This window comes from Leifsonia sp. SIMBA_070 (genome assembly GCF_046534635.1).
Classification (GTDB): Bacteria; Actinomycetota; Actinomycetes; order Actinomycetales; family Microbacteriaceae; genus Leifsonia.
On the sequence record NZ_JAWRYK010000001.1, the window covers coordinates 2,894,727 to 3,327,431 of the forward strand.

Genomic DNA, 432,705 nt, shown 5'->3' on the forward strand with positions numbered 1-432,705 from the left:
CGCCGGACGTGCCGCGCGAGCGGTTCACCGCGATGACACGGCTCGACCACAACCGGGCCGTCGCGCAGCTGGCCCGCCACCTCCACGTGCCGGTTCGGTCCGTCGACGGTGTGATCGTCTGGGGCAACCACTCGGCCAGCCAGTACCCGGATCTGACCCACGCGACCGTCGACGGCCGGCCCGCCACCGAGCTCGTGGACGAGCGCTGGCTCGCGGACGAGTACATCCCGCGCGTCGCCAAGCGGGGGGCGGAGATCATCGACGTGCGCGGGTCGTCGTCGGCGGCGTCCGCTGCGAGCGCCGCGATCGACCACATCCACGACTGGGTGCACGGCACCGGCGACCGCTGGACCAGCGCCGGCGTGGTGTCCGACGGGTCCTACGGCGTGCCGGAGGCGCTCGTGTCATCGTTCCCGGTGCGGTCGGTGGACGGCGCGTGGCGGATCGTGCCCGACCTCGCCGTCGACGCCTTCTCGCGCTCGCGCATCGACGCCTCCGTCGCCGAGCTGGTCGCGGAGCGCGACGCCGTGCGCGCCCTCGGCCTCCTCTAGCCGCCGCCCCTTCCCCCGATTCGTGACGAATCGGGGCTCTGGCGGCGCTGAATCCCCGATTCGTCACGAATGTGCAAACCCCGATTCGTGACGAATCGGGGCTCTAGCAGCGCGGAAGCCCACATTCGTCACGAATCAGGGGAGGGGGGGAGGGAAGAGCGGGCGTGGTGGCGTCAGCGCTTCTTCGACTTCTCCGGGGTGGGGAGGGTGCCGTCGGCACGACGCGAGGCGTAGTACGCGCGCGCCTCGGCCTGGCGCTCGGCCTCCGCGCCGGACGCGATTTTCGCGCGCACCAGCTCGGGGCCGTAGCCGAACGCATCCACGAGGTCGACGGCGTGCGGGCGGATGCGGGTCAGCAGCCGGTCGATGTACGCCGAGACCGCCTGCGCGCGCTGCGGCGAGAGGCGTCCGTTCATCAGGTACCAGGCAAGGTGCTTCTCGATCAGGCCGAAACCGAACAGGTCGCGCAGCCAGGTCAGCACCTGCTTGGTGCCGGCGTCGGGGGCATCCTCGAGGGCGTCCGTGAACGCTTCCCACTGCAGCAGCTCGGCGTGGGCGCGCGCGGCCTCGATCAGCTCGTTCTGCTGCGCATTGAACAGGTCGGCCGCGGCCTTCTTGTCCAGCTTGGAGGCTGCGCGCAGGCGACCGGCGATCGTGGCGACCATCGTCTCCACACGCGCGGTGAGCAGCTCGCGCTGCGTCGCCGACTCCTGCAGCCAGTTAACCGACCGGGCCGTCGAACCGAAGTCGCGGACCGTCTGGGCGACGCTCCGCAGCCCCGAGCCGTGATACGCCTTGTTCGCCGTCATGGTGACGACGTACCGGGCGAGGGCTCCGGCGTCCGCCTTCGCGAACTTGCGGCTGTAGTCGGTCAGGAGGCGCTTCGCCACCAGCTGCAGGAGGACGTTGTTGTCGCCCTCGAAGGTGACCCAGATGTCCAGGTCCTGCCGCAGGGAGGTGAGCCGGTTCTCGGTGAGGAAGCCCGCACCTCCGCAGGCCTCGCGCGCTTCCTGCAGGGTGTCGAGCGCGTGCCAGGTGCTGAGCGGCTTGAGCGCAGCGGCGATGGTCTCCAGGTCCTGACGGTCGGTGTCGGAGTCGGCCACGCCGCTGAACACGTCGTCGAACTTGTGCAGGAACACCTCGTGCGCGAAGCTCGCGGCGTACGTGGTCGCCAGCAGCGGAAGCAGCCGGCGCTGGTGCCGCTGGTAGTCGAGCAGGACCTCCTCGTCGGTGTCGCTGCCCGCGGTGAACTGGCGACGCTGGTCGGCGTAGGTGATCGCGATGGCGAGGCCCAGCTTCGCCCCGATCACCGCGGAGCCGTCCAGCGAGACGCGACCCTGCACGAGCGTGCCGAGCATCGTGAAGAACCGGCGGCCGGGGCTGGCGATCGGCGACGTGTACGTGCCGTCCTCGGCGACGTCTCCGTAACGGTTCAGGAGGTCGGTGCGCGGGATGCGGACCCCGGTGAAGTGCAGCCGGCCGTTGTCGATGCCGTTCAGGCCGCCCTTCTGGCCGTCGTCCTCGCCGCCGATGCCCGGCAGGAACTCGCCGTTCGCATCCCGGATCGGCACGTAGAAGGCGTGCACGCCGTGGTTGACGTCCTTCGTGATCAGCTGGGCGAAGACGACTGCGGCCGTCGCGTCCACGGCCGCGTTGCCGAGGTAGTCCTTCCAGGCGCCGCGGAACGGCGTGTCCAGGACGAACTCCTGCGTCTCCGGGTCGTAGGTCGCGGTCGTGCCGATGCTGGCGACGTCCGAACCGTGCCCAGTCTCGGTCATCGCGAAGGCCCCGGGCACGTCGAGCGACATGATGGCGGGCAAGTACGTCTCGTGGTGGTGCTCGGTCCCGAGGTGCAGGACCGCAGCGCCGAACAGGCCCCACTGCACGCCCGACTTGATCTGGAGGGACGGGTCGGCCGCCACGAGCTCCTCGAAGGCGGCGATGTTGCCGCCGTTGTCCTCGGCGCCGCCCAACGACTTCGGGAAGGCACGGTGCACCTGGCCGTTCTCGACGAGCAGCTTCAGCTGCCCGAAGACGCGTGTCCGATGGTCGGCGACGGTGAGGCCCTCCTGCTTCTGCAGCTCCGGGCGCTTCGCCAGCTCACGGGACGCCAGCCGGGCCTCCGCCCAGTCGCCGAGCAGCTGGCGGCCGAGTGCCTCCACGTCGACACGCGGTGCTGCACCGGCGGGTGCGGGATCGGGGACGCGGGGAGCCGGGGAAACGGCGGGAGTCGCGCTCGGGACGCGTTCGGCAGTGTCGACCATGACCTCTCCTCAAGAAAATCGCGGGATGCCCACACGCTACGACTGTCGACGCGCGAGCGGAAAACGTCGGTGCGCCGCCTACAAAGCAGCCGGGTGACGCCCGACGGCCTCTTTGTGGGAACCTCCAAACGAGGGAGGTCGCGGTGTCATGTCCCGCACAACGGCCGGGCGTCAGAAATGCGAGAAGCGCCGCCCCCGTGGTGGGTGGCGGCGCTTCGGATGCTCGCGGGCGGCCTACGCGGCCCGGCGCGGGAGGCGCGTGCTGCGCAGGTCGCGCCCGTGCTGGGGGCGGGGCGCCCGGAGCGGGGTGGTGAGCGCGGCGCGAGCGGCGGCTGCGCCCTTCAGCTCCACCACGGAACCGGCGGCCACCTGCGCGTCGCGCTCGACGCGCGCGCCGTTCCCGACCATCGCGTTCTCGCCCAGCTTGGCCCCGCTGCCGATCTTCACACCGGAACCGACGATGCACCCCGCGCCGATGTGGACGTTCGCGCCCACGAAGGTGCGGTCGCCCACCGTCGCGCCCTTATCGATCCAGCTGCCCGCACCGACGTACGCCTCCATGCCGACGCGCGCGTCGGCCTCCACGTAGGCCGTCGGCTCGATGTAGGCCGACTCGGCCACCCGCGCCGTCGGGGACACGAGGCCCCGGCCGTTCGCGTGACGCTTGTACTTGATGACGGCGCCGGTCTCGTCCTCGAGCTCTTCGATCATTCGTGCCATCTCCTGCTTCCTCCTTCGAGATCGCCGCAGTAATCGTTCAATGTCATAACACCGGGCGCCCAGAAAGAATTCCCTGGTCGCCGGAAGGAACCACGTACCGTACCCCGGCCTCGCCGCCGCGCAAGGGGCCTGCCGCCACCTCCCCGTCGGCTGCCGTTCACCGGGCGTTCGCCGGCCTGCCGGAGGCTTCCCCCTGAGCACCCTCTCAGAGTCACCGCCCCGGCGAGCGCCGGCGGCCTCCCGCGGAGCGACGTGCTCGCCCGTCCCACCATTTGACCCGAACAACAAGGGAGAACACGCGTGCGCACTCACTGGAGAGGCCTGGCCGCCGTCGCTGCCGCCGGGCTCTGCGCCCTGGCCGGCCTGGCCGCCACAGCCCCGGCGACGGCGGTCGTCGCCCCGTCCGTGGTGATCAATGAAGTCGAGTCGAGCGCGCCCAACGGCGGCCCCGACTGGGTCGAGCTGAAGAACACCGGCGCCGACCCGGTCGACCTCACCGGCTGGTCGGTGCTCGACAACGACGACGGCCACACAGCCGTGCCGCTGCCGACAGGCTCCGTCATCGCGGCGGGAGGCTACTTCGTCATCGACGAGGCCACGCTCGGCTTCGGGCTCGGAAGCGGCGACTCTGCCCGGCTGTACGACCCGGCGCACACCCTCGTCGACACGTACAGCTGGACCGCGCACGCTGCCGTGACCTACGGCCGGTGCCCGGACGGGACCGGAGCCTTCCGCAACACGACCACCTCCACGCAGGGCGCCGCGAACGACTGCAGCGCGCCTCCCGTGCAGGTGAAGATCAACGAGGTGGAGTCCGACGGCGACGCCACCGACTGGATCGAACTGGTCAACACCGGGTCGGCAGCAGCGGACCTCGGCGGGTACATCCTCCGCGACGACAAGGACACGGACGCCTTCGTCATCCCGGTAGGCACGACGGTCGCAGCCGGCGGGTACTCCACCGCCGACGTGTCCTCCCTGTTCGGCCTGGGCAGCTCGGACCAGGCACGGCTGTTCGCGCCCGACGGGTCCACGCTGATCGACTCGTACACCTGGACCGCCCACGCCACCACGACCTACGGCCGCTGCCCGAACGGAACCGGGCCCTTCACGACGACGAGCGCGCCGACGAAGAACGCTCCGAACGCATGCCCCGGCGACGTCGTGCTGGCGGCCTGGCCGGGTGGCACGGACGTCAGGGAGGTCGACCCCGCGAACGTGCTCGGCGGCAACATGAGCGGCCTGTACTACCAGGCGTCCGGCACGAACCAGCCGGGCGTGCTGTGGGCCGTGAAGAACGGGCCGGGGACGCTGTTCCGCCTGCTCTGGAACGGGACCGCCTGGGCTCCTGACACGGCGAACGGCTGGGCTGCAGGCAAGGCCCTGCACTACACGGACGGCACCGGAGATCCGGACTCGGAGGGCGTGACCATCACCGGCGCTGGTCCCGACGGCGGCATCTACGTCTCGACCGAGCGGAACAACTCCGCCAACACGGTGAGCCGGCCGGCCATCCTGCGCTTCGACCCGGCGCAGCCCGGGACGTCGCTCACCGCGACCGCGGACTGGAACCTCACCGCCGACCTCCCCGTCGTCGGGCCGAACCTCGGCCTCGAAGCGGTCACCTGGGTCCCCGACACCTACCTGACGAAGAACGGCTTCGTGGATGCCACCACCGGCCACGCCTACGACCCGGCCGCCTACCCGGGGCACGGGGACGGGCTGTTCTTCGCGGGGCTGGAGGCGAACGGGAACGTCTACGCCTACGCGCTGAGCGGCACCGGCACGTTCACGCGGATCGCGACCATCTCGACCGGCATGCCCGGTGTCATGGACCTGCAGTTCGACGCCGAACGCCAGGCGATCTGGGCGGTCTGCGACGACACCTGCCACGGGCAGCACGAACTGCTCACCGTCGCGTCGACAGGGGTCGATGCGGGAGCGTTCCAGGTCGCGCAGGCCTTCTCCCGTCCGACCGGCATGCCGGACTACAACAACGAAGGCTTCGCGGTCGCCCCGCAGGCCGAATGCGTCGACGGCCTCAAGCCGGCGATCTGGGCGGACGACACCAACGACGGCGGCCACGCGCTGCGCCAGGGGACGGTCGCGTGCACCGTGCTGCCGGGCGGCGGCGACGGCGGGACCGGAGGCGCCCCCGGGACCGGAGGCGGCGATGGTGGGACCGGCGGCGGCGGGACCGGAGGGGGCGCGCCGGGCGCACCGGTCGCGACGGTGTCTACCGGGTCCGTCTCCGCGGGCGGAGCGGTCACGGTCACCGCGAGCGGCTTCTCGGCCGGTGAGAAGGTCGAGATCTGGCTGCACTCCGACCCCGTCCTGCTCGCGGTCGTCACCGCCGGGCCGACGGGCGGCGTGACGGCGACCGTCCGCATCCCTTCAGGCACGCCGGCCGGCGCGCACACCCTCGTCCTGCTCGGGCAGACTTCGGGCGCGACCGCGACGGTGGGCCTGACCGTGGCCGCGACCGCCTCGGCCGCTGCGACGAACGGCGGCCCGGCAGGGCTGGCGGCGACGGGATCCGACGTGACCGTTCCCCTCGGGGCGGCACTCCTCCTCGCGGCCGCCGGTGGCGCACTGCTGCTGGCGCGGGGCGTGCGGCGGCGTCCGTCCGCCTGACCGCCGCGGAGGGGCCCGGCCGCACCGCGGTCGGGCTCCTTCGTCTCCCCGCCGCCTCCGTCCCCTCCCCCTCGAGTTGCGACATCACGTCATCACTCGAACCGAAAAGCAGCAACAACTCACCACTCGGCAGCGTCAGGCGGACGCGGGGGCGGACGCCGTTGCGGACGCGACGACCGAGAGGAGCGCCTCGCCGTAGGCGTCGCGCTTCTTGGATCCGATTCCGGTGATGCCGTCGAGGTCGGACAGGGATGCGGGGCGTGCGGTGGCGACGGCGCGCAGCGTCGCGTCGGAGAACACGATGTACGCGGGGACCGACTGCTCGCGAGCCTGGCCGGCGCGCCAGCTGCGGAGCGCCTCGAAGAGCGGCTCGTCGTGGGCGGCGAGCTCGGACGGGACGGCGCTGCGCGAGGAGCGCGACGCGCGCTCGGGCCGGTCGGGCTCTGTGCGGAGGATGACGGGTCGACCACCCGAGAGCACCTCGGCGCTCGCGGGCGTGATGGTGAGCACGCCGTACTCGCCCTCGGGCTTCAGCAGCTCCTGGGCGATCAGTTGACGGGCGACGCCGCGCCACTGGCTCTCGCTGAGGTCGGCCCCGATGGACCAGGTGGCGAGCGCGTCGTGCCCATACTGCTCCACTCGGGGGGTGCGCTTGCCGCGCAGGATGTCGATCAGGTGGCTCGCGCCGAACCGCTGGTTTCGCTCGCGCTTCAGCCGTACGACCGTCGACAGAAGTTTCTGCGCCGGGACTGTGCCGTCCCAACTCTCCGGCGGGGTGAGGCAGGTGTCGCAGTTGCCACACGGCCCTGATGACTGCCCGAAGTAGGCGAGCAGGTTCACACGGCGGCACTGGACCGTCTCGCACAGGGCGAGCATCGCATCCAGGTGCTGGGTGAGCCGCCGGCGATGCGCCAGGTCGCCCGGGGAGTCGTCGATCATCCTCCGCTGCTGCACGACGTCTTGGAGGCCGTAGGCGAGCCAGGCGGTCGACGGCAGCCCGTCGCGACCGGCGCGCCCGGTCTCCTGGTAGTAGCCCTCCACCGATTTCGGGAGGTCGATGTGCGCGACGAAGCGGACGTCGGGCTTGTCGATCCCCATGCCGAAGGCGATCGTCGCCACGACGATGACGCCCTCCTCCCGGAGGAAGCGCGCCTGGGTCGACGCCCGCAGCGACGCGTCGAGGCCGGCGTGGTACGGGAGCGCGGTGAGCCCGCGGGCCGACAGGAACTCGGCCGTCTTCTCGACCGATGCGCGTGACAGGGCGTAGACGATGCCGGCGTCGCCCGGGTGCTCGCGGGTGATGAAGTCGAGCAGCTGCTTGCGCGGCTCGTTCTTGGGCACGATGCGGTACTGGATGTTGGGGCGGTCGAAGTCGGAGACGTAGTGCTCCGCCTTCTCGAGCGCGAGGCGCGACGTCAGCTCGCGGTGGGTGGCCTCGGTGGCGGTCGCGGTCAGTGCGATGCGAGGGACGCCGGGCCAGCGCTCGGCCAGCTCGGAGAGCGCGAGGTAGTCGGGCCGGAAGTCGTGCCCCCACTGCGACACGCAGTGCGCCTCGTCGATCGCGAACAGGGCGATGCTGCCGCGCTCGAGGAAGCGCTTGGTCGCTTCGGACGACAGCCGCTCGGGCGCGACGTACAGGATGTCGAGCTCGCCCGCGAGGTACGCCCGCTCGACGGCGGCGCGGGCCGCGCCGTCCTGGGTCGAATTCAGGAAGGCGGCGCGGACGCCGACGGCGGTCAGCGCATCCACCTGGTCCTGCATGAGGGCGATCAGCGGCGAGACGACGACGCCGGTGCCCTCGCGCAGCAGCGACGGGATCTGGTAGCAGAGGCTCTTGCCGCCGCCGGTCGGCATGAGCACGACCGCGTCGCCTCCTGCGGCCACGCGCTCGATGATCTGCTGCTGCTGGCCCCGGAACGAGTCGTAGCCGAAGACCGTCTTCAGCGCCTCCTGCGCCGTGGCGAACCGTGCGGGGGTCGCGCGGATCACCGGGACAGGCCGGGCCGCGACAGCAGAAGCGGAACCGGCACCGGAACCGGCACGGGCTCCCGCGGCGTCGACCGGCACGTACCCGCCGTAGGGGTCGCCGTACTCGGGAGGCGGCTCCTCATCGAGAGGAGGCGCATCCCTGTCATCGGGGACCCAGCCGGCGGTGTTGCTCATGCTTCGATCGTAACGGCGGCCCCTGACGGCTTCCCCGGCTTGCACGGATCTGTGGATAACCCGCCATCCACAGCCCGGCCTCCGGTACCATCGCCCACATGCGCCGGCTCATCGTGACGGAGTTCATGACCCTCGACGGCGTCGTCGAGGCCCCAGGCGGCGAGCCCACGCACCCGCATTCCGGCTGGACCATCCCGTTCAGCACGGAGGACCTCCGCGACTTCAAGCTCCAGGAGGTCCGGGAGGCCGGTTCGCTCCTCCTCGGCCGGCGCACCTACGAGCAGTTCGCCGAGGCGTGGCCGCCGCGCGACGGCGAGTTCGCGGACATCATGAACTCCCTCCCGAAGGTCGTGGTCACCTCCCGCCCGGGAGAGCTGAGCTGGAACGCGACCGCACTGGAGGAGCCCGTCCGCGCCGGCATCGGGACACTCAAGGAGGGCGACGGCGGGCCGATCCTCGTCGCCGGCAGCGCCTCCCTCGTCCGCTCGCTGCTGGTCTGGGGACTGGTGGACGAGCTGCGACTGCTGACCTACCCGGTGATGGTCGGCGGCGGGATCCGGATCTTCCCCGACGACCACGGCAAGTGGACGTTCGAGCTCACCCAACTCGAACGATTCGCCTCCGGGGCCGTCCTGCACACGTACCGCTTGGCCGGCAGCTGATGCCGGCGGCAGCCCTCGGGCTGCTGAGCGCCATCGTCTACGGATCCGCCGACTTCCTCGGCGGCGTGGCCGCTCGGCGCATCGGCCCGATCCGCACCACCGCCGTCGGCGCGGTCAGCGGCCTCCTCCTGCTGATCCTCGCGCTGCCGCTGGCCGGAGGCGTGTGGTCCCCGGCTGCTCTCGGCTGGGGCGCGCTCTCCGGGCTCGTCGGCTCCGCGGCGGTCGGCCTCCTGTACGCGTGCCTGGCAATCGGGCCGATGAGCATCCTCTCGCCGCTGACCGCGCTCGTCTCCGCCCTGGTGCCGATGACCTGGGGCCTGATCGGCGGGGACCGGTTCGGCCTGGTCGGGTACCTGGCGCTCGGGCTGGCTCTCGTCGCGGTGGTGCTGGTGGGGTTCGTGCCCGAGAAGGGGGCGGTGCGGCCCAGCGGCCGGGCGCTGCTGATGGCGGTGGGCGCCGGCGCGATGATCGGGCTGTTCCTCATCCTGCTCGATCAGACGCCGGCGGACTCCGGCGTCGTGCCGCTGATCGCCAACCGAGCGGTCAACGGGGCGGTGATGTGGACGGTGGTCGGCCTCCTCGTCGTGCGGGCGCGGCAGCGCAGGAGCAGCGGCAGCAGCAGCGGCGCGAGCCCGAGCCCGAGCCCGAGCAGCGGCATGGAGGCTGCGCCGCGGTTCACTGCACGCGGTACGGGCATCGCCTCCGCGGGCGGCGCCCTCGACGCCTCCGCCAACCTGCTCATCCTGATCGGGCTGCGCGCCGGCGACCTCACCACAATGTCGGTGCTCGTCGCGCTGTATCCGGCCGGAACCATCCTGCTGGCCGCCGCTGTGCTGCGGGAGCGGGTGGCGCCGGTGCAGTGGGTGGGGCTGGTCCTCGCCGTCGCCGCTGCGGCGCTCCTCGCGCTGGACTGACCGCGGGCCGGAGCGGCAGCGCCCGACCGGCAGCGCGCTGGGCTGACCGTTGCTGGACCGCCAGCGGCCCGCTGGCGTGTACGGTAAGTCGCTGGACCAGACGGAGGCGATCGATGACCACACCGCACCACCCCGAGGACGGCGCAGAGAACGGCGGCACGCAGCTCGACGTGAGCCCGCCCGCCCAGGACTTCTCGGGCGAGCAGGAGGGGTATCGCACCTCCCTCTCGTCACGGCAGCTGCAGATGATCGCCATCGGCGGCGCCATCGGGACGGGCCTCTTCCTCGGCGCGGGCGGTCGGCTGCAGGAGAGCGGCCCGCTGCTGGTCCTGGTGTACGCGGTGTGCGGCTTCTTCGCCTTCCTGGTGCTGCGCGCGCTCGGCGAGCTCGTCCTCCATCGCCCGTCGTCGGGGTCGTTCGTCTCGTACGCGCGCGAGTTCTACGGCGAGAAGATGGCGTACGTCGCCGGATGGATGTACTTCCTCAACTGGGCGATGACGGCGATCGTCGACTCCACGGCGGTCGCCCTGTACGTGAAGTACTGGAGCCTGTTCTCGTCTGTCCCGCAGTGGCTTCTGGCCCTGATCGCGCTCGTGGTCGTCGTCAGCCTCAACCTCATCTCGGTGAAGGTGTTCGGCGAGATGGAGTTCTGGTTCGCGATCATCAAGGTGGGCGCGCTGGTGGCCTTCCTGGTCGTCGGCATCGTCGTGCTCGCAGCCGGCTGGCCCACGGACCTCGGACCGACCGGGATCGCGATGCTCGCGCAGAACGGCGGGCTGCTCCCGCACGGCGTCGCCACCATCGGGATGGCCATCGTGCTGGTGCAAGGCGTCGTGTTCGCCTACGCGGGGATCGAGCTGGTCGGCATCGCGGCCGGGGAGACCGCGAATCCGGAGAAGATCATGCCGCGCGCGATCAACAGCGTCGTCTTCCGCATTGCCGTCTTCTACTGCGGATCCATCCTGCTGCTCGCGCTGCTCCTCCCCGCCAGCGCGTACAGCGGGAACGAGAGCCCGTTCGTCACCTTCTTCAGCCACCTCGGCGGGCCGCAGCTGAGCGCCGTCGTCGGCTCGATCATGAACTTCGTCGTGCTCACGGCCGCGCTCTCCAGCCTGAACGCGGGGATGTACTCCACCGGCCGCATCCTCCACTCGATGGCCCAGACGGGGGCGGCTCCGCGGTTCACGTCCCGGATGAACGCCCGCGGCGTCCCGTACGGCGGGATCCTGCTCACGGCGGCCATCGGCGTGCTCGGGGTCTTCCTCAACCTGGTCGTGCCGGAGCAGGCGTTCAACATCGTGCTGAACGTGGCCTCCCTCGGCATCATCACCAGCTGGGGCATGATCGTGCTCTGCCAGATGCAACTGCGGCGGTGGTCGCTGCAGGGCAAGCTCGAGAGGCCGTCGTTCCGTCTGTTCGGTGCGCCGTTCACGGCGTGGCTGACGCTCGCGTTCCTGGTGACGGTGCTGGTGCTGATGGCGTTCGACTACCCGACGGGGACGTGGACGGTCGCCTCGCTGGTCGTCATCGTCCCGCTGCTCGTCCTCGGCTGGTACACGCAGCGGTCGCGCATCCTCGCGATCGCGGCGGAGCGACAGGGCTACACCGGGGCGCACCCAGTCGTCGCGGCTCGCCCGCCCCGCACTCCGCGGGCGCGCGGGGACCGCTGACCCACCTCCGCCAGTCCTGGCTTCCCCTCCCGCTCGCCGTGCCGAGCGACTGTGGCGCGGCGTTACGACTGCGGCAGGGCGCCCCGCCGCAAACGTGACTCGGCGCCGCAGTCGCAAGCGCCTCGGAGGCGCGGGACGCGTGCGGGAGGCGTGCGGGAGGCGTGCGGGAGGCGCCCGTTACGCCTCGACGGGGGGCGCGACGAGGGCGGCCCGCTCCAGGGCGGGAAGCGCCGCGGTGATCGCCTCCCGGTCCTCCGGGGTCAGCTCGGCCAGCACATCGGCGACGGCGCGCGCCCGGTCGGAGCGCGCCTCCAGGAGCAGAGCGGTGCCCGCCTCGGTGCGGGTGACGAACAGGGAGCGCCGGTCCTGGGGATCCGGCGTCCGCTCGACCAGGCCGCGCGCCTCCAGCTCGGCGACGATCCGCGTGATCGTCGGCGCCGCGGCGACCTCGATCGCTGCGATCTCGCTCGGCCGCAGGGGTCCGCTCCGGACGATGGTCGACAGGGCGGACAGCTGACCGTGGCTGAGACCTCCGGTGGACGACCGGATGCGGCGGTTCAGCCTCCCGACGGCCAGGGCCAGGCGGCCGGGGACATCGTCGTCACGTCCGGCCGCCGGCCGCTCGTCAGCTTCATGCGCGCTGGGCACCGACTTCCTCGCCTTCCTCGGTGGCCGCCGCGCGGGGTGCGTCGGCCTCCTCATGAACATACTTGCCTCCGCCGAGGAACGAGGCTACGGCGCCGATGACGCTCATGACGGCGGCGGCGATGAAGACGACGACCAGGCCGTCGTGGAACGGTCCGGAGATCAGCTGCGGGAAGAACTCCTTGCCCGTCAGGGTCGCTCCGTCGACGTGCGGGGCGGTGAGGATCCCCGTCGGCCCGAGCAGGCTCTGGATGGGGTTGTAGCCGAGGAACGCGGCGAACAGCGACCCGACGGGCGGGGTGTTCCCGACCTGCGCGGCGATGTTGCCGGGGACGCCGTGGGAGGTCAGCCCGTTGGTGAGCGCAGACGGGAGGGCGACCGACAGTCCGGCGATCATCAACGAGAAGAAGATGCCGATGGACAGCGAGCTTCCCGCGTTGAGCGCGACACCCGCCATACCGGAGGCCGCCCCGCGTTCGTTCGCGGGCACGCTGTTCATGATGGCCGTGCGGTTCGGCGACGAGAACAGACCGGAGCCGATGCCGTTGAGGCCGGTGAGGAGGGCGAACTGCCAGTACTCGAAGTTCACCGGGATGAGCAGGAGGCCGACGAAGGTCGCCGCGACCAGCAGCAGGCCGACGGTGGCGAAGGCGCGCGAGCCGAACCGGTCGGACAACGCACCCGAGATCGGGCCGGCGATGAGGAAGCCGATCGTGATCGGCAGCATGTAGATGCCGGCCCACAGCGGCGTCGACTCGTAGCTGTACCCGTGCAGCGGCAGCCAGATGCCCTGCAGCCAGATGATCAGCATGAACTGGAGGCCGCCTCGGCCGATGGCCGCGAGGAAGCCGGCGAAGATGCCGGACGAGAACGCGCGGATGCGGAACAGCCGCATGTCGAACATCGGCGCGGGCACCTTCAGCTCGACGACGACGAACAGGGCGAGCAGCACGATGCCGCCGATGATGGCGCCGAGCACCCAGGGGTTGCCCCAGCCCTGGCTGGAGCCGCCGTAGGGCTGGATGCCGTAGGTGATGCCGGTGAGGAGAGCGATCAGGCCGATGCCGAACGTCGCGTTGCCGAGCCAGTCGATGCGGCCCGGGTTCTTCTGGCCGACCTCGTGCAGCGACTTGATGGACCAGATCGTACCGATGACGCCGAAGGGCACGGAGACGAAGAAGACGGCGCGCCAGTCGATCTCGGCGAGGACGCCGCCGAGGATGAGGCCGATGAAGCTTCCGGCGATGGCGGCGACCTGGTTGAGGCCGAGCGCGAAGCCGCGCTTGTTGGCCGGGAAGGCATCGGTGAGGATCGCGGTGGAGTTGGCGAACAGCATCGCGCCGCCGATGCCCTGCACGAACCTCCAGACGATCAGCCAGAGGGCGCCGGGGCCAGCCGTGAACGGGTCGAGGCAGAGGGCGATGGCCGCGAGCGTGAAGATGACGAAGCCGAGGTTGTAGATCCGCACCCGGCCGAACTGGTCGCCCATGCGCCCGAACATCACGACGAGCACAGCGGTGACGAGCATGTAGCCCATCAGCATCCACAGCAGGTAGGAGACGTTGCCCGGCTCGAGCGGATTGAGCTTCACCCCGGTGAAGATGGCGGGGAGGGAGATGATCACGATCGACGAGTTGATCGTCGCCATGAGCATGCCGAGGGTGGTGTTGGAGAGTGCCACCCAGCGGTAGTGCGGGTGGTCTTTGGTGAAGATGCCGGTGCGGGCCACGGAAGTCCTTGTCAGATACGTGCGAGTACGTGGGATCGGTTGTTTATATGCGTCAACTATATAACCGTCGGCCGTCGAGGTCATTCCCGGGGGCGAACATCGCTTTTCCAAAACTTTTGACACCCGTACGGGGGCCGAATTAGCTGGGTGACGCAACAAATTCGGAACGGGCGCCGTCGCTCGCCGGCGCCCGACGCGTACAAAGGAGTATCAGCGTGTCACTACGACTTCGTGCCGGTCTCATCACCACCGCGGTGATCGGGGCCGGAGCCGTCATCCTCACCCAGGGCGCCGCCTTCGCCGCGTCCCCCGCCTCTCCCGCGTCTCCCGCCTCTCGCGCCCCGAACAGTCACCACTCGCCGGCGCCCGCGAGCTCGCTGCGTGCGCTCGCGTCGCAGGTCGGCCTCCGGATCGGCACCGCCATCGACACCGACGCCCTGGCGACCCAGAGCGACTATCGCTCGATCGCCGCTACGCAGTTCTCGACAGTCACTCCCGAGAACGTGATGAAGTGGGATGCCGTCGAGCCGACCCAGGGCACCTACAACTGGGCCCCGGCCGACCAGCTCGTCGCGTTCGCACAGCAGAACGGCCAGCTCGTGCGCGGGCACACGCTGGTCTGGCACAACCAGCTGCCCGCGTGGCTGACGGCCGCCGCGCCGTCGATGAGCCCGGACCAGCTGCGCGCGATCCTCAAGAAGCACATCGTCGACGAGGCGACCCACTTCAGGGGAAAGATCTGGCAGTGGGATGTGGTCAACGAGGCGTTCAACGACGACGGGACCCTCCGCGACAGCATCTGGCTTCAGAAGCTCGGCCCGGGCTACATCGCCGACGCGTTCCGCTGGGCGCACCAGGCGGACCCTAAAGCGCTCCTCTTCTACAACGACTACAACATCGAGTTCACCGGTCCGAAGAGCGATGCCGCCTATGCGCTGGCCCGCGACCTCAAGGCACAGGGAGTGCCGATCGACGGCGTCGGCTTCCAGACGCACCTCGACACCCAGTACCCGCTCCCGGATCTGCAGAACAACCTCCAGCGCTTCTCCGACCTCGGGCTGAAGGTGGCCGAGACCGAAGTGGATGTGCGGACGACGCTGCCTGTGACGGCAGTCGAGCAGAATGCGCAGGTCGGCGGGTACACATCCACGCTGCAGGCCTGCCTGGCCGTGCGCTCGTGCATCTCGTACACGGTGTGGGGCTTCGGCGACGCGTACTCGTGGGTGCCGGCGACGTTCCCGGGCGAGGGAGCCGCGGCGATCTACGACGAGAACCTGCAGCCGAAGCCGGAGTACACGGCGCTGCAGCAGACGCTCGCTCTGGCGGCGGGTGCGCCGGGGAGGGCGGACCCGCGGCGCTGAGTTCGTCGAAGGCGGGAGCGGAGGGCCGCGGTATCGGGTCCCTCCGCTCTCGGCGCGGGTCCTGTTCTCAGGAGATTTCGGCGCCGATGAGTCTCCCTTTTTCAGGAGATTCGGGCTGGGAGGTGCTTCCACGCCCCGTATTCAGGACGGAGGAGACACCGGTCGGCCGATTCTCCTGAAAACAGGAACACAAATCCTCCTGAAAACAGGAGCCTCGATCCTGAAAACAGGAGCCGCAACCTCCTGAATCAGGAGCCGGCGCGAGCCGAAGTCGTCCACCCCATCCCCGTCGTAGTGGTCCTCGAACACCCTCCCGAACAAAGAGAACATCGCTTTTCTAGCCTGGCTAGCGATATCCTGAGCACAGGGCGCCGACCGCGTCCGAACGCGCTCAACGAAGGACCACCCGATGACCGACACGGCGACGATCCACGAGCAGCTCCGCGCTCTCCTGCGCGAGGAGCGCGGCCTGGTGGAACTGCTGCAGTCCGACCCGGGCTGGTACCCGGTGCTGCTCCGCCAGCTCCAGCTCGCCGTCGGCGACGAACGGATCATCTACCTCGGCGCCGCCGCGGCCTCCGGTCTCTCGACCGTCACGCTGCGGGTCGGCGTCTTCACCGAGAACATCGTCGTCGCCAGCGAGGTCATCGACGACGGGACGCCCAGCGCACAGGTCATCACACGCGTGGAGAGCCGGTCCGGCCTGCTCCGGTTCGAGATCACGGGGTGGCCGGAGGGCGACGACGGGTCCGACAGCCCCTGGACCGGCGGATTCCGAATCCGGGCCTTCTACCAGTCGGGTCTCATGGTCACCGTCCCGGCGAACGTCGTGGACACGGAGGCGAAGCGTGTGTCCGTCCGCGCCGTGCTCGACGGCATCCGCGCCGACCTGCGCGCGCGGCCACCGCGAGCCGAGGATACCCCGGACTGACCTCCGGCCCGGCCCGCCCGCCCGTCCGCCGTCGAGTACACAAAAACTGCACGCGAATCCGGCGATTCGCGTGCACTTTTTGTGTACTCGACGGTGGGCGCGAGCGGATGGGCGGGGTTACTTCGCGGGGGGCATCAGCACCGAGTCGATGAGGTAGACGGTCGCGTTTGCGGTGCGCACGCCGCCGCAGATGACGTTCGCGTCGTTGACCTTCAGCGAGTCACCGGAGCCGCTGACCGTCACGTCGGCGCCCTGCACGGTCTTGTGGGTGCCGTCGATGTCCTTCGGCGAGAGCTGGCCGGGCACCACGTGGTAGGTCAGGATCGACGTCAGCGTCGCGGCGCCGGCGTCGGTCTTCAGGGTGTCGATGGTCGCCGGGTCGATCTTCTTGAAAGCGTCGTCGACCGGTGCGAACACGGTGAACTGGCCGCCGTTGAGGGTGTCGACGAGGTTGACGTTGGCGTTGAGCTTGCCGGAGACAGCTGCGACCAGGGTGGTCAGCAGCGGGTTGTTGCTCGCGGCGGTCGCCACCGGGTCCTCCGCCATACCGGCGACGGAGCCGGAACCGGACGGGACCTGCTTGGCGTAGGCGGCGCAGCCGGGGCCGACGAGCTCGGCGGCCGGGTCCATCGACGACGACGCGGAGGGCGCCGACGAGGCCATGGGTGCGCCGGAGTCGCCGGTCGACGAGCCTGCGCCCGACGAGCAGGCGGTCAGGGCGAGGGCGGCGGCGGCCAGCAGGCCGGCCGCTGCGAGACGGGCAGTGGATCGCATTGTGATTCTCCTTCAAAGGGATGCTGCTGATCGAGAGGCCACCGCTCTGGCGGTCATGAGGGGTTCGGGATGGTCGCCGAATCGGATTGGACCAATCCGGGAAACCTTCCCGCGACGAACAGCGGACGTGACAACGCAACGAACGACCTACCGAGTACGCACTCTCGCCTGGGCCGCGCTCGCGGGCGCGGTCGGCGGAGGAGTGTTCCTGGCTGCGGCCGAACTGGTCGCCCTCGTGTTTGCGCGCGATGCCGGGCCGATACTGGCCGTCGGCTCGTTCGTGATCGATATCGTGCCGCGGTGGGCGAAGGAGCTCGCCATCCAGCTCTTCGGATCGAACGACAAACTCTTCCTGCTCGGCTCCCTCGGCTTCGCGGTCTTCGTCGCCGCCGCCGTGGCCGGCATGCTCGAACTGTGGAAGAAGCGGGTCGGCGTCGCCCTCTTCGCCGTGGCCGGGATCGCCGCGGTGGCCGCGACGCTGACCAGAACGGGGACGGGACCGCTCTCCGCCCTCCCCTCCGCGGCGGGCGCCGTGGCGGGCGCGGCCGTCCTCTCCCTTCTGATCCGCCGGCTCCGGCGCTGGAGCGACGCGCGCGCAGCCGGCACCGCCGAGGCGGCCGTCGATCGGCGCCGGTTCGTACTGCTCACCTCGGTGGCCGCTGCCGGCGCGGTGGTCGCCGGGGTGGGGTCCCGGCTCGGATCCGCCGCGACCTCCTCGATCGCGGCGGTCCGTGCCGCCGTCCGCCTGCCGGCCCCGGCCTCCCGCGTCCGGGTCCCCGCCGGCGCCGAGCTGCCCGTCCCCGGCATCTCCCCGCTGTTCACGCCCAATGCCGACTTCTACCGGGTGGACACCGCCCTCACCGTCCCGTCCGTCGACCCGGCGAGCTGGCGGCTGACCATCGACGGGATGGTCGAGAAGCGCATCCAGCTCGGCTTCCAGGACCTGCTCGACATGGGCCTGGACGAGTACTCGGTCACCCTCACCTGTGTCTCCAATGAAGTCGGCGGCAACCTGGTCGGCACAGCCCGGTGGCTCGGGGTCCGCGTCCGGGATGTGCTGGCGCTGGCGCGGCCGCGGTCGGGAGCCGACATGGTCCTCTCGCGCAGCGTCGACGGCTTCACCGCGGGCACGCCGCTGCAGGCGCTCACCGACGCGAACCGCGACGCGATCCTCGCCGTCGGGATGAACGGCCAGCCCCTCCCGCTGGAGCACGGCTTCCCTGTGCGGATGGTGGTGCCCGGCTTGTACGGCTACGTGTCGGCGACGAAGTGGCTGACCGAGCTGAAGGTGACCACCTTCGCCGCCGACCAGGCCTACTGGACGCCCCGCGGCTACAGCGCGAGGGCCCCGATCAAGCTGTCCAGCCGCATCGACACGCCCCGCGTCGACAAGCCGGTCGCCGCGGGCCCGACGAAGATCGCGGGCGTCGCCTGGGCTCAGACCGTCGGCATCCAGCGGGTGGAGGTGCAGATCGACGGAGGCGACTGGAGGAAGGCGACGCTCTCGTCGCCGATCAATGCCGACACCTGGGTGCAGTGGTCGCTGGACTGGGAGGCGACGAGCGGAAACCACACCCTCGCCGTTCGCGCCACGGACCGCGCCGGGCGACTGCAGGAGCAGAAGCGCACACCGATCGCCCCGAACGGGTCGACGGGTTGGCAGCAGACGTTCGTCCGGGTGGCCTGACGCCGGGAGCGTGCCCGGGACGGGGGAACGCCCCGACTCCAGAATGAGACGGGGCGCACTCCCCCCGGATGACGGCGACGAACGCCGCCGGTGTCCCCGGGGTTAAAACATACGGACTCACCGGTTTACTTGCAACCGGGTACGTCACACTCCGAGAGCGGGACGCAGCCCCGCCCAGAGACGCTCCACATCCTTCGGGAGCCCCTCCAGGGTTCCCAGTTCGTCGGCGATCATGTAGGCGCCGAAGAACGCTTGGACCACGACGGTGGCGACCGTGCGCGCATCCATTCCGGCAAGGCCGCGGTCGTCGATCTCCTGCTGCAGCAGACCCGAGATCACGACCACCCAGCGCTCGTACGGACTGTTCTCCAGGGTGGGCGGGAAGACCGACTGGCTGAGCTTCATCGCGGCGCGCACCCGCTGGTCGGCGACGAAGACGGCCGCGACCCGCTGCGTCAGCTCCTCGGCGGCTGCGAGGCCGCGCAGCCCCGAGTCGGCGACCTCGGCGATGATCACCGGCCAGTTGGCGTACTTCTCATCCACCAGCGCCCGTGCGATGTCGAGCTTGGAGCGGAAGTGGAAGTAGACAGCACCCTTGGTCGCGCCCGTGCGCTGGACGATCCGTTCGAGACGGGCGCCCTGGTAGCCGTGCTCGTCGAATTCGGCGGCGGCGGCGTCGAGGATGGCGACCCGCGTGCGCTCGGCGCGTTCCTGTCTCGGCATTCCGCGTCGCCCGCCTCCCGAACTGGTGTGGATGTGATGACGATAGCGCGGCGATCCGGTGGTCTGATGAGAGGAGGACACCGAGAGGTCGGAACGCGAACATCGACAAGGAGGGCCAGATGACGGAAACGATCGACGCGGACGACCGCCCGCAGCGGTTCCGGGAAGGGCCGCACTTCCCCGCGCTCGTGGTCACCCTGATCGTCACGGTGATCGCTGCCCTGTTCGCCGGGGCGTACAGCTGGGCGATGGGCGACCCGCAGCCGCACGACATCCCCATCGGGCTGGTGTCCGACTCGCGGCCGGCCGCCGACCTCGCCTCCGAGCTGGAGGCGCGCACAGGGACGACGTTCATCGTGCGCAGCTACGCGACCGAGTCGGATGCGGAGGCCGCCATCCGCGAGCAGAAAGTGTACGGCGCGCTCGTGGAGCAGCCGGACGGCACCGCCCGGCTCTACGTCTCCAGCGCCTCCGGAGCGTCGGTCGCCCGCCTGCTGCAGTCCGACGCTCCGCGGCTCGAGGAGTCGATCGGCCGCACCATCACGGTGATCGACGCGCATCCCCTGGCGCCGCGCGACCCGAACGGCCTCGTCCTCTTCTACATGTCGCTGGCCGCGGTGGTCATCGGGTTCGTCGGCGCCATCCAGACACGAGTGAACGCGGCGTCGCTGACCCTCGGCGGGGAGCTGTTCTGGGATGTCGTGCGCTCTGCCCTCGGCGGCCTCGCCATCGCCGTCATGGTCGGGCCGCTGCTGGGCATCCTGCCGCTGCCGCTGCTGCCGGTCTGGGGTGTGCTCGCCATGACGATGCTGATCTCCGGCGCGACCTACAGCTTCTGGAGGGTGCTGATCGGCGGGCGCTGGGCGATGCTCCCGACGTGGATCGTGTTCGTGCTGATCAGCAACCCGTCATCGGGAGGAGCGGTGGCGCCCGAGCTGCTGCCGCCGTTCTACCAGTTCATGGGCCGCTGGCTTCCGACCGGGGCGACGGTGCGGGCGGTGCGCGACCTCACCTACTTCCCGGACGACCTGCACGCCGAGCCGTACATCGTGCTCACGGCGTGGCTGGTCGTCTCGGTCGGGCTCTTCGTCGTCGTGCGGCTGCTCCGGTACGGCCCGGGCGCGCCCGGCGAGTCGCTGCACACCTGGCGCGGTCGCCGCTACCGGGCGCCCGCCGCCGCCGAAGCGCCTGCGGCTACGTAGCGCCCGCCCGGCTCAGGCGACGCCGAGCTCGCCGATCAGGGCCTCCACCCGGGCCTTGATCTCGTCGCGGATGGGGCGCACCTCCTCGGCGGGGCGGCCCGCGGGATCCGTGAGCTCCCAGTCCTCGTAGCGCTTGCCCGGGAAGATCGGGCAGGTGTCGCCGCAGCCCATCGTGATGACCACGTCCGACTCGCGGACAGCCTCGGTGGTGAGGATCGCCGGCGTGTATCCGGCGATGTCGATCCCCTCCTCTGCCATGACCTCGACGGCGACCGGGTTGAGTGCGTCGCCCGGTTCGGACCCGGCCGACAGCACCTCGACGCGGTCCCCGGCCAGGGCGCGGAGGTAGCCCGCGGCCATCTGGCTCCGGCCGGCGTTGTGCACGCAGACGAAGAGGACGGTGGGGCGCCGGGTGTCGGTCATCGGGAGTCTCCGTGTCGTCGAAAGTCCGGGGGTCGCCGCCCCGGCCGGAGCGGCGACCCGGCGCTGCCGCTTCGTCAGCAGCAGTCGGGCGGGCAGGACCCGTCCGGGAGGGGCTGGCACTGCGCGGTGTCGCAACAATCCATGATTCTTTCTACCTCCTTCATCGACGTTAGTCGATGAACACAGGATGAACGAATACATTGACGGATGTCAATATAGGCGCGAGAATCGACATATGGCGATCACCGAGCTCCTGCCCCTGCGCGACCTGCAGGCGTGCTGCGCGCCGATCACCCGCGAGGTCATCAGCGAGGAGAACGCGAACTCGGTCGCCCGGGCGATGAAGGCCCTGGCCGACCCCGCCCGCTTGCGTCTGCTCTCGATGGTCGCCGCGCACGCAGACGGCGAGGCCTGCGTCTGCGACCTGACGGAGCCGCTCCAGCTCTCGCAGCCGACCGTGTCCCACCATCTGAAAGTGCTGAGCGACGCGGGATTCCTCTCCCGCACCAAGCGCGGCACCTGGGCCTACTACCGGATCGTGCCGGGCTCGCTCGACATCGTCTCGGCGTTCCTCGCCACCGTCTGACGGGCGAAAGCAAGCCCCTACCGTCCGTCCGGTTTCGCGGCCATCGTGTCGCCCCGTGAGCACCACCGACAGCACCATCGACACCAGACGCCGGTCTCTCGTCCGCCGGATCAACCTGAGCGCCGCCTGGGGGGAGGGCCTGGACGGCTTCGACCTCGGCATCCTGAGCGTCGTCCTCCCTGCCATCACGACTGCGCTGCATCTGTCGCCGGCGGAGGCCGGGCTGATCGGCGCCTCGTCGCTGATCGGCATCTTCATCGGCGCCCCGCTGGCCGGCTACCTCACCGACCGGTTCGGGCGGCAGAGGATGTTCACCATCGACATCGCGTGCTTCATCGTGCTCGGGGTGGTGCAGGCACTCGTCACGGAGCCGTGGCAGCTGTTCGTCGTACGAGTGCTGCTCGGCGTCGCGATCGGCGCCGAGTACGCGATCGGCGCGGCGATGCTCGCCGAATTCGCGCCCAACCGCAACCGTGGACGCCGGCTCTCCGCCCTGCTGGTCTGCTGGTACGGCGGGTTCCTGGTGGCCGTCGTGGTCGCATACGTGCTCGTCGGGCTGGGTCTGGACTGGCGCTGGGTGCTGGCGACGAGCGTCATCCCGGCCGTCGGCGCCTGGCTGGTCCGGATGGGCATCCCCGAGTCGCCGCGCTGGCTGATCGGCAAGGGCCGCCAGCAGGAGGCCGACCGCATCGTCGAGCAGAACCTGGGCGCCGAGTACTTCGCGGCGGAAGGGATGGATGCCGAGCAGGAGGGGCGGGGTGGCTACCGGGAGCTGTTCCGCGGCCAGAATCTGCGGCGGCTCCTCTTCATCAGCGTGTTCTGGGCGTGCAACGTCGCCCCCTACTTCGCGATCTTCACCTTCGCGCCGGTGGTGCTGAAGTCCCTGAACATGAGCAACCCCGCCGCCGGGACCATCGGCGTGAACGCGCTCGCGACGGTCGGCGCGCTGGTCGGGGCGCTGACCATCGAGCACATCGGCCGCCGCAAGCAGCTCATCCCGCCGTTCTGGATCATGGCGGTGGTGCTGGCCGTCGTCGGGGTCTGGTCGGGCGCACCCGCCTGGGTCACCATCCTGTGCTTCGCGATCTTCGCGTTCTTCAACGCGCTGCAGGGCAACCTCAGCGCCGTCTACCCGATCGAGATCATGCCGACGGAGGTGCGCAGCTCGGCGGTCGGAGTGGCCGCGGCCGCGAGCCGGATCGGCGCGGCGGCGGGCACGTTCCTGCTCCCGGTAGGCATCGCCTCCATCGGCACCGGGTGGTGCATGATCATCGCGGCGATCGTGTGCGTCATCGGCGCCGTCGTGTCGCAGGTGATGGCGCCGGAGACGACCGGCCAGTCGTTGACCGAGGCGAGCGGCCCGATCCCCCGGGTGAAGCAGGGCTCGGGCGTCTGACCGGGCCGGCCGGTCAGTCCTGGCCGAGCTCCCGCACCTCGGTGGTCCGGTCGCCGGGGTTGTCGCCGGTGTTCACGGTCCCGGCGCGCTCGACCATGACGACCAGCGCCTCCTCGTCGGCACGCGGCCGGTGCTCCACGCCGGCGGGCACGACGTAGACGTCGTCGGGCCCGAGCTCGACGTCCCCGTCGCGCAGCTGGATGGTCAGCCGTCCGCTCACGACGAGGAACAGCTCGTCGCTGTCGGGATGCGCGTGCCAGACGAACTCGCCGTGGAGGCGGGCGACCTTGACGTCGTGGTCGTTGACGCTGGTGAGCCGGTGCGGCTGCCAGGGCTCCGCGATCAGCTCGAAGGCGGCCGGGATGTTGCGGACGGATGCGCTCATGGCGCCAGCCTAGGACGCGGCGCGCCGGTGTCGGACCCCGGTGGTTGGATGGGGACGTGCTCCTCGACGCGCTCGTCACGACGGCCGAGACCGTCGCCTCCACCCGGTCCCGGCTGGCGAAGGTGGATGCGCTCGCGGCGCTGCTCACCGCCCTCGAACCGGAGGAGATCGCGCCGGCGGTGGGGTTCCTGGTCGGCAAGGCACGCCAGGGGCGGGTCGGCGTCGGCTGGCGCGGCCTCAGCTCGGCGATGGCGGAGCCCGCGGCGGAGGCGACGCTGACGGTCGACGACCTCGACCGGTTTCTGGACCGGCTGGCGGCGCTGTCCGGCTCCGGGTCGGCGGGCGAGCGGACCCGGGCGCTCCGGGACTTCACCGCGCGAGCGACCGCAAGCGAGCAGGACTTCGTCGCCCGGGTGCTGCTCGGCGAGATGCGCACGGGCGCGCTCGAGGGCGTCCTGATGGATGCGATCGCGCGCGCCGCAGACCGCCCTGGCGAGGCCGTGCGGCGGGCCGCCATGCTGTCCGGAGATCTGGGCGGCACGGCTCGCCTGGCGCTGACGGGATCGGCGGACGACCTGGATGCGGTGGGCCTGGAGGTCGGCCGGCCGGTCCTGCCGATGCTGGCGGCCTCCGCCCCGACCGCGAGCGACGCGCTGGCCACCACAGGACCCGCATCCGTGGAGTACAAGCTCGACGGCGCGCGCATCCAGGTCCACCGGCACGGCGACGAGGTCCGCGTGTTCACTCGCAACCTGGCAGACATCACCCACCGGGTCCCGGAGGTCGTCGAGGTGGTGCGGCGCCTCCCGGTCCGCGACGTCATCCTCGACGGCGAGACGCTGTCGCTCGACGAGGACGGCGCCCCGCGGCCGTTCCAGGAGACGATGTCGCGCTTCAGTACGGAGGTCGCCCGTGAGGCCGTGCTGCATCCCTGGTTCTTCGACGTGCTCCACGTGGATGGACGCGACCTGCTCGACGAGCCGCTCTCGGTCCGTCTGGCCGAACTGGAGCGGGTCGCCGGCGAGCACCGCATCCCCGGCCAGGTCACGTCCGACCCCGACGTCGCCGAACGCGTCTCGGGCGACGCCCTCGCCGCGGGGCAGGAGGGCGTGGTCGTCAAGGCGATCGACTCGCCCTACGCGGCCGGGCGCCGCGGCTCCAGCTGGGTGAAGGTCAAGCCGGTGCACACCTACGACCTGGTCGTGCTCGCCGTGGAGTGGGGGTCCGGGCGGCGGCAGGGGCTGCTGTCCAACATCCACCTCGGCGCGCGCGACCCGGAGGGGGCGTTCGGCGAGCCGGGCGGCTTCGTCATGGTCGGCAAGACGTTCAAGGGACTCACGGACAAACTGCTCGCCTGGCAGACCGAGCACTTCCAGGAGATCGAGGTGCGCCGCACGGCCGGGACGGTCTGGGTGGCGCCGACGACGGTCGTGGAGATCGCGATCGACGGCGTGCAGCGCTCCAGCCGCTACCCGGGCGGCATCGCGCTGCGATTCGCGCGGGTCAAGCGCTACCGGGACGACAAGGACGCCGGCGAGGCCGACACCATCGAGACGCTGCGCGGGCTGCTGCGGCTGTAGGCGCGCCGGTTCAGGCGCCGGTCGGCGACGCCAGGAGGCGATTCTGCCGCGTCCGGCGCACCGGGCCCGGGCACTCCCGGGGGTGTCGCGCCTCCCGATGCAGGAGGACCATCGGGGGCACCGGACAGGAAGAGGAGGGTGGCATGCCACGAATGAGCATCGGACGGACCGTCTCCGCGGGCCTCGCCGCCGGCGCGGCCGCGACCACGGCGCTGAACGCCGTCACATATCTCGACATGGTGCTGCGTGGACGACCGGTCAGCACCACGCCGGAGCGTTCCGTCGAGAAGCTCGCGGACAGCGCGGGAGTCCGCATCCCCGGCGACGAGGACACCCGTCCGAATCGCGTCTCCGGCCTCGGAGCGCTGCTCGGCATCGCCACCGGCGTCGGGGTCGGGGTCGCACTCGCCGGCACGAGGGCTATGGGGCTGCGCGCCGGACCGCTGGTGACCGGCATCGCGACCGCCGCGACCGCCATGGCCGCCTCGGACATCCCGATGGTCCGTATGAAGATCACCGACCCGCGTACCTGGAGCCGCGCCGACTGGCTGAGCGACATCGTCCCGCACCTGGCGTACGGGCTGGTCGCGGCGCTGGTGGTCCGGGGGATCGAGGGCCGCGACATCGACCGGGAGAGATGACGCCGTCGGTACGATGACCGCATGACGACCTCCTCCCCGGTATGGGGCATCCTCGGAACGGGCGGCATCGCGGCCGCCATGACGCGCGACCTCCAGCTCGACGGGCACACCGTCGCCGCGGTCGGCTCCCGCACGGCGGGGTCCGCAGCGCGCTTCGCCGCCGCCCACGCCATCCCGCGCTCGCACGGCAGCTACGAGGAGCTGGTGGCGGACCCGCAGGTGGACATCGTCTACATCGCGACCCCGCATCCGCAGCACGCGCCCAACGCGCTGCTCGCCCTCGCCGCCGGCAAGCACGTCCTGGTCGAGAAGCCGTTCACCATGGACCAGCAGGAGGCGCAGCGGATCGCCGACGCGGCGCGCGCCGGAGGGCTGGTGGCGCTGGAGGCGATGTGGACCCGGTGGCTGCCCCACATGGACCGGCTGCACGAGATCATCAGCGACGGCACCCTCGGCGAGCTGCGCTCGGTCGTCGCCCACCATTCCCAGCGCACCAGCCCCGACCCCGAGGGGCGGATGCTGAACCGCGCGCTCGGCGGAGGGGCGCTGCTCGACCTGGGCATCTACCCGGTGTCGTTCGCGTGGGATGTGCTCGGTGCTCCGAATCGGGTGCTGGCGCTGTCGACGCCGACGGAGACAGGCGTGGACCGCCAGACGTCCATCCTGCTCGGCTACGAGAACGGCACGCAGGCCGCGCTCACCACCGAGCTCGACGCGGCGGGCGACAACAGCGCGACGGTCATCGGCACGGATGCCCGCATCGAGCTCGCCGCGACGTTCTTCGCACCGACGTCCTTCCGGGTCGTCGACGCGAAGGGCACCGTGATCGAGACCTACGAGTCGAACATCAGCGGCCGCGGGATGCAGTACCAGGCGCGGGCGATCGAGCGCCTCGTCGCCGCTGGCGGCGAGGACTCCCGCCTGCCGCTCTCGCAGTCGGTGGCCATCATGGGCACCCTCGACACCATCCGCGACCAGATCGGCCTCACCTACCCCTGACGCGCCTCTGCATGCGGATCTACTGGTCCCGACATGCCGTCACCGGTTCGACCGTGACGGCATGTCGGGACCACTCGTTTCACAGCCGGTGCCCTTCCGTTGCGGGGCCGCACGGCGTTAGAGTGCGCGCGGGGCCGGTGCCGGCCGAGAGGAGAGTCAGGATGACGGATCTCACCGGTCGCAGGGCCCTCATCACCGGAGGCGCCAGCGGCATCGGGCTGGCCTGCGCCGAGGCGTTCGCTGCGGCGGGAGCGCAGGTGACGATCGCGGACCTGAACGGCGACGAGGCCCGCCGGGTCGCCGAACGGCTGCGGGGCGACGCGTGGGAGGTCGATCTCTCGAAGACCGAGGAGCTGGCCGAGCTCACGCTCGACACCGACATCCTGGTGAACAACGCCGGCATCCAGAGCGTGCGGCCGATCGAGGAGTTCGAGCCACAGACCTTCGCCCTGATGCTGCGGATCATGGTGGAGGCGCCGTTCCTGCTGATCCGCGGGGCGCTGCCCGGGATGTACGAGCGCGGTTTCGGCCGCATCCTCAACGTCTCCAGCGTGCACGGGCTGCGCGCCTCCGCCTTCAAGTCGGCGTACGTCACCGCGAAGCATGCGCTGGAGGGGCTCTCGAAGACCACGGCCCTCGAGGGCGCCCCGCACGGAGTCACCTCGAACTGCATCAACCCCGGCTATGTCCGGACGCCGCTGGTCGAGAAGCAGGTGGCGGATCAGGCGCGCGTGCACGGCATCCCAGAAGAGGAGGTGCTCGAGAAGGTACTGCTCGCCGAGGAGGCGATCAAGCGGCTGGTCGAGCCGGCCGAGGTGGCCAGCCTCGCCCTCTGGCTCGCGGGCGACACGGCGGGGATGGTGACCGGCGCCAGCTACACGATGGACGGCGGCTGGAGCGCCCGGTGACGTTCGGGGCGGAGGAGCGCCTGGCCGTCCCGGTGCGCGGCGGAACCCTCGCGGGCGGGGTGTGGAACGCCGAGGCGGGAGGGTCGCCCATCCTCGCCGTGCACGGCATCACGGCCAACCACGTCGCGTGGATGCTCGCGGCCGGGGCCATGCCCGACCGGCGGGTGATCGCACCCGACCTGCGGGGCAGGGGACGGAGCTCCGGCCTGCCCGGACCATTCACCCTCAACGACCACGCGGACGACCTGCTGGCCGTCCTCGACAGGCTCGGCGTCGATCGCGCGACCGTGGCCGGCCACTCCATGGGAGCGTTCGTCGCGGTGCGTCTCGCCGAACGGCATCCCGAGCGCGTCGATCGCCTCGTGCTCCTCGACGGCGGCCTCCCGGTGCCGCTGCCCGAGGGCGTCGCGCCAGAGGACCTGCCGGCCGTGGTGCTCGGACCGGCCCTGGAGCGGCTGCGGATGCGGTTCGCCTCCGGCCAGGAGTACGAGGACTTCTGGCGGCGGCATCCCGCGATCGGCCCCTGGTGGAACACCGCCATCAGCGACTATGTCGCCTACGACCTGGTCGGCGAGGAGCCGGACCTCCGCTCCAGCGTCGACCCGGAGGCCGTCTCGGTGAACGCGCTCGAATTGGACGGCTCCTCCGGCTATGCGGACGCCCTCGCCGGGCTGACGCTGCCGATCGACTTCGTCCGTGCGCCGCGCGGCCTGCTCGACGGACCTCCGCTGTACGACCCGGCCGTCCCCGCGGAGTGGGCGGACCGTCTCCCGCAGCTGCGCCTCCACGAGGCCCACGATGTGAACCACTACACGATCCTGATGACCGAGAGCGGCCTGCGCCAGGTCATCCCGGTCCTCGACCCGAAGGAGAACCGCCCATGACAGGAACCCTGCTGCCCGGCATCGTCGCCCGCAGCGTCCCCACCGACCGCTACACGGCGAACGTGCTCGAACGGCCGGCCGACGGCGACGCCCTCCAGACCGTGCTGTTCGTGCACGGCAACGTGTCGTCGTCTATGTTCTGGCAGCCGCTGATGCTGTCCCTCCCGCCGGGCATCCGCGCGCTGGCGGTGGACCTGCGCGGCTTCGGCGACAGCGAGACGCTGCCGGTGGATGCGACCCGGGGAGTCCGCGACTTCTCCGACGATGTCGCAGCCGTCGCGGATGCGCTCGACCTCGGCCCAGCGCACATTGTCGGCTGGAGTCTCGGCGGAGGCGTCGTCATGCAGCTGCTCCTCGATCGGCCCGACCTCGTCTCCAGCCTGACCCTCGTCTCCCCGGTCTCGCCGTACGGCTTCGGCGGCACGGCACTGGATGGGTCGCTGCTGAACCCCGACGCGTCCGGCACGGGAGGCGGCGGCGCGAATCCCGACTTCGTCGCGCGTCTCGCTGCCCGCGACACGGGTGAAGACGCACCGACGTCGCCGCGGGCGGTGTACCGCTCCTCCTACGTCGCTCCCGGCTTCGTCTCCGAGTACGAGGACCTGTGGGTGGAGTCCATACTGTCCACGGCCACCGGTCCCGACAACTACCCGGGCGACGCCGGCCCGTCGGAGCACTGGCCGGGGTTCGGCCCGGGCACCCGCGGCATCCTGAACACGCTGGCCCCGACGTACTTCAACACGGCGGGGATCGTGGAGGCGGCCGCGAAGCCTCCCATCCTGTGGATCCACGGGGCTGTCGACGCGATCGTCGGCGACGCCTCCTTCTTCGACCTCAGCCAGCTGGGCGCCGCCGGCATCATCCCCGGCTGGCCCGGCGACCAGGTCGCGCCGCCGCAGCCGATGCTCGCGCAGACCCGCGCGGTGCTCGGCCGTTACGCGGACGCGGGCGGAACCACCCGCGAGGTCGTCTTCGAGGACTGCGGCCACTCCGCCCACATCGAGAAGCCGGACGAGTTCCGCGCCGAACTGCTCGCCTGGATCAGCTGACCGCCGCCGCGGTGGCTTCCGCCGCGCCGGCTCCCACCCCACCCCGCCGAGTGGTGACATGATGTCGCCACCCGGCCGGAATAGGAGCAACGACTCACGACTCGAGCGCCGCATCGAGGGTGCCGCGCGGGAGGGCGAGCATGCCCTCGACGGCACGGGCGAGGACCGGGCCCCGGTCGCCGCCGGCGCCCCACCGGACCAGCGCCTGCGCGTTCAGGCCGTCGATCATCCCGAGCAGCTGCCAGGCCGCCTGGGCCGGGTCGTCGGCGTGGAAGGCGCCGGCATCCACGCCCTCGTCGACGATGGAGAGGATGAGCGTCTGCCACGCATCCATCTGCTCGCGCACCGCTTCGGCGAGCGCCTCGTTGCGCCGGCCGAGCGCCCACGCCTCCACCCAGACCAGGGTGACGTCGTCGCGCGTTCCGTCGAGGAGGGTGCGCAGCAGAGCCGCGAGCCGGTCGACGGGACCGTCCGCGGAGGCGAGCAGCGCATCCACCTCGGCCAGCTCCGCCCCCACCACAGCCGTGAAGGCGGACGCGACGAGCTGGTCCATGACCGGGTGGTAGTGGGCGACGAGTGCGGGCGTGACGCCGGCGCGGCCCGCGACGCTCCGCAGGGTGACGGACGCGAGGCCCTCGGCGAGCGCCAGGTCGCGCGCCGTCGTCGCGAGTTCGGCGCGGCGCTCGGCCGGCGGTCGTCGGGCTGCTCTTGACATGGTCCGCCCAGTATAGGTACGTTCGAGCCATTATTGATCGCACGATCAACAGATTCGCCGCCGACCGATGGAGGACCCGATGAGCTGGCGCATGCCCGCCGAGACTGCACCCCACGAGCGCACGTGGATGGCGTTCCCGCGCGCCGGCCTCACCCTCGGCGACGATGCAGCGTCCGCCGAGGAGGCGTACGCCTCGTGGACCGCGGTCGCGCACGCCGTGGCCGAGTACGAGCCGATCACCATGGTCGTCGACCCCAGCGAGCGCGACCGTGCCCGCCGCATGCTCGGCTCCCACGTCGAGCAGGTGGAGGCTCCCCTCGACGAGTTCTGGATGCGCGATTTCGGCCCGACCTTCGTCGTCGACGACGAGCGGCCGGGCGTCCTCGGCGCGGTCGACTGGACCTTCAACGGCTGGGGCGACCCGGAGTGGGCCGAGTGGCAGAAGTCCGCCGAGATAGCCCGCTTCGTCGCCGAGCGCACCGACGCCGAGCTGGTCAGCTCCCTGCTGGTCAACGAGGGTGGCGGCATCCACGTCGACGGCGAGGGGACGGTGCTGCTGACCGAGACCGTCCAGCTCGACCCGCGCCGCAACCGGTATGCCGACAAGGCCCGGGTGGAGGCGGAGCTCGCCCGCACCATCGGCGCCACCCATGCCGTCTGGCTGCCCCGCGGCCTCACCCGCGACTACGACGACTTCGGGACCAACGGCCACGTCGACATCGTGGCGACCATCCCCTCCCCCGGAACGCTGCTGCTGCATGCCCAGCGGAACGCCGAGCATCCCGACTTCGCGGTGACGCGCGAGCTGCGCGCACTGCTCGCCGACACGACGGACGCGGCCGGCCGCTCCTGGGACATCGTCGACCTGCCTGCGCCCTCGACGCTGCGCGACGAGGAGGGCTTCGTCGACTGGAGTTACGTCAACCACCTGGTCGTCAACGACGGCATCGTCGCCTGCGGTTTCGGCGAGGAACGCGCCGACGCGGAGGCGACGGAGATCCTGGAGGCCGTCTACCCCGGCCGTCGGGTGACCATGGCGGACTCGCGCCCGATCTTCGCGCGCGGCGGCGGTATCCACTGCATCACCCAGCAGCAGCCCGCCCTGGAGACGGCACGATGACCGTGGATGTGGTGGAGGCGTCGATCGCCGACCTCCGGCGCGCACTGGAGGCCGGGGAGACGACGAGTGAGGAGCTCGTCACCGCCTACCTGGCCAGGATCGACGCGTACGACGCCGACGGGCCCCGGCTCAACGCCGTGGTCGTCCGCAACCCGGACGCGCTGGACGAGGCCCGCGCTTCCGACGCGCGGCGCGCACGCGGCGAGGTGCTCGGTCCGCTGGAAGGCATCCCGTACACGGCGAAGGACAGCTATCTGGCCCGGGGCCTGACCGCTGCGGCCGGATCGCCCGCCTTCGAGCACCTGATCGCCCAGCGCGACGCCTTCACGATCGAGCGGCTGCGAGCAGGTGGGGCGATCCTGCTCGGCCTGACCAACATGCCGCCGATGGCGAACGGCGGGATGCAGCGCGGCGTATACGGGCGCGCCGAGTCGCCGTACAACGGCGACTACCTGACCGCCGCGTTCGGCTCAGGCTCCTCCAACGGCTCGGGGACGGCCACCGCGGCGAGCTTCGCCGCGTTCGGCCTCGGCGAGGAGACCTGGTCGTCTGGCCGGGCCCCGGCCTCCAACAACGCCCTCTGCGCCTACACGCCCTCCCGCGGGGTGATCTCGGTGCGCGGCAACTGGCCGCTGGTGCCGACGATGGATGTGGTGGTCCCGCACACGCGCACCATGGCCGACCTCCTCGAAGTGCTCGACGTCATCGTGGCCGACGACCCGGAGACGCGCGGCGACTTCTGGCGCGCGCAGCCGTGGGTGCCGATCCCGAGGGCGTCGGAGCTGCGGCCGGCGTCGTACCCGGCGCTGGTGCAGGACCCGCCGGCGCAGGACTCACCGGCGCAGGACTCACCGGCGGAGGACTCACCGGCGCAGGACTCACCGGCGCGGGTCGGCTCGCTCGCCGGTCGCCGCTTCGGGGTGCCGCGGATGTACATCAACGCCGACCCGGAGGCGGGCACCGCCGACAGCCCGGGCATCGGCGGACCGACCGGCCGGCGCATCGAGACCCGCGAATCCGTGATCGCACTCTGGGAGGCGGCGCGCCGCGACCTGGAGGCCGCGGGCGCGACGGTCGTCGAGGTCGACTTCCCTGCCGTGTCGAACTACGAAGGCGACCGCCCCGGCGCACCGACCATCGCGACGCGCGGGCTGGTCAGCCCGGCCTTCCTGCGGCGCGAGATCGTCGACCTGTCGGCGTGGGCGTGGGACGACTTCCTGGCCGCGAACGGCGACCCCGCACTCCGTACGCTCGCCGACGTCGACGGATCCCGCATCTTCCCGCAGCCGGAGGGCGCACTCCCCGACCGCTACGACGGCTTCGAGGACGACATCGCCGACTACCCGGGCTGGGTGCGCGCGCACCCCGGAACGACACTCGCCGGCATCCCCGAGCTCGAAGCCGGCGTGCGCGGCCTGGAGGAGACCCGCCGCATCGACCTGGAGCAGTGGATGGACGGCCTCGGTCTCGACGCCGTGGCGTTCCCCGCTGTCGCGGATGTGGCCCCGGCCGACATGGACGTGAACCCGGCGTCGGCCGACCTCGGCTGGCGCAACGGCGTCTGGGTGGCGAACGGGAACCTGGTGCCCCGGCACCTCGGCATCCCGACGGTCACGGTGCCGATGGGGACGATGAGCGACACCGGGATGCCCGTCGGCCTCACCTTCGCCGGTCGAGCCTACGACGACACCGCGCTGCTGCGCCTGGCCGCCGCCTTCGAGGCGACCGGCCGCCGCCGCACCGCCCCGCCGCGCACCCCGCGCCTCCCCTGAGCGCCTCTCCCCCCTCCGCCCTCCGCCCTCCGCCCCACCCCTCGTCCGCCCTCCACCCTCCGCCCCACCCCTCGTCCGCCCTCCACCTCGTCGAAGTGCACGTTGTTGCGGGCGACACGCCGGTCGACTGCGCAACAAGGTGCACTTCGGCGAAGGAGCGGCGGGGCGGGAGCGGCGGGAGCGGCGGCTAGCGTGTGGGGCCGGCGATGCCGACCGCGGTGCGGATCGTCTCCGGGCGGTCGAGGCACTCCAGCATGGCGGCCGCGAGGTCGGCGCGCGACACCCGGAAGCCGCGAGGGACGGCGCCGCCGATCCGCGTGCGATAGCGCCCGGTGGCCGGGCCGTCGGTCAGCTGCGGAGGCCGCAGTGCCGTCCACGCGCTCGAGGAGGTCGCGAGCTCGGCCTCCATCGCCCGCAGGTCGTCGTAGACCGGGCGGAGGATGAGTCCGATGAGCGGCAGAGCGATACGCCGACTGAGGAAGGAGTCGTCGGCGGGAGGAGGGTCGACGGGCGCCGCGCTGATGACGACCAGCCGGCCGACGCCCGCCTCGAGGAGGTGCCGGGTGGCGGGAGCGGCGACGGGCGCATACTTCCGGCTACGCGGACCGATCGCCGAGAGCACCGCATCGGCGCGTGTGATCGCCGACTGAACGGCCGCGGTATCGGCGAGGTCGGGGATCAGCCGCACGGCGACGCGCGGATCCTGCTCCGCCGGACGGCGGAGGACCGCCGTGACGTGATGACCGTCGGCCAGCGCCTTGTCGACGATGTGCCGGCCGGTGCGCCCGCTGGCGCCGAACACCGTGAGTTCCATACCCGCATAGTAGGTGATAATCACGGCAGTGTGCAATCACACCCGGGTACCATCGGTCTATGGATGCGTCACCGCCCCGCCCACTGGAAGGCCGAGCCGCCTTCCTGCTCTCGCAATTGGGTCTCAGTAGCGCGCAGCGGTTCACCGCTGCCCTCGCGCCGCTGGGGATCACGCCCAACCGCTTCGGCGTGCTGGCAGAGCTTGCACGGGAGGACGGGCGGACGCAACAGGAGCTGGCGACGGCCCTCGGCCTCCACCGCAACTCGATGGTGGCCATGATGGACGACCTCGAAGAGCGCGGCCTGGTGGAGCGCCACCGCCACCCGCGCGACCGGCGCGCGTACGCCATCCGCCTCACCCCCTCCGCCCGGGAGCTGCTGACGGCCGGCGCCCGCATCGCCGACGAACTGGAGGAGGCCCTCCTCGCGCCGCTCGACCTCGAGGAGAGGGCGGCACTGGTCGCCACCCTCGCCCGGCTCGTCGCGGCCTCGGGCGCCCGCCCCGGGGTGCACCCCGGCCTGGCCACCCACTGAGAGCCTCCGTCTCGTCGAGGTGCACGTTGTTGCGGCCGACACGCCGGACAACTGCGCAACGACGTGCACCTCAGCGGGGAGACCGGCGTGCGGATGTCCGTCGCAGGGGGGATGCGATTGCACCCTCCGGGTGACGAGGCCGGCGACAGCCTCCTGCGAGCGTTGGGTCATGCACGCACACCGCACCCGGCTCATCGGCGCCGCACTGTCCGTCCTGCTCGCGGTCTCGCTGGCCGGCTGCTCCGCAGCATCCGGCGCCCTGGCGAAGCCGGTCGGAGTGCCGGGCCACGGCCCGGGCGCCGAGAGGAGCGGCGGCCTGACCGACGACGACGGGTACATCCCCGAGGGCAGCTCCCTGCCGCTCGACAGCGACGTGCCCGCCGTGACGCGACTCGACCCGGCACTGCGTGCGGCGCTCACGAGCGCGCAGACCGCGATGGCGCAGGACGGCGACAGTGCCGACATCACGATCACGGACGGCTGGCGCTCGGAGCGCTACCAGGAGTCCCTGTTCGCCCAGGCCGTGACGAAGTACGGCAGCGAGGAGGAGGCCGTGAAGTGGGTGAAGCGCGGGCGCGACTCCGCTCACGTCCGCGGCGAAGCGGTCGACATCGCCGACGCCGGCGCGATGGACTTCCTCAACCGCTTCGGCAACGAGTGGGGCCTCTGCCAGGTGTACGCGAACGAGGCGTGGCACTTCGAGCTCCGCACAGCCCCCGGCGGCGTCTGCCCCGCGCAATCCCCAGACGGCCGCGGCTGACCCTTCCCGATTCGTCACGAATCCGCCCTCAGCGTTTGCACATTCGTCACGAATCGGCCCTCAGCGCGCGTGATTCCCCCGATTCGTCACGAATGTGCTGGAGGCTGAGGCGCTGCGGGCTCCCAGTAAGCTGGGTGGGTGTCCAAGGTTCTGAGCAGTCTGCCCGTCGGTGAACGAGTCGGCATCGCGTTCTCGGGAGGTCTCGACACCTCCTGCGCGGTCGCGTGGATGCGCGAAAAGGGCGCCATCCCCTGCACGTACACGGCCGACATCGGCCAGTACGACGAGCCGGACATCGACGCGGTCCCCGGCCGCGCCCAGGAGTACGGCGCCGAGATCGCCCGCCTCGTCGACGCGAAGCGCGCGCTCGTCGAAGAGGGACTGATCGCGCTGCAGTGCGGCGCCTTCCACATCCGCTCCGGCGGCAAGACCTATTTCAACACCACCCCGCTCGGTCGCGCGGTCACCGGCGTCATGCTGGTGCGCGCGATGATGGAGGACGGCGTCGAGATCTGGGGCGACGGCTCCACCTACAAGGGCAACGACATCGAGCGGTTCTACCGCTACGGCCTGATCGCCAACCCGCGCCTGCGCATCTACAAGCCGTGGCTCGACACGGCGTTCGTGGAGGAGCTCGGCGGACGCACCGAGATGAGCGAGTGGCTGGTCGCCCGCGGCTTCCCGTACCGCGACCCGAGCGAGAAGGCGTACTCGACCGACGCCAACATCTGGGGTGCGACGCACGAGGCCAAGCGCCTGGAGGAGCTCGACGCCGGCCTCGACATCGTCGACCCGATCATGGGCGTCGCCGCCTGGCGTGACGACGTCGAGGTCGTCCCCGAGACGGTGTCGGTGCGGTTCGAGTCCGGTCGCCCGGTCGCCATCAACGGCGTCGTGTTCGACGACCCGGTGGCTCTGGTCCTGGAGGCCAACGCGATCGGAGGCCGCCACGGCCTGGGCGCGTCCGACCAGATCGAGAACCGCATCATCGAGGCCAAGAGCCGCGGCATCTACGAAGCCCCCGGCATGGCGCTGCTGCACATCGTCTACGAGCGCCTGCTCAACGCCATCCACAACGAGGACACGGTCGCGAACTACCACAACGAGGGCCGCCGCCTCGGGCGCCTGATGTACGAGGGCCGCTGGCTGGACCCGCAGTCGCTCATGCTGCGCGAGTCGCTGCAGCGCTGGGTCGGGTCCGCGATCACCGGCGAGGTCACCCTGCGCCTGCGCCGCGGCGACGACTACACGATCCTCAACACCGAGGGCCCCGCGCTCAGCTACCACCCGGAGAAGCTGTCGATGGAGCGCGTCGGCAATTCGGCCTTCGGGCCCGCCGACCGCATCGGCCAGCTGACCATGCGCAACCTCGACATCGCCGACTCCCGTTCGCGGCTCGAGCAGTACGCCGCCGCCGGCCTCATCGGCGGACCGACCGGCGCACTGGTCGGTGAGCTCGAAGAGGGTCGTGCCCGGTCCATCCTGGAAGGCGTCGAGCCGTTCGACGAGGAGCTGTCGCGCGAGATCGACCTCAGCTCCGAGGGCGCCGCCTTCGACTCCGGCACCGACTGAGCCGGAGCGGCGAGACCGCACAGGATGCGGTGCCCGGCACACTCCGGCGCTCCGGCATCCGTACGATGAGGGTATGGACCCACGCGCCGCGGAGGCGGAGGAGCACCGCCCCGAGAACTGGCCGCTCGGCCGGCTGCTCGGGGCAGCCTCCCGTGCCGTGGAGCGCGCCTGGGCCGACGCCCTCGAGCGGCGCGGTCTGACCCACGCCGGGCTGATCGTGCTGCACCTGCTCGAACTCGGCTTCGACTCGCAGTCCGACCTCGCACGGATGGCGCAGGTGGAACCGCAGACCATGTCGCGCACCGTCGACCGGTTGGTCCGCGAGGGGCTCGTCACGCGGACTCCCGACTCGGCGGACCGCCGCCGTCATGTCCTTGCCATCACGGAGGAGGGCCGCACGGCGTTCTCGGGCGTGCGCGGACTGGAGGACGAGGTGTTCCCGCAGGTCGCCGATCCCGCCGCACTGCGCGCCGCGCTCATCCAGATCGTCTCCGCCCGGTCATGACGGCTACGCATCGCGTCGCCGTGCTGGTGCTGGAGGGCGCAAAGCCGCTCGACGTGGGCATCCCGGCGCAGGTCTTCTCTCACCGGCCGAGCATGCCGTACGAGGTGCGCGTCTGCGGAGCCTCGCCCGGGCTGGTGACAGGCGGCGACGGCCTCTCGTACCACGTGGCCGACGGGCTGGAGGCGCTGGAACAGGCCGATACCGTCTTCGTCCCCGGCTACCGGAACCCCGCGACGACGGACCCTCCGGCGTCCGTCGTCGGCGCGCTGCTCGCCGCACACGAGCGGGGCGCCCGCCTCGCCGCGATCTCGACCGGCGCGTTCGCCCTGGCCGCAACGGGGCTGCTCGACCGCAAGCGCGCGACCACGCACTGGCACTACACGCGCGCTCTCGCCGAACGGCATCCACTGGTCCGGGTCGACGAGAACGTGCTCTTCGTCGACGAGGGCGACATCCTCACCTCGGCGGGCGCGGCCTCCGGCATCGACCTGTGCCTGCACCTGGTCCGCCGCGACCACGGGGTCGGGCTCTCGAACCGCGTGGCCCGGCGGCTGGTAGCGGCGCCCTATCGCAGCGGCGGGCAGGCGCAGTACGTGCCGCGGAGCGTCCCCGAGCCGCTCGGCGACCTCTTCGCGGAGACCCGGGAGTGGGCCCTCGCGCACCTCGCCGAGCCGCTGACCCTCGAACAGCTCGCGCGAAACGCGAACGTCTCTGCCCGCACTTTCTCGCGGCGGTTCGTGGAGGACACCGGCTACACGCCGATGCAGTGGGTGCTCCGCGCGCGCGTCGACCTGGCGCGCGAACTGCTGGAGCGCACGGACCTCGGCGTCGAGCAGATCGCCGCACGGGTGGGATTGGGGACGGGCGCCAACCTGCGCCTGCACTTCCAGCGCATCCTGGGCACCTCCCCCACCGAGTACCGGCACACGTTCTCGGCCTGACCCTCCCTCTGGCGAGATCGTTGCGAGGCGTGGCGGGAACAGTGGCGAGATTCTTGCGCGACCCGGCGATCGAGCCACTGGCGAGCGCGCACGGCGCTGCGGAGCATGGATGCGGCACACGAAAGGAACCAGCCATGACCCGCATCGCCATCAACGGATTCGGCCGTATCGGCCGCAACACCCTCCGCGCCCTCCTGGAGCGCGACTCCGACCTCGAGGTCGTCGCCGTCAACGACCTCACCGCCCCGGCGACCCTCGCCCACCTGCTGAAGTACGACAGCTCCCTGGGCCGGCTGGGCCGCACGGTGGAGGTGGACGGAGACGTGCTCGTCGCCGACGGCCGCCGCATCCGCGTGCTCGCCGAGCGCGAGCCGGCCGACCTGCCGTGGGGCGAGTTGGGGGTGGAGGTCGTGCTCGAGTCGACCGGACGCTTCACCTCCGCCGACGCCGCCCGGGCCCACCTGACCGCCGGGGCCAAGCGCGTCCTGGTGAGCGCACCCTCCGATGGGGCGGACGTCACCCTGGCCTACGGCGTCAACACCGACGTCTTCGACCCGGAGCGCCACGTCATCGTCTCGAACGCCTCCTGCACCACGAACGCGCTGGCGCCGCTGGCGGCCGTCCTGGACGACCTGGCCGGGATCGAGCACGGCTTCATGACCACCGTGCACGCGTACACGCAGGAGCAGAACCTGCAAGACGGCCCGCACCGCGACCTCCGGCGTGCGCGCGCCGCGGGCATGAACATCGTGCCGACGACCACCGGCGCGGCGAAGGCCATCGGCCTGGTGCTGCCGCAGCTCGACGGCAAGCTCTCGGGCGACTCCATCCGCGTCCCGGTGCCGGTCGGCTCCATCGTGGAGCTGAACACGACCGTCGAGCGCGAGGTCACCCGCGACGAGGTCCTCGCCGCCTACCGCGCGGCGGCCGACGGCGCGCTCCGCGGCATCCTGGACTACGCCGACGAGCCGCTGGTCTCCAGCGACATCACCGGTCAGCCCGCCTCCTCGATCTTCGACGCCGCGCTCACCCGGGTGGATGGCAGGCACGTCAAGGTCGTCGCCTGGTACGACAACGAGTGGGGCTTCTCCAACCGCGTCGTCGACACGCTGAAGCTGCTGGCGCGCGCCTGACCGCCGCCGCCGCTGCCGCTGCCGCCGTTGCCCGCTACTCCGACCGCGGCACCTTCACGGTGAGGCTGGACGGATCGACCCAGGTGCGGAGCGCGGAGGCGCGGCCGAACAGGTCGCCGTCCAGCTCGACCTCCTCGGCGCGGCTCAGCCGCATCACGAACTCGCGGCCCTTCAGGTAGTTCATCGCCCGCACCTCGCGGTCGGCGCCCATGAGGCGCCGACCGACGGTGGTGCGGCGGAGGACGCCGTTCTCCCAGAAGATCTTGACCACGATCTGCACCCAGCCGATGAAGCCCTCCGGCCGGAGAACGACGATGTCGAACTCGCCGTCGTCGACCGCGGCCTCCGGCAGCAGCAGTATGTTGGCGGGCAGCGAGCCGCAGTTGCCGATCAGGACGGTGTGCGCGCGGGCCGCGTGCACGCCCTTCTGATCGAGACGGTAGCGGACGCGGAGCGTGTTCTTGTCGCGCAGGACCGTTCCGATCGCCTTGACGTAGGCGAGCCACCCGTGCCGCGCCTTGAGGTCGTCGTCGGTCGCGGCGATCATCCGCGCGTCGATCCCGACTCCGGCCATCACCAGGTACGCGTGCCGCCGGGTCGGACCGTCGCCCTCCCGCAGCTCGACCACTCCCATGTCGATGGAGCGGTCGTCGCCGCCGAACGCGGAGTCGAGGGCGTTCTCGACGTCGTCCAGCGTCAGGTTCAGGTTCCGGGCCAGGAGGTTACCGGTGCCGGACGGGAGCAGCGCGATCGGCACGTCGCTGCCGCGCAGCGCCTCCGCCACCGTGCGGACCGTTCCGTCCCCGCCGGCCGCGATGACGACATCCACACCCTCTTCGAGCGCCTGCTTCGTCTGCCCGGCGCCCGGGTCGTCCTGGGTCGTCTCGAGCCACAGCGTCTGTGCCCAACCCCAGCGCTCCTCCGCGGCGGCGAGCGCCTCCCGCAGTGCCGGCTCATCCACCTTCACCGGGTTGACGACGATGGCGGCGGTCCTCGGATGCTCGGGCATACCCCGGACAGTACCGGCGATCACGCAGGTGGGGAAGGAGCGCGGACCGCCCGGGCGGGTCAGCCCTTGCCGTTCTTGGCGCCGGGGCCCTTGCCGGGCTTGTCGTTGCCGTTGCCTTTGCCTGGCTTCGCGGGGTCCTGCTTCGCGGGCGGCTGAGCCGGCTGCTGCTGCACCGGCTGCTGCTGCTGCACCGGCGCCTGGGTGGCCGGCGCTTCGGCCGGAGCGACGGTGGCGGGAGGCGCCACGACGCTGGGCGTCGGACGGGGCGTCGTCGGGACGCTGCGCGGCTCCGACGCCGGGGCCATCAGGCTGCCGAGGCCCAGCGTGGCCAGGACCACCAGGATGCTGCCGGCGACCGCGCCGGTCGCGACGATCCCCCGACGGCGCCGGGTCGACGGCTGCGGCCGCGACGAACGGCGGCTGGGCAGGATGCGCGTCGGCTCCGCCGCACCCGCGGCCGCAGCCGCTCCGAGCTCGTCCGCGCGCATCGCGACCGTGGCGACATCCTCCGGCGCCTGGGGCTCCTCCGGCTCCCAGCCCGCCAGCTGGGGTGCCAGCTCCCGCACCATGACGGCGACCTCCAGAGCGGTCGGGCGCGGCCGCGGGTCGCGGGCCGTCATGGCGCCGAGCAATCCGCGCCAGTCCTCGGGCAGAGAGGCCGGGATGCGGGGATCCCGCGCCGCCCGCGCAGCCACCGCCTCCACCGCCGTCCCGGGGTATTCGCGGACGCCGGTGAGCGCCTCCAGGATGACGAGCCCCAGCGAGTAGATGTCGGCGGCGGGCCCGGGCTCGCCCTCGAAGATCTGCTCGGGGCTGAGGTAGCCGGCGGTCCCGATCACGGTGCCGATGGTCGTGATGCGCTCGGAGCCGATCAGGTGCGCGATGCCGAAGTCGGCCAGCTTCACGACCGGCCGGCCACCGGGGACGCTGGCGTCGGCGAGCAGGATGTTGCCCGGCTTCAGGTCCCGGTGCACCATCCCCGCCTCATGCACCGCCACGAGCGCTTCGGCGATCCCCACCGCCACCTCGACGGCCTCGTCGGGCGTCAACGGCCCGTGCTCGAGGCGGCTGCGGAGGTCCTCCCCGTCCACCAGCTCCATGACCAGGAAGCTCGGGGTGGTGTCGCCGTCCGACGCCAGGTGCGCGTCGTGCAGAGCCACCAGGTGCGGATGGCTCAGCCGGGCGAGCATGGAGGCCTCGGTGCGCCGCCGCGCATCCTCCACCGCTGTTCCACTGGCGAACACCTTGACCGCGACCTCGCGGTCCAGCCGTCGGTCGACCGCACGGAAAACCGTCGCCATTCCGCCCCGACCCAGCTGGTCGTGCAGCTCGTACCGCTCGAGGAGCACTCGTTCATCCACCGCGCGAGCATACGCGCCCATCCCGTGTCCGTGAATCCGCCGACAGTCGGGTCCACCCCCGTTGCATCTACAGAGCAAGAGGGCATGACTGAAGAGGGTGAAGCACGAACCGGAAGCGCCTCGGCCCGACACGGGCGTGCTCGAGGCGCTGCAGGTCTACCGTGCGGCCGAGGCGGCGATGCGCAGGCGCACCGGCGCCGCCATGGGGATCGGCGAGAACGACCTGCTCGCCCTCCGGCTGATCCTCGACAACACGGCCCTCGGCCGGCCCACCTTCGCCAAGGACGTCAGCGCCTACCTGGGCGTGTCCAGCGCCTCCACCACCCTTCTCGTCGACCGGCTCACGCGGGCCGGTTTCGTCGAGCGCCGGCCCAGCCGCACCGACAAGCGGTCCGTGGAGCTCGTCCCGACGCGTGCCGCGCTCGGCGACACCGGCCCCCTGCTCGCGGCCTCCCAGGAGCAGATCGCTGCGGCGACAGCGGAACTCAGCCCCGACGAAGCCGAGACCGTCACCCGGTTCCTCACGAAGATGCGCGAAACGGTCGATCGGATCGCCGCCGAGCGATCAGCTAGGCCGAAACGGACGTGAAGTCAAGGGGATTGCTAGGCAATTGAAGCAGTTGTTGTGTGGAGCGCGTCAAGGAAAGGACACTTCTCCATGAACATCCTGCTCATCATCATCGCCATCATCGCGATCATCCTGCTGCTCACCGGTGGGTTCGTATCGTCGCTGAACTTCCTGCTCTGGGTCGGCATCATCCTGCTCGTGCTGGCTGTGATCGTCTGGCTGGTGCGACTGCTCACCGGGAGCCGGCGAGTCTAGGCCGGGAGACGCCATGAGCCTCGGCGCAGGGATCTTCCTGGTCGTCGTGGGCGCGATCCTCGCGTTCGCACTCAATGTCCAGGTCGGCTGGATCGACCTGCACCTGGTGGGCTACATCCTGATGTTCGCCGGCATCATCGGCATCATCATCGGGATCGTGCTGCTCACCCGGCGTCGCACCTCCGTCGCCACCACGCGCACGGCCGTCGATCCTGCGACGGGCGAGCGCGTGACGCGCCGGACGGGCGAGTCGGACGACATCGTCTGACGCCTCCCTCTCGAACGCGGAAAGACCCCCGGGCCCAACGGCCCGGGGGTCTTCTCGTGCGCCCGCGTCACTCCATGGTGTCGAGGATTCCCACCAGATCGTCGAAGGTCGTCAGCGGGTTCAGGACGGCGAACCGCGTGTTCGGACGTCCGGCGTGCGAGCTCGGCGTGACGAAGGCACGCTGCTCGTCGAGCAGGCGGGCGGACCACACCGCGTAGTCCTCTTTGCTCCAGCCCTCGCGCTCGAACACCACGACCGAGAGCTCCGGCCGGCGCACCAGGCGGAAGCCATCGCGACCATCGATCTCGTCGGCGATCTGCTCGGCGAGCCTGATGGAGGCCGTCACGGCGTCGCGGTACGCGGTCGCGCCGTGCGACGCAAGCGAGAACCAGAACGGCAGCCCGCGGGCGCGGCGCGTGAGGTGGGCCGCGTAGTCGGACGGGCTCCACTCCACGTTGTCGGTCAGGGTGTCGAGGTACTCGGCGTGCTGCGTGTGGGCGCGGCGGCCCATCTCCGGATCGCGGTAGATCAGGGCGCAGGCGTCGAAGGGCGCGAACAGCCACTTGTGCGGGTCCACGATCACCGAGTCGGCGTGCTCGACGCCGGCGAAGCGGTGGCGGGCGAGCGGCGACAGCATCCCGGCCAGGCCGTAGGCGCCGTCGACGTGCAGCCAGAACGAGAAGTCCGACTTCAGCGCTGCGACGGAGGCGATGTCGTCGACGATGCCGAAGTTGGTGGATCCCCCGGTCGCGACGACGGCGAACACGGCGTCCCCGTACTCCTCGAGCGCCGGGCGGACCGCGTCGCCGGTGAGCCGCCCGGACTCCCCGGGCGAGACCGCGACGACGTCGACATCCATCACCCGTGCCGCGGACGAGATGGAGGAGTGCGCTTCGGCGCTGCAGACGATCACCCAGCGGCCGGCCGGGTTGCCGCGCTCGGTCCGCGCGGCATCCCGCGCGGCGACCAGGGCGGACAGGTTGCCCAGGGTCCCGCCCTGCACGAAGACGCCGCCGGCGGTCGACGGCAGCCCGAACTCCGCCGCCAGCCAGGAGAGCACCTGGTTCTCGGCGTACACGGCGCCGGAGCCCTCCAGCCAGGAACCGCCGTAGACCGCACTGGCGGAGACCACCAGGTCGAAGGCGGTGGCCGCCTTGGTGGGAGCGGTCGGGATGAACGACAGGTAGCGCGGGTGGTCGGTGGTGATGCACGCGGGAGCGAGCACGTGCTCGAACAGGGCGAGGGCGCGTTCGGCGCCGATGCCCTTCTCAGAGACCGTCTGACCGGCGAGGCGGCGCAACTCGAACTCGGGCAAGGGCTTGTCGAGCGGGGTGTCCTCGCTCAGGATGCGGCGGCGCGAGTAGTCGAGCACGAGGTCGACGAGCTCCCGGGTCTCCGGGGTCACGGCGTGCATGCGGTCGGGCGACGGGGCGGGCGTGTCAGTCATGGAACCTCCGACGGATATGCTTTCACACGGAACCCGCAGACGTTTGGCGATGTGCGCACAGAATCTGCGCGATAGGCGCGTCTGGTGCAGCTTAATAGCGCGCGTGTCGGCTCGCACGCTCATTCTGCTACGTTCGAGCGGTGACCGACACACCCGCCGCCGACATCGACACCGATGCCGAACTGGTCGGCCGGCTGCTGTCCGAGCAGCACCCCGACCTGCGCGGCGAGCTGCGACTGGTCTCCGACGGCTGGGACAACCAGCTGTACCGGCTCGGCGAACGGCTCGCCGTCCGGGTGCCGCGACGGGAGGTGGCTGCGCACCTCATCGAGCACGAGCAGCGGATGCTGCCGGGCATCGCCGCACGCGTCCACGTCGCGGTCCCGGTCCCGGTGCGGGTCGGCCTGCCGTCGGCGGCCTTCCCGTGGCCGTGGAGCGTCGTCGAGTGGTTCCACGGAACGGATGGCGCCTCCGTCGACGCCGTATCGCGCGCCGGTCTCGCCGAACCGCTGGCCCGTTTCCTCGACGACCTGTCGCTGCCTGCTCCCGATGCGCCGCACAATCCGGTGCGCGGCGTGCCCCTGGCATCCCGGCACGAGGCCGTGCGTCTGCGGCTGCGCTCGCTGGCCGGCCGGATGGAGGTCGCACACCTCGAGCAGGCCTGGCGCGACGCCCTCGATGCGCCGGTCTGGGACGGCCCTCCGATGCTCCTTCACGGCGACCTGCACCCGGGCAACCTGCTGCTCGCGGAGGACGGCGCGCTCGCGGCGGTGATCGACTTCGGAGACGTCACGTCCGGCGACCCCGCCACCGACCTGGCCACGGCCTGGCTCACCTTCGACGGAGGGGCGCGGGAGGAGTTCCGCCGGGCGCTCCCCGGGCACGACGCCGCCACCTGGCGGCGCGCACGCGGCTGGGCCGTCGTGATGGCCTCCGCACTGGCGACGTCGTCGGACGACAACCCGCGGATGGCCGCACTCGCCCGTCACGCGCTGGAGCAGCTGGCGGCGTGACCTGCGGCGCGAGTGCTGGATCCCGCGGCGCTCGGTCGCGCCGTGCTCGATCCCGCGGCGCTCGGTCCCGCGGTGCTAGAGGCCGCGCTCGTGCGTGGTGCCGTTGACCGGCTGGCCGTCCTCATCCACGGCGACGAGACCCGACGAGCTCGCCGCCGAGGCGGCGAGGCGTTCGATCCACTCCCGGTCGAGCCCGGGCGGACGCGAGCCGTTGTAGCGGAAACGCAGTGGGATGGATGGGTCGATCCAGATCGTGGTGCGCCCGTCACCGTTCTCGGGCGCCTCCCGCCAGCTCAGGGCGAACGACTCCTTGCGCCTCAGCTTGGAGACGATCACCACCTCGAGGTGCGCGAGCACGCGGTCGTCGAACGAGATCTGCGTGCTGCTGTCGTACATCATGTATCCCATCGGGCGCCTCCACCCGACACCGTACGCCCGGACTGCGCCCGCGCCCCCACCGCAACCGCCCCCCACCCGCCGTCGAGTACACAAAAACTGCACCGAATCGCTCTGAATCCGTGCAGTTTTTGTGTACTCGACGGCGGGTGGGGACGCTCAGGAAGTCCCGAGGGTGGCGAGGATGCGGGTTGCCTCGGAGGCGACGGCGTCGCGCCCGACGCGGAGGTAGCGGCGCGGGTCGACGACCGTCGGATCGGCGGCCAGGGCGTCGCGCACGGCGGTCGTGAACACGACGTTGAAACGTGTGCCGACGTTGACCTTGCGGATGCCGGCCCGGCAGGCCTCGCGCACGAGCGCGTCGCCGACGCCGGATGACCCGTGGAGCACGAGCGGGACAGGCACGCTCTCCCGCAGCGCCGCCACCAGGCCGAGGTCGAGGGAGGCCGACTGCTCCGTCATCGCGTGCGAACTTCCGACCGCGACGGCCAGCCCGTCGACGCCGGTGGCCTCCACGAACGCGGCCGCCTCGGAGGGATCCGTGCGGGCCGTCGCCGAGTGGACTCCGTCCTTCCCGCCGATCTCGCCGAGCTCCGCCTCCACCCAGACCCCGCTCCGGTGCAGTACGGCGGCCAGGGAGGCCGTGCGCGCGACGTTCTCCGTCACCTCCAGCTTCGAGCCGTCGAACATGATCGAGGTGAAGCCGAAGCTCACGGCTTCCTGGATCAGCTCCACGTCGTCGGCGTGATCGAGCTGGACCGCGATCGGGACGTCCGCCTGCCGCGCCGCCGCAAGCATCGCAGCACCGAGGGGCGCGAGCGAGCCGTGATACCGCACGGCGTTCTGCGAGAGCTGCAGGATGAGGCCCGTCGACGCGTGCTCTGCGGCCGCGACGAACGCCTCGAGTTGTTCGAGCAGGATGACGTTGAACGCCGCCACCGCGGGAGTCGGCGACTCCGCGAGGAGTTCCGCCGGGCTGACCAGGCTCACGCGGGCACCCCATCCGACGCCCGCGAACGGGCCGGACGCGCCGGACCGGTCCCCGCCCCGAAAACCTCGATCGCGTCCGCGATACGGCTCGACTCCTCACGGGTCAGGTCGAGGGAGGCCGCGGCGATCCAGTCGTCGGTCTGCTCAGGGACGCGCGCACCGACGATCGCGCCGGTCACCCCGTCGACGGCGAGGGCCCAGGCCACCGCGATCGCGCTGGTGGAGACGCCGCGCTCGGCGGCAACGGCGGCGATCGCGTCGACGACCTGCAGGTTGCGCCGCAGTCCCTCGCCGGTGTGCTCCGGGCTGTTCCGGCGCCAGTCCGTGTCCGAGAGCGTGCGGGCACGCTCCTCGGTGAAGGCGCCGGTGAGCAGCCCCGACTCCATCGGCGCGTACGCGAGCACGCCGGTGCCGTTCGCCAGAGACGCCGGGATCACGTCGGCCGCCGCATCGCGGGTGAGGGCGGAGAGCGGAGGCTGCATGGAGTCGACGTGCGCGATCCGCTCGGCGGCTGCGAGCTCCTCGACGCTGTGATTCGACAGGCCGATCGCGCGGACTTTGCCCGCGTCGCGCAGCTCGGCGAACACCGGCCAGTAGTCGTCGACCGTGTACGCGTCGAGCGGCGGCCAGTGCATCTGGAACAGGTCGATGCGCTCGACGCCGAGCCGCCGAAGCGAGTCGTCCACCTCGCGGCGGATGCGCGCCGGGTCCCCGGTCCGGACCGGCTCACCTCGCGGGTCATCGTCGTCCCAGCCGAGACCGGCCTTGGTGAAGATGAGCGGACGATCGGGCTCGGCGAAATCGCGGAGCACGCGCCCGACGAGTTCTTCCGCGAGACCGCGACCGTACACCGGAGCCGTGTCGATCCAGTTGACACCGGCTTCGACCGCCGCACGTGCACTGGCGAGCGAGTCCCGTTCGCTCTGTTCGCCGCGACCGGAGACCCACTGCGCTCCTCCCATCGCGAGCGATCCGAACCCGACACGGGTGATCTGGAGGTCGGTGGTGCCGAGTCGCCGGCGCGGCAGGTCGCTCCCGGAGGGTGCGTTGGACATGGCTGTTCCCTTCAACGGTGGTGGTTCGTGGAATTGCGGGTCAGGAGGCGACGCGATGCCGTGCGCGCAGGTAGCGCTGGTAGACCCCGGTGTAGGCGCTCTGGAGGGCCGAATCGACCTCGACAGCGACCGCCGGCTCCGGGGGTGCGGCCACACCGGTCGTCGCGAGCTGGGCGAGGACCGCCGCCCCGAGTGCCGGGGCCTCCGTCTCCGTGCTCACGGCGAGCGGTGCGTCGGAGAGCTGCGCTCGCGCCTCCCGCCACACCGGGCTGGAGCACGGGACGCCGGCGGCCAGTACAGTGTTCGCCTGCACGCCCGCGAACACGGTGAGGTCCCGATCGAGCTGCAGCGCTGCGCAGGCCAGCCCTTCGTAGAGCGCGCGCAGGATGGTCGGGCCGTCGGCCGGGGCCGCGACGTCGAGCAGGTGGCTGCGGAGGTCGGTCCCCGATCCGGGCAGGAGCACGGTGCCGTCGGACCCGATCGGTCGCCGAGCCAGCTCGGCGGCCTCCTCATCGGGGGTGAGGGCGTCGAGGCCGAGCAGCCCCGTCCAGTGCCGGTAGAGATGCCCGGACGGAAGCTGGGCGTGCAGATAGAACCGCCGACCGTCGACGAACCGGCCGACGCCGACGCCGTCGGGCAGTTCGCCGTCGGGCAGCCAGTCGAGGATCAGGCAGTGCGCCTCCGACGTGCCGGCCGAGATGTAGAGCCCGCCGCCGCCACGGAGTCCGATGCCGTACGCGCCGCAGAAGTGGTCGTGACCGGCCAGGACGACCTCGGCGGTCGCAGGCACGTCCCAACGCTCTGCGAGCCCGGGCTGAAGGGTGCCGACACTCCTTCCCGTCGGTACGAGCTCCGGCAGCAGGCCAGGAGCCCAGCCGGTCGCTGCGAAGACGTCCGGCAGCCAGCGCGCCTCGCGCACGTCGAAGAAGCCCGTCCGGGAGGCGTGGGAGTGATCCACCACGGGGCGGCCCGACCCCGCCAGCTGCGCGGCGATGTAGCCGTTCAGCGTGGCGATACCCGCGACGTCATCCGGAAACACGCCAGGGAACAGCGAAGAGCGCCCGCCCGCCAGCTCGTCGTGCGCCCAGCGCAGCTTAGCCCACGAGAATGAGGGGTCCAGCCCCGCCTGCGCGGCGGCCGGCCCTCCCGCGCCGCGGTTGTACCAGGCCGGCATCGGCCCGAGCGAACGCCCGTCCGCGCCCAGCAGCACCATCTCCTCGCTGAGGGAGGTGACGCCCAGGCCGCGCACGCGCGACCGGTCGGCCGCATCCAGCCCGGAAAGGGCTCCTCCCACGGCATCGACGACGGTCGCGAGGACGGCGTCCGCGTCACGGAGATCTCCGGCAGCGGACGTCCGGACCGGAGTGGCACGGGCGACCACGCGCCGCTCTCCCGTCGCTGCATCGTACAGAAGCGCCTTGGTGCGGGTCGTGCCGATGTCGACGCCGACGAAGATCACGGACGCGCGCCCAGCGTGCGGGCGGTCGCCACCGAGCGGGTGCGGACGTGTGTCGCCGCCAGGAGGCCGTCCAGGTCCGGATCCGGGCCGATGTCGGGGATGAGCACCGACGCGTTGACCGCAGCGGCCGCCACGCCCAGCCGAAGTGCGGCCTCCAGTTCGCCCCCACCGGCGATCGCCGAGACGAGACCGGCGAGGAGAGTGTCGCCGGAACCCGTGGCGTTCTTCGTCTCCACCGGTGGCGCATCCATCTCGATCACCCGCCCGGAGGTGGCGGCGATCAGGCCGGCCGCGCCCAGGGTCACGATGACGAGCTCGATGCCGCTGTCGACGACGGCTGCCATCCCGGCCGTCAGAGCCGCGAGGTCCTCCTCCGTGAGGACGTCGGCGGGGATGTCGGGGCGCAGACCGCGGAACTCCGCGAGGTTGCACTTGATCGCCCAGGGCCGAGCCGCGACTGCGCCGAGCAGCGCGTCCCCGTCGGCGTCGACGATGACGTGAGCCTCTCGGGCGCGAGCCAGGCGGATGAGCTCGCCGTAGAGGTCGTCGCCGCACCCCGGAGGGAGGCTGCCGGTCAGGACGAGCAGGTCGCCGGGGCGGAGGTCCTCCTCGATCGCCGCCGTCAGCGCGGACGCCTCGACGGGCGAAACCACAGGACCCGGCTCGTTGATCACCGTGGACAGCCGTGTGCGCTCATCGACGAGGATGGTGTTGATGCGCGTCTCTTCTGCGATCTCCGTGTGCCGGTCGCGGATGCCGAGGGCGGCGCACGCGTCGCGGAGGTACCGCCCGGTCGGCCCACCCAGGAAGCCGTAGGCGCTGACCGGGGTTCGGAGGCGGCGCAGGGCGCGGGCGACGATGAAGCTCTTGCCCCCGGCGCGGGGGCTGCTGCGGAGGGCGCGGTTGACCTCGTGCGGCCGGAAGTCGGCGATCTCCTCGGTGCGGTCCATCGCCGGGTTGGGACCGACGACGAGGATCGCCCTCCCGGCGGGCACGCTTTCGACGTCGGGGCGGCCGACGGCCTCCGCCATCGCATCCTGCTGCTGCCCGTCCGTCATGCCCGCCTCCATGTTTCCGTCGATCCCCAATTCCAAAGCAAACAAAGCAAAGCACAGATTGTTCAGAACCGTCAAGGAGAAATCAAAACCGTAAGATGTGTTCCGCGCGCTGCTCCCACCGCGGCGCCGGCGACGAGGAGGCGACATGGCGGCAGAGGACGACGGCGAGCGACTGTCCGGACCGGAGCGGCAGCGGCTGCTGCTGGAGACGGCGCGGCAGCAGGGCCGGGTGCGCGTCAATGCGGCCGCGAAGTCCCTCTCCGTCACGCCGGAGACCGTGCGCAAAGACCTCGCCGCGCTGCAGGCGGACGGCCTGATCATGCGCGTGCACGGCGGTGGCATCCCCGTCGAGACGCCGGTGCACGAGCCGGGGATCACCGCGCGGACGGAGTGGACGGCTGAAAAGGAGAGGATCGGTCGTGCGGCGCTGGACGAGCTGCCGTCGAACGGCGTCATCTTCATCGAAGCAGGGACGACCACGGCGCACTTCGCCGACCTGATCCCCGCGGATCTGCCGCTCACCGTCGTCACGAATTCGCTGCCGATCGCGCAGCAGCTCGCCACTCGCTCGACCGCGGCGACGGTCGTCATCCTGGGCGGCCGCGTGCGATCCGTCACCCTCGGCAGCGTGGATGCCATGGCGATCCGCAACCTTCAGGAGCTCTACGTCGACGTCGCCTTCCTGGGCACGAACGGCCTGAGCGTGGAGCGCGGCCTCACCACGCCGGACATCGCGGAGGCGGAGACCAAGCGCGCTGCCCTGAACTGCTCGAACCGCCGCGTGCTGCTGGCCGATCACAGCAAGGTGGGCAAGGTCGCGTTCTGCCGTTACGGAGATCTGAGCGACATCAACCTGCTGATCACCGACACCGGGCTCTCGGCCCAGCAGGCGGGCGAGCTGGAGTCGGCCATCGGCCGCGTCGTCCGCGTCTGACCGCTTTGCCTTTTGTTACGTTCTGATTTCCCATCCGTTTCCGCTTGACCCGTTCCGGTTCACTGTGATTGACTTCCGTTACTTCGCGGACGGCCCCCTCTTCCGAAGGCCCGCCGCGAAGAGAAACCCGGTCGTTTTCAGTGAGGAGCGAAGTGGACGCGCAGGTTGGCGTTATCGGATTGGGAGCCGCAGGGAGCGCTGCGCTCTGGCGGACAGCGGCGCGCGGCGCGGAGGTGATCGGCTTCGAGCAGTTCGACGCCGGACACGACCGCGGTTCGTCGCACGGCTTCTCCCGGGTCTTCAAGTCGGTCACGCCGCAGGGACCGCAGGAGTCGGCCCTCGCTCAGCGGGCGGCCGGCCTCTGGCGTGACCTGGAGGCGGAGAGCGGCGAGTCCGTCCTCCACATGACGGGCGGGCTCTCCATCGGCACGCCGGACAGCCCGCTCATCGCCGGACTGGAGAAGGTCAGCGCCGAGACCGGCCTCGAACTGGAGTACCTGGACCACGCCGAGCTGCGCCGCCGTTTCCCCCAGCACCTGGTCACCGATGGCGACATCGCGGTCATCGACCCGGCCAGCGGTTACATCGAGCCGGAGCTCTCGATCCGCACCGAGTGGAGGCTCGCACAGGCGCACGGCGCCCGGGTCGTCGGCGCGGAGGTGCTGGAGGTCGTCCCTCAGGAGGACTCGGTGCTGATCGTCACCGCCGAGCGCACCTACGAGGTCGGGACGGCGATCGTCGCGGCCGGCGCCTGGCAGCGCACGCTGCTCCCCTTCCTCCCGCTGAACCTGACCCCGCGCCGAGCGACCCTGTCGTGGTTCGCTCCGAAGCCCCGCAAGGAGGCGCTGTTCACCCCGGAGGCCTTCCCCGCCTTCACGCACGAGGCGATCGGCGAGACCGGCTGGGGCCTCCCGGAGTTCGACGACTACCGGGTCAAGATCGGCCTCGACTTCACCGAGGGGTACGAGATCGTCGACCCGTCGGCGAACAAGAAGGACGTCGAGGACTGGGAGCTGGCGCGCGTCCGGAACTTCGTCGCCGAGACCCTTCCCGACCTCGAGCCCACGCCCATCCACTCGGGCGGCTGCATGATCACGATGACCCCCGACGAGGAGTTCACCATCGGCATCCCCGCCGAGCACCCCCGTCTCGTCGTCCTCTCCGCGTGCTCCGGCCGCGGCTTCAAGATGTCGGCAGCCGTCGGAGACGTCGGCGCCGAGCTGGCGCTCACCGGCGCCTCCACCGCCGACCTGAGCCCGTTCTCCCCCGATCGATTCACCCCCGCCCCCCTCACCATTGGAGCAACGAAATGAAGCGACTCACGAAGGCGTCGTTCGCGGCGGCCGTCCTGGCCACCGCACTGGTCGCCACCACCGCCTGCTCGAGCGGCACCAGCGCAGGCTCGTCCAGCACCGCCGACAGCAAGACCTCGAAGTACGAGACCATCAAGCCCGGCGCGCTGACCATCGTCACCAGCAGCGACCTCACCCCCTTCGCGTACATCAAGGACAAGAAGTGGGTCGGCGTCGACGTGGCCCTCGTGTCGGAGGCCGCGAAGAACCTCGGCCTGTCGGTGCAGATCACGGCTCACGACTTCGACACCCTCATCCCGCTGGTCGCCGGCGGTCAGGCCGACCTGACCATGGGCTCCATCGCCGACACCGACGTGCGCCGCAAGACGGTCGACTTCACCCTCCCGGACATCATCGGGAACAACGCGCTGGTCGTGCCCAAGGACTCCAAGATCAAGACGGAGGACGAGGTCGCCGGCAAGAAGATCGGCATCCTCCAGTCCAGCCAGGCGCTGCAGTACGCCCAGAAGTACTGGACGAAGTCGAACATCGTCACCTTCCCGTCGAACAACGCCGCACGGCTGGCACTCTCCGGCGGCGGCCTCGACGGCATCCTCGTCGACCCGCAGAACGCCAAGGCCTACACCGAGCAGTTCCCGCTGAAGATCGCGCTCTCTGCCGTGAACCCGGAGGACCGCGGCGGCGCCTGGATCCTCAACAAGAAGGCGACCAACCTCCGCGTCGCCCTCAACGAGCAGCTCCGCGCCTTCCTGAAGGACGGCACCACCCAGAAGATGCTCGAGAAGTGGAACCCGGCCGACAACTCGCAGCCGGTCATCGACTGGCTGAAGAAGTACTACGCCGCCCACCCCTCCAACAAGTACTCGGTCGAGTAACCCGGCGTCGCACCCGGGCCAGCCAAGGGAACGTTCATGAACATCATCGACAGCTTCTTCAACTGGGATCAGATCGCCGCGATCCTCCCCGACCTCATCCTGATCGGTCTGCCGAACACGCTGATCCTGGCGATCGGCGCGATGATCCTCGGGTCGCTCGTCGGCATCCTCATCGCCCTCGCCAGCATGTCGAAGCGCGCGATCCTGCGGATCCCGGCCCGGGTGTACGTCGACCTCCTGCGCGGCCTGCCCGTCATCCTGACGATCTTCCTGCTCGGGCAGGGCCTCCCGCTGATGGGCGTGCACATCTTCGGGGACAGCTCGTACCCGTACGGGATCCTCACCCTCGCACTGATCGCCGGCGCGTACATCGCCGAGATCTTCCGCTCGGGCATCCAGGCGCTCCCGCCGGGGCAGCTGGAGGCCGCTCGAGCGCTCGGCATGTCGCACGGGATGGCGATGCGGCTCATCGTCATCCCGCAGGGCATCCGCAATGTGCTGCCGGCGCTGACCAACCAGTTCATCGCCACGATCAAGGACTCCAGCCTGGTCTACCTGCTCGGCTTCACCGTGTCCGAGCGGGAGCTGTACCGGATTGGCCAGGACGCCGCGCAGCAGACGGGCAACCTCTCGCCGCTGGTCGCCGCGGGGATCATGTACCTGATCATCACCATCCCCCTGACGTACGTCGTCAACTACATGGACAAGCGGTTCAAGACCGGCCGCCGGCCCGAGAACGCGATGGTCGGCGAGCACGACGCCAACCTGACCCCGACCGGAGCCGTCTCGGCCCCGGCCCCCGAGCAGCTGCAGGAGGCGGCGAAATGATGCAGATGACGGCACCGGCGACGGTGAAAGCTGGGCGGGTCGCGGTGGAGGGCATCCACAAGCAGTTCGGCCCGGTGGAGGTGCTGAAAGGCATCGACCTGACCGTCGAGCCCGGGGAGGTGGTGTGCATCATCGGTCCGTCCGGGTCGGGCAAGTCGACCCTCCTGCGCCTGCTGAACCGGCTGGAGGAGCCCACCGCCGGCCGGGTGATCGTCGATGACGAAGACATCACGGCGCCCAAGACCGACATCGATGCGGTGCGAAGCAGGATGGGCATGGTCTTCCAGAGCTTCAACCTGTTCCCGCACATGACGGTGCTCGAGAACGTGACGATCTCGCTGCGCAAGGTCAAGCGGATCGGCAAGCAGGAGGCCGAGCGGATCGCTATCGAACGGCTGACGGATGTCGGGCTGGCCCACAAGGCGCAGTCGCGGCCGGCGCAGCTCTCCGGCGGTCAGCAGCAGCGCGTGGCGATCGCCCGTGCGCTGGCGATGGATCCGGAGCTCATGCTCTTCGACGAGGTCACGTCGGCGCTCGACCCGGAGCTCGTCAAGGGCGTCCTCGACGTAATGACCAGCCTGGCCAAGGCGGGTATGACCATGGTCGTGGTGACGCACGAGATGGGCTTCGCGCGCCGGGTCGCCGACCGCGTCGTCTTCATGGACGGCGGCGTCATCGTCGAGCAGGGCGCCCCCGCCGACCTCTTCGACAACCCGCGCTCCGAGCGCCTCCGCCGCTTCCTCTCCCAGGTCCTCTAGCCCCACCGTCGAGTACACAAAAACTGCACGGATTCAGCGCGAATCCGTGCAGTTTTTGCGTACTCGACGGCGGGGGGAGCCGCGACGAGGGGGTTACCAGGAGGTGCGGATGAGCTTCTTGTTGACGAACTCGTCGGCGCCGAAGCGGCCCAGCTCGCGGCCGGAGCCGGAGCGCTTCACCCCGCCGAAGGGCAGCTCGGCGCCGTCGGCGAGGACCAGATTGACGAAGACCATGCCGGCCTCGATGCGGTTCGCGACGCGCTCCGCCTGCTCCTTGTCGGTGGTGTAGAGGTACGAGCCGAGGCCGAACGGGGTGTCGTTGGCGATGCGCACCGCATCCTCCTCGTCCTTCGCGCGGAACACCTGCGCGACCGGGCCGAAGAACTCCTCCTTGGAGGCCGGGTTGTCCGGGGTCACGTCGGTGAGGACGGTCGTCTCGAAGAAGGCGCCGTTGCGGCCTCCGCCGCGGACGAGCGTCGCGCCGTTCTCGACGGCGCGCTTGACCTGCTCGTCGAGGTTCTCCGCAGCCTTCAGCGAGGAGAGCGGGCCGAGTGCGGAGTCCTCGCTGGTCGGGTCGCTCGCCTCCACCTCCGCCAGCTTCGCGGTGAACTTATCCAGGAACGACGGGTACAGCTCGTCGATCACGACGAAGCGCTTGGCGGCGTTGCAGGACTGGCCGCTGTTGTCCAGGCGCGCGTCGACGGCGTTCTGCACCGCGGCATCCAGGTCGTCGGTGGACAGCAGGATGAACGGGTCGGACCCGCCGAGCTCCAGCACGACCTTCTTCAGGTTGCGGCCGGCGATCTCGGCGACCTTCGCGCCGGCCCGTTCGGAGCCGGTGAGCGACACGCCCTGCACGCGCGGGTCGGCGATCACGGTCTCGATCTGGGAGTGGTCGGCGTAGATGTTGACGTAGGCGCCCTCCGGGAAACCGGCGTCGAGGAAGATCTGCTGGATGGCCGCCGCCGACTCCGGGCACTGCTCGGCGTGCTTGAGCAGGATGGTGTTGCCGATCACCAGGTTCGGGCCGGCGAACCGGGCCACCTGGTAGTACGGGAAGTTCCAGGGCATGATGCCGAGCAGCACGCCGAGAGCAGAGCGGCGGACGACGGCCGAGCCGTCGCCGTCGAGCAGCCGGATGGGCTCGTCCTTCAGGAACTCGTCGGCGTGGTCCGCGTAGTACTCGTAGATGGCGCCCGCGAAGTCGACCTCGGCGAGCGCCTGCTCGACCGGCTTGCCCATCTCGAGCACGATGATGTCCGCGAGCTCCTGGCGGCGCTCGACGTGAAGCTCGCCGACGCGGTGGACGAGCGCGGCGCGCTCGGCGACGGTGGTGGTCTGCGACCACGTCCGGAATGCGTTGTCCGCTGCGGCGATGGCCGCCTGCAGGTCGTCGTCGCTGATGGTGTCGAAGGTCTTGACCGTCTCCCCGGTGGCGGGGTTGGTCACGGCGTAGCTCATGGCGCTCCTCTTCTTCGCTGAAACGGGCCAAGCCCATGGTGTCGATACGGCCCATTGTGACAATACGGCTTCCGAACCCGCTATGGCCCGCCACGTCGTACAGGCCGCAGACGAGAGGTCGACAGCACGTACACGCGGCCGCACCCCCGGCGCCGGAGTCTGTGACCCCTGCGCCCACTATTGCAATTGCGCAATCGAAGCGTTGAATGGGCAGCGACCCCTGAGGAGGATCCGTGGACCTGAGCGGTAGGAGCGTCGTCGTCACCGGCGGGAACAGTGGGATCGGAGCGGCCATCGTCCGCTCCCTGGCGGCTGCGGGGGCCTCCGTCGTCATCGACTACGTCGCACACCCGGAGGACACCGCCGACCTGGTGAAGGAGGTCACGTCCGGCGGCGGCCGCGCGATCGGCGTCGAGGCGGATGTCTCCACCATCGCCGGCATCGAGAAACTGATCTCGACCGCCGTCGACGAGTTCGGCCACCTGGACGCCTTCGTCAACAATGCGGGCATCGAGGAGCGGCACACCCTCCTGGAGGTGGACGAGAAGACGTTCGACCACGTGATGGCGGTCAATCTGAAGAGCGCCGTCTTCGGCACCCAGCGCGCAGCGAAGCGCTTCATCGAGCAGGGCTCCGGAGGCATCGTCGTCAACATCTCGTCGGTGCACGAGGACTGGCCGATGCCCGGCAACCTCAGCTATTGCGTGTCGAAGGGCGGGATGCGGATGCTCACCCGCACGGCCGGAGTCGAACTCGGGCCGCAGGGGGTGCGCGTGGTGAACGTGGCGCCCGGCGCCGTCGACACGCCCATCAACGAGAGCACCATGAAGGACGACTCGCTCCGGCAGAAGCTGGAGAACAGCATCCCGCTGCGGGAGGTGGCGGACCCGTCCGAGATCGGCGGCGTCGTCGCCTTCGTCATCTCCGACGCCGCGAAGTACATGACGGCCACCACGGTGTTCGTGGACGGCGGGATCATGCGGGGCAGCGTCGGGCTGTGAGTGCGCCCCGGATCGAGGACTACGCGCTGATCGGGGACCTGCACACGGCGGCGATGGTGTCGGCCGACGGCTCGGTCGATTGGCTGTGCCTGCCGCACTTCGACTCCCCCGCGTGCTTCGCGGCCCTGCTCGACACCGAGTCGGCGGGCCGCTGGCGGATCGCGCCGACGGACGCCGGCCGGTGCACCCGGAGGCGCTACCGCGGTGAGACGCTCATCCTGGAGACGGAGTGGGAGACGGCGGAGGGCCACGTCCGGATCACCGACTTCATGCCGGTGCGCGATCGTGCCGCCGACCTCGTGCGCATCGTGGAGGGGATCTCCGGCTCTGTCGCCATGCACGCCGACCTCACCGTCCGCTTCGACTACGGGCATGTGACGCCGTGGGTGACGAAGACCCCGGAGGGGGTGCGTGCCGTCGCCGGACCGGATGCGCTCCTCATCACCTCGGACGTCCCTCTGGTCGGCCGTGACATGACAACGGTCGCCGACTTCACGGTCGACCCAGGGGATCGCGTCTCCTTCGTCCTCACCTGGTATCCGAGCCACGAGTCGGAGCCCGACCCGGCGGACCCCGAGGCCGCCCTCGCCGAGACCGAGCTGTACTGGACGCGGTGGAGCGGGCGGAGCACGGCGTACGGCCCCCACAAGGACGCCGTCCAGCGCTCTCTGATCACGCTGAAGGCTCTCACCTATCTGCCGACCGGCGGCATCGTCGCGGCCCCCACCACCTCCCTCCCCGAGCAGCCGGGAGGACCGCGCAACTGGGACTACCGGTTCTGCTGGCTGCGGGACGCGACCCTCGCCCTCCAATCGCTGCTGACCGCCGGGTACACCGACGAGGCGAGGGCATGGCGCGACTGGCTCGTGCGCGCCGTGGCCGGCGACCCCGCCGACCTACGGATCATGTACGGGCTGGATGGGCGCAGGCGGCTACCCGAGGAGACGCTCGACTGGCTCGCCGGTTACGACGGCTCGACGCCCGTCCGCATCGGGAACGCGGCCGCCGAGCAGCTCCAGCTCGACGTCTGGGGCGAAGTGCTCGACGGGCTCTCCCTGACCCGGTCGACCATCGGCTCCGGCGATGACGCCTGGAACCTGCAGTGCGCGCTCGTCGAGCACCTCGCCCGCACCTGGCGGGAGCCCGACAACGGTCTCTGGGAGATGCGCGGCCCGCGCCGGCATTTCACCCACTCCAAGCTGATGTGCTGGGTCGCCGTCGACCGGATGATCGACGGCGCCCAGCAGTTCGGCCTCCCCGGCCCCGTGCGCCGCTGGGAGCGGCTGCGGGCGGAGATCCGGCGCGACATCCTCGCCAACGGGTACGACACCAAGCGGAACACGTTCGTCCAGGCGTACGGGTCGACCGATCTGGATGCGTCGCTGCTGCTCATCCCGCGCGTCGGCTTCCTGCCGCCCGACGACCCACGCGTGGTCGGGACGATCGACGCGATCCAGCGGGACCTCACGGAGGAGGGGTTCGTGCTGCGCTACCGTCCGCAGGCCAGCGACGACGGCCTCCCGGGAAAGGAAGGCGTCTTCATCGCCTGCTCGTTCTGGCTGGTGGACGCGCTCATCGGCGCGGGACGACGGGACGAGGCGGAGGAGCTCTTCGGCCGCTTGCTGACCCTGCGCAACGACGTCGGGCTGCTGAGCGAGGAGTGGGATCCGCACGGCTCCCGGCAGCTCGGCAACATGCCGCAGGCGTACAGCCATTTCGCGCTCGTCCGGAGCGCGTTCCATCTGCTGTCCGGCGGGGTGAGCACCACGCAGGACCGCATCCCGATCGGGAAGGAGTGAGACGATGCCCCAGCCGGACATCCTCGTCCTCGGAGCCGGGTTCTCCGGCTTCACCCTCGCGCGGGAGCTGCGACGGGACGCCGCGGCGCACCGCCTGCGGCTGACCGTCGTGGACCCGCAGCCGTACCTCACCTACAAACCCCTGCTGCCCGAGGTCGCGGGCGGCGAGACGCAGGCGCGCGACACCGTCGTCCCGCTCCGACGGCCGCTGAAGCACGCCCACCTCGTGCCGGGCTCGCTGGAGTCCGTCGACACGGCCGCGAAGGTGGCGGTCGTCCGATCGCTCGACGGGACGGAGCGCGCCCTCCACTACGACCACGTCGTCTTCGCGCTGGGCGCCGTGACCAAGACTCTTTCCATCCCGGGTCTCGCCGAGAACGCGATCGGCTTCTCGAGCGTCGAGGAGGCCGCGTACCTGCGCGACCACGTACTGGAGCGCATCCGGTTCGCAGCCTCGACCGCCGACCGGGCGGAACGGCAGCGCGCCCTCACCTTCGTCTTCGTCGGCGGCGGCTACACCGGCGTGGAGGCGATCGCCGAGCTGCAGCGCCTCGCCGCCTCGGAGCTCGACCGCTACCGCGAGCTCGACGGCGAGCGGATGAGCTGGCTGCTGGTGGAGGCCGCAGGGCGGATCGCCGCGGAGCTCACCGAGCCGCTCTCCGCCTGGACGCTGCGACTGCTGCGGCAGCGCGGTGTCCGCGTGCTCCTGAAGACGGAGATGACGACCTGCGAGAACGGCATCGTGGTCCTGAACAACGGAGAGACGCACCCCGCCGACACCATCGTCTGGGTCGCCGGCGTCACGCCGAACCCGGTGCTCGGACGGACCGATGTGCCGCGCGGGAAGAAGGGCCACGTCCAGTGCAGCGCGAGCCTGCAGGCCGTGCGTGACGACGGCACTCCGCTCGACGGGGTGTGGGCGCTCGGCGACGATGCGCAGGTTCCCGACCTGACCGCCGAGCACCAGCCGGCCTACTACCCGCCCAACGCCCAGAACGCCATCCGTCAGGCCCGCGTGCTGGCGGGGAACCTGCGTCGCGCCCTCGACGGGCAGCCGCCGGTCGAGTACCGGCACCGCTCGCTCGGCACGCTGGCCAGCTACGGCGGGATGCGCGGCGCCGCGGTACTGCGCGGGCTTCCGCTGCGCGGCCTCCCGGCCTGGGCGGTCGACAAGGTCTACCACGCCATCGCGTTGCCGAGCGTAGCCCGCCGGTTCCGGCTGGTGCTCGGCTGGATCGGCAACGGACTCACCCCGCGCGAGGAGGCGCCGGTCGCCGCATTCCCGGAGCCGCGGGAGCGCTTCCGGCAGGCGGCTCAGGAGCAGGCCGAGAAGTGACGGCACCTGAGAAGGGGCTGCGAGCGGCTTCACCCGGAACCGCCCAGGTGGAACGCTTGCACTGACGCAACTAAGGGAGGTGGACGTGACACGACGAAGCCGCACCCGGCGCACAGCCAAGCACCCGCTCCACGGCATCGACCGCATGGTGCGGAACGTGGAGACCGGACGTTTCGAACGGTCGCTCTCCGGCCTGACCGCCGTCGGCTCGCTGGTCACCGCCGGTGAGATCTACTTCGAGCACGACAAGGCCAGCTTCGGCGATCCATGGATGTGGGCCCCGGTCATCCTCGGACCCGTCGGGGCCGCCGCCGGGATCGCCGGCGTCTTCAACCGCCGTGCGGCCAAGACGCTGCTGCCCATCGCCGCAGCGACGATCGTCGCCAACGGACTGCAGGGCACCTACCTGCACGCCCGGGGCATCACGCAGAAGCCGGGAGGCTGGCACAACCTCCGCTACAACCTCGAGATGGGACCGCCGCTGCTGGCGCCCCTCCTGGTCACGATGGTCGGCGGCATGGGGCTGCTCGCGGCGATCCTGAGGAGAGAGAAGTGAGGACGCCGCCCACGCATCCGGGCGCGGGCGTGCCCGACCGGTTCCCGGGCTTCCGGGTGCTCGACCAGAAGCAGCACTGGGACGACGCGACCCGCTCGGTCGTGCTCGCCCGGATCGGGCGGCCCTCCGACATCCGCTTCTTCGACATCGTCGAGCAGGCGGCGGCCACGGCACTGTTCGACGAGCTGCTCGACCAGGAGGGCGACGGCCGGGTTCCCATCACAGCGCTGGTGGATGCCCGGCTCGCCGAGAGCCAGACCGACGGCTGGCACTACGACTCGATGCCGATCGACGCGGACGCGTGGCACCAGACCCTCGCGGCCCTCGACGACGACGCGCGTGACGCGCACGGCTGCGCGTTCGCCGAGTGCGACCGCGGCGAGCGCCGGGAGCTGCTGGAGACGATCCGCACCGGCGACGGCGACTGGCGCGGATTCCACCGCGGACAGGTCTGGAGCCTGTGGACGCGCTACGCCTGCACCGCCTTCTACAGCCACCCGGAGGCCTGGGACGAGATCGGCTTCGCCGGCCCCGCCTACCCGCGCGGTTACAAGAACCTCGGCCTCGACCGGCTCGAGCCGTTCGAGGTGCCGGACGTCCACCCCGACGACATGCCCTCCACGCGGCCGGACGGCGGGGCCGACACGTGACCGGCGCGGTACAGGACCGCAATGCGTCGGCGTGGCTGCTCACGCCCGACGGCTCACGGACCGAGCCGCGGCTGCGCGAGAGGATGCGGCGCTTCGCGGACACGGACGAGGTCGACATCGCGATCGTCGGCTGCGGCGCGGGCGGCTCCGTCCTCCTGCAGCGGCTCGCGCGCGCGGGCTGGAGCGCCGTGGCGTTCGACGCCGGGCCGTTCTGGGAGCCGGAGCGCGACTGGGTGAGCGACGAGGCAGGCTCCCACCACCTGTACTGGACGGAGCCCCGGCAGATCGGCGGCGGCGACCCCGTCCCGCTCGGCTCGAACAATTCGGGGCGCGGCGTCGGCGGCTCGATGGTGCACTACGCGGGCTATGTGCCGCGCTTCCATCCGAGCGACTTCCACACCCAGAGCGTGGACGGCGTCGGCGCTGACTGGCCCCTCGCGTACGAGGAGCTGTCCCCCTACTACTCGGACATCGAGAACGAGCTGCCCGTCGCCGGCGAGGACTGGCCGTGGGGGGAGCCGCACACGTATCCGCACAGCCCGCATCCCGTGTCCGGCAATGGGGAGACATTCCTGCGGGGCGCACTCGCAGCCGGGATCACGGCCAAGGTCGGTCCTGTGGCCATCACGAACGGACGGTTCGGGCACCGGCCGCACTGCATCTACCGCGGCTTCTGCCTGCAGGGCTGCAAGGTCAACGCCAAAGCGTCGCCCCTGGTCACCCACATCCCGGACGCGCTGGAGCACGGCGCCGAGATCCGCGCGGACAGCATGGTCAGCTCCATCGAGTACGACGAGCGCACCGGGCGCGCCACCGGCGTGCACTACTTCCGCGATGGCGTTCCGCGCTTCCAGCGCGCGCGGATGGTGGCGGTCGCCGGCTACTCCATCGAGACCCCGCGGCTGCTCCTCAACTCGCGCTCGCGCCGTTTCCCGGACGGACTCTGCAACGACTTCGATCAGGTCGGGCGCTACCTGATGGTGCAGGGCGCACCGCAGACCGCCGGCCGCTTCGCCGACGAGATCCGGATGTGGAAGGCGCCGCCTCCCGAGGTCAGCACCGAGGACTTCTACGAGACCGACCCGGGCAAACCGTACAAGCGCGGGTACTCGATCCAGACGGTGTCGCCGCTGCCGATCACCTGGGCGGAGCACGTCATGGCCCAGGGATTCTGGGGGGCAGACCTGCGCAGGTACATGGCGGACTACGTGCACTGGGCCTGCCTGGGCGCGCTGTGCGAGTTCCTGCCCCAGCCGGGCAACCGCGTCACGCTGGCCGATGAGACCGACCGCTACGGCCTCCCGGTCGCGCACTTCTCGTACACGCAGTGCGACAACGACCGGGCCCTGGCGAAGGCCGCGCAGGCCACCATGGAGCGCATCCTGGAGGCCGCGGGTGCGCAGGAGACGATGACGATCCAGCGCTACGCCCACCTCGTCGGGGGTGCGCGGATGGGCGGCAACGAGCGGGAGGCCGTGGTGGACGCCGACTGCCGCAGCTTCGCCGTGCCCAACCTGCTCATCACCGACGGCAGCGTGCTCCCCACGCAGGGCAGCGCGAACCCGGCGCTCACGATCATGGCCGTGGCGGCGCGCGCGGCCGACCGGCTTTTGGGTCGCGGAAGGCGTTGACGCGGCGACCTCCGAGGGTTGGATGGCCGGTGAACGACAGCAAGGAAGAGGAGAGTCAGCATGACGACGACGGTGAGTGATTTCGTGGTCGGGCGCATCCAGGAGTGGGGCGTCCGCCGGGTGTTCGGGTATCCGGGCGACGGCCTCGGCGAATTCGACGGCGCCCTGGGGAGAGCCGAGCGGGCGGGCGGCGGACTGGAGTACATCCGCCCGACGCACGAGGAGATCGCCGCCCTGATGGCGACCGCCCACGCCAAGTTCACCGGAGAGGTGGGCGTCTGTGCCGCAACCTCGAGCCCCGGCGGCTTCCACATGATGAACGGGCTGTACGACGCGAAGATGGACAACCAGCCGGTGGTCGCGATCGTCGGCCAGCAGGGCCTCGACTCGTTCGGCACCTTCAACCAGCAGGAGAGCAACCTGGAGCGGGCCTACCAGGACGTCGCCGCCTACGTGCAGACGATCGTGTCCCCTGCGCAGGCGCAGGCGGTCGTCGATACGGCGTTCCGCACAGCGATCACCCGCCTCCAGCCGTGCGTGATCATCGTGCCGCACGACATCCAGGGCCAGAAGATGGAGGAGCCGGCGGCGAAGATGTGGGTGTCGCGGTCGAGCGCCGTGGCCCCCTCCACCGCGATCGCGCCGCCGCTGGAGCAGCTGCAGGCAGCCGCGGACCTCATCAACGCCGGCGAGCGCGTCACGTTCCTGGTCGGCGCGGGCGCTACCGGCGCCACGGAGGAGGTCCTGGAGGCGGCCCGGCTCACCGGCGCCTGTATCATCACGACCCTCCGCGCCAAGGACGTCATCTCGTCGGACGTGCCGTTCCACACGCAGCAGGTCGGACTGCTCGGCTCACGACCGAGTTACCGGCAGATCAAGGAGTGCGACACCCTCGTGATGCTCGGCACGAACTACCCGTACGGGCAGTTCCTGCCCGGCCCCGGACAAGCACGTGCCGTGCAGATCGACCTGCGGCCGGAGCAACTCGGGATGCGCTACCCCACCGAGGTCAGCATCTGGGCCGACGTGAAGACGGCGATGGCCGGCCTCCTCCCCCTGCTGAAGCAGACCGATGACCTCTCCTGGCAGAAGAAGGTCACCTCCGACATGCGCGAGTGGGAGGACGAGATGACGGCGCAGGCCGAGCAGACCTACTCCGACGGCGTCAACCCGCGCCGGGTCTACTACGAGCTCAACAAGCGGCTGCCCGCCCGGGCGATCGTCACCGCCGACGCCGGAACCACGGCCGACTGGTACGGCCAGCACATCCGGCTGCGCGACGGGATGCGCGGCGACCTGTCCGGGCGGCTCGCGACCATGCTCGCCGCCATGCCCTACGCGGAGGCCGCCAAGTTCGCCTACCCCGAGCGGACGGTCGTGTGCACCATCGGCGATGGCGCCTTCCAGATGCTCGGCATGAACGAGTTGATCACCCTGAAGAAGTACCTGTCCCGCTGGGAGGACCCGTCGTTCATCGTGCTCGTGATCCACAACGACGACCTCACGCAAGTGTCGTGGGAGATGCGCACGGAGGACGGCAACCCGGTCTGGGAGACGGCGCAGGACGTCGAATCCGTCGACTACGCCGGCTGGGCGAAGCTGCTGGGCTTCAACGGCATCACGGTCGAGAAGGACGACGACATCGGGGCGGCGTGGGACGCTGCGTTCGCGCACCGCGGCGTCACTCTGATCGACGCGCACACCAGCAAGAACGTGCCGCCGCTTCCTCCCCACATCACGGCGGAGTACGCCAAGAACACCGCCGCCGCGCTGCTCAAGGGCGACCCGGAGGCCATCGGCGTCATCAAGGACTCCGCGACCTCTCTCGTCACCGAAGGCGTCGAGCGGGTGAAGGGGGCGCTGCACCGGGACCACGGCGACGATGAGAGCTGATCCGGACGTGCGCCTCCGCTCGATCCGGGCGGAGGCGTACGCGGTGCCCACCGCGACCGGCGGCCGCGAGCGCCCGGAGAGCGACGGGACCATCACCTGGGACAGCACCGGCGTGCTCGTGGTGCGGCTCGAAGCCGGCGGCGTCACAGGGATGGGGTTCGTCCACACGTCGCCCGCCGCCCTCGGGATCGTCCGCGACCTGCTGTGCCCCGTTATCGCTGGGATGGACGCGCGCGACACCGAGCGGATCTTCTGGGCCATGGCCCGCGCCGTGCGCAACGCCGGGTGGCGCGGGCTGTGCGCGGCAGCGATCTCGGTGGTCGACATCGCCGTGCACGACCTCGCCGCCCGCCTGGCGGACGTGTCGCTCACCCAGTACCTCGGCGGCGCGCACGACACCGTCGCCGCCTACGGGAGCGGAGGCTTCACCGACTACTCGGACGCCGAGCTGACCGAGCAGCTCGGCGCCTGGGCGGAGCACGGGCTGCGTGCTGTGAAGATGAAGGTGGGGTCCTATCCGGATGACGACGTCCGTCGCGTGGCCGTCGCGCGGGAGGCGATCGGCCCGGCGACCGAGCTCTTCGTGGATGCGAACGGCGCCTACGCGCGCAAGCAGGCGCTGGAGCTGGCCGGCCGGTTCGCGGAGTTCGGGGTCACCTGGTTCGAGGAGCCGGTCTCCAGCGACGACCGTGACGGCCTCCGGCTGCTGCGCGACCGCCTCCCGGCGCCGCTGCGTGTCGCGGCGGGCGAGTACGGGTACGTCCCCGCAGACTTCCGGGACTTGCTGGTCGACGGCTGCGTCGACGTGCTGCAGGCCGACGCGACCCGGTGCGGCATCACCGGGTTCCGGGCGGCCGCTGCACTGGCCCGGGCCTTCGAGGTGCCGCTCAGCGCTCACACCGCCCCTGCACTGCACGCCTCCGTCGGCGCCGCGCTGGACGGCGTGATCAACGTCGAGTACTTCCACGACCACGCGCGCATCGCCGGAGCGTTCTTCGACGGGGTGCCCGCGCTGCGCGACGGGGAGCTGGTGCCCGACCGGTCAGCCCCGGGGCACGGGCTGACGCTGAAGGAGGAGGACGTCCTCCGGTACCGGGTGGAGGCGTTCTCGGCGGATTTCGACGACGAGCACGCAAGCATTGCGGATTCGCAACGGATCCAGGGTAGAAAGGATCCGTGACCTCCGCAGAACCGATCGATTCCGCCCTGCGCGCCGCCGACGTCCTGCTGCGCGTTGCGGCACAGTCGGTCGTCGAGGTCGAGAGCGTCGTCACGTCGCCGCAGCTCCGGGTGCTGGTCTTCATCGCGACCCGGGGCCCGCAGAACCCGGGCGACGTCGCCGCCGAGCTGGGCGTCCACGCGTCGAACGCGACCCGCATCAGCGAGAAGCTCGTGCGCGCAGGACTCATCCAGCGTCGCGAGGAGCCGACCGACCGGCGCTACGTGCAGCTCACGCTCACCCGGGAGGGCGAGCGGCTGGTGGAGCGCGTGATCGAGCACCGCCGGAACGCGGTCGCCCAGGTGCTCGCCGCGATGCCCGACGACGAGCGCGAAGCCGCAGCCCGCGGCTTCGCCGCCTTCGCGGCAGCGGCGGGCGTGACCCCGTCCGAGGACGGCCGCTTCACCCTCCTGCGGCCGCCGCACCCCGCCCCTTAACGACCTTCGCCCACCGTCGACTACACGATTTCTGCACGCTACAGACGGCGTGTCTGTGCAGTATTCGTGGAGTCGACGGTGGGCGGAGGGGTGCGGAGCGGGTTACTGCGCGAGGGTGAGGAGCACGTCGTCGCCGGGGGCGGCCGGCACGAAGTCGGCCTCGATCTCGGCGCGGCTGAGCAGCTCGTTCATGCGGCGCTGGCGCTGACGCGGGATGAGCGTCACGACCGTGCCCTGCTTGCCTGCGCGGCCGGTGCGGCCGGAGCGGTGCAGGTAGGTCTTGTACTCGTCCGGGGCGTCGGCCTGGATGACCAGGTCGATGTCGTCGACGTGGATACCGCGGGCGGCGACATCGGTGGCGACGAGCACGTTGACGCGTCCGCTGGTCAGCTGCGCCAGGTTGCGCGTACGGCGCGACTGATTGAGGTCGCCGTGCAGGCTGACGGCCGGGATGCCGGCGTCGTCGAGCTGGTCGGCGAGCATCTCGGCGAACGCGCGGGTCCGGGCGAAGACCAGGGTCTTGCCCTCGCGGTCCGCGAGCTGCTCGATGATGGCGGCCTTGTCGCGGTGCTCGATGACGAGCACGCGGTGGTCGATCGTGGAGGACGCCTGGTCCTCGCCTGCGACCTCGTGCACGGCCGGGTCGACGAGGAACTCGTCCACCAGCTGCGCGACGCCCGAGTCGAGCGTGGCCGAGAAGAGCAGCTTCTGGCCGCCCTCGGCGGTGTGGCGCAGGATGCGCTGAACCGGCTCCAGGAAGCCGAGGTCGCACATGTGGTCGGCCTCGTCCAGGACGGTGATCTGCACCTCGCTGAGGTCCAGGCGGCCCTGCTCGATGAGGTCCTCGATGCGGCCGGGGGTGCCGATCACGATGTCGACGCCGCGCTGCAGCGCACCGACCTGACGAGCCTGCGGGACGCCGCCGTAGATCTGCGTGGTGAAGAGGCCGACGCTGCGGGCGATCGGCTGCACGGTGCGGTCGATCTGCAGCGCGAGCTCGCGAGTCGGGGCCAGGATCAGCGCGCGGGGCGAACGGCCGAGCTGGCGCTTGCCGCCGGACTTTCCGGACTCGGCCCAAAGCTGCATGAGGCGCTCGGCGAGCGGGGCGCCGAAGGCGATGGTCTTGCCGGAGCCGGTGCGGCCGCGTCCGAGAACATCCTTGCCGGCGAGCACGTCGGGCAGTGTCGCCGCCTGGATCGGGAACGGCTTGTCGGCGCCCAGCTCGGCCAGCGCACGGACGATGTTGCCGCCGAGACCGAGGTCGCCGAAGGTCACGCCGTCGACGTCTTCGGCCTGGATGGCCTCCGCCTCGAGGCGCTCGAGCACGACGTCGTCGGTCGGCACGAAGGCGGCCTTCTCGTCACGCGAAGGGTAGAAGGAGGAGTCGCGACGCGGGCGCTCTGCGCGCTCGTCGAACGAGCGGCGCGGGCGGTCGTCGTACTCACGACGGGGACGCTCGGCACGGTCGCCGAAGTCGCGACGCGGACGCTCGGTGCGGTCGCCGAAGTCGCGACGGGGACGGTCGCTGCGGTCGCCGAAGTCGCGGCGCGGGCGATCGTCGTACTCGCGACGCGGGCGCTCGGTGCGGTCGCCGAAGTCGCGGCGCGGGCGGTCGTCGTACTCGCGACGCGGGCGCTCGGTGCGGTCGCCGAAGTCGCGACGCGGACGGTCGCTGCGGTCGTCGAACTGACGACGCGGACGCTCGTCCGCATCACGGCGCGGACGCTCGGCACGGTCGCCGAAGTCGCGGCGGGGACGGTCGTCGTACTCGCGACGCGGGCGGTCGTTGCTGCGATCGTCGAACTGACGACGCGGACGCTCGTCGGCGTCACGGCGCGGGCGCTCGGCACGGTCGTCGAACGTGCGGCGCGGGCGCTCCTGGCGCTGCGAGCGGTCCTCCCACTCGCGCTCGGTGCGGCGCGCGTCCTTGCCGCGCGGCTCCCAGTTGGGGCGCTCGCCACGGCTGCGGCCTGCGCCGGCGTTGCCGTCGCGGGTGCCGTAGGTGGACTGGCCACGGGCGGCGCGATCCTCCGCGCTCCAGCGGGCCTTCTTGGCTCCGGCCGCGGGCTCCTCTGCGCGGTAGCCGCGGTGCTTGGGGCTGCGGCTCCCGTTCTTGGGTGCGCCGCCGCGGGAGGGCTGCGATCGTCGGTCGTTGTTGTATCCGGGCATGGATGTGCTTCCTGGGTTATGTCGAGTGCGCGGCGGCACGCCGAAGCGCACCGGATGAATCCCGGGCGAACTGTGTCCGGGGCCGTTCACGATTGTGTGATTCGCACCGCCGATCGGGTGCGAAACCGGCCCACTTGACTGACAAACCCATCCGCGCAGATCGCGCAGTGTCAAGAGCCGACCTAACAACCTTAGCGGATGGATGCTGAGAACGGGCTGCTTATCGCCCTCGGCCCGAGAACGGCAGCGGGGTATACAGGGAGGTATGAGCTCCTCCACCTCGGCCGATGGGCTGGACGCGATCGTCATCGGCTCGGGCCCGAACGGCCTGTCCGCCGCCGTGACGCTCGCCCGGGCCGGCCTGTCCGTCCGGGTCTACGAGCGGAACGCGACCATCGGCGGCGGCCTGCGCACCGAGGAACTGACCCTCCCCGGCTTCCACCACGACATCTGCTCCGCCGTCCACCCGCTCGCCCTCGCTTCCGGCTTCTTCCGCCGCTTCGGGCTCGACCGGCGCGTCCCGTTCATCGTGCCGTCCGCCTCGTACGGCAACCCGCTGGAGGGCGGCCGCGTCGCGATGGCGTACCGCGACCTCGACCGCACGGCCGATGGGCTGGGCGTCGACGGTCCTGCCTGGCGTGCGCTGCTGGGCCCGCTCGTCGAGCACGCGGATGAGGTGGCGCAGTTCACCGGGTCAGCCCTTCTGCAGATCCCCCGGCATCCCCTCGTCGCTGCCCGGTTCGGGCTCACCGCGCTGGCGCAGGGCGGCCCGTGGTGGGACGTGCCGTTCCGCACCGATGCCCCCGGCGCTCTCCTGTCGGGCGTCTTCGCCCACACCACCCTCCCTCTTCCCACGGTCGCCGGCGCTGCTGCCGGGCTGACGCTGGCGACGTACGCGCACGCCCGCGGGTGGCCCATCCCCGTCGGCGGGAGCCAGGCCATCGCGGACGCCATGGTCGCCGACCTGGAGGCCCACGGCGGCGAGATCGTCACCGGAACGCCGGTGGAGTCGCTGGCGGAGCTGCCGGACGCCCGCGTCATCGTCTTCGACACCCATGTCGCAGCAGCAGCTCGCCTGGGCGAAGACCGGCTCTCCTCGGGTTACCTGCGCCGGATCGAGCACTTCCGCGATGGCAACGGCGTCTTCAAGGCCGACTTCGCGCTGTCCGGGCCCGTTCCGTGGCTCAATCCGGAACTGAACGAGACGGCGACGGTGCACCTCGGAGGCACGCGCCGGGACGTCGCCCGCGCCGAGAACGCCGTCGCCGCCGGACATCAGAGCGACCCTCCGTACGTGCTGCTCTCGCAGCCCTCCCTGTTCGACCCGAGCAGGGCGCCGGCGGGCAAACACGTGCTCTGGACGTACACGCACGTGCCGCGGGGCTCGACGGAGGACCGCACGGAGGCCATCATCCGGCGCATCGAGCACTTCGCACCGGGCTTCCGCGACCTCATCATCGGAACCTCCACGATGAACGCCGTGCAGGTGCAGCAGCACAACCCGAACTACGTCGGCGGCGACATCTCCGCCGGCGCGCCCGACTTCACCCAGCTGGTGGCGCGCCCCGTGCTCTCGTCGGACCCCTGGCGGATGCCCGGACGCGGCCTCTACCTGGCCTCCGCGTCGGCGGCGCCCGGACCCGGCGTGCACGGGCTCGGCGGCTACTACGCCGCCCGCAGCGCGCTCCGCCACGAGTTCGGGTTCACCCGGATGCCGGACCTCGCGCCCGGGCCCGACCAGACATATTCCACGCCGGCGTCGCCGGTCGTGCCCGACGCCCTCCTGCCCCCGACCCTCCCGGAGACCTGATCATGTCCGTCAACGTCCGCCGCATGTCCTGCACTGCCGAGCAGGTGTTCGCTGTCCTCGCCGACGCGTGGGTGTACCCCACCTGGGTCGTCGGGGCCTCCCGCCTCCGGGCAGCCGACGCCCGCTACCCCGCTGTGGGCTCCCGCCTGCACCACTCCATCGGGGTCTGGCCGCTCGTCCTGAACGACGAGACCCGGATCGACGAGTGGGACCCTCCCCGCCGGATGGTTCTGGAGGCGAAGACCCGGCCGTTCGGGTCGGAGCGCGTCATCATCGAGGCGAAGCCGCGCGGCGGCGGCTGCGTGGTCCGTATGGAGGAGTTCCCCTACACCGGCGCGGTCACCCGGCTCCCGGATGTGCTGACGGACGCGCTCCTTCACGTCCGCAACGCGGAGGCGCTGCGGCGGCTGGAGTGGGTGGCACGGGGGCGCGCCGAAAGCTGACGGCGCCCCCGCACCGCCCGACGGGTCAGCCGGCGGAGACCGCCTTCTGCTCGGTGCCTCGCTGCTCGGTCTCGCGCGAGGACTCCACCATGATCTTCCGCGGCTTGGCCCGCTCGGCGACCGGGATCATGACACTCAGCACCCCGTTGTCGTACGACGCCGTGATGCCGTCCGGGTCGACGTCGTCGCCGATCGTGAACTGGCGCATGTACGCGCCGTAGGGCCGCTCCTGGGCCAGCCACCGGGCGCCATCGCGATCGGCGGCGCTACGAACCGCGCGGATGGTCAGCAGGTGGCCGTCGACGTCCACGTCGACCGACGCGGGGTCGGCGCCGGGGAGGTCCGCGTTCAGGATGTAGCGGTCGCCCTCACGGAACAGGTCCACCGGCATGATGCGCGGCTGATGGCTGGTGTCGAAGATGCTCTGCGCGATCCGGTCCAACTGGGAGAAAGGATCGAACGACATGGCCATTGGATGTACCCCTTTCTTCAATTGAGCTGGTGAGAGGAGGTTTCACCTCTCGATTCAGCAACGATTTTAGCACTCTGGTCCGGAGAGTGCCAAGGGTCTGAAGCGCCTGTCAACCCGGTTCCGGAAGCCGCGCGCCGGGCCTACCGTTGGCGGCGTTCATCGACCGGAAGGGACACATCGACCGGAAGGGACACACCGTGGCCGCCAGCCAGACCAAGACGAGCACCAAGACGAGCCCGAAGAAGAGCACCCCGAAGACTCCGGCCGTCCGGCGGACGAGCGCCGTCGGCGTCGCCCCCACGCGCCGCGAGCACGCCGAGCATGGCTTCGTGGCCTCCGCCGAGCTGGCGCAGAACCTCCAGCGGGTCCACGTCGACCTCATCGAGCTGCACCTGCAGGGCAAGCAGGCGCACTGGAACGTCGTCGGACAGAACTTCCGCGACCTGCACCTGCAGCTGGACGAGATCGTGGAGGCCGCCCGCCTGTTCAGCGACGACGTCGCGGAGCGCCTCCGGGCCCTGCACGCGACGCCGGACGGGCGCAGCTCGACAGTTGCGGAGCAGACCAGCCTCCCCGAGTTCCCCAACGGCGAGGTGGACACGACCGAGACGGTCGACCTCATCACCGAGCGGCTGGAGGCCGTGGTCCGGACCATGCGCGACGTTCACGACGACGTCGACGAGGAGGACCCCACCTCCGCCGACCTGCTGCACGCGATCATCCAGAAGCTCGAGCAGTTCGCCTGGATGGTCAGCGCCGAGAACCGGACGCCGGCCCGCGCCTGACGCCGCCGGCCGCTGCCCCGCATCAGCTGCCGCGGATGCGCCGGGACAGTTCGGCCGCCGCGTCGCGCACCCGTGCTGCGAGCGCATCCCACCCCTCGGCGGGGATGTTCTCGCGCGGGAAGGTGACCGCGATGCCGGCGGCCGGCCAGCCGGCGTGGTCGCGGACCGACACCGCGACGGAGGCGAAGCCCGGTGTGACCTCGCCGTCCTCGGTCGCGTAGCCGCGCTCGCGCGCCTCGGTCACGACCGTCCGCAGTTCGGCGTACGACCGCGGTCCTGCTCCTGTGCGGTCCTCGAACGCGTCCGAGTCCGGGTACAGGGCGCGCAGCTGCTCGCGCGGGAGGGTGGCGAGCAGCGCCCGCCCGCTGGCCGTGAGGTGGGCGGGCAGCCGGACGCCGACATCCGTCACGAGGCGCGGGCGGCGTGGGGCGCGCTCCTCGACGATGTAGACGACGTCGCGTCCGTGCAGCACCGCGACGTGACCCGACTCGCCGATCGCGTCGACCAGGGCTGCGACGATCGGGCGTCCCAGCCTGCTCAGCGGCTGCTGCCGTGAGAACCCGCTCGACAGCTCGTACGCGGCAACGCCGAGGCCGTACCGCCGCGCCTCCGGGAAGTGCAGCACGAAGCCGTGCTCGGTCAGCACGGCGAGGAGGTGGTAGACCGTCGACCGCGGCAGGTGCAGCGCCGAGGCGATCGCGGCGGCCGGCACCGGGCCGCGCTGCGCACCGAGGAAGGCGAGGACGCGGAGGGTGTTCTCCGCCGCGGGGACCTTGCTCATCGCATCCCTTTCCTCCCCGTGTCCGGCCCGGGTGACCGCCGGCCGCTGCGTATGGGATCCCGGACACCGAGCAGCCTACAGCCGGCGCGCACGCCACCAGGCGGCGCGAGGATCGGAGCATGCTCCAGACCCAGACCTCGGTGACCGTCGGCACCGGACCGCTCACCATCGACGACGTCGTCGCCGTCGCCCGCCATGACGCGCACGTCGAGCTCGACCGCGAGGCGCTCGACGGCGTCGCCGCCTCCCGCGCCATCGTCGAGGCGCTCGCGGACGACACCGAGCCGCACTACGGCATCTCGACCGGCTTCGGCGCGCTCGCCACCACCTACATCCCCGCGGATCGGCGCGCCCAGCTGCAGGCGAGCCTGGTGCGATCGCATGCGGCAGGATCCGGGCCCGAGGTCGAACGGGAGGTGGTGCGCGCGTTGATGCTGCTGCGCCTCTCCACCCTGATGACCGGCCGCACCGGGGCGCGGCCTCAGACGGTCGAGACGTACGCCGCTCTGCTGAACGCGGGGATCACGCCCGTCGTGCACGAGTACGGCTCGCTCGGCTGCTCCGGCGACCTCGCACCGCTCGCCCACTGCGCCCTCGCGGCGATGGGCGAGGGCAGCGTCCGCGTCGACGGGGAGCTGCTCCCCGCCTCCGAGGCGCTGGGCGCCGCCGGAATCGAGCCGGTCGTGCTCGCCGAGAAGGAGGGACTCGCGCTCATCAACGGCACCGATGGGATGCTCGGGATGCTGGCGCTCGCCATCCACGACCTCCACGGGCTGCTCACCGACGCCGACATCGCTGCCGCGCTCAGCGTCGAGGCACTGCTCGGTACGGATGCGGTCTTCGCCGACGACCTGCAGCGGCTGCGGCCGCAGGCGGGCCAGGCCGTGTCGGCCGCGAATATGCGGACGATGCTCGCCGGTTCGCCGATCGTCGCCAGCCACAAGGGTCCGGAGTGCACGCGCGTGCAGGACGCCTACTCGCTCCGGTGCGCGCCGCAAGTTCACGGCGCCGCCCGGGACACCCTCGCGCACGCCGAGCTGGTCGCCGGGCGCGAGCTGGCATCGGCCGTCGACAACCCCGTCCTGACCCTCGACGGGCGGGTGGAGTCGAACGGCAACTTCCACGGAGCGCCGGTCGCCTACGTGCTCGACTTCCTCGCCATCGCCGTCGCCGACGTCGCCAGCATGTCCGAGCGCCGCACCGACCGCTTCCTCGATCCCGCACGCAACCAGGGGCTGCCGCCGTTCCTCGCGCACGAGGTCGGCGTCGACTCGGGGCTGATGATCGCGCAGTACACGGCCGCCGGGATCGTCTCCGAGCTGAAGCGTCTCGCCGCGCCAGCATCGGTGGACAGCATCCCCTCGTCGGCCATGCAGGAGGACCACGTCTCGATGGGATGGGCGGCCGCCCGCAAGCTGCGCCGCGCGATCGACGGCCTGACCCGCGTGATCGCGATCGAGGTGATGACCGCGGCCCGCGGCGCCGACCTGCGCGCGCCCCTCCTCCCCGGCCCCGCCACCGGAGCGGTCATCGCCGCCCTGCGTGGGACCGTCCCAGGCCCCGGCCCCGACCGCCACCTCTCCCCCGAGATCGAGGCGGCCACCGCCCTCGTGGCCTCCGGCGCCCTCCGCGCCGCCACCCCCCTCCCCCTCCCCCTCCCCTGACCCCTCCGCCCGCCGTCGAGTACACGAATCTTGCACGAATCACGGCCGATTCTGTGCAGAAAGTGCGGACTCGACGGTGGCACAGAAAGGAAACGAGAACCATGGACGGAGCACGACCGGTTCGCGCGGCGCGCGGCACGGAGCTCACCGCGAAGAGCTGGCAGACCGAGGCGCCGCTGCGGATGCTGATGAACAACCTCGACCCCGACGTCGCCGAGCGCCCGGACGACCTCGTCGTCTACGGCGGCACCGGCCGCGCCGCGCGGAGCTGGGCGGCGTACGACGCGATCGTGGCGACCCTCCGCGACCTGGAGGCCGACGAGACCCTGCTGGTGCAGTCCGGCAAACCGGTCGGCGTGTTCCGCACCCACGAGTGGGCGCCCCGCGTCCTCATCGCCAACTCCAACCTGGTGGGCGACTGGGCGACGTGGCCCGAGTTCCGCCGCCTGGAGGCACTCGGCCTGACCATGTACGGCCAGATGACCGCCGGGTCCTGGATCTACATCGGCTCGCAGGGCATCCTCCAGGGCACGTATGAGACCTTCGGCGCCGTCGCCCGCAAGAGGTTCGGCGGCAGCCTCGCCGGGACCCTCACCCTCACCGGAGGCTGCGGCGGGATGGGCGGCGCGCAGCCGCTCGCCGTCACCATGAACGGCGGCGCCGTGCTCATCGTGGACGTCGACCGCACCCGGCTCCAGCGGCGGATCGACCGCGGGTACCTCGACGTGCTCGCCGACGACCTGGACGACGCGGTGGCGCAGGCGCTGGCCGCGAAGGACCAACGCCGGGCGCTGTCCGTGGGCGTCGTCGGCAACGCCGCGGAGGTGTTCCCCGAGCTGCTGCGGCGCGGCGTGGCGATCGACATCGTCACGGACCAGACGAGCGCCCACGACCCCCTGTCGTACCTGCCGCTCGGCTACAGCGTCGACGACTGGCGCGAGCGGTCCGCCGCCGACCCGGAGCGCTTCACCGACGACGCGCGCCGGTCGATGGCGGCGCAGGTGGAGGCCATGGTCGGCTTCCAGGATGCGGGCGCCGAGGTGTTCGACTACGGCAACTCGATCCGCAGGGAGGCACAACTGGGAGGCTACGAGCGGGCATTCGAGTTTCCCGGATTCGTGCCCGCCTACATCCGGCCGCTCTTCGCCGAGGGCAAGGGGCCGTTCCGCTGGGCGGCGCTCTCCGGCGACCCCGCCGACATCGCCGCGACCGACCGCGCGGTGCTGGAGCTCTTCCCGGAGGACGAGCACCTGCGCCGCTGGATCACGCAGGCGGGAGAGAAGGTCCACTTCGAGGGGCTCCCCGCCCGCATCTGCTGGCTCGGCTACAAGGAGCGGCACCTGGCCGGCCTCCGGTTCAACGAGATGGTGGCCTCGGGCGAGCTGTCGGCACCGGTCGTGATCGGCCGCGACCACCTCGACTCCGGCTCCGTCGCTTCGCCGTACCGGGAGACCGAATCCATGGCGGACGGCTCGGACGCCATCGCGGACTGGCCGCTCCTCAACGCGCTGCTGAACACCGCCTCCGGCGCCACCTGGGTGTCGCTGCACCACGGCGGCGGCGTCGGGATCGGGCGCAGCATCCACGCCGGCCAGGTCGTCGTCGCGGACGGCACAGCGCTGGCGGCCGAGAAGATCGAGCGCGTGCTGATCAACGACCCGGGGACCGGTGTGATGCGTCACGTGGATGCCGGCTACGCCCGGGCCATCGAGGTCGCCGAGCAGCGCGGGCTGCGCATCCCGATGCGCGAGCAGGGCGCCCAGGTCTGGGCGGGCGCGGAAGGCGCACAGGGCCGATGACCGCCACGCTGGTCACCGGGATCGGCGAGCTGGTCACCTTCGACCCGGCCCACCGTGGTCCTCTGGGCCTGGTACAGGATGCGGCACTGCTGGCCGTCGACGGCCGCGTCGCGTGGACGGGCCCCGGGACCTCAGCGCCCCGGGAGGACGCGGACGAGGTCGTCGACGTCGGCGGCGCGGCGGTCATCCCGGGGTTCGTGGACTCGCACACGCACCTCGTCTTCGCCGGCGACCGGGCCACCGAGTTCGAAGCCCGGATGGCCGGCCGACCGTATACCGCGGGCGGCATACGGTCCACTGTGGCTGCGACGCGCGCCGCCACGGACGACGAGCTGCGTCGACGGCTCGCCCGTTTCGTCGCCGAGCTGTACGTGCAGGGGACGACGACGTTCGAAGTGAAAAGCGGCTACGGGCTGACGGTCGCGGACGAACAGCGGCTGCTCACGCTCGCGGGCGAGGTCACCGACGAGACGACGTTCCTCGGCGCGCATGTGGTTCCGCCGGAGTTCGCGGACGACCAGGAGGCCTACGTCGACCTGGTCACCGGTCCGATGCTCGACGCGTGCGCGCCGCACGCACGGTGGATCGACGTGTTCTGCGAGACCGGCGCGTTCACCGTCGAGCAGAGCCGGCGCATCCTGAGTGCGGGAGCGGCGCGCGGGCTCGGCGTGCGCGTGCACGCCGCGCAGCTCGGACCTGGCGAAGGGGTGGCCTTGGCCGTCGAGCTGGATGCGGCGAGCGTCGACCACTGCACCTACCTGAGCGACGACGACGTGGAGCGGCTGGCCGCCTCCCGTACGGCCGCCACCCTCCTCCCCGGTGTGGAGTTCTCGACCCGGCACCCGTATCCGTCCGGTCGTCGGCTGCGGGATGCGGGCGCGACGGTCGCGATCGCGAGCGATTGCAACCCGGGCTCGTCCTTCACGTCGTCGATGCCGTTCTGCATCGCTCTGGCGGTTCGGGAGATGGGGCTGACACCGGCGGAGGCGCTGGAGGCCGCGACGCTCGGCGGCGCCGCCGCGCTGCGCCGCGATGACGTCGGGCACCTCCGCCCGGGTGCGCGCGCCCACCTGGCCGTGCTCGCCGCGCCGACGTACGTGCACCTCGCGTACCGCCCCGGCGTCCCCCTCGTCGCCCGCACCCTCCGCGCCGCCCGCTGACCACCTCCCCGCGTTCCCCCTCCGTCGAGTACGCGAATTGTGCACGCGACACGCCGGGGCGGCGTGCAAGATTCGTGGACTCGACGGCGGGCGGAGGGGGACGGAGCAGGGGCGGAGGGGGGCGGAGGGGCGTCAGCGGGCGGCGAGGCCGGCGGCGGCCTCGAGGACGAGGAGGGCCGCGAGGCGGACGGTGCGGCCGTCGGGAGTGTCGGCGGTCGCGTCGACCTCCGCGATGTCGATCGAACGGACGAGCCGGGATGCCCCGGCCAGTCGGGCGAAGCGCCGCAGCTCCCACGCGGCCAGACCGCCGGGGATCGACGCCGGGCAGCCGGGTGCGACGGAGCGGTCGCAGACGTCCACGTCCAGGTCGACGTGCACCGGCCCTCCCGCCGCGCCCGCGATCTCCAGAGCTTCCGCCATGATGTCGTCCAGCTGGCGTCCGTGCAGCGCGTCCCGCGGGATGACGGTTATCCCGTAATCCGCAGCTCGCCGCGCGTACGCCGCCGAGTTGGCGAAGTCCGCGATGCCGATCTGCACGATCCGGCGGCCGTCGAGGCCCGCTTCGAGCAGTTCGCGCACCGGGGACCCGTTCGACGTCCCGTCGCGCAGGTCGTGGTGGGCGTCCAGCGTGATGAGGCCCGCGGTCGGGAGGTCGTCCCCGGCGGAGCCAAGAGCAGCCGGGACGGTGAGCGAGTTGTCGCCTCCGACGGCCACGGTCAAGCGGGACCGGCCGGCCGCATCGGCCACGGCGGCACGGGCGCGCTCCCGCCCCTCCGCGCCGTCAGGCTCGGGAACGTCACCGGAATCGGCGAAGCGCAGTGCCTCCACGTCGAGTCCGGGGACGAACGCGGAGTAGCGCCGCAGCGCCTCCCGCACGGCGGCGGGGGTGGCGTGAGCTCCTGTCGGCGAGAGCGACGTCGCATGGGTCGGGATGCCGAGCAGCGTCAGATCCGAGCCGTCCTCACCCAGAGCCGGCCACCCACCGGCACGCGGCCACAGCGGATCCACGGACAGCGCCTGCTCGCTCATAGTGCGACCCTAGCCAGCCGACGCGCGCCCGGGACGGACGGCCGTCGCTCGGCCGTCCGGGATACCAGACGACCGAGCACATCCCAACCGTCAGATCTGTGACCCGCCGGCCGGCCGCGTGAACACCGGAGGCTGTGGCGCGGGTGGCTCGCCGTCCGGCCCTTCCGGACCTTCCGGCGTAGCCCCTCCATCCGTCCCGCCGCCGCCCTGGGCATCCTTCGCCGCACGCCGCGAGACCTTCCGCTCGCGGCGCCCCTCGACGAGGTTGTACAGGGTCGGCAGCACGATCAGCGTGAGCACGGTCGACGAGATCAGGCCGCCGATGACGACGATGGCGAGCGGCTGCGAGATGAAGCCGCCGTGGCCGGTCAGGCCGATGGCCATCGGCGTGAGCGCCGCGATCGTGGCCAGCGCCGTCATCAGGATCGGCCGGAGCCGTCGGGACGCGCCGTGCGCGACAGCATCCGCCACACTCAACCCTCGCCGGCGGTACTGGTTGACGAGGTCGATGAGCACGATCGCGTTCGTCACGACGATGCCGATGAGCATCAGCAGACCGATCAGCGAGGCCACACCGAGCGGGATGCCAGAGGCGATCTGCAGCAGGATGGCGCCGGTCGCCGCGAACGGCACCGACACGAGCAGCAGCAGCGGCTGGCGCAGCGACCGGAAGGTCGCCACCATCACGATGTACACGATCAGGATGGCCGCGAGCAGCGCGAGCCCGAGCTGCTGGAACGCGTCGGACTGGCTGGACGAGACTCCACCGATCTTCGCGGTCGCGCCGGAGGGCAGGTCGGCCGCCTTCAGGCTCGCCGTCACATCGGCGTTGGCCGTCGTCAGGTTGTCCGTCGCCGGTGTGGCCGTCACGCTCGCCGTCCGCAGCCCGCGCTGGGTGGTGACGGATGCCGGACCCTTGACCTCCGTGACGGAGGCCAGCGAATCGAGCGGCACGACCCCGGTGGCCGTCGGGATGGAGAGCTGGGACAGCCCCGCCACCGTGCTGGGCGGGTTGGCGCTCTGCAGGTAGATCTTGAGCGTCGTGTCGTTGATCGCGACCGACCCCGCCTGCGTCGGCTGCACCGACTGAGACACGATCGTGCCGACGGCGACCTCGCTGAGCCCAGCCGCCGCCGCCTTCTCACGGTCGACCACCACGGCGACGTACGGCAGCGATGCGCTCAGGTTGGAGTTCACCTGCTTCAGCGACGACTTCTTCTTCAGCTCGGCGACCACCGCATCCGTCGCCTTCTGCAGATCGGCGTTGCTCGTCGCGGTGATGTCCACCTCGATGTCGCTGGATCCGCCGAACCCCTGCGAGGCGGACAGAGTGATGTCGCCCTGGTCCTTGATGCCGGCCAGCTCGTCCTGGATGGTGTTCTGCAGCTTCGCCTGGTCCGCGTTCGGGTCGGTCGTGATCGAGAACGTCGTCCCGCCGCTCCCGCCGGTGAAGGCGTCCCGCAGCGACGAGCCGCTCGAACCGATCGACACCTGGACCGTCTTCACGCCCTCCGTGCCGAGCAGCTTCTGCTCGACGACCTTCGCCGCGTCGTCCTTCGCCTGGAGGCTGGCGCCGGGCTCCAGAGACTGGGTGACCGTGAGAGAGTTCTGGCCGCTCGATCCGAGGAAGTTCGTCTTCACGAGGGGGAACGCGGCGAACGTCAGGAACAGCACCAGCACGGCGGCCAGAATCGTCGTCCAGGAGTGCTTCAGCGTCCAGCCGATGATCGGCAGGTAGCCGGCCTGCAGGCGGGACGGGTGCTCCAGCTCGTCCACACCGGAGGCCGCGGCCTCGTCGACGGTCAGGTGCGCGGCCTCCACCTCGCCGCCCTCGTGCTTGTGCACCTTCGGCGCCCGCAGGAACCAGTAGGCGAGCACGGGGACGATGGTGAGCGCGACGAGCAGCGACGACAGCAGGGCGATGGTCACGGTCACCGCGAAGGGCCGGAACAGCTCGCCGGTCACGTCGCCGACGAACGCCAGCGGCAGGAAGACGGCGACCGTGGTGATGGTCGACGCGGTGATCGCGCCGGCGACCTCCCGGACCGCACGGACGATCGTGACCGCCCGATCCGCGCCGGGGACGAGCTGTCGTTTGATGTTCTCGATGACGACGATGGAGTCGTCGACCACACGTCCGATCGCGATGGTGAGCGCGCCGAGCGTGATGATGTTGAGCGTGTAGCCGGAGGCCCACATCACGACGAACGTGATGAGCACGCTGGTCGGGATGGAGATGGCCGTCACGAGGGTCGACCGCACGGACAGCAGGAACACCAGGATGACGATGACCGCCATCACGAGGCCCAGCAGGCCCTCCTCGGTGAGCGAGTTGATCGACTGGGTGATGAACGGCGCCTGGTCGAAGACGACGGTGATCGTCACGTCCGAACCGAGCTTCTTCTCGAGGTCCGGGACCAGCTTCGTGACCTCGTGCGAGACCTCGACCGTGTTCGCGGACGGCAGCTTGGTGACCGCGACGGTCAGCGCCGGCTTTCCGTCGACGCGGGAGAGGGACGTGGTGGGGTCGTCGGTCTCCTGGACGGTCGCGACGGCTCCGATGGTGGGCGGTGGGGTGGCAGCCGCAGCTGACGCGGCCGCGGCGGCTGCGGCAGTATCCGCACCAGCGCCAGCGGCAGCGCCAGCACCAGCGCCAGCGCCAGCGCCAGCACCAGCGGCAGCGCCCGAACCTGCGGCCGCCCCGCTCCCGGAGCTGGCCCCGCCCGCCGAGCGGATGAGCGGCAGTCCGGCGATGTCGTCCACCGATCCGAGCTGCTTCCCGGTCTGGATGGACAGCGTCTTGTCGTTCTCTGTGATGTCCCCGCCGGGGATCAGCACACCGCTCTGCTGCAGCGCGTCCTTGATGGCCGAGGACGAGACCCCGGCCGCAGCGAGCTTCGCGGGGTCTGGCGTGATGGTGATGCGCCGGCCGACCTCGCCGACGAGCTGCGCGTCGTTGACGCCTGTCAGGTCTTTGATGTCCGGCAGGACGAGCTTCGTGATGTCGTCGCCGAGCGCACGCTGGTCCGTGCCGCCGGTGACCGCGAGCTGGATGACCGGCAGGTCGTCGATGCTTCCGGAGAGCACCTGCGGCTCGACGCCGGAGGGGAGGGCCGACTTGATGCGGTTGACCGCCTGGTCGATCTTCTGCTCGGCGGTGGCCAGATCCGTTCCGTAGGTGAACTTCGCGGTGATGATCGACTGGTTGGTGCTGCTCACTGCGGACGTGCTGTCGAGGTTCGGGACCCCCTGGATCGCCGCCTCCACCGGGGTGCTCACGTCGTTGTTGACCACTTCGGGCGACGCGCCGGGGTAGCTGGAGAGCACGACGAGTTGCGGGAATGAGATCGACGGGATCAGTTCCTGCTTCAGGTTGGTGAGCGCGAGGCCGCCGAAGATCGCGGCAACGATCGTGATGAGTGCGATCAGGGCGCGGTTCTTCATGCTGAGGACAGCGAGGAAATGCACGGAATTCCCCTCGAGGGACGACTGGCAGGACACGCGGCGACGGTGGCGCATCGAAAGTATGTCAGCCGGTGTTGAGCGCGCGCTTCATGCCGTAGTACGACATCCCCGTACTCCCCCGGGTGTCCGGGGACGCGGGCGCCAGGCCTGTCCGGCTCTCAGACGACGCTCGGCAGCGCCCCCGACTCGAAGTACGGGCTCGGCTCGTTGGCGGCGACCGCCCACGCCCTCGACAGTGCGGAGAAGGCGCGGTCGTACTCCTCGGCGGTGTACGTGATCGGGATGCGCAGGAACCGCTCGAAGGCGCCGTCGATCCCGAATCGCGGCCCGGCGGCGATGAGCAGACCGTGGCTGCGGGCGGCGAGTGCCAGGGCCGAACTGACCGGCGCGCCGATCCCCACCCAGGCGGTCAGACCGCCGTGCTGCATCGGCACCGACCAGTCGGGGAATGTCTCCTCCACCAGCCGATGCACCGACTCGCGACCGCGGCGCAGCTGCTCGCGGCGCTCCTCCATGATCTCCACGATCTGCGGCAGCAGGTGCGCGACGACCAGCTGCTCGATCACCGGCGTGCCGAGGTCGGTCGAGGGCTTCGCCGCGATGAGGCGCTGGATGTGCGAGCGCTCTGCGCGGATCCATCCGATCCTGAGGCCTCCCCACAGCGTCTTGCTGGCCGATCCGATCATGATGATGGGCGCGCCGGGGGAGGCCGGGTCGGCGTAGCGCGGCATCGGCAGGTAGTCGCCGACACGGTCGATGTCGAGCTCCGCGGTGGTCTCGTCGGCGACCACGATGGTGCCGTGCCCGGCGGCTGCGGCGAGCACCCGCCCGCGCGTCTCCGGGCTCATGGAGGCGCCGGTGGGGTTGTGGAAGTCGGGGATGAGGTAGGCGAGCGCCGGGTTGGAACGGCGGAAGGTCTGCTCGATCGCCTCCGCATCCCAGCCGTCCGCCTCGTCGCCGATCCGGTGCGGTCCCTCCTCGGGTGCCGTGACCGTGATCGGCACGAGCCGCGCGCCGGCGAGGCGGATCGCCTCGATCGCGTGCGGGTAGGTCGGCACCTCGACGACAACCCGGTCGCCGCGCTGCAGGAAGGTGCGGGCGATCAGCGCGATCGCCTGCTGCGCCCCCACCGTGACCAGGATCTGGTCCGGCGAGGTGGGCAGGCCGCGCCGCGTGTACCGCTCGGCGATCTCCGCGCGCAGGTGCGGGAGCCCGACCGGGTCGTAGCCGGGCTCTGGGAGGAACCGCGGCAGCTCCTCAGCGGCGGCGCGCGCGGCGGCGGCCAGGGTCGACGCGGCGGGGAGGGAGGCCTTGGTGAAGTCGAGCATCCCCTCGCCGCCGGTCGCAGGGAGGGGGAGGGAGCGGCCGGGGAGCCGGGCGACGCTGCCGGAGCCGCGCACGCTGTCGACGAAGCCGGCCTCGCGCAGCTGGCGGTACGCCGCGGCGACCGTCGTTCGGCTCAGCTCGAGACGACCGGCCAGGTCGCGCTCGGCGGGCAGGCGGGTGCCGATGGGGATGCGCCCGTCGAGCACCAGGAGGCGGATGCGGTCGGCGAGCGCCGCGTAGCCCGCGGCGGAGGTCCGCCACGAGCCGAGCAGGAGCTCCAAGGAGCGGGCGGTGAGTTGCGCATCCGACATGCAGGCCACTTTACGCAGATTGGCATCTTGCCGCCAGTCCAATCATCGCGATTGGATTACCCCATGACCACCCGACTCCTCCTCACCCGGCGCCTCGTGCAGCTGCTGATCGGCCTGTTCCTCTACGGGATCGCCATCGCACTCATGGTCCGGGCCGGAATCGGGCTGTCCCCGTGGGATGTGCTGGCGCAGGGTCTCTCGATCAAGACCGGCATTCCCTTCGGATTCGTCACGAATCTGGTCGGGCTCGTGGTGCTGGCGTTCTGGATCCCGCTCCGCCAGCGGCCGGGACTGGGCACCATCCTGAACGTGCTGCTCGTCGGGCCCAGCGCACAGCTCGGGCTCGACCTCATCCCGCAGCAGACCGCGCTGTGGGCTCAGGTGCTGTTCTTCGCCGCCGGGCTGGCCTTGCTGGCCGTGGCGACCGGCCTGTACATCGGGCCGCGGCTGGGACCCGGACCGCGCGACGGCCTGATGACCGGCCTCCACGAGCGCACCGGGCGGCCGATCTGGATGGTCCGGACCGGCATCGAGGTGACCGTGCTGACCATCGGGTGGATCCTGGGCGGGAACGTCGGCGTCGGGACGCTCGCGTTCGCGCTGCTGGTCGGCCCGCTGTGCAGCCTCACCCTTCCCTTCTTCGCGATCCGCCTGCCGCAGGACGCTGCAACGGCTGCGGCGGAGCTGGAGAGCGAACTCGAGGGCACCGCCGAGCAGTCGGCCGGCCTCGAGGGCGAGCAGGATGCCGCGCGTTTCGACGTGCGCGACGGCATCCTGCTCGAATCCGACCGGGACGCGCACGCGCGCGCTTTCCGCCCGGACTCCCCCTTCGTCCGCGCTGCGCAGCCCGACCGCGCGCCAACCGCCCCCTCCGGTGCCGCTCGTCCGTCTCGCACGATCGCCGCCCACTGGCTCGACGACCGCCTCACCCGCCGCCCGCGCCACTCCTGACCCGCGCCTCCCGCCGCGCGCCCCCGCGCCTCCCGACCCGCGCCTCCCGACCCGCGCCTCCCGACCCGCGCCTCCCGACCCGCGCCGCCCGACCCGCGCCTCCCGACCCGCGCCGCCGTCGAGTCCTCACTTATTGCACGTTTCCGAGCCGAAAACGTGCAATAAGTGAGGACTCGACGGGGGGCGGGCGGGCTAGGGGGCTAGGCCGGGGCGAGGCGCGGCGGGGCGGGTGGGGCGGGGCGGGCGGGGACTACGCGAGGTGGGCGGCGGCGTAGGCGCGGAGGGCGTCGCGGACGAAGGCGGCGGCGGTGGGGCCGCCGTAGTTCGCCGCGAAGCGCTCGTCGGCGACGTACATGTCGCCGAGGCCGGTCAGGTACGCGGCCGCCGGCGCCCCGGAGCCGTAACCGGGCGTGCCCGGGATGTCGGCCAGCCAGTCGGCGTGACGCTTCGCCAGCGCCTGGGCCTCCTCCGAGTCCGGCGCGACACCGCTGGCTGCGGCGGCCTGCCAGTCGGCGGCGAGCTGCGCCTGGCGCTCCTGCCAGGCTCGCCGCTCCTCGGGTGACTTGCTGCGCCACCAGCGGTCGGACGAGGCGTAGGCCTCCTTCCCCCAGCGCTCCTCGACCTCCTCCTTGTACTGCGTGTGATCGAATCCGTCGAACATCTGCTCGGCCACGATCTCCTCTCCTTCCTCCACTGCGTGGATCGTCGACTCGACCGACGCGATCTGCCGCGCCAGCCGTTCCTGCTCCGCCCGCAGCCACTCCAGGTGGTCGCGCAGGGCGGGTGCCGCATCCGTCCGGTCGTCGAGCACGCGGCCGATGGCGTCGAGGCCGAGGCCGAGCTCGCGGAGCAGGAGGATGCGCTGCAGCCGCACGAGGGAGTCACGGTCGTAGTACCGGTAGCCGTTGCCGCCGACGCGGCTCGGCTCGAGCAGCCCGATGGCGTCGTAGTGGCGCAGCGTGCGGCTGGTGGTGCCTGCGATGCGTGCGATGTCCTGGATGGACCAGTCCATGTCTCCTCCTCTCGTGAGGTGTGAAACCCACGCTAGGAGTTGACGTTACGTCAAGGTCAAGGTGCCCGACAGGCCTGAGTTCGGGACGGGGCGGCGGTCAGCGCTTGGCGCGTGCGGGCACCCGCTTCTGCGGCGTGGAGCCACCGGCACCAGGCTGCGAGGCGTCGGGCTGGGGCTCGGGGATCGTGGACGCGATCTGCTCCGCCGTCTCCTTCGGGCCGTCGATCGTGATCGGCACCTCATGGATGTGGATGTGCGTGTGCGGCCGCGACGCCGGCACCAGCGGCCGGCGAGCGACCGGACGGACCGGCTCGCCTCGACGGTCCTGGCCGGGCAGCGGACGGGAGCGGCGGCCGTAGATCAGCGACGACGAGTCGAGCAGCCACGGAACGAGCGCCACGGTGACGCCGTGGCACAGCATCAGCTGCTTGCTGATGCGGCGGGCGCGGTGGTTGTGCAGCAGAGACTCCCACCAGTGTCCGACGATGTACTGCGGCAGGTACACCGTGACGACCTCCGAGCCGTGCTCCTCGCGGCGGTGCTTCAGGTACTTCACGAGGGGGATGCCGAAGTCGCGGTACGGCGACTCGATGATCGACAGGGGCACGTGGATGTTCTGCTCGATCCACTGGCGCTGCAGCTTCTGCGTCGCCTCCTCGTCGGTCGACACGTGGACGGCCTCGATGGAGTCGTGCCGGGCGGCGATGGCGTAGTCGAGCGCCTTCAGCGCCGGCTTCTGCATCTTGCCGATGAGGACGATCGCGTGGTCGCCGACGGCCCCGAAGGTGGTGACCGGGTCGACCTCGACCTCCTTCTCGACGTCGCGGTAGTACCGGTTCACGCCGAGCATCAGGAACCACAGGATCGGCATGAAGATGAACACCAGGTACGCGCCGTGCGTGAACTTCGTGATGGTGACGACGATCAGCACGATCGCGGTGAGGCAGGCCCCGAACGCGTTGATGCAGAGCGAGCGGACGATTCCGGTGCGCTCGCGGCCGGTCTGGCCTCCCGAGCGCAGCAGGGTGATCCAGTGCTTCACCATGCCGGACTGCCCGAGGGTGAACGAGACGAAGACGCCGATGATGTACAGCTGGATGAGCTGGGTCAGATTCGCCTGGTAGACCACGAGAAGGACCGTCGCGGCGAGGGCCAGGATGATCATCCCGTTGGAGTACACCAGGCGGTCGCCGCGGGTGTTCAGCGCCTTGGGGGCGTAGGAGTCGCGGGCGAGCACGGAGCCGAGCAGCGGGAAGCCGTTGAACGCGGTGTTCGCGGCCAGCAGCAGGACCACTGCCGTCGCGGCCTGCACCAGGAAGAAGAGGACCGAGTTGTTGCCGAAGGTGGCTGCCGCGATCTGGGCGATCAGGCTCCGCTGCGGCGACGTGGCGCACTGGGCCCAGCCCTGCAGATCGCACGGATTCTCGGCGTAGTGGACGCCGCTGATCAGCGCGGTCGCGGTCAGCCCGGCGAACAGGGTGATCGCGATCCCGCCCATGAGCCCGAGGGTGATGCGCGCATTGCGGATCTTGGGTGTGCGGAAGGCGGGGACGCCGTTGGCGACGGCCTCCACACCGGTCAGGGCCGAACATCCGCTCGAGAAGGCGCGCAGCAGCAGGAGCACGACCGCGGCCTGGGTGAGGGAGGTCGCGTGCACCTGGTAGGCGGCGGACTCGGCGACGGGCGCGTCGCCGAACGCGGTGCGCACCAGCGCGGTCACGACCATGAGGCCGACGCTGCCGATGAAGATGTACGTGGGCAGCGCGAACGCTTTCGACGACTCCCGGACACCGCGCAGGTTGACGGCGGCGATCAGGATGACGCAGAGGATGGCGAGCTCGACCCGCCAGGGCGCCAGGAACGGCAGCGCCGAGATGACGTTGTCGACTCCGGAGGCCACGGAGACCGCGACGGTGAGCACGTAGTCGACGAGCAATGCCGAGGCGACGACCAGGCCGGCCTTCTCGCCCAGGTTCTTGTGCGCGACCTCGTAGTCGCCGCCTCCCGACGGGTACGCCTTGACCAGCTGCCGGTAGCTCAGGACGACGGTGACGAGCAGCACGACGACCGCGGCCGCCACCCACGGCGCGAAGGTGAGGAACGCCAGGCCGCCGAGCAGCAGGATCATCAGGAGTTCCTGCGGTGCGTACGCGACGCTGGACAGCGCGTCCGAGGCGAAGATGGGTAGGGCGAGGTGCTTCGGGAGCAGTTGTCCTTCGAGCTTTTCACTCGGAAGCGGGTCGCCGATCAACCAGCGCTTCGGGGATCTCCCCTCAGTTGTCACGAGGTGCGAGCATACTCGCTGGCAATGCACTGTCAAGTCGGCGCGTCGCGCCCCCAGGAGCCTCCCGATCTGGCAACACTGGGCACGGCGTCGCGGAGGCGCCCGGCGCAGCGTATTCGCGCGGCACGGCGAGGGGCAGTTGCCTCACTGGGAGCCGGATGAGCATTCGCTGACTCTTCTCCGAAGCCTCGGCCGCCGGGTCACCGGCGTGCGAGCGCCTCGCTCACCGCACGGCGCACGCGATCCAGCTCTCGTGTGAGAAGCGGTACGACGTCGGCGGGGAGGGCCCCGCGCGCTGCCTGATACCGCAAGTCCGTGCGCAACTGCTGACGGAACTCGTTGAGCGCCGCCTCCGCCTCCCGCACAGCGGCGGCTCCGGCGGCCCGCGCGTCCCGTCCGGTGTCGCGCGCCTCCTGCCGCGGCTCCACCCGGGACCCGCTGCGCTTGGCTTCGCGGGCAGCGGACGCCAACTCGGCGCGCAGGGTGCGCATGGCGTCGTTGACGCCGGCCCGCACCTCGTCGGCGAGCCGGCGCACCGAGTCGGTGACCTCCTCCTCGATCGCGTCGAGCTCGGCCTGCCGGGAGGCGAGTTCCGCGCGGCCCGCGTCCGTGATGGCGTACACCGTCTTGCGGCCGTCGGTCGTCTTGGTGACCAGGCCCTCCTCCTCCAGCTTCGCCAATCGCGGGTAGATGGTTCCCGCGCTGGGGCTGTAGGTGCCGCCGAAGCGGTCGGAGAGCGCCTGCATCAGCTCGTAGCCGTGCTTGGGCGACTCGGCGAGGAGGCTGAGGAGGTAGAGGCGCAGGCTGCCGTGCGAGAAGACGGGGCTCACGCCGACGCCTCCTGCGCACCCGTGCCCTGCGCGGTGGCCGCGCTGCGCAGCACCGCTGCGTCGCCCGAGACCGAGTTCACGCTGATCTCGACCCAGGTGCCGTTCAGCGTGCCGGACGTGCCCGTGTAGCCCTTGCCCATGCCGCCGACCACGGTCATGTTGTCGAGCTGCACCTTGCCCGACACCGTGTTGACGCGGTACCGTGCGCCGACGGCCTCCGGAATGCGGATGGTCGTGTCGCCGGAGACCGTGTTCACCGCGATATCGTCCGGCGTGCCGGTGACGTCGATCATGATGTCGCCCGAGACGCCGTCGGCCGAGAAGCGGCGGATGGCGCCGGTCGCGGTCACGTCGCCGGACACGGTGTGGGCGGAGATGCGACCGGTGTGGTCGCGCACCGAGAGCTCGCCGCTGACGGAGTTGAGCTCGATGTCGCCGGTGAGCCCGTCGGCGACGACATCGCCGTTGACGGTGCTGAGCCGGGCGTCGGTGCGGAGGCCGGAGACGAGCGCGGTCGCGGACACGACACCGAACTTGAGCTCGACATCGCGGGGGACCAGCACGCTGACATCCGCCCGGGCGCTGGAGCGCATGGACTTGAACACCTCGATGAAGTTGTCCCAGCGCAGCTGCGGGTGATCGATCTCCAGCCGATCGCCGTCGATGACGATCTTGAGGTCGCGGCCCGTGACCGAGTGCACCTCGATACGCGCGCCGGGCTCGTCGTGGCCGACGATGTCGATCTGGCCTCCGATGAATCCGACCTTCAGCGCGCGGACGACCTCCACGTCGATGGTGCGGCTCTCGCCGGGCTGGATCAGCCACTTCTCTTGTGCCATTGCTCTGCTCCCTGTTCCTCGGCCCGTGCCGGGACCGTTCGGTGACTCGCGTTATATCGCGACTGTTGACGAGATCACGATATAGCTCGATTGCGAGGGATGCAAGGGTACGGCGTCAGAATCGGCGGAGTTCAGGGTCAGGTCAGGGCGAACCCTGAGAGAGACCGAGCTAACGGCGCAGCCAGGGCTGGAGCAGTCGCGTGACGAACGGCAGCAGCAGGTACGTCATCGTGGGCGTCAGGCACAGCGTGGTGATCAGCACGGACGCGAGCGGCCACAGGCTGTGCCAGCCGGGAACGAAGGCACCGGTCAGGGAGGTGAACAGCAGCGACAGCGGGAAGAACCCGAGCCAGATCGTCACCGCCTGCTTCCAGCGCGGCGGCGCCGCCGGCACACCGGGCTGCGGCGCGTCGAACCAGCCCTCGATGCCGGTCCGCCGCTCCACCCGGGACACCTCTACGAGCTCCCGGCCCTCGTACAGCCAGTCCGCGCGCTCGTCCGACGCCTCCCAGGTCTCCAGCGTGTCGGCGTCGGCGAAGCGGTACAGCATGTGCCAGTCGTCGGAATCCGCGTGGGCCCGGACCCACCCGGATCCGAGAAAGCCATCGAAGGTGTTGGCCAGGTTGACCCCCGCCTGGACCCAGTGGGTCACCTCGGCGAGCCGCGTGCTGTCGACACGGCGGGTGATGGAAACGGTGATCGGGAGGCGACGCGCTCGTGACGCGTCGACGAGAGGCTCTTGTGGAGACATGCGTCCATTGTCTCCGGGCCGCGTTACGCGCGGATTTCGGGAGGAGCCTCAGCTGTTCTTCGACATCCTGTTGCTCGACACCGAGCGCTCGCTCGCGGCGCCGCCGCCGAAGAGAGCGGGGCTGTCCCGGACCACCAGGCGCGGCGCGACCAGGCGGTGGCGGGGATCCGCCACGTCGTCGCCGCGTCGCACGCGGCCGCCGTGGGTGCCGGTCAGCAGCTCCAGCACGCCGGCGGCGACCTCGTCGAGCTGCTGGGCGACGCTCGAGAAGCCGAGGGAGGCGGCCACCGGGGTGTCGTCGTACCCGATGACCGGGATGCGGCCTCCCGTGGCCGTCAACGCGCCCAGCGCGAGCGAGTCGGAGGCGCAGACCAGACCGTCGAGGGGTCCCGCCTGCAGTTCGAGCCGTCGCACGGCCTCCGCGCCGAACGGAACGGCATCCTCTGCGGCGATGTCGAGCAGACGCAGCTCCTCCTCCGACAGGCCGCTGCCCTGTCGCATGGCCTCGCGCCAGCCCGCACGGCGGTCGTCACCGGTGCCGGACCCGCTGGGCCAGCCGAGGAACCCGATACGCCGGGCGCCGCGCGACAGCAGGTGGAGGGTCGCGTCGCGCACGCCGGCGCGGCCGTCCACATCCACCCAGAGATGTTCGGGGTCCGTCATGTCGTCGATCCCCCACGGGCGGCCGAACGTGACGAAGGACTGGCCGTTCTCGATCAGCCATTCCGTGCGCGGATCGCCGTGGAACGTCGAGGTGAGCACGAAAGCGTCCACATCGGCCGCGTCCGACAGCCGACGGAACTGCTCGATCTCGCCCTCCGGACCGTCGGCGGTGAACAACAGCATCCGCAGGCCCTGCCGATCGGCCTGTTCGGTGAGCGCATGGAGGAACCGGTCGAGGATGCTGCCCGAGATCCCGTCCTGGGTGATCGGGTCGAGGCGGATCCCGATCGTCGAGCTCTTCTGCGTGCGCAGACGGCGCGCGGAGGCGTGCGGACGATAGCCCAGCGAGTGGATGGCGGCCTGGACGCGTTCCCGGGTCTCGGGACGCACCAGCTCTGGCGCGTTGAGGACGTTCGAGACCGTCTGCCGGGAGACGCCGGCCACGCCGGCGACATCGCTCACGGTCGGCTGCGCACCCATCGCGACTCCCTCCTCTGCGGCTGGATATGACCCTAGTGGTCTGCTTGACACCTGCGGAACCGCGTGGCTACTGTGGCAGGCATCCCGGTTTGATCGTTCAAACTCAGCTTAGCAATCGGTGATTTGATCGATCAAACGTACAGGGAGTGACGATCGACTCGGAGCGGAGGAACGGATGCGCGCATCGCTGCGGAGCACCCGCGTCACCTCACGCATGCCGAAGAATCGCTCACAGACCGCACCACCCGACGGGTTGTCCACGACCTTCCCGACCCTTCCGGCGTGCGCCCCGGCTAGCGGGCACACTCACACCAAGGAGACACGAATGCGCAAGATCACACACCGCTGGCTCGCGGGCGGCGCCGTCGCCGCGGCGACCGCGCTCGCCCTCACGGCGTGCGGCTCCGGCTTCGGCGGCAGCAGCAGCAGCACCGACAGCGGCAAGCTCACCTCGTCCGACAAGGCCCTCACGGTCATGATCGGCTCGTCCGGCGACGCCGAGACGACCGCGGTGAAGTCCGCCGTTGCCGACTGGGCCAAAAGCTCCGGCACCACGGCGAGCGTCGTCGCAGCGTCCGACCTGAACCAGCAGCTCTCGCAGGGCTTCGCCGCGAAGAAGCCGGCCGACGTCTTCTACCTCTCCACCGACGCCCTCGCCGGGTACGCCTCCAACGGCTCCCTCCTCGCGTACGGCGACCAGCTGAGCAACAAGAGCGACTTCTACCCGAGCCTGGTGAAGTCGTTCACGTACGACGGCAAGTTCTACTGCGCCCCGAAAGACTTCTCGACGCTGCAGCTGGTGATCAACACCGACGCGTGGAGTGCCGCGGGACTGAGCGACTCCGACATCCCGAAGACATGGGACCAGCTCGAGTCCGTCGCCAAGAAGCTCACCACGGGCAGCCAGGTCGGGCTCGGCATCTCCGGCGAATACGCCCGTGTCGGCTCGTTCATGGTGCAGGCCGGCGGCAACCTCATGAATGACGACAGCACGAAGGCCACCGCGAACAGCGACGCCAACGTCAAGGCGCTCGACTTCGTCAAGACGATGCTCAACGGCGGCGAGCTGAAGTACGCCAAGGATCTCGGCGCCGGCTGGGGCGGAGAAGCCTTCGGCAAGGGCCTCGCGGCGATGACGATCGAGGGCAACTGGATCACGGGTGCGCTCAAGTCCGACTTCCCGAACATCAAGTACAAGATCGTCGAGCTCCCGAAGGGCCCGGCCGGCCAGGGCACCCTCCAGTTCACCAACTGCTGGGGCATCGCGGCCGACAGCCCCAACCAGGCCGCAGCGCTGAAGCTCGTCGAGAAGCTGACGAGCAAAGACGACCAGCTCGCGTTCTCGAAGGCGTTCGGTCCGATGCCGTCCATCAAGTCGGCCGCCGACGAGTGGAAGTCCGACAACCCCGACCTGGTGCCCTTCCTGAGTGCCGCCGACTACGCCAAGGGCGTCCCGACGGCCAAGGGCTCCGCCGATGTCGTGACCGACTTCAACAGCAAGCTGGAGTCGCTGGCCACCGGCGACCCGAAGTCCATCCTCGACGCCACGCAGAAGAACCTCGAAGCGCTGCTCAAGTAGTACGCCGCACAAATAGCGCACCGCACAGAGCGAACGCTCGGAGGGAAAGGCCTCTCATGTCTGCAACCACGAGTCGGTCTCGTCGCACCGGAATCCGGCGCGGCGAGGCCGCCTCGGGGTGGTTGTTCACCGCCCCGGTCATCCTGCTGCTCGGCGTCTTCCTCGTCGTGCCGGTGCTCATGGCGCTGTGGGTGAGCTTCTCGGACTGGGGAGGGCGCGGCAGCCCGTTCTCCTCCGACGTGAAGTTCGTCGGCTTCGACAACTATGCGGCGCTCCTGGGGGGCGGCGGCCTGGCCGAACAGGACTTCGGCATGTCCCTCAAGAACAACGCCTGGTACGTCGTGCTCGTGGTCCCCCTCCAGACGGCCGTGTCGCTCGGCCTGGCGGTCCTCGTCAACCGGGCCGTCCTCCGCGGGCGCGGCTTCTTCCGCACCGCTTTCTACTTCCCGTCGGTGACCAGCTCGGTGGCGATCACCGTGCTGTGGCTCTTCCTGTTCAGCACGAGCGGCGCGGTCAACAAGATGCTCTCGTGGTTCGGCATCCACGGTCCGAACTGGTTCAACGACCCGAGCGGCATCATCCACGACCTGCTCGCCGCCTTCGGGGTGTCCCAGGGACCGGCGGCCCTCACGCAGAACACGACGCTCGGCGTCAGCTGGTGGGACTGGCTGGGAGGCCCGTCCGTGGCGATGTCGGCGTACATCATCATGGCCGTGTTCACCACGAGCGGTACCTTCATGCTGCTGTTCCTGGCAGCGCTGCAGAACCTCGGCGGAGACGTGACAGAGGCCGCGATGATGGATGGCGCGAACGGCTGGCAGCGCTTCTGGCGCGTCACCCTCCCTCAGCTCCGGCCGACGCTGTTCACCGTCCTCACCCTCGGCCTCATCGGCTGCTGGCAGGTGTTCGACCAGATCTACACCGGGACCCGCGGCGCACCCGGCAAGACCACGCTGACGCCGGCCTACCTCTCCTACCAGACCTCGTTCGTGAATCAGGAGTGGGGCCAGGGCGCCGCGATCGCCTTCATCCTCTTCGTCATCATCGTCGTCTTCACGCTCTTCCAGCGCTGGGTGCTGCGCGAACGGGCGGTGTCCAAGCGGCGGATGCGGCTCTACCAGCCCGCGCTCGCGGCCGGCACGGCCGCGGGTGGGGCGCCGAGCAGCGTCCCCGCCCCGGGCGACGACTCCGACCGGAAGGGAGCGCTCCGATGAGCACGACCGCACTCGAGGCGGACCGCGAGGCGCAGACCCCTCAGCCGGCCCGCCCCCGGCCGTCCGGCCGGCGGCGGCGTTCGACCGGCACGGTCGTCGCCACGTCGATCACGTACGCGATCCTCGTCGTCCTCGCGATCGTCTACATCATGCCGTTCCTCATCCAGCTGGCGACCTCCTTCAAGACGGACGCGGAGGCGACCGCGGACCCGATCGCGCTCATCCCTCAGACCTTCACTGCGGCGGCGTACACCAAGCTCTTCGTCAACTCCGACTTCCCGATCTGGTTCGGCAACTCCGCCCTCGTGACCGTCGTGGTGACGCTGGGCCGCGTCTTCTTCGCCTCGCTGGCCGGTTACGCCCTCGCGCGGCTGCACTTCCGCGGGAGGACGGTCGTCTTTGCGGCCCTCGTCGCGGTCATGTCGGTGCCGATGGTGGTGCTCCTGATCCCCAAGTTCCTCGTGATCAATCAGCTCGGCATGTACGACTCGTACACGGGCATGATCCTGCCGCTGCTCACCGACGCGGCCGGGGTCTTCATCATGAAGAACTTCTTCGAGTCGATCCCCGCCAGCGTCGAGGAGCAGGCGCGCATCGACGGCGCTGGGACCTTCCGCGTGTTCTGGTCGATCGTGCTGCCGATGGCGCGACCGGCCCTCATCACGATCGTCATCCTGTCGTTCCAGGGATCGTGGAACGAGCTCGCGCACTTCATCGTCTCGACGCAGAGCCCCGCCCTGACGACCCTGACCAAGGGCGTCGCCGGGCTGGCCAGCGGGCAGCTCAGCCAGGGCAGCCAGTACCCGCTCAAGCTCGCGGCGGCGGCGATCATGACCATCCCGGTGGCGGTGCTGTTCTTCGTCTTCCAGCGGAAGATCATGAACTCGAGCGAGGGGGCGGTCAAGGAATGACCGCATCAGAGCCGACCATCCTGGCCAGCTGCGGGGGCCTGAACGCGGGAGCGTGGAGCGACTCCGTCTACGGACCGCTGCTGCACCACGCCATCGCTCTGGCCGACGTGCAGGGTCGCGCCCCACGGGTGACCCACATCAACACGGCTGGCGGCGACCAGCGGCACGTGGAGGGCGCAGAACTGGAGGCCGCGCGTGCAGCCGGAGTCGAGGCCACCCATCTGCGGATGTTCCCGCACCCCAACATCGACGACATCCGCGCGCATCTCCTGCGGCAGGACGTGGTCTGGGTGAGCGGAGGCAGCCTCGTCAACCTCCTCGCGGTCTGGCGCGCGCACGGTCTCGACCGGCTGCTGACCGAGGCGTGGCAGGCGGGCGTGGTGCTCGCCGGAGGCTCCGCCGGCGCGCTGTGCTGGCACGAGGGCGGCACCACCTCCTCGTTCGGGCCGGAGATCACGGCGGTGGCCGACGGGCTGGCCCTCGTGCCCGGGTCGCTGGCGGTCCACTACGACTCCGACCCCGTGCGGCGTCCGGCTCACCACCGCGCGGTCACGGACGGCACCCTGCCCGACGGGTACGCACTCGACGAGGGTGTCGGACTGGTCTACCGCGGTCGCCGCCCGGCCGAGGTCGTCGCCGAGCGACCTCGGGCGTACGCCTGGCGCGTGGAGCGGGACGGCGGCGGGGTGCGCGAGACGCTGATCGAGCCCCGTGTGCTCGGGCAGGAGTACGCCGCCGCATGACACCGCAACCGAACACCGCACGGGACGAACCGATGACCGCCGAACCGACCACCGCAGAACCGACCACCGCCGAGCACGAAAGCACCACTCCGACGATGACCCAGCCTCTCCAGCCGCTCCTTCACGACAGCGTCGTGGTGCTGACCGCCCCCTCCCAGGCATGGTCGGCGCCCGACGGACGGATCGACGGGCACGGCATCCACGGCTTCTACCACTCGGATCTGCGCGTGCTCGACCAGGTGGCGCTCACTGTCGGCGGAGCCGAGCCGGAGCACATCGCCACATCCGGTCCTGACGCCGGGACCGCCGTCTTCACCGCCCTCGCCCGCGGGATCGACGACGCGACCGCCGACCCGCGGGTCCGTCTCGACCGGACCCGCACGGTGCAGGCCGGGGCGCTGAGCGAGCGGATCGTGCTGCGCAACGCGCTCCGCGACGGCATCCGGACGACTGTCGAGGTCGCTTTGCGGGCCGATTTCAGCCCGATGCAGCAGATCAAGGCGGGGCTGAGCGGCAGCGAGCATCCCGTCACCGTCGAGGCCGATGGCGCTGGTGCGCTGCTGCGCAGCGGACCCGTCACCTCACGGGTCCACGCGCCGAACGCAGAGGTCGCCGTGACGGACGACGTCATCACCCTGCACTGGGACGCCGAGGTTCCCGCCGACGGCGAGGTCGTCCTCGACTGGCGCGCGGTCGTCGACGACCCGACGGCTGTGGTGGGCGGTGCCGAGCCGTCCGCCGCCTGGAGCGCCTTCCAGGCCCAGACCGGCGACTCCCGCCTCGCCTCCTGGCTGCACCAGGCCGTCGCCGACCTGCAGGCGTTGCGCATGTCGACCGTCGAGCGGCCGGAGGACGTCTTCCTCGCCGCGGGCGCACCGTGGTTCTTCACGCTCTTCGGCCGGGACTCGCTGTGGGCTGCCCGCATGCTGCTTCCGCTCGGGCACGAACTCGCCGCCTCCACCCTCCGCATCCTCGCCCACCACCAGGGCACGCGCACGGTCGCCGCAACCGCCGAGCAGCCGGGCAAGATCATGCACGAGCTTCGGCCGGCCGCTCTGACCATCCCCGGGGAGGGCGTCGTCCTCCCGCCGCTCTACTACGGGACCGTGGATGCGACGGCCCTCTGGGTCTGCCTTCTCCACGACGCGTGGAGATGGGGCATGCCGCGGGACGAGGTCGAAGCGCTGCTCCCGCACCTCGAAGCCGCCCTCGCCTGGATGCGCGACTACGGCGACAGCGACGGCGACGGGTTCCTCGAATACGTGGACACCACCGGTCACGGGCTCGCCAACCAGGGCTGGAAGGACTCGGGCGACTCCATCCAGTGGCGCGACGGCTCCCTGGCCGACGGCCCGATCGCGCTCTGCGAGGTGCAGGGCTACGCCTACGAGGCCGCGATCGGGGGCGCAGAGTTGCTGGAGGCTTTCGGGCGCCCCGACGCCGATGAGTGGCGGAGTTGGGCGGCCGGCCTCAAGGAGCGCTTCGCGGCCTCCTTCTGGATCGACGACCCGGCCGGCGCCTACCCCGCTGTCGCGCTGGATGCCGCCAAGCGGAAGGTGGACACCGTCACCAGCAACATCGGCCACCTGCTCGGGACGGGCATCCTCGACCGGGAGCAGTCCGAACAGGTCGCACGCCGGCTCGTCTCCCCCGAGCTGTCCTCCGGGTACGGCCTCCGCACCATGTCGACGGACTCGGCAGGCTTCTGGCCGCTGAGCTACCACGGCGGCAGCGTCTGGGCGCACGACACGGCGATCGTCGTCGGCGGGTTGGCGCGCGAGGGATTCCGTGAGGAGGCCGCGCAACTGGCTGACGGATTGCTCGCCGCGGCCACAGGCTTCGGCTACCGGATGCCGGAACTCCACTCCGGCGACAGCGCGGAGGCCACCAGCGCTCCCATCCCGTACCCGGCGGCGTGCCGTCCGCAGGCCTGGTCCGCTGCTGCGGCCGTCGCGGTGCTCAGCGCGCGGCTCGGCCTCCGCGCGGACGCTCCGGCCGGACGCTTCGAGGTCGACCCCGACCCGGCGGCCGGTGGGATCCGCATCCACGGCCTCCGCTTCGCCGGCGAGCCCCGCGACGTCGCCGCCTGACGCGCTGCGCCCAGGCTTACCGACCGCGGTGCAGCGTCACGACTGCGGGCCGGCATCACGACTGCGGTGCGGCGTCACGACTGCGGGCCGGCGTCACGGCTGCGGGGCGGCGTCACGACTACGGGGCGGCGTCACGGCTGCGGGGCGGCGTCACGACTACGGGGCGGCGACACGACTGCGGTGCGGCGACACGACTGCGGTGCGGCGACCCGCAGCAGACGTGACGCGGCACCGCAGTCGCACCCCGTGGACCTGCGGGCACCGGCCCGCGGAGTGGGGATGCGTCCGCCGCGGCGGCGAAAGCCGCCCGTTGTAACGTGCGCCAGCGCGAACGGCGGCGGTCGTTACGAACGGCGGCGCACGCTCATAAAGGGCGGGAGGGACCGGGGCGGGACGGGCGAGGCGGGACCGCCGGCGCGGCAGCGTTGCGCGGCGCTACAGCAGCGCCATGATCTGGCGGGCGATGATGCGGCCCGCCCGGTTCGCCCCGATGGTGGACGCCTGCGGGCCATACCCGGCGAGGAATATGCGCGAGTCCTGCCAGGAGGCGCCGGATGAGACGGTCAGCCCGCCGCTCTTCTCTCGCAGCCGCAGCGGGGCGAGGTGGCGGAGCTCCGGCCGGAAGCCCGTCGCCCAGATGATCGCGTCGGCCTGGGTGAAGGACCCGTCCGGCCACCGCACGCCGTCCTCCTCGATCCGGGTGAACATCTCCCGCTCCAGCAGGATGCCGCGTTCGATCCCGGCCGCGATGCGCCGGGTGCGGGGCACGCCCGTCCCGCTCACGATCGACGGCAGCGCTTGACCGGCCCGGGCCGCCGCGTCCTGCATCGCCACCGCCGCGACACCGCCCTCGATGGTCAGCTCGGACTCGTCCCGGAAGTCGACCGGCCGCCGCGTGGCCCAGGTCAGGGAGCCGGCGACGCCCTCCAGCTCCAGCAGGAAGCCGATCGCGCTGGTGCCGCCGCCGACCACCACCACGGACTGCCCCACGAACTCCTCCGCCGAGAGGTAGCTCGACGTGTGCACATGCCGCCCGCGGAATTCGTTCATGCCCGGGTAGTACGGCACGAACGGCGCCCCCCAGGTCCCCGTCGCGTTGACGACCACACGGGTGGCCGTCTCGCCGGCGGTGTGCTGCACCATCAGGTCGGCGCCCCGGTCGAACACGCTCGTCACGGTCACCGGCCGCTGCACGTCGAGCCCGAAGTGCTCCTCGTAGCGCCGGTAGTAGCCGGCCACGATGTCCCGCGCCGGCAGCGACCGGTCGGCGGTCTCGAAACTGAGCCCGACCTCCGCCATACCGGGCAGATCGTTGACGTGGTGGGCGCTGCCCAGCTTGAGCGCATCCCACCGGTGCTGCCACGCTCCACCCGTGCGCGGACCGCGGTCGTACACGATGAAATCGACCCCGGGAACCAGCTCGAACCGGCGCAGATAGTACGCAACAGCAAGGCCCGCCTGGCCCGCGCCGATCACCACCACCTGGGTGTCGGTCCTGGTCGTGCTCACGCGCTCATCCCATCACTTCTCGCTGTGCGGCGACTCGGGGGGCCATGGGGCCCGCATGCTAAACTCGATGCTAGTTTTCACTGTTCTTATTCGATCCCCGGCGATTCTCTCGCGCGGGCTGGGACCAAAAGGGGGTCACGCATGGGGCGCGGCCGTCAGAAGGCGAAGCACACCAAGATCGCTCGCCAGTTGAAGTCATTCAGTCCTTCCGTGAACTATGACGCGCTGGAGCGTGAGCTGACCGGTCATTCCCACAGCGAAGACGACCAGTACGCCAAGTGGGCGGAGTACGAGTCCGAAGAAGAGACGGAGTCGGACGACGAGTACGAGTACGAGGATGAAGACGAAGAGACGGACACTCCCAAGCGCGCCTAGCGCCTCCCGCCCCCGCTGAACGGCCCTCACACGAACGGCCCTCAGAGCCAGCCCTGCCGCGTGGCGATCGACACGGCCTCCGAGCGGTTGCGCGCTCCCGTCTTCCCGATGGCGCTCGACAGATGGTTGCGCACCGTCCCCTCACTGAGGTGCAGCCGGCCTGCGATGTCCGAGATCGTGCCTCCCTCGCCGGCCACCCCGAGCACCTCCGCCTCGCGGACGGTGAGCGGCGACGCACCGGAGGCCAGCGACTCCGCCGCGAGAGCCGGGTCCACGACGCGCAGTCCCGACGCGACCCTCCTCACCGCGTCCGCCAGCTGCGCGGACGGAGTGTCCTTGACGACGAAGCCCGACGCACCGGCCTCCATGGCGCGGCGCAGGTAGCCGGGCCGGCCGAACGTCGTCACGATCAGGGAGCGGCACCCGGGTACCGCCGCACGCAGAGCGGCAGCGGCCTGGATGCCGTCCGCTCCGGGCATCTCGACGTCGAGCAGCGCCACGTCGGCCTGCGACGATTGCGCCGCCGCGACCACCTCGTTCCCGCGGCCCACCTGCGCGACGACCTCGAGGTCCGGCTCCAGGTCGAGCAGGGCGGCCAGGGCGCCGCGGACCAGCGCCTGGTCGTCGGCCAGCAGCAGGCGGATCGGCGTACTCATGCCGCCCTCCGTACGCTGAGGAGGGTGCCGCCGCGCGGACCGGACGTCAGGGCGACGCTCGCGCCCACCTGCGCCGCGCGGGCGGTCAGACCGGCGAGTCCGGACCCGCCATGCCGCGGCGACCCGCCGACGACGGCACCCACCGGGGCCGGCGTCGCGGACGCCTCCGCCGCCCCGTGCCCGTCGTCCTCGATCTCCAGGGTGTCCGGACTGACGGTCACCCAGCAGTTCCGAGAGCCGGAGTGACGGATCACATTCGTGACGCCCTCCCGCAGCACCCAGCCGAACAGCTCGCGCAGGTCGGGCTCCACCTCCTCGCCGTTCCGCGGCAGGTGCGCCTGGATGTCCGCAGCGGCGAGGCTCGCCTGGGCCGCGGCCAGCTCGGTGGACAGGCTCATCTCGCGGTAGCCGGCGACAGCAGCGCGCAGGTCCGCCAGCGCCGACCGGCTGAGCCGCTCGATGTCCGCGATCTCGTCGGCGGCACGCGCCGGGTCCACCGGGATGAGCCTCCGCACCAGCTCCGACTTCACCGTCACGACCGTCAGCGTGTGCCCGAGGACATCGTGCATGTCCCGGGAGAAGCGGGCGCGCTCATCGATCACGGCGAGCCGGGCGATCTCCCCCTGCGCGTTCCGCAGCCGGCGGAGGGTGTCGATCTGGCGGGCGAAGGCGCTCATCATGGTGCCGATGGAGATGGTGACGAGCGTGATGTACCAGTCGTCCTCCAGGGTGCCGCCGACAGCGAAGACGATGAGCTGGAGGGCGCCCAGTGCGCCGATGATCACGACCCCGGCGATGGTGCGGGACACGACCATCCCGACGACACAGGCGACATAGACCCAGGTCCAGCAGGCGACCGTCCCGATCAGGGGGAACAGCGTCAGGGTCAGCACGAAGTAGACCGCGAGGCCGACGAAACGGGTCCGCTCGTCCTCCCACCACAGCAGCGGAGGGAGGACGAGGAACCCGACGTACACGACGGCCAGCAGGACGGTCGTCAGCAGCTTCTCGGGCAGCGACTCGGAAGATGTCCAGAGGGCCACCAGGACGGAGACCTGGTAGAGCAGACCGACCGCGGCCCCTGGGTACCAGCGGAAGGCGGCCGGGTGGACGAGCCGGGCCCGCCACCCGATCGGGCGGACCTCCTGCACCTCGCTCGAGAACACGTTGCCACCTTAGAACAGGATGCGGAGGGCCTCAGCCGCGAGCCGAGTCACGGCGGTAGCGCCACACCACCAGGGCTCCGAGCGCCAGCGTCCAGGCCGCCAGGACGATGGCAGGGGTGAGCGCATCCCCGCTCTGCAGGGCGCCGAACTGGCCCACCCGGTTCAACCAGTAGGAGGGCACCGCCTGGGCGACGTTCGCCACCCACGCGGGGAACACCTGCAGCGGGATCCAGAGGCCGCCGAGCACGGCCATCCCCATGAACACAGCCATGAACAGCGGCTGCGCGAACTCCGGCTTGGCGAGCTGCCCGATGAGGATGCCGAGCAGGGCGAACGGGATGACGCCGCACCAGATGCCGAGTCCCGCGAGCAACCAGCTGCCCACCGAGAGGTCCGGGTGGTACAGCGCGATCGACACGGCCACGATCACCAGGATGCTGAACAGCGCGAGCGCGAGGGCGGCGACGAGCTTGGAGACCAGGTACCCGGTGCCGGTGAGCGGCGTGATGCGCAGCTGGCGGTTCCAGCCGATCGAGCGCTCCGTGACGATCTGGAACGCCTGCGACAGGGCGGCCATCATGCCGCCGTACGCGGCGACCTGGACGGTGGTGACGACGATCCAGGGCAGGTGCGTCGTGGAGTCCACCTGGCCGGCGCCTCCGAACGTCCCGCCGAAGGCCAGCAGCATGACGAGGGGGACGGCGAGCGTGAAGACCATGGAGCGCATGTTCTTCAGCTGACGGAGGGACTCGCGTCCGAGGTAGGCGATGCTCATGAGAGGGCTCCTTCCGTGTCGCGCGCCTCGGTGAGGGCGAGGAAGGCCTCATCCATGGTGTGCGCGGTCACTTCGATGTCGTGGATGTCGTGGTGCGTCGCGAGCAGCGCCCGCAGGGTGGCGTCGGAGTCGTCGCTGACCAGCGTCAGCTGATCGCCGCGACGGTCGGCCCTGCGGACGCCGGGGAGGGCGGCGAGCGCCGCCTGCGTCGCCGTCGTCGCGGGGAACGCGGCCGTGGCGCGGATGCGCCGGCCGGAGACGACCGCCTTGACCTCCGTCGGCGTGCCGTCAGCGACGACGTGCCCGCGGGCCATCATGACGATGCGGTCGGCGTACTCGTCGGCCTCGTCGAGGTAGTGGGTGGCGAACACGACGGTGCGCCCGGCGGCCGTGAATTCGCGCATCGACTGCCAGAAGGTCCGCCGCGCCTCCACATCCATGGCCGCGGTCGGCTCGTCGAGGAAGAGCAGGTCGGGGTCGGAGACGACGGCGACGGCGAACCGTGCGCGCTGCTGCTGGCCGCCGGAGAGCTTGGCGACGCGCTGCCGGGCGATCTCGGTGCAGCGGGCCCGTTCGAGCGCCTCCGCGACGCTGAGTGGATGCCGGTGCGCCGCCGCGACGAGGGCGACCGACTCGGCGACCGTCAGCGTGGGCAGCAACGCGCCGCCCTGGAGCATGGCGCCGACCCGGCCGTCGCGGATGGCGTCACGCGGCCGGCTGCCGAAGAGCTCCGCGGTGCCCGCGGTGGGCCGGGCGAGCCCGAGTGCGAGGTCGATGGTGGTGGATTTGCCGGCCCCGTTGGGGCCCAGGAGGGCGACGACCTCTCCGGGGCGGATGCTCAGGTCCACGCCGTCGACGGCGGTCAGCGGGCCGAAGGTCTTGCGGAGGCCGGAGAGGCGGATGGCGGGTGTCTCGTTCACGTCTCCAGAGTGGCGGCGCGGCGACGTCCGCTCGCAGAGCGGGTGTCAGGTTCCGGGGGTGACGTTTGTCACGCCCGGGCCTCCCGCATCCCCGCGGCGCGCACGAGGCCGACGACGCCCAGGATGCCGCCGACGGTCAGCAGGATGCCTCCGACCAGCACGGCGAGGTCCTGCGCGGCGTTCGCGGCCGCCGGCGCCGCGGCCGTCGGATCGTCGGGCGGCAGCACGGAGGAGACGCCGGGGCCGCCGCCGGAACCCGCCTGGCCCACGCCGGCCGCAGCGGTCGCGGCGCCGGACGGCACAGCGGGGAGGTGCACGGCCGCAGAGGCAGTGGCGACGGTGGTCGACGCACGCTGCAGCAGCACGAAGAACGACGTGGCCGGCGCACCGGCCGGTCGTGCCGGGAGGGCCGTCCGGAGCGAGGCGGTCGTCTCCCCGTCGGAGAGCGCGATCGTCGTCGACACCGCGGTGTAGTCCGCCCCGGCGCGCGCTGTGCCGTCCGCCGTCATCACGTCGACCGTTGCGCTGCCCTCCGGCGACGGACGCGACACCGTGATGAGCACGCTGGTGCTGCCGGCGACCACGGAATCGGCCGAGACCGTCAGCGGCGCGCTCGCGGGGGTGGCGGTCAGCGTCGCACTGCCCGCCGAGGAGAGCAGCCCGGAACCGTCCCCGGGCTGGTAGGTCGCCGACACGGTATGGGACCCCGCCGACGGGACGAGCAGGTCGGCGCGGGCCACACCCTCCGCGGTGACCGTCGCGGGGACGGCCGGGCCTCCGTCGAGGGAGAAGGCCACGGTCCCCGTGGACGGCGGGGCGAGGAGCATGCGGCTCACGGTGGCCGAGACCGATGCGACCCCGCCCGCTGCGACCTCGGCCGGAGCGCTGACCGCGACGGCCGTCGCAGCGGTGCACGCCGGAGCCGCGTCGAAGCGGACCTCGGTTCCGCCCAGCCGCCAGGCGAGATCCGGCTCGACGGCGGCATCCACGGTCAGCAGCCAGACGCGGTGATGCTCGCCCGGCTCGAACACGGTCGGCTGGCCGCGGTCCGCGGCGCCGGCGGTCAGGTCGTTCGCTCCCGTTCCGGCCGGGAGGGTCACGGTGGCCTTCTCGGAGGACCGGTAGCCGACCACGACGGTGCGGACCGCGACGGCGCCGAGGGGCGCATCCTGGACGCAGTCGACGAGCGGAGTGAGGGCGGGCGCGCTCGGGGCCGGGGGAACGGGCGAGGCCGGTGCGGCGACCGGCGCCGTCTCGCCTGCGGCAACCGCCGGAGCGGCTCCGAGCAGGGCGCCGAGGCCCGCGAGGGTGAGCGCACACGCCAGGCGAAGTCGGGCGTGCGGTCGGCTCACACGCGTCACTCTAGCGGGAGGGCGTCCGCCGCCGCTCCGACCAAAAAGGGTGACGCGGGGTCAGCCGGCGTAGCAGCCGACCAGCCGCACGGCGCCGCCGTCGACGCCCTTCGCGCCCTGCTCGAAGCCGGTGAGGTCACGGGAGGCGGTCGACACGGTCCCTACCCGCCAGGTCGGGATGCCGTCGGCCGTCACCGCCGCGGCGACCGCATCCGCCGCCTCCGGTGCCACAACGGCGAACATCCCGATGCCGAGATTCCAGGTGCCCTCGCTCGACTCCAGCGTGCTGCCCGCCAGGTCGCTCAGGATACGGAACACCGGCGTCGGCGACCACGTGGAGCGGTCGACCTCCACCCAGGAGCCGACCGGGAGCACCCGGGCGAGGTTCGCAGCGATGCCGCCGCCGGTGACGTGGCTGAGGGAGTGGACGGCGCCTCCGAACGATGCGTCCTGGAGCACCCGGAGCAACGGGCCCGTGTAGAGGCGGGTCGGCTCGAGGAGCGTGTCGCCGACGACCCCGCCGAAGTCCTCCGAGTGGTCGGTGAAGCCGATTCCGCGCGCCGCGAGGATGTGCCGGACCAGCGAGAAGCCGTTGGAGTGGAGTCCCGATGAGGCCATCGCGAGCACCACGTCGCCGTCGCGGACGCGGTCGGCGCCGAGCACCGCATCCGCCTCCACGGCGCCCACCGCTGCGCCGGCCACGTCGTAGTCGTCGGGACCGAGGAGCCCGGGGTGCTCGGCGGTCTCGCCGCCGACGAGCGCCGTCCCGGTCTGCTCGCAAGCGCGGGCGATGCCGGCGACGATCGCGGCGATCCGCTCGGGCACCACCTTGCCGCAGGCGATGTAGTCGGTCATGAAGAGCGGGCGCGCGCCCACCACGACGATGTCGTCGACCACCATGCCGACCAGATCCTGACCGATGGTGTCGTGCCGGTCGAGCGCCTGGGCGATGGCGACCTTGGTGCCGACGCCGTCGGTGGAGGTCGCCAGCAGCGGGCGGCGGAAGTCGCGCAGGAACGAGACGTCGAACAGCCCGGCGAAACCGCCGACGCCGCCCAGCACCTCGGAGCCGTGCGTGCGGCCGACGGCGGCCTTCATGAGCTCGACGGCCCGGTCTCCGGCCGCGGTGTCGACGCCGGCAGCGGCGTAGGAGGCGGACGTGGAAGCGGTGGAGTCGGTCACCGCTCCATCGTATCGGCGGCGGCTGCTCCTGACGGCCCGCTCCGGCCGGCTGCCCCTGCCTGCCGGCCTACTCCTGCCGGCCCGGGTCGCCGAACGAGAGCAGCGGCTCGAGCTCGGAGTCCGGGCCCGGCTCGCAGCCATCCGACGTGGCGTCGGAGCCGTCGTCGGTCGCGGCGACGGTCGGACGCTCCAGGAGGTTCTTGCCGAGGTGGTGCGCATCCGGCAGCTCGATCGGGTAGACGCCGGTGAAGCAGGCGGTGCAGAGCCGCTCGCGGGGCTGCTCCGTCGCCTCGATCATGCCGTCCTCCGACAGGTAGCCGAGGCTGTCGGCGCCGATTGACTGGCGCACCTCCTCCACGCCCAGGCCGGTCGCGATCAGCTCGGCGCGCGAGGCGAAGTCGATGCCGTAGAAGCACGGCCAGGTGATGGGCGGGCTGGAGATGCGGACGTGCACCTCGGCGGCGCCGGCCTCCCGCAGCATCGACACCAGGGCGCGCTGCGTGTTGCCGCGGACGATCGAGTCGTCGACCACGACCAGGCGCTTGCCCTTGATGACCTCCTTCAGCGGGTTCAGCTTCAGCTTGATGCCGCGCTGGCGGATGGTCTGCGACGGCTGGATGAAGGTCCGGCCGACGTACGAGTTCTTCACCAGGCCCTGCCCGAAGGGGATGCCCGATGCCTGCGCGTAGCCGATGGCGGCCGGCGTGCCGGACTCCGGGGTCGGGATGACCAGGTCGGCCTCGACCTCGTGCTCCCGTGCCAGGCGGCGGCCCATCTCGACGCGGGCCTCGTAGACGCCGCGGCCCGCGATCGTCGTGTCGGGACGCGCCAGGTAGACGTACTCGAAGACGCAGCCGGCGCGCTTCTCGGTGGCGAATCGCTGGCTGCGGAGGCCGTTCTCATCGATGGCGATCAGCTCACCCGGCTCGACCTCGCGCACGAAGCTCGCGCCGACGATGTCGAGCGCTGCGGTCTCGGACGCGACGACCCAGCCGCGCTCCAGCCGCCCCAGCACCAGCGGACGGACGCCCTGCGGGTCGCGCGCGGCGTACAGCGTGTGCTCGTCCATGAAGACCAGGCAGTACGCTCCCCGAAGCCGCGGCAGCACCTCCAGAGCGGTCGACTCGAGCGTGTGGTCGAGGTCGCCGGTGAGGAGCGCGGTCACGACCGCCGTGTCGGTGGTGTTGCCGCGGGAGAGCTCCCCATCGTGCTGCGGATAGCGCTCGTGGACCAGCTGCATCAGCTCGGCGGTGTTGGTCAGGTTGCCGTTGTGCCCCAGCGCCACGGTGCCGCTGGCGGTGGAGCCCAGGGTCGGCTGCGCGTTCTGCCAGCTGGAGGCGCCGGTCGTCGAATAGCGCGTGTGACCGACGGCGATGTGGCCGGGGAGGGAGTTGAGCGCGTTCTCGTTGAACACCTGCGAGACCAGGCCCATGTCTTTGTAGATCAGGATCTTGTCGCCGTCGCTCGTCGCGATGCCCGCCGACTCCTGGCCGCGGTGCTGCAGGGCGTAGAGCCCGAAATAGCTGAGCTTCGCGACCTCCTCACCGGGGGCCCAGACGCCGAAGACGCCACAGGCGTCCTGCGGCCCCTTCTCGCCAGGAAGCAGATCGTGACTGAGAAGACCGTCGCCTCCGGCCACAGCAGACCCCTTTCAGGTGTCGGGATGTTCAGCTCTCGGTGTCGCTGGTGGTGCTCTGGGTGCTGCTCGAGGTGCCGGGCTCCGGCTGCGAGCCCTCGCGCCGCGCGGGCGGCGATGCGGGCTCGGTGACGCGCACGTCGATTCTATCCGCCTGCACGCTGCGCGCTCGACGGGCCGTCGTCCGGTCGAGGACGAGAGCGACCACGGCGCCCAGTGCGATGCCGACGACGGCGCAGATGGCGAGCAGGAAGCCGAAGATGCTCCCGCGGTCGTACGTCGGGTTCTCGGGGAAGGAGAAGGTGAGGATGAGCGCCACGATCGCGAACAGCACGGCGCCGGTCACCATGAACCGGAAGTAGCGCGGCGAGCGCCGCACGCGCACCTCGGCAGGCGTGACGGTCTCCTCGCGGGTCTCGTCCGGCTCCTGCTCGGGGGTGTCGCTCATGCCTCCATTCTCCCAGATCGAAACTGGACGGCGGTCGGGCGTCATGACCGCTGCTCCCATCCGTCTCAATAGATGTGAACAACTCCGCGCCCCGGCCCGATACGGCCCGGCTCCCCCGCGTTCTCTCGGCGGTCGCCGTCGGAGCGTTCGCGACGGTCATGGTCGCCGCGGCGGTCGTGGCGGTCGCCTTCGGGGTGCAGCCGTGACCGGTCGCGCGCCTGCGACGGCGGGATGGGCCCGCGCTCAGTAGCGCAGGGGGACGAGACCCTCCAGCGACGCGCGCTGGCCGGAGGCGTGCACGGCCCCGGAAGCGACGCCCTCCTCCCACGACATCGCGCCGGACGCGAGCGCGAGCCAGGTCGCGGCGTCCGTCTCGACCACGTTCGGAGGCGTCCCGCGGGTGTGACGCGGGCCCGGGATGCACTGCACGGCGCCGAACGGGGGCACCCGCACCTCGACGGTGTTGCCCGGCGCCCGCTCGGCCAGCAGCTGCAGGAGGTAGCGGACCGCCGTGGCCGTGGTGTTCCGGTCGGCGCCGCCCGCGACGGCCGCACGGACTGCGGGGCCGCCTACCGCGTCCGCGATCTTCGCTCTCGCCATGCGATCCATCCTCCCACCGGCCGGGAGGCGGCATCCGCTCCCCCTAGCATGGTGGCGTGAAGATTCTCGTCCTCGGTTCCGGTGCCCGCGAGCACGCCATCATCACCGCGCTGCTCGCCGAAGAGGAGCGCCACGACATCGTGGCCGCCCCCGGGAACGCCGGGATCGCGGAGGATGTGCGGGTCGACACGGCGCTCGATCCGCTCGACGGGGAGGCCGTCACCGAGTATGCGATCGAGAACGGCATCGAGCTGGTGGTGATCGGGCCCGAGGCTCCGCTGGTGGCGGGGGTCGCCGATCCCCTGCGGACCCGCGGCATCCCGGTGTTCGGGCCGGGCAAGGCGGCGGCGCAGCTGGAGGGGTCGAAGGCGTTCGCGAAGCGGATCATGGACGCCGCGGGCGTTCCGACCGGCCGGGCCGTCCGCGCGGAGACGCTGGCGGAGGCGGAGCGGGCGCTCGACGAGCTCGGTGCGCCCTACGTCGTCAAGGCCGACGGCCTGGCCGCCGGCAAGGGCGTCCTCGTCACCGAGGACCGGGAGGCCGCGGTCGAGCACGCGACGCACTGGCTGCATCACGGCGGCGTGCTGGTCGAGGAGTTCCTCGACGGGCAGGAGGTGTCGCTCTTCCTCGTCAGCGACGGGCACGACGTACTGCCGCTCTCACCCGCCCAGGACTACAAGCGCCTGCTCGACGGGGACGCAGGCCCCAACACCGGCGGGATGGGCGCGTACTCCCCGCTCCCCTGGCTGCCCGACGGCTTCGTCGACGAGGTCATCGAGACCGTCGCCCTCCCGACCGTGCGCACGCTGGCGGCCGAGCAGACGCCGTTCATCGGGCTGCTCTACTGCGGACTGATCGTCACCGACCGCGGCATCCGCGTCATCGAGTTCAACGCCCGCTTCGGGGACCCGGAGACCCAGGTCGTGCTCCCGCGGCTCGTGACGCCCCTCTCCACGCTGCTCTACGCGGCGGCGACCGGCGGCCTGGGCGGGATGCCGCGCCCGGAGTTCGCGCTCGACACCGCGGTCACGGTCGTGCTCGCCAGCGAGGGCTATCCGGAGGCGCCGCAGACGGGCCGCCCGATCACCGGCCTGGAGGCCGCGGCTGCGGTCCCGGAGGTGACGATCGCGCACGCCGCGACCGCCCGCGACGAGGCGACCGGCGACCTGATCGCGACCGGCGGCCGCGTGCTGTCCGTCGTCGCCCGCGGCACCGGCTTCGCCGAGGCCCGCGACCGCGCCTACGCGGCGCTCGACCTCATCCACCTGCCCGGCGCCCAGTACCGCACCGACATCGCCGCCCGCGTCTCCTGACCCGCCCCGCCCCACCCGCCCCGCCCGCCCCGCCCCGGGCCTCCGCCCACCGTCGAGTACACGATTTCTGCACGCTCCGACGGCGCGTCGCGTGCAGTTTTTGTGGACTCGACGGCGGGGGGTCAGCCGAGGAGGCGGGTGAGGAACGGGTTGCGGAAGCGGGCGGCGGGATCGAAGCGGGACGCGAGGGCCGCGAAGTCGGCGAGGCGCGGGTAGAGGGACGGGACGAGGCGGTCGCGGTCGACGTAGAGCTTGCCCCAGTGCGGGCGCGCGCCGAGCGGCAGGAGGGCGGCCTCGAGCTGCGGGAGCACGGCCTCCACGCCGGCCTGGTCGCGGAACCAGGTGAAGTGCAGGCCCACGACGTCGGTGCCGTACGCGCTCGACAGCCACAGGTCGTCCGCCGCGACGGTCCGGATCTCGCTGACCTGCAGCAGCGGCGCGATCACGGGAGCCAGACCGCTGACGGCCTCGATGGCCTCCACCGCCCGCGCGCGCGGCACCAGGTACTCGGACTGGATCTCCTCGCCGTTCGACGGCGTGAACGCGAACCGGAAGTGGGCCAGCCGCTCGCTCCACGGTCCGACCACGCCGAGCTGCTCTGTGGTGTTGCGCACATCCATGGTCGGGATCATGTGGCGCGCCTCGGTCAGGGCCCGCGCTCCGAAGAAGTCGTCCTCGATCGGCGTCTCCGCTCCGGCGAGCTCTTTCAGCCAGGCCAGGGAGACCGTCTCCTCCTGCCAGGTCGTGAAGAGGCTGACGCTGTAGGCGGCGGAAGTGACCTCGTCGAACCGGCTGAGCACCGCCTCCCACGGCAGCCCGGCGAAGAGCCGCTGGCGCGCGTCGTAGGTCGGCCGGATGTCCAGGGTCACCTCGGTCACGACACCGAGGGCGCCCAGCCCCACCACGGCCCCGTCGAAGCCGTCGTCTCCGCGTCGCAGGTCGACCAGCTCGCCAGAGCCGCCGAGGATGCGCAGGCCCGCCACGGCCGTGGCCAGGTTGCCGTTCCGATCCCCCGACCCGTGGGTCGCGGTCGCGATCGCCCCGGCGACGGAGATGTGCGGAAGGGAGGCCAGGTTGTGCAGTGCCCAGCCGGCGTCCTGCAGTTCGCGGGCGAGGTCCCCGTAGCGCACGCCGCCGCCGACCGTGACCGTGCGGGAGGCCTCGTCGATACGGGCTGAACCCGGCAGGTCCGCCGTGCTCACCAGCAGACCGGGGGTGTCTGCGAGGTCGTTGAACGAGTGCCTGCTGCCCAGCGCCCGGACGGACGAGGAGGCGACGACGAGATCGCGGAGCTCGTCCACCGACCGCGGGCGGGCGATCCGCTCGGCCGTGTACTCGTAGTTCCCTGCCCAGTTCTTCTCGCCCATCGCGGCCCTTCCTCGGGTCATCGCCAGCGGCCGGACGGCCGTTCGCCTGCCCTCATCCTACGGACGCCGCCCGCCCGGTCGACCGGCCGGCAGAGGCCGGAAATGATCCATTGCCGGGGCCTCCGACAGCGCAGTATGGTGCCCCTGAAAGCGGCAGGGGCCGCTTTCAGAGAGGGGCTGTCATGGCCGAATTCGAGTACGGCCCGGCGGAGTTCATCGTCGCCGGGTTCGATACAGACCGGCCGTCGTCGGGGGTGGTGCAAGCGATCCTGGACCTCGTCGAAAGCGGGACGGTCCGCCTCCTCGACCTCGTCTTCGTCGAACGGCACGACGACGGAGGCGTCGACATCATCGAGCTGGAGGAGATCGGCGACGAGATCGGGCTGACGGACATCACCCTGGAGGCCAGCGGGCTCGCCGGCGATGAGGACGTGCAGCAGATCGCCGACCTGCTGGAACCGGGAACGACCGGCGCGATCCTCGTGATCGAGCATGTCTGGGCCAAGGACCTGGCCAGCAAGTTCTTCCAGTCGGGAGGAGTCGTGCTGCACAGCGAGCGCATCCCCGCCCCTGTCGTGAACGCCGTGGCGTCGGGTTCGATCGACGAACTCGAAACCGCCGAGAGCTGAGGAGAACAGCATGCCTTTGGGAAGAATGGGCCGCCCCGGACTGATCGGGATGGCCGCACGAACGGCCGTCGTCGCGGGGACCGCAACAGCCGTTTCGGGTAACGTCCAGCGCCGCCAGCAGGGAAGGGCGCAGAGCCAGTACGACCAGCAGCAGGCCGAGCAACAGCAGCAGCAGGCGCAGATGCAGCAGATGGCCCAGCAGGCCGCTGCCGAGCAGGCGGCGCAGCAACCGGCTCCCGCCGCCCCGTCCGCCGGGGACGACATGATGGCGCAGCTGCAGCAGCTCGCCACCCTGCACTCGCAGGGCGTGCTGACCGACGAGGAGTTCGCCGGGGCGAAGGCGAAGCTGCTCGCGTAGGCACCGGCAGCGCTCACCCGTCCCTCTACGATGGACGGGTGAGCGACATTCCGGGATGGGTCCACGTCTACTCGGGCAAGGTCCGCGACCTGTACGTGCCGGAGGGCGCCGACGGACTCGGCGACACGGACAGCGTGCTGGTGGTCGCGAGCGACCGGGTGAGCGCGTTCGACCACGTGCTCGAGCCGGGCATCCCGGCCAAGGGCGAACTGCTCACGACGCTCAGCCTGTGGTGGTTCGACCAGCTCTACGACGTCCCCAACCACCTCATCCCGGACCACGTCCTCTCGGGCGGCGGGGTGGTGGAGCGGATCCCGGCGTCCGTGTCCGGCCGCTCCATGCTCGTGAAGCCGCTGGAGATGTTCCCGATCGAGTGCGTCGTACGCGGCTACCTGACCGGCAGCGGCTGGGCCGAGTACCGGCAGACGCAGAGCGTGTGCGGCATCCCGCTCCCGGGCGGCCTTCAGAACGGCGACCGCCTCCCGGAGCCGATCTACACGCCCGCCTGGAAGGCACCCCTCGGTCAGCACGACGAGAACATCAGCTTCGAGCGCACGGTGGAGCTCGTCGGCGCGGACGTCGCCGAGGAGCTGCGGAGGCTGTCGCTGCACGTCTACGAGCGCGGAGCCGCCATCGCGGAGCTGCACGACGTGATCATCGCCGACACCAAGTTCGAGTTCGGAGCCGACCGCACCACCGGCGAGATCACGCTTGCGGACGAGGTGCTGACCAGCGACTCCAGCCGGTACTGGGACGCCGCCGCGTACGCCGCGGGCTCCACGCCGGAGGAGCGGATGGCCAGCTTCGACAAGCAGATCGTCCGTGACTGGCTCGCCGCCAACTGGGACAAGACGGGCACGCCGCCCGTGCTGCCGGCGGACGTGGTCGAGCGCACTGCGGCCCGCTACCGCGACCTCCTGGAGCGCCTCACCGGCCGCTGACCCTGCCCAACCTGCGGCTGCCGCGGCGCGACTGCCACGCCGCGTAACGACTGCGGCTGGGCGCCGCACCGCACGCGTTCCGCGACGCAGCAGTCGCGGCTGCGAGACGGGTGCGCTAGCGTCCGGGCATGGACGCTAGCATTCCTCCCGCCACCGCGGCCGTCGCCGACGCCGCCGTCCGGCTGGGCATCCCGGTCGGGACCGCTCCCGTTGGGCTCGTGGCGCTACTGCCCGGCCGGCCCTTCGCCGGTCCGGCGGCGCCGGTCACGCACCTCGGCAGCGTGGATGTGCTCCTCGAGACCATCGACGACGCACCCCCGGGCGCCGTGCTGGTCGTCGACAACGGCGGCCGGGACGACGAGGCCTGCGTCGGCGATCTGATGCTGCTGGAGGCTGCCACCTCTGGGCTCTCGGGCGCGGTGATCTGGGGGCGCCACCGGGATACGGCCCAGCTGCGCGAGATCGGGCTGCCGGTCTTCAGCCGGGGCGCCCATCCTTTCGGTCCTCGGCGCGTGCCACCGGCGGGCACAGCGATGCGTTCGGCGTTCCTCGATGGCGTCGCCGTCGGGCCCGAGCACTGGATCGTGGCGGACGACGACGGCGTCCTGGTGCTCGCCGCCGCGGACCGGGAGCGCCTGTTCGCGGAGGCGTCGCGCATCCAATCCGTGGAGGGTGCGCAGGCGGAGCGGATGCGCGCAGGATCGTCCCTGCGCGACCAGCTCGACTTCGCGAGGTACCGACGGCAGCAGGCCGCCGACCCGACGCTCACGCTGCGCCGCTACCTGGCCGAGACGGGCGGGGCGATCGAGACGTGAAATAGCCCGGCTCCCGCCGACGTTCTCCTCTATATGCCCGAGCTCCTGCCCGCCGACTCCGCCATGGGGGCCGTCACCCTCCGCGTCGCCGACCTCGACGCCATGACCCGCTACTACCGGGACGCGGTCACGCTGACGGTGCTCGCAGCGGACGGCGACCGGGTCATCCTCGGCCGCGGCGCCACGCCCGCCGTGGTCCTGCAGCACGCGCCGGAACTGCACCAGGCGTCGCCGGGTGAGGCAGGACTGTTCCACACCGCGATCGTCTTCGACACACAGGAGGCGCTGGCCGCGGCGGTCTACTCCGTCGCCCGTCGCGCACCCGGGACGTTCACCGGCAGCGCCGACCACCTGGTGAGCACCGCGTTCTACTTCACCGACCCGGAGGGGAACGGCGTCGAGCTCTACTGGGACCGCGACCGCAGCCTGTGGAGCTGGACCCACGGACAGGTCGAGATGGCGACGCTCCAGGTGGATCCGAACCGGTTCCTGAGCGAGCACCTCACCGACCGCGGCGCAGCGCTGGCGGAGGCGGACGGGCTGACGGTGTTCGGCGACGCGACCGTCGGTCACGTGCACCTCTCCGTCGGGGACGTGGAGTCCGCGCGCGCCTTCTACGTCGACCGCTTGGGCTTCGAGACGACGGCCGTGCTCGGCGATAGCGCGCTGTTCGTCAGCGCGGGCGGCTACCACCACCACATGGCGATGAACACGTGGAACAGCCGGGGCGCCGGTCCCCGGCGACTGGCCCTCGGGCTGGGCGAGGTGGAGATCCGCGTGCCGTCCGCCGACGACCTCGGGGCTCTGAGCGAGCGGATGCGGCACTACGGCGTGCCCGCACGGGACGACGGGCTCTCGGTCACCTTCGACGACCCGTGGGCGAACGCCGTCCGGGTGGTGCCTGCGTAGGCGTCCCTGCGCCGAGTGGTGAGCACATGTCGCAACTCGTCCGAAATAGGCGCATCCACTCACCACTCGGTCGGATCAACGGGACTTGACCGGGCGGCGAGCCGGGCGTATATTCCTTGTGGAATAATCAACCCGGAACAATCATGGCTGAATCAAGCACCCTCACCCCTCTCGCCGTCGCCGCGCTGGCGCTCCTGGCCGAAGGTCCGTCGCATCCGTACGAGATGTACCAGACCCTCATCCAGCGCTCCGAGGACCGCCTGGTGAAGGTGCGTCCCGGCTCGCTGTACCACACGGTCGACCGCCTGGCGCGGCACGGCCTGGTGCGCGTGACCGGAACCGAGCGCGAAGGCAACCGCCCCGAGCGCACCACCTACGCGATCACCGAGGAGGGCACGCTCGCCCTCGGTGAGCGCGTGGCCGAGATCATCGGGACGCCCGTCAACGAATACCCCGAGTTCCCGCTCGGCCTCGGGGAGTCCCACAACCTGCCGGTCGAGACCGTGATCGCGCTGCTCCGCAAGCGCGTCCATCTCGTCCGTGCCGACATCGCCGTGCACGACGAGGCGATCCGGGCCATGCGGGCGAAAGCCCTTCCGGCCATGTACTGGGTGGATGTGCGCTACCTGCGCGCGATGGCGGAGGCCGACGTGGCCACGCTCGAAGCCCTCATCGACGACCTCGACTCCGGAGCCCTCTCCTGGGACGAGGAGAAGCACTGAGCGACCCCGCTCTCAACAGGAAGAACGTGACAATGGAACGCGAACTGAAGCCCTGGCCCGCCCTCTGGGCGCTGGTCATCGGGTTCTTCATGATCCTGATCGACACCACCATCGTGTCGGTCGCCAACCCGTCGATCATGAAGGGCCTCGACCTGGGGACCGACTACAACGCGGTGATCTGGGTGACGAGCGCCTACCTGCTCGCCTACGCCGTGCCGCTGCTCATCACCGGACGCCTGGGCGACCGGTTCGGCCCGAAGAACCTGTACCTGATCGGCCTCGTCATCTTCACCGGCGCCTCCGCCTGGTGCGGTTTCGCCGGCCAGATCGGCATCCTGATCGCGGCCCGCGTCGTGCAGGGCCTCGGCGCCGCACTGATGACGCCGCAGACGATGGCGGTCATCACCCGCATCTTCCCGCCGGACCGCCGCGGCGCGGCCATGGGCCTCTGGGGCGCGGTCGCGGGCGTCGCGACACTGGTCGGCCCGCTGCTCGGCGGCATCCTGGTCGACAGCCTGGGCTGGGAGTGGATCTTCTTCATCAACGTGCCGGTCGGGATCGTGGCGTTCATCCTCGCGATGCGGCTGGTTCCGAAGCTCCCGACGCACACCCACAGCTTCGACATCCTCGGCGTCATCCTGTCGGCCCTCGGCATGTTCCTGCTGGTGTTCGGCATCCAGGAGGGCGGCACCTACGACTGGGGCGTCATCTGGGGTCCCGTCACGGTCTGGGGCCTGATCATCTCCGGCATCGTGGTGCTCATCGCGTTCGTCGTCTGGCAGGCCTTCAACAAGAAGGAGCCGCTGCTCCCGCTGCCGCTGTTCCGCGACCGCAACTTCTCGCTCGCGAACGGAGCCATCACGACGGTCGGCTTCGCGGTGACCTGCATGGCGCTGCCGCTGGTGTTCTACTTCCAGACCGTGCGCGGTCTCACGCCGACCGAATCGGCCCTGATGCTCGCGCCGACCGCTGTGTTCTCCGGAGTGCTCGCGCCCTTCGTCGGCCGCCTGATCGACCGGGTCAACCCGCGCAACATCACCACCCCCGCGCTGGTGCTGTTCTCCTTCTCCCTGTTCCTCTACTCGCGGATGCTGTCGCCGGACATCAACATCTGGCTGCTGCTCATCCCGAGCTCGCTGCTCGGCATCTCGATGTCGGGCGTCTGGGGCCCCATCTCCACGACCGCGACGCGCAACCTGCCGATGAACCAGGCGGGCGCCGGCTCCGGCGTCTTCAACACGACGCGCCAGATCGGCGCGGTGCTGGGCAGCGCCTCCATCGCCGCCCTCATCTCGAGCCGCCTCGCCGTCGACCTGCCGAAGGCGCCGGGAGGCGCGACGAACACCAGCGAGGCCGCCGCCGGCACCGAACTGCCGCAGTTCCTGCACGCCGGCTTCACGCAGGCGATGTCCGAGGCCCTGCTGCTGCCCGCGGCCGTCGCCCTCCTCGGTGCACTGATCGTCGTCTGGTGGGCACGTCCGAAGCCGCGCGCCTGGGGGCCGGGTGCGCCGGCCGGCGTGGGTGCGCCGGTCGCCGCGGGCGCTCCGGCCGCCGCGGGCGCTCCGGTCGCCGCCGGCGCCTCCGCCGAGGGTGCGCCGGTCGCCGTGGACGCGGCCACCCACGGCGCGCACGCCGCCCCCGTCCCGGTGGACGCCACACCGCACGGCTCGCACGCCGCCGACGTGCCGCCCGTCACGGACGTCCGCCCCGGCGAGGAGCCGCCGCACGGCATCCACGCGGCGCCGGTCAGCGACTGACGTCGCGCCGATCCGCGAGAAGCGAGGAGGTCGCAGCCACCACGGCCGCGACCTCCTCGTCGTACTGTGGGGACGGAAAGGACGGTGCGACGATGCTCTACGCGCTCCCGGAGGGACGGACGCCGCAGGTCGACGAGGACGCCTGGGTGGCGCCCACAGCGACGGTGGTCGGGGATGTGACGCTGGGGCGAGGAGCGAGCGTCTGGTACGGGGCCGTCGTCCGCGCGGACAACGCCCCCATCGTCATCGGACCGGACTCCAACCTCCAGGACAACGTGTCGGCGCACGTCGACCCCGACTTCCCGCTGACCGTCGGCGCTCGCGTCTCGGTCGGCCACAACGCCGTGCTCCACGGCTGCACGGTCGAGGACGACGTGCTGATCGGGATGAGCGCAACCGTCCTGAACGGCGCCCGCATCGGTGCGGGGTCGCTGGTCGCGGCCGGGGCCGTCGTGACGCAGGGCGCGGTCATCCCTCCGCGCTCGCTGGTCGCGGGAGTGCCCGCCAAGGTGCGCCGGGAGCTGACCGACGAGGAGGTCGCAGGCATCGGAAGGAACGCCGCGGTGTACCTCGACAAGACGGCGGAGCACCGGGCGGCTCAGGCGCTCTAGCCTGCTCTGCCCCCGCTGGTCCGCTCGGGTCTACCCGTTCTGCGTCTCCGGCATCGCGCGGTTGAGCGCGAGCAGCTGCTCGGTGAACAGGCGCGCTCCGCCCTGCGCCGGATGCCGGACGGCCGGAGCCTCGATGCCGGCCTCGGCGAGCGCGCCCTGCGCCTTCCGGCCGACCGCCACGACGGTCTCGATGCCCAGCACCCGGATCAGCTCCTCGGCGACCGGGCCGCCCGCGCGCACCTCCGACGACCGCGGCGTGCGGTTGGTCAGCGGCCGTCCGGCGACGAACGGATGGTGCGGGTACACCGGCCACGACAGTGGGAGCGGCCCGCGCCACAGCGCCATCGTCTCCCAGAACACCCGGCTGGAGGCCTCCCACGGCGCCTGCGGCTCGGAGGGCAGCTCGAGTCCCGGGAGGACACCGGCCTCCACTTCGCGGACGGACGTGAACGGCACCCCGGTGACGGTCATCCCGCGCCACCCGGGGGCTTCGCCCAGCAGCAGGACCGGCGAGTGCGGCGCCTCCAGGTAGCGGCGGAGGTTGCGCTCACGGAGGCGCCCGAGGTCGTCGTCACCGAACAGCAGCTCGGCGTCGTCCGGCGCCGGGACGGCGCGGATCAGGTCGAAGAAGCGGTCGAGCACCACCCCAGGCTACGGCCGGACGGCGACACGCGGGTACGTCGCGGAGCCGAGCGCCCGATCCACGTCGGAGAGCGCGAACGTCTCGCCCACCTGCTCGGCGAACGGGTAGCGCTGCCACGCGTCCGCGAGGAACGCCACAGCCTGCTCGAGGTGCCGGGGCGCGTAGTTGTGCACTCCGCGGATGGTGAGAAGCCGGCGCACGAGCTGCTCGGGAACGATGGCCAGCTCTGGTCCCGGCGAGACGGAGCCGACCAGCACGAGCACGCCTCCCACCTCCACGATGCCGAGCAGGGAGCGGACGGCGGCCGGGTTCCCGGAGAGCTCGAGCGCGATCGTCGGGGCGGCGCCGCGGCCTCCGGCCTTCGAGATGACGGCCGCCGGCGAGAGGGAGGAGTCGGCTCCGGGACTCGGGTCCGCGATGCCGACCGCCCCGAAGGCGAGGGCGGCCCTCCGGCGGTCGGGGAGGGGATCGCTCACCACCACGCGCGCCCCGGCCTCCGTCGCCATCGCACTGGCGGTGAGGCCCATCATGCCGGCGCCCGTGACGAGGACGAGGGCGCCATCGAGCGGGACGATCGCTTCGGCGGCCTCCAGTGCTGCGGCGACGGTGGCGGTCGCGCACGACGCGGGCGCCAGCACCTCGGCGGGCACCTCCTCGGGGACGCGCACGATCGGTGTCCCGTCCAGGATGTGCGTGTGCGTGGCGAAGCCGCCCGACAGCTCCCAGCCGCGGCGCATCCGCTCGTGGCCGTACTTCTGGAGGGTGGTGCACTTCTGCGGGAGGCCGCGGCGGCAGCGCGCGCAGCGACCGCAGGGAACCGCCGCGGACCAGACGACGCGCTCCCCGAGTGCGACGCGATGGCCGTCGGTGGTCCGGGCGCCGCCGCGCCCCAGCGCGATCACCCTGCCGACCTGCTCGTGACCCAGCACCAGCGGCGCCGGTGCCTGGCGGTCGCCGCGAACGGTGTGGATGTCGGACCCGCAGACGGTCGCCAGCTCCACCTGCGCCAGGACGTCGCCGGGCGCGAGACGCACGCCCGGGACGGCGACCTCCTCGTGCGCGTGGCCCTCACCCGGCCAGACCATGGCGGTCGCGGACGGGTACACGCTCACTCCCATCCCCAGGCGCGCCGGGGGCTCCACGACGCGCGGGGTGACCGCCCGGACGGTCACCGGATGCCGGAGCCTTCGGCGCCGGAGTGCTCGTGCTCGTGCTCGTGCTCGTGCTCGTGGTCGTGGTCGTGGTCGTGGTCGTCGTCGTAGCCGAGGAGTTCGGGAAGGTCGGCGACACTCGGCAGAACGGCGTCCGCCCCCGCGTCGAGCAGCGCCTGCTCGTCGTACCGGCCGGTCAGGACGCCGACGACGAGTCCTGCGCCCGCCGCGACCCCAGCGGCGATGTCGCTCGGGGTGTCCCCGACCACGACCATCCCCTCGACACTGGATGCGCCGGCGCGCAGCAACGCCGTCAACGCCAGATCGGGGAACGGGCTGCCCCGGCCTGCATCCTCGCGGCTCAGCGTGATGTCGGCGAGGCCGATCCAGCCCAAGGTGCCGAGCACGGCGTCCTGGGTGGAGCGCGGGAGACCGCCGACGAGCGCGACCGCCACCCCGGTCGCCCGCAGGCGGCGGATCAGGTCTTCGGCGCCCGGGACCGGGCGGAGGAGGTCCGGGTCGGAGTGCTGGATGTGGGTCCGCAGCGCGTCGTCGAGGAGGACCGCCGACGACAGGGTGAGGACGACGAGTTCCAGATCGGCGAGGTCATCGTCGTCCTCGAACACGGCGAGGCTGTCGATCGTCACGTCGTCGAACTCGCTCGTGATCCGTCCGTCGGGAGTCATCGCCGTGCCTTTCGTCGCGTCCCGCCAGGCTACGAGCCAGGTGCGACCGGACCCGCAACGACGGGTAACGCGCGGGTGAACGGGGAGAGGACGGACGGAGGCGGAGGCTTCGTCTGTTGCACTTCTTCGACGACCGGCGCAGAATTGCAGCATGGCCGACGGCGACAACACCCGCGAATTCGATCCCGACATCGTCACCGACTTCCGGGAGCGGATGTCGTACGGCTCCTACCTCGACCTCGGCACGTTGCTGAGCGCCCAGCGCCCGGTCAGCACCCCGGAGCACCACGACGAACTGCTGTTCATCATCCAGCACCAGACCACCGAGCTCTGGCTGAAGCTCGTCCTCCACGAGCTGGAGTCGGCCAGGGATCTGCTCCGCGCCGACGACCTCCACCCTGCACTCAAGCGCATCGCCCGGGTGAAGCACATCCAGCGCACCCTCACCGAGCAGTGGTCCGTTCTCGCAACGCTGACTCCGACCGAGTACGCCGAGTTCCGCGGCTTCCTCGGCAACTCGTCCGGCTTCCAGTCGTACCAGTACCGAGCGGTGGAGTTCGTGCTCGGCAACAAGAACCGGCGCATGCTCAGCGTGTTCGAGAGCGACCCCGTCGCGCACACCCTCCTCGCCGAGCTGCTGGACGCGCCCAGCATCTACGACGAGTTCCTGCGGTATCTGTCCCGCGCGGGGTCCGCCGTTCCGGCCTCCCTCCTGGAGCGCGACGTCACCCAAGCGCACGTCTTCACGTCGGAGCTCGTGCCGGTCTTCCGCGAGATCTACGAGCACGCGAACGACCACTGGAGCGAGTACGAGGCGTGCGAGGAGTTCGTCGACCTGGAGGACAACTTCCAGCTCTGGCGGTTCCGTCACCTGAAGACGGTGCAGCGCACCATCGGCATGAAGAGCGGAACCGGCGGTTCGAGCGGTGCCGGGTTCCTGCAGAAGGCGCTCGAATTGACCTTCTTCCCCGAGCTGTACGCCGTGCGCACCGAGATCGGCGCCCCCGAATGACCCGGTCTGTCGTCCCGGCCGAACCGAGCGGCAGCGAAATGGCCGAGGCGTACCTCACCGTCGACGCCGTCTGGAACGGCCGTCGTCTGCTCGGCGAGACCACCTTCCGTAGCGACGGCGAGCGCCTGCACCCTGTCGAGGACGTCCCCGTCAGCGCCCGGGCGCGTCACCACCGTCTCGACGGCACCCTCTTCCCGCGACTGACCGACCACCACACGCACCTCGGTCTCACCGACCAGCACGGTCTGTTCACCGGCGGAATCACGCACGCGATCGATCTCGGTTGGGTTCCCTCCGTGGCCGCAGGCTGGCTCGCCGACGACCTGGCGCGGCCGTCGGTCGCCATCGTCGGCTCCCTGATCACCTGCGAGGGCGGCTACCCGGTCAACGCCGGGTGGGGGCCGCCGGGCTCCTCGACGGAGGTCGGCGGCGAACGGGAGGCCCGGCGGGCGGTGCGTGCGAATGTCATGCTCGGAGCCTCCCGCATCAAGGTCACCCTCAACACCGAGGCGGGCGAAACGGTGGATGACCGCGTCCTCCACGGAATTGTGAGCGAATCCCACGCGCAGGGCGTCCCGGTCACGGTCCACGTCGAGGGCGAAGGGCAGACCGCCCGCGCGGTCGCCGCGGGAGCCGATCAGCTCGCGCACGCACCGTTCGCCGAACGCCTCGACGACGACCTGATCGCCGAGTGCGCCCGCCGAGGGATGAGCTGGGTGAGCACCCTGGACATCCACGGCTGGGGCGACCCCACCGAACAGCACCGCATCGCCTCGGACAACATCCGCCGCTTCGTCCGGGCGGGCGGCGCCGTCCTCTACGGAACCGACCTGGGCAACGGCCCGCTGCCGGTGGGGGTCAACGCCCGCGAGCTGAAAGCGCTGCTCGCCGCCGGAATGTCGCCGGAGGCCGTGCTGCGGTCGATCGCGGGCCTCCGCCACGCCGACGACGACCGTCTGCCGACCATCGGCCCGCGCCTCGCCTGGGTGCCCGGCGGGCCTCCCGCGACCGACCTCGCCGAAGGCCTCCCCGACTGGCTCGCCACCGCCAACGGCCTCACCGTCCGGCGGCTCATGGCCTGGGCCGACGGCGATCATCCCGACGACACCCACCACTCCGACCACTCCGACCACTCCGACCACCCCGACCACCGCGAGGACGACGCATGACCGACTTCGACACCGCACCCTCCCCCACCCTCGCGCCCGACCCCCTGAGCGCCGCCCGGGAACGCGATGCGTCCGACCCGCTCGCCGCTTTCCGGGGCCGCTTCGTCGGCCTCGACGACGGCAGCTCTCAGGTCACCGCGTACTTCGACGGCAACTCGCTCGGCCGCCCCACTCGTGCGAGCGTGGAGCGCATCCACCGCTTCCTCCTCGACGGCTGGGCCGACCGGCTGATCCGCGGCTGGGACGAGGAGTGGATGGAGCTGCCGTTCACCATCGGCGACGAGCTCGGCCGCGTGGCGCTCGGCGCAGCCCCGGGCCAGACGTTCATCGGCGACTCGACGACCGTCCTCCTCTACAAGCTGGCGCGCGCCGCCGTCGACGCGCTCCCCCAGCGCAGCGAGATCGTGCTCGACACCGACAACTTCCCCACCGACCGCTACCTGCTCGACGGGATCGCCCGGGAGCGCGGCCTCCGCCTGGTCTGGATCGAGGCGGACACCGAAGCAGGCGTCACGCCGGAGCAGGTCGCCGCGGCCGTCGGCCCGCACACCGCGCTCGTCGTGCTCAGCCACGTCGCCTACCGTTCCGGCTTCCTGGCCGACCTGCCCGCGATCACCCGCATCGTCCACGACGCCGGCGCCCTCGTGCTGTGGGACCTCTGCCACTCGGCCGGATCGGTGCCGGTCGACCTCGACGCCGCCGACGTCGACCTCGCCGTCGGCTGCACCTACAAGTACTTGAACGGCGGCCCCGGCTCGCCGGCCTTCGGCTACGTGAACGCGCGCCTCATCCCGACGCTGACCCAGCCGATCCAGGGCTGGATGGGCGCGCGCGACGTGTTCCTGATGGGCCCCGAGTATCAGCCGGCGGAGGGCGTGCGACGGTTCCTCAGCGGCACCCCGCCGATCGTCGGGATGCTCGCCATGCGCGACACGATCGCGATGATCGGTGAGGCCGGCATCGAGGCGGTCCGCGCGAAGTCGGTGGCGCTGACAGAGTTCGCGGTCGCCCTGGCCGAGGAGTGGCTGACCCCGCTCGGCGTGACGCTCGCAAGCCCGCGCGACCCGGAACGGCGCGGCGGCCACATCACCCTCGACCACCCGGCCATGCGTGACGTGACGGCGCTGCTGTGGCAGCGGGACGTCATCCCGGACTACCGCGACCCCGAGGGACTGCGCGTCGGACTCTCCCCGTTGAGCACGAGCTTCGAGGAGGTCTGCGCCGGGATGGCCGCGGTCCGGGACGCGCTGGGCGAACTCACGCATGACTGACGTCGCGGGCGGCCGCGACGACCTGGAGGCGACGACTGGAAGCGCGACGGCGCTCCTCCGAACCGTGGTCGGGAACGTGCTGCGGCCCATCGGCGGCTGGATGAGCGCCGCGGGCGCCGTGCGGCTCATGGATGCGCTGGGAGTCCCGGCGGCAACCGCCCGCTCCAGCCTCGCGCGACTCTGTGCACGCGGCGTGCTGCGACGGGAGCCGCGCGGCGGGGGTGCCGGATACGCGCTGGAGCCTGCGGCCATCCCGATGCTGGAGCGCGGCGACGCCCGCATCTTCGGCGAGCGCGCGGAGGCCCAGGCCTGGTGCCTGCTGTCGTTCTCGTTCCCGGAGCGCCGGCGCAGCAGCCGGGACCGCCTCCGCCGCCGCCTCGCCGCGCTCGGGTGCGGCACGGTGGCCGACGGCCTGTGGATCGCGCCGGCGGCATTGGAGGACGAGGTCGCCGCGACCGCGAGGGAGATCGCCGCCGAGGCCGAGATCGTGCTGTTCGCCGACGCCGCTCCGCGCGGGGACCTGGCCGCCGGGCTGGCGCGCTGGTACGACCTCCTCTCGATCCGGCAGGCGCACGAGGTGTTCCTCTCACACTTCGCCGATGCATCTGCGCCTTCCGACGACGAGCAGGCGTTCGCCCTGTGGATGCGCGCCCTCGACGAGTGGCGCGTCATCCCGTACCGCGACCCCGGCCTCCCCGCCTCCGCTCTGCCCGGCGACTGGCCGGGAGCGGCCTCCGCTGCCCTCTTCCGCCGCCTTCGCCACGACCTGGAGGGCCGCGCGATCGCCCACGCCGCCGCCGTCGCCGCCGGGATGCCCTCGTCTGACCGCACTGTCGGAGTCGCACGGTAGAATCGATCGCGAACCCCCACCCTTGTCGCCCCGAGTGAGCGGAGTATCCCCGTGCCGACCATCGTTGTTGAAGTGATGCCCAAGGCCGAGCTGCTCGACCCGCAGGGCAAGGCGGTCGCCGGAGCGCTGGCCCGCACCGGCCGCGGGCGCGTCACCGGCGTGCGCGTCGGCAAGCGCTTCGAGCTCACCGTCGACGGTCCGATCGACGACGAGGTGCGCGCGACGGTCGAGGAGATCGCGGGCGAGATCCTCTCCAACTCGGTCATCGAAGACGTGGTGGGCATCCACTACCCCGCCGAGGTCGACGCCTGATGCGCATCGGAGTCATCACCTTCCCCGGGTCGCTCGACGATCGGGATGCACTGCGGGCTGTCCGCCTGGCCGGCGCCGAGCCGGTCGCCCTCTGGCACGGCGAGCACGACCTCCAGGGCGTCGACGCCCTCGTCCTGCCGGGCGGCTTCAGCTACGGCGACTACCTGCGCTGCGGAGCCATCGCCTCCCTCTCGCCGATCATGACCGAGCTCGTGGACGCGGCCGCGAAGGGCATGCCCGTTCTCGGCATCTGCAACGGCTTCCAGATGCTGGCGGAGGCGCATCTCGTCGCGGGCGGCCTGATCCGCAACGACCACGGCAACTTCGTCCGCCGCGACCAGCACCTGATCGTCGAGAACACGTCCACCCCGTGGACCAGCGGCTTCGAGCAGGGCCAGGAGATCGTCATCCCGCTCAAGAACGGCGAGGGCGGCTTCATCGCCTCGGCCGACGAGCTCGCCCGCCTCGAGGGCGAGGGGATGGTCGTGTTCCGCTACGCGGGCGTCAACCCGAACGGCTCCCTCAACGACATCGCCGGCGTTCGCAACGAGCGCGGCAACGTGGTCGGCCTCATGCCGCATCCCGAGCACGCGGTCGAGCCCGGCTTCGGGCCCGACACCCGCGACGCAATGCGCTCGGGGACGGACGGGCTCACGTTCTTCACGTCGGTCATCCGCTCCACCCTCGTCGAGGCCTGACACCCGCCCTTCGGTCGGCATCCGCCCTCTCCCGACGATGCCCGAGCAGGCGGACCCACCGCTCGCTGCCGGTAGACTGAACGCATCCCCGCCCAGCCCCGCCCCGACTGGAGTGCCCGCGTGACCGACACCACCACCACGCACGTCGTCGACACCGTCGCGAACGCGACCGAGACCCCGGAGCGGGAGCAGCCCTTCGCGGCACTCGGGCTCAAGGAGGACGAGTACGCGCGGATCCGCGAGATCCTCGGCCGCCGCCCCACCAGCGGCGAGCTGGCCATGTACTCGGTGATGTGGTCCGAGCACTGCTCGTACAAGTCGTCGAAGATCTACCTGCGCCAGTTCGGGCAGAAGGTCAGCCCCGCCATGAAGAAGAACCTCATGGTCGGCATCGGCGAGAACGCGGGCGTCGTCGACGTCGGCGAGGGATGGGCCGTCACCTTCAAGGTGGAGTCGCACAACCACCCGTCGTACATCGAGCCGTTCCAGGGCGCCGCGACCGGCGTCGGCGGCATCGTCCGCGACATCATCTCCATGGGCGCCCGTCCGGTCGCCGTCATGGACCAGCTGCGCTTCGGCGCCATCGACAGCCCCGACACCGCCCGGGTCGTGCACGGAGTCGTGTCCGGCATCTCGTTCTACGGCAACTGCCTCGGCCTTCCGAACATCGGCGGCGAGACCTACTTCGACCCGGTGTACCAGGGCAACCCGCTCGTCAACGCGCTGTCCGTCGGCGTCCTGCGTCACGAAGACCTGCACCTCGCGAACGCGTCCGGCGCCGGCAACAAGGTCGTGCTGTTCGGCGCGCGCACCGGCGGCGACGGGATCGGCGGGGCCAGCATCCTGGCGTCCGACACGTTCTCCGCGGGCGGCCCGACGAAGCGCCCGGCCGTCCAGGTGGGCGACCCGTTCGCCGAGAAGGTGCTCATCGAGTGCTGCCTGGAGCTGTTCCGCGACAAGCTCGTCGAGGGCATCCAGGACCTCGGCGCTGCCGGTATCTCCTGCGCGACCAGTGAGCTGGCCTCCAACGGCGACGGCGGGATGTTCATCGAGCTCGACAAGGTGCTGCTGCGCGACCCGAGCCTCACGGCAGAGGAGATCCTCATGTCGGAGAGCCAGGAGCGCATGATGGCGGTCGTCAAGCCGGAGCTGCTCGACGCCTTCCTCGCCGTAACGGCGAAATGGGATGTCGAGACCAGCGTGCTGGGCGAGGTCACCGAGACCGGCCGCCTCGTCATCAACTGGAAGGGCGAGGAGATCGTCAACGTCGACCCGCGCACAGTCGCGGTCGACGGCCCGGTGTACGAGCGCCCCGTCGCCTACCCGACCTGGATCGACGCCCTGCAGGACGACAGCGCCTCCGTCCTCCCCCGCCCCACCACCCGAGACGAGCTGCGCGAGCAGACGCTGGCCCTGCTCGGCAGCGCCAACCTGGCCGACAAGGGCTGGATCACCGACCAGTACGACTACTTCGTCGGCGGAAACACGGCGCTCGCCTTCCCGGACGATGCCGGCATGATCCGCGTCGACGAGGAGTCCGGCCTGGGCTTCGCCATCGCCACGGACGCGAACGGCCGCTACTGCCAACTCGACCCCAAGCAGGGCGCCAAGCTCGCCCTCGCCGAGGCGTACCGCAACGTCGCCGCCTCCGGCGCCACCCCGGTCGCGGTCACCGACTGCCTCAATTTCGGCAGCCCGGAGAACCCCGAGGTCATGTGGCAGTTCTCGCAGGCCGTCGAAGGCCTGTCCGACGCCTGCCTGGAGCTGGAGATCCCCGTCACCGGCGGAAACGTCTCCTTCTACAACCAGACCGGAGACACCCCGATCTTCCCGACCCCCGTGGTCGGCGTGCTCGGCGTGATCGACGATGTGGCCCGCCGCATTCCGGCCGGCTGGCAGGACGAGGGCGAGAACATCTACCTCCTCGGCACCACGCACGAGGAGCTCGACGGCTCCGCCTGGGCGGGCACCATCCACGGCCACCTCGGCGGCCGCCCGCCCGCGGTCGACTTGGCCGCGGAGCGCTCGCTGGCCGAGGCCCTGCACGCCGCCTCCCTCGAAGGACTCGTCTCGTCGGCCCACGACCTGGCCGACGGCGGCCTCGCCCAGGCACTCGCCGAGAGCGTGATGCGGTTCGGCGTCGGAGCGCGTGTGTGGCTCACCGAGATCGAGGAGCGCGACGGCGTGGATGCGGCGACGGCACTGTTCTCGGAGTCGACCGCACGCATGATCGTCACCGTCCCGCGCGAGGACGACGTCAAGTTCCGCGGCCTGTGCGCCGGTCGCGGCATCCCCGCGCTGCGCATCGGCGTGACGGACGCCGAGGTCGGCGCCCAGCCGGTGCTCGAGGTGCAGGACGTCTTCACGATCGGCCTGGAGGAGCTCCGCGGCGTCCACCGCTCCACCCTCCCCGAGCACTTCGGCCCCACCGTCGCCTGACCCGTCGTTCGTGCTCGAGTGGTGAGCAGATGTCGCAATTCGTCGAGAATTCGCGCATCTACTCACCGTTCGGCGCTGACTCGGCGGCGACGGTAGCCGCACCCGCGCGGGATGCGTCCAGCGGGCGTCCAGGGACGGTACGGTGAGCGCATGACCCGTGCCCGCGCCGACGAGCTGCCGACGCCTCCACTTCTCAGCCGGCGAGCCCGCCGGACCGTCTCCGTGATCGCCATCGTGCTGCTGTGCCTGCTCATCCTCGGCAGCCTGGCCTCCGCGTCGCCGTGGCCGTCCGCCCTGGCGATCCGCAGCGTCTTCGCGAAGGGCGCCGCGGAGACCGTTGCCGAGATGAAGCCGTACGTGCCGAAGAGCGGCGTGGATGCCCGCACCGGCCTCCGGTACGCCCCCGGCTCGCCCGACACGACGTTCGACCTGTTCCGGCCGTCGGGCGACTCCCGCCCGCTGCCGACGGTCGTCTGGATCCACGGCGGCGCGTGGATCTCCGGAGCCAGCGCCGACGTCGACCCGTACCTCCGCATCCTGGCCGGGCACGGCTACACGACGGTCGGGCTCAACTACACGGTCGGCCCGGAGGCCACCTATCCGACCGCGGTCCGCCAGCTCAACGAGGCTCTCTCCTACCTGGACGCGCACGCCGACAGCCTCGGCATCGACCGCACCCGGATCGTCCTGGCCGGCGATTCGGCCGGCTCGCAGCTGGCCAGTCAGCTCGCCGTCATGACGACGAGTCCCGAGTACGCGCACCTGCTCGGGATGACGCCCGCGTTGAAGCCCGACCAGCTGTCCGCCGTCGTGCTCAATTGCGGCGTCTACGACCTGGGCGCCCTGGCCAGCCTGACCGGCATCGATGGCTGGGGCTTCAAGACGGCGCTCTGGTCGTACAGCGGGACGAAGGACTGGTCGCAGACCTACGTCGGTTCCACGATGTCGACCGTCCAGCACATCACGCCGCAGTTCCCGCCGACGTACATCTCGGGCGGGAACGGCGACGGACTCACCTGGACGCAGTCGGTGCCGATGGCGGCCGCCTTGCGGTCAGCCGGGGTGGACGTCACCGAGCTGTTCTGGCCGGCCGACCACCAGCCGGAGCTGCCGCACGAGTACCAGTTCCATCTGAAGTTCGCGGAGGCGCATCAGGCTCTGGATGCGACCCTCGCCTTCCTGAAGCAGCACGCCTAGCGCGCCGCGGCCTCCTGAGCGGCGAGCTCTGCCTGGCGCCGCGTGAACAGGCGCACCCTCTGCTGGGTGAGGAGGATGCCCGCGATCACGATGACAGCGCCGGCGGGCTCGTTCCAGGTGAGGTGTTCGCCGAGGACCAGGATGCCCAGGGCGACACCAACGACCGGAGTGACGTAGGTGACCCCGGAGGTGATGGTCGGCCCCCAGGCGCGCAGCACGTTCATGTTCCAGATGTAGACGACGCCCGTGCCCAGCGCGCCGAGGGCGAGCAGGGAGAGCAGCACCGGCCAGCTGAAGGTGACGGGGTGCCAGGCGATCAGCGGTGTGAGCACGATCATGATGACGGCCGCGATCCCGATGTTCAGCAGTGCGCTGGTGGTTGCGGAGATGGCACGCGGGCTGATGAACCGGCGGATGTACCCGAAGCTGAAGCCGTAGCAGGTGACGGCGCCGAGGCAGGCGAGCTGGCCCCACAGGCTGCCGGCGAGCGCATCCACCGCCCACGGGCCCACCACGACGACTACGCCGACGATGCCGACGAGCACACCGAGCACCTGGTCGCGGTTCAGCTTCTCGACCCGGAAGGCGGCGGTGGCGAGGATCGCCGTCGTGATCGGCGTGACCGCGTTGTAGATGCTGGCCAGGCTGGAGGACACGTACTGCTCCGCCCACGCGAACAACAGGAACGGGATGACGCAGTAGGTGACCGCCACCACCGTGAAGTGCAGCCACACGATCGGCTCGCGCGGCAGCCGCGCCCGCATCACCAGCGCGATGACGGCGAGAGTGATGGCGCCGAACACCAGCCGAGCCCACGCGACCTGCCCGAAGCTGACGCCGGTGAGCGCCACCTTCATGAACAGGAAGCTGGCTCCCCAGACGAGCCCCATGGCGGCGAATTGCAGTGCGACCTTCACCTTCCGACGCTATCGGTCGCCACCGACGCAGGCCAGCGGGAATCGGACGAGGATGGTCCAGATCCGGCCAGCTGCGGCATCGATGCATTCGGTCAGTAGTGTGTCGAGAATCGGCGACGCGCTCCGACCTGTTGATGACCGCTGCCACCAGGCAGCGGACGGACCGAAAGGAACAACCATGAAGTACCTCATCCTGATGCAGGTCGACCCGGACGTGCTCGCCGCTCTGAACGACGAGCAGATGGCCGCGATCGGCGACGGTCATCAGAAGTTCATCTCGACCATCAGCGAGACGGGCGAGATGCTCAGCACCAACGCTCTCGGCGACCCGGCCCAGTCGACCGTTGTGCGCAGCCGGGGCGGAGTCCCAGAAGTCGTCGACGGACCGTTCGCCGAGACCAAGGAGTTCATGGGCGGCTACTACCTGGTCGATGTCGAATCGAAGGAGCGGGCGATCGAGCTGGCGAAGCAGATCCCCGATGCAGCCATCGACGGCCTCGCCCTCGAGATCCGGCCGGTGATGTACTCGGCCGGGGCGGACATGTGACGCAGAAGACCATCGAGGACCTGCTGCGCGAACTGGCGCCGCAGGTCCTCGCGGCGTTGCTCCGCCGCTACGGCGCCGGCCAGTTCGACATCTGCGAGGACGCCGTCCAGGAGGCCATGATCGCCGCGATCCGGCAGTGGCCGGGGTCGGGGCGACCGGACGACCCGCGCGCCTGGCTCATCACCGCCGCCCGCCGGAGGCTGATCGACCAGATCCGGAGCGAGACCAGCCGGCGCGAGAGGGAGCAGAGCCAGGCGCTGCTCGACCGACCGCTTGTGGACGCCCGGGTCTCGCAGGAGGACGACAGCGTCCAGCTGCTGCAGCTGTGCTGTCACCCGGCCCTCACCGTCTCTGCGCAGATCACCCTCACCCTCCGGGCGGTCGCGGGGCTGACCACGGCTCAGATCGCCCACGCATACCTGCTCCCCGAGGCGACGATCGCCCAGCGGATCAGCAGAGCGAAATCGCGTATCCGCGAGGCCGGGGCCGTCTTCCCGGCGCCGGCCGCCGCCGGCGACCGTCTGGATGCCGTGCTGGCCGTCGTCTACGTCATGTTCTCCGAAGGCCACACCGCTGCGTCCGGAGACCTGGTCGGCGACGCCGACCTGACGGACCAGGCGATCCATCTCGCCCGGGTCCTGCATGCCGCACTCCCGGACGACGGTGAGGTGGCGGGGATGCTGGCCCTCCTGCTCCTGACCGACGCCCGCAGGCCGGCCCGCACCACCCCGGCTGGGGTCCTGGTCCCGCTGGACGAGCAGGACCGCTCCCTCTGGAACCGGCCGTTCATCGAGGAGGGCATCGCGATCCTCGAACGGAGCCTTCCGCGCGGCGGAACAGGGCCGTACGCCCTTCAAGCGGCCATCGCCGCCGTCCATGCCGAAGCGCCGACGCCCGAGGCGACCGACTGGCCGCAGATCCTCGCGCTGTACCGGCTTTTGGAACGCGAGACCGGAAACCCCGTCGCGACCCTCAACGCTGCGGTGGCCGAAGCCATGGTCTCCGGTCCAGCCGCGGGTCTCGCCAGCATCGACCGGCTGCTCGCGAGCGGCCGACCGGTCGACGAACAGCGCGTCACCGCGGTGCAGGCGCATCTGCTCGAGCGCGCCGGAAAGACAGCGGAGGCCGTGTCCCACTACCGCGAAGCCGCGCGGCGCACCCGCTCGATCCCCGAACGGGACTACCTCCTGGCACGCGCCCGCCGCCTGGAGCACCCGAACCCCCGGTGACACCGGACGTACCGCTGCTGCGATGGAGCCGCTGCGACCTTCGTCTATTCGCTGCTCAGCACCACCAACTGCTCGGTCGCACGCGTCATCGCGACGTACCGGTCGACGGCGCCCTCGACACCGGAACCAAAACGATCCGGCTCCACGACCACCACCAGATCGAACTCCAGCCCCTTGCTCAGCTCGGGCGTCAGAGAACGGACACGCGGACTCGGCTCAGGCCGCCCGCCCGCCTCCGGGTCGACGCCGATGACGGCGGCGACCCCCTCGCCCAGAGCGTGCTGGGCGAGCCAGGTGTCCAGAACGTCCTCGAGGTCGGAGACCGAACCGTGGACGACCGGCACCCCGTTGCTGCGGATCGAGGTCGGAACGTTCGCGTCGGGCACCGCGGCGCGGATCACGGGCTCGGCCTCGGCCATGACTTCCGACGGCGTGCGGTAGTTGATGGTCAGTGAAACGACATCCACCTCCTTCAGACCCGCCCGATGAAGCCGGTCCTGCCACGTCTCGGTGAAGCCGTGCCTGGCTTGCGCCCGGTCGCCGACGATGGTGAAGCTGCGCGACGGGCAGCGGCGAAGCAGCATGTCCCATTCCGCGTCCGTCAGCTCCTGCGCCTCGTCCACCACGACATGAGCGAACGGCCCGGCGAGCGCATCGGACGGGACGCTCGGCAGGTCGGACTCGTCGATGAGACTGTTCTTGGCGTCATCCCGGCGCAGCATGGACATGACCAGCATCTCCGAGTCGTCCGCGGCGATCAGATCCTCGACGACGCTGGCCATCTGCTCCTGCTGGGCGGCGAGCAGCGCAGCGCGGCGCCGGGCGAGGGCCGGCGCCTCCGGGTCGCCGATCCGCTGCCGGGCAGCGTCCAGGTACGGGAGGTCCGAGACGGTCCAGGCCCGCGGGTCGGCTCGCTGGAGGGTCGCGATGTCGTCGTCGTCGATGCCCGGAGCGCAGGCGCGCAGATAGGCGGGCACGGACCACAGGTCGCTGACCACGCCCACCGGGTCCAGGAGCGGCCAGGCCCGCGAGAAAGCGCGGTTCAACTCCTCGTTCTGCACGAGCGCCTTCCGCGCCACGTGGGGAGGCACCTCCTCGCCGTCGAGACGGTCGATCAGGAGATCGAGCAGGGCCTCCCGGACCTGCTCGCGGGCCTGATTGTGCGGCGTGCCCGGTTCGGCAGCGTCGAACGCCTCTGCCCAATCGGCGGCGGTGAGCCGGAGTTCCGCCCACAGGGTCTCCACCGTCATGCCCGTGGAGGGCGGAATCTCGTAGAAGCGGACGGCGGCATCCATCGCCGACAGAAGTTCTCTGGAGGCTTTGAGTGCGGCGACGCGCGGATCGGCCTCCACACTCGCTGTCGGGCCCTCGGGGACGAGACCCCGGAGGGTGGAGATCTGTACGCTCTCCTCGCCCAGGCTCGGGAGCACGTCCCCGACGTAGGCGAGATACCCGTCGCTCGGCCCGACGAACAGCACCCCGTCGTCGCCGCGAGAGATCCGGGGGTCGGCATACAACAGGTACGCAGCGCGGTGCAGCGCCACGACGGTCTTCCCCGTGCCAGGGCCGCCGTCGACGACGAGGGCGCCGCTGGAACCGGCTCGGATGATCGCATCCTGATCCGACTGGATCGTGCTCAGCACGTCCCGCATCCGGGTGGAGCGGCTGCTGCCCAGGCTCGCGATGAACGCAGACTGGTCGTCCAGGGCGGCGTTGCCGGCGAGGCCATCCTCGGTGAACACCTCGTCCCAGTAGTCGCTCACCCGGCCACCGGTCCAGCGGTAACGTCGCCGGCTCGCCAACCCCATCGGGTTCGCGTGCGTCGCCGCGAAGAACGGCTCTGCTGCCGGCGCCCGCCAGTCGATCAGGAGACGCTTGCCCGACCGGTCGGACAGGCTCAGCCGTCCGATGTAGACGGGCTCGTCGCCACCCTCCGGCACAATGCGACCGAGGCAGAGGTCGAGTGTGAAGCGGCGGAGCACCCGGAGCCGGGCGGAGAGCCGGTGGATCTCGATGTCGCGGTCCATCGCCTCCTGCCCCTGACCGCCGGGCCGGAGGCGCTCAGCAGCGAGACGCTCCGTCAACTCGCCGATCTGCTCCTCCAGGCTGTCGGCGATCGCGGCGAAATGCGCGTCATCAGCACCGATGAGGCGGGCGTCACGCTTGCCGGCGAGTCGGTCGGGCAGGTCGAACGCGCTGGTCGTCAGAGTCACGAGCGACGATTCTGCCCTGCGAGGGGGCCCTTGCGGCAAGCCCTCTCCCCCCGGGTATCCTGGAAATGCGGGAGGGTTCCACTCCTCGCCGCACGGAACGCGTACGACAAGCGCGAGGCCGCGCGAGCCGTGCTCGGTCACGCGCCGATCGTGGAGACCAGCACGCCGCCCTCGGTCTGCAGCACCCGCCAGACACTGCCCCTGCCCGCGACCCGGAGCGCGCCCTCGCCCACGATCAGGGCGGTGCGCTCGTCGATCCCGAGCGCGCCCGTGACGAGCCCCGATTCGACCGCAGCAACCAGTCGGGAGAGCATGCCGCGCTGGGCTACGTGCACCTCCACGGCCACATCCACGAGGCCGACGCCCGGGTCGATCTCCAGCTCCTCGCCCTCTTCGTCGGGGTCCTCCGGCGAGACGACAACGCCGCCGATGCGCGAACCGCCCCCGAGCGAGCCCTCCGCCGCGATCATCGCGCCGGCCGAGACACCGAGGTAGGGCACGCCTGCGGCGACCATCCGGCGCAACTCGCCGAACAGCGGTTCGAGCCCGGCGCGCACCTCCTCGACGATGCCGCCCCCCACCGCGATTCCGTCGACGTCGGCGATCGCGCCGAGTCCGATCGGCTCGCCGGGCCGCCCCGCGGTCAGGCTCAGCTCGATCGCGGGTCCCGTTCCGGCCTCGGTCAGAAGCTCGCCGAGCGCCGCAGCCTTCTCTTCGGCCTCAGGGTGCAGGGAGATCACGGCGAGGCGCGGCCTCGCGCGGCCCGCCTGGCTCGCCCGCAGCGCGGCTTCTGCGACGAACGGCGCGTACAGCGCGGCATCCGCACTCGTGGTCGCACCGCCGCCGATGAGGTGCACGCTCATGCCGCGCCATCCGCAACCGTGACGCCGGTATTCTCGTCGTTCGCATCGAAGGTCATCTGACGAGGCTACCGGGGCGAGGCGGCCGACGGCCGAGAGGGGATCATGGGTCGGGAATACCTGCACACTCCGCACGTTGTATGCATTTGCATAGAAACGGCGAGAACAACCTGAGGAGCCAGTCATGCAGTACGGAATCTTCTCCGTCAGCGACATCACCCGCGATCCCGTGTCCGGCGAGACGCCGAGCGAGGCGGAGCGCATCGACGCGATCGTGAAGATCGCGACCCACGCGGAGGAGGTCGGGCTGGACGTCTTCGCGATCGGCGAGCACCACAACCCGCCGTTCTTCTCCTCCTCGCCCACGACCCTGCTCGCGCACATCGCCGCCCTCACCGAGCGGCTCACGGTGACCACGTCGACCACGCTGATCACCACCAACGACCCCGTGCGCATCGCCGAGGAGTACGCGATGCTGCAGCACCTGTCGAAGGGCCGCATGGACCTGATGGTCGGCCGGGGCAACACCGGTCCCGTCTATCCGTGGTTCGGTCAGGACATCCGCCAGAGCCTGCCGCTCGCGCTGGAGAACTACAACCTCCTGCACCGGCTGTGGCGCGAGGATGTCGTCGACTGGGAGGGACGCTTCCGCACGCCGCTGCAGGGCTTCACCTCCACGCCGCGTCCGCTCGACGACGTTCCGCCCTTCGTCTGGCACGCCAGCATCCGGACACCCGAGATCGCCGAGCAGGCCGCGTTCTACGGCAACGGCTTCTTCGCCAACAACATCTTCTGGCCCAAGGATCACTACGAGCGCCTGATCGCGTTCTACCGCGAGCGCTTCGAGCACTACGGGCACGGCACCGCGAAGGAGGCGATCGTCGGCCTCGGCGGCCAGGCGTTCGTCGCCAAGAACTCGCAGGACGCCAAGAACCAGTTCCGCCCCTACTTCAACGAGGCGCCGGTCTACGGCAACGGCCCGACGATGGAGGAGTTCGAGGAGGCCACCCCGCTCACGGTGGGGAGCCCGCAGGAGATCATCGACAAGACCCTGACCTTCCGCGAGTGGGCCGGCGACTACCAGCGTCAGCTCTTCCTCGTCGACCACGCCGGTCTCCCGCTGAAGACGGTGCTGGAGCAGCTCGACCTGCTCGGCGAGCACGTCATCCCCGTGCTCCGCAAGGAGACGGAAGCGCGCAAGGACCCGGAGACCCCGGACGCTCCGACCCACGCATCCCTGGTGGCGGCCAAGTACGGCGACGCAACCCCGCGTCAGCCGCGCCCGAACGCGAACCGCGGCGACAACGTGACCGGCGGGTCCCCATACCAGGACACCGAGCAGCAGGTCCAGGCGAGCACCCCCTCGCTCTGATCGCACGGCTCCGAGAGAAGGACGAATCATGACCACAACCACCGAGCAGCGACCGTTCCGCGTCGTCGTGGTGAACGCGGGAGTCAGCGACCCCTCGTCCACCAAGATGCTCGCCGACCGGCTCGCGCTCCGCGTCGAGGCGACCGCACAGCGCGACGGCCGGACCGTGGAGACCCTCCACCTCGACCTGCGGGAGGTGCTGCCCGAGCTGGGCGCCGCTCTGGCGTCCGGTCACCTGGGCCCGAAGTTCACGAAGGCGATCGAGGCGCTGAAGTCGGCGGACGGCATCATCGCCACGGCACCCGTCTACAAGGCCGGTCCGAGCGGACTGTTCACCTCGTTCTTCCAGGTGCTCGACAACGACCTGCTCATCGCGAAGCCGGTCACCCTCGGAGCGACCGCCGGGACCGCCCGGCACGCCCTGGTGGTCGATGGGGAGATGCGCTCGCTGTTCGCCTTCCTCCGCACCATGACGACGCCGACGTCGGTCTTCGCCTCCACCGAGGACTGGCAGGACAAGTCGCTCGGCACGCGGATCGACCGCGCCGCCCGCGAACTGGTGGTGCTGATGGAGTCCGACATCGAGGCGAAGATCACCGACACCTCCTGGGACAGCTACCAGCACGAGTTCGGTTCGGCCGGTGGCAACCAGCTCGGGATCGACCTCGGTTCCGACCTGATGCGCCTCGCCGCGGGAGGAACCCTCCCCGGCTCCCGCCGCTAGCGGCAACCGCCTTCCGTCCGCGAACAGGCGCCGGTTTCCGGGGCCTGTTCGCGTCCGTCGGGGCGACCTCTCACGGTAGGGTGCAGGGTAGAACAGGGAGGTCTTGCGGGTGGACGTTCTCAGCGTGCTGCAGTGGATCGGCGTCGTCGTGTGCCTCATCCTCGCCCTCTCCGGACTGCTGCCCGTCGTCGCGGCCGCGGCGACCTTCGTGGTGATCCCGTTCCACGCCTGGATCAACCACTACAAGAAGGCTGCGCCCTACCTCCCGCGCGTGGCCATCGTCGTCCCGGCCTGGAACGAGGGCGCGGTGATCGGCGCCTCCATCGACCGGCTGATGAAGCTGGACTACCCGCTCGAGGCGCTCCGCATCTACGTCGTCGACGACGCCAGCACCGACGACACCCCGGTCGTGGTGCGCGACCGCGCCCAGCGCTACCCCGGCAACGTGCACCTGCTGCGGCGCGAGCAGGGCGGCCAGGGCAAGGCGCACACCCTCAACCACGGCATCGCGAGGGTCCTCGAAGACGAGTGGATGGAGGCGCTCCTCATCATGGACGCCGACGTCATCTACACGCCGACGTCTCTGCGCCGGATGACCCGCCACCTCGCCGACCCGGAGGTGGGCGCGGTCTCCGCCTACATTTACGAGGGCAGCGAGGACCGCAACTGGCTGACCAAGTTCATCAGCACCGAGTACGTGCTGTCGCAGCCGGCGGCGCGGCGCGCGCAGAACGTGCTCGGCGCCCAGGCGTGCCTCGCCGGCGGCGCCCAGCTGCACACGCGCGAGAACCTCCTCGCCATCGGCGGCCGGATCGACACCACGACCCTCGCCGAGGACACGATCACCACCTTCGAGACCCAGCTGCAGGGCCGCAAAGTCGTCTTCGAGCCGCACGCGCACGTGCTGGCGGAGGAGCCGCGGGCGATCGACGGTCTCTGGAAGCAGCGCCTGCGCTGGGCCCGCGGCAACGTCTCCGTGACCGCCCGCTACGCCAAGGTCTGGTTCCGGCCGTCGCGCCGCCACCACCTGGGCGGCATCAGCTTCGGGATCGTCTGGTTCAGCCTGTGGCTGCTGCCGCTGATCATGATCCTGTCGTCCATCGGGCTGGCCGGACTGCTGTTCCTGCAGAACGAGGTGGCCACCGGCGTCTTCCGGGTGCTCTGGATCTCGGCCGCGCTCGCCTACCTGTTCGTGCTCATCCTCGGCTCGCTCACCGATGCCACGACGACGAAGCGCGAGCTCGGGCACGTCCTACTCTTCCCCGGCATCATCAACATGCTCGTGATGATCACCGCCCTGTTCCCGCCGGTGATGCTGGTCTGGCTGCCCGGCCTCTTCGGCGTCACCCTCGACGGACCGGCACTGTTCGCCATCACCCTGGCCATCTACATCTGGATCCCGTTCTCGATGGTCTTCGCGTGGCTGGCCCGGAAGTCGGAGAAGACCCGCGCCGGCCGCTGGCTCGCTCCTGCGCTCATCTACCTGGCCGGCTACGGGTCGCTGCTGTGCGCGATCACCTTCGACTCCTACCTCAAGGAGCTGGCGGGCGCGGAGGCCCGCTGGGACAAGACCGAGAAGGTCGGGCGCGTCGCCACGAGCTGAGCGCCGTCGTACCGGGGGACCACATCCCTCGGATGACGCCCCGCCGACCGGATGCGCCTTCCGGCCGATGCCGCCGGTCCGGCGCCCGGCCACGCTGGAGGCATGACTTCAGCACCGCCTCCCGCATCCGCTCCCCCGCCCTCCGCGCTCACCGCCTCCGGGCTCGTCAAGACCTACGGAACGTCGACCGCCCTGGCCGGGGTCGATTTCACGATCCGCGCCGGGGAGTCGGTGGCGATCATGGGCGCCTCCGGCTCCGGCAAGACGACGCTGCTGCACTGCCTCGCCGGTATCGTCCGGCCGGACAGCGGCTCGGTCGTGCTCTCGGCACCGCAAGGTCGACTGGACGTGACGGCTCTCGATGAGGCCGGCCGCTCACGGCTGCGACGGGAGGCGTTCGGCTTCGTCTTCCAGCAGGGGCTGCTCCTCCCCGAGCTCACGGCGGTCGAGAACGTCGCTTTCCCGCTGATGCTGACGGGCGCCGACCGCCGCGCCGCCGAGCAGACCGCCGCCATGTGGCTGGCGGCGCTCGGTCTCGCCGGACTCGAGTCCCGCCGCATCGGGCAGCTCTCCGGCGGCCAGGCGCAGCGGGTCGCCATCGCGCGCGCCCAGACCACCGGGGCCTCCGTCGTGTTCGCGGACGAGCCGACGGGCGCGCTCGACTCGGTGACGTCCGCCGAGGTGATGGATGCGCTGATCCGGTCCACCACCGATCGCGGCCGCTCGCTCATCGTCGTCACGCACGACGAGACGGTCGCCGCCCGCTGCTCGCGCGTGCTGCGGCTCGCCGACGGACGGATCGTCGACGGCCAGATCGCCGACGAGGTGAGCGCGCGATGACGACCCTCCGTCTCGCCTGGCTGTTCGCGCGTCGCAGCGCCTCCGCGCGCTCCACCGTCGTTCTGCCCGTCGTCGCCTTCGCCGTGGTCACCGCGCTGCTGCTGATCGTCGCGGGCGGAGCGCAGGCCTTCTTCTCGTGGACCGACGACCTGGCCGGTCTCTACCAGGCACTCGCGGTGATCGCCCTGTCGCTGCTGGTCGTGCCCCTCGTCGCGCTCGGCGGCTCGGCCGCCCGGCTGTCGGCGCGCCGCCGGGACGACCGACTGGCGAGTCTGCGGCTGCTGGGCGCCACGCCGCGACTGGTGACCGCGCTGACGGTGATCGAGTCGACCCTCCTCGCGCTGGTAGGCGCCGTCACGGGCCTGGTGGTGTACCTGCTGGCCGCCCCGCTGGTGGGTCTGATCCCGTTCCGCGGGGATCCACTCGGCATCGCGGTGCTGCTCGGACCCGGCTGGATCGCGGCCGTCGTGGCCGGGATCGGCGTCCTGGCCGCGCTCAGCGCGGTGGTCGGGCTCCGCGGTGTCGTCCTCTCGCCGCTCGGCGTGCGGACCCGGGAGCGGGCGCCGGGCGTCCACTGGGTGCGCGCGCTCGTGGCGGTGGCCGTCATCGCCGTCGTGGTCGCCACCCTGTCGGTGCTGGGCGCGGCGCCCGGCATCAGCGTGGTCATCGTCGTACTGGGCGTCGGATTCGGGGGAAGCATCGCCGTTCTGAACCTCGTCGGGCCATGGGTGCTTCGCGTCACCGCCTCCCGGCAGGCGCGACGGGCGTGCACGATCCGGCGTCTGCTCGCCGCCCGCAGCATCCTGGAGTCGCCGAAGGCCGCCTGGCGGCAGGTCTCCGGCGTCGCGATGACCAGCTTCATCGCCGTGTTCGCCGGTGTCGCCGTCTCGCTGATGGATGCCGCGGCGAGTTCGTCTGACCCGCAGTCGCGGCTGATCGTCGCCGACATCCGGACCGGCGTGATCATCACCGTCGTCGCCTCCTTCCTGATGGTCGCCTGTTCCGCCGGCGTGACGCAGGCGGCAGCGATCCTCGACCGGCGTGACCTCTACGTCAGCCTCGACCGGATCGGGATGCCCGTGGCAGAGATGAACGCGGCGCGGAGCCGAGCCGTGCTCGCGCCCCTGCGGATGGTGTCCGTCGGGTCGGCGGTCACCGCGGCGGTCGTGGTGTTCCCGCTCACCGGCATGAGCCTCCTGGTCTCCCCACTCACCCTGGCGATCGTCGCCGGATGCCTGGCCGTGGGCATCCTGCTGGTCTGGGCGGCGCTCCGCGCCACCCGGCCGGTGCTGACGCGCGTGCTCGCGGAGCCGTCGCCGAGCCTGTGACGGTGCGCCGGTCCAGTAGGGTCGATTCATGAGCGAGAACCGGGAGATGGAGGATGCGCTGGCTCGGCTGCACAGCATCCGGCAGAGCATCGACAACATCGACGCGGCGGTCATCCACATGCTCGCGGAGCGCTTCAAGTTCACCCAGCAGGTGGGAGCGCTGAAGGCGGAGCACGGGCTGCCTCCGGCGGACCCGGAGCGCGAGAAGGAGCAGATCCAGCGGCTGCGGGCGCTCGCAGAGGAGAGCCACCTCGACCCCGCGTTCGCGGAGAAGTTCCTGACCTTCATCGTCGCGGAGGTCATCCACCACCACGAGCGCATCGCCGGCGAGAACGGCCGGTAACCGCATGGGCTGGGATGCAGCGTCCCTGCCGGACGCCGGCGGCCGCACGGTCGTCATCACCGGAGCGAACGCGGGCGTCGGCTACTTCACCGCCGAACAGCTCGCGCGTGCCGGAGCGCACGTCGTGCTCGCCTGCCGTGATCCGGAGCGCGCAGAGGCCGCGGTGTCGGCCATCCGCCGACGGGTGCCCCGGGCGAGCGTCGAGGCCATGCCCCTCGACGTGACGGATCGACGGTCCATCGACGCTGCGGCGCACGCCCTGCTGGAGCGGGACCGGGTGGATGCGCTGGTCCTGAACGCGGGCCTCGTTCACCCTCCCCGCACCCGGAAGACGGACGAGTACGGCAACGAGCTGGTGCTCTCCACCAATGTGCTCGGCCACTTCCGGCTGGTCGCGCAGGCGCTGCCGGCGCTCACGGCGACGCCCGGGAGCCGCATCGTCACGCTCGGCTCGCTGGCCAGCCGAATGGGCCGCCTGCGACTGGACGACCTCCAGCTCGAACGCGGCTACACGTCGTGGCGCGCCTACTCGGGCTCGAAGATCGCCGCGCAGGCCTTCGGCTTCGAGCTCGACCGCCGGCTCCGGGCATCGGGGGCGGACGTGCAGAGCATCGTCGTGCACCCCGGGTACTCGACCTCCGGTCGCACGCCGGGCATCCGCGGGGTCAACACGCCGTCCCGGCTCAAACGCTTCGGCGACAACCTGCAGGCGGCCTGGACCCAGGGCAAGGACGACGGCGCGCACGCGCCGGTGCGGGCCGTCCTGGACCCGGCCGTCAGCGGAGGCGAGTTCCTCGGCCCGGCCCTCTGGACGAAGGGCGCGCCGGTCCACACTCCGGCCACGCGTGCCTCCCGGTCGCCACGGCTCGGTGCGCGGCTCTGGCCGCTGCTGGAGGCGGCATCCGGGCAGGCGTTCCCGCTGCCGTGAGTCCGCAGTACGCGGCCCAGCCGAGGGGACGCTACGCGTCGACGACGATGGACAGCAGGAGGTGCTCGGCGGGCACCTTCGCACGCAGGGCATCGCGGGCGGACGCATAGTCCGGGCCCTCCGCCTCGATCTCCTGGACGGCGGACTCGCGGATGATCGCCGTGGCGATCACCCGCCCGCCGCGCGGCATCGCGTTGTGCACCTGCAGGAGGTCGAAGCCGTCCGGCACCTGCGCCTCGATGAGGGCGCGAGCCGACCCGGCGTCGTCCGCCTCCGCGGTGAGCTCCTGGGTCGTGCTGCTCTGGATCAGACCGCGCACCTTCATGCTCTCAACGGTAGCGGACACCCCGGTCACGCCTCGACGGGCTCCTCCTCCGGGGCGCCCTCGTCCTCCACGTGCATCTCCGGCGGGGTGCGCCGGAAACCGTGTGTGAGCACGGCCAGGTACACGATGCCGATGACGAGCCAGCCGATCCCGAGCCACAGGGCGATCGGACCGAGCTGCGTCAGCAGGTAGAGGTCGACCAGCGCACCGATCACGGGGAGGACCGCGTACTTCACCACCGAGAGCCGCTCGCGCCTGCGCCACTGCCGCACGAAGTGCACGACGACGCAGACGTTGACCATCGTGAAGGTCAGGAACGCGCCGAAGTTGATGAACGACGTCGCGGTGTCGAGCGACAGACCGAGGCCGAACATGGCCACGACGCCGATCAGCAGGAGGTTCAGCAGCGGCGTGTTGAACCGCGCGCTCAGCCGGCCGAAGAACCGGCGCGGCAGCACGCCGTCGCGGCCCATCACGAACATCAGGCGGCTCGTGCTCGCCTGGATGGCCATCGCCGACGCAAAGCCGCCCACGATCACGACCAGGTTCACGATGTCGGCGAACACCTTCCCGCCGACCAGCACGGACATCGCATAGGAGGCGGTCGACGAGTCGTCGAACGACCCTCCCGGGTGCACCAGCTGCATCACGTACGAGACGACGACGAAGATGAGCCCGCCGATGATCACGGCGAGGAAGATTCCGCGCGGGATGTTGCGCTCCGGGTCCTTCGTCTCCTCGCTGAGGGTGCTGATCGCGTCGAACCCGAGGAACGAGTAGGCGGCGATCGCAGCACCACCGGAGACGGCGGCGATGGTCGTGGAGTCGTTCCACAGCGGAGCGGTGAGGGAGGCCGGATGGTCGGCGGTCAGGTGGCCGATGCAGAGCACCACGAAGGCCGCGATCCCGAGGCCGGTCAGCGTCATGAGCGTCTTGTTGACCCGGTCGGCGAGCACGATGCCGAGCGCGTTGACGACGGTCGTGACCACCACGTTGATCAGCAGCCACACCCAGACCGGGACGGCGGGGAACTGCGCGTTCAGGTACACCGACTGGATCAGCCACGCGACCATCGGGAGGAAGAAGTAGTCGAGCAGGATCGCCCATCCCACCAGGAACCCGACGTGCGGGTCGATCGTCCGCCGCGCGTACGTGTAGGCCGAACCGGACGCGGGGAAGATCCGCGCCATCCGGCCGTAGGAGAGGGCGGTGAGCGACATGGCCGCTGCCGCGATGATGTACGCGGTCGGGGTGGTGCCGTCACTGGCTCCGGCGATCACGCCGAAGGTCAGCATCACGATCGCAGGCGACATGTAGGCGACGCCGAACAGGACGATGGAGGAGAGCGACAGCTTCGCCTTCAACTGCGGGGCGGCGCTCACGCGAGCACCTCCGCAGGAGTCGTGGCGGCGGCGCCGGCAGCGGCGGCGGCGGGCGTCCAGCGGGACGACGAGATGCTGCCGTCGTAGAGCGGAAGCGCGAGTGTCGACTCCGCCCCGTCGTACTGCCGCCACGGCCGGGTCACGCCGCCGGTGCCGAACCGGCGGACGGCGGCCACCTCGTCCAGGTCGATGACGTCGGTGAGGACGGCGCTCTCGGAACTCGCGGACTCCACGCGCGTCCGGCCCTGCGGGTCGACGAGGAGGCTCTGCCCGAGACCGTTCGGTGCCGCGGCGTTGACGCTCGCGACGAAGACCTGGTTCACGATGGCGTTCGCCTTGGCGATGGTGATCTCCTGCGCGCGGTCGGAGGTCGGCGTCTGCACCAGGTTCAGGATGAGCTCCGCGCCCATCCAGGCCAAGTGGCGGCTGGACTCCGGGAACCAGGCGTCGTAGCAGATCGAGAGGCCGATGCGGCCGAAGCCGGCCATGTCGAAGACGACGAACTCATCGCCGGCGGCGACGGTCTCGTAGGGCCGCCACGGGAACACCTTCCGGTAGGAGGCGACGCGGCGCCCGTCCGGGGAGTACGCGGCGGTCGTGTTGTAGATGCGGCCGTCCTCTCCGCGCTCGTAGAAGCTGCCGGGGACGAGCCAGCGGCCGAGGTCGCCGGCGACCTCCGCAAGCGCACGGTCGCGCGGGCCGTCGAGGGGTTCGGCAAGCGCCTCGATGCACTCGGCGGTCTCCGCAGGCGACGCCTCTCCGAGTCCGGTGAGGTGCAGCTCGGGGTGGACGAAGAGGTGGGTGTCGATGTGGAGGCGGGTGAGGCGTTCGAGGTGGGCCGCGAAGGCCCCGATGTCGTCGGAGGGGGCCGTCGGTGCTTGCACCAGGGCCAGGGAGAGCGGGCGGGTCATCATCAACCGGGTTCCGTCTGGGCCCCGAGCGGGGCCGTCCGAATAAATTAAACGCAATTTATATAAAGAATCGTGCCGATGTCAAACGCAGCTGCTCGGTATGCGACCATCGGAGGTATGGCACGGCCCAAGGAGCAGACCCGCAGACGCGAGCAACTGATCGCCGCAGCCTCCAGCGCGATGCTCGCCCACGGCTCCAGCGGGCTGCGGCTCGCGGACATCGCCAAGGAGGCCGGGCTGACGTCCGCCTCCGTGCTGTATTACTACCCCGACGTCCGCGAGCTGTACACGGCCGTGTTCGCCCAGGGCAGCGACGAGTACTGCACGCACCGCGAAGCGCGGGTGGAGGAGGCGGGCAGCCCGGAGGACAAGCTCGCCGCGTGCATCGCCTCCGGCGTGCCGTGGCCGGGCCACGCGGAGGAGACCAGCCGTGTCCTCTACGAGCTGACCCCGATCGTGCTGCGCAACGCCGCAGCCGCCGCCGAGAACGCGACGCTCATCGCGCGGCAGGCCGCGCTGTACGAACGGGTGCTGCGGGAATGCGAGGAGTCCGGCCGGTTCCGGCTGCTGCTGCCGGCGGACGTGCTCGCGCGCAGCTTCATCGCGCTGGAGGACGGCTACGGCGTCGACGTGCTCACCGGGCAGCTCAGCCCCGAGACGGAGCAGGAGTGGCTGATGGACTACGCGCGGATCATGGTCGCCGCGGTCTGACCGCAACCCTCCCGCCACCGGACTCCGCCCGATACGGTGAAGGGATGGACTATCTGACCCAGCCCATCGACCCCGCCTCCGAGCGCGACCTGTCCGCAGGCGGCCTCCGCCTCGCCCTGGTCGACACGACCGACGCCGCCGCCTTCGACGGCTGGATCCGCGCCGACTTCCGCGGCTTCCACGGCGGCCGGCCCAAGGAGGAGGTGCTGGAGGAGGCCCGCGGCCACCTGTCCGGCCGGCGGACGACCGCCGTTTACGATGACGCCGTCCCGGCCCGTGAGCCGGTCGGCACCGCGAACTCCTGGATCGCTCCGCTCACCGTGCCCGGCGGCGAGCGCGTCGGCTCCTGGGCGATCAGCTCCGTCACGGTGGCGCCGACGCATCGCCGCCGCGGCATCGCGCGCGCCCTGCTGGGCGCAGAGCTTCGGACGGCGCACTCGCTGGGCGTACCGCTCGCCATCCTGACCGTCTCCGAATCGGTCATCTACGGCCGCTGGGGTTTCGGTCCTGCCACCTCGGCGACCGCGTGGACCATCGACACCAAGCGCGTCCGCTGGGCCGGGGCGGAGACGCCGGGGCGCCTGTCGTTCGCCGAGCCCGAGGACTACCGCGAGACGGCGGAGCGGGTGCTCGACCGCGCGATGGCCGGTCGTGCAGGAGAGATCGGCCTGGAGCCGTACCTGGCGCACCGCCTGGTCGGACCGCTGAAGGGCGACACCGACGCCGACCGCTACCGGCTGGTGCGCTACGACTCGCCGTCCGGGGAGCCGGAGGGCTTCGTCTCGTACACGGTCAAAGGCGACGACGACTTCACCCGCCACACCGTCGACGTCAACTACCTCGCTGCGGCCACGGACGAGGCGCTCGCCGCGCTCTGGCGGTACCTGCTCGAACTCGACCTGGTCGCCAGCGTCAAGGTGTGGACGCGCGGTGTGGATGAGCCGCTTCCCGCGCTCGTCTCCGACATCCGCGGCGCGAAGGTCACCGCGGTCGAGGACCACCTCTGGGTGCGCATCCTCGATGTCCCGGCCGCACTGCAGGCGCGTACGTACGAGCGCGACGGCTCGCTCGTGCTCGACGTCGCCGACGACCTGGGGCTCGCAGGAGGACGCTTCCGGCTCACTGTCGTGGACGGGCGCGCCGAGGTCGCGGCGACCGACGACTCGGCCGACGTCACCCTCCCGGTCGGGGCTCTGGGGAGCGTGTACCTCGGGCATGACGCGGCCCGCGCGCTCGCCCTGGCCGGTCGCATCCGGGGCGACGCGGCGGCGCTCGACCGCCTCTTCCGCACCGCCGTCCCTCCGCGCCTCAGCACCTGGTTCTAGCGCGCTCGACTATTCCCGTAGCTGGTCGCTCATGCCCAATTCGAATCCATTCACCTGTTCACCGACGGCAACGGCCGGATCGGCCGCGCGCTGATCGGTGCCATCTATCGCCGGCGTGGCCTCACCTCGGTGTCGACGCCGCCGGTCGCATCGGCGCTGGGCGCCGACCAGCAGCGCTACTTCGCCCTGCTCACCGCCTATCGCCGCGGCGAGGCGGGGCCCATCGTGCGCGAACTGGCGGAGTCCACCCGCATCGCGTCGGAGGAGGCGCTCCTCTCGGTCCGAGCCATCTACGGGCTCCCCGACGAGTGGCACGAACTCCTCGCTCCCCGCGCGGGAGGCGCCGTGTCCGCGGTACTGGACGGGCTGTTGGAGAACCCGGTGTTCGACGCGGAGTCGACGGAGGACCGCATCCACCGGTCCACGTCTGCGACGTATGAGGCGCTCGACCGCCTGGAGCACGCCGGCATCATCCACCGCATCACCAACCGCCAGCGCAACCGGGTCTGGGCCGTGACGGCGATCATCGACGAGCTCAGCGGACTCGACCGACGCATCGCCTCCCGGAGCACAGCCGCGGCCTGACCGAGCAGCCCGCGAAACGAGTGGTCCCGACATGCCGTGTCGACAGCGGTCGTGACGGCGTGTCGGGACCAGTGGTTCGCGGCGGCTCAGTCGATCAGGTCGTGGCGCACCACGATCTGGTCGCGGGCGGGGCCCACGCCGATCGCGGAGATGCGGGCACCGGAGAGGCGCTCCAGCGCGAGGACGTAGTCCTGCGCGTTCTTCGGCAGGTCCTCGAAGGTGCGGGCGCCGCTGATGTCCTCGGTCCAGCCGGGGAAGTCCTCGTAGATCGGCGCCGCGTGGTGGAAGTCGCTCTGCGACGCCGGCACCTCGTCGTGGCGCACGCCGTCGACGTCGTAGGCGACGGCGACCGGGATGCGCTCGATGCCGGTCAGCGTGTCCAGCTTGGTCAGGACGAAGTCGGTCACGCCGTTGACGCGTGCGGTGTAGCGGGCGACGGGCGCGTCGTACCAGCCGGTGCGGCGGGGGCGGCCGGTGGTGGTGCCGAACTCGAAGCCGCGCTCGCGCAGGAACTCGCCCCACTCGTCGAACAGCTCCGTCGGGAACGGACCGGCGCCGACGCGGGTCGTGTACGCCTTGACGATGCCGATCACGCGGTCGATGCGGTTCGGGCCGATGCCCGAGCCGGTCGCGGCGCCGCCGGCGGTGGAGTTCGAGGAGGTGACGAACGGGTAGGTGCCGTGGTCCACATCCAGCATCGTCGCCTGGCCGCCCTCGAACAGGACGTACTTGCCCTCTTCGAGCGCCTTGTTGAGCAGGAGGGAGCTGTCGACGACCATCGGGCGCAGGCGCTCCGCGTACTCGAGCAGCTGCTCGACGACCTCGTCGACCGTGATCGCGCGGCGGTTGTAGACCTTCACGAGGAGGTGGTTCTTCTGGTCGAGGGCGCCCTCGACCTTCTGACGCAGAATGTTCTCGTCGAAGAGGTCCTGGATGCGGATGCCGACCCGGTTGATCTTGTCGGCGTACGTCGGCCCGATGCCACGGCCGGTGGTGCCGATCTGGCGCTTGCCGAGGAAGCGCTCCGTCACCTTGTCGATGGTGCGGTGGTACGAGGTAATGACGTGCGCGTTCGAGCTCACCTTGAGCCGGGAGACGTCGACGCCGCGCGCGATCAGCGCATCCAGCTCCTCGAAGAGCACCTCGATGTCGACGACGACGCCGTTCGCGATGACCGGCGTGACGCCCTCGGTCAGGATGCCCGACGGGAGCAGGTGCAGCGCGTACTTCTCGTTGCCGACGACCACCGTGTGACCGGCGTTGTTGCCGCCGTTGAACTTGACGACGTAGTCGATGCGGCTCCCCAGGACGTCGGTCGCCTTGCCTTTGCCTTCGTCGCCCCACTGGGCGCCGATGATCACTATCGCGGGCACGTCGGAATCCTCTCGATGGATGGAACACGTCGGCGCCACGCGGGACGACCGTCGCACTCGATCCTATCGCGACCGCGTTTTGCGCCGATCCTGAGCGCCGCCGCCCGATTCTGACCATTGTCGCGGGAGCGACCGCGGTCCTACATTGAGCGCGATGTCGTCCCTGCTGTACCGCCTGGGCCGGTTCGCGTACCGCGCGCGCCGGGCCGTGGTGGCGGGATGGCTGGTCCTGCTCGCCCTCCTCTTCGTCGGGGCCGGGCTGCTGAGCACCGGGACCGACAACACGTTCACGATCCCCGGCACGGAGTCGCAGAACGCCCTCGATGCGCTGGCCCGCACGTTCCCGCAGGTGAGCGGCGCCTCCGCTCAGCTGATCGCCGTCGCTCCGAAAGGCGGAGACGTCCGGGACCCCGCCTTCCAGTCGTCCGTCGAGCACACCGTCACCGAGATCGCGGCGATCCCGCAGGTCACCTCGGCCTCCTCGCCGTACTCGGGGCCGTCGACCGGCAACGTCAGCTCGGACGGTTCGGCGGCTCTCGTGCCCATCCAACTCTCGGTGGCGACGACGGCGGTGCTGCCGAGCACGAGCGACGCGCTCCAGGAGGCCGGCAGGACGCTCGAGAAGGCGCTCCCCCCTGGGTCGCAGGTCGCGGTCGGCGGCCAGGTGTTCTCCTCGTCCGTGGCCGGTATCAGCGTGACGGAACTGCTCGGCCTCGCCGTCGCCTTCGTCGTGCTGGTCCTGACGTTCGCATCGTTCGTGGCCGCGGGGATGCCCCTGATCGCGGCGATCCTCGGGGCGGCCCTGTCGCTCTCGGCGATCTTCATCTCCACGCAGTGGATAACCGTGGCCTCGACCACGCCGCTGCTCGCGCTGATGCTGGGGCTGGCCGTCGGGATCGACTACAGCCTGTTCATCATCTCCCGGCATCAGGAGCAGGTGAAGACCGGGATGGACCCGCCCGAGTCCGCCGCACGCGCCGTTGCGACCGCGGGTTCCGCCGTCGTGTTCGCAGCGGTCACCGTGATCATCGCACTGCTGGGGCTGGCGGTGGCCGGCATTCCGTTCCTGACGACCATGGGAGTGGCTGCCGCGCTGGCCGTAGCCGTCGCGGTGCTGGTCGGGCTGACGCTGACGCCCGCGATGCTGGGCTTCGCGGGCGCCCGGATCGTGGCGAAGCGGTTCCGCCCGGGAGCGGCGGCTGCGGCAGCGAAGCCGAAGACGCACCGTCGCCGGTCCGCGGAGGCTCGCCCGAAGCGGCCGCGCGCGAAGCGGCCACCGGGTAGCGGGCCGTCCATCGCCCGCGGGTGGGTGCGCCTCGTCACGCGCATCCCCCTCCTCACCGTGGTGCTGGTGGTCGCGGGCCTCGGCGCGCTCGCCCTCCCCGCCATGTCGCTCCGGCTCTCCCTGCCGGATGCCGGATCCCTGGGCACGGAGGAGCCCGCCCGGATCACCTACGACCTGGTCGCGGAGCACTTCGGCCCCGGCTACAACGGCCCTCTCGTCCTGACCGGCTCGGTCATCGGCAGCAACGACCCGGTCGGCCTGATGAACGACGTCGCCGCCGAACTGAAGTCGGTCCCCGGCGTGGCGGCAGTGCCCCTCGCGACTCCGAACCCGACCGGCGACACCGGGATCGTCCAAGTCGTCCCGGACGCCGCCCCGGACTCGGAGCGCACGCAACAACTCGTCGCCGATCTGCGCGCACTGCACGGCCACTTCGAGAAGGAATACGGCATCGACCTCTCGGTGACCGGCTACACCGCCGCCGGTATCGACATCTCGGCGCGGCTCGGCGGCGCGCTCCTGCCGTTCGCGCTGCTCGTGGTCGGCCTGTCGCTCGTACTGCTAGCGATGGTGTTCCGGTCCATCGTGGTGCCGGTCACCGCTGCGCTCGGCTACCTGCTCAGCATCGGCGCGGCGTTCGGGATCACCAGCCTGGTCTTCATGAGCGGGTTTCTGTCCGGCCCGCTTCATGTCGCCCACCTGGGCTCGATCATCAGCTTCATGCCGATCATCCTGATGGGCGTGCTGTTCGGCCTCGCCATGGACTACGAGGTGTTCCTGGCCAGCAGGATGCGCGAGCACTACGTGCAGGGCGACAGCCCGCGGGATGCCATCCACAACGGTTTCGTCGGCTCGGCTCGCGTCGTCACGGCCGCCGCCATCATCATGTTCGCCGTGTTCGCGGCCTTCATCCCGGAGGGCGACGCCTCCATCCAGCCGATCGCCCTCGGCCTCGCGGTGGGGGTCGCGATCGACGCGTTCCTAGTGCGGATGACGCTCATCCCGGCGGTGCTGACCCTGTTCGGTTCGGCGGCCTGGTGGATGCCGCGCTGGCTGGACCGCGCCCTCCCGCACTTCGATATCGAGGGCGAGGGGCTCCGCTCCGAGATCGAGGCGGCCGACTGGCCGGTGCCCGGCGAGCCGTACGCCGTCGCGGCCGAAGGAGTGCGCGCGGGCGGGTCCGATCCCTTCAACGCTCTGGTCATGCCCGGTACGGCATATATCGTCTCCGACCGCGCGCACACGGCACTGCTGCTGGCCATCGCCGGCCGTGTTCCTCTGGAGGCCGGGCTGCTCAAGGTGGCCGGCCTCCTGCTCCCGGCGCGGCGCTCCGCGGTGCGCGGCCGCGTCGGGGTCGCACGCCTGGACCGGCAGACCGACGCGGTCGAGGCGGTCCGCGCGGCGTTGGGCGGCCATCCGGCCGTGATCGTCGTCGACGGTGGGGAGACCGTGACCGGCGACGATCGCACCCGCGTCGCCGCAATCGTGCAGGGAGCACTCGTCGACGGCGTCGCCGTGATCCTCGGCGCGGCCCGCGAGTCGGCGGTCGCCGACCTGCTCTCCCCCGACCCGCGATCCGATGACCGGCAATCCGATGACCCGCAAGCCCCAGACCCGCAACCCTCCGACCTGCAACGCTCCGACCCGCAACCGGGTGACGAGATGAACCGACGGGAGCGCATCCCATGACGCACAGCCCTTTCGACGCCCGCGCAGGGAGCGAGAAGACCCGGATGCTGACCCTCGCAGGCCTGGCGCTGGTGCCCCTGGTCGTCGTCGCCCTGCTCAGCTGGGGACTCCTGGCGCCCGGTCAGCACCTGGACCGTGTCACGGCGGCGGTGGTGAACGACGACCGCCCGGTCACCACGAACGGCAAGACCGTCCCCCTCGGCCGCCAGTTCGCCGGTGCCCTGATCTCGGGAGGTGCGGCCTCTCCCGCGGATGCCGTCGGGGCGTCGACCTCCAGCCCGGACGAGGCTCCGCCGAGCGACGACGCGTCCAACTTCACCTGGGTGCTCACCAACGACGACGATGCGACGTCCGGGCTCGCCAGCGGGACCTACGCGGCGGTCCTCACCATCCCCGCCTCGTTCTCGGCCGACGCGACGTCGATCGGAGGCCCGGCGGCGAGCGCGAAGCACGCCACGGTCACCGTCCGGACCAGCCCGGCGGCGGCCCTGGTCGACCCCGCACTGACGGCGGCGGTCACCCAGGCGGCCACCGCCTCCCTGGACCGGCAGTTGACCGTGCAGTACCTGCAGAACGTCTACGCCGGCTTCAACACCATCGACCAGCAGATCGGGCAGGCGGCGAGCGGAGCCGAGAGCCTGTCCTCCGGGGCCGCCACGCTCGCGACCGGGACGCAGTCGCTGGCGACGGGCGCGGCCTCCCTCGCCAGCGGGACGCAGTCGCTCGACGCGGGCGCGCAGTCCCTCTCGTCAGGGCTCGGCACACTGAGCGCGAGCACGCAGTCGCTCCCGGGGCAGACGGCCGACCTCGCGGCGGGGTCGGCGGCCGTCGCCGGCGGAGCGGACCAGGTGGCCGGCGGGGTGTCAGACGCCACAGCCGGCTTCAGCGCCGTGGTGACGGAGCTCTGCGCGACCGGGCCTGCCGCACTCTGCGCCCGGGCCGGCGCTGCGCTGAGCCGGCTGCAGAGTGCGAACAGCGGGATCTCGGCGCTTGCCGCCGGGGCCGACCAGGTCTCGGCGGGCAACGCCGCCCTGGCCGCCGCGGCGCCGCAGATCGTCGACGGGATCGACGCTTCAGCATCCGGCGCCGACCAGGTCGCGGCCGGAGCGGCCCAGAGCGCGGACGGGGCGGCCCAGGTGAGCAGCGGCGCCGCGTCCGCCGCCTCGGGCGCCGCGCAGACGGCCTCCGGAGCGGCCCAGCTGTCGTCCGGCCTGCAGCAGGCGACGCAGTCCATCCCGACGTACACGGACAGCGACATCACGACCCTCTCAGCGGTCGCGGCGCAACCCGTGCTGACCCAGCAGAAGCCTCCGCCCGCCGGGGTCGCGACGGTGCCGCTGTTCGCGGTGCTGGCCCTGTGGCTGGGCGGCCTGGTGACCGCGCTGGCGCGCCGGGCGGTTCCGTCGCGTCTGCTGATGACGACCGTGCCGTCCGCTGTGATCGCCCTCCGCTCGGCGGGGATCGTGGCGCTCATCGGCGCGGGACAAGGAGTCGTCGTCGCCGGTGCCGCCCAGTTCGGGCTCGGTCTGCGGCCGGGGGCGTGGTTCGGCTTCGCGCTGGCGGCCGCGTTCGTCGGCGCGGTGTTCGGGCTGCTCAATCAGGCGCTGGCCGCGGCGTTCGGCGGGGTGGGACGCCTGATCGCGCTCGGTGTCGGGCTCATCGCTCTGATCGCCGGGCTGTCGTCGACCGTTCCTGTGCCGATGACGGGTCTCGCCGCCGTGCTTCCGACTGCGCCTGCCCTGCAGCTGTTGCGGAGTTTTGCGGTCGGGGACGCATCCGGCGTCTGGGGGGCGGTCGGCCTCCTCCTGGTCTGGACGGTCGGTGCGCTCGCCCTGACCTTCGCGGGCGTCGCGGCGCGGCGCAACGTCCCGTTGAGCGACACAGTGCCCCGCCGGACCGTCACCGCCTGAGAGGATGTCGGCTAACTTGCACAGCGGTGTGCAAGAAGGGCGTACACTGGAGGCATGCCCACCCCCTCCACCCGCGCACCGCGACGCGACGCGACCGCCAACCGCGAGGCCATCCTCGCCGCGGCCGCCGTCGCCCTGAACGAGGACATCGACGCGTCCCTCGAAAGCATCGCCGCCCGCGCCGGCCTCAGTCGGCGCGCGGTCTACGGCCACTTCGCCACCCGCGACGAGCTGCTCGTCGAGGTCTTCACCCGCGGCGCCCGCCGGCTCGCCGCTCTGCTCGACCCCGTGGCGCATCCCGACCCGCTGGTCGAGATCGCTCTGTTCGGCGCGACGCTGTGGGCAGAGGTCGAGCACGTGCGGGTGAGCGCGGCACTCGCCGTGCGGGGTCCGCACCGCGCGATGGTCGGAACAGCGCTCGACCCAGCGCGCGAGCGGCTGCGCGAGACCGTGCGCCGCGGGATGGAATCGGGCCGGATCCGTACCGACCTCGACCGGGAGACGGTCACCCGGCTCATCGAGAACGCCGCCGTGTCGGTGCTCGACGAGGCGACCCGCAGCCGCCTGACACCGGAGGACGGCCACCGGCTGGTCATGCTCGCCGGCCTCAGCGCGGCCGGCATGGGCTGGGCGGAGGCCGGGGCGCTGATCGCCTCCACCCCCGAGCTGGCGTTCGAGGCAGTTCAGGCGGCGAGCGCGCCCGCGACGACATCCACGGAAGGAGCGCACCGATGAAGGTCGTCCTCGACGACGTCGCGAAGGGCGCCGCCCTGCCCGCGACCTCCGCCGCCTTCGAGACGGGACGGGCGTCCCTGGCGCGCGCCGAGACCGAGCAGCGCCCGACGGTGCTCGGCCTGATCGCGTCCGGTCGCATGCGGCCCGACTCCGGCGCCGTCACCATCGACGGCGCCACCGACTTCGGCGCGATGCGCCGCAGGATCGCCCTGATCGACGCCCCCGACGTCTCCGAACCGGCCGCCGATGTGACGGTCTCCGGCATCGTCGCCGAGGAACTGATGTTCGCCGGGCGGGCCTCCCATCCGATCGCGGTGCGCCGCTGCCTGCGCGACCTGGGCGCCTCCGACCACGCGCGGCAGACCATCGGAACGGTGCCCCCGATCGTGCGCATCCGCCTGCTCGCCGAGCTCGCCCTGCTCCGGAAAGGCGTGGAGGCGCTCGTGCTCGTCTCCCCCGACCGGCACGGCGGCGACCCGGTCGAGTGGTGGACGTTCGCACGCGAGCTGGCGGGGCGCGGCATCGCCGTTCTCGTCGTCGCAGGCGACGCCTCCGCCGCGGCCATCGCCGCGGCCTCCCTGGTCTCCCGCATGGACGAGACCGACCAACAGACTTTCGACGAAGACCCGGGCCGGGATGACACCGACGATCTCCCGGACCTGATCGTGACAGAGCCCACCAAGGAGGGCGCATGAAGATCCCGCAGATGATCGCGGCGGAGTTCCGCCGCCTGACCGCCAGCCCCATGTCCATCGTGGCGCTCATCGCGCTGATGTGCGTGCCGGTGCTCTACGGCGGTCTGTACCTGTGGGCCAACCAGAACCCGTACGCGAACCTGGACCGCATCCCTGCCGCCATCGTCGTGGAGGACGCCGGCACCACGGTCGACGGCTCGACCGTGAACTACGGCTCCGACGTCGCCGACCAGCTGATCCAGGACGGGTCGTTCCAGTGGCACCGGGTGGCGCAGGGATCCGCCGCGAGCGGCGTCGACGACTCCAAGTACGACTTCAGCATCACCTTCCCGAAGGACTTCTCGTCGGCGCTGGCCTCGGCCTCCGGGGCGAGCCCGCACCGCGCGGTCGTCACCCTGACCACGAACGACACCAACAGCTACCTCGCCTCGACGATCGGCACGCAGGCGGCCGAGAAGATCCGCACGTCGATCGTGAAGCAGGTCAACGAGCAGGCGGCGAAGCAGTTCCTCGTCGGGCTCGCCGACATCCGCTCCAACCTGGTGACGGCCGTGGACGGCGCCAACCAGCTCGTGGACGGCAGCGCGACGGCCCAGTCGGGAGCCGCGCAGCTCGCGGACGGAACGGCGCAACTGGCCTCCGGTTCGCAGGAGCTCTCGAGCAAGCTCGGGCAGCTGGCCTCCGGCGCCCAGCAGGTGAGCGACGGCGCAGCGCAGGTCGCGGCCGGGAACCGCGAACTGGCGTCGAAGGCGAACGAGGCCGGGGCTGCGGCCACGCAGATCGCCGCGGAGGCTCCCGCCGCCCAGCAGGACTTGATCGACCGGCTGACGGCGGCCGGAGCGACGGAGGAGCAGCTCGCCCAGGTGCGGGTCGTCCTCGGCGACCTCGACACCAAGGTCCAGAGCGGCAACCAGCAGATCCAGAGCGCGGTCGGCCAGATCGACCAGCTGTCCGCCGGCGCGGATCAGGTTGCGGGCGGAGCGTCCCAGGTCGCGTCCGGTTCGCAGCAGGCGGCCTCCGGCGCATCGCAGCTCGCGTCCGGCGCCGCGACTGCGGCGAGCGGATCCGCCCAACTCCGGGACGGCCTGACCACGCTCCACGACGGCACGACTCAGCTGCGGGACGGGCTCACCTCCGGCGTCGACCGCATCCCGGACAACTCCCCGTCGCTGCAGAAGAAGCAGGCCTCCACCATCGCCGACCCGGTGAACCTGAAGAACGACTCCATCACCTCCGCCGGCACCTACGGCGCGGGTCTCGCCCCGTTCTTCGTCGCGCTCGCGGGGTGGATCGGCATCTACGCCCTGTTCCTCATCGTGAAGCCGGTGTCGCGCCGGGCGATCACGGCCCTCCACTCGCCGATCAAGATCACGCTCGCGGGATGGCTCACGCCCGGCCTGCTCGGTGCGGTCCAGATGATCGGGCTGTTCGCGATCGTGGCCGGGGCGCTCGGCTTCCGGATCGACGACCCGGTCGGCATGTACGGGCTGATGGCGCTGGCCTCCGTGACGTTCGCCGCGATCATCCTGGCGCTCAACGTGTGGCTCGGCAGCGTCGGGCAGTTCCTCGGGCTCGTGCTCATGGTGCTGCAGCTCGTCACCGCAGGCGGCACGTTCCCCTGGCAGACGCTGCCCGGGCCGCTCGCCGCCCTGCACCATGCGCTGCCGATGTCGTACGCCGTGGATGGGATCCGTCAACTCATGTACGGCGGCAACCCGGCCACGGCCTGGGCGGATGCCGGCGTGCTCGCGCTGTGGATGCTCATCGCCCTGCTCGTCTCGGCGATCGGAGTGACCAGGATGACGCACTTCCGCACCCTGCGCGACCTCCGTCCGTCGCTGATCGGCTAGCCGGAACCTCCCCCTGGTGGGCGCCCGGCGGCCGGGGTTAGGGTGGCGCCCACCAGCCCCGATCCCAGGAGGACGACATGGCCGATCTCGAAGTCCAGGCGGCGCTCGCGCAGGCGCGCCAGGCGGCGAACGCCGCGAGCTACGACATCCAGAAGCTGCCGGAGGACTCGATCGAACGGCAGGCGCTGCACAACCTGATGACCGCGGTCGACGCGATCATCTCGGCGCTCGACACGGAGTAATCCCGTCGAGTGGCGACATCTGGTCACCACTCGACGGGAATTCCGGCAGGGACTCACGTCTCGCTGGGATGTGGGTGGGCGGCGCTAGGGTGGCGGCGTGACGGATACGCTGCGGATTCTCCACCTCTCGGACACGCACCTGTTCGGCGACGGACGCCTGCACTACGGAATCGTCGACACGCTCGCCGGCCTCGACCGCGTGCTCGCCCGGGCGGCGACGCTGCGCGAGTTGGATGTGGTGGTCGCGTCCGGCGACCTGTCGGATGACGGGACCGCGGCCTCCTATCGCCGACTGCAGTCGACGCTGGAGCCGTGGGCCGCAGAGCGCGGCGCAGCGATCGTCTACGCGATGGGAAACCACGACCTCCGCGACGGGTTCGAGGAGGTCCTCGGTGCCCGGGAGACCGTGACCGACGTGCGCGGGTTCCGCATCGTCACCGTCGACACGTCCGTGCCCCTGGCCGGGTACGGGAGGATCGACGCCGAGCAGCTGGACCGGCTTCGGGAGGTGCTGGCCGCCCCGGCCGAGCACGGCACGGTCGTCGTGCTGCACCATCCACCCGTGCCGCCGACGACGGTGCTCTTCGAGCCGCTGCGGTTCGTCGACCCGCAGCCGCTCATCGACGTGTGCGCCGACGGCGACGTGCGGCTCATCCTGGCCGGGCACTACCACCACGGGCTGGTGACCGACGCGGTCGCTTCGGGAACGGAGGGGCGTCGCATCCCCGTGGTCGTCGCACCGGCCGTCGCCAACACGACCGACGTGCTGTGGCCCGCCCCGCACGAGCGGGCGGTCCGCGGTGCCGGATTCGGCTGGGTGCAGCTGCCCGCCGGGGGCCCGGTCCGGGCCCACCTGCTGACCGCGCCCGCGCGCGACGACGGCGAGACCGTCTACGACCTCGACCCGGCCGCCATCCAGCGGATCGCCGGCGACGCGGGGTGGCGGGGATGACCGCCGACGCCGGCTACTCCGGCACTCCGCTCTGGAAGAAGCTCGGCCTGAAACCCGGTGCGCGCGTCTCGGTGCTCCACGCCGATCCCGGGTGGCGCATCCCCCTCGACGATGCGGCATCGGTGGACTGGATCGACGACGGACCCGCTGACGTCATCGTCGCGTTCTTCCGGTCTGCGGCGGAGTACCTGGCCGAGCTCGACGCCCTCGGCGAGCGGATCCGGCCTGCTGGGATGCTGTGGGCCGCGTGGCCTCGCAAGGCCGGCGGGCACGTCAGCGACCTGTCCGACACCGTCGTCCGGGATGCCGCGCTCGAACGCGGCCTCGTCGATGTGAAGGTCGCCGCCCTGGACAGCGACTGGTCGGCGCTCAAGATCGTCTGGCGACTCGCCGATCGTTGAGGAGACCCGGCGGTAGGGGCGGTAGGGGCGGTCGGCGTCAGGCGAAGTTCACGTGCTGCGTCACCCAGGTGTGCATCGCGATCGCGGCGGCAGCGGACGCGTTGATGGACCGGGTGGAGCCGAACTGAGCGATCTCGACGACCGCATCCGCAGCCTCCAGCGCCGCCGCCGACAGGCCCGGGCCCTCCTGACCGAACAGCAGAACGCATTCGCGCGGGAGGGAGAACGTCTCGATCCCGACGGACCCCGGCACGTTGTCGATCGCGATCACCGGCAGTCCTGCGCTCCGCGCCCAGGCGACGAACGCCTCGACGTCGCCGTGGTGCACGACGTGCTGGTAGCGGTCCGTCACCATGGCGCCGCGCTTGTTCCACCGGCGGCGGCCGATGATGTGCACAGTGTCGGCTGCGAACGCGTTCGCACTGCGCACGATCGAGCCGATGTTCATGTCGTGCTGCCAGTTCTCGATGGCGACGTGGAACGGGTGGCGGCGCTCGTCCAGGTCGGCGACGATCGCCTCCATGCTCCAGTAGCGGTAGCGGTCGATGACGTTGCGGGTGTCGCCGTGACGGAGCAGTTCGTGGTCGTACCGGGGATCGTCGGGCCACTCGCCGGGCCACGGCCCGACGCCGTTCGTCGTCAGCTCGTGCGTCGGGTTGGGCGTATCGTCCACCAGACCAGCGTATCCACCGGTGCCGCGCATCCTCACCGCTGCCGCTGCCCGGCCCCTAAGCTGGACGCATCGAATCCCGGTGGAAGGAGTCCGCGTGACGCGTCGCGACGAGATCGAGTGCTGGCTCACCGACATGGACGGCGTGCTCGTCCACGAGAACCAGGCGCTGCCCGGCGCGTCGGACCTCATCCAGCAGTGGCGCGACCAGGGCACGCCGTTCCTGGTGCTGACGAACAACTCCATCTTCACTCCGCGCGACCTGGCTGCACGGCTGCGGACGTCCGGGCTCGACGTGCCGGAGGAGTCCATCTGGACCTCCGCGCTCGCCACCGCCGACTTCCTCAAGTCGCAGATGCCGGGCGGCAGCGCCTACGTGATCGGTGAGGCCGGACTGACGACGGCCCTGCACGAAGCCGGCTTCATCATGACGGACACCAACCCCGACTACGTGGTCGTCGGCGAGACCCGCAGCTACTCCTTCGACGCGATCACCAAGGCCATCCGCCTCATCGGCAAGGGCGCGCGGTTCATCTCCACCAACCCGGACGCGACCGGACCGAGTGCCGAAGGGCCGCTGCCCGCGACCGGAGCCGTCACCGCGATGATCACCAAGGCCACCGGCCGCGACCCGTACGTGGTCGGCAAGCCGAACCCGATGATGTTCCGGTCCGCGATGAACCGGATCGGCGCGCATTCCGAGAACACCGCCATGATCGGCGACCGGATGGACACCGACGTCGTCGCGGGCATCGAGGCCGGGCTGCACACCATCCTGGTCCTCACCGGCATCAGCGACCCCGCCGAGATCGAGCGGTACCCGTTCCGGCCCGACGAGATCCTGAGCGGCGTCGACGAGCTGGTCACCCGGGAGCCGGTCGAGACCGAGCTCTGACGCCCGCAGCACGGGCCGGGGGGATGGACGATGGACGACTTCGCGCGCATCCGGTCCGCCATCGCCGACGCTGCCCGCGCTGCATGGACCGAGCTGCGCGCGGAGCGTCCGGACGAGCACTTCTACGCCTTCGGGCTGTGGACGAGCCCGGTCGCGCACCGGCCGGCGCCCACCGCCTCCTCGGTCGAGGGCCTGCGGGACGCGGTCGATGCCGTCCGAGCCGGTGGCAGTGATCTGAGCGAGCGCGATCTCCGCTGGGACGTGAACGCGTCGCCGTACGACCTGTTCGGCGATGAGCACTTCGCCCGGCTCGACCCGCTGTTCGAGACGTGGGGCTCTCCGTACGACCGCGCGGTCGCGGTCAACGCGGCGCTCCTCGCGGCGATGGAGGGCGCGCTCGCCGACCTGGACGCCGACGGCTTCTTCGGCACCGGCCGCGAGCGTGATGCCGTCGTCCTCGCCGTCACGATGCCCGCGCACGCCCACCCCCTCCACGCTCGGGAATCCGCCCGTCGCCTGAACCCGGCCTCCGCCCTCCATCGCTTCCTCGCTTAATCGGCCCGAGCTCGGCGTGTCGCCGGGTCAAGCGAGGAAGCGATGGCGGGACGGAGGGGGCGGGTCAGGCGGCGGGGCCCGGGCCGGCGACGGAGGATGTCAGGGGCTGGCCGGAGGAGCGGTTCGCGAAGCAGTAGTAGGAGCGCTGGCCCTGCTTCCACTGCTGCTCGGTGGCGGGGTACGAGCCGACGACCTGGAGGTCCGGGTACGCTCCGGCGGCACCGAGGTCGACGATGCCGGAGGCGGTGCAGAGGCCGGGGATCTGCTGTGCCAGTGCATCCACACCCGGGTATGGCGCCGCGGGGTCCGCAGACAGCACGTTCGTGTACAGCAGCTGCGCGGTGTGCGGCGCCGTGCAATCGACGACCGTGAAGGTCTCGGCCCAGACGGACGTGAATGGCTGGATGCATTCGCCGCCGCCCAGGGAATCCCACGGATGCGCTCCAGGCCCGACGGCGGCGGCCGGTTTCGGCGTGACCGTCGGCACCGGCGCCGGTGTCGCGGACGCCTTGGGCGCGCTGGCGCTCGGCGTGCTGGAGGTCGTCGCCTGCGGGGCGGGACCGGATCCGCTGAAGAGGGACGGGATGCGCGTGCCGAGCGCGAAGAGGCCGACCAGGACGAGCACGACGGCAAGGCCGCTCACCCCGAGGAGCAGGATGCGGTTGTTGCGCGATCCCCAGAGGCCGGCGCCGCCGGGGGTGGTGGGACCGGACGGCGGGGTGGGGCCGGCTGGGGCGGACGGTGCTGACGGGTCCGCTACCGACGCGGCCGGTGCGGCCGCCGGCGCGGCGGAGTCGGCGAGCGGCATGGTGGTGAACGGAAGCGTTGCCGCCGCGACAGGGGCCGCGGGGACGCCCGGTGACGCGGGAGGGGTCGCCAACGGCGTGAAGCGCGGCGGTGACCATGCCGTGTAGTGGTCGTCGATGCCCTCGGCGTCGACGGTGTCTTCGGCGTCGGCGGTGTCTTCGGCGACGGCGTCTTCGGCGTCGGCGGTGTCTTGGTCGGCGGCGTCTTCCGGCGGGGCGGCGAACGGGGTGGAAGCGGGCAGCTGTGGCCCTTCGACCTCGGCCGCGGGCTCCGGTTCGACAGCCACACCTCCGAACAGGGCGGCGAGGCCGTCTGTGTCCGGCTCGGGCGACGGCTCCGGTTCCCGTTCCGATTCCCATTCCGGCTCGACCGCGGGCTCAGGCTTGACCTCCGCCTCAGGCGTCGGCTCGGAGGCAGCAGCGATGCTGGCCGCGTCGATCGGGCTGGTCGCCGGGGAGGGGATGCCGCCGAGGGCGACCTCCGCCTCTGCGGCCGGGATCGCCGGTTCCGACGGGAGGACGGGCGCGGGCGCAGTCGGCGGCGTCGACACAGGCGGGCGGGTGAGGAGGGCCGGGTCGATGGGGATGACGCTTGTCGTGTCGCCGATGATCGAGCGACCGGAGGGCTCCTCGGAATCCTGCTCCCCGAAGCCGAGCAGGGCGGCAAGGCCGTGGCCGTCGGATGGATCGTCGGCAGGCTCAGCGGCTGGAGGGTCGAAAATCGTGCGCGCCGGCTCGGGTTCGACCGGCTTCGGAGGCTCGGGATTCGGGATCACCCAGGACCCGGCGGCCAGCGCGGGCTCGGCGGCAGGCGGGTCGGCGACGACGGGAACGGGCGAGGGGGCGACGGGAGGCTCCGGAGCCTCGATCACCGGCTCAGCGACCGGCTCAGCGACCGGCTCAGCGACCGGCTCAGCGACCGGCTCAACGGCACGCTCCGCTGCCCGATCATCGGCCTCCGCCTCCACCGACGCCCGCTGCGGCTGCGGCTCCGACTCCGGCTCCGGCTCTTGAACGACCAGGGGGTCCGACCCCGCGCCCGGGGTCAGGTTCCAAGAGAACGCGACCGGGAACTCGGACGGCTGCTCCTCCTCCACGGGCGCTTCCTCGTGCACGCCCAGCAGCTCGTCGAACTCCGCCGCAGGCACCGCCCCAGCGGGTGAGGCCTCGGGCGCGGGCTGCTGCGTTAGGGCAGGTTCCTCCACAGCTGCGGCCGGTTCGGCGGGCGCCTCCACAGGCGCAGCCTCCTCCACGGGCGCAGCCGCCTCCACAGGCGCGGCCTCCTCCACAGCGGGCCGGTCGATGTGCCGCCCTCCGGTGAGCTGCTCGAGCAGCCAGTCCGAGCTGCCGAATTCGGGCTCGGTGGGCTCTTCGCGCCTCGCCCGGCGCCCCTCCTCCCCCGCGCCGCCGCGCTCGTCGGACACTAGGCCAGCCCCAGATCCTTCAGGCCGATGGCGGCGAAGTACGGGTAGCCCGCGCCCTCGATGACTTCGCGCGCGCCGGTGTCGCGGTCGACGACGACGGCGACCGCGGCGATCTCGGCGCCGACCTTCTTCAGCGCCTCGATGGCTTTCAGGGGCGAGCCTCCGGTCGTGGAGGTGTCTTCGAGCACGATCACGCGCTTGCCCTGGAGGTCGGGGCCCTCGACCTGCTTGCCGCGGCCGTGGTCCTTCGGCTCCTTGCGGACGACGAACGCGTCGTACGAGAGTCCTCGCGCCGCACCCTGGTGCAGGATGGCCGCCGCCACCGGGTCGGCGCCCATCGTCATGCCGCCGACCGCCACCACATCGGGGACGTCGCGGATGAGGTCGATCATGACCTGCCCGATCAACGGCGCGACACGGTGGTCGAGGCTGACCTTGCGGAGGTCGACGTAGTAGCTCGCCTTCTTGCCGCTGGTGAGGGTGAAGTCGCCGTGGAAGACCGCCTCGGCGGCGATGTAGTCGATGAGCTGCTGTCGTGCGTCGGTCACATCCCCGATTCTAGAGGGGCGGCGGCGGCGGCGGCCGATACGATCGAGGGCATGCGCGTCGCCACCTGGAATGTGAACTCGATCCGCACCCGAGTGGTCCGGGTCGTCGACTGGATGGTCCGCGAAGACGTGGACGTGCTAGCGATGCAGGAGATCAAGTGCAAGCCCGAGCAGTTCCCGTACGCGGAGTTCGAAGCCGCCGGGTACGAGGTCGTCCTCCACGGGCTCAACCAGTGGAACGGCGTCGCGATCGCCAGCCGCCTTCCCATCGAGGATGTGACGATCGGCTTCCCGGACATGCCGGGCTTCCTCAAAGATCACGACGGTCCCGACCTCCCGAAGGAGGCTCGCGCGATCGGGGCAACGGTCGACGGGCTGCGGCTCTGGAGCCTGTACGTGCCGAACGGTCGATCGCTGTCCGATCCGCACTACGTCTACAAACTGGACTGGCTGGCCGCTCTGGCCGCCGACACGCAGCGCTGGCTGACGGAACAGCCGGACCTCGCGCTCGCCCTCATGGGCGACTGGAACGTCGCTCCCCTCGACTCCGACGTCGGCGACCCGGCCCTCGTCCCGGGGCTCTCGACGCACATCTCCCCGCCAGAGCGCACCGCGTTCGCCGCGTTCGAGAAGGCCGGCCTCACCGACGTCGTGCGGCCGATCGTCCCCGACGGGTTCACCTACTGGGACTACAAGCAGCTCCGCTTCCCGCGCAACGAGGGGCTGCGGATCGACTTCATCCTCGGCTCGCGGGCGTTCGCCGATCGCGTGGTGGGCGCGAGCATCCACCGCAACGAGCGCAAGGGCACCGCCCCAAGCGACCACGTGCCGGTGCTCGTCGAGCTGGAGTCGCCGGCAGCGCTCGACGATGACGACGACCGCCCGATGATCTTCGGCTGACGTCCCCGTCAGCTGTCGCTGATGCCCTCCGTGACCTGCACCGGGCTCTCGAAGTCGCGGTCCGGGAGCCCCTCGAGGGCGTCGATGACCTCCTTCGGTGCGCCCTGGCCTTGGGCGGTTCCGACGAGATCGGCCTTGCTCGCGGGGTAGTCGACACCGCTCAGGTACTTCTGCACGTCGATCTGGATAGGTCGGTCGGCCATGTCCGTTCTCCTTCTCTTCTGGATGTTCACGTCCACGTGTTCACGTCCACGCCTACCCCGATCTCGCGACCCTGCAAGAGGTTGCGGGGGTTCTGTCACGGTGGTTCGTTCTGTGGCGTCCCCGGCCGGACCAGGCCGACGACACGGAAGGAGAATGGACATGGCCGAGCGCGGCAACACCAAGCACGGACCCATCCAGGACGAGGAGCTCAAGCACGAGGCGCAGCCGTTCGTGCAGGGCCACGGGCCCAGCCACGTCGAGGAGTGGCGCCAGACGGAGCCGATGCCCGACGACACCGACGACGCCGAGGTGGTCACTGCCTCCGGGGTCGACGGCGACGAGGCTCCGGCGTCCGACGACGTGACCGCATCCGAGTACCCGGGCGAACCGGGTGCGACTGGCCCGGACACGCTCGCCTACTCGGCGGAGACCCCGGCGGAGGACGGAGGCGCCGGGGAGGGCGGAGACCCGACGGCGGGAGGCGAGCGATGAGCGCCCGCGACATCCTGGCCGGTTTCCTCGCGGAGCCCGGCCCGTGGACCACCGTCCTCGCCGACATCTCGCGCGACATGAACGACCCGAAGCGCACGGTGGACCTCCGCCACCGCTCCCTCCTCCAGTCGCTGGAGCAGCAGGGAGCCCCGCGGGCCGACATCGACGCCGTCGAGGGCGCGCTGATGACCGACTACCGGACGCCCAGCCCCTGCGCGCGTTTCATCGCGGTGCGCAGCGGGCAGGTGGAGGTCGACGAGGTGGTGCTGGGCGCCATCCCGCGCGACGGCTGGGCCTGGCACGGGCCGGTCATCGATCCGCTGCCGCTGCTCGCGCGGGATGCCTTCGGCTTCCACGCCCTGCTGGTGGAGGCGTCCCGCGACGGCGCGACGATCTGGCACCGACGCCCCGACCTGGAGCACGACCCGGAGGCCGCGGCCCTCGGCGAGGAGGCGCAGCAGACGGACGAGCCGGAACGTGTCGACGGGACGTCGCACGGCATCGTGCACAAGGTCCCGTCGGGAGGCTGGGCCCAGCTGCGCTACCAGCACTACGTCGAGGACACCTGGCGGAACAACGAGCGAGCGGTCGCGGAGCGGATCGGAGAGCTCGCCGACCGCTACCGCCCGCGGCTGATCATGGTGGCCGGCGACCTGCGCGCCGTCGAGCTCCTCACCCAGGAGCTGCCCCAGTCCGCCACGGATGTGCTCTTCACCGAGCAGTTGGAGGCCTCCGCCGGCGACGAGCAGGAGGAGCTGTTCCGCCGCTTCGAGGAGGCTGTGGCCCGGGTGGCTGCAGAAGACGAGACGGCGGCGCTCGAGCGCATCTTCACCCGCTCGGAGGGTGAGGGCCGCAGCGAGGCGCTCGGCATCGGCGAGGTGGTGGACGCCCTGGAGCAGAGCCAGGCGGACACCGTGGTGGTGACCGTGCCCCGGGAGGCCGAACGCACGCATGAGGCCGACCGCCGCGCGATCGCGCTCGACGCGCAACCGTGGATCGCCTCCGCCCCCGAACAGGACTACGGCGCGGGCGAGCTCGGCATCATCCCCGCTTCGGTCGCGATCGCGCGAGCGGCCGTGCTCACCGACGCCCGCGTGATCGTGGTCTCCCCGGGAGAGCTGCCGAACGACGCCCCGGCCGCCGCTCTGCTGCGCTGGCCGGTAGGGCCGCCGCAGTCGGAGTGAAGCGGTTCCGTCGCACGATCCTCCTGGGAATTCCAGGCCCTATGACGCATCCATCGCCCGGCCTACCGTCGCGGGCGACAGAGAAGAAGAGACGAGAGGAGCCGATATGGCTGCAGTGACCCAGAGCATCGACGTGAACGTCCCCGTGACCACGGCGTACAACCAGTGGACCCAGTTCGAGTCCTTCCCGCACTTCCTGGACGAGGTGGAGGAGATCACCCAGGTCGACGACACCACCAACCACTGGCGCGTGAAGATCGGCGGCGTGGAGCGCCAGTTCGACACCGTCATCTCCGAGCAGCTCCCGGACGAGCGCGTGGCGTGGAAGTCCGTGGCCGGCGACACCGAGCACGCCGGGGTCGTCACGTTCCACCGTCTTTCGGACGCCGAGACCAAGGTCACCGTCCAGCTCGAGTGGGCGCCGTCCGACGCCGTCGAGAAGGTCGGCTCGGCTCTCGGCCTCGACGACCACGCGGTGAAGAAGGACCTCGAGAACTTCAAGAAGTTCATCGAGTCGCAGGGTGGCGAGACCGGCGCCTGGCGCGGCGAGGTGGACCGCGGCGACACGGTCTGACCGCTCGAGACGCAGGAACGAACGGCGGCGCCGGTGGATCTCCATCGGCGCCGCCGTCGTGTGCGCGGGTCCTACAGGACCGGTCGACCGCCCGTGATGGCGATCCGCGCTCCCGAGATGTACGAGCCGTCGTCCGAGGCGAGCAGCACGTACAGCGGCGCCAGCTCGGCCGGCTGACCGGCGCGCCCGAGCGGGGTGTCGCTCCCGAACTGGCTGACCTTCTCCTCCGGCATGGTCGACGGGATGAGCGGCGTCCAGATCGGACCGGGCGCGACGCTGTTCGCGCGGATGCCCTTCTCGCCGAGCAGCTGCGCGAGCGACGCCGTCACGTTGGCGATCGCGGCCTTCGTGGCCGCATAGGGGAGGAGCGTGGGCGACGGCATGTCCGAGTTCACCGACGAGGTGCCGATGATGCTGGCGCCCGGCTTCATGTGCGGGACAGCGGCCTTGGACAGGTGGAAGAGAGCCGAGAGGTTGGTGGCGATGGTGTGGTCCCACTCCTCGTCCGGGATCTCTTCGAGGGACTCCCGGGTCATCTGGTACGCCGCGTTGTTGACCAGCACGTCGATGCCGCCGAGTTCCTCGACGGTGCGCGTGACGAGGTCGCGGCAGTGCTGCGGGTCGGAGACGTCGCCGGGCAGGAGGATCGCTTTCCTCCCCGCTTCGCGGACCCACTTCGCCGTGTCCTCGGCGTCCTGGTCCTCGTTCAGGTAGGCGATGGCGACGTCGGCGCCCTCCCGGGCGTACGCGATGGCGACGGCCTTGCCGATGCCGCTGTCCGCACCGGTGATCAGCGCCACCTTGCCGGTCAGTTTGCCGCTTCCGCGGTAGCTCTCCTCGCCGTGGTCGGGCCGCGGCTCCATCGACTCGGTGTCGCCGGGCGGCTGCTGCTGTTGCTCAGGGAAAGACATCCGTGACCTCCATTCGTTGTGCCTCCACGCAACACCCGCGGCCGCACGCGGTCAGGGGCTTGGGCGGTCCCCGATCTGCGCGTACCGTCCCTCCAATGAACGCGACACCGGACGCCCCCGACGAACACCAGAGCGACGCCGATCAGACGGCCAAGGACCGTTCCTACAGCCCGTCGAGCGAGCGGGAGACCGAGGTCAAGCAGGACGAGTCGACCGGCCGTTCGGTGCCGCCCGGCACCGGCGGCCCCGACGACGTGGGCGACGTCCCGGTGCCGCCCGAGGACGACCTCGACCCCGCCACCATCGTCGAGCGCGGCGACCCGGGCCCCGGCCCGGTCTAGCGGCCCGCGGCTATTGCCGCCCGGTGAACTCCTCCATGGAGTCGTAGACGCCGAAGACCCGGCCCGCCACGACATCCCATACCCGGGTCGGCAGGATGCCGCGCAGCGTCTTGGCCAGCCCGACCGTCCACGGCAGCATCAGCATCGGCCGGCCCGCGAGCATCGCACGCCAGACACGGTCGACCACGTACTCCGGCGACATCACCGGCGTGAGGAGCGGACCGCGAGCGCCCTCGAACATCCCGGTGTCGATGTAGCTCGGCGCGACCGTGGTCACCTTGACGTGCCCGTAGCCCTCCTGAGCGAGCTCGAGGCGGAGGCTGTCGCTCCAGCCGATGACGGCCCACTTGCTCGCCGCGTAGACGCTCATGCGGGGGTTGGAGATCGTGCCGGCGGCGGACGCGATGTTGACGATGCGCGCCTCCCGGGCGCTCTGCTGCATGCCGGGCAGGAACTCCCGCGTCACGTACATCGGCGCGAGAGCATTGACCTGCATGGTCGGCCGGGTGTCGTCGCCGTTGTCGTGCTCCCAGAAGTACTTGCCGCGGACGATCCCGGCGTTGTTGATCAGCACGTCGACACCGCCGATCTCCTTGCGCACCGCCTGCGCGGTCTGGGCGATGGCGCCGAGCTCGGTCAGGTCGACGACGAACGGCAGCACACTGGTCGCCGGACGGCCGGCCGCGGAGCTCGGTGACCCAGCGGGTGCGCCCCAGGCGGCCGACGTGCGCCCGGCGAGCACCTCGCGCCGAAGCCGGTGGGTCAGTTCCAGCAGCGCCGGCTCGTCCCGATCCCACAGCACGACGGCGCGCGCGCCCTCCAGGACGGCGCGCTCCGCATAGAGCCGGCCCATCCCCGAGGCCGCACCCGTGATCAGCACCCGTGCACCGCGGACCGTTCTCGCCATGCCCCCATCATCGCAGGCGGCGGCCAAGCGGCTGCCGCTCAGGGTCTCTGCCGCTCAGGGTCTCTGCCGCTCAGGGTCTCTGCCGCTCAGGGTCTGCGCAGTTCGATCAGATGGCGGCTGGAGTGCGCCACGAAGACGCCGTCGCGTCGGATGACCGCATCCAGGTCGCGCAGCCGGTCGCGGTAGGCGTCCACCGTGAACCCGGGCACCCACCAGATCACCTTGCGCAGCAGGTACACCACGGCGGCGATGTCGAAGATCTCGATGCGGGTGCGCGCCGTCCTGAGGTCGACCAGCTCGAAGCCTGCCCGCTGGGCAGCAGCCACCTCATCGTCGTGGTGCCGCCCGCGCCGCGCTTCGGGCAGCGGCCCGAGGAAGAACTCGATCAGTTCGAAGGCGCTCGCCGGCCCGACGTGCTGGGCGAAGTACGTCCCGCCGGGAGCGAGTACCCGGAAGAGCTCGTCCCACCAGATGGTCGCCGGATGCCGGCTCGTCACCAGGTCGAACGCCGCGTCGGCGAACGGCAACGGCGGCTCGTCAGGATCGGCCACGACCACGACCCCGCGGGGATGGAGCAGCTGCGTGGCCTTCTCGACGTTCGGAGGCCAGGATTCGGTCGCCGCCGCGGTGCGCGGGAAGGTCTCGGCCTGGGCGAGCACCTCGCCGCCCCCGGTCTGCACATCGAGCGACGCCTGCGCCACGGCGAGCCGCTCGGCGAGTTTTCGCGAGTACCGCCAGGGAGGCCGCTCCTCGGTCGCCCGTCCCTCCAGCCACGAGAAGTCCCAGCCCGAGACGTCCGCCCCGTCGCCCAGCGCCACCAACTCGTCGAATCCCTGCATCCCGCCACGCTACGCGGCCCGCCCCTTCGCCGAAGTGCACGTCGTTGCGCTCGCACGGCGTGTCGCCCGCAACAAGGTGCACCTCGGCCAAGAGGGATTCGTGCGTGCTGCGGGAAATCGGCGCACTTTTCCGCCGGAATGGGCAACAAAACGCTTGCGATCCCCGGATAGGCTCGTCACATCCATTCACCGCCGCGTGCGAGCGGCCGACCGATGACGGGAGGTTCGTCATGTCTCAATTCGTCCAGCACTTCACCACAGACGCAATTGTCGGGGAGCCCGAGGTCGTCGAGGACGGCCGCCCGGTCCGCGAGGTCGCCACGGATCCCGCCTGGCTGCGCCTCAAGGAGGCGGCCATCGCCCTCCAGGCGCTGCAGGTCAAGGACGGCTCGGTCGAGCAGGAGTCCGACCACCCGGCCGCCGCAGAGCACGTCCGCACCATCGTCGACTCGATCGCCGCACTCGCACCGGCGTTCCCGCACGACGCGTCCTACCTCGCTGCACTGCAGCGCGACTTCGCCCGCTGGGCCGACGAGGGGTTCGGCGTGCCCGACTTCCTCGACGCGCTCAACGAGTTCCAGCCGCAGCAGCACCGTGTCGACGGCCTCGGCCACCTGGTCGTGTTCCCGATGTACACGCAGAACGGCAGCCCCAACCGCCTGGTCGAGGCCCTGCTGGTCGAGGTGATCTGGCCGGACTTCATCGCGGAGCTGGAGGCCGGCGACTACGGGAACAAGCTGTTCGTCGCCCTGCGCTTCGTCGACTTCACGCCCGGCTACGACACCAACTCGGCGGTGCTGTTCCCCGAGACGGTGGCCATGCGCGAGATCCCCTCGTTCACCTGGGGGGCGATCTTCCAGGATCGCGAGGCGGCCCGCTATCGCCGCGTCGTCCGCGCCGCGTCGGAGATCACGAAGCTGGAGCTGCCGCCGGACGCCGCCGCGATGCTGGACGACCAGCACCTCACGGAGGAGACCTTCGTGATGTGGGACATCATCCACGACCGCAGCCACATGCGCGGCGATCTGCCGTTCGACCCGTTCATGATCAAGCAGCGGATGCCGTTCTTCCTCTACTCGCTGGAGGAGTTGCGGTGCGACCTGACCGCATTCCGCGAGTCGGTCAAGCTGGAGCGCGAGCTGAGTGCGCTGCCCGAGTCTGAGCTGTCGGAGGCGCAGCGGTCGATCCGCGACCACGCCCACCTTGTGCAGTACGCGGTGATCTTCGACCGGATCTTCCGGTTCGCGATCACCGGCAGCCGCGTCCGCAACTACGACGGGCTCGGCGGCCAGCTGCTGTTCGCCTGGATGCACCAGCACAACGTGCTGCACTGGACGGACACCCGGCTCACCATCGACTGGGAGGAGATGCCCGACGTGGTCGTCGCCCTCAGCGACCGGATCAACGACCTCTACTGGCGTTCGATCGACCGGCCGAAGGTGGCGCACTGGCTGGCGGCGTACGAGATGCTGACCGAGACGCTCACCCCGAACCCGGCCTCCAACTGGGCACGCGGGCTCTCGGACGAGGTGCTCGCAGGGCCGCCGAAGGGCTACACCGATCAGGTGCTGGACGACGAGTTCCCGCTCTCGATGTTCTACGAGGCCCTGAACAAGAAGATGGCGAGCGTCATCGAGTCCACCGCCGGCATCACCGGCACGACCGACGCGGCATGACGGACGACCCCATGGCGAACGCCCCCGCGGCGAACGTCGCGGCGGCCCCGGCGGCCCGGACCTCCTCGGAGGCCGGGCCGTCCGGCGTCGCCGGCCGCCTCGTCCTGATCGCCGGCGCCACCAGCGCTTCCGGAGAGGCCGTCGCACGCGCGCTGACGGCCTCCGGCGCCCGTGTGCTCGCCATAGGGACGCGGCAGGAGGCGCTCGACGCTCTCGCCGCCGCCGTCCCGGGCATCGACACCCGCGTCTGCGACCTGGCGGACCGGGATGCGGTGGCCGAGCTGGCCATGCGCATCCACCTGAAGTTCGGCCACCTCGACGGGCTGATCCACCTCGTCGGCGGCTGGCGCGGCGGCGGCGGCTTCTCTGGTCAGAGCGACGAGGACTGGGAGTTCCTGGAGCGCTCCTTCCGTACGCTGCGGAACACCACGCGCGTCTTCTTCGAGGACCTCGTCGCCTCCCCCGCCGGACGGCTGGCCATCGTGTCGTCGACGGCCGTCGAGAAACCGTATCCGGGCGGCGCGAACTACGCGGCCGCCAAGGCGGCGGCCGACGCGTGGGTGCGTGCCATCGCGCAGGGCTTCACCAAGCAGGCACCGCAGTCGGCGGCCTCCATCTTCGTGGTCAAGACGCTGGAGGGTCTGGAGGCGCAACTCGGCGACGAGGTCGTGGCGCTCTGGGAAGCGGACGCCGCTGCGGTCAACGGCCGACGCCTCCCCCTCGAGCCTGAGAGGATGGACGGGTGACGCTTCAACTCCACGACCTCACCCTGCGCGGTTTCGCCTCGGACAACTACGCGGGCGTTCATCCCGAGATCCTCGACGCCATCGCGGCGGCCAACAACGGCCACCAGATCGCCTACGGCGAAGACGTCTACACCGCGCGCCTGCACGAGGTCTTCGCCGAGCACTTCGGCGAGGGCGTCGAGGTCTACCCGGTGTTCAACGGGACCGGCGCCAATGTCGTCGGTCTGCAGTCGATGCTTCCCCGCTGGGGCGCGGTGGTCTGCGCCAAGACCGCGCACATCAACACCGACGAGGCCGGCGCACCCGAGAAGGTCGCCGGCATCAAGCTGCTGCAGGTCGAGACGCCGGACGGCAAGCTGACCCCCGAGCTCATCGACCGGGAGGCCTGGGGCTGGGGCGACGAGCACCGCGCGCAGCCGCTCGTGGTCTCGATCACGCAGACCACCGAGCTCGGGACGGCCTACAGCGTGGAGGAGATCCGTGCGATCGCCGACCACGTCCACGCCCGCGGAATGAAGCTGCACATGGACGGCTCGCGCATCTCCAACGCGGCGGCGACGCTCGGCGTCCCGCTGCGCGCCTTCACGACGGACGCGGGCGTCGACGTGCTCAGCTTCGGCGGCACCAAGAACGGCATGCTCTACGGCGAGGCCGTCGTCGTCCTGAACCCGCAAGCGTCCGAGGGCCTGATCTACCTGCGCAAGCTCAACATGCAGCTCGCCTCGAAGATGCGGTTCATCTCGGCCCAGCTGATCGCCCTGCTGACGGACGACCTGTACCTGCGCTCCGCATCGCACGCCAACGCGATGGCGACGCGCCTTCGCACCGCGCTCGAGGCGGGCATCGCCGACGGCAGCATCCAGGGCGTCGGCTTCAGCCAGAAGACGCAGGCGAACGGCGTGTTCGCCACCCTCCCGACCGGCGTCGCCGACCGGCTGCGCGAGCACTTCCGGTTCTACGACTGGGATGCGGCCAACAACGAGGTGCGCTGGATGTGCGCGTTCGACACGACTGAGGACGACATCGACGCCTTCGTCGCGGCCCTCACCGAGGAACTGAAGGCAGTCTGAGGCCCCCTCGCACTGGGGGAGGATCGGGGTACAAAATTGTCCTCCATTTGACCTACACGACGACGTGTTTTCGTGTATTCTCAAAGAGCGCCGGAGGAACCCGAATATCCATCCGGAGTAACCCCGAACGTATGCCGGGCCGTAGGAAGAAACCCTAGTCTCCCTACAGCCCGGCATCGTGGCGTTAACGGACCATCCCCAGCTACGCGTCGCCCATCATCAGGCCCTCGATCGTGTGCTTCTGCGTGATCGGCGTCAGTTCCTCCACGACCGGGCAGACCAGGTGCGCACGGACCCGCTCCGGCAGCGACTCGTAGAAGCCCGTCGTCACGGCCATGTCGTGGTGCTCGGCATTCCCGGCCCCCGGAGCGTCCACGCCGAGGACGAGCACCGGGCGCGACACGTCTGAAGTGTTCTTCGTGCCGTGATGCACCGTCAGCGCCGAGCGGGCGGAGATGTCGCCGCGGTTCGGGTACTTGCGGATGGCCCGCTCGATGAACCGCGGGTAGAGATCCTGGACCGGGAACATCTCGTGCTCGAAACCCTCCGGGAGATCCCACTGGGTGCCCGGCGCGATCTCGAACGGACCCATCTCGTCGGTCGTGTCGACCGCGGTGAGGTTGAACGCCAGCGAGGTCAACCGGCCGGTGCGCTTCGTCTCCTCGGCCATCGGGAAGTCCCGGTGCCAGGGCTGGTCCTTCGCGCCGGGACCGGGGACGTCGAAGCCCAGCTCGACGATCTGGTAGTCCGGGCCGAGGACGGCTTCGCAGAGACCACGCACCCAGGGGTGGTCGACCAGTTCCAGCCAGCCGCGCATCTGCTCGGGGTGGATCTCCACGTAGTAGCGCTTGGTGCCGCGTCCGACCGCGCCGCCGGGGCGGGAGAGCGCCTCCTCGAAGGCGACCTCGATGTCCTCGCGGAGGCGGTCGGCCCATTCGACGCTGAAGGCGCCCTTCTTGCCGATGGTGCCGTCCGTGTAGAGCGCAGTCACGGCCTCCTGGATCTCGGGCTCGAGTCCGGACGTGTCGAGCTGTGCGGGTGTCACGCGGGGAACGTCGTCGTTCATTGTCTTCCTCTCAGTCGAACTCCACGGCGCCCAGGTGCAGTTGCCGTGCCGTCTCCTCCTGGTTCCAGGAGTGGAACGCGATGATGTCACTGCCGTCGGGCGCGACCGTGAGCGAGTTGTGCCCGGGGCCGCGCAGGTCGCCACCACTCCGGAGCAGGGGCGGCTGATCGACGTGCGACCAGGGGCCGAGGGGATGCGGTGCGACGGCGACGCCCACTGCGTAGCCGGGTCCGGTCCACGCCCCGCCCGAGTAGGTGAGCCAATAGCGCTCGTCGCGGCGCACCACTGCTGGGCCCTCGAGGGTGTGCCAGTCGAAGCGCCGTCCGTGGATGAGGCGGTCGCGCTCGTAGAGCTGCCAGTCGGCGTTGGGGCTCAGAACCGGCACCGCCGAGGCGGTGAGGGAGGTCATCCCCGCGTCGAGCGGCGCGACGGCGAGATGGGTCCCGGGGCGTTCGTGATCGAGCACGTCACGGGCGAAGAAGAGGTACCAGCGGCCGTCCGCATCGCGGAACGGGTGGGCGTCGATCGCGAACAACTCGTCCGGCGTCAGGTCGACGTCGAGGTCACGGAACGGACCCGTCGGAGAGTCCGAGCGTGCGACCCGGATGTGGTGGCCCTCGATGCCGCGGCCTACCGAGTAGTACATCCAGAAGGACCCGTCGGCCTCGGCGACCTCGGGCGCCCAGTAGTCGTCGCCGAAGCGGTCGGCCAGGCGCTCCAGCACCGGGCCCGCGCTCTCCCACCGCGCCAGGTCCGGAGAGACGAGCGCTTCGAAGACACGATCGCCGTCACTCCCCGGGTGCGTCCCGTACGCGGCATAGCCGCCGCCGCTCAGACGCAGCAGGAACGGGTCGGCGAAGTACCCGTCCCACACCGGCCCCCAGTGCCGGCTCACCCGGATGGAGCTGGTCACGGTGCGAGCTCCGGGAGGCCGTCGCGCCAGGCGACCGGCACGGCGTGCATGCCGCGGTAGGCGAACGCCTCGTCCCAGGAGTGGAACAGCATCCAGTCCTTGCCCTCGAAGGTGATGAGGTCCTCTCCGCCCGGCCCCAGGTACTTCCCCTTCGTGCCCGGCGTCGAGAGCAGGGGCTTCTTCGCCTTCGTGTACGGCCCGAGCAGGCTCTTCGCCGTCGCGGCGCCCGTCACGTACGAGGAGTTGCCGTAGTCGTTGGCCGAGTAGAGCAGCACGTACTCGTCGCCGTGCCGCACGATCACCGGCGCCTCGACGAGCTTGCCCTCCCACGACTCCGTCTGCTTGATCAGCCGGGTGGGCTGCCCGGCGAGCGAGGCCCCGTCTGCCGCCAGCGGCTGCGCCTGGATCCAGGTGTCGTAGCCGCAGCAGTTGCCGTCGTTCTTCCAGACCAGGTAGCGCTGACCGTCCGCATCGGCCGTGACGCTCGCGTCGATCGCGCCGCCCTGGTCCACCGGGCAGACGAGGGGCTTCTCGGCGGTCGAGGTGAACGGGCCCTCCGGCTTGTCCGCGAAGGCGACGCCGATGCACTGGTATTTGCTCGCAGCATCGGACGCGGTGAAGTAGAGCGCGAAGCGGCCGGCCGCCAGCTCGGCGGGACCGGGCGCCCAGGTCTTGCCGGGGGCGGCCCACGACGGCAGCTGGGGCAGGGCGTCCTGGTCGCTCACCTTCCAGGTCTTCATGTCCGTCGTCGAGGCGACCTGAACGTTCACGGCGGGAGTGTTGGTGGCGTACGCGTAGACGCGGTCGCCCACCACGAGCGCCCCGGGATCCGGGAAGTCGCTGTCGATCTGGAACGGAGCGACGGAGCTCGACTGCTCGGCGCTCGGAGTCGGCCCCGCCGAGCACCCGGCGAGGGCGGCGGCGAGGGTGAGCCCCAGTGCCGCGACCGCCGCCTGGAGTGCCCGGCGAGCCGTCATCCCTTGACCCCGCTGGTGGCGACGCTCTCGACGATCTGCTTCTGCGCGAAGAAGAACAGGATGAGCACCGGCACCGAGGCGATCACCGCCCCCGCCATGACGATGGCGTAGTGGGTGGAGTACGCGCCCTGCAGCTGCGACAGACCGGGCTGCAACGTCAGGTTGTCTGGACTGATCAGCACGTAGAGCGGCCACAGGAAGTCGTTCCAGTTCGCCAGGAAGCTCAGCACCGCGAGAGTGGCGAGTGCCGGGCGGGCCAGCGGCAGGACGATCTGCAGGAAGATGCGGAAGTCGCCCGCCCCGTCGATGCGCGCCGCCTCCTCGATCTCGCCAGGCAGCCCGACGAAGAACTGCCGAAGGAAGAACACGCCGAAGGCGCTGGCCGCGCCCGGGATGGTGATCGCCCAGATCGTGTCGAGCCAGCCGAGGTTCTGCACGATCAGGTAGTTCGGGATGAGGAAGATGACCGGCGGCACCAGCAGCGTCCCGATGATCAGTCCGAAGACGATCTTCTTGCCCCAGAACTCGAGGCGCGCGAGCGCATAGGCAGCCATCGACGCGGTGACCAGGATGATCACGGTCTGCAGCGCCGCAGCCGCGAGGCTGTTGAGGAACCAGCGGAAGACCGGCTGCTGACCACTCGAGAGGGTGGTGTAGGCGTCCAACGAGAATGGGTTCGGGAGGGCCGAGAAGGGGTTGCGCACCGCGTCCGCGTCCGTCTTGAACGAGGTCATCAGGATCCACAGCAGCGGGAGGATGACGATGAGCGACAGCGCCACCAGCACCGCGTACAGCACGCTCTTGCGCAGGGTGGCCTGCGGCGTCTGCCGGCGACGGGCGGGGACGGTGGTCTCGCTCGCGGTCTTCTCGGGGAGGGTCGTGGTTGTCATGAGGCGCCCTTCTCCACCCGCTCGCGCTGGAGCCGGAAATTGATGACACTGATGATCGCGAGGAAGGCGAACAGCACGTAGCTCATCGCAGCCGCCGGTGCCAGGTTGTTCTGCGAGAGGCCCTGATCGGCGATGTATTGGATGGCGGAGCGCGTCGTGTTGCCCGGGCCGCCCTTGGTGATGAGCAGCGACTGCCCGAACATGTTGGCGCTCGCGAGGATGGTGATGGTCACGACGAAGGTCATGACCGGCCGGAGGCCCGGCAGCGTCACGCTGAAGAACTGGCGCATCGCCCCGGCGCCGTCGAGCGCGGCCGCCTCGTAGAGGTCGGCGCTGATGCCCTTGAGTCCGGCCAGGATGATGACGGTGTTGAAGCCCATGGTCCACCACACGGTCACGCCGACCAGCGTGAACCAGGCCCACGGCACATCCACCGTCCACGGCAGGTTGTCGGGCAGCCCGATCATGCCGAGCAGGTGGTTCACGATGCCGGACTGGGTGTCGAGCAGGTACTTCCAGATCACGCCGATCACGGCGACGCCGAGGACGTAGGGGGCGAAGAAGACGCCGCGGAAGAACGAGCCGGCACGGATCTTCTGGTTGAGGAGCACGGCGACCAGCAGCGGGATGATCAGCAGGAGCGGAACGGTGCCGATCGTGAAGATCCCGGTGGCCAGCATCGACTGCCAGAAGTCGCCGGAGGTGGCGCTGCCCGGCGTGAACAGGTCGAAGTAGTTCTGGAGGCCCACGAAGTCCTGGGTGGTCTTGAACGGGCTCCAGTTGGTGAGGCTGATCCACAGGCCGAAGACGGCCGGCGCCAGGACGAAGACGACGAAGAGCACCAGGAACGGCGCCAGGAACAGGTAGGCGACCCCGGTGCGCCGGGGCGCTCCGGGCCGCCGGCGCGCCGAGCGGCCGGAACGAAGCGGGCGTGGCGCCCCGGTCTCCCGGGGCGCCACGATCGAAGCGGTGTCAGCCACCGTACTTCGCCTTGTTCTGCTTCAGCAGCGCGTTCGCCTTCTCGACGGCGTCGTCCAGCGCCTGCTTCGGCTCCTTCTTGCCGGTGATGGCCTCGTTCACGGCGGTGGTGATGGTCGCCTCCACCGTGGTGATGCCGGGGGCGATCGGCTCGTAGTGCGCGTACGGGAGCTCGTCGAGGAACGGCTTCAGCTTCGGGTACGTCTGGACGAGCTTCGGGTCGTTGCGCACCGAGTTCTTGGCGGGCAGCTCACCGGTCTGCGGCCAGTCCGCCGAGTTGTCGTTCATCCACTTGACGAACGTCGCAGCAGCAGCGGTCTTGTTCTTGTCCTGGCCCTTGTTGTTCATGAACATCCAGTGGGTGGAGGAGGACCACACGGCCTTCTTGTCGCCGATTTGCGGCACGCCGACGGCCTGCCAGTTCAGCGGACCGAACGCGGTGTTCGTGGTCTGCCAGACGCCGTTCCAGTTGAACGCGTTCTTCCCCGCGATCAGGGCGTTGATGTTGCCGTCCTGCGAGACATCGGCCGGGCTGTAGCCCTTCTTGATGAGGTCGGTCATCCAGGTCAGCGCCTTGACGCCCGCGTCGGAGTTGAAGGTGGCCTTCGTCGCGCCCTTGTCGAACAGGTCGCCGCCGTACTGCCACAGCAGGCTCTCGAACTCGAACGTTCCGGTGAAGACGTAACCGTCGACCCATTCGCCCTGCACACCCGCGGCCTTGAGCTTGTCGAGGGCCGCGAGGTACGACTCCTTGTTCTTCGGAATCGAGTTCGGGTCGACACCGGCCGCCTTCAGGACATCGTTGTTGACGTAGAGGCCGAGCGGGGTGACGCTCCACGGCACCGCGTACTGGCCGCCGTTGTACTTGCCGGCGTCGAGCAGCCCCTCCGGGAAGTCGCTCGCCTTGTAGCCGAGCGACTTCACGATGCTGTCCGCCTTGAGCGCGAGGCCCTGGGCTGCGTAGGTCGCGATGTCGTCGCCGTGGCCGACCGCGACATCCGGTCCCTTGCCGGCTTTGACCGCCAGCGGCATCTTCCGTGCGATGTCCGCCCACTCCATCGGGACGTCCTTCACGACGATGTTCTTGTGCTCCGAGTTGAACTTGTCCACGAGCTTGGGCACGAGCACGGGGGCTGCGCCGCCCGTCCAGCCGTTCCAGAAGCTGATGGTGACCTTGGGTCCGGTGTAGTCGCCGGAGGAGACTTCGGCCCCTCCCGACCCCGAGCTGCTTCCGCAGGCGGTCAGCGCGAGCCCGAGGCCCGCTGTGACCGCCACCGCGATCGCGCGTGCGGCGAATCGCTTCTTCATGTGATCTCTCCCTTGAGTGAGCCGTTCGCGCCTGCCTTCCGCTGTGGCGGACGCGATCGGTGGTGCTGGAGCCGTACACTCGGCATGTTCCGCGAATTTACAGCGCTGGATAATCGGTGTCAACCCAGGGTGACCGCTTGCCGCGGTCCGCTGTAGAGTGACCCAGCGGGGAACCGAATGGTGACGCGAGAGGATGCGCGATGGCGGTCAGGCTTCAGGACGTGGCGGAGCACGCCGGCGTGTCCATGAAGACCGTCTCCAACGTCGTCCGCAATTACGCCCACGTCAGTCCGCAGATGCGCGAGCGCGTGCAGCGCGCGATCGACGAGCTCGGCTACCGGCCGAACATCATGGGCCGTCGCCTCGCGACCGGACGCACGGGACTCCTCGCGCTCGCCTTCGCCGACGTGACCCTCCCGTACTTCGCCGAGCTGGCGCGTGTGGTCGCGGATGAGGCGGAGCGGCGCGGGTACCGGGTGCTCCTGGAGCAGACAGAAGGCACGATCGAGGGCGAGCGGGCCGTGGTCTCGGCGGGCGAATCCGGGCTCGTCGACGGCATGATCTTCCAGCCGAGCGTGATGAACTCCGCCGAGCTGGCTCAGAGCCGGACCGACATCCCCCTCGTGGTGCTGGGCGAGAACGCCGCACCTCTGACCGTCGACCGCATCATGATCGACAACGTCGAGGCCGCGCGGACGGCGACCGAGCACCTGATCGCACAGGGCCGAAGGCGGATCGCGTTCGCCGGCCACGAGGGCTCCCGCACCACGCGGACGTCGAAGCTGCGCATCGCCGGGTATCAGCAGGCGCTCGAGGACGCCGGGCTCACCCCGGAGCCGGAACTGCTCATCCCGAGCGTTGCGGTCTCGGCCGGCAACGCGGTCCGGGCGGTCGGCGCGGCGCTCGACGGGGGGCTGCGCTTCGACGGGCTCGTCTGCCGCGACGACCTGGCCGCGATCGGCGCCCTCCGCGCGCTCCAGGAGCGCGGCCTCCACGTGCCGGACGACGTGGCGGTGACGGGATGGGACAACACGCCGATGACAGCGGTGACGTATCCCTCGCTGACGTCGGTTGCCCCCGACATGCGGGGGCTCGCATCCCGGGCCGTCGAGATGCTACTCGAGCGCGTCTCCGGCTTCGACGGCATGGGGAGGCACGAGCTGGCGCCCTTCTCGTTGGTCACCCGGGAGAGCGCACCCGCCCTGCCATGACTGAGGGGCGGCTTTACAGCGCTGCACGGATCGGGCATGCTAAGGGGATGCTCACGGAAGAACGCCGCGCGGAGGCGGCCACCGCACAGGATGGGCGCTACCCGCGCCCACAGCTCGTCCGGGCCGACTGGCTCGACCTGTCCGGCGCCTGGACGTTCGCGTTCGACGACGATGACCGCGGCCGCCGCGAGCACTGGGAGTCGGCGACGTCGCTCCCGGGAGTGATCCAGGTTCCGTTCCCCTTCGAGTCGGAGGCATCCGGCGTGGGAGACACGGGCTTCCACCCGGTCGTCTGGTACCAGCGCACCGTCCTGCGCGACGAGGTGCCGGCCGGCGAGCGCCTGCTCCTCCACTTCGGTGCCGTCGACCACGCCTGCGAGGTGTGGGTGGACGGCCGCTCGGCCGGCCGGCACGAAGGCGGGTCCACCCCCTTCACCCTCGACATCACCGACCTGGCCGGCGACGGCGACTTCTCCCTCGCCGTCCGCGCCGAGGACGACCCCGCCGACGTGACGCAGCCGCGCGGAAAACAGGATTGGCGGCACCACCCCCACTCCATCTGGTACCACCGCACGACCGGGATGTGGCAGCCGGTGTGGCTCGAGACGGCGGCCGCCGTCCGCATCGAGCAGCTTCACTGGGTGACCGACGTCCCCGCCGGTGAGGTGACCGCCCAGTTGCGGCTCAGCCGCCCGGCTCCGGCCGGAACCACGGTCCGCATCCGGGTCGACCTCGGCACGGAGACGCTGGCGTCGGTGGAGACGGCGGTCCACGGGCGGGAGGTGGAGGTGCCGTTCCGCATCCAGCGCCAGAGCAACGGGCAGGCCTATGAAGAGCTGCTGTGGTCGCCTGAGCGCCCGACCCTCCTCGACGCGGCCCTCCGCCTGCAGGTGCCCGGCGCTCCCGACGACGTGGTGACCTCCTACTTCGGCCTGCGCTCGGTGGGCGTCGAGGGTGGACGGTTCCTGCTGAACGACCGCCCCTTCTACGTGCGCTCGGTGCTCAACCAGGGCTACTGGCCCGCGTCGCACTCCGCGGCCCCCGGCGCGGACGCCCTCCGTGCAGAAGCGCAGCTGATCCTCGACCTGGGCTTCAACGCAACGCGCCTGCACCAGAAGTACGAAGACCCGCGGTTCCTGTTCTGGGCCGACACGCTCGGCCTGCTGGTCTGGGGCGAGGCGCCCGCCGCGTACGCCTTCACCCCGGAGGCCGTGCGCCGGAGCATCGCGGAGTGGTCGGCGATCCTCGACCGCGACCGGTCGCATCCCTCGATCGTCACCTGGGTGCCCCTCAACGAGAGCTGGGGCGTGCAGCACCTCGCGCACGACGAGCGGATGGTGTCCTACGCCAAGGCGCTGGTCCACCTCACCAAGACGGTGGACCCGTCGCGGCCTGTCATCTCGAACGACGGCTGGGAGCACGCGGCGTCCGACATCCTCTCGATCCACGACTACGACCACGACGCAGAGCGCGTCGCCGCGCGGTACGCGAACCGCGAGGGAATCCTGGGCGCACCGTTCACCTTCGCGGGCCGGCGACTGATCGTCGACGATTCGCAGCGGACGGACGCTCCGCTGATGCTGACCGAGTTCGGTGGCATCTCCTACACCGAGAACGGCCCGGAGGACGCCTGGGGCTACTCCACCGCCACGAGCACCGGCGACCTCGTGGAACGTTTGCGCGCCCTGGTCGGAGCGGTGCGGTCGGCCGCCCCGCTGGCCGGGTACTGCTACACGCAGCTCGCCGACACCGGGCAGGAGACCAACGGACTGGTCTTCGAGGACCGCAGGCCCAAGGCTCCGATCGAGAAGCTGCGAGCGATCTTCGGCGCGTGACTCAGCGGTCCCTCGACCAGTAGGCGTAGCCGGAGGCGTGCCGGAAGCCGAGTGATCCGTACAGCCGATGGGCCGCGGTGTTGTCCGAGAGCACCTGCAGCCAGAGGTCGCTAACGCCGTGCGCCCCCGCGGCCCCGGCGAGCGCGACCGCAAGCGCCCGGGCCCGTCCGCGCCGCCGGGCCTCCGGACGTGTGGCCACCGCGTACAGTCCGCCCCACTCCCCGACGAGGGCGAGCCGCGCGACCGCGTCGGGGTCGGCCGGATCGCCGTGGCACGCATAGAGCGCCCGGCCGCCGGTGAGGATGCGCGCGGCGACGGCGAGCTCGGCCTCGCCGCCGCGGCCGTCCACCGACCACCAGGTGCGGAGCCACCCCTCGCTCGGCGCATCGGCGATCGTCACGCCTCGTTCATCGGCGCGATCCTCGATCCTCGACGCGATGTCCGTCCCTGACGCGATGTCCGTGCCTGACGCGACGTCGCTACGGTCCGCCACGAGGACGTCCGTCCGGGAATGCTCCCGGTACCCGAGCCGCTGCAGCTCTGCGGCGAGCCCCTCCGGCGACGCCGGACTGACCTGGAGCACCGGCGGGAGGCCGCGCGTTGCGTACCAGCGCTCGGCAGTCCCCACCGCCGAGGACAGGTCGGCCACCGCTCCGGCCGTGAGCACCGAGTTCGCCCTGCTGGTCACCCCGGCCGCGGCGCGGAGTGCCCACCCGTCCAGACGCTCCCGTTCGAGCGCCGGCCAACCCGCATCGGCGAGATGGTCGAGAACGGCCGGCTCAGGAGGATTCACCCTGTCGACGCTAGCGCAGGCGGCGTACCGTGCGTCTCATGACCGACACCCGAATCGCCGACGCTCCACCCGCGGACGCATCCGCGCTGACCGACTCCGAGGTCGCCGGGCTGAGCGCCAAGACCGTCGCCCACGTGATCCACTACCGGCGGAAGACGTACGTGACCAAGCCGTCCGAGGGCTACGCACTGCTGAAGAGGGTCCGGACCCTGCTGCGCGACGGCACGACGGACCTCGTGCCGCTCGTCCACCGCGACGGTTTCGTCTGGCTCGCGGTCGGGCCGAGCATCCCGATCGCGATCGACGAGATCGAGACCGACCCCGGTCACAGCGAGAACCACACGCTCAAGCGGCTCGGCCTCGACTGAGGGGTCGGTGCTGAGGGGTCGGTCTCGACGCGTGCGTCAGCGTCCAGTCGCCGGCTGCAGCTCCCGGAGCGCTGCGTCGTCGAGCGCCGCCGGTTCCAGCGCAGCCGCGTCGAGCGCAGCCGGCTCCAGTGCGGCCGGCTCCAGCGCCGCCTCGTCGAGCGCGGCCGGTTCGAGGGCAGCCGGCTCAAGGGCAGCCGGCTCGAGGGCAGCCGGCTCGAGCGACGGCATCAGCGGGAACGTCGGGATCGGCGCCGTCTCGGCGGGCCCAGCCGTCGTCGCGAACTCTTTCAGCCACGGCAGCAGCTCGGGACCGAGGTCCTCCCGCGCCACCGCCATCTGCACGATCGCCTTCAGGTAGTCCAGCCGGTCGCCGGTGTCGTAGCGCCGCCCTCGGAAGATGACCCCGTGCACACCGCCGGTCCAGGCGGGCGCGGTCGCGAGACCCTGGAGCGCATCCGTCAGCTGGATCTCGCCGCCCTTGCCCGGCTCCGTCTTCTCGAGGATGTCGAAGATCTCCGGGCGCAGCACGTACCGGCCGATCACGGCGTAGTTGGACGGCGCGTTCTCGCGACTCGGCTTCTCGACCAGTCCGGTGATGCGCACCACGTCGTCGTCGTCCGTCTCGACCACCGCGGCGGCGCCGTAGAGGTGGATGGACTCCGGGGGCACCTCCATGAGTGCGACGACGGTCGTGTTGAGCGCGTGCTGAACCTCCAGCATCCGGCCGAGGAGAGGGTCGCGGGCGTCGATGATGTCGTCGCCGAGGAGAACCGCGAACGGTTCGTGCCCGATGTGCATCTTGGCACGGAGCACCGCGTGGCCGAGTCCCTTCGGGTCGCCCTGGCGGACGTAGTGCATGTCGGCCAGTGACGTGGAGTAGCTCACTTTGAGCAGGCGGTCGGTGTCGCCCTTCTTGGCGAGCGCGTCCTCCAGCTCCGCATTGCGGTCGAAGTGGTTCTCCAGCGCGTTCTTGTTGCGCCCGGTCACCAGCAGCACGTCGTGGAGGCCGGAGGTCACTGCCTCCTCGACGACGTACTGGATCGCCGGCTTGTCGACGACAGGCAGCATCTCCTTCGGCATGGCCTTGGTGGCCGGAAGGAAGCGCGTCCCCAACCCTGCCGCCGGAATAACGGCCTTGGTCACGTAACTGCTCATCTGGTTCTCCTGATTCTCTGTGTCGTCGAAGGGGGCGGGGGCGGCGGTCAGCGGACGGGGGTCAGCGCGGCGAGGTCGTCGGGGAGGGGCTCCGCCTCCGGAACGGTGCCCATGGCGTGGAGGGTCCAGCCGGCACGGTTCCAGGCGGCTGCGTCGAGGCAGTTGCGGCCGTCGATCACCGTGCCCCCGCGGACGATCCCGCGCAGCTCCGCGGGGTCGGCGGTGGTGAACTCGTCCCACTCGGTGAGCACGACGGTGAGGTCGGCGCCGGTCAGCGCCTCCTCCATCGAGTCGGCGTAGCCGAGGGTCGGGTACAGCCGCTGCGCGGTCCCCAGGGCCTGCGGGTCGTAGACGACCACCTGCGCGCCGCGCAGGTGCAGCGCCGCCGCGACGTTGAGCGCCGGCGAGTCGCGCACGTCGTCCGTGTGCGGCTTGAAGGCGGCGCCCAGAACCCCGATCCGGCGGTTGAGGACAGACCCGCCCAGCGCCTTCAAGGCGAGGTCGATCACGCGCTGACGGCGGCCCATGTTGATCTCGTCGACCTGCTGCAGGAGGCCGACCGCGGCGTGCGCGCCGAGCTCGTTCGAGCGGTGCATCAGTGCGCGGATGTCCTTCGGGAGGCAGCCGCCGCCGAAGCCCAGCCCGGCGTTGAGGAACTGCCGGCCGATCCTGCTGTCGTGACCGAGCGCGTCCGCCAGCAGGCCGACGTCGGCGCCCGCCGCATCGCACACCTCGGCGATCGCGTTGATGAACGAGATCTTCGTCGCGAGGAAGGCGTTGGCGCTCACCTTCACGAGTTCTGCCGTCGGCAGGTCGGCGACCAGGACCGGTGTCCCCTCGGCGATCGGCTTCTCGTAGATCCGGCGCAGCGTGGCCTCCGCCTTCTGCGACGTGCCGCCGAAGACCAGCCGGTCGGGCGACAGGGTGTCCTCCACCGCCTTGCCCTCACGGAGGAACTCGGGGTTCCAGACCAGCTCGACGTCGATACCACCCGGCACGGCGTCGGCGATGATCGCCCGCAACCGTGCCCCGGTGCCCACCGGGACCGTCGACTTGCCCACGATGAGTCCGTCGTGGGTCAGGTTCTCTGCCACACCGCGGGCTGCAGCCTCCACATAGGAGAGGTTCGCGGCGAACGAGCCGGACTGCTGCGGCGTGCCGACGCAGATGAAGTGCACATCCGAGACGGCGACGGCCTCGGCGAGGTCGGTGGTGAACGTGAGCCGGCCGGCCGCGACGTTCCGGCGGATCAGCTCGGGCAGCCCCGGCTCGAAGAAGGGGGCGCGGCCCTCCTTCAGCTCCTCGACTTTGCGCGGGTCGGTGTCGACGCCGACGACGTCGAAGCCGAGTTCGGCCATGGCGGCCGCGTGGGTGGCGCCGAGGTAGCCGGTGCCGATCACGCTGATGCGCGGGGCCGGCTGGTCCTTGATCTTCTTCGGAGCGGTCATGGGATCGTCCTTTCTGGTGGTCACGGAGCAGGGGTGAGGACGAAGTCGTCCTCGGGTCTGGTGAGGCCGGTGATGAAGGCGGACAGTGAGTCCGCCCGGGAATCGATGCGCCAGTCGTTCGTGGCGCGCTCGCCCTCGACGTAGCTGGTCACCGCGAGGTTGAACCAGGAGAAGCCGATGATGTCGTCGTTCTCCGGCTTGCCGAGGGATTGGAACAGCGACGTGATCCAGGTGGCCTTGTGACCATCCGTCTCCGATGCGCCGATCTCGGCGAGGAGGATCGGTTTACTGGTCAGCGACCGGAGCTTGTCGAGGCTCGCTTTGAATGTGTAGTCGAAGCTGAAGTCGTTGTCCGACTTGTAGGGAGGGCGCAGGTAGCCGGAGAGCCCGACCCAGTCGACGTAGGCGTCGCCCGGGTAGAGGCCGTCCAGGTAGCCGGGCGCCTTGTGCGACGCGGGGAGGTTGTTGACGATGTTCGGAGCCCACACCCACACCACCAGGTTGTTCGCGCCCTCCTGCTGGAAGATGTCGTGAACGTGCCGCCACATCGTCACGTAGTCACCGACGTTGTTCCCGTTGATGGACTTGCCCTGCCCGTCGGTCTCCGACCACGGGTACCAGATGCCGTTCATCTCGTGGTCGAGCCGGATCCCCAGGGGCAGGCCGGTCGCCACGATGTCCTTGGCGTACTGGTGCAGGTAGGCGTCGAAGTCGCCGCGGATGATGTTCGGCAGCGAGTAGGCCGGTGCGTCGGTGGAGTCGTTGCCCGCGTCGATGGGGCGCGACTCCCACGTCATCAGCGGCATCCGCCCCTGCTGCCAGGCCCGGGTGACGGCGTTGGCGCGGAAGTTCTCATCCCAGCCGCTGAAATAGCCGACCATGTTGGGCGAGACGCCGACCTTCGCGCTCGTCGCGTCGAAGGTCGCCCAGTTGAACGGCGCCTGTTCGGTGTACATGCCGTAGTAGCGCTTCGCCGGGTTCACCAGATCGGCGCGGGCGGGGGCGGTGATCGGGGCGGCGGACGAGCCGGAACCCGAGCCGCCGCCGCTGCCCGTGCTGCCGCTGCTCGCCGTGGTGCCGGATGCGGACGAGCCGCCGCTCCCCTTCGCCTGCGCGGCGGCGAGCTGGCTCTTCATGCTGGCCAGCTGGCCTTCTGCAGCGGACGCCTTCTGCTGGGCGACGGCGAGCTGCTTGGCCGCGGAAGCCTGCGTGGCGAGGGCCGCCTTCTGCAGCGCGCTGAGCTTGCCCTTCTGCGACGCGATGGTTTCGGTGGCGCGGTCGAGGTTGCGCTTGAGCTCGGCGTTCTGGGCGGCGAACGGCGTCACCGCCTCGGCGGCCTGATCGACGGCCTTGCGGAGGGGAGCCCCGGTCGGGGACACCCAGACGTAGGCGGAGATCCCGACCAGGACGGCGGTGAGGACGAGCGCCGCGACCGTGGTGGCCTGCGAGCGGGACTTGGACTGGGACCACCAGGCGGCGGCCCGCGAGGGGGCGGTCTGGTCAGACAAGGAAGAGAGCCTCCAGGGTCAGGATCGCGATACCGATCAGGTAAGGGATGGCGGCGAGGGGGTTCAGACGGCGCTTGGTGCGCTTGGCGGCGGCCGGAGCGGCGGCAGGCGCCGCAGCGGCCGCGGCCTTGACCTCTGCGCGGGTGGCGAGCTGAGTCCGGGTGGCGAGTGCGGTCGCGGTCGTGACGCCGCCGACGGCGTCGGGCAGAGCGGATGCCGGGGCGGACGGGCCGGAGCGCGACGGCTCGGCGGCTCCGGACGCGTGCTGCGCGACCTCCTCCTCCGAGCTGATCTCTCCGGGGCCGCCGGCATAGGCACCCGCCCGGGTGCCCCATCCACTCGCGTGCGCCATCCGGAAGAACCCGATGAGACGGATCGGCATCAGGAAGAACGTCGACACGATGATGAAGACCGGGAGGCGGAAGAAGTCGCTCGGCTTCTCGGAGAGGTGCCGGATCTGGCGGATGGACATGCTGATCACCGACGAGGCGATCATCAGCGCGACCACGGTCAGGATGCCGCCCTGGATGCCGTACGACTTCAGGAAGCCCTCGTAGAAGTTGTAGCCGTTGCCGGTGATCGACCGGTACACCCAGCCGCCCAGCACGCCGGCGAGGATGAACGGCAGCAGGATGTCCATCACGAAGAAGAACGCGAGCAGTGGAGCGTGCCCGAGCATCCAGGGGAGCATGCGCATCGTGTTGTACTGGCTGCCGCGCGCCCAGCGGAGCTGCTGCTTGAACAGCTTCTTGACCTTGAGCGGGGCGTCCGTGAACACCAGGCTGGTGTGCTGATAGACCGTGCGGTAACCCTCCTTGAGGGTGAGGTTCGTCAGCGTGCGGTCGTCGGAGACCTCCAGGAAGACGCCAAGGAACTTCTCCGTCATGAACTTGTCCATGACGCGCATCAGGATCGAGCGGCGGAAGGCGATGGTGCGGCCCGGGAGGCAGCCGATCTGGCCGACGACGCTCTGCGCCGGCATCGAGTAGAGCGCGCGCGAGTTCTCGAGCCAGTCCGCCCAGCGGGTGATCCAGCTGCGTGTGGGCTCCAGGATGCGCTGCTTCGTGGTCACCCCGCCGACGCGCTCGTCGGCGAACGGCTTGACCAGCTCTGCCAGGGTGCCCTCGGTCCAGATGGTGTCCGAGTCGACCAGGACGGTGATCTCGCCCGTCGACATCTTGGTGCCGATCATGACCGCGTTGCGCTTGCCCGGGATGGGCGTGTGCACCCACCGGACCAGCGGAGCGAACTCCTCGCACACCTCGGCGAGCTCGGGGTTGGGGGCACCGTTGATGACGACGATGATCTCGCCGGGCCTCTGCTCGACCATCCGGCCGAGCACGTCACGGAACAGGTCGAGCGGTTCGTCGACGACCGGGACGACGACGCTGGTCGTCCCGGAGAACTCCCCGGTGAAGCCCCGGTAGCGCCGGGACATGAGGACCTTGACGATCCAGATGACCCAGATCAGGGCGGAGTAGATGGCGAAGAGATAGAACTCGGGATGCCCGCCGAGCATGTGGCGGAGCTGCAACAGGAAGATGAACACGGGCGGACCTCTCACAGGCGTGGTCTGGGCGGCATCCGCAGCGCTGGGGATCTGATCGGGTTCGGGTGGAGTCAGTTCTACGGGACGCTCGAAGTGGCCCGCAAGAGGGGGTCGACGCAGGGGTTCCGGCGTGTCGAGGGCAGGCTCGCACAGCGGGGTCCGCAGACAGGCGGACACGGACGCAGCCGCCGGGAACGCGGGCAGTGAGTCAGCAGCAGGGCATCGGAAGGCCCGGTCAACGGAGGTTTCCGGCTTCAATGCGCTCGAGGAGGACGTTCACGATGACACGCCCGGGCGCCCCACGTCTTGTCCCCCGGCCGAGGGGACGGAGGCCCCGACCTGAGTGTGACGAACTTTAACACCGGTGTCACACGCCGTTCACACAACGAAGGGGGCGGCCGCCGGATCGGCGACCGCCCCCTTCGGGCAAAAGTTGCGCGTCAGTCGTTGACGACGATGATGTCCTCCAGCGGACGGCGGGTGCGCGGCGCCTGCTCGCGCTCGCGCAGCGGCTCCGGCAGCGAGTCCGCGTCGGCCACGGTGCCCAGTGCGGTGACGGAGACAGGCTCGAAGCTCTTGTCGATGTCGAAGGCCTTGCGCACTCCGTCGATGTCGAAACCGCCCATCTGGTGCACGTGGAGACCGTCGTGGTGGGCCTGGACGCTCAGGTGCGCGACCGCCTGGCCGAGGTCGTAGGTCGCCCAGCGGCGCTCCTTGCCCTCCGCGTCGACGAGTTCGGCGACAGCGACGATCAGGACGCTCGCCTTGCCGGCCCACACCTGGTTGAAGCCCATCAGGTTGGCCACGATGGCGTCGAACGCCTCGGAGCCCCGGCGCGCCACGATGAAGCGCCACGGCTGCGTGTTGGCCGCGGACGGCGACCAGCGGGCGGCCTCGAGCGCGGCGGTCAGCTTGTCCTCGTCGATCGGGGCGACGGGGTCGAAGGAACGCGGGCTCCAGCGCTCGGCGAGTGCTGGAAGCAGCGGGACGGAGGTCTCGGCGGTGCGGATGGTGTCGGAGGCGATGGACATGGTTGCTCCAGAGATGCGGATGAACGGGGGACGCGGCTCCATTGCCTGGCTATACCCATGTAAACACATGGGTCGCTCAGGTATTCCGAGCCGCTTCCCACCGCCTCCGCGTCGCCGCCGAGACCGCGCTGGCGGCGTGCTAGGGACGGACCAGCGTCTTGATCGCGCGGCGCTCGTCCATCGCGGCGTAGGCCTCGCCGATCTCGTCCAGCGGCACCTCAAGGTCGAACACCTTGCCCGGCCCGATCGCGCCGGACCAGACATCCTGGAGCAGATCCTCGACGTAGTTGCGCACCGGTGCGACACCGCCGTTCACACCGATGTTGCTCTGGAACAGCGGGCGAACCGGCAGCTCGGGGCCGCCGTTGGGCACGCCGACATAGCCGACCGTCCCGCCCGGGCGCGCCGACCGGATCGCCTGGTCCATCGACTCCTTGGTTCCGACGGCCTCCAGCACGCAGTCGGCGCCGATCCCGTCGAAGAGTTCCTTCACGGCCGCGACGCCGGCATCCCCACGCTCGGCCACGATGTCGGTCGCGCCGAACTCGCGGGCGAGCGCCTGACGGGACGCGTGCCGCGACATGGCGACGATGCGGGAGGCGCCGAGGCGCGCGGACGCCAGCACCGCGCAGAGGCCGACCGCGCCGTCCCCCACGACCACGACGGTGCTACCCCGGGTGACCCCGGCGGAGACGGCGGCGTGGTGCCCGGTGCCCATCACATCCGACAGGGTCAGCAGGCTCGGGATGAGCTCGGCGCGCGGGTACTCCGGCGTCGCGACGAGCGAGCCGTCCGCATGCGGGACGCGAACCCGCTCGCCCTGGCCGCCGTCGGCGAAGCCGCCGATGCGGTCGTCGGCGCCCCACCAGCCGCCATGCAGACAGGAGGTGCTGACGCCGTTGCGGCAGTTCACGCACGTCATGTCGCAGTCGTAGAACGGGGCGATCACGAAGTCGCCGGGGGCGATGGTGCGGACGGCCGAGCCGACCTGCTCCACCACGCCGACGAACTCGTGCCCGATCCTGCGGGGCTCCTTCGTCGGGGTGACGCCGCGGTACGGCCACAAGTCGCTGCCGCAGACGCAGGCGGCGACCACGCGGACGATGGCGTCGAGGCCATCCGCCCCCTCGCCGGTGTAGAGAACGGGATCGGGGACGTCTTCGAGGCGCACGTCGCGCTCTCCGTGGATGACTGCAGCACGCATGCTCCGAGCCTACGCGCACGGAGGGCGCCCTCCCTCTCGGAAGGACGCCCTCGCTCCGCTGCGGGCTCCGCTACTCGTGGACCGCGTTCACCGTGAGGTGGTCCGACTCGCGGTCGAGGTCGACGCGCACCAGGTCGCCGTCGCGGATCTCGCCGGCCAGCAGCGCGGTCGCGAGCCGGTCCTCGATCTCGCGCTGCATCAGCCGCCGCAGCGGCCGTGCGCCGTAGATCGGGTCGTACCCGCGCTCCGCCAGCCAGGCCCGCGCATCCGGAGTGACCGCGAGCTCCAGGCGGCGCTCGGTGAGACGCTGCATCAGCCGGTCGATGCCCAGTTCGACGATCTCGCCCAGCTCCTCCTGCGTCAGAGCGGAGAAGACCACGATGTCGTCGAGGCGGTTCACGAACTCCGGCTTGAAGGCCTGCCGCACCATCTGCAGCACGGCCTCCTCGCGCTCGGCGGGGGAAAGCGTCGGGTCGACCAGGAACTGGCTGCCGAGGTTCGACGTCAGCACCAGGATCGTGTTGCGGAAGTCGACCGTGCGCCCCTGGCCGTCCGTCAGGCGACCGTCGTCGAGCACCTGCAGCAGAACGTCGAACACCTCGGGGTGCGCCTTCTCGACCTCGTCGAGCAGGATCACCGAGTAGGGCCGGCGGCGGACCGCCTCCGTCAGCTGACCGCCCTGCTCGTAGCCCACGTACCCCGGAGGGGCGCCGACGAGCCGCGAGACGGAGAACTTCTCGCCGTACTCGCTCATGTCGATCCGGACCATGGCCTTCTCGTCGTCGAACAGGAACGCCGCGAGAGCCTTCGCCAGCTCGGTCTTGCCGACGCCCGTCGGGCCGAGGAACAGGAACGATCCGGTCGGGCGCCCGGGGTCCGAGATGCCGGCACGGGTTCGCCGGACGGCATCCGACACCGCCTGCACGGCCTTCTTCTGGCCGATGATGCGACGACCCAGTTCGTGCTCCAGGTTGAGCAGCTTTTCGGTCTCGCCCTGCGTGAGCCGGTCGACCGGGATGCCGGTCCACGCCGCGACGACGGCAGCGATGTCGTCGGCCGTGACCTGCTCGTTCACCATCCGCGGGTGCTCATGCTCGGCCTGCTCGGCCTCCGCCAGCTCGCGCTCGATCGACGGGATGGTCTCGTACTCGATGCGGGAGGCCTCCTGGTACCGGCCGTCGCGTAGCGCGAGATCGCGCCGGGTCTTGGCCTCCTCCAGCTGGGAGCGCAGCTCGCCGACGCGGTTCAGCGACGCCTTCTCGGCGCGCCACCGGGCCTGCAGCTCCTCCAGCCGGCCCTCCTGCTCCTGCAACCGCTCGCGCAGCTGCGCCAAGCGCTCCTTGCTGGCCTCGTCCTTCTCCTTCTTGAGGGCGAACTCCTCCAGCTTCATCCGCTCCACCTGACGCTGCAGCGTGTCGATCTCGACCGGCGCCGAGTCGATCTCCATCTTCAGCCGCGAGGCGGCCTCGTCGATGAGGTCGATGGCCTTGTCTGGCAGCTGGCGGGCGGTGATGTAGCGGTTGGAAAGGGAGGCTGCGGCGACGAGCGCCGAGTCCTCGATGGTCACGCCGTGGTGCGCCTCGTACCGGCCCTTCAGCCCGCGGAGGATCGCGACGGTGTCCTCCACCGACGGCTCCCCGACGTACACCTGCTGGAAGCGGCGCTCGAGGGCGGCGTCCTTCTCGATGAACTCGCGGTACTCGTTCAGAGTGGTGGCGCCGATGAGGCGCAGCTCACCGCGGGCGAGCATGGGCTTCAGCATGTTGGAGGCCGCGACCGACCCCTCCCCGCCGCCGGCGCCCATCAGGATGTGCAGCTCGTCGACGAACGTGATGATCTGGCCCTCGGCGTCGTTGATCTCCTTGAGGACGGCCTTCAGCCGCTCCTCGAACTGGCCGCGGTACATGGCGCCCGCGACGAGCGCGGACAGGTCGAGTGCGACCAGCTGCTTCCCCTTGAGCGAGTCGGCGACGTCTCCCGCGACGATGCGCTGGGCGAGGCCTTCGACGACCGCGGTCTTGCCGACGCCGGGCTCGCCGATGAGCACGGGGTTGTTCTTGGTGCGGCGGGTCAGCACCTGGCTGACGCGCCGGATCTCGGCGTCCCGCCCGATGACCGGGTCGAGCTTGCCGCTCTTGGCGATCTCCGTGAGGTTCACGCCGTACTGTTCCAGTGCGCTCTTCGCCTCCTCCTGCGTGGAGGGCGCACCCTGCATGTTCGCCATCTGGTTCCTTTCCCATTCGTTGTGGGCAAACTTGAGTCTACTAAGCTCAACTTTCTAGAGCGAGGGGTAATTCCCGCAGAGTGCGGGAAAAACGCATTGCGGCCAGCTACGACATCCGAGTGACCTTCGCCGTTACGATCGAGCCATGAGTACCGAGCTGCCTTCCGAGGAGTACCTCACGCCGCTCTACTCCCAGCGGGATGTGGCGCAGATCCTGGGCGCCTCGCCGTCGACCGTTCAGCGGTGGCTGATGGGATACGGCACCGGAGGGGATCACCGCGAGCCGCTCGTCTCCGGTGTGGACGCAGGCAAGGGATACACGGTCCCCTTTCTCGGATTGGCTGAGGCGTTCGTCCTGAACGCATTCCGCAAGGCGGGGCTTCCGATGCAGCGGATCCGCCCGGCAGTCGACGCCCTGAAGCGCGAGTTCGGCCTTGAGTACGTGCTCGCGAGCAATCGGCTGGCCCATGACGGGGCGGAGATCCTTCTCCGCTCCGAGGATGAGCACGATCGCCGGCTTGTCGTCGTCCGCGACGGGCAGGCCGTCTTCAACGAGGTGGTCGAGGACTACCTCAAGAACATCGACTTCACCGTGGGCTACGCATCCAAACTTCACCTGCCGCAGTATCGAGGCCTCGACGTGACGGTTCAGCCGGTGATCAACGGCGGCCGCCCCACGCTCGAGAGACGCGGGATCGCGCTGGCCGATGTTCTGGGCCGCGTGCGGGCCGGCGAATCGCCGCGCGCCGTGGCCGACGACTACGGGGTCGAGCCCGAGGACGTCTTCCGCCTCAACGTCCTCGCCGCCTAAGAGTGAGCCTTGAATTCTTCCTCGACCGCGGGATGGGATCGAGGCTGGTCCCTCAGGGCTTGAGAGCGCGCGGATGGTCCATCACCACCATGGATGAACGCTACGGACGAGACCATTCGCAGGGGATCGAGGACGCCCGCTGGATCCGAGAGGCTTCGGCAGAGGGCAAGGTGGTGATCTGCAAGGATCGCAATGTAGCCAAGCGCCCGCTCGAGGCGCAGGCGATCTACTACTCCGAGGCGCGCGTGCTCGTCCTCGCGTCGGCTCAGATCACCGGAGACGAGATGCTCGATCACCTTCTGAACAACGAGGAAGCGATTCACCGTTTGGCCCGGCGGACGGGGCCCTGGGTGCAGGCCGTCTACGCCAACAGGCTAGGGATGATCCGGCTGAATTTCTCGTGACGCCCATTGCACCGAGACGGTGGGCACGGCTGTAGCCTGTCGCCATGGTGGATCCGGCCGACCTGCGCGTCGTCGTGCTCGACAGCGCCACCGCGGCCACGCTCGCGCAGGTGCTCCCACTGCTGCTGCTCACGCTGATGGTCGAACTCCGGCGCATCGAGGTGCACCGGCGCGGCAACATCATCGCCACCCGCGTGCTGCTCGGGCTGTTCTTCATCGCCTTCGGGGTGATGGAGACCGTGTTCGTCCTCTCGATCGACGGGGAGCTCATCCCGTTCAGCTGGAGCGACCTGCTGTGCGGGCTCGCCATCTTCGCGCTGCTCGCACTGCTGTTCTTCCTCTCGCTGCTGGACTCGCCCTCCACTCGGCACCGTAACGACGATCTCTGAAAACTACTGGTAGCGGTACTACCGGTAGTGTTACTATCAGCGCGTGCTCATCTCCGAACTCGCCGAACGCTCCGGAACCCCGACCGCGACGATCAAGTACTACGTCCGGGAGGGACTGCTCCCTGCCGGGGAGCGCGTGGGCGGCAACCGCACGCTCTACGACGAGAGCCACGAGCGGAGGCTGCGCCTGATCCGGGCGATGCTCGAAGTCGGCAAGCTGTCCATCGCCTCCGTCAAGACGGTGCTCTCCGCACTGGACGAACCGGACGCCCCGCTGGTGCACACGTTCGACGTCGCCCAGCAGGCGCTGTCCCGGTCCGCGGTCCCCGACGTCGCGGAGCCGACGCCGGAGGCACTGGCGCGGGTCGACGCCCTCGCCGCCCGCGCCGGATGGTCCGACTGCGACGACAACATCGGCCGTGACATCGCCGCGCAGGTGCTCGACGCATTCGCGAACGCCGGCTTCCCCCTCCCCGACGACTACCTCGACCGCTACGCCGTAGCCGCGCGCACGCAGGCGGAGGCCGACCTCGGCGCCGTCGCCGGCCTCCCCGACGCCTCGCGCATGACCGAGCTGATGGTCGTCGGCACGGTGCTCGGCGACACCCTCTCCCTCGGCCTGCGCCGCATGGCGCAGGCCGTCGTCAGCAACGAAAGAAGAACATCATGAAGACCGTGTTCGCCTGGCACCGCCCGCTCATGACGGTCGCCGCCCTGATGGTGCTGAGCACCGTGGTGTGCATCATCGGGCTGATCGTCGACCCGCGCCAGATCACCGGTCTCGACGCGTGGGCGAAGCCGCTCAAGTTCTCGCTGTCGATCCTGCTCTACAGCGTGACCTGGGCGTGGCTGATCGCGCACCTCCCCCGCTGGCGGCGCGTGGCGCACGCCGCGGGCACGGTGATCGCCGTCGCCCTCATCGTCGAGCAGGTGCTCATCGTCGGAGCGGCAGCCGCCGGCACGACCAGCCACTTCAACGTCTCGACACCGCTCGCCAGCGCAGTATGGGCCACGATGGCGATCTCGATCACCACGCTCTACGTCGCCACCTTCGTCACCACGATCGCGGTGTTCTTCCTGCGGCTCGGCACCCGCTCCACAACACTGGCGGTGCGGGCGGGAGGCGTCATCGCCCTGGTCGGGATGGGGCTCGCCTACCTGATGACCGGGCCGACGGCCTCCCAGCTCGCGGACTTCCGCGGGATCGCCGGCGCCCACACCGTCGGACTCGCCGACGGCGGCCCGGGACTGCCGATCCTCGGCTGGAGCACAGTGGGCGGCGATCTGCGCATCCCGCACTTCGTCGGAATGCATGCGCTGCAGTTGCTGCCGCTCTTCGCGGTGCTGCTCGGCTGGCTCGGGCGGCGGTGGTCCGTGCTCGCCGACGACCGGGTGCGCACGCGGCTCGTCGTGCTGGCCGCCGCGGTCTACGCGGCGACGGTCGCTCTCGTCACCGCCCAGGCGCTCGCCGGCCAGTCGATCGTGCACCCCGCCGGGCCGTTCCTCCTGGCGGGCGGCCTGATCGTGCTCGCCGGCCTCGTCGCCGCCGCCCTCCTCCTCACCCTCCGCCCGCGCCGCGCCGTCCCCTCCCTCGCCTGACCGCCCGTCGGCGAGCCGCCCGCCGTCCAGCCGCCCGCCGCCGAGTCGCCCGTCGGCGAGCCGCCCGCCGTCGAGTACACATAAAGTGCACGCTCAGGACCCCTGGAGCGTGCACTTTTTGTGTACTCGACGGTGGGCGGAGGTTCGACGGTGGGCGGAGGCTCGACGGTGGGCGGAGGCTCGACGGTGGGCGGAGGCTCGACGGGGGCGGAGGCTCGACGGTGGGCGGAGGCCCGAGGGGTCAGCGGGCGGCGGGGTCCCGGTCGTCGATGTTGGCGGGGGCGGAGGCGTCGAGCTCCTCGGGCAGCTCGAGAGGGCGGCGCTTGTAGTACTCGCCGGCCTTGCGGTAGAAGATCAGGATCGGGACGATGCCGAGCACGATCAGCCCGAGGCCGAGCACGTTCACCACGATCGCGTCGTTCTGGAAGTTCTGGACGATCCCCATCACGAAGATCACGCCCATGAAGACGGCGCCGATCGCCGGCCACAGCCCGATCAGGATGAAGTTCTTCACCGACTTCATCAGCACGCGGCGGTAGGCCACCACCACCGCGAGACCCGCCAGCGTGTAGTAGAACGCGATCTGGATGCCGATGGACGCGATGGCGTTCGTCATGATGTCGCCGATGGTCTTGCCGATCAGGTTCGCGCCGAGGAACAGGATGACGGAGACGCCGACGACGATCAGCGTCGCGAACGCGGGCGTGCGCCAGCGGCGGTGGATGCTGCCGAAGATCTTCGGGATGGTGTGGTCGCGGCCCATCGAGAACAGCGTCCGCGTCACCTGGATCAGCGTAGTCTCCAGCGTGGCGATCGTCGACAGGGCGACGGCGACCACCAGGATCTTGCCGCCGATCCCAGGCCAGACGGCGTCGCCGAGCACCGACAGCACGTTGGCGCTGTTGTCCTCGATCGTCTTGGCGGGCAGGATGACCATCGTCGCGATCGTGAAGATCTCGAACAGCAGGAAGACGATGATCACGCCGATGATTCCGGCGGACCCGGCGTTCTTGTGGCCGTCCTTGGTCTCCTCGTTCAGGTTGGCCGCGACATCCCAGCCCCAGAAGTAGAAGGCGGCGATGAGCGCGGCGGAGACGAAGACGCCCTGACCGGTCAGGTGCTGGAAACCGAGCCAGTCCCACGAGAACGAGGGACCTGCGTGCGTGGAGGTCGTGGCGCGGACGATCATCAGCACGGCGAACACGACGAGGATGCCCACCTCGATCACCGACATGATCCACTGCGCACGGGCCGTGACGTGGACGCCGAACAGCACGCACGCCGCCATCACCAGGAACCACAGGGAGCCGACCCCGGTGATGAGCGGGACGTTGTTCGCCTGGTCCGGAGCGAACAGGGTGACGGTCATCGCGCCGGCCGGCAGCGCGCCCGCCACCATGAAGATGGTCGCGGAGATGACCAGCGCCCAGCCCGACAGGAAGCCGAGGATGGGGTGGAGGGCCCGCGCGACCCAGGAGTAGGCGGCGCCGGCGTTGACGTCGAGCCGCCCGAGGTAGAGGAACGCCCACGCGATGCCGAGCATCGGGATACCGCACCAGAGCAGTGCGGCAGGGGCGCCGAGTGCGGCCGCACCGACGAGCGTCGCCGTCGTGGCCGCAATCGAGTAGGCGGGTGCACTCCCCGCCACGGCCATGACGATGGAGCCGGCGGCACTGACTCCGTCGGCCTTCAGTTCGTGGTGGTTCTCTCCCGGGGTCTGTCCGGCGCCGTCCTGCGGGGCGTCCGGCCGGGAACTGGTCTGCGTCATTGCTCTCCCTGGCTGCAAGGGTCGCGGGTACGGCGGAGTCGGGGCGCAACGCCGGTGTGCGATAGAGGGACGTTAGCAACATCCGGGCACGGTGACAAGCGTGTTACGACGGATTCAGTTGCGGAACCCGCTCTCAGCCCCCTGAATACGTTGTGAATGCTCTCAATCGCAACCGAAGAAGTCGCTGCTGGGGTCCGTGCATGTGCTTCTCCCCCGATCGGGTCGCTTGATCGCCGCCTCCCCCGATGCCTATCGTTTCCCATGCCCGACGACAACGAGGACCCGACTGGAGGCCGTCGGCCGATTTCACGACGGGCCCTCGTCGGAGGGATCGCGGGCGGCGTCATCGGCGCGGCCGTCATCGCCGGCGGCGGGGCGTGGCTGCTCCCCCGTGCATTCGAAAACGGCGGTGCGAAAGCCGCGGCTACGGCCACGCCCACGCCTACTCCCACGCCGACGGAGAAGGGGCTCCTGGTCGACTCCCTTCTGAAACACCCGGGTTTCACCGTCGCCCACCGCGGCGGCTCCCTCGACTGGCCCGAGATGTCGATGCTCGCGTATCGCGAGTCCGTGGCGCTCGGGGTGAACGCGCTGGAGATCTCGCTCGCCCGCACGTCGGACGGCGTCTGGTTCGGCCTCCACGATGAGACCCTCGACCGCACCTCCGGCACCTCGGGCTTCGTCGCGGCCGATCACACCTGGGCGGAGGTGCAGACTCACCTGATCTCGTCCGCGGAGACGAACGACCCGACCCAGGCCCCGCAGCCGTACCTGCGCTTCGACGAGCTCGTGGAAGCGTACGGCAGCACGCACACGATCTTCGTCGACCCGAAGGTGGTGCCCGTCGAGCATTTCGGGGAGCTCTTCGCTCTGATGGCCAGGACGACGAACCCGACCGGCACGTTCGTCGCCAAGGGCTACTGCACGGCGACTCAGTGGCCGCTCGATGCGAAGGCGCGGGGCTTCCAGACCTGGGGCTACTACTACGGCGCCGAACTGTCGGCGACTCCCTCGCTGCTCGCCTCGACCCAGGACCGGTGGAGCTGGCTGGGGCTCGACGTCGACGGAGGAGAGCAGGCCTGGAGCACGTTGACGGCCAGCGGCAAACCGGTGCTCGCACACATCGTCGCGACGCGGCCGGAGGCCGACGAGTCGTTGCGGCTCGGGGCTTCCGGGCTTGTGGTGTCGGGCGTCCGGGAAGTGCTCCGCGGCTAGTTCTCAGTCGCGCTTGCGTGAGGCCGTCACGGTGAACTTCGCGCTGCGCGCGATCTGCCGGGTCGGTCCCACGGAGCGTTCGAGGGCGGGGCGGTAGCCCAGGTGGGAGTTCCAGACGGTCCACAGCTCGCCGCCGGGAGCGAGGACGCGACCGGCATCGGCGAACAGGCGGAGCGCCGTGCCGGTGTGGACGGCGCCACCGATGTGGAACGGCGGGTTCAGCACGATCAGGTCGGCCGAGCCGCCGGGCCGGGAGGCGAGGCCGTCGTCGCGCACGACCGTCACGCGGTCGCCGACGCCGTTCGCGGCCGCCGTGGCGGAGGCCGAGGCGACCGCTGCCGCCGACTGGTCGGTCGCGACGACCTGCAGGTCGGTCCGGGCGACGGCGAGGGCTGAGGCGAGGAGGCCGGTGCCGCAACCGAGGTCGATGGCGGTGCGGGCCTCAGGGACGGCGTCGCCCAGCACGCCGAGCAGGAACCGCGTGCCGATGTCGACGGAGGTGCCCGCGAACGCGGCGCCGTGCGCGCAGACCCAGAGGCCCGTCTCGGCGTCGAAGGAGCGCTCCGGCCAGCGGTCGAGCACGGTGGCGGCGGCGGGATGCGGCTCGCGCGCCGTCAGCACCCGGGCCTTCTGACGGGCCAGGGACGCCTGCACCGAGCCGAAGACCTCCGCCAGCACGTCATTCATGGCGGTCGTCATGTGCTTGAGCATCCCGCCCGCATAGACCACCGCATCCGCTCGCGCGTGCTCGGCGATCAGCGCGGCGATCTCGGCGAGCGCGTCGAGGCCGCGGGGTAGCCGCAGCAGCACGGTGCGGGCGCCGGCGAGGAGGTCGTGATCGAGGGGACGATGCTCGTACGTCCCCGCCAGGTCGAGGGAGGCGGCGTTGGCGTCGAGCGCGCGTTCGCCGGTCAGCGCATCCTGGTGCACGCGGATGTCGCGGGCGCCACGGGCGGCGGCCGCCAGGGTGAGAGCGCCGTACGCGTCGCCGATCACCACGAGCCCGGGCTCGCGAACGGCGTCACCGGCCAGGTCGGCCAGCAGGCGGTCCGCGGCGTCGGACGCGAACAGGTTCGGCGCCTCGACGTCGGGCCGTCGGCGCAGCCGCTCGTACGGGAAGCCGGGCGCTGCGGGGGACACGCCCTCCAGTCAACCAGAGGGCGCGCCCCGCAGCATCCTCACGCGGCCGGAGCCTCCACCAGCTCCTCCTTCTCGGAGAAGTCCATCATCGGCGGCTTGCGGCGGAAGCCGCGGGTCAGCACCGCCAGGTAGATGACGCCGACGAGCATCCACGACAGGCCGACGACGAGTGTGGTCGCCGTGAGCGACGTCCACAGCCAGACCGTCAGCACGAACCCGATCGCGGGCAGCACGCCGTACCGCACCCACTCCCCCGCCGAGGGCGCCGCGCGGCCGCCCTTCGGGAACAGGTGGTGGCGGATCACCGACAGGTTCACCATCGAGAACGCGGCGAGCGCGCCGAACGAGATCATCGTCGCCGCCTGGTCCAGCGTGAGGACGAGCGCCAGGAGCGAGACGATCGACACGGCGACCGCAGCGGCCCACGGGGTGCGGAAGCGCGTGTGCAGACGGCCGAAGATGCGCGGGAGCACCCCATCCCGGCCCATCGAGTAGATGATGCGCGAGACACTGACCTGGGTGGTCATCCCGGAGCCGAAGGCGCCCACCACGTAGACCGCGACGAAGAACGAGGTCAGGAACGTGCCGCCCACCTTCGCCATCAGGTCGACCCCGGCCGAATCGACCTCCGCGAACTGCCGCCAGTCCGGGTAGACGAGCGCGCCGACCCACGACACGACGATGAAGATCGCACCGCCGATGAGGGTGGTCAGCAGGATGGCGCGCGGGATGTCGCGCTTCGGGTTCTTCGCCTCCTCCGAGAGCGTCGAGACGGCGTCGAACCCGAGGAACGACAGCGCGAGCACGGCCGCCCCGGAGAAGATCGGCCCCAGACCGCCGGACCCGGGAAGGAAGGGCTCGATCAGGCTCGGCGTGTGCGACGACGGGTTCGTGACCAGCTCCTTGATCGACAGCACCACGAAGACCACGACGAGCAGGACCGACAGCGCGACGATCGCGATGTTCAGCTTGTTCACGAGGGTGATGCCGAGGATGTTGAACACCAGCACGAGCAGCAGCGAGGCCAGCGCGAACACCCAGCCCGGGACGCCCGGGAACTGCGTGTTCAGGTAGATTCCGATCAGCAGGAAGTTGATCATCGGCAGGAACAGGTAGTCGAGCATGAGCGTCCACCCGGTGAGGAAGCCGACGTGGCCTCCGAACGTCTGCTGCGTGTAGGTGTACGCCGAGCCGGAGACCGGGAACGCACGTGCCATGGCGCCGTAGCTCAGCGCTGTGAACAGCATCGCCACCAACGCGACGACGTACGCCGACGGGAGGTGGTTGTCCGTCGACTGGGTCACGATGCCGTAGGTGGTGAACACCGTGACGGGTGCCAGGTAGGTGAGTCCGAACAGGACGAGGGCGGTCGGGCCGAGCGCGCGTTTGAGGCGCGGCTGGACGGGGAGGTCGGTCGTTGTCATGTGGTGCTGCCTCTCTGGATCGAGTGGTGCAGGGGGGCGGACGCGCGGCGGACGCCGGCGACCCAGGTTCCGAGCACGCGGACGGATCGCAGATCGTGCGGGTCCACCTGGCGCGGGTCGGTGTCGAGCCAGACCAGGTCCGGGGCGGACCCCGGACGCAGTTCGCCCCGGCTGGTGCGGGCGAAGGCCTGGTGGGCGACCCCGGAGGAGTAGGCCTCCAGAGCATCGGTGAGCGGGATGCGCTCGGCGGGGATCCATCCGTCCACAGGCACCCGGTCGTCGGTCTGGCGGGTGACCGCCGTCGCGACGCCTGGGCGCCAGTCCGCGCTGCTGACCGGCCAATCGCTCCCGAAGGAGACGCCGGCCGTCTGGTGGAGGGTGCGGATGGGGTACTGCAGTCGTTCGCGCTCCGGTCCGAGCCGGGGCAGGGTCAGGTCGAGCATCATCGGGTCGAGCTGCGCCCAGAGCGGCTCGAAGTTGGCGATGACGCCGAGCCGCCCGAACCGCGGCAGGTCGCTCGGATCGACCACCTGCACGTGGGCGATGACAGGGCGCCGGTCGCGCGGACCATTCGCCCGCTCCACCTCCTCGAAGACGTCGAGCGCCGTGCGGGTGGCCGCGTCGCCGATCGCGTGGAGGTGCAGCTGGAAGCCGAGCTTGTCGAACGTGACGGCCGCGGCGGCCAGCTCGCGGGCATCCCAGTTCGGGAGGCCGCGGTCGCCGGGGGTGTCCACGTAGTCCTCGAGCATGGCGGCGGTGTGGTTCTCGATCACGCCGTCGACGAAGACCTTCACCGTGCCTGCGGTGAGCAGCGGGTCCTGCACCTCCTCCACGCGGCGGCGTGATTCGACGAACTCGGGCACCTGGTCGCGCCAGCGGACCGGGTCGGCGCGCAGGGCGAGGTTCATCCGGGTGGAGAGCAGTCCGCGAGCGGATGCCTCGAGGTACGCCTCCACCTCGGCGGTCTCGACCCAGGCGTCCTGCACCCAGGCGATGCCGAGCTCCGCGTAGTCGGCGGTCGCGAGCCGCAGGGCCTCCACGCGCTCCTCGTGCGTACGCCCCGGCTCGAACGGGAGCAGCAGGTCGACGGCGCCCGGCTCCTGGAGGATGCCCAGCGGCGTCCCGTCGGGGCGACGCGGGATGCGGCCCAGCGCCGGCTCCGGCGTCCGGGCGTCGATCCCGGCGCGGCGGAGCGCCTCGGAGTTGACCCACACGGTGTGGTAGTCCCACGCCCGCAGGACGACGGGGCGATCGGGGACGGCGGCGTCCAGCCAGCGCGCGTCGAACATCCCGTCGGGGGCGAGCGTCGCATCGTAGCTGCCGCCGTAGATCCACTCCTGCTCGGGATGGGCGTCGGCCCACTCCCGCACACACGCGACGATCTCCTCCACGGACTCGCAGGACCGGACCTGGGGTCCGAGCTTCTCGAGGCCGCCCTGCAGCGGGTGCGCGTGGCCGTCGGCGAACGCGGGTGCCAGAACGCCGCCCTCCAGGTCGACCACCTCGTCCGCGGCGGGTCGCAACGCCAGCGCAGTGGGGCCGACGGCGGTGACCCGGCCGTCCTCGATCGCGACGGCGGTGTGCTCCGCAGCGTCCGCGCGATAGCTCGCGAGGATCGTGCCGTTGGTGAAGACGGTCGTGCCCATGCAACCTCCGTGTTACGAATAAATGAACGACGTTCTTTTATTTCGTCAGATACTAGGGTGTGATCGAGCCGGAGGGGAAGAGCATGGCCGAGATCGATCGCCCGGCGCGCCGGGTGGGGCGCCCGCGGACCACGGTCCTCACCCGCGAGCTGATCGCCGAGGCCGCCCTCCAGCTGCTCGACGAGTCGGGTGCGGACGGCTTCACCATGGCCCGGCTCGCGCAGGCTCTGCGCGTGCGGCCCAGCGCCCTCTACAACCATGTCGACGGCAAAGAGGACGTCATCGCCGGCGTCCGGGAGCTGGTCTCCGACCGGATCGATGTGAGCGCCTTCGGCACGCGGCCGTGGGATGAGGCGATGTGCGCGTGGGCGCACTCGTACCGGGTGGCCTTCGCCGCGCACCCCCCGACCATCGCGCTGCTGGCGACCCTGCCGCTGACCGGCGCACGACGGACCATGCACATGTACGACACCGTCGTGACCGCGATGGTGAAGGCCGGATGGCCCGAGCCGGAGGTGCTGCCGACGATGGTCGCGCTGGAGTCGTTCATCCTCGGGTCCGCGCTCGACGCGATCGCGCCGCCGGACATGTTCGACCCGGCCGGCGCGGAAGATGCGGTCCCGGCGTTCGCATCCGCCTACCGGGCGCGGGCGGTCGCCCTCGGTGACGCACCTCCGGCCGACGCGGCGTTCGAGATCGGGCTGGCGGCCCTGCTGGAGGGTCTGCGCACCCGCTACGCCGAGCTCGCTGGATCCAGCCCTTCCGCTTGAACACGACGTACAGGCCGAAGCAACCGTACGCTGTGTCCGTGGCTGCAGCCGCACGGCCATAGACTGTCCGCGATGTCCGCCCTGACCTGGCTTGCCGCCGCTCTCGTGCTGGCGGGCGCATATCCCGCCTACCGGTTCGTCCGGAGGTCCTGGCGCTTCCGGGCGACGACCACCGTGATCGCCGTGATCAGCGGTCAGGTCGTGGGGCTGATTCTGGTGCTGCTGGGGGTCCTGCTGCTCCCGCGCCCCGACCTCACCGGGACCGGCTGGTTCGTGCTCCTGCTCGCCGCGACGGTGCTGCCGCTGGCGATCGGCGACCTGCTGCAGTCCACGGGCCGGAAAGCGCTGCGTGCGATCGTCGCCGGCGTCGCCGCCGTGCTCACCGTCGGCGCGATCGGTACCGCCGCGGTGCCCGCGTTCGCACAGCCGATCGTCGCCGGGCACGCCATCCCCGTGACGCCGAAGACGCTGGCCGACGGCTACCAGCTCACCGTGCGCATCCCGCCGACGGCCTCCGGTTTCGAGGCCCGTGACGCGCACCTGTTCGTCCCACCCGGCTGGCTGCGGGACCCGTCCTCGACCCGGCCCGTCGTCGAGATGATGATGGGCCAGCCGGGCAACCCCACGCTCGGCGCCACCCTCGACGCACTTCACGGCCTTGGGGATGACCGGCTCAACCAGGCGCCGTTCGTGCTCGTGGTCGACCAGCTGGGCGCGATCGACAAGAACCCGCCCTGTGCCGACACGTCCGGCGGCGAGCTGGCCACCTACCTCTCGAAGGACGTCCCCGCCTGGATCGACGCCAACCTCCCGGTGTCGACCGACCGGACGCAACGGGTCATCGCCGGCTTCTCCCACGGCGGCGAGTGCGCGGCGTACCTGGGGGCCCTCCACCCGGAGCTGTGGGGCGCCGTCATCGACATCTCCGGCCCCGACAAGCCGGGCGAGTACCGGCCGACGGTGACGCGGGACAAGTACTTCGGCGGCGACCAGGTGGCCTACGAGAAGACCTGGCCGGCGAACGTCCTCCGCTCGCGCGACTTCCCCCAGACCACGGTGGGCATCTTCGTCGCCGGGGCCGACGACCCGCACTTCCGTGCGCAGGTGGAGGCGACGGCCACCGCCGCGGAGGGCGCCGGCTGGAAGGTGACCTACTGGGCCGTCCCCGGCTCGGGCCACTCCGGGCCGACACTCACCAAAGGCCTGGCCACCGGCTACAACCAGCTCATCGGATCGTGGCTGCGGACCGGCGCCACGAGCGCAGGCGACCGGTTCCTGTGCGTGCCGGACGAGACCTCCCGAGCCTGCGGCCTCACCCAGGCGGCCGCGGTGGCCGGTACCGTCGCGATCGTCGACCTGTCCGCGCTCGCGGTGTTCCTCGTGATCGCGCTCGGGCTGTTCTTCGCCCGGCGCGGGGTGCTTCTGCGGCGGGCGCGGCCGTCGCTGGAGGAGTGACCCTCCGCTATCCGGCGACCGCCGCGCGAGAGGCGACGAACGCGTCCACGCAGCGGCGGATCTCCTCCTCCGTGTGCGCCGCAGAGAGCTGCACGCGGATGCGCGCGCGGCCCTTCGGCACCACCGGGTACGAGAACGCGGTCACGTAGACGCCCTGGCGCTGCATCTCGTCGGCGATCCGACCGGTGAGTGCGGCATCCCCGAACATGACGGGGACGATGGGATGCGCACCCGGCAGCAGGTCGAACCCGGCCTCCGTCATCAGGGTCCGGAACAGTTCCGCGTTGGCGACGAGCTGCGCGCGGAGGTGGTCGGACTGCTCCAGCAGGTCCAATGCCGCGAGGGTGCCGGCGACGATGGAGGGCGCGAGCGTGTTCGAGAACAGGTACGGCCGGGACCGCTGCCGCAGCAGGTCGACGACCTCGCGGCGGCTGGAGACGTAGCCTCCCGATGCGCCGCCGAGCGCCTTGCCGAAGGTGCCGGTGTAGATGTCCACCCGGTCCGAGACGCCGCAGAGCTCCGGGGTGCCGCGGCCGTGCTCGCCGACGAAGCCGACCGCGTGCGAGTCATCGACGAACACGAGCGCGCCGAACTCGTCGGCCAGGTCGCAGATCTCGGCGAGCGGGGCGATGTACCCGTCCATCGAGAACACGCCGTCGGTGACGATCACGGTGAAGCGGGCGCCCGCCTCCCTGGCCGCCTCCAGCTGGGCGCGCAGGTCGCCCATGTCGCGGTTCCGGTAGCGGAACCGCTTCGCCTTCGAGAGGCGGATGCCGTCGATGATCGAGGCGTGGTTGAGCTCGTCGGAGACGATCGCGTCCTCGGCGCCGAACAGGGTCTCGAACACGCCGCCGTTCGCGTCGAAGCACGACGAGAACAGGATGGTGGCCTCGGTTCCGAGGAACCGGGACACGCGCCGCTCCAACTCGAGGTGCTGCTCCTGCGTGCCGCAGATGAAGCGCACGCTCGCCATCCCGTAGCCCCAGTCGTCGAGCGCGGCCTTGGCGGCGTCGCGCAGGGCGGGGTGGTCGGCGAGCCCCAGGTAGTTGTTGGCGCAGAAGTTGAGGACCTCGTGCCCGTCGGCCGTGATCAGCGCGGACTGCGGGCCGTGGATGCTGCGCTCCCGCTTGGTGAGCCCGGCCTCCTCGATCTCCTGCAGCTGCGTCCCGATGTGCTCCCGGAAACTCCCGTACATGTTCAGATCTCCGTCCAGTCGAGGATGACCTTGCCGCCGCCGGCTGCCGCCGCCGCGGCGAAACCCTGCTCCCAGTCGCGTGCCGGGAAGCGGTCGGACACGATCGACGCGATGGCGTCGTGCAGCTCGGCGGAGGTCTGCAGCATCGCCCCCATCGCGTTCCACGTCTCGAACATCTCGCGGCCGTAGATGCCCTTCAGCGTCAGCATGTGGGTGACGACGATGCCCCAGTCCACCGAGATCTTGTGCGACGGGAGGCCGAGCATGGCGATCCGGCCGCCGTGGTTCATGTTCTCGATCATGGACGGCAGCGCGGTGGGCGCACCGCTCATCTCGAAGCCGACGTCGAAGCCCTCGCGCATCCCCAGCGCCTTCTGCGCCTCGTGGATGTCGTGCTTCGACACGTCCACGGTGAAGTCGGCGCCCATCCCGCGTGCGAGCTCGAGGCGCTGCGCGCTGATGTCGGTGCCGACGATGAAGCGCGCACCGACGTGGCGGGCGACGGCGATCGCCATGAGACCGATCGGGCCGCATCCGGTGACCAGCACATCCTCACCGACGACGGGGAAAGCGAGCGCGGTGTGGACGGCGTTGCCCAGCGGGTCGAACAGTGCGCCCACCTCGGGCTCGATCGCACTGTGGTGCACCCACACGTTCGTCGCGGGGAGGACCAGCTGCTCGGCGAAGGCGCCGTCGCGCTGCACCCCGACGCCCTGCGTGCGGATGCACATCTGGCGGCGGCCGGCCCGGCAGTTGCGGCAGGTTCCGCAGACGATGTGGCCTTCGCCGGAGACCAGGTCGCCGACCTCCACATCGTGGACGAGCGGCCCCACCTCGACGACCTCGCCGAAGAACTCGTGGCCGGGGACCAGCGGCGCCTTCACGGCGGAGGCCGCCCACTCGTCCCAGCGCTGGATGTGCAGGTCGGTGCCGCAGATGCCGGTGCGCAGAATGCGGATGCGGACATCCTCCGGCCCGATGGCGGGCTCCGGGACGTCGACCAGCTGGAGGCCCGGTGCGGCCTCGCTCTTGAACAGGGCTTTCATCGTCGCTTCCTCGTGGGAGTCGGTGTGCTTCATCGCGCGCTCGCCCCGCCTTGTGGGCGGTGCGACCGCGCACCAGCCTACCTTCGCGGCGGGGCTAGAGTTCAGCCATGAAGCGCGCGCTGATCGTCGTCGACCTGCAGAACGAGTACGTGACCGGGAACTTGAAGATCTGCTTCCCGGACCTGATGACGTCCATCCCGAACATCGAGGTGGCGTGGGATGCGGCCGACGACCACGGCGTGCCGGTGGTCGTGGTGCAGCACATCGAAGACGAGGGCGCTCCGGTGTTCGCGCGCGGATCGGACGGTGCGGCGCTGCACTCGTCGATCGCCGACCGGACCCCGGCGCACGTCATCAGCAAGACCAGCGTGTCGGCGTTTCCCGGTACCGACCTGGAGCAGTGGCTGCGGTCGGCGGGCGTCGACACGGTGACGATCGCCGGCTACATGACACAGCACTGCTGCGCGGGCACCGCGCGGGATGCGGGCGAGTTCGGGTTCACCGTGGAGTTCCTGTCCGACGCGACGGGGACGCTCGACCTCGTCAACGAGGCCGGTGCCATCTCGGCCGACGCGCTGCACCGCAGCGTGCTGGTGACGATGCAGTCGGAGTTCGCTGCGGTGGCGACCACGGAGGAGTGGACGCTCGCGGTCGAGGCCGGCGACACCCTCCCCGTCTCGAACCTCTGGGACAGTACCGGCCACGCCCGGCTGCCTGAGAAGCACGCCGAACTGCACAAGCTGATGCGGGAGGTGCGCTCCGGGATCGACGGCGACATCGCCGCGGGCGAGGCCCACAGCATCCAGAACACCCTCTACGTCGGCCAGGGAGTCTCCTCCCTCTAGCGGGGTTCTCGGGCCACCGAGTGGTGAGTCGTTGCTCGTATTCGCGCCGAATTGCGACCAGATGTCACCACTCGGCGGAAGTTCAGCGGTCGAGGGGGCGCCAGACGACGAGCTGGTTGCTGCGGCGCACGCGGGTGCCGGCGCGCATCGAGACGACCTCACCCTCGGAGCCGGCGGCGAAGACGCGGCGGCCGGGCCGGTTGAGGAGCTCGTCGGCGAGCGCCGTCTCCAGCTCGCGGACGCGCCCGCGGAGCTCGCCCACCTGGTCTTCCAGCTCGAGGATGCGGCGGATGCCCTCCAGGCTGACGCCCTCGGAGCCGAGGCGGGCGATCTCCTGCAGCTTCGCGATGTCGCGCATGGAGTAGCGGCGCGATTTGCCGGCTGTGCGGCTGGGGCTGACGAGTCCGAGCCGGTCGTACTGGCGGAGCGTCTGCGGGTGCATCCCCGCGAGCTCCGCCGCGATCGAGATCACGAAGACCTGGCTGTTCTCGTCCACGGTCAGCTCCGCGCCTTGGCCAGGAGGTCGTCCCGCGGGTTTTCATCCGGCAGCTTCGCGGCGAACTGCTCCAGGGCCTCCTTCGCCTCTGTCGACAGGTGCGAGGGGACCGCCACCTGCACGACGGCGAGGAGGTCGCCGGTGCCCTTGCTCGTTTCGACGCCGCGCCCCTTCACGCGCAGCACCCGGCCGCTCGGCGTGCCGGGGGCGACGCGGAGCTTGACCGGGTCGCCGCCCAGGGTCGGGACTTCGATGGTCGCGCCGAGCGCGGCCTCCGCGAAGGTCACCGGGATGTTGACACGCAGGTTCAGGCCGTCGCGCTCGAACACCGGGTGCTTGCGCACGGTGACGGTGAGCACGATGTCGCCGGGCTCGCCGCCGTCCGGGCTGGGCTGGCCCTTGCCGCGCAGCTTGATCTTCTGGCCGTCCGCGACGCCCGCCGGGATCTTGACCTTGATCGGCTTGCCGTCGGACGCCTGAAGGGTGATGGTCTCGCCGCGCGTAGCGGTGAGGAAGTCGATGGTGGTGTGCGCGGTCACGTCGCGGCCGCGGGTCGGGCCGCCGTAGCCGCGGTAGCCGCCGGAGGGCGAGCCGAACCGCCCGTTCCCGAACAGCCCGCCGAAGACGTCGTCGAACTCGCCGCCCTGCGGGAACGCCCCTCCGCTTGAATAGTACGGCCTCTGGTTGCCGCCCTGGCCGAACATCCCGCCGAAGACGTCGTCGAAGCCGCCCTGAGCGCCAGAGCCGGGCGCGGTGAACCGGGCGCCGGTGCCCATTGCGCGGATCTGGTCGTACTCCTTGCGCTCCTCCGGGTCGCTGAGGACCGAGTAGGCCTCGCTGACCTCCTTGAACTTCGCCTCCGCGGCGGCGTCGCCGGGGTTCGAGTCGGGGTGGTACTTGCGCGCGAGCTTGCGGTACGTCTTCTTGAGATCGGCGTCGCTGACGTCTTTGGAGACGCCAAGCACCTTGTAGAAGTCCTTGTCGAACCAGTCCTGGCTAGCCACGGGCGCCTCCTTCCGAGTGCGTGTCTGAATGAAGTCTGCTGGAAAAGTGTGTGCACGGTGCGTGCGAAGCGGCGGGACGCGTGTCCCGCCGCTTCGCCGTGCGCTTCAGCCTGCTCAGGCCGGCACCGAGACGACGACCTTGGCCACCCGGACGGTGGTCGAGCCCAGCCGGTAGCCGGTCTCGACGACCTCGGCGACGGTGTCCGCCGTCACGCCGGGGGTCGGCTGCTGGAAGATCGCCTCGTGGATCTGCGGGTCGAAGGGCTCGCCCTTCTCGCCGTAGGGGGTGAGGCCGAGTCGCTCGACCGCGGTGCGGAGCTTCGCGGCGATGGTCGAGAAGGCGCTGCCCTCGCCCAGGTCGCCGTGCTTCTCTGCGCGCTCGAGGTCGTCGAGCACCGGGATGAGGCCCTTGACGGCGTCACCCACGGCCCGCTCGCGCTCGATCTCGCGGTTGGCCTCCGTCCGCTTGCGATAGTTCGCGTACTCCGCGGTCACCCGCTGGAGGTCGGCGAGCCGTTCGGCGGCCAGCTCTTCGGCGGTCGTCTGCCCGGAGAGGATGTCGAGGTCGTCGTCGCTCAGGACGTCGCCCCGCTCCTCGCTCTCGGCGGGCCCGACGTCGATGAGCTCCTCGTGCGCGAGGTCGTGCTCACCGGCGTCGTCGCCGTCGGCCGCGGGCGTCTGCTCACCCTCGGGCTGCCGGACCTTCCCGGTCTCGGGGTCGATCTTCCTCTTGTCCCGGATGATCGGCTCCTCGCGTTCGGGCTCCTGCGAGCCCCCGTTCTGGTCCGACATGGTTACTTCTTCTCCTCGTCGTCGACGACCTCGGCGTCGATCACGTCCTCGTCGTCATCGGACGACGCGTTCTGCTGACCGTCGGCTGTGTCGCCGGCCGGCGCCTCGGGGGACGCCTGCGCGGACGAGTAGATGGCCTCGCCGAGCTTCTGCTGGCTGGAGTTGAGCTTGTCGTAGGCGGTCTTCACAGCCTCGTCGTCGTCTCCGGCGAGCGCGGTCTTCAGACCGTCCACGTCGCCCTGGACCTCGTTCTTGACGTCCTCGGGCAGCTTGTCCTCGTTGTCCTTGATGAGCTTCTCGATCGAGTAGACGAGCTGCTCGGCCTGATTGCGGGTCTCGGCGGACTCGCGGCGCTTCTTGTCCTCCGCCGCGTGCTCCTCGGCCTCGCGAACCATGCGGTCGATGTCGTCCTTCGGCAGGCTGGACCCGCCGGTGATCGTCATCGACTGCTCCTTGCCGGTGCCCTTGTCCTTGGCGGACACGTGCACGATGCCGTTGGCGTCGATGTCGAAGGTGACCTCGATCTGCGGGATGCCGCGCGGGGCCGGGGCGATGCCGGTCAGCTCGAAGGTGCCGAGCGGCTTGTTGTCGCGGGTGAACTCGCGCTCGCCCTGGAAGACCTGGATCGCGACGGACGGCTGGTTGTCGTCGGCCGTGGTGAAGGTCTCGCTGCGCTTGGTCGGGATGGCCGTGTTGCGCTCGATGAGCTTGGTCATGATCCCGCCCTTGGTCTCGATGCCCAGGGACAGCGGGGTGACGTCGATGAGGAGGACGTCCTTGCGCTCGCCCTTCAGGACACCGGCCTGCAGGGCGGCGCCGACGGCGACGACCTCGTCCGGGTTGACGCCCTTGTTCGGGTCCTTGCCGCCGGTCTCCTGCTTCACCAGCTCGGAGACGGCCGGCATACGGGTCGAACCGCCGACGAGCACGACGTGCGCGATGTCGCCGACCTTGATGCCGGCCTCGCGGATGACGTCCTGGAACGGCTTCTTCGTGCGGTCGAGGAGGTCGCTGGTCATCTGCTCGAACTGGGCGCGGGTGAGCGTCTCGTCGAGGTTGGCCGGGCCGTTCTCGGTCAGCGAGAGGTAGGGCAGCTGGATGCTGGTCGACATGCTCGACGACAGCTCCTTCTTGGCCTGCTCCGCGGCCTCCTTCAGGCGCTGGAGGGCGATCTTGTCCTTCGAGACGTCGACGCCGGTGGTCTCCTTGAACTTCTTGATCAGCCAGTCGACGATGCGCTGGTCCCAGTCGTCACCGCCGAGGCGGTTGTCGCCGGCGGTCGCGCGGACCTGGATGGTCGAGAAGTCGTCGTCCTTGCCCACCTCGAGGAGGGAGACGTCGAAGGTTCCGCCACCGAGGTCGAAGACGAGGATGAGCTCGTCCTCTTTGCCCTTGTCGAGACCGTACGCGAGTGCGGCCGCGGTGGGCTCGTTGATGATGCGGAGCACGTTGAGGCCCGCGATCTCGCCGGCCTCCTTGGTGGCCTGGCGCTCGGCGTCGTTGAAGTACGCCGGGACGGTGATGACCGCATCGGTGACGGTGTCGCCGAGGTACTGCTCGGCGTCGCGCTTCAGCTTCTGCAGGATGCGGGCCGAGATCTCCTGCGCGGTGTACTTCTTGCCGTCGATCTCGGTGGTCCAGGTGGTGCCCATGTGGCGCTTCACGGACGAGATCGTGCGGTCGACGTTGGTGACGGCCTGGCGCTTGGCGGTCTCGCCGACGAGGACCTCGCCGTCTTTGGTGAAAGCGACCACCGACGGGGTGGTGCGGAAGCCCTCCGCGTTCGCGATGACGGTGGGCTCGCCGCCCTCCAGCACCGAGACGACGGAGTTGGTGGTTCCGAGGTCGATACCTACTGCACGTGACATATGTGCTTCTCTCCTTTGTTGCTGGCTTGTGCCATGAAAGTCTGTGGTCAAGAGTTGAGCCTCGACGACTCAAGACTGTCATCCACTCGGGATGCTGTCAAGAGCGCGATGCCTAAACTTGAGTACACCTGACTCAACTTTGGAGTGGCTTGCGGTATTCCCCTGGACGCGGAATTGAGGGCTGCAGGCGCCGCACCGTCCAGCCTTCGCCGATCAGTCGGCGAGGGTCGGCTCCGGCGCGGCGCTGGGCGTAGGGTCCGGCAGCCGGCGCATCCGGAACGCGTTGGCGACCCCCAGCAGTCCGGCGAGCACCGGGATGAGCAGGGCGACCTGGAGGGAGATCGGGCGGGCCTCCGTGTTGATCCGCAGCACCTCCTCCCGCACTGCCGGCGGCTCTGTGGCGAGCAGCTCGGCGAGGTGGGCGTTGGACATCACCTCCGCGTCCGTCTCGAGCACCTGCGAGATCTGCGCCTTGTCGTCCGGCGGCAGCACCGTGCTCGCCTCGGTCTTGGCAGTGAACGTCACCGCCAGAGTGGCCAGCATGATCGCGCCGGCGAAGGCGAGGCCGAAGGAGAGCCCGAACGACCCGGCGGCCGAGTTGACGCCCGCCGCTTCGCTGACCCGTTCGTCGGAGACCGGCGAGAGCGTGTAGTTGTTGAGCTGCGAGACGAGGAGCCCGAGGCCCGACCCCGCCACGATCAGGGGCAGGGTCAGATACCAGCCGGAGGTCGCGATGGGCACCAGCGGGATGATCGCGGCGATCCCGACCACCGTCAGCGAGAAGCCCCACAGGATCAGGTTCGCGGGTCGCCGCTTCAGCCTCCGGCCCGCAAGCAGTGCGACGGCGAACATGCTGAGCGAGAGCGGTGCGATCGAGAGCCCGGAGAGCAGGGCGTTGTACTCCAGCACCATCTGCAGGTAGATGGGCAGGGCGATCATCGTGCCGCCGAGCGCGATCTGCTGCAGGAGCTGGCCGGAGACGCCCGACTGGAACAGCTTGGAGCGGAACAGCCTCGGATCGAGCAACGTGGGCTTGGAGCGCCGGGAGCGCGAGCGCAGCCAGATCGCCAGCGACCCGAGCCCCGCGATCCCGACCAGGATGATGAGCAGCACCCGCTCCCCGCCCTCCTGCCAGACCAGGATGCCGGTCACGATGCCGCCCATCCCGATCACGGAGAGCAGGGCGCCGACCAGGTCGACCGACCGCTCACCGGTGTAGGGGACGTCCTTGACCAGCCCGATGCCGGACAGCACGACGGCGATGATGACCGCCTCCAGCAGGAAGCCGACCCGCCACGAGAGGAAGGTCGTGATGAACCCACCGAGCAGAGGCCCGACCGCCGCCGCGATGGCCGCGGACGCGCCCACCAGCGCGTACACCCGCGTCTGCTGCGCGCCCTCGAAGTTGCCGTGGATGAGCGACTGCATCGCCGGGAGCAGCAGCGACGCGCCGATGCCGCCGATGATCGCCCAGAACAGGATGATCGCGCTGAGGCTCTGCGCGAGTGTCATGGCGATCGCACCCACGGCGTAGCCGAGCAGCCCGAGCACGTACGCCAGTTTGCGGCCGATCAGGTCGCCGGTCTTGCCGCCGATCAGGATGAACGCCGCCGACACGAGCGCCTCCAGAGCGATCGCGCTCTGGACGCCGCTGACCGTGGTGTGGAGGTCGTGGACGACAGCCGAGATGGAGACGTTCATCAGCGAGGTGTCCACGACGAGCACGAACATGGCCATGGCGAGCAGGATCGCCAGCCGCCCGTTGAAGCGCTCCGTCGGCGCACCCGTGCCGGCCATCGGACCACCTCCGTCCCTCCGCCGTCCTGCGGCCAGGCAAGCACACCCGCTCGCATTTGGGACTCCCCGGATTCACACCGATTCACACCGGTCGCACAAGCACCGTCGCTAGCGTCGGGAGCATGGAAACGGACCCCGCCGCAGCCCCGCTCCTCTCCAGCCGTGCCATCGAGGCGCTGCAGAGCATCGACCCCGCCACGCTGAGCGAGGTGCAGGCGTTCCGGGACGATTTCGCGCGGTTCATCATGCCGTACAAGTTCGGCATCGACGAGATCTCGACCAAGGTGAGCATCCTGCGCGAGGAGTTCGCCGAGCTGCACGACTACAACCCGATCGAGCACATCTCCAGCCGGCTGAAGTCGCCGGAGAGCATCGAGCAGAAGGTCATCCGCAAGAACTGCGAGCCCAGCTTCGACGCCATCCGCGAGGCGATCACCGACATCGCCGGCATCCGGATCGTTTGCAGCTTCGTGTCCGACGTGTACCGGGTCTTCGACCTGCTCACCGCCCAGGAGGATGTGCGGACGCTGCGGGTGAAGGACTACATCGCGCACCCTAAGCCGAACGGCTACAAGAGCCTCCACGTGATCGTCGAGGTGCCGGTGTTCCTCAGCGAGGGACCCGTGCTGGTGCCGGTCGAGATCCAGCTGCGCACCGTCGCCATGGACTTCTGGGCCAGCCTCGAGCACAAGATCTACTACAAGTACGACGGCGAGGTGCCGGAGGGGCTGCTCCGCGACCTGACCGCGGCTGCCGGAACGGCCAGCCAGCTCGACGTGACGATGGAGGACCTGCACCGGCAGGTGCGCGGCGACGATCGCGGGACGGTGTACAGCCTCCCCGCGTCGATCTGACGATCGTGACCTGACGCGCGTCGATCTGACCGTCGGGTCGTTCACCGCTCGTTCCCCGGCCGGCCCTACGCTGTCCCCATGACCACCGACCTGCCGCGTCGTGGCCCGGGCGACGACGCCCTGGTGACGACAGCGAGCCCGCTTTTCGCCGACAGCGCCGCCGACCGCCGCATCCCCCGCAGCTGGGTCGTCTCCTGGGCGCTGTGGGACTGGGGCGGAGCGGCCTTCAACGCCGTGATCACCACGTTCGTCTTCACGGTGTACCTGACGAGCAGCCTGTTCGTCGCGCCTTCTGTGGTCGCCGCGAAGAACGCCGAATCCGGGTCGAGCGGACCGGCCCACGCCGCGTACGACGCCGCGGTCGCCGTGCTGTCCAGCGGGCTGGCGTGGGGTGTCGGCATCGCGGGCATCGTGGTCGCGCTGATCGCGCCGGTGCTGGGCCAGCGGACCGACGGCTCCGGCCGCCGCAAGCTGTGGCTGGGCGTCAACACCGGCGTGGTGGTCGTCGTCACCGCGCTGATGTTCTTCGTCGTCGGAACGCCCTCCTACTTCTTGCTCGGGGTCGCCCTGGTCGCGATCGGCACGGTGTTCTACGAGATCGCGACCGTCAACTACAACGCGATGCTGGTCCAGGTGTCGACGCCGAAGACCGTGGGCCGGGTGAGCGGCTTCGGCTGGGGCGCGGGCTACCTCGGCGGCATCGTCCTGCTGCTGATCGTGTACTTCGGGATGGTGGTCGGCGACGGCGGGCTGCTGCACGTTCCGACCGAGGGCGGGCTCAACATCCGTCTCATCGCGCTGATCGCGGCGGCGTGGACGCTCGTGTTCTCGCTCCCCGTGCTGTTCACGGTCCCGGAGATCCCGCCGAACGCCCGCACGCCGCGTGTCGGGTTCTTCGCGTCGTACGGGGTGCTTGTGCGCGACATCGGCCGGCTGTGGAAGGAGAGCCGCAACACGGTGCTCTTCCTGATCGCGTCGGCGCTGTTCCGGGACGGGCTGGTCGGCGTCTTCACGTTCGGCGGCATCCTGGCACAGGGGACGTTCGGGTTCACCAGCGGCCAGGTGATCATCTTCGCCATCGCAGCCAATGTGGTGGCCGGAGTCAGCACGCTGCTGTCGGGACGGCTGGATGACCGCTTCGGCCCGAAAGCGGTCATCGTCACGTCGCTCACCGGCCTGATCGTCGCCGGCCTTGCCGTGTTCGTCACGCACAGTCTCGGCGCCGGAGCGTTCTGGGTCGGAGGACTGGTGCTCTGCCTGTTCGTCGGACCGGCGCAGTCGGCGAGCCGGACCTTCCTGGCGCGGGTGACGCCCGCCGGACGCGAAGGGGAGGTGTTCGGGCTGTACGCGACGACGGGCCGCGCGGTGTCGTTCCTCGCGCCGACCCTGTTCGCGGTGTTCGTGGCGGTCGGCGGCGCGCAGTACTGGGGCATCCTCGCGATCGTGCTGGTGCTGGCGATCGGGCTCGGCCTGCTCCTCCCCGTCCGCGCGCCCCGCCGCCGCTGATGCCGTCCCGCGCTCGCTTGGCGCTCGCGCTGCCGCTCGAGTGGTGAGTAGGTGCTCGAATTCTCGGCGAGTGGTGAGTTGATGTCACCACTCGGCGGGATGCTCAGGGAGCGGAGGGTGGGTCCGGGTTCGGGTCCGGGTCCGCGGCCGCGGCCGGGTCCGCGGCCGCGGCCGGGTTCGGGTCGGCGTCGGGCGCGGTGGGGCGCGGCCAGGCGCGGACGAAGCGGTCGAAGAGCTCCGCGAACGTGCGCGCCTCCTCCGGGGTGAAGGAGGCGAGCGCCGTCTCGACGGCGGAGCGGCGGTGGCTGCGGAGTTCCGTGAGCAGGGCCCGGCCTGAGGTGGTGAGCTGAATGAGCGCGCGGCGGGCGTCCGACGGGTCGGGGACCCGGCGCACCAGACCGCGCTCCACCCCCTCCTGGACGAGCCGGCTGGCGCGCGGCTGATCGACGCCGATGGCGGCGGCGATCCCGGAGACCGAGAGGTTGCGCTTCTCGGCGTCCGCCGCCTCCAGCGCCTCGAGCATGCGGACGCGGGCCATCCGCCCGAGGGAGCCGTCGCGTCCGCGACGACCCGGGCCGGGGCGAGCCGAGTCGCCGAACGGGGCGCCCGCGGCCGACGGGCCGGCGAAACCCGGGCCGAACGGTCCCGACCCGTACGGCGCTCGCCCCCAGGGGCCGCCGTGACCGTGGCCCTCGTGGCCGTGGCCCTCGTAGCCGTGACCGTCGTGCTGGCCGTGCGGCCCACCCTCACCCCACGGCGGTCGACGCCGGGACTGGTCGCGCCGCACGGCGAGCAGCGCGTGCTCGATCGTCGCCACGATGTCCGCTTCCGGCGGAATTCCGGAATCCGTTTGACCTGATCCGCTCATGCATGTAACTATACATTTACTTGTAACAGTACATACAACCGAAAGGATAGGCGCGATGACGAACATCGACAACTCCACTCAGACGCCGCCCGCATATTGGTTCGGCGTGATCGAAGACAGACTCCACCAGCGCATGCGCACTGCCCTGTCCGATCTGGGGCTGCGCCGCGGAAGCTGGCGCATCCTGCACACCCTCGCCGACGGCCCCGCCACCGCGGAGCAGCTGGCCGAGCGCCTTCCGCACGGTCGCCCCGGCCGACCGGAGGCTGTGCGCCGGCCCCAGCGCGAGGATCACCGGCAGTGCGCCGGTCACCACCACCCGCACCCGGGCTCGCACGCCGAGCATGGTCCCGAGGCGGCATTCGAACGCGGCTTCCTCCGCGGCTTCGAGCGCGGACGCGGTCAGGGCCCGTTCGGCGGCGGCCACCCCGGACATCCCTTCGCCGAAGGACACCGTCCCGGCTTCGAGGGACACCGCCCCGGCTTCGAGGGACACCGCCCCGGCTTCGAAGGACACCACGCGGGCTTCGAGGGACACCGCCCCGCCTTCGACCGCAGCCACCGCCGCGGCCACCGCATCGACCGCGTCCTCTCGGACTTCGTCGAGCGCGGCTGGGTCTGGTTCGACGGCGACCGCGCGACCCTGACCGACGAGGGACGGGCCGCTCACGACCGCGCGTCCGAGCGCATCCGCAGTGTGAGAGCAGACCTCGCCGCGGGCATCCCGGAGGAGGACTACGCCACAACGCTGGCGACTCTCGAGCGCATGGCGAAGAACCTCGGCCTCCGCCCCGACGAGAAAGACCGTCCCGCCGAAGCCACAGGCGACGCGCCTACTATGGACGCATGACGCCACCCCGCGAAGAGGTCGTGCTGCTCGCAGAGGACGGCTCGCCGATCGGCACCGCGGACAAGGCGACGGTGCACACGACGGACACGCCGTTGCACCTCGCCTTCTCGTGCCACCTCTTCGACGGGGAGGGCCGCATCCTGGTCACTCGTCGGGCGCTCGGCAAGGCGACGTGGCCGGGCGTCTGGACGAACTCGTTCTGCGGTCACCCCGGCCCGGGCGAGGCGATCGAAGACGCGGTCGTCCGCCGCGCGCTCGACGAGCTCGGCGCCTCCATCGACAACCTGGTGACGGTCCTTCCCCACTTCCGGTACCGCGCGGTGGATGCCGGAGGAATCGTCGAGTACGAGGTCTGCCCGGTCTACACGGCGACCGTCGTGGGCGACCTACGACCGTCGGCCGCCGAGGTCGCCGAGTGGGAGTGGGTCGAGCCCCGCGCGCTCCTCACTGCGGTGGAGGCGACGCCGTGGGCGTTCAGCCCGTGGCTCACCCTGCAGCTCCCCGCGCTCTACGCCGACCGGAGCCTCGAAGCTTCCGGCCAGCTGTGAGTCGGACTCACTATTTTCCACCTGTGTAATTGACTGTGGATAACTCTTCCGTGCGTATGCCCGCAACTGAATGCGTCCACTCCGTCAATACGCCCAGATCCGGTCGACCGACAGCGTCGGCACGAACGAATGGTGGGCGTCGCCCCGGTCTGCTCGCTCGGGGAAGTCGAACACTCCCAGCATGAGCTGCAGGGGGTACTGCGGCGGCGCATCCAGGATCCGGACGACGCGCCCATCCACCCGAAACGTCGCCTCGTCACCGTCCCAGTTGACCTCGTACGCGTGCGGCTCGGTGACGTCGATCGGCAGCGTCACTCGCTCGAAGTCCTCGGCCAGCCGCGGGTCGCGGAAACGGTGGAAGCCCATCCCGACCAGCGCCTCCTCCGGCTGCACATCCCGGCCGAAGACCTCCATCACGCACACTTCGCCGCTACGCTTCGGTTCGTCCTCGAAGCCCACCAGCCAGAGGGAGGCCATCGACCGCTCCCCCAGGTAGAGGGAGGCGCGCATCCCGACCGTGCCGCCGTCGACGAGGCAGCCGCGGAACTCCTCCTGCTCCTCCCGCACCCTCAGCCCGTCGCGGTATGGCTGCTGCCCGGCCGTGGAGCCGACCGGGCCGGAGAAGTTGCCGCTCTGCAGGGCGGACACCCGCAGCGGCGGCTCGTGGTCGCCACCGCACCACAGCCTCTGCTCGGGAGGGATGGTCAGCTCCAGCTGCGAGTCGTGGATGAGGTACGTCGCGCGCGTCTCGCCCAGCGAACTCCACGCCGGGAGGTAGTGCGGGAGCCAGACCGTGCGGTCGAGCCGGGGGTCGTCGAAGTCGTCGAACACCGGGCCACTCCTCAGCCGGTGCGCACCGCGTCGATGTGCTGCTCCAGCCACCAGGTGCGGCCCTCGTCGTCGGAGACCCAGCCGTCCCACTCGAAGGAGTCGGCGGTGATGTTGGAGAAGTTCCACCGGATCGGGCGGCCGTCGGTCTGGGTGCCGTCCTGACGGATCCCGTCGCGACGGTAGGGGGTGGCGACGAGGGTGCAGAAGTCGCCGCCCTCCGCGCCGAACCAGCTCACGCGCCACGCGCCGAGCGCCGAGTCGTACACGCGGACCGTCGAGCCCCGGCCGCGCACACCCTCCGGGTCGGTCTGGTCGCGGATCACCAGCACGTCTTGGACTGCGCGCCCGCCCAGCGTGTACGCGAAGATCCACTCGTTCGTGAACTCGCGCCAGTCGCCGGTCGCCTCGGTGTAGAAGCGCACGTCGGCCCGCCAGCTTCCGACGAGACGGCCGAACAGCTCCATCCGCTGCGGGTTGTGGTCCATCGGGCGTGCACTGATGAGTGCCCGTGCGAACGCGGCGTCGGTGGTCTCGCTCATGGTGCGCAGCTCCCTTCGGCCCGGCGTTCAGGCTCGTGCGGTCGGGTTCAGGCGGAACGGCCCGCCTCGGTGGTGGAGACGTCGGTGCGGTGGAAGTTCAGGTGCGATCTGGAGGCCGTCGGGCCCCGCTGCCCCTGGTAGCGGGACGAGTACTCCGCCGAGCCGTAGGGCCGCTCGGCGGGCGACGACAGGCGGAAGAAGCACATCTGCCCGATCTTCATGCCCGGCCACAGCTTGATCGGGAGCGTCGCGACGTTGCTCAGCTCCAACGTGACGTGGCCCGAGAAGCCGGGGTCGATGAAGCCGGCGGTGGAGTGCGTGAGAAGCCCCAGCCGCCCGAGCGAGCTCTTGCCCTCCAGTCGCGCTGCGACGTCGTCGGGGAGGCTGACCAGCTCGAACGTCGAGCCGAGCACGAACTCGCCCGGGTGCAGGATGAACGGCTGGTCCGGGTCCACCTCCACGAGCCGCGTCAGCTCCGGCTGGTCCTCCGCCGGGTCGATGAACGGGTACTTGTGGTTGTCGAACAACCGGAAGAACCGGTCGAGGCGCACGTCGATGCTGGACGGCTGGACCATCTCCGGCTCGTACGGCTCCAGGGCGATGCGCCCGGCACCCAGCTCGGCCTTGATATCGCGATCGGAGAGAAGCACGTCGCCAGCCTACCGGGTGGGTTCGTGGGTACCGGCGCGGATCCCTGTCGGCGCGCGCGTTCCCCTATTCTGATCCTGTACGGCCGCGCCTTGGCCGAATCCTGTCGCAGTGCGACGGTACCGGCATTTTGAGGAGGCAGGCCCATTTCGCAGCTGGCAGACACCGCGCCGGCCACGCATCCCGCGCCGTCGACGCGCACACGGAGGCGCAGGGCCGCGGCCCCCCAGGAGTCGGGCCAACGGCCCGGTGGCTTGTTCTTCACTCAGATCGACCAGCTTCGTGGCATCGCCGCTCTGCTCGTGGTCTATTCGCATCTGGTGCCCAACTTCCTGCAGAGCCAGAACAGGAAGTGGGTCGTCGATGACGCGGTGGCGGTTCTCGCTCGCAATCCAGTCCACGCCGAGCTGAACTTCGGCTGGCTCGGCGTGGCCCTGTTCTTCTTCGTCAGCGGCTTCGTCGTGACACATGCCGCATCGCGGGAGCGGGCATCCGTTTACGTCGTCAGGCGGCTGATGCGCATTTATCCGCCGCTCATCGCCACGGCGATCCTGGTGGCAATCCTTGCATATGCGGGCACGCTCGTCTCGGGATTGACCTCGGTGCCCAGCCCCCTGCAAGTCCTTCTCGGAGCATCGCTCGGCAACTATTTCGTGCTGGCTCAACCACTGCTCGTCGCCGTCGGCTGGACCCTCGTCATCGAGATGTTCTTCTATCTGGGACTGCTCGTGGCGCGCCCCCTGCTCGCACGGGCACCCGCACTCGTTCCGATCGTCCTCATGCTGGCCGTTGCGATCGTCGACACCCTTCACACTCAGCTGGGCACGACATTCGCGCTCGCATCGTCGTTCGTCGCCTTCATCCCGCTGCTGCTCCTGGGCCAGATCGTCTACCTTGTCAGGATGCGCCGCATCCCCGTCTGGGCCGGTGCCCTGCTGGCGGCCGCGGCGTGGGTGGTTTTCGTCTACGGGATGCGCGAGACGAGTCCCGCCTTCTACGACAGCGCGAACTCCTTCCTGTCGAACGCCGTGCTGGGGTTCTGCATCTTCTTGGTCGCGGTCCTGATCGAGGGACGCGTCAAGCCTCTGAAACCGCTCGCCGTGGTCGCCAAGAGGAGCTACAGCTTGTACCTGCTCCACGTACCGGTGGGATTCACGCTTCTGACCGTGTTCGTCGTGCAGGCGCACATGCCGTATACGCCGTCCCTCCTGCTCTCGCTGCTTGCCGTCGCGGCAGCCACGGAACTCGCGTACCGGTTCATCGAGCGGCCCAGCATCCGGCTGTCTCGCTGGATTACCTCACGTCCTCCCTTCGCGAGTCGCTCGACGACGACGGCGACGACGACGGAGAACGCTCCGCACTGACCTGCCGGATGCTGGGCCGAAACATCAGCACGCCGTCCGTCGCCGGTAGACCAGCAGGATCGCCCCGCCGAGGAGGAGCAGGAGCCCGACTCCCAGGCCGACGAGCGAGAGGGTCGCTCCCGTGCTGGCCAGTGCCGCCGATGCGGTGAACGGCAGGACGGTCACGACCGCGGTCGCCGGGTCCGAACCGACGCCATCCGCGCCCACGACACGGTACGAGAACGTCACCGTGCCGCTGTAGCCGGTGTCGGGTGTCACGGTGAAGCCGGAACCCTCGACGTGGACCGCCGCGTGCGCCGGTGCGGCACCGACCACGCTGAACGTGAATGGGCCGCTGCCGACGACGTCGGGCCGCAGCTCCGCGGATGCCGTGCCTGCCGCAACTCCTTGCACGCGCGCCGACACTCCATCCACCACCGGCTTGATGTCGAGCGAAGCCTGTGCCGACACCGTGATTCCGTTGGCGTCGGTGACTGTGTAGGTGAACGTCGCCGTTCCGCTCGCCTTCGGGTTCGTCGGCACGAAGGCGATGACTCCGGTCGCCGGGTCGATGGACGCGGTTCCCTTCTGCCCGCCAGGCCCCGTCACGAGCGCGTAGGAGAACGGGGCGGTGCCGATGGATGTCGGGACCGCCAGGTGCAGCGGGCTCGACCCGGTGGCGACACTGACCGTGGCCGTGGACGTGAACGGCTGCACGGTGACGCTGACGGTCTGCGGCAGGCTGGCGATGCCCGCTCCGTCCGTGACGACGTACTGCGCGGTCACCACTCCCGAGACGCCGCGGGTCGGGGTGAATACCACGAGGCCGGTGTCAGGGTCGATGGTGAAGGTTCCACCCGGCGAGGTCGTGCCGGGAACCAGCTGGTAGTGGAACGGACCCGTGCCGTTCGGCGCCGGCAGCGTGAAGCTGCTGGGGTCGTCACCGGTCGGCGGCAGGGTCACGGTGCCTGCGGCGCTGCTCGCGGCCGGGAGGATGGTGATCGTCACCGTCATGGTGCTCGTGAGGCCGTCGTGGTCGGTCACCCGGCAGGTGACGGTCGCGATGCCGGAGAACCCGCTCGCCGGGGTGAAGACCAAGGACGCGCTGCTCGCGTCGATGGTCGACCTCCCGGCCGCGCCGGCATCCGTCACGATGCGGTAGCTCAGCCCGGTGCCGACCGCGCCGTCACCGAGGTCGACCGTGTCGGGCTGCTCGAACAGGGTCGTGGAGCTGTGGTCGACGACGGTCGGTGTGACCGCGATCGCCACCGTGGCCGGGTCGCTGGTGACGCCGTTGGCGGTCACGGTGTAGGCGAGCGACACGTTGCCGCTCATGCCGGTCGCCGGGGTGTAGGTGATCGCGCCCGTGCTCGCGTCGATCGCGGCACCGACGGGAGAGCCGACGAGCGCGAAGGTTCCTCCGCCGGCCCCCGCGGTGGCCGGCGCCGCCGCGGTGACGGTGGCATCGGCCGGCGTGGTCGCGTTCACGGGACCGGCGTACGGCTTGACGGTCAGCGTGATGGTGCTGGGCGGGCTCGTCACACCCTCGCCGTCCGTCACGGTGTACGTTCCGGTGAACTGGCCTGACCGGTCGTTGGCGGCGGTGTAGCTGTAGTGACCGTCGGCGTCCACCATCAGGGTTCCGGTGCTCGCGTCGCTGTCCAGTGCGTACGTGAAGGGACCGATGCCGTCCGGCGTGGGCAGCGTCGAGGATGCGGACCCGTCGCCCGCTGCATCCAGCGACAGCGGCAGGGCGTCGGTGCCGGCCTGCGGCTGCACGGTGATCGTGACCGCCCGCGTCGCCGACGCGACACCGCTCGAGTCGGTCGTACCGTAGGTCATCGTGGTGGCGCCGGAGAACCCGGCCGCCGGAACGAAGGTCAGGGTGGAGCCGCTGACGCTCGCCGCGCCCGCGCTCGACGGCGGCGCCCCGGCGATCGTGAAGCGGAGGCCGGTTCCATACGCGCCCGCCGAGAGGTCGACGGTCGCGGTGCGCCCGTACGAGACGGTGGCGCTGTGCGGCGCGACCGCGGGCGGCGTGGTCACCGTGATGGAGGCGGGGGCCGACGCGACGCCGTCGGCGGTCGCCGTGTACGAGAACGTGGAGGTTCCGCTCCACGCGGCGGCGGGGGTGAAAGTGACCGCACCCGTGGACGCGACGATGGAGGCCGTGCCCTGCGCCGGGTTCGGCGTGCTGGACAGCGCGTAGCTCGGCGTGGCGCCTCCTGTGCCGCTGGCAGCGGGCACGGAGAAGGTGAACGGGCTCGGGCTGGCCGAGGCGGGGCCCGTCGTCGCGACAGCCGCATCCGACACGGGAGAGGCGGTCGGGCGCACGGTGATGTTCGCGGTCGCGGTGCGCGCTCCCGCCGGGTTCTCGGTCGTGTCGATGCCTCCGCCGGAGACGACCGCCGTCAGCGGGTAGTTCCCCGCGCCCGAGCCCGTCACGGGAACGGTGAGGTTCGGCAGGGCGGTGCCCGAGATGACCGGCGCGGAGGGAGTGTAGGTGTAGACCGCCGTGTCACCGGAGGACGGCTGCACGGTCCAGCCGCTCTGGTCGGTCAGGGCGCCGAAGGCGAGCCCCGGGTCCTTGGTGATCGTCATCGTGACCGGCACGCCGGCGGCGATCGGGCCGTCCGTCGAGAGCGTGGACGTCGAGAACGTCGCAGAGCTCGTCCCGCCCGCATCGACGGCCGCCGGGTCGGACGTCGTCGCTGCAAGGCTCGGGGTGATCGGATTCACCGTGGCGACGTTCAGCGTGTTGATCTCGTGGTAGTCGGTCGAGCCTCCGGTGCTCGCCGCCCAGCCGAACTTGAAGGTCGTCGCGGCCAGCAGCTGCGCCGGCTCGGGCACCTGGGTGATGAGCGGCAGCTGGTCCACCGCGGTCGTCGTGTCCCCCATCGCGCCCAGGTAGACGCTCACCATCGGGTTCGTCGTGCCGGGCGGGTCGACTACGACACGCACGTGGCGCGCTGCCGACGTGCGACTGGTCGCAGAGGTCTTGTCCAAGCCGCCGGTGACCGTGACCGCTTTGCCGAGCAGGCAGTAGCCGTCGTTCCACTGCCCGGCGGTCTGCAGGCCCGGCCCCCGGACCGCGACCTCGTTGGGCGTCCTCGCCGTCCAGGTGGAGGAGGTTGCACACGACGGGTTGTTGCTCTCGGCCGAGTAGTTGCCGTAGGTGTCGAGTGCGACACCGATCAGGCCGTGCGGGACGCCCTGCTGGCCCGCGCCCGAGCCGCCGAGGCTGTTGGAGTAGCCGAGGGAGCCCCCGGATGCGCCGACGCTCGACAGGTTGTACGCGCCGTCCGTGAGGAAGAAGGTGATCCCATCCGCCCCGGAGCCGCCCCACTGGTAGCTGGTGAAGTCGATGTCCAGACCGGCCTTCGTCGGAAGGGCGTGGTTGTACAGCAGGTACCCGGTCTGCGAGCCGGCGGCGGCAGTCAGCCGCAATGCTCCGTTGCCGGAAGCGTCCGACGCGCCTCTACAGCTGGCGGGGACCTGCCCGGCCGGCGACGCCGGCACGGTCAGGCACGCCGTGTTGGTTCCGGGGCCGGGCACCGCCGTCCCGGTCCCCCCGACCGCGTACTGGTTCGACGTGAGCGTCGACCCCGTGAAGCTGTCCTGCAGCAGCGGGGTACTGCCGTCTGCGAGCGCCGGTGCGGCGGTGAGGCCGACGAGGCCGACGCCGATCGCCAGTGCGGCCGCGACGATCATGGCGGGAACACGGAACCGGGAAGCGGGAAGAGAAGTGGCGCGAGAGCGGTGCACGGGGGAACCTCCGGGACGAAATGTGGCTGTCAGGCTGAGCGTCGGCGCCGTGCGATGAGCACCAGCGCGCCGGCGATCAGGCCGGCGATCAGCAGGCCTCCGGCGAGGGTCAACGGCACGCCGATGTCGGAACCGGTCTGCGCCAGTCCCGCGGTTGCGGCCGTGCTCGGGCCCGCCGCGGGCGAGATCCCCGTGATCGCGGCGGCCGACGACGCGATGACGAGCGTGTAGCTCGCGCTTCCGCTGTAGTTGTCGGAGCCGGTCGCCGTCACGGTGAAGGCGAAGGAGCCGCTCACGGTCGGGGTGCCCGAGATCGTGCCATCCGTCGCCAGCGTCACACCGGCGGGGAGTGCACCGGCGGTCAGCGCGTACGTGTACGCACTGCTCTGGTCACCACTGGCCGTCAGCGACTGGGCGTACGCGGTGCCCTGCTTCCCGTCGGGCACCGTGCCGGGTGCGACCGTGATCGCGGGCGCGACGTACGTGAACAGGTCGGCAGGGGTCGTGCTGGTCACTCCCCCTCCGGTCGTGACGGCGATATCGACCGGCCCGGTCGGCGCCGTGGGCGTGACGGCAGTGATGGAGGTGGCTGAATCGACCGTGAAGGAGGTCGCTGGGATGCCGCCGAACTCGACCGCTGTGGCGGTCGTGAAGCCCGTGCCGGTGATGGTGATGGAGGTGCCGCCGTAGACCGTGCCAGTGGCCCGGCTGACTGCGGTGATCGTCGGCACGGGCAGGACGACGGTCAGCTGGTCTGCGGCGGTCACAGTGCTCGTGCCGTCGGGCGTGACGACCGTGGTGTGCAGCGGGCCGGCGGGCAGCCCGGTCCTCGGCACCTGCGCCGTGATGGTCGTGTCCGAGACCACCATGAAGGACGTCGCGGAGGCGCCGCCGAACGCGACGGCGGTCGCACCCGTGAAATGCGTGCCCGTGATCGTCACGGTCGGGGCGCTTTCGGGGTCGACGGAGGCCGGGTTCACGGAGCTCACTGACGGCGCGGGCACATAGGTGAAGGCCCCGACGGCTGGGAGCGTCACTCCTCCCGCAGTGGCGACGGCGACCGTCTGCGCGCCGGCGGGGACCGGCACGTTCGCGGGAACGGTGGCGACGATCCGCGTGGCGCTGGACGACGTCACGGTCGCAGCGACTCCGCCGACCGTCACTGCCGCCCCCGCCAGGCCGCTGCCGGCGATGGTCAGCGTGGTGCCGGCCAGGCCGGTCGCCGGTGAGATCGACGTGAGGTAGGAGGGGTAGTAGATCGTAACGAAGCCGTTGCCGCCGTGGTTGTTCACAGCACCGGTGAGCGCCCCGGCGAAGTACGAGCCTCCACCGCCGCCACCACCGGCGCTGTTGTTCGCGAACCGGCCTCCACCGCCGCCGCTGTAGCCGCCGCCACCACCGCCGGCGAACCCGCTTGCGCTTCCACCACCGCCGAAGCCGCCGTTGCCGCCGCCTGCGGCACCGTTCGCGACCGACTGTCCGCCGGTGCCGCCGCCGTTGGTGAGCAGTCCGCCACCGCCGCCCGCCGTGCTCGCCTGACCTCCGCTGCCCGCGGTGCCGCCCGCGCCGCCGCCGGTGCCACCGGCAGTCCCCGAGGTCGTGACGCTCGCCGCGGATGCTCCGTTGTTCGACCCGGCGCCGCCGCCACCGCCGGCCGCGGCGAGGATGCCGCTGGCGTCTGCGGTGGTGTAGATGAAGGATCCGCCGCCGCCGCCCGCTCCCGAGCTGTATCGGGAGCCGTTCGCGCCGAGACTGCCGGCGACGATGTGCAGCGTCGAGCCCGGAGTGACGGAGAGCATTCCGGTCAGCTCCGCACCGCCGCCGCCACCACCGAACGACGCTCCACCCTGAGCGCCGGCGATGTCGACGTAGATCTGGGTGACGCCGGCCGGAACCGTCCAGCTCTGGACGGCTCCTGTCGCGGAGAAGGGCTGCTGTGCGTCGGTGACGGCAGCGAAGGCGGGCGCAGCGGCCGTGACCGCAGCTGCCGCCGCGATCGTGCCGACGGCCAGGCCCGCCGCGAGGGCGCGCCGAAGGGAGGAATGCATCGGGTTCGGGGGTGCTTTCTGACGAGGGTTCGGGGTCGTTAGTGCTCGCTCAGTACATCAGTCGAATGGCGGGCCGGCTGACAACGGACGACCCCAGAACAGGGCAGAGAGCCTGATGAAAGTTCGCTCAGCGCACAGGAACCGAACGGGCCGGCGGTGGATCGCATCCCAACCGTTTGTGCAAGGCCCGCGTTCGAGTGGCATCCCCGCCAAAAGGAACCGCCGGTGCCAAATCAGGCGGCGGGTTTGGCCAAAAACCCGTGACCGGGTAGTCTGGGCGGCAGCCTCAGTCCCCAGTGTTTTACTGGGATTGCGGGCCGCGCGAGTGTAGTTCAATGGTAGAACCTCAGCTTCCCAAGCTGATAGCGCGGGTTCGATTCCCGTCACTCGCTCCAGTTGTCACTTCTCAAGCTAGTTCGGCGTTTCTGGGCGCCTCGTCTAGTTGGCACACAGGACCGACCTCAGTTGCGGCCTTCCGCCGATCGCCGATCTAGCCGGGCCACCTGCGTTCTTGCTCAATAGTGAATTCGGGAAGCCTGGGCGGAGTTGGGACGAAGCCGCAGAAACCCGATCGACCACGTAATCGGAGCGAAGCTGTCGCCCCGCGGCTGCGAGGTTCCTTCGATTCTCACCGCCGCCAGAATGGCTGAGTCGCGGGTTCCTTTGCGCCCTTTCCGTAGCGTAGCCGAGCCGGTAAATGTACCATAGGAGTTCCGCTAAACGTAGCGTAGAGCGTCCGTTAGATGTACCATAGAGCTGCTCCAGCCTTGAAGGAAAAGGAACAGGAACCAGTCGTGGTCTACGAAAAGCGCATCATCGACCAGACGCTGGACGACCTGTTCCCGGAGCTTCCCGCCATCGCTCTCCAGGGTCCGAAGGGCGTCGGCAAAACCGCGACGGCCGAGCAGCGCGCAGCACGGGTCTTCCGCCTGGACGATGCCGAAGACGCTGAACTGCTCGCCGTAGCGCCGAGGGCGATCCTTGAAGCCGCCCGCCCGATCCTCATCGACGAGTGGCAGCGAATCCCATCGTCGTGGGACCTCGTGCGTCGCGCCGTCGATGCGAAGCCCACGGGTGGTCAGTTCCTTCTCACCGGGAGCAGCATCCCGACGGACGCACCCGCCCACTCGGGTGCGGGCCGGATCGTCGATCTCCGGATGCGCGGGCTCTCTATCGCCGAACGCGCCATCGAGACCTCTACCGTGTCGTTCGCCGGCCTCTTCGGAGGATCTGCGGAGGTCGGCGGTCGCACGTCGGTCTCACTGCCGGAGTACGTCACCGAGATCGTCTCGTCCGGTTTCCCCGCCATCCGAGGCCTCAGCCCGCGCGCCCGCCGCGTGTCCCTGGACGGGTACTTGTCGCGGATGCTCGAGCACGAGGTGACCGAGCGCGGTGTGGGGACGCGGCAGCCGGACCAGCTGCGCCGCTGGTTGACCTCCTACGCGCGGGCGACCGCATCCACTGCGGCGTACTCAGTGATCACGGAGCGGGCCGGCGAGGCCGACGGAGGAATCGCTGCTCCGCGATCGACGGTCAACCGATACCGTGACGTACTCACCGAGTTCTGGATGCTCGACGAGCTCCCGCCCACCGACATCCACCTGGATCGCGTCCGTCTCGGAACCACCGCCAAGCATTTCCTCGCCGACCCCGCCCTCGCGGCGCGACTCATGAAACTCGATGAAGACCGGCTCCTGAGCGGCGCAGCGAAACAGACGATGCTCGGGCCACAAGACCATACGACGCTCGGGGCCCTGTTCGAAGCGCTGGTCATCTTCTCACTCAACACGTACGCCCAAGCCACCGACAGCCGTCTCACCCATCTGCGCACAGGCGACGGAGACCACGAAATCGACGCGATCGCCCGACGGCACGACGGTCGCACCGTCGCATTCGAGGTGAAGCTGAAAGGTGCACCCGACGGCAAGGATGTGCGACACCTCCTCTGGCTGAAGCAGCGGCTCGGCGACGACCTCGCAGACATGGTCGTCGTCACCGCCGGTCAGAACGCCTACCGGCGCCCTGACGGCGTCGCCGTCGTACCCCTCGCTCTCCTTGGTGCGTGAAGACCGCCACCACCCCGTTGTCTGACTGACGGCAGCACCTGGGCGATGCCCCGGTCGTTACGTCGCACCGAGCTCGTCGGTCGCTGCGGCGCCGGCTTCGTGCACCTTCTGCAGGAAGCCGGCGATGGTGCTCAGCTCCGCATCGCCGTACTCTGCGCAGATCGCGTCGAAGCGGTCGTTCATGCCCGCGTAGAGCGCCAGGACTTCGGCGTTGCGGTCCGGAAGCACCCGCACGACGACTGCTCGCCGGTCCGCTGCGTCACGCTCGCGCGCGATCCACCCACCGTTCTCCAGTCGGTCGAGGATCCCGGTCAGGGTGGCCGGATGGAGGCCGGACACCTTTGCCAGCGCCCCGGGGCTGAGCGGGCCGTGGATGGAGATGAGGTCGAGGCAGTCGAAGTCGACGCCCTTCACATCGGCCCGTGCTGCGACGTGGTGATTCAGCACGGAGAGCTGGACTCTCACGTCTCGCAGGGCACCCCGGAGCGGGTCCGCTCGGGAGGATCGATCCCGCCCGCCTCTTTTTACTACGAGATTCATATGATATCTTCTCCATAAATTACGGCTCTAGTAGAGCATACAGGAAGGCCGCACCACCATGAAGATCGCCGTGTTCGGGGCCAACGGGCCCACCGGGCGTCTCATCGTCCGCCAGTCCCTCGAGGCGGGACACGACGTCACCGCCATCACCCGCAATCCCGACTCGTTCCCGCCGCTCGGCCCGGGATTGCGGGTGGTTGCGGCCGACGTCCACGACCCGGAGGCCATCGACACGGCGGTCGCGGGTCAGGACGCCGTGCTCTCCAGCCTCGGCGTCCCGTACAGCAGGCAGCCGGTGACGGTCTACTCGAACGGCACCGCCAACATCGTCGCCGCCATGACGCGCCACGGCGTCGAGCGCCTGGTCTGCGTCAGCGCAAGCCTCGCCGCCCCCGGACTGGGACCCCATGGCGGCTTCTTCGTCGACAAGGTCGCCGGTCCCCTCGTCGCGTACTTCGGCCGCACCGTCTATGCCGACATGGCCCGTATGGAGGCGCTGCTCCGGCAGTCGGACGTGGGCTGGACGATCATGCGCCCCAATGGCCTGTTCGAGACACCGCAGGTCACCGACTACCGGACGGCCGAGGACTACCTCGACGCGTCGTACACCTCGCGTGCCGACCTCGCCGACGCGATGCGGCGCCAGCTCGAATCGGACGACTACCTGCGGAAGGTGTGCGCGGTCGCGACCACCGCCGAGAAGCCCAGCCTCATCCAGCTCCTCGTGCGCGAGGGCAGCAGCAAGAAGGGGACGTCATGATCGCCACGATCCTCCGCGCTCTCAGCCTGCTCTTCACCGGACTCTTCGCGGGCTTCCTGCTCGGCATCCTCGTGCTCGAGCTCTCGCTCCGCGGTTTCAGCGGCACCGTCTACATCCAGACGCAGCAGGTCGCCCTCGTCGCTATCCCCGCTCTGGCGTCGGTGCTCCTGCTCCCGGCGATCGTGACCACCGGGCTCGTGGTCGTCATGACCCTCCGGCGGCGCGGCCGCGCCTTCTGGCTCACCGCCGTCGCGCTGCTCCTCCTGATCGCCGCCCTGCTCGTCACACTGATCGTGAACGTGCCGATCAACCTGGCGGAAGGCGCGTGGAGCGTCACCTCGCCGCCCACGGACTGGGCAGCCCGCCGCGACCTGTGGCAGGTCGGCCACGTCGTGCGCACCGGAGCCGCCCTCCTCGCGTTCGGGGCCCTCATCTGGGCCGCCCTCCTGCGGCGCCCGGCAGTTCGAGGACGTCGGTGATGACCCGCTCGGTCGATGTCGATGTCGATGTCCTCATCGTCGGCGCGGGGCCGAGCGGCCTGGTCGCCGCGATCCGGCTCCTGGAGCGGGGCCTCACCGTCGAGATCGTGGATGCGGCGCCGCACCAGGCCGAGGAATCCCGTGCCGCGCTGATGCACGCGGCGACCGTCGAGATCCTCGCAGGCATGGGCTTGGCTTCGCAGTTGCTCTCCCGCGGGCAGCGGATCGACGCCATCACCCTCGCCGACGGAGCCCGGCCCCTCGCCCGGATCACGCTGGGCGAACTGGACACGCCGTACCCCTTCGCCCTCGGCATCCCGCAGGACGTGACAGAGGCCATCCTCGTCGGCCGGCTCGCCGAGCTGGGGCTCCGGGTGACCCGCGGGATCCACATCGAGACGGTGACGCAGGACACCGGGCGATGCCGTGTCGAGGGCCGGCGGACGGCAGACGACGAGCCGTGGACCGGGGTCGCCCGGTACGTCGTCGGAGCGGACGGCAAGAACAGCACGGTCCGCGAGCAGGCGGGAATCCCGTACGACGGCGCCCCCTACGAGGACGACTTCATCCTCGCCGACGTGGAACTCGCGCCTCCCCCGTCGCGCGACACTGAGGCGCGCATCGGGTTCTCCCCGGAGGGCGTGACCGTCATCGGGAGGCTGCCGAGCGGACGGTACCGGATCGTCGCGTCCGTGCCGCGTGAGCCCGAGGCGCCACGGCATCCCGACCGATCGTACCTGGACCGTCTTCTCGCCTCCCGAGGAATCCCTACGTCCACGGCCGGCGAGCCCGTGTGGTCCTCGCGCTTCCGGATCAGCCACCACGTCGCCCGCCGCTTCCGGGCCGGCCCGATCGTGCTGTGCGGCGACGCCGCACACGTGCACAGCCCCGCCGCAGGACAGGGGATGAACACCGGCATCGCCGACGCCTACGAGCTCGCGGACCGGATCGCCTCGGCGGCCTCCGGCGACGTCACCGCTCTCGACGCCTACGACCGCATCCGTCGGCGAGCGGCCGCCGAGGTCGTGCGACTCACCGACCGCATCACGCGCGTCGCCCTCGTCCGCTCCCGCACGCTCCGCGCCACCCGCGACGCGGTGATCCCGGTCGTGGCGGGGATCCCCCCGGTTGGCCGCGGCATCGCGCGGGCCGTGTCGGGGCTCGGGCGCAGCCCGCTTCATTGACGCGGCAGGCTGGGGGCGGCGGCTGAGGAAGCGGCTCCATCGACACGGTCTACGCTAGAGGGCCACTGTTTCGCGGAGCCGCCGAACTGTTTCTGAACGGTTACACAGGCTGGGACCGGGTGGCTGCTCCACGGAGGAGGACCACGAGTCCCGCCAGGAGAAGGGCCAGCCCGAGCACGGCCAGCGCGCCGCCCGCCCACAGCCCCGAGTAGTCGGGCGCCACGAAGCGCTGCGTGTACTGGGCGTAGACGTGGACCGGAAGGGTCGGAATCGCCGACGGACCGACGACGATCTGGTCGACCGCCGCTTTCGCAACGGCACCCCAGATCACGCCCGCGATGACGGCCAGCGAGCCGACGCCGAGCAGGACGGTGAGAAGCAGTCTCCGACGAGGGCTGGCCGAAGCCGCGTTATCCACACGTCGACGATAGAGGCCGAGGGCGTCCGCCGTCCAGATCCCTCCCTTGGTGAGGCGGCAACGTCAACCGATCGATGCCGAAGACCGTCCGTTCGGTGGGTCCGGCGGCGCACGCGTCGCGGCACGCTCGGAGCATGACCAGCACATCCACTTCTCCCGCCCGCTCCGCCTCCCCGGCCGAGCGTCGTTCCGCGTTCCGGCCGATCCTCATTCTTCTGAGCGCCTTCGTCGGCGTCAGCACCGTGATGGAGGTGCTGCTCGCCGCCCTGACGGTGTCCGGCGTCGACGTCGCGATCGCCATCTGGATCCGGTGCTCGCTGGTGCTCGCCAGCTCGGTGCTGCTCCTCCTGTTCGGGATCGGCGCCGCACGCGGCTCGCGCTCCTCCTGGGTCCGGCTGAGCATCGTGGCGCCGGTGGTCGTGGTCGCGGTGATCGTGATCGTCTCGATCCCCGGGTTCCTGCCCGACTGGGTGCGCATCCAGCAGGCCCTCTGCGGTCTGCTCGTGCTGCCTGTCGCGATCCTCGCCGTCCTGCCACGGACCCGCGCCCTCTTCCCGCGGAAACGCTAGGGTGGGCGCGTGATCGAGCCGCGCTGGCGCACCGTCCTCACGGTCACCCCCTACCTGGTGCTGGGGGTACTGGTCGCCTTCACGCTGCTGCTGCAGTGGGGCCAGTGGGCGCTCGTCGTGCCGACACTGCTGCTGTGCGCGGCCGTCGGCCTTCTCATCCTGGTGCTCCGCGACCTGCCGTGGCGGCGGCGCGACCACCCGGCGGTCATCGCGATCTTCATGACCGCGCTCATCGCCCTCAACCTGGTGCTCGTGCTGCGCGACAGCTGGTTCGGATTTCTCACGGTCGCGACGTTCTCGTTCGCGTACTCCATCGTGCCGTGGCCGTGGCGGCTGCCCGCTGTGGGGGCCACCGCCGTCGCGGCCGGGATCGCGCAGAGCAGCGGGGTGAGCGCCGGCACGATCGGGCTCGTGGAGGCCGCCGCGATTATCGCGCTCAACGTGGTGGTCATGTGCGGGCTGGCCTGGGGGCTGCGGCTGGCCCAGCAGCAGCAGGAGCGGGTGGCGACGGAGGGCGAGCGCGCGCGGCTGGCCCGCGAGATCCACGACACCCTCGCGCAGGGCTTCGCCGGGATCGTGACCCAGCTGCAGGCCGCGGAGGAGGCCCCGGACGAGCCGGCCCGCAGGCGGCACACGGAGAACGCGCTCGCGCTGGCCCGCGACGGACTCGCCGAGGCACGCCGCTCGGTGCGGGCGCTGCGCCCGGCAGCCCTCGACGCCGTGCGGTTGCCGGACGCGATCCGCACCGTGACAGAGACCTGGTCGGCCCGCACGGGCATCCCCAGCACACTGACCTGCGAAGGCGACGCGCGCGGCCTGTCGATGGAGGCCGAGGTCGCATTGCTGCGGACGGCCCAGGAGGCGCTCGCCAACGTCGAGCAGCACGCCGCCGCGCGGGGAGTCGTCCTCACCCTCCGCACCGACGCCGACGGCACCCGGCTGGAGGTGCGGGACGACGGGTGCGGCTTCGATCCGGGCGGCCTCGTCGCGGCCGAGACGGGCGAGGCGGGCGGCTACGGGCTGGTCGCGATGCGCGAACGTCTCGCATCCGTCTCCGGCGCGCTGATCGTTGAGTCGCATCCCGGCCGCGGCACGGCGGTGCTCGCCCAGGTGCCCGCATGAGCGCGCTGCGTCTGCTGGTCGCGGACGACCATCCCGTGGTGCGCGACGGTATCGTGGGAATGGTCGCGTCCGATCCCGAGATCGAGGTGGTCGCCGAGGCGTCCGACGGCGCCGAGGCCGTCCGGCTGGCGAGGGCGCTGCTCCCGGACGTCGTGCTGATGGACCTCCGGATGCCCGGGATGGACGGGGTGGCGGCCATCCGCGAGCTCGCCCGGCTCGGCGTGGCCAGCCGGGTGGTCGTGCTCACCACGTTCGACGCGGACGCCGACGTCCTCCCCGCGATCGAGGCGGGCGCGACCGGCTACCTCCTCAAGGACGCGCCGCGCGACGACCTGGTCCGCGCCATCCGCTCGGCGGCGCTCGGCCACGCCGTGCTGGCGCCCTCCGTCGCGTCGCGCCTGGTGAACCGGGTGCGCACGCCGGAGACCGCCGCCCTCAGCCCGCGCGAGCTGCAGATCCTGGCCCTCGTCGCCGACGGCGCGACCAACCGCGTCGCCGGCGCCCGGCTGCACCTCAGCGAGGCGACCGTGAAGACGCACCTGTTGAGCATCTACGCCAAGCTCGGCGTCGGCGACAGGGCGGCGGCCGTCGCCGAAGGCTTCCGGCGCGGCCTGCTCGGCCGCTGAGGTGAACTCAGGGATGTGCAGCGCGCGCGGGTTCTGCGGCGGTGAACCCGTACTCGACCGGGTCCGCACTATCGAGTCGTGCCCGAATGACATAGTCCCCGGGCACGGGGACAAGCACCTCGGAAAGATCGAGCACGATCGAGAAGCTCTGGAATGAGCCTCCCCCCTGGCTGGGCTCCTCCACATTCAGGCCCAGCGTTGCTTCCATGAGTCGCGGTGCCCTCTCGTCGTCGGTTCCGCCGATCGTGAGTTCCACCGCGTGTGCCCCCACTTCATCGGCATGAGCTGTGAGTTGCAGAGCCAACGAAGGTTGTAGAGGCGCTGGGTAATCCTGGGGCTGAACGAGCGTCAGACCGGCCCCCAGCATGCTAACGAGGTTCTCTCGGACGCTCCCGGCGTCGCACAGGGTGAGGACAGTGATTCTCACTTGTGATCAGCCTCGGCCGGGACTGCCTGGAGCTCGCCACGCCAGGCACTCGATGAATTGTTGGACGACGATCTGGGAACGTCCACGTGCGCGAAAGTACCTTGATCAACACGGATAGCCGATGCGGAGGCATTCGACGTTTCGGACGATCTCCCATCGTCGAGCGTCACGTGATGCGAGATCAGGGCGCCGATCGCGTGAGCATAACGACGAATAGTGGAGAGCTTCGGGTCATTGTCGTACCGCTCGAAGGCAGCGATTGCAGGCTGGGATATCCCCAGACGGGCGGCCACTTGCTCTTGCGATAGTCCCTGATTTTCGCGCAGCTCGACCAGACGGCGCAGCATCTGCATGTCGCTCGCGACGAGCGCGTCCGCTCGGCGCTGTCCGGGCGAGTTGACTACGCCGAGCGCTTCGTCCAGATTGTCCATAAGCTGGAGTTTATACCTGGCACCTTCGTGTTTGACTACCCTGCAAAGCGTCCCCATCTGGAGGGGAGCCCCCGACCGTATCGATCCTCCGCAATGCCTATCTCGTCGTCCTGCCTGCTGCGGATAAGTTCGTCATCGTTTGTGCTGACGTCCTTTTCATGGAATCGAAGCGCGATGAGCAGGTTCGGCTCGAAAACCGGTTCACCCTCGTAGAGCCTCCATAGGCGACCGCTGATTTCCCAACGCAGTTCGAAAATGGGCTGCCGCGAGACACATCGGACTCCTCTTCGCGGGTACAGCCGACCGTACGTCGCCTCGCGCATGACGTAGCGGATCGCAGCGAAGTGAAGTTCGCGATCCGGTTGGCTCATGTCGGACAATGCCTCGCGTATCTCGTTCGGCACCACTGGCTCACCGTCAACTAGGCAGAACTGCCACTCCATCGGTTCAAGACGCGGGCCGGTGCACCGCGATTCAGAGTCCCGCATTCGCGCCACGATGCCTCCTCGATCACTCGGTCAGCCTAGAGTCCAGCCGGTATCGACGACCGTGTGAGGAGCAGTTCAGGACGCATTGCGGACGGCTCTCGCTATTCCCCGATGAGCGCCACCCCCTGCGGCTCCAGCGTCAGACCCGCCGCCGACGCACCCGTGAGGATGTCGGTCCCCGGCAGGTCAAGCGTCACTGCGTCCTCCCCGTGGTTGATCGCCACCAGGAACGCACCGCGCCACACGAATTCCACACCCGGGACACGCGGCAGCCGCTCCACGCCCGCCTCGTCGAGGATCCCGTCGACCAGGGCCGCCAGCGGTTCGGGGTCGAGCCGGGTGGCGACGTACCAGCCCTGCCCAACGCCTCGCCCGTGGCGGGTCACCGCGGGGTGCCCGTCCAGCACGCCGCCGTCGAACACCGCCTCCACCGTCGCCGACTCGACCCGCACGTACTCCGACCAGAGCGACGCCGAGGCGCGGCCCCCGATGCAGTCGCCGCGCACCCCCACAGCGGGAGGCTCCCCTCCGCCGAGCGCGGCGAGGTCCGGCGCCGCGGGCGGCGCGAACTCTTCCACCCACAGCCCGAGCGTCTCGCGCAGCGCGCCGAGGTAGCCGCCCGTCCGCACGTGGAGGTCCGGATCCAGGATGCCGGTCAGGTAGCCGACCACGAGCGTTCCGCCGCCCGCCGCGTAGGCGTCGAGCGCCTCCAGCTGGGCGTCGCTCGCTACGAACAGCGACGGGACGACGACGGCCCGGTAGCGGGACAGGTCCCCGGTCGGCTGGACGAAGTCCACCGTCGCGCCGGCAGCCGTCACGGCCTGGTGCCACCCGAGCACGTCGGCGAGGTACGAGATCGCCGTGGGCGACGCCTCCTGCTCGATCGCCCACCAGGAGTCCCAGTCGAAGACGATGGCCACCTCGGCCGGCACGGGCCGGCCGAGCAGTCCGTCGACCGACGACAGCGTCGCCAGTTCGGCGCCCAGCTGCTCGACCTCGCGGAAGACGCGGGTGTCGGTGCCCCCGTGGGGCAGCATCCCGGCGTGGAACTTCTCCGCACCGGCGACCGCCTGCCGCCACTGGAAGAACAGGATGCCGTCGGCGCCGCGCCCGATGCTCTGGTACGACCACGCCCGCATCTGGCCGGGGCGCTTCGCGGCGTTCCGCTCGCGCCAGTTCACCGCGCCGGGCGACTGCTCCATCAGCAGCCACGGCGCGCCGCCGCCGAGCGAGCGCATCAGGTCGCGCTGCATCGCGCCGTACGCGGGGGAGATCGGGTCGGCGGGGTCGGGGTAGGAGTCGTCGGAGACGATGTCGACCTCCTGCGCCCACTTCCAGTAGTCGGCGGGCTTGAAGAAGCCCATGAAGTTGGTCGTGATCGGCACGTCCGACCGGGCGCGGATGATCGCCGCTTCGGCCTGGAAGCAGGCGAGCAGCTCGTCCGAGCTGAAGCGGTCGAAGTCGAGCACCTGCGTCGGGTTCTTGAACGTGGGCGCGGCGCGCGGCGGGAGGACCTCGTCGAAGCCGGCGTAGTGCTGCGACCAGAACGCGGTGCCCCAGGCGTCGTTGAGCGCCTCGATGGTTCCGTACCTCTTCTCCAGCCACGCCCGGAAGGCCGCCGCCGAGGCGTCGCAGTAGCAGTGGCTGACGTGGCAGCCGTACTCGTTGTTGACGTGCCACAGCGAGAGCGCCGGATGCTCGGCGTAGCGCTCCACGATCCGCTCGACCAGCCGAGCGGCGTAGCGTCGGTAGACCGGCGAACTGGGGCAGTACGCCTGCCGGCTTCCCGACGACAACGTCACCCCATCCACCGTCACCGGGAGCATCTCGGGGTGCTTCAGCGCCAGCCACGGCGGCGGGGAGGCGGTCGCCGTCGCGAGGTCGACGCGCACGCCGCCCGCGTGGAGGAGATCGAGCACCTCATCCAGCCAGGCGAAGTCGAACGCGCCGTCGCGGGGCTCGATGCGCGCCCATGAGAAGATGCCGACCGACGCGAGGTTCACGCCCGCCTGGTTCATCAGGCGCACATCCTCGCGCCACACCTCCTCCGGCCACTGCTCGGGGTTGTAGTCGCCGCCGTACCAGAATCCACTCACTCTTTGACACTCCCGCTCGCCAGTCCGGTCGTCCAGTATCGCTGCAGGAACAGGAACGCGATGACCAGAGGGATGATCGACACGAGCGAGCCCGTGATGACCACGGAGAACAGCGCCTGCGACCCCCCGCCCGCTGCACTCGTCGCCTGCTGCTGCGCCAACCCCACCGTCAGAGGGTAGAGGTCGGAGCTGTTCAGCATGATCAGCGGCAGAAAGTAGTTGTTCCAGGTGCCGACCAGCGCGAACAGGAACACCGTGACGATGCCCGGTCCGAGCAGCCGGAGGCCGACCTGCCAGAAGATGCGGAACTCGCCCGCGCCATCCACCCGTCCGGCCTCGATCATGGAGTCCGGGATGGCATCCGCCGCGTACACCCGCATCAGGAACACCCCGAACGGGCTGACCAGCGACGGGACGATGACCGCTGCGGGCGTGTTCGTGATCCCGAGCTGGCTGAACATCAGGTAGGTGGGCAGCGCCAGCGCGGTGAGCGGGATCATGATCGCGCCGAGCACGACGCTGAACATGACGATGGAGCCCGGGAACCGGTACTTGGCGAACGCGTACCCCGCCATGGTCGCGAGCAGCGAGGCGCCGATCGCGCTCACCAGCGCGTAGACGAGGGTGTTGATCGCCCAGTGGACGTAGATGCCGTTCTGTGCGGTGAAGACCGCGCCGATGTTGGTGAACAGGTCGAAGGTGCGCCCGAAGGCGAAGCCGAACGTGCTGAACAGGTCGCCGTTGCTCTTCGTCGACGCGATGAACAGCCAGACGATCGGGAGCACGAAGTACAGCGCGCAGATCCACAGCATGACGGTGAGCAGGGTGCTGCGCTGCGTCTCCCGGTTGTACGCCCGTGCTGCGCGGCGCGATGTCCGCCGGCGGGACGTCGCCGCATCGGCCACGCCCGCGGGCGGGACGGTCACGGTCTCAGTCATTGCGGGCCTCCCTCCGCTGGGTCGAGAGTTGGACGACGTACGACACGACGGCGATCACCAGGCCCAGCAGGAAGGCGATCGCTGCCGCATAGTTGACGTCCTGGTTCGTGAACGCGAGGTTGTACGCGTAGTAGTTGGGCGTGTAGCCGTTGTCGATCACGTTCGGGGCGAGGGCGTGCAGCAGGCTCGGCTCGTTGAAGAGCTGGAAGGTGCCGATGATCGAGAAGATCACGGTCAGGATGATCGCCGGCCGGATGCCGGGGATCTTGATGCTCCACGCGACCCGCCACTGGCTGGCTCCATCGATCTCCGCCGCCTCGAACAGCTCCGTCGGGATCGACCGCAGGGCCGCGTACATGATGATCATGTTGTAGCCGACGAAGGCCCAGGTGACGATGTTCATCATCGAGCCGAGCATGTTCTGGTCGCTCAGGAGGTTCGGCGCTCCCAGACCGACCGCTCGGAACGCCTGCGCGATGGGGCCGAAGTCGTTGCCGTACAGGTAACCCCACATCAGGGTCGCGACGACGCCGGGCACGGCGAACGGCAGGAAGATCAGGAGCCGAAGGGCGACCGATCCTCGGACACGGCCGCTGTCGAGTGCGAGCGCGAAGAAGAGCGACAGCGCCAGCATGATCGGCACCTGGATGACGAGGAAGAGCGCCATGCGCCCGACGCCCGCGAGGAAGTCCGGGTCGGTGAACGCCCGGACGTAGTTGGCGAAGCCGGCGAACGCCTGCCCGCCGATCAGCTGCGTCGTGAAGAGGCTGAGGTAGCCGGAGTAGAGCAGCGGCAGCAGCAGCATCACGATGAAGACGATCATGAACGGCGCCACGAACAGGTACGCGGCGATGTTCAGCCGTCGCTGGTTCGCGCTCCTTCGTCGGCGCGGCTTCTCCGTGCGCTCGCGCGTGCGCACCCGGCCGGGTGCGACGGACTGGGTCATGGTGAACTCCCTTGTTCGGACCGGAGATGCGGGCCGGCGGAGGATGCCCGTCCACCGCCGGCCCGGTTGTTACTTGTTGACGGAGAAGCCCTGCTGGGTGCCGTAGGTGACCAGCGCCTTCTGCCAGGCGTCGAGCCCGGCCGAGAGGTCGCCCTTGGCGGCGAGCGCCTTGCCCATCGTCTCGGTGTAGCTCGAGTAGGCGTAGTCCATGTAGGGCAGCCAGTCGAACTTCGTGTCCACGGTGGTGGAGATGCCGGCGAACAGCTTGTTGACCTCCTGGCCGCCGTAGAACGGGGCCTTCTGGTCGACGAACGCGGGGTCCTTCAGCGTGGAGTTCAGCGTCGGGAACAGGAACTGCTTGTTCGCGAACATCAGCGTCGACTCGGGGTCGTTGTTGATGAACTTCGCCAGTTCGTACGCCGCGATCGGGTTCTTGGTCGTCTTCAGCACGGCGTCGGAGGATCCGCCCCAGTTACCCGAGGCCGGCTTCGCGCCTGGCGTCTGCGGCAGCTCGGCGGCACGCCACAGCCCGGAGGTCTTCGCCGCCGTCCCCTGCAGGAACACCGGAGCCCACGCCGCGGTCAGCCAGCCGGCGTACTTGCCGTTGGCGAGACCCTGGTACCAACTGTCGGTGAAGTCGGGGTCGGTGGAGACGTATCCCTTCTGGATGAGGTCCTGCCAGTAGGAGGCGACCTTCTTCGCCTCCGCGCTGTTCACGTCGACCGTGACGCCCTTCTTGCCGTCGTAGCCGAACGGCTTGACGCCGGCCTGCCAGAGGAGCCCGAGCATCTGGCCGGCCTGGCTGGACGCGAGGTTCGACATGTAGACGCCGGTCTTCTCCTTCACCGCCGCGGCGTCGGTCGCGTACTGGCCCCACGTCGTCGGCGGCGTAGTGACCCCCGCCTTGTCGAGGATGTCCTTGCGGTACAGGTTGCCCATCGGGCCGGAGTCCTGCGGGACGGCGTAGACGCCGTTGTTCTGCTTCACCTGGTTCCAGACCCACGGCACGTACTGGTTGCCCAGGTCGTTGGCTCCATACGGGGTGAGGTTGAGGAGGCTGTCGGTGACGGTGAACGACGAGATGTACTGGAATTCCATCTGGGCCACGTCCGGGGCGCCCTTGCCTGCCTTCAGTGCCGTGCGGAGCTTCTGGTAGTGCGCAGCCCCCTGACCGACGTTCTCGACGTTGACCTTGATCGCGGGGTACTTCTTCTCGAAGAGGGCGACCTCGTTCTTGATGTCCGGGACCCACGTCCAGAAGGTGAGGGTGGTCGGCGTCTTCATCGCCTTGTCGATGTCGGACTGCGAGACGGGCTTGGTGGTGTCGGAGCTGCCGCCTCCGCCTCCGGTGCAGCCGGTCAGCGCGAGGGCGACGGCCAGGAGCCCGGTGCCCAGCGCCACTGCTGTTCTCGGTGCTTTCTTCCTCATGAGCGTTCTCTTTCTCTTGGTGGTCCGGTCACGCCTGTGATCCGGCGACCTCGAACACGGCGACCCCGCGCGGTTCGAGGGTGAAACGCGACCCGGCGGCGAAACGCTCGCCGGTGTCGAGGTGGATGGCGTCCGCCGGCACGGTGACGGTGTGCTCGGCCGCGGACCAGTTGTGGACGAAGGCGACGGTTCGGTCGGCGGTGCGGCCGGTGCGGCCCGTGCTCACGGTGACGGGCGAGGCGGTCTTCCAGAGGCCGGCCGCCGTGTCGGGGACGAGCCAGCGGGCGAGGCTGCGGGCCAGCTCCCGGTTCGGCACCGTGCCCACGTAGGTGACCCGTCCTGCGCCGAACGGCGCCGTGGTGATCGCCGCCTCCGCTCCCAGCTCGGTGGACTCGTACGACGCCAGGGTGGTCGCGCTCTCGACGTTCAGCACGTCGATCCAGGCCGTCGCCTGCGCGCCCGGCTCGAGCTCGAAGTCCGGATCCGTCGGGGTGACGGCGAGTGGTTCGGCGAGGTTGCTGTACTCGTCGTACCAGACACCGGCCGCATCGTGCAGACGGTCGGGGGCGGCGGCGCGGCGGGCGCGGGCGAGCCCGTCGCCGTATCCCGTCCGGATGCCCAGCACCAGGTGGCCACCTGCTTCGGCATACGCGCGGAGGGCGTCGAGGGTCGCATCGTCCGCGACGTACTCGGCAGCGGCGACGAGGAGGGGATGCTCGGCCACCAGTTCGGCGGCGGACCGCCGGACGAACTGACGGGTGTGCTGCACTCGTACCTGCGCACCCGCCTCGCTGAACCCGCGGTAGAAGGCGTCGGCGATCCGATCGTACGAGGTGCCGTCCGGTCCGCCGTCGTCCGTCGCGAGCGGCGGATACGACTCGAACGACCACTTCGTGTCGGTGGAGTGGAGCATCAGCACATCGGCATCCGGGACGAACCCGTCGAGCGCATCGCCGAGGCGTCCGAGGCTCGCGCCCAGGTCGGCCACCTCGCGGTAGATGCGACCGGGCACCTGGCTGTGCGGCAGGACGCCGCCCCAGTAGGTCTCCGCACCGAAGTGGAGGGTGTGCCAGTGCCAGTACTCGATCATCCGGGCGCCACGGCTGATGAGCGCATAGGCGGACTGCTTGATCTGACCGGGGAAGGGCGGCTGGTTCTGCCAGGGGCCGCCAATCGACTGGGCGTTGGTCTCAGTGACCAGGAAGCGCTCCTGCGCCGACGAGAAGGCCCGGTCGGCCCACTGGAACAGGGCCCAGGGACCGGTGTGCCACCACTGCGCCCGGCGCGGGAGGTCGATGTCGGCCGAAAGGCCGTCCTGCATCAGGTAGTAGGGGTTGCCCGCGGTGATGTCGAGGGAGGCGACCAGCTCGTCGTCCGAGATCTGCGGGCGCGAGTACGAGATGCAGGTCGTGACGAACTGGTCGTCCCTGGCGTACTCGCGCACGATGCCGGCCTGCCAGGCGATGAGGCCGGTGGCCTGCTCGCCCTGGAACCGCCGCCACTCCAGTTCGTACTGCGGCATGCGGTTGCCGCCCGGCCGCCACAGTTCCGACCACTCGGCGATCCGGTGCGACCAGTAGACCAGGCCCCACTCCTCGTTCAGACGCTCGACGGTGCCGTAGCGCCTCCGCAGCCAGGCGACGAACGCCTGGAAGGTCGACTCGTTGTGCGGGAGGTTGTTCCCTGGCTCGTTGTCGACCTGGAAGCCGATCACGGCCGGGTGGTCGGCGTAGCGGGAGACGACCTCCCGGATGATGCGCTCGGCGTACCAGCGGTAGACGGTCGACGACTGGTCCATCTCCTGCCGGGCTCCCCAGCCGATCGCGTGACCGGCGCCGTCGATCGCAGCGATCTCCGGGTGCAGGGTCTGCAGCCACGGCGGGATGGCGTAGGTCGGGGTGCCGAGGATGACCGCGATGCCGCGCGCGTGCGCTCCATCGAGGACCGGCTGCAGCCAGTCGAGGTCGAACTCCCCGTTCCGCGGCTCCCAGGTGGACCACACCGACTCGCCGACCCGGATGACGGTGAAGCCCGCCTCCGACATCAGGTCGAGGTCGCGATCGAGCGTCCCCTCCTGCTGGTACTCGGCGTAGTAGGCGGCTCCGAAGAGCACACCGGGGAACAGGGGGTTCTGGGTCATCGTCGTCCTTCCGCACCATTGCGTGTTGTCGACAACATCTTTATGTCGCACAGCCGATGTTGTCGACAACATTTCTGAGCCCGATGGTACACAGAGCCGCCCTCCGGGCACAACCATCGAGACCGGATGGTTACTTTCCGGCTCGCCGTGCCTCCGCCGTCGAACCCCTCCGCACCAGCTCCGGGAGCCGGTAGCCGGGCACATCCCCCACGTCGCCGCCCTCGATCTTCGCGATGAGCACATTCATCAGGTACGCGCCCTCGCCCTCGAAGTCGAGGCGGATGGTCGACAGCGACGGCAGGTGGAACCGCGACTCCGGGGCGTCGTCCATCCCGATCACACTCACGTCCTCCGGCACCCGGATCCCGCGCTCGGCCAGCCCGAAGATCAGGCCGATCGCCATGCTGTCGTTCGCCAGAGCGACCCCTGTGACGTCGTCCGGAAGCAGCTGGGCCGCGCGATAGCCGGCGTCGGCCGACCAGTCGCCCTCGTACTCCCACACGACATCGAGGCCGCGCTCAGCCGCCACGTCGAGAAAGCCGGTCCGTCGCTCACCCGCCGCGATCCAGACCCCCGGTCCGTTCACGAAAGCGACCCGGCGATGCTCGAGCTCTGCGAGATGCGCCGCCGCGAGCCGGCCCGGGTGGGCGCGCGGGTTCCCCCCGAAGGACGAGAGCCCCTCCCCCGAGTCGATCGAGATCGGGACGTCGAGCCCGCGCTGGGCGACGGCCTCCCGCACCACATCGGTCTGCGCTGTCGCGAAGACCCCGGCGATCTGGTGCTCCATCACCACGTCGAGCGCCCCATCCACCGACGCGGCGTCCTCCCCGTCCATCGAGGCAATGTCGAGCACGTAGCCGTGGCGTCGTGCGGCGATCGTCGCCCCGGCGATGATGCGTCCGGGGCCGGACAGCTCCATCCGGTGCGCCAGGATGCCGATCCGGTTGGACTGCCGCGAGCGCAGCCAGCGCGCGGCTCCGTTGGGCCGGTAGTTCAGTTCGTCGATGGCGGCCTGGACCTTCGCCCGCGTCGCCGGCCGGATCCCCTCGAACCCGTTGAGGAACCGGGTGACGGTCTGGTGGGAGACCCCTGCGTGGCGTGCCACATCGTAGATGGTGGCTCGCTTCATGAGATGAAGTGTAGCCACCCGGTCTCCCCCTGTTGCCGATCCTGGGTGCCACGCTACATTGACGGCAATCGACGGAGCGTGATGCGATGACTGCGGATCGACGGGTTGCACGGACGGGAGGTTCGCCGCTGCTGAGCGCCGAGGGCGCAGCGATCCTCGCGGGGACCGGTGCCTTCGTCCTCGGCTGCCTCGTCGCCCTCCCACTGTTCTGGGGTCACACCCTCCCGATCTCCGGGCCCGGCTCGCTGGGGCAGTTCGCCGCCATCGCGGGGGGCCTGATCGGCGTGGTCGCCTACGTCGTCGGGCGCCTGTGGCTGCGGACCGGGCTGCGGCCGTTCGCCGCGCCGTCCGGCCGGTCCGAGGATCGTATCTCGGCGGCCGACGTCTTCGACACGATCGTGATCGCCCTCGCGCACGGGGTCATCGCGCTGCTCGCCTGGCTGGTGGTGGGCGCCGTGCTGGCGGAGAGCTTCCGGGACGCGGCCGTCTACTTCCTGGCAGCGTGCGCGCTGGCGGGGACCGCGGTGGCGCTCACGGCCTACATCGTGTTCCTGTCCGCGGTGGAGATGAGTCTCACGCGGCTGTCCACCGTCCTCGGCGTGTTCGTGGTCGTCGGCGTCTTCACGGCGATGCTGAGCGCCCCCGACCCCCACTGGTGGAAGCTGCACCTCAGCGCCCTGGGCATGACGGAGAGCCTCTCGTCGCTGTCCTTCAACCTGACGCTCATCATCGCGGGCATCATCGTGACCGCCATGGCGCGCTACGCCACCGACACGCGTGCTCTCGGGCCGGCCGGGCAGCCCAAGGACGACCCGGATGCGATTCGGAGGTCGGCGCTGGTCCGCGTGCGGGTCGGCCTGATCCTGATCGGGCTGCTGCTCGCCGGGGTGGGGCTGTTCCCCCTCAACGTCTCGCAGGTGCTGCACAACGTGTCGGCGGTCGGGATGGTCGTGGTCTTCGCGCTGGTCGTGTTCTGGGTGCGGAAGGCCCTCCCCCAGGCGCCGGCCTCCTTCTTCCTCCTCGGCTACGCATTCTTCGCCATCATCGTCGTCGTGCTGATCTTCTTCGTGGTCGGGTACTACGTCCTCACGGCGACGGAGCTCGTCGCAGGGGTGCTCGTCTTCTCATGGCTGATCGTCTACCTGCGGGTCAGCGGCGCCGCCGGGCCGGCGGCGGCGGTCACGACGCCCGCTGCGCCGACTCCCGCCGATCGAGAGCAGAATTCAGTGCGATCGCCGCTCGAATGAGGGCGAGGTGGGTGAACGCCTGCGGGAAGTTGCCCAGCTGGAGGCCCGCCGGGTCGATCTCCTCGGCGAACAGACCCACATGGTTGCCGTAGGTGAGCATCTTCTCGAACGCGTACTGCGCCTCGTCGATCCGGCCCGCATCCGTGAGCGCGTTCACGTAGAAGAAGGAGCACAGCGAGAACGTGCCCTCCTCGCCGGGGAGGCCGTCCGGCGAGGCCGCTGGGTTGTAGCGGTACACGAGGCTGTCGGTGACGAGCTCCTCCGTGATCGCATCCAGCGTGGACAGCCACATCGGGTCCTGCGGCGAGATCATCCCGACCAGCGGCATCAGGAGGGTGATGGCGTCGACGACGTCGGTGCCGGGATACTGCACAAACGCTTTGCGCTCCGGGTTCCAGCATCGGGTGAAGACCTGCTCGTAGATGGCGTCCCGGCAGGCCACCCACGTGTCCAGCGGGGCCGGGAGTCCGCGGTCGCGCGCGATTCTGATGGCCCGGTCGAACGCCACCCAGCACATGATGCGGCCGTACGTGAAGTCCTTGCGCCCTCCGCGGGTCTCCCAGACGCCCTCGTCGGGCTGGTCCCAGTTCTCCACGAGCCAGTCGAGGACCCCACGGAGCTTCGACCAGCCGGGCTGGCCGACGTGCCGGTACCGCTCGGTGACGAACATCGCGTCCAGCGCCTCACCGTAGATGTCGAGCTGCAGCTGGTCCGCCGCTCCGTTGCCGATGTTGACGGGACGCGACCCGGCATAGCCCTCGAAATCGTCGAGCGCCTGCTCCTCCAGGTCGGACGAGCCGTCGATCCGGTACATGATCTTCAACGGCCCGGACGCCTCCCCCGCCTGCTCTGCCACCCTGTCGGCCACCCACAGCGCGAACGCGATCGCCTCCTCCGTGTAACCGAGGGCGAGCAGCGAGTACACCGAGAACGAGCCGTCGCGGATCCAGGTGTACCGGTAGTCCCAGTTGCGCACGCCGCCCAGCTGCTCCGGGAGGGCGGAGGTCGGCGCTGCGACGAGCCCGCCGCTCGGCGCGTACTGCAGCAGCTTCAGAACGATCGCGGACCGCTCGACCGCCTCCCGCCACCGGCCCGAATACGTGCTCCGCTCCGCCCACTCCCGCCAGAACATCACCGTCTTGCGGAACAGCGCAAGGCCTGCCTCCACGTCGAGCTGTTCGGCGCTGCGGTCGGGGGCCGTCTCGAACACGAACAGGCGAAGGGCCCCTGTGCCGACCGTGACGCGTGCGTCGACGTCGCCGGTGTCCCCCGGCAGATCGGACGCACTCACCTCGTCGGCAGTGAGCCCGTGCAGGGATGCGGTGAAATCGCCACCGTCGAAGAAGACGTCGCCGTCGGTCGCCGTCGCCGTATGCGTGCGGCGGCCGAAGTCGAACCGCGGCCGGCACTCGAGGCGGAACGTCAGCTCGCCGCGCACGACGCGGATGCCGCGCAGCAGGGCCCGGTTGTCGGTCGCCACCGTCGGGTCGGCGGCGACCGGCATGAAGTCGATCACCTCCCCGACGCCGGACGGGCACATGAACCGGGTGATCAGCACGGCCGTCTGCGGGAAGTACATCTGCTTGACCCGCATCCCGTCGCCCTCGGCCCGGATGCTGAAGGAGCCGCCCTTCTCGCGGTCGAGCAGCGAGGAGAACACTGCGGGCGAGTCGAAGCGCGGTGCGCAGAACCAGTCGATCGTGCCGGTCGTCGACACCAGGGCCACCGACTGGAGGTCGCCGATGAGGCCGTGGTCCGCGATCTCGGGAAAAGCCTGCTCATGGTCCATCGTGATCATGCCCCCTTCAGTGGATGGCGTGATGGTAGCGCCGCGCGTCTCGGTCCGGCCAGACAGCGTTCGACCGGTTCAGACACCGTTCACCCGCCACGCACGGGCTACCCCCGCCCGGCCGCGCAGGACTAGCATCCGGTGCCATCGGGAGTCCCGACTTCCGGAATCGGGGGATCATGACCGCTGCAACCGCCGGCACATCCCGGGCTTCGGTTCGCCGTCTGATCGCGCCGCTGGCTCTCGCGCAGTTCATCTGCAGCTTCGCCGGCTCGAACATGAACGTGATGATCAACGACATGTCGCGGGACCTGGACACGACGGTTCAGGGCATCCAGGTGAGCATCACGCTCTTCCTGCTCACGATGGCGGCGCTGATGATCCCGGCCGGCAAGCTGACCGACAAGATCGGCCGCAAGCGCTGCTTCACCCTGGGCCTGATCGTGTACGGCGTCGGTGCGATCGTCAGCGCGCTGGCGCCCGGGCTGTGGGCGCTCATCCTCGGCAACAGCCTCCTGGAGGGCATCGGCACGGCGCTGCTGATCCCGCCGGTCTACATCCTGACCACGGTCTACATTCCCGACATCGCCACCCGAGCCTGGGCTTTCGGCGTCATCAGCGGACTGGGCGGCATCGGCGCCGCAGCAGGACCACTGATCGGAGGCCTCATCACCAGCGCGATCAGCTGGCGCGCAGCGTTCCTGTTTCAGGCGCTGATCATCGTCGTGATCCTGCTGCTCAGCCGCCGGCTGACCGACCCGATCCCCGCCGACCCCGACCGGCCGTTCGACGTGGTCGGGGCGGTGCTTTCCGCCCTCGGGCTCTTCGTTCTGGTGCTGGGCATCCTCGCCGCAGACACCAGCGTGCCGCTGATGGTGACCCTGGTCATCGTCGGGATCGCCATCCTCGTCGCGTTCTTCTGGTGGATCCGGCGGCGGGAGCACGCCGGGAAGGAGGCGCTGCTCTCGACCACACTGTTCCGCAACCGCGTCTCGAACATCGCCCTGGTCACCCAGAACCTGCAGTGGGTGCTGCTGATGGGGACCTCCTTCACAGTGTCCGCCTACCTGCAGGTCGTACGCGGGCACAACGCGATCGAGACCGGTGTGATCTTCACCGCAGCGACGGTCGGTCTGCTGCTCACCTCGCTCATCGCCGGCCGGCTGGCCCGGCGGTTCTCGCAGCGGGCGCTCATCCTGGCCGGCTTCGTGCTGTGCGTGCCCGGTGTGGTCCTGCTGATCTGGCTGGTGGCGGGGAGCACCACCGAGTGGTCGTTCGTCCCCGGGCTCTTCCTCATCGGCTCCGGGCTCGGGCTGATGCTGACTCCGTCGGTCAACGTCGTGCAGTCGGCGTTCCCCGAGAAGGCGCAGGGCGAGATCTCCGGACTCTCGCGCAGCGTGTCCAACCTCGGCTCGACGCTCGGCACGGCGATCGCGGGGACGATCCTGGTCGCGAATATCAACGCCGGAGGCGCCGCCTACGGCATCGCGATGGGGGTGCTGGCGGTACTGGGTCTCGGCGGTCTGGTCGCCGCCCTCCTGCTCCCGCGGGACCACTCCCGCCGGGCGCCTCAGCCGCATCCCGAGGCCGCATGATGACCATGAGCCCGGATCCGCGCCGGCACCGGCATCCGTCCAACGGGACGCTCCGCCGCGTCCGCGTCGACTACATCACCGAGGAGTCCGTCTACGGCACCGTCCTGGTGAGCGGGATGATCGTCGCGACGGGAGGGCACGGCTCCAGTTCCATCCAGGTGTTCGTGACGGTCATCAGCACGGTCGCCGTCTTCTGGGCAGCGCACGTCTACGCCGGCACGATCGCCGGCCACGGCCTGGACGAGGGCGGGAGGAGCGGGCTGGCGTCGTCGTTCCGGGCAGCGCTGCGGCGCTCGCTCGGCTTCCTGACGTCAGCCCTCCCCCAATCCGCCGTCCTCCTGCTCGGGGCCCTTCACACGATCGACGACACGGCCGCCCTCTGGGCGGCACTGTGGCTGGGCGTGGCTATCCTCGCCGTCCTCGGCTTCACCGTCTTCGCGCTGCGCGGCGACTCCTGGCCGATCCGGATCATCGGCGCGGTGACCACGGCGCTGTTCGGTGTCGCGATGATCGTGCTCAAGGCGGTCATCCACTGAATGGAGCGGTCGGCCGCCCCCTCACGGCCGCGCCGCTCGCAGCTCCCGGCCGTGCACCGTCACCGCGTAGATCACGAGGATGTCGATCGCGACCATCACGATCGACCACCACGGCTGCGCCGGCAGCGACATGAGCTGCGAGATGGCGTTGATCGAGGCGATCACGACGGCCACCACCCGGGCCACCATGCTCCCGCGGAGCAGGAACAGTCCGGCGAGCACCAGAAGGATGCCGATGATCAGCGACCACCACCCCCAGGCCGCCACGTTGAACGACGCGACCCCGCCTCCCGAACTCACGAAGTACGCCGTGTTCGGGCCGATGATCGCCATGATCCCGTAGAAGATGTCGATCGCCCCGCCGATGAAGAGCATGGTCGCGGCGAAGTACGCCCACCCGACCCAGCCCGTACTCCTGATCTCTGACATGACATCCACCCTTCTCCTTGGGGGAAGGATGCGCCCGCCCGCACGCCCGCGGCAAGACAGCAAAATCGTGCGGTGAAGGCCCCGTCGCACCGGACGCCCGGTGAACGGCCCGCGGCACACGCCCCCTGGCTGGTGCCGCGAGCCTGCCGGCAGAGGAATCTCGTCGGCCCGCGTCATACGCAGGTCCTGGCGTCCCCGCCGGCTCCCGGTACGCGACGGGCCCGCAGAAGGCGGAGGGCGCCCGCCCGGGACCCACACGGGCAGTGTACGTCTCAGGCGCGGAAACCTGGGGACCTATCTGCCTGCGTCCGCCTGGCGCCTCCGGGCCGCACGGGTGCGGCGGAGAGCGAAGAACACGCCGGCGAGAAGCAGGACGACGATCATGGCTGCCGCGATGCTCCAGCCGAGCACGGCCCCCGTCGACGAGCCGCTCGAGGCGGCCGGCGCCGTCGTCGCCTTCCCGGCTGGGCCGTCGGCGACTCCGCGGATGAAGCTCGCGTCGGCCGTGCGCACCACCGGAGCGGGACCGTCGCCGACGTAGACGCTGGCCAGCGTGGTGACCCGGCGTTCGGCCTTCGGAATCTTCTGCACCGTCGCATCGATGCTGAACGATGCCGGCTTGCCGGGCGCAACGTCGGTGGTCCAGGTGGCACGGCTCTTCTCGACGGTCGCACCCTTCGCGTCCCCGAGCTTCACGTACGCAGGAGCCTCCAGGACGATCTTCACGGGCGCGGACGCGTCGCCCAGGTTCTCGACCGTGCCGGTGTAGGTGAGCGTCTCGCCGGACGTGACCGTCTTCTCGCTGCTCTCCAGGGTGACAGAGAGCTGCGCGGCCGGGGCGGCGGACGCGGCAGCGACGGGAGCGCCGACGCCGAGCAGGGCGGTCGCCAGCAGAGCGGCGAGGAGGTTTCGCAGGTGTGATGAGCGCATGGTTCTCATTCGGGAGGCGGGCGGCCCGGATCGCTGGGGGATCCGGCCCACCCGCCCGTCAGGGGGTTACTGGGCGTTGCGGCGGCGGCGCGTGGCGAAGGCGACGGCCAGGCCGGCGCCGATCAGCGCCAGGGCGGACAGCCCCGCGATGCTCAGCCAGTTGCCGATACCGGTGGAGGCCAGGGTCGGCGGGACGAGCGGCGCCGGATCGGTCACCGTCGTGGACGTCGAGCAGCTTGCGTCCTTCGAGCCGGTCGCGCAGTTGCTGCCGGCGGCGACGACCGCGTTGCGGAGGACGTGGTCCCCGAGGTCCGGCGTGCTGACCGTCACGGAGTAGGTCACCGTCTGCACGGCGCCGATCGCAAGCGGGCCCGACCACGACAGGACCGGCGCGGCGTAGGTCGCGCCCCCCGTCGCATCCTTGCCGTAGCTCGCGTCGTCCAGGACCGCCGACAGGTCGTCGGTGAACCGCGCCGGCGAGGCGGTCGTGTAGTCCGCGCCTCCGGTGTTCGTCACCGTGATCGTGTACGTCAGCTTCGTGCCCGGCGCGCTGTGGGTGCTGTCCACCGTCTTCGCCACCTGCAGCGCCCGCACCGGGGTGGTGGTCGCGCAGTCGGTGGTGCAGTCACCGCCGGGCGCGGTGGGGCGGACGAAGTTGTTCAGCACCTTGTCGCCGGTGTCCGGGTTCTTGGCGGTCACCGAGTAGGTGATGGCCAGCGTGGCGCCTGCCGCGAGCGGGCCGGACCAGGTGAGGTCCGTCCCCGTGACCGTAGCGCCGTTGCTGGCGTCGCCGTTGTAGGTGGCGTCATCCAGCACGGCCGACAGGTCGTCGGTGAAGGAGGCCGGCGAAGCGGTCGTGTAGTCGACCTGCCCGGTGTTCTTCACGGTGACCGTGTAGGTCAGCCTCCCGCCCTGGTCGACGGTCGTCGAGGACGCCGTCTTGGACACGGTGAAGGAGGCCGAGGGCAGCAGCACCGTACAGGCCGGGTCGTTCGAGCCGACGGCACAGTTGCCGCCGTCGCCGGTGACCACCGTGTTCGGGAGCAGCGAGTCTCCGGTGTCCGGGTCGTTCACCGTCACCGAGTACGTCACCGTGACAGTCTGGCCGACGGGGAGCGGGCCCGACCACGACAGCGTCGGAGCGGCGTAGGTCGCACCGCCCGTGGCGTCGTTGTCGTAGGTCGCGTCATCCAGGACACCGGTCAGGTCGTCGGTGAAGGTCGCCGGGGTGGCGGCCGTGTAGTCGGCCGTGCCGGTGTTCACCAGCGTCACCGTGTAGGTGATGACCCCGCCGGGGTTCACGACGTTCGTGTCGGCGGTCTTGGTCGCGGTGTACGAGCGGACCGCAGTGGTCGTCGTGCACCCGCCCGCTGTCGCGCAGTCGCCGCCCGGGCCGTCCGGGACCACCGCGTTCGTCAGCACGTGGTCGCCGTTGTCCGGGTTCTTGACCGTCACCGAGTAGGTGATGACCTGGGTGGCGCCGATCGCCAGCGGGCCGGACCAGGAGAGGGTGACCCCGCTGACGGTGGCGCCGTTGCTGGCGTCTCCGTTGTAGGCGGCGTCATCCAGCACCGCGGTCAGGTCGTCGTGGAACGACGCGGGCGCCGCAGCCGTGTAGTCGGTCTGGCCGGTGTTGGTGACGGTCACCGTGTAGGTCACCGTGTTGCCCGGGGTCACCACGGTGGTGGAGGCGGCCTTGTCGACCGAGTACGACCGGACCGGGTTGCTGGTCGAGCATTCGGCCGTCGGGTCGCACTCGCCGCCCGGGACGTTCGGCACCACAGCATTGTTGAGGACGTGGTCGCCGCTGTCGGGACTGTTCACCGTCACCGAGTAGGTGACGGTCCGGGTCGCGCCGACCGCGAGCGGGCCGGACCAGCTCAGCGTCGGCGCGGCGTAGGTGGCGCCGTTGTTCGCGTCTCCGTTGTACGTCGCGTCATCGATCACCGCGGTCAGGTCGTCGGTGAAGGAGGCCGGGCTCGCCGTCGTGTAGGCGGCCGTGCCGGTGTTGGTCACCGTCACCGTGTACGTGACCTTCGTGCCCGGGGTGACCGGACCGGAGGGCGATGAGGTCTTCGAGACCGTGAAGGATGCCACATCGTTCGTGGTCGCGCAGTCGCCCGGAGCGACGCACTCGCCACCGTCTCCCGGAACCACCGCATTGGTGAGCACCTTGTCGCCGATCGGCGTGCTCGCCACCGTCACGGAGTACGTGACCGTGGTGGTCGCACCGACGGCGAGCGGCCCAGACCAGGAGAGCGCGTTGCCGGTCACCGTCGCGCCGCCGGTCGCGTCGCCGTTGTAGACGGCGTCGTCGAGCACGTGCGACAGGTCGTCGCTGAACGAGGCGGGGCTGCCGGCGGTGAAGTCGCCGGTGCCGGTGTTCGAGACCGTCACGGTGTAGGTCACAACGTCGCCGACATGTACGTCACCGGCGGGGTTGGAGGTCTTCGTCACCGAGTAGGTCCGCACGGCGGTCGTGGTGGAGCAGTCTCCTGCCGCATCGCAGACGCCGCCGCCGGCCGTGGGCCGCACGGTGTTGTGCACGGCCTTGTCACCGGTGTCCGGGTCGTTCACGGTGACCGAGTACGTCACGGTGACCGTCTGGCCGATCGGAAGAGCACCGGACCAGTTCAGGTTCGTGCCGGTGACGGTGGCGCCGTTGCTGGCGTCCCCGTTGTACGCGGCGTCATCGAGCACTCCCGACAGGTCGTCGGTGAAGGAGGCCGGCTCGGCTGCCGTGTAGTCCGTGTTGCCGGTGTTGGTCACGACGACCGTGTAAGTGATGGTGTCACCGGGCAGCACGGAGGTGGTGCTCGCCGACTTCGCGACCGTGTACGAGCCGGACGGGATCTGGACGAAGCAGGCCGGGTCGGTCGAACCGGCGGGGCAGCCGCCGTCCACCGGTGTCACCACGGCGTTGCGGAGGATCTGGTCGCCGGAGTCCGGCGTGTTCACGGTCACCGAGTAGGTGAAGGTGACCGTGGCGCCGATCGGGAGCGCTCCCGACCAGGCGAGGGTCGGAGCCGAGTACGTGGCGCCGCCCGTGACATCCCCGTTGTACGTGGCGTCATCCAGTACCGACGTCAGGTCGTCCGACCAGGACGCGGGGTCACCGGCCGTGTACGCGGTCTGGCCCGTGTTCGCCACGGTGATCGTGTACGTGATGGTGTTGCCCGGCGTCACCTGGTTGGCGTCCGCCGTCTTGGTGACGCTGAACGACTGGACCGGCGTGTTCGTGGTGCAGTCCGCAGCGGTGACGCAGCTGCCTCCGGTGCCGGGGACAACTGCGTTGGTGAGAATGTGGTCGCCGTTGTCCGGGGTCCGCACGGTCACCGAGTAGGTGATCGTCGCCGTCGCGCCCACCGCGAGCGGGCCGGACCACGAGAGGATGTTGCCGTTCACCGACGCGCCGTTGCTTGCGTCGCCGTTGTAGGCGGCATCGTCGAGCACGCGGGCGAGGTTGTCAGTGAAGGAGGCCGGGTTCGCGGCCGTGAACGGCACCGTGCCCGTGTTGGTCACCGTCACGGTGTACGTGATCGCGCTGCCGGCCTTCACGCTCGCCGCCGACGCGGACTTCGAGACAGTGAACGCGGGCTGGTTCGGCGAGTTCGTGACCGTGCAGGTGTACGCGGTCGCAGCGGCGACGGTGAGCGTCCAGGCGGCAGACGCGCCGCCGGTCGTGGCCGGGTTGCCGTTGCCATCGACGCAGACGATGGTCGGGGCGTACGACGAAAGGGCGTCCGGCGATCCGGCCGCCATGGCGTCGGTGATCGTGTATGTCGAGCCCTGCGAGACCGGCCAGTTGGTGGTCGCCGCCGTGGTGTTCGTGCCCGTGGTCGTCGCCGAGGTGAGCGTGGTGCCGCCGGCGTTGTTCAGGCCGACGGTGAACTGGTCGGCCGGCTGCACGCGACCGCCGACGTTCTTCACCACTGTGATGGTCGGGATGGGCGCGGTGGCGCAGCGGGCGCCGTCGTTGCCGCCGGCGGCCGGTCCGGTCGAAACGAGGATGGTGGCCTTCGTGGTCGGGTTCACCCGGTAGATCTCACCGGTCGCGTTGTTGGAGTAGTAGAGATTGCCAGCGGCATCCGCGTATCCAGCACCATAGAGACCGGTCGGGACATTCGGAAGGAGCCCCAGGTCGGTGGACACGTGGGTGGTGGTGTCGAACTTGATGAAGTGGCTGCTCGGGTTGATGGAGTACAGCGCACCGTTGGAGTAGACCCAGTCCGCGCCCATGTCCGTCGTCGCAGAGAGGGTGCCCTGAGCGATGATCGTGCCATATGTCGGGGATCCAGCCGCGTAGTCGATCTCGACCCACGGCGCGCTTGCCTGAGTGCGGACGATCCAGAAGTGGCCGGCGCTGTCGAATTCGCCTGCGGTGTAGCCCGCAGTCGCGGGGAAGCCAGTCGGCGTCGGCAGCGGAATGATGGACCCGTCGCTCGCGATCTTCACCAAGCCGGTTTTCTGGCTCGAGTAGGCGTACATGTAGTTGTCGGTTGTGTTGTACGCCGTTGCGTTAACCGTGTCGGTGAGCGTGAAGGCCGTAGTGTACGCGCCACTGACGAGGTCAACCTTGTACGCCGAGGAGGGTCCACCGGTCGACTGGAAGAGATAGCCGCTGGCGTCGCACGTCCAGACGGGCGGCGTGGCGACGGTCAGAGTGGTGTCGGCTGGCGGGTTCAGGCCGGTCTCTGTGACGTTCGCCGGGCCGTTCGTGTAGCTGCCGGGCGTCGTCGAGGTGACGTTGACCGTCACGGTGCAGGAGGTCATGCCGGCGGTGAGGTTGCCGGTGACGCCGACCGTGGTGCCACCGGCAGCGGCGGTGACTGCGCCGGCAGGGCACGTGGTGGCGGCCGCGGTCGGCGACGCAAGGGTCACGCCGGCGGGCAGGTTGTCGGTGAAGGACCACCCGTTCTTGGCGGCGAGCTCGGCCGTGTTGGTCACCGTGAACGTCAGCGTGCTGGTCTGGCCGGAGTAGATGGAGGCCGGCGAGAAGGACTTGTCGAGCTGCGGAGTCACATCCAGGATGCGGATGTTGTCGAACGCGGCGTCGTTTCCGACGCCCGAGCCGTTCGCGTTCGTCATGCGGATGCCCAGGGTGGAACCGGTGAAGAGCACCGAACCGTTGGAGGTGTAGCTGCCCACGTTGATAGCCCGTGCAGCCAAGGACCCGTACGCCGGGACGTTGACCGTCTTGTTGGACGAGCAGGCATTGATCACGCCACCGACGTTGGTGGCGGTGCCCGCTTGATTGACGAAGGCGAACTGATACTGCGGCGCGGACACCTGACAGTTGACCGCCGCCGTATCGACACTGAAGGTGAGGAAGCGCCCCGACGCCGAAGCCAGCGGGAGATTGCTGACGGTGCGGAACTCGACGGCATTGGTGCCCGGGTTGCCCTCGGTATATGCAGTCACGGCGTGGTTGGCGGCAGGGGTGGCGGAGCCGTTGTTCGCGCCGAGCGCGTACGCGAGCTGGCCCAGGTTCGACGTCTCGGCCTCGTTGAGGCAGTTTCCGAGGGTGGTGGACGGCGTGTTCATGTTGCGTACCTGGCCGTTGCAGCCGCTCAGCCAGGCCGCATCCGCAGTGTACTTCTCGCCGTTGGCGCCGGAGTACGCAGCCAGACCGACGGGCGCATTCGCCACCCCGTTCTCGAAGCCCTCCTGGAACACGACGGTGTTCGCCTGCGGGGTCCCCGGCGTTCCGGGCGCGGCCGAGGCCGGAGCCACCGCACCCACCAGCGCGAACGTGCTCAGGCCGCTGGCGAGCAACCCGACACTGAGAACCGCTGCCAGCATCGCCTTGGTCCGCGTGCCGGTGGCGAAGACCAGCTTCCGTGTCCCCGAAGCGCGGTGCCGTGAACCGCCGCGATTCTCGTTCCGTGCGCGCATGAATCGTCCCCTTGAAGTGCCGAGCCCGCGACTTACTCTGATCCGCGGTAGATAGAAACCGGACTCAGTCTTTTCGAAGGCCGCGCACAGCAGCAATCGAGGGTGGCGAAATGCACCCCCTGTTGCACCCCTCCCCACCGGCAATGACCCCCAAAAGAGGGTATGGCGATCAACCGCTCTGTCCGTCCCTCAAAGAGCCGACTTTCCTTCGCGACCGCTCAACATGGCACGATATAGATACGCACGCATATACATAACGGAAGTAGAACGAACAGTGGGTACCGCCGCATGACTGACCACCGTCAGCCAGGAGAGGAGTGGATCGCCGCGCAGGACCTGCGCCAAGCGGTCATCGACGCCTCTCGGCGCGGAGACATCCCGGCAGCCACCGAACTGATCCGGCGCCACTGGGACCGCTACGCGGGCGCCGAGCCGGCCCACCTGCTGGCGGCCATCCGGGCCCTTCCCGGTGAAGCGCTGCTCGACAATGCGGCCCTCGTCGTCGCGGCCGACTACCTCCAGCATGTGGCCAACCAGGGCGAGCCGCACCGGTTCGAGTCCGACCGGCGAGCCCTCGGACCGGCCGGCCTGGGCGGTCCCCTGCAGCAGCAGCTCGTCGTCCTCACCTCGATCGCGGCCTCTGAACGCACGACCGGCGGGTACCGCAGAGCAGTGGATGCTGCGCAGGATGCTCGCCGCCGGCTGTCCCGCGCCTCCAATCGGGAGGCAGCGGCCATGACGTCGGACCTCCCTCACCTGTTCCTGCAGTGGGCACGGGCGTTGGAGGTGGCAGAGGAGCCGGGCCTCGACGTCCAGTTCGAGTACGAGGAGGCCTACCGACTGGCCCTCGCCTCGCAGCAGCCGCAGGTCGGGCGCCGGGCCGCCGGTCATCTGGCCTGGTACCACGCGCGGCGGGGACGGCTGCGGGCGGCGCAGCAGTGGCTGCGCCGGGCGCGGGAGACCGGCACCCCGGTTCCCCGCTACGAGGCCGTTACTCATCTCGCCGCGGCGCTCATCCACCTCGATCACCGCAACCAGAAGGACTCTGCACTCGAGCTCGCCCGGATGAGCGCGTATCCGATCGGCGAGTACTGGTCGGCCGCCCTGTGGGTGAGAGCATGGCACGCGACCACGCCGGCGGAGCGAGCGCTGCTGGAGACCGAGATCGGCGCTGAGCTGGACCGGCACCCGAGCGCCCTCATGGATGGGGGTTCCCACCGACTGCTCGTCCGGGCTGCCTGGCTGCGGCTCGGGCACCCGATCGAGCCCGTCCCGTCGACGCACCACGCGGATCACATGCTGATGGCAAGCTTCGAGTACCGCCGCGGCGACTATCGAGCGGCGATCGCCTCCGCCGAGCCGGCGACGACCGCGTTGGTTCCTCCTCGCACCCGCTCCGCCGCCCTGGTGATCAGCTCTGCGGCGGCCCTCGGCCTGCAGCGAGCGAGCGTCGCCGAGCACCACTTCGAGGTCGCCCGGGCGCTCATCGACAGCGAAGGCCTGTACTCGGCCTACGACCACATCAGCCGGGAGCACCTCCATGCACTGATCGGCGACTCCGGTGATCCGATCCCCCACCAGCTGGATCGACGGGACGGAGGCCACACCTCCCCGGCCCTGGCCGACCTCACCCGCCGGGAGCGGGAGGTGCTGCTGCTGCTGCCGTCCGATCGGACGATTCCGGAGATCGCGGCCGAGCTGTACGTCAGCCCGAACACCGTCAAGGGAGCGCTGCGCCGGCTATACCGCAAGCTCGGCGTCGCCTCCCGGGAGGCCGCGGCCGACATCGCCGAGCGCGCACGGCTGTTCGGCGGCTGAGGCACACGAGCACTTCCGAGTTGCAGCTCGTTCACGGTCTGGCGGCTGGCGCTCGGGGATTGCGGCGAGGACCGCTCAGGCATCCCGTGGGAGGCGCGTAGGGGTGGAGTCTCGGGCTCATCGTCCTCTCCGCTGACAAGTCGGTGGGCCAGCGGAATCTCTTCCGCCGGCCCACCTCATCGTGTTCTCCTATTACTCCGCGGTGCGGCGTCGGCGGATGGCCACAGCCCCGAAGCCGCCACCGATCAGAGCCAGTGCCAGGAGCAGCCAGCCGGCGATGTCGCTACCGGTTGAGGCCAGCCCGGGCGCGGGCGGGTCGACGTGGTGGCTGGTGGTGCAGTCCGGGTTCTGATCGGCCGCGGGCACGCAGGCCGCGGTCTTGTCCGGGCTGGTGACGACGTTGCGGATCTTCTGATCCCCGTTGCCGTTGACGGTCACCGAGTAGGTGATCGTCACCACCTGCTCCACCCCGAGGTCACCGCTCCAGGTCAGCGTGTCGCCGTTGCGCACGACGGTGCCTGCCGTGGCTTTCTCGTTTCCGACCCACGACGCGTCATCGAGCACCTTGGAGAGGTCGTCGACCACCGTGCCATGCGTGGGCGCCTCACCGGTCTGGGTGACCGTGACGGTGTAGTCGATGCGGTCTCCGACCTTCACCTCCGTGCCGGACTTCGGGTTCGACGTCTTCGAGTAGGTGTAGCCACCGTACTTGTGGATCGTCTCGCAGTTCGGAGTCCCATCCGGGGCGGCCACGCACTCACCACCGCCATTGGGCGCGGTGACCGCGTTGCGGATGGTGGTGTCACCGTCACCGACCACGGTCACCGAGTAGGTGATCGTCACCGTCTGGCCGACAGCCAGGTCACCGGTCCACGTCAGCGAGTTGCCATCCCGGACCACCGTGCCGGCCGTGGCCTGAGCGTCGTCGTTGTAGGTGGCGTCATCGAGCACACCGCTGAGGTCGTCGACCAGAGTGGCGCCGGGGAACGCTGCCGGCCCGAACTGGGCAGCGGTCACCGTGTAGGTGATGGTGTCACCGATCTTCACGCTCGACGGCGACTTCGGGTTCGACATCTTGGAGTAGTCGAATCCGCCGATCGGGTGCACGGTGCGGCAGTCCGGGTTCTGGTCCGGCGCCGGCACGCAGGTGCCGTCCTCGGAGGTGACCTGGTTGTTCAGCGTGAGGTTCCCGCTGCCGTGGATGACTTTCACCGAGTAGGTGATCGTCACGGTCTGACCGATCGCGAGGTCGCCGTTCCAGGTCAGCGTGTTCCCGGAACGGGCCACCGTGCCTGAGTCGGCCTTCTCGTCACCGACCCAGGTGGAGTCGTCGAGCACGTCGGAGAGGTCATCGGTGACGGTGACATCCTTCTGCTCGACAGCCCCGATCTGGTGGACATTCACCGTGTAGGTGATGATCTGCCCGACCGTGACCGCCGTCCCGGGAGCCGGGTTAGAAGTCTTCGAGTACTCATAGTCACCCACCGGGTGGGTGGTCTCGCAGTCGGCCTGCAGGACACATCCCTGGGAGGTCACGACGTTGTCGAGCTTCGAATCACCGAGCGCGGCAGCGTCCTTCACCGTGACGGAGTAGGTGATCTTCGCCACTCCCCCGACCGGAATGGTTCCGCTCCAGTCGATGATGGCCCCGTTCAACGTCGCCGTGCCGAGATCGGCAGCGAGGTCGTTGTTGTAGATGGCATCGTCGGTCACGCCGGCCAACGCGTCGTGCAGCTCAGCAACAGCCGGGATGGTGCCCTTCTGGGTGACCGTGATCGTGTAGTCGATCACCTGGCCGGGCTTGACGGTGGAACCGGAGGCCGGGTCGGACGACTTGACCACGCTGTAATCCACGACGTCGACACCAGCCGGGTCGCAGTTGATCGTGGGCGTGACCCCCGAGTCGGCGGGCACGTCAGCGGCAGCACAGGCCGTGTTGACGCCCTCGCCACCGGTGGCGACGATCTCGTACTCGTGCGACTGGGTCGCCCCGGGCGCCAGCGAGTCGATCGTGAACGCTCCGAGCTGCGGCTGCTTGTCGTCGGAGACCACGATGTTCGTCAGCGTGCCCTGGCCGGTGTTCTCCACCACGATCCGGTACTTGATCGTGTCCCCCACCTTGAAGGCGGGGTAGTCGTCGACGGTGTTGGCGTCATGCCAGGTCCCGTCCAGGGCCTGCACGTACTTCTTCAGCGCTGCCGAGTAGTAGTTGGCGATCGAGATCGGCGCCGACGTGCGCATGACCAGTTCGGAGTGCTCAGCGCGAGCCTGGGCCCGGTTCACCAGGCGGTCACCGCCCTTGACCCCGTTCGTGGCGATCTTCACCGTGAACTGCTGCGTAGCACCCGGTGCCAGTGCCGGGCCGACGACGCGCACAGCGGTGGCATTGGCGGTGAAGGTGGTGCTCCATCCCACACTGTTGCCTGCGGGGTTGCCGGCGGCACCGTTGGAGGGATCGGCCGGGTCATCGGACAGAGTGGCCGGGTCTGCCGTGGTGTAGTACACCGTCGAGCCGGCGGCCGGGGTGATACCGGTCAGTGCGTAGCTTCCCGTGTAGCTGGTGCCCCGGTTGTCGTTGTTGTACGGGAGGATGTCGATCGTGTCCGTAAAGGCCTGAGCTGTCGGATCGAAGGACCGGAGCGTGACCGTCCAGGAGCCGTCGCCCTTGCCATCACCGTTCACGTTCGGAATGAAGGGCGTGTCGGCGGCCTTGCCGATCGACGTGTAACCGTTCGCCGCGACCGTCACCTGAGCCGTGGCCGGCACCGAGCTGGTCCCGGAGACCGTCGCCACTGCAGAGTTCTGCAGCACGGTGCCGGGCGCGACCGTGGGGGCCGCGACAGCCTGGTAGGTCAACGCGTACTCGACGTTCGTCGTCACACCATCGATCACCCAGGTCAGCACCTGCTGGCCGGACCCGTTGGTCGACACCGTCGGGGCCGGTGTGGCCGACCCATCGACATACGTCATCCCGGCCGGGAGCGTGTCCACGATCTGGTAGCCATCGACGGAGGTCGGGAGGTTCGAGGGAACGTTAGCCGAGTACGTGAGCGAGAACCCGGCGGCCTGCCCAGGGTTCACCGCGCCGCGGTCTGCGGTCTTCTCGATGTACGGCGTGGCGGCGACGATGCGCACCATGTCTCGGAGGGCGCCGACCGTGCATGGGTAGCGCTTGCCCGGAGTGGGCGCGGCGCATGCGCCGGCACCGGTGTTCGTCCAGGTGGTGCCGTCCGAAGAGGTGAGCATGAAGTTCCAGATGTCCTGACCGACAGGAGCATTGTCCTTCACCACGTAGCGGACTTTCCAGGCAGCGTTGATCGAGTTCCACGACTCGGCCTGACCCTGCGTCATAGTCACGCGAACCGCCTTGACCGTACTCGGATCCGCTGGCGGCGTGGTGGTCCAACCTGTGGTCCCACCACAGTTCGGGAACGCCTGCGGGTCGTACGAGGCACTGGCGGGGTTGACTGTCGGGTCGTTCCCGACGTAGTAGGAGATCACCGACCCTGGCCACGTACCTGCGGGGAAAAAGTCCTTGAAGGTGAGGTACTTGGTGTCGATCGGGGCGCACATCCCGATACCGAGAGTGTCGGCACGGTCGAAGCCGGGGAGCCCGGTCACCAGGGCCTGCTGGACGGTGGTGCCCGGTGAGACGACGTAGGTGTTGTCGTAGTTGCTGCCGCCGGAGCCTGTATAGGCGCGGTCCCACGGATCGGTAAAAGTGCCCGGGTAGAACCAGGTCTTCGTGACCGTGTTGTTCGACGGGTCATCCTGAGCCGTGTCAGTACCTGCCGCAGACGTGTACGTCGGCGCGGTGGACTGCAGGCTGATCGATCCAGCGCTAGTCGGGACAAGGTGCAGCCAGATCGAACCGCTCGCCAAAGCCACCTGGTCGGCAGGAAGACCGCCACCGGTCGAGTCATTCGTCGCGGGGGTGGCCGGGTTGTAGTTGATGCCGGTCAGGGTCAAGCGGAACGTGTTCGCGGTGAGCTTCTGGAAGGTGCACGTGGTCACCGGCTGGACCATCGCCTCGGCGGGGTGGCTACCACCCGACCACGGATGCCCGTTCGCGACGCCGGAGGTGAACGGAGTACATCCCTGAGCTCCGACCGAGATGCTCGAGAAGGGTCCGCTCGTGGTCAGGTCATAGGTGACCGTCTGCGGCCCATCGGCGCTGCGCTTGTCCTTGCTCAGCGTCCACTCGAGATCGAGGTCGACGGTCGGGCTCGCCGGGTAACCCTGCAGGCTGTAAGCGTTCGTCGCGACGCCCCAGCGGATGTCCATGCCGAACAGGTTCTTGATGTCGATCGGGGAAAGGTCGGCGCTGTCACCCTGGATCGTGCCCGTGCCGGTTATCTGCGAACCGGTGGCCCCATCGGCACGGATCGGCGTCTGGATCACATGGGAGGTGCCCTCGTCCTTCGTGCCGAGGTTGCAGACCATCGTCTGCTTATCGGCAGAGATGCTCGAAACGGGGGTGACCCCCGTGGTCAGACAGGAGGCCGGAAGCTCCTCGAACGTGCCGTTGACGATCGTCAGCGTGAAGTTCACATTGTCGACCGGGTCGTTCGCAGGGGCCGCCGCATTGTCGTTGACGTTCACCCGCCACTCTGCGGTGACGACATCGCCCGACTTCACGGTCGTCGGGGATCCATCCGCCCACTTGGCGGTGATCTCGTACACAGGGGCGGCGAGAGCCGGCGCCGCGAACGACAAGCCCGTCACAGCCAGCAGCACGCCGGAAAGGCCGGCGGTGAAGCGGTTCACCATAACGCGCGTCCGCTTTTTGTGCCGCTTCAGCCTTCGCCGCCGAGGCGACAGACCCTTACCGATCTGTGCATCGTTCTTGTGCGTCCCCACAGAGACCTCCCCGAATATCCGAAGGGGACACGGCCCCCGACTCAGGACTTAGCTAATCGGGCGTGACACGCCGACGTCGTGGTCACGTCGGAAAGTCCACCCCCAAACCCCTCAAACTCCATTACTTGCTACCCCCAAACGGGGTGCACTCGCTGAGCTTGGCGTGCGGCAATCCAAGACCCTTTCGCCCCCTCGATCGGGTGACACACGCATCGAGTCGCCCGTTCTCCCGCAGGAAATCTGAATCGTTAGTAAAGCTGGCAAGCTTGTTCCGGTGAGTGAACGATGACCTCTGACGAGCAGTCCGAAGACGCGAACCCTTCAACGGTCGACCCGCGGGTGCGACCGTTCGACCTACCGGTGCTCGTCGCCGAGACGGCCGCCAGCGACGGCTGGGAAGCGGCGAACTCGGTGATCGAGAGCCACTGGGACGCGTTCGCCAGTATTGCCCCGAAGTATCTGCTTGCTGCTCTGAAAGCTCTTCCCGGTGAAGCGTTCGTCAACATGCCGAGCCTGAGTGTTGCCGCGAACTACCTGCAGCACGTGGTCATCGACGGGGAACCGCGGCGGTTCTTCCACGACGGCCGGCTCACCCCGAGTCCCGACCCGGAAGCGTCAGCCAACCTCGACACCCTCATACTGCTCACCGGTAAGGCTGCGAGTGATCGGACCGCCGGGAGGCTGGATGAGGCGCGGCGGACCGTGCTGGAGGCCAAAGCGATCCTCGACAGGATCTCGTCGGCCGACCGGGGCGCAATGGTGGGCTCGCTCCCCCACCTTCGCTTCCAGTGGGGCCGCACTCTCGACGCGGCCCAAGCATCCGGCGCTCTTGCTGAGTACGAGGAGGCGTACGACCTGGCCCGCCTCACCCGGCAGCCGGTGATAGCGCGCCGGGCCGCAGGCCACATCGCGTGGGCTCACGCCGACCGCGGACGGCTCAACGACGCAGACGTGTGGCTGGCCCGAGCACAGGCAGAACCAGCGACCAACGGCCGCTACGACGTGATCCTGTTCCTGGCCTCTGCCCTGCTCAAGCAGGACAGGCAGGATCCCACCGCACACGTCGACCTCGGCCGGGCGCTCGGCCTCCCCCTCGGTGAGCAATGGGCGGCCGCCCTCTGGGTGTCGGCGCTGCTCGCGCACGGCAAGCCGGGGGCATCCTCCGTCGACGCCCGCCTCGAGCGCGAGCTCGAGCGGCACCCGGAAGTGCACCTCGGCGGCGCCGACGCCCGCTACATCAAAGCTGCCCGCTCTCGGCTTGCACGGGCGCGGCCACGACTGCGCGGCGACATCGCTCTCATCCCGACCGGGACAGCTCTCGACCCGCTCCTTGATGCGGCGCATGCATACTTCGAGGGCCGGTTCGCCGAGGCCCTCGCCAGCAGCGAAGAAGCGCGGAGCCTGACCGCCGCTCCGCGGGTCGAGGCGCCGGCGCTCTTGGTGGCGTCAGCGTCCCATCACGAGCTCGGCCACTTCCCCACCGCGTCCGAATCGTTCCGGGCTGCAAATGTGATCATCCAGCAGGAGCGGATCTTCAGTGCGTACACCTTCATCCCCGCGCGAACCCTCGCCGCCATTGCCGATCAAGCAGGAGAGCCGATCCACGGCGAACCGCTCGCCGTCAGTGAGGAGATCGCGGTGCCGAAACTCACCAAGCGTGAGCGAACCGTCCTCGACCTACTGAGCAGCGGCCTTTCGATACAACAGATCGCCGCTGAGCTCTACATCAGCCCCAACACTCTGAAATCCGCGATGCAGGACCTCTACCGCAAGCTCGGCGTGAACTCCCGGGCAGCCGCGGTCCAGTGGGCCAAGAACGCGGGCGTCTCCTTCCGACGCAAGAACCACGGTTAGCGCAGCCGCGGCAGGTGACCGGTCCCTCCATGTCCCGGCCCGACGTGGAACGGCGACCCCAGGAGCGCGGCGGCGCCGAGCAGCACGACGGCTGTCGCGATCCCGCACACCCAGAGTGCCACCGGGACCGCCCGCGCGCCCATCCGGCGACGCATCAGGGCCAGGACGACCATCCCGCACACCGCTCCCGTCGTATTCAGGATGACGTCCGTCACGTCCGAGCTGCCCACGGCGAGCACGTACTGCGTGACCTCCAGCGCGACGCTGGCCGACGCCACGACGGCGGCCACCCTCCACCACCGCCAGCGGGGAGCGAGGATCGCGAGGTAGACGCCGAAGGGGACGAACAGCACGACGTTGGCGAGCATCTCGCTGGGATTGCTGACACCGAAGCCCTCACTTGCGACGAACGGCACCAGCTTGACCGCCCGCACCCCTTCGCCGCTCACATCGGGGACCCCGAACTTCCAGAGCACCCCCCAGACCAGCACCAGCAGGTACGCCGCGAACAGCACACTCGGCAGCAGGCGGGATGTTGCCCGGACCGGGCGGGCGGAGACGGAGGAGGTCATCCTTCGACGCTAGGGATCCCCCGCCGCATCCGAGTCCGCCGCAGGTCGCGCGACCCTACGACTCGGGAGTGATCCTCCCGACGGTCAGAGGCTGTCGGGGTCGAGGTTGATGGTCACCGATGAGTACAGCTGCTGCTGCTGGTCGAACACGCCCCGGTCGGCGTTCAGCCACACCAGGTACGACGTCGGGATGCCGAACCGGGCGGCGACCAGATCGGACGTGTCGCCCGGCGCGACCACGTAGCGGGCCGGCGCACCGGAGGCCGTGGTCTCCGAGACGCTGCCCGTCGCGCCGGTGCGCGGGCCGGAATCCACGGGATGGACGTTCGACTGCCGCGCCGGGATGGACCAGGAGACCGTGTTCACCGCGAGAACCTTGTTCGGGCCGAGTTCGACGGGCACGCCGTCGTCCGAGCCGACGGACGAGTACGTCACCAGGGTGGTCAGGTACGAGGGCTTCTTCCCGAGAACCGCGGAGGAGGCGGCCGCCGCAGCGGTTGTCGGTCCGCCGAGGTCGTGGTCGCCGATGCCGTGATAGGTCAGGCCGTCGCCGACGGAGGGACGATCCTCCAGGAACGTCGCCGACACGGGGACGGGAACCGTCGAGGTGAAGCCGGAGAACTCGACCGAGTACATGTTGTCGCCCGTCGACACCACCCGGTAGTTGTAGTGGATGCTGCCCTTCGGCGAGTCGACGCGGCCCTGCGCCACGACGGTCCCGGCGGGGACGGGCGTCACCGTGGGCGCCGGAGGAGGCGGCGCGGCCGGCGTGGGCGACGGGGACGGCGAGCGCGTGAACGCGTCGACGCCCGGCGTCTTTGCCGGCTTGCCGGGCGTGGGCGACGCCGACGTGTGCGGCGTGCGCTTCGGCGCCGAGACCGCTTTCGCTCCGCTGTCGAACAGCGCGCAACCGGCGAGTGCGGAGACGACCGCGACCACCGTGACGCCGAGCGCGAGCCGTCGTAGCGGAGTTCTCTTCTGGACCATGCTTCCCCCCGCGGGGGATGCTAGCAGGTTGTCAGGCGCGGACGTACCGTGGCCGGAGGCACGCTGGAGAAGGAGGGCGGACACCGGCGTGGCCCTCTGACGAGGAGGTTCCCAGCCCCTTGCCAGGCGCTGGCCCGCTACGATCGAAGGGATCAAGGGGAGTACTCCCGCCGGCAGTGAGCCCGTCAGTACGGATGCGATTCGCATGCCGGGCCGCTGGTCCCGAACCGCGAGCATGCGGTCGGGGCGGAGGAGACCTTGGGCGTCCGTCCCGCCTACCCCTTGGAGTCCCCGGTGCACGTCACCCCCCTCATCTGGATCGTCACGATCGCCGTCACGATCGCGTTCTTCGTCTACGAGTTCTTCGCGCACGTCCGCAAGCCGCACGAGCCGACGATCGGCGAGTCCGCCCGCTGGTCCGCCTTCTACATCGCCCTCGCGCTGCTGTTCGGCGTCGGGATCGGGGTCGTCTCCGGCTGGGACTTCGGCGGCCAGTACTTCGCCGGCTACCTCACCGAGAAGGTGCTGTCGGTCGACAACCTGTTCGTCTTCCTGCTGCTCATGTCGGCGTTCGCCGTGCCGAAGGCGTTCCAGCAGAAGGTGCTGATGATCGGCATCATCATCGCCCTCGTCCTCCGCGGCGCGTTCATCGCGGTGGGCGCGACACTCATCGAGAACTACTCGTGGGTGTTCTACCTGTTCGGTGCGCTGCTGCTGGTGCTGGCCTGGCGGCAGGCGTTCGGCTCGCACGACTCCGACCCCTCCGACAACCGGGCGATGCGGTTCCTGCGGCGCCGCCTGCCGATCACCGACGGGTACCACGGCGACCGGCTGACCGTGAAGAAGGACGGCCGCCGCTTCGTCACGCCGATGCTGCTCACGATCGTCGCCATCAGCCTCATCGACGTGGTCTTCGCCGTGGACTCCATCCCCGCGATCTACGGTCTGACCAGCGAGGCGTACCTCGTCTTCACGGCCAACGCGTTCGCCCTCATGGGCCTCCGCCAGCTGTTCTTCCTCATCGGCGGGCTGCTGCAGCGCCTGGTGTATCTGTCGCAGGGGCTCGCGGTCATCCTCGGGTTCATCGGCGTGAAGCTCGTCTTCCACGCCCTGCACGTCAACGAGCTCCCGTTCGTCAACGGCGGCCATCCGGTGGAGTGGATCCCCGAGATCCCGATCTGGTTCTCGCTCGCGTTCATCGGCGCGACCATCGCGGTCGCGGCGGTCGCCAGCCTCCGCAAGACGCGGAAGGATGCGGACGCGGAAGTCACTGCGGCTGACACCTCGGCGCGGCGCTGACGGGGCGCTGACGGGGCGGCCGCCGGCGCCGCGCGCGGCTCACGCCCCGGAGATGCGCTCCTCCAGAAGGGCGAGGAGGGCGTCGGCCGCACGGCCCGGACGGACGCGCGCAATCGCGTTAAGCCGCCAATCGACGGGCTCGGCCAGCGGCACCGTCACCGCACCCGGCGCGGGGATCACCGTCAGCTCGGGCAGCGCGGCGACCCCGAGGCCAGCCGCGACGAACCGCGGGATCTCGCCGAGATCGGCCAGCTCGGTCGGCACGCGTCGGCTCAGCCGGAGAGCGGCGAAAGCACGGTCGAGCGTGACCCGGTTGCCGAAGCCGGAGCGGGCATCCACCCACGGCTCGTCCGCCAGGTCGGCGAGCGAGACGGAGGCCTGACCGGCCCGCGGATGCGCCTCCGGAAGCACGGCGAGAAACGGGGAGACCGCGAGCGGCCGGGTCAGGAGGTCGGGCACGGCGTCAGGGAGGCCGTGGAACGCGATGTCGAGCCTCCCCTGACGGACGTCCTCGACCAGACCTGACGATCCGCTGGGCGACGGGCCCAGACGGAGGTCGACCTCCGGGTGACGGCGGTGGAACTCTCCCATCACGCCGGGCAGGTCGACCCGCGTCAGGTTCGTGAAGATACCGACGCGGACGGTACCGCGGAGCGGACCCTCCCGGTCGGCGAGCTCGCGGATCCGCTCCATCGCCTGGAGACCGGCGCGCGCCTCCGCCAGAACCGCCTCACCGACATCGGTCAGCCGCACGCCGTGCGCATCCCGCGCGAACAGCGCCGCGCCCAGTTCGCGCTCAAGGCTCTGGATGCCGGCCGACACGGTCGACTGCGCCGCGAACACCCGCTCGGCGGCCCGGGTGAAGCTGCGCTCGTCCGCGACGGCGGTGAAGTATTCAAGCTGCCGGGCATCCATACTGCCATCGTACTTGTCGATTCTCACCATCGGGTATTTCCGTTGGACTCGATTGGGCCGCCGGAGGATCATTCTCTGCGTGAGCACCCTGACCGACACCCGCACCGCCACCGACCGCCCTCCCTTCCGCCTCCGTCATGGCGCCGGGTTCTGGGTCATCGCGGCGGCGTTCCTCGCGGTGATGGCGTTCTCCACCATCCCGACCCCGCTGTATGCGCTGTACCAGGCGCGCGACGGCTTCCCGACCTGGGTCGTGACCGTCATCTTCGCCGCGTACGCGGTCGGGGTGATCGCCAGCCTGTTCCTCATCGGGCACCTGAGCGACATCGCCGGGCGCCGGCGGATGATCCTGATCGCCGTGCTCCTCGAGATCGTCGCGGCGGCGCTGTTCCTGGTCTGGAACGACGTCTCCGGGCTGATCGTCGCCCGCACGCTCTCCGGCGTGGGTGTCGGCGCCCTCACGGCGAGCGCCACCGCGCACCTCAGCGAACTGCGCGCGATCGCGCGTCCCGAGGAAGGGCCCCGGCTGGCCGGGACGGTCGGCACGGCGGTGAACACCGGCGGCCTGGCCCTCGGACCGCTGATCGGCGGGGCGTTCGCGCAGTTCCTCCCGGAGCCGCTGCTGCTGCCGTACGCCGTCTTCCTGGTGCTGCTCGCCGTCGCCGCCGTGGCCGTCGCGCTGGTCCCCGAGACGGTCGAGCGGGCGGAGGAGCGGCCGGCGTACCGGCCGCAGCGCATCTCCCTCCCGGTGGAGGCGCGCGGCGCATTCTCGGCGGCGGCCGTCGCTGCGTTCGCCGGTTTCGCCGTCTTCGGTCTGTTCACCTCGCTGGCCCCGAGCGTCCTCGCCGGGACCCTGCACCAGACCTCCCACCTGCTCGCCGGCGCCGTGCCGTTCGCCGTCTTCGCCGCCTCCGCGGTGTCGCAGATCGTGTTCGCCCGGGTGTCCGGCCGTACCCAGCTGGTGCTGGCGCTGGTACTGATGCTGCTCGGACTGGGCGGGCTGGCCGCCGGCGTGCTCGCCGCCTCCCTCCCCGTATTCATCGTCAGCGGCATCTTCGCCGGGGCGGGTGTCGGCCTGCAGTTCCGTTCGGCGATCGCGGTGGCGGCATCGCTGGCCGCGCCGGAACGCCGCGGAGAAGTGCTGGCCGCGATCTTCCTGGTGGCCTACATCGGGCTCGCGCTGCCCGTGCTGCTGGTCGGAGTCGCCCTCATCCTGTGGCCTCTCGTGCCGGTGCTGGTCGTGTTCGTCGCGGCGATCGCGGTGCTGTCGGTGCCCGCCGGCCTGCGGATGCTGCGTCGCGCCTGACCGGCGGGTCGGCTACCGCTACGGGGCGGTTGCCATCCGCCGTAGGGTCGAAGGCATGACGAACACCGACGCAGCCGACGCATCCCGGCCCCACGCATCCCGGCCGGAAGCATCGCGGCCAGTCGCCCTGGTGACAGGCGCCACCCGCGGCATCGGCCGCGCGATCGCCGCCGAGCTGGGCCGGACGCACCACATCCTCGTCGGCGGCCGGGATGCAGACGCCGTGGAGGCCGTCGTCGCCGAACTGCCGTCGGCCGAAGGCTACGTCGCCGACCTGGTGGCGGACCTCACCGGGGCGTCACTGCCTGCGCTGCCGGAGCGGCTCGATGTGCTCGTCCACTCGGCCGGCGTGGAGGACGGCGGCACGATCGAGGAGACCGACGCCGAGACCTGGCGGCAGGTGTTCGAGGTGAACGTCTTCGCCGTTGCCGCCCTCACCCGGCGGGCGCTCCCCGCCCTGCGGGCGGCGCAGGGGTTGGTGGTCGCGATCAACAGCGGCTCCGGGTTCACGAGCGGAGCGGGAGGCGGGGTCTACGCCGGATCGAAGTTCGCCCTCCGCGCCCTCACCGACGCCCTCCGCGAGGAGGAGCGCCCGCACGGCGTGCGCGTCAGCAGCATCCACCCCGGCCGCGTCGACACCGACATGCAGCGCGCGCTGGTCGCCCGCGAGGGCCACGAGTACGACGCCGCCTACACGATCACCCCGGAGATGGTGGCCGCGACCGTCCGCACGGCCGTCGACCTCCCGCCCTCCGGAACCGTCGAGTCCCTCAGCGTCCGCCCGCTCCACCGTCGCTGACCCGCTCCGCCCCCGGCTTCCGTCCCCCGCGCCGAGCCCCCACCGTCGAGTACACGATTTGTGCACGCTTGAAGCGTTCCAAGCGTGCACAAATCGTGTACTCGACGGTGGGCGGAGGCGCGGGGAGGGCGGAGGCGCGGGGAGGGCGGAGGCGCGGGGAGGGCGGAGGCGCTAGGCGCCGTGGGTGGCCTTGTTCTCGTCGGGGCCGCCGCCGGAGTTGGTGTCCTCGCCGGGCTCGGGGGAGCTGCCGTCGGAGCCCGCGCCGTCGGGCAGCTCGTCCGCGTCGGGGCGCTTCTTCTCGTCGCTCATGGCGTGTTCCTTCCGTAGTGTCCTGACCGCGCGACGGTACCCCCATCCGCCCGGTTGGTCCATCGGCGAGCGGGGTCAGCGCGCCAGCGCGACGACGCCCGCGATCATCACGGGCAGAGCGATGAAGACCCCGGCAGCGGTGGCGATCCGCCGTGCCCAGATATCGAGCGGATTGCTCCGGGCGCTCTCATCGATCGGGAGGCTGAGGCGACGGATGGCGGTCATGGCTGGCTCCTGCGGGCGGGCGGTTTCAACGTGGCCCCACCAGCATCCGCGGACCCGACCGCGAACTGCAGGGATTGACAAGGCGACGGGAGCCGCCCCTCGCGCTCTGCCCCCTCCGCTACCGGAGGCACCCTCCGATGGGCCTAGACTGGCGTCCGAGATCACGGAGGCCTCGACGAACGACACCCAGCACCAGCCCGACCGGCGGCCGCTTCGCGCCCTGGTCACCGGCGGTTCGCGTGGGATCGGCCGCCGGATCGCCGAAACGCTCGCCGCCGACGGGATGGATGTGGTGCTCACGTTCCGGCGGGAGGCCGACGCGGCGGAGCAGGTCGTGGAGGGCATCCGTGCCGCCGGCGGAACCGCCCGGGCGCACCGGCTCGAGCTGGAGAGCGAAGAGGACATCGACCGGCTCTTCGCCGACGAGTTCCCGCCGGGGACGCGACTGGACGTGCTCGTCGCGAGCGCCGCCTCCTCTGCCTTCCGCCCCGCCGTCGAGCTGGAGCCCCGTCACCTGGAGCGCTCCTGGGCGACCAACGTGCGCTCGTTCGTCCTCCTGGCCCAGCGGGCCGCCGAGCGGATGGGGGCACCCGACCGGATGCGGCCGGCCGGCGGCCGCATCGTCGCCGTCACCAGCTACGGCAGCCACCGCGCCTTCCCGCTGTACGGCGCCATCGGCTCCGACAAGGCGGCGGTCGAGTCGTGGGTGCGCCACCTGGCGGCCGAGTTCGGCGTGGACGGCATCACCGTGAATGCGGTCAACGGCGGCCTCATCGACACCGACTCGCTGCACTACTTCTACGGCCACGACGGCGTGCCCGACCTCGACACGATGACCTCGCGCATCCCGCTCGGGAGGCTCGGCACCGCGGACGACGTCGCCGCTGCCGTGCGCTTCCTGGCCTCTCCTGCGGCCGGCTACATCACCGGCCACACCCTCGTCGTCGACGGCGGTCTCACCGTCGTCGCGCCACCGTTCTGGTCGGAACTCCGCCAGGACGCCTCCCCCACCGATCCGAGACGGAGCCGACGCCCACTGGACGCCTGAACCGCACCACCCGAGGAGAACGATGACCCTCACCGACCCGAACCAGCACCAGCAGCCGGACCTGCAGCCCGGCCAGCAGACCGCCATCCAGCCGAACACCGAGTACGACCCGGGCACCCTCCGTGCCGTCTTCGAGCAGCACTTCACGTATGCGTCGGCGGTCGAGCGGAACACGCACCGCTACGCCTCCCGAGTGGCCATCACCGACCCGCCCTCCGGCCGCAGCTGGACGTACGCGCAGCTCGGCGAGGTTACCGGCGGCCTCGTCGCCGGTCTGGCCGAGCGCGGCGTCGGCGTGGGCGACATCGTGGCGTACCAGCTGATGAACACGCCGGAGTTCGCTTTCCTGTACGTCGCCGCGCAGGGCCTCCGCGCCGTCAGCTCCCCGATGAACTTCCGGCTCGCGCCGGGCGAGACGGCGCACATCCTCGACGACTCACGGCCTGCCGTGTTCGTCTACGACGCCGCTGCGTCCGACTCCGTCGCCACCGCGCTGGAGCTGGCCTCCCACCGCCCGTCCGTGCTCGCCGCCGTCGGCGACGGCCCGCTGCTGCCCGGCGCCGTCCGCTTCGAGGACCTGGTCGTCGTCGGTGCTCCGTCCTTCCGGGCCCCGGAGGGCGCGAGCGTGTGGGACGAGACCTCGCGGCTCTACACGAGCGGAACGACCGGGATGCCGAAGGCCGTGCCGCTGACCAGCCTCAACGAGGTGCTGACCGCGCACGACGTGATCATGCACTTCCCCCTCGCCCCGACGGACCGGACCATGAACATGTCGCCGTGGTTCCACCGCGGCGGCAACTACTGCGCCGGACCCAACACGGCCTTCTACGTCGGAGCCGAGGTCGTCACCCTGCCGCGCTTCGACGCGGGCGTCGTGCTGGACAGCGTCCAGGAGCACGGCCTCACCTACGTGATCGGCGCCCCGACCAACCTGGAGCGGCTGGCCGACGCACAGGAGGCCGAACCGCGCGACCTGTCGTCGCTGCACGGCATCGTCACCATGGGAGCCCCGCTCGACCGGGCAGCGGCCCTGCGCTACCAGCGCGTCCTGACGCCGCGGATCGCTAACGGATACGGCACCACCGAGGCGTTCTGGAACACCTACCTCCGCCCTGAGGATCTCCCCGACGCGGCCGGCGCGGCCGGGCGGGCGTGCCTCGACGACGACGTTGCGGTGGTCAAGGTGTACGGCGACGACCGGATCGCCTCGCCCGACGACCTGGCCGCCAAGAACGGCCACGAGATCGGCGAGGTCATCATGCGCAGCGTGAAGAGCGGCTACGCCTACATGCACAACCCGGAGGAGCAGGCGCGCAAGTTCCGCGACGGCTGGATGTACCCGGGCGACCTGGCCAGCTGGGACGAGAACGAGATCGTGACGATCATCGGCCGCAAGGACGACATGATCATCTCAGGCGGCGAGAACGTGCACCCGGTCCAGGTGGAGGAGGTGCTGGCCGAGCACCCGGGAGTCGCGGACAGCATCGTGGTCGGCCTCCCGGACGAGGAGTGGGGCGAGGTCGTCGCCGCGTACGTGCAGCCGCGCACCGGCCGCCTCGAGGATGCTCAGGAGGCCGCCCGGGAGCTCGACGCGCACTGCCGGGCGAGCGTCTCGCTGGCCGACTACAAGCGGCCCCGCCGGTACGCCTTCGTCACCGAGCTGCCGTACACCGCGACCGGCAAGAAGCAGCACTTCGTCCTGCGCGACCAGTCGACGCGGGATGCAGCGGAGGGCCGGTTGGTGACACCCTGAACGCGAACCGTCAGACGTTGAGAGAGGGACGATCATGAGCGACGCGCCGCACCCGCAACCGATCGACCCGCGCGTCCCCCCGTCGGGAACCGGCTGCGCCGAGTGCACGCAGACGGGCAGCTGGTGGCTGCACCTCCGCCGCTGCGCCGCCTGCGGTCACATCGGCTGCTGCGACGACTCGCTCAACACGCACGCGACCAAGCATGCCGAGAGCACCGGCCATCCCATCATCCAGAGTTTCGAGCCCGGCGAGGACTGGTTCTGGGACTACCGCACCCAGGCGTACGTCGAGGGTCCGGAGCTCGCCGCTCCGGACAGCCACCCGGCGGACCAGCCGGTCCCGGGTCCGCACGGACACGTCCCGGGCGACTGGGAGGCGCTGCTGGAGGAGCACAGCGCCCGCTGATGCGTGGCCCTGACCGGGCGGCCCAGCGGGTTTCAGAAGGATGTCAATCCCTGACCTCGCTTCGTGACGGGTGGTTGCCTGAATCGTGAGCAACACGAAGGAGGCAGCCATGCTGGCGAGCTTCATGGGGATCCCCGTCGACCCTGCCCTCGAGATCATCCCGCTGACCGACACGTCCTGGCGTATCTGCGACACCCGCGTCGACCCGACCGAGCCGGGAGGCCTGCTGGCCTACGTGGAAAGCGACACGGGAGGCTGCAGCGTCATCCTGCTGCGGCCCGGCTTCACGGAGTCGGCGCACACCGACGGGTTCGCGGATGCGCTGTCGCTGATCAACTCGCGACTCGCGGGGACTCCGCGCGCCTGAACCGCCGGCTGTGGAGGTGCGGACTGGCCGGAGACCGCGCCGGCGGCTACCGTGGCGGGCATGAGCCCGTCGAAGTCCGAGACGTTCCTCGAGGTCGATGGCGAGGAGGTGCGCATCTCCAGTCCGGACAAGGTCGTCTTCCCCGAGCCGGGGCTCACCAAGCTGGACCTCGCCCGCTACTACGTCGCCGTCGCCGACGGCGCCCTGCGGGGAGCGGGCGGCCGACCCATGGTGCTGAAACGCTTCGTGAAGGGGCTGTCCCAGGAGCCGTTCTTCCAGAAGCGGGTGCCCGAGGGGCACCCGCCGTACATCGACACCGCGACCCTGCACTACGCCCGCGGGACGTCTGCGGAGGAGACCGTCGTGCGCAACGCGGCCGGCCTGGCGTGGGTGTCGAACCTCGGCTGCCTCGACCTCAACCCGCACCCGGTGCGGGCGGAAGACTTGGACCACCCGGACGAGCTGCGTGTGGATCTCGACCCGATGCCCGGCGTCGACTGGTCGCAGATCGTGGATGTGGCCTTCATCGCGCGAGACGTGCTGGAGGACAACGGTCTGGTCGGCTGGCCGAAGACGAGCGGGTCGCGCGGCCTCCACATCGTCGTCCGCATCGAGCCGCGGTGGGGCTTCGCCGACGTCCGCCTGGCCGCGGAGACCCTCGCACGTGAGGTGGAGAACCGTGCGCCGGGCCTCGCCACGGCTCGCTGGTGGAAGGAGGAGCGCGGCGAGAGCGTGTTCGTGGACTTCAACCAGAACGCGAAGGACCGCACCGTGGCCTCCGCCTACTCCGTGCGGCCGCTCCCCGACGCGCGCGTGTCGACGCCGCTCGACTGGGACGAAGTGCGGTCGCGGCGGCCGGAGGAGTTCACGGTCCCGACAGTTCTGGAGCGCTTCGCGGAGCGCGGCGACCCGCACGGGGGGCTGGATGACGCCGCCGGTTCGCTGGATGCGCTGCTCGGCCTCGCTAAGCGGCTCGGGCCTGCGGAGAAGCCTCCGCGGGCCGGTGACGGCGCGGGCCGCCGGGTGTCACTCATGCCGCTGATCGAGGTGGCCCGCACGCGGACGAAGGACGAAGCGATGGAGGCCCTCGACCAGTGGAAGGCGGAGCACCCGGAGGCGGCTGCCCGGTTGCATCCTGCCGACGAACTGGTCGATGGGATGCGCGGTTCCAGCTCGCTCTGGTACCGGGTGCGGGTCAACCTGCAGCACGTCCCGGAGGCGACCCGGCCCGACCAGGGTCCCTTGCTCGCGGACTACGACCCGTGGGCCGGGCGCGGGTAGCGTCTCCGCCCGCTCCGCCGTCTCCGCTTGGCCTTTCCCGGCGCGGCGTGCTTGTACAGCACCGGACGCGTGCGCCCCGCCCACCAGGTGTAGACGCCGATGAGGATCAGCGCCCCCAGGTAGATGACCGCCCACCACGGGAACTGCAGGCTCGCGTCGGTGTTCTTCGCCGCGTCCACGTCTTTGGGCGGTGTGGGGAGGATCCGCTTGCCGGTCACCAGGATGCGGTGGGTGTTGATGCCGAGCGGCGTACAGGTGACGAGCGTGACGAGGTCTTTGCCGGCCTCCTGCCGCAGCCTCGTGGTGTCCTCGGGTTCCACCACGCGCGTGTCGAAGACCTGGTAGGTGATGACCTCGCCGAACGTGGTCAGTGTGAAGCGGTCGCCGACCTTCACCTGGTTCAGGTTGGTGAACATGGTCGCGTCGGCGAGTCCGCGGTGGGCGGTGATGACCGAGTGCGTGCTCGTGCCGCCGACCGGGAGCGACGTGCCTTGCAGGTGCCCCGCTCCTTTGAGGAGGGCCGCGTCGCTGGTGCCGTGGTAGATCGGCAGGTCGACGCCGATCTTGGGGATCTGGATGCGGGACATCGCGCCGTTGGGAGTGTTGAGCAGCTTCCAGTAGTCGTATGTCTTCTGGCCCCGCTCGCTGCTCTTTCCGTCGCCCGTCGGGACATTGGTGTTGGCTTCGAGGACAGCGCCCGCGGAGAGGTCGCTGTTGTAGCGGTGGGCTTCGGCCAGCTGCTCGGACGCGGTCGGCTTGACCTTCTTGATCGCGTCGGCGTAGTGCTTGATGACGAGTGACTGGTTGTAGGCGGAGAGCCAGCTGGCGGCCGGCGAGTACGTGAGGACCGTCGCACCCAGCAGGGCCAGGACCGTGGTGAGGACCAGCAGGAAGTTGGGGCGCCAGCGGCGTTTGAAGGTGGCGTGTCGTGGGCTGTAGCGGGGCATACGATTCGGGTCTCGTTGTGGGGGAACGGGCGGGCCGGTTGTGCCGGCCCGCCCGTCCTGTATGCGACGAGTGCCTGTTAGGCGTTCTGGTCGCGGTTGCTGTTGCGGCGACGGACGATGAGCACACCGCCGATGGCGATGACGATCAGCGCGATGCCGCCGATGGTCAGGGCCACCTGGACGTTGGATCCCGTGAACGGCAGCGTGGGGACACCCTGCTGGGTGTTCTCGATCTGCAGCGGCGTCGCCGTGTTGGTGCCGGTCTTGACCATGACGGTGGTCAGCGCGGCGGTGCCGGAGGGCAGCACGAATCCGTTCGGCGCCACGATCTCTTCGAGGACGTAGCAGCGCTGCTGGAAGTCGTGTCCGGCCACGGTGGTGTTGGACACGGTGCCGTCGGCGGCGACCGTCTTCTCGGTGTCACCGATCCAGAGACCCGGGACGGTGAAGTGGCCCGAGCTGTCGGTGGTGATCTCGTACGCGGTGCTTCCGCCGGGGACCGTCACCTTCTGCAGGCCGGAGACATCGGTGATCGCCGAGCACACACCGGCGACGTCGGTCGTGCCCATGTAGATGTTGAACTTCGCGCCGGCGAGGCCATCGCTGAGGTTGGCGGCGTTGACCTTGTCGACGACCAGGTCGCCCCACCGGGTGGTGATGGTGGTGGACGGGGAACCGTCCGGACCGTTCGGGGTGCCAGGAGTGAGCTGGAAGTCGTTCAGGTTGACGAACGCCTGGTTGTCGATCTCCCCAGGAGCGTTGGCAGCGGCCTGGAAGCCGAACACCACGTTGTCGCCGGCGGTGAGCTTCGCCAGACCAGCCGGGGTGAACGTGACCGTCAGGGTCTGTCCGGCCCAGGAGGCGGTGAAGTCGGTGCCCGAGACCAGTGCGGTCGCGCCGACCTTGACCGTGACCGGGCTCGTGGTGTCCGGGGTCAGCTTGGCGTCGAGCGTATCCGTCATGATCAGCTTGCTGTAGACGTCGCTAGTGCCGAGCGCCGGGACCAGCTGGGTGACCTCGTAGCTCACGGGAGCGCCGAGCAGAGCGCCGTTGGAGGGCTGGTTGACCACATTCTTGGTCGGGCCCTGCGCAATGGTGTTCTTGGGGTACACGTTCACGTCGTAGACCCAGTTGCCGTTGAGGGTCGCGTTGTCCTCAGGCGTCGGCAGGGTGACGATGAACGGCGCGGCCTTGTCGACCACGTTGGACGGTGCGGAAACCTCACGCACGAAATACGCGCCGATCGGCAGCTTTCCCGTGCTGGAGGTACCCGTCGCATCCGTGGCCGCCATGCTGGTGCAACCGCTGAGGGTGTAGCTGCCCAGCGTCGTGACGCCCTGCGCCGCCGAGGCCTGCTTCTCGCCTGCCGTGATCGCGTTCACAGCGTTCCAGCCACTGTTGTCGCCACTGAGCAGGTCGATGTTGTCGATGTGGCAGTACTCGAAGACGACGCCGGAAATGGCGTCGGTGCTCGGGTTGCCGCCCGAGCCGTCCGGCTTCTGCGTGCCGTTACCCGGGTTCGCGAACTTGTGGATGATGATGGAGCCCTGCTGCGCCGAGTCGATCGACGCCGCATTGGCCGCCGGGGCGGCGACAACAGCACCCAGCACACCCAACGACAACACCGCCCCGACCATCCGGGCTGCTCGCCCGCGATGCCATGTGATTGCAGTCATTACGGTTTTCTTTTCCTTTCGAACCCCACCGCGACCTGCGATGAGAAGTGAGCGGAACGCTTGCGCGCTCACTGATAGAGACGTGGGGGTTCAGCGTTTCGTGACGGGTCCGCGCGGCTCTTTTTCCCTCGGCCGTGTAGGGTGTGCGGTCCACCCCGCCAAGGAGGGTCACACGCCCGCCACGCACCCGATGGAACCATCGGGGCGCTACCGGACATCACTGTGTAGGGGCGCATCCACCACGTCGAGAAGGGGCGACTGCGGAATGGCTCCGGAACCGGCGGCGAGGGTCTCGTCCGCCGGGCACACGAGGGCCGCACACCGGACGGGGGGGAAGGTGCGCGGCCCTCTCGGCCCGAGATCGCGAACGGACTTAGCGGATGGAATCCGGCCCACCGCCGACGCGGAAGGTCAGCGGCACCGGGTCGCTGGAGTGGCGCGCCGTCCGCGTGTCGCGCTCCATCCCCGATGGCTGAGTGAGCAGCCCGTACAGTTCGGGCCGACGGCCGAGGAGCCAGCGGCGTCCCGTGGCGAGCGGCAGCAGTTCGAAGTCGAGATCGGCGGTGACGACCGCCTCGTCGGCCACCGGCGTCTCGGCGACGATCCGCCCGTACGGGTCGAGGATCATCGCGTTCCCGGTGCGGATCTCGTCGTCGGGGCCGATCCCGTTGGCGAACAGCACGAAGATGCCGTTGTCGTGCGCGCGGGAAGGGAGCCACCGCATCAGCCACTCACGGCCCGATGGTCCGTTCACTGCCTCCTCGAGCGCACCCGGGTTCTCGTGGCGCTGATGCCAGAGCTCGCTCGGGATCACTTTCATACCATGGGGGCTGCGGGAGCTGGTGCCGCCCGTCTGGTGCGGGGCGATGAGGACGGTCGCACCCTGCAATGCGACGATCCTGGCACCGCGCCGTCGGGCAGGCAGACCGCGTATGAGTTGAACAGCCTGCCCTCGGAGAGTTCGAGGAACCCGACACCGATGCCCACTCCCAGACTCTCGGCGAGCGCGGCCACCTGGCTCACGAGCGGTCCGTCCGCCGGCTCTGCCAGGGCGAAGAGCTCGTCGGCGGTCATCTTGGTGAGATGCCAGTAGCCGAGCAGGCACATCTCGGGGAAGACCACCAGCCGGCTGCCCTGAGCGGCAGCCTCCTCGGCCATCGCGCCGACGATCTGGAGGTCCCGCACCGGGTCGGAGGGGATCGCCTCGAACTGGACGACCGATACGCGAAGCGACGCAGGGCTCGTTTCCATCGGCGTTCCTCCCTCTCCGGATTCCAGCTGAGCGCCTCCGCGGGCCGACCACCACGCCGGCCTGTCGCGCATCCGCGCGAAATCGCTCCTGTACGTCCGCACCGCCGCAGGAGCAGAATGACGCCGAGCAGTTACGGTTCCATTGATAAGAGGAGTGCTCATGTCCGCACCCACCGCCGCGCCCGGTCCCTCCGAGAGCCTCCGCCGCCGATCGCGGGAGGCGCTCACCGCGTTGGCTGTGCAGTTCCTGCTGGGCATGGCGGCCAACCTCATCGGCGAACCGGAGGGCGGCTTCGCCGTGGTCGTGGACTGGATCATCATCATCCTTCACATCCTGATCGCGATCGGCCTGGTCGTGGTCAGCATCAGGGTGTTCTCGGCCGCCCGGCGAGCCGGAGTCGGTCAGCGCCTGGCGGTGTGGGGCATCGTCGTCATCGCGATCACGTTCTTGGCCGGCGTCGGCACGATGATCAGCGGGAGCGACTGGGCGTCCTACGTGATGGCGACCGGCTTCCTCGTCGCGGCCGCGCTCTACGGGGCGACCTTCCTGGCCTCCTACCGTCTGGCGGAAGTTCCGCAGGCGTAGGCGTCAGCGGTCGGTCGCCGACGCACCCTCGAGTTCCGCCCGATACCGCGCGTACTTCGGCGCGCCGACCCTCCGCCACAGCAGCCTGACGGGCGCCGGCATGTTCGTCTTCAGGAACGCGGCGCCGCCGTCCGGCTGCGCGGCGAGGATCGCGCCGAGCATGTTCCAGGTCTGACCTTTCGGGGTGTGGGCCCGGCCATGCTTGCCGAACCAGTCCACCTCCCGCTCCGTCAGGGTGTGCTCCATGACCGGGACGATGGTCGTCTCCTCGTCCGGCAGGTGCACCGCCAGCGCCGCGTTGATCCCGTCGAGCGCCGCACGCACGGGCTCGGCGGTCGCTGACGACGGCGCCGCTCGCCAGCCGGGCACCGCAGCATCCAGCTCGCGCAGATGGTCCAGCATCGTCGCGTGCTGCGCCTTCATCCGCTCGACGTGCACGGCGCAGGAGGGTGCGCGCTCGTCGAGGGTCGGCCACAGGCGCTCGTCCTCGCCCTCATGGTGAGCATGCAGCGCGCCGGAGATCAGCGCGAGCTGCGCCGCGACGACGTCGGCGTGGGCGGTGTCGCCGTCGGCCACACCGCCCACCAGTCCTGCTGCTTCGGCGAACGAGCTCCGGAACAGGCGGTGGATCTCCGCCATCCCGCTCGCATCGCAGGTTTGCTGTCCGTCCAGCGGTGGTTCACCGGAGGAGGGGAGAGGTGTCGCTGACATGGCGGCACTCTACGACCCCCTCCGGCCTGTGCGCACTCCCCGATTCTCGGGAGGACCGGGGTCAGTGCGCGGCGACCACCGGCGTCTCGGCGCTTGTCGGCGCCTCGGCGCTCGCCGGCGAGACCGCGCGGACACGACGCCGGTACAGGAGAGCCGAGAGCACCGCGCCGAAGGCGAAGAACGCGGCACCCCACCAGTACGCCGTCGCGTAACTGTGGACGGCCGCCTCGCTCACCACGGCAGGCGTGGGCGGCAGGTGCGACGCCAGGTAGTCCGTCGCCGCCGTGGCGGCGAGGGTGTTGAGCAGCGCCGTGCCGATCGACCCGCCGACCTGCTGGCTGGTGTTGACCAGCGCCGAGGCGACACCGGCGAAGTGCCGGTCGACGCCCAGCGTGGCGGTCTGGATGGCGGCGGGCATGATCGAGCCCATCCCGGTCCCGAGGATCATCAGCCCGGGCAGGATGTCGGCCGCATAGTTGGCCGTGACGCCGAGATGGGTGAGGTAGACCATCCCGGACGCGGCGATGACCATGCCGATCGGCACCATCACCTTCGGCCCGAAGCGGGGCACGAAGACGTTCGTCGAGAACTGCGCCGCCAGGACGAGCATCACGATCATGGGCAGGAAGGCGAGTCCCGTCTGGATGGGCGTGAACTTCAGCGTCGTCTGGAGGTAGTAGGTGACGAAGAGGAAGATGCCGAACATGCCCGACCCGGCGATCAGGATGGAGCTGTACGAGGCTCCGCGGTTGCGGTCGAGCACGATGTGCAGCGGCAGGAGCGGATGCGTCGCCCGCCGCTGCCAGAGCACGAACGCGACCAGAAGCACGCCCGCCGCAGCGAGGTAACCCCAGGTCAGCGGCGAGGCCCAGCCGTCGCTCTCGGCGTTGGAGAAGCCGTACACCAGCGAGAAGAGCGCGGCCGAGACCAGCACGGTGCCGGGGACGTCGAGCTTCGGCCGCGGTCCCGTCCGCTGGACCGAGGTCACGAACAGTGCGGCGCCGATGATCGCGATGATGGCGATCGGGATGTTGATGTAGAGGTTCCATCGCCAGTTGAACTGCTGCGTGAGCACGCCGCCGAGCAGGAGGCCGACGGCGCCGCCCGCGCCGGCGATGGCGCCGAAGATGCCGAAGGCCCGGGCGCGCTCCTTCGGGACGGTGAAGGTCGTCGTCAGAACGGCCAGCGCCGTCGGTGCGAGCAGCGCGCCGAACGCACCCTGCAGCGCGCGGGCGCCGACCAGCATGCCGAACGTGCCCGCGGCGCCGCCCAGCGCGGAGGCGCCGGCGAAGCCGATGAGCCCGATGATGAAGGCGCGCTTGCGGCCGATGAGGTCGGAGATGCGGCCGCCGAAGAGCAGGAGGCTGCCGAACGCGAGCGAGTAGGCCGTCACGATCCACTGCCGGTCGGCGTTCGAGAAGCCGAGGTCCTGCTGGGCGGAGGGGAGGGCGATGTTCACGACCGTCGAGTCGAGCACGACCATGAGCTGCGCGAGCGCGACGGTGACGAGCGTCCACCAGCGCCGCGAGTGCGGCACGGACGCGGCGGGCGCTTCGGGGGCGACCGCGGTGAGGGAGGAAGTCTGCGACATGGCGGCAAGCATATACGAAACCGACGAGTTTCGGATATACCCAGTTCCAGAATTAACCTTACAATGGTGGGGATGCATCATCCAGACCAGAAGGAGCCGCAATGACGCAGCTCGAGACCGACGGAGTGCCGCGCAAGCTCGGCCGTCGCCGGGACCACACGCGCGACGCCGAGATCCTCGACGCCGCGCTCGAGGTGCTGGCCGAGACCGGCTACGACGGGATGACGATCGACATGGTCGCCGCTCGGGCGAAAGCAGGCAAGGCGACCGTGTACCGGCGCTGGGCCTCCAAGGGCGACCTGGTGGTCGACGCGATCGCCTGCATGAAGAAGAACGACATCGACCTGGACAACCTGCCCGACACCGGCACGCTGCGCGGTGATCTGGTGGCGATGATCCGGCCGCACGCCATCCAGGACGGCGAGAAGAAGCTCCAGGTCATGGCGGGCATCACGTCGATGCTCGCCCGCGACCCTCAGCTGGTGGATGCGGTGACGGCGGCGATCGTCGAACCGCGCGCCTCCCTCAACCGCGTGTTCATGCGGCGGGCGATCGAGCGCGGCGAGATCTCGCCCGACACCGACGTGGACACGATCTCCATGATCATGCCGTCGATGACCGCCTACCGGGTGCTCATCCTCCAGAAGCCGGTGGACCGGGAGTTCCTGCTGTCGCTGATCGACGGCGTGGTGCTGCCGGCGGTCGGCCTGAAGGCGTAGCCGTCAGCGGGACCGCAGGTTGCTGCGGTGTGGCGTCACGATTGCCATCGCTCGCCGCGCCGCAGACGTTCCCCCGCACCGCACTCATCCTCTATCAGCGGAACAGGCCGCTGTACGCGTTCAGCGCGGGCTGGCCGCCGAGGTGCGCGTAGAGCACCGTGCTGGTGCGCGGGATGTCACCGGAGATGACGAGGTCGATGAGCCCTGCGAGCGACTTGCCCTCGTAGACCGGGTCCGTGATCATCGCTTCGAGCGACGCCCCGAGCCGCATGGCCTCCATCGTCGACTCCACGGGGATGCCGTACTCGTCGCCGGCCCAGCCCTCCAGCACCGTGATCTCGTCGTCGCGGAGGTCGCGGTCCAGCCCGATGAGCTGCGCGGTGTGACGGGCGATACGGCCGACCTGGTCCCTGGTCTTCTCGATCGTCGCCGACGCGTCGATGCCGATGACACGACGCGGACGCTCCTGGCCGGCGAACCCGGCGATCATGCCGGCGTGCGTGGAGCCGGTGACCGTGCAGACGACGATCGTGTCGAAGAAGACGCCGAGCTCACGCTCCTGCTGCTCGACCTCGTACGCCCAGTTGGCGAAGCCGAGGCCGCCCAGCGGGTGCTCGGAAGCGCCTGCGGGGATGGCGTACGGCTTGCCGCCTTCGGCCTCGACCTCCTCGATCGCCTGCTGCCAGGAGGAGCGGATGCCGATGTCGAAGCCGGCGCTGTCCAGCGTGACCTTCGCGCCCATCATCCTCGACAGCATGATGTTGCCCACCCGGTCGGTCAGGGGGTCCGGCCAGTCGACCCAGTTCTCCTGGACCAGCCGCGCCTTCAGACCGAGTTTCGCCGCCACGGCGGCCACCTGGCGGGTGTGATTCGACTGGTAGCCGCCGATCGACACGAGCGTGTCGGCACCCTTCGCCAGAGCGTCGGGGACGAGGTACTCGAGCTTGCGGGTCTTGTTGCCGCCGAACGCGAGCCCGCTGTTCACATCCTCCCGCTTCGCCCACAGCTGCGCGCCACCCAGGTGCTTGGTCAGCCGGTCGAGCGGATGGATCGGGCTGGGACCGAAGGTCAGGGGGTAACGCTCGAAGTCGGAGATGGGCATGCGCGGGGCTCCTCGCAGTAGGGGATGTCCAATATACTGCACATTCGTTAGGCTGCTGTCTATGCCGACTCCCACGACGGGCAACCTCCACGCCCGGTCGCTGCTCCGCGACGATGTCTACGAATCGCTCAGAGACGCCATCGTCGACGGCACCTTCGCGCCCGGCGAGCGCCTGCGCGACCAGGAGCTGGAGGCGTGGCTGGGCGTGAGCAGAACACCCATCCGGGAGGCGCTGCTCCGGCTGGGACGGGCCGGGCTGATCATCGCGAAACCCGGGCGCGCGACCATCGTCGCCCCCTCGGACCCGTCAAGCGTCGGCAACGCCCAGCAGGTGGCCTCCGCGATGCACGAACTGGCGACACGGCTCGCCGTGCCGCGGCTGACCGACGCCGACCTCGCCGAGATGGAGGAGGCGAACGGCCGCTTCGCGAGCGCCCTCGAGCGCGGTGACATCGACGGCGCGATGCAGGCGGACGACGACTTCCACGACGTGCTGGTCCGGTCGAGCGCCAACCCGGTCATCGCCGAGATGCTCGAGAACGTGACGCCGCTGATCCGACGGGCCGAACGCCAACGGTTCGCCTCGCTCGCCGGCCGGGACTCGGTCGCCCAGCATCAGGGGATCATCGAGCTGTCACACGCCGGAGATGCGGAGGGCGCTGCCGCGCTCATCCGCGAGAACTGGCTGAGCCTCAACCCGCAGCTGACGGGCCGCGACGACTGATCTCGAACGACGGGGCCGCGGACCTCGCGCGGGCGTCAGCCGGCATGGCCCTGGACGAAGCGGGAGGCGGTGGTCTCCACCAGCTCTGCGTCCGGCACCAGTGGCGGGATGGTGGGGTCGTCGGGCAGGTCGATGGAGGCTGTGAGCCGGATGTCCTGCGAGGACGCCCCGACCTCGATGCGGAACTCGCCGCCCTCCCGTCGCCACAGACCGGTGCGGCCGTCCGGGCGCACTGCCGCGGAGTCCCAGTACGCGAAGTCGCGGCTCTCGAGGTCGAAATCGATGCGAACACTCGCGCCCGCTTCCAGGTGGACCTTCTCGAAGCCGCGCAACTCCCGCACCGGGCGGTGGACCTCGGCGTCCGGATCGCCGACGTAGAGCTGGACGACCTCGGCGCCGGCGACCGGCCCGTCGTTCGCGATCGTGCAGGACACCCGCACCGAGCCTGCCTCGGCGTCGCGCACCTCCACGGTCAGGTCGCTGTAGCGGAAGGACGTGTACGAGAGCCCGTGACCGAAGGGGTAGCGCACCGGCCGGCGCAGCGCGTCGTACCAGCGGTAGCCGATGAAGACACCCTCGCCGTACAGCACCGTGCCGCGTTCGCCGATCCAGTTGGGGAAGCCGGGGGTGTCCTCGACCGCGAGCGGGAACGTCTCGGCGGTCTTGCCGGACGGGTTGGTACGCCCGAACAGCACGTCCGCGACGGCGGAGCCGGTGCCCTGCCCGCTGAGCCACGCTTCGAGGATCGCGTCGACGCGGTCGTGCCAGGGGTCCATCGCCACCGGGGAGCCGTTGGACAGCACCACGGTCAGCGAGGCGCCGGTGCGCTCGCGCAGGTCGGCGAGCCGGGTAAGCAGGGCGACCTGGTCGGCAGGGAGGTCCAGGGAGTCACGGTCGTTCGCCTCCTGCTCGGAGGAGAGCGGGAGGCCGGCGAAGACGACGATCGACTCCGCATCCTCCGCGGCCGCGGCCGCCTCGTCGATGAGCCGCTGCGCCGTCTCGGACAGCGGGCCGCGTCCTGCGTGCTGGACCGCCTCGGCCAGCTGCAGCTCCTTCGCCAGCGTGGCGGAGCGGCGCGCGACCCGCGGCCGCTCCTCGTCGTGGGTGATCCCGTGCGCGGCGAGGATCGCCAGGTTGTCGTCCTGGTAGGCGTTCTTGGTGGCGTAGACGTAGCCGGGCGCGTAGACGACCCGCTCCCCGGCGATGGCGCGGATGGCCTGCAGCGGGATGTCGACGCGGGTGGCGTCGACTCCGGACGATCCTCCGCCCTGGATGCGCGCCTGCTCGGCGAAGGCGCCGATCACCGCGATCGTTCCGCTGCCCGTCTCGGCGAGCGGCAGAACAGGGGCGGCACGGCCGGGCGCCGGTTCGTTGCGCAGCAGCGCGAGGCACCCGGCGGCGGCCTCCCGCGCGAGAGCGTGGTGCTCCTCGGCACCGAGCAGCGCCGACTGCTCGGGAGTGAGCCGGTCGCCGGCCGCGTGCCCGAGCCCCATGACCGGCCCCTCCACCAGGTCGTCGCCGGGATACGCGCGCGCGACCAGCGTGAGCACCCGCCGGGCGGCGTCGTCGACGAGCGCTTCGTCGAGCTCGCCCGCGCGCACCGCGGTCACGATCTCGGCGTCGGTGATGCCTCCCGTCCCCGGCATCTCGAGGTCGAGCCCGGCACGGAGGGCGGCGACACGGTCGTGCACGGCGTTCCAGTCGGAGACGACGGCTCCGCGGAAACCCCAGTCCTCGCGCAGCACCTCGGTGAGCAGCCAGCGGTTCTGCGACGCGTGCACGCCCAGCAGGCGGTTGTAGGAGCACATCACCGTCCACGGGTCGGCCCGGCGGACCACCCGCTCGAAGGCCGATAGGTACGTCTCGCGGAGCGTCCGCTCCTCGGCCACCACGGAGATGCGGGTCCGCTCGATCTCCTGGTTGTTGGCGGCGAAGTGCTTCAGCGACGTGCCGACGCCCACCGACTGCACCCCCTCGACGTAGGCTGTGCCGAGTTCGCCGGCGAGCAGCGGGTCCTCGGCGAAGTACTCGAAGTTCCGCCCGCAGAGCGGGGACCGCTTCATGTTGACGCCGGGACCGAGCACGACCTGGACGCCCTCCGCGCGCGCCTCCTCGCCGATGGCGGCAGCAACGCGGCGCATCAGGTCGCGGTCCCAGGATGCGCCCATGGCCGACGCGGTCGGGAAAGCCGTCGCGGGCACCCACACCATATCGACGCCGGTCTCCTTCCGGAGCCCGTGCGGCCCATCGCCGACCTCGATCGCCGGAACGCGAGCGGGGAGGCCGGGACGGTCGATCTCCTGGGTGAACCAGTCGTCGACACCGGAGAGCAGGGAGGCCTTCTCCTCCAGCGTCAGTGCCGACAGGGTCTGTTCGACGTCGAACGGGGGCACAGGCATGGTGGTCCTTCCAGGACGCGCGGCTCGGGGCCGCGCAGCGGTGGTCAGTGAGAGGTCTGCAGCAGGGCCGCCGCGCTGCGGTCGACCAGGAAGCGGGGCGACGCGCACTGCGTGAGGATGGTCGCCGGCCAGTCCGGCTCGTACGCCTCCGCGGCGGCGAGCCGGCGGACCGTGCCCTGCTTGTGCTCGCCGGTGACCACCATGATGACCGAGCGAGAGAGGTCGCGGATCGTGCGGATCCCGACGGTGACGCCGTACCGCGGCGCATCCTCCAGCCTCCCCAGCGTCGGGAAGGTGCCGAGGTTGTCGCGACGGGTGTCCTCGCCGAGCGCCACGACGCGCGTGAGCGTGTCGGCTGCCGCGCCGACCGGGTTCAGGGCGACGTGCCCGTCGGACGCGCCGGAGGCGAGCAGGAACACATCGATGCCGCCTGCCGCTTCGAGTGCACGGTCGTAGTCGCCCTCCTGCGCCTCCGGATCGGGAGACCACAGATTCCGGTCGGGGATGCGGCGCCCGGGACGCGCCGCGGCGTTCAGCCGATCGACGATCTCGCGCCGGCCGAAGCCGAGGCAGCTGTGCGGCAGCGCCGGGTCGACGGCCCGGAAGCCGTCCGCCGTCTTCTCGACGTACTCGTCCATCAGCGCGACGACGACCCGGCTGAGGTCGAGGTCGCGCTCGGCGACGAGGACGGCGAGCTGCTCGTAGGTGGTGAGGGGGCTGCGCCCGCTCGGGCAGCCCAGGACGAACGGCCGGCCGGCGGCGGTCGCGGCCTGGATCGCGTCGGCGATCAGTCCGGCGGCCGTGCGGCCCACCTCGTCGGGGGTGTCCAGGATTTCAGGCGCGATGCGCATCGGGGCTCCTTGTCGGGGAAGAGGGGTGAGGCGGGACGGGGATGCCCGTCACTCCTTGATCGCGCCGTTGAGCACGCCGCTGATGAAGTGCCGCTGGAAGAACGCGTACAGGATCAGGACGGGCACGGCGACGATCAGGGAGCCCGCGGCCAGCAGGTTCACGTCGAGGGTGTTCTTGCCCTGGAACACGCCGAGGGCGAGGGTCGCCGGCTGGATGGAGGGGTCGGCGATGAAGACCAGGGAGAGGAAGAAGTCGTTCCAGGTCCACATGAACGACAGCAGTGCCAGCGTCAGCACCGCTGGGCGGGAGATCGGCAGCAGGATCTGCCACAGGATCCGCCACGAGCGGGCGCCGTCCATCTCGGCGGCCTCGATCAGCGACGACGGCACCGCGCGGAACGTGGCCCGCATCCAGAATGCCCCGAAGGGAACGCCCATCCCGATCTGGATGATGATCAGCCCGAGCCACGAGTTCGTCAGCCCGATCGACTGGAACGTGTAGTACAGCGGGATGATGAACACTTCGGCCGAGATCATCAGGCCGAACAGCACCAGCGGGAAGAGGACCTTCTGACCGGCGACCCCCAGCACGCCGAAGGCGAAGCCGGAGAGGATCGCGAGGACCGTCTGGCCGGCCACCGCGCCGATCGTGATCACCGCGGAGGCGAACATCGCCGAGCCGAAGCCTCCCGCGTTCCAGGCGGTGACGAAGTTGCTGAACTGCGGGTGCAGGAGGTCCAGCTGCCCGCCCCGGTTGGGGCTGAGCGAGGTGAACAGGAACCAGACGACCGGGAAGAGGACGAAGACCGAGACGAGGATCAGCACGGAGTGGTTGAGCAGGCGCTCGGCGCGGGAGATCATGCGTTCTTCTCCTCGGAGAGTTTGGTGATGACCAGGGCCACCAGCAGGCAGACGACGGCGAGGATGATGCCGATCGCGGCGGCCATGCCGACGTCGGGGTTCAGGAACGCCTTGCGGTAGAGCAGCAGGGCCGGAGTCGTCGTGGACGTTCCGGGCCCGCCCTGCGTCGTCACCCACACCAGGTCGAAGGCGCGGAGGGCGCCGGTCACCGTGAGCGTCAGGGCGACAGCCACCTGCCCCTTGAGGCTGGGCAGTGTGATGGAGAAGAACTCGCGGATGGGGCCGGCCCCGTCGATCCTGGCCTGCTCGTACAGCTCGACCGGAACGGCCGCGACGCCTGCGACGAACAGCACCATGCAGAGACCCATCGCGGTCCAGGTGCCGATCACGCCGAGAGCGGGGAGCGCCCAGGTGAAGTCACCCAGCCAGTTCTTGGCGAGGTCGCCGAGCCCGACGGCGCGGAGTGCGGAGTTGAGCGGCCCGTCCGGTCCGTAGATGCGCTTCCAGATCACCGCGACGACCACGCTGGTGAGCACCTGCGGGAGGAAGAGGAGCCAGCGGTACACGCCGCTCCCCCGGGTGGTGCCCCGGCCGAGCAGGGCCGCGGACAGCAGGCCGAGCGCGATCGGGATGAGCGCGAAGAACACCACGAGCACCAGCACGTGGCCGAGCGATTCGAGCAGAGCCGGGTCGGTGAAGAACGAGACGTAGTTGCTGACGCCGACCCAGCGGGCGGCGCTGACCCCGTCCCAGCTGTAGAACGAGTAGTTGAGGCTCTGCCCGATCGGGACGAGCACGACGAAGCCGTAGAACAGCAGCGCTGGAGCGGCGAAGGCGAGCCCCAGCCAGCGCCGCCGACGGGCGCGCGGCGAGAGCGATCGCCGAAGCGTCTGCGACCGCGTGGACCGGCCGCGCACCGCCGGTGCAGCGGCCGGTGCTTCCGGCCGCTGCACCAGTTCGGAGGAGGACATCGGCATCAGCCCTTCGCCCGCTGGGCCTGGAAGGCGTCGTAGTCCTTCTGGCCCGCGTCGGCGAGCTGCTGCGGGGTGACCTGCCCGGCGTACAGCTGCTGGAGCTGGCCGCCGATCGTGTCGAGCATCGACGGCGTCGACCAGTCGAAGTAGGGCGTGTACCCGTTGTCCTTGTCCAGCGCCTGCTGCGCGGTGATCTCGGTCGCCAGCTCCGGCTTGCCGCCGGGGATGGTGAGGTCGGAGTGCAGCAGCGGCAGGAAACCGTGGTCCACAGCCTCCTGGGCGGCGGACTTGCTGGCCATGAAGTCGAGGAAGGCAGCCGCGGCATCCGGGTTCTTCGACTTGGACGAGATGGCCAGGTTGGCAGCGGATGCGCCCGTGCCCACGACCTTGTCGCCGTCGACCTGTGGCAGCTGGACGTAGCCGAAGGTCTGGTTCTGGGCGTCCGAGAAGGGGAGCGAGCCGGTGTACTCGAACCGGAAGGCGGCCTTGCCGGTGAGGAAGTCGTTCTGAGCGTCCGCGTACTGGATGCCCGCGTAGTTCGGAGTGAACCAGCCGTCGTCCGCCCACTTCTTCACGTCGGTGGCGGCCTTCACGATCCCCGTGTCCGTGATCGGGACATTGCCGCTGGAGTAGACGAAGTCACCGATCTTGTCCGCCGGAGCGTAGAGGTTCTGCAGGGCGAACAGCATCGCCGTCGCCGAGCCCTTGTCCTGCGAACCGTAGGCGAGCGGCACCTTGCCGGCGGCCTTCACCGCTGCGGCGTCCTTCTCGAAGTCGGCGAGCGTCTTCGGCACCGGGAGGCCGAGCTGATCCAGGATCGCCTTGTTGTAGTAGAGACCGATCAGCGACGACCGGGCCGCCGGCGTTGCGTACAGCGAGCCGGTGCCCATCTGCTTGCCGTCCGGCGTGAACTCCAGCTGCCGGGCGATGGTGTCGGGGAACTCCTTGTCCCAGCCGTAGAGCTTCGAATAGGCGTCGAGGTTGAGGATGCGGCCGCCCTTGGCGAGCGTGCCCATCGACTGCCAGCCGTTGTTGACCAGCGCGATGTCCGGGCCGTTCGGGTCGGCGAGACGGAGGTTGACCGTGTTCATCACCTGGCCCCAGTCCTGGGTGGTCCGCTTGATGGTGATGTTCGGGTGCTGCTTCTCGAAGTCCTTGACGACGGCATCCATCCACTTGCCCTCGTCGTTCTGCCAGAAGTCGAGGATCTTGAGGGTGACGTCCTTGCCGGAGACATCCGTGGAGACGGGGCGGGAGGAGCCGGCCGCCGTCGAACCGCCCGGCGCGCACGCCGTGAGGCCCAGGGCCAATCCGGCTACCAGAGCGATGGCTCCAGCGAGGTGACGCTTCTTCATGCGAGTCTCCTTTAACTCGTCGCGAGTTCTTGCGCCGCCGATCGGCGCGGAAGCAACGCTAACCATAACCAGCTCAGTTAGTCCACTTCGGGACGGATTAACAACCATTCCGTGAACTGGTATGCCGATCATCGGCCGCTGAGAGGGGATTCCACGCCTCCTCGAGGACCCGGTGAGCTCGGAAAGCCATCCAAGAAAGCGGACCAGTCGGGCATTTGGTTGGAAATTCTGTTGCGACTGGCATAACTGGACTTCTTATGTCTAGCGTTGGGGAGGCACCGAAGCCGGTGCCGTGGCCCCGGACGGTGCGAGGAGAGACAGATGACCCAGGTGGTCGGTGTGGACATCGGCGGCACGAAGACCCGCATCGTCGTCGCTTCCGCCGACGGCGCAGATGCCGATGCCGATGCCGCGTCGCAGGAGCTGCTCGTGCCCTCCTCGACGTGGCGGAAGCGCCTGGGCGACTTCGCGGGGGATGCGGTCGCTCTGCGCGACCTCCTGATCGATGGATTCGGCCCGGGCATCCTGGAGTCGGCCGTCGCCGTCGGCGCCCACGGGTGCGAGAACAGCGAGCAGTGCCTCGCGTTCCAGACCGAACTCAGCGCGGTCCTCGAGGGCCCCGTGCTCGTCGTCAACGACTCGGAGCTGATCGCCCCGGCGATGGGCGACGAGGGTGCGATCGGCGTCGTCGTCGGCACCGGCTCGATCGCGACCGTTCGCGATACCGCGGGCGAGCTCGTCACCGCCGGAGGCTGGGGCTGGCTGCTCGGCGACGAAGGGAGCGCCCCCGGGCTGGTACGCGAGGCGACCCGCGCCGTGCTCGACGATCTCGACGGCGGCGGCGCCATCGACCCGCTCGGCCGCCGGCTGATGGCCGCCTTCGGCGCGGCCGGCGGCGACGAGCTCGCTCTCGCCGTGACCGATTCGGCAGCGGCGGAGACCTGGGGCGCTCACGCCCCGGAGGTCTTCGCCGCGGCCGATGAAGGCTCCCGCCTGGCGATCACGGTGATCGACGACGCGGCCGACTCGCTCGCGTGGCTCGTCGAGCGCCTGCTCGACCGGGGCATCCCGGCGGACGGCGTGGTGGCGGGCGGCTCCGTGATCGAACGGCAGCCGCGGCTGCAGGAGGCGTTCCGCTCGGCCCTCGCCCGGACCCACCCGATCCTCCCCGTCGCCATCCTCGACAGACCCCCGGTGCTCGGCGCCGTCGCCCTCGCGCGCCGGCTCGTCCGCACCTCAGCCACTCATCCCCTCACGATCGGAGACATCCAGCCATGAAAGTAACCCTCATCGGAGCGGGCAGCCGCGAGTTCGCCGGGACCATCATCCGCGACCTGCTCCTGAGTGAGCCGATCGCCGAGAAGGGTCTCGACATCGTCCTGATGGACATCGCCGCCGAACCGCTCGTCGAGATGGAGGACTACGCCCGCGGCCTCATCGCGCAGCTCGACCACGGCGCCACGGTCTCCTCCACCACCGACCTGGATGATGCGGTCACCGGTGCGGATTTCGTGGTCACCGCGATCGAGGTGAACAGGTACCACTACTGGTCGCAGGACTTCACCGTGCCTCGCACCTTCGGCTTCCGCCAGGTGTACGGCGAGAACGGCGGCCCCGGCGGCCTGTTCCACGCCCTCCGCCAGTTCGGTCCGCTGCTGCAGATCGCCCGCGCCATCGAGCGCCTGGCGCCGGACGCGCTCTTCATCAACTTCTCCAACCCGGAGCACAAGGTGTGCGAGGCGATCACCCGGCTCACCTCGGTGAAGGTGGTGGGCCTCTGCCACGGCTACTTCCAGGGCGCACGGCAGGTCTCCGCCCTGCTGGAGCGGCCGCTCGACGAACTCGACCTGGCCGCAGCGGGCATCAACCACTTCACCTGGTTCCAGCGGGTCCGCGACCGCGCCACCGGCGAGGACCTGTATCCGGTCCTGCGCGAGCGGGAGCGCGACGCCAACTGGGTGTCCGACTGGCACGAGGTCGGCCTGTCCCGCATCCTGTTCCGTCGCTTCGGCCTGTGGCCGTCGCCCAGCGCGAACCACATCGGCGAGTACCTCTCGTGGGCGGACGACTACGTGCCGGCGCAGCTCCAGTACTTCCACGACCCTGCCGACGGTTCCCCGTGGCGCGAGGGCGCGGCGACTCCGGAGTGGTACTACGAGATCCGCTTCGCCGACACGGACCGCCCCTACCAGCCGCCGAAGCACGCGCAGAAGTCGCTCGAGGCCACGCTCGCGGACCGGCCGCTGGTGTCGTCCGAGGAGCTGGCCATCCCCATCATCGAGTGGATCGCGTGCGGCGTCGAGCGCGACCTGCCGGCGGTGAACCTGCCGAACCAGGGCGCCATCCCGGGACTTCCCGACGACATGGTCGTGGAGGTCGCAGCGACGGTCGAAGACGGACGGTTGGTGCCCGTCGCGGTCGAGCCGCTGCCCGAGGGCATCTTCGCCATGGTCCGGCTGCAGGGCAGCATCCACAAGCTCCTCGTGGAGGCCTACGCCGAGGAGTCGAAGGCCAAGCTGCTGCAGGCGATCCTGCTGGACCCGGTGGTCGACTCGCACAACCGCGCCGTGGCCATGCTGGACGAATTCCTGGAGCTGCAGAAGGACATCCTGCCCCCGCTGCGCTGAATCCGACCGCGCGACCGGAGGCGTTCCTCGTCAGGAGCGGGGCCTCCGGTCGTCGTCATTCCGCGCGATACAGGTCGGCGTGGAACCGGTACGCGTCTCCGCGGTAGGTGTTGAGACCGAGCAGGACCGGCGTGCCCGCCCGGTCGTAGGCGATCTCACGGCCGACGAGGACGGGGCTCCCCGCTGCGATACGCAGGAGCGCCGTGTGCTCGGCGCCCGCCGCCTCGGCCTGGACGCTGTACGCGCTCCGGTAGATCGAGACCGCGCAGTGCGTCTGGAGGCTGTCGTACAGCGAGACATCCGTCAGGTCGACGTCGAGCAGCGGATGCGCCACCGTCAGCGGCAGCACGTTCCGGTCGACGCAGATCGGGGTGGAGTTCATACCGCGCAACCGCACCAGTTCGAGCACCTCGGCGCCCGGGGTGATGCCCAGCCGGTTCGCCTCGTCCAGCGTCGCCGTCCTCACCGCCTTCTCCAGCACCTGAGCCGTCGGCGTGTGACCCCGCTGGCGTGCCATCTCGGTGAAGCTCTGCAGGGTGCTCGGCGGCTCCCCCACTGTCGGGCTCGGCACGAACCAGCCGCGCTGCGGCGAGCGCGCGACGCGGCCCTGCCGCTCCAGGTCTTCGAGCGCCATGCGGACCGTGCTCCGGCTGACGTGCAGGCTCTCGGCCAGCAGCCGCTCGCCCGGGAGCTTGGTCCCCGGCTGGTAGATCCCGTGGTTGATGGCGTTGCCCAGTTCACGGGAGACCCGGGTGGTGATGGTCGGAGTCTTCACCCACTCAACATACCAATCGGTCCACTGACCACCGATTGCGGACACGTTGGTACAACTGGGCCGGTCCTCAGGCGCTCCTGCGAACGAAGTGACGGTGGCGCGGCCGGCGCTGTGCCGGCCGCGTCACCACCCTTCTACGCTTCGCCGTTGCGGCGGCGGCGGATCAGCATCAGGACTCCGCCGACGGCGAGCAGCACGACAGCGAGGCCGCCGGCTCCCCAGCCGATCGTCGATCCGGTGGAGGCGAGTGCCGCGACGGCAGCCGGGTCCACGGTGTGCTTGGTCGCGCACCCGGGGTTCTTATCGGGCGCCGGGACGCAGGAGGCGATGGCATCCGGGCTGGTGACCGCGTTGGCGATCGTCTCATCGCCTGCGCCGGTCACGACCACCGAATACGTGATGGTCACGACCTGGCCGACGGCCAGGGGGCCCGTCCACGTCAGGTGGTCGCCATCCCGCTTCACGGTTCCGGACGTCGCCTTCTCGTCCCCAGCCCAGTTCGCGTCGTCCAGCACCTTCGACAGGTCGTCGGTCAGGTGACCGGTGACCGCGGTGCCGCCGGTCTGCGTGACCCGGACGGTGTAGTGGATACGGTCGCCCGGCTTCACCGTCTTACCCGACGCCGGGTCCGACGTCTTCGAGAAGGTGTAGCGACCCTCCGTGTGGTGGGTGGTCGTGCACTCCGACGCGTCGCGGCAGCCCTCGGAGGTGACCACGTTGACGAGCGAGCCGTCACCCGCCTGCGTGCCGTTCACCGTCACCGAGTACGTGACATGCGCGACGCCGCCGACCGGTATGGTCCCCGTCCAGTCCAGGTGGTCACCGGTCACGGTCGCCGCGCCGATGTCGGAGGCGACGTCGCCGTTGTAGGCGGCGTCGTCGGTCACCTTGGAGAGGTCGTCACTGAAGGCGGCGTCCGCCGGTGCGCTGCCGCGCTGGGTGACGGTCACCGTGTACGTGATCGTGTCGCCGGCCTTCACCTCCGCGCCGCTCGCCGGGTTCGACGTCTTGACGACGTCGTAGGCCACCAGGTCGATGCCGGCCGGGTCGCACGGGATGGTCGGAGCGACACCCGAGTCGGCCGGGGTGTCGGCCGAGGCGCACGCCGTGTTGACGAACGATCCGCCGGGCAAGGTGTCGTCCAGCGCGAGCGTGTAGGTGTGCGACTGCTTCTCACCCGGAGCCAGCGAGGCGACCTGGAACGCGCCGGCGGTCGGGTTCTTGTCGTCCGTCACGTTCAGGTTCGTGAGCGTTCCCTGGCCGGTGTTGGTCACGGTGATGCGGTAGTTGACCGTGTCTCCGTAGTGGAACACCGGGTAGTCGACCGCACTGTTCGCGTCGTGCCAGGTGCCGTCGGCGGCCTGGACCTCCTTCAGCAGCTCGGCCGAGTAGTAGGCCGCAACGGTCAGCTCTGCGGAGGTCCGCATCACGAGGGCCGTGTGGCCCGCGATGGACTGCGCGCGGTTGACGAGCGTGTCGCCGCCCTTCACGCCGTCGGTGGCGATGTGCACGCCGAATGCCTGAGAGGCGCCCGGCGCGAGCGAGCCTCCGATCACCCGGATAGCGGTGGCGTTCGTCGGCATGGTCGTCGTCCACCCGGCGGTGTTCCCGGTCGGGTCGCCCGGCACTGCGCCGTTCTGGGCGTTCGACGGGTCGTCGGAGAGCGTCTTCGGGTCGGCCGTCGTGTAGTAGACGGTCGCGCCGAGCGGGACATTGACCGAGGTCAGCGCGTACGAGCCGGAGAACGCGGTCCCACGGCCATCCCCGATGTACGGGAGGATGTCGATCGTGTCCGTGAACGGCTGCGTGACCGGGTCGTACGACTTGACCGTCACCGTCCAGGATCCGGTGCCCGTGCCATCCCCCTTGAGGTTCGGGATGAACGGCGCATCGGCCGTCTTGACCACCGTGGTGTAGCCGTCGGTCGCGACGGTCACCTGCGCGGCCGCGGACTTGGAGAGGCCGCCGTAGCTCGCGGTGACCGAGTTGGTCAGCGCCGAACCGGGCGTGACGGTGCTGTCGGCCACAGCCTGGTAGGTGAGGGCGTGGTCCGCGTTCGTGGTCACACCGTTGAGGGTCCAGGTGAGCACCTGCTGGCCGGAGCCGTTCGTGGACACAGCAGGAGCCGGGGTGGCGGAACCCGCGACGTACGTGACGCCGGCCGGGAGGGTGTCCACCAGCTGGTAGCCGTCGACAGTGGCCGGGATAGCGCCGGCGCCGTTCGCCGAGTAGGTCAGCGTGTAGACGGCCGGATCGCCGGGGCTCACCACCGCGCGGTCGACGCTCTTGGCGACCGACGGAGTGGCGGTGACGATGCGAACAACATCACGGAACCCGGTCGTGCAGGGGTAGCGGGAGCCGGCGGTCGGGGTGATGCAGCTCTGGCCGTTGAACCATCCGTCCGTGGTGGCGTCGAAGTCGATGATGCCGGAGAAGAACGACCAGACGTCCGTCCCCGCCGCAACCGTCGGCTTGATCGTCTGATTGACGACGGCGGTGATGTTGGACTGAGTGGACAGCTGCTCGAATTGCCCCTGCGTGCCGATGATGCGCATCGCCTTCACCGTGGTGAGGTCCGCCGGCTGCGTGGTCGTCCATCCGGTGGTGGACGCACAGTCGAAGGCGTTCGGGTTGTAACCGGCGCTGGCCGGGTCCACGGTCGGGTCGGTGCCGACGTAGTATTCCGCCGTCGCGCCGATGGTGTTGTCGGTGGCCGGCTGCGCCCAGGCCCACCCAGCGAAGGTGACGTACTTCGTGTCCAGGGCCGTGCACATCCCGACCCGGTGGTCGTCCGCGCGATCGGTGTGCAGCTGGTAGGCGGTGTCCATGTACTGGCCGACCGTTGTGCCTGCGGAGACGCGGTAGGTGTCGTCCCAGGTCGTGCCGCCGCTGTTCGTGTAGCCGCGGCCCCAGCCGGACGAGTAGAGACCGGGCGTCGTCCACGCCTTCGACTCCGCATTGTTGGAGGCGTCATCCTGAGCCGTCTGCCCCGAGACCGACGTGTAGGTCGGTGCGTTGGAGTTCAGCACGGCCGAGCCAGACGACGCCGTGTTCACGCGGATCCAGATGGACCCGGACGTGAGCGCGACCTGGTCGACGGGGAGACGGTTGCCGGCGGAGTCGAGCGTCGGCGGGTTCGCGGGCGCGTAGTCGATGCCGGTGATGGTCAGCTGGAACGTGTTCGCACCGGTCTGGGTGATGACGCAGGTGCCTGGCGGCGTGGTCAGCTGCCTGGCCGGGTGGGTTCCGCCCGACCACGGGTGACCATCAGCCGCGGCAGGGCCGGAGAACGGGGTGCAGCCCTTCGCGTCGACGGACACGCCGGAGCCCTGCGGGGATGCGATGTTTAGAGCGTAGGTGATCGACTGTGGGCCGGCTTCGCTTCCGACGGCCTTGCTGAGCGTCCACTCGTAGTCCACGAGGTATCCGCCCGCGCCCACCGAGAAGGTGGGGGTGCCGACACCCCAGCGCATGTCCATCCCGAAGGCGTTGGTGATCGCGATCGGGCTGAGGTCCGCCGTCTGGCCGCCGATGGCGCCGCTCGCGGTGATCTGGCTGCCGGTGGGGCCGTCGGCGACGATGGGCGCCTGGAGCGCGACCGCGGTGCCTTCCTGCTGCGTTCCGAGGTTGCAGACGAGGGTGTGGCCGTCGGCGGAGATGCTGGAGGCCGGGGTGACGCCGGTCGTCAGACACAGTGACGGGGTCGACGCGAACCGCCCGTTCTGCGCCGTGACGGTCACCGTCACGTTGTCGACCGGGTTGTTGGCCGGGGCTTCCGCGTCGTCGTTGACGTTGACGCGCCACACGCCGGTCACCACGTCGCCGCTCTTGACCGTGGTCGGGGTGCCGGGCGCCCAGGTCCCTTCGATCTGGTAGACCGGCGCCGCCATCGCCGGGGCACCGACGAAGGCTGTGGCCAGCGTCAGCGTTCCCGCGATCAGAGCCGCGAGCCAGCGCCACGGCGAGCCCATCCTCAGACCAGTCCGGTGGGCGCGTTCTTCCCGATATGCAGACACAGCGGCATCCCCTTCATCCTGCGTCGATGAAGCGCGACCCGTTGCGAGACCGATCGCGCCTCCGGGGCCGAGGTTAGCGGGCCACTGGGTCTCCGCGGTCGGTTTTCACCCTCGCTTCACCCTGGATCGAGCTCCATGGCCCCCGGCCGGGGCACGTGGTCGAGGGGTCAGAACCGGTCGGCGGCTCATCCTGCGCGCTGCCCTCCGTCGAAGCGCGGGGAGGCGCGGCGGAAGTGAGGATCGCCGCGCCTCCACGTCTAGACGACGAGCGAGGCCGCGTCGGTCGCGGCCGTGCCCGTCACGATCGGGGTCAGGTCGACGTCGCGTCCATCGATGCGGAACGCGTACCGGCCCGTCTGCTCGATGACCGAGGTCTCCTCCATGTACTCGGCCAGCTGCTCCCGCTCGGCGGCGTTCAGCCAGGCGACAGGGTCGGAGGTGGACCGGAACTCGAGGATCGCCGCGGTGTCGCGCAGCGCCTGACGTTCTGCGTCGTCGAGAAGGTTGCGGGCGCTGCGGAAGTACACGGCGTCCGGGTCGACCTCGTACAGGCGTTTCATCCAGATCCGGTTGATCGAGGCGACGATCGAGTTGCGTGCGCCGACGCCCGAGGGGTCGTCCGGCCGCTCAGCGTTGTCCCAGAACGCACCGACGTCCGGTCCGACCCGGGCGCCGTCGAAGACGCCGACGCTCGGGATCATCGGCACGCCGCATCCCAGCAGGTACACCGAGTCGCCCACCACGGAGCGGATGTGCTGCACCGCCTCCCGGTAGGCGGTCTCGCGGTGGACGGGGGCGTGGCGGTTCCCCGCGACCGCTCCCGCGTACATGAAGTCGAGCTTCAGGTAGCGGAAGCCCCAGCCGACCACGTTCTCGAAGACCTCTCGCAGGTGGTCCTTCACCTCGGCCTGGGTCGTGTCCAGCGAGTAGTAGTGGGAGCCCCAGTTGTAGCCGGTGATCAGCGGCCGGCCGTCGTCGTCCTGAACGAGCAGGTCGGGACGGCTGCGCGCGAACTGGGAGTCGGGCAGGGCGATCAGCGGCGCCAGCCAGAGCCCCGGAGTGAAGCCGGCATCGGCGATGGTCCGGGCGGTGGCGGCCATCCCGGAGGGGAAGTCCGGGCCGGCGGTCCAGTCGCCGACGATCGGCTCCCAGCCGTCGTCGAGCTGGAAGACGTCGAACGGGTAGCCCGACAGGTCGGCGACCGTGCGGGCCACGAGTTCCTCGTCGATGCCCTCGAAGTAGGAGTACCAGCTGCTCCAGACGGTTCCGGCGCGGCCCGAGCGCCGGCCCAGGCGCTCGGAGACGAGGTCTGCGTAGTCGGCGAACACCTGGGTCTCGGGCCCGTACGCGACGAACCAGTCGGCCACGTCCTCCTCGCCCCTGCCCCACAGCACGTTCCCGTCGGCCCCGACGCGCGGAGAACCGAGGCCGAGTGCGCCCACCAGCAGGACGTTCCCATCCGTGCCGGTCACCGCCCCGACCGCTGCGCCCGAGTGGGCGTGCGGGGTCTCGTTCGCAGCGTCGTCCGCCGTGAGCAGGCGGCCGGGGCTGTTCTTGATCCCGATCGTCGCGCCGTCGGTGCGCGCCCACCCCGACGGGCTCCATGAGTTCCAGCCGTGGCGGTAGAACTCCGTGTCGCCGAACGGGTGCAGCAGGGCGATCGGACCGGCCGGGACGACGAAGCCGCCGCGCGCCGGCTGCGGAGGGCCGGACACGTTGGCGGGGATGCGGAGGCCGCCGAAGTCGAAGGTGTGCAGCATGCTGAGCTTTCTGTGAAGGGCCGTGACGTGACCGTGGGAGCGGGGGCGGCAGAGGAGCCGCCCCCGCCCTGTGCTACGTGACGGCGCTACTTGAAGAGGGCGTTCACCTGGTCGTTCGCCTTGCCCAGCGCGTACTTCGCGTCCTGCTGGCCGAGGGCGACGCTCTGGATGGCGTCCTGCACGATCTGGCTGATCTCGGTGCCGTGGTAGCTGATCGGGATGATGAACGTGCCGTCCTTCGCCTGCTGCTCGTCGAGGAACACCTTGGCGTTCAGCCCGTCCTTCTCGCGGACGGCGGCGGACTTCTCCGAGGCCTCCTTGATCGCCGGGAACACGACGCCCGTCGCGGCGACAGCGTTCTGGCAGTCGGCAGACGCCAGGTACTTGACCCACTTCCAGGCCTCGTCCTTGTGCTTGCTGCCGGCGTAGATGGCGTCGGACAGGCCGTTGATCGCCGACTTGCGGCCCTCCGGCCCGGCCGGGAGCGGCGCGAAGCCGAACTGGTCGGTCTTGCCCTTGTAGGAGGCCAGGTTGAACGAGCCGAGCGTGGTCAGGGCGCCGCCGTTGTTGGCCAGCACCTCCGAACGGGCGAGGGTGGACTGGACGTCGAGCTTGGGCGCGTAGCCCTTGTCGGACAGGTCGGCGAGCCACTGCACGGTCTTCGCGAGCTTCGGGTCGTCGTAGTTGAACTTCGTGCCGAACGGGTTCTTGTCGGCGTAGGTCCATCCGGCCGAGTAGGCGAAGTTGCCCCAGCCGTTCTGTCCCTGTGAGCCGTCGGCCCACTCGGGCAGGAAGCCGTAGACCTTCACGTTGTTCTTGTCGAACGCGGGGTCGAGACCGTTGTGCCCGTTCTTGTCGACGGTCAGCTTGGCGATCGTCTGCTCGAAGGTTCCGCCGTCGTTCGGGTTCCAGGTCAGGTCGGACAGCGACGCCTCGTCGATACCTGCGGCCTTCAGGTCCGCCTTGTTGTAGACGAGGCCCATGGTGTCCCAGTCCTTCGGCAGGCCGTAGCGGGCATCACCGACCTTCCACAGGTCGGCCAGGCCGTCCACGTACTGGCTCAGGTCGACCTTGTCCTTCTCGACCAGCGGCTGGATGTCGACGATCTGCTTGTCCTGCACGAACTGCGGGTAGTACGAGGCCTGGTCGACCCAGACGTCGGGAGCGCTGCCCGCGGCGATCTGCGTCGACAGGTTGGTCCAGTACTGACCCCATGCGGACTGAGAGATCTTGATGGTGATGTTCGGGTTCTCCTTGGTGAACTGCTGCGCGCACTGCTGGTAGGCGGGCACCTGGGTGTCGTCCCACATCCAGTACTGCAGGGTCACCTTCTCGTTGGAGCCGGAGCCGGAACCGCTGGACGAGCACGCCGTGACTCCGGCGAGCAGTGCGGCGGCGGCGGCGATGGCGGCGACGCGACGAAGCGTTGTCATTCGTTTCTCTCTCTGTGTGGATGGTGCGGGTGTGGATGGTGCGTGAGGGTGGGCGTCGGTCACTTGATGCCGGTGAAGTTGAGCGACTCGACGATGCGCCGGCCGAGGAAGATCAGCAGGATCAGGACGGGGATGACCGAAAGGGTGGAGCCGGCCATGAGTCCGGTCCAGTCCGGCTGCGTGTTGGGCGACTGCTGCAGGTACACGCCGAGCGCGACCGTCATGGTCCGGACGCTCTCATCGCGCCCGATCAGGAGCGGCCACAGGTAGTCCTTCCACGCCCAGACGACCGTGATGAGACCGATCGTGATGAGCGGGCCGCGGCTCATGGGCAGGGCGACCCGCCAGAAGACGCGGATCTTGCCGGCGCCGTCCAGCATCGCGGCCTCCTCCACATCCACCGGGATGTTGAGGAAGAACTGACGGAGGAAGAACAGGGCGAACGGGGTCATCAGGAGGCTGGGGGCCACCATCCCGAACACGTTGTTCAGGAGGCCGAGATCGCGGACCAGGACGAAGTTCGGCAGCAGCGTGAAGATGCCCGGAACCATGAGCGCCGCGATCAGGACAGAGAAGAGCACGTTGCGGCCGGGGAACCGCAGGCGGGCGAAGGCGTACCCGCCCATCGCGCAGAACAGGGTCTGGAAGAACCCGATCAGCGAGCAGTAGACGATCGAGTTCCAGAGGTAGAGCAGGAAGTTGATGGAGGCTCCCGACCCTCCTGCCGCCTGGTCCTCGGCCGGGCTCAGGAACCCGAGGACGCGAGCGAAGTTGATGAACGTCGGGCTGCCGGGAAAGAAGGAGCCCGAGTCCTTGATCACGTCGGCGGCCGGCGTGATCGCCGTCTTCAGCATCCAGTAGAAGGGGAAGAGCGTCAGCACCAGCGAGATGATCAGGACCGTCCAGCCGAGCGCGCGACCGATCGAGAAGCGGCGGCGGGTGGCGGTGCGGGCGGGCGTGGGCGGAGTCTCGGCCGGGGCGGAGAGCACAGGCGTTGCCAGGGGTGTCATGGTCATGGTCGTGTCCTAGGCGAGCTGGGATTCGGAGGCGCGGAGGAGGCGCAGCTGCACGGCCGTGAGCACGCCGAGGATGAGCACGAGCACGATCGCCATGGTCGCGGCGTAGCCCATGTGGAAGAAGTTGAACGCCTGTTGATAGATGTAGTAGTAGATGACCCGGGTGGCGTTGACCGGACCTCCCTTGGTCGTGACGGCGACGGTGTCGAAGATCTGGAACGAGCCGATCAGCGAGACGACCAGGACCAGAGCCATCACGGGCCGGAGCAGAGGAAGCGTGATGCGGGTGAACAGCCTCCACTCGCCTGCGCCGTCGAGTGACGCGCTCTCGTACAGATCGCCGGGGATCTGCAGCATCCCCGCGTAGAAGAGGAGTGCGGTGTAGCCGGTGAAGGCCCAGGTGTTGACGATCGAGATCGTGGGGATGGCCAGCGCCGGGTTGGTGAAGAAGCCGACGGCCGGCAGCCCCATGGAGGTGATCAGGTGGTTGACGAAGCCGAGGTTGGTGTCGAGCAGCCAGAGCCAGACCAGCCCGACGGTCACGTTGGGGACGAGCCACGGCAGCAGCAGGGTCGTTCGCAGCATCACCGAGCGGGTCAGCCGGTGCATCAGTGCGGCCAGGAGGAGCGCGAGGGCCGTCTGGGTCACCACGTTGATGACCACGTACGAGAGCGTGACGCCCATCGAGTTCCAGAACTCCTTGTCCTGGAGGACGGCGGCGTAGTTGTCGAGACCGACGAACGTCGGGTCGCCGAGGAGGCTGTAGTCGGTGAAGGACCACCAGACGCCGCGGATGGTCGGGTAGAGGTAGAACACCGCGAACCCGATGAGCACCGGGGCGATGAAGAACCAGGCGACCCTGCGGTCGTCCCGGAAACGGCGCCGCCGGTGAGGGGAGGCGCCCGCGCGGTTCGCGGCTCTCGGGAGGAGGGCTGTCATCGATACCTCTCCGCGCCGCCGGCGTGCTGCCGTCGTTGGCGCAATGGTCAGGGGTGGGCCTTCGAGCGATTCGTCGGCCGTCGTGCCGCCCATCCGCGGTAAAGTCGGGTGGACGGGTTAATTATGCAACTTGCCGTTATAAAGCGCAAGAGTGAGGAACACATGGCACGAGAGGCTCTCATCCACGGTGCCGAACCGGCCGTCGGCAGCCGTTCGCTGCTGCGACGGATGAACTCCTGGGGCATCCTGCGCGCCGTCCTGGAGCGGCCGCAGACCATGCGCGATCTCGCTGCGGACTCCGGGCTGTCCCGGACGGCCATCGACGCCATCATCTCCGACCTGGTGGAAGCCGGCTGGGTCGTCGCGGCCGAGAGCTCCCCCGCCGGCCGCCTCGGTCGACCGGCCGCCGCCTACCGGCCGGCGCCGGGCCTCGGCCACTTTCTGTCGCTCGACATCGGTGCGAACCACACCTACGCGGTCGTCACGGACCTCACCGGAAAGGTGCGCGGGCACCGCACCGCGTCGACCGCCGAGTCGGATGAGGCGGAGGCGCGCATCGCCACCGCGCTGCACGTCGGCGACGACCTCCTCGACGGCCTCGGCCTCACCCGCGGCGACCTGTGGGCGCTCACCATCGGCTCGCCCGGCGCGATCAGCACCACCGGCGAGGTGCTGCACTTCGGCGGCACGGGTATGCCGGGCTGGATCGGTCTCGACCTGCGCGAGCGGTTCCGGCGCGAATACGACGCGGCGGTGCTCGTCGAGGGCGACGTGGCGCTCGGCGCGCAAGCGGAGCTCGCCGTCGGGGCGGCCCGCGGCCACACCGACGTGGTCTACATCCTCTGCGGCGCGCGTACGAGCGGCGCGTCCATCGTGAACGGCAAGGTCCATCGCGGGGTGCACGGCGCCGCCGGCATCGTCGGAGAGATGCCGGAACTCAGGTGGGCCGATCTGAACGAGAAGTACGGGTCGGCCGTGCTCGCCAATCCGCGTCCCAGCCGCGAGCAGATCTTCGAGTCGGCCCGCGCCGGAGACCCGGCGGCGGTGGAGGCAGTGCGCGAGTTCGCCGACGATCTCGCCACCGGTGCCGCTGCGTTGACGCTGGCCATCGATCCCGAGCTGCTGGTGATCGGAGGCGGGAGCTCGCCGAGCGCGGACATCTTCCTCCCCCGGTTCCAGGAGTCGCTGCGCGAGATCGTCCCCCTGGCTCCGACGGTCGTCGCCTCCACCCTCGGATCGGAGGCCGTCGCCATGGGCGGAATCAGCCTGGCCGCCGACCACCTCACCGCGGTGCTCGACGGCGCCGTTCGCGAGCGGGAGGCCTTCCCGGGCCCGGCGGAGACCCGCGAACTGCTCCGCGGCTGAGCGCCCTTCCCTTTCTCGTCGAAGTGCACCTTGTTGCGCACCGGCACGGCGTGTCGGCCGCAACAACGTGCACTTCGACGAGATGGGATGGGGATGGGGGTCAGCCGGTGGTGAGGCGGTCGATGTCGGGCGCCCAGCCGGTGGGGTTGGCGATGGTGATGGTGTGGGAGGCGCCGGAGGGGATCGCGACGTTCACGGTCACCGTTCCGACCGTGTTCCAGTCCGCTGTCGCCGGGAAACCGACCGTTGTCGCCGTGCCGCCGTCGACCTGGACGGTCGCGGTTCGCGCGACGGCCGAGGCGTACGCGATCCGGAAGCTGGACACGCCGCCGGCCACGCCGGTGAACGTCAGCGTCGCGCCGTTTCCGACGTAGCCGACCTTCGAACCTCCCGAGCACGCCGCGCACGAGGCCACGGCCGCCGTCCCGGTCAGCTGGTTCGATGCCGCCTCAGCCTCATAGCTGTGCGCGGTCGACCCGCCGGTCGCGATCGTCGTCGTCCCCAACGTGAGCCACCCGGACTTCACGGTGTCCTGCCCGGCGTTCGCGAACCGGATGGGCGCGCCGCCGGACAGCGGATTCGTCACCTGGGCGACCAGACGGTACGAGCCCGTCGGCACACCCGTGGTGGGGAAGCTGCCGGTGAACTGCACGGATGCCCCGCTGGCGATGTCCGATACGTGCCACGTCGTGGTCGACGTCTTCACGATCGTGCCGGACGAGTCGACCAGTGCGAGCGTGATCGGCCAGCTGTAGTAGAAGGGAGCGATCCCGATGTCGGAGATGGTCATCCCGACGGATGCGCTGCTTCCCGCGGTGATCGTGGCGGGCACCAGGGCCTCCGTCGCCCGGAGCGAATATCCCATCGACTTCGCACCGGCGAGCGCGTTCGGCTTGTCCGCCGCCGAGTATCCGTTCTGGAACGCGTACTGGTTGAGCAGCCAGCTCACGTGCGTCTGGCTGACGCTGCCCGGGAAGTCGTTGTCCCCGCCGTCCTCGATCACCGGGCATCCGGCCGAGCTGAAGATGCAGGACTGGAGCTCGGGCCGCAGCTCGCCCCCGATGGACTGCGTCTTCCACTTGTTCGTGGCTCCCGCGGCGGTCATGTTGTCCATGAAGTGCCAGCCGAGCGAGCTGGTCTTGGTCTCCAGGGCGAACGAGTCGTCGTGGTAGCCGATCGGCAGCGACGCATTCTGGGCGTTCGGCTGTCGGACCTCCAGCTTGGTGGCGTGGAACGCGTTCACGAAGTCGTTCAGGATCTCGCCCTGCGTCGCATCCGAGGCGAACCAGTTCGGCTGACCGTTGGTGCCGTTGTACGGGTAGGTGTGCCACTCCCCCCAGAACCCGAGAAGGCCGGCCTGGACGAAGCCCACGCGCGCATCCCCGTCGTAGCGGGCGCCGAGTGCGGCGATGAACTGCCCCATCGCCGTGCGGAGGTTGGGATCGTCGTAGTTCGGCGAGACGCTGACGCCGTTGTTGCCGTAGTCGTTGTACGAGTGCGTGGCGAGGCCGCCGTTGAGCAAGTACTGCGGCACACCGCTCGGCTTGGTCGGGTAGTCCAGGTAGAACCGGAACGCCGTCTGGTGACCGCGCGAGGCGATGTCATTCAGTGCACTGTCGACCTGCGACCAGTTGAAGGTGTTCGGTCCGGTCATCACCGCGCTGACGGGGAAGTAGGTCCACTCCATCGAGTACGGGAAGTTCGAGTATGAGCCCTGATACGGGATGAACCCCTTGAGGGGGTTGGATTGCGCCTCGGCTCCGGAGGCGAGGGCAGTCCAGCCGGGGGTGGATGCGGTGGCCGGCGAAGTTGTCGCGGCGCCGATCGCGGGTGCGATGACGGCCGTCGCTATCAACGCGATCGCGGCTACCGTCGCCTGGAAGATCCTCTTCATTGTGACGTTCCTCTCTGAACTGCACGATGCGGGCCTCGAGCGACCCGGCATAATTATGCAACTTGCAGTTATAAGAGGCAAGGGCTGAAAACGGGAGGCCGCGCCGCCCGTTCAGGCGCTACCGGTTAGCCCTCCGACGCCGGACGAGAAGCAGCGCGCCGCCCGCGAGCAGCAGGGCGACGGCGGTCGCCCCGATCCCCCACATGATCGTCGACCCAGTGGAGGCCAGCGGGTCGGCCGGGCTGGGGGCCGGTGCGGCCACGTCCGTGATGCGCGCCGTGGACGGGTCGGAGGCGATCGGATCCCCGCCCGGGGCGGTGGCCGTCACTGTGGCGGTGTTGCTCAGCGCCTGCCCGGTGAGGTCGGCGGCGACCACCGTGTAGACGGCCGTGCAGACGATCGTCTGGCCGGGAAGCAGCGTCGCCGGGGTGGTTTGGCACACCGGCGCGGTGAGGTTCCCGTGCCCGGTGAAGGTTCCCTCGTCGACCTTTGCGCCACTGAGGCTGGTGTTGCCGGTGTTGGTGATCGAGAAGGAGTAGTGGACGGCCTGGCCGGCGTGGGTGATCGCGGTCGTGTCGGAGGTCTTCACCAGGGTGGCAGCTGGTGCGGCCGGTTCGGGAACGGTCGCGTTCGACGGGTCAGAGGCGACCGTGACGATCGACCCTGGTGGAGTCCCGAGCGCGGTGGCGCTGTTGGTGATCTTTCCAGCGTCGAGGTCGGCCTGGGTCACGGTGTACGTGGTGGTGCACACCACCTGTGCCCCCGGTGCCAGGGAGGCCGCCCCCGCAGGGCAGACGGGCGCCGCAAGTGTGCCCGAACCGCTGAACGCGCCCTCATCGATCGCCACGTCCGCCATCGTCACGTTGCCGCTGTTGGTGACCACGAACGAGTAGGTGATCGTTTCACCGGCGGCGAAGCTCGCCGGCGCGGCCGGTGAAGCGGACTTCACCAGCGTGAGGGCCGGCGCGGCGGGCAGAGGCCGCGTGTCATCCGATGGAGCGGAGGTCACGACGGCACCGCCGGGAGCGGCGCCGGTCGCGGTGGCCGTGTTCGTCAGCTCCCCCGAATCCACATCGGCCTGGGTCAGCGTGTACGGGGCGGTGCAGGTCACTGCCTGGGCCGGCGCAACCGTCGTGCTCGGGCACTCGATGGCTCCCAGAGTGCCGGTGCCGGAGAGGGCCGTGTCGTTCACCACAAGGCCCGACAGGGTGACGTTGCCCGTGTTGGTGACCAGGAAGGCGTAACGGACGGTGCTCCCTGCGGCAGCTGCTCCCGTCAGCGTGGAGGACTTCTGGATCGTCAGAGCAGGGCTTGCGGTAGTGGAGACGCTGGCGGTCGATGCGTTCGAGACCGGGGCGGCGCCCCGAACCGGTGTGGCCGTAGCGTTCGCGGTGTTCGTGACCGTTCCGGCATCCAAGTCGGCCTGGGTGATCCGGTAGGTGGCGGAGCACTGGACAGTGGCGGCGGGGGCCAGGCGCCCGGACGGGCAGGTCGCTGCGGGCGCCGTGCCGGTGCCCGAGAAGGAGGTCTCGGTGATCACCGGATCCGCCACGGTGATGTTGCCGGTGTTGGTGACGTCGAAGGTGTACGTCACCGTGTCTCCCACCGCGGAGAGGGTGCCCTGCGAAGCGGTCTTGATCAGGCTGAGCGCGGACTCGGCCGGGATGGTCACGGTGGCGGTGGACGCGGCAGACGTAGGGTTCGTACCCAGTGCAGCTGTCGCCGTAGCGGTGGCCGTGTTGGTGACGACGCCGGCATCCGCGTCGGCCTGGGTCAGCGCGTACGTCGCGGTGCAGGTGACGCTCTGCCCGGGGGCGAGACTGCCGGCCGGGCAGGTCGGAGTCGGTGCGGTGCCCGTGCCGGAGAACGCGGTCTCGATGACGGAGGCCGACGACAGCGTCACGTTGCCGGTGTTGCTGACCAGGAAGGAGTAGGCGATCGGGTCACCGGCGTGCTGTGCCGTCGTCGGGTCGGCGGACTTGGTCAAGCTGATAGCCGGGGCCGGATTGATCGGGATGACGGCGTTCGCGGGCGCGGTGGTGATGGTCGCGCCGGTCGGCGTGGTGGCGGTCGCTGTGGCCGCGTTGGTGACCTTGCCGTTGTCCACGTCCTGCTGGGTGAGGGTGTAGCTCGCTGTGCAGGTCGCCTGCTCGTTCGGGTCGAGCGTCGCCGCCGATGCCGGGCAGTTCACTGCCGAGAGTGAGCCGGTTCCGGAGAACGTGGAATCGTCGACGGCCACCCCGGTCAGCGGCACATCACCCGTGTTGGTCAGGACGAAACTGTAGGTCACCGGCTGCCCGACGGTGTAGCTCGCCGGGTCGGAGGGCGCCGCCGACTTCACGAGGTCCAACGCCGGGTGGATCGCCGTGTTGGTGATGGTGCAGGTGATGTCGTCACCGATCGCCGGAGAGATCGTCTTGGTCGCGCCGCTGCCGGAGGGCAGCACAGTGGGGCTGTTCGTTGCGACGTTCGTACACGCCCACGACCCGAGGTAGCTCGTCAGGGGAGTCGGGCTCCCGGCCGTCATCGCCTCGCTCAGCGTGTACGCACCGCCATTGGGCAGCACGTCGGCCGCACCGGTCGTCGCCGAGTTCGCGACGCCCGTCGTGCCGGAACCGACCGGCACGTTGCCCGGTGCGCGAACGGCGATATCGAACGAGTCGGCCGCGTTGATGCGGCTCGCGACCTGCTTCACCAGCGTGAGCTTCGACGTCTGGATCCCGATGGCGATGCCCGAGCGCTGGGCGGTCACCCACTGGGTCGCGAAGGTTGTCGGGCTGTCCGCGCCCACGATGAGAGCCGTCGACCGCCCACCAGCGATCGTCGTGCCGCCCGCTCCCGTGCCGGCACAGCTCACGGTCGTGGTCCCCAGGCCGACCGGCGCCTTGCACCCCCAGTTGCCGTTCGGGGCAAGACGCTCCAGTTCGTTGATCGGCTTGTCCGAGGTCCAGGTGAAGGACTCCCCTGAGACGTTGTCTTCGGTGTCAGCGGCTACGAACGAGAACCCGGTCACCGGATGACCTTGTGAATCCGTCACCTGGATGTCGCTGAAACTGAGCGTGGCCGATTTGAGACCAGCAGGAGCGGCGAGGCTGTAAAGCGACGGCTTCTTGGCCACCCCCACGTATTGAGTCTGTCCGAACGCGAAGCGTGTCTCGATGGGGGTGGTGACCGCGGCGACGTGCATCACGTTGAAGCCGGCGACGTCGGTGACTTTCGCAGTGAAGCTGGCGATATACCCACCGGAGAGCGTCACCTGCATCGCCTGACCGCTGGTGGTTCTCGCCGTCGTCTCGCTGAAGGACGAGAAGTCGAACCAGCAGGTGGTGTTGGCGTAGTTGCCGTTGCCGGGGGTGTTGTTCGCGTAGTTGCAGCCCTGGCTGGCGGCCGCGGCCGGCTGCGGGGCAGCACCGATGCCGAAGCCGATGAACCCGGCGGCAACGGTCGCTGCGGCCGCGAGAACTGCGGTCAGGCGCCTGGGACGGCTGGCGCGCACTGCGTGCATCGAGCTTCGGCGGTGCCTGGAGGTGCGCATTCGATCCCCTGTTCCGGAGGCGCGGTCGAAATGCGCCGAGCCCCATCCTATTGGCCGACCGGTATGGCGAGGGGATTGTCCGAGGCCCCTCGCGTCACGCCTCCCGCGTCACGCCACCCGCGTCACGCCTCCCGCGTCACGCCTCCCGCGTCTTCGGCGAGCGCTCGTGGGTGTGCGAGGGGTCACGCTCGATGACGTCGCCGAGCACTTCGTCGATACGCCCGAGCAGCTCGTCCGGGATCGTCACGCCCGACGCCTTCACGTTCTCGGTGACCTGCTCCGGACGCGACGCGCCGATGATCGCTGCTGCGACATTGTCGTTCTGCAGCACCCACGCCACCGCGAGCTGCGCCGGCGTGAGGTCGAGCTCGTGCGCGATCGGCGTCAGCTGCTGCACGCGGGTCAGCACGTCGTCCTTCAGCCAGCGCCGGACAGCGCCGGCTCCGCCCTTCTCGTCGGTCGCCCGGCTGCCCTCGGGCAGCGGCGCACCCGGGCGGTACTTGCCGGAGAGGACGCCCTGCGCGATGGGCGACCAGACGATCTGCGAGATGCCCAGCTCTTTGGAGGTCGGCACCACCTCCGCCTCGATGACCCGCCACAGCGCCGAGTACTCCGGCTGGTTCGAGATCAGCTGGATGTTGAGCTCTTTCGCGAGGGCGGCGCCGGCACGCAGCTGGTCGGCCGTCCACTCGCTCACGCCGATGTACAGCGCCTTGCCCTGTCGGACGACGTCGGCGAACGCCTGCATCGTCTCCTCGAGCGGGGTCTCGACGTCGAAGCGGTGGGCCTGGTAGAGGTCGACGTAGTCGGTCTGCAGACGCGAGAGCGACCCGTCGATGGATTCGAGGATGTGCTTGCGCGACAGCCCCACGTCGTTGTGCCCCTTCGGACCGGTCGGGCCGAAGACCTTCGTGAAGATCTCGAGCGACTGGCGCCGTTCACCCTTCAGCGCTCCACCGAGGACCGTCTCCGCTGCCGTGTTGGCATACACGTCGGCCGTGTCGAACGTGGTGATCCCCGCATCCAGAGCGGCACGCACGCACGCGGCCGCGGTGTCGTTCTCGACCTGCGACCCGTGGGTCAGCCAGTTGCCGTACGTGATCTCGGAGATCTTGAAGCCGGAGTTCCCCAGGTACCTGAACTGCATTGTCGTTCCCTTCGCATGGCCGGACGAGGCCGTCCCTGCGATGGTAGGCGCGGTGCGGGCCAACTTTCCAACAGGAGAAACGTCTGGCATTGACTCATGGAGTCGATGAATCCGCGAACGCCCGGACGGCTGGGACACCCGTGTCCATGGCGAGGGCTGCACGGTTCTGGCGGGCGAATGCCGGACTCACCGGCCGTGCGACCACGGACAGGACGCGCAGCATCGGCCTGGGGACGTGCCGTAGGCGGCCGTGCCACCCGCGTTCCGCCTGGAGCGCCTGGGCGAGTTCCGTCATTGTGACCGCTTCGCCGGCCAGCTCGAGCACCCGCCCGCGCACCGACAGGTCGTCGATGGCGCGGGCGACCACCGTCGCGACATCGGCGGCGGACACGAACGGGATCGGCCGGTCGCCGACTCCGAAAATCAGCGGGCGCCCTCCGCTTCCTGCGGTCGCCGCGAGGACACCGAGCCAGGTCTCGCGGTACGCGGGTGCGCGCACGACCGCCCACGGCACGCCCGCCCGGCGGAGGTACTGCTCGGCGGCGTACTTCGCCCGAAACAGATCGACCGGGTGCGTCGGCGACGCTCCGCATACGGACAGCAGCACCACTCCAGCGCCGGCCTCGACCGCTGCGTCGATCAGGTTGACGTTTCCACGTCCATCCACCTCGGCAGGCCCCGCGCCTCGCCCACCGAGGAACCCGTGCACCGCCGACACGACCACGTCGGCTCCTGCCACTGCGCCGCGGATCTCGTCGCGGTCTCTCACGTCGGCGGCGGCCACCTCCACGGTGCCGCCGGAGGCCTCGTCCGCCCGCGCTGTGTCGCGCACGATCACGCGCACCTCCTGCCCCACGGCCAGGAGGTCGCGGACGAGCAGGCGGCCGAGCAGGCCGCTTCCTCCCGCCACGGCGATCATCGCGGGCCGTCGTCCGCGTGCACCTGCGCGCGGACAGCGCCTCCGACGTCGACGCCGTCGTGCTCGACGGGTTCGAGGTAGAACCGCGCCCACGCTGCACGATCGCCCTCCAACCCGAACACGATCACGCCACGCATGAGGTGCGGAGTGCCATCGATGCGCGTGCCGCTCAGCTCCCACTCCGACCACACCTCCGACCCGTCGACAGCGTGCCCGGTCACGCGGGAGGTGATATCGGGGACGAAGGCGAAGATCTGCTGCCAGTTAGCCCGGACCTGCTCTGTCCCCCCGAAAGACCGGCCGGGATGCGCGGGGGTCTCGTTGCGGTATCCCGGTGCGAAGCAGGCGACGAGTGCGTCGAGGTCGTGATCGTCGGTCGCCTGCTGAAGCCGGACGAGGAAGGGATGTGTCGAAGTGGACATGAGGTCCTCTATTTCATTACACTTCTCTGTATCTATTAGTTCGAGTATGGAGCGTCGGGTGGCGACCGTCAAGAGGAGTTATGACGCGACGGCTCGTAGAGCCCGAGCCGAGAAGGTCAGGCAGGAGCTGATCGAGACGGCACGCCGGATGCTGCTCTCCGACGGTTACGCCGCCTTGACGGTCCCGAAAGTTGCGTACGCGTGCGGCGTCTCGGTCGAATCGGTCTACAAGCGGTTCCCCGGCAAGCCGGCCCTGGTGCGCGCGGTCGTCCGCCGGGCTCTGGAAGGGATCGGCCCTGTCGCAGCCGAAGCCCGTTCGGATACGCTGGACGCCGCGGACCTGGCCGCCCTGGTCCGCGGTTGGGGGCGCCTGACCGCCGAGGTCGCTCCGCGGGTGGCCCCCATCCTGCTTCTGCTCGATGGCGCGGCCGGCCACGATCCGGAACTCGCATCGCTCGCCGCAGAGCTGGAAGACGATCGCCGATCCCGCATGGCGGACAATGCCGCGCGCCTCGACGGCGCCGGCCACCTGCCCCCGGGACTCGGCGTCGATGCGGCCACCGACATCCTGCTGGCGTACAGCTCGCCGCAGCTCTACGACCTCCTCGTCGTCCGCAGCGGCTGGGACCTGGAGCAGTACGCCGACTTCGTCTCGGTCGGGATCGCCGCGCACCTCGCCCGGTGAGGGTGGCCGGTGTGCACCCGGGCCCGGTCGAGGTGCGCGGCGATCCCTCAGGCGGCGAGGTCGAGGATGTAGGTCTGCAGTTCGAGGACTCGGCCGTCGGGCAGCACGATCGACTCTTCACGCTCGGATCGGCGACTGAACTGGAGGGCGTCGGTCATGGTGGTCCCTCTCCGTCCCCGTCTGCTTGTGGCCCAAGTATCCCACGCCCTGAGAAAGGCCCTACGGAGGGGCTCACCCGTCTCGATCCAGGGCGAGGCGGAGGGGCGGTGCTGGAATTCGAGCACGGAAAGTCACCGTAGCGGCCCTCCTGTTCATCGGTCCAGCAGCTTTTGAGTGGAGTCACGTCGCCGGGTTGTGCGCCTCACGCAGGCGGGCGATGCGGCGGATGCCGTCGGCGATGCGGTCGGGATCCGCCGCGAGCGAGATCCTGATCGCGTGCCGGGCGCGGGTCGTGGTCACGCTGCAGCTCGTTCCCGGCAGAACCGCCACACCCACGTGGCGACCGAGGCGGGCCAGAAGGTCGGCGTGCGCGGGCGTGCGGACCCACAACGACAGACCACCCCTCGGTTCACGGAAGACCCACGGCAGTCCCGATTCCTCGATGGCGGTTCGCGCACTCTCCAGACTGATCCGGATCTGCCGACGCCGCCACGCGACCGTGTCCTCGTGGTGACGGACGAGCAGAGCGGCAGCGATCGCCTGCATCGGCGGTGAACCGCCGAGGTCGTGTGCCGCCCGCTGCTCGCGGAGGTGCTGAACCAGGGCGGCCCTTCCGTGGATCCACCCGACCCGCATTCCGGCCCAATAGAGCTTCGACATGCTCCCGATGGTCACGACACTGCCCGGTGGAGCGAGAGAAGCCAGTGCGGGAGCGGTACCACCGGAGAGACGGAGATCGGCGAGCGTCCGGTCTTCGACGAGAGTGGTGCCCGCCTCCAGCGCCGCTTCGATGAGCGCCGACGCTCCCTCCGCGGACAGGGCGGCACCGGTGGGGTTGTGATAGGTCGACACGTACGCGATTCTCGGCTTCACCGAACGGATGACGTCGACCGCCTCCTCCACGCGGAGGCCCGAATCGTCCGCCGGGAGCGCCACCAGACCGGCCCGTGACTGCCGCAGGAGCACACTGATCGCCCCGGGGTAGGACAGCTCCTCGATGGCCGACGGCCGCCGCGGCGACACCAGAGCGGATGCGATGAGCGAGATGGCCTGCTGCGCGCCGTTCGTGATCACGATCTCCGCGGGCTGCGCAGGGATGCCGTCCGCTCGCAGGCGACGCACGATCGCATCACGGAGGGCGGGGAGCCCGTCGACGGCGTACCCACCACCTCCCGTCAGGTCGGCCGTGGCGGCCCCGCCCCCGAGCGGCCGCCGGAACATCTCCTCGACGGCCGGGGCGGCGAGGGGACTCGAGGTCTCGAGATCGATGACGTCGTGGCTCTGCTGTCGGAAGACGTCCTCGACCCGCTCCTCCAGCAGCGGTCCGTTGAGATCCGGCCGGGACAGCCCGACCCGCGGCAGGGCCCCGCGGCGGGTGGTGATCCAGCCGTGGCCGCGAAGTTCGTCGTACGCAGCCGTCACCGTCGTCCGGGAGATGTCCAAGACCGCAGCAAGCGAACGTTCACTGGGGAGGGTCGACCCTCCGGGCAGAGCCCCGAGCTCGATCAGACGCGTGATGGCGTCGGCGAGCCGGAGGTGAAGCCGCCCGCGCCCGCGCCTCCAGGGCCCGAGCATCCCCGACAGTCGAGCAGCCCGGTCTTCCATACCGACCACTGTCCTACGAACTGGCCCTTGGCCACAACGTCCAGTCCGTCTGTAATGGCCTTCGCGGCTGCAGCCTCACGAATCCGAGGCTCACGAAGGGGGATGGACGGACATGAGGCTTCCCGAGTTCCAGATCGAGCGACTCTTCGCCGAGCACGAGTTCACCAGTCGGCACAATCTCACGAGTTCCGACGTGGAGGGCATCTCGTTGCCCTTCCTCTGGGACGTAGCGCCGGTGGAGACCCGCGAGATGTACGAATCTCTGTCGCTCGGGTACACCGAAGGCCCCGGGCATCCGCTGCTGCGCGAACTGATCGCCGACCGTTCCGGTATCGCCTCGGCCGGCGGGGTGCAGATCTTCGCGGGAGCGACGGAGGCCGCCTTCGTCGTCTTCAACGCGTTGCTGGACAGCGGCGATCACGTGGTCACCGTGGGCCCGCTCTACCAGCTGCTCCGCGGCATCCCGCAGGCGATCGGGGTCGAGGTCACGGAGGTCCTTCTCTCCCGGGACGAGGACTGGGCCCTGGATGTGGAACGGATCGCCCGCTCCATTCGCCCGAACACCCGGATGATCGTCGCCAATTTCCCCCACAACCCGACCGGCTCGCTGCCTGACGCCGAGACCTTCGCACGCCTGGTCGACCTCGCCGAGGAGAACGACGTCTGGCTCCTCAGCGATGAAATCTACAGCGGCATAGAGAGCGATCCGCGAACGACGCTGCCCGCTGCGGCCGGTCTCAGCCCGCGCGCCATCACTCTGTCCGGCGTCTCGAAGGTCTTCGGGATGGCGGGCACTCGCATCGGCTGGATCGCCTGCCAGGACACGCGCGTCGCCTCGCGGCTCCTCGACTACCGGTACTGGACCACGCTCGCCACGAGTGCCCCGAGCGAGATCCTCGCCATCGCCGCACTGCAGGCCGCCCCCGCCCTCCTGCAGCGGTCCCGCGACCTCGTGTCCGGCAATCGGAAAGTGCTGGATGAGTTCGTGGCCGAGCAGCCCGGCTGGCGCATGGTTCCGGACGGGTCAGGGACCTGCGCGTACCCCTGGTTGGAGGATGGAGACTCTCACCGGTTGGCCGCGTGGCTCATCGACGATCACGGCATCCTCCTTGCTCCGGGCGCTGTCTTCGGGCACGGAGGCGGCCACCTCCGGTTCGGCCTCGGTCGCGCCGACTTCGGTGAGGGCATCAAGCGGCTGAGACGGATCGCTCGTGAGCACCCGCGCGAGTGGGCCGAGAACTCGTAGTGCCGCGCTCGTCCTACCGCGCCGTCCTCACGACCCGGCACGTCGCCCGCTCCTTCCTGCCGAGCTCGCTCGGCCGGCTCGCACTCGCGATGTCCGCTCTCGCGCTGGTCCTGCTCCTCGAGAGGTCGTCCGGGTCGTTCGCCGTCGCCGGGGCCGTCACCGCCACCGTCGGTATCGCCAACGTCGTCGCCACGCCGTGGCGTGCGCGGTTGATCGACCGGCGAGGCCAGCCGCGGGTGCTGACTGTCCTCGGACTCGTCCACGCGTGCGCGCTGACGGGGCTCGCGCTGACCGGGCTCGCCCTCGCCGCCGAGTCCGCGCTGCCACTGCTCCTGGTCCTCGCCGTCGTCGCCGGTGCCTCCACTCCACCCTTCGCGGCGAGCATGCGTGCGCTCTGGTCGGCGGCCCTCCCGGCCGGCGACGTCCGCCGGCGCGGCCTGAGCCTGGACGCGGTCGCCGGCGAGGTCACGTACGCCATCGGCCCGCTCGTCGCCGCCCTCGTCGCGGCCGCCGCCGGTCCTCTGGTATCGCTGCTGACCGCCGCTGCGGGTGTGGCGGTCGCCACGGTCGTATTCGTGACGGGTCCGCTGTCGCGGGTGCGGTCCGGGACGCGGCCCCTCGATCCGTCCGGTCGTCGGGAGCGGGGACGGTCCCCTCTGCGCTCCCCCGGTTTCATCCCGGTGATGATCGCCATGACGGCACCCGGGATGGTGCTGGGCGTGATGGACATCGCCGCCCCGGCGATCGGGGCGGTCGAACGCAGCACGACCCTCGCCGGGGTGCTGCTCGCGCTCTTCGCGGGCGTCAGCGGGATCAGCGGGCTCGTGTTCGGAGCCCTGCGGCTGCGCGCCAGCATCGAACGACAACTGCTGTTCGCCACGGCCGTCCTCCTCGTAGTCGTCGTGACGACCGGTCTGGTGGGCGGCCTCGCCGCCTCGCTCCTCGGGTTCGCCCTGGCGGGGGCGTTCCTGGCGCCCGGTCTGATCGCCGGCTACGTCTCGGCGGATGCGCATGCCGACGCTTCCATGCGCACCGAGGCGAACGGCTGGATGGACACGGCGGTTCAGCTCGGAACGGCACTGGGCGCGCTCCTCTACGGGGCAACTGCCGACGTCGCTGGGCCGTCCGTCGCCTTGGTGGCGAGCGCCCTGGCGCCGGCTCTCGTCTTGGCCTGCTGCGTTCCGTCGCTCAGCCGCCGTGGAGACGCAGCCGGGTAGCGCGTTCGAGGAGGGCGTCGAGGGCTTGGGCGACCGCTGTCGGCGTCGCGGCGAGTGACACGTAGCGGTGCGGGCCGTCGGCGTCAGCCACGAAGCGGGTGGTTCCGTCGCTCTCGACGACCACGCGACCGGTCGGAGACGCGGTGTAGGGCCCGTCGCCCCCGACGATCGCGTAGTGCATCGCGATCGGGTCCCAGCTCTCGCGGCCGGCGCCTTCCCCGGAGAACGTCCGGTACGCGGCGCCGACGAGGTTGCATTCATCGTCACGGGAGATCTCCCTCCCGGTGATCACCTCGAAGCCGGCCTCCCAACCGATGAAGTCGATCGGCGTCGGCCACTCGGACAGGACGCGCCCGGCAGCGACCGGATCCTGCGCGATGTTGAACTCGCGTCCCTCGGGGTAGCGGCCGCCCATGACGACCATGCGCGAGACCGCCCGCGCGACCAGCTCCGTGCCATCGAGGTCGGAGATCTCGTCCGGGCCCGAGTCGAGCAGGTCGAGCAGGTTGCCGAAAAAGCCCAGGGAGACGACCGTGATGGATGACTGCTCGGCCTCCGCGAGCACACGACGATGCAGCGCGACGGCAAGCTCATCGCCCTCGGCGGGCGGGACCGGGTAGTTCTCCGTGAGGAACGTGGCGTAGTCGTGCTCGAAGACGGAGTCGTCGTGCTCGCGAAACCGCCCGACAGCGATTCCGGGCCGTCCGAAGAACGCGTTGATCGCCCGAACGGCCCGGACACCATGGACGCTCGGAGTGTTGACGCCGACGGCGAGGAGCTCGCAGCGCCCGTCATCCGCGAGAGCGTGCGCGACCGCCAGCGCGCCGACGTCGTCCACGTCGCTGAAGAGGTCGGTTTCGACGATGAGGCGGTGCATGCTAGGCCGCGAGGTCGAGGACGTACGTCTGCAGCTCGAGCAGCCTTCCGTCGGGCAGCACGATCGTCTCTTCTCGCTCGGATCGGCGGCTGAACCCGAGCTTGCGGTAGAGCGCGTGCGCGCCCAGCATGTCCGGGCCGCTATTCAGGACCACCGCGCGGTCCCCCCGGCGTGCGGCCTCCTCCATCGCGAAGCGGGTCAGAGCGGCGCCAACGCCCCGCCCCCTGGCCGATGGATGCGTGGCGAGCAACCGAAAGTACAGCTCGCCCGGCCGGATATGGCCGCCGAAATCGTGCCCCGGCCGCAGCAGCGCGACGGTGCCGATGAGCTCGCCGTTCGCGGCATCCTCCGCGACGAACACATCGAAGGAGTCCAGCAGCGTCTCCGGATGCTTGAGCTCCTCGCGATAGTGCGCGGGCAGGTCGTCGTAGTCGTGCGTGTAGGCGGCGTGCGTCAACTCCCCGATGGCGGCGTACTCGGTGGTCTCCGCTGGACGGATGCGGATCGTGGATGCGCGGAGGGTGTCAGTCATGGTGGTCCCATTCTCGCAGCGCCTCACCCGTCGGAGGGTCGGCGGTAGTGCAGGAGCAGGCACCCGCCAGATCGCTCGCTGGTGACGAGGTCGAAACGCTGGAGGTCGCCGTCGTCTCCGAAGAGGCGCGTGCCGTGACCGGCCAGGCTCGGAGCGATCACCAGGCGCAGTTCATCGACCAGGTGCGCTGCGAGAAGCGACCGGGCGAGCGCGAGGCTTCCGTGGATGCCGATGGCGCCGCCTGGCCGCCCTTTCAGTTCGCGCACGAACGCTGCGGCATCCTCCGCGACAAGTGTTGACCCGGCCCACTCGAGGGAAAACGGCGCCGACGAGAACACGAACTTCGGCGTGCCATTGATGAACTCGGCGAACGGCTGGACCTGCGCCGTCGGCCAGTACGGGGCCCACTTCTCATAGGTCCGCCGCCCGAGCAGCACGGTGTCCTGAGGGGTGATCGTGTCAGCCAGGAATTCCTCGAGACGATCGCCCGTGTCCCGAAGCCACGGACCTTCCCCCGGTTCGTCGCCGAACCCGTCCAGGGAGAGCAACTCGTAGATCACCACCGGGCGCTCCTGGCCGGCTTCGCCCGAGTCGCGGTTCTCGCTCACAATGCCTCCTCCTCTTCGGCCGGTTTTCGACCGTGGATCGGACGCTACCGGCCATCGGGGCCGGGGGTCTTGTACAGCAACGACAACGGCGACTCCGTTTCCTGGGGCCCCCGGGGAGCACCGGCGAGCTGAGTCGCCGACCACCCGATGAAGTGACGCAGGGAGCGAGACAGATGCGGCTGGTCGAAATACCCGGTCTCGTGGGCGACGTCCACGAGCGCTTCGCCGTCCTGGATTCGCGTGGCCGCATCGTGCGCCCGCTCGATCTGACGGACCGTCCGCTGCGACAGGCCGGTCGCAGCCCGGAACCTCCTTTGACGGGTCCTCTCGCTCATCCCCGCGGAGGCGCTGGTCGCCGCATCGAGGAGGAGACCTTCGCGAACCAGGAAGTCGACGAGGTCCTCGGCATCGTCGAATCCCGGTGGCCGGAGGCTCCTCCCCTCCAGCTGGAAGATCCGTCCCCTGAGCGGCAGGTCGACGAATCCATCGACAACGGAAGGGACAGGGACCGCGGTCAGGAACGTTCCAACGGCGAACCGCACGCCCACGAACTCGGTGTCCGCGGGCACGGGAGCTTTCGACGCGCGCGACTCCGGGCCCTGCACGCCCACGTGCACGCTGTCCAACTCCTCCCACGCCACCAGATCCCACTGGGCGCGGGCTACCGAGGTCATCGTGGTCGTACCGCTGCTACGGCTGCGCCAAACCCTCTCGATCCAGGGCGAGGCGGAGGGGCGGTGCTGGAATTCGAGCACGGAAGTCACCGTAGCGGCCCAGCCGTTCATCGGTCCAGACAGCTCATCCGCCACCTTTCAGGAGGCGCTGGAACAGGGCAGGGTCAGGCGGCCTTTCGACGGCGAGCGAGGTGCAGCGCTCCACCCCCGAGTGCCAGCAGAGCGAGGGCGGCACCGGCCGCAAGACCCCAGTCCGCGTTGCTGCCGGTGTCGGCAAGAAGGCGGGAGGAGACAGGAGCGACACTGGGCGACACAGTGGGCGCCTGGGAACCGCCCGGTGTCGGTCCTGTCGGCGGAGGGGTCACGCTCGCCGCACGTACGGTGAAGGTGACCGCGGCCGTGGAGCAGTTGGTCGGGTCGCTGTTCTCGCATACCTGGTACGTGAGCTGGTGGTCACCGGCTGCAACATTCGCAGGGACGGTGAGGGTGCCGTCCGCGGCGAGGCTGACGCCGGCGAGTCCGCCGTCGTCCGTGATGGTGGTCGTCACAGCCGACGGGTCGATCGGTGCGCCGTTGAGGACATCGTTGCTGAAGACATTCCCTGCGGGGCCGCCGGCTGCGGGAACCGGTACTGCGGTGAAGTCATCGTTGTTCGCGGCGATGAGATCGCGGATGCGGAGCTGCGCGGTCGCGGTGTCGCAGATCGCCGTCTGGCCGGACGCGGTGCGGCAGAGCTGGTAAGTCAGGGTGTGTGCTCCGGCGCTCGCGCCGGCCGGGATGGTGATCGTGCCGTCGGCGGCGATCGTTGCGCCGGTCAGTCCGCCGTCGTCCGTGATGGTTGGCGTGACGTCTCCTGCGGCGAAGGCCGCTCCGTTGTTCGTGTCGTTGCCGAACACCGTGGCCGTGGTGCCGCCGCTGGCGGGGAGGGGCGCGCTGGTGAAGTCGTCGTCGGCAGCGTTGAGGAACGGGTTCGGCGCGGTGGGGTCGGCTGCGCCGTCGCCGGGCGCGGTGATGCCGGTTGCAACGGTGACGAGGGTCGGGGTGGCAGTCTCGGCCGATGACCTCGCGGATCGTTCCTGAGACCCAGGTGTACAGGTGACCCTGGCTCGACCAGTACGCAGGAGCGAAGAGCCCGGTGACGGGGTTGGATGACACAACGGTGCCGGTGGTGGTGTCGATGCGCTGGATCCTACTCAATCCCCCGTACAGCTGACCGTCGACCCAGGCAAGATCCCCGGCGACGCCGGTGGAAAGGTTCAGCGCTTTGATCACTGTGTTCGTCGTGACGTCGACCTCGGACAGGACCTGCGTTCCCGAGCCCGCCGCCGAGACTCCTCAGAGGTGGCCCTGGGCATCGAAAGCCAGCCCGCTGAAAACCCCGCTGGTGTAGCCGGCCGGGTTACCGAGGTTGGTTGTTGTGCCATCGGCGGCGATCCGATACAGAGTGACGCCGGACGAGGGGACGCCGTAGAGGTCTCCCGTTGTCGGGTCGAGCGCGAGAGCGGAGATGGAGGGCGTGACCGGGACGCTCGAGATCGTTCCGGAGGGGCTCCGCTCGAAGATCGAGCCTCCAGAGGGCCAATAGAAGTTGCTCGTGCCGGCGGACGGTGAGATGGCCGCCGAGGCCGCCACCGCCGGGAGCATCGCGAGTGCTCCTCCGATAATGGCCGTGGCGACGGCCCCTGCCACAGCTGGAAGTCCGCGTCGTCTCACGTTCACACTCTCCTGAATTCCGGCGGCTCCGAGCCTGATCGAGGCAAACTCCCTGGTTCTTGTCGGCTATGAGAGGTCTCCGTTGGCCGTCCGTCTCGGCGGCCGCCTTGCGAACTTATCTGTGAAAGCTACCAGAATCGGCCGATTTCACCCCCGAATCACCCTGAGCACCCCCACACGTCTATCTCACTCACGCACAAGTGCATCGACTCGCGGCAGCGTCTGGCCACCATGCGTTGCTCGCCTTCCAGCTCGCCTACACCGGATTGCGCTGGGGTGACGCCATCGGACTGCGAACGCGCGATGGCGACTTGCGTCGGCGACGAATCACGGCGGCGGTCAACGCTGTCGAAGTAGCTGGCGTCATCGAGATCGAACCCAAAGTCGCACAAAGCGCGATGTGCCCTATACGCCGTTCCTCTCGGATCTGGTGGCCGAACAGGTCGCCTACAAAGGCCGCGATGATCTGGTGTTCAGCGACGCGTATCGGGAGCACCTTCGGCGGACGCGAGTCAGCACCGGCTCTCGCAGTTGGTTCAAGACCACGCTGATAGAGGCGGAACTCGAACCGACGACCCTCCACGACCTCCGCACACGGCTGCTTCTCTGGCCACCAGCTCGGGGGCCCACGTCAAAGCGGGTCCAGCGGATGCTCGGCCACGCGTCGGCCGCGATGACTCTCGATCTCTCCGCCGACCTTTTCGATGACGACCTCGACGACGTCGCGATGCGCCTCCGGGCCGCCGTCACGGCCGCAAACTGGGACAAGCCCGTCTTCCGTGACCCGAAAACCCCCGAAATCACGGGGATTCCGGGGGCTATCTGCGGAGACGGAGGGATTTGAACCCTGACTTCGCCCCTTAAGGCGTCTCCCAGTGCCCCGAAATCCGCGGATTTTGGCGTTCGATCGATGACATCGGGCAGCGCTCACTGACCACGGTTGTGGGGTTTTTCTGGGGGCTCGGTCTCCGCGCTTCAGTGCCGTTCGTCGTCGCTACCCGTCGGGTCGCGAACCACGCAAGCAGATTCACGACCACCGCCCCTAGATGCGGGCATGCATTGGACACCCTCGGAACTACGCGCGAAGGCGCCGTCGAGATTGCGTCCGACATCGACCTAATCAAGGAGCTCCGGCAGGTGCGCAACGATCCGATCCACGGACGCGACATCCAAGAGCCTTGGCGAAAGCAGCTCGGATATGGCGTGAGCATCGGTGCTCGCCTGTTGGCCGCCACGACGTAGGGCGCACACTCGTCGCCCACGCCTCGTAGCTACAACGCACGCGTCGCGACGCTACATCCAAGGCGGGCACGTGACGTGCTGGTGCGGTGGCGACAGCGGCGCGATGCCCGATTGCGCGGTGCTTGTGGCTGCGCCGAGTACGCGTCGAGCGAACTGAGCCCTTCCGCACCGGACCTCTACTTGGCTCCTCACGCTCGCGAGAGAGGCTCAACGCCGAGGTGTTCACGTACCAGCATGATGAAATCCGCCGACGCTTCGGAGAATTCCGTCTGGGCCGCTTCGAAGTCAAACGCTGGACCTTCGCAGTGCCTGCCCAGCTCATTCGCCCCGGAGAGTACGTCGTGAGCGGTGCCTGCAATGTCTTCCGGAGCAATCAAGGACAACTGGGACGACGCTCGAACTAACACGCTCTGAGCGGCGACCATCTGATCCCACAGCTCCGAACGTCGGAACGAATCGATTGGTCCGGCGCCCGGCACATGCGCCTTATGCAGGAGGAGCGCAGCCTCGTCGATATCGTGGCAGGCGGCGACGAGGTCTGCGCCGATCTCCTTCATGTTCTGTAACCACCGGAGGCGGTCGTCTCGTCTGTTCATTCGGGTTTGGGACATCCACGCGTTCAGGTAGGTTGCCGCGCCTGCAGCGAGGGCTCCGGCAAGAACGAAGGCGCCGCCGAGCACAGCGCTCCCCCACCACGGGACTGATTGGGCCGCTGCCGTGGGCACTTCGACGAGCAATGCAAGCTCCTTCCGTAGCGATCTCTCGATCTGTTAGTCCACGTGGTCGGTGTCGTCTCGCCACCCACTGGCGTACTTGTCGTGGAGTTCGACAACGTCGCCCCATTTGTCGGCGCCTCGGATCGCGTCGACTGCTTCGGCGAGGTTGGCTTCACTTCCGTAGATTCCTACGAGCAGGTCCCAGGCAAGGCGTGGTTTCCGGGTGACCACGCGTGAGTTGTCGTACTGGGATCGCGCCTCCGATGATGCCTGGATGAGAATCGTTCCGGTGAGCTCGGGATCGCGATTATCGGAGAGAGGCGTGTCTGATGTCCGCTCGTGAAGAAGGAAGAAGAGTCGAACAAGCTGCCACTCGTTCTCGACATCCCAGGTCGTCGTCCGCGCCACCTCCTCGAAAAGCGCCGTCTCCGCGTCGCGAGTGAACTCGGGAGATACAAGTTCACGGCTGCCAGCGGTGAACTCGAGCAAGGCGAGACGCCCGGAAAGGCTTGGAACCCGGGCGATGATCTGCTCGACGAACTGTTCGCGATTCGGTTGCTCGTCGATTTTGCCCAGCATCTGGATGACGACTCGCCTGACTGCGAGCTCGGGTGTCAACCAGTCGAACATGCCCCGGACCCGATCGGGGATACTGGGTATCAGGTTGAGGAGTATGACGGACGTCGGGACGACCATCTCTTCCACGAACGCCGGCTCATAGTCAGCGATCCCCATGATCGTGTCCTCGAGAGTGCTCGGGTCCAATGACCGCAGGTAGGTGTCGAGTGCGGCCGCGTCGGTTAGGTGCGTGAAGGCGATCTCGGCGGCGCGAAACGCAGCGAGTCCGGTGGGTGCTACCCGGTCAAGGTAGAGCTCGAGGAAGTCGATGTGAGCGATCCGGTGTGCCCGCCGCCACTCCGTTCGTTGGGTCTCCCCGTAGACGAAGTTGTCAATGTAGCGTTTGGCCGCGGGGAAGATCCGTCGAATCATCGACTTGATGAGGTCCGCATCATCGGGCAATTTGGCCAGAAGAGCCTCGACCTGCTCCTTTGAATTGGGATCATCGCGGGTTGAGCCTATGGCAGTCAGTTGGCTTCGCAAACCTGTCAGACGCTGAAAGAGCTCCGGGCGGAACACCCTGACGGCTTCCAGCGCCAGAAGGTCGACCAGGTCCACTTGGCCTCCCAAGGCGTGAATGGTGACGCCGCAGGAGAGTGCAAGCCTGTTTACGTCGCGCATGTTTCCGACGAGAGGGTGCATGATCTCCCAGTACACGTCCGGCCATCGGGTTTGATCCACGAGCCCGTTCACCCCGGCGAGTACCCGGTCGAGCGCGCTTACGGTTGCTTCGCGCAGGTGTGGCTCAGTGATCGCCGGCAGGTCGAAACTCACCTGGACGATCTTCTCCAGGTATTGCCTCCCGGGAAGGTTGTCCTCGCGGAGCGCTTGCTCGACACGGTCCCGGTCGAAGGAGAGGAGGTAAATGATGTTCGGAAAGCTCGCGGTAAGGCGCACGAGACGGAAGATGTCTCTGATCTCTTGCGTGGTCAGTCGGTCGATGTCATCAACGACGACGACGATCGGACCGGGAAGGTCTGTGAGCGCGGTGCGGATCTGGTCACGGATGGAGCGGACTCCTCCGGCCCGGTTCTTCTGCCACGCGCGGAACGCGCTAAGTGCCTTCCGGCTCCGGTCCCACCAAGGGCCTGCGAACGGGATCGCACCGAGCGGGCTGAGGAAGTCAGCGTAATTGTCGAGGAGCCTGGTGATCTGCTCGAACTTCGGGTCTTTCAGTTTCATCTCCGCGGAGAGCTCGGAGAAGAACACGTCGACGAGTTGCTGGGTGCCGGAGAACATCCACGGGTTGAAGTCGATAACGGGGATGGCGGGCGTTGTGGCGAAGCTTTCCCGCATCAGGTTGATGAACGAGCTCTTGCCGTGTCCCCACGCGCCGACTACAGCGGCAACGACGCCGTCGCTTGCATCTATGTTGCGGATAGTCCGCGCCAGATCTTCTGCGGCTAGCGTCCGATCGAGACGGTCCTGCTTCGAGCTGCTAATGGGCGCGTCGTTCAGCGGTGTTTCGGCATCATCGGAAGTCGCTTGCACGTGCTCACCGTACCGAGTTGTGAGTCTTCTCAGCCAAGCCGCGCCCTGGCCAATCCTCTTCGTGAATTGGATCAGGAAGCCGGTCGCGGAGCGCCGCGGTAACGAGCATGAGGAGCCATCCGGGCAATCGCTTCCTTGTCCATTCCTCGTGGACGTCGACCGGGTTGTAGTTCACGCCGATGCCGTTCTTGTTCCATACGTACGCCGATGGTCAGACGTCGTTGCACGGGTGCGTCGCCGATCACCATCCCAGCCGCTGACTCTTGCTGCACACAGTCGACGTCGACCTGTCCAGTAACAGATCGGAATGATCAGCAACGACCTTAACAACACGGCACAGTTCATCGACCGCGGCTACAGTCGTCGTTCAGACTCTGAATGGCGATGCACGATATCAGTTGACTTCGATCGCACCGACGATGACCGTCTTGCCGAGCCCACATGCGATCCATCTCTACGGTCGCAGCGCTTGATGCTGTGTCATTGGTGACGCTAGCCGTGATCGCCTGTTCGAAACCGGCGAGCGACTGCTAGTAGCACCGGTGTTGTTATGGCTGACTCAACGTCGCACCTCAATCCCGGTGATAAACGCTGCGGCAAATGAACTGTTTCTATTGTTGTCCGCGACGGTATCCGTCATCATTTTCTGCGTGCCATTACGCATCGCACGAAATGCATAAATAGCGACGGTATCTCCTCGAGATCTCCAACAACGTCCTTATTGCACTATTTGGGGAGATAAACCATGTTCTTGGTGATCGTCTAGCGATCGCTACAATCCGAGAATGCGCCTTGATGACGTAGCTGCAATCGTTCGCCGTCTCCGCAGCGACGGTTCCGATCATTCAAGCGTAGAAGCAAAACGTGCCGCCGGCGGGCTTCCTTCCAACATTGCCAGCACCATCTCCGCGTTCGCGAACACCGACGGTGGACTCATCATTCTCGGACTCGATGAGAACACGGGTTTCAAAACGACCGGAATCGCGGACGCAGCCGCCATGCAACAGTCGGTGGCCAACGCAACAAGGACAATGTCACCGCCGCCACACGTTGACGTCTCCGACGTCGAATTCGAGAAAAAGAAGCTCGTCCTTGTAGAGGTGCGGAAACTCGATGCCAGTCTCAGACCGTCCCGGACGTCGGACGGGAAAGCCTACGTCCGTGTCTACGACGGCGACTACCCGATGTCCGCGGTGGAGGAGCAAACCTTCATCACCAATCGTGGGCGGCCGCGATTCGACAGCGAACCGGTGCCGGAGGCAACGTACGAGGACCTCGACGATTCGTATGTCCGTCGCTACCTCCAACTGTGTCGCCGCAACCCGCAGTTGGCCCGGTTCACCGACGATCGTGACCTTTTGGAGCGCACGAGCGTCCTGGCTCGTAGTGGCACGCCAACGGTGGCGGGCATCCTCGCGATGGGTGTCTATCCTCAGCAGTTCTTCCCGCGGCTCGTCATTAAGGCGAGTGTTGCCGCCGACCCCTCATCGAACGCCGGAACCCGCGCGACCGACGTCCGGGAGATCAGCGGCCCGGTCCCCGCCATGCTGGATGAAGCGCTGGAGTGGGTGATCCGGAACACCAGAACCCGGGTGGCGTTCGGTGAAGACGGTCACGGCCGGGATGTGCCGGAGTACCCCACAGTTGCGGTGCGCGAGCTTCTCTCGAACGCTTTGATTCACCGCGACCTGGCGCCGCACACGTTGGGGCAGTCCATCGTTCTGAGGCTTGAGCGCGACAAGCTGATCGTCACGAATCCTGGCGGTCTTTGGGATCTGGACATTGCATCGCTGGGGCTCGCGAAAGTGTCGTCTCCGCGAAATGAGCGGCTAGCGTCGATCCTGCAGAATGTCCGCACGCTGAACGATGAGCGTGTGGTCGAGCTCCTCGCTAGTGGCATCCCGACGATTCTGACCGCACTGGCCGAGGCGGGGATGGAGCCACCGAAGTTCTACAACGAGACGATCCGTTTCACCGCTCGGGTGCCAAACCATGCGCTGATGCACGCCAATGACATCGAATGGCTGGCAACGCTCCCCGGAGCGCAGGGACTCAGTGACAAGCAGCGCGTGGTGCTTGCGAAGATGCGCGGAGGGATGAAGTACACCAACGCGACGCTGCGTGAAGAAATGACCCTGGACTCCCGTGACGCTCGGAAGCTTCTGACCGACCTGGTCAACCGCGGCCTCGCTCGCGCTGTCGGGATCAACAAGGGCAGGATCTATGAGATTGCTGACGATCGCGAACCGGCCGTGTCCGCGCCGGGCCGCCCGACCGGAGCCCCGATCACGAGAATGCGCCCCGAAGACGCCGCCGATCAAGTGGCGGAGCTGCTCCGTACCGCGGGACGTCCGCTACGCACACGAGATGTGGTCACTGAGTTCAACTGGAAGGATGCGCGCGCGTTGAGGGCGTTGAACGCTGTCGTCGCCCGTGGAGATGCGGTCGTGATCGGGTCGGGGCGTGGACCCGGCACTGCGTATCAGTGGGTCGGGCCCGGCCAGTAGGCCGACTTGTGGCGGCGTCGCTGAGTCGTTCTCGTCGTCGAGGCGCGACAGGACTCCGACGCCCAAGTCGCGTTCCACCCAAGGAAGGTCTTCAGCCATCGGGGCAACGCCTTGCACGTTACCTAGCGGCTCAATCTCGTCGATACGCTTTCGATCACGACGGCGCCCTCCAGTTGTGGGGGCTGGACTATCCCTAGATACCAGCGACAGCGCGGGTCTCTGGTCAACCGTGGGGATTTTTGGGGTTTTGCACCGATTTGGGCGAACGGAAATAGCCTCTGACCAGCACATTTATCTGCGGAGACGGAGGGATTTGAACCCTCGGTCCCCTTACGGGGACTCCACCTTAGCAGGGTGGTGCACTAGGCCTGACTATGCGACGTCTCCAGCGCGGCCGCGAGCGGACGCACGACAGCCATCATAACGGACGGAGGGGAGCCGTTCGGACAGCGGCCGCTCAGGCTCCGGCGGGCACGTTGGTCGCGATGGAGCCCAGGATCTGGCTGACCAGCAGGATCGACCAGATCATGGAGACGGCAAGAGCGGCGACGTAGACGCCGATCGACACCCACATCGGGGCGAGACCACGACCTCCCGCGACACCGCGGATGACGACGCTGCGTCCGATCGGGTAGACGATGCCGAGGAACGACCACGCCCAGTGGAAGGGCCTCTCCACGCCCCGGTGCACGAGCTCCCGGTAGTCGAGCCACGAGAAGACGATGCCGGCAGCGGTCAGCAGCCAGCCGATCCCGACCACGACGAAGTACATCGGGCCGCCGAGGAGGGCCAGCGGGTCGCCGATCACCACGTTGCGGCCGGTCTCATCCAGCCGGAACGCGGGCTGCGGGTGGAGGAGGAACACCAGGAGGGTGCTGACCAGCGGCAGGATGGCTACCAGCCAGATCCACACGGTATAGAGGGGTGTCTCGGCGGGGAGCGGGCGACGGCGGGCCGGCGCGTAGGCAGCGCTGTTGAAGGCGGCCTGCTGCGACGGTCCAGGAGCGACGTGCTCGGTCCAGCGCACGCCGTCCCACCAGCGGAGCGCGCCGGAGCCGCTCGGGTCGGGGTACCAGCCGGCCGACGGGGACGGGACGGTGCTCATGAAGTCAGGAGTCCCGGCCGACGGCAGGCTCGCCGACGAACTGGTGGGCCTCGGAGGCGAGCTCCGGCCAATCCTCGGGGTCTGCGATGCGGACCCAGGCGCCCTTCGCCTCGCTGCGGCCGGCCGGCACCGGGGAGGCGACCTCGCGCCCGACCAGGTCGTCGGCGCGCTCCTTCGGCAGGTCCAGTGCCAGCTCGGCGCCGTCGAGGTACGCGAAGAGGCGGCCGTGCACGTGCAGGCCGGTGGCCGTGACGGTGACGTCGAGGTCCGGGTCCTCCAGCAGCCCTGCGGCGAGCAGTTCGAACGCGGGAACGGGGCTGTCGGTCATGCGGGTCCTCTCGAAAAGGCGGCGAACGGCTGCCGCGATCCTATCCCCCACCCGCCGCGCACGCCCCCGTACGTCGACGCGCTCCGCTATAGTCTGGCTCACAGGGTTTCGGAAGGGGGGAACGGTGCGCGATTCGCTTTCGCCCGAACCTGCCGCCGTGGCCCGTCCCTCCCGCTCCGTCCTCCGACTGGCACTCCTCGGTCTTGCAGGTGCGGGCGTTCTGACCGTCCTCGGCTTCATGGCGCAGTCGCCGGCGGCGTCCGCCGATGAGCAGTCGGGGCACGGCGGCCTGCTCGGCTCGATTCTGACGCCGGTCACTTCCGGCGTCGACTCGATCGTCACCTCCGTCCCTGTCGTGGGCGGCGTGGTGGATTCGGTTCTCGGCTCCACCCCGACCGGCTCGATCACCACACCCGTGGTGGGCACGGTCGACCATGTCGTGGACGGGGTCGTCGGCGGCGTCGTCAGCGTCGTGACCGGTCCCACGGGCGGTTCGACGGGCCCAGCGACACCCCCACCGCCACCCGGCGACGGATCGACGCCGCCCCCGGCAACGGGCGGCAGCGACGGAAGCGGCACCGGCGGAGCCGGCAGCAACGCAGGCGGCACGGCGGCCACGCCGGCCGCACCCGGCACCTCCGTTCCCGAGCCGGCAGCCGCTGCGACGACCGTGGCCGCATCCACTGCGACGACGTCAGCAGCAGAGCCGGCGCCCTCGACCCGCGCAGGCCACACGTCCCCGGTCGCGGCCCCGCTCGCCTCCGCCGGCGCGGCCTCCCCCTCGGGAACCGGCGGTGCGCCCGTAGCCGTCGAACCCCCGGTCGACCCGCATTCGCCCGCCGACGCGACCTCCACGGGTGGCGCGTCCACGGGATCCGGCGCGTCCTCCTCCGGCCCCGCAGCCGAATTGAACGGCTCCTGGCTCCCTCCCGCCGTACCCGGCGAAGCATCCTCCCCATCGTCGTCGAACCGTCCGCCCACGGCACCACCGGGCGAACACGACGTCAGCCCCGGCTGACACCCCTCCTCCGGCCGGAGGCGACTCGCCTCCCCTTCCGGTAGCGGCCCGATACGGTGCTGCGCCGGCTCGATGGACGCCCGCTTCGGGCGCGGAGCCGACGCGTGGGCACGCGATTCGGGGCCGGAACGCGCGCCTCCACGGTGGTGGATGCTGCTGCACCGTTCCGCCCTTCCCGCGTCGTCACGCGTCCGAATTCTCGGAGGACAGCTCGTGGAACGAGCGAATGACACGGCCGACCACATCCACGGTCGGCCGGAAGGACCAACACTCGGCGTGGCCCACGTGGTCGACCGCGCCATCGTGCGGGCGAACCAGCTCGACACGCACCGGCGGGAGGGGCGGGCGGAGCGAGCACGTATGACGGCCCGCACCGGGATCGCCGAGCTGGATGCGCTCACCGGTGACGAACCCGACCACGCCGACACGGTGAGCGGCCTGTACGCGCAGTTCGGCTCGGCCCTGCTCGACGCGGGCTCACCGGAGGAGGCGCTCCACGCCTTCCGGAAAGGGCTGGCGTGGGCGCCCGACCCGACGCTGCCGTCCGCGTCGGCCAATCGGGCGATGCTGGCCGGCCTGCACGCACGCGAGGGCGACCTGCGTCGTGCCGAGGAGGAGGTCGAGGAGGCCGGGGCCGTCACCGGCGACCGGCTCCCGCCTGCCGATGCGGCGATGCTGCGGACGGCGGAGGCGATCATCTCCCTGTACCGGCTCGACGCGGTGACCGCGACGGAGCGGCTGGCCCGCGCCGCTGCGCACGTTCCGAGCGCCGGGCACTGGATCCCCTACGTCCTCGCCGCCAGTACCGGCGAACTGCTCGACGGCTCCCCCGGCCGTGCGCTGGCGTTCCTCGACCAGTGCGTCCGGGAGCAGGGGGCCGAGGCCCGCACCGATGCTGCGCGCGGGGCTCTGGCGCCCCTGCGCGCGGTGCTGCAGCTGGCGCTCGGCCACCCGGACGCGGCCGCCGCGGTCCTCGATCGCGAACCGGTGACCGACAGCGCGGAGCGGATCGGGACCGCCCGCGTGGAGCTGGTGCTCGGCCGGCACGGCGCCGCCCTCCAGAAACTCCGGCCCCTCTCGGCGGTCGTGCTCTCGCCCCGTGAGAGCGCCGAGGCGTCCGCGCTGGAGGCGGCCGCGCTGCTCCGCTTCTCCAGCGAGAAGCGGGCCGCCCCGGTGGTGGACCACCTGGGCGCGCTGCTGGCGAGCAGCGGTGGGCTGCTCCTCCCGCTGGCGCTGCTGCCCCCGCACGACCTCGCGCGGGTGGTCAGGGCGCTCGACGCCCTCGGCTACGCGCAGACCGTCCCGCTGGAACGAGTGCGTTCGGTGCTGCCGGATGCAGGCCCCGGCATCGTGCTCACCCGGCGCGAGACGGCCGTCCTGGCCACCCTTTTGGTGCACGCGTCCCACACGGCGATCGCGGCAGAGCTGAACGTGTCGGTCAACACGGTCAAGTCGCAGCTGAGGAGCGTCTACCGCAAGCTCGACGTCTCAACCCGCGACCAGGCGATCGCGGTCGCGCTGGAGCGTCACCTGCTGGTCGAGAGGGAGTGAGGCCGCAGGATCCCCGCCCTGAGGACCCGGCCGCCGATGAGCCACGCGATGCCCGCGGCGGCCAGTTGCCCGATGAGCCGACCCGCGAAGGTCAGAATGAGGATCGGCGCGGCCAGATCCCGCGGTGACATGACCGGGAGCGACACCAGGAAGAGCAGCACCGCCGTCACCACCGCGGCGACCACGTGGTGCCATGGCCGGAGCGGCCCGCGCCTTCCGAGCAGCATCAGAGTCACGTCGAAGCCGAGCCCCGTGATCACGAGCGGGACCAGGATGAGCACCCCGAGCGGTGTGAAACCGATCGTCAGGATGCCCACCAGTGAGAACGCGATGGTGGTGGTCCAGGCGAAGCCGACGAGTCTCCTGGCCAGGAACGGCAGGACGCTGTGCATTCCGGCGGCGACGGCGTACGCCGGCGGGAACAGGGCCGCCAGCGTCGCGGTGAGCGGGGCGACGAGGATCAGCAGCAGCGCTCCGAGCGCGCCGAAAGCGGCGATGATCAGCAGCGATCGCGTGCTGAGCCGGGGCGGCCGCTGGGCCATGGGGTACCTCCGTGGAGAGTGCGGGCACTCCATCCTGCACGATCCAGCGAACGTGAGAGCGCGAACACGGATCCTGCCTGCTCCACGAGGCGCAAAGATGGAGTCAGGAGGATGAATTGGACGACGAAGCTGTCCACGACGACGCGGTGAGCGCACAGCGCTCGGCCACAGGCCGGGAGGCGATCGCGAAGCTGCAGGCGGCGGTGGAGCGGGCCGACTGGGATGGGGCGACCACGGCGGTCCGCGAGGGCTGGTTCCACGTCATCAGCGAGCACGGCGAGGTTGCGCGCCTCCTCCTGGAGCGCATCCCGGTGCCGGAGCTTCGCGCGCATCCGCTGCTCGCCCTGCTCCTGGGCCTGACGTACAACTCCCTCGGCTTTCACCGGATGCGGGCGCTCCGGTACTTCGTCATCGCCGTCCGGGCCGCCCGAACGCCACGGAACCTGACGCTCGACCCCGTGGACCGCGTCCTCATCCGCTCGGCCGAGGCCAGCGCGTATCGCCTGATCGGCCGCGTCGGCCTGGCGGTCGGACCGGCCCGTGCCGCGGTCTCGCAACTGGACCGGCTCACGGATGAGCAGAGGGACGAGGTCAGCGAGCTTCCGCGGGTGTACGCGCAACTCGGCATCTCCCTCTACTACGCCGGCGACGTGGATGGCGCGATGGAGACCTTCGCGAAGGGTCTGGCGGCGACGCCCACCACGCCACCCTCCCCCGGTTTCGGCAACCTCGCCATGATGGCGGGCATCCACGCGCTGCAGGGCGACCTCCCGGAGGCGCGTGCCCACGTCGAGTACGCCCGCACCGGACCCTGGACGGACCGCCAGCGACGGATGTACACCGGCACCTTCTACCGCCTGGCCGAAGCCATCCTGGCGCTGGAGCGGTTCGAGCCGGCGGAGGCACGAGCCCACCTGTCCGCGATGGAGCACGACCGGCGGACGATCGAGCACTGGATCACCGAAGCGCACGTGGAGGCGCTGGCGCAGCTGGTCGACGGCCGGCCCGGCGACGCGCTGGCCGGCCTGGAGGCGTACGCGGCCATGCGCGCCGGCGAGGCGCGCTCGGCGGCAGCGCGCAACCAGCTCGCGCCGATCAGGGCGATCCTGCAGCTGGCCCTCGGCAACCCCGACGCCGCCGCCGCGATCGTGGAGCGCGACACCGCTGTCGGTCCCGACCGTCACATCGCCCGGGCCCGCGTGCATCTCTCGCTCGGCAGGAACGGCTCCGCCCTCACCGAGTTGAAGGCCGCCACGGGGAAGCCCCTCACCGCCCGGACCGCTGCCGAAGCTGCCTCCCTCGAAGCGGCGGTGCTGCTGCGCCTCGCTCCCACGTCCCGCACGCGCGGGGTCGTGGAGCAGCTGGGCGCCCTCCTGTCCCGCACCGAGCAGCGGCTGGCGCTCGCCCTGCTCCCCGGCGACGACCTGGAACGCGTCTCCCACGCGCTGGAGGCCGCCGGCTACGGCCGTTTGCTCCGCGAGATCCCCGTGCGCCCGCTGCTTCCCACCGCTGAGCCGGAACTCCTGCTCACCGACCGCGAGGTCGCCGTGCTGACCGAGCTGCTGCGGACCGGGTCGGCGTCAGAGATCGCGGCGGCGCTCGTCGTGTCGACGAACACCGTGAAGACGCAGTTGCGCGGCGTGTACCGCAAGCTGGGCGTGAACAATCGCGAAGACGCCATCGCCGTCGCACTGTCCCGCCACCTGCTGGTCGAGCGGGACTGACGGGGCCGGTGGCCGTTCTCAGGGTGATCCGAGGGTGAAATCCGCCCACGAGGGTGCATCGGGGCCGTAGCGTTCCGAGGGAACCTTCCGCTGCCCGCCCCCTCCCCGCGAGGACGACATGACCCTCGACGAGAGCATCCCGATCGGCCACCGCCGAAGCCCTCTCCCCATCCGCACCGTCGGCATCCGCCCCCGAGCCCTGCCCGACGAGCTGGCGGCCGTGCTGCACGCCGCCCACCAGGAGGAGCAGGAGGCGATCGGCGGCCAGCGCCGCGCGGCGTACCTGCTCACCCGGCAGGTCATCGCCGGCCTGCTGAAGGCCGGCTACCCGGCTGCGGTGCTGGCGCGCGAACTCGGCGTGAGACCCGAGTCCGTGCGGACCCGCGGCCAGTCCGGCTGGATCGCCCTGGCCGAGATCGGCGCGCTCTGCGGTCTCTCCGACAGCGAGCTGCTCGAGCAGTGCGCACGCAACGCCATCCCCCTGGACGAGGAGGGCCGCCTCCACAGCGATGGGCTGGTCCCGCTCCTTCTCGCGGAGCGGTGACCTCCACCGTTCCCCGCCGGACGCGAAGAAGACAACTGGAGTCGCGTCATGAATGCGGGCATTTCCGATCTCTCAGGTGGTGCGTGACCCGGACACGCGCCGACTCCGCCGACCGACCATCGGTGAGGGGGACGAGATGAGGCAGGACGAGGTGACGTACGACGACGCGGCGGCTGACGAGCCGACGGCCGAACGCTCCGACACCGAACTGGTCGAGTCCGCCCGCGCCGGCGACGACGAGGCGTTCGCGGAGCTGTGGAGACGACACGCCTCCGCCGGGCGGACGGTCGCGCGGTCGTTCAGCACCGAGGACCCGGACGACGTGGTCGCGGAGGCGTACGCGCGCGTCCTGAAGGCGGTGCGCGACGGGAACGGGCCGCGGACCGGCTTCCGGCCCTACCTGTTCACGACCATCCGCAACGTCGCCGCGGCCTGGGGAGGCTCGCGCAAGGAGCTGCCGATCGAAGACGCGACGACGATCGAGGACCCCGCATCGACGGAGGCCGCCAGCATGGATGCGCTGGACCGCTCGCTCACGGCGCGCGCCTTCCGCTCCCTCCCGGAGCGGTGGCAGGAGGTGCTCTGGTACTGCGAGGTCGAGGGGATGACGCCGGCCGCGGTCGCACCGTTGCTCGGCCTGACCGCGAACGGCACGGCCGCGCTCGCCTACCGCGCCAGGGAGGGCCTCCGTCAGGCATGGATCCAGGCGCACATCTCGTCGAGCCCGGAGGGCTCCGAGCACCGCTGGACGACGGAACGGCTGGGCTCGTACAGCCGCGGCGGGCTCGGCCGGCGGGACACCGCACGCCTCGAGCGGCACCTCGCGGAGTGCACGAAGTGCAGCATCGTCGCGGTGGAGGCCCGGAACGTGGGCGCGCGGCTGACGCTGGTGCTGCTTCCGCTGCTGCTGGGCATTTCCGGCGCTGCCGCCTACGCGGCCACGGTGCGCCAGGGGGTCGCCGCGACGGCGGCGGCAGGGGCCGCGAGCGCAACCGGATCCGGGACGCCGCCTGCGGCGGTGACGATACGACCGGGCCGAGGGGCCCGCAACGCCGGCAAGGGATCGTCTGCGGGCGGCATCGCCGTCGCGGGCGTGCTCGTCGCGGCCGGGGTGGCCGCAGCGGTGGTGCTCGGTCCCCAAGTGTTCGGCGGGTCGGGCGGACACGGTGACGCCGGGGCGAGCTCCGGAGCGGCACCGGCGGAGGCGCCACCGGCCGCTTCCGATCCGGACTCCGCGCCGGGTGAGCAGCCTCCCGTCGCGGAGCAGCCGGCGCCTCCCGCCCCGCAGGCGCAGCCGCACCAGCCCGACGAGCCCGAGCAGCCCGGTGACACCGACGCACAGGGGAAGGATGCGCCGCCTGCGCCGGTCGTCGCGCCCTCCTCCCCCTCGAACCCGGCGGCACCGCCGTCCACGCCGTCCACGCCGTCGACGCCGGTGACGCCCCCTGCCGCACCGGCCGCACCCGTGGTGAGCACGGCCGTCGCTCCGGGCTGGCGCACCGCCGCATCCGCACTGCCACTCGCCGGAACGGGTGCTCCGGGCGCGGCCATCGGCATCGCCGCGGTGCCCGCCGGCTCTCCCGTGCAGCCCGCGGCATCCGCATCCTCGGCGCGTCTCGCGCCCCTCGCAGGGCCGGCCTCCCTCGGGACGGCCACCGTGGGGCCGGACGGGACCTGGTCGCTCACTGCGGATCTCGCCTCTCTGAGCGACGGTCCCTGGGACCTCCGGGTCACGCAGACGACGGACGGCGGCACCTCGACGCCTGCGGTGGTGTCGGTCACGATCGACCGCACCGCCGCACCCCCGGTGATCGTCGCAGCAGACACTGGGACCGGCGCCGACGCCGCCCGCCTCGCGCCCATCCTCTCCGGGACGGCCGAGCCGGGCGCGACGGTCCGCCTTCTCGACCACGGGACGATCGTCGCCACCGTGGCCGCGGACGCCGGTGGCGCCTGGGTCTCGCCCGAGCTCATCGCCATCAGCCCGTCCTACGCGCTGACCGCGGAGCAGACCGACGTGCTGGGCAACGCCTCCGTCGCCTCCACCCCGCTGGAGGGCACAGCGCTCGTGCCGACAGTGACGGCCACCGGATCGCCGGGGACGGTCGCGCTCACCGTGCACGGCCTCCCCGGCGCGACGGTGCAGGTGTGGGCCGATGGCGCGTCGACGCCGTTCTCATTCACGCTCGACGCGGCGGGCGACGCCGCACGCACGTACGGATGGACGGCAGGAGACCACCGCATCGGCGCCCTCTACCTGAGCGGCACCCGGCACGGCGTCCTGTCGGACGTCCCGGTCACTCTCCCCTGAGGCGACGACCGACTGTTGCGGTGAGCCGGGCCGGGAAAACCCGGCCCACCGCGACCGCCTCCGACGGCGCCGCCGATCGGCGGGCCGAATTCGCCGGGATCAGCGGGCAGCGTCCGGGGCGACCCGCTTAAGAGAGTCCCTTCGACCCGGATCATGACGCCGGTCCGGAGAATCGACGCGAAAAAGGGTGCGGCGGGGAGGTTCCCGTCCTCCCCGCCGCTCGACGGAGAGGCTTACCCAGACTCTCCTTCGGCCGGTCGCCAACCAGATCCCGTCTGGTTCATCGCTTCCGGAGTCGTGGCCGCCGCCGCAGCAGCAGGAGGCCGGCGCCGGCGATCAGCGCCGCCAGCGCGGTCATCGCCCAGGCGAGCGAACCGAGCAGGTCGCTTCCGGTGCTCGCCAGCCCGTGCACGCCGGGGTCGGTGACCGTGGCGCACGCCGTGGCAGCGTCACCGCACTGACCGTCGCCCGTCGACGGGTCCCACGGACCGTCGAGCGCGTCCAGGGTGGCCCTGTTGGTCGTGTCCTGCGGCGCGATCAGCGTGGCGACGACGCGGATGCTCGCCGACGCTCCCTTCGCGATACCGGGGATCACCCAGTGCAGTCCGGCGCTCGTCGTCGTCGCGTTCGGCGTCGTGCTGACCACGCGGAGCCCGCCGGGCAGCAGGTCGGTCACTCCGACGTCCTTCGCGTCGATCTGACCGTCGTTGGTGACGGTGATCGTGTAGACGATCGTGTCGCCGACGGCCGCCGTGGAGCGGTCCGCGGACTTCGCGATGCGCAGGTGGCCCACGTCGAAGCGGTTGGTCACGGTGACCGTCGCCGCCGATGCGGCTCCGATCGTCACGGTGCCGTCCGCCGGGTCCATGGTGGTCGCCGTCGCCAGTCCGGCGTCGGTCTCCTCGACGGCACAGGATGCGCCGACGATCAGGCCGTCGATGGTGGCGGTGTAGCCGTTGTCCTTCGAGAGGGTCAGCGTGCCGTCATCGGCCAGCGTGATCGGGGTGACCACGCCATCCACGTCGTAGGTGCAGGTGACCTGCATCGTGAACGGACCTGCGCCGAACTTCGTGACGCCGTCGCCGATCCGCTTCTTGTCGATGACCAATGAGCCGGTGTCGAATGCGTTGGTGATCGTCACCTGCGCGGGAGCGCCGGCCGGGACCGTCACGCCGGCGGCCGGAGCGATCGTCACGGCAGTCGCGCCGCCGGTGGCGGTCTCCGTCGTGTCGCAGTGCGCGCCCTGGATGAGCCCGGTGACCGTCGCGGAGTAGCCGTTGGCGTCATCCAGCGTGACGACACCCCCGTCGGGCAGCGGGATGGTCAGCGTCTGGCCGTCCTTCTGCCAGGTGCAGACGAGCTGCGCGGTGAAGGGGCCGGCGCCGTAGCGGGCGACGCCGTCTCCGGTGCGCTCCTTGACGATGCTGACGCTTCCGGCGGAGAACGTGTTGGTCACGCTCACCGTCACGGTCGGGACCGAGCCGTCGGCCGCACCAGGGATGGTGACGGTCGGCGTGTCCACCGTGCTGCCGGTCGCGCCGCCGTTCGTGGTCTCCACCACCGAGCATTCGGTGCCCGCGGGGTAGAGGCCCGGGACGGTCAGCGTCTGGCCGCCGACGATGCTCAGATCGCCGTCGAACAGCGTCTGGTCACCGTCGTAGACGCAGGTGACGTGCACCGTGAACGGGCCGTCGCCGTAGTTCGCCGCCGCGTCGCCGTCGACGATCTTGGTGATCGCGAGCGCGCCGGCCGCGTAGTGGTTGACGATCTCGGCGGTGGTCGGCTGCGCGCCGGCGCCGAGGGTCACCGTCGCCTGCGAGCCGTCGGTCGCAGCCGCGCCGTCGATCGAGAAGGCGACGTGGTTGGGAGCGGCGGCCGCGCCATCCGGATCGGTCTCGGTCACGACGCACTTCGCGTGCGCCGGCAGACCGGCGATGGTGTGCGAGTCGCCGTCCTGCAGCGTGAACGCGGCGTCACCGGCGGCGAGCGGGATGCTCTGGCCGAGCGGCGCGGTGCAGACCACCCCGACGCCGAAGGGACCGAAGGAGCCCGCCGTCGCCGCGGTGTCGACGTGCTTGCTGACGACGAGATCCGTGGTCGGGTAGTCGTTGACGATCGCGACCTTCTGCGCGTCCGGCACGGGCGCGGTGGCGTCCGCCGCCGCGATCGTCACGGTGCCAGGGGTCACGCTGCGGCTCGCCTCGCCGTACGAGCCGTCGGCGCCGTGCTCCACGACCGCGCATTGGGCGCCGGTCGGGATGCCGTCGATCCGGGCGGTGTACTGGTTGGCCGCACCGAGGGTCACCGAGGCGTTCGCGCCGAGGGCGACGGTCGCGCCGGCGACGGTGCAGGTCACGTCGGCCTGGAAGCTGGTCGGCGCGTACTGCGCCGCCGCCCCGGTGACCGTCTTGGTGATCTGCAGCGGGCCTCCGGTGAGGATGACGCCCGCCTTGATCGGCTCCTGCGGCCCGGCCGGCTGGGAGCCCGACACGTAGGTCGGGTAGAAGCCGAACGAGTTCCAGGCGCGCACGCCGGTGACGGGCGCGTCGACCGGGGCACGGTGGTCGTTCGCGGTCGTGGTCGGGACGTTGGTGCTGGTGTAGGTCACCTTCACCGCGGCGCCGGCCGCGAGAGTGCCGGTGGCGGTCCCGGTGAAGTCGAACACCATCTTCACGCCGGTCACATCCGCTGCCTGGATGGTCGAGCCGACCTGGCTCGACGGCAGCCACGATCCCGCGGCGCAGGCCTTGCCGGGCGTGATGTCGTCGGCGCAGGGCGCGGCAGCGGTGGTGACGTACCAGGTCATCGTCGCGCCCGCGGCATCCGCGGACGGGAGGAAGGTGAGGTCGCCGTTGAACCGCGGCGTGTAGACGGAGCCGCGCGGCGACGAGTCCACCACGCCGGTGTCACCCGGGTACGGGAACACATCGACTGCCGTCAGCGTCTTGGCCGCGACGTTCCCGCCGTTCACCATGTCGAGCTTCCAGTCGTCGGTCGCGCCGATCGCGCTGACGGCCGCACAGGGGTAGCGGTAGTAGCCGTCCGTGTCCGCGGTGCAGGGCAAGGCCGGGTTGACCACGTTCTGCGCCAGACCGGTCGACGACTTCACGCCCTTGGCGGCGGTGAACGATCCCTGCGAGAGGGTCGTCACGACGTTGGAGGTGGAGCACGTGTTCGCGGCGAAGGTCACCGGCCGGCCGTTGCCCGAGTTGAGAGCGGTGCAGTCGGCGGAGGTGAGCTGACGGTCCGTCGTGACCCCGAAGGAGTTGAGCGCGGTCGAGGAGGGTGCGAGACCCGGCTTGATCTGCAGCCCGATGGTGATGCTGTACGTCTCACCCGGTGCGAGCTGCGACCCGGCGGGCCAGGCGAACCGGATGGTCCGTGAGGCCGCGTCGTAGCTGCGGACGATCGTCGCGCCGTCGACCGGCAGCGTCCCGCCGGTGGAGGTGCTGTAGGTCGGGACGTTCGTGGGAACGAACAGGAGTGAGCCGTCGGCCGGCAGGGTGTCGGTCACGACCGGGTTCGGGAGGATGCCCGTTCCGGTGTTCTTGAAACGGAGCGTCCAGTTGACCTCGCGGCCAGAGGCCGCCTGTCCGGGGCTGGTCTTCTCGACGGCCAGCTTGGCCGTCCCGGGGTCCACGCCGAAGGTCGCGGTGGCCGTGGCCTGCGGGGCGACGACATCGTTGTACGAGGCGTCGGCGGTCACCGTGTCGGAGATGGTCCCTGCTGCGGTCTCACCCGGCATCGGCTGCGCGACGGCGGTCGAGGTGACCGGTCCGCTCCCATCGCGGAGGGCGGTGCGCAGCGAGAGGTTCAGCTGCACGTCGTCGAGGTTGTCCGAGGCGGCGAACGAGGCGCCGTCAGCGCGCGTGTAGGTGAACCGGAGTCCCGTCACATCGCTCGCCGTGACCCCTGCGGGGAGGGCGGCGGAGGCGATCACCGTGGGCGTGCCGGACTGCCACTGGGCGGACGCGCCCCAGCCGGTGCGGGCATCCACCTGCACCCGGTCGGCGCCTGTCGGCGTGTTGGGGAGGGTGAACGACTTCAGGGTGAAGGCGTTCCAGAAGGTGTCCGCCGCATCCTGGATCACGAGCACCTTCGGTGCGAGCGTGCCGGTCGACCGTGCGCGCAGGAATACCTGGATGGGATCGGCCGGCTTGGCCTGCAGCGTGCTCGTCGGGTTGAACGACTTGGCCGTGGTGACCTGGAGGTTGCCGTTCTGCAGGGTCAGCGTCGTGCCCTGCTGGTCGGCAGCCTGCACGCCGGGGTAGACGTCGTCGTGCAGCGTCGCGTGGGCGATGTTGTCGATCGTGCCGGGGACGGGAGTCGCCCCTCCGGTGCGCGTCGTCTTCCGGAGCTGAGCGGTCAGCGTGAGGACGACCTTCTGCTGCGGCGCAATGGTGCCGCCAGTGCCGTCCGTGCCCTGAGCGTTCGTGCCCCGGAACAGGGAGCTGACGCCGACGACATCGGCGAGCTGGGCCGGCGTGAGGGCCATGGCGTCTGCGACGGTGAGGGTCTCCGTGGTCTCGGTTCCATCGGCGGCGCGGTGCAGCAGCGAGACGCTGCTCTGCGAGGTCTGCACGCCGGGAGCCTGGCTCAGGTCGACGACGATCTTCGTCAGGGTGAGCTGCTCGAAGGGGTTGCCTGTGGCGTCGTACGGCGCGAATGCGCACGGAGCCGAGCTGGTGGCGTTGGTGCACTCCGCCGGGTCGGACAGCCGCAACTGCCAGGTGCTGCTGTTCGAGGTGTTCAGCGCCGAGGTCGTGTACGTCGTCGTCGGGTAGTCCGCCGCCGGAACGTCGGGCTGCGGGATCACCAGCGTCTGCGGCGATGCCGTCTTCGTCACCTTGGTGGTGAAGGTCGGGTCGACGATCGTGACGTGGTCATCGGCGTCGCGAGTGGTGGGCGCACCGCTGAACGGCTGCGCTCCGACCCGGACGGTGTTGTCCACGGCACCGGGCGAGCCTGCCAGGTTGTACGTGCGCGTGCCGGTGACCCAGTCGGTCGTGGTGCTGCCGCGCACGCTGTTGCGGATGGTCAGGTCGAGGTGCATGGTGCGGCCGCCCGGCTGGGTGCTCGCGCTCACGCTCGCGACGCCGCTGCCGACCGCCGGTGCGGTGGGGTCGCCGGTCGACTGGATGCGCGCGGCCCGGTTCGGGCTCTCGATCACCGTCAGGCGCACGCCCTGGGTCGAGGCGCGCTCAGCCGCCGTCAGCGTGTAGCCGGGGAAGATGCCGTCGCAGGCGTTCGCCGAGGCGCAGGCCTCCGAGGTGATGTCGTTCCACTGGGTGCCGTCGAACAGCTCCACCTTCGAGACCTTGTCCCAGCGGATGAGCGGGTCGAAGGCGGCGCCCTGTGTCACGGTCGGAGTGATCGCGTCGATGCGGGCCAGGTCGAAGGCCTGGAAGACGCTGCCGTCGACGGGGCTCGGCACGGCCGGGTCCTGGATGGTCATCGACTGCATCCCGCTGACCTGGGTGCCCCAGCCGAGCGTCACGCCGGTCGTGGTGCCGGACTGGGCCTGCAGCACCTTCGTGCCGTCCCAGCTCTTGGAGGCGAGCAGCGACCCGGGGCCGCCCTGGGTGGCCTGCACACCGACCGTTGCACAGTCGACAGCGGGCTGGCTGGTCACGGTGGTGCTGCCCGCGACGACGCCGGTGGCCCCGCTCTGCGCGCAGTTCTGGTAGTTCGTGATGGCCGGGTACGCGCCGGGGTTCGTCGGCCCGCCGCTGCGCAGCGTGCCGCGGGCGGTGAAGCCGATCGCCGGCTTGACGTTGGTGGCCTGACCGAAGCCGTCGCTGTCCGTGAAGGTGAACCGCAGCCCGAGGAGGTCGGAGTGGGTGGTGCCGGACGGCAGCACGCTGTCGAGCACTGCAGAGTAGGTCTTGGAGGCTGCGGTCGCATCCACGACGGTCAGCGTCTTCCAGGTGGTGCCGTCGGTGGTGTACTCGATCGTCAGGGTCGACCCCGACGGCACGGCCGTCGGAGCGATGGAGGTGGCGTCGAAGGCGTTCCAGTACGGCGCGTTCGCGGTGTCCTGCGGCTCGCTGACGACGATGGTGTTCGGCCGCACGGAGCTGGTGCCGCTCGGCGTCTGGGCGGACAGCTGCACCAGGCTGGTGCCGCCGGGGATGACCGTGCTTGGGGTGACGGTCTTGTCGAGGGTCAGCTTCACCTCGGGGAAGTACACGTCGAGGTTCGCCGTGGCATCGTCCGACGCCGTGCCGGCCGGGTTGGCGCCGGTGACGGTGACGGTGTTCGGGTAGGTGACGAAGCCGGAGCCCGTCGGGCCCGCATCCGTCGTGGTGTTCACCGTGAAGGGGATGGTGGCGGACGCACCGGTCGCGATGGTGCCGGTGTAGACGATCTGGAAGCCGGTCAGGTACTGGCCGCCGGCGAGAGTGGGAGCGGCGGGGAGGCCGGAGGCGGCGTCGAAGGCCGAGTCGGCCGGTGCCGCTCCGGTGTTGACGAACCACTGCACGGTCGCGCCGGTGGCGCCCTGCGGCCAGGCCGCTCCCGTCGTGAAGCCGCCGAAGGTGACCTTGTCGGTGAAGAACCCGCCGGTGCCGGGCTCGCGCACGGTCAGGCTGGTGAGCGGGCCGGTGGAGGTGTTGCGCGCGACGAGGGTTCCGACGGAGGACTCGCCCGCCGGGATCTGGTGGTCGAGGAACGACTTGCCGGCGGCGACGCTCACGGTGAGCGGCGCCACCACCTGCTGCGCGGAGGCGGGCGGCGCCTGGCCGTCGCCGTTGGGCGTGCTGACCGTCGCGCCCACCTGGTTCGTGCGGGTGCCGCCGGTCACCAGGCTCGCAGCCGTGTTCCGGTCGGACGCGCGCTGCGCGAGGGTGAGGGCCACGGAACCGGCCGCGCCTCCCGCAACGATGGTGTCACCGGTGCTGGAGGAGAACACGAACTGCAGGCCGGTCACGTCGCCCGCCCGCACACCGGCGGGCAGCTGGGGCGTCGCGCCGACGGGGCCGTCGACGGAACCGCCGGCGGTGAGCGCGATGACCTGCACCTGATCGGCGCCCTCGGGGAACGTCACGGCGCCGAAGCCGGCGAGGTCGTAGTACGAGAACGTACTGCCGGCCGCCGCGGGGTCGGCGGGCTCGGCGATCGTCAGGCTGGTGGCCGGGATGTTCGAGGTGTTCTTCACCGTCAGCGCGACCTGCGAGGTCTCGCCCGGGTTGTACTGCGTCGACCCAGGGGTCCAGGTCTTCGAGACGCTCGCCTGGATCACGTCAGGGACGTGCACGGTGACCGGGACCGCGCCGCTGACCGTGGTGGCATTGGTCGCCTGGAACGTGGCCGTGTTCGTCAGCTGGACGCCGTCGAGGCTCTTGTCGACATCCGCCGGCATCGTCACCTGGATCTGCACCGAGCCGGTGGTGCCCGCCGCAAGACCCGTGCTGGCCGGGACGGTGTTCGGCACGCTGTCGGCGAAGGCGACCGTCACCGTGTTGCCGTTCACCGTCGTGGTGACGCTGCCCGCGCCCACGACGTTCGGCTTCCCGACGATCTGCAGCGGCGCCGGGACCGGGTCGGTCAGCACCGCATTCACGCACCCGGTGGTGGTGGAGGAGCAGCCGTAGTTGATCGTGTAGAGGAAGCTCTGCCCGGGCTCCACCTCGGTGACGTTCGCCGTCTTCGACAGGTTCAGGACGCCGGAGCCGAGGTCGTCGGCACTGGCCGCCGGGGCTCCGATCGCGAGGGCGCCGATCAGGGCGAGCACGACCCCGGTCGCGACACTCGCCGGGGCGCGAAGCGTGCGGCGGCTGTGACGGCCGCGGGAGGGAAGAAGAAGGGAACGCAAACGGGTAAGCAAAACGGTGTCCTTCGGGCAGAACGGGGCGGGCGCGCGGGAACACGACCGCTATCGGGATTCACACAGAGTGTGGCGGTATCGCGTACCCGAGCGGTCGTTTTTCACCCTCGATTCACCCTGGGAATGCCCAAATCACCCCCACCTGGGGGGTGTATTCCGCAATTCGATGGTGAATTCGGCTCAGAGCAGCGTCAGCACGGCTGCCGTCGCCGCCCATCCCGCCAGCACGAAAGCCATATCGATCGCGCGCCATTCCACCGGATGACGCTCGGTCCGCTGCGGATGCGCGCCGAACGCACGGGACTCCATCGCCAGGGCGACGCGTTCCGCGTGCCGGATGCTGGACACGAGCAGAGGCACCACCGTCGCGAGCGCCCGCCGCACCGCAGCGACCGGCCCCCTACCCGGATACAGCCCCCGCACCCGCAGCGCCTGCCGGATGAGCGCGAGCTCCGCCGCGGACCGGGGCACGAACCGGAACGCCGCGACGGCCGTCTGGCTGAACCGGTACGGGATGCGCAGCTGTGCGGTGAGCGACCGCGCGAGATCGGGTCCGCTGGTGGTGAGGCCGCCGACCAGCCCGAGGGCGAGCAGCGCCCCCAACCGCAGTCCCGTCGTGAGACCGGTGGTGAGGGCGCCTGCGCCGGCGGGAGCCCAGAGTGCGAACCCCGCGGACATGACGAGGACGCCGAAGGGGAGACCGACCAGGAGGAGCACGAGCGCGCCTCCCCGCGGGCGCGCGCCGACGAGCAGCAGCACGACGGCACCCACCGCGAGCGCCAGCGCGACGCCGATTCCCCGTGCGACGAGCAGCACGATCCAGCCCGGCAGGACCGCCGCGACTTTGGCCAGCGGGTTGAGCCGGTAGAGGAACGCCCGCGGGGTCGCGGCGAGGCGGAGCGCCGGTGCGGTCATAGCGCCCCCGGCAGGTCGGCGAGCCGGGTGAGCCCGCGCAGCGCGGTGTGGACATCCGGCCCGGCGAACGCCCGCACGAGGGGAGGCTGCCGGAGCGCATGCGCCTCCAGCAGGCGTCGATCGCCGAGGATCGCCGAGGTCTCGCCCTGGGCGACGACCCGACCGCCGTCGAGGATCACCATGCGGGTCGCATACTCGGCGATCAGGCCCAGATCGTGCGTGACCGCCACGACGGTGGCGCCCTCCGCGTTCAGCCCGGCGAGCAGGTCCAGCAGCTCGATCGCTCGGGCATGGTCCTGTCCGAAGGTCGGCTCGTCCAGCACCAGCACGGGCGCGCCCTCGATGAGGGCTGTGCCGACCGAGAGCCGTCGCTTCTGCCCGCCCGAGAGCAGGAAGGGATGCGCGGTGCGCTGCGGCTGAAGGTCGAGCCGGCTCAGCATCCGCTCGACCCGCTCGCCGATCTCCTCCGTCGGGAGCCGTCGCTGCCGCAACCCCACCGCGAGCTCGGCCTCCACACTGTCGGTCACGAACTGGTGCTCGGGATTCTGGAACACGAACCCGACTGCCTGCCGGACTGCACGGGCCGACGAGCGCGACGGGTCGAGACCGAGCACCTCCACCGTGCCGCGCGGCGCACGCCGGACTCCCGCCAACAGCTGCGCGAGGGTCGACTTGCCCGCACCGTTCGGACCGACGACGGCCACGAACTCGCCCCGGCCGACCTGCAGTGAGACACTGTCCAGGATGCGGCGGCCGCCGCGGGTGACGCTCAGATTTCGGATGTCGACCGCCGGCGGTCCGGACACGGGGGCGACCGGTGGCCGCGACGCGCGGGTGCTGACCTCTGAGGCGGCCGACGCCTCGGTCGCGGTCAGGGCCTCCGCCAACTCCTCCGCCGTGAGCGGGAGGGGGTCGATCTGCACCCCCGCGCGCCGAAGGCGCAACGCCGCCGACGTCGCGGTGGGCAGCCACACGCCGAGCTCCTCGAGCTCGGCCGCGCGATCGCGAACGACCTCCCGCACGGGGCCCCGGGCGAACGGCCTGCCGTCGGCGTCGAGCACCAGGACCGTGTCCGCCACGCTCAGCGCCAGGTCGACGTTGTGCTCCACCAGCACGACCGAGCGTGCCGCGCCCGGCGCGGTGAGCTCTCCGAGCAGGCGGTACACCTCCTCCGCTCCCGCCGGGTCGAGGTTGGAGGTGGGCTCGTCGAGCACCAGCAGCGGTGACCCCATGGCGAGGGCGCAGGCGATCGCCAGCCGCTGCTTGCCGCCTCCGGAGAGGACGTCCGGATCGTCGTCGCGCCGATCCCACAGTCCCACCGCCCGAAGGGCCTCCTCCGCACGGGCCTCCACCTCGGCCGCCGGGAGGAGCAGGTTCTCCGGGCCGAAGCACACCTCGTCGAGCACCGTGCGGGTGACGAGCTGGGCGTCGGGATCCTGGAACACCATCCCGACCCGGCTGCTCAGCTCGGCGACGCTCGCGTCCCTGGTCTCGACGCCGCAGACGGTCACCGTGCCGTCCAGTTCGGCCGGGACCGCGTGCGGCACCAGACCATTGAAGGTCAGGGCGAGGCTGGACTTGCCGGAGCCGCTCGGCCCGAGGACCAGCAGCACTTCGCCCGGCGCGACCTCGACATCCACACCGTCGGGAGTCCAGGCGGTTGCGCCGTCGTGGCGCACCCGCACGGAGCGGGCCACCAGGACCGGAGGGATGGCGAGGCCCGGGTCCGGCCGGGAGGCGCGCTCGGACTGCGGACTGCCCATCCGGCCCCCTCCCGTGCTCGGCACCAACGCTACGGCACGAAGACCTCGGCGCTAGGTCGCGAGGGTCACGGCGAAGCGTTGAAGCGCTGCGTTGGTGAGCTGGAGCATCTCCCGGTCGACGTTGTCGATATCGTCACAGCTCTGGTGGTAGCAGGAGATGATCGTCGTGAGGGGCGTTTCGTCGACGACGGTCGAGATGCCGGTCACGGCAATGCCCACCTTGTTGAACGGTAGGCCGTCGGAGCGAGTGGCCTGCTCGTACCCTTCCAGGAACGGTGTCCCGTCCGGAAACGAGGACCTGAGTCGCGCTTCCAGCTCGGCGGACCCCGGAGCGAGCGTCAGGTTCTCCTCGTCGGGCGACTGGCCGGCACTCGAGCGGTCTCCATCGAAGACGTGAACCTTGGCGTTCTTGCCTGCGGACATATCGATATTGACGTAACCGGAGATACGCGCCCTCTCGGACTCGGTCAGTGCTTTGACGTACGCCACCGAACCCTCGACACCGGTCTCTTCGGCGTCCCAGAACGCGAGCCGGATCGTCTGCGACAGGTGGGAATGCTCGGTTGTCACCTTCTCGGCGAGAGAGAGCAGGTTCGCGACACCGGATCCGTTGTCGACGATGCCGGGACCATTCGGCACGGAGTCGTAGTGCGCGCCGATGAGAACGGAGTCTGCGCCGCTACCCGCATTGAGGTCGACGACGATATTGCGTCCCGTGATCGACGCGCTGGTCGTGAACTCCTCGACGGTCGGCGCAAGACCGAGCCCCCTCAGTTGCGAGACGATGTAGTCGCCGCTCGCCGTGCCGCCCGGCGTGCCGGTCGCTCGGTTGCCGCCGTGGTCGTCGGAGATGCGCTGCAAGTCCCGGAGGGCCTGGAGGGGGTCGGCCAGCTTCGCTCCGCGCGCAGTAATGGAACTGCTCGTCCCTGGGCTGCTCGGCTGAGCGGAGCCCGCGCACCCCGTCAGGATCAGGCTCGACGCGACCATCAGGCCGATGGAGGCGCTCACAAGCACGGGTGATTTCATGTGATTCTTCGCTTTCGTGGACGACTTCCTACACCTAGGAGACGGATCGCCAGCGGAATCGTGATGCTCCCACCACGCTTTCGAGGTGCCTATCGCGTGCGCGTCGCGCGGTGCTAGCTTCCGGCTGAAACGACGAAGTGGAGGGCGCAATGGACGCGCAGATCAGTGATGTCTCCGGGCCGGTGGATTTCCTCGTGCTGGAGTTTCCCCCTGGACACCAGAACTTCACCGGGGAGGTCCTCGCCGAGATCGATCGATTGACCGAGAGCGGAATCATCCGGGTTCTCGACTCGATCGTCATGGCCAAGAGCGTGGAGGGTGAGGTCGAAGGGTTCGAACTCTCCGACCTCGACGAAGCGGAGGGCACGGACGTCCTCGCCTCGGAAATCGTGCCGTTGATCGCGGAGAGCGACGTGGTCGCCCTCGCCGAAGCGATGGAGCCCGGCAGCGTGGCCGGCGTGCTGGTGTACGAGAACGTGTGGGCCGCCGACTTCGCGATCGCTGCTCGAGCGGCGGGAGCCGAACTCATCGCCGACGGGCGCATCCACACGCAGGTCCTCGCCGCCGCACTCGAAGAGGCCGCCGCCGCGTCCGCCGCCGCGGTCGAGCCCGAGGGCGGCGCCGCCGCCGAGAAGAAAGAGGTCTGACATGTTGAACCCCGCACGCGCAGGGCGAGCCGGCGTGGTCCGGGCGCCCGTGGCCAAGGCCGCTGTCGTCGGGCGCGCCGTCACACCGGGACCCGCTCCTGTCGCCAAGGCCGCTGTGGTCACAGCGGCTGTCACACCGGGGCGCCGACGTCGCTGACGGCCCGCGCCGAGTGCCTCTCGCGCGACGGCGGGACCGAAATGGCCGCAATCAGGTCGAGCGGATCCGGGTTCCGTAGCCTCCAGCCATGTCAACCTTCTCCGTTCTTCCCGACGCCGGCCAGTCCTCGACCTTCGACTACCGGGTGGACTACCGCCCGGCGTTCTCGATGGCCACCCTCGACCTCCGTCCCGGGCAGACTGTTGCGACGCAGGCCGGCGCAATGGTCTCCATGTCGTCCTCCGTCGAACTCTCCTCGCAGCTGGAAGGCGGCCTGGTCGGCGCACTCAAGCGGTCCGCAGCGGGGCGTTCGGCCTTTGTGTCCCGTTTCACCGCAACCGCCGGCCCCGGCGAGCTCACTCTCGCTCCGTCGACCCCCGGCGATATCGTCCCCCTGCAGCTCGACACGGGCTCGTACAACATCGCCGCCGCCTCGTACCTGGCGAGTGAGCCGTCCCTCGACATCGACACCGCGTGGGGAGGGATGGCCGGCTTCTTCGGTAGCGACAGTCTGTTCGTGATGCGCGCCTCCGGTCAGGGCCTGCTCCTCCTGACGGCTTTCGGCTCACTGCACGAGAAGCGACTGGAGGCGGGCGAGCGGTACACGATCGACACCGGCCACGTCGTGGCTTGGGGCTCGACGATGAACGTGCGGATCCAGAAGGCCACCAAGAGCCTGTTCCGCTCCTTCACGTCGGGCGAAATGCTCGTGGCCGAGTTCACCGGCCCCGGCACCGTGCTGATGCAGACCAGAAACCTCCAGGCCTTCGTGGGGGCGATGGGGCCGTTCATGAACGCAGGCGCCGGGGGAGGCGCCAACGGTGCGGCCACGGTCGTAGGCGCAGGTGTCGCCGGCGGAATCCTCGGTGGTCTGTTGTCCTGACACCGTCCGGGCACTCTCATCGGCGGGGACTCCCTGTGCGATTTCGCAGTAATTGCGCTAGTGCCAACGTGTCGACTGTGCGGCACGATGGTTGCGCACGCGTCGCCGGCAGGGAGGGGACCCGCATGGAGCACGGCGAGATCGGCGGCCAGCCGGAGGAGCACGACGAGACCCGCCCTGTGCACGGCGGAGCCGTGGTGGATCAGCACACAGACCCCGGGACGGGAACGCGCATCGTGACCCTGCGCTCGGGGATCGTGCTGGAGTACGACCCGGACTCCCACTCCTGAGCTCCATCTGTCTGTCGCGACGCCGACGACGACGCTTAACGTGACCTCCATGAACAGCAGTCACGGCCCCACGCTCCTTTCCAGCGATCGCAACCGGAGGCGACGCTCGGTGATCGCCTGGATCGTGATCGGCTGCCTCCTGCTCGGCGCAGGCGGCTTCGTCGTCATCGCAGTGCTGGCGCAGCACTGACGGTCCGCCTCACTGCGCCGCCAGCGGTCCACGAACGCGTGCCTCGATGGATGCGGCCCTACCGCCGGATCCTTGGGCCACTGTCGGAGATCGCCGCCCCGCCGTCCCGGCCTCCGCTACTGCAGGGTCACCTTCGTGGTGTGCTCCCGGCCATCGCGGACGTACGAGACATCGACCGTGCCGCCCGCGCTGCTAGTCACCTGCAGCGCCGTGAGCACGTCGATGCTGCGGGCGGCCTGCCCGTTCATTCCGGTGATGACGTCGCCGGCGCGCAGACCGGCTTTCTCGGCGGGTCCGTTCGGGTCGACCTGCTGCACTAAGAGCCCGTCCGGAATCCCGTACGCCGATGCCACAGCGGGCGGGATAGGGATGGCGGTCAGTCCGGCGCTGGGATGCGACACCTCGCCGTGCTCGATCAACTCGTGGGCGATCGGCAGGGCCAGCGACTCGGGAACTGCGAACCCGATCCCCACGCTCCCCGTGCTTCGCTGACCTGAGCTCCCCGGCACCGTCGCAATTGCTGTGTTGACGCCCACGAGCCGCCCCCGGCAGTCGACGAGGGCACCGCCCGAGTTGCCCGGGTTGATGGAGGCGTCGGTCTGAATCGCCCCAGCGAGCACCGCGTTGGTGTCGTCGTCGCTGGGAACCGGCACGGTGCGCCCGAGGGCACTCACGATGCCCGCGGTCACCGTGCTCGACAGTCCGAGCGGGGCGCCGAGGGCCACGACCGGCTGGCCGACCACGAGCCCGCCGGAGTCCCCCGTCCCGATGACGGGGAGGGGCTTGTCGTCGTGGACCTTCACCACGGCGAGGTCCGTCTTGGGGTCCCGGCCGATCAGCGCCGAGGGCACCTCATGCCCGTCGCTGAACCGCACGGCGAGCTTCGCGCCCGTTGCGGCCGGCGCGATGACGTGGTTGTTGGTCAGGATGTAGCCGTCCTGGGTGATGATCTGCCCGCTGCCATTGCTGGATCCGGCGTCGCCCACCACGTGGACGGTGACGATGGTCGGAAGCACCTGGTCGGCGACGGCCGCCGCGTCGCAGCCCCCACGGTTCCCATTCGAGAGCAGGAGGGTGGTGAAGACGCCGGCGATCATCCCGCCTCCGATGAGGACGAGTGCCGCCCCGAGCACCAGCAGGGCGATGACCCAGCTGCGACGACTACCCCGGACTTCGCTCATCCCCGGCCTCCCCTGTGGTGGCGCCAGGCTAACGGCGGCTCACCGAGGAGGCTAGATCTGGATTCGCGCGGAGGGCGCGGAAAGACCGACCGGCCCGCCCGGCTAGGGGGCGGCGGGCCGGCCGGCCGGTCTGTGTCGTCAGCCGTTCGCGCCGGCGGGCTTGGTGGTGGTCGTGAAGCCTTCGAGCTTGTTCGCCGCGTCGGCGTACTTGTTGGTGAACGTGTCGGCGATCTTCACCTTCGAGGTGTCGACGCCGATCGTCTTCTCCATGTCGAAGATCACCGAGGGACCGCCGGCCGGCATGATGCCGTCCGGAAGGAACTGACCCTTGTCGGTGGTGAGGCCGTCGATGTACTGCTGCTTGGTGATCGTGCTGTTCTGCACGAAGTCCTGGGGCAGCTTGTTCGCGATATCGGTCGCACTGTGCGTGGCGATCCAGTGCATCGTCGCGACGAGCGCGTCGACCACCTTCTGAGCGGCGTCCTGGTGGCTCTTCACCCAGCTCGCGTTGGCGAGCAGGCCGGCGGCCGGCCACGCACCGCCGAGAGCCTTGGTCGCTCCCTTGGTGGTGGCGAGGTCGACCGACGACACGGCGAGCTTCTGGGTCGTCAGCGCGCCGACGGTCGGCTGGGTCGTCATCACGCAGTCCGCGGAGCCGCGCTGGATCGCCGCGATCGCGGTCGAGCCGGCGTGCACGGCGATGGTGTTGTACTGCTTCTTGTCGACGCCCGCCTTCGCCGCGAGGAACTGCGTGAGCTCGTCCGTGCCGGAACCGAGGTCGGTGACTCCCATGTTCTTGCCCTTGAAATCGGCCCCCGACTTCACGCCCGCTTTCGGGTTGCACATGACTCGTTCGCCGGGCGCACCGGAGAGCTGGACGAGGTTGATGACGTCTTTGCCCTTGGACTGGAAGTCGACGGTGTGGATGTACCAGGCGCCGGCGAGGTCGACCTGGCCGGAGGCCATCGCATCCTCGGCGCCGACACCGCCGTTCTGCTCCGTCGACAGCTCCATGTTGACGCCGTACTTCTTGTAGTAGCCGAGGCTCTGGGCGAGCTGGTACGGCAGGTAGATCTGCTTGTCGATGCCGCCGACCATCATCTTGACGGTGGGCATGGAGGCGGCGTTCGACGCGCCGCCGGACGACGCTCCTCCGGCGCCCGAACTGCAGGCGGCCAGCCCGAGGGCGACGACTCCGGCCGCGGCGATGAGGCCGATGCTGCGCTTGTTCATCTGGATGTTCCTTTCATGGTGCCGGCGTGCCGGCTGTCTGCCTCGTTGCAGGTCATTGGTTCAGATGGCTTGGGCCGACTCCGAGCGGCTCGGCGGCCGCCACTTCAGGAGGGCCTTCTCGAGAAGGGTGATGAGGTACTCAGCGAACAGGGTGACGACGGCGACGATCACCATGCACGCGAACACCGTGTTCGGGTCGAAGTTGCCCTGCGACTGGCTGATGATCAGGCCGATGCCGTGCTGCGCTCCGAGCACTTCGGCGACCAGGGCGCCGATGATCGCGAAGCCGAAGGCCGTGTGGAGGCTGGCGATGATCCACGTCATCGCGGAGGGGATGGTGACGTGGCGCGCCACCTGCAACGACGAGGCGCCGAGCACCCGCACGTTCGCCACGAGGTTCTGGTCGACCTCCCGCACGCCCTGGAACGCGTTGAAGAAGACCACGAAGAACACCAGGACCGCGGCGAGCAGCACCTTCGGGAGCACGCCGAGACCGAAGGCGACGATGAAGATCGAGCCGAGCACGATGCGCGGGATGGAGTTGACGATCTTGATATAGGGCCCGAACACCGACGCGAGGTAGCGGTTCGACCCGAACAGGATGCCGAGGACGACTCCGGCGATCGTTCCGAGGACGAAGCCGAGGAAGGCCTCCTGGACGGTGATCCAGAGGTTCTCCCAGATGGTGCCGAACGCGGTGCCCTGCGTGAACAGCCGGACCAGGCTGTCCCAGATCCCTGACGGCTGACCGTAGAAGAACTTGTCGACCCACCCGGCGGAGGTGAACCATTGCCAGCCCCCGATGACGAGCACGGCGACGCCGATCCGGCCGGCCCACACCCAGGCGGTCCGGCGCGTGCGGGCCCGGCGACCGGCGAGCTGGATCTCGATCTCGCGCTCTTCGGCGGCGGAAGCCGCACTCATCGTGGTGGTTCTGGATGTCGTAGTCATGGTGCTCACGCTGCCGCTCCTGCCGTCTGCTGGTACGCCCGCGTCACTTCGTCGCGCAGCGACTCCCAGATGCGCCCCTGGATCTCGAGGAAGCGCTCCTCGTGGCGGATCTCCTGCACATCGCCGCGCGGGCGGGGCAGGTCGACGTCGAAGACGTCCTTCACCGTGCCCGGGCTGCTGGTCATGATGACCACCCGGTCGGACAGGGCGACGGCCTCGTCGAGATCGTGCGTGATGAACAGCACAGAGGGCCGGAGGTCCTCCCACAGTCCGAGCAGCTCCGTCTGCATGATCGCCTTGGTCTGCACGTCCAGGGCACCGAACGGCTCGTCCATGAGCAGGATGCGCGGGTTGTTGATGAGCGCGGCGGCCATGGCGACGCGCTTGCGCATCCCGCCGGAGAGCTGGTGCGGATAGCGGTCCTCGAAGCCGGCGAGGCCGACGCGGCGCAACCAGTCCATCGCCAGCGCCGTCGCCTCCCGCTTCGGAGTGCCGAGCAGGATCGGACCGATCATGACGTTGGCGAGCACCGTCTTCCAGGGGAACAGCGAGTCAGCCTGGAACATGTAGCTCACGCCGCTCGTGATGCCCTCGACGAGGCGACCGCCCACGCTGACCGAGCCGGCGCTCGGCCGCTCGAGGCCGGAGACCTGCGCGAGGGTGGTGGACTTGCCGCAACCGGTGGGGCCGACGATCGCGCAGAACTGCCCGGGTTCGACGGTCAGCGTGACGTCGTGGATCGCGGTGAACGTCTCGCCCTTCGGGGTGAGGAACCGCTTCGTCAGCCCGACGACTTCGATGCCGGCCGGTTCGTCCGGGCCGGGAGAGCCCGTCGGGGTGTGGGTTCGTTTGTCGCTCATGTCGAAAGACCTCTCTGTCTTCGCGTGTTTCGAGACGATCGTCACGCCAGGGCGGCGGTGCTGTCGCGCTTGTGCGCCATTCGCTCCGTTGTGCGCGTTCCGCCCGGTTCTGCGCGTTGTGCTCGCATGCCATTCAGAGCGGCGAGTGACATGATTTCCTTCTGATGCGACGATGGATCCGACGGCTGTCGAGCCAGATACTGCTGGCTCAGGTGGCGATCCTGACCGCCTCGATGGTGATCGGCTTCCTCCTCTTCGCCCAGACGGCCCGGGCGAATCTGGATGCGGACTACCAGGCGAGGGCGGCGGGAATCGCCCAGACCTTCGCGGGCATCCCCGACATCCAGGCGTGCATGTCCGCACCGACGTCCGGCTGTGACGCGACGATGCAGTCGCTGGCGTCGCAGACGGCGAACCGGACCGGCGCCGCGTACGTCGTGGTCATCGACCTGAACCGGGTGCGGCACACGCACCCGGACCCCTTGCTGATCGGAAAGAAGGTGTCGGAGCCGGTCGTCGCGCGGGACGGAAAAGTGCACCTGGGCACGGACACCGGCGCGACCGGAGTGAATGCGAACGCACGCGTGCCGCTGTTCGGGGCGGACGATCGTGTGATCGGGGAGGTGTCGGTCGGCATCCGCGAGAGCAGCGTCTCCGGCGAGCTCCTGAACGAACTTCCCTCCTACGCGCTCTGGTTCGCCCTGGTGCTCGCCATCGGCGCGCTCGCCTCGTTCGCGCTGGCCAGCCTGCTCAAACGACGCACCTTCGGCCTCGAACTCGACGAGATCGCCCGGCTGCTGCAAGAACGGGAGGCGACCCTCCACGGCATCCGCGAGGGAGTGATCGCCATCGACCCGGCCGGCCGCATCGCGGTGGTCAACGACGAAGCCCAGCGCCTCCTCCATCTGCCCGACGGCGCACGCGGACGCCTGCTCGACGACGTCCTCGTGGCGAGCCCCATCCGCGACACCCTGACCGGCACGACCGAGGTCAAGGACGCGATCGCCATCACCGACGAGTACGTGCTGGTCATCAACCGGATGCCGGTGACCTTGGGGGGTCGCGCTCACGGCGCCGTGTTCACCCTCCAGGACCGCACGGAGGTCACCGGCCTGACCCGCGAGCTCGACGGCGAGCGCAGCTTCACCGAGTCCATCCGGGCGCAGCAGCACGAGTTCTCCAACCGGATGCACGCCCTCTCCGGGCTCCTCGAGCTCGGCAGGACGGACGAGGCGCTGCACTTTCTCGCCGAGATCCGCGGGACCACCGCCGACCTCGACAACACGCTCCGGACGCACATCGGCGCGCCGATGCTGATCGGGCTCCTCCTGGGCAAGGCTGCGGAGGCGAACGAGCGCGGGATCGACCTGGTCGTCTCTCCGGACACCGACGTCGGCGAGGCACCGGACCGGGTTCAGGCCCTGACGACGATCATCGGCAACCTGATAGACAACGCCTTCGATGCGCTGGCGCTGGCCGCCGGCCCCCGCCAGGTCGTCGTGGGGATCGTGGAGACGGCGTCCGCGCTGACCGTGCGCGTCTCCGACAACGGCCCGGGCGTCCCGAGCACCGACGTTCCGCGCATCTTCGAGAACGGCTTCACGACCAAGCGGGGCACGCTCGTGCGGCACAGCGGGCTCGGGCTGTCGCTCGTCCACTCGACCGTGACGAAGCTCGGCGGCACCGTGACCATCTCGGGCGAGGGCGGCGCCACCTTCGAAGTCGTGCTGCCGCGCACACCGGCCCCGACGGCGGAGGCCCGCCGATGAACGCCGCACCCCTGACCGTTCTGGTGGTCGACGACGACTTCAGGGTGGCGAGCGTGCACGTCGGATTCGCTGAGGCGGTGCAGGGGTTCCACGTGGTCGGTCAGGCGCACACGGCCGCGGAGGCGGTGCAGCTGGCCGAGTCGCTGCGCCCGGATCTCGTGCTGATGGACATCTACCTTCCGGACGGCGACGGACTGCAGGTGGTACGGCGGCTGCTCGCCGATCCTGCGCCGCCCGCCGTCATCGTCATCTCGGCCGCCAACGACATCGCCACTGTGCGGTTGGCGGTGCAACTCGGCGCACTGCACTACCTCGTGAAGCCGTTCGGCTTCGCCGAGCTCGCCGAGCGGCTGACCGCGTTCCGGAAGGCGCACGAGGACTTGGAGTCCTTTCCGGCCGAGGCGACCCAGCAGGACGTCGATCGGATCTTCGACCTGCTGCGTCCGGCACCGGGCGCGCAGTCGGAGGCGTTGCGCCGGCTGGCTCCCACCCTGCAGGCGGTGTACGAGGCGGTGGCCGCCGCATCCGGCAGCAGCTCGGCCACCGATGTCGCCGCCGCGATCGGCGTGAGCCGCGCGACGGCGCAACGTGCGCTGACGCAGTTGGAGCAGAGCGACGTGCTCAAGCTGGAGCTCCGCTACGGTGCCACCGGACGGCCGGAACACCTCTACGCAGTGCGACACCGCTGAGCGTGCCATCGTGGCGAAGCCCATGACTCAGCCCGCGGGACGCCATTCAGCACCGCAGAGTTGACCCGAGTCGAAATAGGCGATGAGTTCGTTATCCAGCGCGGGCACCGGCAGTGTACGGCCATCGCCCCGCAAGGACGACGTGGCTGTCACACCTGCAGCGACCGCGTTTCTCGCGGCAACGGGTGACGTGACAGTGTCGCCTCCCTGGAGCACGAAGTCGAGGAATTCCGAGATCATGAGCGCATCCGCGCCTCCGTGGCCCCCGATCTCGCCGTCGACGACGAAGGTCTCGTCGGCGGGAGCCGCGCCCTCGTGCCGCCGATTCCACAACCGCACCTCCGCGCCGGCCGTGTCGCCGAAGTTCTCGATGCGACCCTCGGTTCCGATGACGGTGTAGTTGCGCCAGTAATCCGGGGTGAAGTGGCATTGCTGATAGGAGGCGAGTGCTCCGTTGTCGAGCACGAGGTTGACCTGAGAGATGTCTTCGACGTCGATCACCGGATTGAGGCCTTCCGCTGAGGTGGGCGGCCAGTTGTCGAGGCTGAACCAGTCCTGCACCCGCTCCGCCGATCGGTCGCGGCGGTCGGTCAGGTCGCCGTAGACGGCGAGCGCACCGACGGCTTGGACCCGGCTCGAGTAGCCGCCGGCCAGCCAGTGGATCACGTCGATGTCGTGGGCGCCCTTCTGGAGAAGGAGACCCAGCGACTTCGACCGGTCGGCGTGCCAGTCTTTGAAGTAGTAGTCGCCGCCGTTGCCGACGAAGTGCCGGCACCAGACGGCCTTGACATCGCCGATGCGGCCCTCCTGGATCAGTCGGCGCATCAGCGTGATCACCGGCATGTGGCGCATGTTGTGTCCGACGTACAGGCGGGATCCGGTCCTCTGCGCGGCTGCAAGGATGCGGTCGCAGTCGTCGATGGAGATCGCCAGCGGCTTCTCGCAGAAGACCGCAAGTCCTGCCTCGAGCGCCGGGATCGCGACCGCGGCGTGCCGGTCGTCCGGTGTGAGCACCATGACGGCGTCCAGCCCCAGGGCCAGGAGCTCGTCGAGGCTGTCGGTGGCCAAGGCGTCTGGGAAGTCCTCACGAGCGCGAGCGCGAGCGCCTTCATCGCGATCGCAAATGCCGGCGACGACCGAGCCCTGGCCCGGACGGTGCGCTTCACGGGCGACCTCCCCGCGGTTGCCGTAGCCGATCACGCCGATTCTGAGCTCGGTCACGTGGTCATCCTTTCAGGAGGTGGGTAGTGGAAGGTGGGTTCCCGACACCTTGGCCGCGTAGAGCGCGGCCCCGATGTCCGGCTCGAAGAGAGGTTCGCGGAGGTCGTAGCCGTCGTGCAGCTCGTCGAGCGACCGCTCGAATGCCGCAAGGACCGGTGCGGAGCGGAACACGCCCCCGGAGTAGGAGACCGGGACCGTTTCGCCGTCCTCGTACCGGAGTGCGAGCCGGGTGGTGTCGACCAGCTCGGCGAACTCTGCCCCAGCGTCCGCGAGGATCTGTGCGGCGACCCCGTCCCCGGCGTCGGCAGCATCGGCGACCGTCGTCGACAGCGCGGCGATCCGTGTTCGCTCCTTCTGCCAGTCTGTGAGCACCAGGCCGATCACGTCCAGGTCGGTTCGGACGCCGAGCCGTTCGCGCAGCAGTGCGTACAGCGGGCCGCGAGGGAGACGGCCGTCGCTCATGCGCGTGAACGCGCTGAGGCCGCGGGTGGCGATCCAATAACCCGAGCCCTCGTCGCCGAACAACTCGCCCCAACCGCCGACGCGCACACCGACTCCGGCACGTTCGCCGTACGTCATCGATCCGGTGCCGCCGACGACGTTGATGCCGTCGCCGGCGCCGAGCGATCCGGCCCAGCCGCACACCATGTCGTTGACGCACAGGTAGCGGTCGCTGCGGAGTACTGACGACGGGACTGCGTCGAGCACCGGGACATCGGCGCTGACCTCTCCGTAGCCGGGCATGCCGACGACGGTGAAATCAAGCTGATCAGGGGCGATGCCGGCCTGCCTGCAGATCTCGTCGATGCCCTCCGCAAGGATTCGAGTCACGGTCTCCGCCCCAAGCCGGTAGTAGTCGGTGCTCGGCTGCAGGGAGCGGGCGAGCACGGAGCCGTCGGACTCGAGCAGGACGAGGGCGGTCTTTGTGCCGCCTCCGTCGATGCCGAGGAACCGGCTCACGCGCGCCCTCTTCCGCCCGCACCGAGCGGGTGAAGCCGCACGCCCTTCACCACGCGGTTGACGTTGCCGTCCGGGAACGGGTTGTCGGGGGTCGTGCCGACCCGGAGGGCGAACGACAGAGCCAGGATCTGCGCGACGACGACGTACACGCTCGCCAGGAACGCATTGTTCAGCGAGTCGAGCCCCTCGAACGCGACCGTGCGATCGCCGTCCGCGACGACGCCGTCAGGACCGATGGCGACGACGCGCCCCGGGTCGAGCGCGGTGCGGAGTTCGGCGAGGATGTCGAGGTCGTACTTGCGCGTGTACTCGTCGGACGAGATGAAGACGACCACGAGGGTCCGGTCGTCGAGCACCGACTTCGGTCCGTGCCGGAAGCCCAACGCCGAGTCGTAGTAGCTGACCACCTGTCCGGCCGTCAGCTCCAGGAGCTTGAGCGCAGACTCCCGGGCGAGCGCCGTCAGCGGTCCGCTGCCCAGGTAGACGACGCGATTGCAGTCGAGCGTGGCGAGATCGCCGATCGCATCCCAGCCTCCGTCGACCACGCCCTCGGCCGCAGCGATCAGCGGCTGCACCGTCTGCGCGTCGCCTCCTCCGAGCACCAGCAGCACCGAGAGCAGCATCGAGGTGAAGCTCGACGTCATGGCGAAGCCCTGGTCGTTCGCCCCGGCCGGCATGAGCAGCACATACGAGTGCTCGCGGCCCTGGTGCTCCTGGTTGAGCTGCCCAGCGGGGTCGCAGGTGACGATCAGATGACTCACGTCGCTCAGGCATTCGTCCGCCAAGCGCGTCGCGGCGACGCTCTCGGGGCTGTTGCCGGAGCGGGCGAACGAGACCAGGAGGGTCGGGATGTCCTCCGCAAGGAACTCCCGAGGGTTCGACACGAGGTCCGTCGTCGCGATCGCCTCGATGCGACGAGACAGCAGCCTGGACAGCTCTGGAGCCGCGACACCCCCGACGAAGGCGGACGTGCCGGCGCCGGTCAGGACGACACGCAGATCGGGCCGCGCCAGCAGCGGCTCGAGGAAGTCGTCGAGCTGGCGGCGACCGGCCGCGATGTTCGCCGCCGCCTGGCGCCACACCGCCGGCTGGTGGCTGATCTCGCTGATGGTGAACCGGGCGCCTTCGCCCTCGGCGCGTTCGGTGGTGACGGAGCGTGTTTCAGACAAGGAGTTCTCCCTGATTCGTAGCGGTTGTTGACAGAGTGCGGATAGCGGGGAGGGTGGCGGCCGCATACGGGCGGAGGGCGTCGCGGATCTTGTCGAGGACCAGCGCACGCGGCGTCGGCTCGAGTTCGCCCGCGCGCACTCGGGCGTACTGGTCCGGCAGGAACTGCCCGATCAACGGGAGCGGCACGGTGCGGCGTGAAAGATTCGCGTAGAGCGTCGCCTCGGCCTCCTCGATCTCAGGATCGGGCCAGTAGTACCGAAGACGGTCGCTGTAGCTGTACCGGCGGGCGATCCGCCGCTCGTCGGCGTCGCCCTCGTAGTAGCTCTGCCAGTGGCCGGGTTCGGCGAGCATCCGCCTCTCGATCACCTCGACGAGGTTCGAGCGCTCCGCGGGCGGGAGGAGCTCGTCCTCGATGGCGGCGAGGGCGAACAGCGCCTCCCGCATTGCGAACGTGAGACCGGGGCCGACCTTGAGGATCGCCCAGTGGTCCTCCACCAGCTCGCTGAGCTGCGCCTCCAGCTGATAGTCGGTCGAGTGGGCCTCGAAGACCATCCCCGGCTCGTCGCTGAGGACCTCGCGCAGCGCCCCCGTGCGGGACCGCCGGTAGTCGATGACCTGGAGGTGGTCGAACTCGACGCCCGGTTGCACGACCAGCGCGATGATCCGCGGCCAGACGTCCATCACGCCGGCTGCCTCGAACGCTGCGCGGTGGTGACGGAGCGTCTCGCGCGCCGCCTCCGGCGCGGTCGGGGTGAGCTCGCTGAGCGTCTCGTGCGCACCGCCCGGGACGGGCACCTCGGTGCCGATCACGTAGAGCTGCCGCCCCCGCCGGCCGACGTCGCGGGCGGTCTCCTCCGCGACGCGGAGCAGGCGGGCGCTGCGTGCCGCGACGAGGTCGTCGCCGAGAGGCACCGGGTCGCCGTCGCAGGACATGCTGCAGTCGAGGTGGATCTTGGTGTACCCGGCCTCGACATAGGCGGCGACGAGGGCGTCGGCGTTCGCCATGGCCTGATCGGCGGGCAGCTTCTGCCACCGGTTCGGCCCCAGGTGGTCGCCGCCGAGCACGATCCGTTCACGCGGGAAGCCGTGTTGATCGGCGATCGAGTGGACGAGCGCGCGGAAGTCGGCGGGGCGCATCCCGGTATAGCCGCCGAACTGGTCGACCTGATTCGAGGTCGCCTCGATCAGCACGTAGCTGGAGTCGGCCGCGGCCTGGGCGATGGCGGCCTCCAGCACGACGGGATGGGCGGAGCAGATCGAGTAGATCCCGACCGGCTCTCCCGCCTTGTGCCGCCGGATCGTGTCCCACAGGTGGCTCATCCCTTCAGTCCCGAGAACGTCATGGTCGCGATGAACTGCCGCTGAGCGAACAGGAAGAACAGGATGAGCGGCAGGGTGGCGATCACGTTGCCCGCCATGATGAGGCTCCAGTCGGTCTGGTGGGCGCCTTGGAAGTTCGCGATGCCGAGCTGCAGGGTGAACGACGAGGTGTTGTTGATCGCGATGAGCGGCCACACGAGGTCGTTCCACGCGCCGAGGAGGGTGAAGATCGCGAGGGTCGCGAGCGCGGGGCGCGCCAGCGGGAGCACGATGCGGAAGAAGATCTGCCACCGGTTGCAGCCGTCGATCGCACCGGCCTCCTCCAGCTCAGCGGGCAGGGTGAGAAAGAACTGCCGCATCAGGAAGATCCCGAACGCCGTCGCCAGCCAGGGGACGATGGCCGCGCCGAGACCGTTCAGCAGCCCGAGCTTCGCGAACAGGATGTACGTCGGGATCATCAGCAGCTGAGTCGGGATCATGATGGTCGCGAGGATCATCAGGAACCCGAAGCTTCGGCCCTTGAACCGCAGGCGCGCGAATCCGTATCCGGCAAGCGAGCACAGGACGAGGTTCGAGACGATCGCGGTCGCAGAGACGATCACGGTGTTGCCGAGCCACAGCAGGATGTCGGTCTGGCCGAAGAGCTTGGCGTACCCGTCCAGGGTGAAGTGGGACGGGATGAACGGCGGCGGGAAGGCCACCAGCTCCTTCGCCGGGGAGAACGAGGCCAGGGCCATCTGTAGGAAGGGCACCAGGAAGAGGATCGCGATGGGGAGCAACACGAAGTGCCACCCGCTCATCCGGGTCCGCTTCCCTGGGCGCTGCGCGGTCTCCCGCGCGATCTGTGCCGAGGCCTGCGAGACCTCGTCGAGCACCGTGGCCATCAGAACGCCTCCGAGCCTCGGCGCCGCTGCAAGACGACGACGCCGATCGTGATGAGAAGGGTGACCGCGAAGAGCACGTAGGCGGCGGCCGACCCGTAGCCGAACTCCAGGGCGTGGAACGCCTTGTCGTAGAGGAAGTAGACGATCGTCCGGGTGGCGTCCAGCGGGCCGCCACGGGTCGTCGTGTAGACGAGGTCGAACAGCTGAATGGCCTGGATCGTCTGCCAGATGGCGACGAAAACGGTGACAGGAGCGAGTTGCGGCCAGACGATCCGCCAGAACGTCTGCCACCGGTTGGCGCCGTCGATGCGGGCCGCCTCGAGGAGGTCCGCGGGGACATCCTGCAGCGCTGCCAGGTAGATGACCGTCGTGAACGCCGCCGACCCCCACAACGACATGATCGCGATCACGAGCATGGCCTGATGCGGGTCGTCCAGCCATCCCTGCTGCGGCAGATGCAGCACACGCAGGACGTTGTTGACCAGGCCGAACTGGGGGCTGAACAGGTAGGTCGACAGGATGCCGGTGGACGCCGCCGAGGCGACGAACGGAACGAAGATCGCGGTGCGGTAGAACCCCATCCACCGGATCCGGCGGTTCAGGGCCACCGCGAGAAACAGCCCGAGCAGCACAGACGCCGGCACGAACAGAAGGGTGAACCCCACCGTGTTGAGGACGGAGTTGCCGAAGTCGGCGTCCGACATCAGAGCGGTGTAGTTGGCGCCTCCGACCCAGGTCGGCTCGCTGAAGCCGTCCCAGCTCTGGAATGAGAGAACGAACGCCCACACGGCCGGGAAGATCGAGAGACCCAGGATGATGATGGTCGCGGGAGCGACGAACCCCCACCCGGTCAGAGACGCCTTCCAGCCGGTGCCCGACCGCCGCCGGGTCCTGGCCGGCGCCGCTGCCGGCGCGATGCTGTCTGCCACGACGGGTCCTATTTCTTGTTCAGCGCGGTGTCGGCGGCCGTAGCGGCCTGCTGCAGCGCTTCCTTGGGCTGTCCGTCGCCCTGCAACACCTGGGAGATGGACTTGCCGATCGCGACGGAGAGTCCCGCGTAGCCGGTGGTGGTCGGCCGGGTGTTCTTCACGTTGGCGGAGTTCGCGACGAACACGTCGTAGCCGGGGAAGGCCTTCGCCTCCTCCTTCACGGCATCGGACCCCGCCTCGGAGGACCGCAACGGGAGGTTGCCCAACGCGACGTTGAAACGCTCGTCCTGCTCCGCCGAGGTCAGCCACTGCGCGAACTGAGTGGCCCAGTAGGCGCGGTTCTTGTCCTTGTGGTCGAACAACGCCCAGATGTCGGGCCCGGAAACGGTCTGGTGGTCGCCGTTCGTGCCGGGGAGCTGCACGACGCCGTAGTCCGTTCCGCCGGTCTTCAGATCGGACAGCTGCCAGGGACCGGAGGTGATCATCCCGATCCGGTTGCTGGTGAACAACTGGCCGAACTTGGTGTCGGTCTGGTCGAGGTACACGCTCTTGTCGTCGACCGCCATCTTCTGGAGGAAGGTCAGCGAGTCCACCCCCGCCTGCGACGCGAACTCGGCCTTCGTCGCATCCGTGTTCAGGATGCTCCCACCGGCCTGCCACAGATGCGGCCAGAACTGCCACGTCGTCTCCTCGCTGCCGGACACCGAATATCCGTAGCCGTAGACGTGGTTGGCGCTGTCGGTCAACTTCTTCGCGGCTTCGCGGAAGTCGTCCCAGGTCCAGTCCTTCGTCGGGTACGTGAGACCGGCCTTGTCGAAGAGCGTCTTGTTGTAGAGCAGGCCGATGTTGTCGACCACGGCGGGGAACCCGATGGTCTTCTTGCCGCTCGGCTGGGCGGTGCCGCGGGCGGCGGTCGTGAACTCGTCCCACTTCACGTCGGGCTTCTTTACCTCATCCGTGATGTCGAGCGTGCGTCCGGAGGACTCGAGCTGCCCGGCCCAGGAACCGAAGGCGTAGGACATGTCCGGATACTGGTTGCCCGCGAAGCCTGCTGAGAGCTTCTGGAGCAACTGATCGGTGGACGAGGCTCCCGGCGAGAGGTCGATCGACACGTTCGGGTGGAGCTTCTCGAACTCCTTGGACAGCGACTCCATGATCTTCTCGGCCGCGTCGGACTGGCCCGACCAGACCTGAATGCTGGTCTTCGCCTTCGTATCGAGCGTCGTGGCGCCCTGCGAACCGCTGCATCCAGCCAGGGCGGCCAGGACGGTCACGGCGGCGACCACGCCGGTGGTGCGGACCATGCGCTTTCGTAACGGGGACTTCATCGTCTATTCCTCTCTCGGGTGCTACAGGGTGCCGGCCTTTCTGCCGGTCGTCAGCGCGGCTCGTCGAGCGTGCCGCCCAGCGCGACCGGCAGCAGTGGCGCGTGCCTGGCCGTCAGTTCGTCGCAGAGGGCCCAGATCTGCTCGGGTGTCAGCGACGAGGAGGCGTTGGGGTCGGTCAGAACCGCCCGGCGGACCAGCTCGGGGTCGCCCGTCCGCACCGCCTCGATCGTCAGCTCGGCGACGGAGAGGTACGTACGGTTCAGTGCGGCGCCCTGCACCGGGATCGAACCGAACGGCAGCGGGTGAACGCCCGCGGCATCCACCCGGCTCGGGACCTCGACCACCGCGCCCTGGGGCAGGTTGTCGATGAGTCCCCGGTTGACGACGTTGGCGTGGATGACGCGCTCCGTGCCGGTGAGGATCGAGTGGATGACCTGCGGCGCATACTCCGCGGCGCCCTCCTCCAGCTGCAGCGCCTCCCCCGCGGCGAGCGCGGCCTTGGCGTGCTCGAACTCGGCCACGTTCTCCTCCGAGATGCCGACGTACTCCAGCGGGTTCAGGCGGAACCGCTCGATCTGCTCAGGCGACCGCAGGAACCAGTCGAGATACTCGGAGGAGTGCTCGCTGGTCTCGGTCGGGTAGAAGCCGATGCGACGGAACATCTCGACGCGGACGCGGCGGAGCAGCTCGGGGTCGCGCTCGATCGCCGCGCGCAGCCGCGGGTAGAGGTCTTCGCCGTCGCGCGACCACTCGACCAGCCACGCCTGATGGTTGACCCCCGCGGCGCGGTAGTGCGTGCCCTCCATCGGGACGCCGATCAGCTCGCAGAGGTCGTGCACCGTCCAGTACACGCTGTGGCACAGGCCGACGGTCTTGATCTGCGGGGCGACGACCGACATCCACCAGACATTCATCGCCATGGGGTTGGTGTAGTTGAGGAACCACGCGTCGGGGCACAGCTCGGTCATGTCGGCCGCGATGCCGGAGAGCACGGGGAAAGTGCGCAGTCCGCGGAACACGCCGCCGACACCGGTGGTGTCGCCGATCGTCTGGAGCAGACCGGCGGCTGCGGGCACCTCGAGGTCGACACGGGTGGCGTCGATGCCGCCCACCTGGATCATGTTGACGACGAAGTCCGCGCCGGCGAGAGCCGCCCGCCGGTCGGGCGTGGCAACGATCTCGGTCGTGCGGCCGAAGCGGGAAGCCACCTGCTCCGCCGTACCGCGCGCGACCTCGAGCCGCTCGGCATCGATGTCGTGGAGCACGATCTTCACGCTCGGGAGGTCGTCGAACCGGTACAGGTCGGCGAGCAGCTGGCGAGTGAACACGACGCTGCCCGCGCCGAGGAAAACGATCTGTGGCATGGTGCGATCCTGCGATACGGTGTCAACTTCGCGCAACAGAATGAGCGATTTCGGACTAAAGTGCTCATATTGATTGATCGCTTGCACTATTCGGAGTCCGTTCGACGTCAAGCGTGGAAAGGCCCCAATGCTCTCCCCGACCACCGAATCCCTGATCGCACGCGTCACGACCGGCCGACGTGCCGAACGACTCGTCGCCATCCTCGACCAGATCACGCAGCGCGGCACGATCAGCCTGACCGAACTCTCCGACGGCCTCGGAGTCTCGCCCGCGACACTGCGCCGCGACCTCTCCGACCTTGCGGATCAGAACCTCATCGTGCGCACCCACGGCGGCGCTACAGCGCTGGAGCGCGGCGGCCACGAAATCCCGGTCGCGCTGCGCGACACGCGCTTCCAGGAGGCGAAGCGTGCGATCGCCCGCGCGACAGTCCGGCGACTCCCCACGGAACGCTACGTCGTCGCCCTCAGCGGAGGGACCACGACGGCGAGCGTGGCGCGGGCCTTGGCGAACCACCGCGACATCACCATCGTCACCAACTCCCTGACGATCGCGAACCTGCTCTCCAGCAACTCCGACGTCCGCGTCGCGATGACCGGCGGCTTCCTCCGCCCCCAGTCACTGGAACTCGTCGGCGCTCTCGCGGAAAGCACGTTCAACGCGGTGAACGTGGGAACGGCCATCCTGGGCGCAGACGGCGTCAGTGCCACGGCGGGCGTCACCACCCACGACGAGACCGAAGCACGCACGAACCGCGCGATGGTCGTCAAGGCACAGCGCACGGTAGTCGTGGCAGACGGCTCCAAGATCGGCAACGTCGCGATGGCGCAAGTGGCCGACATGGACCAGGTGGAACTCCTCATCACCGACTCCAGCGCAGACCCGACCGAGCTGGAGCGCCTGCGGGCCGCAGGCGTCCAGGTCGTCGTCGCCGACCAGGAGTGACCGGGATGCGTGTCGGCTTACTCGGGTGTCACCCCGTCGCGACTCACAAAGCGGAGGGCGTGGGATTCGAACTCTAGCCTTGACCAGGCAGTTGCCTCAATGATCCGCGAAACCCGCGGAAATACAAGGATCCTGGACATGACCCGGTATCGCCCAGTGCTCTTCGATTTCGCTCGAGTGTTGTCAAATTGTTGTCACGCCGCGGACGTTCCAACAGGCGACACCACCCGACCTAACGTCGAGCCGTTCAAGTCGCGCGAATTCCGAGATAGCGGGCTCTTGCGGTTCGAGTCGTTGACCGCCGTGCATGTTCTCGAACCATCTCGGAGGGTCAGGAGTGCGCTTGCCTCGACTTCAGAAGTTCGATGAACTCGTCCGCCATCGCGACCTGCTTGCGCAGCTCGTCTCGCCGCTGAACGGCGCGGTCGATGAACGAGGAGAGATTCCCGCGTTCGGCCCGCGCGGTTGATTCCCCGTCGACGATCTGCAGAAGATCGGCCATCTCCTCCAGCGTGAAGCCGAGCGGCTTCATTCTCCGGATGAGCACGAGTCGGTCGTAGTCGCTCTCGGTGTAGACCCGGAAGCCACCCTCGGTGCGTCCGGATGCCCTGACAAGGCCGACCTCGTCGTAGTGCCGGAGGGTGCGCAACGACAGCCCGGTGCGCTCGGCGAGCTCACCGATGTGCATGGTGCGCGATTCCGATGTCATGACCCTCATTTCAACTCAACCCTCACGTTAGGGTAGAGTTATGCGTGTTCGCTGATTCAAGCGAACACTTCCCCACCATTCTCTCCGCTCCGCGGCGGCACGGTGGTGCGCGCGACGAGGCGCCGGACCCCAGACATTCCCATCCGGTCCTCGCGTCGAGGGCCACGACTCTGTTGGAGTACCTCCATGTCCTCTGCCATCACGGCACCCTCCTACCGCGCGCATCCCACCGTTCTGGAAGCACTGCGCAGCCCTCGCCTACTGACACGCGAAGTCCTCGCAGGCCTGGTCGTGGCGATGGCCCTTATCCCCGAGGCGATTTCGTTCTCAATCATCGCCGGCGTCGACCCGCGCGTGGGATTGTTCTCATCGTTTGTGGTGGCGGTCTCCATTGCGTTCCTCGGTGGCCGGCCCGCGATGATCTCCGCCGCTACAGGCGCTGTCGCGCTTGTCGTCGCCCCGGTGGTGAAGAACTACGGGGTCGAGTACCTGTTCGCCGCGGTCATCCTCGCCGGCGTTTTTCAAGTCGCTCTAGGTCTGCTCGGTGTGGCCAAGTTGATGCGGTTCATCCCGCGCAGCGTGATGGTTGGTTTCGTCAACGCGCTTGCGATCCTGATCTTCATCGCCCAGCTGCCGCACTTGATCGGCGTCCCGTGGCTGGTGTACCCCCTGGTCGCCGTCGGCATCCTGATCATGGTGTTCATGCCCCGGTTCACCAAGGTCGTCCCCGCACCGCTGGTCGCGATCATCTTGATTACCGTCGCTGTCGTCGTCACTGGCCTGAACGTACCCAACGTCGGCGACGAGGGCGAATTGCCGCACAGCTTGCCGCAGTTCCTCTTCCCCGCCGTGCCGCTCACCTTCGAAACACTTGGACGGATTGCCCCCTACGCCCTCGCGATGGCACTGGTCGGTCTGCTCGAGTCGCTGATGACTGCCAAGCTCGTTGATGACATCACCGATACCCATTCCCGGAAGACCCGCGAATCCCTCGGCCAAGGTGTCTCCAACCTGCTATCCGGTCTGTTCGGCGGCATGGGCGGCTGCGCGATGATCGGGCAGACCATGATCAATGTCAAAGCCTCCGGCGCTCGCACACGCATCTCCACCTTCCTCGCTGGAGTGTTCCTGCTGATCCTCGTCGTAGCTCTCGGCGACGTCGTCGCGATCATCCCGATGGCCGCACTTGTCGCGGTGATGATCATGGTCTCCGTCGGCACTTTCGACTGGCACAGCATCCAACCCGCCACCCTCAAGCGGATGCCGCTTGGAGAGACGATTGTGATGGTGCTGACGGTCATCGTCGTCGTCCTCACCAACAACCTCGCTATCGGGGTCGTCGTCGGGGTGATCGCCGCAATGGTCATATTTGCCAAGCGAGTCGCCCACTTCGCGACCGTGCAGCGCACGATCCGGTCGGACGGTGACGAGGCGGTCGCCTATTACACCGTGACCGGGGAGCTTTTCTTTGCCTCGAGCAACGACCTCACCACCCAGTTCGACTACGCCGAAGACCCCGACCGGATCGTGATCGACATGACCGGCTCCCACATCTGGGACGCCTCCACCGTCGCCGCCCTCGATGGGATCACTACCAAGTATGAGAACCGCGGCAAGGCCGCCACGATCGAAGGGTTGAACGACGCCAGCACCAGGATGCACGAGCGGCTCGCCGGAAACCTGGGCGGCGGACACTAGCCGCGGGCATGGGTAGCCGCCCGGGCCCGCCGTGACGAGTCGGGCGCGCGGGTTGGGGCCGGCGTAATCAAGCTGCCGAGCGATGGCGACGAAGGTTGGAGCCGACAGCGGATTCACGTAGTAGCGCGCCGAGCGGCTTACGGTCGGTGGTCGGTGGCGCGTTGGGTGGCTTTCTCGCGCAGTGCGCGGAGTCGTCGGTAGTACCTGTTGAGGCTGGTGACGAGGATGGCCGAGACCACGATGGAGATAGCAGAGCCGAGGAGGACGGCGAGGGTGCCTTGGTCGGCGATTTCGGGGTGGTTGGCGAAGGCGAGTTCGTTCATCAGTAGTGACACGGTGAAGCCGATGCCGCCGAGGGCGCCGGCAGTGAGGAGCCCGTGGAGGGTGATGCTGGGGTGGTTGTCGCGGCTGATCACGGTGTACAGCCAGGTGCCGAGGCTGATGCCCACCAGCTTCCCGACCGGGAGCGCGATCAGGATCCCCCAGAAGGGCCGGGACAGCTCTCCGACCGACACGCCCGGGATGGGGACCAACGCGGCGGTGAAGGCGAAGAGCGGAAGGACCAGCCCGTTGGTGAACGGCTCCAGCAGGTGCCGAGCACGGAGGCCCGGCCGGTGCGCCATTACGAGGCCCAGCGCCACGCCCGCGATCGTCGGGTGAACACCCGACAGGGCGACCAGCACCCAGGTGGCTACCGCGAAGATCAGCAAGAGCACGATGATCAGGGGTCGGGCGCGGGCGCGCAGGAGCCGACTGAGCAGCCCAAAGACGGTCACCGCGATCGCGGCACCGATAAGCATGATCGGGTTGATGTCGTGGGCGAAGAACACGGCGATGATCACGATCCCGACCACATCGTCCAGGATGGCGAGGGCGAGCATGAAGATCCGCAGCCGAGAGGGGATGGCACGGCCGAACACGGCTAGGACACCGAGCGCAAACGCGATGTCGGTCGCGGTGGGTACCGGCCAGCCCCGCGTGTATCCGGACCCGGCTGTGATCGCCAGATAGATGCCGATCGGGACCAGCACTCCGCCCACTGCGGCGACGGCTGGGCGGATCGCTCGTTTGAGGGTGTTCAACTGTCCGTTGGTGAACTCGTTGCGCAGTTCGACGGCCGCCACGAAGAAGAACACCGCGAGAAGTCCTTCGCTGACCCACTCCCCCATCGTGAGGTTCAACGGCGTCTCCGCGGGGCCAAGCTTCACGCCCTCGAGGGAGAGGACCGCATCGGCGATGCCGGAGTTCCCGACCACCAGCCCTAGTGCTGCGGCGAACAGCAGCAAGCCGGCGGCGACGCGTTCGGAGCGGATGAATGTCATTTGGGGTCCTCAGGTCGGCCAGGGCGTCATCTACCGCCCGCCGACCAGACTTCCCGGCACACCAATCTCCCATCTTACCGGCGGGAACGATCAGCAACCAGCCGCAACCGTCGCCACGAAACCAGGGTCAGGCCGGGGAAGGCGAGAGGGATGGCCGACGAGTGCGGCAAGACCGTTCACCCGCACCCAGAGCGCTGGTGCGGCCGTCGGGTACCAGGCTTCCGGCCGAGCACGTGATCACTGGCAACTAGCAGAATCGGGACAGCGTTGCCGAGCATCGGCGGTCAGGGCGGAATCCATCAACATCCGACTGCACTTCCGACACGCCAGGCCTCCCGCCTAACCTGTGGCCGGGTGATACCGCTGCCTCGGGGCCAACCTCAGGGATGGTGCGAGGTGAGAGGGAGCGCTTGGTGTAGGGAAGCGCTCCCTCTCGGCTCGCGTCAGGCGTGGACTCCTGAGAGTCGCGAGCGGCTTAGGGGGAGACTGTTTCGGTCGCCGGGGTGGTGATGGGCAGAAGGCCGTAGGGAATCCGTGGGGTCATGGCTTCGATTTCGGTGAGGCGGTTGTATTTCGCGATCCGTTCGCCGCGGGCGGGCGCGCCGGATTTGATCTGGCCGACGCCGGTGCCGACGACGAGGTCGGCGATGAAGGTGTCGAGGGTTTCACCGGAGCGGTGTGACACCATTGCCTGCATGCCGAGGCGTTTGGCCGTTTCGATGGCGTCCAGCGTGCCGGTGACCGTGCCGATCTGGTTGGGCTTGATGAGGGCTGCGTTGGAGTACCGGTTCTTCGCCCCGTCTGCGATGCGGCGCATGTCGGTGACGTAGAGATCATCGCCGACGAGCTGGGTTCGGTCGCCGACCGCGTCGAAGAGAAGTTTCCAGCCTTGGTGGTCGTCTTCGGCGAAGCCATCTTCGATGCTGCGCAGGGGGAACTCGTCGAGCAGGCGCAGGTAGTAGTCGACAAGCTGATCACGGGAGAGCAGGTTGCCGGCGATCTTGTACTGGCCATCGCGTTCGTAGAAGCCGTTCGCGGCCGGGTCGATGGCGATCGCCACATCATCTAGGCCGGGTGTGTAGCCGGCGTCTTGGATGGCAGCGACAAGGAGGGTCATCGCTTCTTCGGGGCTGGCGATGTCGGGGGCGAATCCGCCCTCGTCGCCGAGCCCAGCGGTGTGGAACTTCGCTTTCACGCGGGCGGCGAGGGCGTGATAGATCTCGGCGCCGGCTTCGACGGCGGCTTCCTCGTTGGCTGCGCCGACGGGGGCGATCATGAACTCTTGGAACTCGAGCGGGTTGGCGGCGTGCGCGCCACCGTTGAGGACGTTGAAGTGGGGGACGGGCATCCGTTCGGTGCTGTCGGTGACTCGTGCGATCCAGACGTGCAGTGGCACTTCCGCGGCGTGGGCGAACGCCCGCGCAGTAGCGATGGATACCGCAACCACGGCGTTCGCACCGAGGCGTGCAAGGTTCTCCGTTCCGTCGAGCGCCCCGATCGCGTGGTCGACCTCGCGGATGTTGGACCAGCGGCTGCGGGAGAGCAGCGGAAAGATTTCGTCGGTGACCGAACTCACGGCACGGTGGACGCTGCGACCGGAGTAGGACGACCCGTCATCGCGCAGCTCGGCCGCTTCGAAAGCTCCGGTGGAGGCACCTGCGGGAGCTGATGCGGTAACCACCGCCCCGTCGCCAAGGTGCATTGTCACGGCGACGGTGGGGTATCCCCGGGAGTCCAGAATCTGCCGGGCGTCCACGCGTTCGATGTGGATCGGGTGGGCGTCGGGGTGGCTGACGTAGTGGCCCTGGTGGGTGGGATCGATGTGTCCGGTGTAGCCGTGGTCGACCATGGGGTCTCCTATCTCTGAGCATGGGGGATCGCTTGAGATAGGGACTGTTGTCGGCATCGAGGTTGGTGTCGGCGAGCCCCACCGCCGAGACGCCGAAGCGTCACGCGTCAGCTTGCCAGAGAACGACGCCGGGTGGAAGCGCGAATTTGTGATCTCTCAGAAAAGGCCGCCGAGCCAGAGGCCGAGGCCTGCGGCCAGGAGCGCCCCGGCGAGCATTCCGAACCCGTTGATCGCGGACGCGGCGTAGCGGCCGTCTTGGGCCAGGCGCACGGTTTCGAAGCTGGCGGTGCTGAACGTGGTGTATCCGCCGAGGAACCCGGTGCCGAGGATCAGCCGCCACTCGGTGGGGAGGAAGTGCGAGAGGGCGAGCCCGGTGACCAGGCCGAGCACGAAAGACCCGGTGATGTTGATGACGGTGGTGCCTAGTGGGTAGGCGATGCGGACGCGGGCTTTGACCAGGCCGTCGGTGATCAGGCGCAGGGCCGCTCCGGCGCCACCGGCTGCGGAGAGGGCGAGCACAACCCAGGCGATCACCGTGCATTCGCTTTCGCGCGGGCACGGTGCACGGCGGCGCCGATGATGATGCCGGCCAGAGAAGCGGCGGCGCCCACGAGGACAGTTGCCACACCGTAGAGGATGCTGTTGCCGATTTGGGCTGAGGCGATGAGCCCGTCGGTGTCGACGGCGAAGGAACTGTAGGTGGTGTAACCGCCGAGGATCCCGGTTCCCACGAACAGGCGCACAGCCCGGCGCAGGCCTTGGTCAGGGCCGCCACGGGAGAGTGATTCCAGCAGCCATCCGAGCGCAAACGCGCCGGTCACATTGATGGTGAAGGTCGCGATCGGCAGCCCCTGCCAGACGGGGATCGCGGTGGAAAGCAGGTAACGGATGCAGGTTCCGATGGCCCCGCCGACGAAGACCAGACCGATGTACTTCCAGTGCAAATGGATCGGCCGCGGCGCGCGGCGTTGAGGCTCTTCGACCTCCAGGTCGGGGTCGATGGGCAGGTCGTCGGCACGGTCGGGTTCGCGCTTGTTCAGGCGTTCGTAGGTCATGCGTTCCGGTTCGGTTACTGGGATCGGGGCGGGGAAGGCTGGCGCTAGGTTCCGCCTTGGCGGGCGAGCAGAGTGGCAGCTTCGACGGCAGCGGCGGGGTCCAGATAGTCAGCCGAGACTAGTTCGGGCGTTCTGGGGGAGAGGTCGAAACGATACCTCAACGGGTGGCCGGTTGGAATGTTCAGCTGCTCAATGGCGGGGATGCTGAGGTTTTGGATGAGCATGGCCAGGGCTCGCAACGAGTTCCCGTGCCCCACAACCAGGGTGCGGGCACTGAGGGTGAGGCCGGGGCTGAGCTGTTCCTGCCAGAACGGGGTGACCCGCTTGACCACGTCACCCAACGATTCGGTGCTGGTCAGGGCTCCTGGGGGGAGGGAGTGGAAGGGTTCGGTGTGTGCGAGCTCGTCCAACCGGGCGGGATCCATTGGCGGCGGTGCGGTGGCGTAGGAGCGTCGCCAGGTGAGGAATTGTTGCCGGCCGTATCTGCTTGCGACGGCGGCTTTGGAGAGGCCAGTCAGCGCTCCATAGTTGCGTTCGTTCAGCCGCCAGTCCGCGATCACTTGGGGAACTCTCGGGAGGAAGAAAGGCAGCATTGCGGCAACGGTTTCGGCCGTCCGGGACAAGGTGGATGTCCAGATCCGATCTGGCACGGCGCCGGATTCGACCAGGAGCTGTGCGGCGTGTTCGGCTTCGGCGATGCCGGCGGCGGTCAGATGCACGTCGGTGATGCCGGTGAACAGCCCGTCCGCGTTCGCGGTGCTCTCCCCGTGCCGGAGAAGGTAGAGCTCGGCGAGTCTCACTCCCACGGCAGCGCCCCGCCGTCGGTCACCGGGGACAGCGGAATGACCAGGACCGGCCGGTTCTGGCGGTGGGCGAGATGTACGGCGACCGAGCTTCGGAAGAATTCGCGCATCCCACGTCGGAGGCTCGCTTCGTGGGTGCCGACGATGATCATCCGCGCGTTCAGTGTGTTCGCCAGGTGGGCAAGCGCCCGGGCCGGTTCACCGGCGAGGGCGCGCACGCTCCAGGTCACCCCGGTGGGGCCCATGACTCGTTCGATCTGAGCCGCCAGTTTCGGGTCGAAGCTGTCCTCGTCCAATTCCGGAAGGTCGGGGTCCAGGGGGAGTGAGTGCACGGAGCCGTCGGGGTTCTCTTCGACGGTGTATCGGCCGAGGTCGACGTGTGCGCACACCAATTCACAGCCGAGGTCGCGCGCCAGTTCCGCGGCCTGCTGGAGCACCGTGTCGGGGCGGCCGCTTTCAACTCCGACCAGGATCACCCGGCGGGGATCGGTGGGGGTGGGTTCGGTCATGACCGGCTCCTATCTCGTGTTCGGCGCGCCCGAAGGGAGAGATAGGGACCGTTGTCGGCTGCGCCGAGGTTGTTCGCGGTGAGCCCCACCACCGCAGCGCTGTGCGCTGCGCCTAGTCTGCCAGATCGTACACAGCGGTCAACGTATTGTGACCTGCACCGTCCGGGTGCACACTGGTCAGTGGCGATGAAGCTCGCCAACAACCGCGGACCGTCCGCTAATGGCTTCTACCTGCACCACCGCGCTGCACGGCGTCCAGGTAGAGGAGAACCCCATTGGCAGAGAACACTGCACCTTCGGCCAGCATCCTCTTCGCCTCCTCCCCAAACGAGCCCGCCATCGAGTTGGTGGAGGTCGAGCCGGATGCGTTCGGCGACCTGAATCTTGACCGACTGGTCGCTGATCTGACTGCCGGCCGTGACCAGTACGAGTTGAGGCCGTACTTCTTCACACCGCTTACGAGTGCTGCTGCGGTGCAGTTCCGGCACGCTGTCATCCAGGACCTCACCCAACCGCGGGTGAGGGATAGCATCCGGGTTTTCGCGGAGGGAATGCGCGCCATGCGGACCCTGCTGGCCGAGGCTGATTCCCTGCGCTACCGGCAGCAGAAGCAGCGGGTCGCTTTGGAGGCGGTGACCTGCTATCTGCGAGCCGTCGGCGGCCTGGCCTCCGGGCTTATGGATGCCGAGCTGGCCTCGCCCGGCATGCTGCGATTCCGCGACCAGTTGGATCAATACGTGGCCTCCGAGGCGTTCTCGACGCTCGCGGAGGATGCCGACCAGACCACTGACCGGCTCGAGCAGATCAGGTACAAGTTCCTGATCGACGGCGGCAGAGTCAGCGTGTTCCCGCTGACCGAGGAAGCCGACTACAGCGCCGACGTCGCCGCTACGTTCTCGAAGTTTCGGCAGGGCGAGGTCGCGTCTAAGCTGCAGAGCCGCCAGGATCCGGTTGCGATGAACCATGTCGAGGCGGGGATCCTCGGCCTGGTCGGTGAGGTGTTCCCCGATGTGTTCGATGCTCTTGCCCGGTTCGTGCAGGAACACGCCGTGTTCCAATCCGCGATGATCGCACGCTTCGACCGGGAGGTGCAGTTCTACCTCGCCTACCTGGAGTATCTGGAACGGATCCCCGACCTGGCCACGTGTCTTCCGACGGTGACCAGGGAGCCCACGGGTTCGGCGCGCGACGCCGTCGACCTGGTGCTGGCCGCGAAGCTCGCCGGAGGAGCACACCCGGTCGTCGGCAACGACTTCTCGCTCACCGGTGAGGAGCGCGTCCTTGTCGTCACCGGCGCGAACCAGGGCGGCAAGACCACGTTCGCCCGCGCCTTCGGTCAGCTGCATTATCTGGCAGCGCTGGGTCTGCCGGTTGCCGCGTCGTCCGCGACGCTGCACCTGTTCGACCGCGTCTTCACCCACTTCGAACGGCAGGAGAATCTGCAGAACCTCACCGGGAAGCTTGAGGACGACCTGCTGCGTGTTCACGCGATCCTTCAGCAGGCGAGCGGGGAGAGCATCGTGATCCTGAATGAGATCTTCACCTCGACCACCGTGAACGACGCCCTCTTCCTCGGCACACAGATCCTCGACCGGATCATCACCCTGGGGGCGCTCGGGGTGTATGTCACGTTCGTCGACGAGCTCTCGGCGCTTGGGCCGGGCACGGTCAGCATGGTCGCTGAGGTCGACCCGGCTGAGGTCACCACGCGCACCTTCCGCATTCGTCGTCGGCCGGCGGACGGGCTCGCGCACGCCACGGCGATCGCGGCCCGATACGGGCTGACGGCGGAACGGTTGCGGGAAAGGATCCACGCATGAAAGCCCACCTGCTTTTCAAGGACATCGACTTCGATACTTCGATCCGCCCCACCCGGCTGCAGCTCCAGCTCGGTGCCGACCTGGAACTGAACGCGATCGTGACCGCGATGGCAAACGACGACGCTTTCCTCCGCAACGTCGCCGAGGCTGCGTTGCTGCAACCGCTGACCGACCCGGAGCGCATCACCTACCGGCAACAGGCGCTGACCGACGCACTGAACTGTCCGGAGGTGCTCCGGAGCCTGTACGCGGTGTGCGTGCAAACGCTGGCCGAAGAAAAGAAGATCTACGGCTGGGGGCTGGGCTCGCCCACTTCGAGCCTGCATCGCTCGGTCGAGGCGCTGGAAATGTTCATCCTCCACCTGCGCCAACTCCGGCTGATCGCCGATGAGCACGCCGCCGGCTTCCACTCGCCAGCCTTCACCGAGCTCTGCCGGATGCTGACCGCCGAACTCTCCGACGACTACTTCGCCGAAATCGACGACCATCTGCGCCGGCTGCGGTTCCGGCACGGCGTGCTGATCAGCGCCCGCCTCGGACACGCAAACAAGGGCACCGAACTGGTGCTTCGGCGACCGCTGCAGCAGAAAGTGACTCTTTTCGAACGGCTCGGTTTCGCCCACCCAGCCCACTCGATGACCATCGCGGACCGAGATGAGGCCGGATTCAACGCTCTCTCGGATCTACGCAATCACGGCCTGAGCCTGGTCGCCAGCGCTCTTGCCCAGTCGACCGAACACATCAAGAACTTCTTCACCATGCTGCGCACGGAACTCGGCTTCTACCTCGCCGCGATCAACCTCCAGGACGCGCTCACCCGCGCCGGCGCCAGCACCTGCATTCCGACGCTGACAGCCAACGCCGGCTTCCGATCGGCCAACCTTTACGATGCAGCACTCGCGCTGATCAGCCAGGACCCCGTCATCGGGAACGAAGTGGACGCCTTCGACCGTTCCACAGTGGTCATCACCGGCGCGAACCGTGGAGGGAAGTCCACTTTTCTGCGCAGCGTGGGCCAAGCGCAACTCCTCACCCAGTGCGGGCTCTTTGTCCCCGCCGACGACTTTGAAACCGGTGTGCGGGATGGGATCTTCACCCATTTCAAACGGGAGGAAGACGCCTCGATGCAAAGCGGCAAGCTTGATGAAGAGCTCGCCCGGATGAGCAGCATCGTCGATCAGCTCCGGCCCGGCAGTCTGCTGCTGCTGAACGAATCGTTCGCATCAACCAACGAACGTGAAGGATCCGAGATCCTCCGGCACCTGGTTGGGGCACTCACCGCAGCAGATGTCCGGGTGGCCCTTGTCACGCACCTGTATGACTTCGCGCACCGCTACTTCACCGAGGGGCACGCTGAGGCGCTGTTCCTGCGAGCGAACAGGGACCAGAGTGGGAACCGCGACTTCCGCCTCGTCGTCGGGCCGCCGCTGCCCACCAGTTTCGGGGAAGACGTCTACGACCGTATTTTCGACGCACAGGATTCCCGGCCGCAGACCCAGCCGGTGAACTAAAGAGGAGGACACATGTCGCCGCACGCAGGGAAACAGCACCTCTATTTGGCCAGACATGGGCAAACCGTGCTCAACGCGGAAGGCCGGCTGCGCGGGTTGGCGAACCCGCCGCTGGACGAGGTTGGTCAGGCAGAGGCCGCTGCCCTGGGTCTCTACTTGCAGAACAAAGGCGTGGTCTCTGTATTCTCCAGCCCCCTGACCAGAGCTGTTACAACGGCCCGGGCGATCGCGGATGCCGTCGGCGTTGAAGCGTACGCCGATGACCGCTTCAATGACCGGGATTACGGCCCGTGGACCGGGCACGTGAAAGCCGAGGTGATCGCCGAGTTCGGAAGTGTCGACGCCGCCCCCTGCGTGGAACCGGTCAGCCAGGTGCTGGCCCGCGCCCGCCCCGCGCTTGATGCCGTCCTCGACCAGTACCCGGAGGGCGCCGTCGTCGTGGTCACCCATGACGCGGTGATCCGACCGCTACTGCGCGCACTCGACCCGCAGGTGCGCGAAATCGCTGCACCCACCGGATCGGTCAACGAGCTGTTACGCGCCGACGGGGTTTGGAGCATCCAAGCGGTGGATCTCGCGCCTTCTACGATGACCGGGTAAGCGTCAGAGGGAAGTCCCAACCGCTGAACCAGCTCACCGCTTTCACCCACGACGCATTCACCGGTTCTGTGGCCGGCAACCCCGATTGGGTCATCGAATCCGTCAATGCCCGCACCTGTCCCGCCAACTCCACCAACATCGTGCGGGTCAGTTCCAGAGCCGCGTCGCTGAACGCCTGACCGGTCAGCATGTGGGCGCGGCAGGGAAGGGTCCCCGGCTGGGCGGGGACCGACCACGTCTTCGCGCACTCGGGACAGACGGCTGCGGCCCAGAGCGGACGAGTTTCGATCAGCCATTCTGTGGTGAAGCGCATCTCGTTGGCTTCGCGGGTGAGTTCTTGCAGATCCATGCCGGCGTGGGTTACCACGATGCCGGACGGTGTGCCGCCGCGCACGTCGGCGCAGATCACGCACTGTCCATGCCGCTCGAGCGACCTGATCTGACGGTGCCGGCGTCCACTGCTGAGCCGGCCGGCCATCGTCTGCAGAAGATCGGTGTAGAGGACCGTGAGATCAAAGGGTTGATGCCCGCCGCGGGCACCCGCTCCGGCCTCCCACAGTTCGATCTCGGCAACCGCGTACGCCCAGGAGTGCCGGGGACACATGCCCCAGTACTCCTGCAGCCGCTGCCGGGTGGGGCCGCTCATGATGTCGCCGTGTACGAAGTCCCACAACACCCGGACTTCCTCTGAGCTCAACACAGCATCAACGTCCCGGCTCAACGGTCGGTCGAACCTGCTGTCACCCTCAACCGGCTCAACCACGCCGACTCCTAACCGGGACCCGGAGCACGATCGATCCGGCGAACGAGAGCAGCATCCACGCCGCCGCGTACAGGAACCCGACGGTTGGGGAGACGGTTGTGTACAGGATGCCGGCGACGACGGTCCCAACAATGTTCCCGACCGCCTGCACGCCGCCGATGACGCCGAACCCGCTCCCGCGCAGATGATCGGGAAGGATCTGAGCCACCAGCGCAGACTCTGCTGTCTCAGCGAATCCGATGCCCGCGCCGGCAAGCGCGAAGGCCATCAGAATCGCCCACCACGGGGTGGGCCCAAAAGCGAATACCGCGTAACCCAGCACGTAGACCAGCGCTCCGGCCGCGAACTCCCGCCGCGGTCCGGTTCGATCGATCCACCGGCCGCCCAGGATCGACACTCCGGCCGCCACCGCATTATGTGCTGCATAGATCAGAATGGCCGTCGACGCCGCAGCGGTCGCCGTCATTCCCTGCCCTTGGAACAGTTGCGTCGCCCGCAGGATCAGCAGTGTGGTTGCCAGGTTTCCGCACTCGAAAAGCACAATCGGCAGCAGCGGTCTACCGAGCCCCGCAGTGCGCAGCCCAGCGAGGTTGAAGCGGACCCTCTGGCGGACACCATCCCCGTGCCGACGCGCCTCGCGTGCGGCGAAGCCGATCGCGATCGCGGCGAGAACGCCGGGGATCAGCGCAAACCAGATCGCTGGCCGAATCCCTAGCCAGGCGACAAGCCCGGCGGCCGCGAGCGGTCCGACCACCGCCCCCAAGTTGTCCCCAGCGCGTTCCAGCCCGAACGCTCGCCCGTACGCGCGGCGCGGTGCGAGCGAGGAGAGCATCGCATCCCGCGCTGGTGAGCGCACGCCTCGCGACGCCCACGCCAGGGCACGAAGGATTGCCACCTGCCACACAGCGGTTGCGAGGCCGATCGCCGCGGTGGCAACGGCCGTCACCAGATAGCCGCCTGTGGCCATCACACGGCGGCGCCGCGGATCGTTCGCCAACGGCCCGCCGATCAGCTTCGCCACGCCGGTCAGCGCATCGCTAACTCCCTCGATCACGCCCAGGGAGGCGGCCGACCCGTGTAGAACACTGGTGAGAAAGCTCGGCAGAACAGACGTCGCAATCTCATGCCCCGAATCGGAGAAGAAGCTCGCCGCAGCAATACTGCCAACACCGGGCGACAACCAGGGTTCGTCGCCGGACGGGTCGCCGGTTCCGGCTGCGGACGGGTCCGACTCGGCGGTCACAACAACACACCAGAGGAGTCGCGGGCGAACGGATTCCTGAAAACAGTCAACAGCTTTCCCTATCTCTAGACAGCACAAATTGTCGAGACAGGGACTGTTGTCGGCGCCAGTGCCGAGGTTACCTACGGTGAGCCCCACCGCCGCCGCGAGAACGCGCACCAGCTAGCATGACAGACCTTCCCTCGCACACCAAGGAACGACGCGGGCTGCAGCCGTCTCACCCTGGGGAGGTGCACTACGCTTCACCGTGGCCGCCGATCGGGCGGCTTAGCAGTTTCTCGGTGCCCGGCCGGAAGGCTGACACCGTCACGATGAGAGGCGACGGATAAACCTGCTGCAAGCCCTGATCCTCGGGATCGTCGAAGGCATCACCGAGTTCCTGCCCGTCTCCAGCACGGGTCACCTCACCATCGTCGAGAAGCTGCTCGGGCTGACCGTCGACGACCAGGGTGTCACCGCCTTCACCGCCATCATCCAGGTCGGCGCGATCCTTGCCGTGATCATCTACTTCCGGTCGGACATCGCCCGGCTCTTCCTCGCCTGGATCCGCGGCTTCGGCAGCCGCCGGGCCAGAGACGACCCCGACTACCGGCTCGCCTGGTACGTGATCGTCGGCTCCATCCCGATCGGCATCGTCGGCTTCCTGGCCAAAGACCTCATCTCGGGCGGCCTGCGCAATCTCTGGGTCGTCGTCGCCGCGCTGGTGCTCTGGAGCATCGTGATGTGGGCCGCCGAACGCGTCGCCACCCAGAAACGCGACGAACGCAACGTCACCATCGTCGACGCGATCGTGATCGGGCTGTTCCAGTGCATCGCGCTCATCCCCGGCGTCTCGCGGTCCGGCGCCACGATCAGCGCCGGCCTCTTCCGCGGACTGAACCGGGTGGCGGCGACCCGCGTCTCCTTCTTCCTCTCGATCCCGGCCCTCGTGGCGGCGGGCGGCTACGAAGGGGTCACGCAGACGGGTGCGATCAGTGCATCCGTCGGCTGGCTCCCGACGATCCTGGCGACGATCGTCAGCCTCGTGGTCGCGTACGCGGCGATCGCCTGGCTGCTGCGCATCGTCGCCCACCACCCGATCACCGTGTTCATCTGGTATCGGATTGGGTTGGCAGTGCTCGTCGCCGTGCTGCTCCTCACCGGCGTCATCACCGCCACCTGAGAGCTGTCGAACGGAGTACGCCGTGCCGCAATGGGCGCAAATTCTCATCGGCGTCGCCGCCGGATTCGTACTGCTCTGGCTGGCACTGGTCGTCTTCCTCTGGTGGGAGCAGCGGCGTAGCGGAAATCAAACGAACTGGCGCGAGATCGCCCGGCTCGCGCCCGACGTTATCCGGCTGATCAAACGGTTGAGCACCGACAAGCATGTACCCCGCGCACCCCGGATCTGGCTGCTCCTCCTCCTGGTCTACCTGCTCTCGCCGATCGACCTGATCCCCGACTTCATCCCGGTACTCGGATACGCCGACGACGCGATCATCGTCGCCGTCGTCCTCCGCTTCGCCGTCAAACACGCCGGTCACGCCGCACTCGAACGAAACTGGCCAGGAACCCCAGCCGGGCTACGCAGCCTGCTACGCCTCACCGGCGTCTAGCGGCTCATTCAGCAGTTACAGCAGGGCTCGCAGAGCTCGGGGCGCACAATTGTGCGGGTCACAGCAGCCCATTACGACACCGCCCCCCATGTGTATCAGGCGTCAGTCCTCGTGCGTTTCTCTGAGGACATCGAATGCTGATTCGACCTCGCCGCGCCATGCCTCGAGGCCCTCGCGGATCGCGAGAACGGCGACGACGAGCGCGGCTACAGAGTCAGCCCACCACCAGCCGAACAGGCTATTGAGCACGAGGCCGATGAACACGGTCCCGACAGGTAGATGCACAGGATCAGCTGCTTCGCGTCAGCCTGCACGCTCTTGGAGTTGAGCTCCCGTCCGGTGCGGACCTCGAACCAGGCGAGCCCTCGCAGGGTTCCTTCTCGTCGTCTTCTTTCGCACCGGCAGCCTCAGCATGCTGCGCATGATGGGCGGCGCCCCCGAGCCGCCATCTTAACCACAACAGCGCAGGGCGGGAACACAGCGCGCACTGACATAGACGAGGTTGAAGGAACGGTGGGGCACGAACTCGCGGGTTGTGCACATCGACCGTTACGGCGCTCATCCCAAGGCCGGTTCCTGGGCTAGAACGTGTCCCGCCGCCATCGCAGCGCTACCCACAACCCGCAGCGTCGGCGAATGTAGGCAGCACCAACATCGAGCATGTGAACTGTGCGTCGCGATCGGTCGCGGCCGCAGCACGAACACACCACCGTTTCCTCACCGCTCATGACGTTCGATCGCCTCGATCAGTTGGTCGACCGTGGGCAGACCCGCAAGCCCGTCCGGGGTGTAGTAGATCCGGCAGGCGAGATCAGAGGTGCCTCCGTCGCTGGGAAAGAGATCTTCGCCGTCAACGGTGATGGTCGGCGATCCGGCAAACGGCACCAAGGCGGCCTGCTCGGGTGTGCTGAGCAATCGGAAACTGACCACCGTTGACGGTGTCGCCGAGGTGAGCGAGTGCTTCCTTGACCCGACCACCGGCCGTTTCCCAGTTCGGGCAGTCGCCAATGTGGAGCACTTCGATCTTCATGCACCAATTGTGCGCCACAAAACCGCGTTGGACACCGAGCCAATCCCGGCGCCCTCGACGCTAGATGCGGAAACCAGCCCTCCGCCATACGGGGCACGCGAACAGCGGGACAAGGTCTGTTCTCTGACCGAATCGAGGCAGATCATGATCGATTCCGAACGACTTCTCGCACTCGACGTCGCCGGACAGCCCGCGACCGTTCGCTCCTGATCTGCGTTACCCCTGCCGCACGGGAGGACCGGAGTCGCGCGCGACCCTGTGCTTGCCCGGCATCCGTCTCCCTGGCCTGCCGATCGTAGTTCGCTCCCACGGGCTACGTTCCGGGCTTTCGCGGCATATCCTCACTCGCTGCGCTCCCTGCGGTATTCCACGTCCCGGCACTCCGCCCACTCCCGCTCTCCATCGATCCCCTTGCCAGACAGGCGAACAAGAACAGTTGGTCGGAGAAGAAACCATGAGCGACAGCACCACCGCAGCCGGAACCATCCAACACCTCGACCCCCACTCCCTGATACTCGAGACAAACATGCGACCCTCCGCACCCATCACACCCGCATTCGTGCAGAGCATCCGCGAAAACGGAATCCTCACCCCGGTGCTCGGACACCTCAACGAGAAGGGCACCGTAACCGTGCGCGCCGGACAACGCCGGGTCTTCGCGGCGCGGGAAGCAGGACTCGCCACCATCCCCGTCTACCTCCTGGACGCCGACAAAGCAGCGACCGAACGGATCGTGCAGCAGATGGTCGAAAACGACCAACGCGAAGCGCTCACCGACGGTGAGCGTGCCGCAGCATTCCAGCAACTCGCGTTCGAAGGACTCACCGTCACCGCAATCGCCCGGCGCACCGAAACCAAAGCCAGAGAGGTCAAGACCGCGCTTGCAGTGACCGAGAACCAAGTTGCGGCGAGCGCAATCCAGGAGCACCCGCTCACGCTGGACCAGGCGGCCGTGCTGATCGAGTTCGACGGCGACGACGAGATCCGGGCCGACCTGATCGATGTGGCGACAAAGGACCCGGCGCAGTTCGCGCACGCAGCCCAGCGGACACGCGATGAGAAAGCCAGGGCCAAGGTCAAAGCCGACGCCGAAGCCGACCTCGCCGAACGCGGGTACACGATCCTCGACACTGACCCCGGCTACTACAACACCGAGTACAGCCGTATCGGCGAACTGCTCACCGCCGACAACGAACGGGTCACCGTCGAACAGATCGAGAGCATCGAGGGACGTGCCGCCCACGTGCGCGTCTACGCCGACGGCGACGCGACCATCAGCTACTTCATCCGCGACGCTACGGCAGCAGGCTTCCACACCTACGGAGCAAGCCAACCGAACAAGGGCCCGATGACCGACGAGCAGAAGGCCGAGCGCCGCACTCTCATCGCCAACAACAAGGCCTGGGCGTCCGCCGAAGTCGTCCGCCGTGAATGGCTCACGACCCTGTTGTCGCGCAAGACGCTGCCGAAGGACACCGCCGTGATGATCGCGCGCGGGCTCACCACGCATCGTTTGGCCGTCAGCGCGGCTACCCGGGATGGCAACGAACTCGCCCACCAGCTTCTCGGAGTTGAACGACCCGGGTACTTCGACGCGGACAAGCTCGCCGCCCTGATCGAGCAGACGCCTAGCAAGGCGCAGCACGTCGCCCTTGCGATCGTGCTCGGTGCATGCGAGAGCATCACTAGCAAGCAGACCTGGCGCACCCCCTCCCCTACCGACACGGACTACTTCCGCCAGCTCGCCGTCTGGGGCTACAGCCTCAGCGGCGTCGAGCAGATCGTCACCAGCGGCAGCGCACAAGCAACGGACGTCGCAGTTACCGTCAGCCCCGAAGCCTGACGGGTCCGGGTGGGTCCCACCTCGAAAAGGTGGGACCCACCCGAATACCACCCCCAAAGCTGATCAGTTGAGCCCGCCGACTCGCGGGCCGGCCACCGGCCCAGCCGTCACCTGTCCCCGTAGTTGCGGCAACCGGCTCAGTGAAAGGAATGGCACGCACACCGTCTCGGCAGTGAGCGCGGCCAAATGCCCGATCGGGGTGTGTGGGTCGGCAGCGATGGCCCACCCATCCATCGCGTACCGGGACACGGTGTCCACGCACTCCTTTTTCTCCTCCGATGTCGGACTGGTCGAGCCGACCACTCCGATCAGTCCCCGTTGCAATTCCGGACCCATGTGTGTGGTGTCGATGATGAATACCCGCATGATCGTTCACTCCCTGTCGATCGACCCTTCTATGGGTCGGTGTCAAATTGGTCGCCGGGCCGGCGTGACCAGGTGGGGGCGTTGGTGCTGTCCTGCTCCTGATCGTTTTTCTTGCCGTTCCGGCACAAAGATCGAGAGCGGGCGCAGGCAGCGCAGTGCCCGGAGGGAGTGGTTGCTAAGCGCAGGGAGCGCAGCGAGTGGAGTCTGCAAAAAGCGAGTGGAGGGAACGTAGCTGGTGGAGCTCGCTATGATCGGCTGCCGGATCGGAAAGAAAACCTAAGGGAAACAGCACGCCGAAGGCGTTCCATCCAGCTAAGACAGCGCCGCCTCCGTGCGGCCCCGCTTCCCTGGCCCGCCAGCTGGCTGGCCCACCCGGTTCAGCTCATGACCACGCTCAGGTGACGGAACAGCTGCCGGGCAGTGTAGCGCTTCAGACTGCGGCGGATCTCGCGTTTGCTCTTGCCCTCCGCGAGCCGTCTGGCCAGGTCATCCCGGGTCGAGGGATCGCAGCTTAACCGGACCCTCGCGATGACATCCAACGCCCGGTTCAGTTGCCGGTCGCCGTGCCGGTTCAGGCGATGCCGGGTCGTGTTCCCACTCGAGGCTTCCAACGGCGACGCCCCTGCCAGTGCGGCGAACGCGGCCTGGTTCTCGGCGAGTTGGAGGGTCAGCGCTTGGACCGAGGCCGCGAGCCTGCGAGCCTCCTGCCGGATCGTGGTCATCGCGGCGTCGTCAGTCGCGCGGTGTCGCCAGCCGGCGATCTCGCGAACCTGGGTGTCGGTGAGCGGCTTGCGTACGTCGATGCCGAGGTCGAAGCTGCGCAACAGGGCGGTCAGCGCGTTCCGCTCCGCCGTGCGGCGGCTGTCCATCGACTGCCGGGCGACCAACAGCACTCGCAGCGCCGCGCGGAGTCCGTCCGAACGTGGCGTCGTGAGCCTTTCAACGTCCGAGGCGAGCGCGGTCCGAGCCGCGGCGATGGCGTCGATCTCGTCCGACTTGCCGCGGCACGCGCGAGCCGCCCGCTTCGGCGGCCGGACGTCGCATACGTCGATGCCGGCACCGATCAGCGCGCGTCTGAGGTTGGAGCCATAGGAACTCGCGCCCTCGATCGCGACGAGAAGCCGCCCTTGAGCGCGCCGGCGGATCCAAGCCAGTGCCCGGCTGAGCCCGTTCCCCGTCGTTGGGAACGTCGCCGAATCGAGACGGCGCCCGGTTCCTGCTTCCAGAACGGCATAGGTGTGTGTTCGTGCATGCGTGTCGACGCCGACGACGTGGTCATAGTGATCAGCCACGGAGCTCACTCCGATGGTCCCCTTCCATTGAACGAACAATCCAATTCGTCGGTCTGGAGACGTTTCGAGGCGGAACTCTTATGAGTCACACGAGCCGGTTTCACCGGTTCGCGGACGACCTTCTATCAAGCCATCGGAACAAGCAAACCGACGCCCAGTTCGGCGCACGGACAGATCGATCGAAAGGCACCCGAGGGGCCATTTTTGTTTTGAGTCACGCGACGCCAACCCGGACGTCAGTCTGCCAGCCAGTCCCAGACCAACCGGTCTCATTAGAGTTCTTGTTTGCCTTCCGGCGGCGAGATCGAGAGCGAGTGGGAGGGGCGCAGTGCCGTGACCGTGGAATACCGGACCGAGCTTGCGAGGGAGGATATGCCGCGAAAGCCCGGCACGGAGAACCGGAAACGAGCTACGATCGCCCGGCGGAAAGACAAACAAGGCAGCAGGTGCAGCGCCGCCGCAGGCGGCTCAACATGTTTCCACGAGCGCAGTGGCGCACAGCGGAACTTCCAGTCGATCTCCGACGTCCGCGACCGGCTTATGCCCGCGAGATCGGCTGGCCCCGACTCCGGAGCGAGCTTCGAGAAGCCTTTGGGGTGTTAGCTCTTCGGGGTCACAGGGTCGTGGCGTGAACACATTTACGCCACGGTGGCGGCAACCTCGGCAACAAGGTGCGCCATGCGCCAGGACGGCTCTAGCGAGGCAGTCGAGGATCTGAGTACAGGTATGATCAGCGGTCGCGCCGGAGCCTACCGCCGATCGCGGGGTCGACGAAGGTGACGACCGCATTGAGCGCCGAAATTAGCGCGAAGTCTAGGGTGGCCGGCCCGGGCACTACAGCGTTCTCAAGCAGATGCAGGCCCATGTCCTTCGACCAAAGGTGCTGCCCCGTAACGCCAGAACCGGACGACGACAGCAGCCAGTCCCGCGCTGCCGGACGAGCGGGGCCAGAGCAGGGCGAAGCGCTGCGGGGGCCCGGGATCATCAGCGATCGAGGGGCGTGGCGGTCGTGGTCATGCGGTGACGCACGGTGATGTGGCTGCGTCCGGCGAGGTAGTGCTGGAGTCGCACTTCTGACCGACGGCTCAGTGCCTTACCGGGCTTCGCGGGCTCGGATCTTAGCGCCGCTCACCGGGAGCCGAAGAAGCGGCGCAATCACGCACCAATCGAATATGCCCGCCGCTAGAGGAACCAGGCCGACGATGATCAGCACGACGCCCCAGCCCGACCAAAGGAGAGCGCCTATCGCGATGATAATCAGGCCGGCCACGATACGCGTGATGCGGCCCGTTGTGCTGGCCATGAACTTTGAGAATTTCATTGTCGTTCCTTCAATCGTTGGGATGACTTGCTTCGGCACATACCTCGCAGCACCCGTGAACAGTTATCCCGTCCCTGACGATGTTGCGACCTAGTTGGGTTTGAATCTGATCGACCACTGCCGGGCCAAGGGCAATGTCGAACATTCCCCCGCACGATGTACATCTGAAGTGGTCATGTGGGTCCGGGTTAGCGTCCAGCACAACGGTTCGGCCATCGCTGGGTGCGTAACGGGCATGCCCACTGTCCACTAAGCGCGCCGTAATTCGGTGTACCGACGCTATCGAGAGCCGCGGCAACGAGCGCACCGCCTCTTGGTGCAGCTGGTAATTCGTCGCGTGGCGCAATCGCTTCAATGCATCACTCACCACGTCGACCTGGATTGTTCTGCCCACGCCTCCACTATGCGCCAAAGGATCACAAAAGTAAACCATTTGCGAAAGGGCTTCGGCCTGGCCCCTCTTGCGGTAAACCCCTGGGGGTTTAGTGTTGTAACCGTTAGTGCGCGAATAATGGGAGGTGTCGTGACAGAGCAGACGGAGCGCGGGGTAGTTTTTCAGCTCTCGGAGAGCGGTCCGGAAAAGATCGCGGCAGCGGTGCGGAACGTCAACAATGTGCTCGCCAGCCTCGGCTCGGAGACGCTGATCGAAGTAGTGGCTCACGGCGAAGGGATCGTCGCGGTCCTCGCTGAGAGTTCGTTCGCATCCGACATCAACACGATCGTTGCCAAGGGCGTGGTCGTATCAGCCTGCGCCAATACTCTTGAGCGCAAGTCCCTGCCGGAAAGCGCGCTGGTTCAAGGAGTCACAACCGTGCCGTCGGGCATCGCAGAACTGGTACAGAAGCAATGGGCCGGCTGGGCGTACATCAGGCCATGACGACAGAGACCGCGTTTTCGCTGATCCGAAAGACCACCGCCCGGAAAGATGTGCAATTGTTCCTCATCGGCCTCGTTGTCGCGAGCACTGCAGCAGCATCGACCACGCTGATCTGCCTCTCCTGCTCGACTCCCGGCTTCGGCGGCCGCTGACTTTTGGCACCTGACACCGACACTTGACACCTCACAGGAGATAAGTCGCACCATGGTCATGACTAACGACAACCGTCCGATCACCCGCGAGTCAAACAGCGTTGAGCGCAAGGGAAATGTGTTCGTGAGCTGGGTGACCTCAACGGATCACAAGACGATCGGGTACATGTACCTGATCACGTCGTTCCTCTACTTCTTGATCGGCGGCGTGATGGCGCTGATCATCCGCGCCCAACTGTTCGAGCCGGGTCTGCAAGTGGTCGCGACCAAGGAGCAGTACAACCAGCTGTTCACCATGCACGGCACGATCATGCTGCTGCTGTTCGCGACGCCGCTGTTCGCCGGTTTTGCCAACGTGCTCATGCCGCTGCAGATCGGCGCGCCAGACGTCGCGTTCCCGCGGCTGAACGCGTTCGCGTTCTGGCTCTACGCCTTCGGAGCCGCGATCATGATGGGCGGCTTCCTCACCCCGCAGGGCGCCGCCTCCTTCGGCTGGTTCGCCTACGCCCCCCTCTCCAGCACCACGTTCACACCCGGGATCGGAGGAAACCTCTGGGTGCTCGGGCTCGCTCTATCTGGGTTCGGCACCATCCTCGGCGCGGTGAACTTCATCACGACGATCATCACGATGCGCGCGCCCGGTATGACGATGTTCCGCATCCCGATCTTCACCTGGAACACCCTGGTGACCTCGATTCTCATTCTCATGGCGTTCCCGGTGCTCGCAGCCGCACTGTTCGCCCTCGCCGCCGACCGGGTGTTCGGGGCGCACATCTTCGACGCCGCCACCGGTGGAGCTCTGCTTTGGCAGCACATGTTCTGGTTCTTCGGTCACCCCGAGGTGTACATCATCGCGCTGCCGTTCTTCGGGGTCGTGTCCGAGATTTTCCCTGTGTTTAGCCGGAAGCCTATCTTCGGATACAAGACCTTGATCTACGCGACCATCGCGATCGCCGCCCTGTCGATCACGGTGTGGGCGCACCACATGTACGTCACCGGCTCGGTGCTGCTGCCCTGGTTCTCGCTGATGTCCATGCTGATCGCGGTCCCCACCGGCGTAAAGATCTTCAACTGGTTGGGCACGATGTGGCGAGGGTCGCTCACGTTCGAGTCGCCGATGCTCTGGTCGATCGGCTTCCTGATCACCTTCACCTTCGGTGGTCTGACCGGTGTCATCCTGGCGTCGCCGCCGCTGGACTTCCACGTGTCCGACACGTACTTCGTCGTCGCCCACTTCCACTACGTGGTGTTCGGCACCGTCGTCTTCGCGATGTTCGCCGGGTTCTACTTCTGGTGGCCCAAGTGGACGGGCAAGATGCTCAACGACCGGCTGGGCAAGTGGCACTTCTGGCTGCTGTTCATCGGGTTCCACACCACCTTCCTCATCCAGCACTGGCTGGGCGTGGTCGGCATGCCCCGCCGGTACGCGACCTACCTGCCGTCCGACGGCTTCACCTGGATGAACCAGGTCTCGTCGATCGGCGCCGGCATCCTCGCCATCTCCATGATCCCGTTCTTCGTCAACGTCTACCTGACCGCGCGCAACGCGCCGAAGGTCACCGTCAACGACCCGTGGGGCTACGGCCGATCGCTCGAGTGGGCGACCAGCTGCCCGCCACCGCGCCACAACTTCACCTCCATCCCGCGCATCCGCTCGGAGTCGCCCGCGTTCGACCTCAACCACCCCGAGGCCGGCATCCCGATCGGAATCGGCCCGGCCAAAGACGCGCCCGACGCACCCACCGTCGACATGGCTGACGGCCAAGTCAAATGAGCGAGAGGCACTCCCGAGGTAATACCCGCGCGCTGCACATCGCACAGAAATCGTCGGCCAACACGCAAATGACCCTCGAAGAGGCCGATCGGATCACACGGAACTATCAGGCGGGCGCCTTGGACCCGCAGATTCCGGGCACCATGGACATCGTTTACGAGGCGCACCGAGTACAGCTCAACGCGTATATGTGGGGAACAATGTCCGGCCGACCCCACACGCAACGGCGACGGCGACTCGTCCTGGCCTGCTGCGCGATCGCAGCAGCCACCAGCACGGGCCTGAGCGTGGTATTCCTCGCCTCACACTAAAGCACCCCTTCGCTACGTCGTAGTAGCCCCGGAACTCAGGCAATAAGCGAACCACAGGGAAGCAGGCATTACCCCAGTTCGGGTATGAATCGCCCTGGCTTTGGTTCCGCTTCCTTTAGGAAGATGGAGTCATGCCTCGTAAGTATCCGCCGGAGTTTCGGCAGCGCGCGTTGCGGCCGTCGAAGGAGGCGTTGCCCGATTATGAGTCCGAGTTCGAAGCGATCCGTCATGTTGCGACCAAGCTCGGGATCAGCGCCGAGGGGCTGCGTCGGTGGCACCGTCAGTCCGAGATCGATGCCGGTTCCCGCGTGGCCGTGACGACGTCGGAGAGCATGGAGTTGAAGCGGTTGCGGCGGGAGAACGCGGAGCTACGTCGCGCGAACGAGACATTGAAGGCCGCGTCGGCGTTTTTCGCCGCGGAACTCGACCGGCCCACGACGCGGTGATCGCCTTCATCAATGCGATGAGGGACCGTTTCGGGGTCGAGGCCATCTGTCGCGTCCGCGCGGCGACAGAGACTGGATTCATCACCTCCCGCGGCTTTCAGGCAGCGACGACCCGTCCGCCCTCAGCCCGGCAGCTCTCGGACGAGGTGCTCCGGGGAGATCGCTCGGCTGCACGCGAAGAACTAGGGAGTCTGTGGGGTGCGGAAGATGTACGCTTTGATGCGTCGGCAAAGGTGGGCGCTGGGCCGGGACCAAACCGGTCGGATCATGCGTCAACTCGGATTGGCCGGGGCTCGCCGCTCGAAGCGGGTGTTCACCACCCGCCCGGACCCGGCTGGGGCGCGGCCGACTGATCTCGTGCGACGCCGGTTCACCGCAGCCGGCCCACGGAAAGCAGGGGTCGCGCCGACATAACCTATGTCCGCACCTGGTCCGGGTTCGCCTATGCTGCATTCGAGACCGACGTGTTTTCCCGCCGGATCGTGGGCTTCAACGTCGCTGGCACGCTGAAGGCGGACGTCCTGCCATTGCAGGCGCTGGAGATGGCGGCGTTCGCCGCCGGCGGGGACCTGTCCGGGCTCACCCACCACTCCCACCACGGATCGAACTACATGTCGCTGGTGTACACCGACCGGACCCTCGAACTCGCGCAATCCCGTCCACAGGAACGGTTGAGGACGCTACGACAACGCTCTCGCCGAGGCAGTCAACGGGCTCTACAAGACCGAACTGATCCGCCGCCGGGGACCCTGGCGCACCATCGAGCAGGTCGAGCTAACCACGGTCGAGTGGGCTTGGTGGTGGAACAACCAGCGCCTCCACCGAGAGCTCGACTACTAGGCCCCCGCCGAAGTCGAGAACAGCCTCTACACTGAGCGCGAATTCCCCTCCTGGCACCCGCCTGCCACGGAACCCTAGGAACCAAAGCCAGGTCGATTCAGTAACCGGATTTGTTACCCGTCGAGGCGTGAAGGTAACTCCGGTCGAATGCGAGGCACGGGGCAGGAGTCCTCATTAGTGATACGTCGCCATAGAGCCCAGACCATGATGCCGATGGATGCTCCCGCAAGGTAGGGCTGGATGGGCTCGAAGTACTGCATCGCGCCGGAGGCCCCGAGCACTAACAGCACCAGCTTGTTACAGACCGGGCATCCGACCGCGAAGAAGGACAAGAGCGCCCCTGCCATACCGAATTTACCGCTTCGCGGAATACCTACTGCGGCGGGGCGAGCAACGTAGGTTGCCGTCAGTAGGCCGGAGAGAGCGGCGGTCACAGCCAGCACAGGCCACGCCCACGGTGTGGGCGGGACCTCGCGGCTGAACAGCGGTGTCTCGATCAAGTCGGTCGGCACGGCGATGGTAACGGTGACCAGCAGCGCAGACACCACCGCAGCTATCCAGCGGCGCAGAGGCCACCCCCGAAGGTTCGTTGCCGCGATCCGCCACCGTTGGTGCATTGTCATGGCTCCGTGCTCCCGCTGTCAGATGTGCTTGTTGCCTGTCTGGCAGATCCATGACCTCGCGCCGACCGGGCGCTCCGCAACGCCCACACGCCGATTACCGCCAGCGCAAGGGCAGTGAACCCGAGGACGACTGCGGCGTTGCTGATCCCGGCTGCTGACGCAAGGGCCCCGCTCTCCGCTGCTGCTTGCTGTTCGGAACTCAGGATCCCGACCGCTCCATTCAAGCCGTCGGTGACGAGCAACAGAACACCGATGCTGATCGAGAATGCGCCTGCGACAATCGTTGCCCAGGAGTTTTCCCACCTGCCGATCCGAAGGCTCCGCGGACGAATCGCACGACGAACGCGGCCACCGAACCGTGCCCACATCAGCGCCAGCAGCAATAGCGGGACCACCATTCCAAGCGCGTAAAAGCCAAGAAGGATCCCCCCCTGGAGCGGATCGCCGCCCAATGCGGCGACAGTCAGGATGGTTCCTAATACTGGTCCTGCGCACACGCCCGCCACGCCGTAGACCGTGCCCAGCACGTATACCCCAACCGGTGAACTCGCGTCACCACTCCCCTTCCGGGCAAGACCAGGGAGCGGGACGGCTAAGACCTGCAGCGCGCCGATACTGATGACCAGGATGCTCGCGGCCAGGACGAGTGGTCCGCGATATTGCTGGATCAACGCTCCCAAGCTTCCGGCCGCCGCTCCAAGGGGAACTAGCGTTGACAGCAGACCAAGAAAGAACAGGACCACTCGAACGATCAGCGTCCGTGTCCGGTCGAACGCGAAAGCGAAGAACGCTGGCAGGAGCATCACCGAACACGGACTCAACAGGGCAAGCACTCCGCCGGTTAGAGCGCCGGCAAATCCGATAGACATCACGTGCCAGCCTTGAGTTGCTGATCGATGGCATCCCGGAAGACATCGACAGGCTGCGCTCCCACCAATGGTGTCGATCCGATGAGGAAGGTTGGAGTTCCAGTGATGCCGAGGGCATATCCCTCCTGCTGCTCACGCTGTACGTCGGCACGGACCGCGACGTCGTCGAGCGTTGCTTCGAACGCGGCCATGTCCGGGACACCGGCTTGCCGGGCGAGATCGAGAAGTCTCTCCCGGGATAGGTCTGCATGGCCACGAGATGGCGCGACGTCATACACCTTCTCGTGAAACTGCCAGAACCGTCCTTGGGCTGCGGCGGCACGACCAGCTACCGCAGCGTCAATCGACTGATCGCCAAAGACTGGCATATCGTGCCATTCGATTCGAAGAAGCCCCTTGTCGACATACTCCCGAACGAGCGCGGGCTGCGTATCACGAGCGAAGACACCGCAGAACGGACATCGGTAGTCGGACCACTCAATGAGGACCACCGGCGCATCCACCTTCCCAAGAGCACGCTGGTCGTTCGCGTTCCGACGACTGAGCTCAGGAATCGCGCTAGCCGAGGGTGTTTTCGCCGTCGGTGGCGCCGTTAGCGGAGACCCTCCCTGACCAGGGGCGCCAACAAGGAGCGCCGTTGCACCTCCGACTAGGACCACAACTGTGGCGGCTACAGCAGCTAGCAGGAGAGGCCGTCGAGGCGATCGGGCAGTAGTGGGCGGCATCAAGTCTCCTCTAGTCATCCGTCGGCTTCTAATACCCTACGGGGTATAAGCTGGACGACTCGTGGCAAACACCACGGGTGCCAGCGACCTTCTGGATGAAATAACGACCGCTATCCGGCGCGTCGCGCCCGGAGCACCGTGTCAACACCGGTATCGCCGCCGGCAGCAGTCTCGTGGTCTGTGTCGTCGCGATGGATGGTCTCGTTGCGCAGAATCGTGTACTCATCGCCCACAACGCTGGCGAGAAGTTGCGGACTGTATAGAACGGCGGATTCGGTGGGCCCGTGGCCGCCGTGCGATGGATTGGTTTCGTCGTGACCGACGATGAGAAGCGTCCCGCCGGGCGCGACCCAGCCGGACACGCGACGGAGGGTGCTCTGGTTATCCCTGAGATGAAGGTACGCAACGATCACAAGATCGAACACGCCTGGTGGCTTCCAGGTGTGCACGTCGCCCAGCTCCCATGCCACTTGCTCGGCGCCCGGACGCGTCTGGGCGCGTTGAAGTGCCACCGGCGAGAAGTCCATGGCCGTCACGGACCAGCCCTGTCGGGCGAGCGCGGTTGCGGTGCGACCATCGCCGGCGGCGACATCTAGTGCCCTGCCCGGGCGCAGTTCTGCCGCAACGTCGAGAACAACCCGTGGCGCAGACGCGGCCCAGAGCCTCCCCGCTGTGGTTTCGGCATACCTCTCGTCCCACCACGCGCTTGACGATGGGTTACTCATGCCATCCTCCATCCCGCTACGGCGTCTAATCCGCTCGCAGCTCCCGCCTCGATCCCTTGAGCGAGAAGCCTCGCATTCCGCTCGATTAGTGGTCGTACACGGCTCATGCGGCGCGCGAATCGGAGGCGACAAACCATTGCACAATACCCTAGGGGGTTTAAGCTGGCGAAGGAACCCCGAGGAGGACTCCATGCTGCTTGAACGCTTCTATGACGATGATCTTGCCCAGGCGAGCTACCTCATCGGATGTCAACAGACCGGCGAAGCAATCGCGTCGACGGCCGGCGCGACATCCGTTCATACATCAACACGGCCCAGCGCAACGATCTGCGCATCGTCGCGGTCACCGAGACGCACATCCACGCGGACTACTTGTCGGGCTCGCGCGAGATCGCCAGGGCGACGGGCGCCCGGCTGTACGTGTCGGGTATGGGCGGCCAGGACTGGCAATACGGTTTCGACGCCGAACGCTTACATGATGGTGATGTCATCACCATTGGCAATGTCCGTCTTCAGGCTCGACACACACCGGGTCACACCCCGGAGCATCTGGTCTTTCTGGTCACTGACGGCGCGTTCGCGGATCAGCCTGGTTACCTCCTTTCCGGTGACTTTGTTTTCGCGGGCGATGTCGGCCGACCTGATTTGCTCGATGAGGCAGCGGGAGGCGACGACACCCGGTTCCAGGGCGCTCATCAGATGTTCGACAGTCTCCGCAACGTTTTCCTTACGCTGGAAGATCATGTTCAGGTGTATCCCGCGCACGGCGCCGGCAGCGCATGCGGGAAGAGCCTTGGCGCGATCCCCGCGACAACTGTCGGGTACGAGCGTCGATATGCCTGGTGGGCCCCCTTGGTCGGTGGCGACCGAGAGGCGTTCGTCGCGGAGCTCTTGAACGGACAGCCCGATGCGCACGCATATTTTGCGCGCATGAAGCGCGAGAACCGGGACGGACCAGCGCTGCTCGGCGACCTCCGCCCTGTTCCGACCGTCCCTCACGACGATGCCCTTCGCCTGGTCACAGACGATGAGGCGATCTTCATCGACACCCGGACACCGGACCAAGTGCGCACGGGCACCCCGATCCGGGCATTGGCGATCCCTGGCACGGGAAAAACCGCCAGCTGGGGTGCGTGGGCACTCGATCCGGAGAGCGACACGCGTCCCCTCCTGCTGTTGGCGAAGGACCAGCACCAGGCCGACACGATCCGTGACCATCTGATTCGAGTCGGTATCGACCGAATTGCTGGGTTCGTCACAACATTGGAGGGATTCACGCTGGTACCGTCCGCGCAGATTCCCCCGGCCGATCTGGACATGCTGACAGATCCGCTAATCCTGGACGTCCGCGGGCAGGGCGAATTTGAGGAGGGGCACATTCCCGGAGCGCGAAATGTCAGTGCCGGCAGGATCCTCCGAGACAAAGCCCAAGTACCGGCAGATCGCCCGGTCGTGTCGTACTGCCAATCGGGTGCGCGGAACATTGTCGCTGCGCAAGCGTTACGCCGCGCAGGTTTCGACCTGCGCGAACTCACCGGAAGCTACCTCGGCTGGCTCCAGCACAAGGACGAAGCACGCACCATTGCCGACTGAAATTCTGTAGCCCTCGACCGTCAGCCGCTCGCAACTCAGGACGTACCCCTCCGCAAACGAAACACCGGGTTGATCACCACGTCAGAATTGTGCGAACGATGGTGAGAAGCGCGATCGCCAACACGAGAACGGCGAACGCAACCTGGAGCATCCGGCCGCTGAGCCGCGTGGCGAACCGTGCCGCGATCAACGATGCAAGAAACGCGGGGGCCGCGAACGCGACCGTAATCTGCCAGTCAACCGAGCCGACGCCGGCGTGAGCGATAACACCGGCAATTGAGTTCACGATAGTGATGATCAACGACGTCCCGATCGCCGCCCCGATCGGCATTCGCAACAACAGCACGAGAGCTGGCACGATGACGAACCCGCCACCCACCCCGAGCAGCCCCGTCAGCAACCCCACGGCAAGGCCAACGAGGACGGCGCGCCAGACCCAGCCTCGGCCGGGCGGACGTTCACCGCTTGCCGATGGCCTCGGCCTGAGCATTTGAATCCCCGCCACGATCATCAGCGTCGCGAAGCCAAGCAGGACAACGGGTTGCGGAAGGGCGGCGTTGACCGCCGTACCGAGGAAGGCGGCGGGTATGCCGACAACACCGACCGTCGTCGCGATCCGCCAGTTGATTCCGTGGCGAAGCCGAGGCAGCACAGCAGCGACCGACGATGAGGCTGCCATCACAAGCGATGTGGACATCGCCTCCGCGACAGGAACGCCGACCACGTAAACCAGCGCTGGAACCGCGATGATCGCACCACCCGCACCAACCAGCCCCAACACAGCACCCACCAGCAGCCCGAAGGCTGCGACGGCAAGCAGCATCAGAAGAGAGTGGGGGTCACGCGCAGAGCACGCGGACAGTTCAACGTTCTACCGGTTTCCCGGCGTCGATCCATGCGGTCGTCCCCCCGCTGACGTTGACGGCATCGACTCCGACCGCACGAAGGACCTCAGTTGCCTGTGTGCTCCGACGGCCACTTTGGCAGATCACGTGGACCGGGCCGACCTCCCCGAGTTCATCCGCATGCGTCCGGATCGTCGCCAGCGGCAAATTGCGGGCTCCAGGCACGTGACCGTTCGCATATTCGTCAGGTTCGCGGACGTCAATGACGGTCCGGTCCGTAAGGGCGGCAAGCTCATCCACTGAGATCTGTGGAAGCGTGTCAGACATCCGTGCTCCTCTTTCTGACCACCACTCGCAGTCGGGAAAACATACAGCCTTAGGCAAGCGTCATGAATAGTTTTTCGAGTTCAGCGACCGTGATGGGGTCGGACTCGTCCTGCTCCTCACCGATGCACTTCTGCATGGCAGTTGAGATGATCTGAAAACCGGCTCTGTCGAGGGCGCTGGAGACCGCAGCGAGCTGGATCACCACGTCTCGGCACTTCTCGCCGTTTTCAATCGCGTCGATCACGGCATTGAGTTGCCCGCGAGCGCGCCTCAAGCGATTCAGAACCGGCTTCTGAGAGGTGTCGGCTGTTGTGCTCATGGGGTTTCCTTCCGCTAACACCCCTACAATACCCGGGGAGGTATATTTGTGGCAACTCAACGTCTTCCGGAGAAGTCGACGCCATCAGTCGTGAGCATCCGTCGCATTGCACGGAGCGCGGCGCTCCTCTCGGCGGTGACGGTCGCCGTGGTGTGGGCATCTCGATCGGACAACGCCTGGCATGCCGGCGCAGCGTTGGTTTGCGGGAGCGCTTTGATCGCGTTCGTGCTCCGCATCGTCCCCCAACGGGGTCGACCCAGCGCCTGCCTCCTCCGTGCCCCTCTCGGCGCGGTCGCGCTTGCCGGGGTAGGAGCGGCGCCAGTTGCAGCGGCGGATCCCGTCGGCAAGCTTCTCCTCGGGTTCGGTGAGGTCGGCCCGGTAATCCAAGGCTTTGCGGCTTTGGCCGCAGCGGTTGTGGCTCTGCGGGTGATTTACCAGGTCCGCCTCGACGAACGCGAGGGACGCAGCGCAAGCTGCGTCAGACCCGGTCGGCCCAGCAGATCACGCTTGTTGTCGAACCAATCTCACCGCTTCACGAGGGGCCCGATCCCGGGTAGCGTCGCGCAAACGGGAAAGAGAAAGCCATTTCGTCCTTACTGCAGGATCGCGCAAGGGAGAAGCAAATGAGTAGTGAACTCGATGAGCCCGTTCTGGACGGGTCTGAACGCGCCTCAGAAGACGTTCGTCTTCGCGGGATCGTCACACAAGTGCGCGCCGACAGCGCCCTGCATTCGGAAGAAGAGCCTGAGCGTCTTCTGCGGACGCGACTGCGTGACGCAGGGATCACCATCAGTGAAGACCAGATGCAAGGTCTTCTCGACGATGTGAAAGCGGATGCCACAACGGACATCGCCCCCGGAGTCCAAGAGGAACGACCGAAATAGCGTCGAGCCGACCTCATCGTGCCCAACAGCGCACCGAGCCTGATGCAGCCGCCACAGGTACCGGGATAGACCGCCGAGCCCGGTGAAGTGGCCCCTCGCCCGGTCCCCCTTCACAAGGGGCGTTGATCGGCGTAGCTTCACTCTTTACAGCAGATCACTAGACAAATCCTCTCGGTGAGGCGCGAACGATTCCTACCGGTGGCAAGGGAGGCCATGGTGGTTGCACTTGGCACGAGAGTTCCGGATACAGATAAGGCAGCGACGGCTTCCTTCCAGCGGAAAGGAAACGTCCTCGTTGGCTGGCTAACGTCCACCGACCATAAGGTGATCGGCTACCTATACCTGATCACCTCATTCTCGTATTTCCTTATTGGCGGCGTGATGGCACTGATCATCCGCGCCCAACTGTTCGAGCCGGGATTGCAGGTGGTGCAGACCAAGGAGCAGTACAACCAGCTGTTCACCATCCACGGCACGATCATGCTCCTGTTGTTCGCGACCCCGTTATTCGCCGGTTTCGCAAACGTGCTCATGCCGTTGCAGATCGGCGCACCGGATGTCGCATTCCCTCGCCTGAACGCGTTCTCATATTGGACCTATTTCTTCGGCGCCGCGATGGTGCTCATGGGGTTCCTCACCCCGCAGGGGGCAGCATCCTTCGGCTGGTTTGCCTACCAACCTCTGGCCTCGACAACTTTCTCACCAGGGATCGGGGGCAACCTCTGGGTGCTCGGGCTCATCCTCTCCGGATTCGGAACCATTCTGGGGTCGGTGAATTTCATCACCACAATCGTCACCATGCGTGCCCCCGGCATGACAATGTTTCGGATGCCGATCTTCACGTGGAACACTCTCATCACCGCGGTGCTGGTCCTGATGGCCTTCACCGTGCTCGCAGCCGCCCTGTTTGGGGTTGCAGCCGACCGTATCCTGGGTGCGCATATCTACGACGCCGCCAACGGCGGCGCGTTGCTCTGGCAGCACTTGTTCTGGTTCTTCGGCCACCCCGAGGTGTACATCATCGCGCTGCCGTTCTTCGGCATCGTGTCCGAGATCTTCCCGGTGTTCAGCCGTAAACCGATCTTCGGATACAAGACCCTGATCTACGCGACCATCGCGATCGCTGCCCTGTCGATGACGGTGTGGGCACACCACATGTACGTCACCGGTTCGGTGCTGCTGCCGTTCTTCGCGCTCACGTCGATGCTGATCGCGGTGCCGACCGGCGTGAAGATCTTCAACTGGATCGGCACGATGTGGCGCGGCTCACTCACCTTCGAATCACCCATGCTCTGGTCGATCGGATTCCTCATCACCTTCACATTCGGTGGGCTGACCGGTGTCATCCTCTCTTCCCCCCCGCTGGACTTCCACGTGTCCGACACCTACTTCGTGGTCGCCCACTTCCACTACACGGTGTTCGGCACCGTCGTGTTCGCGATGTTCGCCGGGTTCTACTTCTGGTGGCCGAAGTGGACGGGCAAGATGCTCAACGACCGGCTGGGCAAGTGGCACTTCTGGCTGCTGTTCATCGGCTTCCACACCACCTTCCTCATCCAGCACTGGCTAGGTGTGATCGGCATGCCCAGGCGGTACGCAACGTACCTCCCCACGGACGGGTTCACGTGGATGAACCAAGTCTCTTCGATCGGCGCCGGCATCCTCGCCATCTCCATGCTGCCGTTCCTCGCCAACGTGTACCTCACCTCGCGTAACGCGCCGAAGGTCACCGTGAATGACCCGTGGGGCTACGGGCGCTCCCTCGAGTGGGCGACCAGCTGCCCGCCGCCGCGCCACAACTTCACCTCCATCCCGCGCATCCGTTCGGAGTCGCCGGCCTTCGACCTCAACCACCCGGAAGCAGGTATCCCCGTCGGGATGGGCCCCGGCGCAGACGCCCCAGACGCCCCGACGTTGGATGGGGGGAAACTGAAATGAAGGTCAGCGCAAGAGTCTTTTGGGGACTGGCCGCCTACTTCTTCATCATCGGTAACATCTACGCCGGCTGGGGCCTCCTCTACAAGGGATACATCGACTGGTCCGGCGGAACGCCTCTAGGGCTGTGTGCCGTACTGTGCGCGCTGATGGCCTTCTTCCTGAACCGAAGCCATCGCAGCCAATCTGCTGAACTCCCGGAAGACCGAAAAGACGCGACGATCGATGAGGGCGATCCAGAGTTGGGAACCTTCAGCCCCTGGAGTTGGTGGCCGTTCTGTCTCGCCGCCGCATCCTTCCTCACTTTCCTCGGCTTCACCGTCGGACTCTGGCTCATCCTCATCGGCGGAGCATTAGCGCTGGTCTGCCTGGTCGGCTGGGTCTACGAGTACTACCGCGGCTACTTCGCACGATGAACCAGCCAGAACGACGAGCACGTGACCAGAGGAAGACACAGGTGCCCACATGAGTCCTCGACCTGAAACAGGCAGCAGGAAGACCTCGCGCGCTGAGCTGCGCCCCCGCGACGATTATGAGATGACCGTGGCGGAGGCCTCCCGTATCGTGCGCCAGTTTGAAAACGGTACGCTCGATCCGGAGCTGCCAGGAACGATCGACCTTGTCAACGAAGCACACCGGGTCAGACTCCACCAGTACATGTGGGGACCCTACGGCGCCCCCCGCCCGCCCAGCCCGAGACATCGTCTCATCGTTGTTGCGGGGTGCGCGATCATCACCCTTGGCAGCAGCATCCTGTCCTTTCTCTTCGTCGCGACGGCCCGATGATCGAGACTGCATTCAGTTCAGTACTGGGTGGGCTCGGGGTGATGGCCGTCGACCCGATCGCCCCGCGAACGCAAATGGGCATGTCACTGGGCTGGCACATCATCCTTGCCTGCCTGGGGGTGGGCTTACCCGCTCTGGTTGTGTTCCTGGAGTGGCGCGGCTACCGGACCGGCGATGCGAACTACCGGCTTCTCGCGCGCCGGTGGGCCAGAGCCCTCGGCGTGCTATTTGCTGTCGGCGCCGTCTCCGGAACCATTCTCTCCTTCGAAATGGGCCTGCTCTGGTCCGGGATGATGGAGAACTTCGGAGCCGTGATCGGCCTGCCGTTCGCGATCGAGGGATTCGCGTTCTTCATCGAAGCGATCTTCCTCGGCATCTACCTGTATGGGTGGGACCGGTTACCGCCTCGAGTGCACCTTCTTACGGGCATCCCGATCGTGGTGTCCGGGGTGCTTTCCGCGTTCTTCGTGGTGTCCGCCAATGCGTGGATGAACAGCCCGACGGGTTTCACGATCGTCGATGGAAGACTGGTCGGCGTCGACCCATGGGCGGCGATGTTCAACCCGGCCACCTGGCCCGAAGGTATCCACATGATCCTCGCAGCCATCATGGTCTCCTCCTTCGTCGCCGCTAGCGTTTACGGTGTCGCCATACTGCGCGGGAAACGGGACCGCTACCACCAGTTGGGTCTGATGGTTCCTTTGGCCCTGGGGGCGATCACCGCGCCCATCCAAATCGTCGTCGGTGACTGGGCTGCCCGATTCGTCGCGGAGAACCAGCCAACGAAACTCGCGGCGATGGAGGGCCTGTTCCACAGCATGCGGGGCGCTCCCTTGTCGCTCGGCGGGATTTACTTCGACGACAGCCTGCACGGCGCTCTAGAGCTTCCGGCCGGTCTCTCACTGCTGGTCTCATTTGACCCGAACGGGTACGTGCGCGGCCTGGAGGCGGTCCCGGCTGCCGATCGGCCATTGGTGAACGTTGTCCATCCCGCATTCGACTTCATGGTCGCGGTAGGTTTCGGGCTGCTCGCCCTGGGTGCCTGGTTCGCTATCTCCTGGTGGCGTCGCCGCTCCTTGCCGCAAACGCGATTGTTTCTAATCGCCGTCTCCATCTCCGGCGTGGCAGCGACCGCCGCCATGGAGGCGGGATGGATCGTGACGGAAGTCGGCCGGCAACCGTGGATCGTCTACAACGTTATGAGGGTGTCTGAGGCCGTCAACCCGGCGCCGGGCATCGATCTCGGGCTGCCCGTTCTCGCCCTGGTGTATGTGGTCCTCACAGTTGCGACGGTATACGTGCTGCTCAGGCTTGTCCGCTCCAGCCCGGTGCCCACCGCGCCGCAGGAACTCGACTCTGCCGCTCCCCCGGTGGTGTGACCATGCAACTGATCCTCGCAAACGCCCTACTCGCACTGACCTGGATCGCTGTTTCAGCGTACGTCCTCCTTGCTGGAGCGGACTTCGGAGGCGGCGTCTGGGACCTTATCGCCGGTCCGGGCCAGCGCGGAAAACAACAACGGTCGTTGATCGAACATTCGCTAGGACCGGTGTGGGAAGCCAACCACGTTTGGCTCATCTTCGTCATCGTTTTGGCGTGGACCGTCTTCCCACCAGCGTTCGCAGCAATCGCCTCAACGCTCTACATTCCGCTTTCGTTGGCAGCCATCGGAATCATCATCCGAGGGTCCGCATTCGCCTTCCGAAAATCCGTCACCGAATTCTGGCAGCAACGTCTCTTCGGTGCAGCCTTCGCTGTCTCCTCCGTACTCACCCCCTTCTTCCTCGGCACCATCGCCGGCGCGATACTCTCGGGGCGGATACCCGCCGGAATCGCCGCAGGCAACGTGATCACCAGTTGGCTAAACCCCACCGGGGTGAGCATCGGACTGCTCGCGGTAGCCGTATGCGCCTACCTGGCTGCAACCTACCTCACAGCCGACGCGCGACGGCAGGGCTCCCCCGAACTGGCCGACACCTTTCGGCGCCGCGCCCTCGGGGCAGGACTTGCCGCCGCCCTGTTCGCGGCTGTGAGCTTGATTGTTGTCGCCATCGACGCCCCAGATGTGGCACGTCGAATCTTTACGACCGCGCTTCCATTGACCGGACTATCCATACTCGCTGGAGTTCTTTCACTGGTGTTCATGTACCGGCGGGCTTTCACCCTGGTTCGCTTGACGGCGGGCACAACGGTAGCCGCCGTGCTCTGGGCCTGGGCGGCAACCCAATACCCCGTTCTCCTTCCCGGGCTGACCGTTGTTGACGCTGCCGCTCCGCTCGCAACGCTGCAGGCTGTCACCATTAGCACCGCCATCGGCATGCTGCTGCTGGCACCGTCGCTGATCTGGCTGTTCGTCCTATTCCAGCGCGATCAGCGGCGAAGTCGTGCGGCCGCGAGCCCTGACAGCCAGACCGACCTCGACCGCTCCCGTTGATCGTTTCGCCGTCTATCGACCGCTAAGCTCGAACGGCCGCCCCGCCCGGGGCGTTTGTCTCGCCCGGAAGGCCAACAGGTGAAGGAAACGCCCGTGGGGATCCTCGCCTTCGCCGGAAAGGTCGCTGACCATAACGATAGGGCGATGTCGGCTGTCCCGGTGCTGGCGACAGCGATCGGCCACCGGCTCGGAGTCGTTCCATATTTTGTCGGAAAGCCCCGAGCAGCGACGAACAGCGGATGGAAACTCGAACTGGCAGACGCCATGGCCGAACTAAAAGAACTGTCAGCACATCTAGAAAAGCAATTCCTCAACGATGTACGGCCCCTCCTGGTACTAAGCCGCAATGCGGCCGCCCTGGCAACCCTCCCGGTCGTCGCCGACCGCAGACCCGACGCTGCGCTGATTTGGGTCGGCGCGGACGCCTCACTCAACACCCCGGCCACCACACGCACCGGATACCTGGGCGGCATGGTGCTCACCGCCGTGACCGGGCTCTGGCACTCCGGGCTCGGCGCCGGCGTTGCACTATCCCGCATCGCACTAGCCGGCACCCGCGACATCGAACCCACAGAACGCTACCTGACGGACAGCGGTGCGGTCGGACTCATCCACGCTTCCGCCCAACCGATCGAACACCTTCGACAGTTCATCACCGGGCGCCCCATTTTCGTACACGTCTCCTGCGATGTACTCGAACCAGGCATCGTCCCAACCGATTACAAGGTCCCCGGAGGGCTAAGCCTCCATCAGCTCAAGCAGCTCGCACACATACTGGCCGAACACGATGTGGTCGGCGTCGAGATCGCAGAGCTGGAAGAACCCGCCCAACCCACCGGCTCGCACCCGAGCGAAGTTATCGCCGACGCACTCTGGCCCCTTATTTCCGCGTGCCGAAACCCTCAGCTCTGAGCGGACCCTGGTAAGCATCGACGACGTACGCTGACGTGCCAATGAACTCCCGGACAGCGAATGCAGCAGCGACGGCAAATGTGGTCGTGTTCACGCCGTGCCTGCTGCGTCTCGGCTAGGCGCCCCAGAAGTCGTGGCGTCACCACCGCCAGTTCGAGCGCTAGCCACTCCCACGAATTTGCCCACACGCCAACCATTGCCTCGGGACATCCGACCGACCCTATGGGTGAGACGATGTCAACAGGAAGTGCCCAGGGATGACAGTTAGAAGTTGCCAGCTCGCGGTACGGGGCCGATGCGGCACCGGGCTAAATCCATGGGCGTAGCGCATCGGCGATCTGTTCCGCTGTGGGCGTTCCTCTCAGACCTTGCGGGGTGGCGTAAACACGGCAGGCGAGGTCGCTGGTGCGGCCGTCCGACGGAAAAAGGTTGACGCCGTGGACCGTGATCGTCGGCGCACATTTAGTGAGCTCTTCAATTTCCTCAACTAGAAAAAGCACCCTACGGTTCCCGCTCGCTATATCGGGTTCCGCGTTAACAGTGGACGCCTGAACTAGTATCGGCGGAAATTGGACCCCAGCGGTTGATCAACGGGAGTCGGTAAAGGAGGGGCACCCCGAGGCGATTCCATACTCCGCTGAAGAAGACGGCTGCGGTGCAGGCTACCAGCACGGATCCGAGAATGTCGGTGAGGTAGTGGGCGCTGACGTAGAGGCGGACGACACCCATGCCTGCGATGGCAGCCATACCGAGCACAGCTACCGGGATCGCGAAACGGGTCCGCCGGGCGAGCAGATAGCAGGCGATCGCATACGCCGCGACGTAGGTCGTATGACCGCTCGGGAAGCTGTTGTAGCCGCTTTCGGCCAGAAGCGGGTGATCCAGCAGGCCCGCGGACGGGCGCGGCTCATCGACCGTGAGCTTGAAGATCTCCGAGCACAGCCAGCCGAATGCGGCAAGTCCCGTGAAAGCGAACGCATTGACGGGGGAACGCCGCACAACCAGCAGGAACAGGAACGAGACCATCAGCACGACGATGATCCCGGGCGGGGAGAAGACGGTGGAGACGGCGACCGCGACCACGTTCAGCACCGACACCTGGTGATCAGTAAGCGCCTCGTCCAGCGCGAGCTCGGCTCGAAGGACGCCGGGCACCAGTTTCACCGAGAACCCAAGCAGCAAGATGGCAATCACGCCGAGCAGGCTCACCATCAGCCAATGCCGCGGCTGAGGCAGCACCGCCAGCCGCGTCCGAGGATCGCCGGAATCGTCAGCCGGTGGCATGAATTGGTGAGTGCGCAGCATGCCGGACAGCCTGGCAGCAGGCCTCCCAGAATTCTCTGAGACGGGTTCTGGGCGGATTCTTGACATTCCCCGCCATGCTGAAGAGTGCGAAGGAACCGGGAGGTGCAAGTGAGCGACAGGATGCGCGTACTCTTGGTGGAGGACGACCCGCAACTGGGGCCGCTCATCGAACAGGTTCTCGCCGAGGTCTACAACGTAGTCCGGGTGACGGACGGCGAGCGGGCGCTGGCAGCGGGCACCGCACACGACTTCGCCGCGATGGTCGTCGACCGCAGACTTCCCGACCTGGACGGCACGCAGCTCGTGGCCAATTTCCGCGAACGCGGGGTTGTGAGCCCTATTCTGGTGCTCACCGCTCTCGGCGCACTCCGCGACCGGGTGGAGGGATTGGATGCGGGGGCCGACGACTACCTCGTCAAACCGTTCGAGTTCGACGAGCTCCTCGCTCGCCTCCGGGCGCTGACGCGCACCTTCACTGGGGAGGGCCGAGAGCTCGCGATCGGCGAATGGGCGTTCTATCCCGAGAGTAGAACGCTGTATTCCCCGTATGACGGGCGCATCCTGCTTACCCAACGCGAGAACGGGCTTCTCCGTCTGCTGGCGGAGAATCCGTTGCGCACGTTCTCCCGCGATCAGATTCTGGAGGCCGTGTTCGCCCCCGACGAGCAGCCGGGCACGGTAGACACGTACGTTCATTACCTGCGCCGTAAAGCCGACTCGGAGCTGATCTCAACGGTCCGAGGACACGGCTACCGGCTGGGGCGGCCATGAAGCAGGCGCCGACCGATCCCGCTGTTCGCCAGGTGCGGCGCGCATCGCGGATCGTGGGGCTCCAGATCGGCATCGCCTCCGGCGCCCTCGTCATCGCTGCGATCGGCGCCGCCTTCATATTCGTGCTGGATCAGCTGCGACCCTCGGAGGTGAATGAACCGCCCCGACCAGGCGAGCACAAGATTTACATCGATGCCACGGAAGCACTGATTGCTTTCGCCCTCGTCGGCTTCCTCGCTGTTGCGATCGCGGGCGTGCTCAGCGTGATCGCGACCCGGCGAGCCGTGCGTCCGCTCGCACGTGCGCTGCAGATCCAACGCGACTTCGTCGCCGACGCCAGCCACGAGCTCCGCACGCCGCTCGCGGTCCTCGACGCCCGGCTGCAGGTGCTCCAACGCGGCCTTGCACCGGACGATCCGTCGAAACCCGCGGTCGCCGACCTTCGCACCGATACGCGCATCCTGGTCGACGTCGTCGACAATCTGCTTCTCGCCGCAGACCCCGAACGCACCGAACCCGTGTCACTGCGCGACGCGGTCACCCGATCACTGCACTCACTCGAAGTGCTGGCCCGCCACGCCGGCGTCGAACTGGTCCTCGGCAGCCGCGACGACGTGCGGACCACGGTTCCGGCCACGACACTCACGCGCTGCGCCACCGCCCTGATCGACAACGCGCTGGTGCACTCACCGGCCGGCTCGAGCATCACCGTCGACGTCCGACTTCAGGGCGACCAGGCCGTCCTCAAGGTCACCGATGAGGGCGCCGGAATCGTCGGCATCGACCCAACACGGATCTTCGACCGGTTCGCGCGGGCGCACCCTGCTGCACCGGGGAGAACACGAGCGGGATTCGGGATCGGGCTGGCGCTTGTTCGCGACGTCGCGACACGGCACGGCGGCGATGTCGCGGTGACCCGCACCGGCCCCACTGGAACAGCTATCGAGCTGAGGCTCCCGGCCGGCTAAAACGCTCGGCCGCCGCGAGATTACGAACCTGCTCGGGAACTCCGACGGACGATGACGAGGCGAATCACCAGCGGCACCACCGAGAGCACGACGATGCCGATCAGCACGAGGTCGAGGTACTTCGCTACGAAATCCGCGACCCCGGGTATGTGCCCGAGGCCGTACCCGCCGAGGATGACTGCACTGGCCCAGACGGCAGCCCCAACGATGTTGAAGATCGTGAATACCGACCAGCGCATCCGGCCCACCCCTGCCGCCACCGGTGCGATCGTGCGCACCACGGCGACGAAGCGTGCGACCATGACTGCCGAGCCGCCGAACCGGTCGAAGAACTGCGCCGTACGCTCGACACTTGCTCGACTGAAGAAGCCGGAGTCCCGCCGTTCGAACACGGCAGGTCCCGAGCGCCGGCCGATCGCGTAACCGACCTGATCTCCTAGCGCTGCCGCGACCACAACGGCCAGGATGATCACCCACAGCGGTTCGACAAAGTGGCCCGTCAGGCTGAGCACCCCCGTGAAGAAGAGGAGCGTATCCCCCGGCAGGAAGAAGCCCACGAGCAGACCCGTCTCAATGAACACCAGCACGCACACACCGACGAGCACCCACGGGCCGGCTGCTTGGATGATGGTCTGCGGGTCGATGAGACCGGTATGGATCATGGTGTCCTCTCAGGCGGATGGCATCAAGGCTCAGTGAACCTGCGTGGTCCCCAGAAACCTCGAAGACCAGGAACACCGGCTCTCCTGAACGCGCCGACCGTGTGAACTCTTGCAGGCCCCGGCGCCCTCGCAGCACCGCTTGCGGTGCGCCAAGGACCCGTCCCTCGGACCAGGAACGTGAGTGGCGAAGACGCGTAGCTGCAAACGAGCGGGAAGCCGAGAGCACTCAAACGTGGAGCGCTCACTGCCATCGGGGACGGCGGCAAGGCCCTCTACGGCTCGCTCCTTGGCGGAGCGCTCGGGGTCTACATCGCCTGCCGACGCGCCGTCCTCCGGTTCTGGGCCTTCGCCGACGCGCTCGCCCCAGCGCTGCTCGTCGCCCAATCACTCGGTCGGTTCGGCAACTACTTCAACCACCAGCTCTTCGGCCTGCCCACCACCCTCCCGTGGGGGCTGCAGATCGAAGGGCACTATCGCCCTCACGGTTGTGACGATCCAGCGGGCCTGGGGATGGATCTTTCTCGTCGGACCGGTTCAATTCCGGTTGCGGCACTGCTGATTCGCCTGGGGACGAGACTTTTGCTTGCCTGATCCGCGATTCCTTCGTCGGCCCAGGACCCCTGTCGATGCTGCGCTGTGAGGGAGTAGGCGCCCGGGCTGCGGCTAGCATCGACCTGTGAGAGGCCCGACACTGCCCGCATCCCCGAGCTGGTTGCTACGCCTGGGCGTCGTCACGCTCCTGGTCGGTATGGGGGCCGGAGCGGGCGGGTTGCTGGTCGCCATCTGCTTGCACTTGATCCAGCACTTCGCGTACGGATACACGGAAGGCACCTTCCTCGATGGTCTTCTTCAGGCCCCACCTGTCACGCGCCTCGTTGCACTGACGCTCGCGGGCGTCATCGGCGCGGTCGGGTGGTGGGCGTTGCGCCGATGGGGGGCGCCGTTCGTTTCTGTCGAGCAGAGCGTCGGCGGTCGGAGGATGCCCCCCTTCGTCACTGTGATCAATGCCGGCTTGCAGGTGATGATCGTCGGTCTCGGCGCTTCGATCGGCCGAGAAGTCGCGCCGCGAGAGCTAGGGGCGCTGGTGTCGGGATGGTTGAGCGAGAAGGCCGGCCTCACCGCACGTGAGCGTCGGATTCTCGTTGCATGCGGTGCCGGCGCCGGACTCGCCGCCGTCTACAGCGTGCCACTCGGGGGCGCCATCTTCACCGTGGAGATTCTCTTGGCGGAGGTGAGCTTCGCGACGGTGCTTCCGGCGTTGGCGACGTCAGCGACCGCGACCCTGGTCGGGCACCTAGTCGTGCCCGCGACCCCGCTGTACTCGTTGCCGCAGTTCACGCTGTCGCCGTCGATGGTGGTCTGGTCCATCATCGTGGGGCCGATCATGGGGTTCGCGGCCATCGGGTTCGTGCGGCTCGCCCAGTTCGCGCAGGCGCACCGGCCGGCATCCTGGGGCATTCTCATCGTCATGCCCCTCACGTTCGCTGCCGTCGGCGTGCTGTCGCTTGCATTCCCGGCGATTCTCGGAAACGGACGCGCTCTGGGTCAGATTGCGTTCGATGTGGCCATCCCGGTCGGGTTGCTGGCAGCGTTGCTTGTCTTCAAAGTGGTGGCGACGGTCGGCACGATCGGCAGCGGCGCCGCCGGTGGAACGCTGACGCCGTCATTGGCCATCGGTGCGGCGGCGGGTGCGCTAGCCGGCGCGGCCTGGAGTGCCCTGTGGCCGGGTGTTCCTCCGGCCGCGTTCGCGTTGATCGGGGCCGCGGCGTTCCTCGCTTCATCGATGAGGGCACCGTTGACGGCGTTGGTGCTCGTTATCGAGTTCACCAATGAAGGCCCTTCGATGCTGGTCCCGATGATGCTCGCCATCGCCGGGAGCGTGATGGTCGGCTACGTACTCGGCCGCCGCCGCCTCACCGGCGTCGACTGACTCTTAGCGGCTCAGGATCACAGCAAAGGCGACGAAATCGAGGATAGCTGCAACGCTAACGACGATTGCGAGTGCCCACGCGACGACGTGTGTGCCGCGCCCATGTTCAAAGTAATGTCTGTCTGACGACCGGTTGATAAGACTCCAGACCAGAGTCACGGCGGACAGGAGAATCCCGGCAAGGGAGGATGTCAGACTGATCGCAAGCCCGAATCCGGAGTGCCCGAAGAGCGGGCGTGCAGAGTTCACGAGAGCTGCACAGGCGACCAGAACTACGGACCCGGCCACAGCGGCGAGGGCATATCGCTCTCGAGCGAACGTTCCCAGAACTGTCGCAACGGTCTCCTCATCCGGAGAAGGCCGCGATCGGCTGCCATTGTGCGTCACGATGCCAGTGTAGGTCGCGACCGCTGCGGACCGGCATGATTCTCGAAGACGAGGGTGCACTCACTTTCACAAGCCACACTACGGAAGTACAACACGTTCGGCGTTGCGGGTAGCGGGCTCTCGAGGCCACCAATCGCTTACCTGCAACAAGCGTGACTGCAACTCACGTGCTCGCATCGCCGGGCGCTTTGACGTTGATCATAGTCTGGCCGGCCATGGCGCAACAGACCGCAGAGCACGTTCGAGACGCAGCCACTCGAGCAGACGGAGCAGCGCCATCGCGAGGGCTCGTGGGCGATCCGGCTGCCGCCCACCGTTTTCCAGTCGCCATCGCAGCTTGCGGGAATACCGTCCAGGGGTACCTATTGAGCAACAGAGATATCGGTCCAGCGGGACGCTCATACCCCCGCGGGTATCATTATTGAGCCAGCGGTGCGTGAGTGGGGCCGCGCTGTCGCGATCGTGGGGCTTACCGTTTCGCTGGGGCTGGCATTTGCTCATCAGTGGGGCGACCATTGGCACGGCGGCTGGCGCTGCAGCCATCGTGATTCCCGCGACGTCATTGGTGCTGCGGCTGCGGCCCGCAGTCGGCACGGCGACGGCCTGCTCACAGCGCGCACCGATCGCCGCCGTGGCACTGGGCCTGCTTGCGGTCAGCGCGTCCGCCGGCGCAACCGGACAGATGATCGATTCCCTCGCGCCCGGGTGGTCACCGCTCTTCCAAGGCATACTCGGCGTTGGAGGGTTGGCGATTGGCGAAGGAGTCATCATCCGTGGCCGACGTCGTAGAGGTAGCGTCGGCGCGCCCGACCTGCGCCTAGGACTCGGCAGCCGCTGCAGACCACGCAGAATCGAGATCTACACCTGTGCAATGAGCTCCACCAACGCGTTCGCCGGTAGCGCTCCGGGGTGGGCGCGGGCGCGCACTCTCCGCTGAACGCCATCGGCGTAAGGATCTAACACACGGCATGGCCGCACCACTCCTCCCAGAAGTCGACCAGGACGATGTCGTTCTGCGCGAGGCCTGCGCCGATGTCCACGGGTCGTTGCCTGGATGATGCCCCGTCACCGGTACCGCGCCCTGCTGGACCGTGTGAAAACTCGCAGGCCCCTGGCGGCCGGCCTCCGGGAGTTGCCGGGCGTCGGTCAGGACCCATCTCCTAGGGTCGGAAGCGTGAGTGGGGACGACGCGCAGCCGCGAAGGGTAGGGAAGGCGAGAACACCTCGACGCGGAGCGCTGATTGCGCTCTCCCGCCGTTCTCTCGCGTTGACCGCATTCGTCCTGTTGAGCGCTGTAGCCGGGGTATTGGCGACCTCTGCGACGGTCCCGGCTGTCGCAGTCGTCGCCACAGGAGTCAGTGATGGAGTGTCGATCTTCAACGGGCTCCCCGACTACCTGAAGATCCAGCCACCGGCGCAGGCCTCCACTCTCTACGCCCAGCGGGGCGGGCAGCAGGTGGCCATTGCCTCCTTCTTCGCGCAGGACCGCACAGACGTCGGGTGGTCAGGGACGACGGAAGCGCTGAAATCGGCAGTGATCGCGACGGAGGATCCCCGCTTCTTCGAAGAGGGTCCGATCGACATCCTTGGCACCGCCCGCGCCGCGGCCGCGAACGCGGCCGGACACCGCCTGGAAGGCGGATCGTCAATCACACAGCAATACGTCAAGAATGTTCTCGTGCAGCAATGCGACGCACTCACCGACGCTCACGCCTCGGCTGCTTGCTACCAGAAGGTCACCGCGACCACACTGCAGCGAAAAGTCCAAGAGCTCCGATACGCAGGCGAGGTCTCCAAGGTCTACACGAAGGACCAGATCCTGACGGCGTATCTCAACCTCGTCGGGTTCGGCGGCGACGTCTACGGTGCCCAGGCTGCCGCTGGACACTACTTCGGTGTCTCCGCCAGCGCGCTCACCCTGCCGCAGGCGGCGACCCTCGCGGCGATCCTCAACAGCCCCTCCGCCCTCCGCATCGACCGGCCCGGTGACGCGGTCAACGGTGCTGCGAATCATTACGCCCGTACCCTCGCGCGGCGCAACTACGTCCTGGACCGCATGTACGCGAACCATCGGATCACCCGCCAGCAGCGCGACGCCGCCAAGTTAACCCCGATCCAGCCGCGCATCGCGCTGGCCAGAAGCGGATGCACCGCCGCCGCGGCAGTGGACGCCGGATTCTTCTGCGAATACGTCAAGGATGAGCTGCTCAACGACCCGGCCTTCGGGAAAACCTCCGTCGATCGTCTGTCCACCATCGATCGCGGCGGACTACAGATCTACACCACACTGAAACTCGGATTGCAGCAACAAGCCCAGCAAGCCGTCGACGCGTACATTCCGGCGACACGACCGGGAATGCACCTAGGCGCCTCCAACATCTCCGTCGAGCCCGGCACCGGCCACATCGAGACGATGGTAGAGAACAAGACCTTCGATGAGAGCAACCAAGCCGGTCCCGGAGCGACCGCCGTGAACTACAACACCGACGCCGCCTACGGCGGGTCCCAGGGGTTCCAGACCGGCTCCGCCTTCAAGGCGTTCACGATCGCTGCCTGGCTCGAGGCCGGGCACACGCTCTCCGAGGTCGTGGATGCGTCGCACCACACCTTCCCCATGGCCGCCTTCCACAGCAGTTGCGGCCCCGTGTCGGGGCCGCCCTGGCCAGTGAGCAACGACGAGGGCTCGGCATCCCGTCTCACCGTGTTGGCGGCCACCGCGCAATCGGTCAACACCGCGTTCGCCATGATGGGGACCAAGCTCGACCTCTGCTCGATCCTCCACACCGCCGAATCGCTCGGCGTGCACGCCGCCTCGTCCGCCAACCCCCTCACATCCGTACCGTCCATGATCCTGGGCGTCAACTATCTCTCGCCGCTCACGATGGCGACCGCGTACGCGGCGATCGCTGATGGGGGCACCGTGTGCACGCCCGTCGCCATCGTGAGAGTCACAGGCCCGCACGGAACCCCCCGACCCACCAGCGCCAGCACCTGCACTCGTGGCATACCCGGCGACATCGCATCCGGTGTCGCCTATGACCTGCAGGGGGTCCTCCAGCCGGGCGGCACAGCAGCCAGCGCCAACCCGCACGACGGTGTACCCATCCTGGGGAAGACCGGAACCACCGACCACGCCGTGCAGAACTGGCTAGTCACCTCCACGACCAAGATCGCCACCGCAACGTGGGTCGGCAACGTCTCCGGCTCCGTGCGCCTGAGAGGCGAGGACTTCCACGGCGTCAACGGCGGAGACGTCAAATTCCGCATCGCCCACCGCATCCTCACCGCCCTCGACCAGAGGTTCGGCGGGACGGCGTTCACCCCACCTACCCGGGCCATGGTCGGCGGCCCCGTCCGCGTCATCGGCTGAACAGGAGAAGACTCGTTTTGCTAGCTCTCAGCATTCCCAGCCCGCCCCCACAATGGGCGCAATTCCAGCTCGGACCGCTCACCGTGCACACCTACGCGCTGTGCATCCTCAGCGGCATCATCGCCGCCTCCCTCATCACCGCACACCGACTCGGCCGCCGCGGCGTCGACCGCGGAATCGTGCTCGATGTCGTCCTCTGGGCCGTGCCGCTGGGCATCGTCTGCGCCCGCTTCTACCACGTGTTCACCCACGTCGGCGACTACTTCTACCCCGGCGCGAACCTCTGGAACGTCTTCGCCATCTGGGACGGCGGAAACGCCCTCTACGGCTCGCTCCTGGGCGGAGCGCTCGGGGTCTACATCGCCTGCCGACGCGCCGGCCTCAGGTTCTGGGCCTTCGCCGACGCGCTCGCCCCAGCGCTGCTCGTCGCCCAATCACTCGGTCGGTTCGGCAATTACTTCAACCACGAGCTCTTCGGCCTGCCCACCACCCTCCCGTGGGGGCTGCAGATCGAAGCCACCAACCCCAAGTACCCCGCCGGGATGCCGTCCGGCACCCTGTTCCACCCGTTGTTCCTCTACGAGATCATCTGGAACCTCGCCGGCGTCGCTGTCATCCTCCTGCTCGAACGACGCCTCCGGTTGCAGTGGGGACGAGTTCTCGCCCTCTACCTCATCTGGTACGGACTCGGCCGCAGCTGGCTGGAATCGATCCGCATCGACCCGACCAGCGACGGCTGGCTAGGCGTCCCGGCCAATGTCTGGGCCTCTTTCGCCGCTGTTGCGGTCGGCATCGTCTTGTTCATCGTCCAAGCCCGCAGACATCCCGGCGCTGAGCCCTCACCATATTTGCAACCGGACCGCGGCAACGTTTCCGGCGGACCGGCCGACGATTCCCGGGTCGACGTGGGATCGCGAGGCTGACCCACCCGGCAAACTGCTGGCGCACCGCGGTTCACCCTCCGCGGGGTGTCAAGCTCGTCCGCCGCGCAGCTCCGACGACGCCTGACCCTGGTCATTCCTTTTCCTCACGGCGGGAGCCGAGGCCGTATACCATTCGCGGCACAACACGACGATCAATACGATCTCTACGGCGTCGCCTGCATAGTACATAACCATCGCACCGGCCTCCGCGGCGGCGGTGGACACTCCCGCAGGCGGGGCCACGTAGAGGAACTTGGCCAGAATATCGTGCGCCGCGATGGCCCCTACCAGGACAGCGGCCTTCAGCCCAAACCCGAACCGATGCGGTCGAGGGTCACGCCCGACGATCGCGGCGGTAAAAAGATAGCCCGCGACGAACACATGCACATGCACCGCAACACCAAGAAGGGCATTGGTGTGGAGCTGGCCGAACACCGGCGTCGCATAAATCAGCCACAGTCCCCCGATGCTCAACACGGCAGCAACAACCGGATGCAGGAAAAAGCTAATGGGCCCGCTGCGCAGGATCCGGGACAGGCGCCGCGCCGGAACCACATCGATCGACCGCAACAGCAGCGTCACCGGCCGTGACGCTACCAGGAGAAGCGGCGCGGCCATCCCAAGCAGCACATGCGCGAGCATGTGGCCCACAAAGTCCATGTGCGCCCATGCCGCTAGAGGGCCCACCACGGCCGCAGCTGCGGCAACGACTCCCGTCACCCAGAGGAACGACCGGTGGAGCGGCCATCGCCTCCGGGCCCGGTCGCGGAACACCGCCATCGGGTACCACCCCGCCGCGGCGACCACCAGCGCAACCATGAGCACTGCTAAGAAGGGGCCCCCTCCGGCCGTCTCGTGCTCATGCATGCGCCCGCGCTCTCTCCTGCCGAACTCTCCCTCCCGCTCCCCGGGTGCGCAGAACCAGGACGACACCGGCGACCAGCATCAGCGCCGCGACGATATTCCATGTCAGGTCGTAGGGAAGCAAGTCCACCTCGTAACGAATCTGATGCAGCCCCAACAGCTTGTGCTGGACGGTTCCGTCATAAAGCTGAAACCCGCCCGCTCCGAGCAGAACCCCGCCCCACCACCGCGCCCACCACATCGACTGCCTCCGGTAGAGGTCGGCTACCAGGAACAGGCCGGCCACGATCGCGAACCACCCGAACGCGTGGAACACCCCATCCGAGACCAACCCCACCTCAGGAGTGGAGCGATCGTAGAAGTGATGCCAGTGCAACAGCTGGTGGAAGACGGTCTCGTCGATGAACGCCGCCAGCCCGACGCCGAACAATATCCCCGACAACAGGTTGCGTCCCCGCTCAGGTGTACTAGCGATCTCTTGCCCGTTGCGTACGACCCGGGAATTCATCGGAACCTCCTGTGATGAGTTTCGCGCAACCGTAGGCGTCCACACCCTCTCTGTGAACCCCTGGACCAACCGGTAGCGTGAACGAGTGCGAAAAGTGAGATCCCCGTGGATATTGCACGCCTGAGGCTGCTAGCGGCAGTCGTCCGCTCGGGCAGCATCTCCTCCGCGGCACGCGAGGCAGGCGTCACGCAACAGGCCGCGTCGCTACGCCTCGCGTCGCTTGAGCGAGAGATCGGCGTGCCCCTGCTCGTGCGCAGCAGCGTGGGTGCGCATCCGACTGAGATCGGTGCGCTCGTCGCCGAGTGGGCTGCCGAACTGCTGGATGCTGCTGAACGGTTCGACGCATCGGTCGCCTCCCTGCGGGGGGGAGCCGGCGAGACACTGCGGATCGCGGCCAGCATGACAATCGCCGAGCATTTGGCACCACACTGGCTCACGTCGTTGAATGCCGCAGGGGGCGGCCCGCGTATCGAGTTAACAGCCGCGAACAGTGAAGCGGTCCTGCTCGCCGTCCGCAACGCATCGGCAACGATCGGATTCATCGAGACGCCGAACGTGCCCGCCGATCTCGCCACCACGAAGTTCGCGTCGGACGAACTCGTCGTCGTCGTCGGACGCACCCATCCGTGGGCGAAGCGGGCACGCGGCATCTCAGCGGAGGAACTCGCCAGCACTCCCCTGGTCTCCCGCGAACGCGGCTCGGGCACCCGTCTCGCCTTGGAGCGGGCGCTGACGGGCGCCGGTCATCAACCGGTTCGCCCGGCGTTGGAGCTGTCCTCCACCAGTGCGATCCGCGCGACCGCTGCGGCAGGCGACCACCCAGCCGTGCTGAGCATCCTCGCTGTGCGCGAGCAGGTCGCCGCCGGGACCCTCGTCAAGGTCCCGATCCGGCAGTTGCGCATCACCCGGCCGCTGACCGCGGTGTGGCGACGCAGCGGGTCGGGCGTGCCCGCGAGCGCACGGCCACTGCTGGAGGTCGTGCACGCGATCTCGTGACGGCGCTCAGAGCTGCCCGGTGATGCCGAGCACTCCCAAGCTGGTGACGGTGACAAGTGTCGACAGTACGGCGCCCAGCAGCAGCGGCCGCCAGCCGGCACGTCGGATCGCCCCCACATCGGTCGTGAGGCCGATCCCACCGAGCGCCACCGCTACCAGGAACACACTCGCCGTCACGAGCACGCCGTGCAGGTCGGCGGGAACCGCGATGAACGTATTGGCCGTGGCGATGACGAGGAATCCGACGAGGAACCAGGGAATGAGACCGATCAACCGCCGCGCGGTCAGCGGAGCGCCGGCGTTCGTCCGCCGGTGCTCGACCACGGCGAGCGTGATGCTGATCGGGACGATCATGAGCGTGCGCACGAGCTTGACGACGACGGCGAAGCCGAGCGCCGAGGTCGCGAACAGACTCGCGGCGGCGACCACCGAGCTGGTGTCGTTCACCGCGGTGCCCGCGAACAGACCGAACGCATGGGTGCTCATCCCCAACGCATGCCCGATCAGCGGGAACACCAGCACGGCGACCGCATTGAACAGGAAGATCGTCGAAACCGCGTAGGCGATCTCGGAGCTGGCGGCGCCGATGATGGGGGAGATTGCAGCGATCGCCGACGCACCGCAGATCCCGGTCCCAACACCGATCAGGGTGCGTTCCCGGCGCGGAATGCGCAGAGCCCGGCCGACGCCCCAAGCGGCAAGGAGACACACCGCCAGCGTAGAGAGCATCACGGGAAGGGACTGCACACCCACGACGAGCACACTCGACAACGAGAGCTGGACGCCCAACAGGACGACCGCGAGTTGGAGCACGAACTTCCCGGAGAAGCCGATTCCTGGCGCGAACCGGCCGGCCGGCCGGCGAATCAGGCTCACCAGGATTCCGATGACGAGGGCCGGGAGGGCGCTGCCGACCGCTGGCACGACGCGCGAGACACCGGTAGCGGCCAACGCAATCAGAACGGTCAGGCCAACACCGGGCACGACCTGGGCTCCGCGGGCCGCGATCCTTCTCGGCAGAGTCCGGACGGGAGAGAATTCCATGCTTCGACCGTGACGGATCTGGCCGAATCGGGCTAGATCAAACCGGTTGTGGCGTCACAAGCAGCCCTTGTGACGCCACCTCATCAAGCCGATCTGACCGGAACGGGCGCTGCCAGCGACGTGCCCGCCACCCAGGTGCGGTAGCCCCCGTCGAGGTTGACGACGTCGAAACCGTGCTGCTCGAGGATGCGCGCGGCGGTGTGACCGCGCTGGCCCACCTGGCAATGCACCACGATCGGGCCGGCCGGCAGCTCGGCGAGCCGGTCGCGCAGCTCGTCGACAGGGATGTTCACAGCGCCGGGGATCGAGCCGGCCGCATGCTCACCGGCCGTGCGCACATCGACCAGGGTGGCGCCGGCGTCCTGAGCGGCGCCGAGCTCGTGCCACTGCAGCGAACGGCTGGCACCACTGCGGAGGTTGTCGGCGACGTAACCGAGCTGGTTGATCGGGTCCTTCGCCGACCCGAACTGAGGTGCATACGCCAACTCGAGACGCATCAGACCGGAGGCGCTGATCCCGCCCGCCATGGCGACCGCGATCACGTCGATACGCTTATCGACACCCTCGCCGCCGACGATCTGCGCACCCAGAATCGCGTCCGTCGCCGGGTCCACAAGCAGCTTCATCGACATGGACTGGGCCCCCGGGTAGTAGGTGGCATGCGAGGCAGGATGCGTGTGGATGACTCGGTGCGCCCGCCCCGCAGCGGAGAGCTGCCGCTCCCCCCAACCGACCTTCGCCGCCACGACATCAAAAACCTTCACGATCGCGGTGCCGAGGGCGGGCGTGTTCTGCTCCTCGCGGCCGGCGATGACGTCGGCGACCGAGCGGCCGTGCCGATTGGCGAGCCCGGCCATGGTCACGAGCGCCTCTGCGCCGCTGAGCGCATCCACCTTCTCGACGCCATCGCCGACGGCGAAGATGTGCGCGACGCTAGTGCGGTTGCGGGCATCGACCGCGATCCCGCCGGTCGGCCCCAGCCGGAGCCCGGCCGAGCGCGCCAGGTCCACGCTCGGCACAACACCCGACGCGTCGATGATGAAGTCCGGCCGAACCGTCGCGCCGTCGCTGAGCAGCACCGCCCCCGCCTCGACCGTGTCGACAGTGACGGAGGTGCGCACGTCGACGCCGTAACTGCGCAGCTGCGCCTCAACGGGCGCAACCATCTCAACGTCCAGCGGGCTCAGGATGTGTGGGCCGCGCTGAATGAGCGTGACGTGGATTCCGCGGCGCACCAGGTTCTCCACCGCCTCCAGGCCGATGAAGCCACCGCCGACGACCAAGGCGGAAGGGTTGTCCGCTGCCGCGTCCACCAGCACGCCGATCGCGTCGACATCCTCCACCGTGCGCAGGGTGTGCGTCGGGATGCAGGGATGCCCCACGGCCTCCCTCGCGGTAGCACCGACCGCGAGGATCAGCTCGTCATAACTCTCGGTCATGGTCTCGCCCACGGCGAGGTCGAACACCGAGACAGTGCCCGCGACCGGGTCGATCGCAAGGACCTCGTGACCGGTGCGCACATCGAGCCGGAACCGGGCCGCCAACGACTGCGGGGTCTGCAGCAGGAGTGATGACCGATCGGTGATCACGCCGCCGACGTAATACGGCAGCCCGCAGTTCGCATACGAAACGTACGGGCCGCGCTCGAACACCACAATCTCCGCCGACTCGTCGAGCCGGCGCAATCGCGTCGCGGCAGACATTCCTCCGGCGACTCCGCCAATGATCACGGCCTTCATCCTGTGCACCTCCCGAGAGCAGTTTGGTTATACCCTCCCCGGTATCGTACTATACGGAGGGGGGTATACAGAACCACCCCTACCGAACCCCAGAAAGAGAGTTGCAACCCATGTGCTACCCCGCCACCTGCAAAGTCTGCGGCAAGACCACCTGGAGCGGCTGCGGCCAGCACATCGCCGACGTTCGCCGGCGCGTCCCCGCAAACCAATGGTGCAACGGCAACCACACCGACGCCGAGAAGGCTGCCGCCTCCGGGGGCGGGTTCTTCAGCCGGCTCTTCGGACGAGGCTGACCGTGAGCACCATCACCCTCACCGCCGACACACTCAAGGACCAGATCGAGCAGAACGACATCGTCCTGATCGACTTCTGGGCGGCCTGGTGCGGCCCCTGCCGCATGTTCGCCCCCGTCTTCGAGAACGCATCCGAACAGCACCCGGACATCGTCTTCGGCAAAGTCGACACCGAGACCGAGCAGGAACTCGCCGCGGCCGCCGGGATCACCTCGATCCCCACCCTCATGGCTTTCCGCGACGAGGTCCTCGTCTTCTCACAGCCAGGAGCACTCGCCGCCAGAGACCTTGAGGACCTGATCGGCCAGATCCGCGCCATCGATCCGGCAGAGCTCACCGCCGCCAAGGCCCGCGCCTGAGCCGAAGAGATACCCTGGCGGGTACCTCCGACGCCTCGCTCAGCGCCATCGAGAAAGAAGAACACACCGTGGACACCACCGCCGCCGACATCAAGCCCGTCCTCAACCGGCTCCGCCGCGCGCAGGGCCAACTCAACGCCGTCATCGCCGCCGTCGAGAACGGCGGCAAATGCCGCGACGTCGTCACCCAGCTCGCCGCAGTCTCCAGTGCGCTCGACAAGGCCGGCTTCCAGATCATCTCTACTGCCATGCAGAAGTGCATCAACGACCCGGACGACACCTCCGACCCAATGACGGTCGAAGAGCTCCAGAAGCTCTTCATGACGCTCGCGTGAGGGAGATAACCGAGGTCCGCGATCTCCGGTGTGGTCGTTCACCTCGATGAGACCGACCCCGCCAAGCACGCCGCCGTCCTCAGGAACGTCAGAAACGTCAGGAACCTCATCGACGCGCTCGAACCGGGAGCGGACATCGACCTCGTCATACATGGCCAGGAGTCAGAACCCATCGCCCGAGCCCGCACCACGAAACCGTCCGCACGCTCCAACACCGCAGACTCACCATCGACGCCTGCCGGAACACTCCCCGAAGCGAACACATCGACGCCGAGCACCTAGTCGCGGACACCGTCAATGTTCCCTCCGGCATCGCTCACCCCGTGATCCGTCAATGAGAAGGCTGGGCGTACCGACGCCATGATGGCGGCGGGCGTGCCCCCTCGGGTATCTCGTAAGGTAAGTCCGATGGAGAACACGACAGCGCGTCTATTCCGAGCCCTGCTGGGCCTTGTCATCTGCGTCGTAGGCGCGGGAATCGCTGTCATCGCGATCATCCTCACCGTCGAGTACGCCTGGGGATGGATCTTCCTCGTTGCGCCGGTCGCGCTTGTTCTCGCGGTGCTCTTCATCCGGTGGGGAACTCGCCTGATTTCGCATTAGGGCGACGCCGCTGAGTTTCACCAGCATGTAAACGATCGAGCCAGCGGCCAATGCGAGGAAGACCAGAGCGAGAGCATCGCTGACGATCACGCTGCCCAGCAGAGTGCCCAGTAGGGGCGGCCCGCCTCCGATCAGACCCAGCAGCTCGAGCTGAGCCCACGACGCAGGATGGGCGGAGCCGGCCAGCGGGGGCGATATGCACCGTCGTCACTTGTGCCGTTTCTTCGGGTGCCGCTGGACGGCCGACGTCAGGAGATCAATCACTTGCTGGTGCAACCGTGCTGAACGCCTGGAGAATCGATCCTTGCCCTGCGATAAGTTCGTTTAGAGCGCACCCTGCCCCCGGTTCGTAACCGCCCACTGGAGGGATTCGCACGGTGAAGCAGGTTCAGCCCGACGATCTTCCCTGCGGACTCGTGGTCGTTGATGAATCGGGGCGCATCATTGAAGTAAACAGCGTCTTTGCGCAGTGGGCCGGAACGAGTCCGGAGGAGATCACCGGTCGCGCGCTGGACGACTTCCTGCTTTCCCAGGACGGCCCCTTAGGCCAAACGCACCGAATCAGACACGATGACGCGGCGGAGCGTCCGGTTGTCACCTCCCAGATGGCGGCGGGCGATCGGCGGCTCGTAGCGCTGGTTGACGCCGCAGAGCGCACCCAATATGAAGCACATCTGATCCAGCAGAACGCGAGAATGGAGCGCATGCGTGGGCGGCTCGAGGTCATCCTTGAGGCATCCAGCGCGTTCGGCAACGCGAAATCGGAGACCGAACTGGCGGAGATCCTGTGCGCGACCGCCGCGAAAGCATTTCAGGCCGAGGATTCGGTTGTGTTCCTCACTAACGGCAGCGGCCAGCTGGAACAGATCGCCGGAACCCACCCGTTGGCAGGCGCGATTCCACCGGGGTCCTTGGTGGCAGCGGTCCAGGAACTGGATCGGGTTGTCACCATCAGTGGCACCGAAGAGGGCGACAAATTCGACCCTGTCATCGGTGCGGCCATGCGCTCCCGAGGTGTCCAAGCAATCCTCGCCGCGCCCTTCCGCTCCGGCGGCCTCCTCCGGGGCGTCCTGTCTTGCTTCTTCCGCCGCCCGCGTGAATTCGATGATGAAGTCGCCCCGGTGGCCGGCTCCCTTGTGGCTCAGGCCGGCCAGGTCATCAAGACGCTTGGCCTGCAACGTCGACTGGAGCATTTGGCCTTCCACGACGAGGTCACCGGCCTTCCGAACCGGCGGCTGCTGAACCTGCAGCTGCAAGATTCCGTGAGAACTGGACACGACATGGTCGCTGCCCTGTTTCTGGACCTTGACGGATTCAAAGCGGTGAACGACACCTACGGCCACCACATCGGTGACCTCCTACTGCGCGAAGTCGCCCACCGGCTGAACAGCACGGTGCGGCAACACGATTTCGTCGCCCGGTATGGGGGAGACGAATTCGTGATCCTCAGCGAAGTCCGCGATATCGAGGCGGCGCACACCCTCGCCGACCGAATCCGTCACGCGATCAACGCGCCCTATGGCGACCTCCCCGCCACCGTTTCCATCCAAGCCAGCATCGGCATGTCCCTCGCCCCGCTGCAGGGAAATAGCTGGAACCCGGACTACCTCATTCGGCTTGCAGATCACGCCATGTACGCCGCGAAAAACGCGGGCGGCAACCGCACCGTCGACGTGCTCCTCACCGGTGTCACAGACACACGCAGCCGTTGACCGACGCCAACCAAACACACCCGGCCATCCCCCGGGCGTGAACAATCACGAACTGAACGCAACGGGGCCCCAACAGGGATGAATCGCCCTATGGTGCAGCCATGGACACGACGCCAATGTTTCGGGCAGTGCTTCTGCACGCCAACGACACATCCAGGGATACCGTGGTGCTCCTTGAAAACCATGCTCCCGCCCCACCCACTCGACTGCGGCTACCGGGAGAGTTCGCCGGCGCCGCCGTGTTCGATGTTTACGAGCTCGCGGATGATGACGAGTGGCCGGAACAAGCTGTGTACTGGCACGTCGAAATCATCCCGCGGACCACGGCAGACCTGACCTGAAACCTCACAGCGCCCGACCTTCCGCCTGACCCAAGCCGCCCACGGTCCAAGTCAACTGTCCCTAGGCCCGGGGAAACAGGCGACTTCGACGACGACTGACTTGCAGTACCGGGAAGTCGTCGGGCACCCCGTCTGCATGCGTGAACGCGCCCGCGGTCACGGACTCGGGCGGCAACTGCCCGACAAGATGATCCTCGCCTGCGACAACGCGGGCGTCTGGACGATCCAGTCGAGCATCTTCCGCGAGAACGCTGCGAGCCTATAACGGCACGAGCTGGCCGGCATCCAGGTGGTTGCCCATCGCGAACGCATCGCTCTGATGGCCTACGGCCCGTGGGCCGGGCAGTGGCGGGACACCGTCCTCATGCGGCGGCGGCAACGGTAGTCCGTTTCCACATCGCGCCCGCCAGCGCAATGGCGGCCCAGCTCAGAAACCAAAGGCCATCCGGAGCCGACTAGATCGGCCAGCCCTTTTGGTCTTCTCCCCGCTCCGGCCTGCGATCCTAACGGCCTTCGGCTGTTCCGTTCCCGACCCTCGCTATTTGCAGACTCCGTCGCTGCGCTCCTCCACTTAGCAACCGCTCCTATCGGTCGCTGCTCGGCCTCCGCCCGTTCTTGATCTTCGTGCCGGGACGGCGAGAAAGACGAGTGGACAAAGGAGTGAGGTAATCATGCGGAACAAGATCATCGCCCGAAACGCGGAGGATCGTCAGGCGCTGGCGGAGGCACTTTACGCGTCAATCGTGGATCAGGTCCAGCAGCTCGCCGACAGCGGCCAGTGGCGGGCGTTCCTCGAGTTCGCTCGCTCCTTCCACAACTACAGCCTGAACAACCTCCTGCTGATCCTCGCGCAAAACCCGGACGCGACCATGGTCGCCGGGTTCCGACAGTGGCAGGCGAAGGGTCGACAGGTGCGCAAGGGCGAGAAGTCGATCAAGATCTTCGGGTATCGCGAGAAGAAGACCGAGACCGCAGCCGGCGCCGACGAGCCGACCGAGCACGAAGCGCGCGTAACCCGATACTTCCCGACGCTGTCCGTGTTCGACATCGCACAGACCGACCCGATCGACGGGACGAACCTGCTCCCGCACGATCCCACCCAGCGACTCATCGGCGACCAGGACCACGGCGTCATCGCTCCGCTTACCGATCACCTCGAATCCCGGGGGTGGAGGATCAGGCGCGCACCGCTCGCCCACGCCAGCGGCTACACCGACCCCACGACGCTGAGTGTGATCCTGGCCGAAAACATCAGCGTCGAACAATCCGCAAAGACCCTGATACACGAGACCGCGCACATCGAGCTGCACCACATCGACAGTGTCGAACAGTATCGGCAGCATCGCGGACGCATGGAAGTCGAAGCCGAATCGGTCGCCTACGTCGTCGCTGGCCTGCGCGGATTCGACACCAGCGCCTACAGCATCGGCTACATCACCGGATGGAGCGACGAAGACATCACCGTGATTCGCGACTCAGCTGCCCGCGTCCTCGCAGCGGCACACAACATCGTAGAGATGTTCGACAAGTAATTCCCGAACGGAACGAAACAACCCCGACCCATGTCCCCGGGTCGGGGTTCTTTCGTGCTCGGAAGCGGCTACACGCGAGAGCCGGCGGACCGTCGCAAGCGCTGGGCGGAAAGATGCGCGCGACGAGAAAGGGACAAAACGACAGGAACCAGGAGCAACAAGCGAAGACAAAAAAGAGGAACACCAAAGAGCACAAACACAAGCAACGAAGGGCGAGATGACTAGGACGGATTGAAGAGCAAGGAGCGAATGCACGTAGGCACTCTTCGAGATGTGCGCTGTTATGTCTCAGGACATAGGTGACGATTCTGCCTCAGGACATCGGTAACACTTCAGCGGTCTTTGGTGGTGACACT

General features: G+C 69.3%; 387 protein-coding genes, 2 tRNA genes, 6 pseudogenes and 1 riboswitch (1 of these 396 cut by a window edge). Of the genes and pseudogenes, 199 read left to right on the forward strand and 196 right to left on the reverse strand.

The genetic code is table 11. The features are described 5' to 3' along the window. Positions 1–551: the 3' portion of a malate dehydrogenase gene (locus tag SB754_RS13680; RefSeq protein ID WP_410782853.1), read on the forward strand. 478 nt of this gene lie to the left of the window's left edge; 551 of the gene's 1,029 nt are visible here — the last part of the coding sequence; the start codon falls outside the window, past its left edge; it ends in the stop codon at positions 549–551. Positions 552–724: 173 nt separating this feature from the next. Here the strand turns inward: SB754_RS13680 and SB754_RS13685 are convergent, their stop codons facing one another. Both SB754_RS13685 and SB754_RS13690 read right to left on the reverse strand, forming a co-directional pair. Then, positions 725–2,815 carry an acyl-CoA dehydrogenase gene (locus SB754_RS13685; protein ID WP_410782854.1) on the reverse strand — a complete coding sequence of 697 codons (2,091 nt, stop codon included), beginning with the start codon at positions 2,813–2,815 and terminating at the stop codon, positions 725–727. Positions 2,816–3,049: 234 nt separating this feature from the next. Continuing rightward, complete coding sequence (locus tag SB754_RS13690; RefSeq protein WP_410782855.1) at positions 3,050–3,535, reverse strand: DapH/DapD/GlmU-related protein; 486 nt, start codon at positions 3,533–3,535, stop codon at positions 3,050–3,052. 300 nt (positions 3,536–3,835) lie between these two features. Between SB754_RS13690 and SB754_RS13695 the strand changes: the two genes are divergently transcribed. After that, complete coding sequence (locus SB754_RS13695; protein ID WP_410782856.1) at positions 3,836–6,169, forward strand: lamin tail domain-containing protein; 2,334 nt, start codon at positions 3,836–3,838, stop codon at positions 6,167–6,169. A 135-nt stretch (positions 6,170–6,304) separates the two neighbouring features. Here the strand turns inward: SB754_RS13695 and recQ are convergent, their stop codons facing one another. Then, entirely contained in the window at positions 6,305–8,332 is a 2,028-nt protein-coding gene (gene recQ / locus SB754_RS13700) for a DNA helicase RecQ (RefSeq protein WP_410782857.1), read from the reverse strand. A gap of 98 nt (positions 8,333–8,430) precedes the next feature. Here recQ and SB754_RS13705 point away from each other — a divergent pair, with 98 nt between their 5' ends. From SB754_RS13705 to SB754_RS13715, 3 genes are all read left to right on the forward strand, one after another. Continuing rightward, positions 8,431–8,994 carry a dihydrofolate reductase family protein gene (locus SB754_RS13705; protein ID WP_410782858.1) on the forward strand — a complete coding sequence of 188 codons (564 nt, stop codon included), beginning with the start codon at positions 8,431–8,433 and terminating at the stop codon, positions 8,992–8,994. Beyond that, positions 8,994–9,908 (forward strand): EamA family transporter, encoded by a 915-nt coding sequence (locus SB754_RS13710; protein ID WP_410782859.1) that lies wholly within the window; start codon positions 8,994–8,996, stop codon positions 9,906–9,908. Before SB754_RS13705 ends, SB754_RS13710 begins: the two co-directional genes overlap by 1 nt. Before the next feature lie 113 nt (positions 9,909–10,021). After that, on the forward strand, positions 10,022–11,578 hold the full coding sequence (locus tag SB754_RS13715) for an amino acid permease (RefSeq protein WP_410782860.1): 1,557 nt from the start codon (positions 10,022–10,024) through the stop codon (positions 11,576–11,578). Between the two features lie 177 nt (positions 11,579–11,755). Here the strand turns inward: SB754_RS13715 and SB754_RS13720 are convergent, their stop codons facing one another. Together SB754_RS13720 and SB754_RS13725 are read right to left on the reverse strand one after the other, a co-directional pair. Then, complete coding sequence (locus tag SB754_RS13720; protein WP_410782861.1) at positions 11,756–12,226, reverse strand: MarR family winged helix-turn-helix transcriptional regulator; 471 nt, start codon at positions 12,224–12,226, stop codon at positions 11,756–11,758. Further along, positions 12,210–13,952, reverse strand: coding sequence for an MFS transporter (locus SB754_RS13725; RefSeq protein ID WP_410782862.1), 1,743 nt, complete (start codon positions 13,950–13,952; stop codon positions 12,210–12,212). The genes SB754_RS13720 and SB754_RS13725 overlap by 17 nt, the downstream gene beginning before the upstream one ends. A gap of 215 nt (positions 13,953–14,167) precedes the next feature. Here SB754_RS13725 and SB754_RS13730 point away from each other — a divergent pair, with 215 nt between their 5' ends. Then, positions 14,168–15,313 (forward strand): endo-1,4-beta-xylanase, encoded by a 1,146-nt coding sequence (locus SB754_RS13730; RefSeq protein ID WP_410782863.1) that lies wholly within the window; start codon positions 14,168–14,170, stop codon positions 15,311–15,313. Between the two features lie 409 nt (positions 15,314–15,722). Beyond that, positions 15,723–16,244: a hypothetical protein gene (locus tag SB754_RS13735; protein ID WP_410782864.1), complete on the forward strand. Its 522-nt coding sequence runs from the start codon at positions 15,723–15,725 to the stop codon at positions 16,242–16,244. A gap of 117 nt (positions 16,245–16,361) precedes the next feature. On the opposite strand, the gene SB754_RS13740 is transcribed toward SB754_RS13735, so the two are convergent. Continuing rightward, positions 16,362–17,018 (reverse strand): fasciclin domain-containing protein, encoded by a 657-nt coding sequence (locus SB754_RS13740; RefSeq protein WP_410782865.1) that lies wholly within the window; start codon positions 17,016–17,018, stop codon positions 16,362–16,364. A gap of 127 nt (positions 17,019–17,145) precedes the next feature. Here SB754_RS13740 and SB754_RS13745 point away from each other — a divergent pair, with 127 nt between their 5' ends. Next, positions 17,146–18,705 (forward strand): molybdopterin-dependent oxidoreductase, encoded by a 1,560-nt coding sequence (locus SB754_RS13745; RefSeq protein ID WP_410782866.1) that lies wholly within the window; start codon positions 17,146–17,148, stop codon positions 18,703–18,705. A 144-nt stretch (positions 18,706–18,849) separates the two neighbouring features. Here the strand turns inward: SB754_RS13745 and SB754_RS13750 are convergent, their stop codons facing one another. After that, positions 18,850–19,428 (reverse strand): ScbR family autoregulator-binding transcription factor, encoded by a 579-nt coding sequence (locus SB754_RS13750; RefSeq protein ID WP_410782867.1) that lies wholly within the window; start codon positions 19,426–19,428, stop codon positions 18,850–18,852. 119 nt (positions 19,429–19,547) lie between these two features. On the opposite strand from SB754_RS13750, the gene SB754_RS13755 reads away from it, so the two are divergent. Further along, positions 19,548–20,630 carry an ABC transporter permease gene (locus tag SB754_RS13755; protein ID WP_410782868.1) on the forward strand — a complete coding sequence of 361 codons (1,083 nt, stop codon included), beginning with the start codon at positions 19,548–19,550 and terminating at the stop codon, positions 20,628–20,630. A gap of 12 nt (positions 20,631–20,642) precedes the next feature. Here SB754_RS13755 and SB754_RS13760 read toward each other — a convergent pair whose 3' ends face one another. Continuing rightward, positions 20,643–21,053 carry an arsenate reductase ArsC gene (locus SB754_RS13760; RefSeq protein WP_410782869.1) on the reverse strand — a complete coding sequence of 137 codons (411 nt, stop codon included), beginning with the start codon at positions 21,051–21,053 and terminating at the stop codon, positions 20,643–20,645. A 235-nt stretch (positions 21,054–21,288) separates the two neighbouring features. On the opposite strand from SB754_RS13760, the gene SB754_RS13765 reads away from it, so the two are divergent. Next, positions 21,289–21,639: an ArsR/SmtB family transcription factor gene (locus SB754_RS13765; protein ID WP_410782870.1), complete on the forward strand. Its 351-nt coding sequence runs from the start codon at positions 21,289–21,291 to the stop codon at positions 21,637–21,639. A gap of 55 nt (positions 21,640–21,694) precedes the next feature. Next, positions 21,695–23,035, forward strand: a complete 1,341-nt coding sequence (locus SB754_RS13770) for an MFS transporter (RefSeq protein ID WP_410782871.1) — start codon at positions 21,695–21,697, stop codon at positions 23,033–23,035. Between the two features lie 13 nt (positions 23,036–23,048). Here the strand turns inward: SB754_RS13770 and SB754_RS13775 are convergent, their stop codons facing one another. Next, positions 23,049–23,420, reverse strand: a complete 372-nt coding sequence (locus tag SB754_RS13775) for a cupin domain-containing protein (RefSeq protein ID WP_410782872.1) — start codon at positions 23,418–23,420, stop codon at positions 23,049–23,051. Between the two features lie 56 nt (positions 23,421–23,476). On the opposite strand from SB754_RS13775, the gene SB754_RS13780 reads away from it, so the two are divergent. The 6 genes from SB754_RS13780 (at position 23,477) to SB754_RS13805 (ending at position 29,481) form a co-directional block, all read left to right on the forward strand. Continuing rightward, the gene (locus SB754_RS13780) at positions 23,477–25,000 is read left to right on the forward strand and encodes an ATP-dependent DNA ligase (RefSeq protein WP_410782873.1); all 1,524 of its coding nucleotides are present in this window, start codon (positions 23,477–23,479) and stop codon (positions 24,998–25,000) included. Positions 25,001–25,143: 143 nt separating this feature from the next. Further along, positions 25,144–25,641, forward strand: a complete 498-nt coding sequence (locus SB754_RS13785) for a hypothetical protein (RefSeq protein ID WP_410782874.1) — start codon at positions 25,144–25,146, stop codon at positions 25,639–25,641. 21 nt (positions 25,642–25,662) lie between these two features. Further along, on the forward strand, positions 25,663–26,640 hold the full coding sequence (locus SB754_RS13790; protein WP_410782875.1) for a Gfo/Idh/MocA family protein: 978 nt from the start codon (positions 25,663–25,665) through the stop codon (positions 26,638–26,640). A 161-nt stretch (positions 26,641–26,801) separates the two neighbouring features. Then, positions 26,802–27,548, forward strand: coding sequence for a 3-hydroxybutyrate dehydrogenase (locus SB754_RS13795; protein WP_410782876.1), 747 nt, complete (start codon positions 26,802–26,804; stop codon positions 27,546–27,548). After that, positions 27,545–28,432: an alpha/beta hydrolase gene (locus SB754_RS13800; protein ID WP_410782877.1), complete on the forward strand. Its 888-nt coding sequence runs from the start codon at positions 27,545–27,547 to the stop codon at positions 28,430–28,432. The genes SB754_RS13795 and SB754_RS13800 overlap by 4 nt, the downstream gene beginning before the upstream one ends. Beyond that, positions 28,429–29,481, forward strand: coding sequence for an alpha/beta hydrolase (locus SB754_RS13805; protein ID WP_410782878.1), 1,053 nt, complete (start codon positions 28,429–28,431; stop codon positions 29,479–29,481). Before SB754_RS13800 ends, SB754_RS13805 begins: the two co-directional genes overlap by 4 nt. A 94-nt stretch (positions 29,482–29,575) precedes the next feature. On the opposite strand, the gene SB754_RS13810 is transcribed toward SB754_RS13805, so the two are convergent. Then, on the reverse strand, positions 29,576–30,196 hold the full coding sequence (locus SB754_RS13810; RefSeq protein ID WP_410782879.1) for a TetR/AcrR family transcriptional regulator: 621 nt from the start codon (positions 30,194–30,196) through the stop codon (positions 29,576–29,578). Positions 30,197–30,275: 79 nt separating this feature from the next. Between SB754_RS13810 and SB754_RS13815 the strand changes: the two genes are divergently transcribed. Both SB754_RS13815 and SB754_RS13820 read left to right on the forward strand, forming a co-directional pair. Further along, entirely contained in the window at positions 30,276–31,316 is a 1,041-nt protein-coding gene (locus tag SB754_RS13815; protein WP_410782880.1) for an agmatine/peptidylarginine deiminase, read from the forward strand. Beyond that, positions 31,313–33,088 (forward strand): amidase, encoded by a 1,776-nt coding sequence (locus tag SB754_RS13820; protein ID WP_410782881.1) that lies wholly within the window; start codon positions 31,313–31,315, stop codon positions 33,086–33,088. The genes SB754_RS13815 and SB754_RS13820 overlap by 4 nt, the downstream gene beginning before the upstream one ends. A gap of 187 nt (positions 33,089–33,275) precedes the next feature. Here the strand turns inward: SB754_RS13820 and SB754_RS13825 are convergent, their stop codons facing one another. Continuing rightward, a complete protein-coding gene (locus SB754_RS13825) occupies positions 33,276–33,902 on the reverse strand; it encodes an NAD(P)-dependent oxidoreductase (protein WP_410782882.1) in 627 nt (208 codons plus the stop codon). A 59-nt stretch (positions 33,903–33,961) separates the two neighbouring features. On the opposite strand from SB754_RS13825, the gene SB754_RS13830 reads away from it, so the two are divergent. From SB754_RS13830 to gap, 6 genes are all read left to right on the forward strand, one after another. After that, positions 33,962–34,435, forward strand: coding sequence for a MarR family winged helix-turn-helix transcriptional regulator (locus tag SB754_RS13830; protein WP_410782883.1), 474 nt, complete (start codon positions 33,962–33,964; stop codon positions 34,433–34,435). A gap of 169 nt (positions 34,436–34,604) precedes the next feature. Beyond that, on the forward strand, positions 34,605–35,195 hold the full coding sequence (locus SB754_RS13835; RefSeq protein ID WP_410782884.1) for a M15 family metallopeptidase: 591 nt from the start codon (positions 34,605–34,607) through the stop codon (positions 35,193–35,195). 138 nt (positions 35,196–35,333) lie between these two features. After that, positions 35,334–36,767, forward strand: coding sequence for an argininosuccinate synthase (gene argG, locus SB754_RS13840; protein ID WP_410782885.1), 1,434 nt, complete (start codon positions 35,334–35,336; stop codon positions 36,765–36,767). Positions 36,768–36,840: 73 nt separating this feature from the next. Beyond that, positions 36,841–37,272, forward strand: a complete 432-nt coding sequence (locus tag SB754_RS13845) for a MarR family winged helix-turn-helix transcriptional regulator (protein WP_410782886.1) — start codon at positions 36,841–36,843, stop codon at positions 37,270–37,272. Next, positions 37,269–38,213 carry a GlxA family transcriptional regulator gene (locus SB754_RS13850; RefSeq protein ID WP_410782887.1) on the forward strand — a complete coding sequence of 315 codons (945 nt, stop codon included), beginning with the start codon at positions 37,269–37,271 and terminating at the stop codon, positions 38,211–38,213. Before SB754_RS13845 ends, SB754_RS13850 begins: the two co-directional genes overlap by 4 nt. A 134-nt stretch (positions 38,214–38,347) precedes the next feature. Further along, positions 38,348–39,346: a type I glyceraldehyde-3-phosphate dehydrogenase gene (gap, locus tag SB754_RS13855; protein ID WP_410782888.1), complete on the forward strand. Its 999-nt coding sequence runs from the start codon at positions 38,348–38,350 to the stop codon at positions 39,344–39,346. A gap of 34 nt (positions 39,347–39,380) precedes the next feature. On the opposite strand, the gene SB754_RS13860 is transcribed toward gap, so the two are convergent. Continuing rightward, entirely contained in the window at positions 39,381–40,355 is a 975-nt protein-coding gene (locus SB754_RS13860; RefSeq protein ID WP_410782889.1) for a diacylglycerol/lipid kinase family protein, read from the reverse strand. A 59-nt stretch (positions 40,356–40,414) separates the two neighbouring features. Further along, the gene (locus SB754_RS13865) at positions 40,415–41,716 is read right to left on the reverse strand and encodes a serine/threonine-protein kinase (RefSeq protein ID WP_410782890.1); all 1,302 of its coding nucleotides are present in this window, start codon (positions 41,714–41,716) and stop codon (positions 40,415–40,417) included. A gap of 97 nt (positions 41,717–41,813) precedes the next feature. Between SB754_RS13865 and SB754_RS13870 the strand changes: the two genes are divergently transcribed. The 3 genes from SB754_RS13870 to SB754_RS13880 all read left to right on the forward strand — a co-directional run bounded on the left by SB754_RS13870 (position 41,814) and on the right by SB754_RS13880 (position 42,807). After that, a complete protein-coding gene (locus SB754_RS13870; RefSeq protein WP_410782891.1) occupies positions 41,814–42,305 on the forward strand; it encodes a MarR family winged helix-turn-helix transcriptional regulator in 492 nt (163 codons plus the stop codon). Between the two features lie 69 nt (positions 42,306–42,374). After that, on the forward strand, positions 42,375–42,539 hold the full coding sequence (locus tag SB754_RS13875; protein WP_185276055.1) for a hypothetical protein: 165 nt from the start codon (positions 42,375–42,377) through the stop codon (positions 42,537–42,539). Between the two features lie 13 nt (positions 42,540–42,552). Next, positions 42,553–42,807 carry a DUF6458 family protein gene (locus tag SB754_RS13880; protein ID WP_410782892.1) on the forward strand — a complete coding sequence of 85 codons (255 nt, stop codon included), beginning with the start codon at positions 42,553–42,555 and terminating at the stop codon, positions 42,805–42,807. A gap of 67 nt (positions 42,808–42,874) precedes the next feature. Here the strand turns inward: SB754_RS13880 and SB754_RS13885 are convergent, their stop codons facing one another. Continuing rightward, positions 42,875–44,254: a pyridoxal phosphate-dependent decarboxylase family protein gene (locus SB754_RS13885; RefSeq protein ID WP_410782893.1), complete on the reverse strand. Its 1,380-nt coding sequence runs from the start codon at positions 44,252–44,254 to the stop codon at positions 42,875–42,877. A 140-nt stretch (positions 44,255–44,394) separates the two neighbouring features. Here SB754_RS13885 and SB754_RS13890 point away from each other — a divergent pair, with 140 nt between their 5' ends. Continuing rightward, positions 44,395–45,267 carry an aminoglycoside phosphotransferase family protein gene (locus tag SB754_RS13890; RefSeq protein ID WP_410782894.1) on the forward strand — a complete coding sequence of 291 codons (873 nt, stop codon included), beginning with the start codon at positions 44,395–44,397 and terminating at the stop codon, positions 45,265–45,267. 75 nt (positions 45,268–45,342) lie between these two features. Here the strand turns inward: SB754_RS13890 and SB754_RS13895 are convergent, their stop codons facing one another. The 5 genes from SB754_RS13895 to SB754_RS13915 form a co-directional block, all read right to left on the reverse strand. Continuing rightward, complete coding sequence (locus tag SB754_RS13895) at positions 45,343–45,675, reverse strand: ATP-dependent DNA ligase (RefSeq protein WP_410782895.1); 333 nt, start codon at positions 45,673–45,675, stop codon at positions 45,343–45,345. Positions 45,676–45,822: 147 nt separating this feature from the next. Next, positions 45,823–46,653 (reverse strand): class II fructose-bisphosphate aldolase, encoded by an 831-nt coding sequence (locus tag SB754_RS13900; RefSeq protein WP_410782896.1) that lies wholly within the window; start codon positions 46,651–46,653, stop codon positions 45,823–45,825. Beyond that, positions 46,650–47,708, reverse strand: coding sequence for an aldo/keto reductase (locus SB754_RS13905; RefSeq protein WP_410782897.1), 1,059 nt, complete (start codon positions 47,706–47,708; stop codon positions 46,650–46,652). Before SB754_RS13905 ends, SB754_RS13900 begins: the two co-directional genes overlap by 4 nt. Before the next feature lie 40 nt (positions 47,709–47,748). Next, entirely contained in the window at positions 47,749–49,167 is a 1,419-nt protein-coding gene (locus SB754_RS13910) for an FGGY-family carbohydrate kinase (protein WP_410782898.1), read from the reverse strand. After that, the gene (locus tag SB754_RS13915; RefSeq protein WP_410782899.1) at positions 49,164–50,225 is read right to left on the reverse strand and encodes a 1-phosphofructokinase family hexose kinase; all 1,062 of its coding nucleotides are present in this window, start codon (positions 50,223–50,225) and stop codon (positions 49,164–49,166) included. The genes SB754_RS13910 and SB754_RS13915 overlap by 4 nt, the downstream gene beginning before the upstream one ends. Before the next feature lie 145 nt (positions 50,226–50,370). Between SB754_RS13915 and SB754_RS13920 the strand changes: the two genes are divergently transcribed. From SB754_RS13920 to SB754_RS13940, 5 genes are all read left to right on the forward strand, one after another. Then, the gene (locus tag SB754_RS13920; RefSeq protein ID WP_410782900.1) at positions 50,371–51,159 is read left to right on the forward strand and encodes a DeoR/GlpR family DNA-binding transcription regulator; all 789 of its coding nucleotides are present in this window, start codon (positions 50,371–50,373) and stop codon (positions 51,157–51,159) included. 152 nt (positions 51,160–51,311) lie between these two features. Then, a complete protein-coding gene (solA, locus tag SB754_RS13925) occupies positions 51,312–52,472 on the forward strand; it encodes an N-methyl-L-tryptophan oxidase (protein WP_410782901.1) in 1,161 nt (386 codons plus the stop codon). Next, positions 52,469–53,347: a substrate-binding periplasmic protein gene (locus tag SB754_RS13930; RefSeq protein ID WP_410782902.1), complete on the forward strand. Its 879-nt coding sequence runs from the start codon at positions 52,469–52,471 to the stop codon at positions 53,345–53,347. The genes solA and SB754_RS13930 overlap by 4 nt, the downstream gene beginning before the upstream one ends. A 36-nt stretch (positions 53,348–53,383) precedes the next feature. Further along, a complete protein-coding gene (locus SB754_RS13935; protein WP_410782903.1) occupies positions 53,384–54,175 on the forward strand; it encodes an amino acid ABC transporter permease in 792 nt (263 codons plus the stop codon). Beyond that, the gene (locus SB754_RS13940) at positions 54,172–54,933 is read left to right on the forward strand and encodes an amino acid ABC transporter ATP-binding protein (RefSeq protein WP_410782904.1); all 762 of its coding nucleotides are present in this window, start codon (positions 54,172–54,174) and stop codon (positions 54,931–54,933) included. Before SB754_RS13935 ends, SB754_RS13940 begins: the two co-directional genes overlap by 4 nt. A gap of 93 nt (positions 54,934–55,026) precedes the next feature. Here SB754_RS13940 and SB754_RS13945 read toward each other — a convergent pair whose 3' ends face one another. Beyond that, entirely contained in the window at positions 55,027–56,394 is a 1,368-nt protein-coding gene (locus SB754_RS13945; protein WP_410782905.1) for an NAD-dependent succinate-semialdehyde dehydrogenase, read from the reverse strand. Between the two features lie 233 nt (positions 56,395–56,627). On the opposite strand from SB754_RS13945, the gene SB754_RS13950 reads away from it, so the two are divergent. The 9 genes from SB754_RS13950 to SB754_RS13990 all read left to right on the forward strand — a co-directional run bounded on the left by SB754_RS13950 (position 56,628) and on the right by SB754_RS13990 (position 66,916). Beyond that, positions 56,628–57,395, forward strand: coding sequence for an SDR family NAD(P)-dependent oxidoreductase (locus SB754_RS13950; RefSeq protein WP_410782906.1), 768 nt, complete (start codon positions 56,628–56,630; stop codon positions 57,393–57,395). Then, positions 57,392–59,194: a glycoside hydrolase family 15 protein gene (locus tag SB754_RS13955; RefSeq protein WP_410782907.1), complete on the forward strand. Its 1,803-nt coding sequence runs from the start codon at positions 57,392–57,394 to the stop codon at positions 59,192–59,194. Before SB754_RS13950 ends, SB754_RS13955 begins: the two co-directional genes overlap by 4 nt. A 4-nt stretch (positions 59,195–59,198) precedes the next feature. After that, positions 59,199–60,530 (forward strand): NAD(P)/FAD-dependent oxidoreductase, encoded by a 1,332-nt coding sequence (locus SB754_RS13960; protein WP_410782908.1) that lies wholly within the window; start codon positions 59,199–59,201, stop codon positions 60,528–60,530. A gap of 85 nt (positions 60,531–60,615) precedes the next feature. Continuing rightward, complete coding sequence (locus SB754_RS13965) at positions 60,616–61,086, forward strand: hypothetical protein (RefSeq protein WP_410782909.1); 471 nt, start codon at positions 60,616–60,618, stop codon at positions 61,084–61,086. Further along, positions 61,083–61,736, forward strand: coding sequence for a gluconate 2-dehydrogenase subunit 3 family protein (locus tag SB754_RS13970; protein ID WP_410782910.1), 654 nt, complete (start codon positions 61,083–61,085; stop codon positions 61,734–61,736). Before SB754_RS13965 ends, SB754_RS13970 begins: the two co-directional genes overlap by 4 nt. Next, entirely contained in the window at positions 61,733–63,367 is a 1,635-nt protein-coding gene (locus SB754_RS13975; RefSeq protein WP_410782911.1) for a GMC family oxidoreductase, read from the forward strand. The genes SB754_RS13970 and SB754_RS13975 overlap by 4 nt, the downstream gene beginning before the upstream one ends. A gap of 60 nt (positions 63,368–63,427) precedes the next feature. After that, entirely contained in the window at positions 63,428–65,260 is a 1,833-nt protein-coding gene (locus SB754_RS13980; protein ID WP_410782912.1) for a thiamine pyrophosphate-requiring protein, read from the forward strand. Then, positions 65,250–66,440, forward strand: coding sequence for an enolase C-terminal domain-like protein (locus SB754_RS13985; protein WP_410782913.1), 1,191 nt, complete (start codon positions 65,250–65,252; stop codon positions 66,438–66,440). The genes SB754_RS13980 and SB754_RS13985 overlap by 11 nt, the downstream gene beginning before the upstream one ends. Then, the gene (locus tag SB754_RS13990) at positions 66,437–66,916 is read left to right on the forward strand and encodes a MarR family winged helix-turn-helix transcriptional regulator (protein ID WP_410782914.1); all 480 of its coding nucleotides are present in this window, start codon (positions 66,437–66,439) and stop codon (positions 66,914–66,916) included. The genes SB754_RS13985 and SB754_RS13990 overlap by 4 nt, the downstream gene beginning before the upstream one ends. A 102-nt stretch (positions 66,917–67,018) precedes the next feature. On the opposite strand, the gene SB754_RS13995 is transcribed toward SB754_RS13990, so the two are convergent. Next, the gene (locus SB754_RS13995) at positions 67,019–69,085 is read right to left on the reverse strand and encodes a DEAD/DEAH box helicase (protein WP_410782915.1); all 2,067 of its coding nucleotides are present in this window, start codon (positions 69,083–69,085) and stop codon (positions 67,019–67,021) included. A gap of 265 nt (positions 69,086–69,350) precedes the next feature. Between SB754_RS13995 and SB754_RS14000 the strand changes: the two genes are divergently transcribed. Beyond that, on the forward strand, positions 69,351–70,895 hold the full coding sequence (locus SB754_RS14000; RefSeq protein WP_410782916.1) for a phytoene desaturase family protein: 1,545 nt from the start codon (positions 69,351–69,353) through the stop codon (positions 70,893–70,895). A gap of 2 nt (positions 70,896–70,897) precedes the next feature. Beyond that, positions 70,898–71,338: an SRPBCC family protein gene (locus SB754_RS14005; RefSeq protein WP_410782917.1), complete on the forward strand. Its 441-nt coding sequence runs from the start codon at positions 70,898–70,900 to the stop codon at positions 71,336–71,338. Positions 71,339–71,363: 25 nt separating this feature from the next. On the opposite strand, the gene SB754_RS14010 is transcribed toward SB754_RS14005, so the two are convergent. Then, positions 71,364–71,810: an Hsp20/alpha crystallin family protein gene (locus tag SB754_RS14010; RefSeq protein ID WP_410782918.1), complete on the reverse strand. Its 447-nt coding sequence runs from the start codon at positions 71,808–71,810 to the stop codon at positions 71,364–71,366. 197 nt (positions 71,811–72,007) lie between these two features. On the opposite strand from SB754_RS14010, the gene SB754_RS14015 reads away from it, so the two are divergent. Next, the gene (locus SB754_RS14015) at positions 72,008–72,595 is read left to right on the forward strand and encodes a Dps family protein (RefSeq protein ID WP_410782919.1); all 588 of its coding nucleotides are present in this window, start codon (positions 72,008–72,010) and stop codon (positions 72,593–72,595) included. A 22-nt stretch (positions 72,596–72,617) separates the two neighbouring features. Here SB754_RS14015 and SB754_RS14020 read toward each other — a convergent pair whose 3' ends face one another. Then, positions 72,618–73,376, reverse strand: coding sequence for an IclR family transcriptional regulator (locus tag SB754_RS14020; RefSeq protein ID WP_410782920.1), 759 nt, complete (start codon positions 73,374–73,376; stop codon positions 72,618–72,620). 119 nt (positions 73,377–73,495) lie between these two features. On the opposite strand from SB754_RS14020, the gene hutH reads away from it, so the two are divergent. From hutH to hutI, 3 genes are all read left to right on the forward strand, one after another. Then, complete coding sequence (hutH, locus tag SB754_RS14025) at positions 73,496–75,040, forward strand: histidine ammonia-lyase (RefSeq protein ID WP_410782921.1); 1,545 nt, start codon at positions 73,496–73,498, stop codon at positions 75,038–75,040. A 101-nt stretch (positions 75,041–75,141) separates the two neighbouring features. Continuing rightward, on the forward strand, positions 75,142–76,839 hold the full coding sequence (hutU, locus tag SB754_RS14030; RefSeq protein WP_410782922.1) for a urocanate hydratase: 1,698 nt from the start codon (positions 75,142–75,144) through the stop codon (positions 76,837–76,839). After that, positions 76,836–77,999: an imidazolonepropionase gene (gene hutI, locus SB754_RS14035; protein ID WP_410782923.1), complete on the forward strand. Its 1,164-nt coding sequence runs from the start codon at positions 76,836–76,838 to the stop codon at positions 77,997–77,999. Before hutU ends, hutI begins: the two co-directional genes overlap by 4 nt. 132 nt (positions 78,000–78,131) lie before the next feature. Here the strand turns inward: hutI and SB754_RS14040 are convergent, their stop codons facing one another. The 3 genes from SB754_RS14040 to SB754_RS14050 form a co-directional block, all read right to left on the reverse strand. Beyond that, entirely contained in the window at positions 78,132–79,028 is an 897-nt protein-coding gene (locus SB754_RS14040) for an arginase family protein (RefSeq protein WP_410782924.1), read from the reverse strand. A gap of 90 nt (positions 79,029–79,118) precedes the next feature. Next, complete coding sequence (locus tag SB754_RS14045; protein ID WP_410782925.1) at positions 79,119–82,496, reverse strand: efflux RND transporter permease subunit; 3,378 nt, start codon at positions 82,494–82,496, stop codon at positions 79,119–79,121. Positions 82,497–82,651: 155 nt separating this feature from the next. Further along, entirely contained in the window at positions 82,652–84,130 is a 1,479-nt protein-coding gene (locus SB754_RS14050) for a PLP-dependent aminotransferase family protein (RefSeq protein WP_410782926.1), read from the reverse strand. Positions 84,131–84,193: 63 nt separating this feature from the next. Between SB754_RS14050 and SB754_RS14055 the strand changes: the two genes are divergently transcribed. Continuing rightward, the gene (locus tag SB754_RS14055) at positions 84,194–85,081 is read left to right on the forward strand and encodes a YczE/YyaS/YitT family protein (RefSeq protein ID WP_410782927.1); all 888 of its coding nucleotides are present in this window, start codon (positions 84,194–84,196) and stop codon (positions 85,079–85,081) included. A gap of 250 nt (positions 85,082–85,331) precedes the next feature. On the opposite strand, the gene SB754_RS14060 is transcribed toward SB754_RS14055, so the two are convergent. The 6 genes from SB754_RS14060 to SB754_RS14085 all read right to left on the reverse strand — a co-directional run bounded on the left by SB754_RS14060 (position 85,332) and on the right by SB754_RS14085 (position 91,940). Continuing rightward, the gene (locus tag SB754_RS14060; RefSeq protein WP_410782928.1) at positions 85,332–86,093 is read right to left on the reverse strand and encodes a MerR family transcriptional regulator; all 762 of its coding nucleotides are present in this window, start codon (positions 86,091–86,093) and stop codon (positions 85,332–85,334) included. A 97-nt stretch (positions 86,094–86,190) separates the two neighbouring features. Further along, entirely contained in the window at positions 86,191–88,344 is a 2,154-nt protein-coding gene (locus SB754_RS14065; protein WP_410783326.1) for an APC family permease, read from the reverse strand. Between the two features lie 233 nt (positions 88,345–88,577). After that, on the reverse strand, positions 88,578–89,207 hold the full coding sequence (locus SB754_RS14070; protein ID WP_410782929.1) for a PadR family transcriptional regulator: 630 nt from the start codon (positions 89,205–89,207) through the stop codon (positions 88,578–88,580). Then, on the reverse strand, positions 89,204–90,046 hold the full coding sequence (locus SB754_RS14075; protein WP_410782930.1) for a DUF4097 family beta strand repeat-containing protein: 843 nt from the start codon (positions 90,044–90,046) through the stop codon (positions 89,204–89,206). The genes SB754_RS14070 and SB754_RS14075 overlap by 4 nt, the downstream gene beginning before the upstream one ends. Positions 90,047–90,215: 169 nt before the next feature. Further along, complete coding sequence (locus SB754_RS14080) at positions 90,216–90,797, reverse strand: antibiotic biosynthesis monooxygenase (RefSeq protein ID WP_410782931.1); 582 nt, start codon at positions 90,795–90,797, stop codon at positions 90,216–90,218. Between the two features lie 48 nt (positions 90,798–90,845). Beyond that, positions 90,846–91,940 (reverse strand): LacI family DNA-binding transcriptional regulator, encoded by a 1,095-nt coding sequence (locus SB754_RS14085; protein WP_410782932.1) that lies wholly within the window; start codon positions 91,938–91,940, stop codon positions 90,846–90,848. Positions 91,941–92,265: 325 nt separating this feature from the next. On the opposite strand from SB754_RS14085, the gene SB754_RS14090 reads away from it, so the two are divergent. The 5 genes from SB754_RS14090 to SB754_RS14110 all read left to right on the forward strand — a co-directional run bounded on the left by SB754_RS14090 (position 92,266) and on the right by SB754_RS14110 (position 98,477). Beyond that, a complete protein-coding gene (locus SB754_RS14090) occupies positions 92,266–93,519 on the forward strand; it encodes an extracellular solute-binding protein (RefSeq protein WP_410782933.1) in 1,254 nt (417 codons plus the stop codon). 56 nt (positions 93,520–93,575) lie between these two features. Continuing rightward, complete coding sequence (locus tag SB754_RS14095; protein WP_410782934.1) at positions 93,576–94,733, forward strand: carbohydrate ABC transporter permease; 1,158 nt, start codon at positions 93,576–93,578, stop codon at positions 94,731–94,733. Further along, positions 94,730–95,644, forward strand: coding sequence for a carbohydrate ABC transporter permease (locus tag SB754_RS14100; protein ID WP_410782935.1), 915 nt, complete (start codon positions 94,730–94,732; stop codon positions 95,642–95,644). Before SB754_RS14095 ends, SB754_RS14100 begins: the two co-directional genes overlap by 4 nt. Continuing rightward, positions 95,641–96,387 (forward strand): Type 1 glutamine amidotransferase-like domain-containing protein, encoded by a 747-nt coding sequence (locus SB754_RS14105; protein ID WP_410782936.1) that lies wholly within the window; start codon positions 95,641–95,643, stop codon positions 96,385–96,387. Before SB754_RS14100 ends, SB754_RS14105 begins: the two co-directional genes overlap by 4 nt. A gap of 95 nt (positions 96,388–96,482) precedes the next feature. Then, positions 96,483–98,477 (forward strand): glycogen debranching N-terminal domain-containing protein, encoded by a 1,995-nt coding sequence (locus SB754_RS14110; protein WP_410783327.1) that lies wholly within the window; start codon positions 96,483–96,485, stop codon positions 98,475–98,477. Between the two features lie 435 nt (positions 98,478–98,912). On the opposite strand, the gene SB754_RS14115 is transcribed toward SB754_RS14110, so the two are convergent. Then, a complete protein-coding gene (locus SB754_RS14115; protein ID WP_410782937.1) occupies positions 98,913–99,986 on the reverse strand; it encodes an NAD(P)-binding domain-containing protein in 1,074 nt (357 codons plus the stop codon). A 141-nt stretch (positions 99,987–100,127) separates the two neighbouring features. On the opposite strand from SB754_RS14115, the gene SB754_RS14120 reads away from it, so the two are divergent. Then, positions 100,128–100,361, forward strand: coding sequence for a DUF3073 domain-containing protein (locus SB754_RS14120; protein WP_410782938.1), 234 nt, complete (start codon positions 100,128–100,130; stop codon positions 100,359–100,361). A gap of 41 nt (positions 100,362–100,402) precedes the next feature. On the opposite strand, the gene SB754_RS14125 is transcribed toward SB754_RS14120, so the two are convergent. The 8 genes from SB754_RS14125 to SB754_RS14160 all read right to left on the reverse strand — a co-directional run bounded on the left by SB754_RS14125 (position 100,403) and on the right by SB754_RS14160 (position 108,496). Further along, the gene (locus SB754_RS14125) at positions 100,403–101,017 is read right to left on the reverse strand and encodes a response regulator (protein ID WP_410782939.1); all 615 of its coding nucleotides are present in this window, start codon (positions 101,015–101,017) and stop codon (positions 100,403–100,405) included. Further along, positions 101,014–102,183, reverse strand: a complete 1,170-nt coding sequence (locus SB754_RS14130) for a sensor histidine kinase (RefSeq protein ID WP_410782940.1) — start codon at positions 102,181–102,183, stop codon at positions 101,014–101,016. The genes SB754_RS14125 and SB754_RS14130 overlap by 4 nt, the downstream gene beginning before the upstream one ends. A 31-nt stretch (positions 102,184–102,214) precedes the next feature. Continuing rightward, a complete protein-coding gene (locus SB754_RS14135; protein WP_410782941.1) occupies positions 102,215–102,958 on the reverse strand; it encodes an ABC transporter permease in 744 nt (247 codons plus the stop codon). Further along, positions 102,955–103,878, reverse strand: a complete 924-nt coding sequence (locus tag SB754_RS14140) for an ABC transporter ATP-binding protein (RefSeq protein ID WP_410782942.1) — start codon at positions 103,876–103,878, stop codon at positions 102,955–102,957. The genes SB754_RS14135 and SB754_RS14140 overlap by 4 nt, the downstream gene beginning before the upstream one ends. A gap of 68 nt (positions 103,879–103,946) precedes the next feature. Further along, the gene (locus SB754_RS14145) at positions 103,947–105,230 is read right to left on the reverse strand and encodes a Calx-beta domain-containing protein (RefSeq protein ID WP_410782943.1); all 1,284 of its coding nucleotides are present in this window, start codon (positions 105,228–105,230) and stop codon (positions 103,947–103,949) included. A gap of 60 nt (positions 105,231–105,290) precedes the next feature. Then, complete coding sequence (gene purM / locus SB754_RS14150; RefSeq protein WP_410782944.1) at positions 105,291–106,412, reverse strand: phosphoribosylformylglycinamidine cyclo-ligase; 1,122 nt, start codon at positions 106,410–106,412, stop codon at positions 105,291–105,293. Between the two features lie 67 nt (positions 106,413–106,479). Next, positions 106,480–108,051 carry an amidophosphoribosyltransferase gene (gene purF / locus SB754_RS14155; RefSeq protein WP_410782945.1) on the reverse strand — a complete coding sequence of 524 codons (1,572 nt, stop codon included), beginning with the start codon at positions 108,049–108,051 and terminating at the stop codon, positions 106,480–106,482. 28 nt (positions 108,052–108,079) lie between these two features. After that, a complete protein-coding gene (locus SB754_RS14160; protein ID WP_410782946.1) occupies positions 108,080–108,496 on the reverse strand; it encodes a hypothetical protein in 417 nt (138 codons plus the stop codon). A gap of 74 nt (positions 108,497–108,570) precedes the next feature. Between SB754_RS14160 and SB754_RS14165 the strand changes: the two genes are divergently transcribed. Then, positions 108,571–108,702, forward strand: a complete 132-nt coding sequence (locus SB754_RS14165) for a hypothetical protein (RefSeq protein WP_410782947.1) — start codon at positions 108,571–108,573, stop codon at positions 108,700–108,702. A 37-nt stretch (positions 108,703–108,739) separates the two neighbouring features. On the opposite strand, the gene SB754_RS14170 is transcribed toward SB754_RS14165, so the two are convergent. Continuing rightward, a complete protein-coding gene (locus SB754_RS14170; protein ID WP_410782948.1) occupies positions 108,740–109,096 on the reverse strand; it encodes a sterol carrier family protein in 357 nt (118 codons plus the stop codon). Between the two features lie 56 nt (positions 109,097–109,152). Between SB754_RS14170 and purD the strand changes: the two genes are divergently transcribed. Beyond that, positions 109,153–110,409 carry a phosphoribosylamine--glycine ligase gene (gene purD / locus SB754_RS14175; protein ID WP_410782949.1) on the forward strand — a complete coding sequence of 419 codons (1,257 nt, stop codon included), beginning with the start codon at positions 109,153–109,155 and terminating at the stop codon, positions 110,407–110,409. A 122-nt stretch (positions 110,410–110,531) separates the two neighbouring features. Here the strand turns inward: purD and SB754_RS14180 are convergent, their stop codons facing one another. Continuing rightward, positions 110,532–111,776 carry an FAD-binding protein gene (locus SB754_RS14180; RefSeq protein ID WP_410782950.1) on the reverse strand — a complete coding sequence of 415 codons (1,245 nt, stop codon included), beginning with the start codon at positions 111,774–111,776 and terminating at the stop codon, positions 110,532–110,534. A gap of 182 nt (positions 111,777–111,958) precedes the next feature. Here SB754_RS14180 and SB754_RS14185 point away from each other — a divergent pair, with 182 nt between their 5' ends. The 8 genes from SB754_RS14185 to SB754_RS14220 all read left to right on the forward strand — a co-directional run bounded on the left by SB754_RS14185 (position 111,959) and on the right by SB754_RS14220 (position 118,518). Beyond that, entirely contained in the window at positions 111,959–112,405 is a 447-nt protein-coding gene (locus tag SB754_RS14185; protein ID WP_410782951.1) for a DUF6325 family protein, read from the forward strand. Between the two features lie 10 nt (positions 112,406–112,415). Further along, complete coding sequence (locus SB754_RS14190) at positions 112,416–112,763, forward strand: SHOCT domain-containing protein (RefSeq protein ID WP_410782952.1); 348 nt, start codon at positions 112,416–112,418, stop codon at positions 112,761–112,763. Positions 112,764–112,801: 38 nt separating this feature from the next. Beyond that, positions 112,802–113,704, forward strand: coding sequence for a phosphoribosylaminoimidazolesuccinocarboxamide synthase (locus tag SB754_RS14195; RefSeq protein ID WP_410782953.1), 903 nt, complete (start codon positions 112,802–112,804; stop codon positions 113,702–113,704). A gap of 128 nt (positions 113,705–113,832) precedes the next feature. Further along, entirely contained in the window at positions 113,833–114,519 is a 687-nt protein-coding gene (locus SB754_RS14200; RefSeq protein WP_410782954.1) for an RraA family protein, read from the forward strand. Between the two features lie 33 nt (positions 114,520–114,552). Further along, positions 114,553–115,428: a VOC family protein gene (locus SB754_RS14205; protein WP_410782955.1), complete on the forward strand. Its 876-nt coding sequence runs from the start codon at positions 114,553–114,555 to the stop codon at positions 115,426–115,428. Positions 115,429–115,571: 143 nt separating this feature from the next. Continuing rightward, positions 115,572–116,150, forward strand: a complete 579-nt coding sequence (locus SB754_RS14210; protein ID WP_410782956.1) for a PadR family transcriptional regulator — start codon at positions 115,572–115,574, stop codon at positions 116,148–116,150. 32 nt (positions 116,151–116,182) lie between these two features. Then, positions 116,183–117,907, forward strand: a complete 1,725-nt coding sequence (locus tag SB754_RS14215) for a DHA2 family efflux MFS transporter permease subunit (protein ID WP_410782957.1) — start codon at positions 116,183–116,185, stop codon at positions 117,905–117,907. Between the two features lie 92 nt (positions 117,908–117,999). Then, positions 118,000–118,518: a gamma carbonic anhydrase family protein gene (locus SB754_RS14220; protein ID WP_410782958.1), complete on the forward strand. Its 519-nt coding sequence runs from the start codon at positions 118,000–118,002 to the stop codon at positions 118,516–118,518. Between the two features lie 30 nt (positions 118,519–118,548). Here the strand turns inward: SB754_RS14220 and SB754_RS14225 are convergent, their stop codons facing one another. Genes SB754_RS14225 through SB754_RS14235 form a run of 3 tightly spaced genes read right to left on the reverse strand, consistent with a single transcriptional unit; the run spans position 118,549 to position 120,998 of the window. Continuing rightward, a complete protein-coding gene (locus tag SB754_RS14225) occupies positions 118,549–119,160 on the reverse strand; it encodes a uracil-DNA glycosylase family protein (protein ID WP_410782959.1) in 612 nt (203 codons plus the stop codon). A gap of 9 nt (positions 119,161–119,169) precedes the next feature. After that, entirely contained in the window at positions 119,170–120,333 is a 1,164-nt protein-coding gene (locus SB754_RS14230; protein WP_410782960.1) for an alcohol dehydrogenase catalytic domain-containing protein, read from the reverse strand. Beyond that, entirely contained in the window at positions 120,330–120,998 is a 669-nt protein-coding gene (locus SB754_RS14235; protein ID WP_410782961.1) for an HAD family hydrolase, read from the reverse strand. The genes SB754_RS14230 and SB754_RS14235 overlap by 4 nt, the downstream gene beginning before the upstream one ends. Positions 120,999–121,149: 151 nt before the next feature. Between SB754_RS14235 and kynA the strand changes: the two genes are divergently transcribed. The 8 genes from kynA to SB754_RS14275 all read left to right on the forward strand — a co-directional run bounded on the left by kynA (position 121,150) and on the right by SB754_RS14275 (position 129,946). Further along, entirely contained in the window at positions 121,150–122,010 is an 861-nt protein-coding gene (gene kynA, locus SB754_RS14240; protein WP_410782962.1) for a tryptophan 2,3-dioxygenase, read from the forward strand. Next, positions 122,007–123,179: a hypothetical protein gene (locus tag SB754_RS14245; RefSeq protein WP_410782963.1), complete on the forward strand. Its 1,173-nt coding sequence runs from the start codon at positions 122,007–122,009 to the stop codon at positions 123,177–123,179. The genes kynA and SB754_RS14245 overlap by 4 nt, the downstream gene beginning before the upstream one ends. Beyond that, entirely contained in the window at positions 123,176–124,450 is a 1,275-nt protein-coding gene (locus SB754_RS14250; RefSeq protein ID WP_410782964.1) for a kynureninase, read from the forward strand. Before SB754_RS14245 ends, SB754_RS14250 begins: the two co-directional genes overlap by 4 nt. Next, a complete protein-coding gene (locus SB754_RS14255) occupies positions 124,443–125,300 on the forward strand; it encodes a PaaX family transcriptional regulator C-terminal domain-containing protein (RefSeq protein WP_410782965.1) in 858 nt (285 codons plus the stop codon). The genes SB754_RS14250 and SB754_RS14255 overlap by 8 nt, the downstream gene beginning before the upstream one ends. 51 nt (positions 125,301–125,351) lie before the next feature. Next, positions 125,352–125,612, forward strand: coding sequence for a phosphoribosylformylglycinamidine synthase subunit PurS (gene purS, locus SB754_RS14260; protein ID WP_175336773.1), 261 nt, complete (start codon positions 125,352–125,354; stop codon positions 125,610–125,612). Next, positions 125,612–126,310: a phosphoribosylformylglycinamidine synthase subunit PurQ gene (gene purQ / locus SB754_RS14265; RefSeq protein ID WP_410782966.1), complete on the forward strand. Its 699-nt coding sequence runs from the start codon at positions 125,612–125,614 to the stop codon at positions 126,308–126,310. The genes purS and purQ overlap by 1 nt, the downstream gene beginning before the upstream one ends. A gap of 120 nt (positions 126,311–126,430) precedes the next feature. Next, on the forward strand, positions 126,431–128,749 hold the full coding sequence (gene purL, locus SB754_RS14270; RefSeq protein ID WP_410782967.1) for a phosphoribosylformylglycinamidine synthase subunit PurL: 2,319 nt from the start codon (positions 126,431–126,433) through the stop codon (positions 128,747–128,749). 150 nt (positions 128,750–128,899) lie between these two features. Beyond that, entirely contained in the window at positions 128,900–129,946 is a 1,047-nt protein-coding gene (locus SB754_RS14275; protein WP_410782968.1) for an alpha/beta hydrolase, read from the forward strand. Here the strand turns inward: SB754_RS14275 and SB754_RS14280 are convergent. Continuing rightward, positions 129,943–130,863, reverse strand: a complete 921-nt coding sequence (locus SB754_RS14280; protein WP_410782969.1) for a DMT family transporter — start codon at positions 130,861–130,863, stop codon at positions 129,943–129,945. The genes SB754_RS14275 and SB754_RS14280 overlap by 4 nt on opposite strands. Positions 130,864–131,041: 178 nt before the next feature. Here SB754_RS14280 and SB754_RS14285 point away from each other — a divergent pair, with 178 nt between their 5' ends. Both SB754_RS14285 and SB754_RS14290 read left to right on the forward strand, forming a co-directional pair. Then, a complete protein-coding gene (locus SB754_RS14285; RefSeq protein ID WP_410782970.1) occupies positions 131,042–131,410 on the forward strand; it encodes a YciI family protein in 369 nt (122 codons plus the stop codon). Beyond that, positions 131,407–132,639, forward strand: coding sequence for an RNA polymerase sigma factor (locus SB754_RS14290; RefSeq protein WP_410782971.1), 1,233 nt, complete (start codon positions 131,407–131,409; stop codon positions 132,637–132,639). Before SB754_RS14285 ends, SB754_RS14290 begins: the two co-directional genes overlap by 4 nt. 44 nt (positions 132,640–132,683) lie before the next feature. Here SB754_RS14290 and helR read toward each other — a convergent pair whose 3' ends face one another. Continuing rightward, positions 132,684–134,852, reverse strand: a complete 2,169-nt coding sequence (gene helR / locus SB754_RS14295; protein WP_410782972.1) for an RNA polymerase recycling motor ATPase HelR — start codon at positions 134,850–134,852, stop codon at positions 132,684–132,686. A 137-nt stretch (positions 134,853–134,989) separates the two neighbouring features. Next, complete coding sequence (locus SB754_RS14300; protein WP_410782973.1) at positions 134,990–135,715, reverse strand: Type 1 glutamine amidotransferase-like domain-containing protein; 726 nt, start codon at positions 135,713–135,715, stop codon at positions 134,990–134,992. Between the two features lie 181 nt (positions 135,716–135,896). On the opposite strand from SB754_RS14300, the gene SB754_RS14305 reads away from it, so the two are divergent. The 7 genes from SB754_RS14305 (at position 135,897) to SB754_RS14335 (ending at position 142,850) form a co-directional block, all read left to right on the forward strand. Next, positions 135,897–137,084, forward strand: coding sequence for an LLM class flavin-dependent oxidoreductase (locus SB754_RS14305; protein WP_410782974.1), 1,188 nt, complete (start codon positions 135,897–135,899; stop codon positions 137,082–137,084). A 28-nt stretch (positions 137,085–137,112) separates the two neighbouring features. After that, positions 137,113–137,808, forward strand: a complete 696-nt coding sequence (locus SB754_RS14310) for a CE1759 family FMN reductase (RefSeq protein ID WP_410782975.1) — start codon at positions 137,113–137,115, stop codon at positions 137,806–137,808. A gap of 124 nt (positions 137,809–137,932) precedes the next feature. Continuing rightward, a complete protein-coding gene (locus SB754_RS14315; protein WP_410783328.1) occupies positions 137,933–139,411 on the forward strand; it encodes a glycosyltransferase in 1,479 nt (492 codons plus the stop codon). Positions 139,412–139,513: 102 nt separating this feature from the next. Then, positions 139,514–140,251: an ABC transporter ATP-binding protein gene (locus SB754_RS14320; RefSeq protein ID WP_410782976.1), complete on the forward strand. Its 738-nt coding sequence runs from the start codon at positions 139,514–139,516 to the stop codon at positions 140,249–140,251. Next, positions 140,248–141,579 (forward strand): FtsX-like permease family protein, encoded by a 1,332-nt coding sequence (locus tag SB754_RS14325; RefSeq protein WP_410782977.1) that lies wholly within the window; start codon positions 140,248–140,250, stop codon positions 141,577–141,579. Before SB754_RS14320 ends, SB754_RS14325 begins: the two co-directional genes overlap by 4 nt. A 28-nt stretch (positions 141,580–141,607) precedes the next feature. Continuing rightward, complete coding sequence (locus tag SB754_RS14330) at positions 141,608–141,922, forward strand: chorismate mutase (protein ID WP_410782978.1); 315 nt, start codon at positions 141,608–141,610, stop codon at positions 141,920–141,922. A gap of 4 nt (positions 141,923–141,926) precedes the next feature. Then, positions 141,927–142,850: an SDR family NAD(P)-dependent oxidoreductase gene (locus tag SB754_RS14335; RefSeq protein ID WP_410782979.1), complete on the forward strand. Its 924-nt coding sequence runs from the start codon at positions 141,927–141,929 to the stop codon at positions 142,848–142,850. 31 nt (positions 142,851–142,881) lie between these two features. Here SB754_RS14335 and SB754_RS14340 read toward each other — a convergent pair whose 3' ends face one another. Genes SB754_RS14340 through SB754_RS14350 form a run of 3 tightly spaced genes read right to left on the reverse strand, consistent with a single transcriptional unit; the run spans position 142,882 to position 145,471 of the window. Continuing rightward, complete coding sequence (locus SB754_RS14340; RefSeq protein ID WP_410782980.1) at positions 142,882–143,175, reverse strand: hypothetical protein; 294 nt, start codon at positions 143,173–143,175, stop codon at positions 142,882–142,884. Positions 143,176–143,201: 26 nt separating this feature from the next. Beyond that, positions 143,202–144,557: an APC family permease gene (locus SB754_RS14345; protein WP_410782981.1), complete on the reverse strand. Its 1,356-nt coding sequence runs from the start codon at positions 144,555–144,557 to the stop codon at positions 143,202–143,204. Beyond that, positions 144,554–145,471, reverse strand: a complete 918-nt coding sequence (locus SB754_RS14350) for a carbon-nitrogen hydrolase family protein (RefSeq protein WP_410782982.1) — start codon at positions 145,469–145,471, stop codon at positions 144,554–144,556. The genes SB754_RS14345 and SB754_RS14350 overlap by 4 nt, the downstream gene beginning before the upstream one ends. 114 nt (positions 145,472–145,585) lie before the next feature. On the opposite strand from SB754_RS14350, the gene SB754_RS14355 reads away from it, so the two are divergent. From SB754_RS14355 to SB754_RS14370, 4 genes and pseudogenes are all read left to right on the forward strand, one after another. Continuing rightward, a complete protein-coding gene (locus SB754_RS14355; RefSeq protein ID WP_410782983.1) occupies positions 145,586–146,179 on the forward strand; it encodes a TetR/AcrR family transcriptional regulator in 594 nt (197 codons plus the stop codon). A 44-nt stretch (positions 146,180–146,223) separates the two neighbouring features. Beyond that, positions 146,224–147,504, forward strand: coding sequence for a GNAT family N-acetyltransferase (locus SB754_RS14360; RefSeq protein WP_410782984.1), 1,281 nt, complete (start codon positions 146,224–146,226; stop codon positions 147,502–147,504). Positions 147,505–147,525: 21 nt separating this feature from the next. Next, positions 147,526–147,594: pseudogene (locus SB754_RS14365) on the forward strand (Fic family protein); the annotation flags it as partial. A 39-nt stretch (positions 147,595–147,633) separates the two neighbouring features. After that, positions 147,634–148,089 carry a hypothetical protein gene (locus SB754_RS14370; RefSeq protein WP_410782985.1) on the forward strand — a complete coding sequence of 152 codons (456 nt, stop codon included), beginning with the start codon at positions 147,634–147,636 and terminating at the stop codon, positions 148,087–148,089. A gap of 86 nt (positions 148,090–148,175) precedes the next feature. Here SB754_RS14370 and SB754_RS14375 read toward each other — a convergent pair whose 3' ends face one another. Further along, positions 148,176–149,462 carry an adenylosuccinate synthase gene (locus tag SB754_RS14375; protein WP_410782986.1) on the reverse strand — a complete coding sequence of 429 codons (1,287 nt, stop codon included), beginning with the start codon at positions 149,460–149,462 and terminating at the stop codon, positions 148,176–148,178. A 154-nt stretch (positions 149,463–149,616) separates the two neighbouring features. Here SB754_RS14375 and SB754_RS14380 point away from each other — a divergent pair, with 154 nt between their 5' ends. The 8 genes from SB754_RS14380 (at position 149,617) to SB754_RS14415 (ending at position 159,221) form a co-directional block, all read left to right on the forward strand. After that, positions 149,617–152,436, forward strand: coding sequence for an MMPL family transporter (locus SB754_RS14380; protein ID WP_410782987.1), 2,820 nt, complete (start codon positions 149,617–149,619; stop codon positions 152,434–152,436). Next, on the forward strand, positions 152,433–154,346 hold the full coding sequence (locus SB754_RS14385; protein ID WP_410782988.1) for a hypothetical protein: 1,914 nt from the start codon (positions 152,433–152,435) through the stop codon (positions 154,344–154,346). The genes SB754_RS14380 and SB754_RS14385 overlap by 4 nt, the downstream gene beginning before the upstream one ends. A gap of 54 nt (positions 154,347–154,400) precedes the next feature. Next, a complete protein-coding gene (locus SB754_RS14390; protein ID WP_410782989.1) occupies positions 154,401–155,081 on the forward strand; it encodes a TetR/AcrR family transcriptional regulator in 681 nt (226 codons plus the stop codon). Continuing rightward, entirely contained in the window at positions 155,078–155,776 is a 699-nt protein-coding gene (locus SB754_RS14395; RefSeq protein WP_410782990.1) for a hypothetical protein, read from the forward strand. The genes SB754_RS14390 and SB754_RS14395 overlap by 4 nt, the downstream gene beginning before the upstream one ends. Beyond that, positions 155,773–157,626: a YhgE/Pip family protein gene (locus SB754_RS14400; RefSeq protein WP_410782991.1), complete on the forward strand. Its 1,854-nt coding sequence runs from the start codon at positions 155,773–155,775 to the stop codon at positions 157,624–157,626. The genes SB754_RS14395 and SB754_RS14400 overlap by 4 nt, the downstream gene beginning before the upstream one ends. A 77-nt stretch (positions 157,627–157,703) precedes the next feature. After that, positions 157,704–157,868 (forward strand): hypothetical protein, encoded by a 165-nt coding sequence (locus tag SB754_RS14405; protein WP_410782992.1) that lies wholly within the window; start codon positions 157,704–157,706, stop codon positions 157,866–157,868. 97 nt (positions 157,869–157,965) lie between these two features. After that, the gene (locus tag SB754_RS14410) at positions 157,966–158,820 is read left to right on the forward strand and encodes a metallophosphoesterase (protein ID WP_410782993.1); all 855 of its coding nucleotides are present in this window, start codon (positions 157,966–157,968) and stop codon (positions 158,818–158,820) included. Next, positions 158,817–159,221, forward strand: a complete 405-nt coding sequence (locus SB754_RS14415; protein ID WP_410782994.1) for a DUF3052 domain-containing protein — start codon at positions 158,817–158,819, stop codon at positions 159,219–159,221. Before SB754_RS14410 ends, SB754_RS14415 begins: the two co-directional genes overlap by 4 nt. 37 nt (positions 159,222–159,258) lie before the next feature. On the opposite strand, the gene SB754_RS14420 is transcribed toward SB754_RS14415, so the two are convergent. Beyond that, on the reverse strand, positions 159,259–159,924 hold the full coding sequence (locus SB754_RS14420) for a TrmH family RNA methyltransferase (RefSeq protein ID WP_410782995.1): 666 nt from the start codon (positions 159,922–159,924) through the stop codon (positions 159,259–159,261). 64 nt (positions 159,925–159,988) lie between these two features. Between SB754_RS14420 and SB754_RS14425 the strand changes: the two genes are divergently transcribed. Beyond that, positions 159,989–160,786 (forward strand): HAD-IIA family hydrolase, encoded by a 798-nt coding sequence (locus SB754_RS14425; RefSeq protein WP_410782996.1) that lies wholly within the window; start codon positions 159,989–159,991, stop codon positions 160,784–160,786. Between the two features lie 30 nt (positions 160,787–160,816). Continuing rightward, a complete protein-coding gene (locus tag SB754_RS14430) occupies positions 160,817–161,341 on the forward strand; it encodes a DUF4303 domain-containing protein (RefSeq protein ID WP_410782997.1) in 525 nt (174 codons plus the stop codon). 64 nt (positions 161,342–161,405) lie between these two features. Here SB754_RS14430 and SB754_RS14435 read toward each other — a convergent pair whose 3' ends face one another. Then, positions 161,406–163,571, reverse strand: coding sequence for a hypothetical protein (locus SB754_RS14435; protein ID WP_410782998.1), 2,166 nt, complete (start codon positions 163,569–163,571; stop codon positions 161,406–161,408). Further along, the gene (gene pyrE, locus SB754_RS14440; RefSeq protein ID WP_410782999.1) at positions 163,571–164,119 is read right to left on the reverse strand and encodes an orotate phosphoribosyltransferase; all 549 of its coding nucleotides are present in this window, start codon (positions 164,117–164,119) and stop codon (positions 163,571–163,573) included. The genes SB754_RS14435 and pyrE overlap by 1 nt, the downstream gene beginning before the upstream one ends. Before the next feature lie 51 nt (positions 164,120–164,170). Here pyrE and SB754_RS14445 point away from each other — a divergent pair, with 51 nt between their 5' ends. Beyond that, a complete protein-coding gene (locus SB754_RS14445; protein WP_410783000.1) occupies positions 164,171–165,019 on the forward strand; it encodes an exodeoxyribonuclease III in 849 nt (282 codons plus the stop codon). A gap of 8 nt (positions 165,020–165,027) precedes the next feature. Here SB754_RS14445 and SB754_RS14450 read toward each other — a convergent pair whose 3' ends face one another. Beyond that, on the reverse strand, positions 165,028–165,222 hold the full coding sequence (locus SB754_RS14450; RefSeq protein WP_410783001.1) for a DUF2795 domain-containing protein: 195 nt from the start codon (positions 165,220–165,222) through the stop codon (positions 165,028–165,030). A gap of 160 nt (positions 165,223–165,382) precedes the next feature. On the opposite strand from SB754_RS14450, the gene SB754_RS14455 reads away from it, so the two are divergent. The 3 genes from SB754_RS14455 to SB754_RS14465 all read left to right on the forward strand — a co-directional run bounded on the left by SB754_RS14455 (position 165,383) and on the right by SB754_RS14465 (position 167,473). Continuing rightward, the gene (locus SB754_RS14455) at positions 165,383–165,715 is read left to right on the forward strand and encodes a hypothetical protein (protein WP_410783002.1); all 333 of its coding nucleotides are present in this window, start codon (positions 165,383–165,385) and stop codon (positions 165,713–165,715) included. Then, a complete protein-coding gene (locus tag SB754_RS14460; RefSeq protein ID WP_410783003.1) occupies positions 165,712–166,899 on the forward strand; it encodes a Vms1/Ankzf1 family peptidyl-tRNA hydrolase in 1,188 nt (395 codons plus the stop codon). Before SB754_RS14455 ends, SB754_RS14460 begins: the two co-directional genes overlap by 4 nt. A 106-nt stretch (positions 166,900–167,005) precedes the next feature. Beyond that, positions 167,006–167,473, forward strand: a complete 468-nt coding sequence (locus tag SB754_RS14465; protein WP_410783005.1) for an SRPBCC family protein — start codon at positions 167,006–167,008, stop codon at positions 167,471–167,473. Between the two features lie 71 nt (positions 167,474–167,544). Here SB754_RS14465 and SB754_RS14470 read toward each other — a convergent pair whose 3' ends face one another. Next, positions 167,545–168,384: an SDR family oxidoreductase gene (locus tag SB754_RS14470; RefSeq protein WP_410783006.1), complete on the reverse strand. Its 840-nt coding sequence runs from the start codon at positions 168,382–168,384 to the stop codon at positions 167,545–167,547. A 95-nt stretch (positions 168,385–168,479) separates the two neighbouring features. On the opposite strand from SB754_RS14470, the gene SB754_RS14475 reads away from it, so the two are divergent. Further along, on the forward strand, positions 168,480–168,725 hold the full coding sequence (locus tag SB754_RS14475; protein ID WP_410783007.1) for a hypothetical protein: 246 nt from the start codon (positions 168,480–168,482) through the stop codon (positions 168,723–168,725). A gap of 10 nt (positions 168,726–168,735) precedes the next feature. Here SB754_RS14475 and SB754_RS14480 read toward each other — a convergent pair whose 3' ends face one another. Continuing rightward, positions 168,736–169,632: an SDR family NAD(P)-dependent oxidoreductase gene (locus SB754_RS14480; protein WP_410783008.1), complete on the reverse strand. Its 897-nt coding sequence runs from the start codon at positions 169,630–169,632 to the stop codon at positions 168,736–168,738. Positions 169,633–169,718: 86 nt separating this feature from the next. Further along, positions 169,719–170,471, reverse strand: coding sequence for a class I SAM-dependent methyltransferase (locus SB754_RS14485; RefSeq protein ID WP_410783009.1), 753 nt, complete (start codon positions 170,469–170,471; stop codon positions 169,719–169,721). Between the two features lie 230 nt (positions 170,472–170,701). On the opposite strand from SB754_RS14485, the gene SB754_RS14490 reads away from it, so the two are divergent. The 3 genes from SB754_RS14490 to SB754_RS14500 are packed head-to-tail and all read left to right on the forward strand — an operon-like array spanning position 170,702 to position 173,963. After that, on the forward strand, positions 170,702–172,147 hold the full coding sequence (locus SB754_RS14490; protein ID WP_410783010.1) for a DUF6421 family protein: 1,446 nt from the start codon (positions 170,702–170,704) through the stop codon (positions 172,145–172,147). An 11-nt stretch (positions 172,148–172,158) separates the two neighbouring features. Beyond that, positions 172,159–172,893, forward strand: coding sequence for an SDR family oxidoreductase (locus SB754_RS14495; RefSeq protein ID WP_410783329.1), 735 nt, complete (start codon positions 172,159–172,161; stop codon positions 172,891–172,893). Further along, positions 172,890–173,963, forward strand: coding sequence for a threonine aldolase family protein (locus tag SB754_RS14500; RefSeq protein WP_410783011.1), 1,074 nt, complete (start codon positions 172,890–172,892; stop codon positions 173,961–173,963). The genes SB754_RS14495 and SB754_RS14500 overlap by 4 nt, the downstream gene beginning before the upstream one ends. Before the next feature lie 202 nt (positions 173,964–174,165). On the opposite strand, the gene SB754_RS14505 is transcribed toward SB754_RS14500, so the two are convergent. Genes SB754_RS14505 through SB754_RS14530 form a run of 6 tightly spaced genes read right to left on the reverse strand, consistent with a single transcriptional unit; the run spans position 174,166 to position 180,095 of the window. Beyond that, positions 174,166–175,029 carry a phytanoyl-CoA dioxygenase family protein gene (locus SB754_RS14505; protein ID WP_410783012.1) on the reverse strand — a complete coding sequence of 288 codons (864 nt, stop codon included), beginning with the start codon at positions 175,027–175,029 and terminating at the stop codon, positions 174,166–174,168. A gap of 10 nt (positions 175,030–175,039) precedes the next feature. Further along, on the reverse strand, positions 175,040–175,942 hold the full coding sequence (locus SB754_RS14510) for a glycoside hydrolase family 43 protein (RefSeq protein ID WP_410783013.1): 903 nt from the start codon (positions 175,940–175,942) through the stop codon (positions 175,040–175,042). Then, a complete protein-coding gene (locus SB754_RS14515) occupies positions 175,939–176,919 on the reverse strand; it encodes a glycoside hydrolase family 43 protein (RefSeq protein WP_410783014.1) in 981 nt (326 codons plus the stop codon). The genes SB754_RS14510 and SB754_RS14515 overlap by 4 nt, the downstream gene beginning before the upstream one ends. Next, entirely contained in the window at positions 176,916–177,809 is an 894-nt protein-coding gene (locus SB754_RS14520) for a carbohydrate ABC transporter permease (protein WP_410783015.1), read from the reverse strand. The genes SB754_RS14515 and SB754_RS14520 overlap by 4 nt, the downstream gene beginning before the upstream one ends. Then, positions 177,806–178,789, reverse strand: a complete 984-nt coding sequence (locus SB754_RS14525) for a carbohydrate ABC transporter permease (protein ID WP_410783016.1) — start codon at positions 178,787–178,789, stop codon at positions 177,806–177,808. Before SB754_RS14525 ends, SB754_RS14520 begins: the two co-directional genes overlap by 4 nt. Beyond that, positions 178,782–180,095, reverse strand: coding sequence for an ABC transporter substrate-binding protein (locus SB754_RS14530; RefSeq protein WP_410783017.1), 1,314 nt, complete (start codon positions 180,093–180,095; stop codon positions 178,782–178,784). Before SB754_RS14530 ends, SB754_RS14525 begins: the two co-directional genes overlap by 8 nt. A 200-nt stretch (positions 180,096–180,295) precedes the next feature. Between SB754_RS14530 and SB754_RS14535 the strand changes: the two genes are divergently transcribed. Continuing rightward, positions 180,296–181,306, forward strand: a complete 1,011-nt coding sequence (locus tag SB754_RS14535; RefSeq protein WP_410783018.1) for a LacI family DNA-binding transcriptional regulator — start codon at positions 180,296–180,298, stop codon at positions 181,304–181,306. Between the two features lie 47 nt (positions 181,307–181,353). Further along, on the forward strand, positions 181,354–183,141 hold the full coding sequence (locus SB754_RS14540) for a glycoside hydrolase family 2 protein (protein ID WP_410783019.1): 1,788 nt from the start codon (positions 181,354–181,356) through the stop codon (positions 183,139–183,141). A gap of 1 nt (position 183,142) precedes the next feature. Here SB754_RS14540 and SB754_RS14545 read toward each other — a convergent pair whose 3' ends face one another. Then, the gene (locus tag SB754_RS14545; RefSeq protein ID WP_410783020.1) at positions 183,143–183,934 is read right to left on the reverse strand and encodes a GNAT family N-acetyltransferase; all 792 of its coding nucleotides are present in this window, start codon (positions 183,932–183,934) and stop codon (positions 183,143–183,145) included. A gap of 38 nt (positions 183,935–183,972) precedes the next feature. On the opposite strand from SB754_RS14545, the gene SB754_RS14550 reads away from it, so the two are divergent. After that, a complete protein-coding gene (locus SB754_RS14550) occupies positions 183,973–184,302 on the forward strand; it encodes a hypothetical protein (protein WP_410783021.1) in 330 nt (109 codons plus the stop codon). A 270-nt stretch (positions 184,303–184,572) separates the two neighbouring features. Here the strand turns inward: SB754_RS14550 and galU are convergent. From galU to SB754_RS14585, 7 genes and pseudogenes are all read right to left on the reverse strand, one after another. Beyond that, positions 184,573–185,457: pseudogene (galU, locus tag SB754_RS14555) on the reverse strand (UTP--glucose-1-phosphate uridylyltransferase GalU); the annotation flags it as partial. 47 nt (positions 185,458–185,504) lie between these two features. Beyond that, on the reverse strand, positions 185,505–186,905 hold the full coding sequence (locus SB754_RS14560) for a UDP-glucose dehydrogenase family protein (RefSeq protein ID WP_410783022.1): 1,401 nt from the start codon (positions 186,903–186,905) through the stop codon (positions 185,505–185,507). Positions 186,906–186,925: 20 nt separating this feature from the next. Next, positions 186,926–188,413, reverse strand: coding sequence for a glycoside hydrolase family 26 protein (locus tag SB754_RS14565; RefSeq protein WP_410783023.1), 1,488 nt, complete (start codon positions 188,411–188,413; stop codon positions 186,926–186,928). Continuing rightward, complete coding sequence (locus SB754_RS14570; RefSeq protein ID WP_410783024.1) at positions 188,406–189,962, reverse strand: glycosyltransferase family 2 protein; 1,557 nt, start codon at positions 189,960–189,962, stop codon at positions 188,406–188,408. Before SB754_RS14570 ends, SB754_RS14565 begins: the two co-directional genes overlap by 8 nt. A 440-nt stretch (positions 189,963–190,402) precedes the next feature. Beyond that, positions 190,403–190,993 carry a nitroreductase family protein gene (locus SB754_RS14575; protein WP_410783330.1) on the reverse strand — a complete coding sequence of 197 codons (591 nt, stop codon included), beginning with the start codon at positions 190,991–190,993 and terminating at the stop codon, positions 190,403–190,405. 139 nt (positions 190,994–191,132) lie between these two features. After that, entirely contained in the window at positions 191,133–192,197 is a 1,065-nt protein-coding gene (locus tag SB754_RS14580) for a zinc-dependent alcohol dehydrogenase family protein (RefSeq protein ID WP_410783025.1), read from the reverse strand. A 70-nt stretch (positions 192,198–192,267) separates the two neighbouring features. Next, complete coding sequence (locus tag SB754_RS14585) at positions 192,268–194,421, reverse strand: ATP-dependent Clp protease ATP-binding subunit (protein WP_410783026.1); 2,154 nt, start codon at positions 194,419–194,421, stop codon at positions 192,268–192,270. A 145-nt stretch (positions 194,422–194,566) separates the two neighbouring features. Here SB754_RS14585 and SB754_RS14590 point away from each other — a divergent pair, with 145 nt between their 5' ends. From SB754_RS14590 to SB754_RS14610, 5 genes are read left to right on the forward strand one after another with little or no spacing between them, the layout of a single operon-like run. Then, a complete protein-coding gene (locus SB754_RS14590; RefSeq protein ID WP_410783027.1) occupies positions 194,567–195,232 on the forward strand; it encodes a DUF433 domain-containing protein in 666 nt (221 codons plus the stop codon). 2 nt (positions 195,233–195,234) lie between these two features. Then, positions 195,235–195,636, forward strand: coding sequence for a hypothetical protein (locus tag SB754_RS14595; protein WP_410783028.1), 402 nt, complete (start codon positions 195,235–195,237; stop codon positions 195,634–195,636). Between the two features lie 44 nt (positions 195,637–195,680). Further along, the gene (locus SB754_RS14600) at positions 195,681–196,025 is read left to right on the forward strand and encodes a hypothetical protein (RefSeq protein WP_410783029.1); all 345 of its coding nucleotides are present in this window, start codon (positions 195,681–195,683) and stop codon (positions 196,023–196,025) included. A gap of 43 nt (positions 196,026–196,068) precedes the next feature. Beyond that, positions 196,069–196,695 carry a MerR family transcriptional regulator gene (locus SB754_RS14605; protein WP_410783030.1) on the forward strand — a complete coding sequence of 209 codons (627 nt, stop codon included), beginning with the start codon at positions 196,069–196,071 and terminating at the stop codon, positions 196,693–196,695. Then, complete coding sequence (locus SB754_RS14610) at positions 196,692–197,624, forward strand: hypothetical protein (protein WP_410783031.1); 933 nt, start codon at positions 196,692–196,694, stop codon at positions 197,622–197,624. Before SB754_RS14605 ends, SB754_RS14610 begins: the two co-directional genes overlap by 4 nt. A 241-nt stretch (positions 197,625–197,865) precedes the next feature. On the opposite strand, the gene SB754_RS14615 is transcribed toward SB754_RS14610, so the two are convergent. Continuing rightward, the gene (locus SB754_RS14615) at positions 197,866–199,392 is read right to left on the reverse strand and encodes an APC family permease (protein WP_410783032.1); all 1,527 of its coding nucleotides are present in this window, start codon (positions 199,390–199,392) and stop codon (positions 197,866–197,868) included. 261 nt (positions 199,393–199,653) lie between these two features. On the opposite strand from SB754_RS14615, the gene SB754_RS14620 reads away from it, so the two are divergent. Then, the gene (locus tag SB754_RS14620) at positions 199,654–200,607 is read left to right on the forward strand and encodes a glycerophosphodiester phosphodiesterase (protein WP_410783033.1); all 954 of its coding nucleotides are present in this window, start codon (positions 199,654–199,656) and stop codon (positions 200,605–200,607) included. 3 nt (positions 200,608–200,610) lie between these two features. Here the strand turns inward: SB754_RS14620 and SB754_RS14625 are convergent, their stop codons facing one another. Genes SB754_RS14625 through SB754_RS14635 form a run of 3 tightly spaced genes read right to left on the reverse strand, consistent with a single transcriptional unit; the run spans position 200,611 to position 204,817 of the window. Further along, a complete protein-coding gene (locus SB754_RS14625) occupies positions 200,611–201,747 on the reverse strand; it encodes a class I SAM-dependent methyltransferase (protein WP_410783034.1) in 1,137 nt (378 codons plus the stop codon). A 38-nt stretch (positions 201,748–201,785) separates the two neighbouring features. Further along, complete coding sequence (locus SB754_RS14630) at positions 201,786–203,171, reverse strand: APC family permease (protein ID WP_410783035.1); 1,386 nt, start codon at positions 203,169–203,171, stop codon at positions 201,786–201,788. Further along, complete coding sequence (locus tag SB754_RS14635) at positions 203,168–204,817, reverse strand: amidohydrolase (RefSeq protein WP_410783036.1); 1,650 nt, start codon at positions 204,815–204,817, stop codon at positions 203,168–203,170. Before SB754_RS14635 ends, SB754_RS14630 begins: the two co-directional genes overlap by 4 nt. An 83-nt stretch (positions 204,818–204,900) precedes the next feature. On the opposite strand from SB754_RS14635, the gene SB754_RS14640 reads away from it, so the two are divergent. Continuing rightward, positions 204,901–205,587, forward strand: coding sequence for a TetR/AcrR family transcriptional regulator C-terminal domain-containing protein (locus SB754_RS14640; protein WP_410783037.1), 687 nt, complete (start codon positions 204,901–204,903; stop codon positions 205,585–205,587). A gap of 72 nt (positions 205,588–205,659) precedes the next feature. Further along, positions 205,660–207,042, forward strand: a complete 1,383-nt coding sequence (locus tag SB754_RS14645; protein ID WP_410783038.1) for an alpha/beta hydrolase — start codon at positions 205,660–205,662, stop codon at positions 207,040–207,042. Between the two features lie 7 nt (positions 207,043–207,049). Here SB754_RS14645 and SB754_RS14650 read toward each other — a convergent pair whose 3' ends face one another. Together SB754_RS14650 and tdh are read right to left on the reverse strand one after the other, a co-directional pair. Then, entirely contained in the window at positions 207,050–208,237 is a 1,188-nt protein-coding gene (locus tag SB754_RS14650) for a glycine C-acetyltransferase (protein ID WP_410783039.1), read from the reverse strand. 2 nt (positions 208,238–208,239) lie between these two features. Continuing rightward, entirely contained in the window at positions 208,240–209,283 is a 1,044-nt protein-coding gene (tdh, locus tag SB754_RS14655; RefSeq protein ID WP_410783040.1) for an L-threonine 3-dehydrogenase, read from the reverse strand. A gap of 107 nt (positions 209,284–209,390) precedes the next feature. On the opposite strand from tdh, the gene SB754_RS14660 reads away from it, so the two are divergent. Continuing rightward, positions 209,391–210,128, forward strand: a complete 738-nt coding sequence (locus SB754_RS14660; RefSeq protein WP_410783041.1) for a cysteine hydrolase family protein — start codon at positions 209,391–209,393, stop codon at positions 210,126–210,128. An 82-nt stretch (positions 210,129–210,210) separates the two neighbouring features. Here the strand turns inward: SB754_RS14660 and SB754_RS14665 are convergent, their stop codons facing one another. The 5 genes from SB754_RS14665 to SB754_RS14685 all read right to left on the reverse strand — a co-directional run bounded on the left by SB754_RS14665 (position 210,211) and on the right by SB754_RS14685 (position 216,085). Continuing rightward, positions 210,211–210,624, reverse strand: a complete 414-nt coding sequence (locus tag SB754_RS14665; RefSeq protein ID WP_410783042.1) for a heat shock protein transcriptional repressor HspR — start codon at positions 210,622–210,624, stop codon at positions 210,211–210,213. Between the two features lie 2 nt (positions 210,625–210,626). Beyond that, complete coding sequence (locus tag SB754_RS14670) at positions 210,627–211,628, reverse strand: DnaJ C-terminal domain-containing protein (protein ID WP_410783043.1); 1,002 nt, start codon at positions 211,626–211,628, stop codon at positions 210,627–210,629. Positions 211,629–211,742: 114 nt separating this feature from the next. Further along, on the reverse strand, positions 211,743–212,420 hold the full coding sequence (locus SB754_RS14675; RefSeq protein WP_410783044.1) for a nucleotide exchange factor GrpE: 678 nt from the start codon (positions 212,418–212,420) through the stop codon (positions 211,743–211,745). A 2-nt stretch (positions 212,421–212,422) separates the two neighbouring features. Next, a complete protein-coding gene (gene dnaK / locus SB754_RS14680) occupies positions 212,423–214,288 on the reverse strand; it encodes a molecular chaperone DnaK (protein ID WP_410783045.1) in 1,866 nt (621 codons plus the stop codon). Between the two features lie 213 nt (positions 214,289–214,501). Next, entirely contained in the window at positions 214,502–216,085 is a 1,584-nt protein-coding gene (locus SB754_RS14685; protein ID WP_410783046.1) for an MFS transporter, read from the reverse strand. A 122-nt stretch (positions 216,086–216,207) separates the two neighbouring features. On the opposite strand from SB754_RS14685, the gene SB754_RS14690 reads away from it, so the two are divergent. Both SB754_RS14690 and SB754_RS14695 read left to right on the forward strand, forming a co-directional pair. Beyond that, the gene (locus SB754_RS14690; RefSeq protein WP_410783047.1) at positions 216,208–216,939 is read left to right on the forward strand and encodes a GTP pyrophosphokinase family protein; all 732 of its coding nucleotides are present in this window, start codon (positions 216,208–216,210) and stop codon (positions 216,937–216,939) included. 78 nt (positions 216,940–217,017) lie between these two features. Continuing rightward, positions 217,018–218,445, forward strand: coding sequence for an MFS transporter (locus SB754_RS14695; RefSeq protein ID WP_410783048.1), 1,428 nt, complete (start codon positions 217,018–217,020; stop codon positions 218,443–218,445). Positions 218,446–218,548: 103 nt separating this feature from the next. Here SB754_RS14695 and SB754_RS14700 read toward each other — a convergent pair whose 3' ends face one another. Next, positions 218,549–219,262, reverse strand: a complete 714-nt coding sequence (locus SB754_RS14700; RefSeq protein ID WP_410783049.1) for a MarR family winged helix-turn-helix transcriptional regulator — start codon at positions 219,260–219,262, stop codon at positions 218,549–218,551. Positions 219,263–219,368: 106 nt separating this feature from the next. Between SB754_RS14700 and SB754_RS14705 the strand changes: the two genes are divergently transcribed. Then, entirely contained in the window at positions 219,369–220,163 is a 795-nt protein-coding gene (locus tag SB754_RS14705; protein ID WP_410783050.1) for a hypothetical protein, read from the forward strand. Continuing rightward, positions 220,160–220,711: an isopentenyl-diphosphate Delta-isomerase gene (idi, locus tag SB754_RS14710; RefSeq protein ID WP_410783051.1), complete on the forward strand. Its 552-nt coding sequence runs from the start codon at positions 220,160–220,162 to the stop codon at positions 220,709–220,711. The genes SB754_RS14705 and idi overlap by 4 nt, the downstream gene beginning before the upstream one ends. A gap of 84 nt (positions 220,712–220,795) precedes the next feature. On the opposite strand, the gene SB754_RS14715 is transcribed toward idi, so the two are convergent. The 3 genes from SB754_RS14715 to dcd are packed head-to-tail and all read right to left on the reverse strand — an operon-like array spanning position 220,796 to position 222,731. Next, positions 220,796–221,542 carry a glycoside hydrolase family 16 protein gene (locus SB754_RS14715; RefSeq protein ID WP_410783052.1) on the reverse strand — a complete coding sequence of 249 codons (747 nt, stop codon included), beginning with the start codon at positions 221,540–221,542 and terminating at the stop codon, positions 220,796–220,798. Between the two features lie 11 nt (positions 221,543–221,553). Next, positions 221,554–222,081 carry a hypothetical protein gene (locus tag SB754_RS14720; protein ID WP_410783053.1) on the reverse strand — a complete coding sequence of 176 codons (528 nt, stop codon included), beginning with the start codon at positions 222,079–222,081 and terminating at the stop codon, positions 221,554–221,556. 47 nt (positions 222,082–222,128) lie between these two features. Continuing rightward, positions 222,129–222,731: a dCTP deaminase gene (gene dcd, locus SB754_RS14725; protein WP_410783054.1), complete on the reverse strand. Its 603-nt coding sequence runs from the start codon at positions 222,729–222,731 to the stop codon at positions 222,129–222,131. A gap of 252 nt (positions 222,732–222,983) precedes the next feature. Here dcd and SB754_RS14730 point away from each other — a divergent pair, with 252 nt between their 5' ends. Beyond that, positions 222,984–224,093, forward strand: a complete 1,110-nt coding sequence (locus SB754_RS14730) for an acyltransferase family protein (protein WP_410783055.1) — start codon at positions 222,984–222,986, stop codon at positions 224,091–224,093. Between the two features lie 24 nt (positions 224,094–224,117). On the opposite strand, the gene SB754_RS14735 is transcribed toward SB754_RS14730, so the two are convergent. Together SB754_RS14735 and SB754_RS14740 are read right to left on the reverse strand one after the other, a co-directional pair. Beyond that, positions 224,118–227,837 (reverse strand): tandem-95 repeat protein, encoded by a 3,720-nt coding sequence (locus SB754_RS14735; protein WP_410783056.1) that lies wholly within the window; start codon positions 227,835–227,837, stop codon positions 224,118–224,120. A gap of 29 nt (positions 227,838–227,866) precedes the next feature. Continuing rightward, the gene (locus tag SB754_RS14740) at positions 227,867–229,885 is read right to left on the reverse strand and encodes an IPT/TIG domain-containing protein (RefSeq protein WP_410783057.1); all 2,019 of its coding nucleotides are present in this window, start codon (positions 229,883–229,885) and stop codon (positions 227,867–227,869) included. A 321-nt stretch (positions 229,886–230,206) separates the two neighbouring features. On the opposite strand from SB754_RS14740, the gene SB754_RS14745 reads away from it, so the two are divergent. Together SB754_RS14745 and SB754_RS14750 are read left to right on the forward strand one after the other, a co-directional pair. Further along, positions 230,207–230,280, forward strand: a tRNA-Gly gene (locus SB754_RS14745). Positions 230,281–230,679: 399 nt separating this feature from the next. Continuing rightward, a complete protein-coding gene (locus SB754_RS14750) occupies positions 230,680–231,951 on the forward strand; it encodes an ATP-binding protein (RefSeq protein WP_410783058.1) in 1,272 nt (423 codons plus the stop codon). A gap of 57 nt (positions 231,952–232,008) precedes the next feature. Here the strand turns inward: SB754_RS14750 and SB754_RS14755 are convergent, their stop codons facing one another. Next, a complete protein-coding gene (locus SB754_RS14755) occupies positions 232,009–232,398 on the reverse strand; it encodes a MarR family winged helix-turn-helix transcriptional regulator (RefSeq protein ID WP_410783059.1) in 390 nt (129 codons plus the stop codon). A gap of 151 nt (positions 232,399–232,549) precedes the next feature. On the opposite strand from SB754_RS14755, the gene SB754_RS14760 reads away from it, so the two are divergent. The 3 genes from SB754_RS14760 to SB754_RS14770 are packed head-to-tail and all read left to right on the forward strand — an operon-like array spanning position 232,550 to position 234,914. Continuing rightward, on the forward strand, positions 232,550–233,251 hold the full coding sequence (locus tag SB754_RS14760) for an NAD(P)-dependent oxidoreductase (RefSeq protein WP_410783060.1): 702 nt from the start codon (positions 232,550–232,552) through the stop codon (positions 233,249–233,251). After that, positions 233,248–233,730, forward strand: a complete 483-nt coding sequence (locus tag SB754_RS14765; protein ID WP_410783061.1) for an anthrone oxygenase family protein — start codon at positions 233,248–233,250, stop codon at positions 233,728–233,730. Before SB754_RS14760 ends, SB754_RS14765 begins: the two co-directional genes overlap by 4 nt. After that, a complete protein-coding gene (locus tag SB754_RS14770; RefSeq protein ID WP_410783062.1) occupies positions 233,730–234,914 on the forward strand; it encodes an FAD-dependent oxidoreductase in 1,185 nt (394 codons plus the stop codon). Before SB754_RS14765 ends, SB754_RS14770 begins: the two co-directional genes overlap by 1 nt. Before the next feature lie 100 nt (positions 234,915–235,014). Here SB754_RS14770 and SB754_RS14775 read toward each other — a convergent pair whose 3' ends face one another. After that, positions 235,015–235,332: a hypothetical protein gene (locus SB754_RS14775; RefSeq protein ID WP_410783063.1), complete on the reverse strand. Its 318-nt coding sequence runs from the start codon at positions 235,330–235,332 to the stop codon at positions 235,015–235,017. A 134-nt stretch (positions 235,333–235,466) separates the two neighbouring features. Between SB754_RS14775 and SB754_RS14780 the strand changes: the two genes are divergently transcribed. From SB754_RS14780 to SB754_RS14790, 3 genes are read left to right on the forward strand one after another with little or no spacing between them, the layout of a single operon-like run. Then, entirely contained in the window at positions 235,467–235,901 is a 435-nt protein-coding gene (locus SB754_RS14780) for a hypothetical protein (protein WP_410783064.1), read from the forward strand. 9 nt (positions 235,902–235,910) lie between these two features. Further along, entirely contained in the window at positions 235,911–237,023 is a 1,113-nt protein-coding gene (locus SB754_RS14785) for a sensor histidine kinase (RefSeq protein ID WP_410783065.1), read from the forward strand. Beyond that, positions 237,020–237,649 (forward strand): response regulator, encoded by a 630-nt coding sequence (locus SB754_RS14790; RefSeq protein ID WP_410783066.1) that lies wholly within the window; start codon positions 237,020–237,022, stop codon positions 237,647–237,649. The genes SB754_RS14785 and SB754_RS14790 overlap by 4 nt, the downstream gene beginning before the upstream one ends. A gap of 7 nt (positions 237,650–237,656) precedes the next feature. Here SB754_RS14790 and SB754_RS14795 read toward each other — a convergent pair whose 3' ends face one another. From SB754_RS14795 to SB754_RS14835, 9 genes are all read right to left on the reverse strand, one after another. Then, positions 237,657–238,076 (reverse strand): DUF6941 family protein, encoded by a 420-nt coding sequence (locus tag SB754_RS14795; RefSeq protein ID WP_410783067.1) that lies wholly within the window; start codon positions 238,074–238,076, stop codon positions 237,657–237,659. After that, on the reverse strand, positions 238,073–238,507 hold the full coding sequence (locus tag SB754_RS14800) for a helix-turn-helix domain-containing protein (protein ID WP_410783068.1): 435 nt from the start codon (positions 238,505–238,507) through the stop codon (positions 238,073–238,075). Before SB754_RS14800 ends, SB754_RS14795 begins: the two co-directional genes overlap by 4 nt. A gap of 35 nt (positions 238,508–238,542) precedes the next feature. Continuing rightward, positions 238,543–238,914: a hypothetical protein gene (locus SB754_RS14805; protein WP_410783069.1), complete on the reverse strand. Its 372-nt coding sequence runs from the start codon at positions 238,912–238,914 to the stop codon at positions 238,543–238,545. Between the two features lie 182 nt (positions 238,915–239,096). Next, positions 239,097–241,091, reverse strand: coding sequence for a beta-galactosidase (locus SB754_RS14810; RefSeq protein ID WP_410783070.1), 1,995 nt, complete (start codon positions 241,089–241,091; stop codon positions 239,097–239,099). Beyond that, complete coding sequence (locus tag SB754_RS14815; RefSeq protein WP_410783071.1) at positions 241,088–242,029, reverse strand: carbohydrate ABC transporter permease; 942 nt, start codon at positions 242,027–242,029, stop codon at positions 241,088–241,090. Before SB754_RS14815 ends, SB754_RS14810 begins: the two co-directional genes overlap by 4 nt. Next, complete coding sequence (locus tag SB754_RS14820; protein WP_410783072.1) at positions 242,022–242,975, reverse strand: carbohydrate ABC transporter permease; 954 nt, start codon at positions 242,973–242,975, stop codon at positions 242,022–242,024. Before SB754_RS14820 ends, SB754_RS14815 begins: the two co-directional genes overlap by 8 nt. A 69-nt stretch (positions 242,976–243,044) precedes the next feature. Then, complete coding sequence (locus SB754_RS14825; RefSeq protein ID WP_410783073.1) at positions 243,045–244,403, reverse strand: ABC transporter substrate-binding protein; 1,359 nt, start codon at positions 244,401–244,403, stop codon at positions 243,045–243,047. 28 nt (positions 244,404–244,431) lie between these two features. Beyond that, complete coding sequence (locus tag SB754_RS14830; RefSeq protein ID WP_410783074.1) at positions 244,432–246,543, reverse strand: beta-galactosidase; 2,112 nt, start codon at positions 246,541–246,543, stop codon at positions 244,432–244,434. Between the two features lie 130 nt (positions 246,544–246,673). Then, positions 246,674–247,672 (reverse strand): LacI family DNA-binding transcriptional regulator, encoded by a 999-nt coding sequence (locus SB754_RS14835; protein WP_410783075.1) that lies wholly within the window; start codon positions 247,670–247,672, stop codon positions 246,674–246,676. 86 nt (positions 247,673–247,758) lie between these two features. Here SB754_RS14835 and SB754_RS14840 point away from each other — a divergent pair, with 86 nt between their 5' ends. Further along, complete coding sequence (locus SB754_RS14840; protein WP_410783076.1) at positions 247,759–248,919, forward strand: hypothetical protein; 1,161 nt, start codon at positions 247,759–247,761, stop codon at positions 248,917–248,919. Here the strand turns inward: SB754_RS14840 and SB754_RS14845 are convergent. Next, positions 248,852–250,717 (reverse strand): glycoside hydrolase family 15 protein, encoded by a 1,866-nt coding sequence (locus SB754_RS14845; protein ID WP_410783077.1) that lies wholly within the window; start codon positions 250,715–250,717, stop codon positions 248,852–248,854. The two genes, SB754_RS14840 and SB754_RS14845, sit on opposite strands and share 68 nt — an antisense overlap. Positions 250,718–250,887: 170 nt before the next feature. Between SB754_RS14845 and SB754_RS14850 the strand changes: the two genes are divergently transcribed. Together SB754_RS14850 and SB754_RS14855 are read left to right on the forward strand one after the other, a co-directional pair. Further along, a complete protein-coding gene (locus SB754_RS14850) occupies positions 250,888–252,303 on the forward strand; it encodes an MFS transporter (protein ID WP_410783078.1) in 1,416 nt (471 codons plus the stop codon). Then, entirely contained in the window at positions 252,300–252,839 is a 540-nt protein-coding gene (locus SB754_RS14855; protein WP_410783079.1) for a hypothetical protein, read from the forward strand. The genes SB754_RS14850 and SB754_RS14855 overlap by 4 nt, the downstream gene beginning before the upstream one ends. A 21-nt stretch (positions 252,840–252,860) precedes the next feature. Here the strand turns inward: SB754_RS14855 and SB754_RS14860 are convergent, their stop codons facing one another. From SB754_RS14860 to SB754_RS14870, 3 genes are all read right to left on the reverse strand, one after another. After that, positions 252,861–253,268, reverse strand: coding sequence for a hypothetical protein (locus tag SB754_RS14860; protein ID WP_410783080.1), 408 nt, complete (start codon positions 253,266–253,268; stop codon positions 252,861–252,863). 294 nt (positions 253,269–253,562) lie between these two features. Further along, positions 253,563–254,198, reverse strand: coding sequence for a hypothetical protein (locus SB754_RS14865; protein WP_410783081.1), 636 nt, complete (start codon positions 254,196–254,198; stop codon positions 253,563–253,565). 66 nt (positions 254,199–254,264) lie between these two features. Next, positions 254,265–260,093 (reverse strand): hypothetical protein, encoded by a 5,829-nt coding sequence (locus tag SB754_RS14870; RefSeq protein WP_410783082.1) that lies wholly within the window; start codon positions 260,091–260,093, stop codon positions 254,265–254,267. Positions 260,094–260,381: 288 nt separating this feature from the next. On the opposite strand from SB754_RS14870, the gene SB754_RS14875 reads away from it, so the two are divergent. Beyond that, positions 260,382–261,911, forward strand: coding sequence for a response regulator transcription factor (locus tag SB754_RS14875; protein ID WP_410783083.1), 1,530 nt, complete (start codon positions 260,382–260,384; stop codon positions 261,909–261,911). 192 nt (positions 261,912–262,103) lie between these two features. Here SB754_RS14875 and SB754_RS14880 read toward each other — a convergent pair whose 3' ends face one another. Continuing rightward, positions 262,104–266,681, reverse strand: a complete 4,578-nt coding sequence (locus tag SB754_RS14880) for a hypothetical protein (protein ID WP_410783084.1) — start codon at positions 266,679–266,681, stop codon at positions 262,104–262,106. 375 nt (positions 266,682–267,056) lie between these two features. On the opposite strand from SB754_RS14880, the gene SB754_RS14885 reads away from it, so the two are divergent. Next, positions 267,057–268,625 (forward strand): LuxR C-terminal-related transcriptional regulator, encoded by a 1,569-nt coding sequence (locus SB754_RS14885; RefSeq protein ID WP_410783085.1) that lies wholly within the window; start codon positions 267,057–267,059, stop codon positions 268,623–268,625. Here the strand turns inward: SB754_RS14885 and SB754_RS14890 are convergent. Both SB754_RS14890 and SB754_RS14895 read right to left on the reverse strand, forming a co-directional pair. After that, on the reverse strand, positions 268,622–269,197 hold the full coding sequence (locus SB754_RS14890; RefSeq protein ID WP_410783086.1) for a VanZ family protein: 576 nt from the start codon (positions 269,195–269,197) through the stop codon (positions 268,622–268,624). The two genes, SB754_RS14885 and SB754_RS14890, sit on opposite strands and share 4 nt — an antisense overlap. Positions 269,198–269,281: 84 nt before the next feature. Next, entirely contained in the window at positions 269,282–270,184 is a 903-nt protein-coding gene (locus tag SB754_RS14895; RefSeq protein ID WP_410783087.1) for a LysM domain-containing protein, read from the reverse strand. 294 nt (positions 270,185–270,478) lie between these two features. Here SB754_RS14895 and SB754_RS14900 point away from each other — a divergent pair, with 294 nt between their 5' ends. Beyond that, entirely contained in the window at positions 270,479–271,483 is a 1,005-nt protein-coding gene (locus SB754_RS14900) for a TerC family protein (protein WP_410783088.1), read from the forward strand. Between the two features lie 39 nt (positions 271,484–271,522). On the opposite strand, the gene SB754_RS14905 is transcribed toward SB754_RS14900, so the two are convergent. After that, on the reverse strand, positions 271,523–272,398 hold the full coding sequence (locus SB754_RS14905) for a LysR family transcriptional regulator (protein ID WP_410783089.1): 876 nt from the start codon (positions 272,396–272,398) through the stop codon (positions 271,523–271,525). Positions 272,399–272,477: 79 nt separating this feature from the next. On the opposite strand from SB754_RS14905, the gene SB754_RS14910 reads away from it, so the two are divergent. Then, positions 272,478–273,704, forward strand: coding sequence for an MFS transporter (locus tag SB754_RS14910; RefSeq protein WP_410783090.1), 1,227 nt, complete (start codon positions 272,478–272,480; stop codon positions 273,702–273,704). A gap of 55 nt (positions 273,705–273,759) precedes the next feature. Next, positions 273,760–274,503 carry an SDR family oxidoreductase gene (locus tag SB754_RS14915; protein WP_410783091.1) on the forward strand — a complete coding sequence of 248 codons (744 nt, stop codon included), beginning with the start codon at positions 273,760–273,762 and terminating at the stop codon, positions 274,501–274,503. A 171-nt stretch (positions 274,504–274,674) separates the two neighbouring features. Here SB754_RS14915 and SB754_RS14920 read toward each other — a convergent pair whose 3' ends face one another. Beyond that, positions 274,675–274,812 carry a hypothetical protein gene (locus tag SB754_RS14920; protein ID WP_410783092.1) on the reverse strand — a complete coding sequence of 46 codons (138 nt, stop codon included), beginning with the start codon at positions 274,810–274,812 and terminating at the stop codon, positions 274,675–274,677. Positions 274,813–274,887: 75 nt separating this feature from the next. Continuing rightward, positions 274,888–275,037 carry a hypothetical protein gene (locus tag SB754_RS14925; RefSeq protein WP_410783093.1) on the reverse strand — a complete coding sequence of 50 codons (150 nt, stop codon included), beginning with the start codon at positions 275,035–275,037 and terminating at the stop codon, positions 274,888–274,890. Between SB754_RS14925 and SB754_RS14930 the strand changes: the two genes are divergently transcribed. The 5 genes from SB754_RS14930 (at position 275,036) to SB754_RS14950 (ending at position 279,892) form a co-directional block, all read left to right on the forward strand. After that, the gene (locus SB754_RS14930) at positions 275,036–276,085 is read left to right on the forward strand and encodes an SDR family oxidoreductase (RefSeq protein WP_410783094.1); all 1,050 of its coding nucleotides are present in this window, start codon (positions 275,036–275,038) and stop codon (positions 276,083–276,085) included. The genes SB754_RS14925 and SB754_RS14930 overlap by 2 nt on opposite strands. 22 nt (positions 276,086–276,107) lie before the next feature. Further along, entirely contained in the window at positions 276,108–277,838 is a 1,731-nt protein-coding gene (locus SB754_RS14935) for a class I adenylate-forming enzyme family protein (RefSeq protein ID WP_410783095.1), read from the forward strand. 34 nt (positions 277,839–277,872) lie between these two features. Then, positions 277,873–278,244, forward strand: coding sequence for a UBP-type zinc finger domain-containing protein (locus SB754_RS14940; protein WP_410783096.1), 372 nt, complete (start codon positions 277,873–277,875; stop codon positions 278,242–278,244). Positions 278,245–278,329: 85 nt separating this feature from the next. Further along, positions 278,330–278,611: a hypothetical protein gene (locus tag SB754_RS14945; protein WP_410783097.1), complete on the forward strand. Its 282-nt coding sequence runs from the start codon at positions 278,330–278,332 to the stop codon at positions 278,609–278,611. A 60-nt stretch (positions 278,612–278,671) separates the two neighbouring features. Beyond that, complete coding sequence (locus SB754_RS14950; protein ID WP_410783098.1) at positions 278,672–279,892, forward strand: DNA polymerase domain-containing protein; 1,221 nt, start codon at positions 278,672–278,674, stop codon at positions 279,890–279,892. Here the strand turns inward: SB754_RS14950 and SB754_RS14955 are convergent. The 4 genes from SB754_RS14955 to SB754_RS14970 all read right to left on the reverse strand — a co-directional run bounded on the left by SB754_RS14955 (position 279,865) and on the right by SB754_RS14970 (position 283,766). Continuing rightward, positions 279,865–280,839: a class C sortase gene (locus SB754_RS14955; protein WP_410783099.1), complete on the reverse strand. Its 975-nt coding sequence runs from the start codon at positions 280,837–280,839 to the stop codon at positions 279,865–279,867. The two genes, SB754_RS14950 and SB754_RS14955, sit on opposite strands and share 28 nt — an antisense overlap. A 77-nt stretch (positions 280,840–280,916) precedes the next feature. Next, positions 280,917–282,515 carry a SpaH/EbpB family LPXTG-anchored major pilin gene (locus tag SB754_RS14960; protein WP_410783100.1) on the reverse strand — a complete coding sequence of 533 codons (1,599 nt, stop codon included), beginning with the start codon at positions 282,513–282,515 and terminating at the stop codon, positions 280,917–280,919. Between the two features lie 373 nt (positions 282,516–282,888). Further along, entirely contained in the window at positions 282,889–283,335 is a 447-nt protein-coding gene (locus SB754_RS14965; RefSeq protein WP_410783101.1) for a nitrilase-related carbon-nitrogen hydrolase, read from the reverse strand. Continuing rightward, positions 283,332–283,766 carry a nitrilase-related carbon-nitrogen hydrolase gene (locus tag SB754_RS14970; RefSeq protein WP_410783102.1) on the reverse strand — a complete coding sequence of 145 codons (435 nt, stop codon included), beginning with the start codon at positions 283,764–283,766 and terminating at the stop codon, positions 283,332–283,334. The genes SB754_RS14965 and SB754_RS14970 overlap by 4 nt, the downstream gene beginning before the upstream one ends. A gap of 160 nt (positions 283,767–283,926) precedes the next feature. On the opposite strand from SB754_RS14970, the gene SB754_RS14975 reads away from it, so the two are divergent. Next, on the forward strand, positions 283,927–284,352 hold the full coding sequence (locus tag SB754_RS14975; protein WP_410783103.1) for a hypothetical protein: 426 nt from the start codon (positions 283,927–283,929) through the stop codon (positions 284,350–284,352). Positions 284,353–284,355: 3 nt separating this feature from the next. Here the strand turns inward: SB754_RS14975 and SB754_RS14980 are convergent, their stop codons facing one another. Together SB754_RS14980 and SB754_RS14985 are read right to left on the reverse strand one after the other, a co-directional pair. Next, on the reverse strand, positions 284,356–285,063 hold the full coding sequence (locus SB754_RS14980; protein WP_410783105.1) for a hemerythrin domain-containing protein: 708 nt from the start codon (positions 285,061–285,063) through the stop codon (positions 284,356–284,358). Between the two features lie 61 nt (positions 285,064–285,124). Then, positions 285,125–286,654: an MFS transporter gene (locus SB754_RS14985; protein ID WP_410783106.1), complete on the reverse strand. Its 1,530-nt coding sequence runs from the start codon at positions 286,652–286,654 to the stop codon at positions 285,125–285,127. Positions 286,655–286,755: 101 nt separating this feature from the next. Here SB754_RS14985 and SB754_RS14990 point away from each other — a divergent pair, with 101 nt between their 5' ends. Continuing rightward, positions 286,756–287,373, forward strand: coding sequence for a TetR/AcrR family transcriptional regulator (locus SB754_RS14990; protein ID WP_410783107.1), 618 nt, complete (start codon positions 286,756–286,758; stop codon positions 287,371–287,373). A 94-nt stretch (positions 287,374–287,467) separates the two neighbouring features. Here the strand turns inward: SB754_RS14990 and SB754_RS14995 are convergent, their stop codons facing one another. Then, positions 287,468–288,475: a 1-aminocyclopropane-1-carboxylate deaminase gene (locus SB754_RS14995; protein ID WP_410783108.1), complete on the reverse strand. Its 1,008-nt coding sequence runs from the start codon at positions 288,473–288,475 to the stop codon at positions 287,468–287,470. Positions 288,476–288,536: 61 nt separating this feature from the next. Here SB754_RS14995 and SB754_RS15000 point away from each other — a divergent pair, with 61 nt between their 5' ends. After that, complete coding sequence (locus SB754_RS15000; protein ID WP_410783109.1) at positions 288,537–289,199, forward strand: GntR family transcriptional regulator; 663 nt, start codon at positions 288,537–288,539, stop codon at positions 289,197–289,199. A gap of 35 nt (positions 289,200–289,234) precedes the next feature. Here SB754_RS15000 and SB754_RS15005 read toward each other — a convergent pair whose 3' ends face one another. From SB754_RS15005 to SB754_RS15025, 5 genes are read right to left on the reverse strand one after another with little or no spacing between them, the layout of a single operon-like run. Beyond that, positions 289,235–291,598, reverse strand: a complete 2,364-nt coding sequence (locus tag SB754_RS15005) for a glycoside hydrolase family 3 C-terminal domain-containing protein (protein WP_410783110.1) — start codon at positions 291,596–291,598, stop codon at positions 289,235–289,237. 44 nt (positions 291,599–291,642) lie between these two features. Beyond that, positions 291,643–292,449: a 6-phosphogluconolactonase gene (locus SB754_RS15010; RefSeq protein WP_410783111.1), complete on the reverse strand. Its 807-nt coding sequence runs from the start codon at positions 292,447–292,449 to the stop codon at positions 291,643–291,645. 48 nt (positions 292,450–292,497) lie between these two features. Next, entirely contained in the window at positions 292,498–293,310 is an 813-nt protein-coding gene (locus SB754_RS15015; RefSeq protein ID WP_410783112.1) for a carbohydrate ABC transporter permease, read from the reverse strand. Further along, positions 293,307–294,281 (reverse strand): carbohydrate ABC transporter permease, encoded by a 975-nt coding sequence (locus tag SB754_RS15020; RefSeq protein WP_410783113.1) that lies wholly within the window; start codon positions 294,279–294,281, stop codon positions 293,307–293,309. Before SB754_RS15020 ends, SB754_RS15015 begins: the two co-directional genes overlap by 4 nt. Positions 294,282–294,286: 5 nt before the next feature. Next, positions 294,287–295,639, reverse strand: a complete 1,353-nt coding sequence (locus SB754_RS15025) for an ABC transporter substrate-binding protein (RefSeq protein ID WP_410783114.1) — start codon at positions 295,637–295,639, stop codon at positions 294,287–294,289. Positions 295,640–295,960: 321 nt separating this feature from the next. On the opposite strand from SB754_RS15025, the gene SB754_RS15030 reads away from it, so the two are divergent. Together SB754_RS15030 and SB754_RS15035 are read left to right on the forward strand one after the other, a co-directional pair. After that, positions 295,961–296,917 carry an N-acetylglucosamine kinase gene (locus SB754_RS15030; RefSeq protein ID WP_410783115.1) on the forward strand — a complete coding sequence of 319 codons (957 nt, stop codon included), beginning with the start codon at positions 295,961–295,963 and terminating at the stop codon, positions 296,915–296,917. Continuing rightward, on the forward strand, positions 296,914–298,266 hold the full coding sequence (locus SB754_RS15035) for a hypothetical protein (RefSeq protein ID WP_410783116.1): 1,353 nt from the start codon (positions 296,914–296,916) through the stop codon (positions 298,264–298,266). The genes SB754_RS15030 and SB754_RS15035 overlap by 4 nt, the downstream gene beginning before the upstream one ends. Before the next feature lie 55 nt (positions 298,267–298,321). Here SB754_RS15035 and SB754_RS15040 read toward each other — a convergent pair whose 3' ends face one another. The 6 genes from SB754_RS15040 to SB754_RS15065 form a co-directional block, all read right to left on the reverse strand. After that, positions 298,322–299,041, reverse strand: coding sequence for a GntR family transcriptional regulator (locus tag SB754_RS15040; RefSeq protein ID WP_410783117.1), 720 nt, complete (start codon positions 299,039–299,041; stop codon positions 298,322–298,324). 134 nt (positions 299,042–299,175) lie between these two features. Then, entirely contained in the window at positions 299,176–303,012 is a 3,837-nt protein-coding gene (locus tag SB754_RS15045; protein WP_410783118.1) for a hypothetical protein, read from the reverse strand. Positions 303,013–303,314: 302 nt separating this feature from the next. Further along, positions 303,315–304,817 (reverse strand): glycoside hydrolase family 36 protein, encoded by a 1,503-nt coding sequence (locus SB754_RS15050; protein ID WP_410783120.1) that lies wholly within the window; start codon positions 304,815–304,817, stop codon positions 303,315–303,317. Between the two features lie 86 nt (positions 304,818–304,903). After that, on the reverse strand, positions 304,904–306,250 hold the full coding sequence (locus tag SB754_RS15055) for an ABC transporter substrate-binding protein (protein ID WP_410783121.1): 1,347 nt from the start codon (positions 306,248–306,250) through the stop codon (positions 304,904–304,906). A gap of 59 nt (positions 306,251–306,309) precedes the next feature. Continuing rightward, a complete protein-coding gene (locus tag SB754_RS15060; protein ID WP_410783122.1) occupies positions 306,310–307,266 on the reverse strand; it encodes a carbohydrate ABC transporter permease in 957 nt (318 codons plus the stop codon). Positions 307,267–307,275: 9 nt separating this feature from the next. Beyond that, positions 307,276–308,205, reverse strand: a complete 930-nt coding sequence (locus tag SB754_RS15065) for a carbohydrate ABC transporter permease (protein ID WP_410783123.1) — start codon at positions 308,203–308,205, stop codon at positions 307,276–307,278. Between the two features lie 162 nt (positions 308,206–308,367). On the opposite strand from SB754_RS15065, the gene SB754_RS15070 reads away from it, so the two are divergent. After that, positions 308,368–309,570, forward strand: coding sequence for an ROK family protein (locus SB754_RS15070; RefSeq protein ID WP_410783124.1), 1,203 nt, complete (start codon positions 308,368–308,370; stop codon positions 309,568–309,570). A 100-nt stretch (positions 309,571–309,670) separates the two neighbouring features. On the opposite strand, the gene SB754_RS15075 is transcribed toward SB754_RS15070, so the two are convergent. The 5 genes from SB754_RS15075 to SB754_RS15095 form a co-directional block, all read right to left on the reverse strand. Further along, positions 309,671–311,464 (reverse strand): DUF4832 domain-containing protein, encoded by a 1,794-nt coding sequence (locus SB754_RS15075; protein ID WP_410783125.1) that lies wholly within the window; start codon positions 311,462–311,464, stop codon positions 309,671–309,673. A 118-nt stretch (positions 311,465–311,582) separates the two neighbouring features. Next, on the reverse strand, positions 311,583–314,999 hold the full coding sequence (locus SB754_RS15080) for a hypothetical protein (protein ID WP_410783126.1): 3,417 nt from the start codon (positions 314,997–314,999) through the stop codon (positions 311,583–311,585). Positions 315,000–315,135: 136 nt separating this feature from the next. After that, entirely contained in the window at positions 315,136–316,146 is a 1,011-nt protein-coding gene (locus tag SB754_RS15085) for an aldo/keto reductase family protein (protein WP_410783127.1), read from the reverse strand. Positions 316,147–316,240: 94 nt separating this feature from the next. Continuing rightward, the gene (locus SB754_RS15090; protein ID WP_410783128.1) at positions 316,241–317,065 is read right to left on the reverse strand and encodes an SDR family oxidoreductase; all 825 of its coding nucleotides are present in this window, start codon (positions 317,063–317,065) and stop codon (positions 316,241–316,243) included. Then, positions 317,062–317,487 (reverse strand): nuclear transport factor 2 family protein, encoded by a 426-nt coding sequence (locus tag SB754_RS15095; protein WP_410783129.1) that lies wholly within the window; start codon positions 317,485–317,487, stop codon positions 317,062–317,064. Before SB754_RS15095 ends, SB754_RS15090 begins: the two co-directional genes overlap by 4 nt. Before the next feature lie 58 nt (positions 317,488–317,545). Between SB754_RS15095 and SB754_RS15100 the strand changes: the two genes are divergently transcribed. Further along, entirely contained in the window at positions 317,546–318,172 is a 627-nt protein-coding gene (locus SB754_RS15100) for a TetR/AcrR family transcriptional regulator (protein ID WP_410783130.1), read from the forward strand. Between the two features lie 339 nt (positions 318,173–318,511). Here the strand turns inward: SB754_RS15100 and SB754_RS15105 are convergent, their stop codons facing one another. Further along, positions 318,512–319,936 (reverse strand): PLP-dependent aminotransferase family protein, encoded by a 1,425-nt coding sequence (locus tag SB754_RS15105; RefSeq protein ID WP_410783131.1) that lies wholly within the window; start codon positions 319,934–319,936, stop codon positions 318,512–318,514. A gap of 112 nt (positions 319,937–320,048) precedes the next feature. Here SB754_RS15105 and SB754_RS15110 point away from each other — a divergent pair, with 112 nt between their 5' ends. Continuing rightward, positions 320,049–321,182: a pyridoxal phosphate-dependent aminotransferase gene (locus tag SB754_RS15110; protein ID WP_410783132.1), complete on the forward strand. Its 1,134-nt coding sequence runs from the start codon at positions 320,049–320,051 to the stop codon at positions 321,180–321,182. Then, positions 321,182–322,399 (forward strand): MFS transporter, encoded by a 1,218-nt coding sequence (locus SB754_RS15115; RefSeq protein WP_410783133.1) that lies wholly within the window; start codon positions 321,182–321,184, stop codon positions 322,397–322,399. Before SB754_RS15110 ends, SB754_RS15115 begins: the two co-directional genes overlap by 1 nt. Here the strand turns inward: SB754_RS15115 and SB754_RS15120 are convergent. The 7 genes and pseudogenes from SB754_RS15120 to SB754_RS15150 all read right to left on the reverse strand — a co-directional run bounded on the left by SB754_RS15120 (position 322,371) and on the right by SB754_RS15150 (position 326,734). Then, a complete protein-coding gene (locus tag SB754_RS15120) occupies positions 322,371–323,276 on the reverse strand; it encodes a nucleoside hydrolase (protein ID WP_410783134.1) in 906 nt (301 codons plus the stop codon). The genes SB754_RS15115 and SB754_RS15120 overlap by 29 nt on opposite strands. A 1-nt stretch (position 323,277) precedes the next feature. After that, a complete protein-coding gene (locus SB754_RS15125) occupies positions 323,278–323,808 on the reverse strand; it encodes a GNAT family N-acetyltransferase (RefSeq protein ID WP_410783135.1) in 531 nt (176 codons plus the stop codon). A gap of 23 nt (positions 323,809–323,831) precedes the next feature. After that, entirely contained in the window at positions 323,832–324,416 is a 585-nt protein-coding gene (locus tag SB754_RS15130) for a dihydrofolate reductase family protein (RefSeq protein WP_410783136.1), read from the reverse strand. Positions 324,417–324,460: 44 nt separating this feature from the next. After that, positions 324,461–325,090 carry a helix-turn-helix domain-containing protein gene (locus tag SB754_RS15135; RefSeq protein WP_410783137.1) on the reverse strand — a complete coding sequence of 210 codons (630 nt, stop codon included), beginning with the start codon at positions 325,088–325,090 and terminating at the stop codon, positions 324,461–324,463. A gap of 164 nt (positions 325,091–325,254) precedes the next feature. Next, positions 325,255–326,247, reverse strand: a complete 993-nt coding sequence (locus SB754_RS15140; protein ID WP_410783336.1) for an LPXTG cell wall anchor domain-containing protein — start codon at positions 326,245–326,247, stop codon at positions 325,255–325,257. Positions 326,248–326,293: 46 nt separating this feature from the next. Then, positions 326,294–326,362, reverse strand: a pseudogene (locus tag SB754_RS15145) (hypothetical protein); the annotation flags it as partial. 63 nt (positions 326,363–326,425) lie between these two features. Next, positions 326,426–326,734: a hypothetical protein gene (locus SB754_RS15150; protein ID WP_410783138.1), complete on the reverse strand. Its 309-nt coding sequence runs from the start codon at positions 326,732–326,734 to the stop codon at positions 326,426–326,428. A gap of 469 nt (positions 326,735–327,203) precedes the next feature. Between SB754_RS15150 and SB754_RS15155 the strand changes: the two genes are divergently transcribed. Then, positions 327,204–327,647, forward strand: a complete 444-nt coding sequence (locus tag SB754_RS15155; RefSeq protein ID WP_410783139.1) for a hypothetical protein — start codon at positions 327,204–327,206, stop codon at positions 327,645–327,647. A 586-nt stretch (positions 327,648–328,233) separates the two neighbouring features. Here the strand turns inward: SB754_RS15155 and SB754_RS15160 are convergent. Further along, a complete protein-coding gene (locus tag SB754_RS15160; protein WP_410783140.1) occupies positions 328,234–328,782 on the reverse strand; it encodes a hypothetical protein in 549 nt (182 codons plus the stop codon). Positions 328,783–328,815: 33 nt separating this feature from the next. After that, positions 328,816–330,870 (reverse strand): P-loop NTPase fold protein, encoded by a 2,055-nt coding sequence (locus tag SB754_RS15165; protein ID WP_410783141.1) that lies wholly within the window; start codon positions 330,868–330,870, stop codon positions 328,816–328,818. A gap of 785 nt (positions 330,871–331,655) precedes the next feature. On the opposite strand from SB754_RS15165, the gene SB754_RS15170 reads away from it, so the two are divergent. Continuing rightward, the gene (locus tag SB754_RS15170; RefSeq protein ID WP_410783142.1) at positions 331,656–333,377 is read left to right on the forward strand and encodes an RNA-binding domain-containing protein; all 1,722 of its coding nucleotides are present in this window, start codon (positions 331,656–331,658) and stop codon (positions 333,375–333,377) included. A 298-nt stretch (positions 333,378–333,675) separates the two neighbouring features. Here the strand turns inward: SB754_RS15170 and SB754_RS15175 are convergent. The 3 genes from SB754_RS15175 to SB754_RS15185 all read right to left on the reverse strand — a co-directional run bounded on the left by SB754_RS15175 (position 333,676) and on the right by SB754_RS15185 (position 334,810). Next, positions 333,676–333,764: transfer RNA gene (locus tag SB754_RS15175), tRNA-Ser, on the reverse strand. Positions 333,765–333,834: 70 nt separating this feature from the next. Then, complete coding sequence (locus tag SB754_RS15180; RefSeq protein WP_410783143.1) at positions 333,835–334,482, reverse strand: DUF2510 domain-containing protein; 648 nt, start codon at positions 334,480–334,482, stop codon at positions 333,835–333,837. A gap of 4 nt (positions 334,483–334,486) precedes the next feature. Continuing rightward, on the reverse strand, positions 334,487–334,810 hold the full coding sequence (locus SB754_RS15185) for a hypothetical protein (protein WP_410783144.1): 324 nt from the start codon (positions 334,808–334,810) through the stop codon (positions 334,487–334,489). Positions 334,811–334,934: 124 nt separating this feature from the next. On the opposite strand from SB754_RS15185, the gene SB754_RS15190 reads away from it, so the two are divergent. Both SB754_RS15190 and SB754_RS15195 read left to right on the forward strand, forming a co-directional pair. After that, complete coding sequence (locus SB754_RS15190) at positions 334,935–335,828, forward strand: hypothetical protein (protein WP_410783145.1); 894 nt, start codon at positions 334,935–334,937, stop codon at positions 335,826–335,828. A gap of 213 nt (positions 335,829–336,041) precedes the next feature. After that, positions 336,042–337,379 carry a response regulator transcription factor gene (locus tag SB754_RS15195; RefSeq protein WP_410783146.1) on the forward strand — a complete coding sequence of 446 codons (1,338 nt, stop codon included), beginning with the start codon at positions 336,042–336,044 and terminating at the stop codon, positions 337,377–337,379. Here SB754_RS15195 and SB754_RS15200 read toward each other — a convergent pair. Beyond that, positions 337,355–337,921, reverse strand: a complete 567-nt coding sequence (locus SB754_RS15200; RefSeq protein WP_410783147.1) for a hypothetical protein — start codon at positions 337,919–337,921, stop codon at positions 337,355–337,357. The two genes, SB754_RS15195 and SB754_RS15200, sit on opposite strands and share 25 nt — an antisense overlap. A 116-nt stretch (positions 337,922–338,037) precedes the next feature. Here SB754_RS15200 and SB754_RS15205 point away from each other — a divergent pair, with 116 nt between their 5' ends. The 3 genes from SB754_RS15205 to SB754_RS15215 all read left to right on the forward strand — a co-directional run bounded on the left by SB754_RS15205 (position 338,038) and on the right by SB754_RS15215 (position 342,500). Then, the gene (locus tag SB754_RS15205) at positions 338,038–339,645 is read left to right on the forward strand and encodes a LuxR C-terminal-related transcriptional regulator (protein WP_410783148.1); all 1,608 of its coding nucleotides are present in this window, start codon (positions 338,038–338,040) and stop codon (positions 339,643–339,645) included. 118 nt (positions 339,646–339,763) lie between these two features. Then, entirely contained in the window at positions 339,764–340,189 is a 426-nt protein-coding gene (locus tag SB754_RS15210) for a hypothetical protein (protein ID WP_410783149.1), read from the forward strand. 136 nt (positions 340,190–340,325) lie between these two features. Continuing rightward, a complete protein-coding gene (locus tag SB754_RS15215) occupies positions 340,326–342,500 on the forward strand; it encodes a sigma-70 family RNA polymerase sigma factor (protein WP_410783150.1) in 2,175 nt (724 codons plus the stop codon). Positions 342,501–342,780: 280 nt separating this feature from the next. On the opposite strand, the gene SB754_RS15220 is transcribed toward SB754_RS15215, so the two are convergent. From SB754_RS15220 to SB754_RS15235, 4 genes are all read right to left on the reverse strand, one after another. Continuing rightward, entirely contained in the window at positions 342,781–350,313 is a 7,533-nt protein-coding gene (locus SB754_RS15220) for a DUF5979 domain-containing protein (RefSeq protein ID WP_410783151.1), read from the reverse strand. A 192-nt stretch (positions 350,314–350,505) separates the two neighbouring features. Beyond that, positions 350,506–351,240, reverse strand: coding sequence for an energy-coupling factor transporter transmembrane component T (locus tag SB754_RS15225; protein ID WP_410783152.1), 735 nt, complete (start codon positions 351,238–351,240; stop codon positions 350,506–350,508). Continuing rightward, positions 351,237–353,003 (reverse strand): ABC transporter ATP-binding protein, encoded by a 1,767-nt coding sequence (locus tag SB754_RS15230; RefSeq protein WP_410783153.1) that lies wholly within the window; start codon positions 353,001–353,003, stop codon positions 351,237–351,239. The genes SB754_RS15225 and SB754_RS15230 overlap by 4 nt, the downstream gene beginning before the upstream one ends. 51 nt (positions 353,004–353,054) lie before the next feature. After that, positions 353,055–354,029: a M20/M25/M40 family metallo-hydrolase gene (locus SB754_RS15235; RefSeq protein WP_410783154.1), complete on the reverse strand. Its 975-nt coding sequence runs from the start codon at positions 354,027–354,029 to the stop codon at positions 353,055–353,057. Positions 354,030–354,178: 149 nt separating this feature from the next. Here SB754_RS15235 and SB754_RS15240 point away from each other — a divergent pair, with 149 nt between their 5' ends. The 4 genes from SB754_RS15240 (at position 354,179) to SB754_RS15255 (ending at position 356,196) form a co-directional block, all read left to right on the forward strand. Beyond that, positions 354,179–354,676 carry a DUF6325 family protein gene (locus SB754_RS15240; protein WP_410783155.1) on the forward strand — a complete coding sequence of 166 codons (498 nt, stop codon included), beginning with the start codon at positions 354,179–354,181 and terminating at the stop codon, positions 354,674–354,676. 245 nt (positions 354,677–354,921) lie between these two features. Then, on the forward strand, positions 354,922–355,716 hold the full coding sequence (locus SB754_RS15245) for a TIGR00266 family protein (protein WP_410783156.1): 795 nt from the start codon (positions 354,922–354,924) through the stop codon (positions 355,714–355,716). 125 nt (positions 355,717–355,841) lie between these two features. Further along, a complete protein-coding gene (locus SB754_RS15250; RefSeq protein WP_410783157.1) occupies positions 355,842–356,006 on the forward strand; it encodes a hypothetical protein in 165 nt (54 codons plus the stop codon). Between the two features lie 49 nt (positions 356,007–356,055). Then, positions 356,056–356,196, forward strand: a complete 141-nt coding sequence (locus SB754_RS15255; RefSeq protein ID WP_410783158.1) for a hypothetical protein — start codon at positions 356,056–356,058, stop codon at positions 356,194–356,196. Positions 356,197–356,312: 116 nt separating this feature from the next. On the opposite strand, the gene SB754_RS15260 is transcribed toward SB754_RS15255, so the two are convergent. The 4 genes from SB754_RS15260 to SB754_RS15275 form a co-directional block, all read right to left on the reverse strand. Further along, a complete protein-coding gene (locus SB754_RS15260) occupies positions 356,313–357,377 on the reverse strand; it encodes a S1C family serine protease (RefSeq protein WP_410783159.1) in 1,065 nt (354 codons plus the stop codon). Between the two features lie 138 nt (positions 357,378–357,515). Then, positions 357,516–358,610 (reverse strand): ABC transporter substrate-binding protein, encoded by a 1,095-nt coding sequence (locus tag SB754_RS15265; RefSeq protein WP_410783160.1) that lies wholly within the window; start codon positions 358,608–358,610, stop codon positions 357,516–357,518. A 60-nt stretch (positions 358,611–358,670) separates the two neighbouring features. Next, entirely contained in the window at positions 358,671–359,561 is an 891-nt protein-coding gene (locus SB754_RS15270; RefSeq protein ID WP_410783331.1) for an ABC transporter permease, read from the reverse strand. 5 nt (positions 359,562–359,566) lie between these two features. Then, the gene (locus tag SB754_RS15275; RefSeq protein ID WP_410783162.1) at positions 359,567–360,421 is read right to left on the reverse strand and encodes an ABC transporter ATP-binding protein; all 855 of its coding nucleotides are present in this window, start codon (positions 360,419–360,421) and stop codon (positions 359,567–359,569) included. Between the two features lie 164 nt (positions 360,422–360,585). Here SB754_RS15275 and SB754_RS15280 point away from each other — a divergent pair, with 164 nt between their 5' ends. Together SB754_RS15280 and SB754_RS15285 are read left to right on the forward strand one after the other, a co-directional pair. Next, positions 360,586–362,190 (forward strand): ATP-binding protein, encoded by a 1,605-nt coding sequence (locus tag SB754_RS15280; protein WP_410783163.1) that lies wholly within the window; start codon positions 360,586–360,588, stop codon positions 362,188–362,190. Continuing rightward, complete coding sequence (locus tag SB754_RS15285; RefSeq protein WP_410783164.1) at positions 362,187–362,879, forward strand: response regulator; 693 nt, start codon at positions 362,187–362,189, stop codon at positions 362,877–362,879. Before SB754_RS15280 ends, SB754_RS15285 begins: the two co-directional genes overlap by 4 nt. Before the next feature lie 27 nt (positions 362,880–362,906). On the opposite strand, the gene SB754_RS15290 is transcribed toward SB754_RS15285, so the two are convergent. The 8 genes from SB754_RS15290 to melA form a co-directional block, all read right to left on the reverse strand. Further along, on the reverse strand, positions 362,907–364,100 hold the full coding sequence (locus SB754_RS15290) for a Gfo/Idh/MocA family protein (protein WP_410783165.1): 1,194 nt from the start codon (positions 364,098–364,100) through the stop codon (positions 362,907–362,909). Positions 364,101–364,112: 12 nt separating this feature from the next. Then, positions 364,113–365,060, reverse strand: a complete 948-nt coding sequence (locus SB754_RS15295; protein WP_410783166.1) for a BadF/BadG/BcrA/BcrD ATPase family protein — start codon at positions 365,058–365,060, stop codon at positions 364,113–364,115. Further along, on the reverse strand, positions 365,057–366,229 hold the full coding sequence (locus tag SB754_RS15300; protein WP_410783167.1) for an SIS domain-containing protein: 1,173 nt from the start codon (positions 366,227–366,229) through the stop codon (positions 365,057–365,059). The genes SB754_RS15295 and SB754_RS15300 overlap by 4 nt, the downstream gene beginning before the upstream one ends. After that, complete coding sequence (locus SB754_RS15305) at positions 366,222–367,550, reverse strand: D-tagatose-bisphosphate aldolase, class II, non-catalytic subunit (protein ID WP_410783168.1); 1,329 nt, start codon at positions 367,548–367,550, stop codon at positions 366,222–366,224. Before SB754_RS15305 ends, SB754_RS15300 begins: the two co-directional genes overlap by 8 nt. Next, complete coding sequence (locus SB754_RS15310) at positions 367,547–368,434, reverse strand: carbohydrate ABC transporter permease (RefSeq protein WP_410783169.1); 888 nt, start codon at positions 368,432–368,434, stop codon at positions 367,547–367,549. Before SB754_RS15310 ends, SB754_RS15305 begins: the two co-directional genes overlap by 4 nt. Beyond that, positions 368,434–369,363: a carbohydrate ABC transporter permease gene (locus SB754_RS15315; protein ID WP_410783170.1), complete on the reverse strand. Its 930-nt coding sequence runs from the start codon at positions 369,361–369,363 to the stop codon at positions 368,434–368,436. The genes SB754_RS15310 and SB754_RS15315 overlap by 1 nt, the downstream gene beginning before the upstream one ends. 8 nt (positions 369,364–369,371) lie before the next feature. After that, positions 369,372–370,667 carry an ABC transporter substrate-binding protein gene (locus SB754_RS15320; protein ID WP_410783171.1) on the reverse strand — a complete coding sequence of 432 codons (1,296 nt, stop codon included), beginning with the start codon at positions 370,665–370,667 and terminating at the stop codon, positions 369,372–369,374. Positions 370,668–370,741: 74 nt separating this feature from the next. Continuing rightward, complete coding sequence (gene melA / locus SB754_RS15325; RefSeq protein ID WP_410783172.1) at positions 370,742–372,055, reverse strand: alpha-galactosidase; 1,314 nt, start codon at positions 372,053–372,055, stop codon at positions 370,742–370,744. A gap of 127 nt (positions 372,056–372,182) precedes the next feature. On the opposite strand from melA, the gene SB754_RS15330 reads away from it, so the two are divergent. Next, positions 372,183–373,001 carry a DeoR/GlpR family DNA-binding transcription regulator gene (locus SB754_RS15330; protein WP_410783173.1) on the forward strand — a complete coding sequence of 273 codons (819 nt, stop codon included), beginning with the start codon at positions 372,183–372,185 and terminating at the stop codon, positions 372,999–373,001. Between the two features lie 331 nt (positions 373,002–373,332). Here SB754_RS15330 and SB754_RS15335 read toward each other — a convergent pair whose 3' ends face one another. After that, entirely contained in the window at positions 373,333–373,710 is a 378-nt protein-coding gene (locus SB754_RS15335; protein WP_410783174.1) for a MerR family transcriptional regulator, read from the reverse strand. 186 nt (positions 373,711–373,896) lie between these two features. On the opposite strand from SB754_RS15335, the gene SB754_RS15340 reads away from it, so the two are divergent. Further along, the gene (locus SB754_RS15340; RefSeq protein ID WP_410783175.1) at positions 373,897–375,408 is read left to right on the forward strand and encodes a SulP family inorganic anion transporter; all 1,512 of its coding nucleotides are present in this window, start codon (positions 373,897–373,899) and stop codon (positions 375,406–375,408) included. Positions 375,409–375,545: 137 nt separating this feature from the next. Here SB754_RS15340 and SB754_RS15345 read toward each other — a convergent pair whose 3' ends face one another. The 6 genes from SB754_RS15345 to SB754_RS15370 form a co-directional block, all read right to left on the reverse strand. Then, positions 375,546–376,730, reverse strand: a complete 1,185-nt coding sequence (locus tag SB754_RS15345) for a Na+/H+ antiporter NhaA (protein ID WP_410783176.1) — start codon at positions 376,728–376,730, stop codon at positions 375,546–375,548. A 475-nt stretch (positions 376,731–377,205) separates the two neighbouring features. Then, positions 377,206–378,579, reverse strand: coding sequence for a phosphopyruvate hydratase (eno, locus tag SB754_RS15350; RefSeq protein WP_410783177.1), 1,374 nt, complete (start codon positions 378,577–378,579; stop codon positions 377,206–377,208). Positions 378,580–378,735: 156 nt separating this feature from the next. After that, the gene (crcB, locus tag SB754_RS15355) at positions 378,736–379,113 is read right to left on the reverse strand and encodes a fluoride efflux transporter CrcB (protein WP_410783178.1); all 378 of its coding nucleotides are present in this window, start codon (positions 379,111–379,113) and stop codon (positions 378,736–378,738) included. Continuing rightward, on the reverse strand, positions 379,110–379,634 hold the full coding sequence (crcB, locus tag SB754_RS15360) for a fluoride efflux transporter CrcB (RefSeq protein ID WP_410783179.1): 525 nt from the start codon (positions 379,632–379,634) through the stop codon (positions 379,110–379,112). Before crcB (SB754_RS15360) ends, crcB (SB754_RS15355) begins: the two co-directional genes overlap by 4 nt. A 44-nt stretch (positions 379,635–379,678) precedes the next feature. After that, on the reverse strand, positions 379,679–380,434 hold the full coding sequence (locus SB754_RS15365) for a 2,3-bisphosphoglycerate-dependent phosphoglycerate mutase (protein WP_410783180.1): 756 nt from the start codon (positions 380,432–380,434) through the stop codon (positions 379,679–379,681). Then, a complete protein-coding gene (locus tag SB754_RS15370) occupies positions 380,431–380,946 on the reverse strand; it encodes a universal stress protein (RefSeq protein WP_410783181.1) in 516 nt (171 codons plus the stop codon). Before SB754_RS15370 ends, SB754_RS15365 begins: the two co-directional genes overlap by 4 nt. Positions 380,947–381,119: 173 nt before the next feature. Continuing rightward, a riboswitch (Fluoride riboswitch) is annotated at positions 381,120–381,183 on the forward strand. A gap of 38 nt (positions 381,184–381,221) precedes the next feature. Between SB754_RS15370 and SB754_RS15375 the strand changes: the two genes are divergently transcribed. From SB754_RS15375 to SB754_RS15385, 3 genes are read left to right on the forward strand one after another with little or no spacing between them, the layout of a single operon-like run. Then, positions 381,222–382,766, forward strand: a complete 1,545-nt coding sequence (locus SB754_RS15375; protein WP_410783182.1) for a MutS-related protein — start codon at positions 381,222–381,224, stop codon at positions 382,764–382,766. Next, positions 382,763–384,277 (forward strand): MutS-related protein, encoded by a 1,515-nt coding sequence (locus SB754_RS15380; protein WP_410783183.1) that lies wholly within the window; start codon positions 382,763–382,765, stop codon positions 384,275–384,277. Before SB754_RS15375 ends, SB754_RS15380 begins: the two co-directional genes overlap by 4 nt. A 12-nt stretch (positions 384,278–384,289) precedes the next feature. After that, a complete protein-coding gene (locus SB754_RS15385; protein WP_410783184.1) occupies positions 384,290–384,877 on the forward strand; it encodes a histidine phosphatase family protein in 588 nt (195 codons plus the stop codon). Here SB754_RS15385 and SB754_RS15390 read toward each other — a convergent pair. From SB754_RS15390 to SB754_RS15400, 3 genes are all read right to left on the reverse strand, one after another. Then, the gene (locus tag SB754_RS15390) at positions 384,861–385,640 is read right to left on the reverse strand and encodes a hypothetical protein (protein WP_410783185.1); all 780 of its coding nucleotides are present in this window, start codon (positions 385,638–385,640) and stop codon (positions 384,861–384,863) included. The two genes, SB754_RS15385 and SB754_RS15390, sit on opposite strands and share 17 nt — an antisense overlap. Continuing rightward, positions 385,633–386,883 carry an MFS transporter gene (locus tag SB754_RS15395; RefSeq protein WP_410783186.1) on the reverse strand — a complete coding sequence of 417 codons (1,251 nt, stop codon included), beginning with the start codon at positions 386,881–386,883 and terminating at the stop codon, positions 385,633–385,635. Before SB754_RS15395 ends, SB754_RS15390 begins: the two co-directional genes overlap by 8 nt. Positions 386,884–387,118: 235 nt before the next feature. Continuing rightward, on the reverse strand, positions 387,119–387,286 hold the full coding sequence (locus SB754_RS15400) for a hypothetical protein (RefSeq protein WP_410783187.1): 168 nt from the start codon (positions 387,284–387,286) through the stop codon (positions 387,119–387,121). On the opposite strand from SB754_RS15400, the gene SB754_RS15405 reads away from it, so the two are divergent. Continuing rightward, a complete protein-coding gene (locus tag SB754_RS15405) occupies positions 387,263–388,045 on the forward strand; it encodes an undecaprenyl-diphosphate phosphatase (RefSeq protein WP_410783332.1) in 783 nt (260 codons plus the stop codon). The two genes, SB754_RS15400 and SB754_RS15405, sit on opposite strands and share 24 nt — an antisense overlap. 22 nt (positions 388,046–388,067) lie before the next feature. Then, positions 388,068–388,478 (forward strand): YkvA family protein, encoded by a 411-nt coding sequence (locus tag SB754_RS15410; RefSeq protein ID WP_410783188.1) that lies wholly within the window; start codon positions 388,068–388,070, stop codon positions 388,476–388,478. Positions 388,479–388,580: 102 nt separating this feature from the next. Here SB754_RS15410 and SB754_RS15415 read toward each other — a convergent pair whose 3' ends face one another. The 3 genes from SB754_RS15415 to SB754_RS15425 all read right to left on the reverse strand — a co-directional run bounded on the left by SB754_RS15415 (position 388,581) and on the right by SB754_RS15425 (position 389,508). Further along, entirely contained in the window at positions 388,581–388,742 is a 162-nt protein-coding gene (locus SB754_RS15415; protein WP_410783189.1) for a hypothetical protein, read from the reverse strand. 453 nt (positions 388,743–389,195) lie between these two features. Further along, positions 389,196–389,393, reverse strand: a complete 198-nt coding sequence (locus SB754_RS15420; protein WP_410783190.1) for a hypothetical protein — start codon at positions 389,391–389,393, stop codon at positions 389,196–389,198. Further along, positions 389,329–389,508 carry a hypothetical protein gene (locus SB754_RS15425; RefSeq protein ID WP_410783191.1) on the reverse strand — a complete coding sequence of 60 codons (180 nt, stop codon included), beginning with the start codon at positions 389,506–389,508 and terminating at the stop codon, positions 389,329–389,331. The genes SB754_RS15420 and SB754_RS15425 overlap by 65 nt, the downstream gene beginning before the upstream one ends. 454 nt (positions 389,509–389,962) lie before the next feature. Between SB754_RS15425 and SB754_RS15430 the strand changes: the two genes are divergently transcribed. Beyond that, positions 389,963–391,351 carry a ParB/RepB/Spo0J family partition protein gene (locus SB754_RS15430; RefSeq protein WP_410783192.1) on the forward strand — a complete coding sequence of 463 codons (1,389 nt, stop codon included), beginning with the start codon at positions 389,963–389,965 and terminating at the stop codon, positions 391,349–391,351. Between the two features lie 63 nt (positions 391,352–391,414). On the opposite strand, the gene SB754_RS15435 is transcribed toward SB754_RS15430, so the two are convergent. The 4 genes from SB754_RS15435 to SB754_RS15450 all read right to left on the reverse strand — a co-directional run bounded on the left by SB754_RS15435 (position 391,415) and on the right by SB754_RS15450 (position 394,763). Continuing rightward, positions 391,415–391,717 carry a hypothetical protein gene (locus SB754_RS15435; protein WP_410783193.1) on the reverse strand — a complete coding sequence of 101 codons (303 nt, stop codon included), beginning with the start codon at positions 391,715–391,717 and terminating at the stop codon, positions 391,415–391,417. A 377-nt stretch (positions 391,718–392,094) separates the two neighbouring features. Further along, positions 392,095–393,018 (reverse strand): IS110 family transposase, encoded by a 924-nt coding sequence (locus tag SB754_RS15440; protein WP_410783194.1) that lies wholly within the window; start codon positions 393,016–393,018, stop codon positions 392,095–392,097. Positions 393,019–394,102: 1,084 nt separating this feature from the next. Further along, the gene (locus tag SB754_RS15445; protein ID WP_410783195.1) at positions 394,103–394,330 is read right to left on the reverse strand and encodes a DUF2892 domain-containing protein; all 228 of its coding nucleotides are present in this window, start codon (positions 394,328–394,330) and stop codon (positions 394,103–394,105) included. Between the two features lie 10 nt (positions 394,331–394,340). After that, complete coding sequence (locus SB754_RS15450; RefSeq protein ID WP_410783196.1) at positions 394,341–394,763, reverse strand: Fur family transcriptional regulator; 423 nt, start codon at positions 394,761–394,763, stop codon at positions 394,341–394,343. 90 nt (positions 394,764–394,853) lie between these two features. Between SB754_RS15450 and SB754_RS15455 the strand changes: the two genes are divergently transcribed. The 4 genes and pseudogenes from SB754_RS15455 to SB754_RS15470 all read left to right on the forward strand — a co-directional run bounded on the left by SB754_RS15455 (position 394,854) and on the right by SB754_RS15470 (position 398,730). After that, a complete protein-coding gene (locus tag SB754_RS15455) occupies positions 394,854–395,207 on the forward strand; it encodes a DsrE family protein (protein WP_410783197.1) in 354 nt (117 codons plus the stop codon). Next, positions 395,204–395,359, forward strand: coding sequence for a hypothetical protein (locus SB754_RS15460; protein ID WP_410783198.1), 156 nt, complete (start codon positions 395,204–395,206; stop codon positions 395,357–395,359). The genes SB754_RS15455 and SB754_RS15460 overlap by 4 nt, the downstream gene beginning before the upstream one ends. A 52-nt stretch (positions 395,360–395,411) precedes the next feature. After that, positions 395,412–397,133: a cytochrome c oxidase subunit I gene (ctaD, locus tag SB754_RS15465; protein ID WP_410783199.1), complete on the forward strand. Its 1,722-nt coding sequence runs from the start codon at positions 395,412–395,414 to the stop codon at positions 397,131–397,133. A 442-nt stretch (positions 397,134–397,575) separates the two neighbouring features. Beyond that, a pseudogene (locus SB754_RS15470) lies at positions 397,576–398,730 on the forward strand (IS3 family transposase). A 113-nt stretch (positions 398,731–398,843) separates the two neighbouring features. Here SB754_RS15470 and SB754_RS15475 read toward each other — a convergent pair. From SB754_RS15475 to SB754_RS15490, 4 genes are all read right to left on the reverse strand, one after another. After that, a complete protein-coding gene (locus tag SB754_RS15475) occupies positions 398,844–399,278 on the reverse strand; it encodes a hypothetical protein (RefSeq protein ID WP_410783200.1) in 435 nt (144 codons plus the stop codon). A 71-nt stretch (positions 399,279–399,349) separates the two neighbouring features. Further along, a complete protein-coding gene (locus tag SB754_RS15480; RefSeq protein ID WP_410783333.1) occupies positions 399,350–400,222 on the reverse strand; it encodes a cytochrome c biogenesis CcdA family protein in 873 nt (290 codons plus the stop codon). Continuing rightward, the gene (locus SB754_RS15485) at positions 400,222–400,965 is read right to left on the reverse strand and encodes a DsbA family protein (protein WP_410783201.1); all 744 of its coding nucleotides are present in this window, start codon (positions 400,963–400,965) and stop codon (positions 400,222–400,224) included. The genes SB754_RS15480 and SB754_RS15485 overlap by 1 nt, the downstream gene beginning before the upstream one ends. Positions 400,966–401,057: 92 nt before the next feature. After that, positions 401,058–401,864, reverse strand: coding sequence for a class I SAM-dependent methyltransferase (locus SB754_RS15490; RefSeq protein ID WP_410783202.1), 807 nt, complete (start codon positions 401,862–401,864; stop codon positions 401,058–401,060). On the opposite strand from SB754_RS15490, the pseudogene SB754_RS15495 reads away from it, so the two are divergent. After that, positions 401,863–403,265: pseudogene (locus SB754_RS15495) on the forward strand (MBL fold metallo-hydrolase). The gene SB754_RS15490 and the pseudogene SB754_RS15495 sit on opposite strands and share 2 nt — an antisense overlap. A gap of 73 nt (positions 403,266–403,338) precedes the next feature. Here SB754_RS15495 and SB754_RS15500 read toward each other — a convergent pair. Genes SB754_RS15500 through SB754_RS15510 form a run of 3 tightly spaced genes read right to left on the reverse strand, consistent with a single transcriptional unit; the run spans position 403,339 to position 404,756 of the window. Further along, entirely contained in the window at positions 403,339–404,088 is a 750-nt protein-coding gene (locus SB754_RS15500) for a sulfite exporter TauE/SafE family protein (protein ID WP_410783203.1), read from the reverse strand. A gap of 40 nt (positions 404,089–404,128) precedes the next feature. Beyond that, on the reverse strand, positions 404,129–404,437 hold the full coding sequence (locus tag SB754_RS15505; protein ID WP_410783204.1) for a rhodanese-like domain-containing protein: 309 nt from the start codon (positions 404,435–404,437) through the stop codon (positions 404,129–404,131). Between the two features lie 49 nt (positions 404,438–404,486). After that, positions 404,487–404,756, reverse strand: coding sequence for a metal-sensitive transcriptional regulator (locus SB754_RS15510; protein ID WP_410783205.1), 270 nt, complete (start codon positions 404,754–404,756; stop codon positions 404,487–404,489). 623 nt (positions 404,757–405,379) lie between these two features. On the opposite strand from SB754_RS15510, the gene SB754_RS15515 reads away from it, so the two are divergent. The 7 genes from SB754_RS15515 (at position 405,380) to SB754_RS15545 (ending at position 411,707) form a co-directional block, all read left to right on the forward strand. Further along, complete coding sequence (locus SB754_RS15515) at positions 405,380–405,640, forward strand: hypothetical protein (protein ID WP_410783206.1); 261 nt, start codon at positions 405,380–405,382, stop codon at positions 405,638–405,640. A 213-nt stretch (positions 405,641–405,853) separates the two neighbouring features. Next, positions 405,854–407,578, forward strand: a complete 1,725-nt coding sequence (gene ctaD, locus SB754_RS15520) for a cytochrome c oxidase subunit I (protein ID WP_410783207.1) — start codon at positions 405,854–405,856, stop codon at positions 407,576–407,578. After that, positions 407,575–407,991, forward strand: coding sequence for a cytochrome c oxidase subunit 4 (locus SB754_RS15525; protein WP_410783208.1), 417 nt, complete (start codon positions 407,575–407,577; stop codon positions 407,989–407,991). The genes ctaD (SB754_RS15520) and SB754_RS15525 overlap by 4 nt, the downstream gene beginning before the upstream one ends. A 121-nt stretch (positions 407,992–408,112) precedes the next feature. Then, on the forward strand, positions 408,113–408,361 hold the full coding sequence (locus tag SB754_RS15530) for a hypothetical protein (protein WP_410783209.1): 249 nt from the start codon (positions 408,113–408,115) through the stop codon (positions 408,359–408,361). Continuing rightward, the gene (locus tag SB754_RS15535; RefSeq protein ID WP_410783210.1) at positions 408,358–409,740 is read left to right on the forward strand and encodes a cytochrome ubiquinol oxidase subunit I; all 1,383 of its coding nucleotides are present in this window, start codon (positions 408,358–408,360) and stop codon (positions 409,738–409,740) included. The genes SB754_RS15530 and SB754_RS15535 overlap by 4 nt, the downstream gene beginning before the upstream one ends. 2 nt (positions 409,741–409,742) lie before the next feature. Continuing rightward, on the forward strand, positions 409,743–410,795 hold the full coding sequence (locus tag SB754_RS15540) for a cytochrome d ubiquinol oxidase subunit II (protein WP_410783334.1): 1,053 nt from the start codon (positions 409,743–409,745) through the stop codon (positions 410,793–410,795). A gap of 93 nt (positions 410,796–410,888) precedes the next feature. Further along, complete coding sequence (locus SB754_RS15545; RefSeq protein ID WP_410783211.1) at positions 410,889–411,707, forward strand: arginase family protein; 819 nt, start codon at positions 410,889–410,891, stop codon at positions 411,705–411,707. Positions 411,708–412,241: 534 nt separating this feature from the next. On the opposite strand, the gene SB754_RS15550 is transcribed toward SB754_RS15545, so the two are convergent. After that, entirely contained in the window at positions 412,242–413,012 is a 771-nt protein-coding gene (locus SB754_RS15550; RefSeq protein WP_410783212.1) for a phosphatase PAP2 family protein, read from the reverse strand. A gap of 108 nt (positions 413,013–413,120) precedes the next feature. Here SB754_RS15550 and SB754_RS15555 point away from each other — a divergent pair, with 108 nt between their 5' ends. Both SB754_RS15555 and SB754_RS15560 read left to right on the forward strand, forming a co-directional pair. After that, on the forward strand, positions 413,121–413,783 hold the full coding sequence (locus SB754_RS15555; protein ID WP_410783213.1) for a response regulator transcription factor: 663 nt from the start codon (positions 413,121–413,123) through the stop codon (positions 413,781–413,783). After that, positions 413,780–414,751, forward strand: a complete 972-nt coding sequence (locus SB754_RS15560) for a sensor histidine kinase (RefSeq protein ID WP_410783214.1) — start codon at positions 413,780–413,782, stop codon at positions 414,749–414,751. Before SB754_RS15555 ends, SB754_RS15560 begins: the two co-directional genes overlap by 4 nt. A 20-nt stretch (positions 414,752–414,771) precedes the next feature. On the opposite strand, the gene SB754_RS15565 is transcribed toward SB754_RS15560, so the two are convergent. Beyond that, positions 414,772–415,413 (reverse strand): DedA family protein, encoded by a 642-nt coding sequence (locus SB754_RS15565; RefSeq protein WP_410783215.1) that lies wholly within the window; start codon positions 415,411–415,413, stop codon positions 414,772–414,774. Between the two features lie 234 nt (positions 415,414–415,647). Between SB754_RS15565 and SB754_RS15570 the strand changes: the two are divergent. The 4 genes and pseudogenes from SB754_RS15570 to lgt form a co-directional block, all read left to right on the forward strand. Further along, positions 415,648–415,878, forward strand: a pseudogene (locus SB754_RS15570) (prolipoprotein diacylglyceryl transferase family protein); the annotation flags it as partial. Positions 415,879–416,182: 304 nt separating this feature from the next. Continuing rightward, positions 416,183–417,343, forward strand: coding sequence for a chloride channel protein (locus tag SB754_RS15575; RefSeq protein WP_410783216.1), 1,161 nt, complete (start codon positions 416,183–416,185; stop codon positions 417,341–417,343). Between the two features lie 1,753 nt (positions 417,344–419,096). Beyond that, on the forward strand, positions 419,097–421,100 hold the full coding sequence (locus SB754_RS15580; RefSeq protein ID WP_410783217.1) for a transglycosylase domain-containing protein: 2,004 nt from the start codon (positions 419,097–419,099) through the stop codon (positions 421,098–421,100). A 17-nt stretch (positions 421,101–421,117) separates the two neighbouring features. Further along, complete coding sequence (gene lgt, locus SB754_RS15585; protein WP_410783218.1) at positions 421,118–422,023, forward strand: prolipoprotein diacylglyceryl transferase; 906 nt, start codon at positions 421,118–421,120, stop codon at positions 422,021–422,023. 48 nt (positions 422,024–422,071) lie between these two features. Here the strand turns inward: lgt and SB754_RS15590 are convergent, their stop codons facing one another. Together SB754_RS15590 and SB754_RS15595 are read right to left on the reverse strand one after the other, a co-directional pair. Further along, the gene (locus tag SB754_RS15590; protein ID WP_410783219.1) at positions 422,072–422,842 is read right to left on the reverse strand and encodes a cytochrome c oxidase assembly protein; all 771 of its coding nucleotides are present in this window, start codon (positions 422,840–422,842) and stop codon (positions 422,072–422,074) included. Between the two features lie 40 nt (positions 422,843–422,882). Continuing rightward, on the reverse strand, positions 422,883–423,395 hold the full coding sequence (locus tag SB754_RS15595) for a DUF2243 domain-containing protein (RefSeq protein ID WP_410783220.1): 513 nt from the start codon (positions 423,393–423,395) through the stop codon (positions 422,883–422,885). 105 nt (positions 423,396–423,500) lie between these two features. On the opposite strand from SB754_RS15595, the gene SB754_RS15600 reads away from it, so the two are divergent. Continuing rightward, complete coding sequence (locus SB754_RS15600; protein ID WP_410783221.1) at positions 423,501–424,391, forward strand: LysR family transcriptional regulator; 891 nt, start codon at positions 423,501–423,503, stop codon at positions 424,389–424,391. Between the two features lie 6 nt (positions 424,392–424,397). On the opposite strand, the gene SB754_RS15605 is transcribed toward SB754_RS15600, so the two are convergent. Further along, positions 424,398–425,435 (reverse strand): YeiH family protein, encoded by a 1,038-nt coding sequence (locus SB754_RS15605; protein ID WP_410783222.1) that lies wholly within the window; start codon positions 425,433–425,435, stop codon positions 424,398–424,400. A gap of 83 nt (positions 425,436–425,518) precedes the next feature. Then, positions 425,519–427,174, reverse strand: coding sequence for an FAD-dependent oxidoreductase (locus tag SB754_RS15610; RefSeq protein WP_410783223.1), 1,656 nt, complete (start codon positions 427,172–427,174; stop codon positions 425,519–425,521). A gap of 110 nt (positions 427,175–427,284) precedes the next feature. Between SB754_RS15610 and SB754_RS15615 the strand changes: the two genes are divergently transcribed. From SB754_RS15615 to SB754_RS15625, 3 genes are all read left to right on the forward strand, one after another. After that, positions 427,285–427,467, forward strand: coding sequence for a hypothetical protein (locus tag SB754_RS15615; protein ID WP_410783224.1), 183 nt, complete (start codon positions 427,285–427,287; stop codon positions 427,465–427,467). A gap of 2 nt (positions 427,468–427,469) precedes the next feature. Next, positions 427,470–427,826 (forward strand): thioredoxin, encoded by a 357-nt coding sequence (trxA, locus tag SB754_RS15620; protein WP_410783225.1) that lies wholly within the window; start codon positions 427,470–427,472, stop codon positions 427,824–427,826. A gap of 68 nt (positions 427,827–427,894) precedes the next feature. Then, positions 427,895–428,161: a metal-sensitive transcriptional regulator gene (locus SB754_RS15625; protein WP_410783226.1), complete on the forward strand. Its 267-nt coding sequence runs from the start codon at positions 427,895–427,897 to the stop codon at positions 428,159–428,161. Between the two features lie 429 nt (positions 428,162–428,590). On the opposite strand, the gene SB754_RS15630 is transcribed toward SB754_RS15625, so the two are convergent. Next, complete coding sequence (locus SB754_RS15630; protein ID WP_410783227.1) at positions 428,591–428,854, reverse strand: hypothetical protein; 264 nt, start codon at positions 428,852–428,854, stop codon at positions 428,591–428,593. Positions 428,855–429,141: 287 nt separating this feature from the next. Between SB754_RS15630 and SB754_RS15635 the strand changes: the two genes are divergently transcribed. The 4 genes from SB754_RS15635 (at position 429,142) to SB754_RS15650 (ending at position 432,349) form a co-directional block, all read left to right on the forward strand. After that, positions 429,142–430,476: a diguanylate cyclase gene (locus SB754_RS15635; RefSeq protein ID WP_410783228.1), complete on the forward strand. Its 1,335-nt coding sequence runs from the start codon at positions 429,142–429,144 to the stop codon at positions 430,474–430,476. 101 nt (positions 430,477–430,577) lie between these two features. After that, entirely contained in the window at positions 430,578–430,817 is a 240-nt protein-coding gene (locus SB754_RS15640) for a hypothetical protein (RefSeq protein ID WP_410783229.1), read from the forward strand. A 136-nt stretch (positions 430,818–430,953) separates the two neighbouring features. Beyond that, positions 430,954–431,082: a GNAT family N-acetyltransferase gene (locus SB754_RS15645; RefSeq protein WP_410783230.1), complete on the forward strand. Its 129-nt coding sequence runs from the start codon at positions 430,954–430,956 to the stop codon at positions 431,080–431,082. Positions 431,083–431,488: 406 nt separating this feature from the next. Beyond that, positions 431,489–432,349 carry an ArdC-like ssDNA-binding domain-containing protein gene (locus tag SB754_RS15650; RefSeq protein WP_410783231.1) on the forward strand — a complete coding sequence of 287 codons (861 nt, stop codon included), beginning with the start codon at positions 431,489–431,491 and terminating at the stop codon, positions 432,347–432,349. Positions 432,350–432,705: the final 356 nt, after the last annotated feature.

Coding starts and splice junctions, on each gene's coding strand:
- SB754_RS14085 (WP_410782932.1), bottom strand. CDS start 91,940: ATGGGTGCGCAGCCGACCGTGAGCGATGTCGCCGGCGTGGCCGGCGTC.
- SB754_RS13795 (WP_410782876.1), top strand. CDS start 26,802: ATGACGGATCTCACCGGTCGCAGGGCCCTCATCACCGGAGGCGCCAGC.
- SB754_RS15510 (WP_410783205.1), bottom strand. CDS start 404,756: ATGAGCACAACAGCCGACACCTCTCAGAAGCCGGTTCTGAATCGCTTG.
- recQ (WP_410782857.1), bottom strand. CDS start 8,332: ATGAGCAACACCGCCGGCTGGGTCCCCGATGACAGGGATGCGCCTCCT.
- SB754_RS15105 (WP_410783131.1), bottom strand. CDS start 319,936: ATGGAAGACCGGGCTGCTCGACTGTCGGGGATGCTCGGGCCCTGGAGG.
- SB754_RS15170 (WP_410783142.1), top strand. CDS start 331,656: ATGCGCCTTGATGACGTAGCTGCAATCGTTCGCCGTCTCCGCAGCGAC.
- SB754_RS13830 (WP_410782883.1), top strand. CDS start 33,962: ATGGATGCGTCACCGCCCCGCCCACTGGAAGGCCGAGCCGCCTTCCTG.
- SB754_RS13715 (WP_410782860.1), top strand. CDS start 10,022: ATGACCACACCGCACCACCCCGAGGACGGCGCAGAGAACGGCGGCACG.
- SB754_RS14575 (WP_410783330.1), bottom strand. CDS start 190,993: ATGTCCATCGCCTCCGACACCATCCGCACCGCCGAGACCTCCGTCCCG.
- SB754_RS14925 (WP_410783093.1), bottom strand. CDS start 275,037: ATGACCGCCATCCGTCGCCTCAGCCTCCCGATCGATGAGAGCGCCCGG.
- SB754_RS13850 (WP_410782887.1), top strand. CDS start 37,269: ATGACGGCTACGCATCGCGTCGCCGTGCTGGTGCTGGAGGGCGCAAAG.
- SB754_RS15070 (WP_410783124.1), top strand. CDS start 308,368: ATGGCACGAGAGGCTCTCATCCACGGTGCCGAACCGGCCGTCGGCAGC.
- SB754_RS15550 (WP_410783212.1), bottom strand. CDS start 413,012: ATGCTGCGCACTCACCAATTCATGCCACCGGCTGACGATTCCGGCGAT.
- SB754_RS14895 (WP_410783087.1), bottom strand. CDS start 270,184: ATGGTCCAGAAGAGAACTCCGCTACGACGGCTCGCGCTCGGCGTCACG.
- SB754_RS14790 (WP_410783066.1), top strand. CDS start 237,020: ATGAGCGCGCTGCGTCTGCTGGTCGCGGACGACCATCCCGTGGTGCGC.
- SB754_RS15430 (WP_410783192.1), top strand. CDS start 389,963: ATGAGCGACAGCACCACCGCAGCCGGAACCATCCAACACCTCGACCCC.
- SB754_RS15050 (WP_410783120.1), bottom strand. CDS start 304,817: ATGCTGCACACCTTCGACTTCGGCGGCCTCCGCATCCCCGCCAACGTG.
- SB754_RS14350 (WP_410782982.1), bottom strand. CDS start 145,471: ATGATGACCCGCCCGCTCTCCCTGGCCCTGGTGCAAGCACCGACGGCC.
- SB754_RS14460 (WP_410783003.1), top strand. CDS start 165,712: ATGAGCGCCCGCGACATCCTGGCCGGTTTCCTCGCGGAGCCCGGCCCG.
- SB754_RS15515 (WP_410783206.1), top strand. CDS start 405,380: ATGAGTAGTGAACTCGATGAGCCCGTTCTGGACGGGTCTGAACGCGCC.
- SB754_RS14935 (WP_410783095.1), top strand. CDS start 276,108: ATGACCCTCACCGACCCGAACCAGCACCAGCAGCCGGACCTGCAGCCC.
- SB754_RS15150 (WP_410783138.1), bottom strand. CDS start 326,734: ATGCTCCCGGCGGTGGCGGCCTCGGCGGCCATCTCACCGTCCGCCGGC.
- SB754_RS14770 (WP_410783062.1), top strand. CDS start 233,730: ATGACCCGCTCGGTCGATGTCGATGTCGATGTCCTCATCGTCGGCGCG.
- SB754_RS15085 (WP_410783127.1), bottom strand. CDS start 316,146: ATGCAGTTCAGGTACCTGGGGAACTCCGGCTTCAAGATCTCCGAGATC.
- SB754_RS15560 (WP_410783214.1), top strand. CDS start 413,780: ATGAAGCAGGCGCCGACCGATCCCGCTGTTCGCCAGGTGCGGCGCGCA.
- SB754_RS13945 (WP_410782905.1), bottom strand. CDS start 56,394: ATGAGCTACGCCGTGACCAACCCCGCCACCGGGGAGACGGTCAAGACC.
- SB754_RS15060 (WP_410783122.1), bottom strand. CDS start 307,266: ATGACCATGACACCCCTGGCAACGCCTGTGCTCTCCGCCCCGGCCGAG.
- SB754_RS14170 (WP_410782948.1), bottom strand. CDS start 109,096: ATGGCGAGAGCGAAGATCGCGGACGCGGTAGGCGGCCCCGCAGTCCGT.
- SB754_RS13860 (WP_410782889.1), bottom strand. CDS start 40,355: ATGCCCGAGCATCCGAGGACCGCCGCCATCGTCGTCAACCCGGTGAAG.
- SB754_RS15215 (WP_410783150.1), top strand. CDS start 340,326: ATGAGGCAGGACGAGGTGACGTACGACGACGCGGCGGCTGACGAGCCG.
- SB754_RS15180 (WP_410783143.1), bottom strand. CDS start 334,482: ATGAGCACCGTCCCGTCCCCGTCGGCCGGCTGGTACCCCGACCCGAGC.
- SB754_RS15320 (WP_410783171.1), bottom strand. CDS start 370,667: ATGGTCCGCACCACCGGCGTGGTCGCCGCCGTGACCGTCCTGGCCGCC.
- SB754_RS13915 (WP_410782899.1), bottom strand. CDS start 50,225: ATGACGGACGGGCAGCAGCAGGATGCGATGGCGGAGGCCGTCGGCCGC.
- SB754_RS14400 (WP_410782991.1), top strand. CDS start 155,773: ATGAAGATCCCGCAGATGATCGCGGCGGAGTTCCGCCGCCTGACCGCC.
- SB754_RS13690 (WP_410782855.1), bottom strand. CDS start 3,535: ATGGCACGAATGATCGAAGAGCTCGAGGACGAGACCGGCGCCGTCATC.
- SB754_RS13930 (WP_410782902.1), top strand. CDS start 52,469: ATGAAGCGACTCACGAAGGCGTCGTTCGCGGCGGCCGTCCTGGCCACC.
- SB754_RS14920 (WP_410783092.1), bottom strand. CDS start 274,812: ATGAGCGACGAGAAGAAGCGCCCCGACGCGGACGAGCTGCCCGACGGC.
- dnaK (WP_410783045.1), bottom strand. CDS start 214,288: ATGTCACGTGCAGTAGGTATCGACCTCGGAACCACCAACTCCGTCGTC.
- SB754_RS14185 (WP_410782951.1), top strand. CDS start 111,959: ATGGCCGAATTCGAGTACGGCCCGGCGGAGTTCATCGTCGCCGGGTTC.
- SB754_RS14000 (WP_410782916.1), top strand. CDS start 69,351: ATGAGCTCCTCCACCTCGGCCGATGGGCTGGACGCGATCGTCATCGGC.
- SB754_RS15640 (WP_410783229.1), top strand. CDS start 430,578: ATGGACACGACGCCAATGTTTCGGGCAGTGCTTCTGCACGCCAACGAC.
- SB754_RS13735 (WP_410782864.1), top strand. CDS start 15,723: ATGACCGACACGGCGACGATCCACGAGCAGCTCCGCGCTCTCCTGCGC.
- SB754_RS14825 (WP_410783073.1), bottom strand. CDS start 244,403: ATGAGGAAGAAAGCACCGAGAACAGCAGTGGCGCTGGGCACCGGGCTC.
- SB754_RS13705 (WP_410782858.1), top strand. CDS start 8,431: ATGCGCCGGCTCATCGTGACGGAGTTCATGACCCTCGACGGCGTCGTC.
- SB754_RS13755 (WP_410782868.1), top strand. CDS start 19,548: ATGACGGAAACGATCGACGCGGACGACCGCCCGCAGCGGTTCCGGGAA.
- SB754_RS14220 (WP_410782958.1), top strand. CDS start 118,000: ATGCTCTACGCGCTCCCGGAGGGACGGACGCCGCAGGTCGACGAGGAC.
- SB754_RS14100 (WP_410782935.1), top strand. CDS start 94,730: ATGAGCACGACCGCACTCGAGGCGGACCGCGAGGCGCAGACCCCTCAG.
- SB754_RS14550 (WP_410783021.1), top strand. CDS start 183,973: ATGACCGACACCCGAATCGCCGACGCTCCACCCGCGGACGCATCCGCG.
- SB754_RS14450 (WP_410783001.1), bottom strand. CDS start 165,222: ATGGCCGACCGACCTATCCAGATCGACGTGCAGAAGTACCTGAGCGGT.
- SB754_RS14390 (WP_410782989.1), top strand. CDS start 154,401: ATGCCCACCCCCTCCACCCGCGCACCGCGACGCGACGCGACCGCCAAC.
- SB754_RS14395 (WP_410782990.1), top strand. CDS start 155,078: ATGAAGGTCGTCCTCGACGACGTCGCGAAGGGCGCCGCCCTGCCCGCG.
- SB754_RS15265 (WP_410783160.1), bottom strand. CDS start 358,610: ATGAACAAGCGCAGCATCGGCCTCATCGCCGCGGCCGGAGTCGTCGCC.
- SB754_RS15370 (WP_410783181.1), bottom strand. CDS start 380,946: ATGACCGAACCCACCCCCACCGATCCCCGCCGGGTGATCCTGGTCGGA.
- SB754_RS14870 (WP_410783082.1), bottom strand. CDS start 260,093: ATGCGCGCACGGAACGAGAATCGCGGCGGTTCACGGCACCGCGCTTCG.
- SB754_RS14970 (WP_410783102.1), bottom strand. CDS start 283,766: ATGGAAACGAGCCCTGCGTCGCTTCGCGTATCGGTCGTCCAGTTCGAG.
- hutI (WP_410782923.1), top strand. CDS start 76,836: ATGACCGCCACGCTGGTCACCGGGATCGGCGAGCTGGTCACCTTCGAC.
- SB754_RS14200 (WP_410782954.1), top strand. CDS start 113,833: ATGGACGCTAGCATTCCTCCCGCCACCGCGGCCGTCGCCGACGCCGCC.
- SB754_RS14210 (WP_410782956.1), top strand. CDS start 115,572: ATGGCTGAATCAAGCACCCTCACCCCTCTCGCCGTCGCCGCGCTGGCG.
- SB754_RS14520 (WP_410783015.1), bottom strand. CDS start 177,809: ATGACAACCACGACCCTCCCCGAGAAGACCGCGAGCGAGACCACCGTC.
- SB754_RS15485 (WP_410783201.1), bottom strand. CDS start 400,965: ATGACTAGAGGAGACTTGATGCCGCCCACTACTGCCCGATCGCCTCGA.
- SB754_RS13765 (WP_410782870.1), top strand. CDS start 21,289: ATGGCGATCACCGAGCTCCTGCCCCTGCGCGACCTGCAGGCGTGCTGC.
- SB754_RS15005 (WP_410783110.1), bottom strand. CDS start 291,598: ATGCCTGTGCCCCCGTTCGACGTCGAACAGACCCTGTCGGCACTGACG.
- SB754_RS13980 (WP_410782912.1), top strand. CDS start 63,428: ATGACGACGACGGTGAGTGATTTCGTGGTCGGGCGCATCCAGGAGTGG.
- SB754_RS14355 (WP_410782983.1), top strand. CDS start 145,586: ATGGCACGGCCCAAGGAGCAGACCCGCAGACGCGAGCAACTGATCGCC.
- SB754_RS14875 (WP_410783083.1), top strand. CDS start 260,382: ATGACTGACCACCGTCAGCCAGGAGAGGAGTGGATCGCCGCGCAGGAC.
- SB754_RS15135 (WP_410783137.1), bottom strand. CDS start 325,090: ATGACCTCGGTAGCCCGCGCCCAGTGGGATCTGGTGGCGTGGGAGGAG.
- SB754_RS14840 (WP_410783076.1), top strand. CDS start 247,759: ATGACTGCGGATCGACGGGTTGCACGGACGGGAGGTTCGCCGCTGCTG.
- SB754_RS15020 (WP_410783113.1), bottom strand. CDS start 294,281: ATGTCCTCCTCCGAACTGGTGCAGCGGCCGGAAGCACCGGCCGCTGCA.
- purQ (WP_410782966.1), top strand. CDS start 125,612: ATGCGCATCGGAGTCATCACCTTCCCCGGGTCGCTCGACGATCGGGAT.
- SB754_RS14815 (WP_410783071.1), bottom strand. CDS start 242,029: ATGACTGAGACCGTGACCGTCCCGCCCGCGGGCGTGGCCGATGCGGCG.
- SB754_RS15590 (WP_410783219.1), bottom strand. CDS start 422,842: ATGGTTGCGCTGGTGGTCGCCGCGGCGGGGTGGTACCCGATGGCGGTG.
- SB754_RS15240 (WP_410783155.1), top strand. CDS start 354,179: ATGGACGCGCAGATCAGTGATGTCTCCGGGCCGGTGGATTTCCTCGTG.
- SB754_RS14530 (WP_410783017.1), bottom strand. CDS start 180,095: ATGAAGAAGCGATTCGCCGCACGCGCGATCGCGGTGGCGGTCACAGCG.
- SB754_RS13710 (WP_410782859.1), top strand. CDS start 8,994: ATGCCGGCGGCAGCCCTCGGGCTGCTGAGCGCCATCGTCTACGGATCC.
- SB754_RS14060 (WP_410782928.1), bottom strand. CDS start 86,093: ATGGACTGGTCCATCCAGGACATCGCACGCATCGCAGGCACCACCAGC.
- SB754_RS14650 (WP_410783039.1), bottom strand. CDS start 208,237: ATGTACGGGAGTTTCCGGGAGCACATCGGGACGCAGCTGCAGGAGATC.
- SB754_RS14415 (WP_410782994.1), top strand. CDS start 158,817: ATGACCGCCGACGCCGGCTACTCCGGCACTCCGCTCTGGAAGAAGCTC.
- SB754_RS14300 (WP_410782973.1), bottom strand. CDS start 135,715: ATGAGCGTGCACCTCATCGGCGGCGGTGCGACCACGAGTGCGGATGCC.
- SB754_RS14320 (WP_410782976.1), top strand. CDS start 139,514: ATGACTTCAGCACCGCCTCCCGCATCCGCTCCCCCGCCCTCCGCGCTC.
- SB754_RS14380 (WP_410782987.1), top strand. CDS start 149,617: ATGTCGTCCCTGCTGTACCGCCTGGGCCGGTTCGCGTACCGCGCGCGC.
- SB754_RS14125 (WP_410782939.1), bottom strand. CDS start 101,017: ATGAGTACGCCGATCCGCCTGCTGCTGGCCGACGACCAGGCGCTGGTC.
- tdh (WP_410783040.1), bottom strand. CDS start 209,283: ATGAAAGCCCTGTTCAAGAGCGAGGCCGCACCGGGCCTCCAGCTGGTC.
- SB754_RS14420 (WP_410782995.1), bottom strand. CDS start 159,924: ATGCGCGGCACCGGTGGATACGCTGGTCTGGTGGACGATACGCCCAAC.
- SB754_RS14180 (WP_410782950.1), bottom strand. CDS start 111,776: ATGGGCGAGAAGAACTGGGCAGGGAACTACGAGTACACGGCCGAGCGG.
- SB754_RS14020 (WP_410782920.1), bottom strand. CDS start 73,376: ATGAGCAAGGTCCCCGCGGCGGAGAACACCCTCCGCGTCCTCGCCTTC.
- SB754_RS15260 (WP_410783159.1), bottom strand. CDS start 357,377: ATGAGCGAAGTCCGGGGTAGTCGTCGCAGCTGGGTCATCGCCCTGCTG.
- SB754_RS15185 (WP_410783144.1), bottom strand. CDS start 334,810: ATGACCGACAGCCCCGTTCCCGCGTTCGAACTGCTCGCCGCAGGGCTG.
- SB754_RS14845 (WP_410783077.1), bottom strand. CDS start 250,717: ATGATCACGATGGACCATGAGCAGGCTTTTCCCGAGATCGCGGACCAC.
- SB754_RS14965 (WP_410783101.1), bottom strand. CDS start 283,335: ATGAAAGTGATCCCGAGCGAGCTCTGGCATCAGCGCCACGAGAACCCG.
- SB754_RS14765 (WP_410783061.1), top strand. CDS start 233,248: ATGATCGCCACGATCCTCCGCGCTCTCAGCCTGCTCTTCACCGGACTC.
- SB754_RS13785 (WP_410782874.1), top strand. CDS start 25,144: ATGCCACGAATGAGCATCGGACGGACCGTCTCCGCGGGCCTCGCCGCC.
- SB754_RS14335 (WP_410782979.1), top strand. CDS start 141,927: ATGGGCTGGGATGCAGCGTCCCTGCCGGACGCCGGCGGCCGCACGGTC.
- ctaD (WP_410783207.1), top strand. CDS start 405,854: ATGGTGGTTGCACTTGGCACGAGAGTTCCGGATACAGATAAGGCAGCG.
- SB754_RS14055 (WP_410782927.1), top strand. CDS start 84,194: ATGACCACCCGACTCCTCCTCACCCGGCGCCTCGTGCAGCTGCTGATC.
- SB754_RS14090 (WP_410782933.1), top strand. CDS start 92,266: ATGCGCAAGATCACACACCGCTGGCTCGCGGGCGGCGCCGTCGCCGCG.
- SB754_RS14255 (WP_410782965.1), top strand. CDS start 124,443: ATGACTGACGTCGCGGGCGGCCGCGACGACCTGGAGGCGACGACTGGA.
- SB754_RS13940 (WP_410782904.1), top strand. CDS start 54,172: ATGATGCAGATGACGGCACCGGCGACGGTGAAAGCTGGGCGGGTCGCG.
- hutH (WP_410782921.1), top strand. CDS start 73,496: ATGCTCCAGACCCAGACCTCGGTGACCGTCGGCACCGGACCGCTCACC.
- SB754_RS14585 (WP_410783026.1), bottom strand. CDS start 194,421: ATGGCGAACATGCAGGGTGCGCCCTCCACGCAGGAGGAGGCGAAGAGC.
- SB754_RS14470 (WP_410783006.1), bottom strand. CDS start 168,384: ATGTCTTTCCCTGAGCAACAGCAGCAGCCGCCCGGCGACACCGAGTCG.
- SB754_RS15595 (WP_410783220.1), bottom strand. CDS start 423,395: ATGAATTCCCGGGTCGTACGCAACGGGCAAGAGATCGCTAGTACACCT.
- SB754_RS14860 (WP_410783080.1), bottom strand. CDS start 253,268: ATGTCAGAGATCAGGAGTACGGGCTGGGTCGGGTGGGCGTACTTCGCC.
- SB754_RS15650 (WP_410783231.1), top strand. CDS start 431,489: ATGCGGAACAAGATCATCGCCCGAAACGCGGAGGATCGTCAGGCGCTG.
- SB754_RS13825 (WP_410782882.1), bottom strand. CDS start 33,902: ATGGAACTCACGGTGTTCGGCGCCAGCGGGCGCACCGGCCGGCACATC.
- SB754_RS14990 (WP_410783107.1), top strand. CDS start 286,756: ATGACGCAGCTCGAGACCGACGGAGTGCCGCGCAAGCTCGGCCGTCGC.
- SB754_RS14490 (WP_410783010.1), top strand. CDS start 170,702: ATGTCTCAATTCGTCCAGCACTTCACCACAGACGCAATTGTCGGGGAG.
- SB754_RS15285 (WP_410783164.1), top strand. CDS start 362,187: ATGAACGCCGCACCCCTGACCGTTCTGGTGGTCGACGACGACTTCAGG.
- SB754_RS15530 (WP_410783209.1), top strand. CDS start 408,113: ATGACCGTGGCGGAGGCCTCCCGTATCGTGCGCCAGTTTGAAAACGGT.
- SB754_RS15615 (WP_410783224.1), top strand. CDS start 427,285: ATGTGCTACCCCGCCACCTGCAAAGTCTGCGGCAAGACCACCTGGAGC.
- SB754_RS15480 (WP_410783333.1), bottom strand. CDS start 400,222: ATGTCTATCGGATTTGCCGGCGCTCTAACCGGCGGAGTGCTTGCCCTG.
- SB754_RS14855 (WP_410783079.1), top strand. CDS start 252,300: ATGATGACCATGAGCCCGGATCCGCGCCGGCACCGGCATCCGTCCAAC.
- SB754_RS13835 (WP_410782884.1), top strand. CDS start 34,605: ATGCACGCACACCGCACCCGGCTCATCGGCGCCGCACTGTCCGTCCTG.
- SB754_RS13775 (WP_410782872.1), bottom strand. CDS start 23,420: ATGAGCGCATCCGTCCGCAACATCCCGGCCGCCTTCGAGCTGATCGCG.
- SB754_RS15030 (WP_410783115.1), top strand. CDS start 295,961: ATGACCCAGGTGGTCGGTGTGGACATCGGCGGCACGAAGACCCGCATC.
- SB754_RS14915 (WP_410783091.1), top strand. CDS start 273,760: ATGACGAACACCGACGCAGCCGACGCATCCCGGCCCCACGCATCCCGG.
- SB754_RS14135 (WP_410782941.1), bottom strand. CDS start 102,958: ATGAGCATCGCCTACCTCGGACGCGAGTCCCTCCGTCAGCTGAAGAAC.
- SB754_RS14615 (WP_410783032.1), bottom strand. CDS start 199,392: ATGACGCAGACCAGTTCCCGGCCGGACGCCCCGCAGGACGGCGCCGGA.
- SB754_RS15065 (WP_410783123.1), bottom strand. CDS start 308,205: ATGACAGCCCTCCTCCCGAGAGCCGCGAACCGCGCGGGCGCCTCCCCT.
- SB754_RS14600 (WP_410783029.1), top strand. CDS start 195,681: ATGGTGGATCCGGCCGACCTGCGCGTCGTCGTGCTCGACAGCGCCACC.
- SB754_RS14250 (WP_410782964.1), top strand. CDS start 123,176: ATGACCGACTTCGACACCGCACCCTCCCCCACCCTCGCGCCCGACCCC.
- SB754_RS15525 (WP_410783208.1), top strand. CDS start 407,575: ATGAAGGTCAGCGCAAGAGTCTTTTGGGGACTGGCCGCCTACTTCTTC.
- SB754_RS15450 (WP_410783196.1), bottom strand. CDS start 394,763: ATGGTTTACTTTTGTGATCCTTTGGCGCATAGTGGAGGCGTGGGCAGA.
- SB754_RS14105 (WP_410782936.1), top strand. CDS start 95,641: ATGACCGCATCAGAGCCGACCATCCTGGCCAGCTGCGGGGGCCTGAAC.
- SB754_RS14340 (WP_410782980.1), bottom strand. CDS start 143,175: ATGAAGGTGCGCGGTCTGATCCAGAGCAGCACGACCCAGGAGCTCACC.
- SB754_RS14535 (WP_410783018.1), top strand. CDS start 180,296: ATGGCGGTCAGGCTTCAGGACGTGGCGGAGCACGCCGGCGTGTCCATG.
- SB754_RS15610 (WP_410783223.1), bottom strand. CDS start 427,174: ATGAAGGCCGTGATCATTGGCGGAGTCGCCGGAGGAATGTCTGCCGCG.
- SB754_RS14120 (WP_410782938.1), top strand. CDS start 100,128: ATGGGGCGCGGCCGTCAGAAGGCGAAGCACACCAAGATCGCTCGCCAG.
- SB754_RS14590 (WP_410783027.1), top strand. CDS start 194,567: ATGAGTACCGAGCTGCCTTCCGAGGAGTACCTCACGCCGCTCTACTCC.
- SB754_RS15055 (WP_410783121.1), bottom strand. CDS start 306,250: ATGACAACGCTTCGTCGCGTCGCCGCCATCGCCGCCGCCGCCGCACTG.
- SB754_RS14505 (WP_410783012.1), bottom strand. CDS start 175,029: ATGAACGACGACGTTCCCCGCGTGACACCCGCACAGCTCGACACGTCC.
- idi (WP_410783051.1), top strand. CDS start 220,160: ATGACGCCACCCCGCGAAGAGGTCGTGCTGCTCGCAGAGGACGGCTCG.
- SB754_RS14540 (WP_410783019.1), top strand. CDS start 181,354: ATGCTCACGGAAGAACGCCGCGCGGAGGCGGCCACCGCACAGGATGGG.
- SB754_RS15000 (WP_410783109.1), top strand. CDS start 288,537: ATGCCGACTCCCACGACGGGCAACCTCCACGCCCGGTCGCTGCTCCGC.
- SB754_RS14075 (WP_410782930.1), bottom strand. CDS start 90,046: ATGGCACAAGAGAAGTGGCTGATCCAGCCCGGCGAGAGCCGCACCATC.
- SB754_RS14950 (WP_410783098.1), top strand. CDS start 278,672: ATGAGCCCGTCGAAGTCCGAGACGTTCCTCGAGGTCGATGGCGAGGAG.
- SB754_RS14430 (WP_410782997.1), top strand. CDS start 160,817: ATGGACGACTTCGCGCGCATCCGGTCCGCCATCGCCGACGCTGCCCGC.
- SB754_RS13685 (WP_410782854.1), bottom strand. CDS start 2,815: ATGGTCGACACTGCCGAACGCGTCCCGAGCGCGACTCCCGCCGTTTCC.
- SB754_RS14495 (WP_410783329.1), top strand. CDS start 172,159: ATGGCGAACGCCCCCGCGGCGAACGTCGCGGCGGCCCCGGCGGCCCGG.
- SB754_RS14690 (WP_410783047.1), top strand. CDS start 216,208: ATGGAAACGGACCCCGCCGCAGCCCCGCTCCTCTCCAGCCGTGCCATC.
- SB754_RS14050 (WP_410782926.1), bottom strand. CDS start 84,130: ATGTCGGATGCGCAACTCACCGCCCGCTCCTTGGAGCTCCTGCTCGGC.
- SB754_RS14640 (WP_410783037.1), top strand. CDS start 204,901: ATGGCCGAGATCGATCGCCCGGCGCGCCGGGTGGGGCGCCCGCGGACC.
- SB754_RS13810 (WP_410782879.1), bottom strand. CDS start 30,196: ATGTCAAGAGCAGCCCGACGACCGCCGGCCGAGCGCCGCGCCGAACTC.
- eno (WP_410783177.1), bottom strand. CDS start 378,579: ATGGTCGACCACGGCTACACCGGACACATCGATCCCACCCACCAGGGC.
- SB754_RS14245 (WP_410782963.1), top strand. CDS start 122,007: ATGACCCGGTCTGTCGTCCCGGCCGAACCGAGCGGCAGCGAAATGGCC.
- SB754_RS14445 (WP_410783000.1), top strand. CDS start 164,171: ATGCGCGTCGCCACCTGGAATGTGAACTCGATCCGCACCCGAGTGGTC.
- SB754_RS14160 (WP_410782946.1), bottom strand. CDS start 108,496: ATGAGCGACACCCCCGAGCAGGAGCCGGACGAGACCCGCGAGGAGACC.
- SB754_RS14405 (WP_410782992.1), top strand. CDS start 157,704: ATGGCCGATCTCGAAGTCCAGGCGGCGCTCGCGCAGGCGCGCCAGGCG.
- SB754_RS15120 (WP_410783134.1), bottom strand. CDS start 323,276: ATGCACCGCCTCATCGTCGAAACCGACCTCTTCAGCGACGTGGACGAC.
- SB754_RS13920 (WP_410782900.1), top strand. CDS start 50,371: ATGGCGGCAGAGGACGACGGCGAGCGACTGTCCGGACCGGAGCGGCAG.
- SB754_RS15330 (WP_410783173.1), top strand. CDS start 372,183: ATGCTCTCCCCGACCACCGAATCCCTGATCGCACGCGTCACGACCGGC.
- SB754_RS15535 (WP_410783210.1), top strand. CDS start 408,358: ATGATCGAGACTGCATTCAGTTCAGTACTGGGTGGGCTCGGGGTGATG.
- SB754_RS14190 (WP_410782952.1), top strand. CDS start 112,416: ATGCCTTTGGGAAGAATGGGCCGCCCCGGACTGATCGGGATGGCCGCA.
- SB754_RS15540 (WP_410783334.1), top strand. CDS start 409,743: ATGCAACTGATCCTCGCAAACGCCCTACTCGCACTGACCTGGATCGCT.
- SB754_RS15035 (WP_410783116.1), top strand. CDS start 296,914: ATGAAAGTAACCCTCATCGGAGCGGGCAGCCGCGAGTTCGCCGGGACC.
- SB754_RS13750 (WP_410782867.1), bottom strand. CDS start 19,428: ATGCCGAGACAGGAACGCGCCGAGCGCACGCGGGTCGCCATCCTCGAC.
- SB754_RS15250 (WP_410783157.1), top strand. CDS start 355,842: ATGGAGCACGGCGAGATCGGCGGCCAGCCGGAGGAGCACGACGAGACC.
- SB754_RS15500 (WP_410783203.1), bottom strand. CDS start 404,088: ATGCTGCTTGCCGTCGCAGCCTTCGGGCTGCTGGTGGGTGCTGTGTTG.
- SB754_RS14830 (WP_410783074.1), bottom strand. CDS start 246,543: ATGACCCAGAACCCCCTGTTCCCCGGTGTGCTCTTCGGAGCCGCCTAC.
- SB754_RS14360 (WP_410782984.1), top strand. CDS start 146,224: ATGGACTATCTGACCCAGCCCATCGACCCCGCCTCCGAGCGCGACCTG.
- hutU (WP_410782922.1), top strand. CDS start 75,142: ATGGACGGAGCACGACCGGTTCGCGCGGCGCGCGGCACGGAGCTCACC.
- SB754_RS14215 (WP_410782957.1), top strand. CDS start 116,183: ATGGAACGCGAACTGAAGCCCTGGCCCGCCCTCTGGGCGCTGGTCATC.
- SB754_RS14635 (WP_410783036.1), bottom strand. CDS start 204,817: ATGGGCACGACCGTCTTCACCAACGGCACGATCCTCGCGAGCTATCGC.
- SB754_RS14720 (WP_410783053.1), bottom strand. CDS start 222,081: ATGAGCGAGACCACCGACGCCGCGTTCGCACGGGCACTCATCAGTGCA.
- SB754_RS14995 (WP_410783108.1), bottom strand. CDS start 288,475: ATGCCCATCTCCGACTTCGAGCGTTACCCCCTGACCTTCGGTCCCAGC.
- SB754_RS15210 (WP_410783149.1), top strand. CDS start 339,764: ATGACCCTCGACGAGAGCATCCCGATCGGCCACCGCCGAAGCCCTCTC.
- SB754_RS14560 (WP_410783022.1), bottom strand. CDS start 186,905: ATGACCGCTCCGAAGAAGATCAAGGACCAGCCGGCCCCGCGCATCAGC.
- SB754_RS14940 (WP_410783096.1), top strand. CDS start 277,873: ATGAGCGACGCGCCGCACCCGCAACCGATCGACCCGCGCGTCCCCCCG.
- SB754_RS13935 (WP_410782903.1), top strand. CDS start 53,384: ATGAACATCATCGACAGCTTCTTCAACTGGGATCAGATCGCCGCGATC.
- SB754_RS14275 (WP_410782968.1), top strand. CDS start 128,900: ATGACCCGTGCCCGCGCCGACGAGCTGCCGACGCCTCCACTTCTCAGC.
- SB754_RS14820 (WP_410783072.1), bottom strand. CDS start 242,975: ATGACCCAGTCCGTCGCACCCGGCCGGGTGCGCACGCGCGAGCGCACG.
- SB754_RS14955 (WP_410783099.1), bottom strand. CDS start 280,839: ATGCCCCGCTACAGCCCACGACACGCCACCTTCAAACGCCGCTGGCGC.
- SB754_RS13760 (WP_410782869.1), bottom strand. CDS start 21,053: ATGACCGACACCCGGCGCCCCACCGTCCTCTTCGTCTGCGTGCACAAC.
- SB754_RS14285 (WP_410782970.1), top strand. CDS start 131,042: ATGAAGTACCTCATCCTGATGCAGGTCGACCCGGACGTGCTCGCCGCT.
- SB754_RS15075 (WP_410783125.1), bottom strand. CDS start 311,464: ATGAAGAGGATCTTCCAGGCGACGGTAGCCGCGATCGCGTTGATAGCG.
- SB754_RS15345 (WP_410783176.1), bottom strand. CDS start 376,730: ATGACATTCATCCGCTCCGAACGCGTCGCCGCCGGCTTGCTGCTGTTC.
- SB754_RS14480 (WP_410783008.1), bottom strand. CDS start 169,632: ATGGCGAGAACGGTCCGCGGTGCACGGGTGCTGATCACGGGTGCGGCC.
- SB754_RS14455 (WP_410783002.1), top strand. CDS start 165,383: ATGGCCGAGCGCGGCAACACCAAGCACGGACCCATCCAGGACGAGGAG.
- SB754_RS15380 (WP_410783183.1), top strand. CDS start 382,763: ATGAAAGCCCACCTGCTTTTCAAGGACATCGACTTCGATACTTCGATC.
- SB754_RS15425 (WP_410783191.1), bottom strand. CDS start 389,508: ATGAAGATCGAAGTGCTCCACATTGGCGACTGCCCGAACTGGGAAACG.
- SB754_RS13805 (WP_410782878.1), top strand. CDS start 28,429: ATGACAGGAACCCTGCTGCCCGGCATCGTCGCCCGCAGCGTCCCCACC.
- SB754_RS15080 (WP_410783126.1), bottom strand. CDS start 314,999: ATGCGCACCTCCAGGCACCGCCGAAGCTCGATGCACGCAGTGCGCGCC.
- SB754_RS14960 (WP_410783100.1), bottom strand. CDS start 282,515: ATGACTGCAATCACATGGCATCGCGGGCGAGCAGCCCGGATGGTCGGG.
- SB754_RS15490 (WP_410783202.1), bottom strand. CDS start 401,864: ATGGAGTCCTCCTCGGGGTTCCTTCGCCAGCTTAAACCCCCTAGGGTA.
- SB754_RS14695 (WP_410783048.1), top strand. CDS start 217,018: ATGACCACCGACCTGCCGCGTCGTGGCCCGGGCGACGACGCCCTGGTG.
- SB754_RS14465 (WP_410783005.1), top strand. CDS start 167,006: ATGGCTGCAGTGACCCAGAGCATCGACGTGAACGTCCCCGTGACCACG.
- SB754_RS15200 (WP_410783147.1), bottom strand. CDS start 337,921: ATGGCCCAGCGGCCGCCCCGGCTCAGCACGCGATCGCTGCTGATCATC.
- SB754_RS14705 (WP_410783050.1), top strand. CDS start 219,369: ATGACGAACATCGACAACTCCACTCAGACGCCGCCCGCATATTGGTTC.
- SB754_RS14095 (WP_410782934.1), top strand. CDS start 93,576: ATGTCTGCAACCACGAGTCGGTCTCGTCGCACCGGAATCCGGCGCGGC.
- SB754_RS14205 (WP_410782955.1), top strand. CDS start 114,553: ATGCCCGAGCTCCTGCCCGCCGACTCCGCCATGGGGGCCGTCACCCTC.
- SB754_RS15095 (WP_410783129.1), bottom strand. CDS start 317,487: ATGTCCACTTCGACACATCCCTTCCTCGTCCGGCTTCAGCAGGCGACC.
- SB754_RS14780 (WP_410783064.1), top strand. CDS start 235,467: ATGACCAGCACATCCACTTCTCCCGCCCGCTCCGCCTCCCCGGCCGAG.
- SB754_RS13905 (WP_410782897.1), bottom strand. CDS start 47,708: ATGTCCAACGCACCCTCCGGGAGCGACCTGCCGCGCCGGCGACTCGGC.
- SB754_RS14305 (WP_410782974.1), top strand. CDS start 135,897: ATGCAGTACGGAATCTTCTCCGTCAGCGACATCACCCGCGATCCCGTG.
- SB754_RS15340 (WP_410783175.1), top strand. CDS start 373,897: ATGTCCTCTGCCATCACGGCACCCTCCTACCGCGCGCATCCCACCGTT.
- SB754_RS15025 (WP_410783114.1), bottom strand. CDS start 295,639: ATGAAGAAGCGTCACCTCGCTGGAGCCATCGCTCTGGTAGCCGGATTG.
- SB754_RS14835 (WP_410783075.1), bottom strand. CDS start 247,672: ATGAAGCGAGCCACCATCTACGATGTGGCACGCCACGCAGGGGTCTCC.
- SB754_RS15270 (WP_410783331.1), bottom strand. CDS start 359,561: ATGACTACGACATCCAGAACCACCACGATGAGTGCGGCTTCCGCCGCC.
- SB754_RS15335 (WP_410783174.1), bottom strand. CDS start 373,710: ATGACATCGGAATCGCGCACCATGCACATCGGTGAGCTCGCCGAGCGC.
- SB754_RS14905 (WP_410783089.1), bottom strand. CDS start 272,398: ATGGATGCCCGGCAGCTTGAATACTTCACCGCCGTCGCGGACGAGCGC.
- SB754_RS15255 (WP_410783158.1), top strand. CDS start 356,056: ATGAACAGCAGTCACGGCCCCACGCTCCTTTCCAGCGATCGCAACCGG.
- SB754_RS13740 (WP_410782865.1), bottom strand. CDS start 17,018: ATGCGATCCACTGCCCGTCTCGCAGCGGCCGGCCTGCTGGCCGCCGCC.
- SB754_RS13885 (WP_410782893.1), bottom strand. CDS start 44,254: ATGACTGACACGCCCGCCCCGTCGCCCGACCGCATGCACGCCGTGACC.
- SB754_RS14930 (WP_410783094.1), top strand. CDS start 275,036: ATGGCTGGCTCCTGCGGGCGGGCGGTTTCAACGTGGCCCCACCAGCAT.
- SB754_RS14005 (WP_410782917.1), top strand. CDS start 70,898: ATGTCCGTCAACGTCCGCCGCATGTCCTGCACTGCCGAGCAGGTGTTC.
- SB754_RS14885 (WP_410783085.1), top strand. CDS start 267,057: ATGACCTCTGACGAGCAGTCCGAAGACGCGAACCCTTCAACGGTCGAC.
- SB754_RS14880 (WP_410783084.1), bottom strand. CDS start 266,681: ATGGTGAACCGCTTCACCGCCGGCCTTTCCGGCGTGCTGCTGGCTGTG.
- SB754_RS13985 (WP_410782913.1), top strand. CDS start 65,250: ATGAGAGCTGATCCGGACGTGCGCCTCCGCTCGATCCGGGCGGAGGCG.
- SB754_RS14310 (WP_410782975.1), top strand. CDS start 137,113: ATGACCACAACCACCGAGCAGCGACCGTTCCGCGTCGTCGTGGTGAAC.
- crcB (WP_410783179.1), bottom strand. CDS start 379,634: ATGACCTACGAACGCCTGAACAAGCGCGAACCCGACCGTGCCGACGAC.
- SB754_RS15460 (WP_410783198.1), top strand. CDS start 395,204: ATGACGACAGAGACCGCGTTTTCGCTGATCCGAAAGACCACCGCCCGG.
- gap (WP_410782888.1), top strand. CDS start 38,348: ATGACCCGCATCGCCATCAACGGATTCGGCCGTATCGGCCGCAACACC.
- SB754_RS13820 (WP_410782881.1), top strand. CDS start 31,313: ATGACCGTGGATGTGGTGGAGGCGTCGATCGCCGACCTCCGGCGCGCA.
- SB754_RS15280 (WP_410783163.1), top strand. CDS start 360,586: ATGCGACGATGGATCCGACGGCTGTCGAGCCAGATACTGCTGGCTCAG.
- SB754_RS15245 (WP_410783156.1), top strand. CDS start 354,922: ATGTCAACCTTCTCCGTTCTTCCCGACGCCGGCCAGTCCTCGACCTTC.
- SB754_RS14330 (WP_410782978.1), top strand. CDS start 141,608: ATGAGCGAGAACCGGGAGATGGAGGATGCGCTGGCTCGGCTGCACAGC.
- SB754_RS14385 (WP_410782988.1), top strand. CDS start 152,433: ATGACGCACAGCCCTTTCGACGCCCGCGCAGGGAGCGAGAAGACCCGG.
- SB754_RS15230 (WP_410783153.1), bottom strand. CDS start 353,003: ATGGGCAGTCCGCAGTCCGAGCGCGCCTCCCGGCCGGACCCGGGCCTC.
- SB754_RS14660 (WP_410783041.1), top strand. CDS start 209,391: ATGAAGCGCGCGCTGATCGTCGTCGACCTGCAGAACGAGTACGTGACC.
- SB754_RS15435 (WP_410783193.1), bottom strand. CDS start 391,717: ATGCGGGTATTCATCATCGACACCACACACATGGGTCCGGAATTGCAA.
- melA (WP_410783172.1), bottom strand. CDS start 372,055: ATGCCACAGATCGTTTTCCTCGGCGCGGGCAGCGTCGTGTTCACTCGC.
- ctaD (WP_410783199.1), top strand. CDS start 395,412: ATGGTCATGACTAACGACAACCGTCCGATCACCCGCGAGTCAAACAGC.
- SB754_RS15125 (WP_410783135.1), bottom strand. CDS start 323,808: ATGACTGACACCCTCCGCGCATCCACGATCCGCATCCGTCCAGCGGAG.
- SB754_RS14475 (WP_410783007.1), top strand. CDS start 168,480: ATGAACGCGACACCGGACGCCCCCGACGAACACCAGAGCGACGCCGAT.
- SB754_RS13815 (WP_410782880.1), top strand. CDS start 30,276: ATGAGCTGGCGCATGCCCGCCGAGACTGCACCCCACGAGCGCACGTGG.
- SB754_RS14580 (WP_410783025.1), bottom strand. CDS start 192,197: ATGCGTGCTGCAGTCATCCACGGAGAGCGCGACGTGCGCCTCGAAGAC.
- SB754_RS13880 (WP_410782892.1), top strand. CDS start 42,553: ATGAGCCTCGGCGCAGGGATCTTCCTGGTCGTCGTGGGCGCGATCCTC.
- SB754_RS14620 (WP_410783033.1), top strand. CDS start 199,654: ATGCCCGACGACAACGAGGACCCGACTGGAGGCCGTCGGCCGATTTCA.
- SB754_RS13845 (WP_410782886.1), top strand. CDS start 36,841: ATGGACCCACGCGCCGCGGAGGCGGAGGAGCACCGCCCCGAGAACTGG.
- SB754_RS15505 (WP_410783204.1), bottom strand. CDS start 404,437: ATGTCTGACACGCTTCCACAGATCTCAGTGGATGAGCTTGCCGCCCTT.
- SB754_RS14080 (WP_410782931.1), bottom strand. CDS start 90,797: ATGTCTCCACAAGAGCCTCTCGTCGACGCGTCACGAGCGCGTCGCCTC.
- SB754_RS14515 (WP_410783014.1), bottom strand. CDS start 176,919: ATGACGGCTCGCCGGGCACTCCAGGCGGCGGTCGCGGCACTGGGGCTC.
- SB754_RS14235 (WP_410782961.1), bottom strand. CDS start 120,998: ATGACTCCCGACGGACGGATCACGAGCGAGTTCGACGACGTGACGATC.
- SB754_RS14610 (WP_410783031.1), top strand. CDS start 196,692: ATGAAGACCGTGTTCGCCTGGCACCGCCCGCTCATGACGGTCGCCGCC.
- SB754_RS13875 (WP_185276055.1), top strand. CDS start 42,375: ATGAACATCCTGCTCATCATCATCGCCATCATCGCGATCATCCTGCTG.
- SB754_RS14010 (WP_410782918.1), bottom strand. CDS start 71,810: ATGGCCATGTCGTTCGATCCTTTCTCCCAGTTGGACCGGATCGCGCAG.
- SB754_RS15445 (WP_410783195.1), bottom strand. CDS start 394,330: ATGAAATTCTCAAAGTTCATGGCCAGCACAACGGGCCGCATCACGCGT.
- SB754_RS15090 (WP_410783128.1), bottom strand. CDS start 317,065: ATGATCGCCGTGGCGGGAGGAAGCGGCCTGCTCGGCCGCCTGCTCGTC.
- SB754_RS14110 (WP_410783327.1), top strand. CDS start 96,483: ATGACCCAGCCTCTCCAGCCGCTCCTTCACGACAGCGTCGTGGTGCTG.
- SB754_RS15565 (WP_410783215.1), bottom strand. CDS start 415,413: ATGATCCATACCGGTCTCATCGACCCGCAGACCATCATCCAAGCAGCC.
- SB754_RS14865 (WP_410783081.1), bottom strand. CDS start 254,198: ATGCGCTCATCACACCTGCGAAACCTCCTCGCCGCTCTGCTGGCGACC.
- SB754_RS14325 (WP_410782977.1), top strand. CDS start 140,248: ATGACGACCCTCCGTCTCGCCTGGCTGTTCGCGCGTCGCAGCGCCTCC.
- SB754_RS15645 (WP_410783230.1), top strand. CDS start 430,954: ATGCGTGAACGCGCCCGCGGTCACGGACTCGGGCGGCAACTGCCCGAC.
- SB754_RS15010 (WP_410783111.1), bottom strand. CDS start 292,449: ATGCGCATCGCGCCTGAAATCCTGGACACCCCCGACGAGGTGGGCCGC.
- SB754_RS15235 (WP_410783154.1), bottom strand. CDS start 354,029: ATGAAATCACCCGTGCTTGTGAGCGCCTCCATCGGCCTGATGGTCGCG.
- kynA (WP_410782962.1), top strand. CDS start 121,150: ATGGCCGACGGCGACAACACCCGCGAATTCGATCCCGACATCGTCACC.
- SB754_RS14985 (WP_410783106.1), bottom strand. CDS start 286,654: ATGTCGCAGACTTCCTCCCTCACCGCGGTCGCCCCCGAAGCGCCCGCC.
- SB754_RS14740 (WP_410783057.1), bottom strand. CDS start 229,885: ATGCATTCCTCCCTTCGGCGCGCCCTCGCGGCGGGCCTGGCCGTCGGC.
- SB754_RS13895 (WP_410782895.1), bottom strand. CDS start 45,675: ATGGGATACATGATGTACGACAGCAGCACGCAGATCTCGTTCGACGAC.
- SB754_RS13960 (WP_410782908.1), top strand. CDS start 59,199: ATGCCCCAGCCGGACATCCTCGTCCTCGGAGCCGGGTTCTCCGGCTTC.
- SB754_RS14485 (WP_410783009.1), bottom strand. CDS start 170,471: ATGCAGGGATTCGACGAGTTGGTGGCGCTGGGCGACGGGGCGGACGTC.
- SB754_RS14850 (WP_410783078.1), top strand. CDS start 250,888: ATGACCGCTGCAACCGCCGGCACATCCCGGGCTTCGGTTCGCCGTCTG.
- SB754_RS15605 (WP_410783222.1), bottom strand. CDS start 425,435: ATGGAATTCTCTCCCGTCCGGACTCTGCCGAGAAGGATCGCGGCCCGC.
- SB754_RS14980 (WP_410783105.1), bottom strand. CDS start 285,063: ATGTCAGCGACACCTCTCCCCTCCTCCGGTGAACCACCGCTGGACGGA.
- SB754_RS15045 (WP_410783118.1), bottom strand. CDS start 303,012: ATGGGCTCGCCGTGGCGCTGGCTCGCGGCTCTGATCGCGGGAACGCTG.
- SB754_RS14630 (WP_410783035.1), bottom strand. CDS start 203,171: ATGACAACGACCGACCTCCCCGTCCAGCCGCGCCTCAAACGCGCGCTC.
- SB754_RS14645 (WP_410783038.1), top strand. CDS start 205,660: ATGTCCGCCCTGACCTGGCTTGCCGCCGCTCTCGTGCTGGCGGGCGCA.
- SB754_RS15225 (WP_410783152.1), bottom strand. CDS start 351,240: ATGACCGCACCGGCGCTCCGCCTCGCCGCGACCCCGCGGGCGTTCCTC.
- SB754_RS15305 (WP_410783168.1), bottom strand. CDS start 367,550: ATGAGCCACCTGTGGGACACGATCCGGCGGCACAAGGCGGGAGAGCCG.
- SB754_RS15015 (WP_410783112.1), bottom strand. CDS start 293,310: ATGATCTCCCGCGCCGAGCGCCTGCTCAACCACTCCGTGCTGATCCTC.
- SB754_RS15275 (WP_410783162.1), bottom strand. CDS start 360,421: ATGAGCGACAAACGAACCCACACCCCGACGGGCTCTCCCGGCCCGGAC.
- SB754_RS15110 (WP_410783132.1), top strand. CDS start 320,049: ATGAGGCTTCCCGAGTTCCAGATCGAGCGACTCTTCGCCGAGCACGAG.
- SB754_RS13790 (WP_410782875.1), top strand. CDS start 25,663: ATGACGACCTCCTCCCCGGTATGGGGCATCCTCGGAACGGGCGGCATC.
- SB754_RS15310 (WP_410783169.1), bottom strand. CDS start 368,434: ATGGCCACGGTGCTCGACGAGGTCTCGCAGGCCTCGGCACAGATCGCG.
- SB754_RS14890 (WP_410783086.1), bottom strand. CDS start 269,197: ATGACCTCCTCCGTCTCCGCCCGCCCGGTCCGGGCAACATCCCGCCTG.
- SB754_RS14040 (WP_410782924.1), bottom strand. CDS start 79,028: ATGAGCGAGCAGGCGCTGTCCGTGGATCCGCTGTGGCCGCGTGCCGGT.
- SB754_RS14675 (WP_410783044.1), bottom strand. CDS start 212,420: ATGTCGGACCAGAACGGGGGCTCGCAGGAGCCCGAACGCGAGGAGCCG.
- SB754_RS14685 (WP_410783046.1), bottom strand. CDS start 216,085: ATGGCCGGCACGGGTGCGCCGACGGAGCGCTTCAACGGGCGGCTGGCG.
- SB754_RS15385 (WP_410783184.1), top strand. CDS start 384,290: ATGTCGCCGCACGCAGGGAAACAGCACCTCTATTTGGCCAGACATGGG.
- SB754_RS14800 (WP_410783068.1), bottom strand. CDS start 238,507: ATGGACAATCTGGACGAAGCGCTCGGCGTAGTCAACTCGCCCGGACAG.
- SB754_RS14760 (WP_410783060.1), top strand. CDS start 232,550: ATGAAGATCGCCGTGTTCGGGGCCAACGGGCCCACCGGGCGTCTCATC.
- SB754_RS14975 (WP_410783103.1), top strand. CDS start 283,927: ATGTCCGCACCCACCGCCGCGCCCGGTCCCTCCGAGAGCCTCCGCCGC.
- SB754_RS13995 (WP_410782915.1), bottom strand. CDS start 69,085: ATGCCCGGATACAACAACGACCGACGATCGCAGCCCTCCCGCGGCGGC.